Annotated in this window: 372 protein-coding genes, 6 tRNA genes, 3 rRNA genes, 1 other RNA gene, 6 pseudogenes and 1 riboswitch (2 of these 389 running past the window's edge); of the genes and pseudogenes, 268 read left to right on the top strand and 120 right to left on the bottom strand. The window is 67.9% G+C overall.

Annotated elements, in window-relative coordinates; genetic code table 11:
- From AXE84_RS08990 to AXE84_RS09005, 4 genes are all read left to right on the top strand, one after another.
- Nucleotides 1-1,006, top strand: the 3' portion of a protein-coding gene (locus AXE84_RS08990) for an ABC transporter ATP-binding protein (protein WP_060957630.1). The gene continues 734 nt to the left of window position 1, outside the view; 1,006 of the gene's 1,740 nt are visible here — the last part of the coding sequence; its start codon lies off the left edge, out of view; the stop codon is at nucleotides 1,004-1,006.
- A gap of 213 nt (nucleotides 1,007-1,219) precedes the next feature.
- The gene (locus AXE84_RS08995) at nucleotides 1,220-2,173 is read left to right on the top strand and encodes an ABC transporter ATP-binding protein (RefSeq protein WP_060957631.1); all 954 of its coding nucleotides are present in this window, start codon (nucleotides 1,220-1,222) and stop codon (nucleotides 2,171-2,173) included.
- A 117-nt stretch (nucleotides 2,174-2,290) separates the two neighbouring features.
- Nucleotides 2,291-3,088, top strand: coding sequence for an ABC transporter permease (locus AXE84_RS09000; RefSeq protein ID WP_060958223.1), 798 nt, complete (start codon nucleotides 2,291-2,293; stop codon nucleotides 3,086-3,088).
- A 105-nt stretch (nucleotides 3,089-3,193) separates the two neighbouring features.
- On the top strand, nucleotides 3,194-3,997 hold the full coding sequence (locus tag AXE84_RS09005; RefSeq protein ID WP_060957632.1) for a TetR/AcrR family transcriptional regulator: 804 nt from the start codon (nucleotides 3,194-3,196) through the stop codon (nucleotides 3,995-3,997).
- Between the two features lie 99 nt (nucleotides 3,998-4,096).
- On the opposite strand, the gene AXE84_RS09010 is transcribed toward AXE84_RS09005, so the two are convergent.
- From AXE84_RS09010 to AXE84_RS09050, 9 genes are all read right to left on the bottom strand, one after another.
- Nucleotides 4,097-4,783, bottom strand: coding sequence for a sirohydrochlorin chelatase (locus tag AXE84_RS09010; RefSeq protein ID WP_060957633.1), 687 nt, complete (start codon nucleotides 4,781-4,783; stop codon nucleotides 4,097-4,099).
- Nucleotides 4,780-5,823 carry a sulfite exporter TauE/SafE family protein gene (locus tag AXE84_RS09015; protein WP_060957634.1) on the bottom strand — a complete coding sequence of 348 codons (1,044 nt, stop codon included), beginning with the start codon at nucleotides 5,821-5,823 and terminating at the stop codon, nucleotides 4,780-4,782. The genes AXE84_RS09010 and AXE84_RS09015 overlap by 4 nt, the downstream gene beginning before the upstream one ends.
- A gap of 42 nt (nucleotides 5,824-5,865) precedes the next feature.
- A complete protein-coding gene (gene cobA, locus AXE84_RS09020; RefSeq protein ID WP_060957635.1) occupies nucleotides 5,866-6,657 on the bottom strand; it encodes a uroporphyrinogen-III C-methyltransferase in 792 nt (263 codons plus the stop codon).
- A gap of 3 nt (nucleotides 6,658-6,660) precedes the next feature.
- Nucleotides 6,661-8,019, bottom strand: a complete 1,359-nt coding sequence (locus tag AXE84_RS09025; RefSeq protein ID WP_060957636.1) for a sulfate adenylyltransferase subunit 1 — start codon at nucleotides 8,017-8,019, stop codon at nucleotides 6,661-6,663.
- Nucleotides 8,019-9,029, bottom strand: a complete 1,011-nt coding sequence (gene cysD, locus AXE84_RS09030; protein WP_060957637.1) for a sulfate adenylyltransferase subunit CysD — start codon at nucleotides 9,027-9,029, stop codon at nucleotides 8,019-8,021. Before cysD ends, AXE84_RS09025 begins: the two co-directional genes overlap by 1 nt.
- Nucleotides 9,026-9,817 carry a phosphoadenylyl-sulfate reductase gene (locus AXE84_RS09035; protein WP_081093135.1) on the bottom strand — a complete coding sequence of 264 codons (792 nt, stop codon included), beginning with the start codon at nucleotides 9,815-9,817 and terminating at the stop codon, nucleotides 9,026-9,028. Before AXE84_RS09035 ends, cysD begins: the two co-directional genes overlap by 4 nt.
- Nucleotides 9,814-11,517: a nitrite/sulfite reductase gene (locus AXE84_RS09040; protein WP_060957638.1), complete on the bottom strand. Its 1,704-nt coding sequence runs from the start codon at nucleotides 11,515-11,517 to the stop codon at nucleotides 9,814-9,816. The genes AXE84_RS09035 and AXE84_RS09040 overlap by 4 nt, the downstream gene beginning before the upstream one ends.
- A gap of 465 nt (nucleotides 11,518-11,982) precedes the next feature.
- The gene (gene proC, locus AXE84_RS09045) at nucleotides 11,983-12,807 is read right to left on the bottom strand and encodes a pyrroline-5-carboxylate reductase (RefSeq protein WP_010613541.1); all 825 of its coding nucleotides are present in this window, start codon (nucleotides 12,805-12,807) and stop codon (nucleotides 11,983-11,985) included.
- An 89-nt stretch (nucleotides 12,808-12,896) separates the two neighbouring features.
- Complete coding sequence (locus tag AXE84_RS09050) at nucleotides 12,897-14,264, bottom strand: Na+/H+ antiporter family protein (protein ID WP_060957639.1); 1,368 nt, start codon at nucleotides 14,262-14,264, stop codon at nucleotides 12,897-12,899.
- Between the two features lie 117 nt (nucleotides 14,265-14,381).
- Here AXE84_RS09050 and AXE84_RS09055 point away from each other — a divergent pair, with 117 nt between their 5' ends.
- From AXE84_RS09055 to AXE84_RS09125, 15 genes are all read left to right on the top strand, one after another.
- On the top strand, nucleotides 14,382-15,173 hold the full coding sequence (locus tag AXE84_RS09055; RefSeq protein WP_060957640.1) for an SDR family NAD(P)-dependent oxidoreductase: 792 nt from the start codon (nucleotides 14,382-14,384) through the stop codon (nucleotides 15,171-15,173).
- Nucleotides 15,174-15,291: 118 nt separating this feature from the next.
- Entirely contained in the window at nucleotides 15,292-16,221 is a 930-nt protein-coding gene (locus AXE84_RS09060) for a hypothetical protein (protein ID WP_060957641.1), read from the top strand.
- 155 nt (nucleotides 16,222-16,376) lie between these two features.
- Nucleotides 16,377-17,324, top strand: a complete 948-nt coding sequence (locus AXE84_RS09065) for an aldo/keto reductase (protein WP_060957642.1) — start codon at nucleotides 16,377-16,379, stop codon at nucleotides 17,322-17,324.
- A gap of 541 nt (nucleotides 17,325-17,865) precedes the next feature.
- On the top strand, nucleotides 17,866-21,225 hold the full coding sequence (ileS, locus tag AXE84_RS09070) for an isoleucine--tRNA ligase (RefSeq protein WP_060957643.1): 3,360 nt from the start codon (nucleotides 17,866-17,868) through the stop codon (nucleotides 21,223-21,225).
- A 465-nt stretch (nucleotides 21,226-21,690) separates the two neighbouring features.
- A complete protein-coding gene (locus AXE84_RS09075; protein WP_236750035.1) occupies nucleotides 21,691-22,578 on the top strand; it encodes an ATP-grasp fold amidoligase family protein in 888 nt (295 codons plus the stop codon).
- A 257-nt stretch (nucleotides 22,579-22,835) separates the two neighbouring features.
- The gene (locus AXE84_RS09080) at nucleotides 22,836-24,179 is read left to right on the top strand and encodes a polysaccharide biosynthesis tyrosine autokinase (RefSeq protein ID WP_335339255.1); all 1,344 of its coding nucleotides are present in this window, start codon (nucleotides 22,836-22,838) and stop codon (nucleotides 24,177-24,179) included.
- A 693-nt stretch (nucleotides 24,180-24,872) separates the two neighbouring features.
- Nucleotides 24,873-26,798, top strand: coding sequence for a polysaccharide biosynthesis protein (locus tag AXE84_RS09085; RefSeq protein WP_236750037.1), 1,926 nt, complete (start codon nucleotides 24,873-24,875; stop codon nucleotides 26,796-26,798).
- Nucleotides 26,798-28,009 carry a DegT/DnrJ/EryC1/StrS family aminotransferase gene (locus tag AXE84_RS09090; protein WP_010613550.1) on the top strand — a complete coding sequence of 404 codons (1,212 nt, stop codon included), beginning with the start codon at nucleotides 26,798-26,800 and terminating at the stop codon, nucleotides 28,007-28,009. The genes AXE84_RS09085 and AXE84_RS09090 overlap by 1 nt, the downstream gene beginning before the upstream one ends.
- A gap of 133 nt (nucleotides 28,010-28,142) precedes the next feature.
- On the top strand, nucleotides 28,143-28,691 hold the full coding sequence (locus AXE84_RS09095) for a sugar transferase (protein WP_420480482.1): 549 nt from the start codon (nucleotides 28,143-28,145) through the stop codon (nucleotides 28,689-28,691).
- 31 nt (nucleotides 28,692-28,722) lie between these two features.
- On the top strand, nucleotides 28,723-29,505 hold the full coding sequence (locus AXE84_RS09100; protein ID WP_060957646.1) for a glycosyltransferase family 2 protein: 783 nt from the start codon (nucleotides 28,723-28,725) through the stop codon (nucleotides 29,503-29,505).
- Between the two features lie 65 nt (nucleotides 29,506-29,570).
- On the top strand, nucleotides 29,571-30,722 hold the full coding sequence (locus AXE84_RS09105; protein ID WP_060957647.1) for a glycosyltransferase family 1 protein: 1,152 nt from the start codon (nucleotides 29,571-29,573) through the stop codon (nucleotides 30,720-30,722).
- A 9-nt stretch (nucleotides 30,723-30,731) separates the two neighbouring features.
- Nucleotides 30,732-31,838 (top strand): EpsG family protein, encoded by a 1,107-nt coding sequence (locus AXE84_RS09110; RefSeq protein ID WP_060957648.1) that lies wholly within the window; start codon nucleotides 30,732-30,734, stop codon nucleotides 31,836-31,838.
- 108 nt (nucleotides 31,839-31,946) lie between these two features.
- Nucleotides 31,947-33,386, top strand: a complete 1,440-nt coding sequence (locus AXE84_RS09115) for a lipopolysaccharide biosynthesis protein (protein ID WP_060957649.1) — start codon at nucleotides 31,947-31,949, stop codon at nucleotides 33,384-33,386.
- 291 nt (nucleotides 33,387-33,677) lie between these two features.
- Nucleotides 33,678-34,619, top strand: coding sequence for a polysaccharide pyruvyl transferase family protein (locus AXE84_RS09120; protein ID WP_236750039.1), 942 nt, complete (start codon nucleotides 33,678-33,680; stop codon nucleotides 34,617-34,619).
- Between the two features lie 7 nt (nucleotides 34,620-34,626).
- Complete coding sequence (locus tag AXE84_RS09125) at nucleotides 34,627-36,030, top strand: lipopolysaccharide biosynthesis protein (RefSeq protein ID WP_060957651.1); 1,404 nt, start codon at nucleotides 34,627-34,629, stop codon at nucleotides 36,028-36,030.
- A 23-nt stretch (nucleotides 36,031-36,053) separates the two neighbouring features.
- Here the strand turns inward: AXE84_RS09125 and AXE84_RS09130 are convergent, their stop codons facing one another.
- Nucleotides 36,054-37,376, bottom strand: coding sequence for a UDP-glucose dehydrogenase family protein (locus AXE84_RS09130; RefSeq protein WP_060957652.1), 1,323 nt, complete (start codon nucleotides 37,374-37,376; stop codon nucleotides 36,054-36,056).
- Nucleotides 37,377-37,737: 361 nt separating this feature from the next.
- On the opposite strand from AXE84_RS09130, the gene AXE84_RS09135 reads away from it, so the two are divergent.
- From AXE84_RS09135 to ndk, 3 genes are all read left to right on the top strand, one after another.
- Nucleotides 37,738-39,546 carry a bifunctional folylpolyglutamate synthase/dihydrofolate synthase gene (locus AXE84_RS09135; RefSeq protein ID WP_060957653.1) on the top strand — a complete coding sequence of 603 codons (1,809 nt, stop codon included), beginning with the start codon at nucleotides 37,738-37,740 and terminating at the stop codon, nucleotides 39,544-39,546.
- A gap of 318 nt (nucleotides 39,547-39,864) precedes the next feature.
- The gene (gene dhaL, locus AXE84_RS09140) at nucleotides 39,865-40,545 is read left to right on the top strand and encodes a dihydroxyacetone kinase subunit DhaL (protein WP_060957654.1); all 681 of its coding nucleotides are present in this window, start codon (nucleotides 39,865-39,867) and stop codon (nucleotides 40,543-40,545) included.
- A gap of 87 nt (nucleotides 40,546-40,632) precedes the next feature.
- Nucleotides 40,633-41,073 (top strand): nucleoside-diphosphate kinase, encoded by a 441-nt coding sequence (gene ndk / locus AXE84_RS09145; protein WP_060957655.1) that lies wholly within the window; start codon nucleotides 40,633-40,635, stop codon nucleotides 41,071-41,073.
- 123 nt (nucleotides 41,074-41,196) lie between these two features.
- Here ndk and AXE84_RS09150 read toward each other — a convergent pair whose 3' ends face one another.
- A complete protein-coding gene (locus AXE84_RS09150) occupies nucleotides 41,197-42,441 on the bottom strand; it encodes an ABC transporter permease (protein ID WP_060957656.1) in 1,245 nt (414 codons plus the stop codon).
- Nucleotides 42,438-43,388, bottom strand: a complete 951-nt coding sequence (locus AXE84_RS09155) for an ABC transporter ATP-binding protein (protein WP_060957657.1) — start codon at nucleotides 43,386-43,388, stop codon at nucleotides 42,438-42,440. The genes AXE84_RS09150 and AXE84_RS09155 overlap by 4 nt, the downstream gene beginning before the upstream one ends.
- A 166-nt stretch (nucleotides 43,389-43,554) precedes the next feature.
- Between AXE84_RS09155 and AXE84_RS09160 the strand changes: the two genes are divergently transcribed.
- The 3 genes from AXE84_RS09160 (at nucleotide 43,555) to ftsY (ending at nucleotide 49,412) form a co-directional block, all read left to right on the top strand.
- Nucleotides 43,555-47,364, top strand: coding sequence for an AAA family ATPase (locus AXE84_RS09160; protein ID WP_060957658.1), 3,810 nt, complete (start codon nucleotides 43,555-43,557; stop codon nucleotides 47,362-47,364).
- Nucleotides 47,365-47,525: 161 nt separating this feature from the next.
- Complete coding sequence (locus AXE84_RS09165; protein ID WP_010613567.1) at nucleotides 47,526-47,900, top strand: hypothetical protein; 375 nt, start codon at nucleotides 47,526-47,528, stop codon at nucleotides 47,898-47,900.
- A 351-nt stretch (nucleotides 47,901-48,251) separates the two neighbouring features.
- Nucleotides 48,252-49,412, top strand: coding sequence for a signal recognition particle-docking protein FtsY (gene ftsY / locus AXE84_RS09170; protein ID WP_060957659.1), 1,161 nt, complete (start codon nucleotides 48,252-48,254; stop codon nucleotides 49,410-49,412).
- A 23-nt stretch (nucleotides 49,413-49,435) separates the two neighbouring features.
- Here ftsY and AXE84_RS09175 read toward each other — a convergent pair whose 3' ends face one another.
- From AXE84_RS09175 to AXE84_RS09190, 4 genes are all read right to left on the bottom strand, one after another.
- Nucleotides 49,436-50,047 carry a response regulator transcription factor gene (locus tag AXE84_RS09175; RefSeq protein WP_009407399.1) on the bottom strand — a complete coding sequence of 204 codons (612 nt, stop codon included), beginning with the start codon at nucleotides 50,045-50,047 and terminating at the stop codon, nucleotides 49,436-49,438.
- A 77-nt stretch (nucleotides 50,048-50,124) separates the two neighbouring features.
- On the bottom strand, nucleotides 50,125-51,282 hold the full coding sequence (locus AXE84_RS09180) for a sensor histidine kinase (RefSeq protein ID WP_060958226.1): 1,158 nt from the start codon (nucleotides 51,280-51,282) through the stop codon (nucleotides 50,125-50,127).
- A gap of 22 nt (nucleotides 51,283-51,304) precedes the next feature.
- Nucleotides 51,305-52,033 carry an ABC transporter permease gene (locus AXE84_RS09185; RefSeq protein ID WP_208854595.1) on the bottom strand — a complete coding sequence of 243 codons (729 nt, stop codon included), beginning with the start codon at nucleotides 52,031-52,033 and terminating at the stop codon, nucleotides 51,305-51,307.
- A 155-nt stretch (nucleotides 52,034-52,188) separates the two neighbouring features.
- Complete coding sequence (locus tag AXE84_RS09190; protein WP_060957660.1) at nucleotides 52,189-53,181, bottom strand: ABC transporter ATP-binding protein; 993 nt, start codon at nucleotides 53,179-53,181, stop codon at nucleotides 52,189-52,191.
- A gap of 363 nt (nucleotides 53,182-53,544) precedes the next feature.
- Between AXE84_RS09190 and ffh the strand changes: the two genes are divergently transcribed.
- Entirely contained in the window at nucleotides 53,545-55,230 is a 1,686-nt protein-coding gene (gene ffh / locus AXE84_RS09195) for a signal recognition particle protein (protein ID WP_060957661.1), read from the top strand.
- 68 nt (nucleotides 55,231-55,298) lie between these two features.
- On the opposite strand, the gene AXE84_RS09200 is transcribed toward ffh, so the two are convergent.
- The 6 genes from AXE84_RS09200 to AXE84_RS13320 form a co-directional block, all read right to left on the bottom strand.
- Entirely contained in the window at nucleotides 55,299-55,700 is a 402-nt protein-coding gene (locus AXE84_RS09200) for a DUF4440 domain-containing protein (RefSeq protein ID WP_003781523.1), read from the bottom strand.
- 44 nt (nucleotides 55,701-55,744) lie between these two features.
- Nucleotides 55,745-56,356, bottom strand: coding sequence for a response regulator transcription factor (locus tag AXE84_RS09205; RefSeq protein ID WP_060957662.1), 612 nt, complete (start codon nucleotides 56,354-56,356; stop codon nucleotides 55,745-55,747).
- Nucleotides 56,353-57,447, bottom strand: a complete 1,095-nt coding sequence (locus AXE84_RS09210; RefSeq protein WP_010613577.1) for a sensor histidine kinase — start codon at nucleotides 57,445-57,447, stop codon at nucleotides 56,353-56,355. The genes AXE84_RS09205 and AXE84_RS09210 overlap by 4 nt, the downstream gene beginning before the upstream one ends.
- Nucleotides 57,448-57,581: 134 nt before the next feature.
- Entirely contained in the window at nucleotides 57,582-58,466 is an 885-nt protein-coding gene (locus AXE84_RS09215) for a hypothetical protein (protein WP_060957663.1), read from the bottom strand.
- Nucleotides 58,467-58,525: 59 nt separating this feature from the next.
- On the bottom strand, nucleotides 58,526-59,536 hold the full coding sequence (locus AXE84_RS09220) for an ABC transporter ATP-binding protein (protein ID WP_060957664.1): 1,011 nt from the start codon (nucleotides 59,534-59,536) through the stop codon (nucleotides 58,526-58,528).
- Nucleotides 59,537-59,642: 106 nt separating this feature from the next.
- Nucleotides 59,643-60,899, bottom strand: a complete 1,257-nt coding sequence (locus tag AXE84_RS13320) for a hypothetical protein (RefSeq protein ID WP_236750041.1) — start codon at nucleotides 60,897-60,899, stop codon at nucleotides 59,643-59,645.
- Nucleotides 60,900-61,518: 619 nt separating this feature from the next.
- On the opposite strand from AXE84_RS13320, the gene rpsP reads away from it, so the two are divergent.
- The 12 genes from rpsP to AXE84_RS09285 all read left to right on the top strand — a co-directional run bounded on the left by rpsP (nucleotide 61,519) and on the right by AXE84_RS09285 (nucleotide 72,139).
- Nucleotides 61,519-62,001: a 30S ribosomal protein S16 gene (rpsP, locus tag AXE84_RS09230; RefSeq protein WP_010613581.1), complete on the top strand. Its 483-nt coding sequence runs from the start codon at nucleotides 61,519-61,521 to the stop codon at nucleotides 61,999-62,001.
- A 1-nt stretch (nucleotide 62,002) separates the two neighbouring features.
- Nucleotides 62,003-62,239 carry an RNA-binding protein gene (locus AXE84_RS09235; protein ID WP_003786440.1) on the top strand — a complete coding sequence of 79 codons (237 nt, stop codon included), beginning with the start codon at nucleotides 62,003-62,005 and terminating at the stop codon, nucleotides 62,237-62,239.
- A gap of 311 nt (nucleotides 62,240-62,550) precedes the next feature.
- Nucleotides 62,551-63,096: a ribosome maturation factor RimM gene (rimM, locus tag AXE84_RS09240; protein WP_060957666.1), complete on the top strand. Its 546-nt coding sequence runs from the start codon at nucleotides 62,551-62,553 to the stop codon at nucleotides 63,094-63,096.
- The gene (trmD, locus tag AXE84_RS09245; RefSeq protein ID WP_060957667.1) at nucleotides 63,093-64,511 is read left to right on the top strand and encodes a tRNA (guanosine(37)-N1)-methyltransferase TrmD; all 1,419 of its coding nucleotides are present in this window, start codon (nucleotides 63,093-63,095) and stop codon (nucleotides 64,509-64,511) included. The genes rimM and trmD overlap by 4 nt, the downstream gene beginning before the upstream one ends.
- The gene (gene lepB / locus AXE84_RS09250; RefSeq protein ID WP_060957668.1) at nucleotides 64,508-65,416 is read left to right on the top strand and encodes a signal peptidase I; all 909 of its coding nucleotides are present in this window, start codon (nucleotides 64,508-64,510) and stop codon (nucleotides 65,414-65,416) included. The genes trmD and lepB (AXE84_RS09250) overlap by 4 nt, the downstream gene beginning before the upstream one ends.
- A 243-nt stretch (nucleotides 65,417-65,659) precedes the next feature.
- Nucleotides 65,660-66,007 carry a 50S ribosomal protein L19 gene (rplS, locus tag AXE84_RS09255; protein ID WP_003786428.1) on the top strand — a complete coding sequence of 116 codons (348 nt, stop codon included), beginning with the start codon at nucleotides 65,660-65,662 and terminating at the stop codon, nucleotides 66,005-66,007.
- 111 nt (nucleotides 66,008-66,118) lie between these two features.
- A complete protein-coding gene (lepB, locus tag AXE84_RS09260) occupies nucleotides 66,119-67,339 on the top strand; it encodes a signal peptidase I (RefSeq protein WP_060957669.1) in 1,221 nt (406 codons plus the stop codon).
- Complete coding sequence (locus AXE84_RS09265; protein WP_060957670.1) at nucleotides 67,336-68,070, top strand: ribonuclease HII; 735 nt, start codon at nucleotides 67,336-67,338, stop codon at nucleotides 68,068-68,070. Before lepB (AXE84_RS09260) ends, AXE84_RS09265 begins: the two co-directional genes overlap by 4 nt.
- A gap of 93 nt (nucleotides 68,071-68,163) precedes the next feature.
- The gene (locus AXE84_RS09270) at nucleotides 68,164-68,472 is read left to right on the top strand and encodes a DUF2469 domain-containing protein (RefSeq protein WP_003781502.1); all 309 of its coding nucleotides are present in this window, start codon (nucleotides 68,164-68,166) and stop codon (nucleotides 68,470-68,472) included.
- Between the two features lie 162 nt (nucleotides 68,473-68,634).
- On the top strand, nucleotides 68,635-69,192 hold the full coding sequence (locus AXE84_RS09275) for a YraN family protein (RefSeq protein ID WP_060957671.1): 558 nt from the start codon (nucleotides 68,635-68,637) through the stop codon (nucleotides 69,190-69,192).
- Nucleotides 69,183-70,754, top strand: coding sequence for a YifB family Mg chelatase-like AAA ATPase (locus AXE84_RS09280; RefSeq protein ID WP_060957672.1), 1,572 nt, complete (start codon nucleotides 69,183-69,185; stop codon nucleotides 70,752-70,754). The genes AXE84_RS09275 and AXE84_RS09280 overlap by 10 nt, the downstream gene beginning before the upstream one ends.
- Nucleotides 70,751-72,139: a DNA-processing protein DprA gene (locus AXE84_RS09285; RefSeq protein ID WP_060957673.1), complete on the top strand. Its 1,389-nt coding sequence runs from the start codon at nucleotides 70,751-70,753 to the stop codon at nucleotides 72,137-72,139. Before AXE84_RS09280 ends, AXE84_RS09285 begins: the two co-directional genes overlap by 4 nt.
- A gap of 136 nt (nucleotides 72,140-72,275) precedes the next feature.
- On the opposite strand, the gene AXE84_RS09290 is transcribed toward AXE84_RS09285, so the two are convergent.
- Genes AXE84_RS09290 through AXE84_RS09300 form a run of 3 tightly spaced genes read right to left on the bottom strand, consistent with a single transcriptional unit; the run spans nucleotide 72,276 to nucleotide 75,531 of the window.
- Nucleotides 72,276-73,541 carry a serine/threonine-protein kinase gene (locus AXE84_RS09290; RefSeq protein ID WP_060957674.1) on the bottom strand — a complete coding sequence of 422 codons (1,266 nt, stop codon included), beginning with the start codon at nucleotides 73,539-73,541 and terminating at the stop codon, nucleotides 72,276-72,278.
- On the bottom strand, nucleotides 73,541-75,169 hold the full coding sequence (locus AXE84_RS09295) for an FHA domain-containing protein (protein WP_060957675.1): 1,629 nt from the start codon (nucleotides 75,167-75,169) through the stop codon (nucleotides 73,541-73,543). Before AXE84_RS09295 ends, AXE84_RS09290 begins: the two co-directional genes overlap by 1 nt.
- Nucleotides 75,166-75,531 (bottom strand): hypothetical protein, encoded by a 366-nt coding sequence (locus tag AXE84_RS09300; protein WP_060957676.1) that lies wholly within the window; start codon nucleotides 75,529-75,531, stop codon nucleotides 75,166-75,168. The genes AXE84_RS09295 and AXE84_RS09300 overlap by 4 nt, the downstream gene beginning before the upstream one ends.
- Nucleotides 75,532-75,986: 455 nt before the next feature.
- On the opposite strand from AXE84_RS09300, the gene AXE84_RS09305 reads away from it, so the two are divergent.
- Nucleotides 75,987-76,910 (top strand): tyrosine recombinase XerC, encoded by a 924-nt coding sequence (locus tag AXE84_RS09305; RefSeq protein WP_060957677.1) that lies wholly within the window; start codon nucleotides 75,987-75,989, stop codon nucleotides 76,908-76,910.
- A 25-nt stretch (nucleotides 76,911-76,935) separates the two neighbouring features.
- Here the strand turns inward: AXE84_RS09305 and AXE84_RS09310 are convergent, their stop codons facing one another.
- Complete coding sequence (locus tag AXE84_RS09310) at nucleotides 76,936-77,589, bottom strand: M23 family metallopeptidase (protein WP_236750042.1); 654 nt, start codon at nucleotides 77,587-77,589, stop codon at nucleotides 76,936-76,938.
- A 633-nt stretch (nucleotides 77,590-78,222) separates the two neighbouring features.
- Between AXE84_RS09310 and rpsB the strand changes: the two genes are divergently transcribed.
- The 13 genes from rpsB to AXE84_RS09375 all read left to right on the top strand — a co-directional run bounded on the left by rpsB (nucleotide 78,223) and on the right by AXE84_RS09375 (nucleotide 91,396).
- The gene (rpsB, locus tag AXE84_RS09315; RefSeq protein WP_009747744.1) at nucleotides 78,223-79,071 is read left to right on the top strand and encodes a 30S ribosomal protein S2; all 849 of its coding nucleotides are present in this window, start codon (nucleotides 78,223-78,225) and stop codon (nucleotides 79,069-79,071) included.
- Between the two features lie 109 nt (nucleotides 79,072-79,180).
- On the top strand, nucleotides 79,181-80,020 hold the full coding sequence (gene tsf, locus AXE84_RS09320; protein WP_003786404.1) for a translation elongation factor Ts: 840 nt from the start codon (nucleotides 79,181-79,183) through the stop codon (nucleotides 80,018-80,020).
- A 270-nt stretch (nucleotides 80,021-80,290) separates the two neighbouring features.
- Nucleotides 80,291-81,043: a UMP kinase gene (gene pyrH / locus AXE84_RS09325; protein WP_060957679.1), complete on the top strand. Its 753-nt coding sequence runs from the start codon at nucleotides 80,291-80,293 to the stop codon at nucleotides 81,041-81,043.
- A 155-nt stretch (nucleotides 81,044-81,198) separates the two neighbouring features.
- Complete coding sequence (frr, locus tag AXE84_RS09330; RefSeq protein ID WP_003786400.1) at nucleotides 81,199-81,756, top strand: ribosome recycling factor; 558 nt, start codon at nucleotides 81,199-81,201, stop codon at nucleotides 81,754-81,756.
- A 72-nt stretch (nucleotides 81,757-81,828) separates the two neighbouring features.
- A complete protein-coding gene (locus AXE84_RS09335) occupies nucleotides 81,829-82,758 on the top strand; it encodes a phosphatidate cytidylyltransferase (protein WP_060957680.1) in 930 nt (309 codons plus the stop codon).
- 71 nt (nucleotides 82,759-82,829) lie between these two features.
- A complete protein-coding gene (rlmN, locus tag AXE84_RS09340) occupies nucleotides 82,830-84,092 on the top strand; it encodes a 23S rRNA (adenine(2503)-C(2))-methyltransferase RlmN (RefSeq protein ID WP_060957681.1) in 1,263 nt (420 codons plus the stop codon).
- The gene (locus AXE84_RS09345; protein ID WP_003786395.1) at nucleotides 84,089-84,634 is read left to right on the top strand and encodes a DivIVA domain-containing protein; all 546 of its coding nucleotides are present in this window, start codon (nucleotides 84,089-84,091) and stop codon (nucleotides 84,632-84,634) included. Before rlmN ends, AXE84_RS09345 begins: the two co-directional genes overlap by 4 nt.
- Nucleotides 84,635-84,675: 41 nt before the next feature.
- On the top strand, nucleotides 84,676-85,968 hold the full coding sequence (gene dxr, locus AXE84_RS09350; protein ID WP_060957682.1) for a 1-deoxy-D-xylulose-5-phosphate reductoisomerase: 1,293 nt from the start codon (nucleotides 84,676-84,678) through the stop codon (nucleotides 85,966-85,968).
- The gene (locus AXE84_RS09355) at nucleotides 85,965-87,299 is read left to right on the top strand and encodes a M50 family metallopeptidase (protein WP_060957683.1); all 1,335 of its coding nucleotides are present in this window, start codon (nucleotides 85,965-85,967) and stop codon (nucleotides 87,297-87,299) included. Before dxr ends, AXE84_RS09355 begins: the two co-directional genes overlap by 4 nt.
- 102 nt (nucleotides 87,300-87,401) lie before the next feature.
- Nucleotides 87,402-88,583 (top strand): flavodoxin-dependent (E)-4-hydroxy-3-methylbut-2-enyl-diphosphate synthase, encoded by a 1,182-nt coding sequence (ispG, locus tag AXE84_RS09360; protein WP_060957684.1) that lies wholly within the window; start codon nucleotides 87,402-87,404, stop codon nucleotides 88,581-88,583.
- Nucleotides 88,584-88,632: 49 nt separating this feature from the next.
- Nucleotides 88,633-89,622 (top strand): GNAT family N-acetyltransferase, encoded by a 990-nt coding sequence (locus AXE84_RS09365; protein WP_081093139.1) that lies wholly within the window; start codon nucleotides 88,633-88,635, stop codon nucleotides 89,620-89,622.
- 110 nt (nucleotides 89,623-89,732) lie between these two features.
- The gene (locus AXE84_RS09370) at nucleotides 89,733-90,023 is read left to right on the top strand and encodes a hypothetical protein (RefSeq protein WP_060957685.1); all 291 of its coding nucleotides are present in this window, start codon (nucleotides 89,733-89,735) and stop codon (nucleotides 90,021-90,023) included.
- Entirely contained in the window at nucleotides 90,020-91,396 is a 1,377-nt protein-coding gene (locus AXE84_RS09375) for a tripartite tricarboxylate transporter permease (RefSeq protein WP_060957686.1), read from the top strand. Before AXE84_RS09370 ends, AXE84_RS09375 begins: the two co-directional genes overlap by 4 nt.
- Before the next feature lie 170 nt (nucleotides 91,397-91,566).
- Here the strand turns inward: AXE84_RS09375 and fni are convergent, their stop codons facing one another.
- Genes fni through mvk form a run of 4 tightly spaced genes read right to left on the bottom strand, consistent with a single transcriptional unit; the run spans nucleotide 91,567 to nucleotide 95,772 of the window.
- Nucleotides 91,567-92,655, bottom strand: a complete 1,089-nt coding sequence (fni, locus tag AXE84_RS09380; RefSeq protein ID WP_060957687.1) for a type 2 isopentenyl-diphosphate Delta-isomerase — start codon at nucleotides 92,653-92,655, stop codon at nucleotides 91,567-91,569.
- Nucleotides 92,652-93,791 (bottom strand): phosphomevalonate kinase, encoded by a 1,140-nt coding sequence (locus AXE84_RS09385; protein ID WP_150116267.1) that lies wholly within the window; start codon nucleotides 93,789-93,791, stop codon nucleotides 92,652-92,654. The genes fni and AXE84_RS09385 overlap by 4 nt, the downstream gene beginning before the upstream one ends.
- Complete coding sequence (gene mvaD / locus AXE84_RS09390) at nucleotides 93,788-94,813, bottom strand: diphosphomevalonate decarboxylase (RefSeq protein WP_060957688.1); 1,026 nt, start codon at nucleotides 94,811-94,813, stop codon at nucleotides 93,788-93,790. Before mvaD ends, AXE84_RS09385 begins: the two co-directional genes overlap by 4 nt.
- Complete coding sequence (gene mvk, locus AXE84_RS09395) at nucleotides 94,810-95,772, bottom strand: mevalonate kinase (RefSeq protein WP_010613614.1); 963 nt, start codon at nucleotides 95,770-95,772, stop codon at nucleotides 94,810-94,812. Before mvk ends, mvaD begins: the two co-directional genes overlap by 4 nt.
- Nucleotides 95,773-96,031: 259 nt before the next feature.
- Between mvk and AXE84_RS09400 the strand changes: the two genes are divergently transcribed.
- Nucleotides 96,032-97,864 (top strand): proline--tRNA ligase, encoded by a 1,833-nt coding sequence (locus AXE84_RS09400; RefSeq protein WP_060957689.1) that lies wholly within the window; start codon nucleotides 96,032-96,034, stop codon nucleotides 97,862-97,864.
- A 13-nt stretch (nucleotides 97,865-97,877) separates the two neighbouring features.
- Here the strand turns inward: AXE84_RS09400 and AXE84_RS09405 are convergent, their stop codons facing one another.
- Nucleotides 97,878-100,901 carry a DEAD/DEAH box helicase family protein gene (locus AXE84_RS09405; RefSeq protein ID WP_060957690.1) on the bottom strand — a complete coding sequence of 1,008 codons (3,024 nt, stop codon included), beginning with the start codon at nucleotides 100,899-100,901 and terminating at the stop codon, nucleotides 97,878-97,880.
- Between the two features lie 118 nt (nucleotides 100,902-101,019).
- Nucleotides 101,020-102,069 carry a Tat pathway signal protein gene (locus AXE84_RS09410; protein ID WP_236750043.1) on the bottom strand — a complete coding sequence of 350 codons (1,050 nt, stop codon included), beginning with the start codon at nucleotides 102,067-102,069 and terminating at the stop codon, nucleotides 101,020-101,022.
- Between the two features lie 124 nt (nucleotides 102,070-102,193).
- Between AXE84_RS09410 and rimP the strand changes: the two genes are divergently transcribed.
- The 4 genes from rimP to infB all read left to right on the top strand — a co-directional run bounded on the left by rimP (nucleotide 102,194) and on the right by infB (nucleotide 107,431).
- Nucleotides 102,194-102,712, top strand: a complete 519-nt coding sequence (gene rimP, locus AXE84_RS09415) for a ribosome maturation factor RimP (protein ID WP_010613620.1) — start codon at nucleotides 102,194-102,196, stop codon at nucleotides 102,710-102,712.
- A gap of 193 nt (nucleotides 102,713-102,905) precedes the next feature.
- Nucleotides 102,906-103,946, top strand: a complete 1,041-nt coding sequence (gene nusA / locus AXE84_RS09420; RefSeq protein WP_003786363.1) for a transcription termination factor NusA — start codon at nucleotides 102,906-102,908, stop codon at nucleotides 103,944-103,946.
- 118 nt (nucleotides 103,947-104,064) lie between these two features.
- The gene (locus AXE84_RS09425) at nucleotides 104,065-104,397 is read left to right on the top strand and encodes a YlxR family protein (protein ID WP_060957691.1); all 333 of its coding nucleotides are present in this window, start codon (nucleotides 104,065-104,067) and stop codon (nucleotides 104,395-104,397) included.
- Nucleotides 104,398-104,488: 91 nt separating this feature from the next.
- Nucleotides 104,489-107,431 (top strand): translation initiation factor IF-2, encoded by a 2,943-nt coding sequence (gene infB / locus AXE84_RS09430; protein ID WP_060957692.1) that lies wholly within the window; start codon nucleotides 104,489-104,491, stop codon nucleotides 107,429-107,431.
- Nucleotides 107,432-107,548: 117 nt separating this feature from the next.
- On the opposite strand, the gene AXE84_RS09435 is transcribed toward infB, so the two are convergent.
- Complete coding sequence (locus AXE84_RS09435; protein WP_060957693.1) at nucleotides 107,549-109,120, bottom strand: molybdopterin-dependent oxidoreductase; 1,572 nt, start codon at nucleotides 109,118-109,120, stop codon at nucleotides 107,549-107,551.
- A 365-nt stretch (nucleotides 109,121-109,485) separates the two neighbouring features.
- On the opposite strand from AXE84_RS09435, the gene AXE84_RS09440 reads away from it, so the two are divergent.
- Genes AXE84_RS09440 through AXE84_RS09450 form a run of 3 tightly spaced genes read left to right on the top strand, consistent with a single transcriptional unit; the run spans nucleotide 109,486 to nucleotide 113,633 of the window.
- On the top strand, nucleotides 109,486-111,828 hold the full coding sequence (locus AXE84_RS09440; RefSeq protein ID WP_060957694.1) for a nitric-oxide reductase large subunit: 2,343 nt from the start codon (nucleotides 109,486-109,488) through the stop codon (nucleotides 111,826-111,828).
- The gene (locus tag AXE84_RS09445; protein ID WP_060957695.1) at nucleotides 111,828-112,757 is read left to right on the top strand and encodes a hypothetical protein; all 930 of its coding nucleotides are present in this window, start codon (nucleotides 111,828-111,830) and stop codon (nucleotides 112,755-112,757) included. Before AXE84_RS09440 ends, AXE84_RS09445 begins: the two co-directional genes overlap by 1 nt.
- Nucleotides 112,758-112,808: 51 nt before the next feature.
- Nucleotides 112,809-113,633: a slipin family protein gene (locus AXE84_RS09450; RefSeq protein ID WP_060957696.1), complete on the top strand. Its 825-nt coding sequence runs from the start codon at nucleotides 112,809-112,811 to the stop codon at nucleotides 113,631-113,633.
- Here the strand turns inward: AXE84_RS09450 and rarD are convergent.
- Nucleotides 113,584-114,573, bottom strand: a complete 990-nt coding sequence (gene rarD, locus AXE84_RS09455; protein WP_060957697.1) for an EamA family transporter RarD — start codon at nucleotides 114,571-114,573, stop codon at nucleotides 113,584-113,586. The two genes, AXE84_RS09450 and rarD, sit on opposite strands and share 50 nt — an antisense overlap.
- Nucleotides 114,574-114,770: 197 nt before the next feature.
- On the opposite strand from rarD, the gene rbfA reads away from it, so the two are divergent.
- The 3 genes from rbfA (at nucleotide 114,771) to AXE84_RS09470 (ending at nucleotide 116,736) form a co-directional block, all read left to right on the top strand.
- Complete coding sequence (gene rbfA / locus AXE84_RS09460; protein ID WP_010613629.1) at nucleotides 114,771-115,268, top strand: 30S ribosome-binding factor RbfA; 498 nt, start codon at nucleotides 114,771-114,773, stop codon at nucleotides 115,266-115,268.
- The gene (gene truB / locus AXE84_RS09465) at nucleotides 115,265-116,362 is read left to right on the top strand and encodes a tRNA pseudouridine(55) synthase TruB (RefSeq protein ID WP_081093140.1); all 1,098 of its coding nucleotides are present in this window, start codon (nucleotides 115,265-115,267) and stop codon (nucleotides 116,360-116,362) included. Before rbfA ends, truB begins: the two co-directional genes overlap by 4 nt.
- A gap of 71 nt (nucleotides 116,363-116,433) precedes the next feature.
- Nucleotides 116,434-116,736, top strand: a complete 303-nt coding sequence (locus AXE84_RS09470; RefSeq protein WP_029316401.1) for a hypothetical protein — start codon at nucleotides 116,434-116,436, stop codon at nucleotides 116,734-116,736.
- 10 nt (nucleotides 116,737-116,746) lie between these two features.
- On the opposite strand, the gene AXE84_RS09475 is transcribed toward AXE84_RS09470, so the two are convergent.
- Together AXE84_RS09475 and AXE84_RS09480 are read right to left on the bottom strand one after the other, a co-directional pair.
- Nucleotides 116,747-117,568, bottom strand: coding sequence for an ABC transporter ATP-binding protein (locus AXE84_RS09475; protein WP_060957698.1), 822 nt, complete (start codon nucleotides 117,566-117,568; stop codon nucleotides 116,747-116,749).
- An 11-nt stretch (nucleotides 117,569-117,579) separates the two neighbouring features.
- Nucleotides 117,580-119,898 carry an ABC transporter permease gene (locus AXE84_RS09480; protein WP_060957699.1) on the bottom strand — a complete coding sequence of 773 codons (2,319 nt, stop codon included), beginning with the start codon at nucleotides 119,896-119,898 and terminating at the stop codon, nucleotides 117,580-117,582.
- 303 nt (nucleotides 119,899-120,201) lie between these two features.
- On the opposite strand from AXE84_RS09480, the gene AXE84_RS09485 reads away from it, so the two are divergent.
- Complete coding sequence (locus AXE84_RS09485; RefSeq protein ID WP_060957700.1) at nucleotides 120,202-121,227, top strand: bifunctional riboflavin kinase/FAD synthetase; 1,026 nt, start codon at nucleotides 120,202-120,204, stop codon at nucleotides 121,225-121,227.
- A 220-nt stretch (nucleotides 121,228-121,447) separates the two neighbouring features.
- On the top strand, nucleotides 121,448-121,717 hold the full coding sequence (rpsO, locus tag AXE84_RS09490; protein ID WP_010613637.1) for a 30S ribosomal protein S15: 270 nt from the start codon (nucleotides 121,448-121,450) through the stop codon (nucleotides 121,715-121,717).
- 85 nt (nucleotides 121,718-121,802) lie between these two features.
- On the opposite strand, the pseudogene AXE84_RS09495 reads toward rpsO, so the two are convergent.
- Nucleotides 121,803-122,610: pseudogene (locus tag AXE84_RS09495) on the bottom strand (iron-containing alcohol dehydrogenase).
- 426 nt (nucleotides 122,611-123,036) lie between these two features.
- Here AXE84_RS09495 and AXE84_RS09500 point away from each other — a divergent pair.
- Nucleotides 123,037-125,394: a polyribonucleotide nucleotidyltransferase gene (locus tag AXE84_RS09500; RefSeq protein WP_060957701.1), complete on the top strand. Its 2,358-nt coding sequence runs from the start codon at nucleotides 123,037-123,039 to the stop codon at nucleotides 125,392-125,394.
- 184 nt (nucleotides 125,395-125,578) lie between these two features.
- A pseudogene (locus tag AXE84_RS09505) lies at nucleotides 125,579-126,984 on the top strand (M16 family metallopeptidase).
- A gap of 253 nt (nucleotides 126,985-127,237) precedes the next feature.
- On the opposite strand, the gene AXE84_RS09510 reads toward AXE84_RS09505, so the two are convergent.
- A complete protein-coding gene (locus AXE84_RS09510) occupies nucleotides 127,238-128,173 on the bottom strand; it encodes an oxidoreductase (protein ID WP_060957702.1) in 936 nt (311 codons plus the stop codon).
- 166 nt (nucleotides 128,174-128,339) lie between these two features.
- Between AXE84_RS09510 and dapB the strand changes: the two genes are divergently transcribed.
- On the top strand, nucleotides 128,340-129,092 hold the full coding sequence (dapB, locus tag AXE84_RS09515) for a 4-hydroxy-tetrahydrodipicolinate reductase (protein ID WP_060957703.1): 753 nt from the start codon (nucleotides 128,340-128,342) through the stop codon (nucleotides 129,090-129,092).
- 53 nt (nucleotides 129,093-129,145) lie between these two features.
- Here dapB and AXE84_RS09520 read toward each other — a convergent pair whose 3' ends face one another.
- Nucleotides 129,146-129,910, bottom strand: a complete 765-nt coding sequence (locus AXE84_RS09520) for a GNAT family N-acetyltransferase (protein ID WP_060957704.1) — start codon at nucleotides 129,908-129,910, stop codon at nucleotides 129,146-129,148.
- Between the two features lie 121 nt (nucleotides 129,911-130,031).
- Between AXE84_RS09520 and dapA the strand changes: the two genes are divergently transcribed.
- The 3 genes from dapA to AXE84_RS09530 all read left to right on the top strand — a co-directional run bounded on the left by dapA (nucleotide 130,032) and on the right by AXE84_RS09530 (nucleotide 132,802).
- The gene (gene dapA, locus AXE84_RS09525) at nucleotides 130,032-130,949 is read left to right on the top strand and encodes a 4-hydroxy-tetrahydrodipicolinate synthase (RefSeq protein ID WP_060957705.1); all 918 of its coding nucleotides are present in this window, start codon (nucleotides 130,032-130,034) and stop codon (nucleotides 130,947-130,949) included.
- Between the two features lie 278 nt (nucleotides 130,950-131,227).
- The gene (locus AXE84_RS12940) at nucleotides 131,228-132,190 is read left to right on the top strand and encodes a hypothetical protein (RefSeq protein ID WP_150116268.1); all 963 of its coding nucleotides are present in this window, start codon (nucleotides 131,228-131,230) and stop codon (nucleotides 132,188-132,190) included.
- A 165-nt stretch (nucleotides 132,191-132,355) separates the two neighbouring features.
- Complete coding sequence (locus tag AXE84_RS09530) at nucleotides 132,356-132,802, top strand: pyrimidine dimer DNA glycosylase/endonuclease V (RefSeq protein WP_081093141.1); 447 nt, start codon at nucleotides 132,356-132,358, stop codon at nucleotides 132,800-132,802.
- 39 nt (nucleotides 132,803-132,841) lie between these two features.
- Here the strand turns inward: AXE84_RS09530 and AXE84_RS09535 are convergent, their stop codons facing one another.
- The 3 genes from AXE84_RS09535 to AXE84_RS09545 all read right to left on the bottom strand — a co-directional run bounded on the left by AXE84_RS09535 (nucleotide 132,842) and on the right by AXE84_RS09545 (nucleotide 139,388).
- Nucleotides 132,842-134,626 (bottom strand): AMP-binding protein, encoded by a 1,785-nt coding sequence (locus tag AXE84_RS09535; RefSeq protein WP_060957706.1) that lies wholly within the window; start codon nucleotides 134,624-134,626, stop codon nucleotides 132,842-132,844.
- Nucleotides 134,627-134,701: 75 nt separating this feature from the next.
- A complete protein-coding gene (locus AXE84_RS09540; protein ID WP_060957707.1) occupies nucleotides 134,702-136,618 on the bottom strand; it encodes an AMP-binding protein in 1,917 nt (638 codons plus the stop codon).
- Between the two features lie 160 nt (nucleotides 136,619-136,778).
- Nucleotides 136,779-139,388 carry a HelD family protein gene (locus AXE84_RS09545; RefSeq protein ID WP_060957708.1) on the bottom strand — a complete coding sequence of 870 codons (2,610 nt, stop codon included), beginning with the start codon at nucleotides 139,386-139,388 and terminating at the stop codon, nucleotides 136,779-136,781.
- Nucleotides 139,389-139,881: 493 nt separating this feature from the next.
- On the opposite strand from AXE84_RS09545, the gene AXE84_RS09550 reads away from it, so the two are divergent.
- Entirely contained in the window at nucleotides 139,882-140,820 is a 939-nt protein-coding gene (locus AXE84_RS09550; protein ID WP_060957709.1) for a PAC2 family protein, read from the top strand.
- Nucleotides 140,821-140,881: 61 nt separating this feature from the next.
- On the opposite strand, the gene AXE84_RS09555 is transcribed toward AXE84_RS09550, so the two are convergent.
- A complete protein-coding gene (locus tag AXE84_RS09555; protein WP_236750044.1) occupies nucleotides 140,882-141,718 on the bottom strand; it encodes a spermidine synthase in 837 nt (278 codons plus the stop codon).
- Between the two features lie 87 nt (nucleotides 141,719-141,805).
- Between AXE84_RS09555 and dinB the strand changes: the two genes are divergently transcribed.
- The 25 genes from dinB (at nucleotide 141,806) to AXE84_RS09680 (ending at nucleotide 173,871) form a co-directional block, all read left to right on the top strand.
- Nucleotides 141,806-143,158: a DNA polymerase IV gene (gene dinB, locus AXE84_RS09560; protein ID WP_081093142.1), complete on the top strand. Its 1,353-nt coding sequence runs from the start codon at nucleotides 141,806-141,808 to the stop codon at nucleotides 143,156-143,158.
- Nucleotides 143,159-143,204: 46 nt separating this feature from the next.
- Nucleotides 143,205-143,618: a DUF3040 domain-containing protein gene (locus tag AXE84_RS09565; RefSeq protein WP_010613654.1), complete on the top strand. Its 414-nt coding sequence runs from the start codon at nucleotides 143,205-143,207 to the stop codon at nucleotides 143,616-143,618.
- A 628-nt stretch (nucleotides 143,619-144,246) separates the two neighbouring features.
- Nucleotides 144,247-144,678, top strand: a complete 432-nt coding sequence (mraZ, locus tag AXE84_RS09570) for a division/cell wall cluster transcriptional repressor MraZ (RefSeq protein WP_010613657.1) — start codon at nucleotides 144,247-144,249, stop codon at nucleotides 144,676-144,678.
- 257 nt (nucleotides 144,679-144,935) lie between these two features.
- Nucleotides 144,936-146,063 carry a 16S rRNA (cytosine(1402)-N(4))-methyltransferase RsmH gene (gene rsmH, locus AXE84_RS09575; protein WP_060957711.1) on the top strand — a complete coding sequence of 376 codons (1,128 nt, stop codon included), beginning with the start codon at nucleotides 144,936-144,938 and terminating at the stop codon, nucleotides 146,061-146,063.
- A gap of 108 nt (nucleotides 146,064-146,171) precedes the next feature.
- Nucleotides 146,172-146,636 (top strand): hypothetical protein, encoded by a 465-nt coding sequence (locus AXE84_RS09580; RefSeq protein WP_060957712.1) that lies wholly within the window; start codon nucleotides 146,172-146,174, stop codon nucleotides 146,634-146,636.
- Nucleotides 146,637-146,642: 6 nt separating this feature from the next.
- On the top strand, nucleotides 146,643-148,442 hold the full coding sequence (locus tag AXE84_RS09585) for a peptidoglycan D,D-transpeptidase FtsI family protein (protein ID WP_060957713.1): 1,800 nt from the start codon (nucleotides 146,643-146,645) through the stop codon (nucleotides 148,440-148,442).
- Nucleotides 148,443-148,548: 106 nt separating this feature from the next.
- Nucleotides 148,549-150,135, top strand: coding sequence for a UDP-N-acetylmuramoyl-L-alanyl-D-glutamate--2,6-diaminopimelate ligase (locus tag AXE84_RS09590; RefSeq protein ID WP_060957714.1), 1,587 nt, complete (start codon nucleotides 148,549-148,551; stop codon nucleotides 150,133-150,135).
- Nucleotides 150,120-151,571, top strand: coding sequence for a UDP-N-acetylmuramoyl-tripeptide--D-alanyl-D-alanine ligase (locus AXE84_RS09595; protein WP_060957715.1), 1,452 nt, complete (start codon nucleotides 150,120-150,122; stop codon nucleotides 151,569-151,571). The genes AXE84_RS09590 and AXE84_RS09595 overlap by 16 nt, the downstream gene beginning before the upstream one ends.
- Nucleotides 151,568-152,668, top strand: coding sequence for a phospho-N-acetylmuramoyl-pentapeptide-transferase (gene mraY / locus AXE84_RS09600; RefSeq protein ID WP_010613663.1), 1,101 nt, complete (start codon nucleotides 151,568-151,570; stop codon nucleotides 152,666-152,668). The genes AXE84_RS09595 and mraY overlap by 4 nt, the downstream gene beginning before the upstream one ends.
- 102 nt (nucleotides 152,669-152,770) lie before the next feature.
- A complete protein-coding gene (murD, locus tag AXE84_RS09605) occupies nucleotides 152,771-154,330 on the top strand; it encodes a UDP-N-acetylmuramoyl-L-alanine--D-glutamate ligase (RefSeq protein ID WP_236750045.1) in 1,560 nt (519 codons plus the stop codon).
- Entirely contained in the window at nucleotides 154,327-155,856 is a 1,530-nt protein-coding gene (locus tag AXE84_RS09610) for an FtsW/RodA/SpoVE family cell cycle protein (protein WP_060957716.1), read from the top strand. The genes murD and AXE84_RS09610 overlap by 4 nt, the downstream gene beginning before the upstream one ends.
- Complete coding sequence (gene murG, locus AXE84_RS09615; RefSeq protein WP_060957717.1) at nucleotides 155,840-157,099, top strand: undecaprenyldiphospho-muramoylpentapeptide beta-N-acetylglucosaminyltransferase; 1,260 nt, start codon at nucleotides 155,840-155,842, stop codon at nucleotides 157,097-157,099. The genes AXE84_RS09610 and murG overlap by 17 nt, the downstream gene beginning before the upstream one ends.
- A complete protein-coding gene (gene murC / locus AXE84_RS09620) occupies nucleotides 157,096-158,670 on the top strand; it encodes a UDP-N-acetylmuramate--L-alanine ligase (protein ID WP_060957718.1) in 1,575 nt (524 codons plus the stop codon). Before murG ends, murC begins: the two co-directional genes overlap by 4 nt.
- A complete protein-coding gene (locus tag AXE84_RS09625; RefSeq protein ID WP_236750046.1) occupies nucleotides 158,667-159,899 on the top strand; it encodes a cell division protein FtsQ/DivIB in 1,233 nt (410 codons plus the stop codon). The genes murC and AXE84_RS09625 overlap by 4 nt, the downstream gene beginning before the upstream one ends.
- 269 nt (nucleotides 159,900-160,168) lie before the next feature.
- Nucleotides 160,169-161,539, top strand: a complete 1,371-nt coding sequence (ftsZ, locus tag AXE84_RS09630) for a cell division protein FtsZ (RefSeq protein ID WP_205408320.1) — start codon at nucleotides 160,169-160,171, stop codon at nucleotides 161,537-161,539.
- Between the two features lie 30 nt (nucleotides 161,540-161,569).
- On the top strand, nucleotides 161,570-162,385 hold the full coding sequence (locus tag AXE84_RS09635; RefSeq protein WP_060957720.1) for a polyphenol oxidase family protein: 816 nt from the start codon (nucleotides 161,570-161,572) through the stop codon (nucleotides 162,383-162,385).
- 151 nt (nucleotides 162,386-162,536) lie between these two features.
- Entirely contained in the window at nucleotides 162,537-163,001 is a 465-nt protein-coding gene (locus tag AXE84_RS09640; protein ID WP_010613671.1) for a cell division protein SepF, read from the top strand.
- Between the two features lie 12 nt (nucleotides 163,002-163,013).
- A complete protein-coding gene (locus AXE84_RS09645; protein ID WP_010613672.1) occupies nucleotides 163,014-163,310 on the top strand; it encodes a YggT family protein in 297 nt (98 codons plus the stop codon).
- Nucleotides 163,311-163,475: 165 nt separating this feature from the next.
- On the top strand, nucleotides 163,476-164,084 hold the full coding sequence (locus tag AXE84_RS09650) for a DivIVA domain-containing protein (protein WP_060957721.1): 609 nt from the start codon (nucleotides 163,476-163,478) through the stop codon (nucleotides 164,082-164,084).
- 246 nt (nucleotides 164,085-164,330) lie between these two features.
- The gene (lspA, locus tag AXE84_RS09655; RefSeq protein ID WP_060957722.1) at nucleotides 164,331-165,125 is read left to right on the top strand and encodes a signal peptidase II; all 795 of its coding nucleotides are present in this window, start codon (nucleotides 164,331-164,333) and stop codon (nucleotides 165,123-165,125) included.
- A complete protein-coding gene (locus tag AXE84_RS09660; protein WP_010613675.1) occupies nucleotides 165,122-166,042 on the top strand; it encodes an RluA family pseudouridine synthase in 921 nt (306 codons plus the stop codon). The genes lspA and AXE84_RS09660 overlap by 4 nt, the downstream gene beginning before the upstream one ends.
- Before the next feature lie 96 nt (nucleotides 166,043-166,138).
- Complete coding sequence (locus AXE84_RS09665) at nucleotides 166,139-166,702, top strand: GNAT family N-acetyltransferase (RefSeq protein WP_150116269.1); 564 nt, start codon at nucleotides 166,139-166,141, stop codon at nucleotides 166,700-166,702.
- 64 nt (nucleotides 166,703-166,766) lie between these two features.
- On the top strand, nucleotides 166,767-167,735 hold the full coding sequence (locus AXE84_RS09670; RefSeq protein ID WP_060957723.1) for a ketopantoate reductase family protein: 969 nt from the start codon (nucleotides 166,767-166,769) through the stop codon (nucleotides 167,733-167,735).
- A 209-nt stretch (nucleotides 167,736-167,944) separates the two neighbouring features.
- Complete coding sequence (gene dnaE, locus AXE84_RS09675) at nucleotides 167,945-171,538, top strand: DNA polymerase III subunit alpha (protein ID WP_060957724.1); 3,594 nt, start codon at nucleotides 167,945-167,947, stop codon at nucleotides 171,536-171,538.
- Nucleotides 171,539-171,846: 308 nt separating this feature from the next.
- Nucleotides 171,847-173,871 (top strand): BCCT family transporter, encoded by a 2,025-nt coding sequence (locus tag AXE84_RS09680; RefSeq protein ID WP_060957725.1) that lies wholly within the window; start codon nucleotides 171,847-171,849, stop codon nucleotides 173,869-173,871.
- A gap of 44 nt (nucleotides 173,872-173,915) precedes the next feature.
- Here the strand turns inward: AXE84_RS09680 and AXE84_RS09685 are convergent, their stop codons facing one another.
- Nucleotides 173,916-174,182, bottom strand: coding sequence for an RNA-binding S4 domain-containing protein (locus tag AXE84_RS09685; RefSeq protein ID WP_060957726.1), 267 nt, complete (start codon nucleotides 174,180-174,182; stop codon nucleotides 173,916-173,918).
- A 186-nt stretch (nucleotides 174,183-174,368) separates the two neighbouring features.
- On the opposite strand from AXE84_RS09685, the gene AXE84_RS09690 reads away from it, so the two are divergent.
- From AXE84_RS09690 to AXE84_RS09740, 11 genes are all read left to right on the top strand, one after another.
- Nucleotides 174,369-176,810 carry a right-handed parallel beta-helix repeat-containing protein gene (locus AXE84_RS09690; RefSeq protein ID WP_060957727.1) on the top strand — a complete coding sequence of 814 codons (2,442 nt, stop codon included), beginning with the start codon at nucleotides 174,369-174,371 and terminating at the stop codon, nucleotides 176,808-176,810.
- A 75-nt stretch (nucleotides 176,811-176,885) separates the two neighbouring features.
- Nucleotides 176,886-177,254: a hypothetical protein gene (locus AXE84_RS09695; protein WP_029316422.1), complete on the top strand. Its 369-nt coding sequence runs from the start codon at nucleotides 176,886-176,888 to the stop codon at nucleotides 177,252-177,254.
- A 64-nt stretch (nucleotides 177,255-177,318) separates the two neighbouring features.
- Nucleotides 177,319-177,404: riboswitch (SAM riboswitch) on the top strand.
- 4 nt (nucleotides 177,405-177,408) lie between these two features.
- Nucleotides 177,409-178,620 carry a methylenetetrahydrofolate reductase gene (locus AXE84_RS09700; protein WP_060957728.1) on the top strand — a complete coding sequence of 404 codons (1,212 nt, stop codon included), beginning with the start codon at nucleotides 177,409-177,411 and terminating at the stop codon, nucleotides 178,618-178,620.
- The gene (metE, locus tag AXE84_RS09705; protein WP_081093143.1) at nucleotides 178,617-181,004 is read left to right on the top strand and encodes a 5-methyltetrahydropteroyltriglutamate--homocysteine S-methyltransferase; all 2,388 of its coding nucleotides are present in this window, start codon (nucleotides 178,617-178,619) and stop codon (nucleotides 181,002-181,004) included. Before AXE84_RS09700 ends, metE begins: the two co-directional genes overlap by 4 nt.
- Before the next feature lie 94 nt (nucleotides 181,005-181,098).
- Nucleotides 181,099-182,451 (top strand): histidinol dehydrogenase, encoded by a 1,353-nt coding sequence (gene hisD, locus AXE84_RS09710; RefSeq protein WP_060957729.1) that lies wholly within the window; start codon nucleotides 181,099-181,101, stop codon nucleotides 182,449-182,451.
- Between the two features lie 367 nt (nucleotides 182,452-182,818).
- Nucleotides 182,819-183,067 (top strand): hypothetical protein, encoded by a 249-nt coding sequence (locus tag AXE84_RS09715; protein WP_236750048.1) that lies wholly within the window; start codon nucleotides 182,819-182,821, stop codon nucleotides 183,065-183,067.
- A complete protein-coding gene (locus tag AXE84_RS09720) occupies nucleotides 183,067-184,638 on the top strand; it encodes a glycosyltransferase family 2 protein (RefSeq protein WP_060957731.1) in 1,572 nt (523 codons plus the stop codon). The genes AXE84_RS09715 and AXE84_RS09720 overlap by 1 nt, the downstream gene beginning before the upstream one ends.
- The gene (locus AXE84_RS09725; RefSeq protein ID WP_010613690.1) at nucleotides 184,635-185,351 is read left to right on the top strand and encodes a hypothetical protein; all 717 of its coding nucleotides are present in this window, start codon (nucleotides 184,635-184,637) and stop codon (nucleotides 185,349-185,351) included. The genes AXE84_RS09720 and AXE84_RS09725 overlap by 4 nt, the downstream gene beginning before the upstream one ends.
- A gap of 85 nt (nucleotides 185,352-185,436) precedes the next feature.
- Complete coding sequence (gene wecB / locus AXE84_RS09730; RefSeq protein WP_060957732.1) at nucleotides 185,437-186,639, top strand: non-hydrolyzing UDP-N-acetylglucosamine 2-epimerase; 1,203 nt, start codon at nucleotides 185,437-185,439, stop codon at nucleotides 186,637-186,639.
- Complete coding sequence (locus AXE84_RS09735; RefSeq protein ID WP_060957733.1) at nucleotides 186,636-188,591, top strand: DUF2334 domain-containing protein; 1,956 nt, start codon at nucleotides 186,636-186,638, stop codon at nucleotides 188,589-188,591. The genes wecB and AXE84_RS09735 overlap by 4 nt, the downstream gene beginning before the upstream one ends.
- A gap of 94 nt (nucleotides 188,592-188,685) precedes the next feature.
- Nucleotides 188,686-190,179 (top strand): hypothetical protein, encoded by a 1,494-nt coding sequence (locus AXE84_RS09740; RefSeq protein WP_060957734.1) that lies wholly within the window; start codon nucleotides 188,686-188,688, stop codon nucleotides 190,177-190,179.
- Nucleotides 190,180-190,227: 48 nt separating this feature from the next.
- On the opposite strand, the gene AXE84_RS09745 is transcribed toward AXE84_RS09740, so the two are convergent.
- Entirely contained in the window at nucleotides 190,228-192,561 is a 2,334-nt protein-coding gene (locus tag AXE84_RS09745; RefSeq protein ID WP_060957735.1) for a RecQ family ATP-dependent DNA helicase, read from the bottom strand.
- A 50-nt stretch (nucleotides 192,562-192,611) separates the two neighbouring features.
- Here AXE84_RS09745 and AXE84_RS09750 point away from each other — a divergent pair, with 50 nt between their 5' ends.
- From AXE84_RS09750 to AXE84_RS09765, 4 genes are all read left to right on the top strand, one after another.
- On the top strand, nucleotides 192,612-194,546 hold the full coding sequence (locus AXE84_RS09750) for a cation:proton antiporter (RefSeq protein WP_060957736.1): 1,935 nt from the start codon (nucleotides 192,612-192,614) through the stop codon (nucleotides 194,544-194,546).
- 101 nt (nucleotides 194,547-194,647) lie between these two features.
- Nucleotides 194,648-195,790: a histidinol-phosphate transaminase gene (locus AXE84_RS09755; RefSeq protein ID WP_060957737.1), complete on the top strand. Its 1,143-nt coding sequence runs from the start codon at nucleotides 194,648-194,650 to the stop codon at nucleotides 195,788-195,790.
- A gap of 111 nt (nucleotides 195,791-195,901) precedes the next feature.
- Nucleotides 195,902-196,501, top strand: a complete 600-nt coding sequence (gene hisB, locus AXE84_RS09760) for an imidazoleglycerol-phosphate dehydratase HisB (RefSeq protein ID WP_060957738.1) — start codon at nucleotides 195,902-195,904, stop codon at nucleotides 196,499-196,501.
- Nucleotides 196,501-197,412 (top strand): hypothetical protein, encoded by a 912-nt coding sequence (locus AXE84_RS09765; RefSeq protein ID WP_208854553.1) that lies wholly within the window; start codon nucleotides 196,501-196,503, stop codon nucleotides 197,410-197,412. The genes hisB and AXE84_RS09765 overlap by 1 nt, the downstream gene beginning before the upstream one ends.
- Nucleotides 197,413-197,458: 46 nt before the next feature.
- Here the strand turns inward: AXE84_RS09765 and AXE84_RS09770 are convergent, their stop codons facing one another.
- A complete protein-coding gene (locus AXE84_RS09770) occupies nucleotides 197,459-199,042 on the bottom strand; it encodes a serine/threonine-protein kinase (RefSeq protein WP_060957740.1) in 1,584 nt (527 codons plus the stop codon).
- 428 nt (nucleotides 199,043-199,470) lie between these two features.
- Between AXE84_RS09770 and hisH the strand changes: the two genes are divergently transcribed.
- Entirely contained in the window at nucleotides 199,471-200,109 is a 639-nt protein-coding gene (gene hisH, locus AXE84_RS09775) for an imidazole glycerol phosphate synthase subunit HisH (protein WP_060957741.1), read from the top strand.
- A gap of 40 nt (nucleotides 200,110-200,149) precedes the next feature.
- A complete protein-coding gene (priA, locus tag AXE84_RS09780; protein ID WP_060957742.1) occupies nucleotides 200,150-200,902 on the top strand; it encodes a bifunctional 1-(5-phosphoribosyl)-5-((5-phosphoribosylamino)methylideneamino)imidazole-4-carboxamide isomerase/phosphoribosylanthranilate isomerase PriA in 753 nt (250 codons plus the stop codon).
- 61 nt (nucleotides 200,903-200,963) lie between these two features.
- Here priA and AXE84_RS09785 read toward each other — a convergent pair whose 3' ends face one another.
- From AXE84_RS09785 to AXE84_RS09795, 3 genes and pseudogenes are all read right to left on the bottom strand, one after another.
- Entirely contained in the window at nucleotides 200,964-202,256 is a 1,293-nt protein-coding gene (locus AXE84_RS09785) for a lysophospholipid acyltransferase family protein (RefSeq protein ID WP_060957743.1), read from the bottom strand.
- A gap of 95 nt (nucleotides 202,257-202,351) precedes the next feature.
- On the bottom strand, nucleotides 202,352-203,287 hold the full coding sequence (locus AXE84_RS09790; RefSeq protein ID WP_060957744.1) for a phosphatidate cytidylyltransferase: 936 nt from the start codon (nucleotides 203,285-203,287) through the stop codon (nucleotides 202,352-202,354).
- Nucleotides 203,284-203,981 (bottom strand): annotated as a pseudogene (locus AXE84_RS09795) (CDP-alcohol phosphatidyltransferase family protein). The gene AXE84_RS09790 and the pseudogene AXE84_RS09795 overlap by 4 nt, the downstream one beginning before the upstream one ends.
- A gap of 98 nt (nucleotides 203,982-204,079) precedes the next feature.
- Between AXE84_RS09795 and AXE84_RS09800 the strand changes: the two are divergent.
- Nucleotides 204,080-204,937, top strand: coding sequence for an SseB family protein (locus tag AXE84_RS09800; RefSeq protein ID WP_236750049.1), 858 nt, complete (start codon nucleotides 204,080-204,082; stop codon nucleotides 204,935-204,937).
- A 22-nt stretch (nucleotides 204,938-204,959) separates the two neighbouring features.
- Here AXE84_RS09800 and AXE84_RS09805 read toward each other — a convergent pair whose 3' ends face one another.
- A complete protein-coding gene (locus AXE84_RS09805; protein WP_029316430.1) occupies nucleotides 204,960-205,277 on the bottom strand; it encodes a hypothetical protein in 318 nt (105 codons plus the stop codon).
- Between the two features lie 66 nt (nucleotides 205,278-205,343).
- On the opposite strand from AXE84_RS09805, the gene AXE84_RS09810 reads away from it, so the two are divergent.
- The 6 genes and pseudogenes from AXE84_RS09810 (at nucleotide 205,344) to AXE84_RS09835 (ending at nucleotide 210,482) form a co-directional block, all read left to right on the top strand.
- A complete protein-coding gene (locus tag AXE84_RS09810; protein ID WP_148229154.1) occupies nucleotides 205,344-206,132 on the top strand; it encodes an ABC transporter ATP-binding protein in 789 nt (262 codons plus the stop codon).
- Nucleotides 206,129-207,736 carry a DUF6297 family protein gene (locus tag AXE84_RS09815; RefSeq protein ID WP_060957746.1) on the top strand — a complete coding sequence of 536 codons (1,608 nt, stop codon included), beginning with the start codon at nucleotides 206,129-206,131 and terminating at the stop codon, nucleotides 207,734-207,736. Before AXE84_RS09810 ends, AXE84_RS09815 begins: the two co-directional genes overlap by 4 nt.
- A 322-nt stretch (nucleotides 207,737-208,058) precedes the next feature.
- Nucleotides 208,059-208,568 (top strand): annotated as a pseudogene (infC, locus tag AXE84_RS09820) (translation initiation factor IF-3); the annotation flags it as partial.
- Nucleotides 208,569-208,823: 255 nt separating this feature from the next.
- Nucleotides 208,824-209,018 (top strand): 50S ribosomal protein L35, encoded by a 195-nt coding sequence (gene rpmI / locus AXE84_RS09825; RefSeq protein WP_003780493.1) that lies wholly within the window; start codon nucleotides 208,824-208,826, stop codon nucleotides 209,016-209,018.
- Nucleotides 209,019-209,045: 27 nt separating this feature from the next.
- Entirely contained in the window at nucleotides 209,046-209,426 is a 381-nt protein-coding gene (gene rplT / locus AXE84_RS09830; RefSeq protein WP_003786223.1) for a 50S ribosomal protein L20, read from the top strand.
- A 123-nt stretch (nucleotides 209,427-209,549) separates the two neighbouring features.
- Nucleotides 209,550-210,482 carry a TrmH family RNA methyltransferase gene (locus AXE84_RS09835; RefSeq protein ID WP_081093144.1) on the top strand — a complete coding sequence of 311 codons (933 nt, stop codon included), beginning with the start codon at nucleotides 209,550-209,552 and terminating at the stop codon, nucleotides 210,480-210,482.
- A gap of 1 nt (nucleotide 210,483) precedes the next feature.
- Here the strand turns inward: AXE84_RS09835 and AXE84_RS09840 are convergent, their stop codons facing one another.
- Nucleotides 210,484-211,764: a glycosyltransferase gene (locus AXE84_RS09840; RefSeq protein ID WP_060957748.1), complete on the bottom strand. Its 1,281-nt coding sequence runs from the start codon at nucleotides 211,762-211,764 to the stop codon at nucleotides 210,484-210,486.
- A gap of 217 nt (nucleotides 211,765-211,981) precedes the next feature.
- Complete coding sequence (locus tag AXE84_RS09845) at nucleotides 211,982-212,644, bottom strand: TetR/AcrR family transcriptional regulator (protein ID WP_150116270.1); 663 nt, start codon at nucleotides 212,642-212,644, stop codon at nucleotides 211,982-211,984.
- 265 nt (nucleotides 212,645-212,909) lie between these two features.
- On the opposite strand from AXE84_RS09845, the gene AXE84_RS09850 reads away from it, so the two are divergent.
- The 4 genes from AXE84_RS09850 to AXE84_RS09865 all read left to right on the top strand — a co-directional run bounded on the left by AXE84_RS09850 (nucleotide 212,910) and on the right by AXE84_RS09865 (nucleotide 216,419).
- Nucleotides 212,910-213,695 (top strand): amino acid ABC transporter ATP-binding protein, encoded by a 786-nt coding sequence (locus AXE84_RS09850; protein WP_010613714.1) that lies wholly within the window; start codon nucleotides 212,910-212,912, stop codon nucleotides 213,693-213,695.
- An 89-nt stretch (nucleotides 213,696-213,784) separates the two neighbouring features.
- Nucleotides 213,785-214,765, top strand: a complete 981-nt coding sequence (locus tag AXE84_RS09855) for a glutamate ABC transporter substrate-binding protein (protein WP_060957750.1) — start codon at nucleotides 213,785-213,787, stop codon at nucleotides 214,763-214,765.
- A 125-nt stretch (nucleotides 214,766-214,890) separates the two neighbouring features.
- Nucleotides 214,891-215,547: an amino acid ABC transporter permease gene (locus AXE84_RS09860; protein ID WP_003786217.1), complete on the top strand. Its 657-nt coding sequence runs from the start codon at nucleotides 214,891-214,893 to the stop codon at nucleotides 215,545-215,547.
- Nucleotides 215,544-216,419 carry an amino acid ABC transporter permease gene (locus AXE84_RS09865; protein WP_060957751.1) on the top strand — a complete coding sequence of 292 codons (876 nt, stop codon included), beginning with the start codon at nucleotides 215,544-215,546 and terminating at the stop codon, nucleotides 216,417-216,419. Before AXE84_RS09860 ends, AXE84_RS09865 begins: the two co-directional genes overlap by 4 nt.
- A 275-nt stretch (nucleotides 216,420-216,694) precedes the next feature.
- Here the strand turns inward: AXE84_RS09865 and AXE84_RS09870 are convergent, their stop codons facing one another.
- Nucleotides 216,695-217,153, bottom strand: a complete 459-nt coding sequence (locus AXE84_RS09870) for a MarR family winged helix-turn-helix transcriptional regulator (protein ID WP_060957752.1) — start codon at nucleotides 217,151-217,153, stop codon at nucleotides 216,695-216,697.
- A gap of 49 nt (nucleotides 217,154-217,202) precedes the next feature.
- Here AXE84_RS09870 and AXE84_RS13470 point away from each other — a divergent pair, with 49 nt between their 5' ends.
- Nucleotides 217,203-217,562, top strand: a complete 360-nt coding sequence (locus AXE84_RS13470; protein ID WP_081093201.1) for a hypothetical protein — start codon at nucleotides 217,203-217,205, stop codon at nucleotides 217,560-217,562.
- Nucleotides 217,563-217,604: 42 nt separating this feature from the next.
- Here AXE84_RS13470 and AXE84_RS09880 read toward each other — a convergent pair whose 3' ends face one another.
- From AXE84_RS09880 to AXE84_RS09890, 3 genes are read right to left on the bottom strand one after another with little or no spacing between them, the layout of a single operon-like run.
- Entirely contained in the window at nucleotides 217,605-219,275 is a 1,671-nt protein-coding gene (locus AXE84_RS09880) for an ABC transporter permease (RefSeq protein WP_060957753.1), read from the bottom strand.
- Complete coding sequence (locus AXE84_RS09885) at nucleotides 219,275-220,291, bottom strand: ABC transporter ATP-binding protein (protein ID WP_060957754.1); 1,017 nt, start codon at nucleotides 220,289-220,291, stop codon at nucleotides 219,275-219,277. Before AXE84_RS09885 ends, AXE84_RS09880 begins: the two co-directional genes overlap by 1 nt.
- Nucleotides 220,288-221,151: a MerR family transcriptional regulator gene (locus AXE84_RS09890; RefSeq protein ID WP_060957755.1), complete on the bottom strand. Its 864-nt coding sequence runs from the start codon at nucleotides 221,149-221,151 to the stop codon at nucleotides 220,288-220,290. Before AXE84_RS09890 ends, AXE84_RS09885 begins: the two co-directional genes overlap by 4 nt.
- A gap of 214 nt (nucleotides 221,152-221,365) precedes the next feature.
- Here AXE84_RS09890 and pheS point away from each other — a divergent pair, with 214 nt between their 5' ends.
- The 9 genes from pheS to AXE84_RS09935 all read left to right on the top strand — a co-directional run bounded on the left by pheS (nucleotide 221,366) and on the right by AXE84_RS09935 (nucleotide 232,257).
- Nucleotides 221,366-222,451 (top strand): phenylalanine--tRNA ligase subunit alpha, encoded by a 1,086-nt coding sequence (pheS, locus tag AXE84_RS09895; protein ID WP_010613724.1) that lies wholly within the window; start codon nucleotides 221,366-221,368, stop codon nucleotides 222,449-222,451.
- 1 nt (nucleotide 222,452) lies between these two features.
- Nucleotides 222,453-225,110 carry a phenylalanine--tRNA ligase subunit beta gene (gene pheT, locus AXE84_RS09900; RefSeq protein WP_060957756.1) on the top strand — a complete coding sequence of 886 codons (2,658 nt, stop codon included), beginning with the start codon at nucleotides 222,453-222,455 and terminating at the stop codon, nucleotides 225,108-225,110.
- A 140-nt stretch (nucleotides 225,111-225,250) separates the two neighbouring features.
- Nucleotides 225,251-225,769, top strand: a complete 519-nt coding sequence (locus AXE84_RS09905) for a flavodoxin domain-containing protein (protein WP_010613727.1) — start codon at nucleotides 225,251-225,253, stop codon at nucleotides 225,767-225,769.
- 103 nt (nucleotides 225,770-225,872) lie between these two features.
- The gene (argC, locus tag AXE84_RS09910) at nucleotides 225,873-226,982 is read left to right on the top strand and encodes an N-acetyl-gamma-glutamyl-phosphate reductase (RefSeq protein ID WP_060957757.1); all 1,110 of its coding nucleotides are present in this window, start codon (nucleotides 225,873-225,875) and stop codon (nucleotides 226,980-226,982) included.
- Entirely contained in the window at nucleotides 226,979-228,175 is a 1,197-nt protein-coding gene (argJ, locus tag AXE84_RS09915) for a bifunctional glutamate N-acetyltransferase/amino-acid acetyltransferase ArgJ (protein ID WP_060957758.1), read from the top strand. Before argC ends, argJ begins: the two co-directional genes overlap by 4 nt.
- Nucleotides 228,172-229,098 carry an acetylglutamate kinase gene (argB, locus tag AXE84_RS09920; RefSeq protein WP_060957759.1) on the top strand — a complete coding sequence of 309 codons (927 nt, stop codon included), beginning with the start codon at nucleotides 228,172-228,174 and terminating at the stop codon, nucleotides 229,096-229,098. The genes argJ and argB overlap by 4 nt, the downstream gene beginning before the upstream one ends.
- Complete coding sequence (locus AXE84_RS09925) at nucleotides 229,095-230,369, top strand: acetylornithine transaminase (protein WP_060957760.1); 1,275 nt, start codon at nucleotides 229,095-229,097, stop codon at nucleotides 230,367-230,369. Before argB ends, AXE84_RS09925 begins: the two co-directional genes overlap by 4 nt.
- A complete protein-coding gene (locus AXE84_RS09930) occupies nucleotides 230,366-230,953 on the top strand; it encodes an arginine repressor (protein ID WP_010613732.1) in 588 nt (195 codons plus the stop codon). The genes AXE84_RS09925 and AXE84_RS09930 overlap by 4 nt, the downstream gene beginning before the upstream one ends.
- An 80-nt stretch (nucleotides 230,954-231,033) precedes the next feature.
- Nucleotides 231,034-232,257: an argininosuccinate synthase gene (locus AXE84_RS09935; RefSeq protein ID WP_060957761.1), complete on the top strand. Its 1,224-nt coding sequence runs from the start codon at nucleotides 231,034-231,036 to the stop codon at nucleotides 232,255-232,257.
- A 170-nt stretch (nucleotides 232,258-232,427) separates the two neighbouring features.
- Here the strand turns inward: AXE84_RS09935 and AXE84_RS09940 are convergent, their stop codons facing one another.
- A complete protein-coding gene (locus tag AXE84_RS09940; RefSeq protein ID WP_010613734.1) occupies nucleotides 232,428-233,309 on the bottom strand; it encodes a formate/nitrite transporter family protein in 882 nt (293 codons plus the stop codon).
- A gap of 177 nt (nucleotides 233,310-233,486) precedes the next feature.
- On the opposite strand from AXE84_RS09940, the gene argH reads away from it, so the two are divergent.
- From argH to AXE84_RS10060, 23 genes are all read left to right on the top strand, one after another.
- Nucleotides 233,487-235,073, top strand: coding sequence for an argininosuccinate lyase (argH, locus tag AXE84_RS09945; protein ID WP_208854598.1), 1,587 nt, complete (start codon nucleotides 233,487-233,489; stop codon nucleotides 235,071-235,073).
- Between the two features lie 17 nt (nucleotides 235,074-235,090).
- Complete coding sequence (locus AXE84_RS09950; RefSeq protein WP_060957763.1) at nucleotides 235,091-235,762, top strand: DNA-3-methyladenine glycosylase; 672 nt, start codon at nucleotides 235,091-235,093, stop codon at nucleotides 235,760-235,762.
- Between the two features lie 140 nt (nucleotides 235,763-235,902).
- Nucleotides 235,903-236,328, top strand: a complete 426-nt coding sequence (locus AXE84_RS09955) for a hypothetical protein (protein ID WP_060957764.1) — start codon at nucleotides 235,903-235,905, stop codon at nucleotides 236,326-236,328.
- Nucleotides 236,325-236,885 (top strand): MarR family winged helix-turn-helix transcriptional regulator, encoded by a 561-nt coding sequence (locus AXE84_RS09960; protein ID WP_060957765.1) that lies wholly within the window; start codon nucleotides 236,325-236,327, stop codon nucleotides 236,883-236,885. The genes AXE84_RS09955 and AXE84_RS09960 overlap by 4 nt, the downstream gene beginning before the upstream one ends.
- Complete coding sequence (locus AXE84_RS09965) at nucleotides 236,875-237,489, top strand: class I SAM-dependent methyltransferase (protein ID WP_060957766.1); 615 nt, start codon at nucleotides 236,875-236,877, stop codon at nucleotides 237,487-237,489. Before AXE84_RS09960 ends, AXE84_RS09965 begins: the two co-directional genes overlap by 11 nt.
- Nucleotides 237,490-237,653: 164 nt before the next feature.
- Nucleotides 237,654-238,916, top strand: a complete 1,263-nt coding sequence (gene tyrS, locus AXE84_RS09970) for a tyrosine--tRNA ligase (RefSeq protein ID WP_060957767.1) — start codon at nucleotides 237,654-237,656, stop codon at nucleotides 238,914-238,916.
- Nucleotides 238,917-239,451: 535 nt separating this feature from the next.
- Nucleotides 239,452-241,004 (top strand): 16S ribosomal RNA (locus AXE84_RS09975).
- 403 nt (nucleotides 241,005-241,407) lie between these two features.
- Nucleotides 241,408-244,590 (top strand): 23S ribosomal RNA (locus AXE84_RS09980).
- Nucleotides 244,591-244,782: 192 nt separating this feature from the next.
- Nucleotides 244,783-244,899 (top strand): 5S ribosomal RNA (gene rrf, locus AXE84_RS09985).
- The 16S, 23S and 5S rRNA genes sit together here, the layout of an rRNA operon.
- 734 nt (nucleotides 244,900-245,633) lie before the next feature.
- Nucleotides 245,634-246,482: a hypothetical protein gene (locus AXE84_RS09995; RefSeq protein ID WP_060957769.1), complete on the top strand. Its 849-nt coding sequence runs from the start codon at nucleotides 245,634-245,636 to the stop codon at nucleotides 246,480-246,482.
- The gene (locus tag AXE84_RS10000; protein WP_081093146.1) at nucleotides 246,479-247,579 is read left to right on the top strand and encodes an HAD-IIA family hydrolase; all 1,101 of its coding nucleotides are present in this window, start codon (nucleotides 246,479-246,481) and stop codon (nucleotides 247,577-247,579) included. The genes AXE84_RS09995 and AXE84_RS10000 overlap by 4 nt, the downstream gene beginning before the upstream one ends.
- 86 nt (nucleotides 247,580-247,665) lie before the next feature.
- Complete coding sequence (locus AXE84_RS10005; protein WP_060957770.1) at nucleotides 247,666-247,920, top strand: hypothetical protein; 255 nt, start codon at nucleotides 247,666-247,668, stop codon at nucleotides 247,918-247,920.
- 1 nt (nucleotide 247,921) lies between these two features.
- Complete coding sequence (locus AXE84_RS10010) at nucleotides 247,922-248,794, top strand: TlyA family RNA methyltransferase (protein ID WP_060957771.1); 873 nt, start codon at nucleotides 247,922-247,924, stop codon at nucleotides 248,792-248,794.
- A 125-nt stretch (nucleotides 248,795-248,919) separates the two neighbouring features.
- Nucleotides 248,920-249,879, top strand: a complete 960-nt coding sequence (locus AXE84_RS10015; protein ID WP_060957772.1) for an NAD kinase — start codon at nucleotides 248,920-248,922, stop codon at nucleotides 249,877-249,879.
- Entirely contained in the window at nucleotides 249,876-251,684 is a 1,809-nt protein-coding gene (gene recN / locus AXE84_RS10020) for a DNA repair protein RecN (protein ID WP_060957773.1), read from the top strand. The genes AXE84_RS10015 and recN overlap by 4 nt, the downstream gene beginning before the upstream one ends.
- Entirely contained in the window at nucleotides 251,681-252,886 is a 1,206-nt protein-coding gene (gene steA / locus AXE84_RS10025; RefSeq protein ID WP_060957774.1) for a putative cytokinetic ring protein SteA, read from the top strand. The genes recN and steA overlap by 4 nt, the downstream gene beginning before the upstream one ends.
- Nucleotides 252,887-252,944: 58 nt before the next feature.
- Nucleotides 252,945-253,880 carry a copper transporter gene (locus AXE84_RS10030; RefSeq protein WP_060957775.1) on the top strand — a complete coding sequence of 312 codons (936 nt, stop codon included), beginning with the start codon at nucleotides 252,945-252,947 and terminating at the stop codon, nucleotides 253,878-253,880.
- Between the two features lie 96 nt (nucleotides 253,881-253,976).
- Nucleotides 253,977-254,894: a hypothetical protein gene (locus AXE84_RS10035; protein ID WP_060957776.1), complete on the top strand. Its 918-nt coding sequence runs from the start codon at nucleotides 253,977-253,979 to the stop codon at nucleotides 254,892-254,894.
- A complete protein-coding gene (gene murJ / locus AXE84_RS10040) occupies nucleotides 254,894-256,543 on the top strand; it encodes a murein biosynthesis integral membrane protein MurJ (protein ID WP_060957777.1) in 1,650 nt (549 codons plus the stop codon). The genes AXE84_RS10035 and murJ overlap by 1 nt, the downstream gene beginning before the upstream one ends.
- Nucleotides 256,540-257,697 (top strand): glycosyltransferase family 4 protein, encoded by a 1,158-nt coding sequence (locus AXE84_RS10045; protein ID WP_060957778.1) that lies wholly within the window; start codon nucleotides 256,540-256,542, stop codon nucleotides 257,695-257,697. Before murJ ends, AXE84_RS10045 begins: the two co-directional genes overlap by 4 nt.
- 82 nt (nucleotides 257,698-257,779) lie before the next feature.
- Nucleotides 257,780-258,484: an NUDIX domain-containing protein gene (locus AXE84_RS10050; protein ID WP_060957779.1), complete on the top strand. Its 705-nt coding sequence runs from the start codon at nucleotides 257,780-257,782 to the stop codon at nucleotides 258,482-258,484.
- A 267-nt stretch (nucleotides 258,485-258,751) separates the two neighbouring features.
- Nucleotides 258,752-259,765 carry a LacI family DNA-binding transcriptional regulator gene (locus AXE84_RS10055; RefSeq protein ID WP_040321047.1) on the top strand — a complete coding sequence of 338 codons (1,014 nt, stop codon included), beginning with the start codon at nucleotides 258,752-258,754 and terminating at the stop codon, nucleotides 259,763-259,765.
- A 100-nt stretch (nucleotides 259,766-259,865) separates the two neighbouring features.
- A complete protein-coding gene (locus AXE84_RS10060) occupies nucleotides 259,866-261,140 on the top strand; it encodes an extracellular solute-binding protein (protein ID WP_236750051.1) in 1,275 nt (424 codons plus the stop codon).
- A 66-nt stretch (nucleotides 261,141-261,206) separates the two neighbouring features.
- Here AXE84_RS10060 and AXE84_RS13325 read toward each other — a convergent pair whose 3' ends face one another.
- Nucleotides 261,207-261,344, bottom strand: a complete 138-nt coding sequence (locus AXE84_RS13325) for a hypothetical protein (protein WP_232211259.1) — start codon at nucleotides 261,342-261,344, stop codon at nucleotides 261,207-261,209.
- Here AXE84_RS13325 and AXE84_RS10065 point away from each other — a divergent pair.
- From AXE84_RS10065 to AXE84_RS10115, 11 genes are all read left to right on the top strand, one after another.
- The gene (locus tag AXE84_RS10065; protein WP_020991458.1) at nucleotides 261,343-262,185 is read left to right on the top strand and encodes a carbohydrate ABC transporter permease; all 843 of its coding nucleotides are present in this window, start codon (nucleotides 261,343-261,345) and stop codon (nucleotides 262,183-262,185) included. The two genes, AXE84_RS13325 and AXE84_RS10065, sit on opposite strands and share 2 nt — an antisense overlap.
- 1 nt (nucleotide 262,186) lies before the next feature.
- Nucleotides 262,187-263,158, top strand: a complete 972-nt coding sequence (locus AXE84_RS10070; RefSeq protein WP_060957781.1) for a carbohydrate ABC transporter permease — start codon at nucleotides 262,187-262,189, stop codon at nucleotides 263,156-263,158.
- 156 nt (nucleotides 263,159-263,314) lie between these two features.
- A complete protein-coding gene (locus AXE84_RS10075) occupies nucleotides 263,315-264,928 on the top strand; it encodes a glycoside hydrolase family 32 protein (RefSeq protein WP_060957782.1) in 1,614 nt (537 codons plus the stop codon).
- Nucleotides 264,913-265,833, top strand: a complete 921-nt coding sequence (locus AXE84_RS10080; protein WP_060957783.1) for a glycosyl hydrolase family 32 — start codon at nucleotides 264,913-264,915, stop codon at nucleotides 265,831-265,833. The genes AXE84_RS10075 and AXE84_RS10080 overlap by 16 nt, the downstream gene beginning before the upstream one ends.
- 379 nt (nucleotides 265,834-266,212) lie before the next feature.
- Entirely contained in the window at nucleotides 266,213-266,947 is a 735-nt protein-coding gene (locus tag AXE84_RS10085; protein WP_010615423.1) for a helix-turn-helix transcriptional regulator, read from the top strand.
- Complete coding sequence (gene sufB, locus AXE84_RS10090) at nucleotides 266,944-268,383, top strand: Fe-S cluster assembly protein SufB (RefSeq protein WP_004564693.1); 1,440 nt, start codon at nucleotides 266,944-266,946, stop codon at nucleotides 268,381-268,383. The genes AXE84_RS10085 and sufB overlap by 4 nt, the downstream gene beginning before the upstream one ends.
- Before the next feature lie 92 nt (nucleotides 268,384-268,475).
- Nucleotides 268,476-269,735: a Fe-S cluster assembly protein SufD gene (gene sufD, locus AXE84_RS10095; protein WP_060957784.1), complete on the top strand. Its 1,260-nt coding sequence runs from the start codon at nucleotides 268,476-268,478 to the stop codon at nucleotides 269,733-269,735.
- Between the two features lie 68 nt (nucleotides 269,736-269,803).
- Nucleotides 269,804-270,553 (top strand): Fe-S cluster assembly ATPase SufC, encoded by a 750-nt coding sequence (gene sufC / locus AXE84_RS10100; protein WP_010615421.1) that lies wholly within the window; start codon nucleotides 269,804-269,806, stop codon nucleotides 270,551-270,553.
- 161 nt (nucleotides 270,554-270,714) lie between these two features.
- Entirely contained in the window at nucleotides 270,715-272,067 is a 1,353-nt protein-coding gene (locus AXE84_RS10105; RefSeq protein ID WP_060957785.1) for a SufS family cysteine desulfurase, read from the top strand.
- A gap of 2 nt (nucleotides 272,068-272,069) precedes the next feature.
- On the top strand, nucleotides 272,070-272,546 hold the full coding sequence (gene sufU / locus AXE84_RS10110) for a Fe-S cluster assembly sulfur transfer protein SufU (protein ID WP_010615419.1): 477 nt from the start codon (nucleotides 272,070-272,072) through the stop codon (nucleotides 272,544-272,546).
- Nucleotides 272,547-272,597: 51 nt separating this feature from the next.
- Nucleotides 272,598-272,993, top strand: coding sequence for a metal-sulfur cluster assembly factor (locus tag AXE84_RS10115; RefSeq protein ID WP_004564698.1), 396 nt, complete (start codon nucleotides 272,598-272,600; stop codon nucleotides 272,991-272,993).
- Nucleotides 272,994-273,091: 98 nt separating this feature from the next.
- Here the strand turns inward: AXE84_RS10115 and AXE84_RS13330 are convergent, their stop codons facing one another.
- Both AXE84_RS13330 and AXE84_RS13475 read right to left on the bottom strand, forming a co-directional pair.
- Nucleotides 273,092-273,487 (bottom strand): DUF488 domain-containing protein, encoded by a 396-nt coding sequence (locus AXE84_RS13330; RefSeq protein ID WP_060958239.1) that lies wholly within the window; start codon nucleotides 273,485-273,487, stop codon nucleotides 273,092-273,094.
- 111 nt (nucleotides 273,488-273,598) lie between these two features.
- Nucleotides 273,599-274,111, bottom strand: a pseudogene (locus tag AXE84_RS13475) (TetR/AcrR family transcriptional regulator); the annotation flags it as partial.
- 93 nt (nucleotides 274,112-274,204) lie between these two features.
- On the opposite strand from AXE84_RS13475, the gene AXE84_RS10130 reads away from it, so the two are divergent.
- Complete coding sequence (locus AXE84_RS10130) at nucleotides 274,205-274,615, top strand: VOC family protein (protein ID WP_060958240.1); 411 nt, start codon at nucleotides 274,205-274,207, stop codon at nucleotides 274,613-274,615.
- A 61-nt stretch (nucleotides 274,616-274,676) separates the two neighbouring features.
- Here the strand turns inward: AXE84_RS10130 and AXE84_RS10135 are convergent, their stop codons facing one another.
- Entirely contained in the window at nucleotides 274,677-275,516 is an 840-nt protein-coding gene (locus AXE84_RS10135; RefSeq protein ID WP_060957786.1) for a MerR family transcriptional regulator, read from the bottom strand.
- Nucleotides 275,517-275,706: 190 nt separating this feature from the next.
- Between AXE84_RS10135 and AXE84_RS10140 the strand changes: the two genes are divergently transcribed.
- The 5 genes from AXE84_RS10140 to AXE84_RS10160 all read left to right on the top strand — a co-directional run bounded on the left by AXE84_RS10140 (nucleotide 275,707) and on the right by AXE84_RS10160 (nucleotide 279,514).
- A complete protein-coding gene (locus AXE84_RS10140) occupies nucleotides 275,707-276,456 on the top strand; it encodes a hypothetical protein (RefSeq protein WP_060957787.1) in 750 nt (249 codons plus the stop codon).
- Between the two features lie 120 nt (nucleotides 276,457-276,576).
- Nucleotides 276,577-276,915 carry an S-adenosylmethionine decarboxylase family protein gene (locus AXE84_RS10145; RefSeq protein ID WP_081093148.1) on the top strand — a complete coding sequence of 113 codons (339 nt, stop codon included), beginning with the start codon at nucleotides 276,577-276,579 and terminating at the stop codon, nucleotides 276,913-276,915.
- Nucleotides 276,912-277,679, top strand: coding sequence for a hypothetical protein (locus AXE84_RS10150; RefSeq protein WP_060957789.1), 768 nt, complete (start codon nucleotides 276,912-276,914; stop codon nucleotides 277,677-277,679). The genes AXE84_RS10145 and AXE84_RS10150 overlap by 4 nt, the downstream gene beginning before the upstream one ends.
- Before the next feature lie 52 nt (nucleotides 277,680-277,731).
- Nucleotides 277,732-277,977, top strand: coding sequence for a DUF350 domain-containing protein (locus tag AXE84_RS10155; protein WP_003780291.1), 246 nt, complete (start codon nucleotides 277,732-277,734; stop codon nucleotides 277,975-277,977).
- Between the two features lie 10 nt (nucleotides 277,978-277,987).
- Nucleotides 277,988-279,514 carry a polyamine aminopropyltransferase gene (locus tag AXE84_RS10160; protein ID WP_060957790.1) on the top strand — a complete coding sequence of 509 codons (1,527 nt, stop codon included), beginning with the start codon at nucleotides 277,988-277,990 and terminating at the stop codon, nucleotides 279,512-279,514.
- A gap of 96 nt (nucleotides 279,515-279,610) precedes the next feature.
- On the opposite strand, the gene AXE84_RS10165 is transcribed toward AXE84_RS10160, so the two are convergent.
- The 3 genes from AXE84_RS10165 to AXE84_RS10175 form a co-directional block, all read right to left on the bottom strand.
- On the bottom strand, nucleotides 279,611-279,970 hold the full coding sequence (locus AXE84_RS10165) for a hypothetical protein (RefSeq protein ID WP_060957791.1): 360 nt from the start codon (nucleotides 279,968-279,970) through the stop codon (nucleotides 279,611-279,613).
- 58 nt (nucleotides 279,971-280,028) lie between these two features.
- On the bottom strand, nucleotides 280,029-280,538 hold the full coding sequence (locus tag AXE84_RS10170; RefSeq protein ID WP_060957792.1) for a flavodoxin family protein: 510 nt from the start codon (nucleotides 280,536-280,538) through the stop codon (nucleotides 280,029-280,031).
- Nucleotides 280,539-280,730: 192 nt separating this feature from the next.
- Complete coding sequence (locus AXE84_RS10175; protein ID WP_010615410.1) at nucleotides 280,731-281,639, bottom strand: neutral zinc metallopeptidase; 909 nt, start codon at nucleotides 281,637-281,639, stop codon at nucleotides 280,731-280,733.
- Between the two features lie 150 nt (nucleotides 281,640-281,789).
- Here AXE84_RS10175 and AXE84_RS10180 point away from each other — a divergent pair, with 150 nt between their 5' ends.
- Complete coding sequence (locus AXE84_RS10180) at nucleotides 281,790-282,845, top strand: quinone-dependent dihydroorotate dehydrogenase (protein ID WP_060957793.1); 1,056 nt, start codon at nucleotides 281,790-281,792, stop codon at nucleotides 282,843-282,845.
- 40 nt (nucleotides 282,846-282,885) lie between these two features.
- Here the strand turns inward: AXE84_RS10180 and AXE84_RS10185 are convergent, their stop codons facing one another.
- Entirely contained in the window at nucleotides 282,886-283,494 is a 609-nt protein-coding gene (locus tag AXE84_RS10185; RefSeq protein WP_010615408.1) for a DUF3043 domain-containing protein, read from the bottom strand.
- Nucleotides 283,495-283,535: 41 nt separating this feature from the next.
- Here AXE84_RS10185 and AXE84_RS10190 point away from each other — a divergent pair, with 41 nt between their 5' ends.
- Nucleotides 283,536-284,924 (top strand): dipeptidase, encoded by a 1,389-nt coding sequence (locus tag AXE84_RS10190; protein ID WP_060957794.1) that lies wholly within the window; start codon nucleotides 283,536-283,538, stop codon nucleotides 284,922-284,924.
- A 40-nt stretch (nucleotides 284,925-284,964) separates the two neighbouring features.
- Nucleotides 284,965-286,215, top strand: coding sequence for a glycerate kinase (locus AXE84_RS10195; RefSeq protein WP_060957795.1), 1,251 nt, complete (start codon nucleotides 284,965-284,967; stop codon nucleotides 286,213-286,215).
- A 41-nt stretch (nucleotides 286,216-286,256) separates the two neighbouring features.
- On the opposite strand, the gene AXE84_RS10200 is transcribed toward AXE84_RS10195, so the two are convergent.
- The 5 genes from AXE84_RS10200 to AXE84_RS10220 form a co-directional block, all read right to left on the bottom strand.
- On the bottom strand, nucleotides 286,257-287,270 hold the full coding sequence (locus AXE84_RS10200) for a LacI family DNA-binding transcriptional regulator (protein WP_010615405.1): 1,014 nt from the start codon (nucleotides 287,268-287,270) through the stop codon (nucleotides 286,257-286,259).
- 194 nt (nucleotides 287,271-287,464) lie between these two features.
- Entirely contained in the window at nucleotides 287,465-288,394 is a 930-nt protein-coding gene (locus tag AXE84_RS10205) for a sugar ABC transporter permease (RefSeq protein WP_004564714.1), read from the bottom strand.
- 27 nt (nucleotides 288,395-288,421) lie between these two features.
- Nucleotides 288,422-289,996 (bottom strand): ABC transporter permease subunit, encoded by a 1,575-nt coding sequence (locus AXE84_RS10210; RefSeq protein WP_060957796.1) that lies wholly within the window; start codon nucleotides 289,994-289,996, stop codon nucleotides 288,422-288,424.
- Between the two features lie 90 nt (nucleotides 289,997-290,086).
- On the bottom strand, nucleotides 290,087-291,373 hold the full coding sequence (locus tag AXE84_RS10215) for a sugar ABC transporter substrate-binding protein (protein ID WP_081093149.1): 1,287 nt from the start codon (nucleotides 291,371-291,373) through the stop codon (nucleotides 290,087-290,089).
- A gap of 112 nt (nucleotides 291,374-291,485) precedes the next feature.
- Nucleotides 291,486-292,712: a hypothetical protein gene (locus tag AXE84_RS10220; protein WP_060957797.1), complete on the bottom strand. Its 1,227-nt coding sequence runs from the start codon at nucleotides 292,710-292,712 to the stop codon at nucleotides 291,486-291,488.
- A 189-nt stretch (nucleotides 292,713-292,901) separates the two neighbouring features.
- On the opposite strand from AXE84_RS10220, the gene AXE84_RS10225 reads away from it, so the two are divergent.
- The 4 genes from AXE84_RS10225 (at nucleotide 292,902) to AXE84_RS10240 (ending at nucleotide 297,087) form a co-directional block, all read left to right on the top strand.
- Nucleotides 292,902-294,224, top strand: a complete 1,323-nt coding sequence (locus AXE84_RS10225; RefSeq protein ID WP_150116271.1) for a deoxyguanosinetriphosphate triphosphohydrolase — start codon at nucleotides 292,902-292,904, stop codon at nucleotides 294,222-294,224.
- Between the two features lie 68 nt (nucleotides 294,225-294,292).
- The gene (gene dnaG, locus AXE84_RS10230; RefSeq protein WP_060957799.1) at nucleotides 294,293-296,308 is read left to right on the top strand and encodes a DNA primase; all 2,016 of its coding nucleotides are present in this window, start codon (nucleotides 294,293-294,295) and stop codon (nucleotides 296,306-296,308) included.
- Nucleotides 296,309-296,358: 50 nt separating this feature from the next.
- On the top strand, nucleotides 296,359-296,925 hold the full coding sequence (locus AXE84_RS10235) for a hypothetical protein (RefSeq protein WP_060957800.1): 567 nt from the start codon (nucleotides 296,359-296,361) through the stop codon (nucleotides 296,923-296,925).
- A gap of 90 nt (nucleotides 296,926-297,015) precedes the next feature.
- Nucleotides 297,016-297,087: transfer RNA gene (locus AXE84_RS10240), tRNA-Asn, on the top strand.
- 698 nt (nucleotides 297,088-297,785) lie between these two features.
- Here the strand turns inward: AXE84_RS10240 and AXE84_RS10245 are convergent.
- Nucleotides 297,786-298,016 carry a hypothetical protein gene (locus AXE84_RS10245; RefSeq protein WP_060957801.1) on the bottom strand — a complete coding sequence of 77 codons (231 nt, stop codon included), beginning with the start codon at nucleotides 298,014-298,016 and terminating at the stop codon, nucleotides 297,786-297,788.
- A gap of 272 nt (nucleotides 298,017-298,288) precedes the next feature.
- The gene (locus AXE84_RS10250; RefSeq protein ID WP_208854554.1) at nucleotides 298,289-298,828 is read right to left on the bottom strand and encodes an SHOCT domain-containing protein; all 540 of its coding nucleotides are present in this window, start codon (nucleotides 298,826-298,828) and stop codon (nucleotides 298,289-298,291) included.
- Nucleotides 298,829-299,380: 552 nt separating this feature from the next.
- Here AXE84_RS10250 and def point away from each other — a divergent pair.
- The gene (def, locus tag AXE84_RS10255; protein WP_004564721.1) at nucleotides 299,381-299,872 is read left to right on the top strand and encodes a peptide deformylase; all 492 of its coding nucleotides are present in this window, start codon (nucleotides 299,381-299,383) and stop codon (nucleotides 299,870-299,872) included.
- Nucleotides 299,873-299,969: 97 nt separating this feature from the next.
- On the opposite strand, the gene AXE84_RS10260 is transcribed toward def, so the two are convergent.
- The 4 genes from AXE84_RS10260 to AXE84_RS10275 form a co-directional block, all read right to left on the bottom strand.
- Nucleotides 299,970-300,470 carry a DUF3145 domain-containing protein gene (locus AXE84_RS10260; RefSeq protein ID WP_060957803.1) on the bottom strand — a complete coding sequence of 167 codons (501 nt, stop codon included), beginning with the start codon at nucleotides 300,468-300,470 and terminating at the stop codon, nucleotides 299,970-299,972.
- A 175-nt stretch (nucleotides 300,471-300,645) separates the two neighbouring features.
- The gene (locus AXE84_RS10265) at nucleotides 300,646-301,899 is read right to left on the bottom strand and encodes a beta-ketoacyl-[acyl-carrier-protein] synthase family protein (protein ID WP_060957804.1); all 1,254 of its coding nucleotides are present in this window, start codon (nucleotides 301,897-301,899) and stop codon (nucleotides 300,646-300,648) included.
- Nucleotides 301,900-301,907: 8 nt separating this feature from the next.
- Nucleotides 301,908-302,159, bottom strand: a complete 252-nt coding sequence (locus AXE84_RS10270; RefSeq protein WP_010613137.1) for an acyl carrier protein — start codon at nucleotides 302,157-302,159, stop codon at nucleotides 301,908-301,910.
- 261 nt (nucleotides 302,160-302,420) lie between these two features.
- Nucleotides 302,421-303,620 (bottom strand): PucR family transcriptional regulator, encoded by a 1,200-nt coding sequence (locus AXE84_RS10275; RefSeq protein ID WP_176713574.1) that lies wholly within the window; start codon nucleotides 303,618-303,620, stop codon nucleotides 302,421-302,423.
- A 264-nt stretch (nucleotides 303,621-303,884) separates the two neighbouring features.
- Here AXE84_RS10275 and aspA point away from each other — a divergent pair, with 264 nt between their 5' ends.
- Entirely contained in the window at nucleotides 303,885-305,363 is a 1,479-nt protein-coding gene (aspA, locus tag AXE84_RS10280) for an aspartate ammonia-lyase (RefSeq protein ID WP_060957806.1), read from the top strand.
- A 97-nt stretch (nucleotides 305,364-305,460) separates the two neighbouring features.
- Here aspA and AXE84_RS10285 read toward each other — a convergent pair whose 3' ends face one another.
- Together AXE84_RS10285 and aceE are read right to left on the bottom strand one after the other, a co-directional pair.
- Nucleotides 305,461-306,105: a hypothetical protein gene (locus AXE84_RS10285; RefSeq protein ID WP_060957807.1), complete on the bottom strand. Its 645-nt coding sequence runs from the start codon at nucleotides 306,103-306,105 to the stop codon at nucleotides 305,461-305,463.
- Nucleotides 306,106-306,213: 108 nt separating this feature from the next.
- Nucleotides 306,214-308,967: a pyruvate dehydrogenase (acetyl-transferring), homodimeric type gene (gene aceE / locus AXE84_RS10290; protein ID WP_060957808.1), complete on the bottom strand. Its 2,754-nt coding sequence runs from the start codon at nucleotides 308,965-308,967 to the stop codon at nucleotides 306,214-306,216.
- Nucleotides 308,968-309,364: 397 nt separating this feature from the next.
- On the opposite strand from aceE, the gene AXE84_RS10295 reads away from it, so the two are divergent.
- Both AXE84_RS10295 and AXE84_RS10300 read left to right on the top strand, forming a co-directional pair.
- Nucleotides 309,365-309,769 carry a DUF3052 family protein gene (locus tag AXE84_RS10295; protein WP_010615390.1) on the top strand — a complete coding sequence of 135 codons (405 nt, stop codon included), beginning with the start codon at nucleotides 309,365-309,367 and terminating at the stop codon, nucleotides 309,767-309,769.
- A 165-nt stretch (nucleotides 309,770-309,934) separates the two neighbouring features.
- Nucleotides 309,935-310,010, top strand: a tRNA-Val gene (locus tag AXE84_RS10300).
- Here the strand turns inward: AXE84_RS10300 and AXE84_RS10305 are convergent.
- On the bottom strand, nucleotides 309,967-311,952 hold the full coding sequence (locus AXE84_RS10305; RefSeq protein WP_420480494.1) for a recombinase family protein: 1,986 nt from the start codon (nucleotides 311,950-311,952) through the stop codon (nucleotides 309,967-309,969). The two genes, AXE84_RS10300 and AXE84_RS10305, sit on opposite strands and share 44 nt — an antisense overlap.
- Before the next feature lie 1,566 nt (nucleotides 311,953-313,518).
- Here AXE84_RS10305 and AXE84_RS10310 point away from each other — a divergent pair.
- The 3 genes from AXE84_RS10310 to AXE84_RS10315 all read left to right on the top strand — a co-directional run bounded on the left by AXE84_RS10310 (nucleotide 313,519) and on the right by AXE84_RS10315 (nucleotide 315,898).
- Nucleotides 313,519-314,325, top strand: a complete 807-nt coding sequence (locus tag AXE84_RS10310; protein ID WP_081093205.1) for an inositol monophosphatase family protein — start codon at nucleotides 313,519-313,521, stop codon at nucleotides 314,323-314,325.
- A gap of 470 nt (nucleotides 314,326-314,795) precedes the next feature.
- Nucleotides 314,796-315,386, top strand: coding sequence for a hypothetical protein (locus AXE84_RS12945; protein WP_150116272.1), 591 nt, complete (start codon nucleotides 314,796-314,798; stop codon nucleotides 315,384-315,386).
- 158 nt (nucleotides 315,387-315,544) lie between these two features.
- A complete protein-coding gene (locus AXE84_RS10315) occupies nucleotides 315,545-315,898 on the top strand; it encodes a DUF6907 domain-containing protein (protein ID WP_060957810.1) in 354 nt (117 codons plus the stop codon).
- A 96-nt stretch (nucleotides 315,899-315,994) separates the two neighbouring features.
- Here AXE84_RS10315 and AXE84_RS10320 read toward each other — a convergent pair whose 3' ends face one another.
- The 5 genes from AXE84_RS10320 to AXE84_RS10340 all read right to left on the bottom strand — a co-directional run bounded on the left by AXE84_RS10320 (nucleotide 315,995) and on the right by AXE84_RS10340 (nucleotide 319,125).
- Complete coding sequence (locus AXE84_RS10320; protein WP_167542053.1) at nucleotides 315,995-316,432, bottom strand: helix-turn-helix domain-containing protein; 438 nt, start codon at nucleotides 316,430-316,432, stop codon at nucleotides 315,995-315,997.
- 50 nt (nucleotides 316,433-316,482) lie between these two features.
- Nucleotides 316,483-317,523, bottom strand: coding sequence for a DUF1266 domain-containing protein (locus AXE84_RS10325; RefSeq protein ID WP_060957812.1), 1,041 nt, complete (start codon nucleotides 317,521-317,523; stop codon nucleotides 316,483-316,485).
- A gap of 88 nt (nucleotides 317,524-317,611) precedes the next feature.
- Entirely contained in the window at nucleotides 317,612-318,784 is a 1,173-nt protein-coding gene (locus AXE84_RS10330; protein WP_060957813.1) for an aminotransferase class I/II-fold pyridoxal phosphate-dependent enzyme, read from the bottom strand.
- Nucleotides 318,785-318,910: 126 nt separating this feature from the next.
- Nucleotides 318,911-318,995 (bottom strand) — tRNA-Leu (locus AXE84_RS10335).
- Between the two features lie 38 nt (nucleotides 318,996-319,033).
- A tRNA-Ile gene (locus AXE84_RS10340) sits at nucleotides 319,034-319,125 on the bottom strand.
- Between the two features lie 204 nt (nucleotides 319,126-319,329).
- Between AXE84_RS10340 and AXE84_RS10345 the strand changes: the two genes are divergently transcribed.
- The gene (locus AXE84_RS10345; RefSeq protein ID WP_060957814.1) at nucleotides 319,330-320,232 is read left to right on the top strand and encodes a Nif3-like dinuclear metal center hexameric protein; all 903 of its coding nucleotides are present in this window, start codon (nucleotides 319,330-319,332) and stop codon (nucleotides 320,230-320,232) included.
- Between the two features lie 46 nt (nucleotides 320,233-320,278).
- Nucleotides 320,279-321,013, top strand: a complete 735-nt coding sequence (locus AXE84_RS10350; RefSeq protein ID WP_060957815.1) for a zinc ribbon domain-containing protein — start codon at nucleotides 320,279-320,281, stop codon at nucleotides 321,011-321,013.
- Between the two features lie 34 nt (nucleotides 321,014-321,047).
- Here the strand turns inward: AXE84_RS10350 and AXE84_RS10355 are convergent, their stop codons facing one another.
- A complete protein-coding gene (locus AXE84_RS10355; protein ID WP_060957816.1) occupies nucleotides 321,048-321,857 on the bottom strand; it encodes a YaaA family protein in 810 nt (269 codons plus the stop codon).
- 88 nt (nucleotides 321,858-321,945) lie between these two features.
- On the opposite strand from AXE84_RS10355, the gene rnpB reads away from it, so the two are divergent.
- An RNA gene (gene rnpB / locus AXE84_RS10360) (RNase P RNA component class A) lies at nucleotides 321,946-322,336 on the top strand.
- Between the two features lie 88 nt (nucleotides 322,337-322,424).
- Here rnpB and AXE84_RS10365 read toward each other — a convergent pair.
- The 3 genes from AXE84_RS10365 to panB all read right to left on the bottom strand — a co-directional run bounded on the left by AXE84_RS10365 (nucleotide 322,425) and on the right by panB (nucleotide 325,642).
- Nucleotides 322,425-323,612, bottom strand: coding sequence for a hypothetical protein (locus AXE84_RS10365; RefSeq protein WP_060957817.1), 1,188 nt, complete (start codon nucleotides 323,610-323,612; stop codon nucleotides 322,425-322,427).
- Between the two features lie 173 nt (nucleotides 323,613-323,785).
- On the bottom strand, nucleotides 323,786-324,691 hold the full coding sequence (map, locus tag AXE84_RS10370; protein ID WP_060958242.1) for a type I methionyl aminopeptidase: 906 nt from the start codon (nucleotides 324,689-324,691) through the stop codon (nucleotides 323,786-323,788).
- 105 nt (nucleotides 324,692-324,796) lie between these two features.
- Nucleotides 324,797-325,642 (bottom strand): 3-methyl-2-oxobutanoate hydroxymethyltransferase, encoded by an 846-nt coding sequence (panB, locus tag AXE84_RS10375; RefSeq protein ID WP_060957818.1) that lies wholly within the window; start codon nucleotides 325,640-325,642, stop codon nucleotides 324,797-324,799.
- Nucleotides 325,643-325,844: 202 nt separating this feature from the next.
- Between panB and AXE84_RS10380 the strand changes: the two genes are divergently transcribed.
- From AXE84_RS10380 to AXE84_RS10390, 3 genes are all read left to right on the top strand, one after another.
- Nucleotides 325,845-327,176: a glutamine synthetase family protein gene (locus tag AXE84_RS10380; protein ID WP_060957819.1), complete on the top strand. Its 1,332-nt coding sequence runs from the start codon at nucleotides 325,845-325,847 to the stop codon at nucleotides 327,174-327,176.
- An 18-nt stretch (nucleotides 327,177-327,194) separates the two neighbouring features.
- A complete protein-coding gene (locus AXE84_RS10385; protein WP_060957820.1) occupies nucleotides 327,195-330,809 on the top strand; it encodes a bifunctional [glutamine synthetase] adenylyltransferase/[glutamine synthetase]-adenylyl-L-tyrosine phosphorylase in 3,615 nt (1,204 codons plus the stop codon).
- 96 nt (nucleotides 330,810-330,905) lie between these two features.
- Nucleotides 330,906-331,559, top strand: coding sequence for a histidine phosphatase family protein (locus AXE84_RS10390; protein WP_029316723.1), 654 nt, complete (start codon nucleotides 330,906-330,908; stop codon nucleotides 331,557-331,559).
- Between the two features lie 13 nt (nucleotides 331,560-331,572).
- On the opposite strand, the gene AXE84_RS10395 is transcribed toward AXE84_RS10390, so the two are convergent.
- The 7 genes from AXE84_RS10395 to lipB all read right to left on the bottom strand — a co-directional run bounded on the left by AXE84_RS10395 (nucleotide 331,573) and on the right by lipB (nucleotide 338,692).
- A complete protein-coding gene (locus AXE84_RS10395) occupies nucleotides 331,573-332,373 on the bottom strand; it encodes an amino acid ABC transporter ATP-binding protein (protein ID WP_010615352.1) in 801 nt (266 codons plus the stop codon).
- A complete protein-coding gene (locus AXE84_RS10400; RefSeq protein WP_010615351.1) occupies nucleotides 332,370-333,335 on the bottom strand; it encodes an amino acid ABC transporter permease in 966 nt (321 codons plus the stop codon). Before AXE84_RS10400 ends, AXE84_RS10395 begins: the two co-directional genes overlap by 4 nt.
- Before the next feature lie 3 nt (nucleotides 333,336-333,338).
- Nucleotides 333,339-334,259, bottom strand: a complete 921-nt coding sequence (locus AXE84_RS10405; protein WP_010615350.1) for an ABC transporter substrate-binding protein — start codon at nucleotides 334,257-334,259, stop codon at nucleotides 333,339-333,341.
- A 155-nt stretch (nucleotides 334,260-334,414) separates the two neighbouring features.
- Nucleotides 334,415-335,839: a type I glutamate--ammonia ligase gene (gene glnA / locus AXE84_RS10410; protein WP_010615349.1), complete on the bottom strand. Its 1,425-nt coding sequence runs from the start codon at nucleotides 335,837-335,839 to the stop codon at nucleotides 334,415-334,417.
- A 197-nt stretch (nucleotides 335,840-336,036) separates the two neighbouring features.
- Nucleotides 336,037-336,792 (bottom strand): DUF4191 domain-containing protein, encoded by a 756-nt coding sequence (locus tag AXE84_RS10415; RefSeq protein ID WP_010615348.1) that lies wholly within the window; start codon nucleotides 336,790-336,792, stop codon nucleotides 336,037-336,039.
- A 75-nt stretch (nucleotides 336,793-336,867) separates the two neighbouring features.
- A complete protein-coding gene (locus AXE84_RS10420; protein ID WP_004564776.1) occupies nucleotides 336,868-337,899 on the bottom strand; it encodes a lipoyl synthase in 1,032 nt (343 codons plus the stop codon).
- 91 nt (nucleotides 337,900-337,990) lie between these two features.
- Complete coding sequence (gene lipB, locus AXE84_RS10425) at nucleotides 337,991-338,692, bottom strand: lipoyl(octanoyl) transferase LipB (RefSeq protein WP_060957821.1); 702 nt, start codon at nucleotides 338,690-338,692, stop codon at nucleotides 337,991-337,993.
- A gap of 102 nt (nucleotides 338,693-338,794) precedes the next feature.
- On the opposite strand from lipB, the gene AXE84_RS10430 reads away from it, so the two are divergent.
- Nucleotides 338,795-340,525 (top strand): serine/threonine-protein kinase, encoded by a 1,731-nt coding sequence (locus AXE84_RS10430; protein WP_236750052.1) that lies wholly within the window; start codon nucleotides 338,795-338,797, stop codon nucleotides 340,523-340,525.
- Nucleotides 340,526-340,571: 46 nt separating this feature from the next.
- Here the strand turns inward: AXE84_RS10430 and AXE84_RS10435 are convergent, their stop codons facing one another.
- A complete protein-coding gene (locus AXE84_RS10435; protein WP_060957823.1) occupies nucleotides 340,572-342,839 on the bottom strand; it encodes an FAD-dependent oxidoreductase in 2,268 nt (755 codons plus the stop codon).
- A gap of 87 nt (nucleotides 342,840-342,926) precedes the next feature.
- Between AXE84_RS10435 and AXE84_RS10440 the strand changes: the two genes are divergently transcribed.
- From AXE84_RS10440 to AXE84_RS10445, 3 genes are all read left to right on the top strand, one after another.
- Nucleotides 342,927-343,547 (top strand): TetR/AcrR family transcriptional regulator, encoded by a 621-nt coding sequence (locus AXE84_RS10440; protein ID WP_060957824.1) that lies wholly within the window; start codon nucleotides 342,927-342,929, stop codon nucleotides 343,545-343,547.
- A gap of 133 nt (nucleotides 343,548-343,680) precedes the next feature.
- Nucleotides 343,681-343,923, top strand: a complete 243-nt coding sequence (locus AXE84_RS12725; RefSeq protein ID WP_081093151.1) for a hypothetical protein — start codon at nucleotides 343,681-343,683, stop codon at nucleotides 343,921-343,923.
- A 2-nt stretch (nucleotides 343,924-343,925) separates the two neighbouring features.
- Complete coding sequence (locus AXE84_RS10445) at nucleotides 343,926-344,900, top strand: Clp protease N-terminal domain-containing protein (RefSeq protein WP_060958243.1); 975 nt, start codon at nucleotides 343,926-343,928, stop codon at nucleotides 344,898-344,900.
- 142 nt (nucleotides 344,901-345,042) lie between these two features.
- Here AXE84_RS10445 and sucB read toward each other — a convergent pair whose 3' ends face one another.
- The 3 genes from sucB to AXE84_RS10460 all read right to left on the bottom strand — a co-directional run bounded on the left by sucB (nucleotide 345,043) and on the right by AXE84_RS10460 (nucleotide 350,401).
- A complete protein-coding gene (gene sucB / locus AXE84_RS10450; protein WP_060957825.1) occupies nucleotides 345,043-346,758 on the bottom strand; it encodes a 2-oxoglutarate dehydrogenase, E2 component, dihydrolipoamide succinyltransferase in 1,716 nt (571 codons plus the stop codon).
- 30 nt (nucleotides 346,759-346,788) lie between these two features.
- A complete protein-coding gene (lpdA, locus tag AXE84_RS10455; protein WP_060957826.1) occupies nucleotides 346,789-348,162 on the bottom strand; it encodes a dihydrolipoyl dehydrogenase in 1,374 nt (457 codons plus the stop codon).
- A gap of 238 nt (nucleotides 348,163-348,400) precedes the next feature.
- Nucleotides 348,401-350,401: a leucyl aminopeptidase gene (locus AXE84_RS10460; RefSeq protein WP_081093152.1), complete on the bottom strand. Its 2,001-nt coding sequence runs from the start codon at nucleotides 350,399-350,401 to the stop codon at nucleotides 348,401-348,403.
- 21 nt (nucleotides 350,402-350,422) lie between these two features.
- Between AXE84_RS10460 and AXE84_RS10465 the strand changes: the two genes are divergently transcribed.
- Nucleotides 350,423-350,977, top strand: coding sequence for a hypothetical protein (locus AXE84_RS10465; RefSeq protein WP_010615338.1), 555 nt, complete (start codon nucleotides 350,423-350,425; stop codon nucleotides 350,975-350,977).
- Between the two features lie 46 nt (nucleotides 350,978-351,023).
- Here the strand turns inward: AXE84_RS10465 and AXE84_RS10470 are convergent, their stop codons facing one another.
- Together AXE84_RS10470 and AXE84_RS10475 are read right to left on the bottom strand one after the other, a co-directional pair.
- On the bottom strand, nucleotides 351,024-352,973 hold the full coding sequence (locus tag AXE84_RS10470) for a chloride channel protein (RefSeq protein WP_060957827.1): 1,950 nt from the start codon (nucleotides 352,971-352,973) through the stop codon (nucleotides 351,024-351,026).
- Nucleotides 352,973-354,997 (bottom strand): alpha/beta hydrolase family protein, encoded by a 2,025-nt coding sequence (locus AXE84_RS10475; RefSeq protein WP_060957828.1) that lies wholly within the window; start codon nucleotides 354,995-354,997, stop codon nucleotides 352,973-352,975. Before AXE84_RS10475 ends, AXE84_RS10470 begins: the two co-directional genes overlap by 1 nt.
- A gap of 353 nt (nucleotides 354,998-355,350) precedes the next feature.
- Between AXE84_RS10475 and dxs the strand changes: the two genes are divergently transcribed.
- The 4 genes from dxs (at nucleotide 355,351) to pflA (ending at nucleotide 361,133) form a co-directional block, all read left to right on the top strand.
- On the top strand, nucleotides 355,351-357,411 hold the full coding sequence (dxs, locus tag AXE84_RS10480) for a 1-deoxy-D-xylulose-5-phosphate synthase (protein WP_060957829.1): 2,061 nt from the start codon (nucleotides 355,351-355,353) through the stop codon (nucleotides 357,409-357,411).
- Between the two features lie 386 nt (nucleotides 357,412-357,797).
- Complete coding sequence (locus AXE84_RS10485; protein ID WP_060957830.1) at nucleotides 357,798-359,912, top strand: pyruvate formate lyase family protein; 2,115 nt, start codon at nucleotides 357,798-357,800, stop codon at nucleotides 359,910-359,912.
- Nucleotides 359,913-359,988: 76 nt separating this feature from the next.
- Complete coding sequence (gene grcA2 / locus AXE84_RS13375; RefSeq protein ID WP_009406209.1) at nucleotides 359,989-360,234, top strand: autonomous glycyl radical cofactor GrcA2; 246 nt, start codon at nucleotides 359,989-359,991, stop codon at nucleotides 360,232-360,234.
- Between the two features lie 23 nt (nucleotides 360,235-360,257).
- Nucleotides 360,258-361,133 (top strand): pyruvate formate-lyase-activating protein, encoded by an 876-nt coding sequence (gene pflA / locus AXE84_RS10495; protein ID WP_060957831.1) that lies wholly within the window; start codon nucleotides 360,258-360,260, stop codon nucleotides 361,131-361,133.
- 110 nt (nucleotides 361,134-361,243) lie between these two features.
- Here the strand turns inward: pflA and AXE84_RS10500 are convergent, their stop codons facing one another.
- The 5 genes from AXE84_RS10500 to glgX all read right to left on the bottom strand — a co-directional run bounded on the left by AXE84_RS10500 (nucleotide 361,244) and on the right by glgX (nucleotide 370,111).
- Entirely contained in the window at nucleotides 361,244-362,518 is a 1,275-nt protein-coding gene (locus tag AXE84_RS10500) for an HRDC domain-containing protein (RefSeq protein WP_081093153.1), read from the bottom strand.
- Between the two features lie 98 nt (nucleotides 362,519-362,616).
- Nucleotides 362,617-363,222, bottom strand: coding sequence for a DUF3000 domain-containing protein (locus AXE84_RS10505; protein WP_060957832.1), 606 nt, complete (start codon nucleotides 363,220-363,222; stop codon nucleotides 362,617-362,619).
- Nucleotides 363,223-363,374: 152 nt separating this feature from the next.
- The gene (gene treZ / locus AXE84_RS10510; RefSeq protein ID WP_060957833.1) at nucleotides 363,375-365,174 is read right to left on the bottom strand and encodes a malto-oligosyltrehalose trehalohydrolase; all 1,800 of its coding nucleotides are present in this window, start codon (nucleotides 365,172-365,174) and stop codon (nucleotides 363,375-363,377) included.
- Nucleotides 365,171-367,810 carry a malto-oligosyltrehalose synthase gene (gene treY / locus AXE84_RS10515; protein ID WP_081093155.1) on the bottom strand — a complete coding sequence of 880 codons (2,640 nt, stop codon included), beginning with the start codon at nucleotides 367,808-367,810 and terminating at the stop codon, nucleotides 365,171-365,173. The genes treZ and treY overlap by 4 nt, the downstream gene beginning before the upstream one ends.
- Before the next feature lie 93 nt (nucleotides 367,811-367,903).
- The gene (gene glgX, locus AXE84_RS10520) at nucleotides 367,904-370,111 is read right to left on the bottom strand and encodes a glycogen debranching protein GlgX (protein WP_060957834.1); all 2,208 of its coding nucleotides are present in this window, start codon (nucleotides 370,109-370,111) and stop codon (nucleotides 367,904-367,906) included.
- Nucleotides 370,112-370,326: 215 nt separating this feature from the next.
- On the opposite strand from glgX, the gene AXE84_RS10525 reads away from it, so the two are divergent.
- From AXE84_RS10525 to AXE84_RS10635, 23 genes and pseudogenes are all read left to right on the top strand, one after another.
- Nucleotides 370,327-370,399 (top strand) — tRNA-Gly (locus AXE84_RS10525).
- Nucleotide 370,400: 1 nt separating this feature from the next.
- Nucleotides 370,401-370,475, top strand: a tRNA-Val gene (locus tag AXE84_RS10530).
- Nucleotides 370,476-370,761: 286 nt separating this feature from the next.
- The gene (locus AXE84_RS10535; protein ID WP_081093156.1) at nucleotides 370,762-372,003 is read left to right on the top strand and encodes a carboxylate--amine ligase; all 1,242 of its coding nucleotides are present in this window, start codon (nucleotides 370,762-370,764) and stop codon (nucleotides 372,001-372,003) included.
- On the top strand, nucleotides 372,004-373,338 hold the full coding sequence (locus AXE84_RS10540; protein ID WP_060957836.1) for a peptidoglycan bridge formation glycyltransferase FemA/FemB family protein: 1,335 nt from the start codon (nucleotides 372,004-372,006) through the stop codon (nucleotides 373,336-373,338). It begins immediately after the preceding gene.
- Between the two features lie 87 nt (nucleotides 373,339-373,425).
- A complete protein-coding gene (gene thrS / locus AXE84_RS10545; RefSeq protein WP_208854555.1) occupies nucleotides 373,426-375,477 on the top strand; it encodes a threonine--tRNA ligase in 2,052 nt (683 codons plus the stop codon).
- Nucleotides 375,470-376,083: pseudogene (locus tag AXE84_RS10550) on the top strand (HIT family protein). Before thrS ends, AXE84_RS10550 begins: the two are co-directional and overlap by 8 nt.
- 118 nt (nucleotides 376,084-376,201) lie before the next feature.
- Nucleotides 376,202-376,834 (top strand): phosphatidylinositol phosphate synthase, encoded by a 633-nt coding sequence (pgsA, locus tag AXE84_RS10555; protein WP_060957837.1) that lies wholly within the window; start codon nucleotides 376,202-376,204, stop codon nucleotides 376,832-376,834.
- The gene (locus tag AXE84_RS10560; RefSeq protein ID WP_060957838.1) at nucleotides 376,831-377,829 is read left to right on the top strand and encodes a phosphatidylinositol mannoside acyltransferase; all 999 of its coding nucleotides are present in this window, start codon (nucleotides 376,831-376,833) and stop codon (nucleotides 377,827-377,829) included. Before pgsA ends, AXE84_RS10560 begins: the two co-directional genes overlap by 4 nt.
- Nucleotides 377,826-379,007, top strand: a complete 1,182-nt coding sequence (locus AXE84_RS10565; RefSeq protein WP_060957839.1) for a glycosyltransferase family 4 protein — start codon at nucleotides 377,826-377,828, stop codon at nucleotides 379,005-379,007. The genes AXE84_RS10560 and AXE84_RS10565 overlap by 4 nt, the downstream gene beginning before the upstream one ends.
- A 32-nt stretch (nucleotides 379,008-379,039) precedes the next feature.
- Nucleotides 379,040-379,807: a hypothetical protein gene (locus tag AXE84_RS10570; protein WP_081093157.1), complete on the top strand. Its 768-nt coding sequence runs from the start codon at nucleotides 379,040-379,042 to the stop codon at nucleotides 379,805-379,807.
- Nucleotides 379,808-379,811: 4 nt separating this feature from the next.
- On the top strand, nucleotides 379,812-381,113 hold the full coding sequence (locus AXE84_RS10575) for a PrsW family intramembrane metalloprotease (RefSeq protein WP_060957840.1): 1,302 nt from the start codon (nucleotides 379,812-379,814) through the stop codon (nucleotides 381,111-381,113).
- Between the two features lie 162 nt (nucleotides 381,114-381,275).
- A complete protein-coding gene (gene pdxS, locus AXE84_RS10580) occupies nucleotides 381,276-382,178 on the top strand; it encodes a pyridoxal 5'-phosphate synthase lyase subunit PdxS (protein ID WP_081093158.1) in 903 nt (300 codons plus the stop codon).
- Nucleotides 382,175-382,813 carry an NUDIX hydrolase gene (locus tag AXE84_RS10585; protein WP_060957841.1) on the top strand — a complete coding sequence of 213 codons (639 nt, stop codon included), beginning with the start codon at nucleotides 382,175-382,177 and terminating at the stop codon, nucleotides 382,811-382,813. The genes pdxS and AXE84_RS10585 overlap by 4 nt, the downstream gene beginning before the upstream one ends.
- A gap of 24 nt (nucleotides 382,814-382,837) precedes the next feature.
- Nucleotides 382,838-383,575, top strand: coding sequence for a pyridoxal 5'-phosphate synthase glutaminase subunit PdxT (gene pdxT / locus AXE84_RS10590; protein ID WP_060957842.1), 738 nt, complete (start codon nucleotides 382,838-382,840; stop codon nucleotides 383,573-383,575).
- A gap of 44 nt (nucleotides 383,576-383,619) precedes the next feature.
- The gene (locus AXE84_RS10595) at nucleotides 383,620-384,384 is read left to right on the top strand and encodes a YebC/PmpR family DNA-binding transcriptional regulator (protein ID WP_060957843.1); all 765 of its coding nucleotides are present in this window, start codon (nucleotides 383,620-383,622) and stop codon (nucleotides 384,382-384,384) included.
- Between the two features lie 106 nt (nucleotides 384,385-384,490).
- Complete coding sequence (locus AXE84_RS10600; RefSeq protein ID WP_060957844.1) at nucleotides 384,491-385,060, top strand: crossover junction endodeoxyribonuclease RuvC; 570 nt, start codon at nucleotides 384,491-384,493, stop codon at nucleotides 385,058-385,060.
- Nucleotides 385,061-385,174: 114 nt separating this feature from the next.
- Complete coding sequence (gene ruvA / locus AXE84_RS10605; protein ID WP_060957845.1) at nucleotides 385,175-385,828, top strand: Holliday junction branch migration protein RuvA; 654 nt, start codon at nucleotides 385,175-385,177, stop codon at nucleotides 385,826-385,828.
- A complete protein-coding gene (ruvB, locus tag AXE84_RS10610; RefSeq protein WP_060957846.1) occupies nucleotides 385,821-386,861 on the top strand; it encodes a Holliday junction branch migration DNA helicase RuvB in 1,041 nt (346 codons plus the stop codon). Before ruvA ends, ruvB begins: the two co-directional genes overlap by 8 nt.
- A 175-nt stretch (nucleotides 386,862-387,036) precedes the next feature.
- Complete coding sequence (yajC, locus tag AXE84_RS10615) at nucleotides 387,037-387,396, top strand: preprotein translocase subunit YajC (RefSeq protein WP_060957847.1); 360 nt, start codon at nucleotides 387,037-387,039, stop codon at nucleotides 387,394-387,396.
- A gap of 207 nt (nucleotides 387,397-387,603) precedes the next feature.
- On the top strand, nucleotides 387,604-389,667 hold the full coding sequence (gene secD, locus AXE84_RS10620) for a protein translocase subunit SecD (RefSeq protein ID WP_060957848.1): 2,064 nt from the start codon (nucleotides 387,604-387,606) through the stop codon (nucleotides 389,665-389,667).
- A complete protein-coding gene (secF, locus tag AXE84_RS10625; protein ID WP_060957849.1) occupies nucleotides 389,664-390,767 on the top strand; it encodes a protein translocase subunit SecF in 1,104 nt (367 codons plus the stop codon). Before secD ends, secF begins: the two co-directional genes overlap by 4 nt.
- A complete protein-coding gene (locus AXE84_RS10630; protein WP_060957850.1) occupies nucleotides 390,764-391,324 on the top strand; it encodes an adenine phosphoribosyltransferase in 561 nt (186 codons plus the stop codon). Before secF ends, AXE84_RS10630 begins: the two co-directional genes overlap by 4 nt.
- A 144-nt stretch (nucleotides 391,325-391,468) precedes the next feature.
- The gene (locus tag AXE84_RS10635) at nucleotides 391,469-393,796 is read left to right on the top strand and encodes a RelA/SpoT family protein (protein ID WP_060957851.1); all 2,328 of its coding nucleotides are present in this window, start codon (nucleotides 391,469-391,471) and stop codon (nucleotides 393,794-393,796) included.
- 18 nt (nucleotides 393,797-393,814) lie between these two features.
- On the opposite strand, the gene AXE84_RS10640 is transcribed toward AXE84_RS10635, so the two are convergent.
- Entirely contained in the window at nucleotides 393,815-394,411 is a 597-nt protein-coding gene (locus AXE84_RS10640; protein WP_060957852.1) for a hypothetical protein, read from the bottom strand.
- A gap of 170 nt (nucleotides 394,412-394,581) precedes the next feature.
- Between AXE84_RS10640 and AXE84_RS10645 the strand changes: the two genes are divergently transcribed.
- Nucleotides 394,582-395,454 (top strand): MerR family transcriptional regulator, encoded by an 873-nt coding sequence (locus tag AXE84_RS10645; RefSeq protein ID WP_081093159.1) that lies wholly within the window; start codon nucleotides 394,582-394,584, stop codon nucleotides 395,452-395,454.
- Nucleotides 395,455-396,429: 975 nt separating this feature from the next.
- Here AXE84_RS10645 and AXE84_RS10650 read toward each other — a convergent pair.
- Nucleotides 396,430-396,990 (bottom strand): EXLDI protein, encoded by a 561-nt coding sequence (locus AXE84_RS10650; protein WP_208854556.1) that lies wholly within the window; start codon nucleotides 396,988-396,990, stop codon nucleotides 396,430-396,432.
- A gap of 105 nt (nucleotides 396,991-397,095) precedes the next feature.
- Complete coding sequence (locus AXE84_RS10655; protein ID WP_060957854.1) at nucleotides 397,096-398,835, bottom strand: DUF349 domain-containing protein; 1,740 nt, start codon at nucleotides 398,833-398,835, stop codon at nucleotides 397,096-397,098.
- Between the two features lie 293 nt (nucleotides 398,836-399,128).
- Between AXE84_RS10655 and AXE84_RS10660 the strand changes: the two genes are divergently transcribed.
- The 7 genes from AXE84_RS10660 to AXE84_RS10690 all read left to right on the top strand — a co-directional run bounded on the left by AXE84_RS10660 (nucleotide 399,129) and on the right by AXE84_RS10690 (nucleotide 408,181).
- Nucleotides 399,129-400,754, top strand: coding sequence for an ABC-F family ATP-binding cassette domain-containing protein (locus AXE84_RS10660; protein ID WP_060957855.1), 1,626 nt, complete (start codon nucleotides 399,129-399,131; stop codon nucleotides 400,752-400,754).
- A gap of 80 nt (nucleotides 400,755-400,834) precedes the next feature.
- Complete coding sequence (locus AXE84_RS10665) at nucleotides 400,835-401,650, top strand: MBL fold metallo-hydrolase (RefSeq protein ID WP_060957856.1); 816 nt, start codon at nucleotides 400,835-400,837, stop codon at nucleotides 401,648-401,650.
- A 51-nt stretch (nucleotides 401,651-401,701) separates the two neighbouring features.
- A complete protein-coding gene (hisS, locus tag AXE84_RS10670; protein ID WP_060957857.1) occupies nucleotides 401,702-403,141 on the top strand; it encodes a histidine--tRNA ligase in 1,440 nt (479 codons plus the stop codon).
- The gene (locus AXE84_RS10675) at nucleotides 403,138-404,934 is read left to right on the top strand and encodes a dynamin family protein (protein WP_060957858.1); all 1,797 of its coding nucleotides are present in this window, start codon (nucleotides 403,138-403,140) and stop codon (nucleotides 404,932-404,934) included. The genes hisS and AXE84_RS10675 overlap by 4 nt, the downstream gene beginning before the upstream one ends.
- Nucleotides 404,931-406,625 (top strand): GTPase, encoded by a 1,695-nt coding sequence (locus AXE84_RS10680; RefSeq protein WP_060957859.1) that lies wholly within the window; start codon nucleotides 404,931-404,933, stop codon nucleotides 406,623-406,625. Before AXE84_RS10675 ends, AXE84_RS10680 begins: the two co-directional genes overlap by 4 nt.
- 84 nt (nucleotides 406,626-406,709) lie before the next feature.
- Nucleotides 406,710-407,333 (top strand): hypothetical protein, encoded by a 624-nt coding sequence (locus tag AXE84_RS10685; RefSeq protein WP_060957860.1) that lies wholly within the window; start codon nucleotides 406,710-406,712, stop codon nucleotides 407,331-407,333.
- Nucleotides 407,334-407,446: 113 nt separating this feature from the next.
- Nucleotides 407,447-408,181, top strand: coding sequence for a DUF4097 family beta strand repeat-containing protein (locus AXE84_RS10690; RefSeq protein ID WP_060957861.1), 735 nt, complete (start codon nucleotides 407,447-407,449; stop codon nucleotides 408,179-408,181).
- A gap of 102 nt (nucleotides 408,182-408,283) precedes the next feature.
- Here the strand turns inward: AXE84_RS10690 and AXE84_RS10695 are convergent, their stop codons facing one another.
- The 4 genes from AXE84_RS10695 to AXE84_RS10710 form a co-directional block, all read right to left on the bottom strand.
- Nucleotides 408,284-410,893: a DEAD/DEAH box helicase gene (locus tag AXE84_RS10695; RefSeq protein ID WP_060957862.1), complete on the bottom strand. Its 2,610-nt coding sequence runs from the start codon at nucleotides 410,891-410,893 to the stop codon at nucleotides 408,284-408,286.
- Nucleotides 410,894-411,198: 305 nt separating this feature from the next.
- Nucleotides 411,199-412,080, bottom strand: a complete 882-nt coding sequence (locus tag AXE84_RS10700) for an ABC transporter ATP-binding protein (RefSeq protein ID WP_060957863.1) — start codon at nucleotides 412,078-412,080, stop codon at nucleotides 411,199-411,201.
- A gap of 4 nt (nucleotides 412,081-412,084) precedes the next feature.
- Complete coding sequence (locus AXE84_RS10705) at nucleotides 412,085-413,161, bottom strand: ABC transporter permease (protein WP_060958251.1); 1,077 nt, start codon at nucleotides 413,159-413,161, stop codon at nucleotides 412,085-412,087.
- A gap of 6 nt (nucleotides 413,162-413,167) precedes the next feature.
- Complete coding sequence (locus AXE84_RS10710; protein ID WP_060957864.1) at nucleotides 413,168-414,358, bottom strand: ABC transporter substrate-binding protein; 1,191 nt, start codon at nucleotides 414,356-414,358, stop codon at nucleotides 413,168-413,170.
- 594 nt (nucleotides 414,359-414,952) lie between these two features.
- Between AXE84_RS10710 and AXE84_RS10715 the strand changes: the two genes are divergently transcribed.
- The 5 genes from AXE84_RS10715 to AXE84_RS10735 all read left to right on the top strand — a co-directional run bounded on the left by AXE84_RS10715 (nucleotide 414,953) and on the right by AXE84_RS10735 (nucleotide 422,968).
- Entirely contained in the window at nucleotides 414,953-416,350 is a 1,398-nt protein-coding gene (locus tag AXE84_RS10715; protein WP_060957865.1) for an enterochelin esterase domain-containing protein, read from the top strand.
- Nucleotides 416,351-416,759: 409 nt separating this feature from the next.
- A complete protein-coding gene (locus tag AXE84_RS10720; protein WP_060957866.1) occupies nucleotides 416,760-419,270 on the top strand; it encodes a PT domain-containing protein in 2,511 nt (836 codons plus the stop codon).
- A 178-nt stretch (nucleotides 419,271-419,448) separates the two neighbouring features.
- Nucleotides 419,449-420,141, top strand: coding sequence for a DNA-directed RNA polymerase II (locus tag AXE84_RS10725; protein WP_236750054.1), 693 nt, complete (start codon nucleotides 419,449-419,451; stop codon nucleotides 420,139-420,141).
- Between the two features lie 106 nt (nucleotides 420,142-420,247).
- Complete coding sequence (gene aspS / locus AXE84_RS10730; RefSeq protein WP_060957867.1) at nucleotides 420,248-422,041, top strand: aspartate--tRNA ligase; 1,794 nt, start codon at nucleotides 420,248-420,250, stop codon at nucleotides 422,039-422,041.
- A gap of 159 nt (nucleotides 422,042-422,200) precedes the next feature.
- On the top strand, nucleotides 422,201-422,968 hold the full coding sequence (locus tag AXE84_RS10735; RefSeq protein WP_060957868.1) for an alpha/beta fold hydrolase: 768 nt from the start codon (nucleotides 422,201-422,203) through the stop codon (nucleotides 422,966-422,968).
- Nucleotides 422,969-423,044: 76 nt separating this feature from the next.
- Here the strand turns inward: AXE84_RS10735 and AXE84_RS10740 are convergent, their stop codons facing one another.
- The 3 genes from AXE84_RS10740 to AXE84_RS10750 form a co-directional block, all read right to left on the bottom strand.
- Nucleotides 423,045-424,601 (bottom strand): serine/threonine-protein kinase, encoded by a 1,557-nt coding sequence (locus AXE84_RS10740; RefSeq protein ID WP_060958253.1) that lies wholly within the window; start codon nucleotides 424,599-424,601, stop codon nucleotides 423,045-423,047.
- Between the two features lie 219 nt (nucleotides 424,602-424,820).
- Nucleotides 424,821-425,144 (bottom strand): hypothetical protein, encoded by a 324-nt coding sequence (locus AXE84_RS10745; protein ID WP_009405546.1) that lies wholly within the window; start codon nucleotides 425,142-425,144, stop codon nucleotides 424,821-424,823.
- Nucleotides 425,128-425,457: an ArsR/SmtB family transcription factor gene (locus AXE84_RS10750; protein ID WP_004564836.1), complete on the bottom strand. Its 330-nt coding sequence runs from the start codon at nucleotides 425,455-425,457 to the stop codon at nucleotides 425,128-425,130. Before AXE84_RS10750 ends, AXE84_RS10745 begins: the two co-directional genes overlap by 17 nt.
- An 83-nt stretch (nucleotides 425,458-425,540) precedes the next feature.
- Here AXE84_RS10750 and AXE84_RS10755 point away from each other — a divergent pair, with 83 nt between their 5' ends.
- The 16 genes from AXE84_RS10755 to AXE84_RS10830 all read left to right on the top strand — a co-directional run bounded on the left by AXE84_RS10755 (nucleotide 425,541) and on the right by AXE84_RS10830 (nucleotide 442,707).
- Nucleotides 425,541-426,314 carry a glycerophosphoryl diester phosphodiesterase gene (locus AXE84_RS10755; protein ID WP_060958254.1) on the top strand — a complete coding sequence of 258 codons (774 nt, stop codon included), beginning with the start codon at nucleotides 425,541-425,543 and terminating at the stop codon, nucleotides 426,312-426,314.
- 57 nt (nucleotides 426,315-426,371) lie between these two features.
- Nucleotides 426,372-426,989 (top strand): L-threonylcarbamoyladenylate synthase, encoded by a 618-nt coding sequence (locus AXE84_RS10760; RefSeq protein WP_010615284.1) that lies wholly within the window; start codon nucleotides 426,372-426,374, stop codon nucleotides 426,987-426,989.
- Nucleotides 426,990-427,141: 152 nt separating this feature from the next.
- Nucleotides 427,142-428,557: a replication-associated recombination protein A gene (locus tag AXE84_RS10765; protein ID WP_060957869.1), complete on the top strand. Its 1,416-nt coding sequence runs from the start codon at nucleotides 427,142-427,144 to the stop codon at nucleotides 428,555-428,557.
- A 248-nt stretch (nucleotides 428,558-428,805) separates the two neighbouring features.
- Nucleotides 428,806-429,429: a 30S ribosomal protein S4 gene (gene rpsD / locus AXE84_RS10770; RefSeq protein ID WP_009747225.1), complete on the top strand. Its 624-nt coding sequence runs from the start codon at nucleotides 428,806-428,808 to the stop codon at nucleotides 429,427-429,429.
- 233 nt (nucleotides 429,430-429,662) lie between these two features.
- Nucleotides 429,663-432,374 (top strand): alanine--tRNA ligase, encoded by a 2,712-nt coding sequence (alaS, locus tag AXE84_RS10775; RefSeq protein WP_060957870.1) that lies wholly within the window; start codon nucleotides 429,663-429,665, stop codon nucleotides 432,372-432,374.
- Nucleotides 432,375-432,414: 40 nt separating this feature from the next.
- Nucleotides 432,415-432,930, top strand: a complete 516-nt coding sequence (gene ruvX / locus AXE84_RS10780) for a Holliday junction resolvase RuvX (protein WP_081093160.1) — start codon at nucleotides 432,415-432,417, stop codon at nucleotides 432,928-432,930.
- Nucleotides 432,927-434,144, top strand: a complete 1,218-nt coding sequence (mltG, locus tag AXE84_RS10785) for an endolytic transglycosylase MltG (RefSeq protein WP_010615278.1) — start codon at nucleotides 432,927-432,929, stop codon at nucleotides 434,142-434,144. Before ruvX ends, mltG begins: the two co-directional genes overlap by 4 nt.
- Nucleotides 434,145-434,156: 12 nt before the next feature.
- The gene (locus AXE84_RS10790; protein WP_060957872.1) at nucleotides 434,157-435,119 is read left to right on the top strand and encodes a shikimate dehydrogenase; all 963 of its coding nucleotides are present in this window, start codon (nucleotides 434,157-434,159) and stop codon (nucleotides 435,117-435,119) included.
- Between the two features lie 76 nt (nucleotides 435,120-435,195).
- Nucleotides 435,196-436,428 (top strand): chorismate synthase, encoded by a 1,233-nt coding sequence (gene aroC, locus AXE84_RS10795; protein WP_060957873.1) that lies wholly within the window; start codon nucleotides 435,196-435,198, stop codon nucleotides 436,426-436,428.
- A gap of 76 nt (nucleotides 436,429-436,504) precedes the next feature.
- Nucleotides 436,505-438,367, top strand: coding sequence for a 3-dehydroquinate synthase (gene aroB, locus AXE84_RS10800; protein ID WP_060957874.1), 1,863 nt, complete (start codon nucleotides 436,505-436,507; stop codon nucleotides 438,365-438,367).
- The gene (locus tag AXE84_RS10805; protein ID WP_060957875.1) at nucleotides 438,364-438,930 is read left to right on the top strand and encodes a shikimate kinase; all 567 of its coding nucleotides are present in this window, start codon (nucleotides 438,364-438,366) and stop codon (nucleotides 438,928-438,930) included. Before aroB ends, AXE84_RS10805 begins: the two co-directional genes overlap by 4 nt.
- 90 nt (nucleotides 438,931-439,020) lie before the next feature.
- Nucleotides 439,021-439,584, top strand: a complete 564-nt coding sequence (gene efp, locus AXE84_RS10810) for an elongation factor P (RefSeq protein WP_010615272.1) — start codon at nucleotides 439,021-439,023, stop codon at nucleotides 439,582-439,584.
- Nucleotides 439,584-440,075 carry a transcription antitermination factor NusB gene (gene nusB / locus AXE84_RS10815; protein WP_060957876.1) on the top strand — a complete coding sequence of 164 codons (492 nt, stop codon included), beginning with the start codon at nucleotides 439,584-439,586 and terminating at the stop codon, nucleotides 440,073-440,075. Before efp ends, nusB begins: the two co-directional genes overlap by 1 nt.
- A gap of 115 nt (nucleotides 440,076-440,190) precedes the next feature.
- Nucleotides 440,191-441,045 carry a hypothetical protein gene (locus tag AXE84_RS10820; protein ID WP_236750055.1) on the top strand — a complete coding sequence of 285 codons (855 nt, stop codon included), beginning with the start codon at nucleotides 440,191-440,193 and terminating at the stop codon, nucleotides 441,043-441,045.
- 326 nt (nucleotides 441,046-441,371) lie between these two features.
- Entirely contained in the window at nucleotides 441,372-441,941 is a 570-nt protein-coding gene (locus AXE84_RS10825; protein ID WP_060958255.1) for a hypothetical protein, read from the top strand.
- Between the two features lie 145 nt (nucleotides 441,942-442,086).
- The gene (locus AXE84_RS10830) at nucleotides 442,087-442,707 is read left to right on the top strand and encodes a hypothetical protein (protein ID WP_060957878.1); all 621 of its coding nucleotides are present in this window, start codon (nucleotides 442,087-442,089) and stop codon (nucleotides 442,705-442,707) included.
- Between the two features lie 41 nt (nucleotides 442,708-442,748).
- Here the strand turns inward: AXE84_RS10830 and AXE84_RS10835 are convergent, their stop codons facing one another.
- Nucleotides 442,749-443,612: a glycoside hydrolase family 16 protein gene (locus tag AXE84_RS10835; RefSeq protein ID WP_060957879.1), complete on the bottom strand. Its 864-nt coding sequence runs from the start codon at nucleotides 443,610-443,612 to the stop codon at nucleotides 442,749-442,751.
- 391 nt (nucleotides 443,613-444,003) lie between these two features.
- Here AXE84_RS10835 and pyrR point away from each other — a divergent pair, with 391 nt between their 5' ends.
- From pyrR to AXE84_RS10895, 12 genes are all read left to right on the top strand, one after another.
- Nucleotides 444,004-444,681 carry a bifunctional pyr operon transcriptional regulator/uracil phosphoribosyltransferase PyrR gene (gene pyrR / locus AXE84_RS10840; RefSeq protein ID WP_060957880.1) on the top strand — a complete coding sequence of 226 codons (678 nt, stop codon included), beginning with the start codon at nucleotides 444,004-444,006 and terminating at the stop codon, nucleotides 444,679-444,681.
- Entirely contained in the window at nucleotides 444,678-445,667 is a 990-nt protein-coding gene (locus AXE84_RS10845; RefSeq protein ID WP_060957881.1) for an aspartate carbamoyltransferase catalytic subunit, read from the top strand. The genes pyrR and AXE84_RS10845 overlap by 4 nt, the downstream gene beginning before the upstream one ends.
- Nucleotides 445,664-446,986: a dihydroorotase gene (locus AXE84_RS10850; RefSeq protein ID WP_060957882.1), complete on the top strand. Its 1,323-nt coding sequence runs from the start codon at nucleotides 445,664-445,666 to the stop codon at nucleotides 446,984-446,986. The genes AXE84_RS10845 and AXE84_RS10850 overlap by 4 nt, the downstream gene beginning before the upstream one ends.
- The gene (gene carA / locus AXE84_RS10855) at nucleotides 446,979-448,202 is read left to right on the top strand and encodes a glutamine-hydrolyzing carbamoyl-phosphate synthase small subunit (RefSeq protein ID WP_060957883.1); all 1,224 of its coding nucleotides are present in this window, start codon (nucleotides 446,979-446,981) and stop codon (nucleotides 448,200-448,202) included. The genes AXE84_RS10850 and carA overlap by 8 nt, the downstream gene beginning before the upstream one ends.
- 1 nt (nucleotide 448,203) lies before the next feature.
- Nucleotides 448,204-451,563 carry a carbamoyl-phosphate synthase large subunit gene (gene carB / locus AXE84_RS10860; RefSeq protein ID WP_060957884.1) on the top strand — a complete coding sequence of 1,120 codons (3,360 nt, stop codon included), beginning with the start codon at nucleotides 448,204-448,206 and terminating at the stop codon, nucleotides 451,561-451,563.
- Nucleotides 451,560-452,438 carry an orotidine-5'-phosphate decarboxylase gene (gene pyrF / locus AXE84_RS10865; RefSeq protein WP_060957885.1) on the top strand — a complete coding sequence of 293 codons (879 nt, stop codon included), beginning with the start codon at nucleotides 451,560-451,562 and terminating at the stop codon, nucleotides 452,436-452,438. The genes carB and pyrF overlap by 4 nt, the downstream gene beginning before the upstream one ends.
- Nucleotides 452,439-452,590: 152 nt before the next feature.
- The gene (gene mihF, locus AXE84_RS10870) at nucleotides 452,591-452,902 is read left to right on the top strand and encodes an integration host factor, actinobacterial type (protein WP_010615259.1); all 312 of its coding nucleotides are present in this window, start codon (nucleotides 452,591-452,593) and stop codon (nucleotides 452,900-452,902) included.
- Between the two features lie 57 nt (nucleotides 452,903-452,959).
- A complete protein-coding gene (gene gmk, locus AXE84_RS10875; protein WP_060957886.1) occupies nucleotides 452,960-453,553 on the top strand; it encodes a guanylate kinase in 594 nt (197 codons plus the stop codon).
- A 45-nt stretch (nucleotides 453,554-453,598) separates the two neighbouring features.
- On the top strand, nucleotides 453,599-453,997 hold the full coding sequence (rpoZ, locus tag AXE84_RS10880; protein WP_029316710.1) for a DNA-directed RNA polymerase subunit omega: 399 nt from the start codon (nucleotides 453,599-453,601) through the stop codon (nucleotides 453,995-453,997).
- 12 nt (nucleotides 453,998-454,009) lie between these two features.
- The gene (gene coaBC, locus AXE84_RS10885; RefSeq protein ID WP_060957887.1) at nucleotides 454,010-455,347 is read left to right on the top strand and encodes a bifunctional phosphopantothenoylcysteine decarboxylase/phosphopantothenate--cysteine ligase CoaBC; all 1,338 of its coding nucleotides are present in this window, start codon (nucleotides 454,010-454,012) and stop codon (nucleotides 455,345-455,347) included.
- Between the two features lie 69 nt (nucleotides 455,348-455,416).
- Nucleotides 455,417-456,622: a methionine adenosyltransferase gene (gene metK / locus AXE84_RS10890; RefSeq protein WP_010615255.1), complete on the top strand. Its 1,206-nt coding sequence runs from the start codon at nucleotides 455,417-455,419 to the stop codon at nucleotides 456,620-456,622.
- A gap of 39 nt (nucleotides 456,623-456,661) precedes the next feature.
- On the top strand, nucleotides 456,662-458,812 hold the full coding sequence (locus AXE84_RS10895; RefSeq protein WP_081093161.1) for a primosomal protein N': 2,151 nt from the start codon (nucleotides 456,662-456,664) through the stop codon (nucleotides 458,810-458,812).
- 46 nt (nucleotides 458,813-458,858) lie between these two features.
- On the opposite strand, the gene AXE84_RS10900 is transcribed toward AXE84_RS10895, so the two are convergent.
- The 3 genes from AXE84_RS10900 to AXE84_RS10910 form a co-directional block, all read right to left on the bottom strand.
- The gene (locus AXE84_RS10900) at nucleotides 458,859-459,521 is read right to left on the bottom strand and encodes a TetR/AcrR family transcriptional regulator (protein ID WP_081093162.1); all 663 of its coding nucleotides are present in this window, start codon (nucleotides 459,519-459,521) and stop codon (nucleotides 458,859-458,861) included.
- Between the two features lie 206 nt (nucleotides 459,522-459,727).
- Nucleotides 459,728-461,092 carry an MFS transporter gene (locus AXE84_RS10905; RefSeq protein ID WP_060957888.1) on the bottom strand — a complete coding sequence of 455 codons (1,365 nt, stop codon included), beginning with the start codon at nucleotides 461,090-461,092 and terminating at the stop codon, nucleotides 459,728-459,730.
- Between the two features lie 245 nt (nucleotides 461,093-461,337).
- Nucleotides 461,338-461,373, bottom strand: the final stretch of a protein-coding gene (locus AXE84_RS10910; RefSeq protein WP_236750056.1) for a hypothetical protein. Its footprint extends 483 nt past the window's final position; only the last 36 of its 519 coding nucleotides appear in the window; the start codon falls outside the window, past its right edge — the gene reads right to left on this strand; its stop codon occupies nucleotides 461,338-461,340.

A 461,373-nucleotide genomic window follows, 5' to 3' on the forward strand; every position in this document is an offset into this window, starting at 1 on the left:
CAACGTCGCCTTCGCCCTGGTCATGGCGATGGGGCTGGCACGGGTCAGTGGGCACCGGCTCGACGTCGTCGCATACCTGGCGATCATGGCCGTCACCGCGCGCACGCTCCTGCCACTGACCAAGGCCGCCATGTACGGATCCGAGGCCGACAACGCGAAGGTCGCCCTACGGGCCGTGGGGGACATTCTCGACGCGCGTCCCCTGTCCGACCCCGAGCCCGGTCAGGAGATCGAGCCTCGGGGGACCACGATCGCCCTGAACGATGTCTCCTTCTCCTACGACGCAGGCCGCCCCGTCCTGGCGGGCGTCTCCTTGAGCGCACCGCAGGGGAGAGTGACCGCCCTGGTGGGCCCGTCAGGGGCGGGCAAGTCCACGATCCTGCGCCTGGCGGCCCGGTTCTGGGACGTCGACGACGGGACCGTCACCATTGGCGGCGCACCGGTTCGCTCCATGCGCGCCTCGACGATCATGGGCATGACCTCCATGGTCTTCCAGGACGTCTACCTGTTCGACACCACGATCCGGGAGAACCTGCGCATCGCCCGGCCCGAGGCCACCGACGCCGAGCTGGCCGAGGCCGCCCGGCGCGCCCGCCTGGACCGCGTCATCGAGGCGCTGCCGCACGGGTGGGACACGCAGGTCGGTCCCGGCGGGCTGAGCCTGTCCGGTGGGGAGCGCCAGCGGGTCGCCATTGCCCGGGCCTTCGTCAAGGACGCCCCCATCCTGCTGCTCGACGAGATCACCTCGGCCCTGGACGGGGAGAACGAGTCCGCCATCACTGAGGTGGTGCGCGAGCTCTCCGAGGGGCGCACCGTCATCGTGGTGGCCCACCGCCTGTCCACCGTCCGCCAGGCCGACGAGGTCGTCTTCCTCGAGCCGACTCAGGCCGGCGCCCGTGTGGCCCAGCGCGGTACGCCCCAGGAGCTGGCTGCCGTCGCCGGCCCCTTCCGCGAGTTCATCGAGGCCTCCACGGCCTCCTCGCGCTGGCACATCCGTCAGGGGTGAAGCGGGGCCGCTTCAGGTTAGATGACATGGTGGGCAGACGCTGTTCCATACCGCTTGGTATGGAACAGCGTTTCTGTTGTTATGAGAACCCTTAGAGCGCCATGAAACCTTCTAGTAATACTCAGTGGTATGGTTGATACCAACCGGTACGGATCGATCTGGTGGTCGATCAGCTGCTCGGTTCCAGGTAGTCGAACGAAAGGAGGGGGCTTCATGGCCGACGTACTCGCCATTGAGGACCTTCACAAGCACTTCGGAAGCGGGGCGCACACGGTGAGAGCCAACGCCGGTGTCACCATGCGGGTGGGTGCCGGCGAGGTGGTCGGGCTCCTTGGGCACAACGGCGCGGGCAAGACCACGCTGGTCAACCAGGTGGTGGGGCTCTTGCGCCCGACCTCCGGGAGCATCAGGCTCGACGGGGTTGACGCCGTCGCCAACCCCGCTCTCGCCCGTCGCCTCACCAACGTCCAGGCGCAGGCCAACGTCCCCATCACGGGACTGACGCCCCTGATGGCGATCAACCTCGTGGGGCGCATGCGAGGAGGGCGTCCGCGTCAGACGCGCAGGCGCGCCGAGCAGCTCATCGAGGCTCTCGACCTGGGGGAGTGGGCGAGGACTCCCGCTCAGAAGATCTCCGGCGGTGTTGCCCGTCTGACTGCCTTCGCCATGTGCGCCGTCGTCCCCGGGCACCTAGTCATCCTCGATGAGCCCACCAATGATGTCGACCCGGTACGCCGGCGCCTGCTGTGGGACCAGATCCGCCTTCTGGCCGAGGCCGGGGCGGCGGTCCTCCTGGTGACCCACAACGTGCGGGAGGCCGAGCGGGCGGTCGACCGGCTCACCGTCCTGGACCACGGTCACGTCATCGCCGAGGGGACCCCTGCGGCACTCGTGGCCGGCCACGGATCGTCCTTCGTCCTGGAGGTCAGCCGGACTCCCGGCCGGCGGATCGAGCCGCCCGCGGGAATGAGCCTGACGCAGCACGACGCCGTGCGCGCATCCGTGGCGGTGGACTCTGACTGTACGACCCAGGCCGTGGAATGGGCCGCTCATGCCCTCAAGGACGGAGTGATCGAGCGATACGAGCTGGCACCGATCTCACTGGAGGACGTCTACGTGCACCTCACCGGGAGCACGGGTGAGGAGGTGAGCCGTCATGCCGCCTGAACCGTGTGAATCCGCGGAAGGCCGGATCCGTCCCGATGATTCGCGTCGTCCCCGTGCTGCCGCGTAAGCGCGGTGCGACTCCCGTCCCCAGAGAATCAGGAAATGAAGGAGAACATGATGTCTACTCCAACCAGTACAACTGCTGATCCGGACCAGGCCGGTGGCGCCGGCCCTCGGGTGACTCCGCTCTGGTACCAGCTCGGCCTGCTCATCCAGTGGCAGTTCCGACGCAGCCTGCCCATGCTGCCCCTGTTCATCATCGTGCAGACGCTGCTGTCCGTCTCCATGGTCCTGGGATACGGGCTCATTGCGGGCCACCCAGGCCGCGAGGCGAGTCTCTACCTGGCCGGCGGCGGCCCGGCGATCGCGCTCATCTCGCTGGGACTCATCATGACGCCCCAGTGGGTCTCCCAGTCCCGCACTGAGGGCAGCCTGGACTGGATGCGCACCCTGCCCGTCCCCAGGATCGCCTTCCTCCTGGCAGACCTCGCGATCTGGACCGCTCTTGCACTGCCCGGCCTGGTTGTGGGCGTCATCGTCGCCAACGCCCGCTTCGACGTCGACCTCGCCCCGCAGTGGTGGCTGGTGCCCGGTGCCGTACTGGTCGCCCTGACAGCGGCCTGCATCGGATACGCCATCGCCACGCTCCTGGCTCCGGCCCTGGCTCAGATCCTCTCCCAGGTGCTTGCCTTCAGCATCATGCTGTTCTCGCCCGTCAGCTTCCCCGCCGACAGGCTCCCCGACTGGGCCCAGGAAATCCACCACTGGCTGCCCTTCGAGCCCATGGCTCAGGTGGTGCGTGCCGGTTTGTTCCCGCACGACGCCACCATGCCCACCCGTTCCTGGGTCGTGCTGTGCGTGTGGTGCTCGGTGTCCGTTGCCGGAGCGTCATGGGCACTGGGAAGGCGGCCCTGAACCGGCCGAATACCACATGGTCGGAGACCGGTGGAGGGAGTGACGAACGTGGAGGGGGGAAGTGCCGTGAACCCCTTTCTGAGGGGCCTCCTCTACAGTGGGGGCATGACCGCCAGGAGCTCCGCCCGCGGGCCGAACAGTGACAGTGATGACTCCGGGGCCTCCGCCTCTCATGACCTCAGGGAGGCGACTCGTGCCCTCAACGAGGCGATTACCGCCTTCTCCCGTGCGGTGGGGGCAGCCGGTCAGGGAGCGCGCCGAAGCAGTGAGAGTGCGGTAGCGGCCTCCCTGGACCTCGCCTCCCGCAAGCTGGCCTCAGCCTCTACTGCAGTCAGTGGCGCGGCCCCGGGTCGGAGCGGCGGGCGCCGTCGGAGCGAGGAGACCAGGGCACGAATTCTTGCTGCTGCCAGGGAGGTCTTCGCTGCCAAGGGCTACGAGGGGGCGTCGGTCAGTGACATCGCCTCGGCAGCCGGATTCACCAAGGGCGCCTTCTACTCCTCCTTCCCCTCCAAGGAGGCCCTGTTCCTGGAGGTCGTCACCTGTAGTGAGGAGAGCTCGGATGAGGCCGCTCGCCAGATGGCGAGCCCCGACCAGTGGGGAGAGCAACTCCAGGAGCTTCCCATGGAGGATGTTGTCCTGCACCTGGAGACCTGGCTCTACGCGATTCGTCACGAGGACTCCCGGGACCGGCTAGCCGGCAGCTGGCGCCGCTGGCTGAGAGAGACCTCACTCATGGTGGCCCGTTCCCGTGGACGCCGTGAGCCGAACCAGCAGGATGAGGAGACGGCCTTCGGACTTCTGGCGGTGGGCATCTTCGGCCGCGTGAGCGCCGCAGCCACCACCTCGCAAGAGGTCGAACCCATCATCCAGCGCCTGTCCAAGCGGCTCCTTGAGGATGGCCGTGACTGACAAGCCTCTCCACCGAGAGCGGCATGTTTCGCGTAACGACACGAACAACGGTTGTCTTCCGCAAACAGTGCCCTTCTTGATGGAGGAAGGGTCCCGCGGTCAGGCGACCTGTTCCCGGTAGCGGAGGGCCACCAGCTCGGCGAGCGCCGGGTGGTCGCCGATGGGCGCGGCTACGACGTCGGCGCCCGTGGAGTGCAGGGCCCGGTGGAAACGCCCCTCCGCCAGCAGGTAGGTGGCCACGCCCACCCGCCTGGCACCCCGGGCCCGGGCCGTGCTCACCGCGTCACGGACGCTGGGGCGCGCAGCCGAGAGGTAGGCGGGTGTCACCTCGCGCCCCAGACGCGCCTCGAGCAGGCGAGTGATGGTCTCAACCTCCTCCAGCGCCGCCGCCTGGCGCGACCCGGCCGCGCCCAGGACGATGTGGTCGAGTCCTGCAAGCCCGCCCAGAGGCGCGGACGCCTCCCGGAGACGCTGCGCGACGGCCTCCACCAGGTGCTCCTCGACCCCCAGGTGCCTGGTGACCGTCCCCGACCCGTGTCGTTCCACTGCGGCCGGCACGTCATGGACGACGTGATAGCCGCGGGCCAGGAAGAAGGGCAGCACCACCGGATCCACCAGCCCCTCCAGGGTCGTGGCCGGGTCCGGGGACTGGAGCTCGACGTAGCCGGTGCGCACCTCCACCCCCGGCAGGATCGCGGCGACGCGCTCAGCGGTACGCGACAGGACCGAGGACGGCCCGGGCCGGCGCGAGCCGTGGGCCAGCAGGACCAGGGGACGATTGCTCATGCCGGCTCCACCACCAGAACCGTGTGCGTGTGAGGACGAGTCGGCTCGACCGGCCTCGGGGTGACGGGACCGCCGGCGGCGATCGCCTCCTCCAGGACAGCAGTCTCAGGCTCGTGGCCGCGTAGAGGATCGGCGTGGACCTCCTCAAGCACCTGCTCGGTCTCCTCTCGAATCTCTGTGGCAGCGGCGCGTGCCTTGCGGACCGCCAGGGTCAGGAAGGCCGCCCAGATCACCCCGAGCGCGCCGTACAACACGACCCCGGTTTGAGCTGAGGCCTCGGACCAGGACAGTAGCACCCGCAGGTTCGTGGCCAGGATCAGCCCGCCGACGGCGGTGCCCAGCACCGCTCCGGGCAGGCGGGAGACCAGCCAGGCGGAGATCGGTGCGGCCACGAGCCCGCCGGCCAGCAGGGTCAGGACGATCCCGAGGCTGATGCCCGCGGTGCCCAGTCCGGTGAGGAATCCGGCTGAGGCCGCCACCGTCACCAGGAACTCCGAGGCCCCCACCGAGCCGACCACGGTGCGCGGCGCTGTGCGACCACCCGTGAGCAGTGTCGTCGTCACGACCGGCCCCCAGCCGCCACCACCGGTGGCGTCAACGAAACCGCCCACCAGTCCCAGGGGAACCAGGAGCCGCCTGCCGTGCGGCGAGCGCCGGCTACCGGATCCGCTGGGCGGGCGCAGTGCGAAGCGCCCCAGGACATAGGTCCCCAGCAGTATCAGCAGGCTCGCCGTCACCGGGGTCGCCGCGCGGGTCGACAGGTGAGACAGAACCGCGGCGCCGCTGAAGGCCCCCACCGCACCGGGCAGCCCCAGCCGGACCACCAGGCGAGGATCGGTGTTGCCCAGCCTCCAGTGGGAGGCCCCCGAGGCCAGGGTCGTGCCGATCTCGGCCAGGTGCACGGAGGCCGAGGCCAGTGCCGGGCTCAGCCCGGCCAGAAGCAGCAGGGAGGAGGAGGTCATGCCGTACCCCATCCCGAGGGATCCGTCGACCAGCTGGGCGGCCAGGCCGACGAGGGCGAGAAGAACAAGCTTGCGCATCAGTGACTCCGGGACATTCAGTCTGCATGCGCCGAGGAGGACTCACGCGGCGGGACTCGCCGGCCGGGCCTCCTCGACGACTCGGTCAGCCCAGTACGGGCTCAGGGTGACGACGTCGCCGATGACGATGACCGCGGGGGCGGTCACGCCGTACCGGGCGGCGACGTCGGCCAGACATCGCAGCTCGGTGGTGGTCACGCGCTGGTCGGGGTGGTAGCCGCGCTCGATGATCGCCGCCGGTGTGGCTGGATCGCTGCCGGCCTCCAGCAGGGAGGCGACCGAGTTCCGCAGCCGGGAGACCCCCATGAGCAGGATGAGGGTGTGGTCGCGGCGCTGGGGGAGCACCCCCAGATCCGCATGAGCCGTGATGACCGAGAAGCCGCGCGACAGCCCCCGGTGGGTGACGGGGATCCCCGCCGCCGCGGGCACGGCGATGGCGCTGGTGATCCCCGGGACGACCTCGACGGCCACGTCGGCTGCACGGCAGGCGGCCGCCTCCTCCCCGCCGCGTCCGAGCACGTAGGGGTCGCCGCCCTTGAGACGGACCACCCCCTTGCCGCGGCGGGCCAGGTCGACCAGGAGTGCGTCGATCTCCTCCTGGCTCATGACGTGTCGGCCGCGACGCTTGGAGGCGTCGATGACCTCCGTGCTGGGTTCAAGGTCCTCCAGGAGGTCTCGGGGCGCCAGCGCGTCGACGACGACCACGTCCGCCCGGCCCAGCAGCTCCAGGCCTCGGGCGGTGATGAGACCGCTGCTGCCCGGGCCGCCGCCCACCAGCGCCACCCAGCCATCCGCGGAACCGTCGGGTCCATGGGGAGAGACGTCGTGCGTCATGCCTTAGCCCCTGCCTGAGGAGGCAGCCGCAACCGGTTCTCCGCGCCCTGCGCCTGCGAGCTGCACCATGCCCGCCCCGAGCGTGCCGCCCTCGTGGACGTCGATGAGGAGGAAGGCGCCGTCGGACCGGGAGACCGAGTAGTCGGCCAAGGGCACCGGCGAGGCCAGACGCAGCCGAACCAGGCCGATGTCGTTGAGCTCCAGGCGGTCAACCGGCACTGTGGTCAGGTCATCGAGGTCGAGGCGCCCCTCAATGGCGCGCACGATCGCCTGGACCGTCTGGGCGCCGTGCTTGAGCAGCACTCGCGCCCGGGGGCGCAGGGGCTCCTCGCTCAGCCAGGACACACGGGCGTCGACCTCGGTGAGCACCTGGGGCGCGTCCCCCGCCGCGGCCAGAGTGTCACCGCGGGCGACGTCGATGTCGTCGGTCAGGCGAACCGTCACCGACTGGCCCTCAACGGCCTCCTCCAGGCTGCGCTCACCCAGGTCGATGCCGGCCACGCGCGAGTGCCTGCCCGAGGGCAGCACCACCACGGGGTCGCCGACGCGCACCGTGCCCGAGGCGATCCGCCCGGCGTAGCCGCGGTAGTCGCGCAGCTCAGGCGCCGGCGCCGCCCCCTGGGGGCGGATGACCAGCTGGACCGGGAGGCGGAAGGCGCCCTCCTCGCGGGCGGTGGGCAGGGACTCCAGCAGCCCCAACAGGGTCGGCCCCTCGTAGAAGGGCGTGCTGGCCGAGGCCTCGACGATGTTGTCCCCCAGGAGCGCTGAGGTCGGCAGGACATGGATCTCGGCCACGCCCAGCTCGGCGGCCACAGCGCGGATATCGGCCTCGATGGCCGCGTAGACGTCGGCGGAGAAGTCCACCAGGTCGATCTTGTTGACCGCGACGATGACGTGCGGGACGCGCAGGAGGGCGGCGACCGCCAGGTGGCGGCGCGTCTGCTCCAGGACCCCGTTGCGGGCGTCCACCAGCAGCACGACGACGTCGGCCGTGGAGCAGCCGGTGACCGTGTTGCGGGTGTACTGCACGTGCCCGGGGCAGTCGGCCAGGATGAAGGAGCGCTGCGGGGTGGCGAAGTAGCGGTAGGCGACGTCGATCGTGATGCCCTGCTCCCGCTCGGCCCGTAGCCCATCGGTCAGCAGCGCGAGGTCGGCGCTGGTCAGGCCCCGATCCAGGCTGACCTGCTCGACGGCGGCCAGCTGGTCGCGCAGCACGGACTTGGAGTCGAACAACAGGCGGCCCACGAGCGTGGACTTGCCGTCGTCAACGCTGCCGGCCGTGGCCAGCCGCAGCAGCGAGCCGGTGGCGGTGGCGCGTGCCTCGGCCTCGGCGGGGATGTCGGTGAGGGTGGGGGTGCTCATCAGAAGTAGCCCTCCTTCTTGCGGTCCTCCATGGCCGCCTCGCTCAGGCGGTCATCGGCGCGGGTGGCTCCCCGCTCGGTCAGGGTGGAGGCGGCGACCTCCAGAACGATGTCGTGGTTGGTGGCAGCCTCGGACTCGACGGCGCCGGTGCAGGACATGTCGCCCACAGTGCGGTAGCGCACGGTGCGGGTGACCACCTGCTCGCCGTCGCGCAGCCGGTTGACGCCGCCGGCCGCCAGCCACATCCCGTCACGCAGGAAGACCTCACGCTCATGGGCGTAGTAGAGGCCGGGCAGGGCGATGTCCTCACGCTCGATGTAGCGCCACACGTCCAGCTCGGTCCAGTTGCTCAAGGGGAAGACCCGCACGTGCTCACCGGGGCGGTGGCGGGGGTTGAGCAGGTTCCACAGCTCGGGGCGCTGGTTGCGCGGGTCCCACTGGCCGAACTCGTCGCGCAGGGAGACGATGCGCTCCTTGGCCCGGGCCTTCTCCTCGTCGCGGCGCCCGCCGCCGAAGACGCCGTCGAAGCCGCCCTCTTCGATGGCGTCGAGAAGCGGGATCGTCTGGAGCGGGTTGCGGGTGCCGTCGGTGCGCTCGCGCAGACGGCCGTCGTCGATGTAGTCCTGGACGCGGGCCACCACGAGCCGCAGACCGAGCTCCTCGACCGTCCGGTCGCGGTAGGCCAGCAACTCGGGGAAGTTGTGGCCGGTGTCCACGTGCAGGACGGGGAAGGGGATCGGAGCGGGCCAGAAGGCCTTGCGCGCCAGGTGCAGCATGACCACGGAGTCCTTGCCCCCGGAGAACAGCAGCACGGGGCGGCGGCACTCGGCGGCGATCTCCCGGATGACGAGGATGGCCTCGGCCTCCAGGACGTCAAGGATGTCCAGGGCCTCAGTGGTGACGGGGGCCCGGGAGAGGTCGGCCAGACCGGCCGGTTCGAGCTCCGGCGTCTGATGGGGGGTGGAGGAGGGGGCTGGGGCCGGACGGGTGTGGGTCAGGGTGATGCTCATAGGTGGATTCCGCATTCTGTCTTGGTGAATCCGGCCCAGCGGCCGGAACGGGGGTCGTCTCCGGGCTTGACTCGCGCCGTGCACGGGGCGCAGCCGATCGAGGGGTAGCCGTCGTACAGGAGGGGGTTGATGAGCACTCCGTGCTGGTCGGCGTAGCCGGTCAGCTCCTCCATGCTCCAGGCGGCCAGGGGATTGATCTTGACGATCTCGTGGGTGGCGTCCCATCCGATCAACGGTGTGTGGGTGCGGGTGGGGGCGTCCTCGCGGCGCACCCCGGTGGCCCAGGCCTCGTAGCCGCTCAGGGCCCTCGCCAGCGGCTCGACCTTGCGCAGACGGCAGCAGGCGGCCGGGTCCCGCGACCACAGATCCGGCCCGTAGCGCTCGTCCTGCTCGGCCAGGCTCAGCTCAGGAGTCACGTCGACGACGGTGACGTCCATGGTGGCGGCCACGGCGTCGCGGGTACCCACGGTCTCGGTGAAGTGGTAGCCGGTGTCCAGGAAGAGGACGTCGACGCCGGGCAGGACCCGGGAGACCACGTGCGGCAGGACGGCGTCGGCCATGGAGCAAGCCACGGCCAGCGTGTCGGGGAAGTTCTGGGCCGCCCACTGGGCGACGTCGAGAGCCGGGGCATCGTCACCGAGCTCGCGCGCACCGGCCTCGGCCAGGGCGCGCAGTTCCTCGGTGGACCGCAGCGGGGCCGAGCCGGAGCCCCGAGACCCCGAGGCGGCAGGAGCCCGGTGCGCCACGTTCAGGGATGCCTGGGCGCGGTCAGTGGTTGTGGCGCTCACTGCAGGGCCTCCTCATCGGCTCGGTGCGCCCATTGGGCGAAGGTCTCCTCAGGGAGGCGCTGATCCAGGTAGCGGCGCACCAGGCGCTCGACGTAGTCGGTCAGGCCGGAGGCGGGGACCTTCAGGCCCCGCACCGTGCGGCCCAGGCCGGCCTCGGCGCGTCCGTCGGTGGCCAGGCCGCCGCCCAGGTGCACCTGAAAGCCGGGCATCTGCTCGCCGTCGACCGTGATGATCTGGCCCTTGAGGCCGATGTCCGCGATCTGGATGCGGGCGCAGGAGTTCGGGCAGCCGTTGACGGTCAAGGTGATGCGCCGCTCCAGGTCGGTGTCGGCCAGGCGCGCGTCGAGCTCGGCCGAGACGCGCGCCGCCAACTTCTTGGTCTCCACGATCGCGAACTTGCAGAACTCCAGCCCGGTGCAGGCCAAGGTCGAGCGGGTGAAGGCGCCCGGGGTGGGATCGAGCCCCAGCTCCCGCAGACCGGCGACGGCGTCGTCGACCTTCTCGGCGGGCACGTCCAGGAGCAGCAGGTTCTGCAGCGGGGTGGTGCGCACCCGGTCCGAGCCGACCCGCTCGGCCAGGTCTGCCAGGCCCAGCAGGACATCCCCGCTCAACCTGCCGACGGGCGGCTTGGCCCCCACCCAGAAGCGGCCGTCCTTCTGCTCGTGGACGCCGATGTGGTCGGAGTCCCCGCTCGGCTCCTCAGGGGCCGGGCCGTCGGGCAGGGCACGCCCCAGGTAGTCGTCCTGGAGGACCTGGCGGAACTTCTCCGGCCCCCACTCGGCCATGAGGAACTTCAACCGGGCCTTGTTGCGCAGGCGACGGTAGCCGTAGTCGCGGAAGATGCGGATGACGGCGTACCAGACGTCCAGGGCGTCCTCAGGGGTGACGAAGGCCCCTAGCCGCTGACCCAGACGCGGGGCGGTGGACAGGGCGCCGGCCACCCACAGGTCGTAGCCGGGACCGAGCTCGGGGTGGTTGACGCCCACGAAGGAGATGTCGTTGATCTCGTGGAGGATGTCGAGGCTGGGGGAGCCGGTGATGGCCGTCTTGAACTTGCGGGGAAGATTGGCCAGCTCGGGGTCGCCCAGGTAGGTGTCCTTGATGTCACGGGCCAGCGGGGTCGGATCGATGACCTCGTCCTTGGCGATGCCGGCCACCGGGGAGACCAGGAATCCCCGAGGCGTGTCCCCACAGCCCTCAATCGTGGTCAGCCCCACTGACTCCAGGCGCCGCCACAGCTCGGGCACGTTGTCGATCTCCACCCAGTGCAGCTGGATGTTCTGGCGGTCGGTGATGTCGGCGGTGCCGCGGGCGAAGTCGTTGGAGACCGAGCCGAGCACCCGCAGCTGCTCACGGCTCAGGCTCCCACCGTCCAGGCGCACCCGCTGCATGAAGTAGCGGTCGGAGAGCTCGGAGGCGTCCAGCTGGGCGGTGCGGCCGCCGTCGATCCCCTGCTTGCGCTGGGTGTACAGACCCCACCAGCGGAAACGGCCGTTGAGGTCATCGGGTGCGATGCTCTCGTAGCCGCCGGGACCGTAGATGTTCACGATCCGGTCGCGCACCGCCAGCGGGTCCCCGTCCTGCTTGAAGGCCTCGTTGTCATTGAGCGGCTTGCGCCCGTCGAGGGCCCACTGGCCGTTGGAACGGGCCTTGCGCGGTGGGCGCAGGGTGCGGGCGGGTGGCGTGACGGTGGTGGTCATTGCTCCTCCATGACGGTGGCGTGTCATTGGCGTATGAGGAGCGTCCGGGGGCGGCCTGGTGTGCTGCTGCGTGCAGAGCCTGTAGGGCCGTTCGGTTGGCGTCAGCCGTCTCAACGGGGCCTTCCGGACGCTTCATTGCGCCGGATACCTCGTTGCGGGGGAAGTCCCCGTGGTGTCAGGCGCTGGTCAGGCCCGACAACACATGACCGCATGGGCACGCAGAAGATCAGCGGGATAGGTACCGCTGAAGAGCGCTGCGTGAGAGAAGGTCATGGCCGAAACATTAACCATGCATTTACCTGGCGACAAGCAGGAATGATCTGTGCTTCGAGTCACGGTGGGGGATGTTAGGTAAGCACCTAATCGCGTCAGGATGCGGAAAAAGGCTGCACTGCCGCACACGGCACCGGTGGTGGTCTGCGGCAGCGGGTGGGCGGGATTGGGCCCTTGGGCCTGGGGCTGCGATCAGGCGCCCAGCTCGCGGTCCCTCTCGGCAATGGCCTCGAAGGCGCGCACGACGGCGTCGGAGAAACCGGCCCGCTCCAGGGCCACCATGCCCGCCACTGTTGTCCCTCCGGGGGAGCAGACCGCGTCGATGAGGTCGGCCGGGGTGCGGCCGTGGCCTCCCTCAGCGGTGCGCTGAGCCTCGGTCTGCACGGTACGGGCGGTCCCCAGCACCGCCTGCGCCACGATCTGGACGGCCTGGGCCTTGGGGATGCCGCCCATGACGCCGGCGCGAGCCAGGGCGTCGATGAAGGCGCACACCAGGGCGGGGGAGGAGCCCGCCAGACCGATGAAGGAGGAGAAGTCCTTCTCCTCCAGGACCACGGTGCGACCGATGGTCTCCATGAGGGTGCGTACCGTCTCCAGGTCCTCGGCGCTCGCACTGCTACCGGGGGCCAGTGCGGTCATCGACTCGCCCACGGAGGCGGCCATGTTCGGCATGGTGCGCACCACCCGGGTGCCGCTCGGCAGCATCGACTCCAAACGCTCCAAGGGCACACCGGCCGCGATGGAGACCACCAGGGGGCGGCTGTCGGTGATGGCCTCCGACAACCGGGGCAGGACATCGGGGATGACGTAGGGCTTGAGGCCCAGGATGAGGACGTCGCTGCGTGACACCAGCTCGGCGGCGTCGGGCACGTGGACGGCCCCGACCTGCTCGGCCAAGCGCTCGGCAGAGCCGTGCTTGCTGGTCAGCAGCAGGTGCCCGGCCGGTGTTCCCGCAGCCACGGCCCCTCGCACAATGGCGCTGACCATGTTGCCGGCGCCGATGAACCCGATACGCATGAAGGCCTCCTGCTCGTGAGCGACATGAGGCCATCACCGTACCGCGGCTGTGCGCCAGGCGATGCGACTTCCGGGGGTTCCGGTGGCCGTCAGAGCACCATGGCGGCGATCCACCCGGCGATGAGCAGCGGAATGTTGAAGTGCAGGAAGGTCGGGATGACCGAGTCGCGCATGTGGTCGTGCTGCCCGTCGGCGTTGAGCCCGGCCGTGGGCCCCAGCGTGGAGTCCGACGCCGGTGAGCCGGCATCCCCCAGGGCCCCGGCGGTCCCGATGAGAGAGACCGTGGCGACCGGTGAGAAGCCCAGGGAGACGCACAACGGCACGTAGATCGCGGAGATGATCGGCAGGGTGGAGAAGGACGAGCCGATACCCATCGTCACGATGAGGCCCACGAGCAGCATGACGAAGGCGGCTGCGGGCTTGGAGCCCGCGAACAAGGAGGTCGCCGACGTCACCAGCGGCTCGATCTGCTTTGTCTCCTTCAGGACGGCGGCGAAGCCCTGCGCCGTGATCATGATGAGCCCGATGAGCGCCATCATCCGCATGCCGCCGGTGAAGACGTCGTCGGCCTCGGCGATGGTGACGACCCGGGTGGCCATGAACAGCAGCAGGCCGATCAGGGCCCCGACCAGGAGCGGGTCGGCCTCGGACTCCGTCCAGGTCAGGAAGGTCTGGACCATGAAGCAGGCGACGACGGCGACCAGCGCGATCGCCACCTTGTGGCGGTCGATCTCGACCGGGCCGGAGTCCTCCTCGCCCGAGCCGGTGGTGCCGCCGGTCTCGACCCGGTAGACGCGGGGCTTGCGGTAGGTGACGAACACGGCGATGAGCAGTCCCGCGAGCATACCCAGTGCCGGAATCCCCATGGCCTGGGTGGCCGGGACCTGGGAGACGTCCAGGCCCGCCTCCTCGATGTTGGCGTAGAGGATGTCATGGAGGAAGACCCGTCCGAAGCCCAGGGGCAGGAACATGTAGGTGGTGACCAGCCCGAAGGTGATGGCGCAGGCCACGGCGCGACGGTCCAGCTGAAGACGGCTCATGACGATGAGCAGCGGCGGGACCACCAGTGGGATGAAGGCGATGTGAACCGGGATGAGGTTCTGACTCATGACAGCCATGGCCGTGATCCCGCCCAGCACCAGCATGGTGGTGGTGCGCACGGCCCTGCGGGAGACGGACTCGTCCTTGTTCTCGATGCGGCCGATGAGCCAGTTCGCCAGCAGCTGGGGCAGGCCCGAGTGTGCCACCGCCATGGCGAAGGCCCCCAGCAGCGCGTAGGACAGGGCGATCTTGGCTCCGGCGGCCAGTCCGTCCTGGAAGGCGACCATGGTGCGGCTGACGCCCAGGCCTGCACTCAACCCGCCCGCGAGCGCGCCGACGAACAGGGACAGGACCACATGGACGCGCAGCATCGCCAGGATGAGCATGACCAGGACGGCGAGGATGATGGCGTTCATAGGGGGCCTTCCGATATGGGGCCGACTGTGCTGGGCTTCGCGAGCGGGCCTGGGTAAGTCCGTGTGAATCGCAGCCGATTGTGCCAGGTGGGCGTGACGGGGACGTATCGTGGACCGATGAGCGAGAACCCGAAGAACGTCACCGTCGACTCCGCCGTCTCCGAGCCGGCCCGCCGCGCCCTGATCACCGGTGCCTCCACCGGTATCGGTGCCGCCACCGTTCGGCTCCTGCGCTCCCACGGGTGGGAGGTCGTCGCTACCGCGCGGCGGGTGGAGCGCCTTGAGGCGCTGGCCGCCGAGACCGGCTGCACGTGGGTGGCCGCCGACCTCCAGGAGCCCGGCGACGTTGAGCGCCTGGCCAGTGAGGTGCTGGCCGGCGGAGCTGTCGACGCCGTCGTCAACAATGCCGGCGGCGCGCTGGGGGTCGACCCGGTCGCCGAGGGCAGCGCCCAGGAGTGGGCGACCATGTACGAGCGCAACGCGCTCGCGGCCCTGCGCGTGAGCCAGGCCTTCCTGCCCGGGCTTCGGGAGCGGGGCGGGGACCTGGTCTTCCTCACCTCCACGGCGGCCCACGACACCTACCCCGGTGGGGGCGGATACGTGGCGGCCAAGCACGCCGAGCGGATCATCGCCAACACGCTGCGCCTGGAGCTGGTGGGGGAGCCGGTGCGCGTCATTGAGATCGCCCCCGGCATGGTGGCCACCGAGGAGTTCTCCCTCAACCGTCTCCATGGAGACGCCGAGGCCGCGGCGAAGGTATACGCCGGCGTGGCCGAACCGCTCAGCGCCGACGACGTCGCCGCCTGCATCGCCTGGACGCTGGAGCTGCCCGCTCACGTCAACATCGACTCCATGGTGGTGCGGCCGCGGGCCCAGGCCTCCAACACGCTGGTGGCCCGGGAGCAGTAGGGGAGCGGCGTCGTCGCACATAGGTGGTCCACAGGCTCGACCTGCCCCGGGCACAGCGCGGGTTCCTAATGTCTCTTCCAGCCCCGGCCGGGCCGGGAACCAGACTGAAAGGACACCCATGACCAAGCACGTCTCCTCCGGTGGCGACGCCACTTCCTCCCCGCGCGACGCGGCCACGGAGAGCCTTCCCACCAGGGAATCCGCCGACGCCACCGATGCCGCTGCGCAGCGCCTGCCGCAGGACACCGTGGGCGACCCCGGCAGTGATGGCAACACTGCCGGCAGTACGGACGTCAGCACGGACGTCAAGGACCTCAAGGCGGCTGCGGGTAGCGCTGACTCAGGGCCGGTGAGGACCGAGGCTCTCTCCAAGGACGTCACGCCGGACTCCGCCACGGGCTCCGGGGCGGCTCACTCGGCTGCCGGCAGCAGCACTGCCGACACCCGGCTGGGCGGGGCGTGGGCGTCTCCGGATGCTCAGAACGCCGCCACCATCGGCGTCGTGCCCTCCACGTCCGCGGCGGCTAAGAAGGCCCGGACCAAGACTCGCGGGCCCTGGTACCGCCGTCGCGCCGTCGTGGGCGCTGCCGGGGTGGCGCTGCTGGCGGGCTCCTTCGGGGCCGGGTGGGGGACCAACGAGCTCCTCAGCTCCCACTCCCAGCACGGTCAGGCCCAGCAGCAGGGAGCCGGCAACGGACAGGGCATGCCCGGAGGGGGTCAGGGAGGTCCTGGCGGGGGAGGCCCCGGTGGTCAGGGCGGGCCCGGTGGGCAGATGCCCGGAGGCGGCCCCGGCGGACAGGGTGGCCAGGGAGGCCCCGGCGGACAGGGTGGCCAGGGAGGCCCGGGCGGCCAGAACGGCCAGGGCGGTCCGGGAGGAGGCTCCGGTGGAGCCGGCCGGACCACTCCCAACGGGGACGCCTCCAGTGGCTCGGGCTCGAGCGGCGACCAGCAGTCGGGCTCCGGCTCGGGTGATGGCAACCAGAAGGGCGGCTCAGGCTCCTCGGGCGTCCTCCAGCAGCAGGACGCCTCTCCGAGCACGCAGGGCTGAGGCCGCCGGCACCGCCGCCCACAGATCACCATTTTCTTCACAGGCGACGCGTATTCGTGTCGCCTGTGAAGTTCTTGTCGGTGTGTGCAGATTCGGTTACGGTCGATGGCACGCCTCGCAGCGCTCACCCTGATGACACGGAGGAGAGGAACCCGATGACTGACGCACACCCCCGCATGGCGTTGGGCACCATGCACTTCGGAACCCGCCTGCCTGCCACCCAGTCCCGTGAAATCCTCGACGCCTACCTGGATCTGGGCGGCCAGTGGATCGACACCGCGAACTGCTACGCCTTCTGGGGAGCCGAGTCCGGCCTCGGGGGCCAGAGCGAGACCGTGATCGGCCAGTGGCTCGCTGATCGCGGCGTGCGTGACCAAGTGAGGATCAGCACCAAGGTCGGTGCGGAGCCGACCCGCCCCCACGGCTTCCCTGGCGCCGTGGAAGGTCTCGGCAGGGAGACCGTCAACCAGGCCATCCGGGACAGTCTGCAGCGCCTGCAGACGGAGCGCCTCGACATGTACTGGGCCCATATGGAGGACCGGGAGCAGCCGGTCGCGGATGTTGCTGAGACCTTCGGCGCCCTGGTTGACCAAGGGTTGACCGCACGGATCGGGCTGTCCAACCACCCGGCCTGGTACGCCGCCGCAGCCAACGTGCACGCCCAGCAGCGGGGCTCAGCCGGCTTCAGCGCCCTGCAGCTGCGGGAGTCGTACCTCCACCCGAGGCCGGATACTCCAGTTGAGGGCGAGGACCACCCTCACGGGATGATGACCATCGAGAGCAAGGACCTCGCCGAGCGCTGCGGCCTGGACCTGTGGGCCTACACGCCGCTGCTCACCGGCGCCTACGAGCACCCAGAACGTCCGCTGCCTGAGGCCTACAGGCACCCGGGGACTGACAAGCGGCTGACAGCGCTGCGCACGTGGTCGGAGCGTCTTGCCAGGAAGCCGAGCCAGGTCGTCCTGGCCCTTCTCAACGCCCAGCAGCCGACCATCACCCCGATCGTGGGCGTCAGCAGCGTCGCCCAACTCACTGACGCCATCGAGGCCACGCGCTTCAGCCTCCCTCAGGAGGCCGTCGAGGAGCTCAACGCAGCCGGCTAGAGGTACGGCTAGACCGAGCGGCTCCGAGCCGGCGACCAGCAGCACCGCCCACAGATCAACATTTTCTTCAAAGGCGACGCGTATTCGTGTCGATTGTGAAGTTCTTGTCGGTGGGTGCAGATTCGGTCGCTGGGGCCGGGGCCGGAGCAGAAGGGCATCCAGCCGCTATTCCACCGCCGGGTGTGGGGAGGATGACGCCGCCAAGCCGCGGCGTGAACTGGCCCCGGCGGCACGCCCCCCACTACACTCCCCGGAGCAAAGGCACTGACCCGGCCATCACCGGCGAGCCTCCGGAAGAACCGGACCCCGGCGCACCAGCGTCGTCGGCCCTCAGTAGAACCGGACGGGACAGCCCGTCACAGCTGGAAACGAAGCGGTCGTGCACACCGTCCCTCTCAGGGCGCGCAGCACGGCAAGCGAGGTGGTACCGCGGTGCGGCACCAGCCGGGCACCAGTCCCGGTCGGGAGCCGACGTCGTCCTCGTCAGGCCCCGGGCACCCGCCCGAGGCGGCAGGAACGAGTGAGACGAGAGCACACCGCGATGGCTGAGAAGATGGCTGACAGCACCACCGCCGACGGCAGCGAGCCGACCGGCGCCGCCTTCTACCCCTTGCACCGCCCGGGGGAGCAGATCGACCCCTCGCCCTCCTTCCCCGCCATTGAGGAGGACGTCCTGGCCTACTGGAAGGCCGACGGCACCTTCCAGGCCTCCATCGACAACCGCGCCGAGCCCTGCGACGAGTTCGTCTTCTACGACGGACCGCCCTTCGCCAACGGCCTGCCCCACTACGGCCACCTGCTGACCGGCTACGTCAAGGACGCCGTCGGGCGCTACCAGACCCAGCGCGGCAAGCGCGTCGAGCGCCGCTTCGGCTGGGACACCCACGGCCTGCCCGCCGAGCTCGAGGCCCAGCGTCTGCTCGGCATCGACGACGTCACCGAGATCACCCGCCCCGGCGGCATCGGCATCGAGAAGTTCAACGAGGAGTGCCGCAGCTCCGTCCTGCGCTACACCAAGGAGTGGGAGGACTACGTCACCCGCCAGGCCCGCTGGGTCGACTTCGACAACGACTACAAGACCCTCGACCCCGACTACATGGAGTCGGTGCTGTGGGCCTTCAAGCAGCTGTGGGACAAGGGGCTGGCCTACCAGGGCTACCGCGTCCTGCCCTACTGCTGGCACGATCGCACCCCCTTGAGCAACCACGAGCTCAAGATGGACGACGACGTCTACCAGGACCGCCAGGACAACACGGTCACGGTGGGCCTACGCCTGGAGGAGCCGCTGCGCCAGGGCGCCGAGCGCCCCGAGCTGGTCCTCATCTGGACCACCACCCCCTGGACGCTGCCCTCCAACCTGGCCATCGCCGTGGGGCCCGACGTCGAGTACGCGATCGTCCACGTCGACGAGGACCTCGACTCACCCGTCGCCGGCCAGGACGTCGTCATCGCGAAGGACCTCCTGGGCTCCTACGCCCGCGAGCTCGGCGAGGACCCGCAGGTGCTGGCCACCTGCGCCGGGGCCGACCTGGTGGGGCGGCGCTACCACCCGATCTTCGACTACTTCGACGACGCCGCCCACCGTGCCGAGGGCGCTGCCCCGGGGCCGAAGGCCTGGACGATCATCGCCGCCGACTTCGTGACCACCTCCGACGGAACCGGCCTGGTGCACATGGCCTCGGCCTTCGGTGAGGACGACATGATCGCCTGCTCCGAGGCCGGCATCGAGACGGTCGTGCCCGTCGACGACGGCGGCTGCCTGACCGAGGAGATCCGCGACTACGCCGGGCTGCAGGTCTTCGAGGCCAACAAGCCCATCGTCGCCGACCTGCGCGACGGCACCGGCCCCCTGGCCCGCCGTGACGAGAACCAGCGGGCCGTCCTGGTGCGCCAGGCCTCCTACGTGCACTCCTACCCGCACTGCTGGCGCTGCCGCAAGCCGCTCATCTACAAGGCCGTCTCCTCCTGGTTCGTGCGCGTCTCGGCGATCCGCGACCGCATGGTCGAGCTCAACCAGGACATCGACTGGTACCCCGGCCACATCAAGGACGGCATCTTCGGCAAGTGGCTGGCGAACGCGCGTGACTGGTCGATCTCCCGCAACCGTTTCTGGGGCGCGCCCATCCCGGTGTGGGTCAGCGACAACCCCGACTACCCGCGCACCGACGTCTACGGCTCCTACGCCGAGCTCGAGCGCGACTTCGGTGTCAAGGTCACCGACCTGCACCGCCCCTTCATCGACACCCTCGTGCGGCCCAACCCCGACGACCCCACGGGTAAGTCCATGATGCGCCGCATCCCCGACGTCCTGGACTGTTGGTTCGAGTCCGGCTCCATGCCCTTCGCCCAGGTGCACTACCCCTTCGAGAACGTCGAGTGGTTCGAGTCGCACTATCCGGGCGACTTCATCGTGGAGTACATCGGCCAGACCCGCGGCTGGTTCTACACCCTCCACGTCCTGGCCACCGCCCTGTTCGACCGGCCCGCCTTCACCTCCTGCGTCTCCCACGGCATCCTCCTGGGTAACGACGGGGCGAAGATGAGCAAGTCGCTGCGCAACTACCCGGACGTCTCCATGGTCTTCGACCGCGACGGGGCCGACGCCATGCGCTGGTTCCTGCTCTCGGCGCCGGTCATGCGCGGAGGCAACCTCGTGGTCACCGACAAGGCCATCCGCGACACCGTGCGCCAGGTGGTGCTGCCGCTGTGGAACACCTGGTACTTCTTCGCCCTCTACGCGGGCCAGGTGGGTCAGTCCGGCTACGTCACGAGCGGCGTCGACCTGGACGACGCGAGCCTGTTCGCCAAGCACGGCGGCCTGCACGTCATGGACCGCTACGTCCTGGCCCGCACCAAGGACCTGACCGAGACGGTGGCCGCCCAGATGGACGGCTACGACATCACCGGGGCCTGCGCCACGATCCGCGACTTCCTCGACGTGCTCACCAACTGGTACCTGCGCACCTCGCGCCAGCGCTTCACCGACGGCGAGACGACCGCCTTCGACACCCTGGCCACCGTGCTGCGGGTGCTCACCGAGGTCATGGCGCCGCTGGCGCCGCTGGTGAGCGAGGAGATCTGGCGTGGCCTGACCGGTGGGCGCTCCGTGCACCTGACCGACTGGCCCGTGCTGCCCGGGCATGTCGCCAATGCCGAGCTCGTGGCGGCCATGGATGAGGCCCGAGCCGCGGTCTCGGCCGCCCTGAGCCTGCGCAAGGCCGAGAAGCTGCGCGTGCGCCAGCCGCTTCGCAGCCTGACCATCGCTACCGCCGACCCGGCCGGGCTGGCCCCCTTCCGCGAGCTCGTGGCCGAGGAGGTCAACGTCAAGGAGGTGCGGGTCCTGGACGCCGAGTCCGCCGGCTACGAGGCCCGAACGGACCTGGCCCTCAACCCGCGCGCCTTCGGCCCCGAGGTCCGCAAGCTCACCTCCAAGCTCTTCGCCGCCGTCAAGGCGGGCCAGTGGGAGCTCACCGAGGACGGGGACGTGCGCTTCAACGACGTCCTGCTCGATGGCGCCCCCGTGGTCCTGGAGGCGGAGGACTCCGCCTTCACCCTGGCCACCCGCATCGAGGTCGACGATGACTCCCTGGCCGCCACCATGCTGCCCTCGGGGGCCTTCGTGGTCCTGGAGACGGCCCTCGACGACGCCCTGGAGGCCGAGGGCTGGGCCCGCGACCTGGTGCGTCTGGTCCAGGACGAGCGCAAGGCCTCCGGCCTGCACGTGGGGGACCGGATCCGCCTGGAGCTGAGGGTTCCGGAGGACAAGGGCGCCTGGACCGGTGCCCACCTGGACCTCATCAAGCGGGAGGTCGGTTGCGTGGACGCCTCCGTTGTGGCCGACCCGGCCGTGAAGGAGCCCACCGCCACGGTTGAGAAGGTCACCGAGGCGAGGGAGAGCTGATCCAGCCGGCGAACGGGCCGCGTCGTGGGGTCGGCCAGACCGATGAGCTCGGTCTGGCCGACCCCACTCCTGTATCCAGGTCCGAGAGACGAGCTGAGGTTCTCCCGCCCCAGCCCAGTGATGTCGTCGTGGCGATGAGCTGCCGGGAGGGGCGCTGCGCACGGCGACGCGGAGCCGATCCGACACGCCGGTAGGTTAACTTTCCTATTACCTGAGGTGTGAGGCAGAATAATCCCGTTGCTCGGCCACCAGGACCTGGTTGAGCGACGGTGCTCCTCCTCCCGCGGTTCGCCTCTCCCATCTCCCGGTCGGCATGCCTTCTACCGCCATGATGGCGGTAGGGGAAGCGTCGTGCGCAGCCTTCTCCCTGGAGCGGGCTCGCTGATGGCCTTGGTTGTGAGAGGTGCGGACGATGAGTATCAAGGGTGCTGCAGAAGCAGTTCTTCCCCCGCCGGCTCAGGATGGTTGAAGCAGGCGATCTACCACCGCAACTGTCACCTGTCGCCGCCCCAGTACCGTGCGGCCCTCAAACACTGGTACTGGCTCTTCAAGGGACGCCCCTGCCACCTGGAGGCGCCGCGCACCATGACTGACAAGATCCACTGGCTCAAGCTCTATGACTCCACACCCCTCAAAGGGCGTCTGGCGGACAAGTTCCTGGTGCGCGAGTGGGTCGCCGACACGGTGGGGGAGGAGTACCTCGTACCTCTGCTGGGTGTGTGGGACTCGCCTGATGAGATCGACTTCGCCTCCCTGCCGACCAGCTTCGTCCTCAAGGCCACGCACGGCTCGGGGTGGAACATCCTCGTACCGAACAAGAGTGCTCTTGATGAGGAGTGGGCCCGTGGACGCCTCAAGGAGTGGCTCGGCCTGCGCCAGGCGATGAAGGGCGGCTTCGAACTGCACTACGAGTACTGTGAGCCGCGCATCGTGTGCGAGCGCTTCCTGCGTGACTGCACAGGGGGCCTGAGGGACTACAAGTTCATGGTGTTCGACGGCGTCGTCCAGTTCGCCTTCACCGTGGACAGGCGTGCGGGGCTCGCGATGCGGGGGACCTACCTGCCGGACTGGACCCGAGCCCCCTTCGAGTACACCTGCGAGGCTGTCCGTGCCCCGGACGTTCCCCCGCCGAGCGGCCTGGAGACCATGCTCCGGCTCGCCAGCAGGCTCGGGAAGGGGTTCGCCTGCGCGCGCGTTGACTTCTACCAGGTGCGGGGACGTGTCTACTTCGGTGAGATCACCTTCACTGACGCCGATGGGTTGTCTGAATTTGCTCCCGCTCGCTACAACCGCATATTCGGTGATCGAATCGTCCTTCCTGAGAAGAAGTCGTTCAAGGGCATCATCCTGTGATGGTTTAATGCTCAGGGAATAGTGTCTGTAGATTTTCTACGAAGATCGTCGTGCTCGGTGAGTGAGACCTCTCAAGTCGCTCGATGTGCGTGAGGGCTTTCTCATTAAATCCGTCGGTTACTTGCTCTGTTCGGGCTCTTGCGTGTTACTGTCTGTGTCATTAATTCTGGCGCTCCTTCGTGGGGTATCGTGACTGTCGCTTCATGCTGGTGAGTGCTGTGTCCTATCAGTCCTGAATAATGACAGGTGGTATGCGGATGACGCTCGAGGACCTTCTTCATCTAACTCGTCGACGTTTCGGATCTCTCGCGCTGGCGATCGTGATCTGCGTACTTTTGTCAGTAGTGTTCGCTTTCGTGACGCCGAGTTCGTACACGGCGACGGCTCAGGCGTACCTGCATGTGGAGGTGGGCGGAGACCCGGGGCTGAACACACAGTCCCACTACAACGCGGCCCAGCTTGCCGACTTGAAGGCCGAGGCCGCCGTTCCGGTCTTCACCTCGGAGGCGGTCGCCCAGCGCGTGATCGAGTCCCTCAAGCTGGATGTCACCCCGGAAGAGCTGGCCTCCTCGGTGTCGGCGACACGGACGCCTGAGACTGTGTCGGTGCAGGTCTCCGTGGAGGCCTCCACTGCGCGTCAGGCTCAGGTTCTGGCCGATGAGGTCGTCCGCCAGACGGCCGAAGAAATGACCGAGCTGGAGGGCAGTGACTCTCCGGTGAAGATCTCCCTGCTGTCCTCCGCCGAGCTGGTGAGTGCCACTCGGTCCCCCGCCCTGGTCACCTGCGTGGGCGTGGGGCTGCTGGCCGGACTGGTTCTGGGTTACGTGTGGATTCTCGTCCAGGAGCTGCTCGACAAGAGCCTCAGGGGACCGGAGGACGTGCGCAAGGCCCTGTCGACGCCCGTGCTCGGTGTACTGCCGAAGGATCCGTCGCCTCTGCGGCTGGGGCGTGGTGCGCAGACAGAGGTTGAGGAGCGGCTTCGGGCCGCTCGCACCAACGTGCTCCATGCCCTGTCTCACGGGGCTCGGCAGGTCGTGGTCGTCACCTCTGCTGGTCCGCGGGAGGGGGCCTCGACGACGGCTGCGGGTCTGGCGCGGGTCCTGGCTCTGTCCGGTCATCGGGTCGTCCTGGTCGGAGGAGACCTGCGCTCGCCAAGTGCGGTCGGCGCCCCGGGTGCCCCAGGGCTCGCGGAGGTCCTGGTGGGGTCGGCTCGTCTCAGTCAGGTCCTGGTCGAAGGCGAGGTGCCGGGCCTGGAGCTCCTGCCTGCCGGCGACATGCCCGGGAACCCCTCTGAGCTGCTCGGCGGTCGCAACATGAGCGACCTCCTGCACCATCTGGCCGCAGACCGCATCGTGATCATCGATGCGCCTCCGGTATGCCGCTTCACCGATGCAGTGGTGCTGGCCGAGTATGCCGGTGGCGTCCTCCTCGTGGCGCGAGCCGGGCGTACCTCCGCCGAAGAGCTTCGCGAGGCCGCGCTGGCCGTGGGGCAGGGAGGCGGGCACATGCTCGGCGTGGTGCTCACCAACGTGTCCGATCTCGGGCGCGGTAGTCGGAGTGCCCAGACCGCCGTCACTCATGCGGAGAGTGCCACCGTCTGACCCTTCCTTCCCTGAATGCGGCACGTGCGCAGAGAGCCGAGCCGTGACGTCAAGGATGTTTATCCAAATGTTACTTTGCAGTCGCACTGACGTTAGTCGTTGGGGCGTGTGCTCCGGGGTCCCGCTGGAATGAATCTTGACGCTTCAGGCTCTCAGGTCCAGTCGCCTGTGGATTTATACCATTGTGTCGAAGTGGATCTGTTGGTAAACGACGATCGAGGAGTAGCATCCTCAAAATCTTCCAATCGGTGACTCTCGGTGTTAGATTAACGCTGAGCATTAAATACGGAATCTAATAGTGATGATTCAATGGGTTCCGTATGCCCTTTTCTGTGCCGTCTCCTCCTGTTGAGCAGTAGGAGCCGCATCCCCAAGTCCGTCCCGCGAAGCAGTGAAACCTGCTCGCCCATATGCAGATTGAAACCCTGATGACATTTGAAATCTGTCGCTCCTGCCAGCGTCAAACGCTTGATCGGAGTTCCTCACTCTCAGGCGGTGTGTCCCATGCTCCTCAGCAGACTCAATGGAGCGTGACGACTCATGGCTGAAGTACATCAGGACTCCCACGGCACCGCCGGCCGTGATGAGCGCAGTACCGAGGTTGGTCGCCCTGGCGCACCTCAACCCGCACGATCCCTCGCAGCGCCCGGGGGTGCCACCGCGGGCGTCCCTTCAGCACCGGGCTCAGCGCCCGTGAGACCGTCGGACTGCGGCGCGCAGCGGGGAGGCTTCGCCCTGTGCCGGCTCGAGCCCCTCGCCTTGATGGTCATCGACTTCCTGGCCACGTATATGGCGCTGTACTCCGCGGCCTGGGGGACCACGAAGTGGGCGACCGCCACGGGGGCGACCGGCGGCCTCCTGGCCGTCGGGGTGCTCGGGATCGTCAACGTGGGCGTCTTCGCCACCTTCAAGATGTACAACAGCCTGTGGCGCTACGCCTCGATGGCGGAGGCGCTGAGGATTCTGTACGCGACCGTCGTCGGCTCGATCTGCGGCGACCTGCTCTTCTCCCTGGCCTTCGATGGTGGGCTGTCAGTGCGTTCCTACGTCATGGCCTGGGCGCTGCTCGTCATCATGACCGCGGGGACTCGCCTCGCCGCCCGGGCGCTGTGGCACAGCCGCGCCCAGCGCAGTGCTCGCGCAGGTGAGCCGGGCTCCCGCCCCCGTACCCTCATCGTCGGAGCCGGGCAGACCGGTTCTCTGACCATCAAGCGCATGCACCTGGGGGACGAGGACATGTGCGGAGAACCGGTGGCCCTGGTCGATGACGACATCACCAAGCACGGTCGCCACGTCCACGGCGTCAAGGTCTACGGTGCGTGTGACGACATCCCCCGCATCGCCCAGGAGTGCCGGGCCGAGCAGATCGTCCTGGCCTGCCCCTCGGCGCTGGCCTCCGAGCGCCAGCGCATCCTGTCCATCTGCCTGACAACGGGCCTGAGGATCCTCACCCTCCCGAACGTACGGGACCTGGCTCAGCAGGATGACGGGCGGATCGCACTGCGGGAGGTCGAGATCTCCGAGCTGCTCTCCCGTGACGAGGTCGCCTTCGACTCCACGGGGATGGGGTACGTGCGCGACCAGGTCGTCCTGGTCACCGGCGGTGGTGGCTCCATCGGCTCTGAGCTGGTCCGTCAGCTCATCGAGGCCCGGCCTAGCCAGATCATCATCTTCGACGTCTACGAGAACACGGCCTACGAGCTGCTCCACGAGATGCAGCCCAAGGCGACCGAGCTGGGGGTGACGCTCTCGGTCGTCATCGGCTCGGTGACCAACGAGCGCATCGTCCGCGACTGCTTCCAGCGGTACCGGCCCAGGGTCGTCTTCCACGCGGCGGCCCACAAGCACGTGCCGCTCATGGAGGACAACGCCCGTGAGGCCGTGGAGAACAACGTGCTGGGCACCTGGGTCGTCTGCCGTCTGGCGGAGGAGCTCGGCTGCAGCCACTGCATCCTGGTCTCCACCGACAAGGCGGTCAACCCCACCAACGTCATGGGGGCCACCAAGCGGCTGTGCGAGCTGGAGATCCAGGCCCTGGCCCAGACCAGCCGCTCCACCGTCTTCGCCGCCGTGCGCTTCGGCAACGTGCTCGGCAGCCACGGCTCGGTCATCCCGCTGTTCAGGCGCCAGCTCAGATCAGGTGGGCCGCTGACTGTCACCCACCCCGACATCACCCGCTACTTCATGACGATCCCCGAAGCGGCCCAGCTGGTCATCACCGCCGGCTCCATGGCCCAGGCCGGAGAGATCTTCATCCTGGAGATGGGCAAGCCCGTGCGGATCTACGACCTGGCTGTCAACCTCATCAAGCTCTCGGGCCTGCGGGTGGGGCGTGACATCGAGGTCGTCTTCACCGGGCTGCGTCCTGGCGAGAAGCTCTACGAGGAGCTGCAGATGCACGATGAGGATCTGCACCCCACGCAGAACCCCTCGATCCTTGTCTCCACGGCACTGCCTCCCACCAGGCTGGAGGTGGAGGACAAGATCGCTCGGCTCATGGCCTGTCTGCCCCAGGGCGGTGAGCAGATCAAGCGGGAGCTTGCTCGCGCGGTGCCCACCTATCACCCACGTTTTGACAACAGTACGAATCCGTCGCCAACAGTGAGGACAGCTGACTGATGCGTGTTGATTTCTCGCCTCCAGACATCACCGACGCCGAGTGCCAGGAAGTGGTGGATGCACTGCGCTCTGGCTGGATCACCACCGGACCGCGCACCAAGACCCTGGAGAAGCAGGTGGCGCAGCGCTGTGGAACCACCCGGGCCGCCTGTCTGAACTCCGCGACCGCCTCGCTGGAGCTGACCCTCCGGGTCCTGGGCATCGGTCCCGGAGACGAGGTCATCGTCCCGGCCTACACCTACACGGCCTCTGCCTCCCCGATCGTTCATGTGGGCGCCACCCCCGTGATCGTCGATGCCGGTGACGCTGACGGCGGCTACGGGCTGGACCCCGGCGCCCTGGAGGCCGCCATCACCCCGCGGACCAAGGCCGTCATCCCGGTCGACATCGGTGGTCGCATGTGCGACTACCCGGCGCTGCGCGCGGTCGTAGACAGCCACAGCCGCCTGTTCACACCGGCAGGGGCAGTCCAGGAGGCGCTGGGACGTGTCGCCCTCGTCGCCGACGGCGCCCACAGCTTCGGTGCCCGGCGCGACGGCACGCCCTCGGGCAGCGCCGCCGACTTCACCACCTTCAGCTTCCACGCCGTGAAGAACCTGACCACCGCGGAGGGCGGTGCCGTCACGTGGAGGCCGGAGCTGGGCCTGGACGAGGAGCTCTACCGCCAGTACATGCTGCTGTCCTTGCACGGGCAGAGCAAGGACGCCCTGTCCAAGACTCGCCTGGGGGCCTGGGAGTACGATGTCGTCAGCCCCGCCTACAAGTGCAACATGACCGACGTGTGCGCCGCGATCGGCCTGGCGCAGATGACTCGCTACGACTCGATGCTCGAGCGTCGGCGCCAGATCATCACCCGCTACGACCAGGCCCTGGCGCCGGCGGGCGTGACATCGCTGCGGCACTACGAGGACGGGAGCGTCTCATCCGGGCACCTCTACCTGGCGAACCTGCCGGGCCTGGGGGAGGAGGCGCGCAACGAGTTCATCGAGCGCATGGCGCGCGCGGACGTGGCCTGCAACGTCCACTACAAGCCGCTGCCCCTGCTGAGCGCCTACCGCGACCTCGGCTTCTCCATTGAGGACTTCCCGCAGGCCTACGCCCTCTATGCCAGTGAGGTGAGTCTGCCTCTGCACACCTCACTGACCGACGAGCAGGTCGACTACGTCATCAGCTGCGCGCTCGAGACGCTCGCGGCGATGGGCCGCTCATGACGATGCCGCCCTGGGGGAGCTGCCGGCCTCCCTGCGTACCGAGGAGGTCCGCCCCTACTACGAGGCACTGGCCCGGCGCGGAGTCCAGCTGCGGCTCAAGCGCCTGCTCGACGTCGTCGGAGCGACGATTCTGATGGTGCTGCTTGGGTGGCTGTTCATCATCCTGGCGGCCCTCATCAAGCTGGACTCGCCCGGACCGGTGTTCTTCCGCCAACGGCGGGTCACCCAGTTCGGGCGCGAGTTCCGGATCGTCAAGTTCCGCACTATGACGCACCGGCCGGCAGACCCCGGCGACCAGATCACCCGGGGCAACGACCCCCGGGTCACCAAGGTCGGAGCGGTGCTGCGCCGCTACCGGCTCGATGAGATCAGTCAGCTCATCGACATCCTGCGCGGCACGATGAGCTTCGTAGGGACCAGGCCGGAGGTGCCCGAGTACGTCCAGCAGTACACCCCGCAGATGCGGGCCACCTTGCTGCTGCCCGCCGGAGTCACCTCCACAGCCTCCATCGAGTTCAAGGACGAGGCCGAGATCCTGGCGGCCGCCCCGCGGGGCCAGGACGCCTACCTCACTCAGGTCCTGCCGGCCAAGATGCGCCTCAACCTGCGTGACGTCCAGAACTTCAGCATCGGACGAGATCTGTCGATCGCGCTGAGGACCGTCCTGGCGGTGGCCAGGTGAGGCGCGCAATGACGACACCTAAGGAGCAAGCATGACAGCAGGCACTGAGCAGGATCGCGAACTGGACTCCGACCTGGTCTCCATCATCATGCCGACGTACAACTGCGGGGCCTTCATCGCCGAGACCATCGCCACCGTCCAGGTCCAGACCCACCCCCGCTGGGAGCTGATCGTCGTCGACGACTGCTCCACCGACGACACCACCGATGTCGTGGGGGCCCTGGCCAAGGACGACCCGCGGATCCGGTACGTGCGGCTGGAGACCAACAGCGGTGCCGCCATGGCCCGTAACCGGGCGATGGAGCTGGCCCAGGGGCGCTACATGGCCTTCCTGGACTCCGACGACCTGTGGCACCCCGACAAGCTCAGGCGCCAGATCGACTTCATGACCTCGCGTGACGTGGCCATGTCCTGCACCGCCTACGCCCAGATCGACGAGCAGGGCGTGCCCACCGGAAGGATCGTGCGCAGCCCGGCCAGGATCAGCTACAACCGCCTGCTCCTGGACTGCCCGGTGGGCAACTCCACCGTCATGTACGACGTGGCGCGCCTGGGCAAGTTCGAGGTTCCCAACATCCGCAAGCGCAACGACGACGCACTGTGGCTGCGCATGCTGCGTACCGAGCCCTACATCTGGGGGATGCCGGTGGTGCTCATGAGGTACCGGCTCCGCTCGGGATCGGTGTCGGCCAACAAGCGGAGCCTGGTCAAGTACCACTGGACGCTCTACCGCGACATCGAGCATCTCAGCGTCCCCCGCTCCGTCTTCCACATCGGCGTGTGGGTCCTCATCAAGACCCTCAAGGTGAAATGAGGACCGGCGTTAGCAGGACGAGCAGTTCCCCGGACCGATCCGGGGCCGACGGAGGCAGACAGGCAATGAGTCAGGAACAGTCATCGACCACGCGGGACCTTGGGGGCGGCCCCCTGCGGGTCCTGCAGATCAACTCATCAATCTCCCGGCGCTCCGGAGTCATGAGCGTGCTCATGAACTATCTCAGGCACATGGACCGCTCGCAGGTGGTGTTCGACTTCTTCTGCTACGCCACGCCCGACGAGACCCACCGTGAAGAGATCGAGGCACTGGGCGGGCGCTGCTACGTCATCGATGCCGGGAACCATATCGGACGCATCCGATCATCCCTGGGGCAGGTGCTGGAGCAGCATGCAGGGCAGTACCCCGTGGCGCACCTGCACGACCCCATCCTGTCGCGCTTCCTCTACCCGGTGGCCCATCGCCACGGGGTGCGGTCCTTCGCCGTCCACTCCCATGCGACGGCGTACTCCGACTCCCGGCTGCGGAGCCTGCGCAACTGGCTCGTCTGCCGCAATATCGGGGCCTACTCCGACGCGCGCCTGGCCTGCTCCCGGGCGGCCGGTGACTTCCTGTTCGGCTCAGGCCGCTTCGAGGTGGTTCCCAACGCGATCGACGTGGAGACCTACCGCTTCAACGAGTCGGTCCGTGCCGAGGTGCGCTCCCGGCTGGGGCTGGGGGAGGCACCCGTCGTCGGCCATGTGGGACGGTTCAGTGAGCAGAAGAACCACCGGTTCCTCATCGATGTGTGCACCGAGCTGTTCCGTGCGCGCCCCGAGGCCCGTCTCATGCTCATCGGCGACGGCCCGCTACGGCCGGGCATCGAGGCCGTGGTGGCCGAGCGCGGCCTGAGTGACCGCGTTCTGTTCCTGGGGGACCGCAAGGATGTCCCTGACCTCTACCAGGCGATGGACATGTTCCTTCTGCCCTCCCTCTACGAGGGGCTGCCGATGGTGGGGGTGGAGGCGCAGTGCGCGGGGCTCCCTCTGGTGTGCTCCGACGAGGTGACCGATGAGGTCACGATCGGGGAGGTCTCCTTCCTGCCACTCGACACGCCTGCGCCTCAGTGGGCGCACCATGTCAGCCAGGCCCTCGACCACGGGCGGGACCCGCGGCGCAGGGCGGAGGGGGAGCGGGCCACGCGCAACGCGGGTTTCGACATCACTCATGAAGCCGAGCGGCTGGCGCACCGTTACCGTGCGCTGGCGGAATGGTGATGCCGGAGCATGTGGATTCACTTCGCGCTCTTCGCCGCCCTTCTCCTGCCAGCAGCTCTCCTGGGGCTGCGGGGCAATGCCAGTCGGCGGGGCTCCCGGGTCATTCTGGTCGTGGCCTTCGTGGCCTTCGTGGCCTTCTCCTCCATGCGAGCCGTCAGCGTCGGCAACGACACGGTTGAGTACCACCGGGTCTTCGAGGAGATCAAGGCGACGACCTCCCTCGAGGAGGCCTTCACCGTCAGCCGCTTCGAGTACGGCTATGTCGTACTCAACTACCTGGTCAGCCGCATCACGGACAGCTTCAACATCCTGCTGCTCATCATCTCGGTGTTCGTCTACGGATCAGCGGTGCTGTTCATCAAGCGGTACGCCGCCAACTACTCCCTGGCGGTCCTTCTCGCCTTCGGCATATCCGCCTTCTACGACTTCACACTCTTTAGCCGACAGAGCGTTGCGGTGGCGATCTTCCTGCTGGCCGTCCCCGCGCTCATGGAGCGCAAGCTGTTGCGCTACGCCCTGCTCATCGCGCTCGCCTCCCAGTTCCATCTCAGCGCCCTGCTCCTGCTCGTCATCTACCTCGTCTCCGCCATGAGGCTGAGTACCTTCGGTGACTGGATCAAATGGGGCGCCCTCATCGGGACCAGCATGCTGTCACTGAGCTGGGTGATGAACTCCCTTGCGGCGTCCTCCGCCTACTACGGTCACTACCTCAACAGCGACTACGCCGACGGCGGGGTGCGCTCGGCCACCGTTCTGCTGATCGTAGTGCGCATCTTCCTCATACTTCTGGCCTCCACCTGCGGATGGGAGACCGCCGTGGAGGAAGACCCCTCCGGGCGTACCCGCAGTCTCCTGGCACTGGCCGTTGCCGACATAGCCATGGTGACGGTGTCCCTGGGCTTCAACCTCGTCGATCGTCTCGAGATGTACCTGACCATGCCCTTCGTCGTCGGTCTGGTGAACCTCACCGTGCGGGGCCGCCGACCGGAGCGCTCCTACATCGGCGCCCTCCTGGTCATCATCGCCTTCGCAGCCTCCACGATCTTCTTCCTGTACCGGCCCGAGTGGTACCACCTGTTCCCCTACCGAACCGTCTTCGAGAAAGGGATCCCGTGATGGAATCTGTCCGTTCCGCGAGTTCGTGGAGAACCGGTGTCGGTGATCTGAGTGGCGGCTGCCTGCGGGAGAGACGCGACGCCAGCCCGACGTGGGAGGTGCACTTCGATGCCGGCGAGCTATAAGAACCGCATCGCATTCCTGCTGGGCAACACCCTGGTCTTCGCGCTGGGGGGCCTGGCGATCAAGGCCGTCTCGTTGGTCCTCATGCCCTTGTACACGACTGCGCTGACGGCTGGTGAGTACGGGACGGCCGAGCTGCTCAACAGTGCGATCGAGATTGTGCTGCCGCTACTGTCGGCGGGCGTGGTGGAGGCCCTCTACCGGTTCTCCATTGACGACGACGTTCCCAAGGATGAGCTCTTCGCCGGCTCCCTGGTGGTCCTGGGGGGAGGCATCGTGTGCGCTGGGGTTGCGTGCGCCTTGGGGCGCGTCTTGTGGAACATGGAGCATGCGGGTTCCTTCTTCGTTCTGTTCTGCTCGGTGTGCGTCTTCAAGGCCACGACCCAGCTCGCCCGTGGGCTGGGGCACGTGCGCCGCTTCGTGGCCTATGGGCTCATCAATGCGCTCGCCATGGTGGTGTCCACCTACCTGCTCCTGGTCCGCGCGCACCTGGGCGTGGAGGGGTACCTGTGGTCCTTCACCATCGGCTACCTGGTGGGTGGTCTTGTCGCCTTCCTGGGGTCGGCCGAGTACCGGCTCCTGGCGCCATTCCGGGTTGATCGCGATCTGCTGCGCCGGATGCTCGTCTACAGCCTGCCGCTCGTGCCCAATCTGCTGTCGTGGTGGCTGGTCAGTGTCTCCGGCCGGTACGTGGTTCTGTGGGGCAGCGGAGTCGTGGCCGCGGGGCTCTTCACGGCGGCGAGCAAGATGCCTGCGCTGGTTAACATCGTGGCCTCCGTGTTCCAGCAGGCCTGGCAGTACTCCACCGCCCGTGAGATTAACTCACCCGACCGAGGCACCTTCTTCGGCGTCGTGATGAGGGGGTACTCGCTGGCGACCCTCACGGTCGCCGGGCTGGTCATCGCCTTGAACCGGCCGATCTCCAGGGTGATGCTCCAGGCCGAGTTCGCCGAGGGGTGGCGCTACGTCCCCCTGCTCATGCTGGTCGCCTCCTTCGGGGTCATCAGCATCTTCTTCGAGAGCTTCTACCAGGCCTTGAAGAACAGCGGCGTTCTCATGGCCTCGACTGCACTGGGCGCGGGGGTCAACGTGGTGCTCGGTGTGGCTCTTGTGCCGTTCATGGGGCCGTGGGGCGCCGGCCTGGCCGGAGCAGTGGCTTACATGCTCGTCCTGGTGGTGCGGGCACGAGACCTCAGGCGCCGCATCAACCTGCCGATAGACCGCCTTCGTCTCACCTACCAGCTCGCACTGCTCATCAGTATCACCGCATGTATGTCCTTCGATGGCGGCTCATGGCTGAACGGGGCAGTCTGGGCCTGCCTGGGGCTGCTGGCGACCAGCGACATCGCGGTTCTCACCAACAGTGCTCGAGCTGTGGCGGAGTCCCTGAGGCACAGGAGCGGGGGACTGCTGCGCCAGCTCTGACACGGGGTGTCGGCGCAGGATGTGCGCGGTATAACGGCCCTGTGTGACAAGCGACGATTTACTGCCCTGCTTGTGAAAATGCTTTTGTGTCAACCAGTGCGTTTTGTCTTAACTGCACAGTGTGATGATCCCTGTTGTCTTTTCGTGACGTCTACGGGAAAGCAGGTCTGTCGATGTGACGTATCCTTGCTGGGCTGATCTGAATGGTTGGGCTGAAGTATCTTGCTGACGCAAGAAGGGAAGATTATGAAGCGTATTCTGCTTTTGGATACATCTGTTGGATCCCTCAATATGGGGGATGAGATCATTGGTCGATCCATTGAGATGAACTGGCGCGAGCTGTTCTCCTCGAACTATGTCATGCGCCTGGCCACTCACACCCCGATGTACACGCCGACTCAGTATCTCCTGTCCAAGCGCCGGCTCAGCATCTTCAAAGGAGCCGACATCAAGCTCCTGTGCGGCACCAACGCCCTGTACACGAATATGCTGCGGCCTCTGCCGACCTGGAACATCAACTACCTCAACTGCGGGATGGCCACAGGCACGGTATGTCTAGGGGTGGGCGCGGGTGCCAACTCCTCATCGGTCAACCTCTACACGCGGGCCCTCTACCGCAAGGTGCTGTCCCATGACCTGGTGCACTCGGTGCGTGACGAGCGCACCAAGCATCTCCTGCAGCGGGTGGGACTGCGGGCCTGGAACACCGGCTGCCCCACCCTGTGGGGACTGACCCCTGAGCACTGCGAGACCATTGCCCGCACCAAGGGCGACGAGGTGGTCTTCACGCTCACCTCCTACCACCCGAACCCGCGCAAGGACCGGGCAATGGTCGACGTGCTGCGCAGGAGCTATTCGCGACTGCACTTCTGGCCCCAGTCCATCGACGACCTGGACTACCTGCAGTCGCTGGGAGCGGCCGACGGCGTCGAGATCGTCACGCCGAGCCTGGCAGGTTTCCGGGAGGTGCTCGACCGGGGCGTCGACTACGTGGGAAACCGCCTGCATGGGGGTATCTTCGCCCTGCAGCGCAAGCGGCGCGCCATTATCGTGGCTATCGACTACCGCGCGCGGGAGATGGCCAAGGACTACTCCCTGCCGCTGGTGGAGCGCGACTCCATCGAGACCGATCTGGCCGACTTGATCGAGTCCTCCTGGCCGACCGCGATCCATGGCCTGGACTTCGACCGCATCGAGAAGTGGAAGGCTCAGTTCGATGTCGGCAAGCCATAAGGGGCGCATGAGACTCCTGCTGGGTAACACCCTGGTCTTCGCGCTGGGGGGCCTGGCGGTCAAGGCGGTCTCCCTGGTCCTCATGCCCTTGTACACAACCGCCCTGACTGCCGGTGAGTACGGGACGGCCGAGCTGCTCAACAGCGCGATCGAGATTGTGCTGCCGCTGCTCTCGCTTGGTGTCGTGGAGGCCCTCTACCGGTTCTCCATTGACGACGACGTTCCCAAGGATGAGCTCTTCGCCGGCTCCCTGGTGGTCCTGGGCGGAGGCGTCGTGTGCACCGGGGTGCTGTGCGTCCTGGGTAGCGTCTTGTGGGACATGGAGCACGCGGCAGCGTTCTTCGTCCTGTTCTGCTCGGTGTGCGTCTTCAAGGCCACGACCCAGCTCGCCCGTGGGCTGGGGCACGTGCGCCGCTTCGTGCTCTACGGGCTCATCAATGCGCTCGCCATGGTGGTGTCCACCTACCTGCTCCTGGTCCGCGCGCACCTGGGCGTGGAGGGGTACCTGTGGTCGTACACCATCGGCTATCTGGTGGGTGGTCTTGTCGCCTTCCTGGGGTCGGCCGAGTACCGGCTCCTGGCCCCATTCAGGTTCGATCGGGCGCTGCTGCGCCGGATGCTCGTCTACAGCCTGCCGCTCGTGCCCAATCTGCTGTCGTGGTGGCTGGTCAGTGTCTCCGGCCGGTACGTGGTCCTGTGGGGCAGCGGCCTGGCGGCTGCCGGGCTCTTCACCGCAGCGAGCAAGATGCCCTCACTCATCAACATCGTGGCCTCCGTCTTCCAGCAGGCCTGGCAGTACTCCACCGCCCGCGAGATCGACTCACCCGACCGAGGCGCCTTCTTCGGCTCCGTCCTGCGGGGCTACTCGCTGGCCACTCTGTCGGCCGCCGGGCTGGTCATCGCCTTGAACCGGCCGATCTCCAGGGTGATGCTCCAGGCCGAGTTCGCCGAGGGGTGGCGCTACGTCCCCCTGCTCATGCTGGCGGCGACCTTCGGGGTCATGACCATCTTCTTCGGCACCTTCTACCAGGCGCTCATGAACAGTCGCATGCTCATGGTCTCCACCATGATGGGGGCGGTGGTCAACGTGGTCCTCGGGGTGGCTCTCGTGCCGTTCATGGGGCCGTGGGGCGCCGGCCTGGCCGGAGCAGTGGCCTACGCCCTCGTCCTGGTGGTGCGAGCCCGGGACCTCAGGCGCCGCATCGACCTGCCCATGGACCGCTCGCGCCTGACCTACCAGCTCGCGCTGCTAAGCGTCATGGCCGTGTGTACGTCCTTCGACGGCGGCTCATGGCTGAACGGGGCGGTCTGGGTCTGCCTGATCCTCCTGGCGACCAGCGACATGTCAGTGCTGGGTGGTGGTGCTCGAGCCGTGGCCGCAGCGTTCGCCGGCAGGCTTGGGCGGCGCTGAGGAGTCCGCGCCGCCCAAGCCGCTCACCGCCGGCCGATGCCGCGGTAGCTCCAACCGGCCGCCTTCCAGGCCTGCGCATCCAGGCAGTTGCGTCCGTCAATGACGTAGCGGTTACGTGCCAGACCGGCCGCCTGGGCGGGGTCAAGATCCTGGTACTCGCGCCACTCCGTGCCGATGATGACCAGGTCGGTTCCCTCCAGGGCGGACTGCGCTGAGGCGGCGACCTCGTAGGGGCGGTTCGTCCTCTGAGCGAGGATCGGGCCGGCGGCCGGGTCGTGCACGACGACTCGCTCGACCATGCCCGACAGTTCCACGGCGAGATCCAGGGCGGGGGAGTTGCGCATGTCGTCGCTGTCCGGTTTGAAGGCGGCCCCGAGGACCGTCACCGTGGCCGCCGACGTGTGCTCGCCGAGGAGCTCAGCGACTGTGCGGATGACGCCGGCACGCATGGTGTCGTTGACGCGATCGACCTCCGCGAGGAAGGCCAGGGCGTCGCCGACGCCGAGCTCGCCGGCGCGGGCCTGGAAGGCACGGATGTCCTTAGGCAAACAGCCCCCTCCGAAGCCGATACCGGCGCGCAGGAACCGGCGCCCGATACGGTCATCCATGCCGATCGCTTCAGCGAGGGCCGTCACATTGGCCCCCGCGGCGTCGCAGACCTGGGACATGGCGTTGATGAAGGAGATCTTCGTGGCCAGGAAGGCGTTCGCACTGATCTTGACCAGCTCGGCGGTGGCGTAGTCCATGACCAGACGCGGGGTGCCGGCGGCCAGGATCTGCGCGTAGACCGCGTCCATCGTCTCCTGGGCGCGGCCGGCGGCGTCGGGATTCTCCGGCAGGCCGTAGACCATCCGGTCCGGACGCAGCGTGTCCTGAACTGCGAAGCCCTCCCGCAGGAACTCCGGGTTCCACAGCAGTGTCGCCCCGGTCGGCTCGATCAGCTGGGACAGACGGGCGGCGCTGCCAACGGGAACCGTGGACTTGCCGGCGACCACCTCGGGGCCGCTGGTGCAGTGCCCCAGGTGGGGGAGCATGGCGGTCACGGCCGCATCGACGTACGTCATGTCCGCCGCCCCCGACTCGGACTGCGGTGTGCCCACGCCGATGAAATGGACCTGGGCTCCCTCAATGGCGGAGAAGTCCTGAGTGAAGGTCAGGCGTCCGGCCTCCACGTTACGGGCCAGAAGCCCTTCCAGTTCGGGCTCGAAGAACGGCGCCCTACCAGCACTGAGAAGATTTACCTTGCGAGCATCGACGTCCACGCCCACCACATCATGTCCAAGCTCCGCCATTGACGCAGCGTGAACAGCACCGAGATATCCGCAACCAATCACTGACAAACGCATGGAGGAAGCCTAGGCAGGCATACGGGGGGTATGTCTACCCCTATACCCATAGGGTTCCCTGGTGAATTCCTCAAATATTTCACCGAGAATTAGGATGTATTCATCGAGTTTTTGTACAACAATCATGGTAGTCGTATTGTCGAAGCCGCCCGAATGGGCTTGTGCCCCGAAAAAGATTTAAGAAGAAATCGTTGTTCGGGTGCGGACCTTGCTGTGAGAGATTGCGCTCACGTGATTCTCCTGCCGACCATGATGACGGGGCGGTGGTCGGGAGGCTTCGGGCCTCGGCTAGATTAGGGCTGGGAGGGGGCGCTTGAGAGAGCCTCTGTCCAGCCCGTCACGTCGAGTAAAGGATGGCACAGTGCCCGTAGACGACGACTCCAAGCAGGTCAGGCCCGGCGCCGCCTTCGGCATCCCCGAAGGGGCCACGGGGGAGGAGGTCGTCGACGCCGTCTTCGGCCAGGCCGGCATCGACCCCGAGCTCCTGCCCTACCTGGAGGCCGCAGGCGCCCCCGACCTGGCCGAGGGTGAGGGGCTGACCGTCTCCGTTTCCGAGCTTCAGGAGGCCGGTGCTCAGCGGCAGGCCGACGCCGAGGTCCAGGACCGTGAGGACCTCGAGGCTCTGCGCGAGCTCGTTGCCGCCAATATGATCCCGGGTGGTGACACCGATCGCCTCGAGGAGCTCCTGGCTGAGGTGGAGGCCGACGACTCCGACGACTGGGACTCCTGGGAGCCCCAGCTCGCCGACGACTCCGAGGGTGAGCACCTGCGCGACCTGCAGGCTGCCGCCCGCGGCGTCGAGGTCGCCGCCCGCATGCGCGAGGTCGAGGCCGAGATTCTCGCACGCGCTCCCGAGCACCAGGTCCAGCCCTCCCTGGAACGAGTCGAGGCCGTCCTCGACCTCCTGGGCAACCCCGAGCGCACCTACCGCACCGTCCACATCACCGGCACCAACGGCAAGACCTCCACCGCCCGTATGACCGAGCGACTGCTGGCCGCCGGCGGCATGCGCACCGGCCGCTTCACCTCCCCGCACCTGGCCACCATCCGCGAGCGCATCAGCCTCGACGGTGAACCGATCAGTGAGGAGGGCTTCATTGCCGCCTGGGAGGACGTGGCCCCATATGTCGCCATGGTCGACGAGCGCTCCCAGACCGCAGGCGGGCCCCGCCTGTCCTTCTTCGAGGTCCTGGCCGTCATGGCTCTGGCCGCCTTCGCCGACTACCCCGTCGACGTCGCCGTCATCGAGGTGGGCCTGGGCGGGCGGTGGGACGCCACGAACGTCATCGGCTCCGACGTCGCCGTCATCACCCCGATCGGGCGCGACCACGAGCGTTGGCTGGGCTCGTCGATCACCGAGATCGCCCATGAGAAGGCCGGCATTATCAAGGACGGTTCCACCGTCATCGTCGCCCATCAGGTCTCCGAGGCCGCTGCCGAGATCGAGCAGGCCGTGGCCTCTCACCGGGTCGTCGTGCGTCGGGAGCGGGACCCTCATGAGGACCCCGCCTCGCCGGAGGCCGGCGTCCTGCAGGTCCTCGACCGCCAGCTCGCCGTCGGCGGTCAGCTGGTCACCTTCGCCACGGCGGCGGCCGTCTACGAGGACGCCTTCGTCCCGCTGCACGGGGAGTACCAGGCCCACAATGCCCTGCTGGCCCTGGCCGCCGCCGAGGCGGTCCACGGTGGGCGCCGGCTGCCGGCGCGCATCGTCGAGGACGGTTTCGCCTCCGTCACCAGCCCGGGCCGTCTGGAGGTGCTGCGCTCCTCGCCGACGGTCCTCGTCGACGCCGGGCACAACCCGCACGGCATCGAGGCCCTCGCCGGAGCCGTCGAGGAGGCCTTCGGCTTCCAGCACCTCGTCGCGGTCCTGGGTGTCATGGCCGATAAGGACGCCGAGGGCATCCTGGCGGGCCTGGAACCGGTGACCGACGCCGTCGTGTGCGTCCCCATCGACTCACCCCGGGCCATGGACGTCGAGGACCTCGGCGAGATCGCCCGGGAGGTCTACGGCGCCGACCGCGTCGTGGTGAGCCAGCAGCTCGGCGAGGGAGTGGAGCGGGCGGTCGCCCTGTCGGAGGGGTATGACGCCCCGCTGACCGCCTCAGGAATCCTCATCGTCGGCTCCGTCGTTTTGGCCGCCGAGGCCCGCGCCCTGTTCGGCAGACCCTGACGGCGGCGGCCTGCTCCTGCGACGGCGCTTCTCGAGTCCCCGTTCCGACTGCGGTGGCACGTGCGTTCGGGCTGCTCGCAGGCCCTGCGGTCATCTCAGCGCGCGAGGCGGCAGGGGGCGTGAGAGGATGGGGGCGCGAGCGGGCGATGAGCACCTCGCCGGCCTGCTCCGGCGCGTCCCACAGACGTTCCCAGGACGCGTCGGGACTCATCGGGGCCGTGCGGAGCCCGATCACAGCCGCATGGTCGTCCTTCACCCTCGGGTGCGTGGCGCTCATGCCTGGAACCAACACCTGCTAAGACCCGAGAAGGAAGCAGTATGTCCTTAGACGCCGCCTGGGCCCTTGACTGGGCCCGTCGCGCCGCCGAGCTGATCGCCGAGAACCGCGCGGAGCTGACCGAGCTGGACCGAGCCATCGGAGACGCCGACCACGGGGACAACCTGGAGCGCGGCATGAAGGCGGTGGTCTCCAAGCTCGATGCCGCTCAGCAGTCCGGAGGTGTCCCAGCAAGTCCCGGAGGGGTCCTCAAGCTCGTCGCCACCACGCTCATGGCCACCGTCGGTGGTGCCGGTGGGCCACTGCTGGGGACAGCCTTCCTCAAGGCCGCCCGCTCCAGTGAGGCTGCCGCTTGGGGGCCTGGGGACCTGGCTCGCGCCCTGGAGGAGGCCACCTCGGGTCTGGAGGCCAGAGGACATGCCATCAGCGGTGACAAGACCATGGCCGATGCCTGGCGGCCCGCGGCGATGGCCGCCAGGGAAGCCGCCGAGAGCGGGCAGGACGAGGTCGGTGTTCTCGCCGCAGCCGCGCAGGCCGCGGCCACGGGTGCCCAGAAGACCGAGCCTCTCCAGGCCCGTCGTGGTCGGGCCTCCTTCCTGGGGGAACGCTCCTGCGGTCACCGCGATCCCGGAGCCCAGTCCTCCGCACTCATCCTTCAGGCCGCCCTCGATGCCGCCCGAGACCGCGCCGCCGACCCGATCCTGGTCGTCGAGCAGGCCTGATTTCACCGGCCCCGCCATGGCAGGTAGGCGCCCGGAACCGTTATGGTCCATCTGGTCCCTCCAATGCCAACCCACCAAGGAGCCCCCATGGCAAGCACTTCCCACGCCGGCCGCATCCTCATCCTCATCAAGCCCGACGCCGTCGAGCGTCGTCTCACCGGTGAGATCCTGCGTCGTATCGAGGCCAAGGGGTACGCCCTGACGGCCCTGAAGGTCCTCACCCCCACGGAGGAGATCCTCGCCCAGCACTACGCCGAGCACGTGGACAAGCCCTTCTATCCCGGTGTTGTGGAGTACATGACCTCCGGCAACGTGGTGGCTGCAGTTGCTGAGGGGCAGCGTGTCGTCGAGGGCGTGCGCAGCCTCATGGGTCCCACCGACCCCACCACGGCCGCGCCCGGCACCATCCGCGGAGACCTGGGACGTGACTGGGGCACCCCCGCCATCCTCAACCTCGTCCACGGCTCGGACAGCGACGAGTCTGCCGCCCGTGAGATCGCCATCTGGTTCCCCGAGCTGGCTGACTGACCACCAGCCCCTCTCGCGGGGCGCCTGACGCCCGCCATGAGACAACGATGGTGCGACTCCCTTCATAGGAGTCGCACCATCGTTGTCGCGGTGTGGCAGGTGAGAGCCGATGAGACCTCTCGCTCAGGCCCGTTCGGCCCTCCTGAGGACCTCCTTGAGGGGGACTCGGGCGCCGGTGCGGGTGACGGCCCGGGTGTAGATCGCCGCCGCCACGCGCACCAGCAGTGGCAGGAAGACGAGCGCGAGTCCCAGGGCGATCAACTGCTCGGTCCAGGAGGAGACCCCCAGCACCAGGCGCGCAGGCATCATGAAGGGGGAGAAGGGCGGCAGGTAGGACAGCACTCGGAAGGTCATGCTGTTGGTGTCTCCGGTGGCCATCATGAAGCTCAGGACATAGGGGATCATCGAGAGCATGACCAGGGGCATGCTCACCGAGCTGACGTCCTCCTGGCGGCTCACGAGCGAGGCCGCGGCCCCGAAGGCGACCGAGAAGATTGCATAGCCCACGATCATCCACACGATCATTGCGACGAGCACGCCGTCCAGGTTGAGGCTGATCTCCGGCATGACTCCCGTGGCCTTCGCGGTGATGACTCCGACGACGGCGACGAGTCCTGTGGTCAGGACCGAGGCGATGCCGATCCCCAGGATCTTCCCGGCCAGCAGCGAGCTGGGCCGCACGCAGGCCAGGAGGATCTCCACGATCCGGCTCGACTTCTCCTCCACCACTCCCTGGGCGATGAACTGACCGCCTCCCATGATGGCGAACAGCAGCAGGATGTCGATCGTCATGAGGATCGCGTAGCGTGAGCCGAAGTCGGCCGAATCGCGTTGAGGGGCGTGGAGCACTGTCACCTCGGGCTTGGCGGCGCTGAGCTGAGAGGCCACCTGGGCGGGGTCGCCTCCCAGGGACGCGATCTGCTGGCCCAGAGCCGACTGCTGGAGGAAGGCAGTGACCCCTGAGACGACTGCGTCGTCGGCTGACTTGTCCACAGTGATGGTGGGGGTCGAGCCGGAGACGTCCAGGACCATGTCCACGTGCGGCGTGCCCTCGGGGGCGTCATCGGCCAGGACGTCCTTCGCCTGGTGGGCGGAGACGTCGACGAGCTCGATCGTCTCCCCGTTGGAGGCGGCCGCCTTGTCCAGGCCAGCGGCCTGGGAGAGGGACATGCCCTTGAGCCCGATCCGGTAGGCCTGGTCCTGGCCCGAGGTGTAGAGCTTGACGCCGACGATGCCGCCGACGGCGGCGATGAGCAGCACCAGGGTCAGGATGATGGTCGACTTCTTCAGCAGGTGCGCCCGCAGCTCGCGGCCGGTGACCAGGGCGATCTCCTGACGGCGAGTAATAGGGGTGGTCCGGTCGCTCATCGGTGCGTCTCCTTCGTCTCATTGGTGTCGGCGGTTCCCTCACGGGAGGGCGTGGTCAGCACGTCCCGGAAGATCTCGGTGAGCCGGTGGCGCACCGGGCCGAGCTCGCGCACCGTCCCCAGGCGCTGGGCCGTGCTCAGCAGCTCCTGCTCATCGGCTCCCGCCGCGGTGATGACCAGGCGGCCGGCGTCATCGACCACGAGCGTGGGGGCGGGCAGGTTCAAGGAGGCGGTCTGCACTGGTGCGCTCCCCGCGGCCGGCTCGACAACGGCCCGCCATCGGGGCGTCGCGGTGGCCTGCAGCTCGGGAATCGTCCCATCGGCCACGAGCCGGCCCGAGCGGACGATGACCACCCGGTCGCACAGGCGCTCGACGACGTCGAGCTGGTGGGAGGAGAACAGAGTGGGCACGCCTGCTGCCGCCCGCTCCAGGATGACCTGGCTCATGACGTCCACGGCCACCGGATCCAGGCCGGAGAAGGGCTCATCGAGAATGAGCAGCTCGGGGCCGCTCACCAGCGCGGCAGCCAGCTGGACACGCTGCTGGTTGCCCAGCGACAGGCTCTGCACCTCGTCGCCGCGGCGCTCCTCCAGGCCCAGGCGCTCGGTCCACTGGCTCGCGGCCGCCTTGGCAGCGGAGGCGGACAGACCGTGGAGACGGGCCAGGTAGATGAGCTGCTCGGCCACCTTCATTCGGGGGTAGAGGCCGCGCTCCTCGGGCATATAGCCGATACTGCGGCGGATGGCGGCGTCCACGGGGGCTCCCTTCCAGGTCACGGTGCCGGCGTCAGCGTGGAGCACCCCCATGACGATGCGCATCGTGGTGGACTTGCCCGCTCCGTTCGCACCGACGAAGCCAACAATCTCACCGCGGTCCAGGGACAAGGAGAGATCGTCCAGGGCCTGTAGGCTCCCGAAGCGTTTGGACAGGCCGGACAGTTCAAGCATCGTGGCTCCTTCGGGTTCGGGAACGAGGTGGGATGGCGGGGAGGGCGTGCGCGCCGCGTGCCCGACTCCCTTGATATGGAAAGTGTGCTTGTCTCACGTGGTTGTGTCAAGTCTCTTTGTCGTTTGAGTCCCCGTGAGAACCGTTGGCGCTGTTAGGGTGGCGCCCGTGCACCTCAAGACGTTGACGATCAAGGGATTCAAGTCCTTCGCGTCGTCGACCACCCTCCGCCTGGAGCCAGGCATCACCGCCGTGGTCGGACCCAACGGGTCCGGCAAGTCCAATGTCGTCGACGCCCTGACCTGGGTCATGGGGGAGCAGGGCGCCAAGAACCTGCGCGGCGGCTCCATGGCCGACGTCATCTTCGCCGGCGCCGGCTCCCGCCCGGCCCTCGGGCGTGCCGAGGTCTCCTTGACCATCGACAACACCGACGGCGCCCTGCCGATCGACTACACCGAGGTCACCATCTCGCGCACCCTGTTCCGTGGCGGCGGGTCGGAGTACCGCATCAACGGCAGCCCGTGCCGCCTCCTCGACGTCCAGGAGCTCCTCAGCGACACGGGCCTCGGGCGCCAGATGCACGTCATCGTCGGGCAGGGGCAGCTCGACGCGGTCCTGAGCGCCACGCCTGAGGACCGCCGCGGCTTCATCGAAGAGGCCGCCGGCGTCCTCAAGCACCGCAAGCGCAAGGAACGCGCCCTTCGCAAGCTGGAGTCCATGGCCGCCGACCTCGCCCGCGTCGCTGACCTCACCCAGGAGCTGCGTCGCCAGCTCGGCCCCCTGGCCCGACAGGCCGCCATCGCCCGGCGCGCCCGGAGCATCCAGGTCGAGGTCCGTGACGCCACCGCCCGGCTCCTGGCCGACGACGTCGTCCAGGCCCAGTCCCTCCTGGAGGCCGGTGACGAGGACAAGGAGGCCCTGGCCCGGCGCCGTAGCGCCGTCGAGGAGGCCGAGCGTGTCGCCAGGGCCCGTCTGAGTGAGCTGGCCGCTATCGAGACCACCTCCGCCCAGCGCCTCGCCCGCGCCGGCGGTATCTGGGAGGAGCTCACGGCCGCGGCCCAGTCCCTCGGGGCGCTCGCGGACGTGGCCGGCGAGCGGATCCGGCTCCTGGCCTCCGCCCCGGCCCCGAGTCACGGCACCGATCCTGAGGAGCTCGAGCGGCGGGCCGAGGCCGCGGCCCGTGAGGAGGCCGAGCTTGCCGACACCCTCGAGGCCGCCCGCACCGCGCTCAGTGACGCCACCCGGGTGCGTACGGACGCGGAGACTGCCGAGAAGGCAGCCGACCAGGAGCTCTCAGCGGCTCAGCGTCGCGTCTCAGACAGACGTGAGACCATCGCCCGGGCCGGTGGGCGCGTCGCCTCGGCCCGTAGTCGCCACGAGGCCAGCCTGGCCGCCCTCGAGCAGGCGCGCAGCGCGCTGCGCGCCGCTGAGGCCCGCGAGGACAGTGCCCGGGCTGCCCTGGCCGAGGCCGGGGGAGAAGTGGAACCGGTAGAGGTGGCCAGGAGCGGCCCGCAGGACGACGCCGGTGCTCCACGGCCAGCCTCTGCAGAGGCGGGTGCGGCGGCCGACGCGGCGGTGCGGGCCGCCGCCGTGCATGACGAGGCCTCGCGGCACCTGGCCCAGGCCCGTGAGGCCGTCGCGGCCGCGACCGACGCCCGCCGGGAGGCGGCCTCCGACCGGGCCACCTGGACCGCCAGACGCGACACCCTGGCCATGTCCCTGCGGGGCCAGGACGGCACCGCCGCGCTGCTGCAAGCCGGTATCGATGGTCTCCTCGGACCGCTTGCCGAGCACCTCAGTGTCGAGCGCGGCTGGGAGAACGCCGTCGCCGCCCTTCTGGGAACGCTCGCCGAGGCCGGCCTGGCCGCCGATGTCGAGGCGGCTCTGGCCGGGCTGGAGCATGCCCGTAGCCAGGACATCGGGGCGGTACGACTGGTGCTGGCCGACGACCCATCACTGACTGCCGAAGCCGACACGGATGAAGAGGCAGGGGCGGCTCCCGTTGACGGGGCCCTGGCGGCTCGCGACCTCGTCGGTCCCGCGCAGCCGGGACATCTCGAGCGGGTCCTCGACCGGCTGCTCAAGGACTCCTGGTTGGTGGAGGACCTTGAGGCAGCCAGGACCCTGCGTAGCGAGCTGCCCGATGCCATCGTGGCCACACGTGGCGGAGACGTCCTGGCGCCCGGCTGGGTCGCCGGAGCCGGTCGAGGAGCCTCCTCAGTCCTTGAGCTCACTGCCGCCCACGACGAGGCCGACACTGAAGCCGCCGCCGCTGCGCAGGCCGAGACTGAGGCCGACGCGGCCCTGGAGGAGGCCCGTCGCCAGGAGGATGCTGCTCGCCAGGCGCTCAGCGAGGCACTGTCCGCCCTGCGCCAGGCTGACGCCGAGGCCGCCCGGGCCGCCGAGGTGATGGCTCGCCTGACCTCCGCCGCCCACGCCGCCGCCGAGGAGACCGGGCGTGCTCGCCGGGTGCTGGAGCGTGCCGAGGCCGAGTCGGTCCAGCGCACCGCCGAGCTCGCCGCCGCCACTGCCGCGCTGGCAGAGGTGGAGGACGGGGTGGGTGACACCAGTGACGGTGACGGCGCCGGAGGTGCCGGTGGGTCGGGAGCGGCGGGCGCCTCGGGGAAGGGGAGTCCCGACAGCCTTGAGCGCGCCCTGGAGGTGGCCCGCCGGGAGCGTGAGGCCGCTGCGGACACCGCGCGCCAGGCCCGCGCCGCGGAGACCGACGCCAGGCTCTCCCTGCGCACTGCCGAGGAGCGCGAGCGCTCCAGCCGCGGGCGGGCCGACTCGCTGCGAGCGGCGGCGCGCCGTGAAAGGGACCAGCGTGCCGCCGCCGAGCGGGCCCAGCAGCGGCGCAGCGCCCAGCTGGCCGTCGCCACCCATGTGCGGGACCAAGCGCGGGCGGCCGCTGAGGCAGCGCGCCTCAGTGTGCAGCAGGCGGCAGATGAGCGCGCCGCCATTGAGACTGAGCGTGCCCAGGCCCTGGCCGCCACCAACGAGGTTCGCGAGGAGATCGACCGGCTGACCAAGGAGCTGGGCAGCCTCACCGACGCCGCCCACCGCGAGGAGGTGGCTCGGGCCGAGCAGCGCATGCGTCTGGAAGCCCTGGCGGAGCGCGCCATGAACGAGCTCGGCCTGGAGCTGGAACCCCTTGTGGAGGAGTACGGACCGCACATGCTCGTTCCCGAGCTCATTGAGGACGCCGAGGCTGCCGCCGATTCTGGCTCCGACTCCGCCGCGGTTCAGGAGACTGCTCAGGTGTCGGCCGGCGGCTCGGGCCACCTGGGCCGTCCCTACGTGCGCTCCGAGCAGGAGAAGCGCCTGGCCAAGGCCTCGCGCGACCTCACCCGGCTCGGCAAGGTCAACCCGCTGGCCCTGGAGGAGCACGCGGCTCTGGAGCAGCGTCACCAGTTCCTGGCCGAGCAGCTGGCCGACCTCAAGCGCTCGCGGGACGACCTGCTCAGCATCGTCGAGGAGATCGACGCGCGAGTTCAGGAAGTCTTCGCCCAGGCCTACGAGGACACCGCCCGTCAGTTCGCCTCCGTCTTCGATCGGCTCTTCCCCGGCGGGGAGGGGCGACTGGTGCTCACGGATCCCGATGACATGCTCACCACCGGCATCGAGATCGAGGCGCGCCCCGCCGGCAAGAAGGTCAAGCGACTCTCCCTGCTCTCAGGAGGGGAACGTTCGCTGGCCGCCGTGGCACTCCTGGTGGCGATCTTCAAGGCACGGCCCTCGCCCTTCTATGTCATGGACGAGGTCGAGGCGGCCCTGGACGACACGAACCTGGGGCGGTTGCTGGAGATTTTCACCGAGCTGCGGCGCTCCAGCCAGCTCATCATCATCACCCATCAGAAACGGACCATGGAGGTGGCCGACGCCCTCTACGGCATCACGATGCGCGACGGGGTCACCAAGGCCGTCTCGCAGAGGCTGGCCCAGCCCGACCGCGGTACGGCTGTGACTCCTGATGTCTGAGTGAAACGTGATGGGAATGTGATAGACTGCTGGCAGCATGACGCTCGTTTTCAGATATGAGCCATTGTTGTGTCAGGAAGTTGTCAGGTTTTGTTGTTGATTGGACGACAAGTGCGTGCAAAGTCTGGTCAGATCGTAATTCGCAAGGCAGAATCCTAACTATGGGTGTCATGATTCTTCCCCTCGTTGTCGTGCTGGTTGCCGGCCTGCTTGTGCTCGGCATGGTTTGTGCTGAGCGCTTCCCGGTGCGCTCTTGGCCCTCACGCATTCGCAGCGTGGTCCGCAACTCCCAGGAGGTGCGCCTGGCGGAGCAGGACGTCGAGGTCGAGGTCGTGCCCCAGGAGGTCAGCCTGTCCGACCTCATGACGCGTGAGGGGCCGGCGGCCTACGCCGGCACCGAGGGCTTCGGAGGGCTGGTCGGCGTCGTCGGAAAGGCGATGGATGCTGCCGAGAGGACCCGTGGCTCCGCCGGCGCCCGGCGTCGCGCTCAGGCGCATGAGCCGGCAACCGGTGGTCTGTCGCAGTCTCAGAGTTGAGTAGCGGCGGCCTTCTCGTGAAATACTGCGGTCAACGTTTTTTCACGACTATGTGATGCCGCGATGACGCTACTTCTCGATGAAATCCTGGCCGTGGGAGATCGCCGCTCCGATACCCTCTCGCACTTTCTCTCACTGTCCTAGAGCCGCTTCGGTCTCAGAGCGACACGGCTCAATGGGCATTGCCGCTACGACGGCGGCCATTCCTGCAGCACGTCAACAGGCGTGCTGCAGTTTTCTTCATGCCACAGCTGCGTCGCACTCCATGGCCGTCGTGCCGTCCGCGGGCGAGAGGCGACCCGGGCAGGCCGACCCCGCCACAGGGAGCCCATGATCGGGCATGATGGGCCCATGGAACCGATCCTCATCGTTCTCGGCATCATCCTGGTCATCGTCATCGGAGGAGGGCTGTGGCTCTACGCCGGCCGACGGCGGGGCCAGGTCTCTGACGAGATCAGCGCCCACCAGCCGATGTCCGTGGAGGACCTTCTGCCCTCGGAGGGCGAGGACACCGATGAGGATGCGGAAGGGGCGGGCGCCGCCAAGCCGGCTGCGACGCTGGAGTCCCCCGAGTCCATCCCGGGCCGCATGCAGCGCCTGCGCGCCCGTCTGGCCGGTGCCGGCGGCTTCGGCAAGGCGGTCCTGTCCGTCCTGTCCCGAGGAGACCTCACCGAGGAGGACTGGGAGGAGATCGAGGACACCCTGCTCACCTCCGACCTCGGTATCGAGGTGACCACCTCCCTCATGGACGAGCTGCGCACCCAGGCCAAGGTTCTGGGAACTTCCGACCCCGAGGCGGTCCGCACTGTCCTGCACGCCGAGCTGCTCAAGCTCGTCGACCCCTCCCTGGACCGCTCCCTCAACCTGGAGCGCCCCACTCCGACCGAAGGGGCTCAGGGCAAGCCCGCGGCGGCCATCCTCATGGTGGGGGTCAACGGCACTGGCAAGACCACCACCTGCGGCAAGCTCGCCCGCGTCCTGGTGGCTCAGGACAAGACCGTCGTCCTGGGAGCGGCCGACACCTTCCGCGCCGCGGCGGCCGAGCAGCTGAGCACCTGGGGCGAGCGCGTGGGCGTTGACGTCGTGCGCTCCGAGAAGGAGGGCGCCGACCCCGCCTCAGTCGCCTACGACGCAGCCCGTGAGGCCGCCGCCCAGGAGGCGGACGTCGTCGTCGTCGACACCGCCGGGCGCCTGCAGAACAAGGCCGGCCTCATGGATGAGCTGGGCAAGATCAAGCGCGTCATGGAGAAGATCGCCCCGGTCGGCGAGATCCTCCTGGTGCTGGACGCCACCACCGGCCAGAACGGCATGCGTCAGGCTCAGGTCTTCTCCGAGGCCGTGGGCGTCACCGGCATCGTGCTCACCAAGCTCGACGGCACCGCCAAGGGCGGCATCGTCGTCACTGTCCAGAAGGAGCTGGGCGTGCCCGTCAAGCTCGTGGGCCTGGGGGAGGGCGCCGACGACCTGGCCCCCTTCGACCCGGAGGGCTTCGTCGACGCGCTGCTGGGCTGAGCCTAAGAACCGACGCCCCAGCGTTACTCGATGATCCACCCCTTCTGGGCGGCGATGTGCACCGCCGCGGCCCGGGTGGGGGCTCCGGTCTTGGCCATGGCCTGGGACAGGTGGTTTCGGGTGGTTCCCTCCGAGAGATGGACTCGCCGGGCGACCTCGGAGACGGTGGCGCCGTCGGCCGCCGCCTGAAGAACCTCGGTCTCCCTGGCGGTCAAGGGGGAGTCCCCGAAGATGAGCGAGTCGGCGGCCAGCGCCGGGTCGACGACTCGCAGCCCGGCATGGACCCGGCGCACCGACTCGGCGAGCTCGGTGGCCGGGGCGTCCTTGACGACGAAGCCGTGGGCCCCGGACTGAATGGCGCGCCGCAGGAATCCGGGACGCCCGAAGGTCGTCACGATGAGGACCCTCGTGGCCGGCAACCGCTCCAGGAGACTCGCGGTCGCGCTCAGCCCGTCGGTGCCGGGCATGTCGACGTCCATGAGGACGACGTCGGGCCGGTGCTCGAGCGCGACGGGCAGAACATCGTTCCCGTTCCCGACCTGGGCGACGACCTCGATATCGGTCTCCAGGGCGAGCAGTGCGGCCAGTGCCCCGCGCACCATGGCCTGGTCATCGGCCAGCATCACTCGGATCATCGCTCAGCTCCGTCTACTCAAGGTTCCTCAGGGCCGACGGCATGAGTGCTCGCCGGAGTTCGGGGTGCCCGACCGGCTCACCGGCTCGCGTCGGGCGCCATAGGTGAGGATAGGTGGCGGGCGCGCACCCTCAGGACGGTGCCGCTGCCATGCGAGGGCGTCTCGATGGTGAGGTCGGCGCCGTTGTCCTGACAGCGCTGGCGCAGTCCCTCCAAGCCGTGACCGTCTCCGGTGCCGGCCGAGTTCAGCCCGATACCGTCGTCGGCCACCTCAATGGAGTCGGCGCTCAGCGCCACCCTGCAGTGCGAGGCGTGGGCGTGGCGCACGATGTTGGTGACGCCCTCGCGCACTACCCAGGCGAAGAGCTCGCGCAGCTCGGGATCGACGATCTCGACGGTCAGCGGGAGGTCGGCGCGGACACCGGCAGAGGTCAGGACGTTCGTGGCTCGGGCCAGCTCGCCGGCCAGGCTCAGCTCACGGTAGCTGTTGACGGTGGCGCGCACGTCGGCCAGGGCGGAGCGCGCTAGGGACTGAACCTCGGTCAGCTCCGCCTTGGCCTGATCGGGGGCGGCATCGACGAGTCTGGTGGCGAGCTCGGTCTTCAAGGCGATGACCGTCAGCGAGTGCCCCAGGATGTCATGCATGTCCCGGGCCATGCGGTTGCGCTCCTCGTTGATCTCCAACTCATGAGTGCGCCGCTCCAGAATGCGGGCCACCCGCCGCTGCTCCATGATGTAGCGCCCGAAGACGCAGGCGCCGCCCGCACCGAGCAGAGCGATCCAGGCGCCTTCACTTGCGGACCAGGAGGGACTCATCCTGGGAACGAGGAAGAGTGCACCGGCGAGAATCGCGATGGGGCCGATGGACGCCTGCCAGGGCAGGGAGAAGGCCAGGACAACGGCCAGGAAGACCACCAGCTGCAGGCTCTGAGGGCCCACGCCGAGGGCGGCCCCGATCGCTGTGAGTGCGCCGACCACGATGAGCAACAGACTCAGGCGGCCGGGCCAGGTCAGCCCTTGCCGCACCCGTCTCACGCTGAGCGAGCAGGCGGCGTACAGGCACGCGCAGGAGACGATGGCGCTGACAGCGCCCCACACCCCGCCGCTGGTTCCTCGGGTCAGCCCCTCCCGGACGATCGGAACCATGGAGGCGGCCCACGCGATCCCCCAGCCGACTGCCACAACGCGGGTGCGGCGAGCCCGCGCCTCGTCGGGGGACAGGGCGCGGGCTTTCATGGCCCTGATGGTACTCACGGTCTCACACCCGGGCGGTGTCGCGGCCCATCCTCCAGGCGGCCCCGCCCAGGAAGACGGCGAGCCAGGTCAGCACGTTGACCACCCACCACCAGGAGAAGCTCTCGGCGCCCATGGGCCACAGCGCCAGGTTGTGCAGCCCGTACATGGGCGTGAAGCTGCCGATGCGATCCATGGTGGAGCCCGGTGTCAACGGGATGAACATGCCGCCGAGGAAGGCGAGCAGGGCCATGAGCGGGCCGACCACCTGCATGGCGTTGTCCGAGGGCAGGAGGTAGCCGACGAACAGTCCGAAGGCGACGAAGACCAGGGAGCCCAGCCAGATGATGAGAGCCGAGGAGATCCAGACCCTCGCAGGCATCTGCGCGTGACGCAGGGGGCCGCAGGCGTAGACGGCGCCGATGGCCAAGGCGCTGATGAGCATCCCCACGATTGCCTTGGCGGTGATGTAGGCGATGGGCTTGAGCGGGGTCAGACGCAGCTGGCGGCTCCATCCTGAGGCCCGCTCGGTGCTCACGGCCGCTCCTGCCCCGGTGGTGGTCATGAGCGCGCCGTACAGGGCCATGCCGATCATCATGTTCGCCACGACGTTGCCGTTGCCGTAGGGCATGGCGGAGTAGTCGGTGGTGGTGAACATGAGGAAGAAGGCCACCGGAAGAACGATCGAGAAGATGACGGACCGACGGTTGCGCAGGCGCCGGCGCACCTCGAGCGACAGAAGAGGAAGGCTCAACCCTCCCAGCGGTGGCGCGGTCCGGGAGGACAGATCGAGGCGCGTGACTACTGATGATGCGTAGGAGGACGAGGAGGACTGAGAAGAGGACATTGCGGTTCCGATGGAGGACGTGGGTGGGAGGGTGACGGTGTTGCCGGGGCGGGAGGAACGGCTCATGCTGACGCTCCGGCACTGGGGGTGGAGGCACTGTCGCTGGTCAGGGCCATGAAGGCGTCCTCCAGGCCTCGGCTGGTGATCTCCAGGTCCTTGGCCAGGTGATCGCCGAGGAGGAGTGCGGCAACGGCGTCGGTGTCGGTCGAGCTCAGGGTGAGCGTGTTGCCCAGGATCTCGATGTCGTGGATCCGTCCTCGGGTCTGCAGATCGGTCAGGGCGCTGTGCAGCTGCTCGGGTGTGCAGGTCAGGGTGGCTCGCAGGGAGCGGCCGCTCACGGAGGCGCGGATCTCAGCGGCGGTGCCGTCGGCGATGATGCGCCCATGACGCATCAGGACGATCCGGTCGGCGAAGGCGTCGGCCTCTTCAAGGTAGTGCGTGGCGAAGACGATGGTGCGCCCGCGCTCGGCGTCGGCGTGGATGGCCTCCCAGAAGCTGCGGCGCCCCTCGACGTCCATGCCTGTGGTCGGCTCATCGAGGATGAGCAGTGCCGGGTCGCTCACGAGCGCCATGGCGAAGCGCAGGCGCTGCTGCTGGCCCCCGGAGCACTTCTTGACGATGCGTGAGGCGAAGTCGGTGACGCCGGCGCGGTGCATGGCCTCCTCGGCGTCGATTCTGTGGGAGAAGAGACTCGCCGTCAGCTGCACCGTCTCACGCACGGTGATGTCGGGCAGGAGACCGGCGGTCTGCATGACTGCGGCGACCAGGCCCCGGTCGACCGCTTGGCGCGGGCTCATCCCGAAGACTCTCGCATCGCCGCTGGTGGGGCGGCTCAGTCCCAGGATCATGTCGATCGTCGTCGTCTTGCCTGCGCCGTTGGGGCCCAGGAGGGCGACGACCTCGCCGGGGCGGATGGTCAGGTCGATACCGTCGACGGCGGTGACCTCACCGAAGGACTTGTGCAGATCGGTCAGTCGGACGGCGTCCACATGGTCCGTCCGGGGGTCTTCCGTGACGGTGGCCTCCCGGCCGGTCCGAGGCGTTGCTGTGCTCATGGCTCAAGACTCGCCCCGCGTCGGCTGCGTTCCATGGCCCATCGGTCATCACCTGCTCATGACATATCTCAGGGGTCGCCGGGTCGTGAAATACCTCGGGATGCCGGGAGAAAACCCTCGTTAGGGCTGGGGGACAGCGTCAGGCAGAGCCGAAGCCCGGAGGCATGACGCATACGAGGTCGCCGGCCGGGGAGTGTGGGGTCAGTCCCGGTCCGGGCGCGGGGGAGAGGACGGGCCCCTCTTGCCGCTATCCTGGGTCACAGTCGAGGTGAGCGCCATGGCCCATAGGCCTGGACGCTCCACCCTCACCCGCCCTGAAGTCTCCCGACCAACGCGCCCGACGGCGCCAGGAAGGACCATCGCGTGTTCGGCAACCTCTCCGATCGCATCACCGCCTCCTTCAACCAGCTGCGCGGCAAGGGTCGTCTCACCGAGGCCGATGTCAACGCCACAGTCACCGAGATCCGCCGCGCCCTCCTGGAGGCCGACGTCGCCCTGCCCGTGGTGCGCGCCTTCACCGCAGCGGTGCGCGAGAAGGCGGTCGACGCCGCCCGCTCTCAGGCCCTCAACCCGGGCCAGCAGGTCGTCAAGATCGTCAACGAGGAGCTCATTGAGGTCCTGGGTGGCCAGACCCGGGAGATCCACTGGGCTGACCGCGGCCCCACAATCATCATGCTCGCCGGTCTCCAAGGTGCCGGTAAGACCACCCTGGCCGGAAAGCTCGGACGCTGGCTGCGCGACCAGGGCAAGCGCGTCCTGCTGGTGGCCTCCGACCTCCAGCGCCCCAACGCCGTGACCCAGCTGAGCGTCGTCGCCGAGCGCGCCGGGGTGCACGTGTGGGCGCCCGAGCCCGGCAACGGCGTGGGCGACCCGGTGGCAGTGGCCCGCTCCGGCGTCGAGCACGCGCGTACCAACGGCTACGACGTCGTCGTCGTGGACACCGCCGGACGCCTGGGCGTGGACGCCGAGATGATGGACCAGGCGATCCGCATCCGCGATGCCGTCTCCCCCCACGAGATCCTCTTCGTCCTGGACGCCATGGTCGGTCAGGACGCTGTCAACACCTCGGTCGCCTTCCGCGACGGCGTCGGCTTCACCGGCGTGGTCCTCTCCAAGCTCGACGGCGACGCCCGCGGCGGCGCGGCCCTGTCCGTGCGCGGCGTCACCGGTGCCCCGGTCCTGTTCTCCTCCACCGGTGAGGGCCTGACCGACTTCGAGCGCTTCCACGCCGACCGCATGGCCTCGCGCATCCTGGACATGGGTGACCTGCTCACCCTCATCGAGCAGGCCGAGCGGACCCTGGACCGCCAGGAGGCCGAGGACGCCGCCGCCAAGCTCGCCAAGGGCACCTTCACCCTCGACGACTTCCTGGGCCAGCTGCGCCAGATCCGCAAGATGGGCTCCATGAAGAAGCTTCTGGGCATGATGCCCGGGATGGGGCAGATGCGTGAGGCCCTGGACAACTTCGACGAGCGCGAGGTCGACCGCATTGAGGCGATCGTGTGCTCCATGACGCCCGCCGAGCGCAAGGACCTGTCCATCCTCAACGGCTCTCGCCGCAGCCGTATCGCCAAGGGCTCGGGGACCACGGTCCAGGCCGTCAACGAGCTCGTGGACCGCTTCGAGCAGGCCAAGAAGATGATGGAGGCCATGGCCTCCGGCGGTATGGGCGGACTCGGTGAGGGCGGCCCTATGCCCGGCATGGGGTCGCTGCCCGGCATGGGCAAGCACTCCAAGGCCCGTCAGGCCCCCAAGGCCAAGCGCGGCAAGGGCGGCAAGAAGGGGCGCAGCGGCAACCCCGCCAAGGCCGCCCGTCAGGCCAAGGAGGCGGCGGCCGCCAAGCAGGCAAAGATCGAGGGCGGACAGGGGGCTGCGCCCGCAGCCGGCTCCTCCTTCGGGCTCGGAGGTGGCCAGGGCGATGCCTCCGGCTACGGGATCATGCCTCAGGCCCAGCCGCAGGCCCAGACCGGCGCACAGCCCTCGGGCGACGACGTCGCCGACGCCATGAGCGCCCTGCCCGATGACCTGCGTCGCCACCTCGGGCTGTAGGCTCAACGGCCCGCGGCGCCTGGGAGCCGAGCTGCGGGCTCGGACGTCATCGGGTCGGCCGGAGGTGGTCAGTCATCAGGAGACAGGGCAGTCGCACCCTCGATGACGGTGCCCTGGTGGAATACCGCCTGCCAGATCGAGTCCCGGCGACGGTAGAGCGTGGATCTGCGTGTGACGCGACTCGGCGTACGTAAGGTGTAGAGGACCTGGACGACGTCGTCGGCAAGGATGCGGGACTCAGCCTCCTCGATTCTGTATCCATCGGCGAGGGAGTCCGCATGCGTTCCCTCCAAGCGTCCCAGGACGATCTCCTTGACCTCGCTGCGGCTGTAACGTCGTCCCGAGGCGCCGACCTCGTCGAAGTCCTCCGCGATCTGCTCATCGAAGGAGCCGGCGTCCCAGATCAGCTCCGGGTGGTGGAAGATCGGTTCTCGTCGGATCAGTTCATGCCGCTGTGATGAGCTCTCCATCCCTTACCTCTCGTCGTGACGTCGACGGCTTGGACGTGACTGGGCTAAAGCCAGCCGTTGGTCTCGGCGGTGCGGGCCGCCTCGGTGCGGTTGCGGGCGTGGGTCTTGGCGATCGCCGAGGACAGGTAGTTGCGCACCGTGCCCTCACCCAGGCTCAGCCGGGTGGCGATCTCTCGGGCCTCCGCACCCGTGGCCGCCGCCAGCAGAACCTCCTTCTCCCGCTCGGTCAGCGGGTTCGGCCCGAGCAGCACCGACTCCTGGGCGAGCTCGGGGTCGATGACCCGCAGGCCCGCGTGAACCTTGCGGATCGCCTCAGCCAGCGCCTCGGGAGGGGTGTCCTTGACGATGAAGCCCGCAGCCCCTGCCTCCATGCCCCGTGAGAGATAGCCCGGGCGACCGAAGGTCGTCACGATGAGGCACCGGCACGGCAGATCCGAGTCGACGACCTCGGCGGTGGCCGCCAGCCCGTCGCGCCCCGGCATGTCGATATCCACCAGGGCCACATCCACGGTGTGCTCGCGCACTGCGTCCAGGACCTCGTCGCCCCGCCCCACCTGGGCCACGACCTCCAGATCGCTCTCGAGCCCCAGGAGCGTCGCCAAAGCACCGCGCACGAGTGCCTGGTCATCGGCGATGAGCACGCGGATCGGGCTCACGGCAGCCTCACCTCCAGTCTGGTTCCGCCGGTCGTCACGCCAGCGGTGTCTGTCGTGCCGGCGCCGGATGAGTCAGGGCGAGGGGTGAGTGGACTGATGATGGTGAGGGAACCGTCCTCCTGCTCGCAACGGGCACGCAGGCCCGCCAAGCCGTTGCCGGGCTGGTCACCGGCCAGGCCGACACCGTCATCGCTCACCCGCAGCAGCCCCGGCTCCAGATGCACTGCCACAGTGGCGGCCTGCGAGTGCCGGACGACGTTCGTGGTGGCCTCACGCAAGGCCCAGGCCATGAGGGCACGCTGACGCTCAGGAATGTCCTGGGCACTACCGGTCACCTCCACACGGATCCGGGCGGCGCTCAAGGCGGTACGCGTGGCCTCCACCTGGCTGGCCAGGTCCGGGGACCGCAGGCGTGTCACCGTGGAGCGCACGTCGGCAAGGGCTCCACGGGCCAGCGTGATGACTTCGTCGAGCTCCCGGGATGCGGCGGCCGGGTCACGCTCGATGAGCCGGCGGGCGACCTCGGCCTTGAGAGTGAGCACTGTCAAGGAGTGCCCCAAGATGTCGTGGACGTCGCGCCCGAGCGCCTCTCGCTGGGAGACAAGGGCGAGCTCGCGCTCGGCGGCTGTTCTGCGCTCCTGGAGCTCCACCGCGATGCGGGCGATGATGATGGGAACCTCGGTGAGCGATATGCCCAGTACCTGCCAGTGCGACTCTGGATGCGTGTTCCATAACAGCGAGGCGGCAACCAGAAGCCCCGTCGCCATGACGACGGTGGGGATGCCCTGGCGCAATGTCGTGGAGAACAGGATCAACGAGCAGAAGAAGGGGAAGAAGCAGATCGTCCACCATCCCAGTGCCGGCAGCGTCAGTACGGTGAAGAAGGCCTGGACCGCGAGCTCTCTGAGGAGAATGCGAGTCCGGAGGTCAGGAGGAGGGACTCCGACCCTCGATGCGCGGTTGTCCGGCGTCGAAAACGCCCAGACGTAGCCGGCGATGAACCCCAGCACGCCGGTCAGCCCCAGCAGACGCTCCCACCAGGCGAAGGAGCCGAGGAGAAGCTGGATGATGGGAAGGGCTAGGAACAGCACCCATACTGTGGCGTCCCAGACGATATGACGGCGATAGCGGTGCCAGGGGCGTGAACGGGACCGCCTTGACCCAGGCGATGATGCCGTCAGGTCGGCTGAGTCACGCAGAGGCTGCGGCATGGTCATCTCCAGTCTCACCGGCGCCTGGTCGCCCGACGTCGAGCCCCGATCACCAGCAGTCCGAAGATGAGTGTCCACACCACCAGGTTAGCCAACGGCATCCACAACGGGTCCTGAACACCCGCTTGCCGATCCGGCACGTAGGCCCACCCCTCACCCAGCGGCCACCGGGCCAGCGCCGTTGCCCCGTACATCGGGGTGAAGCGACTGATCGTCAGCAGCGTGTGGCTCAGGGGCATGAAGGTGTTGCCGATGAAGGCGAACAAGGAGACCAAGGAGGTCGCGATACCGATCGATGCCGAGGACGGCAGCCACATCCCGGCGGCCAGACCCCACAGGACGAAGGGCAGAACCCCGATCAGGCAGATGAAGGGACTGACGCCCCAGACCCAGCCCTCCATGCTCGAGTCCGTCAGTGCCCCGGCGGTGAGGACCACGGTGACCGGAAGAGCCGCCGTTCCCACCGCGGTTCCGGTCTTGACCACCAGGTAGCCGCGCAGGCCCCGGGAGGTGACCGCCATCTGCCGGCCCCAGCCCGCCGACTGCTCGACAGCGGCCGCCGCCGAGGCACTCGTGGCACCCAGACAGGCGCTGAAGGAGGCCATCGCGAGCATCACCGAGGCCGAGACATTGCCGTGAGCGTGCGGGCCGTAGTTCCCGGCCGACGCGTTCAACCGGCCGAAGACGAGGTACATCGCCAGAGGGAAGGTGACGACGAAGAAGAGGTTGGCCGGCTCGCGCAGGCTCCGTAACAGGTCGAGCCGGAGGTAGGTCAGGACAGGGCGCGCGGGCCTGAGCCTTCCCGGGCGAGGTGATCGGCCTACGAGCTTGCCCGCGTCGGGATCGACAGGGGACTCGGATGCTGAGGAATCAGAGGGTGTCTGGGATGTCGCGGTCATGATGCGGCCTCATTGCTGGTGGTGATGGCTGTTGGGGTGAAGGGTGTGGGCTCAGGCCTCTACGGGGCTGCCTCATCAGAGCCGTCGGAGGTCAGAGCGGTGAAGACCTCGTTGAGGCTCGCGGCACCGATACCCAGGTGCTCGGCGGGGGTGGCGCTCAGCAGCCAGCGGGCAACGGCATCGGAGTCCGTCGTGCGCAGCTCCACGTGCTCACCGTGGATGACCGCGTGCTTGATGCTGCCGGCCGCGGGGCAGTCGGCCAGGCGCTGAACCAGTAACTCCTCGGAGAGTCCGGGCCAGGTGGCGGTCACCAGGGCGCCATCGCCCAGGGCCCGGATCTCATCGACGCTGCCGTCGGCGACCAGGCGGCCGCGGGCAATGATGACGATGCGGTCGGCGAAGGAGGCCGCCTCCTCCAGGTAGTGGGTGGCGAACAGGATGGTGCGACCTCGCCGGGTCTGGGTGCGCATCGTCTCCCAGAAGGCGATCCGGGCGCTGACGTCCATGCCAGCGGTGGGCTCATCCATCACGAGGATGTCGGGGTCTGCCAGCAGAGCAAGGGCCAGGCGCAGGCGCTGACGCTCGCCTCCCGAGCAGCGGCTCACTCTGCGGGTGAGGAGCTGGCCAAGATTCGCCTGGTCGACGACGTCGTCGAGCCTGGAAGCGTGCGAGATGCTGTCGCAGTGCTGGGGTCCCATCGAGGCCACGACCCGTAGGGTCTCCCCGACGGTGAAGTCGTCCAGGAGACCGCCGTCCTGGAAGATGACACCAACACGACCTGCCTGGACCGCCCGGTCGGGGGAGGTTCCTAGAAGCTCGATCGTCCCGGCGTCGGGCTGGGTCAGCCCCAGGACCATGTCGAGGGTGGTGGACTTGCCCGCGCCATTGGGTCCCAGGAAGGCGACCACCTCTCCGGACCGGATGGTCAGGTCAAGGCCGTTGACGGCGACGAGGCTGCCGAAGACCTTGCGCAGGCCATGGGCGTCGATCGCGGGGGCTGGAGCCGTGCGCCCGACCTGAGGACAGGAACCCGGGAAGTAAGCGGTGGCGTCTGTGGTGGTTCGGATCATGGCCCCAGGCTCTCGCCGGTCCCCGGCTCCCGGTACTGAGCGCTGTCACCGCTGGCGCATGACACCTGTCATGCAGCAGCGGGCTGTGCGGAAGGCCGTCGTGTGCTCAGGACTGCGGTGCGTAGCCGACCAACGTGGAACCGTCGATCGCGACAATGAAATCCTGGCGCCAGACGGGGATGACTGCGCCACGGGATGTGATGGGCAGAGGAGCCAACGGCGTCTTCGATGCCGTGTCGATCATGAACACCGCACCGATCTCACTGCTGGCGGAGCGACCGCGTATGGTGAGCGTGCGCTTGTCGGTACTCAGTTTCCAGGAGCTCTGGAACTGCGCACGGGCCGGGGTGTTCCACGTGGCTACGTCGTCGGACAGCGTCAATGGGTTTCCATTGAGACTGTAGTGCGTGGCATCGGTGCAGGTGAGGTCGATATCGGCCCAGCTCGTGTCGCCCGACTCGTAAGCGGCCTTGAACTGTGACAGTGTGGGTTGTTGGCCATCCTTGATGAGGAGGGACGCTGCGGAGCCCTTAAGGGCGAAGGACTCCGCGGGTGCCCCATTCTTGGAGAAGGTGGATGCTGTCGAGCTGTCTGGATCGATAGTGACCCAGCCGTCGCTGGCGGAAAGCAGTTGAATGGGGTGCCCTTGACTGTTCTTTTCCGGTGAGAGGGTCACAAGGGAGCCGTCACTCGTCGAAAGAACTCCGATGCTGGAAGAGTCTTTGGGAGAGCTTTCAACGGACACCGCGATCGACTCTGATGATGGTGTTCCATCGGCATGGTGCCAGAGTGGGTGGACTGATGTGAAGTCGTAGGTCTGCTGCCAGCGCTGAGTCGGCTCTCCATTATTCCAGTCCCAACCCGTGCAGGTGCTGTTCGCGTCCGAGTACGAGGAGCTGCATGAGACGGCTGTGTTGTCATTGGCGACGAAGCTTAAAGACTGGAAACCCGATGGGAGTTCAGTCGTCTTTCCTGTTGTTGGGTCAAGAACCTGGCCGTTCAGTAGCAGGTTCCCTCCCCACCAGTGTCGGTAGCCGGTGGTGAACGTATATCCTAGCGACGTCGACCAGATCTTCTTGGGCTTATTGCCTTCAATGTGGAATCCTGTCAGATCTGTTTTGTCGTCGTTCTTGTGGTGAATGACAACGATATAGTGTCCGCACGCGTAGGTGTCCCACGTAAAATCGTTCTCCCACGCCGGGAGACCGGTGTCAAGACTCCAAATCTTCTTCCATGAAGGGTCTTCCGTTTGATGTCCTTCCATCTCGCAGGAGGCAGGTGGAGGTGGTGGTGGAGGGGAGGCGCTCGGCGCAACGTGTGACGTGGAGTCCACGGCCACCCGTCCCGAAATGACGAGTGCCATCACGCAGACGGTTCCAAGAAGGACCGCGGGCCACAGCCCTACTGCGTGGCGGGGCTTGATGGCCCGCACGTTCCCGGTCAGGGGCCGTGGGGTGTGTCGGGGCTGGTTCAGCCCGGTCGTGTCGCTCTCGTGGTGTGCTTTTGAGGGCGGTCCGTCCGTCGAGGGGGTGCTGGGAGGGCGGATCGACGTCGGAGCGCTCTGTCCGGAACGGGGTGGTCGGATCGACGAGCTCTTGCCGGGTGGCTGGATGCTGCGACTGCTGAAGGAGGGAGGCCTCATGAACGAAGCATGCCCCGATTCCGCACGTAGTGCCGGGTTTTGACCCGTTCGGCCCGGATGGGCTTGAGTGTGTTGGCATTGCCGCCCGGCTGAACCCTGAATTCCGTTCAGCGCTGTTGTCGGCGACAGTTGTGGGCGATCTCGCACCGAGTGGCGGGGTGGTGTCCCGGCTCGGGCTGGCGACCTCCTCGGAGGCTCTGGCAGAATGTCCGGCTGTACTCGGTCGGACGTCGGTCCCTCTCCCGACCCCGGTCGCGTCTCGGCTCACGCCGGAAACCGTTGCTTGACCCCACCGGGGACCAGCGCGCGCCAAACCATCCAGAACCAGGAGTTCAACCAAGTGGCAGTCAAGATTCGCCTCAAGCGCATGGGCAAGAAGTTCGCCCCCTTCTACCGGGTCGTCGTCCTCGACTCCCGCAAGAAGCGCGATGGCCGTGTCATCGAGGAGATCGGCGTCTACGACCCGATGCAGGAGCCCTCGCTCATCAGCATCGACTCCGAGCGCGTCCAGTACTGGCTCGGCGTGGGCGCTCAGCCCTCCGACGCTGTCTACAAGCTGATCAAGATCACCGGCGACTATCACCAGTTCAAGGGCCTCAAGGGTGTCGAGAGCACCCTCAAGGTCAAGGACGCCGACGCCGCCGCGGTCGCCAAGGAGGCCGCGGTCAAGGCCGCCGCCGACGACGCTGAGAAGCGCAAGGCCGCCGCGGCCAAGGCCAAGGCTGACGAGGAGGCCGCTGCAGCGGCCGAGGCCGCCGAGTCCAAGGCTGAGGATTCCGCTGAGGACCAGGCCTCTGATGAGGCCGTCGCCGAGGAGGCCTGAGATGCTGGCCGACGCCCTCGAGCACCTCGTACGGGGCATTGTCGACAACCCTGACGACGTCACCGTCACCTCCCGATCGCTGCGCCGCGGCGACCTGTTGGAGGTGCGGGTCAATCCCGAGGACCTCGGCCGAGTCATCGGCCGCTCGGGCCGTACTGCTCGAGCACTGCGCACAGTGGTCGGAGCGCTGGCGGACTCGCCGGTGCGCGTCGACGTCGTCGACACCGACCGCCGCTGAACGCAGGGCCTTCTAGGTCGGTGCTATAGGCCACCTCGGCCTCGGCCGGTCTGATCGATCAACGCCGGTGCCCGGTCCCCGCCCAAGGGGGCCGGGCACCGGCGTCCCTCGAGACGGGCGCTCCTGCGCCGCCGGCGCAACCACCGCGGCCAACAGGAGAATGGTCCGCATCGAGTTGGTCAACCTCACGTCGGCGGTGCGTCACCTCATCCCTGTGGCCGATGGGAACGCAGACCACGGCGCGGTAGGTTGGCGTCAGACATCCAGACCTTCCGGACAAACCGTTCCATGCCCCGATCCCAGGAGAACAGGTGCTGCTCACCGTTGCTGTCATCGGTCCCGCCCATGCCCTCAAGGGCGAGGTGCGGCTCGAGATCCGTACCGATGACCCCGAGGGGCGTCTCGCACCCGGAACCACTATCCCCACGGAGCCGGCCCACGCAGGCCCGCTGACGGTCAGCCGTCTGCGTTTCGACGGTTCGCGCTGGTTCGCCGCCTTCGAGCAGGCGCGCGACCGCACGGCCGCTGAGGCCCTGCGAGGAGTGAGGCTCCTGGTCGAGACCGATGACGACCAGGGCGGTGAGGGCTCTGAGGAGTCCGAGGAGGCCTGGTACCGCCACGAGCTCGTCGGTCTACGGGCGCTGAGCGTCTCCGGAGAGGAGCTGGGAGAGGTCACTGACGTAGAGCCCGGCGTCGCCCAGGACCGGCTCGTGGTCACCACCCCTGAGGGGGACGATGTGGCCGTGCCCTTCGTTGAGGTTCTCGTACCGGCCATTGACCCCGAGGCCGGCACCGTGACGCTGGCCCCGCCCGGTGGCCTGTTTCCCGGACGCGGCCAGGCGGAGGAGGCCCGGTGAGGATCGACGTCGTCACCATCTTCCCCGACTATCTCAAGGTCCTCGACCTCTCCCTCATCGGGAAGGCGGCCGACCGCGGCCCCCTCGACCTGCACGTCCACGATCTGCGCGACCACGCCCACGACCGGCACCGCACCGTCGATGACACGCCCCTGGGCGGTGGGGCCGGCATGGTCATGAAGCCTGACGTGTGGGGCGAGGCCCTCGATGAGGTGCTCGCCGCGGACAGCCCCGGAGTCGGCCGTCAGGTCCTCATCGTCCCCACCCCCTCGGGTGAGGTCTTCACCCAGCGCACCGCCGAGGACCTGGCCGGAGCCGACCGCCTGGTCTTCGCCTGCGGCCGTTACGAGGGCATCGACGCGCGCGTGCCCGAGCATTACGCCTCCTGCGGCATCGAGGTGCGCGAGCTGAGCATCGGCGACTACGTGCTCAACGGGGGAGAGGTCGCCACCATTGTCATGATCGAGGCCATCGCCCGGCTCCTGCCCGGGGTCCTGGGCAACCCCGAGTCCCTGGTCGAGGAGTCCCACGGAATCGCCGGCCTGCTGGAGTACCCCGTCCACACCCGCCCCACCCGGTGGCGAGATCTGGAGGTTGACCCCGTCCTGCTCTCCGGCGACCACGGCCGTATCGCCCGAGCCAGACGGGACCGGGCCCTCACCCGCACCGTTGAGCGTCGCCCCGACATGATCCGGGCCCTGGACCCCGCCGGCCTGGATCGTGAGGACCGCGCGCTCCTGGCTCGCCTGGGGTGGGCGGTCCCGGCCGGGGCGGACCACCCGGTTCCGGTGCGCCTTCGCAACGCCACCGCCGACGACGCCCATGCCCTGGCCGAGCTCGCGGCGCGCACCTTCCCCGATGCCTGTGGCAATGTCATCGACCCGGAGTTCCTCGAGCGCCACATCGCCACGAACCTGGTTCCCGAGCTGTTCGCCACCTGGGCAGACGACGACCGCGTCGACCTCATTCTTGCCGAGCTGCTCGAGCCTTCATCGGTACAGGAACCCTCCCACGGGGCGCCAGCGGGCGCGAGCACTGCTCCGGCCCTGGTCGGCTACGCCGCAGTACTGCGCGAGGAGGTCGACTCCGAGGGGGAACAGCCCCACGGGATCGATCCCCGCCCCGCCTGTGTGCGGCCTGTCGGGGGAGAGGTCGTCGGCGAGCTGTCCAAGGTGTACGTCGACGCCGCCATGAGGGGATCGGGACTGACCCCTGCGCTTATGGATGCCGTGATGCGCCAGGCCGCCGCCCATGGGACGAGCCTGTTCTGGCTCGGCACCCACGTCACCAATAAACGCGCCCAGAAGGCCTACAAGCGGGCCGGCTTCCGCCAGGTCGGCACCCGCACCTACAACGTCGGCGGCCAGGCCGCCCACGACGTCGTCATGACCCGGCGGACAGGAGAAGGCCTATGAGCAGCGCACCCGACCAGAGCCCTCAGGGCAGGATCCATGTTGAGGTGGATGACGACGTGACTTCGGGCAGGCATCTGCGGACCGACCATGACCGCCGGAACGGCCACCGGCACAAGGCCGGTGCCGGCGAGGACAGGGCCGGGGACAGCCAGGCCGCTGAGCCGGCCTCCCTGGGGGAGCGGATCGTCTTCCGTCTCAAGCAGTGGGGCATCACCCTGTCCTACCTGGTCGTCGCCGTGGTGATCATCGCCTTCATCCGCACCTTCATCATCCAGAGCTTCACCATCCCGTCGGGGTCGATGGAGAACACCCTCAACGAGGGCGACCGCGTCACCGTGACGATGTACGACTCCGACAAGGTCCACCGGGGGAACGTCGTCGTCTTCACCGACCCGGACCACTGGCTGACGACCCAGGAGCCCACCGGCCTGCAAGGCGCTGCGCAAGACTTCCTCGTCATGATCCGCATCTTCCCCCAGAACGCCGGCCACCACCTCATCAAGCGAGTCATCGGAATGCCCGGTGACCACGTCGTCGCCGATGGGAAGGGCTCCTTGACGGTCAACGGCGTCGAGCTCCACGAGAGCTATCTCAAGCCCGGCCGGTCAGCCTCCGAGGTCGCCTTCGACGTCACCGTCCCCGAGGGCTACATCTGGGTCATGGGCGACAACCGCTCCAACTCCTCGGACTCCCGCTACCACCAGAACGATGTCCACCGCGGCTTCGTGCCCATGGGCAACGTCGTCGGCGTCGCCAAGAACGTCGTATGGCCATACTCCCACTGGTCCAGCCTCACCTCCGGGCAGGAGGTCTTCTCCCAGGTTCCCAAGCCGACCTCCACCCCCACGGCCCTGCCCACCGGAGCGGCCGCGCCGGCGAGCAGGCTGGCGGGCTCCGGGGACTGATCGCCCCGAATGTGTGCCGGGGCGTGAGAAAGGCGTGAACTCAGGCACGTCGAGGCTGACGCACTCGTCCGTGGACTGAGGCTGTGGCAAACTGAGCGGGCACTTGGGTCCTGCGGCCTCTCTGCCACTGGGGAGGCGGCCGCTGCGAAGGAGCCCAGGGGCGTCCACCTCCGGCGCTGCCCCCTACGGCGCGGCGCCGCCGAACCAGCACTCCTGACCAGTGGCACGGGTGTGGAGAGAAACATGAACCTGATCGACGAGATCAACGCCGCATCACTGCGCGACGACATCCCCTCCTTCCGTCCTGGGGACACTCTCAAGGTCCACGTCAAGGTCGTTGAGGGATCGCGTACCCGCGTCCAGGTCTTCCAGGGCGTCGTCATCGCGCGCCAGGGCGGCGGCGTCTCGGAGACCTTCACCATCCGCAAGGTCTCCTTCGGCGTCGGTGTCGAGCGCACCTTCCCCGTCCACACGCCCTCCATCGAGAAGATCGAGGTCGTCACCCGGGGCCAGGTCCGCCGTGCCAAGCTGTACTACCTGCGCAACCTGCGCGGTAAGGCTGCCAAGATCAAGGAGCGTCGCGAGGACTGAGCGCCTGCACTCTCCAGGTGGCGCCCGGAGCCCACGGGTTCCGGGCGCTCGCCATCTCCCACCGCCGTGCAGCGGTGGACCCACGTCCATCTATTCCGGGGAAGGAGCACGGTGAGACCGGTGCAGGACGGGACCGACGACGTCGGGCTGGACCTGAAGCAGGCCGATCCCTCTCAGATCGGTCGAACCTCCAGGTCCGCGATCACACCGGCCTGCACATCCCCGTCAGCGGACTCCCCCCAGGAGAACCGCCCGGCTGCTGAGATCGCCGGCGAGGCTCCCAAGCCGGCTCCGGTCGATGACAGCGACGAGTGGGACTACGACCCGTTCATCGACCCCGACGCTGAGCCTGAGCCCGATGAGGAGCTCACCGAGCTGCCTCCCTCCATCCAGCCCCGCCGGCAGGTGGCCCCCGCCATCCCCCCGCCGCAAACCAGTCCCCTGTATCAGCGGGTCATCAGGCTGGTGCTCGTCGTCGCCGTCGTCATTCTGGTACCGGCGCTCCTGCGGGCCTACGTCGTCCAGATCTACGAGATCCCCTCGGGCTCCATGGAACGCACCCTGCGGGACGGGGACAAGGTCGCAGTCCCCATGTACGGCTCCGACAACGTCGAACGGGGTGACGTCATCGTCTTCTCCGATCCTGATGACTGGCTTCACGTCAAGGAACCGACGGGGCTGCGCGGCGCCACCCAGAGGCTCAAGGTCTTAGTGAACCTTCTGCCGGAGAACACCGGCCATCACCTCGTCAAACGGGTCATCGGTGTCGGTGGCGACCATGTGGTCGCCGACGGGAAGGGAACCCTGACCGTCAACGGCGTCGCGATCAAGGAGCCCTACGTCAAGGATGGTCAGTCCTCGTCCCTGACCTCCTTCGATGTCACCGTCCCCCAGGGCTATGTGTGGGTCATGGGGGACAACCGCTCCAACTCGGCCGACTCCCGCTACCACCGCGACGACGCCCACGGAGGCTTCGTGCCACTCAAGAACGTGGTCGGGGTGGCCAAGGTGGTCTTCCAGTGGACGCACCTGAGTCGCTGGGGGCTTCTGGGAGGAGGGGAGAGCGCTTTCTCAGACGTCCCGGCGCAAGAGACGACGCCGTCTGCGCGGCCCTCGCCTCCCCCTGCTCCGGCGAGCGACGGGGAGACGGCTTCCGAGGAGGAAGCACCCTCCCCGGTCCCCGAGGGCAGGGACTCCGAGGATGCAGGCGCTGTGGGAGAGGGGCACAGCAACGACGAGGCCCCACAGCCCACGACCGGCGGGTTGGCCGATGGCCCGGACACTTACGGCGGCATGGCCGACCAGGGGCAGCCTCCAGGGGGAACGAGGTGAGCCCTCGGGGACGTACCCGTCCTGACCGGCGTCTGGAGAAGGCCCTGCTGGAGAGCCACGACTACGTCGGCGGCCTGGACGAGGTCGGTCGCGGCGCTCTGGCCGGACCGGTCAGTGTCGGGCTGGCGATCGTGTCGCGGCGCACCGATGACGACTTCCCCACGGGGCTCGCCGACTCCAAGCAGCTGACGGCCCGGGCGCGCACCGGCCTGATCGAGCCCGTGCGCGGCTGGTTGGTGGACCACGCCGTCGCCCACGCCTCACCCGCTGAGATCGATGAGCACGGCATCGTCGCGGCCTTGAGGATGGCGGGCTTGCGGGCCCTGCAGCAGGTCGCAGATCGCGGTCACGCCCCCCGAATCATCATCCTCGACGGCGTGGCCGACTGGCTCACCGCCCCCCAGCCCGACCTGCTCACCGCCCTGGAGGGGGCTCATGTCCCCGAGACTGCTCCGGTGCCCGCTGAGGTTCCCTCCACCCCTCCGGTTCACATGGAGGTCAAGGCCGACGCCCGATGCGCCGTCGTCGCCGCGGCCAGTGTTCTGGCCAAGGGCGAACGTGACCGCCTCATGGCCGATCTTGACGACCCGGGCTACGGGTGGGCGTCCAACAAGGGCTATGCCTCACCGGCCCACGTCCGGGGAATCACTGCCCTGGGGGCCAGTGACCAGCATCGACGCAGCTGGCACCTGCCCGGCCTGGATCAGCACCATGACCGAGGCGCCGTCTGACGCGGCCGCCAGGCCCGGGGCGACTCTCGGGCAGGGCCGACTCGCCCCGGCTGCCTGCCGCCTCCAGAGGCTGCGGGCAGGCATGATGGCCCGGTGAGCGCAGAAGACCTCGAGTCCTATGAGAACGAGCTGGAGCTCTCGCTGTACCGGGAGTACCGCGATGTCGCCTCCCTGTTCTCCTACGTGGTGGAGACTGAACGGCGGTTCTACCTGGCCAATGCCGTTGACGTCCAGGTACGCACCAGCGGCGGGGAGGTCTTCTTCGAGCTCACCCTCGAGGACGCCTGGGTGTGGGACATCTACCGGGCCTCCCGGTTCGTCAAGTCCGTCCACGTCGTCACCTTCAAGGACGTCAACGTCGAGGAGCTCACCAAGCTCGAGATGGACATCCCCTCCTCCTAGCCTCCCTCCCATGCTGCGTCGCCTCTGACGGCTCCGTTCCGCTCGTCGCTCCCGCTCGCCGGGGGCCACAGCGCGTCTTCTGACAGCGCCTTCCACAGAGCCGATCGGGCCATGGCGCGCACCGGCTGATCGGGCCTCACGCTAGTGGCGGAGGTGATCGGGATGACCGACCAGGTCGTAGCCACAAGGGGACGAACGGTGATCGCAGCCAGGTGCGGCGATCACGCGCTCACGCCGCCATTCCAGGGCCCGGGAGGCGCAGGAGCTGTCCGCGCAGGGGCGTCCCGCCAGAGCACCGGACGGCGTGGAGAGGATCTTGCCGCCACCTACCTGGAGGACATCGGCTGGCAGGTCCTGGAGCGCAACTGGCGTCCGGACCACGGCCTGCGCGGAGAGCTCGACATCATCGCCCTGGAACCCGGTCACGCGCACCGTGAGCCGGGCAGTGAGTCCGTCGCCGACCCAGCTCAGGGGCGGACAGGACCGAGGCTCGTCATCGTCGAGGTCAAGACCCGCAGCTCCCTGCGCCAGGGACCGCCGGCCGCCGCGGTCGACGCCCGCAAGGTCGCCCGGCTGCGGGCCCTGGCGGCCGCCTGGGCGAGCACCCATGAAACCCCGCCGCACGCCGGGATGCGACTGGACGTGGTCTCCATCCTCCTGCGCGACGCGCGTCCTGCGCTGCTGCGCCACCACCGGGCGGTGGATGCGTCATGGGGCTAGCTCGCACACTCGCTGTCACGCTGACCGGGCTGGCCGGACACATCGTTGAGGTCGAGGCTCATGCCGCCCAAGGCCTGCCCGGATTCACCCTCGTGGGCCTGCCCGACGCCGCCGTGCGTGAGTCGCGCGAGCGCGTCCGGGCCGCGTTGAGCACCTGCGGCGTCACCTGGGGCGAGCAGCGCCTGACCGTCAACCTCTCCCCGGCGGACCTGCGCAAGACCGGGACCGGGCTGGACCTGGCTCTGGCCCTGGCCGTCCTGGGGGCCCGCGGTTGGCTCGGACGGAGCGCGGCCGGCATCCTGGGCCGGACCGTCTACATCGGCGAGCTCGGGCTGGACGGCTCCGTGCACTCGGTGCGCGGCGTCCTGCCCAGCGTCCAGGCCGCGGTGGCCGCCGGTGTGGAGGAGATCGTCGTCGCCCAGGAGGCCGCGGCCGAGGCCGAGCTCGTCCCCGGCGCCTGCGTCACCGCCGTCAGGCACATCGGCCAGCTCGTCGAGCGCTACGGAGGACGCCTGAGCGCTGCCGTGGTCGCCGCACTGGAGCAGATCGCCGAGGCCGCCACAGACGATGCCCCCACGACCCCGCCGTGGGATGCCGAGCTGCCGGACCTGGCCGACGTCGTCGGACAGCATGATGCCCGCCAGGCCCTTGAGGTTGCCGCCGCCGGGGGCCATCACCTTCTCATGGTGGGGCCTCCGGGGACGGGAAAGACCATGCTCGCTGAAAGGCTCCCCTCGATCCTGCCGCCCCTGGAGCAGGCCGATGCTGTGACGGTCACCTCCCTGCACTCCGTGGCCGGCATCTTCGACCCCGCCCGCGGACTCATCACCCGGCCTCCGTTGCGCGCGCCGCACCACACGGCGACCCGGGCCGCCGTCGTCGGGGGAGGCTCCGGCCTGCCCCGCCCCGGGGACGTCTCCCTGGCTCACCGCGGCGTGCTCTTCCTCGACGAGGCCCCCGAGTTCAGCGCCGGCGTCCTGGACTGCCTGCGCCAGCCGCTGGAGTCGGGAGTGGTCACCATCGACCGGGTGGGTGGGCGCGCCAGCTACCCGGCCGCCTTCCAGCTCATCCTGGCCGCCAACCCCTGCCCCTGCGGCAAGGCCGGCGGCCGGGGCCTGGAGTGCACCTGCACCTCCCTGCAGCGGCGGCGCTACTTCTCACGCCTGTCCGGTCCACTGCTGGACCGGGTCGACATCCAGGTCGAGGTCAGTGCCGTCAGCGCAGCCGACCTCGCGTCTACCGGTCAGGGAGAGTCCAGCGCTGAGGTGGCGCAGCGCGTCCTGCACGCCCGACGAGCCGCGGAGCGCAGACTGGCCGGCACCCCGTGGCGTCTCAACGCCGAGGTACCCGGCTCCTACCTCAGAGGCCCCGACGGAGGACTCAGCGCTCCGCTCAGCCGCCGGCTCATGACCGCCCTCGAACGCGGTGACCTCTCCCTGCGCGGGGTGGACCGGGTCCTCAGACTGGCCTGGACCCTCGCCGACCTCGAGGGGGTCAAGACCCTCGCCCTTGCCCACATCGGGACCGCCCTGGCCCTGAGAACCTCAGGAGTGCGGCCATGACGCCCATGACACCCATGACACCCATGGCACTGCCCTACGACGTCGACGATCCGGCGCTGGCACGTGCAACCTGGTCCCGCCTGGCCGAGCCTGACAACGCCACCGCAGCCATGGTGGTGGGCCGGCTCGGGCCGGGTCCTGCCCTGAGGTGGCTGCTGGAGGAGGCCATCGACCCCTCCGGGCAGGTGCGCAGCTCCCCACGCCCGCCGGTGCCACAGCCACCCCCGGGGATGCCCGGCTCAGCCGATATCGGCGCCTGCTGGGCCCAGGTCGCCGCCCGGTGGGCGCCGCGCCTGGAGGGACTCGATATCCGCCGCGAGCTCGATGTGCTTGACCGCCTGGGTGGGAGCCTCATCCTCCCGGGAGAGCCCTGGTGGCCACCGGGACTCGACGAGCTCGAGCGCCCGCCCTTCTGCCTGTGGGTGCGCGGAGACCCATCGCTGCTGGTCAACGCCGCAGACCTGAGGGACAAGGACCTCGACGGCGGTCAGCCCGGGGCCGTCGGAGACGATGACGCTCCACGTGTCGCGGGGGCCGGTCAGCCGGTACGTGAGCAGCGGATGCCGGTGGGACCGGCCAGCGGACTGTGCCTGGCACTGGTGGGGGCCCGGGCCTCCACCCGCTACGGTGAGAGTGTCGCCACCTCCCTGGCCTCAGGGGTGACGGCCCAAGGTGGCCTCATCGTCTCCGGGGGAGCCTTCGGCATCGATGCCTGCGCCCACCGCGGGGCACTGCGGGAGGGACCAACCGTGTCGGTCTCCGCCGGGGGAGTGGACCGCCTCTACCCGGCGGGAAACGCCGGGGTTCTGGAGGCAGTCATCGCTTCCGGGGCCCTGGTGGCGGAGGTGCCACCGGGCTGTCAGCCGGGCCGCCATCGGTTCGTCTCACGCAACCGCGTCATCGCGGCGATCTCCCAGGCCACGATCGTGGTGGAGGCGGCCTGGCGATCGGGCGCCCTGTCCACCGCCCACCGCGCCCTCGAGCTGGGCAGGCAGGTGGGCGCCGTTCCCGGCCCCGTGACCTCCATGTCCTCAGTCGGATGCCACCGGCTTCTGCGCAAGGGAGCGGTATGCATCACCGACACCGACGACGCCCTGGAGCTGCTGACGCCCCTGGGTACTGTCGATGCGGACGCTGCCAAGGAGCAGGACCCCGAGCTGAGAGGCGGTGGGCTCCTTGACGGCCTGGACCCGGCCGCCTCCCTCGTCCTGGACGCCATGCCGGCCCGGGCCGCGGCGAGTACCGACTCCATCGTCCGCTCCTCCGGGCTGTCCCCGAAGGAGACCACCTCGGCACTGGGGATCCTGGAGCTCTCAGGGAAGGTGGAACGCACCGCCTCCGGCTGGAGGCGACGCTGCTCAAAGCGCTCAGGTGGTCGGGACTGAAGAGTGCCCTGCCACGACGGCGGGACCATGATGGACAGGTCCTGCCCCACCCTTGTGAGGCATGCGAGCGACATGCTCCGGTGCGCCTGAGCCAGGGCTCGGCGGGTGAACTCGTCATGATCGCTCCTTCTTCCATTCACAGCAACGACCACACTCCGATCGCGCTTAGGCAGACCATGACGGCGGCGCCCACCACGGTGACGGCCACGGCTCGCCCCGACGGGCGGCTGTGCCGCCGCTGCAGGCCCGCCTCGGCCTCCTGCGAGCCCGGGTCGTCTCTCGCGACCTCGGCCTCATCGCCCTGGGGCGGGAGAGCGGAACCGGGCCGGGGACGGTCGCACAGCGAGGCGGAGCCGGTGGGCTGGGCCTTGACACGACGAGGCGCGAAGGTCGTGGCGGCGTCGTCGTGCCGGTGTGCGGCGGGCACGGCTCCGGTCGGCCCGTCCGGGTCCACTATGACGGCCGGCCGCAGCATCGTGGAGTCCTGGTTCCGGTTCCCGCTCGTGTGTCGTCCGGACGCCTCCTCCATGACATCGAGCTGGGTGATGGTCATGCACAGGTCGGTCTGTACCTGTTGCAGCGCCCGAGCCAGGGCGACGGCGCTGGCATACCGTGCGCGGGGAGACGTGGCCATCGCCATGGCCAGGATCCGCTCGAGCTGCTCGGGTATGTCGTGTCGCCCGATCGGGGGGATTTGTCGGTGGAGCACTCGGTCGATCATCGAGAGCTGGTCGTTGCGGTCGGCTCCTGAGACATCGACGTGGGGTGAGCGTCCCGCCAGCAGCGTGTAGATGGTCGCGGCCAGGGCGTAGACATCCGAGGCCGGAGTCAGGCTCTCCCGGTCGAGCTGCTGCTCGGGTGAGGCCCACGGCGGGGACGCCCCTCCGAACTCGTCCTTCTCGATGCTGAGCCCGATGGGCGCGGCGATCCCGAAGTCGCCGAGCACCGGACGCCCGAAGGGGGTGAGCAGGATGCTGGCAGGCTTGATGTCGCGGTGGAGGTAGCCGACCCGGTGAATGGTCTCCACCGCGCCCGCCAGCTGGATACCGATCTCCAGGGCGCGTGTGAGGGACAAGGGCTGCGAGGCGGCCAGCTTGCCCAGGTGGGGAGGGGGACAGTACTCCATGATGAGGTAGCTGCGCTCTTCCTCCACCGTCCCGGCCCCATAGAGCGACACGATGGAGGGGTGCGATGACAGACGGGCCATGAGGTCCGCCTCGGTGGTGAACCGGTGGTGGTCTCGCTGGCTGCCTCCTGGCCGCAGGATCTTCACCGCCACGTCGCGGCGCGGCACCCGCTGCTCATACAGGAAGACATCGGCGAAGCCCCCGGCGCCCAGGAGGCGCTTGGGGCTGGCTCCGGGGATCGGCGGTCCCTGCTGGGCGGAGCTCGGGGAGGACATCACGCCTCACGCTCCACTGTCAGGGTGGTGCCATCACCGATGTCGATGATGTCGCCGGCGCGCAGGAGAAGCTGCTGGTGCTCGGGCACGCGGCGGGGCTCCTCCCCGGCGCGCAGCAGGAAGGTCCCGTTGGTGGAGCCCAGGTCCTCCACGCGCATGTCCCAGCCTTCGACCCTCACGGCGCAGTGAGTCTTCGAGATCGCCTTGCCCGGGCTGGGGACGGTCAGCAGGCGGGGGCGCTGAGCGGCGGTGCTGCTCGTGCCCTGGGGCAGTCGGCCGATGATGACATCACTGTCCAGGATCGCCGTGGCGCCTGAGGAGACACGCAGAACGCCCAGGACCGGTCGCTCGACCTGGCCGGTCCTGGAGGTGATGGTGCTGTCGCACTCGCGGCACGAGGAGGCGTGCACCGGATTGGGGTGCCCCGCCTCGCAGAAGATGGCCATCACGCTGGGGCCGGTGCCGGAGGGCTCGTCGAGCCCGGTCTGCCCGCCTAGTGCGTTCCTGGCGGCATGAAGTCCTACAGCCGCGACGGTGCGCCCGTCGTGCTTGCCCTGCGCGCCCGAGGGCGCTGAGCCATTCGGGGACGCTGCATCTGCGCCGCCGTCCGGGGCCTGCCGCTGAGCCGGGAGCGGCTCAGCGGCCTGTGACGAGTGTCGGCCGGAGGCGCTCTCGCCCAGAGGGGAGGCCCGGTGACGTCCGGGCCCTGCGGCGAGCCGGGCCAACGGATCCATGTCCTGAGAGGAGGCCGGGCCGACGGCCGCCTCGGCCCCCTGCATCATCGTGCGCTCAACAAGACGACCGGCCTTGTCGTCCTGGGCCTGCTGTCCATGCGCCTGCGGGGCTGCGGCCTCGGCCGCCGGAACGTCGTTGGGTCCCAGCACCGCGGCCGGATCCCCCGCCCCGGTCCCCTGCGGGGAGCCCGCACTGTCCATCGGGCCCATGGACTGCGGTTCCAGCGTCTGTCCGGGATCGGGGCGGGACTGGTAGGCGGCCTTGCCCTGCTCCTGCCTCGCAGGTAGCGATGACGACGGCGGTGGGTCGTCCCGCTCGGGGGCGCCGTCGGCCTGAGCCTGTTGGAGGATCTCCTGGGCCGCCGATGGTTGCGGTGCCCCCTGACCCCCGTGAGCGCCGGTCTGAGCCGGTGAGGATAGTGGGAGCTGGTGGTCTCCGAAGCCGATGTGCAGCTGCGAGGCTCGGACGATCCCCGAGCGCAGGGGGAGGAACTCGTCGAGCCCTTCGGGACCGGCTGGGTGTCTGGTGGCCGGGGTGAGCTCGAGGATGCACTGGTTGACCCGCTCATAGCGGGACTCCTCCCACACGACGACCTCGGAGGCACTGAAGCTGCGCTCGCCTTCGGCAGTGTCCAGGTGGAGGCAGAAGCGGCCTCGGGCGGCCACTCGCAGCTCCTGGCCGTCGATGGCCATCATGAGGAAGTCGGGGAGGGTGAAGACCTCGTTGTCGTGCAGCCGGCTCAGGCTTTTGAGCAGGTCGCCGAGGCAGCGGTGCTCACCGAGCTCGGTCCACATCGCTTCCATCGCCTGTGCGCTCCCGTCGAGGGCGAGAACGCCGCCGTCCCCGACGGCGACCAGGATGTCGCCGGGTACCCAGCGTGTCAGCATGTTCATGGACGAAACCTCCTGGAGACGAGGGTGGGGACGGTGGAGCCGGAGCCGGTGGCCCGGGGCGGCGTGATGTCGTCAATCTGCGTATAGGTGTCCGAGGAGGCGTCGGACATGACGACCTGGGAGCTGGACTGGTCGACGTCGAAGCTCGTCGAGGAGGTGCGCAGGCCCCTGTTGAGCGTCTGCGAGCAGTAGCTGAGGTGGGCGACCATCGCCATCTTCCCGTTGGTCGCCCGCACTCCACCACCATGAAGATCGACAACATGGGTGACCATCCCCGGGTGCAGGACGACGGCGACCAGAGCGGCAGCGGTCAGGACCGCGATGACGCCGACGTGGACGCCGCGCCTGGAGAACCGTTTCACAGTGCTGCGCTCCAGCAGGAAATAGGGATGAGCCAGGAAGGGATGGAGTTCGTCAGAACGACCAAGATTTTAACTTCCTCGTTGGACGGCAACAAATGCTCCGAATGTGGGGAAACACAGAGGAAAGATGGGTTTTTCGTTGGGATCAAGGAGAAGGGGAGGTTGGTATCCGTAGTGCCACCTGGATGGTTGTTATGAACTTGTGATTTGAGTGGTGAGATTGTGCGTTGAATCAAGGTGGCGATTGTCTGTCCGGCGGAGATAGTGATCTGAGGCGGAGGTGGTTAGTGGCGAGGGCGTCGCCGAGACCCTCGTGCTCGGGCAGAGCCGGGGCCCGTCAGAGCGGCGTCACCGGGCCGTGCGCTGCCGATGCCTGCGGCGCGTATTCCGTGGAGGGCCCGTCCCGGCGCCGTAGTCTTCAGGTGTTCTTGTCGCCAGCAGGGAGGAGAGAGCACATGCCGAGGACGCGCGCCGATCTGCTCGACTCCTACCGCAGCTACCTGGCCCTGCAGCGGGACCTGTCCGGGCACACCGTGCGCGCCTATCTCGTCGACATCAACGACCTGCTGAGCTTTCTCGGCGTCGGTGAGGGCGATGCCGAGCCCGTCGATACCGCCCTGGCCACCCTCGACCTGGCGGACCTGCGGGACTGGCTCGCCGCGATGGCCGCGAGCGGTCACTCGCGCGCCACCCTGGCCCGGCGCTCGGCCTCGGTGAGGACCTTCTCCTCCTGGGCCTTCGAGACGGGACTGCTCACCTCCGACGTCGCCGCGCGTCTGCGCGCGCCCCGCGTCGACAACCGCCTGCCCGGAGTGCTGACGCCTCAGCAGGCCTCGCAGCTGCTCAAGACCGCCTCGGACCTCGCCTCTGACGGGCACGTCCTGGCCGTGCGTGACCTGGCCATCATCGAGACGCTCTACGCGACCGGAGTGCGGGTCTCCGAGCTCGTCGGCCTGGATGTCGCCGACCTCGACCACTCCCAACGGACCCTGCGAGTCCTGGGGAAGGGCCGTAAGGAACGGACCGTCCCATACGGGCTGCCCGCCGCCAAGGCGCTGGAGGCATGGCTGCATCGGCGCGGTGAGATCTGCGCCGACGATGCGGGAGGCGCCCTCTTCCTCGGGGCGCGGGGGCGACGCATCGATCCCCGGGCGGTGCGCGACGTCGTCCACCGCCTGTGCGCGGCCGCCCAGGTGCCCGACCTGGGCCCCCACGGACTGCGGCACAGCACCGCCACCCACGTCCTGGGCGGGGGAGCGGACCTGCGCAGCGTCCAAGAGCTCCTCGGCCACTCCTCCCTGGCCACCACCCAGCGCTACACCCACGTCTCGGCTGAGCGCCTGCGCAGCGTCTACGATCAGGCCTTCCCCCGCGCCTGAGCGGAGCCCGTGTGGGGCTGCGTTCTCATTGAAGGGGCTTGAGACGGATGACGGCAGGTTGCAGCAGGCGCAGCGGGTTGATGTACGTCTTGGGGCCGGTGCGCGCCCCCCAGTGCAGGGCGCAGACCCCGTCCGAGCGGTGCCCCGCCAGCAGGGTGCCGATGACCTGCCCCGCAGCCACCGAGTCACCCGCGCTGACGGCCGGTTCTACCGGCTCATAGGTGGTGCGGATCCCGTCGGCGTGGTCGATGGACACCACGGGGCGCCCGGCCACCATGCCGGCGAAGGCGACCGTCCCCGCGGCGGCGCTGCGGATCTGCGTGCCCTCAGCGGCCGCGAGATCCACTCCCCGGTGTCCGCGTCCCCACACGACGGCGGGCGGGTCGAAGTCCTCCACCACGGTGGCCGGCGCGCCGGTCGGCCACTGGTAGCGGCCCCGCGGCCGCCGGGGGCCCGCAGATTGGTCCGTCAGTGCCGGGCCGGCCGTTCCCGTGCCGTTGATGAGCGGGGAGGAGGGGCTAAGGCTCGTTACGAGCGAGGCCGACGAGCTCAACCAGTGGGCGGCCCCGGCCGGCCCTGGCGCACTTTCCGTGAGATCGGGAAGTAACGGATCCTGGACCCGCGGAGGCGGAACCGTGGTCACGGCTGTGCTGGTGGCTGGGCCGGGGAGAGTGCTCATGCCCTGAGCCGGTGGTGCACCGGGCAGCGCAGCCAGTGAGCCGCAGGCGATCAGGGCCGTTGCCAGCGCCGCGAGGCAGTGGGGCGTGCGAGGATCTCGGAAGTGGCGGCTTTGCCGAGGCTGCTGTGGCTGCATGCCCTCAGAGTGCGTGCCGAGCGGCCCTCGGCGCCGGGGGCGTCGTCGGCCCTGTGGAAAGCCCCGTGAGGAAGGCTGCCTGTGGTGACCGGAATGACTCCGAATACCGCGGATTCGGCCTCGGCCGCTGGTCCAGTCCTGTGGTAGCCTCGCCTCCGCAGCATTCTGCGGATCGCTCCGGCGTCAGCGGGAAACGGGCCCGGAATGCTGACTTCGCGTGCCTGCACCCGAGCATCTCGGGACGTCCCTCCGGGCGACACGGTCGCGGTCCCGGTCATCACGGTTCGCCACGGTGAACGGGTGGCCGTGCGTCGCAGGCACCAGGCCCCATCCGCGCCGGCTCCCAGCCGGTCACCGGCTCCGGTGCGCGTTCGCAAGCGTGCGGAACCACGGGGAAGAACCCAGAAGAAGAACCCTGGGACGCGTCCGGGCGCAGCTCGGCCGTCCCCCGAATGATCGTGCGTCGAGCAACCTCTCGGCACACACGGAAGGACCGTCATGGCCGTCGTTACCATGCGCCAGCTCCTTGACAGCGGTGTCCACTTCGGGCACCAGACTCGTCGCTGGAACCCCAAGATGAAGCGCTTCATCCTCACCGAGCGCAACGGCATCTACATCATCGACCTCCAGCAGTCCATTGAGGGCATCAACACCGCCTACGACTTCGTCAAGGAGATCGTCGCTCGCGGCGGCAACATCCTGTTCGTCGGAACCAAGAAGCAGGCCCAGGCCGCCGTGGCCGAGCAGGCCCAGCGCGTCGGCATGCCCTACGTCAACCAGCGCTGGCTGGGCGGCATGCTCACCAACTTCTCCACCGTGCGCGCCCGCCTGGACCGCATGAAGGAGCTTGAGCAGATCGACTTCGACGACGTGGCCGGCTCCGGCCGCACCAAGAAGGAGCTGCTCATGATGCGCCGCGAGAAGGACAAGCTCCAGCGCACCCTGGGCGGTATCCGCGACATGAGCAAGCTCCCCGCGGCAGTGTGGGTTGTGGACACCAAGAAGGAGCACCTGGCCATCTCTGAGGCCCAGAAGCTCGGGATTCCGGTCATCGCCATCCTGGACACCAACTGCGACCCGGACGAGGCCACCTACGGCATCCCCGGCAACGACGACGCCATCCGCGCCGTCACCCTGCTGACCCGTGTCGTCGCAGACGCCACTGCCGAGGGCCTGCTGGCCCGCTCCGGCGGCCGTGCCCGCACTGGTGAGGAGGCCGAGGTCGCCCCCGCCGACGCCGAGCCGCTGCCCGAGTGGGAGGCCCAGCTCCTCGCCGGAGCCGAGGCCGACGCCCCGGCCGCTGAGGCTGCTGAGACCGCCGAGGCCCCCGCCGCCGAGCAGGCCTGAGCGCACCGCCCCAGCACCTCGTTCACAGCGCGGTGTCCCCGCGCTGTGAGCACCTCTCACTCGTCCTTTTTCACACGTCTATTAGTCACTGACTGACCAGGAGACATTCATGGCGAACTACACCACCGCTGACATCAAGGCGCTGCGCGAGAAGACCGGCGCGGGCATGCTCGACGTCAAGAAGGCCCTCGACGAGGCCAACGGCGACGCCGAGAAGGCCATCGAGATCATTCGCGTCAAGGGCCTCAAGGGCATTGCCAAGCGCGAGGGCCGCGCCGCCTCCGCCGGCCTCATCGCCGCCAAGGTCGTCGACTCCGGCAACGGCCAGGTCGGCGTCCTCGTCGAGATCAACGCCGAGACCGACTTCGTGGCCAAGAACCAGAAGTTCCTCGACTACGCCGAGCAGGTCCTCACCGCCGCCCTGGACTCCGGCGCCACCGACGCCGAGGCCCTGGCCGAGGTTGAGGTCGACGGCTCCACCGTCAAGGAGCTCACCGACGGCATGCAGGCCGTCATCGGCGAGAAGATCGTCGTGCGCCGTGTCGGCCGCCTCGAGGCCGACAAGATCGAGCTCTACCTGCACCGCACCAACCCCGACCTGCCCGCCCAGGTCGGCGTCCTGGTGGGCACCGACGCCAAGGCCGCCGAGGTGGCTCACGACGTCGCCATGCACATCGCCGCCTACTCCCCGGCCTACGCCACCCGTGAGGACGTCCCGGCCGAGGTCGTGGACAAGGAGCGCGCCATCGCCGAGGAGACCACCCGCGCCGAGGGCAAGCCCGAGAAGGCCATCCCCAAGATCGTCGAGGGGCGTCTCAACGGCTTCTTCAAGGAGAACGTCCTGGTCGACCAGGCCTTCGCCAAGGACCCCAAGACCACGGTCGGCAAGGTCGTTGAGGCCACCGGTGGCGAGCTGACCGGCTTCGTGCGCTTCCGCGTCGGCGCCTGATCTGCTCACTGATCGGGGCGGGGGCGCGAGCATCATGCTCGCGCCCCCGCCCCGTTTCTCTCCCCACCCATCGGCATCCCTCACCGTCTGCTCCCCGGGGCGCCCTCCTCGAGCACGTCTTCTTCGTGGCCCTGGTCCCATGGCACGGTCCCATAGCACGGCCCCATGGTGTGCCTGACCGCCGGGGTTGACGCTCATCGTGGCCCGGTGCCAGCCCGGACGGGGTAGGCTGTGCCAAGCCTGCCCACCGAACCCAGGAGACATAGCGCAATGAGTCAGGAACCGGCTCGTGACGACCGCGTCGCCCACGGCACGCACCCCAGACGTGTTCTACTCAAGCTCTCCGGTGAGGTCTTCGGTGGCGGATCGATAGGTCTGGACCCCGACGTCGTCTCCGACGCCGCCCGCCAGATCGCCGAGGCCGTGCGCGCCGGAGTCCAGGTCTCCGTCGTCGTCGGAGGCGGTAACTTCTTCCGCGGCGCCGAGCTCTCCTCGCGCGGCATGGACCGCGCCCGTGCCGACTACATGGGCATGCTGGGAACCGTCATGAACGCCCTTGCCCTTCAGGACTTCATTGAGAAGGCCGGGGTGCCCGCCCGCGTCCAGACCGCCATCGCCATGGGGCAGGTCGCCGAGTCCTACATCCCCCTGCGGGCCATCCGCCACATGGAGAAGAACCGCGTCGTCGTCTTCGGCGCCGGTGCCGGCCTGCCCTACTTCTCCACGGACACCGTCTCGGCCCAGCGCGCCCTGGAGACCCACTGCGATGAGCTGCTCGTGGGCAAGAACGGGGTCGACGGCGTCTACACCGCCGATCCCCGTAAGAACCCCGATGCCCGGCGCCTGGACCGGCTCACCTATGAGCGAGCCCTGGCCGACGGCCTCCAGGTGGTCGACGCCTCCGCCTTCGCCCTGTGCCGCGACAACGGCCTGACCATGCGCGTCTTCGGCATGGGGGAGCCCGGTAACATCACCCGCGCCCTGCTGGGTGAGAGAATCGGGACACTCGTCAGCTGCGACTGACCCGGCTGCGAGCTCCGACGGGCCGCCGAGGGCCCCTTCGAGCTCCGTGACCGCCCACGGCGCAGACGGCCGGCACACCCTCCCAACCCGCAGCCATCCCCGCGATGGCCGATCACTACCTGACGAACCCACGACCGCCCAGTAAAGGAAGCACCATGATCGACGACGTCATGCTCGAGGCCGAGGACAAGATGGACAAGGCCCTCCAGGCCGCCAAGAGCGAGCTGGCCACCATCCGCACCGGCCGCGCCAACCCCTCGATGTTCAACGGGATCGTCGTGGACTACTACGGCGCCCCCACCCCGCTCCAGCAGCTCGCCTCCCTGACGATCCCCGAGGCCCGCACCGTCCTGGTCAGCCCCTTCGACCGCTCCGCCATGAAGGACATCGTCACCGCCATCCGCGAGTCCGACCTCGGCGTCAACCCCACCGATGACGGCACCGTCATCCGCGTCACCCTGCCGGCACTGACCGAGGAGCGTCGCAAGGACTACGTCAAGCTCGCCCGCTCCCGCGCCGAGGACTCCCGCGTCCAGGTGCGCGGTATCCGCGGCAAGGCCAAGAAGGAGCTCGAGGCCATCAAGAAGGACGGTGAGGCCGGCGAGGACGACGTCAAGCGCGCCGAGCACGAGCTCGACGGCCTCACCAAGCGCTTCGTCGAGCAGATCGACGCCGCCCTGAGCGCCAAGGAGGCCGAGCTCCTCGAGGTCTGAGCCGCCTCGTCCCGGGAGCGGCCGCGCCACCATCCGGCCTCCCGCCCTGTCCCGTCAACCCCTGTGAGCCCCGTGTCGCCTCTGCTGAACCCGCGCCCCACGCGCAACCACGACCCCCTGCCCGCCACCGGGCGGGCGGGACGCAACCTGCCCGCCGCCATCGGGGTGGCGGTCGTGCTCATCGCCGTGGTCCTGGGGTCCTTGGCCTTCTACAAGGTCATCTTCGTGGGCGTCGTCGTCCTGGCCGTGTGCGGGGCGCTGTGGGAGCTGGCGGCGGCCTTCGCCCGCAAACGCATCCGCCTGCCCCTGGCGCCGCTGTGGCTGGGGACCCTGGGAATCTCCGTGTGCGCCTGGGAGGTGGGAGCGGAGGCGGCCTTCGGGGCCTACGTCGCCACCGTCGGCGCCTGCGTCCTGTGGAGCTTCATGGACCAGGCCGAGGCGGAGGTCGGCACCGTCCTGGAGCAGGCCGGCCACGACATCCCCCGCACCGAAGCCCACGACGAGGTCCGCCGCTCGCGCTCCAGCGCCGCGGCCGCCTCGGTCTTTGCCGCCACCTACCTGCCCTTCCTGGCAGGCTTCGCCGTCCTGCTCCTGGTACAGGAGCACGGAGTGGGAAAAGTCATGATGCTCATCGCCCTGGCGGCCGCCAACGACACCGGCGGGTGGATGGCCGGCATCACCTTCGGCCGTCACCCCCTGGCGCCCTCGGTCTCACCCAAGAAGTCCTGGGAGGGGCTCATGGGCTCCCTCATCGCAGCTGTCGCCACCGGTGCCGGCTGCGTCTGGGCCATCGGCGGCCCCTGGTGGGCCGGGGCCGCACTGGGCGCCTGCACCGTGATCGTCTCCACCCTGGGCGACCTGGGGGAGTCCCTGCTCAAGCGGGACCTGGGACTCAAGGACATGGGCACGCTCCTGCCCGGGCACGGCGGAATCATGGACCGGCTCGACTCGATCCTCGTGGCCGCTCCACTTGTCTACGCCTTCACCCTCCTGGTGAAATAGGGACGCATGCCGCACCCACCCCTATCGACCAGCCCGGCCCTCCCCAGCCCCGGGACACGAGGAGCACGAGCGTGAGTCCATCACGAGCACAGCAGCGCCCCCGGCGCCCGCAGCCCGTCAGCATCACCGGGCGGCCACATGACGGCCGGGTCCAGGTCATGCCCACCGACCAGCCCCCGGAGGGCGCCACCAGCCCCGACGCCAAACCGCGCCTGTCCTTCGCGGTGCCCGCCGCGCGCGGCAAGGCCCCCCGCCACCTGGCCGACCTCGACCTGGCCGGGCGCAAGGCCGCCTGTAAGGACTCGGGCCTGCCCTCCTTCCGGGCCGACCAGCTCTCACGCCACTACTTCACGCACTTCACCCGCGACAGTGCGGACATGACCGACCTGCCCGCCGCCCAGCGCGAGCAGCTGTGCGCCGAGTTGCTGCCCGAGCTCATCACCCCGGTACGCGCCCTGAGCGCTGACGGCGGGCGCACCATCAAGCACCTGTGGGAGCTGCACGACGGCGTACGCGTCGAGAGCGTCCTCATGCGCTACAAGGAGCGCACCACCCTGTGCGTCTCCTCCCAGGCCGGCTGCGGCATGGCTTGCCCCTTCTGCGCCACCGGCCAGATGGGCCTGACCCGCAACCTGTCTACCGGGGAGATTGTGGAGCAGGTGCGCCACGCCGCCCAGGCCTCGGCCGCCGGGGAGCTGACCGGGGGACCGGCCCGCCTGTCCAACGTGGTCTTCATGGGCATGGGCGAGCCGATGGTCAACTACAAGAACGTCGTCGGCGCCCTCCATCGGCTCATCGACCCGGCCCCGGAGGGCTTCGGCCTGTCGGCGCGCGGCATCACCGTCTCCACCGTGGGACTCGTCCCCCTCATCCGCCGACTCGCCGGCGAGGGGCTGCCGGTGACTCTGGCCGTCTCCCTGCACGCCCCCGACGACGAGCTGCGCGACGAGCTCATCCCGGTCAACTCCAAGTGGAAGGTCGGCGAGCTGCTTGACGCCGCCCACGACTACTTCCTGGCCACTGGCCGGCGCGTGTCCATCGAGTACGCGCTCATCAAGGACATGAATGACCACGCCTGGCGCGCCCAGCTGCTCGCTGACGAGCTCAACCGCAGGGACACCGGATGGGCCCATGTCAACCCCATCCCGCTCAACCCCACTCCGGGGTCCATCTGGACCTGCTCGGAGGTTGCGGTTCAGGATATGTTCGTCGACACGCTCCGGCGTGCCGGAATTACCACGACAGTGCGAGACACTCGAGGCAGCGACATCGACGGTGCCTGCGGTCAGCTCGCGACCGAGGTACTCAACCAGGAGAGGGTCAAGACGACATGAGCGACATGTTCCCCAAGTCAGCGCTCCTGCGACCGGGCTACCGCCCCGAGCAGGTGGACCGCTACTTCGAGACGGCTCACGAGATCTACGACGCCGGTGAGCTCGACGAGATGGACTCCGAGGGCGTGCGCACTGTCGCCTTCGACGTCGTCCTGCGCGGCTACCAGCCCCAGGCCGTGGACGCCGCCCTCGACCGGCTCGAGGCCGCCTTCCTCCAGCGCCGTCGCGCGGCCTTCGTGGCCAAGAACGGCCGCCAGGCCTGGATGGACCAGGTCACCCAGCTCGCCACCACCCTCTACCCGCGTCTGCTGCGCCCGGCCGGCGAGCGCTTCGCCCCGGCCTCCGGCCAGGGCTACGACAAGACCGACGTCGATGCCCTCATGGACCGTATCGCCGGCTACTTCGACTCCGACACCACCCTGACCTCCAGCGAGGTGCGCGGAGCGGTCTTCCGCCGCGCCCGGGGGAACAAGGCCTACGGTGAGCCCAGCGTCGACCGTTACCTGGCGCGCGTCGTCGAGGTCCTCCTGTCCGTCGAGTGAGTCACGCCCGTCGAGCCCGTCCTGAGGAAACCCACAACCCCATGACCAGCCACGCAGCAGCGCCCTCCCACAACCCACAGCGACTGGTCCTCCTGGGATCCACCGGGTCGATCGGCACCCAGACGCTCGAGGTCCTCTCCCGCCTGGGGGAGCACGCCCCGCGAGTGGCCGCCCTGGCCGCCGGCGGATCGCGCCTGGAGCTCCTGGCCCGCCAGGCCATCACCTGGGAGGTTCCCGTCCTGGCCGTCACCGGCGGGGGAGAGGACCTCGCCGGCCGCCTGCGCCAGGCCCTGAGAGCCGCAGCCGTCCAGGCCAGCCGCCCCGACCCGGTCACCACCATCCTCACCGGCCCCGACGCCGCCACCACGGCCGTCCAGGCCGCCGAGCTCGGGGCAGGCGACACGGTCGTCAACGGCATCACCGGCTCGGTGGGACTGCTGCCCACACTGGCCGCCCTGGCCAGCGGAGCCCGCCTGGCCCTGGCCAACAAGGAGTCCCTCGTCGTCGGGGGCGCCCTGGTCCGCCAGGCGCTGACCCGACCCGGCCAGATCGTCCCCGTGGACTCCGAGCACTCCGCCATCGCCCAGGCCCTGGCCAGCGGGCGCCACGAGAAGGGACTGACCAGCCCCGTCCTCAGCGGACGCAGCGAGGTCAGGCGGCTGGTCCTGACCGCCTCCGGCGGCCCCTTCCGCGGGCGCAGCCGCGCCGAGCTCACCGGGATCAGTGCCGCCGCCGCCCTCAAGCACCCCACCTGGGACATGGGGCCGGTGGTGACCATCAACTCCTCGACCCTCATCAACAAGGGGCTCGAGCTCATCGAGGCCCACCTCCTGTTCGACGTGGCACCCGAGCGGATCGACGTCGTCGTCCACCCCCAGTCCGTCATCCACTCCATGGTTGAGTTCACCGACGGCGCCACCATCGCCCAGGCCTCCCCGCCCGACATGCGCCTGCCCATCGCCCTGGGCCTGACCTGGCCCGAGCGCCCCGACTTGTCGGGCCTGGTGGCTCCCAACGACTGGCGCGAACCGGTCAGCTGGACCTTCGAGCCGCTGGAAGTCGCCGCCTTCCCCGCCGTCGACCTGGCCCGCAGCGCCGTGGCGGCCTCGGACACCCACCCGGCCGTGCTCAACGCGGCCAACGAGCAGGCCGTCGCCGCCTTCCTCACCGGTGGCCTGGAGTGGCTCGACATCGTCGAGATCGATGCGGCCGTCGTCGGCGAGCACGAGGGCCTGACCGGCCCGGGCCTCGACGACGTCCTGGCCGTGGAGACCTGGGCACGCGCCCGCGCCGACGAGCTCATCGCGGCACGAAACGGAGGAACACACTCGTGAGCACCACCCTGGCCTACATCCTGGGCATCGTCATCCTCGTCATCGGGATCGGTGTCTCAGTGGCCCTTCACGAGCTCGGGCACATGATCCCCGCCAAGAAGTTCGGTGTGAAGGTACCCGAGTACTTCATCGGCTTCGGACCCAAGATCTGGTCGTTCAAGCGCGGGGAGACCGAGTACGGCGTCAAGGCCATCTGGCTGGGCGGCTACGTCAAGCTCGTCGGCATGCTGCCGCCGGCCAGGCCCGGCAGACCGGACCGCCGACGCAAGGACGGAAGCCTGGGCATGGTGGGCGAGGCTCGCGCCGAGGCCCTGGAGGAGATCCAGCCCGGCGAGGAGCACCGGGCCTTCTACCACCTCAGCGTCCCCAAGAAGCTCATCGTCATGGCCGGGGGAATCCTCACCAACCTGGTCCTGGGGATCGTGCTGCTGGCCGTGGCCGTCGGCGTGGTCGGCATCCCCGGACGCACGACGACGCTGTCGACCGTGGCGCCCTGCGTGTCGTCCGACATCGACGCGGGCGCCCCCTGCCAGGACTCCGACCCGGTCGGCCCCGCCAGCGCCGCCGGCATACGGGTCGGCGACAGGATCGTCTCCTGGGGCGGGGTGAAGGTCTCCACCTGGGAGGAGCTGCAGGCCCGGATCGCCGCCCAAGGCACCAGCCCCACCGAGGTCGTCATCGAGCGCGACGGAGCCGAGCGCACCGTGAGCGTCACCGCGGTCGAGGCCCAGCGCACCGTTCGCGACGCGCAGGGCGCCCCGGTCAAGGACGCCTCCGGGGCGGTGCGCACCCAGGCCCGCCCCTATGTCGGCATCTCCCCGTCGCTGGGAACCATTCCCCTGAGCCCCACCAAGATCCCCGGCATCATCGGGCAGGCCATCGGAGGCACGGTCAAGGCCATCGCCACCCTTCCGGTGGGCCTCTATCACGCCGTTCAGGCGGCGCTGGGCGTGGAGCAGCGCAGCGCCGACAGCGGCGTCGTGGGCCTGGTAGGCATGGGGCGCATGGCCGGAAACGCCACCAGCGGCGGTGTGGCCGGAGGCGGGGCGGTCCCCCTGTCGATGCGAGTGAGCACCATGCTCATGCTGCTGGGCAGCCTCAACCTGGCACTGTTTGCCTTCAACCTGGTGCCCCTGCTGCCACTGGACGGCGGGCACGTGCTCGGAGCCTGCTGGGAGGGCATCCGGCGCTCGATCGCCAAGGTGCAGGGTAAGCCCGATCCGGGCCCGGTGGACACGGCCAGGATGCTGCCGGTCGGTCAGGTCGTCTTCGGTCTGCTCATCGCCATGGCCCTGGTCCTGGTGTGGGTGGACATCGCCGCGCCGCTGTGAGGCCCGCCGGGCCGGGGAGGGCGTGAGCAAATCGGTACTGGCGGGAGCGATGCCACACACCTGAGGCGCAGGGCCGGGCGGGGCGGGTGACATACTGGACGGGTGACTGAAGCGATCGCTCTTGGCATTCCTACGATGCGTGCCCAGGCCCCGGTCCTGGCGGCGCGCCGACCCACCCGCAAGATCCGGGTCGGCAGCCTTAACGTCGGTGGAGACGCCCCCATCACCGTGCAGTCGATGACCACCACGAAGACTCACGACATCGGCGCCACTCTGCAGCAGATCGCCGAGCTGACGGCCGCGGGCTGCGACATCGTCCGCGTGGCCTGCCCCACCGACAAGGACGCCGAGGCGCTGCCGATCATCGCCAAGCAGTCGCGCATCCCCGTCATCGCGGACATCCACTTCAACCCCAAGTACGTCTTCGCCGCCATCGAGGCCGGCTGCGGCGCGGTGCGCGTCAACCCCGGCAACATCCGCAAGTTCGACGACCAGGTCGCCGACATCTGCAAAGCCGCCTCCGACGCCGGCGTCTCCCTGCGCATCGGCGTCAACGCCGGTTCCTTGGACAAGCGCCTGCTTAAGAAGTACGGGAAGGCCACCCCCGAGGCGCTCGTGGAGTCGGCCACCTGGGAGGCCGGGCTCTTCGAGGAGAACGACTTCCACGACTTCAAGATCTCCGTCAAGCACCACGACGTCGTCACCATGGTGCAGGCCTACCGGCTCCTGTCCGAGGCCGGCCAGTGGCCCCTGCACCTGGGCGTGACCGAGGCCGGCCCCGCCTTCCAGGGCACCATCAAGTCCTGTGCCGCCTTCGGCACCCTGCTCGCCGAGGGCATCGGCGACACCATCCGGGTCTCGCTGTCCGCTCCTCCGGTTGAGGAGGTCAAGGTGGGCACCAAGCTCTTAGAGTTCATGGGGCTGCGCGAGCGGCAGCTCGAGATCGTCTCCTGTCCCTCCTGCGGGCGGGCTCAGGTGGATGTGTGGACCCTTGCCGAGGAGGTCGAGGCCGGGCTCAAGAACATCACTGCTCCGCTGCGCGTGGCCGTCATGGGCTGCGTCGTCAACGGCCCCGGCGAGGCCCGCGAGGCGGACCTGGGCTGCGCCTCGGGCAACGGCAAGGGCCAGATCTTCGTGCGCGGCCAGGTCGTGGAGACCGTCCCGGAGGACCAGGTCGTCGAGACCCTCCTCAAACACGCCGAGGCCATGGCCGCCGAGATGGCCGAGGAGCTCGGGGAGGAGGCCCTGGCCGGCACCAGCCCCATGGTCTCCGCAGCCGGCTGAGGACCGGTGAGGGCCAGGCGCTTCCAGCGTCGGCCCAGACCTGACGGGCATGAGCTTCCTGCGGCACCGCGAGACGAGACGCGCTCAGCGTCACGCCGACCGCCTGACACCGGTTCCCTCCGATCAGGTGTCGGGAGTCATGTCGCTGTGCGCTCTGGAACCGGTCTGTGCCGTGAGCCTCGTCCAGCAGATGCAGCGCTGGAACCGCTGGGGGCGCGGAGACGTCGTCGCCCTGGGCGGACTGGCGCAGCCCGTCGCCGCGGCCTGGTCGGTCGGCTCCCTCATGCCCTTCGGCCTGGCAGGGCGCCCCGAGCACGGTCTGCGGGCGGCCGATGCCGGTGAGATCCGGGCGCTGGCCGAGCACTGCCGACCCCGCCTGTCCAGACACGGCTCGGTCTGCGGGCCGGCCCGGGACGTCGCAACGATCTGGGGGGCGCTCAGCGAGCAGGGAGTGCGTTCCCGCCAGGAGCGCTGGAAGCAGCCGGTCCTGGTCGCACCTCGCCCGGTCGGGGGGCTGAGCGTCGGGCACCGGTCCCGTCACTCTTCCCTGTCCTGGGTGGGGCAGACGGTCCGCCGGGCGCAGCCAGGTGAGACGGAGATGGTCCTTCCGGCCTCGGTGGACATGTTCATCGGTGAGCTCGGTTATGACCCCACCACCGATGGTTCCGGATACCGGCGTCACGTCGGCTGGCTCATTGAGCAGCGGCGCAGCTACGTCGTCCTCGACGACGGCGCAGGAGGTCCTGTCCAGCCCGGATCACCCCGGGCGGTGGCCTTCAAGGCCGACGTCGGTGCCCTGTGGCACTCCCCGACAGGTGGCGTCGCCCAGCTGACCGGCGTGTGGACCCGCCCCGACCTGCGTGGGCGGGGAGTCGGGGCGGCGGCTCTGGCCGGTGTGGTGGACGCCGTGCGCCGGGACCATGTCGGCGCCGACGGCGTCGTGAGCCTCTACGTCAACGACTACAACGCCCCCGCCATGGCGCTCTACCGCTCCCTGGGCTTTGAGCAGGTGGGTCTGTTCGCCACCGTGCTCCTGTGAACGTTCCCGGTGGGACCGCAAGGACGATGCTGTTTTGTTACACGGCGCCTGCAAAGTCATGGTGAACAACATATGGAGCGTCTTGGGTGGCTCGCCTACGATCACCAATCGTGCGCAGTACGGATGACGTCGACTCCGAGACCACGGAGCGTCAGAACAATATCGAGGTCTGGAACGATCTCGTCTCGCCCAGAGATTTGCTCATCTGTCTTCTGATTTCGGTGATGTGTATCGTTGCGGCGGTACTTTTATCCGCCTCTTTCGGGGGAAAGCCGCTGTTCTGGGGGCTGGGAGCCTCAACGATCGGATTTATCGCCTGCTGCTTCCTGGTGAGTCCCAAGCGCGAGGTCACCATTGTCGAGGAGCTGAGCATCGGCACGAGTGAGGGGGCGGACCAGTGACCGTGAGCCTTCTTCTCATGATGGTGGCCGCCATCCTGGCTGCCGTGGTCCTCTATACGTTCATCGGGTTCATTCCCGGCACGGATGAGACCGGGGTGCTCGCGCCCGTCACCCTGGCGATCATCCTGGCCGGAGCCCCGCCGCACGTGGTCCTCGCCTTCTTCATCTCCGCCGTGGTCACGCTCAACCTCATGAACGGCATCCCAACGGCGCTGGTGGGCCTTCCCGGCGGGGTCATGTCCGCTCCGCTCATGGATCATGCCATGGTGCTGCGCACCAAGGGCCTGGCCTCCGACACGATCCGGAAGATGGCGGTGGGCTCGGCCATCGGAACCCTCATCTCCATTCCCCTGAGCTTCCTCCTGGCCAGTCTGCTGCTTCCCATGGCCGACTGGATCAAGACCCATTCCGATATCGTCCTTGCGGCCGGAGCCGTGGTCCTGGCCCTGCTCGGAAAGAATCGCATCCTCTCACTGGTGTCGATTCTTCCCATGGCGCTGCTGTTTCAGGCGCTTCCGGCCCTCTACCGGGGCGCGGGCATCATCCCGGAGAAGGCCAGCGTCAACACCTCCTTTTTCCTCGGGATCACTGTGGGACCCATGCTCCTGACCCTCCTGGAGCTGCTCAACGCCAAGCGCCGGGAGGAGCTGCCGCACGGTAACCGCACCAAGGCCGAGCTGCTGCGCTCCGGTTTCGGCCGACAGGCGCTGCGGCCGGGTCGGCTCATCACCAGGTCCGAGGGATGGTGGAGTGCCGCTATGGCCGCCGCCTCCACCCCGCTGTTCATTCTCAGCCCGGTGGGCCTGACCTTCTTGCTGGGGGAGGCCTCCGTGGCCCGCCAGAACGAGGACCGGGTGCCCCGCGCACAGCGTGCGGTGACCGTTATGAGCGCCCTGGCCCACTCGACCTACCTCGCCGGCGTCATTATCCCGTTGGTGGCGCTCGGGGTCCCGATCTCCGGGGTGTCCGTCGGACCCGCCGGCCCGCTGTTCAATGCGGGCTCGGTCTACACCAAGCAGCACAACCTGCACCACCTGCTGGACTTGCCCGGGTTCATCATCACCGTGACCATTGGGGCTCTGATCGCGCTTGCGATCACCTACGTCATTGCGGTGCGCTGGTCCTCGCAGATCACCTACTTCGTCATGCGTCGGATCCCTCACGAGGCGGTACTGGCGCTGTTCGTCGCCTTCGTCATCCTGCTGGCCTACATCGACGCTGACCAGAAGGCGGGCCTGGCCAACGTCTTCGGGGTCCTGCTCGTAGGAGTCGTGTGCGGATCACTCAACCGCCTGGGAGTTGCCTACGGCGTCCAGTTCATGTCGCTTTACGCCGCCCCCGGCATCGTCAAGGCCCTGGCCGCTCTGGCCTGATCTCCTTCTCGCGGGATGCGGCGGAGGTTGGGGACCTGCCTCCGCCGCACGTCTGTTGCGATCGGCCACGCGAGACTTCCGATGCTGAGTCCTGATACCGGCACTCTATGAGTCAGTCAGAGTAAGGGGCAGAGGGGACGATCCCCCTTGACGGAAGCACCTGGTGACGGTTAGGTATCGCTGCGGTGCGCCAGACGGGTCAGGTCGACGCCGAGCAGACGCGCCTGTTCGGCGGTGCGTCCGGTCACGACCACATCGGTACGGCGCAGCTGGGCCACATCGGCCGCTCCCAGCAGGGTCATGAGCGTGCGCACGTGGTCGCCCCAGGTGCTCAGCTCGCGGCGCAGGGCCTCGGGGCCCTCCTTGACCAGGGTGCGCAGCACGTGCCCGGAGGCCCCGACGGCGCAGGCCCCCAGGGCCAGTGACCGCACGACGTCGAGCGGGTTGCGCACGCCGCCGGAGGCCAGCACCGGCAGACCGACCGGGTCATCGACCGCCACAGACTCCAGCAGGCACAGCGCCGTCGACTGGCCCCAGCCGACCAGGTAGGACAGGTCGCGCTGCGGGCGGCGCTCGTTCTCAATGGCGATGAAGTCCGTGCCCCCCGCTCCGGCCACGTCGACGGCCGCGACACCGGTACGCGCCAGGGATTCGATGCTCCGGCGTGAGAGCCCGAAGCCCACCTCCTTGACCACCACCGGGACGGGCACGGCCGTGACAATGGTGGCGACCGCCTCCTCCCAGCCGCTGAAATCGCGGTCGCCCTCGGGCATGACCAGCTCCTGGGCCGCGTTGAGGTGGATCTGCAAGGCATCGGCCTCAAGCATCTCCACGGCCCGCGCCGCCTCCTGCGGGCTGACCGTCGGCCCGACGTTGGCCAGCACGAAGGCGCCCGGGGCCCGACGGCGGATGACGTGGAAGCCATCTGCCCGCTCGGGGTCGTGCAGGGCCACGTGCTGGGAACCGCAGGCGATCGCGACTCCTGCCTCAGCGGCCGCCTCGGCCAGGTCGGCGTTGATGGCCGCCGTCGCCTGCGTCCCGCCGGTCATGGCGTTGATGTAGAACGGGGCCTCCCAGCGGGAGCCCAGCACGGTGGTGCCGATATCGACCTGCTCAGCGCTGACGCCCGGCAGGCTGTGGTGGATGAAGGAGACGTCGTCGAAGGCGTTCGCACGGTCCTGGCGGTGCAGGTGCACCGCCAGCTCCAGGTGCTCGTCCTTGCGGGAGGCCCGCTGTGAGTCGGTGGACTCGTGGCTCATGAGGTGACCTCCATAGGGGGCACGGGGGAGTCGTGGGTGTAGATCGCCAGGTCCAGGGGCTGGATACTTGCCGCCCTCCAGGCGGAGCTCATGGCGGCGATGTCGTTGTCCGGCGGGCACAGGGCGATACCGCAGTCCCCGCCGCCGGCCCCCGAGCTCTTGGCAGCGGCCCCGTGATCGCGGGCGATCTCGACCAGCCGCGTCAGCTCGGGAGTCTCGATGACACGGCCGCTGATCCGTCCGAGCTGCACCAGAAGCACCCGGTTTCGCGTGATTGCGCTCATGACCTGGCCGGCGTCGTCGTCCTCGATGGCCGTGGTCAGGGAGGCCAGGGTGTCCTGGCTGGCGCGCAGGAAGGACGAGTAGACGTCGTCGACCCCGCGGGAGCCCGCCTGGACGCCGGCAACCAGGGCCGGGGTGGAGGCGGGAGCCCCGGTCCATCCCACCTGAAGCCTCACGGAGGGAACCGGCAGTCGACGCAGGCACAGGCCGGGCCAGTCGGATTCCAGCAGGTCTCCTGTGCCGCCACGGGCCTGCGCCCGTTGCCTGGCCCGGCGCAGCCACACGCGGTCGGGTGAGGCGTAGTCCACCCAGCCGGTCACGGCGCTGGCCGCGATGTCGCCCCCCGAGCCGATCGGCTGGACCGCGTCACTGGCCAGCATCGCCAGCTTGTAGACACGCGAGTCGTCCAGACTCAGGCCGTAGAAGCCCGCGACGGCGCGCACCGTCGCCACGGTCACCGCCGCGGAGGATCCCAGGCCCAGCTTGCGCCCGTCCGCCTCGTCCAGCTCGCTGGAGATGCCCAGGTTGAAGGACCCCAGCCGGCCACCACCCTCGGCCACCAGCGCCTCGACGACGCGGATCGCCGAGATCACGTAGTCGTCATCACCCCCGACAGCCTCAGCCAGGCCGTCCTGCGGGCGGTGACGCCAGGGCCTGGAGCCGGTGTCGTAGAGCCGCGAGCTGATCGTGCCCGCGTACCCGCCGGTGGGGGAGCAGGGCGTGATGCGTACGGTGATGAATCGGTTGACCGCCACCAGGACCGCTCGGTGGCCGGGCTCGACGACGGCGTACTCACCGGCGATGTAGAGCTTGCCCGGCGCCCTGGAGACCACGCCGTCAGCGTGAGGGGTCATAAGTCTTCCTCGATACGCACCCCGCCGCCGGGATACCTCACCGAGACGGTGGTGCCGGGCAGACGGTCGCGCAGCGCGGCGGCGATCTCCTCAGCCCGGGCACCCTCAGTGAGCACCTTGACATTGGGACCCGCATCGATCGTCGCCCACACGGGCAGTCCTTCATCGCGCATGGCGTGGATCGCGTGCAGCGCCGCAACGGTCTGCGGCAGCCAGTAGACGATGCCCGGGCGGGCCGCGATCATCGTGGCGTGCATGCCCAGGGCGTTACCCTCGACGATCTCTCCGAGCCGCGCCAGGTCGCCCGCCCGGACCGCCTCCAGCGCCACCTGAAGGTCTCTCCCGCTGGCCTCGACCCAGGCGGGGAAGAGAGGAGAGGTCGCCATGGTCGCCCGCATGGCACGGGTGGAGCTGATGGGCTTGTACCGCTCGGAAAGCACGACGACGACCATCGCCAGGTCCATCTCGCACCCAACCGGCTCGGCGTAGGAGGAGGCGTCGTCGTGGCCCGCGTTCCACAGGACCAGCCCACCGAAGACGGAGCGCGTGGCCGACCCCGACCCGCGCCGGGCCAGCCGGGAGAGGGCACGGTCGTCGAGGTTCATGCCGGCGGCGCGGGAGGCGGCCGCCGCAAGCGCTGCAAAGCCCGCCGCCGAGCTCGCCAGCCCGGCCGCCAGCGGCACCGAGGCCCGGGAGATGACGGTAGCCGGTGTGGCGACGCCTGAGCTGGAACGTACCAGGTCGAGGAACCGGGTCACTCGCCCCAGCTCCACGGCGCTGGGGGAGACCCCGTTGATCGTCACCGAGTCTGCGGCGCCGGCACCGCCGTCGAAGGAGACCGTCGTCGTCGTCCGGGTCCCTGCGAGGGTGAGGGACAGGCTCGAGGTGGCGGGGATCGCCAGCGCCTCATCCACCTTGCCCCAGTACTTGATGAGCGCGATGTTGGTGTTGGCGCTGGCTGTCGCCGTCGGGGCAGCGGCCGGGGAGGAGCCGGCAGCGGCTCCAAGGGGTACGGCGGTCACTCGTCCACCTCGCTGATGCGCATCCGATAGCTCCATGTCTCCGGTGCGCCGGCCTGTTCCAGGGCGGCACGCACCCGGCGCGTGGCGGACTCGCCGGTGACCAGGGCGATGACGCAGCCGCCGAGTCCTCCGCCAGTGAGCTTGGCGCCCAGTGCCCCGGCGCTGCGGGCGGCCTCGGTGAGGTCATCGAGGATCGGCAGGCTCAGGCTGAGTTCGGTCAGCACCGCGTGCGCCTCATCCATGGCGACCCCGAGGGCCGGGGCGTCGGCCTGGTCCAGGGCCATGATCGCGTTCTGGGTGAGTGCTCCCAGTCGGTTGATACGCGGGCCGATGTTGTCAGGATCGCTCTCGTAGCGCCGGCGCAGGCCTCCAACGGCCTCTCGGGTGGAGCCGTGGATCCCGGAGTCGGCGATGACCAGGAAAGCGTTGTCGATGCGCTGGCTTAAGGGGCGCATCTGTCCGCCCTGGAACCGGATGGGGCACGGTGAGCAGGTGGCGGCGGCGTCCAGCCCCGAGGGCTTGCCGTGCGCGATCTGCTCAGCCATCTGCGTCAGCGCGAACAGCTCATCGGAGCTGGCCTCGCGCCCGCAGGCGTCTAGGACAGCGCGAATGATCGCGCCGGCCGCCGCCGCCGACGAGCCGAGCCCGCGCTCATGGGGGAAGTCGCTCACGGTGGTGATATCGAAGGCCTGGACCAGGCCCCCGGAGAACTCGCGGGCCACCTCGAAGGCCCGTGCGACACTGGCGAACCGGGACCCGGCCTGGTCCAGGGGCCCCGAGTAGTCCAGGCTGCTCAGCGTGGAGGGACCCGAGGTCGGGCTCGCCGTGGCTCGCATCCGCAGGTCCTGCAACGGTACGGCCACAGCGGGGTGCCCGTAGACGACCGAGTGCTCACCCAGGAGAATGGCCTTCGCCCACGTCTGGCCGTGTCCCTCACGGATGGAGGAGTGCCTGTCCATATGTTTCCTTGCCTGTGGCCCACGCGTCGGGAAACCGTGATGCGGGCCGGGTTCAGGGATAAGAGGGCTTGACGAACCCTTTGATGGGATCGAGCGTATCGGGCGTTTCTCGAGGGCTGCAAGTCCTACCTGACCAGCATTGAGACGGTTCGCGCGCAGCCGTGGACACAGATGCGCTGTGACCCTTTACTCCCGTGATTTCGCAGGGCCGAGCGGGCCCCGTTGGGGCGGCGGCTCTGGGACCCCGTAGGATCGCCCTGTGCTGCACAGACTCTCCACCTCCTTCATCCGTACCCTGCGCGAGGACCCGGCCGACGCCGAGGTCGCCAGCCACCGCCTGCTCGTGCGCGCCTGCTACGTCCGCCGGGCCGCCCCCGGGGTCTACACCTGGCTGCCGCTGGGGCTGCGGACGCTGCGCAAGATCGAGGACATCGTGCGCCAGGAGATGGACGCCATGGGCGGCCAGGAGGTCCACTTCCCGGCCCTCCTGCCGGCCGAGCCCTACCAGGCCACCGGACGCTGGGACGACTACGGCCCCACCCTGTTCAAGCTCCGCGACCGCAAGGACGGGGACTACCTGCTGGCCCCCACCCACGAGGAGATGTTCACCCTCGCGGTCAAGGACCTCTACTCCTCCTACAAGGACCTGCCGGCCGTCATCTACCAGATTCAGACCAAGTACCGTGACGAGGCCCGCCCCCGCGCCGGCATCATCCGCGGCCGCGAGTTCGTCATGAAGGACTCCTACTCCTTCGACATCGACGACGCCGGCCTGGCCGCCGCCTACCAGGCCCACCGGGACACCTACGAGCGGATCTTCACCCGCCTGGGCCTGGACTACGTCATCGTCAACGCCATGGCCGGCGCCATGGGCGGATCCCACTCCGAGGAGTTCCTCCACCCCTGCGAGATCGGTGAGGACACCTTCGTGCGCTCCTCAAGCGGCTACGCGGCCAACGCCGAGGCGGTCACCACCGTGGTCCCCGAGGCCGTGGACGCCTCCGGGATCGGCCCGGCGCGCGTGGTCGACACCCCCGACACCCCCACCATCGACTCCCTGGTCGAGCTGTGCAACCGGGCCTACCCGCGCTCCGACGGGCGGGCCTGGACGGCCGCCGACACCCTCAAGAACGTCGTCGTCACCCTCATCCACCCCGGCGGCGAGCGCGAGCTGCTGGTCGTCGGCGTGCCCGGGGACCGCGACGTCGACATGAAGCGCCTGGAGGCCGCCGTCGCCCCCGCCGAGGTCGAGATGGCCGGCGACACCGACTTCGAGACCCACCCCGAGCTCGTGCGCGGCTACATCGGCCCCACCGCCATCGGCCCGAACTCCCCGCTGCGGCGTGTGGAGAAGCTCGAGGACGGCACCGAGGTCCTCGCCGGCTCCGTGCGCTACCTCGTCGACCCCCGGATCGTGGAGGGAACCAGCTGGGTCACCGGTGCCAACACCGACAAGAAGCACGTCCTGGACCTGGTCATGGGGCGCGACTTCACCGCCGACGGCACCATCGAGGCCGCCGAGGTCCGTGAGGGCGACCCCGCCCCCGACGGCTCAGGCCCCCTCCACCTGGCCCGCGGTATCGAGATCGGCCACATCTTCGAGCTGGGACGCAAGTACTCCCAGGCCCTGGGACTGACCGTCCTGGACGAGAACGGCAAGGCCCGCGTAGTCACCATGGGCTCCTACGGCATCGGCGTCAGCCGCGTCATGGCCGCCCTGGCCGAGGCCAACCACGACGACAAGGGGCTGACCTGGCCCGTCCAGATCGCCCCCTACCACGTGCAGGTCCTGGCCACCGGCAAGGACCAGGCCGTCTTCGACGTCGCCGAGCAGATCGCCTCATCCCTGGATGCCGACGGCGTCGAGGTCCTCTACGACGACCGCCGCAAGGTCTCCGCCGGGGTGAAGTTCGCCGACGCCGAGCTCCTCGGCCTGCCCTATACGCTGGTCGTCGGCCGGGACCTGGCCAAGGAGGGGACCGTGGAGATCCGCGATCGCCGCACCGGCGAGCGCCGCTCTGTGTCCGCCGACGCCGCAGCGGCCGAGCTCAGCTCCACCGTCCGCGCCGCGCTGGAGGCCGCCCGTCACTGAACGGCACGGCTGCTCAGTCCTCCATCCAGCGCCTGGTACGGCGCAGCTCGACTCGTCCGGTGGGACCACCGCTGCCGAGGCAGGACAGGAGCGCTGCCGCGTCATCGGCGTCGGCCACCAGGTGAAGCCGGCACGGACCCACCCGTGTGGACCAGGAATGGAGGAAAGCCTCCATATCGGCTCGTGAGCGGGCCAGGGCCGTCGGAACCGCAAGGTGAACACTGTCATCGTGGTTCCATGCCCCCAGCGCCAGCAGCCTTCCCAGGAGACGCCGCAGCCCGTTCAGAGGCTGCTCGGCCGTGCCCTGCGCCAATGTTGCGGTAGTGGCCTCGAGGATGAAACGGGGACGGCGCCCCGGGGAGCTCAGGAGCTCGGTGAGGATGTCGGCGAACCGAGCGCTCTGACGGGTCCCCACCCCGTCCAGGCCGATCAGCACCCGCGGACGCGATCCGCCGAGCGAATCGGTGGGACTCTCGCGAACCACGAGGTCGGGGCGGGGCCCGTCAGAGGAGTCCCCGTCGGCAGTGAGGTCGTATCGCGACAGGGCGACATCGAGAACGGCGCGAGCCGCAGCGCTCCAGAAGGCCGTGGGTGATCCCCGGCGCAGCAGACCCGGGGCACTCGTGATCTCGACCGCCTCCAGCGCTCGGCCATGGCCGCGTCGTGACACCCGGTGCGCCGCGGGTGCTTGAGCGAGCCATCGCCGCGACTCGACCCGACGATCGAGGCCTGCCAGGGTAGCGGAGTTGAGGGCATCAATATCCTCCGGGGCGGCGCCGTCACCCAGTTTGTCGAGAAGGCGGCGCTGGACCGGTGCCAGCATGGCGTCGAGGCCCGTCTCGACGACAGGAGTGCCACAAGGCTCGTCGGAGGCCGAGACTGGGGAGGCCTCGGGGTCATCGATCCGAACCAGTGACCACAGGTGCTCGGCCTTGCGACGCAGTCGGTTCAGGTCCGGGGCCGAGCGCAGGCGGGGATGGCTTGGCAGGAGGCAGGTGACGGACCAGTTGTGAGCGACCTTGTCGCCCCAGCCAGGGTCCAGACGCATCGTGCGGCCGCGCAGCTGCTGCGTTGAGGCCGAGGTCGTCGCCGCCGTGAGATCGATGAGCGTGTTGACGGCGGGGCAGTCCCAGCCCTCGCCGAGAAGCCCCCGGGTGCCCACGACGAGCCGTATCTCCCCGGCAGTGACCAGCTCACTGACGGCCAGGACGAGCCCGGCGCTGCCAACTCCCTGCCCGGTGACCGAGAGCATCCAGCCGTCATCGGTGGCGGGGAGTGCGAGACCGGTGCTCCGACGCAGCCGATCCAGTAGCGAGGTATCACCGCTGGCCAGGCTCAGGCGAGAGCCGGTCAGCAGCACCGGGTGCAAGGAGCGAAGATCCGCATCACTGAGCAGCGTACTCATACAACGCACCGCACCTCCCGCAGGGCCGGGGTGTGACCCCGGGACCAGGACGTCAAGCGCTCGGTGAGGAGCCGAGTGCTCGGCCGCATCGGTGACAACCACTGCCCGCAGCCGATCACCGATGGAGTCGAGCTCGTGACGCAGGATGTCGATGACAGCCGTGTCCTTGGCCCTGGAGACGGCAGTGATGGTATCCACCGGGGATCGTCCCGCCCGGATACCGGAATCGGTCAGGTACAGCCCGAAACCTCTCAGCAGCTCGCGTGTGGACTCCCAGTCCCGCCGGCGCTCCGGCACTGCCAGGAGCCGGTCATGAGCGTACCGCCCCAGGAGCCTGAGCTCATCGTCAAGATCGAGCAGGTCGAGCTCGGGCAGGAGCGGGACAACTCGAGTACTCAGAGCCGTGCCCCGGTAGCTGCCTGTCCTGCGCAGCAGCGCTGCTGCGGTCGCGGCCAGCAGCGGGTCGGCGTCGAAACCCGCGACGATCCGACGCACCAGTTCGTCCTCCTCGTGAGGCCTCGCTGTCGTAGGGGCATGGTCGTCATCCGCTCCAGCGATGCGAGGCAACGGCCCCGACCCGCTCCCGTCACCTGGAGCCGTGGACGACATGGGCGGGGCGACGACCTCAAGCAGGTAGTCGATGCCGTCGGGGCTCAGCAGCAGCTCGCCCACCCGGTGATGGAGCTCCTCTCCGGCGGTAGCCAGGAACTCCGTCTCCTCCGGGGACGGGAGCGTGAACCAGGCCAGTTGACGGCAGGGGGCGAGGTGACCGGCACGGATGACGGCCGGAACCGGAACCTCAGCGTCGACGTCGCCCAGGAGCGCACGATAACGGCGGGCCGACCGGTCCTCACCCGAGGGCTCAGTGGCCGTCAGACCGATGAGCGTGGGGGACAGGCCGACCCGTTTCAGACGCCGTACGAGGTAGTAGACGACGACGGCCCAGTGGGCCTTGAGGTGGTGGCACTCGTCGAGGACGATGGTGGCGACTCCCGCCGTGACGAGTGCGTCCAGGCGTGCCCGGGCACCGGGCCCCAGAATCGAGTCGATGGCGTCGTCGTCGAGCTCATCGACCTGACGGCGGATGGTGGCAGTGCGTGAACGGAGTCCACGGGTGTAGGCCCGAGGATTATCGGCCTCCAGCCGCTTCAGCCATGCCTCGGCGCTCACGGCGCTTCGTCCGCCGGCCGTGAGCTCAGTGACCCAGTGCGAGCGGGCCACGTTGCTCCAGGTGGGGGAGGAGCCGACGACGGCCAGGGACTGATAGGTCAGCACTGTCAGGTCGGCGGCTTCTGCCGCCTGATCTGGACGCGTGCCCGGCAGGTGGGCGCCGACGGAACCAGTGACCGAAGGGGAGCCGAAGGAGGAGGTGAAGAGCTCCTGTGCCTGATGGATCCACTGGGCCCCGATGACGGTGGTGGGTGTCAGGACGAGCGCACGACGGCCGTTGCGCACGGCCAGCTCCAGCCCCATGAGGGTCTTTCCCGCTCCCGGTGGCGCCAGCAGGTGAAGCGTGGCTCCGTCGTCGGGATGGAGCCGGTCAAGGAGACTCTGCTGGTAGTCGTGTAACGGCACTCGACGTGTCCACCGGCGCAGCGGGTGCTGCGCAGTGGGGGCGGCTGCGCTCGTCATGTCTCACCTCGGGGCTGCGTCGCCCTGGAGGTCGGCCAGGCGCTCCATCCACAACAAGAGCTGGTCCACGGCCGCAAGGGCGGCGATGGCGGCCACGGCCGTCACAAGAAGATGCATGTCAGGCGGCGTAGCCGGGCAGGGAGGAGAAATCCGCGCCCCAGGCGGTGGCGCGCCGGGCGGCGTCGACCGCACCGGTGACGGCCGCTTCGCGGGCCGGGCTGGAGGCCTTGGCGGAACCGGCCTCCTGCACCTCTGCCGACACGACGTTGGACCACACCTGCCGGGCCCAGAGCACCTGGGTGCTCACGCTGGGGTCTGTGGACTCACTCGGTGCGGCGTAGGCGCCCAACCGTTTGTCCTCGGAGCCTGCAGCCACCGCGGCGTTGACCACGGAGGTGGCGGCCTTGGCGTCAGCGACCGCCCGAGTGCGCTGGGAGTCGTCACTGCGCGCCGCAAGCGCCTCCATGGCGTAGCGGGCCGCGTCGTAGGAGGTCAGCAGACCGGAGCTGATCTTGGAGCCCTGCGCCACCTCCACCCGTGACTTGTCCGCTGAGCTCGGCGGCTGGAAGAGATCATGCTGGAGACTCCAGGCCACCGTCAGCGAGGTGAAGAGCCGGACATCCTGCTCCGAGGCGGCGGCGATCGCCGCCCGGCGGGCCAGCGTCGATCCATCGGCCAGGGCCGCGGCCAGGTCCTGTGCGGAGGCACCCGCCGAGGCCGACGGCACCGGAGCCACCGTGGGGTAGGCGGAGGGCACCTGTGAGGGCCAGGGCTGCCATACCCCGCCCAAGGTCTCGAGCTGGGCGTCAGCCGTCTGCTTGACCCCCTCGGCCAGGGCCGCGGTCGTGGCATCCCCGCCGCCGGCCTGTGCGACCACACCGGCAGTGGAGGAGATGAGCGCGGCCTGCCTGGCCAGGCCATCTCGAGCCGTCTCCGCCGCTGAGGCTGACGGCAGGGACGCCGGGGAGCCCTTCCCCAGGCGCAGCCCGCAACCGCTCAGCGTCGCGGTCAGAGCCGTTCCCACCGCGAGCACCGCGGTACGGCGCGTCAAGCCGTGACCTGCCGCACCGGTGCCGCCACTGGTACGGGGCCTGACGCCGACCTGGTCACGATAGGGCGGCTGAGAGCCGTTCGACTGAGTGGGCAGGGGAGGGCGGCGAGTGTTCACCGGGGAATCCTCCCACAGACGGCAGGTAGCATGATCCCGACCTCGACCACCTCGACCATGTTGACTATGTTGACCACGTCCATCCGGGCCCTCGGCCCGGGCCAGTACGGGAGGAAGAACGACCATGGCAGCCTCTGATCAGCGCAAGGATCCGCGACAGCGCGCTGACGCGCTGGCCCGCAGTCTCGCCGATCTGCTCTCTCCGATCGTCAACGACGCCGGGCTTCATCTTGAGAGCGTGGAGACCACCCGGGCGGGAAAGTACTCGGTTGTGCGCGTCTTCGTGGACCTGCTGGATGGTCCCGGAGACCTCGATCTTGACGCCCTGGGGCCCGTGACCGCGGCCATCTCCCAGGCCCTCGACGAGGCCGACCCCGTCAAGGGTCAGTACACCCTCGAGGTCTCCACCCCCGGAGCCGAGCGGGAGCTGACCACCCTGCGTCACTTCCGGCGTGCCGTTGGTCATAGTGCCCGGGTGCGCACGGCCGACGACGAGCTCACCGGCGTCGTCACCGCGGCCGAGGAGGACGACGAGGCCAGTGACCACAACGGTGGCATGGTCGGGATCGAGGTCGACGGCGTCGAGCGCCGCATCGCGTTGGGGGACATCACCGAGGCGAGGATGGTGCTGGCCGGGCTCTAGAACCGGGCAACAGGCCGAAGATCCATCAGATGCTCCCCGCGGATAGTCACCGGGAATAATGTGTGTCCTGATAACTGATAGGTTGACGTGCCGGCCCGGACAGACGTGATGGACCATCCGACCCGTCACGGGCTACCGTCAACGGGAGCCCAGTGCAGACCCGCTCAGCGGACCAGAGAGGACCCAAGGACCCATGGACATCAATATGCCGGAGCTGCGAGGCGCTGCCGACGAGCTCGGTATTGACCTGGACAACCTGCTGCCCGCTATCGAGGACGCCATCCTGGGGGCCTACTCCAAGGTGCCCGGGGCCATCCGTGGTGCCCACGTCGAGATTGACCGTCGCACCGGGCACATGAGCGTCCTGGCCCCGGAGGTCGACGAGGAGGACCAGCCCACGGGGGAGTACTTCGACGACACCCCCGATGACTTCGGTCGCATCGCCCAGGCCACTGCCCGCAGCGTCATCGTCCAGCGCATCCAGGACCGCCGCGACTTCGAGGTCCTGGGCGCCTTCAAGGACAAGACCGGCGAGCTGATCTCCGGCACCGTCGAGCAGGGGCGCGACCCCCGCATCGTCTACGTGCGCCTGGACGAGGAGCACGAGGGCATCATGCCTCCCCATGAGCAGGTCCCCGGCGAGCGCTACCGCCATGGCGATCGTGTGCGCGCCTACGTCACCGACGTCTCGCGCGGCACCCGCGGGGCTCAGATCATCCTGTCGCGCACCCACCCGGGTCTGGTTCGCAAGCTCTTCGAGCGCGAGGTTCCCGAGCTCTCCTCCGGTGACGTCGAGATCGTCTCCGTCGCCCGGGAGGCCGGGCACCGAACCAAGATGGCTGTGCGTTCCAAGGTGCGCGGCGTCAACGCCAAGGGCGCCTGCATCGGCCCCATGGGGCAGCGGGTGCGCGCGGTCATGACCGAGCTCGGTGGAGAGAAGATCGACATCGTGGACTACTCGGAGGACCCGGCCCGCTTCATCGCCAACGCCCTGTCCCCGGCCCGCGTGGCCGCCGTGGGCGTCATCGACGCCGAGGAGCGCACCGCTCGCGCCATCGTCCCCGACTTCCAGCTCTCCCTGGCCATCGGCAAGGAGGGGCAGAACGCCCGTCTGGCCGCGCGCCTGACCGGCTGGAAGATCGACATCCACGCTGATGCCGAGTCCGGTGAGATCACCCCTGGCCAGGGGTCCCAGTCCGACGACGTGACAGGTCCCTCAGAGCTGGGCGACTGAACCGCCCTGCGGGGCGATGTAGACTTTCCGGCGGACCTTTGCGGGTCCTGCGCCGAGATTCCTCGGCTGCGGTACCCGCGTCAGCGGTTGCAGAGCAGCGGAAGGACGCCGACGGACGGTGGTCACCATCCCCCACGTGCCCGAGCGCACCTGCATCGGCTGTCGACAAAAGGCCCCGCGGACGCAGCTGCTGCGTCTCGTCCTGACGCCGAGCGGTGAGCTCGACGTCGATGCCCGGGCCGTCAGACCCGGGCGCGGCGCCTGGATCCACCCGGATCCGGTGTGCCTCGACCTCACTGAGCGACGACGCGCCGCTTCACGTGCTCTGCGCACCAGTGGACCACTGGATGTGGCCCGGGTGCGCGGGTTCCTGGAGCGGAGGCTGGTCAACGACGGCGAGGTCCCCGCCTCCCGACCGGGTGAGCGGACCACCGATAGCGAAGGCGGGTAGGAAGCCGATGGGCACCCGATGAGTACCCAGCGATGAGCTGCCTCTAGAAGCACCCACCCCTGTCCGGGGTGGGAAACCGGACAGGAGAAAAGTGGCTAAACCACGCGTTCATGAGCTTGCGAAAGAGCTCGACCCCACTGGCAAGAAGGTCACCTCGAAGGTGATCCTGGCCTGGCTCAAGGACCAGGGAGAGTTCGTCAAGGCGGCCTCCTCCGCTGTTGAGCCTCCCGTCGCTCGCCGGGTTCGCGAGCACTTTGCCGCCCAGGTGCAGGAGGCGCCGGCGGACACCCAGGCCGACAAGCCTGCCAAGACTGCCTCTCAGGCCCCCAAGCCCTCCAAGAGTGCCCCCAAGCCGGGAGCTCAGGCCGCCAAGCCCGGTCCCGCCGGGGCTCAGGACCAGGCCCCGAGCCCCGCCGTCAAGCCGGCCGCTCCCAAGCCCTCCAAGAGTGCCCCCAAGCCAGGTGCTCAGGCCGCCAAGCCGAGTGACGGAGCCCAGGCCCCGAGTGCCGCCAAGCCGGCGCCCCAGCGGGGAGCCGCGGGCGAGGCGCCCAAGGCCCCCAAGCCTGGAGCCGGAGTTCCCAAGCCTGCGGCCGCCTCCGGTACCCCGGCGTCCGGCTCGCGTCGCAGTGCTCCGACCCCGGGGCCTCGCCCCAGTGCTCCGCGTCCCGGCAACAACCCCTTCGCCACCTCCCAGGGCATGCCCCGTCAGGGCGGTCAGACAGGCCGAGGAGGCCAGCGTTCGGGCCAGTCGCGCTCGGGTGCTCCGCGTCCCGGCAACAACCCCTTCGCCACCTCCCAGGGCATGCCCCGTCCGGGTGGCTCCGGTGGTCCCCGTCCTCAGGGCGGTCCGCGTCCCGGTGGCCCCCGTCCTCAGGGCGGTCCACGGCCTCAGGGAGCCGGCCGCTCCGGTGCTCCGCGTCCGGGCGGTCCGCGTCCCAACCCGGGCATGATGCCCGGCCAGTCCTCCATCGGGCGCCCCGGTGCTCCCGCACGAGGGGGAGCGGGCGGCGGTGGCCGCGGCTCGCGCCCCGGCGGCGGCGGTCGTCCCGGTGGCGGCGGTCGTCCCGGCGGCGGCTTCGGCGGACCCCGCGGTGGCCGCGGTGGTCGCGGTTCCACCCAGGGCGCCTTCGGGCGCGGTGGCGGCGCCCCGCGGGGACGCAAGTCCAAGCGGGCCAAGCGCCAGGAGTTCGAGCAGCAGAGTGCGCCGTCGATCGGCGGTGTCATCGTCCCTCGCGGCGACGGCTCCACCCCGGTGCGCGTGCGCCAGGGGGCCACGCTCACGGACCTGGCCGAGAAGATCAACGCCAACCCCGCGGCCCTGGTGACCGTCCTGTTCCACCTCGGTGAGATGGCCACGGCCACCCAGTCCCTCGACGAGGACACCTTCGCCCTCCTGGGCGCCGAGCTGGGCTACAACGTCCAGATCGTCTCGCCCGAGGACGAGGACCGCGAGCTCCTGGAGTCCTTCGACATCGACCTCGACCCCGATGAGGACGACGCCAACCTCGTGCCCCGGCCCCCGGTGGTCACGGTCATGGGACACGTCGACCACGGTAAGACCAAGCTGCTGGACGCCATCCGCTCCACCGACGTCGTCGCCGGTGAGGCCGGGGGCATCACCCAGTCCATCGGTGCCTACCAGGTCCGCGTCAACCTGAACGACGAGGAGCGCCCGATCACCTTCATCGACACCCCCGGTCACGAGGCCTTCACGGCCATGCGTGCCCGCGGTGCCGAGGTGACCGACATCGCCATCCTCGTCGTGGCCGCCGACGACGGTGTCATGCCCCAGACCGTTGAGGCCCTCAACCACGCCCAGGCGGCCAACGTGCAGATCGTCGTGGCGGTCAACAAGATCGACAAGGAGGGCGCCAACCCGGACAAGATCCGCGGCCAGCTCACCGAGTACGGTCTGGTCCCCGAGGAGTACGGCGGCGACACGATGTTCGTGGACATCTCCGCCAAGCAACGTCTCCACATCGACGAGCTCCTCGAGGCCGTCCTGCTGACTGCGGACGCCGCCCTGGACCTGCGGGCCAACCCGGACACCGAGGCCCGCGGCGTGACCATCGAGGCCAAGCTCGACAAGGGCCGCGGCGCGGTGAGCACCATTCTGGTCGAGCGCGGCACGCTGCGGGTCGGCGACCCGATCGTGGCCGGAAGCGCCTACGGGCGCGTGCGCGCCATGTTCAACGAGCACGGGGAGAACCTCACCGAGGCCGGCCCCGCCCGCCCGGCACTGGTTCTGGGACTGACGAACGTGCCCAGCGCCGGTGACTCCTTCATCGTCGCCCCCGACGACCGCACGGCCCGCCAGATCGCCGACAAGCGTGAGGCTGCTGAGCGCGCCGCTCTGCTGGCCAAGCGCCGCAAGCGGGTCTCCCTGGAGAACCTCACCGACGTCCTCAAGGAGGGCAAGGTCGACACCCTCAACCTCATCCTCAAGGGCGACAGCTCGGGTGCGGTCGAGGCCCTGGAGGACTCCCTGCTCAAGATCGACGTCGGCGAGGAGGTCGCCCTGCGTGTCATCCACCGCGGCGTGGGTGCCATCACGCAGAACGACGTCAACCTGGCCACGGTGGATTCCGCCGTCATCATTGGCTTCAACGTCAGGCCCGCCGAGCGAGTCTCGGAGATCGCCGACCGCGAGGGCGTCGACATGAAGTTCTACTCGGTCATTTACAACGCGATCGAGGATGTCGAGGCCGCCATGAAGGGCATGCTCAAGCCCGTCTACGAGGAGGTCGAGCTCGGCACCGCCGAGATCCGGCAGATCTTCCGCTCCTCGAAGTTCGGCTCCATCGCCGGCTCCATCGTCCGCTCGGGCATCATCAAGCGGGGGGCCAAGGCCCGCCTGGTGCGCGACGGCGTCGTCATCAACGGAGAGCTGTCCATCGAAACGCTGCGCCGAGAGAAGGACGACGTCACCGAGGTCCGCGAGGGCTACGAGTGCGGTATCAACCTGGGCTTCAAGGACCTCGCCGAGGGCGACGTCATCGAGACCTGGGAGATGCGCGAGAAGCCTCGCGACTGAGAACGACCGCGTTCATCAACAGTGGCCGGCCGCCCCGCACTGGGGTGGCCGGCCACCGTTGTCAGACGGACGCTCATCACCTCGCCCGCGAGAACGTGCGTGGGCGAGATGATGCCGTCAGATGCGCGCGTTGACGTCCTGGTAACCGGAGTCTTCGCGGGTGCCGCCCATGCCGTCACCGACCTCGCTGTAGTGACGGATCAACGTCACCGACCGGACCCACTTGATCATCTTGTACCCGTGGCTCGTCTCGCAGCGCAGGCGCAGCGGAGCACCGAACATGCCCGACAGCGGCTCGTCATTGCGGCCCCAGGCCAGGATCGTGTCATCCTCGAGGGCCATGTCCAGAGGCAGGCACGTGTAGTACGGCTCGACCGGACGCCCATCGTGCATGTTCTGGGCCATGCCGAAGGACTCGAACATCACCCATCCGGCCTCAGGATCGATCTGACCGACCTGCGCGAGCAGATCCCGCACGCGGATCCCCGTCCACTTGGCGATCCCCGTCCAACCCTGCATGCAGGTGTGCATGGTGATCTGGGACTGGCTGGAGATCGCCTTGAGCTCCGCCAGGGAGAAGGACGCCGGAGCCGAGACCATGCCACCCACCTCGAGGCGGAAGTCGGCGAAGTCATTCGCCGCCAGCTCCTGGTACTCCGGGGACTCCTCCCGTGAGGGGGTACGGGTGTTGACCCAGTGGAACCTGGAGATGTCCTTCTCCGTCCACGGCCTCTTGACGGCCTGCTGCGAGCTGAAGCGGTCCACCGTGACGCGGCGGATCCCCCGCGTGGCGTCCCATAGGATCCGCTGGCTGCGGCGGGTGTCCGTCAGCGTCCAGTAGGACATGGCGATCCACAGCGCCACCACGACGATGATCGTCGCGATCACGGTGACGTAGGCCTGACCCACCCGGTTGGGGTCGTAGTAGCCGAAGACGATGTGGGTGAGGTTGTGAGGAGCGTGCACGATGAACACCAGGCCCACGTGAACGACGGCGAAGCCCAGGTAGGCGAACATGCCGATCAGATGCAGGGAGCGGGCGGCCTGGCGGCCACCGAACATCTTGGCGTACCAGGGGAAGCGGCCCACGACGGCGGGAGACATGACCGGCCCCGTGATGATCATCAGCGGAGCGGCGATGAAGACGATGAAGAAGTACCCCAGCTGCTGGAGGCTGTCGTAGGGGGTGAAATCGCACAAGGATGGAGTGCGCAGGTGTGCGTAGGTCAGCAGGGAGTCCCAGGCGTCGGGCAGGATTCGCCACGTGGTGGGAACCAGGCGGTGCCACGCTCCGGTGCCCACGAGGAGGGCGACGTAGATGATGCCGTTGAGCAGCCAGAAGCTGGTGGCCACCCCATGCCAGGCGCGCCCCAGCCCGATCTTGGCTCGGCCGGGCAGGGACAGCAGGGGGGAGAGGTCGCGCTGATCATCCCGGGCGGTGAAGGCCCCCTCCTCGAGGGGCACCTTGTCCCTGGTGAACCGGAGCCACTCGGAGCCGGGCTCGCACTGGTCCTTGAAGTAGAAGCGGGGATGAGAGGCGATGATCTCGATACCGGAGCGGATGAGGACGCCCATGAGGAGGAAGTTGATGAAGTGGGTGACGCGCAACCACAGTGGGAAGGTCTCAGTGTCGACACACTGTTGGGCGACGTCGTTGACGGTCTGTGCGGCTAGGGGCAGGAGGGACATCGTCGTGCCTTACAAACGGGGTGACAATCTTTCCGTATAAATGATTGTACTGCTGTTTCTCGGTTTTATGTAGGGGATGGTGACAAGATGTCGCGATCGGGGTGTCGGCGCGGCGGAGGTGGAGTTATATCAGCCTTCCTTAAATAGGAAACACAATAGTGACTAAAATAGGTGGCGGCTTGGCTGCCGTGTCGTTCCACGCGTTGAATATCAATGGAGAGAATCTGAGGAAATGGAACCGATCAGCCGTCATATCGACGGGGAAGTCCTGGATTGTTCCCCCACGATGCTCTGTGGGGCTTGTACGGTGGCTGTGACGACGCGGAAGACGTCCGCCGTCTTCTGAGATACACGGAGGTAATCTCATGTCATCCGCTGCCACGACTGAGGGGGCGGTCTCCCGACGCGCTCGCCTCATCGGCAAGGGGTGGATCCAGGGGGTCGCCCTGGTCATGCTCTTCGGATTCACTGTCATGGGCCTGCTGGCCTACCGCACCTACACCAATTCCATGCCTCAGCCGCAGAAGGTGGTCACCGAGAGCGGTGAGACCCTCTTCACGACGCAGGACATCACCGAGGGGCAGAAGCTCTTCCAGGCCAGAGGCCTCATGGAGTACGGCTCCATCCTGGGCCACGGCGGCTATCTCGGTCCCGACTTCACCGCCGAGTACCTTCGCATGGAGGCCACGAGCATCAAGAACCAGCTCGCCGCCCAAGGGGCCGCCGACCCGGCGGCCGCCACCAAGGAGATGATGCGGACCAACCGCTACGACTCCTCCACGGGAACCCTGGTGTGGACCGATGAGCAGGTCAAGGCCTACAACGAGGCCGTCAACCACTACACCAAGATGTTTGGGCCCGACGCCCACAGCCACGGCCTCAAGCCGGATCTCATCACCGACCCCGTCCAGGTCAAACAGGTGACGGCCTTCTTCGGCTGGACCGCCTGGGGATCGTCCGCACAGCGCCCGGGCCACGACTACTCGTACACGAACAACTGGCCCGCCGAGTCCCTGGTCGGCAACGCACCCACCGGTGACCTCATGATCTGGTCGGTCCTGTCGCTGATCGTCCTCATCGGTGGAACCGGGGTCATGTTCGCCATCTACGGCCGCTGGAGTCAGAAGATCGGCTGGCACTCCGAGGAGGCCCCGGCCCTGTCCTTCCGTCAACCCGAGGACGTCGGGCTGACCAAGTCGCAGCGGGTGGTGGCTTGGTACGTCTTCACCATCGCCGCCCTCTTCCTCGTCCAGACGCTGCTGGGAGCCCTCGCCGAGCACTACCGGGCCGACGTTCTGTCCTTCTTCGGATTCGACCTGGGCCGACTTCTGCCCTTCTCCCTGGCCCGCACCTGGCACGTCCAGCTCTCCTTGTTCTGGACCGCCATCGGTCTGCTCGCGGCCGGCCTGTTCCTGACCCCGTTCATCGCCAGGCGCGAGCCCAAGAAGCAGCACGTGCTGGTGTGGACCCTGTTCATCGCGGCCACGGTCGTCGTCGTCCTGTCCTGCTTGGCGGAGGGGGCCAGCCAACACGGCCTGAGCTGGGCCAAGGGGCCGCTGTTCGCCCAGCAGTGGGAGTACCTCGATCTTCCCTTCGTCTTCCAGGTGCTGCTGACCCTGGCCCTGTTCGTCTGGGTGTTCATCATCTGGCGCGCCATGCGCTCGCGCCTGCGCAACGAGCACGTGGCCAACATGCCCTGGCTGTTCATGTTCGCGGCCCTGGCGATCCCCGCCTTCTACGCCGTGGGGATGATGGCGCGCACCGGAACCCACGTGACCGTCGCCGAGTTCTGGCGCTTCTGGGTGGTGCACCTGTGGGTCGAGGACTTCCTCGAGCTGTTCACCACCGTCATGGTCGCCTATGTCTTCGTCCTGCTGGGCGTTGTCCGCGAGAGGATCGCACTGGGCATCATCTTCATGGACATCATCCTGTACTCCGCCGGTGGCGTCATCGGCACCATGCACCACCTCTACTTCTCCGGCACGCCGGTGGAGCACATGGCCCTGGGTGCCTTCTTCTCAGCCGCCGAGGTGATCCCCCTGACCTTCCTGACGGTGGAGGCCTGGGCCTTCATGCAGCTGGGAGCCAACCGCCACGGCAAGGAGGCCGGTCCCTTCCCGCACCGCTGGGCCGTCATGTTCCTCATGGCCGTCGGCTTCTGGAACTTCCTGGGGGCCGGTGTCTTCGGCTTCCTGGTCAACCTGCCCATCGTGTCCTACTACGAGATCGGGACCGCGCTGACGGCCAACCACGCCCACGCCTCCATGATGGGCGTGTACGGCTTCATGGCGCTGGCGCTGGGGATGTTCGCCCTGCGCTACCTGGTGCCGGCCGACAAGTGGCCCGAGAAGCTCGCCAAGACCTCCTTCTGGAGCCTCAACATCGGTCTGGCCTGGATGTGCTTCGCCACCCTGCTGCCGCTGGGCATCCTCCAGCTGCGCTACTCGGTGAGCACGGGCTACTTCGAGGCCCGCCAGCTCACCTACGTCACCAACTCGGTCAACACGATCATCGAGTGGGGGCGGATGCCCGGAGACCTCATCTTCATCCTCGGCGGAGTCCTGCCCTACCTCTACATCGCCTTCCTGGGACTGAGGAACTGGCGTCGAGGGCGGACGGTGGACACCTTCGCCGAGGACGCCCTCTACGAGGAGATCCAGGGTGGGCGCAAGGCCTGGCGCGGTGAGCGCGCGGAGCTGAACGACTGATGGCCTCACCCGACCTGAGCGTGTGGCTCATCGCCGTCTACGCGCTCATCATGCTGGCTGCTGCGTGGGCCGTGGACGTCCTCGGCTCGCGCAGCGCCCGGCACTCCATGTCCTGGCGGCACTCGGACTTCATGTACCACGACGACGTCGACGGCTGGAGGTGCCACGAGGACCAGTGGCTGTGGCCCACCGCCTTCGACCCGGACAAGCGCGTCATCCGCTATGAGGGCGCCCATGCGATCTGCGGGCGCTGCCCGTCCAAGGACAGCTGCTCGCCCACCCCCGGCCCACGGGAGATCACCCGGCCTGTCGACCCCTGGCCCTACTCCGACGCCGGACGCTTCCACCGCGGTGTGGGTCTGGTCATCGCCTGCGTTGGCGTCTTCATCCCGGTGCTGCTCATGGTGGTCTTTCACGCCACCGGCGACCTCATCGTCCTGGGCACGACGACCGTCGTCGTCGTTGTGGCCGGTGTCCTGCCGCTGGCCCGTCACCTGTGGAATACCCCCGACAACGCGCCGGCACACCTGCCCCACGTCGGCTCGCAGGAGTACCAGGAGGCGGAGGAGGCGCGCCGCTCTGCGAGTACTGGTCCCGTCCCGGTGTCGATCAGCGCACGCCCCTCGGGATACCGTTCAGTGCGTGAGGCGGCCGAGGCGATCGCCACCGCTCAGGCCCGTGCGGCCGCCACTGGGCGCACCGTGCATGTCTCCTTCCTCTCCGGGGCTGACGGCACCGGGAAGGCGGACGGCGGGACTGTCGCCTCCGCTGCCTCCGTGGAGCCCGAGCTGCGTCGCGTCACCGCCCTGCGCACCCGCAAGCGCGTCCCGACCACCGGCGCCGAGCTCGGGGCGGATGGAACCCGCGGCGGGGCCCGGCGCTCATGGTCCTCGGCATGGAACGAGGCCACCGACACCACACGCAGATGAGCCGGCCCCAGTTCCTGAGCCGCCTCAACCCGCTTTCCTGAAGGACCCTTCATGACTACCACCACCACCGCCATTGCGGCCGTGACCGTCCTCGTCCTGCTCGCCTTGGCCCTCTCGCTCAAGATCATCACCCAGTACGAGCGGGGCATCGTGTTCAGGCTGGGGCGTCTGCGACCTGTCTACGATCCCGGCCTGCACCTGGTCGTCCCTTTCCTCGAGCGCCTGGTGCGGGTCGATACCCGCGTGGTCACCCTGACCATCCCGCCCCAGGAGGTCATCACGGAGGACAACGTGCCGGCGCGCGTCAACGCCGTCGTCCTGTTCAACGTCACCGACCCGGTCAAGGCCGTCATGGCGGTGGAGAACTACGCGATCGCCACCTCCCAGATCGCGCAGACCACGCTGAGGTCCGTTCTTGGACGCGTCGACCTGGACACCGTGCTCGCCCACCGCAGCGCCTTGAACGCCGATCTGCGTGACATCATTGAGAAGCTCACCGAGCCGTGGGGTGTGGAGGTCAGTGTCGTCGAGATCAAGGACGTCGAGATCCCCGAGCAGATGCAGCGGGCCATGGCCCGTGGGGCTGAGGCTGAACGTGAGCGCCGTGCCAAGATCATCAACGCCCGTGGTGAGCTCCAGGCCTCCGAGGAGCTGCGTCAGGCGGCGGACACGCTCTCGAAGTCACCGGCTTCTCTCCAGCTGCGCTACCTGCAGACCCTCCTGGAGCTCGGCGCCGACCAGAACTCCACGGTCGTCTTCCCCCTGCCGATGGACATCATCGGACCGCTCCTGGAGCGCTTCGGTCCCCAGGGCGGCCTGCCGGAGGCTAACGAGGGCGAGGGCGGCGAAGGAGCTGGCGCACCGCGTCACCGATGAAGACCGCGACCGCCGCCCACACCAGGATCATGGCCGCCCATCGGGCCGGCGGGATCCGCTCGTGGAAGGCGCCCCAGGCCAGCAGGAACTGGATGGTTGGGGCGATGTACTGTCCCATCCCGACTACGGACAACGGCACGCGCCTGGTGCCGGCGGCGAAGAGCAGCAGGGGCACGGCTGTGACCGGACCGGCCACCACGAGCAGCGCCATGATCGGCCAGCCCTGATCGGGGGCCTGCCAGGCCGACTGCCCCTGCCAGGCCAGGTGGCCCAGGTAGGCGAGTGCGATGGGAGTCACGAGGGCGCTTTCCACCGTCAGCCCGGTCAGAGCGTCCACGTCGGGTCCGAGCTGCTTCTTGACCAGCCCGTACAAGGCGAAGGAGAAAGCCAGCACCAGGGAGATCCACGGCAGCGCGCCCTGGAGCGCCACCAGGAGGGCCACGGCGGCGCTCGCCAGCGCGATCGAGACCCGGTGTGCGGGGCGCAACCGCTCATGCAGCACCAGTGCAGCCAGGGCCACCGTCACCAGCGGGTTGATGAAGTAGCCCAGGGCGGCGTCGGCCGTGCGCGCGCTGTTGACGCCGTAGACGTAGACGAGCCAGTTGACTGAGACCAGCAGCCCGCAGACGGCCAGCATCCCCAGCAGGCGCGGTGAGCGCACCACGTGGACCAGCTGTGCCCAGCGGCGCCGCAGAGTGATGAGCGTCAGGCAGGTCACCAGCGTCCAGAGGATCCGGTGACCGATGATCTCCACACTGCCGGCGGCCGAGAGGAGGTGGAAGTAGAGGGGGAAGAAGCCCCACAGGCAGTAGCAGCCGACGACCAGCGCCATCCCAGTGCCATCGAGCGTCCCTGAGGTCGACGCCGACCCTCGGGCGCCTGACGGTGAGGTCGGCGTCGTGGAGGGGTCCAAGGAGGAACCACTGGGGGAGGAGCTCATTGTGATCTGTTCCTGATCCGTTCGCGCTCGGGGATGGCTGCGGTGACCGTGTCGCCGCTCCGCGTAGCATAGTGAGGCGCACTGGACCGCCTTGGAAGGGCTCGCTCCTTCGCGGGTGAGGACGGCGCGCCGATCGGTCCCGATCGCTCAGCCCCGGGCCTGACAGACCCGGACCCCGCACGTGAAGGAGCCCCGCCATGGCCGACGCCGCCCGCGCCCGCAAGGTCGCCGACCGTATTCATGAGACTGTCGCCCGCCTCCTTCAAGGGCGCATCAAGGACCCGCGCCTGGGCTTCGTCACCGTCACCGACGTCCGTGTCACCGGCGACCTCCAGCAGGCCACCGTCTTCTACACCGTCTACGGCAGCGATGAGGAGCGGGAGGAGACGGCCAAGGCGCTGCGCTCAGCCAAGGGACTCATCCGCTCCGAGGTCGGCAAGGCCCTCGGCATCCGCCTGACCCCCTCACTGTCCTTCCAGCTCGACGCCCTCCCCACCACCGCCAAGACCCTCGAGGACGCCCTGGCCCAGGCCCGGGTGCGCGACGCCCAGATCGCCAAGGCCGCCGAGGGGGCCACCTACGCCGGTGACGCCGACCCCTACCGCCACGATGAGGAGGATGAGGAGGCTGTGGGCGGTGACCCCCAGGCCGAGGAGGGCGAGCAGGAGCCCGCAACGGACACCGAGGACCTGTGAAGGCCTCCGAGCGGGCCGAGCCCATGGGGCGGACCGGCCGCGCACGTCGTCGCCCCGACGTCCCCCGCGGCGCGGTCACCGCTGCCGACGGGATCCTCGTGGTGGACAAGCCCCAAGGGCTGACCAGCCACGACGTCGTCGGCGCCACCCGCCGCCTGGCCGCTACCCGCAAGGTGGGGCACGCCGGTACCCTCGACCCCATGGCCACCGGCCTGCTGCTGCTGGGCATCGGGCGCGCCACCCGCTTCCTCACCTACCTGGTGGGAGCCGACAAGACCTACGAGGCCACCGTTCGCCTGGGGGCAGAGACCACGACGGAGGACGCCGACGGGCAGATCGTCGCAGCCCGCGGCTGCCGGATCGAGGACGTACCCGAGGCTCGCCTCCAGGAGGCGCTCACAACCCTGACCGGGCCGATCCAGCAGGTGCCCAGTGCGGTCTCCGCCATCAAGGTCGACGGTGTGCGAGCCTACCAACGCGTCCGTGACGGGCAGGACGTCGAGCTGCAGGCCAGGCCCGTGACCATCCACGAGCTGCGCCTGACCGCAGAGCCCCGGAAGGCGATCGTCGAAGCCGACGGTGCCCTCAGCGACGGCCCGGACGCAGCGGAGGCCGTCGACATCGACATCCTCGTCTCCTGCTCGTCGGGCACCTACGTGCGCGCCCTGGCCCGGGATCTGGGCCGGGCGCTGGGCTGCGGGGCTCATCTGACTGCGCTGCGGCGCACCGCAGTGGGCCCCTTCGACATCGATGAGGCTCACACCCTGGCGGACCTGTCCGCCCAGGTCGAGACCGACGCCTCCAGCCCTGAGCCTCACGGGGTCACCACGCTCCCGCTGGAGGAGGTCGCCCGGCGCTGCTTCGAGCAGCTGACTCTGACCGAGGGCGAGGCACGCGCACTGCGCTACGGCCAGCCCCTTGACGCCGAGGTCCTGGAGAGGGCCGAGGCACCCGAGGGCCGTCGGCTGCAGGTCTCTGCGAAGACGGCCGAGCAGCGCGTCGTCGCCGGATTCGCCCCCGGTGGGCGCCTCGTGGCACTGTTGAGGCACCAGGGCCCACGTGCGCGCCCGGTACTGGTCCTGGACCCTGCCTGAGACGCGCACCTGGGCCGCCGGCCCGTCCGGCGAAAGCACACCCGATGAGCACCTTTGCGTGAGGAGACATGATGAGCCAGACCGGAGGATGCCGCTGCGGATGCGGCGGGCACGGCAAGCGCAACGAGCAGGACGAGCGGGCCGCCGCGCCCGCAGTCGCCCAGCCGGTGGGTGAGGGATACCGGCCCGAGCCCGTGCAGACCTCCCCGGAGGTCGTCGACGCCGTCGCCATCGCCTCAGCGGTGACGACGGCCCTGGGAGCGGGAGCGCCGCAGGGCGTCACCCCCGGGCACAAGGCCGGTAACCTGCTGGGCCTGCGTGATGTCTCCGCCTCCGCCTCGGGTGGTGGCGGTTGCGGCTGCGGAGGCCACTGACGCCGCCCCGTCACACACTGTGGCGCTGGAGGGCCTCGGTGACCGCCGTCAGGCGTGAGGGGCCGTCAGCCTCCTCGTATCGTCCCAGGAGCAGGTCCTCCGTGATCTGCCCGTCCACGAGCACCAGGACACGATCGGCCCGGGCTGCCACCTGGGAGTCGTGGGTGACCATGACCAGAGTCGTCCCCGAGGCGTGAATCTCCCCGAGCAGGTCGAGGATCTGCAGCGCGGTGGCGGAGTTGAGCGCTCCGGTGGGTTCGTCGGCGAAGACGATCCCGGGGTCGTTGATGAGGGCCCGGCAGATGCCTGCGCGCTGCAGCTGGCCGCCGGAGACCTCGGTGACGGCGCTGGTGGCCAGCTCGTCGATCCCCATGCGCTCCATCAGCTCCTCTCCACGCGCCGTGACCTCGGGGCGCGGACGCAGACCCGCCAGGAACCCGGGCAGGACGATGTTATCCAGCAGGCACAGGGTGGTTAGGAGATGCGCCTGCTGGAAGACGAATCCGAAACGCGTCAGCCGCAGCGCCGCCAGCTCCTTCTCACTCAGGCTCGTGATCTCCTGGCCGCCCAGGAGTACCGAACCGGCGTCGGGCCGGTCCATACCGCTCAGGCAGTGCAGAAGGGTGGACTTCCCGGACCCGGAAGGCCCCATGATGGCGACGAACTGCCCCTGCTCCACATCCAGGTCGAGGTCTCGCAGGACGGGGGAGTGGTAGCTCTTGGACAGGTGCTGGGCCCGCAGAACCGGTTGCCCGGCTCCCACGGGGACAGCCGGTCCCGCGGCTACTGAACCGGTGCGCCATGAGGAACGCGATGGGGTGGAGGCACGCATTCTGTCTCTCCTTACTCGCCGGTGGTCAGGGTCATGGTGCGTAGGCGTCTGAGGGCCAGGGCGACAGCGCCGACGACGGTGGCCAGCAGTGCCCCTGGTAGGACGAGCCCCATAAGCCACCAGTTGGGGAGGAGCTGAAGGTCGGGGGCTCCGCGCGAGGCCATGACCGCCCCGATCGCGGGGCTGCCCAGAGCGGAGGCCCCCAGGAGCCCCAGGGCGGTCCCCACCAGCGCCAGGAGGCCGAAACGGATGAGGTACTGCCCCGCAACGGCCCGTCTGGTGCACCCCAGCGCCATCAGGACGCCGATCTGAGGCCGCTCCCGCGAGACGATGAGGACGGTGAACAGCACCGTGATGAGGAAGGACAGCCCCAGCGCGATGGCGCAGGCCAGCGCGGTGACGACGCGGACCTGGGAGCCGGTGGCCCCGAAGAACTGGGCGGCATACTGATTCATGCTGATCGCCTGGATCCCCGGGTACTCGCCGCTCAGCTGCTTGGCGAGGGCGCTGGCCTGCTGAGTGGAGCCGGCGTCGGCGTAGACGATCTGCCACAGTGCGGGGGCGCCGTCGTCGAAGGTGGCCTTGGCGGTATGCCCGTTGTTGGTGATGTCCTGGTAGACACCCGTGACTGTCAGGTCCTTGTCGCCGTCGGCGGTGCGGACGGTGACCGTGGCACCTTCCTTGGCGCCCGTGTCCTGGGCCTGACTGTAGGACAGGGCGATCTCGTCGTCGGTGGTGGGGGCGCGCCCGGAGAGGTACTCCATGGGGAAGGCCTCATGGTCCCCGATATCAATGAGCGCCGTCTGCCAGCCGCCGGTGGCAGTGGACATCTTGTAGCTGCGGCGCAGCATCGTGGTGTGCCGGGTGACGCGGGGGTCGGAGTCGACGGTCTTCTCCACGGCGGCCAGGTCCTGGACCCCGGTGCGTACGTCGATACGCAGATCGGCCCGACCGGCCCCCAGGTAGGTGGCCACACGTGGGTCGCTCAGAGTCGAGGAGACATTCGTCGGCAGCACCATGGTGAAGGTGCACAGCGCCAGGACACCGAGCATCAGGGCGTTGGAGGGGCGCAGTGACTCGCGCGCCCCGAGCCACACCTGGACCGGAAGGCGGCGAAGGGTGGTCAGTCTCCAGCGCTGCCGGCGTGGGCGCAGGGAGGCGCTGGTGCCGCTGCGCAGGGCCTCGATGGCCGAGATGCGGCCGATGCGCCGCAGAGCCAACCAGGTAAAGCCGATGACTCCGAGCGCCAGAACCAGAACCGTGAGGATCGGCAGCCCCACGCTCCACAGGGTTGTCGCGGGCCGGCCCAGGTAGAGGGTCGTCGGGGCCTCCAGGGCGGTGGCCAGGGGCTGGCCGGCCACGTAGCCCAGGGCCGCCCCCAGCACTGACAGAGCCAGGTACTTGGCCACGTAGAGGCGGCGTATCCGCCTCAGTGGCGCCCCAATGGCCTTGAGCACGGCGATCTGGGCCAGGTCTGTCTCGACGGCCGCCAGCACCGTGTAGCGCAGGGCGAGGACGGCGACAACCGCCAGAATGACAGCCACCACCAGGGCCACTGCCACGATGAGCATGGCGTTGAGTGAGTTCATGAGCTGGATCATCGAGGCGCTGACGTTGATGCCGTTACTGGGCAGACCCGCCTCCTTGTAGGCGTCGATGACGCCGCCGGGAGGGGCGGAGTCGGTCAGGCGCATCTCAATGAGGTACTCGGGCTCGGTGATCTGCTGCTCCAGGGCGGAGAAGTCCTTGGGTGAGACCACCAGGCGCTTGGAGGGGATCATGGCGGCATTCATCTGGGCGTCGCGGGCGAATCCCACGATGGTCAGGGTCGTGGTCCTGCCGGCGCTGCTGACGGTCACGGTGTCGCCGACATCGGCGCTGTTGATCGCCCGGTAGTGGATCGGCAGCACCACCTCTCCCGGCCCCGGGCTGACGGGTTCGCCGTCGTCGTCGAGCAGGAGGTCGAGGTGCTTGGGAGAGGTGACGAAGGCGGGCTCGTTGTAGGACTCGGACTGGTTGACGCCGTTGATGGACAGCTCCTGGCGCGCTACCGGAAGGGTTGTGATGACCTCATGGTCGGTGACGTCGCTGCGCGCCTGCACCCACGTCTCGATCGCCTGTAGGTCGCGGTCGTCAATCCGGCCGGAGTGCATCTGTACCAGGTCCGGGAGCTTGGCCCGCTGCGAGAGCCGGTGCGTGGCCGACAGGCTGTCCACCACCAGGGACGTCCCGGCCGACATCAGTGTGGCCGCCAGGGCGATGAGGGCGGTCAGGGTGGCGGCCACGACGGCGCCGCGCGCCAGGTCCGCCTTGAGAAGTCGCATCAGCATGACAGCAGCCTCCTTGGAGTCTGTCCTCGACCTTGCGGGCTCATTCCCGGATGAGGGATTCCCAGGTGAGGGAACGATTCTCGACGCTAATCGACTAACAGTCGGTATCGAGAATAGACTGACGGTCGAAACGCGTCAAGGCGTGTCGAGGGCGGCTGGTTCGCATCCGGCTGCGCCCCCGTGGCAGGGTTGTCCCGCGTACGCACCTCTCCCGACCCGGTGGGGTGGGCGGGGGCGTGCGGATGCGGATGAAGACAGGGGCGCGGTGCGCCCCACGGGCCGACGAGAGCAGGAACAGCGACAGTGGAGGTCTGGTACGGCGCCGAGCAGGTGCCAGCGAGCCTGAGCGCTTCGGGAGGGCCGGGCGCCGTGGTCACGATGGGCATCTTCGACGGCGTCCACCGCGGGCATCAGGCGGTCCTGGGGCGCGTCGTCGAGCTCTCCCATGAGCTCGCCCACGGCGACCGGCGGCCCCTGGCCGTCGCGGTCACCTTCGACCCCCACCCCCGTAGCGTCCACCAGCCCGAGGCCGACCTGCCCCTCATCGCCTCCCTGACCGACCGCTTGGCCTCCCTGGGGGACCTCGGTCTCGACGCGGTCCTGGTCATCACCTACACCCTCGACTTCGCTGCCCAGAGCCCGCAGGACTTCGTGCGCACCTGGCTGGAGGAGCTGCTCGGGGCTCGCGCGGTCGTCGTCGGCGACGACGTCCGCTTCGGTTGGCGCAACTCCGGGGACGCAGCCACCCTGGAGCAGATCGGCCGCCAGGACGGCTTCGAGGTGGAGATCGTCTCCACCATCTGCTCCGACGAGGGGCGTCGCTGGTCCTCGACGTGGATCCGCCAGTGCCTCAAGGACGGGAACATGCGGCAGGTCAGCCGGGTCCTGGGCCGTCCCCACCGGCTGCGCGGCGTCGTCGTGCGAGGTCTGCGCCGCGGCCGCGAGCTCGGGTTCCCCACCGCCAACCTGGAGGCCGCCACCGCCGGTGTCGTGCCGCCCGACGGGGTCTACGCCGGCTGGCTGATCCGCGGCTGCACAGACGGGGCCGACCTCCAGCGGCTGCCCGCCGCCATCTCGATCGGCACCAATCCCACCTTCGACGACGTCCCCCAGCGCACGGTCGAGGCTCATGTCCTGGGGCGAGCCGACCTCAATCTCTATGGCGAGGAGGTGGGGGTCGAGCTCGTCGAGCGCCTGCGCCCCATGCTCGCCTTCGATGGGCTCGACGCGCTCCTGGTGCAGATGCGCGCCGATATCGAGGACACCGCCCGGATTCTGGGAGTCCCGGTCCCCGAGCCGATCCGTCCCGAGGACGTCACCGCGCAGTAGCTCCGGTGGCGGGGCAAGGCCATCGCGGGGGTCGTCGCCGTCGGAGCCTGACCGTCGCATCCCGCTTCCGCCCCGGAACTGTGCCGGTTCGCACAGCCTCTGGTGTGATTGGAGGCAAGCGGCGCTGGTAGGGTTGGCGGGCCGTCGATCGGCCACGGATACCTCATGCCCGGGAGAACCTGCCCCGGCGCTCCGTGCAACGAGACCCGAAGGAGTCCGCATGTCGGTTACCGCAGAGCGCAAGCAAGAGATCATCGCCGAGTACGCCACCCACGAGGGTGACACGGGCTCCCCGGAGGTCCAGGTCGCCATCCTCACCGAGCGCATCTCCAACCTCACCGAGCACTTCAAGGGCCACGCCCACGACCACCACTCGCGTCGCGGCCTCTACCTGCTCATCGGTAAGCGCCGTCGCCTGCTCGACTACCTCATGAAGGAGGACATCGAGCGCTACCGTGCTCTCATCGCCCGCCTCGGCATCCGCCGCTGAGCGCGCTGACAGCCTCAAGCCATGTGGCCCGGTCCCCAGGAGGGGGCTGGGCCGCATCGCGTTCAAGGGGGCGCTTCGCCCGTCCTCAGAGCAGTGAGGTGTAGAGCGCCTTGATGTCCTCATGGGTCGCGGGGCGCGGGTTGCCCGGCGTGCACACGTCGGCGAAGGCGTCATCGGCCAGGGCCTCGATGCCGTCGGCCTCCACCCCGACCTGCGAGATCCGGGTGGGGTTGCCCAGGTCCCTCGTCAGCTGGGCCACGGCCTCCACGGCTGCGGCGTGCGCCTCCTCCAGCGGCATGGTCCGGGCTTCCTCAACCCCGAAGGCCTCGGCGATGTCGCGGTACTTCTCCCCGGTGTGCTCGGCGTTGAAGGCCATGACCGGGATGTCGTGGGGGGCGACGCACACGAACTTGCGCTGCTTGGAGCTGTCGGTGATGACGTAGTTGATGGTGGTCTCGCTGGCCGTGCCCGCGGTGGTGGGCACGCCGATGATCGGCACGCCCGGCCGGGTCGTGGGGGACAGGCCCTCCAGGCTCAGCACGTCCTCGAAGTCGGGGTTGGTGGCGATCACCGAGATCGCCTTGCACGTGTCCTGGGGCGAGCCCCCGCCCAGGCCGATGAGCACGTCGGCGCCCGAGGCCCGGAAGGCGGCCAGACCGGCCTGGACCTTCTCGATCGGCGGGTTGGGGGACGACGTCGGAGAAGACCTCCCAGCCGATGCCGGCCTCGTCGAGCAGGTCGGTGATGCGGGCGGCGGTGCCGTTGTCGGCCAGGACCGGGTCGGTGACGATGAAGGCCTTGGTCAGGCTCCGGCGGGCGATCTCGGGGGCGATATGGGCGATCGCGCCTCTGCCGAAGTAGCCGATCTGGTTGAAGATCATGCGGTGGGTCATCGTTGGCGCTTCTGAGATGAGAGGGGACAGGACTGCTTTGTCCTGACGTTGGTCACCACTTTGTCGCGATCAGGCGAGCTCAGTCCAGGAAGTCATCGGTTCCGCGCGTCCCATCTCACGTGGCATCCGGTGGCGCTGATCGGCATCACGGGGCCGCGCACGATAGAATCTGCGCGGCTGTGCCCTCGTGTACTCGCCGGCTCATCGATGCTCTCCCAGCGTGCGAGCCGGCCAGGAGTGTGCAGGTGGCGCAGTCCGCCCTCGGGAAGAGACCCGGGGAGCGGCCGGCCCCGTCGGTTTTCGGTGGTGGCCTCCGGAACCGCGCTCGCGCCGTCGGATCAAGGATCCGCGTATGGCAGCACTCGGCTCCGTGGGCCTCGATCGAAGGCCACGGACCCGGCACGACGATCGCGAGAAAGAGACTTCATGTTCATTGACGACCCCGAGGTCACCGCCGCCGAGGCAGTGATCGACAACGGCTCCTTCGGCAAGCGCGTGGTGCGCTTCGAGACGGGCCGGCTGGCCAAGCAGGCCGCTGGAAGCGCCATGGCCTACCTCGACGGTGAGACCGCCGTCCTGTCCGCCACCACCGTGGGCAAGCACCCCAAGGACCAGTTCGACTTCTTCCCCCTGACCGTGGACGTCGAGGAGCGCCAGTACGCCGCCGGCCGCATCCCCGGCTCCTTCTTCCGCCGCGAGGGCCGCGCCGGAACCGCCGCCATCCTGGCCTGCCGCCTCATCGACCGTCCGCTGCGCCCCTCCTTCGTCAAGGGCCTGCGCAACGAGGTCCAGGTCGTTGAGACCGTCCTGGCCATCCACCCCGACGACGACTACGACGTCCTGGCCATCAACGCCGCCTCGATGTCCACCCAGATCGCCGGCCTGCCCTTCTCCGGGCCCGTGGCCGGTACCCGCCTGGCCCTCATCGACGGGCACTGGGTGGCCTTCCCCCGCTACTCCGAGCAGCAGCGCGCCACCTTCCAGATGGTGGTGGCCGGCCGCGTCCTGGAGTCCGGCGACGTCGCCATCATGATGGTCGAGGCCGGCGCCACCGAGCACGCCTGGGAGCTCATCAACGCCGGGGCCGTCGCCCCCACCGAGGCCGTCGTCGCCGAGGGCCTGGAGGCCGCCAAGCCCCACATCAAGGCCCTGTGCGAGGCCCAGCTCGAGGTCGCCCAGCACGCCTCGAAGCCCACCGCCGAGTTCCCCCTCTACCTGGACTACTCCGACGAGCAGTACGACGCCGTGGAGAAGGCCGCCGAGGCCCACGGCCTGGCCGCCGCCATCGCCACCGAGGGCAAGCAGGCCCGCGACCTGGCCACCGACGCCGTGCGTGACGAGGTCCTGGCCGAGCTCGCCGAGTCTTTCCCCACCGAGGAGGACACCAAGGCCCTCAAGGCGGCCTTCCGCTCCGTGACCAAGAAGATCGTGCGCCACCGCACCCTCACCGAGGGCGTGCGCATGGACGGGCGCGGCCTGAAGGACATCCGCACCCTGGCCGCCGAGGTCGAGGTCCTGCCCCGCGTGCACGGCTCGGCCATCTTCGAGCGCGGCGAGACCCAGATCCTGGGCGTGACCACCCTCAACATGCTGCGCATGGAGCAGCAGGTGGACGACCTCTCCCCGGTCACCCACAAGCGCTACATGCACAACTACAACTTCCCGCCCTTCTCCACCGGTGAGACCGGCCGCGTGGGCGCCCCCAAGCGCCGCGAGATCGGCCACGGCAACCTGGCCGAGCGGGCCCTTGTGCCCGTCCTGCCCACCCGCGAGGACTTCCCCTACGCGATCCGCCAGGTCTCCGAGGCCCTGGGCTCCAACGGCTCGACCTCCATGGGCTCGGTGTGCGCCTCCACCCTGTCCCTGCTCAACGCCGGTGTGCCGCTGCGCGCGCCCGTGGCCGGTATCGCCATGGGCCTCATGCACGAGGTCATCGACGGCGAGACCAAGTGGGCCACCCTCACCGACATCCTCGGCTCCGAGGACGCCTTCGGGGACATGGACTTCAAGGTCGCCGGAACCCGTGACTTCATTACGGCCCTCCAGCTGGACACCAAGCTCGACGGCCTGCCCTCCGAGGTGCTGGCCGGCGCGCTCGGCCAGGCCCGTGACGCCCGCCTGTTCATCCTCGACGTCCTGGCCCAGGCCATCGACGCCCCCGACGAGATGGCCCCCACGGCCCCGCGTGTCCTGGCCGTGCGCATCCCGGTGGACAAGATCGGTGAGGTCATCGGCCCCAAGGGCAAGATGATTAACCAGATCCAGGAGGACACCGGCGCGGACCTGACGGTCGAGGACGACGGCACCGTCTACATCGGCGCCTCCGACGGCCCCTCGGCCGAGGCGGCCCGCGACGCCGTCAACGCCATCGCCAACCCGCAGATGCCCGAGATCGGTGAGCGCTTCGTGGGCACGGTGGTCAAGACCACGACCTTCGGCGCCTTCGTCTCGCTGACCCCCGGCAAGGACGGTCTGCTTCACATCTCCCAGATCCGCCGGCTTGTGGGCGGCAAGCGCGTGGAGAACGTTGAGGATGTCCTCAACGTGGGGGACAAGGTCCAGGTCGAGCTGGCTGAGATTGACCAGCGTGGCAAGCTGAGCCTGCACGCGGTCCTCACCGATGAGCAGCTCGCAGCCGAGGCCGAGGGTGAGGCCTCCCGTAAGGCCTCCCGTGAGGGAGGCTCGCGCCGCGAGGCCAAGGACGAGGACGGCGAGCAGCCGCGCCGCGAGCGTCGTCCGCGCCGTCGCCGCATGCGCAGCGCCGAGTCCTCCGAGGAGGAGTGAGGCCCGTTCAGCGGCCCTAGTCGACTGACGCATCTCTCCGGTGTCCCCGTTCGGTCCTCTGGGCCGGGCGGGGACACCGCCGTCATCGGGCAGTGTGTTCGCTGCCCGCGGCAGCACGCGGCCGGGTGCGGGAACGACACCGGGCCCGCCAGCCCGCTAGTCTTCGCGGGTGACCAACCCAGACATGCGCGCCGGATCAGCCCGGCCGGCGGCCTCTCAGCCCTCCTCGACCCCCGCGACCGGGCAGTCCTCGAGCCCGACTGACTACGCCGAGGTGGAGCTCGGGCGTGGGCGGCCCGGCCGTGACGGCACCGAGCTGACCCTGCACGACGACGGGGCTCTCACCCGCCGCTCGGTCCTGCCCGGTGGGGTGCGCGTCATCACCGAGTCCGTGCCGGGGCTGCGCTCGGCCTCGATCGGCATGTGGTTCGGTGTCGGCAGCCGTGACGAGGTGCCCGGCCAGGAGGGCTCCACCCACTTCCTGGAGCACCTGCTGTTCAAGGGCACCGCCACGCGCGACGCCCAGGACATCGCCGAGGCCTTCGACATGATCGGCGGGGAGTCCAACGCCGCCACCTCCAAGGAGCACACCTCCTACTACGCCCGTGTGCTCGCCCCGGACAGTATGCAGGCCCTCGACGTGCTCGCCGACATGGTGACCTCCTCGCTCCTGGAGCCCGCCGACGTCGAGACCGAACGCGGTGTCATCGTCTCCGAGCTGGCCGACGCCGCCGATGACCCCGCCGACGTCGCGCAGGAGGCCTTCGCCCGCGCCGCCTTCGGTGAGGACACGCCGCTGGGCCGCCCCATCGGCGGCACTAACGAGACCGTCACCGCCGTCCCGCGTGACGCCGTGTGGGAGCACTACAAGCGCACCTACGCCTCCGACACCCTCGTGGTGGCCGCTGCCGGCGCCGTTGACCACGATGAGGTCTGCGAGCGGGTCCTGGCCGACCTGGCCGCGGCCGGCTGGGACGCCTCACCCGATGCCGTCCCGCGTGAGCGTCGCTTCGAGGTCGAGCCCTTCGCGCCCCTGGACGTCCACGACATCACTGTCCCGCGCGAGAGCGAGCAGAGCCACCTGTACCTGACCTGCCAGGGCATCGCCGTGCGCGATGAGCGGCGCTGGGCCATGAGCGTACTCACCACCATCCTGGGCGGGGGTATGTCCTCGCGCCTGTTCCAGGAGGTGCGCGAGAAGCGGGGGTTGGCCTACACCACCTACGCCTTCGACACCTCCTACGCCGGTGCCGGCGCCTTCGGGCTCTACGCGGGCTGCGCCCCCGGCGACGTCGACGAGGTGTGTGCCGTCATGATCGGTGAGTTCGAGAAGCTCGCCGAGCATGGCGTCACCGAGCGGGAGATGATGCGCGCTCGCGGTCAGCTGCGCGGGGCCATGGTGCTTGGGGGAGAGGACTCCCTGGCGCGTATGGGTCGCCTGGGGCGGGCCGAGGTCGTCACCGGGCGCCTGCGCTCTATGGAGGACAACCTGCGCCGTCTGGAGGCCGTCACCCCGAGGAGGTCCGGGAGATGGCCGCCTGGCTGGTGGAGCAGAAGCGTGCCCGCATCCTCGTGGGACCGGTTGGCTGACAGCTGCCGACAACCGATGGGGTTGATGGCCCGCTCATCGAACACCGCCGGAGCCAGAAGAGGGGCTGAGTGTCCAAATCGGTGACAAAGGCGCGGATCGCTCTCATCGAGCCGATGCGCAACCGCATGATTCCAAGGCTCTCCAGCGTGTGCTCGGGGAGATGGAGGTCCTTTGTATCCGAAATGGACACCAACAGGCTGATTCCAGTCGTTGGCCCCTGGTGCTACTGGTCCGCGTGGGCCGGGTCTTCGCTCAGCGACGGAAGCCGAAGGCGGCACCGATGAGCTGATCGAAGGCGCGGTCGGGCAGGACTCGGCGTGCGGCAATGAGCGGCTTGGCCATGAAGCCCACGGCGTAGCGGGTCCGGGGGTGACGGGCGGTGACGATCTTGCTGACGGTACGGGCGATGACCTCCGGCGGGGAGTAGTGCCGTCGGTTTGACTCGCTGCGCATGGCGCCGGCCACGTCTCGGATCTGGTCGGCGTAGGCACTGCCCTCGGCCGTGGCCTCGAGGTGGTCGGCGGCGATCGATGCCCATTCGGTGCGGATGCCGCCGGGCTCGACCACGACGACGTCGATCCCGAAAGGAGACAGTTCGATGCGTAGCGCGTCGCTCAGGGCCTCGACGGCGTACTTGGTGGCGTGGTACCAGCCGCCCAGTGGTGTGGTCAGCCTCCCGCCGATGGAGGAGATGTTGATGATGGTGCCCGAGCCCCGGGTTCGCATGTGCGGGATGATGAGCTGGGTGAGGCGCGCCAGACCGAAGACGTTGACCTCGAACTGGCGGCGGGCCTCGTCGATCGGGACGTCCTCGATGGCGCCGTAGGAGCCGTAGCCGGCGTTGTTGACCAGGACGTCGATGCGTCCGGTCTCCTCCAGGATGCGGTTGACGCCGGAGCTCATGGAGGCGTCGTCGGTGACGTCCATGGCCAGCGGGCGGATGCCGTCGGCGGTCAGGGCCTGGAGACGGTCGGTACGACGGGCTGCGCCGTAGACGATGTAGCCCAGTGCCCGGAGTTTGTGGGCGGTGTCCTCGCCGATACCGGAGGAGGCGCCGGTGACGAGGGCGACCCCGGTACCGGGCGCCTTGGAGAATGCCTGGGGCGCGGCGGCCGGTGCTTGCTCCGCGGTTGTAGTCACGAGCGGTTCCCTTTCTGATGATGTGGGAGTGCCTTCAGCATCCACCATGATTGGTGACTCTGTTCGGATCGACTCCCGGCTGCTCCCCCGTGGGGGACGCATGCAGTCTCCCACCTGAGGCGGATCCCGAACGTCCAGGCGCTGGGCAACCGGAGTCGGTGTCGGGAGGCGGACGTGACCTCGTGGTGGGTCGGTGAGTCGCTAGGGTGGGGCCATGACGATTCGCGTAGCTGTTGTGGGCGCCGCCGGGCGCATGGGATCGACCGTCTGCCAGGCGGTCCAGGACGCCGAGGGCCTCGAGCTCGTGGCCCGCTTGGACGTGGGGGACACCCTCGACGCCGAGCACCTGGCGGGCGCCGACGTCGCCGTCGACTTCACCGTCCCCAGCGTCACCGAGGCCAATGTCCATGCCCTGCTCGACGCCGGGGTGGACGTCGTCGTGGGCACCACCGGCTGGAACGAGGAGTCCTACGGGCGCATCCGTGAGCACCTGGCCCGGCCCGAGGCCGCCGGCCGCAGCGTCCTCATCGCCCCGAACTTCGCCCTGTCCGCCGTGCTGGCCATGAGCTTCGCCGCGAAGGCCGCCCCCTACTTCGAGTCCGCCGAGGTCATCGAGCTTCACCACCCGAACAAGGTCGACGCGCCCTCGGGCACCGCGGTCGCCACAGCCCAGGGCATCGCCGCCGCCCGCGCCGAGGCGGGCCTGGGCGTTATGCCGGACGCCACCCAGACCGACCCCGAGGGCGCCCGTGGGGCCGTCGTCGACGGCGTCCACGTCCACGCCGTGCGTCTGCGGGGGTTGACTGCCCACGAGGAGGTCGTGCTCGGCAACCCCGGTGAGCAGCTGACCATCCGCACCGACTCCTTCGACCGGGCCTCCTTCATGCCCGGCGTGGTCCTCGCCGTGCGGCAGGTCTCCAGCCGCCCCGGCCTGACCATCGGCCTGGACGCCCTGCTCGACCTCTGAGACGGGGGAGAGAGTAAGGAGCCAGGCGGGAGTCGGTCAGGAACGGTAAGGCGCTACAGCGAGGCCGCCCAGCAGTCCTCGGTGATGCCCTCGCCGACGCCGAGCACTCGGTGGGCCCCGGTGGGCGCCATGCCCACCGAGGTCAGGAGCCGGCTGATCGATTCGTCCCCGCGCACCGCCCAGGCTACGAGCGCCCTGGCCCCGTCCTGACGCGCCAGGTCCACGGCAGCCGCCAGGAGCCGGGAGCCGTGCCCGCGGCGCTGACTGGCCGGCTCCACGCCCAGGGCCGTGACCTCCACGGCCTGCACCCCGGCCTCATCGACGTGGCCCTCGGCGTCCATGGACTGGGTGGGGGCCAGGCCCAGCAGGCCCACCACCGTCCGGCTCGCAGCGTTCGCCTGGGCGGTGGTGGCCACCAGGACGTGGTGCTCGGGCGAGGGCGGCTCGGTCACCGCTGCCTCCCAGCCCGCCGCGATGACGGGGGCGGCGATCATCACACGCACACCCTCGGGCAGGGGCGCACTGTGCTCGGCGGTGTGACCGGCCTGCAGGGAGGCCAGCATGGTGGCGGCCTGGACCTGCCCGATCGCCGTCAGGTCCTCTGCCCGGGCCGGGCGCACGAATCCCCCCGATGCCTGGGGGTCGTCATGGTCATGCTCTGTACAGTCCTGAGCGCTGGGGGAGTGGTGCGGGGCGTGCGTATCCGCTTCCGGGCTCAGCCCGGCCAGCGGATCGGCGCCCAGGACGGAGCCGTCCCGGCTCCCGGAGGGCGATGAAGGCGATGAGGACGATGCAGGCGAGGGGGTCGAGGAGGTCATGGACCGAGCCTAAGTGACGGCCCTTCCTGGTCTCTGAGTACATCCGGGAGTGGAGAGGTACCTATGGGACAGATCATGAGATGAGCCCCTCGGCGGGCTGGGTGCACGTTAGGGTGGCGCCATGAGCGCAGCCCCCTCCCGCAGCTTCGGTTCCGTCGGCGTCGCCATGGTCACCCCCTTCACGCCCAGTGGGGAGGTCGACTACGACGCCGCCCGAGCCCTGGCGGTCAGCCTGGTCGACGACGGCGCCGACCTGATCCTCCTGTCGGGCACCACCGGTGAGTCCCCGACCACCCACACCCCCGAGAAGCAGGAGCTGATCCGCCAGGTCAAGGACGCCCTGGCCGGACGCGCCATGATTATGGCCGGCGCCGGCTCCAACGACACCGCCCACGCGGTGCGCATCGGCGTGGCCTCCCAGGAGGCCGGCGCAGAGGGCCTGCTCATCAACGCCCCCTACTACAACCGCCCCAGCCAGGAGGGCGTCTACCGGCACATCAACGCCGTCGTGGAGGCCACCGAACTGCCCGTCATGGTCTACGACATCCCCGGGCGCACCGGCGTGAAGATCACTGAGGAGACTCTGGCCCGCCTGGCCGAGAACCCCCGCGTCAAGGCCGTCAAGGACGCCACCGGCGACGTCGAGCAGGGCTTCCGCCGCATGGAGTCCACCGGTCTGGAGTACTACTCCGGCGACGACGGCCTGAACTTCGCCTGGCTCACCCACGGCGCCTCCGGCGTCATCTCCGTGGCCGCCCACGCCGACGCCCACTCCTGGCGCCAGATGATCGACGCCGTCGACGCCGGCGACCTGGCCAGTGCCCGCACCCTCGCCCGCAGCCTGCGCCCCCTGGTCCACGCCATCATGGGCGGCGGGCAGGGAGCCGTCATGGCCAAGGAGGCCCTGCACCTTCAGGGACGCCTACCGAGCCCCGCCCTGCGCCTGCCCCTGGTGCGCGCCGAGGAGGCCGAGGTCGCCGCCCTGCGCGAGGTCCTAACGACCCAAAATTGTGTTAGGAATATTCCCATAAGGGGCTAGGAATTGCTTAGTTTTATATGGGTTGACAAGTCGGTTGCCAAGTATAGTTGACTGCCATACTTATTGTAGAAAAAGTCGCCCTTAAACAAGTCTTCCTTGGGTTGGTGTAACGGATGAATGCTTGAAATTATGTTCGACGAATCGACCGACAGTGTAGTCGATTGGTAAACTTAGGCTTCCTTGCTTGGGTTAATATGAATTAATGCCTGGAGTTGTAGTATAACGGTAAGTTATTCTCTGTGTTGCGCGTGTTTGGTTCGCTATAAATGTAGTGATGTATGCTGAAGGATGGTGGATTAAAAATGGAATCCAGTGGAAATAGTGTCCTAAACAACTTTATTGAAGTGGCCATGCGAGAGAAAGGGTTTAAGGCTCTCTATGGTCGCGCATGGGCGTGGGTGAAATGCAACATTAAGTTGGAAGTAATTTCCTTAGTTTCTACGTCGGCACTCTATGTGATATTCGGATTTGTTGTGATCGTAGTGGCGGTAAAAGGGGATCTTAATTTCGCACTTTATATCATTATTCCCCATGCTGACCTGAAGAACCTTTATTTTAATTTAGGGTTTATCGCGTGGGGGGTTCTAGTTCCGGCGGTATGGATTTTGTGTGTAATTTTAGCTTCCCTAAAAGTTTTCTATTGTGTTCAGTTTGAGTCTCGGATTGTGGGAATGTGTGTGATGTGTATGTGCGCTCCTGTCGTTTTGATATTTTCGGCAATTCCGTGGTATGACAAGCTTCCATTAATTCTTGCGATGTATTTAACTGAGTTTGTGTGCATTGTTACTATTGTAGTGCTTCAAGGTAAATTCAGTGGGACTGAAGGTGAAGTTTTGGGTAAAATTTGCATATTTTGGCAATGCTCTGTGAGGTTTGTGTTGCTAGTTACGTTAGTTGTTTTTTTTGTTTGTGGGTTCGCTTCTGGTAGCGCTATTCTAGGTCGATCGTACAAGGTTTTCGACAAGGGGAGGCTTGGAATGGGAAATTATAATTATGGGGTTGCAGTTAAAGAGGATGGTGATGGTTTGGTGATTTTGGAAAGTGGGGGCGATAGTTTGTTTGAGGTTGATCGAAATTTAGTTGAGGCGAACGAATGTTCTTCATCTTCCCCTTTGCACTACTTTCGATTTGCAAACTCTGAAAGTCGTCCTATCGAATGTCCGTCGACTGCGGTGTATGATAGGGATAAAATGAAGTATCGCGAGATGCCTCCAGTTCGAGGAATTAAAGTCCTTGAATAGTCGATTGTTGTGCATCCTGTTGTAGATTTATTTTCACTATTTCAGTACATCAAAAGGTTTGCTGATACTCAAATGCCAAACGATCGAATTTTGAGCGTTCTGGTTTGATGTAATTTCGAGTGTATTTTTTGGTTTGCTGTGTTTTGGTATCTTGAGAGGCATATTATGCGCATGTGGTCGCTGCACCCGAGCCACCTGGACCGTGCGGGCCTGGTGGCCTGCTGGCGCGAGTCGCTCCTGGCCCAGGCGGTCCTGGCCGGACGCACCCGCGGCTACCGCAACCACCCCCAGCTCGAACGATTCCGTTCCGCCCCCGATCCGGTCACGCCGGCGATAGCGGTCGGCGCCTACCTCTGGGGACTGCGCGAGGAGGCCGTCCGGCGCGGCTACCGCTTCGACGCCTCCCGCATCGACTTGCCCGATTCGGAGTGCACCGGCGTCAGCCTGACGGTCACCGAGGGGCAGATGGACCTGGAGCGCAGGCACCTTGAGGCCAAGCTTGCCGGACGTGCCCCCGACCTCCTGCCCCTGCCCGAGCGGCTTGAAGCGCACCCGATCTTTCGGGTCGTCCCTGGCGACGTCGAGCCCTGGGAGCGGGCACTGACCCCGTAAGACCCGGGCGGGCTCAGAGGCGATCGGTACCGCGGCCGCTCAGCCCTCTCCCGCGGCTCTGGCGAGCACCTGCTCGCGCACGACACGGCGCAGGATTTTGCCGATCTGGGAGCGGGGCATCTCCTCAATGACCTCCAGGCGGTGCGGCAGCGCGTAACGCGGGACCGTCCGCTCGGCGTGCTCCCGCACCGCCTCCAGGGTCACCGACCCCGGCTCGGTCCCCTCGGCCAGGACCACAGCGGCGCACACGAGCTCGCCCATCGCACCGTCGGGAAGCCCCACCACGGCGACGTCGGCCACGCCCGTCATGGAGCGGATCGCGGCCTCCACCTGACTGGGGTAGACGTTGAAGCCTCCGGTGAGGATCAGCTCGCGCTTGCGGTCGGCCATCCACAGGAAGGAGTCCTCCCGGCGCACGATGTCGCCCGTGCGCAGCCAACCGCCCGGCAGGATCGCGGCCTGTGTGGCTGCCTCGTCCTCCCAGTAGCCGGCGAAGACCTGGGGGCCGCGCACCAGCAGCTCGCCCGGCTCGCCGTCGGGCACCTCCCGAGCGGGGTTCGGGTCCTCGGGGTCCACGACGCGTACATCCGTGGAGGGAAAGGGCAGGCCCAGCGCACCCAGGCGGCGCGAGGGTCCCATGGGTGTGCCCGCGACGATCGGGCTCGTCTCGGTCATGCCGTAGCCCTCGACGAAGAAGCCGCCGGTCGCCTTCTCCCACCGGGCCCCGACCTCCGGCGGCATCGGGGCCGCCCCGCACACCCCGTAGCGCAGGGTCCCCAGCTTCGTGCCCCGCTTCTGGGCGCCGTCGAGGATCCTCTCGAACATGACCGGCACGCCGACGAAGAACGTGAAGGGACGCCGCTCGTGCGCGGCGAGCACCTGATCCACCGAGAACTTGGGCAGCATCACCTGGGTGGCGGCCTTCTGCACCGCGCAGAAGAGGTTGAAGGTCAGCCCGAAGGCGTGGAAGAAGGGCAGCAGGCACAGGAAGTTCTCCCCGCCCTCATGCAGCATCGGCACCCAGGCGATGGCCTGGTTGGCGTTGGCCCGCAGATTGGTGTGCGTGAGCATCGCCGCCTTGGGCGTGCCGGTCGTCCCACCGGTGTGCAGCAGGACCGCGATGTCGGAGCCGGCCGGGTAGGGGAAGCGTGAGGGGATCCGGTGGGCGCCGGCCACCTCCTTGTCCCAGGAGCGCGCCCCCGCAGGCAGGCTCCGGGCGCGGAAGGCGGCCCGCTGCCGGCGGGCCCGCTCCACCGGAAGACGCAGCGCGGCGCGCAGACGCACCGGCATTGCGGCTGAGAGGTCCACGCTGAAGACCGTGCGTCCCTGGAGCGCATCGCCGTCGGTGCGTGAAGCTGGACCTGGATCCGTGACGAGGCCGACGCCCTTCTCCCACACGATGACGACCTGGGCCCCGTGAGCATCCAGCTGGGAGCGGATCTCCTCGGCGGGCGCCAGCGGGTTGTGCTCGGCTACGACCGCGCCGATGCGCAGCGCCCCGTAGAGGGCCACGGCGTGCTGCGGACAGTTCGGCATGATGAGGGCCACCCGGTCGCCCTTGTGCACCCCCGAGGTCCGCAGCACCTGCGCCGCCCGCTCCGAGGCCTCCAGCAGCTCGCGGTAGGTCATCGCCGCACCCAGGAAGTCGATGGCGACCCGGTCGGGGTAGAAGCGCGCCGCCGTCTCCAGCAGCTCGCTGAGCGGCGCGTCGGGAACCTCGATCGCCGCGGGGATGCCGGGCTGGTAGTGAGGGCGCAGGTAGTGGCGGTGGTCCTGGGTGGCCTGCTGTGGTGAGGCGGCGGCGTTGATCGTGCTGTCAGTCATGTCTGTGGAGTCGAATCGGGCTGTGGGTGGGAGCAGTCAGGTGATCTGGGGTGGCTGCGATCTGAAGGTGCGCCCTCAGTGTGAGGCCGCGCTGTCATGCGGCCCGGCCTTGCCGTCCTGGCTGCCCTCCTGCTGACCGCCGTCCCTGCGCTCACCCCTGCCGGGGAAGTGCTCGACGATGGACACGGCCGCCGCCGTCGCCGCCCCGGAGGCCGCCTCTCGGGCCGCCAGGAGCTCGTCGCGCACCACGCGCCGCAGCACCTTGCCGATCTGGGAGCGGGGCATCTCGGTCAGGATCGCGATCTGGCGCGGCAGGGCATAGTTGGACAGGTTCTTGGCCGCCCACTCGCGCACCTGCTCCAAGGTGACCGTCTGGCCCTCCTTGGGCAGGATCGCGGCGACCACGGACTCATTGCCGGCCTCGGCCGGCAGCCCGACGACGGCGACCTCCTCCACCTGCGGCATCGAGCGGACCGCGGCCTCCACCTCCGTGGGGTAGATGTTGAAGCCCCCGGAGATGATGAGCTCCTTGCGGCGGTCGGCGATGACGTAGAAGCCGTCCGCCTCCTGGCGCACCAGGTCGCCCGTGCGCAGCCAGCCCCCGTCCAGCAGCACCTCGGCGCTCTCCTCGGGGTTGTCCCAGTAGCCGGAGAACACCTGGGGGCCGCGGGCCAGCAGCTCGCCGACCTCCCCGGGAGCCACCTCGCGCTCGACGTCCTCAGGGTCCACCAGGCGCACCTGCGTGGAAGGGTAGGGCACCCCCAGGGTGCCGGGCCGACGCGCCGGCGAGATCGGGTTGCCCAGGATGATGGGGGAGGACTCGGTCATCCCGTAGCCCTCGATGATGGTGCCCCCGGTGGCCTCCTCCCAGGCCTGCGCCACCGCCAGCGGGTTGGGGGCCGCCCCGCACACGGCGATCTTGCAGGAGGACAGGTTCGCCCCGGTGGCCCGCGCCCGGGTCACCAGACGGTCGAACATGACCGGCACCCCCGGGAAGAAGGTGGCCGGGCGCCGCTTCCAGGCGGCCAGCACCAGGTCCGCCCCGAACTTGGGCAGCACCACCTGGGTGGCGGCCAGCCCCACCGCGCACAGCAGCGACAGGGACATGCCGAAGGCGTGGAAGAAGGGCAGGACCGCGTAGAAGGTCTCCTTGCCCGCGCTCGTGGTGCCCGACGCCCAGGCCAAGGACATCTCGGCGTTGGAGCGCAGGTTCTCGTGGGTCAGGCACACGGCCTTGGGCGTGCCCGTCGTCCCGCCGGTGTACAGCAGAGCCGCCGCCTCCGAGACGCTCGGCAGCGGGAAGCCCGTGGCCAAGGGGATAGCGGAGGCGGCCAGGTCGTCCCAGGAGCGCACCCCGGCCGGGATCCTCCCGCGCAGCTCGCGGCGCTGGGTGCGGGCGGCCGCCACCGGCAGCCTCAGGGCCAGGCGGCTGCGCAGAGGAAGGTGACGGGACAGGTCCACTGAGTACACGCTCAGGCCCCCCAGGCCCGCCGCCTCCAGGGAGCCCACTGCCGCCACGAGGCGCTCGAGGGTCTTCTCCCAGGCGATGATGACGCGCCCGCGGTGGATGTGGAACTGTTCGCGCAGCTGGGCGGCGGGCGCCAGCGGGTTGTGCTCGGCCACGATCGCCCCGATGCGCCAGGCCGCGTAGGCCACGACCACGTGCTGAGGGCAGTTGGGAAGAATGAGCCCGACAACGTCCCCGCGCCCGACCCCCAGGCCCCGCAGGGCCTCCGCGGCCCGCGCCACCTGAGTCTCCAGCTGGGAGTAGGTGGTGGTCGCTCCCAGGAAGTCCAGGGCCACTCGGTCCGGGAAGTCCCGGGCGGCGTCGCGCAGCATGCAGGACAGAGGCTCGCTGACAGCGGGGATCGTCGAGGGCACCCCGGCCTGTTGGTAGACGGCCTCAAGGGCCTCAGCGCCAAAGGCGTCCGAGCCGGCCGCCGACGCGGCGCCCTGCGTGAGCGCGGCTACCGACGTGCGTGAAGCACTCATGGGTCTTCCCCCTTGTCTGCCGTGAGCCTTCCCCCGACGGGGAGGGTCTCGCCCGCCGCGGGTGCCGCCCGCGAGCGACGATGAGAACTCAGGAGCAACCGTAACCTACGGTGGCGTAACCTGCGTGGTCGGAGGCGTTGACAACCCTGTGCGATCCGGCTCACCGGCCGGAGGAACGCGGCTCCAGGCCCCGGAGGAGCGGTAGGCGGCTGACCACCCGCAGGCGGCGCGTGGGACGAGTCATCGCCACGTACAGGTCTCCCGCGCTGCGCTCACCGATCTCAGTGGGATCCACGAGCACCACGACGTCGAACTCCAGCCCCTTGGACAGCACCGGATCGACCACCAGCAGCCGCGAGCGCAGCACGTCGCCTCCCGGAGCCTCCATCGCCGCGACCAGGTCCGGGTCCTGGCGCAGCAGCGCCTCAGTGCGCCCGGGGGAGGGGCAGATGACCGCGATGCGCCCGACGCCGGCCCCCACCTGCTCGTCCAGGCGGGCCGACTCCTGGGCCACGACCTCGCGCAGGAGGCTCGCCCAGGCCTCGGGCTGCGCACCCTCAGGGGACTGCGACAGGTCGGTGACCTCCAGGCAGTCGGGCAGGTCGCGCACCGAGCGCACCGGGTAGACCGGCGGGTGGCCCAGATGCGTCACCGTCTCCTCGGCCGCCTCCATGATCGTGGCCGGCGTGCGGTAGCAGACGCTGAGGGCCTCCTCGCGCAGCGGGGTCGACCCTCCACGCGAGCGCCCCGACTGCCGGCCCTGCCGCGAGCGCGAACGGGCCCGGTGACGCGACTGCGACCGGGACCGGCCCTGGGCCTCCGCAGCATCCTCAGCCGACGCCGTCCCCAGGGCGGTGAGCACCTCACCCCAGCTGCCCGGGGCGTGGGGGCCCGAGTACTGGGCCAGGTCCCCCACCACGGTGAAGGAGCGCACCGGGCAGCGACGCGCCAGCGCCCGCCACGCCATGGTGCCCAGCTCCTGAGCCTCATCGACGACGACGTGCCCGTAGGTCCACGTCCGATCCGACCGGGCCCGTTCGGCCAGAGTCAGAGTGGGGCCACCCTGGGAGACCCGGTCGGCCAGCATCTCGGCACTGACCATCCCGCCGCCCAGTTCCTGGGACTCGATCGCCTGGGCCGCGTATGCCACCAGGTCCTCGCGGCGGCGGGCCTCCAGCCGGGCGCGCCGGGCCTGGGCGTCCTCACTGGGGCCCAGCAGCTCGGCCAGCTCGTCAATGAGCGGGATGTCCGCCGCAGTCAGAGCGCTTCCCGGCTCACGGTGCAGCAGCGCGCGCTCCTGCTCGCTCAAGGACGGCGCCACCTGCTCCAGGAGGGCGGGCCGGCTCAACAGCCGCTCCAGCAGCCCCTGGGGCGTTGTCGGCATCCAGCACAGGTTGATCTCCCGGCGGGCGTCACGGGCGGTACGGATGTCTTCCCGGATCCAGGCGCGCGTGTCAGCGTCCGAGGCGTCCTGGTTCGTGGCCGCCGCGTACTGGTCGGTCAGGCGCTCCAGGAGCCAGATCACGAAGGCCTCGCGGGCCAGGTTGTGGGGCTTGCCGCCCCGACGGGCCCGTGAGGCCGCCTCACGCACGTCGTCGGGCTCCAGGGACAGGCGCACACCCTGGACCTCGATCTCGCGGGGAGCATCCGGGACGCGCTGCAGGCCCCGCACGGCCCGCTCCAGGGCCTTGACCCACAGGGAGCGCCCCTTGAGCTCGGCGACGCGGGCGTCCTCCTGCGCCGTGGCCCGCACCCCGGGAACCAGGTCGCCAATCGTCGTGGAAACCACCCCCGTCTCACCCAGGGAGGGCAGCACCTGCTCCACATAGCGCAGGAAGGTGCGCGACGGCCCCACCAGGAGCACGCCGGAACGCTCCAGGCGCTCGCGCTCGGAGTAGAACAGGTAGGCCACCCGGTGCAGTGCCACGGCCGTCTTACCCGTGCCCGGGCCGCCCTGGACCACGAGCACACCCCGGCCCGAGGAGGTGACGACCCGGTCCTGCTCGGCCTGGATCGTGGCCACGATGTCACCCATACGGCCGTCACGGGCGCTGGACATCGCGGCGATGAGTGCACCCTCGCCCTGCAGGTCCTCGGCGGTCACGGCCGTCCCGGATGAGTCGGACAGGCCCTCGCCGGCCTCCAGGGCGTCCAGGTCCAGGACCTCGTCTTCCACCCCGAGCACCTGACGGGCCCGGGTGTCGATGTGCCGCCGACGCACCAGCCCCATGGGCTCGGAGGCCGTGGCCTGATAGAAGGCCCGGGCCAGAGGGGCGCGCCAGTCCAGGATCACCTCACGGTGCTGGGCGTCCTGCAGGCCAATACGACCCACATAGTGGCGCCGGCCCCCGTCAGTGACGGGGGAGGAACCGCCCACGCCCCTGCCGGAGCCGGAGGATGAGGCTCTCCCCGAGGCCTCCGAGTCCGGCGCGTCATCGGGCGAGGTGCTCATATCCATCCGCCCGAAGACCAGACGGTCCTCGACCCCCTCCAGGGAAGAGACCAGCGACGAGTAGTGCACGGCGTAGGCGTCCCGCTCCCCGCGGGACTGGTGGGTGCCGCTGACGCCCTGGGCCTCGGTGCGGGCCAGGGAGTGACGGGCCTGAGCCAGCTGGCGGTCCAGCTCGTTGTAGGCCAGATCGACGACGACCTGCTCACCGCGCATCTCGCGCTCGCGGACACTGCCCGCATCGTCCTCTGCCCGCGGCTGCGCTTCCTGCTGGGAGTGCGGTGGGCGAGAGGGGATCGTCTGACTCACAAGGCCTCGCATCGGTTCTGGTTCTGGCCGGCAGGCGTGTGGGGGCGTTCTGGCCGGCTCTGGTTGACGCTGACGGGTACTGGGGTCGGTGATGGCTTCAGTACGGTTGACCCATTATTCTCCTGCTGACGCCCCGACGGGGACGCCGAGGGCGAACAAGGCGCCCGAACCCGGCGCGGGCGGGAACATCAACAATCCAGAAGGTGTTGGCAGGAGTGCCCAGGACGCTAACCGCCGTTCCCGGGCACTCACCCGGATGAATCCTGATAAAACGCCGAATCATGTCGCGGAGTCGAGATCGCTCGACACCGCTCGACCCGGAGGCGACTGAGGCGGGAACTCGCCGGGCGCGGAACCTAGACCATGCTGAGACCATTGCACGATACGGACACGCCCTCCCCGGCTCCGTCGGTCCCGCCCGCCCTTCAGGGCTGGTGGCGAGCGCACCAACGGGCCGATGCTGAGGGAGGATGAACCAGACCAGACAGGAGGAGGAGACGGGCTCGTGAGACCACTGTTCACCATCCAGCACCCCGCGGATCAGCCGATCTCCCCGAGGGTCCTCATCCACTACTTCGAGGGCGCCATGGACGCCGGCAACGCCGGCGCCCTGGCCGTCGACCAGCTGCTCATGACGCTTCCCAGCGAGCGTGTCGCTACCTTCGACATCGACGCGCTCGTGGACTACCGCGCCAGGCGTCCCACGATGACCTTCGTCCACAACAACTACTCCTCAGTCATCATGCCCGAGCTGGTCCTGGATCTCCTCCATGACGACGACGGCGAGGACGTCCTCCTGCTCCACGGCAGCGAGCCGGACTACCGCTGGGACGAGTTCGTCGGAGCCGTGGCCCACCTGGCCGTCTCCATGGGCGTGAGCCAGGCCGTTGGCATGAGTGGCATCCCCATGGCAGTGCCTCACACACGCCCGACCTACGTGCACCATCACGGCAGCCAGCCCGACCTGCTGCCCAACCAGCCCGAGCTCTTCGGGCACGTCGAGCTGCCCGGGTCGATGTCGGCCTACCTCGAGCTGCGTCTGGGCGAGCTGGGCCTGGACTCCCGGGGAGTCTCGGCCGCGATCCCGCACTACGTGGCCCGCGACGAGTTCCCGCAGGGTGCCTCGGCACTGCTGACCGCCGTCGTGCAGGCCACTGGCCTGGCACTGCCGGTGGGGGACCTCGAGGCCGCCGCCAGCATCAACCGTGCCGAGATCAACGCCGAGGCTGCCCAGCAGCCGGAGGTCAGCGCCGTCGTCTCCGCCCTGGAGGCCCAGTACGACGCCATGGCCCCCAGGATCGCCATCGATGAGGTCGACACCTCCGCGCCGATCCTCAACCTGCCCAGCGCCGAGGAGATCGGCGCACGCCTGGAGGCCTTCCTGGAGGCCAACGACTCCGGGGACCTGGGGCCCCAGGGCTGGAACCCCGGCCGCGAGGGCTGAGCGGGTACCGAGCGCTGCTGGCGGCCCCGGACCGGCGGCTGGTCAATTGCCTCCTGCGGGTCTAGCGGGCCCGGCCGCCCTCAGGGCGCGGTAGCGCGGCGTCATCGAGCGACCAGGTGCGCACCGGCAGCGGCAGGCGGCGCACTGCGCGCTCGACCTCCTCGAGCTCGCCCACCGTGAAGGGGTCCTGGCGGGCCACCAGCACCAGGTTGCCCCGGCGCCGGCCACGCGCCGAGGCGGGATCGGCGACGATGAACGCGCGGGAGATGTCCCGGTCCAGGGCGCCGGAGAGCGCGGCGATCTCAGCGCCGGCCACGGCGCGCGGCATGGAGGCGGTGTTGACCAGCAGCAGGCCGTCGGGCGCCAGCGCCCTCAGGCAGGAGTCGAAGAACTCCCGGCTCCTGCAGGAGGCCGGCACGCTCCCGCCGTCGAACACGTCGCGCACCACGACGTTCCACTGGCCCGGCCGCAGCCCCGCCACCACCTCGGCGGCGTCGCCGACCCGGATCCGCAGCCTGGGGGACCGGGGCAGGTCGAACCAGGTCCGCACCTGGCTCGCGAGGATCTCATCGATCTCGACGGCGACCTGCTGGGAGCCGGGACGGGTCACGTCCCACGCCCTGGCCAGGGCGCAGCCCGCCCCACCCAGGTGGAGTGCCCTGAGGGGTTCGCCCTCACCGCGCAGCGCCGTGAGCACCGCGTCCATCTGCTGGTGGTACTCGAAGTCCAGGTGGGAGGGGTCGCGCAGGTCCAGGAAGGAGGACTCCGCGCCGTCGAGCATGAGAAGGATCCCGGTGTCTCGCGCCACGAGCTCGGCCGTGGCCAGGGAAGTGCGCACCGGGCCCTGGGGTAGATCGGTCAGCGCCGGGGCCCCGGAGCTCCTGCGTCTACGTGTCACAGCCCCACGGTAGCCTGAGAGGAGCGCGGGCGGCCTCCTCGGGGGCCGTCAGCCGGTGAGTCCGTCGCACTCGTTGAGGAGGTGGAGATGAGCAGAGCACCCCGTTCCCAGGCCGCACGCCGGTCCTGGGGGGACGATGACTCCGCCACCCCCATCATCCACGTCGACATGGACGCCTTCTTCGCCTCGGTCGAGCTCCTCGAGCACCCCGAGCTGGCCGGCCGTCCCGTCATCGTCGGCGGCCGCGACGGCCGGGGCGTCGTCTCGGCAGCCTCCTACGAGGCCCGCGCCTTCGGTGTCTCCTCGGCGATGTCCATGGCCGAGGCCTCCCGCCGCTGCCCCCAGGCCGTGGTCCTCCCCGTGCGCCACGGCCTCTACTCCCAGGTCTCCGCCCAGGTCATGGCCGTCCTGGCCGAGGTCACCCCCGACCTGGAGAAGGTGAGCATCGATGAGGCCTTCCTGGACGTGAGCGGGGCCAGGCGCCGCATGGGCTCCCCGGTGACCATCGGCCGCTGGATCCGCGCCGAGATACGCCGGCGAGTGGGCGTTCCGGCCTCGGTGGGCATCGCCTCCACCAAGTTCATCGCCAAGCTCGCCTCCTCTCACGCCAAGCCCGACGGACTACTCCTGGTGCCGGCCGCCGCCACGCAGGACTTCCTCAACGTGCTGCCGGTCGGGGCCCTGTGGGGCGTCGGCACCCGGACGCAGGAGGTCCTGGCCAGATGGGGGATCCAGGACGTGCGCACCCTGGCGGGCACTGACGTACGTCACCTGGAGAGGATCCTCGGCCGGGCCGCCGGACGCCACCTGCACGAGCTCTCCCACGGTGTCGACCCCCGCCGGGTCGAGCCGGTGCGCGAGGAGAAGTCGGTGGGCACCGAGACCACCTTCTTCGAGAACCTGACCGATCGGGAGCACGCACGGCGGGTCCTGCTGGACCAGACTCACCAGTGTGCCGCCCGCCTGCGCGCGGCGGACCTGCGCTGCCGTGTCGCTGTGCTCAAGGCCCGAGGGGCTGACTTCACCACCGTCACCCGCTCACGCACCCTGGCCACCCCCACCGACCTCGCCCAGGACATCTGGGAGACCATCTCCTCGCTCTACTCCGCCCTGCCCACCCCGCCCGGCGGCTTCCGCCTCCTGGGGGTCCGGGTCGAAGGACTGCTGCGCCCCGACGACGGTGTGCAGCTCCTCCTGGACGAGGACCCGCGGCGCGGCGCCCCAGAGCGTGCCGCCGACGCCGTACGCCGCAGGTGGGGCGCCAACGCACTGGCCCCGGCCAGCCTCCTGCCAGGAGACGGTGCCACCCGGACACCGCGCGGCTCGGCAGAGGACCACCGAGAGGGCGGGGCCGTCGGTGATCCGAGCAGAAGAGCCGGTTCTCGCCCCGACCAACCTCCCAGGAAAGTTTCTCCTGAGCGGCCACAGCGCCTATCCTGACAACTACGGCGCAGATCCCCGGCCCCGCCCGGAAGCAAGGAGCATGATGGCACTGTCAGAGCGAGAGCAGCAGGTCCTACGAGACCTGGAATCGCAGCTCCATGAGGATGACCCCGAGCTGGCTCAGACCTTCCAGCGTCAAGAGCGCCGACTCTCGCGCCCCTCACCGCGCCATATCGGCGGTGGCGTGGCCCTGGTCCTCATCGGCCTGGCGCTCCTCATCGCAGGGGTCTCAGTGCCCCACAGCGTCCTGTCCATCCTGCTGGGGGTCGCCGGCTTCCTCGTGGCCGTCGGTGGGGTCGCACTGGCACTGACCCGGGTCGAGAGCACGACGAGCCCGCGTCAGTCCGAGGCTGGCCGGGACAGGCCCGCCAAGGGTGGTAGTGGCGCGAAGAAGCGTTCCTCCTTCATGGACCGCCAGTCAGAGCGCTGGGATCGCCGGCGCGACTCAGAGGACTGACCACCTCACCTCCTCCTCCCCACCCTTCCCGCTCCTCTCCGTCCGCATCCCTGCGCCCTTCGGGTGGTGCCGACGCGCACCGGTCCCCACCTCCCTCCACCATCTCCACTTCCCTCCACCTCCTCATCCCTCCCGCAGGCGCGGCTCCACAGGTCCTGTCTCCAACGCGCATCCGTTGCAGACAGGACCTGAGTATCTGCAGGCCCCGATCAATCCTCGGCCGACCTCGCGAGATCGGGGCAGAATCCTGAGGATTTCAAGGAGCTCCTCGAGCGTCAGAGAGCTGCCGCAAGAGCGGTGCGGATCCGCTCGCACCTCTGCTCGGAGGCCCTGAGGCCAACCGGAACCCTGCGTGCAGACCGAGTGGAGTCTGCTTTTCTCCTGGATGTTCACCACGCCGAGGAGGGTGGTGGTGAAGGCCTCCCTCCACCTGTCCTCCACCTCCCTCCACCCCGCATGAGCGGGCGGTGAACTGCTGTGATTCCAATGAAAAGTCAGAGGTCTGGGGCGGTGGTGCTGTCGTTGGTGATACCCAGCTGTGATGCTCTCGAGGAGGAGGGGTGGGAGAAAAGGGAGGGAAGTGGAGTAGGGTGGGGCACACGGGTTGTCGAGGGGAAGGAGGTGGCTCGTGTTCCTGGGGACGCATGCACCCAAGCTGGACGAGAAGGGCCGTCTCATCCTCCCGGCGAAGTTCCGTGAGGAGCTTGCAGGCGGAGTGGTTCTGACCCGAGGTCAGGAGCACTGCCTGTATGCCTTCACCGCCGCCGAGTTCGAACGCATGTACGCCCAGCTGCGCGAGGCCCCCCTCGCTCAGAAGCAGGCGCGCGACTACGTGCGAGTCATGCTCTCGGGAGCGGACTCGCAGATCCCGGACAAGCAGGGGCGTATCACCCTGCCGGCACCACTGAGGGCCTACGCAGGCCTGAAGAAGGACCTGGCGGTGATTGGAGCCGGCGCCCGGGTGGAGATCTGGGACTCCGAGTCCTGGAACACCTACCTGGCCGCCCAGGAACAGGTCTTCGCCGACACGGCCGAGGAGATCATCCCCGGCTTCTTCTGACCCCACGACCTCGTCGACAACTGAAAACACCCCCGACAAGCCGCACGCAGACGCCAACTGGGCTCTGGCGAACCATCTCGTGAGGTCTCCGCCCGATGTCGAGTCCGACGCCTCTTCCCCGGCGCCGGAACCACGGGAGGAGTCCTGGCGAGATGGCCGCCCCGCCCGGTCTGCCGGGGAGCGTCGGACGTCGAAGACCCACCAGCTACAGGGAACCGGCCGGTTACCCGGTCCAGCACCAGAGAGGAGCACGCCTCATGACCAGATCACAGGCGCAGGCAACCGCCGCCGACGCCGTCGGCCGGCACGAGCCGGTGCTCCTTGAGCGCTGCCTGGACCTACTTGCCCCCGCCATCGAGGGAGCAGTCTCCAGCACGTCGACGACCGCCCCGGCCCGGCCGGTCATGATCGACTGCACCCTGGGCATGGGCGGCCACACGGAGGCCGCGCTCGAGCGCTTCACGACCCTCAAGGTCGTGGGCATCGATCGCGATCCCGAGGCGATCGCGCTGGCCTCGGCGCGCCTAGCCCGCTTCGGGGACCGCTTCGTCGCGGTTCAGGCGACCTACGACGCCGTCAGCCGGGTGGCTCGCGAGCACTCCGTTCGTGCGGAGGGAACCGTGGATGCCGTTCTCATGGACCTGGGGGTCTCCTCCCTCCAGCTTGACGAGGCCTCGCGGGGCTTCTCCTACGCCCGCCCGGCGCCCCTCGACATGCGCATGGACCAGAGCTCAGGAATGACCGCCCAGGACCTGCTGGAGAGTGCCGATGCCGCCGAGCTGACCCGCATCCTGCGCACCTACGGCGAAGAGCGCTTCGCCTCCCGCATCGCCGCTGCCATCGTGCGTCGCCGCGAGTCCGGCCAGCCGGTGACCAGCACCCAGGATCTGGCTGAGCTCGTCCGCCAGTCCGTACCCGCAGCGGCTCGACGCAACGGCGGGCACCCGGCCAAACGGACCTTCCAGGCGTTGCGCATCGCCGTCAACGCCGAGCTCGACGTCCTGGAGCGGGCCGTGCCCCGGGCGCTCAACAGCCTGCGCGTGGGAGGGCGCCTCGTGGTGGAGTCCTACCAGTCCCTGGAGGACCGCATCGTCAAGCGGGCCCTGGCCCACGGGGCCACCTCCCGGGCGCCCCAGGACCTGCCGGTCGTCCCCGAGGCGGACCGCCCCTACCTGGAGCTGATCACCAACGGTGCGGAGAAGGCCGACGCTCGCGAGCTCGACCACAACCCCCGCTCGGCACCGGTGCGACTGCGGGCAGCCGTCCGCCTGCGTCCGGCCGACCAGGCCCCTTCACCACAGGCGCCTGTGCCCGCCGGCGGTCGGGGCCGGGAGCCGGGGCACCGGAGCGGTCAACGCACCGCGCGCCGTCGCCACCGCAGCTAGGCGGCACCGCCGCTTCAGACGCCGGCGGACCGTCCCGGGCGGTCAACGATCCCACTGCACCATCGTCCATCCACACCAGTCCAGCTACGACACAGGGAAGGCACATTGATGAGCGCCACTGCTACTGCTCGAGTCACCCGCCCGATCGCGACGCGGCGCACCGCCCAGGCAAGTGGTACCACCAGCACCCAGGGGCGCGCGGAGGCGGGCTCCGCCAACCGGCCCCAGCTGCGCGTCGTCAGCGGCGCCTCCCAGGCCGCCTCGTCATCCCTTCCCTTCCTGACCGTCATCATCCTCGTGCTGGCCGGCGCTCTCATCACCTCGATGCTCCTCAACGCCAAGATGGCTGACACCGCCTACCGGATGAAGGAGAAGCAGATCGAGCTCAACGTCGCCGAGGACCACGTCGAGACCCTGCGTACCCAGGTGCAGGAGGCCTCGGCGCCCGACGCGCTGGCCGGCCGCGCCAAGGAGCTCGGGATGGTGCCCGCGGCCGCCCCCGGCGTCGTCGACGTCAACAAGGGGCAGCTCACCGAGGGAACCCCCGCCCACGCCGCCAAGAGCGGGAAGTAGGCGCCTGTGAATCCCTCGCGTCGTCAGGCGCTCCAGCTCGGAGGGCTGCTCATGTTCACCGCACTGGCCGGGCGCACCGTCTACGTCCAGGCAGTCGAGGGGCCCGAGCTGGCTGAGAAGGCGAAGGCCGAGCGCACGGTCACCTGGGTCAACCGAGCCCCCCGAGGCGACATCACCGGGCGCGACGGCACCGTCCTGGCCTCCTCGGCGGTCAGCTACGACGTCGGCGTCAACCAATCCGCCATCGCCCAGTACGAACGCACCGAGATGCGCCTCAACGAATCCACCGGCGCCAATGAGAAGGTCGTCGTCGACTACGGGGCGACGGCAGTTGCGGCCCAGCTCGCCCCGATCCTCAACGTCGATCCCCTCGAGCTCGGAGCCAAGCTGGTGGGAAACCGGAGCTACGAGGTCATCGCCCAGGAGGTCTCCCCTGACACCTGGCGCAAGATCAAGGCCCTGGACATCCCCGGGGTCGAGCCCGACCAGCGCACCCGACGTACCTACCCGGCCGGGACCGTGGCCGGCAACGTCCTGGGCTTCACCCACGAGGGCGAGCACAACCGCGAGCTCATCGGGGCGGCCGGGCTCGAGCTCACCCAGAACAAGGTCTTGACGGGAACCGACGGCAAGGGCAGCGAGGAGGTGGGGCGCAGCGGCGTCATCATCCCCACCGGCGAGCAGGAGGACGAACCGGCCAGGCCCGGAGTGACCGTGCGCACCACCCTCAACCCCGACCTGCAGTCCATCGCCCAGGAGACCATCGACAAAACGGTTGCCGCCCAGCACGCCGACTGGGGCATCGTCATGGCCATGGAACCGGCCACCGGCAAGGTCGTGGTCCTGGCCGACTCCAACTCGGTCGACCCCTCCGACCCTGCGGCCACAGCCGAGGAGAACCGCACCGCCCGCAGCGTTCAGGCCGTCTTCGAGCCCGGAAGTGTCGGCAAGGTCGTCACCTTCGCCACCGCTCTGGAGGAGGGGGCCGTCAAGCCCGAGGACACCTGGACCGTCCCGTACACCTGGACCTCGGCCAACGGGCAGACCTTCAAGGACTCCCACGAGCACGAGACCCAGACCATGACCACCGCCGGAGTCCTGGCGGAGTCCTCCAATGTCGGCACCGTGCAGATCGGCGAGAAGCTCGCCGACGACGTCCGCTACAAGTACATGAAGCGCTTCGGCTGGGGGCAGGCCACGGGCATCGAGATGCCGGCGGAGTCCGACGGCATCCTCTACCCGCCCAGCTCCTGGGACGACCGCACCCGCTACACCACCATGTTCGGGCAGGGTGTGGCCGGTACCACCCTCCAGTCGCTCCAGGTGCTGGCCACCGTGGCCAACAAGGGAGTGCGCGTGGCCCCGCGCGTCATCGACGCCTGGATCGACGCCGACGGTAAGGAGAGCCCGCAGAAGCGCCCTGAGGAGGTGCGGGTCATCTCCGAGGCGACGGCCAAGACCCTCACCGAGATGCTCATCGGAGTTACCCAGGAGGGCGGTACCGCGGAGTCCGCCTCCATCAACGGCTACCTGGTGGCCGGTAAGACCGGAACCACCGAGATCCTCAGTGACGACTCCACTGTGGCCTCCTTCGTCGGCTTCCTGCCGGCCCGCGACCCGGTGCTGGCCATCGCAGTCATCGTCAACCGGCCCGAGGGAATCTACGGAGGCACTGTTGCCGCCCCCGTCTTCCGAGAGGTGGCGCTGGCCGCCATGCAGGCACTCAACATCGCCCCGGACCCGAGCGTCGTGGCGGCCCAGGCCGCTCGCAACGGAGCCGGGGGAGAGCGCGACGCGAACCAGTGAGGCCGCCTATGGGGAGATGAGCGTGACCACCAGCACCTCGGCGAAGTTGGCCGGAGGGGCTCTTGTGGAACATCGACAGTGGAAGGTCGCGATAGATTGAGGAACTATGAGCAACCACGCCTACGAGTCGGCCGCCGCCCTACGGCCGAGCTCCAATGGTCCCATCCCCATCAGCACCCTGTGCGAGCGCTTCTCCCTGACTCCCGCCTCAGCTGAGGATGCCGCCGCCCTCAACGACCTGAGCACCCTGGGGGTCAGCGTCGACTCCGGCGACATCGCAGCGGGCGAGCTCTTCGTGGGACTGCCCGGTTTCACCGTCCACGGGGCCCGCTTCGCCGCCCAGGCCGTCGCCTCCGGTGCCGTTGCCATCCTGACCGATGCCGACGGCGCCCAGATCGTTCACGAGACCGCTCCTGGTACGCCGGTCCTCGTGCACGATGACCCCCGTGCCGTCGTCGGCCCCCTGAGCGCCGAGGTCTACCACCACCCGGCACGCGGACTGGTCACTACCGCCGTCACCGGAACCAACGGCAAGACGACCACCGCCTACTTCCTCGACGCCATTCTGTCCGCTCACGTCGGCGGCTGCATGGTGGCCGGAACCGTCGAGCTGCGCGTGGGGGAGCGCTCCGTGGAGTCCCCGCGCACCACCGTCGAGGCCCCCGTCCTGCAGCGGATGATGGCCCTGGCCGTGGAGGACAAGGTCGGCGCCGCCTCCCTGGAGGCCTCCAGCCACGCCATCGTCCTGCACCGGCTCGATGGGCTCGTTGTCGACGTCGCCGGCTTCACCAACCTCCAGCGCGACCACCTCGACTTCCACAAGACCATGGAGGGCTACCTGGAGGCCAAGGCGCAGCTGTTCACCCCCGAGCACGCCCGCCGCGGCGTGGTCTGCGTCGACGACCAGTGGGGGGCGGCCCTGGCCGCCGAGGCCCCCATCGAGATCGACCGCGTGCGCGCCTACCCCGGTGAGACTCCCGCCGACTGGTGGGTCAGCGACGCCGCCGTCTCCCTGACCGACTCCGCCACCACCTTCACCCTCCACGGGCCCGACGGCGAGAAGATCGAGGCCTCCTGCCCCCTTCCCGGACTCGTCAACGTGCAGAACGCCGCCCTGGCCCTGGTCATGGCCATCCGCGCCGGGGTGCCCGCCGCTACGGCCGCCGCGGCCCTGGCCGGTGCCCATAACATCCCCGGCCGCATGCAGCGCATCAGCCAGCGTGACGGTCGACGTGGCCTGTGCATCGTCGACTTCGCCCACACCCCCGAGGCCATGGAGCTGGCCCTCAAGGCCGTGCGTCCCATCACCCCGGGGCGCCTCATCGTGGTCTTCGGATCCGACGGCGACCGGGACCAGGGCAAGCGGCCCATGCTGGGCGAGGTGTGCGCCCGCCTGGCCGATGTTCTGGTCGTCACCGACGAGAACCCCCGCAGCGAGGACCCCCAGCTCATCCGCAACGCCATCCTCGAGGGCGTGCGCGGCGTGCGTCCCGACCTGACGGACGTCGAGGAGATCACCACCTGGCGCGGCGACGCCGTACGCCGGGGCGTCGAGCTGTGCGGACCCGACGACACCGTCATCGTCACCGGCAAGGGCCACGAGCCCTTCCTGGAGATGGCCGGGGAGTTCATCCGCTACAACGACGCGCCCGTGATGGCCGAGGCCGTCGAGAAGAAATGGGGACGGGCATGAGGCTCAGCCTGAGTCAGATCGCCGCCGCCGTCGGCGGCAGGCTCATCGGCCCGGACGCGCCGGTGACCGGGCCGGTCGTCACCGACTCCCGCCAGGCCGCCGAGGGCTCACTGTTCATCGCCGTTCACGGTGAGCGCACCGACGGCCACGCCCACCTGGGATCGGCCGGGGCGCTGGGTGCTGTCGGCGCCATCGTCTCCGACCTGGAGGCCGCCCGCAGCGGACTGTCCCAGGGGCAGGCCGAGGAGCCGACCATGGGGCTCGTCCTCGTGGAGGACACGGTAGTGGCTCTCGGTGCTCTGGCCCGCACCCACCTGGAAGGGCTGCGCCAGGCAGCAGCCGAGCGAGGCGAGCGTCTCACCGTGGTGGCGATGACCGGCTCGGTGGGCAAGACCACCACCAAGGACCTCACCCGCCAGCTCCTGGCAGCCTCCGGCCCCACGGTGGCGCCCCGGGCCAGCTTCAACAACGAGATCGGTCTGCCGCTGACCGTGCTGGAGGCCGACGAGTCCACCCGCTACCTCGTCCTGGAGATGGGGGCCTCCGGGCCTGGACATATCGCCTACCTCACCGACATCGCCCCCCTGGACGCGGCCGGAGTCCTCATGATCGGCCACGCCCACATGGGCGGCTTCGGCTCCATCGAGGGAGTCGCCGCGGCCAAGGCGGAGATCATCGCCGGCCTGCGGCCTGACGGGACCGCCATCCTCAACGCCGACGACGCCCGCGCCGCCGCCATGGCCGAGCTCGCACCGGCACGCGTCCTGACCTTCTCCGCCCAAGGGCGACAGGCCGACCTGAGGGCCGAGAACGTGGACCTGGACGCGGCTGCCCGAGCGGCCTTCGACCTCCACCTGCCCGGTCTCGCCGAGCCCCGCCGCGTCCAGCTGGCCGTGGCGGGAGTGCACAACGTGTCCAACGCCCTGGCCGCCGCGGGGCTGGCCCTGGCCGCGGGCATCGCCCCCGAGCTCGTCGCCGAGCGGCTCGGCTCAGTGAGCATCGAGAGCCCCCACCGGATGGATATTTCGGAACTCAGTGGTGATCTTCTCCTTATCGACGACTCCTACAACGCCAACATCGACTCCATGACGGCGGCGCTGGCGGTGCTGCCGGCTCTGGCCGGGGACCGACGTCGCGTCGTCGTGATTTCCGAGATGCTTGAGCTGGGGGAGTCCTCTGCGGCCGATCACGCGCGCACCGGAGAGCTCGCGGCCCAAGCCGGAGCCGCTATGCTCATCGGCATCGGCTCCACCCAGGAGGCACTCGAGGCGGCCAGGGCGCGAGGGGTCGAGGTCGTCGGTTTCGATGATGCCGCGACCGCCATCTCCCAGATCGACGCCCTGCTCTGCGACGGCGACGCCGTCCTGGTCAAGGGTTCCAACGGCTCGGGCGCCTGGCGCCTGGCCGACCACCTCAAGGAGGTTCGTCCCCGATGACCGCCATCCTCATCTCCGGTGTGGTCGGACTGGTGGGCACCCTGCTGGGGACCCCCCTGCTCATCCGCTACCTCCACGCCAAGGAGTACGGACAGTTCATCCGCCAGGACGGGCCCCAGGGACACTTCACCAAGCGCGGCACGCCGACCATGGGCGGCCTCGTCATCATCATCTCCACTGTCCTGGGCTACACCCTGGCCAATCTCAGCCAGCTGCGCACACCGCGCGCCTCCGGGGTCCTGCTGCTCTTCCTCGTCGTCGGGCTCGGGCTCATCGGATTCCTGGACGACTTCGAGAAGATCTCCAAGCAGCGCTCCCTGGGACTGAGGGCATGGCAGAAGATCGTGGGGCAGGCGCTCATCGGCGTCGGATTCTCGGTGGCGGCCCTGCACTTCGCGGACCGCAACGGACTGACCCCCGCCTCCACCCGGATCTCCTTTGCCCGGGACTCGGCGATCAACCTGGCCTTCGCCGGCAGCGTCGTCGGGCTCATTCTGTTCATCCTGTGGGCCAACTTCCTCATCACCGCCTGGTCCAACGCCGTCAACCTCACCGACGGGCTCGATGGACTGGCCGCCGGCGCCTCGGCCATGGTCTTCGGCGCCTACACGCTCATCGGCGTGTGGCAGACCAACCAGTCCTGCAACTACGGCCACGAGACCATGGTCCCCACCACCTGCTATCAGGTCAGGGACCCGCGAGACCTGGCCATGATCGCCGCCGCCCTCATGGGGGCCTGCTTCGGCTTCCTGTGGTGGAACGCCTCACCGGCCAAGATCTTCATGGGTGACACCGGGTCCCTGGCCCTGGGTGGGGCGGTCGCCGGCCTGTCGATCCTGACCCGCACGGAGTTCCTGGCCGTCATCCTGGGTGGACTCTTCCTGGCCGAGGTCATGAGCGACATCATCCAGATCGTCTCATTCAAGTCAACAGGCCGACGCGTCTTCCGCATGGCTCCACTGCATCACCACTTCGAACTGGGAGGATGGACCGAGGTCAACGTGGTGATCCGCTTCTGGATCATTGCCGGCCTGTGCGTCATCGCGGGACTCGGACTCTTCTACGCCGAGTACCTGCGCCAGCTCATCTTCGGATGAGTCGGGACGCCCGGGCCACTGCGACCCGACCCATTGAAGCAGTCTTCACCTGCCGGAAGCCCCGTCAGGAGAAGTGAGGAACCAGGAGCGTGAGCCCGCACCGTGACCAGCCTGACTGAAGTCCCCGGTGAGCTGACCAGCGCCGTAACCGGCCCCGGCGGGTCTTTGAGCGACCAGCTCGACGGCGCCCACGTGGCCGTTGTCGGGCTAGGGCGCACCGGGCGCGCCGTCGTAGACGCCCTGGCCACGCTGGGGGCCCGCATCCACGTCTTCGACAGCCGTGAGTCCTCCCTCGAGATGCTGCAGACCCCCGTGGCCTCCACGACGGTCGCCGACGCCGAGGCGACCGCGGCCGCCCTGGCGCAGTCCCCGGCCAGGCTCCTCGTCGTCTCACCCGGGGTCCCGGCCACCGGGCCGGTCCTGCGAGGCGCCGCGGCGGCGGGTATCGAGACCTGGAGCGAGGTCGAGCTGGCTTGGAGGATTCAGCAGGACTCAGCGCGTCCGCACGTCCCATGGCTGACTCTGACCGGGACGGACGGCAAGACCACCACGGTCAGCATGCTCTCAGCGATCCTGACGGCCCACGGGCTCACGGCCCCGGCCGTGGGCAACATCGGCACCCCCGTTATCGAGGCGGTGCTGGCCGGCAGCGCCGACGCCCTGGCCGTGGAGCTGTCCAGCTTCCAGCTGCACACCACCAGGACCCTGGCGCCCCTGGCGTCGGCCTGCCTCAACCTGGCCGCCGACCACCTCGACTGGCACGGGGGCCTGGCGGCCTACGCCCAGGACAAGGCTCGGGTCTACTCCCGCACCCGGCTCGCCGCCATCTACAACCTCGCCGACTCCGCCACCGAGGACATGGTCCGTCAGGCCGATGTCGTCGAGGGCTGTCGAGCCGTCGGCTTCACCCTGGCCGCACCGGGATTGGGACAGATCGGCATGGTCGAGGACCTTCTGGTCGACCGCGCCTTCCACGCCGAGCGGCGCTCCAGCGGCGTCGAGCTGGCCACCACCGCCGACCTGGCGCACCTCGCCCCGGCAGGACGCGTCCAGAACCTGCCCGCGCACCTGCTGGCCGACGCCCTGGCGGCCGCCGCGCTGGCCCGGGCGGCCGGAGCTGACCCGCAGGCGGTCTCCGCCGGACTGCGCGCCTACAGTCCCGGGGCCCACCGGATCGTCACCGTCGCCGAGGCGGACGGCATCACCTGGGTCGATGACTCCAAGGCCACCAACCCGCACTCCGCCGAGGCCGCACTGACCTCCCTGCCGCAGGGGACCGCCGTGTGGATCTGCGGCGGCGACACCAAGGGTGCACAGTTCTTCGACCTGGTCCGCACGGTGCGCCCCCACCTGCGCGGCGCCGTCGTCATCGGCAAGGACCAGAGCGACATTCTGGCGGCCCTGGAGCAGGAGGCCCCCGGCCTTCCCCTCACTCGCGTCAGCGACGGCAGCGCCGAGCAGGTGAGCGCCGCAGCGGTGGAGGCCGCCGGCGCCATGGCCCGCAACGGTGACACCGTCATGCTGGCCCCGGCTTGCGCCTCCTGGGACCAGTTCACGTCCTATGCCCAGCGCGGCGACCTGTTCGCCGCCTGCGCCCGGGCCTTCACCCAAGGCGATGGTGCCCGGGACGGGGACGCCTCCGGCGACCAGGAGCGGCTGTGAAGACCGGGCCCACCTCGGCCACCGCCGCCCGCTCGTCGAGCCCCTCCTCGGCAGGAGCCTCTCGGGCGACCGGAGCCCCGTCAAGGACAGCCGGTGCCGGCCGCAAGCCGGAGCGGGACGCCCCCCGGAAGGGCGCTGCCACAGCGTCCCAACAGACCAGGAAGCCCTCCGGCTCTCGGCCCACGGGAGCGGGCGGTCGCCTGGGTGACGCCTGGCGCAAGCGGCTGGCTCACTGGGGCGAGCGGCTCTCAAGACCCTGGGACGGGGGTGCTCCCCAGACCGATGGCGGCTCGCAGGAGCGTCGTCGGCGTCCCTCCGAGGGGTCCGACTCCCCCCAGAGCTCCGAGCAGGTGACTCTGACCTACTACTGCCTGCTCGTGTCCACCCTGGTGCTGGAGACCTTCGGGCTCATCATGGTCTTCTCCGTGCAGTCGGTGACCGTGGCCGCCACCGGTGGCAATGCTTTCACCGACTTCGCCAAGTACCTCATCTTCGCTGCGGTGGGGACGCTGGGCATGGTGGGGGTCTCCCGCATCCCGCTGTCCTGGTTCCCGCGGATGGCGTGGGTGCTCCTGGCGCTGACGATCGCCATGCAGTGCCTGGTGTTCACACCAGTCGGGGTCAACGTCTACGGCAACCGCAACTGGATCCAGGTCCCGGGGGTCGGCACCGCCCAGCCCTCGGAGTTCATCAAAGTGGCCCTCGCCCTGGTCCTGGGGACCCTGGTGACCTGGTACGCGGACAAGCGCCCCCGGGACCGGGCGTGGAAGGCGGGCTGGGGCGGTGTCGCCGTCGCGATCCTGAGCGTCTTCGGCGGACAGGATCTGGGAACCGTCATCATCCTGGTGATCATCGTCGCCGGGGCCCTGTGGGTTGGGGGTATGCGCAAGCGCTGGTTCGCTCTCCTGGGTGCCGGCGGCATCGTCATGTTCGCGGCCGCCTCCATGCTCAGCGCCAACCGGCGCGCCCGAATCACTGCCTGGATCCATCCCGAGGGCGCCGACCCCATGGGCGTGGGCTACCAGCCCAAGCACGGGATGTGGGCGCTGGGGACCGGGGGCTGGCTCGGTGTGGGGCCCGGATCGTCGCGCCAGAAGTGGGGCTACCTCACCCAGGCGGACTCCGACTACATCTTCGCCGTGCTTGGTGAGGAGTTCGGGCTGGTGGGTACGCTCGTCGTCATCGCCCTGTTCGCCGGTATCGGAGCCTGCTGCCTGCGGCTCATGAGGCGCCACACCTCCCTGTACGTCGTGGCCACGACCTCGGCCATCGGGGCGTGGATCGTGGGGCAGGCGATCATCAACATGGGGGTTGTCACTGGTGCGCTGCCGGTGCTGGGCGTCCCCCTTCCCCTCGTCAGCCGTGGAGGCACCGCACTGGTGTCGGTCCTCCTGGCCATCGGGGTGCTTCTGTCCTTCGCGCGTCACGAACCCGGCGCGCAGGAGGCCCTGTCCACGAGTCCCGGGGCGCTGCGTCGTTCCCTGGCAGTCATTGTCCCAAGGAGGAACCGTGCCCGAGACAAGTGAGAGCGCAGGCTCGCCCCAGCAGGAGCGTCCTAGCGGCTCGGAGCGGCCCCGGCCGTTGCGGGTACTGCTGGCCGGCGGGGGCACCGCCGGCCACGTCAACCCGCTGCTGGCTACGGCCGCTGCCCTGCGGGACCCGGCCCTGGGTGGTGATCCTGACACGCAGATCCTCGTTCTGGGGACCGCTGAGGGGCTGGAGAAGCGGCTGGTGCCCGAGGCCGGCTTGGAGCTGGCTCTCGTTCCCAGGGTCCCTCTGCCGCGGCGTCCCAGCGGTGACCTGCTGCGTCTGCCGCACCGGCTGGGAAAGGCGATCAGCGCGGCCACGGAGGCCATTGAGGCTGTCAGGGCCGACGTCGTCGTTGGCTTCGGCGGCTACGTGTCGACCCCGGCCTACCTGGCCGCCAGGAAGGCCGGGGTGCCGGTCGTCATCCATGAGCAGAACGCCCGCCCTGGGCTGGCCAACCGGCTGGGGGCCTCCTGGGCCCAGGCCGTGGCCCTGACCTTCGCCTCCACCCGTCTCAGGGCTTCCAAGGGTTGCACCGAGGTCACGGGGTTGCCGCTGCGCCCGGCCATCGCCACCCTGGTGTCGCGGCGGGCCGCGAGCGAGGGGGCCCGCCGAGCTCGTGTCGAGGGCGCCCAGGCGCTGGGACTCGACCCCGACCTGCCCACGCTGCTGGTGACGGGCGGTTCCCTGGGGGCCCAGCACCTCAACGAGGTCCTGAGCGAGTCACTGGGTTCTCTGCCCGCAGGGCTTCAGGTGCTGCACCTGACCGGTAAGGACAAGGATGCCCCGGTGCGCGCCGCCCTCGAGGCGGCAGTGGCCTCCGGGGCTGAACAGGACCTCTCCGAGCGGTACCACGTGCTCGACTACCTGACCACGATGGAGCAGGCCTATGCCTGCGCCGACGGGGTCCTGTGCCGCTCCGGCGCCGGCACCGTCGCAGAGATCACGGCACTGGGGCTTCCAGCGCTCTACGTCCCCCTGCCGATCGGCAACGGGGAGCAGCGTCTCAACGCCGCTGACGTCCTGGCCTCCGGAGGCGGTCGCATGGTGCTCGACGCCGACCTCAAGCCCTCGGACATTCTTGACTTCGCCATGCTCATCTCCGACCCTGAGCGGCAGGCCGCCATGGCCCGGGCCGCGGCCTCCACCGGCGTCCAGGATGCGGCGGCCCGCCTGGCCGCCCTCATCCGGCAGTGCGCCTCCATCCATGACACTCCTACTGACGAGGAGAACGCGGCATGACCGCCACGACACCCCAGGACATCCCCCGCACTGCCGACCGGCCGGCCGGCGCCGATCAGCGCACACTGGCAGACAGAGCCTTTCACCTCATTGGCATCGGGGGAGCGGGGATGAGCGTGGTCGCCCAGCTGCTCGCCGCCCGCGGCGCCCGAGTCTCCGGCTCCGACGCCCACGGGGGCCCCGCCTTCGACCACCTGGCCGATCTGGGCATCACGACCCACCTGGGGCATGACGCCGCGAATGTGCCCGAGCGGAGCACTGTTGTGGTGTCCACCGCGATCAAGGAGACCAACCCTGAGCTCGCCCAGGCCCGCAGGCGGGATCAGGAGGTCATCCACCGGTCCCAGGCTCTGGCGCTGGCCGCTCAGGGCCTGGATTTCGTCGCCGTGGCGGGGGCGCACGGCAAGACCACGACCTCGGGCATGCTCGCCGAGGCCCTCACCGAGGCCGGAGCCGACCCCTCCTTCGCCATCGGCGGGGTCGTGCGGGCCCTGGGCACCGGCGCCCACCTGGGCGGCGGCCCCGCACTGGTTGCCGAGGCCGATGAGTCCGACCGCTCCTTCCTCAACTACACCCCCCGCGTGGAGATCGTCACCAACGTCGAGCCCGACCATCTCGACAGCTACGGCACCGCGGAGGCCTTCGAGGCGGCATTCGTCGACTTCGCTCACCGGCTGGTGCCCGGGGGCCTGCTGGTCGCCTGCGCCGCCGACGCCGGCGCACTGCGCCTGGCGCAGTCCGCAGCCGCCGAGGGCCTGCGCGTCGTCACCTACTCCTTTGCAGGCCCCGACACCCTCCCCGGCGGAGTGCTCGTGGGGGAGGGGCACGTCCACCTGGACATCCAGGAACGTGGGGCCTCATCCACTCGGGGGCTGCTGACCCTCACCAAGGCGACTGGCCGCGAGCCCGCCGGCGGTGTGGGTGAGGAGGCGCATCTTGGCCCGGTGGAGCTGGTGCTGGCCGTTCCGGGTGACCACGTGGCCCTTGACGCCGCCGGCGCCTGGGCAGCGGGCATCGAGCTCGGCGTCGAACCGGCCCTGATGGCCCGGGCGCTGGGGGCCTTCGGGGGGACAGGACGGCGCTTCGAGGACCGGGGCGAGGCTGACGGCGTGCGCGTCATCGACGACTACGCCCATCACCCCACGGAGATCGAGGCCCTGCTGCGCACGGCGCGGGGCGTGGCCCAGGAGCGCGGCGGCCGGGTCCTGGTCCTGTTCCAGCCGCATCTGTTCTCCCGCACCCGGGCCTTCGCCGACCGCTTCGGACAGGCGCTGGCCCTGGCCGACGCCGTTGTCATCACTGACGTCTACCCCGCCAGGGAGACTCAGGCGGACTTCCCCGACATCACCGGGGACACGGTCGCCCAGCGCGTCCCCGGTGGCACCGCCAGGTTCGTCGCCGAGCGTCTTGAGGCCGCGCACGCGGTGGCCGACCTGGCGCGCCCGGGCGACCTGCTGCTGACAGTCGGTGCCGGCGACGTCACTGAGCTCGCCGGTACGGTACTGGGCGACCTGGCGGCACGCGAGGGCGGTGCAGCCCCCTCGCCCGACGACCGGGACGAGCAGGCATGAGGAAGCCCTCGGCCCCCCGTCCTGAGCGCTCCAACCGTGCTCAGGACGCCCCGGCCAGCATCCCGCCGCGCCGCTCCGGCCCCAGGCGTCCGCGTCCCTCCCGCTCGGCGCAGGGACCATCCGCGCCGAGCACCCCGACGGATCACAGGACCGAGCAGGCCGGGCCGGCGGTCCCCGCCAAGCGGCCCCGGAGCGCTTCCGCCAGGGCCCCTAAGGCTCCGAACGGAGCCGCCGGGTCGGCCTCGAGGCCCCGGCGTCCGTCGACGTCGAGGGGTGCGTCCAGTCCCTCGCCGGTCTCGCGTCGTGATGGCGAGGGTACCGGCACCACCAGTACCCGTCAGGACTCCTCCAGCCCCGACGCGGCGTCGAGCACCGAGCTGACCGTCTTTGGCCGCAGGCAGGTGGCTCTTCCCGGTAGAGACGACCGGGTCGTCTCCACCGGCCTGGCCGATCGGCTCAAGGAGCGTCAGGCCGCCCTGCGCCAGTTGCGGCTGCGACGGGTGGTGAGGGCCGCCGTCGTGGTGGTCGCCATCGTCCTGGTGGTCTGGGCCCTGGCCTTCTCACCCCTCCTGGGCCTGCAGACCCAGAGGATTTCCGTGGCCGGATCGGACGGCAGCGTCTCGGACAAGCAGGTCCGCGAGGTTCTGGCCGCCTACGAGGGCGACTCGTTGCTGCGGCTGGATACCGGCCGGCTCTCCACCCAGGTCAGCGACAAGCTGGTCCGGGTGCGCCGGGCGCAGGTGACCAGGGCCTGGCCCCACGGGTTGCGGGTGCACCTGACGATGCGCGTGCCGGTGGCCACCGTGCAGGACTCGGACGGCTACCAGGTCCTCGACAACGAGGCCGTGGTCCTCGAGCGGGTCTCCGAGCCGCCATCAGGCCTGGTGAACATCGTGCCCGATCCCGCCGCGCAGGCATCGGGGCCACTGAGGATCTCCGCCAAGCAGGTCGCCGCTGTCACCCAGGTGGTGGGCTCCCTCACGCCGGAGACCCTGGCCCAGGTGAGCAGCGGCAGCGCCACAGAGGCGGGGCAGGTCACACTGACCTTGTCCAGCGGGGCCAGTGTGGTCTGGGGGAACAATCAGGACAACGCGCTCAAGGCGCGCGTCCTGGCGACTCTCATGACCACCACCGCATCGATTTACGACGTCTCCTCACCGCATCGCCCCACCACACGATCCGCCGACGCAGCGGCCACGACCACCGCGGCGCCATCGCCGACGTCCTGACAACGGTTCCTCTGCTCCGCCGCTGCGTGGCGAGTCCAGGGACGGCGGGGTGCGCAGCAGCACGTGACCTCAGACCTTCAGGTTTATTGCAGGTAAATTGCAGTGATATAGCAGGGAATCCGCAGGCAACTGCACACGAACACGCCGGGCTTCAATGCGATACGACGTCCTGGAAGTCTCATAGCGTTAACCCCGTCGTTCAGAGAATGACATAAGTATTGACCTTAACTTGAGGTTGAGGTTTGAGGGGAGTCCTCGTCAGAGGGCTCATGACGAAACTCGCGGAGGGGACGCCAGTGGTCGAGAGCATGGCTGTGGACGACTCACAGCACTACCAGGCAGAGATCAAGGTCGTCGGTGTTGGCGGAGGCGGCGTCAACGCCGTCAACCGCATGATCGAGGCCGATCTGCGTGGCGTGGAGTTCATCGCCGTGAACACCGACGCCCAGGCGCTGCTCATGTCCGACGCTGACGTCAAGCTCGACGTCGGGCGGGACCTGACCCGAGGTCTGGGGGCGGGAGCCGACCCGGCGATCGGCCGCAAGGCCGCAGAGGACCACGAGTCTGAGATCCGCGAGGCCCTCGACGGCTCGGACATGGTCTTCGTCACCGCGGGTGAGGGAGGCGGTACCGGCACCGGAGCGGCCCCCGTCGTCGCCCGCCTGGCCAAGAGCATTGGCGCGCTGACCATCGGTGTGGTCACCCGTCCCTTCTCCTTCGAGGGGCGCCGCCGCTCGGCCCAGGCCGAGGACGGTGTCCAGGCGCTGCGCGAGGAAGTCGACACCCTCATCGTCATCCCCAATGACCGCCTCCTGCAGATCGCCGACAAGAACATCTCCGTCGTTGACGCCTTCAAGCAGGCCGACCAGGTTCTTCTTCAGGGTGTCCAGGGCATCACCGAGCTCATCACCACCCCCGGTCTCATCAACGTCGACTTCAACGACGTCAAGTCCGTCATGCAGGGTGCCGGCAGCGCTCTCATGGGTATTGGCTCGGCCACCGGCGAGGGGCGTGCGATCACGGCGACCGAGGAGGCCATCGCCTCGCCGTTGCTGGAGACCTCGATCGACGGCGCACACGGTGTGCTGCTCTTCTTCCAGGGCGGTTCCGACCTGGGCCTGTTCGAGATGAACGAGGCCGCCAACCTCGTGCGCGAGGCTGTCCACCCCGAGGCCAACATCATCGTCGGAAACGTGGTCGACGGTGCCCTGGGCGACGAGGTGCGGGTGACGGTCATCGCCGCCGGCTTCGACTCCGAGCCGATCGTCGGCGGCCTGGCCGATCCGATGACTCGGCTGTCGCGGGCTGCCGCCGTGCCGCCGGTGCCCTCCTCCCCGGTCGATGACCTGCCTCCGGCCCCCGCTCCTCGCGGTGGCGCTCATGCCGCCCAGAACCCGGTGACTCGTCCGGTCCCGCTGGCACCTCCGCCCTCCGCCTCACCGGCGGTCGCAGCACACCTGTCGGAGGTCAGCGCGGCTGAGGCCCTCTCCTCAGGGAGCATGCCGGCCTATGTTGATGAGTCCTACGGCTCCTACGGCTCGGTGCCTGCACAGCACTCGGTCTCCGATCTTGAGGTTCCTCAGGTGATCGGGGTTGACGCCGACGATGATGGCATCGACCTGCCCGACTTCCTGCGCTGAGCGCTATCGCTGTCTGGGGGCGCGGCAACCATGTGCGACACCAGTGCCGTTGAGGCCTCGGACCTGATCGAGGTGGATCTGGGCCCGCGGGCTCGTGGGTACTTCACTACCCGCGGTCTGCGGGCCCTTCCCGTCTCGGTCCCAGGTGGCACCGCTCAGGATCGGATTGCTGACACCAGGGGAGGGGCCTCCTATGACGGATGGAACCTGGCGCTCCACGTCGGGGACGACCCGCAACGTGTTCAATGTCATCGTCGTCAGCTCGAGGAGTTGCTCGGACTTGAGCAGGGGCGTCACCTGGCCTGGATGAACCAGGTTCACTCCGCCGTCGTGGCCACGGCCCAGGCCGGTGAGGTGCCCACGGCGGATGCGCTCGTGCTGGACTCCCGGACAGGCGGGGCGCCCGCGGGTTGCTGCGTTCTCGTGGCCGACTGCGTCCCTGTCCTGCTGGCGTCCGGGGACGGTGCTCTGACGGCCGCAGTGCACGCCGGGCGGAGAGGCATGCTCGACGGCGTCGTGCCTGCCACGATCGATTCCCTCCGACGCGGTGGAGTGGAGCCGGCGGATCTGTGGGCCGCCGTGGGGCCGTCGATCTGCGGCTCCTGCTACGAGGTCCCCGAGGAGATGCTTGTACTGTCCGCTCAGCGCGAACCGGCATGCGCTTCGAGCACATCGTGGGGAACGCCTGGCATCGACGTCGCCGCAGGCGTCCTCGCTCAGCTCGAGCGTGCCGGTGTTGGTCACATCAGTGCTGGTCAATGGTGCACCTATGAGGACCCTCGCTTCTTCTCCTATCGGCGTGATGGAGTGACGGGACGCCTGGCAGGCGTTGGAGTTCCGCGATAGGGCCAGTCCGCTGGGTAACTCATGGGCGTGACCTTCCTGAAACCTGAGGTGGGGGACACGCCGAGGTGAGGTCCCCGTGCGGTGTCGCGGGGGCGGATACCGTCGCAGCACATCCGGAACGCAGGGGACCGGACGAACCAAGGAGCGATAAATGGGCGCGCTGCGCAGTATGACCAGTTTCCTCGGCTACTCGGAGCCGGAGGAGGAGACCTACGAGGACAGCTATGAGGCTGCCGACGCGGGTTACGCCGTGCAGGAGCACGAGCAGGACTTCAGCGACGAGGGGTACGAGGACTTCTCTGCTCCGGCTGTGCCCGAGCCCGTTGCTGCCGCCCCCGACCTTCGCCGTATCGTCACGGTTCACCCCTCGACCTACAACGAGGCCAGGATCATCGGTGAGTCCTTTCGTGACGGCGTCCCCGTCATCATCAACCTTACTGGTATGAGCGAGTCTGACGCGCGTCGCATGGTGGACTTCTCCGCCGGTCTGGTCTTCGGATTGCACGGTGCTATTGAGCGTGTCACTCCGCGGGTGTTCCTGCTGACCCCGGCCAGCGTGGAGATCGACGGCGGTGAGGTCGCCGAGGCCCGCGGTCGCTTCTTCAACCAGAGCTGAGCTGACTCCTACGTGAACCTTGTCTCCGCGGTAGCCGGGATCCTGTCGAGCATTCTGAGCCTGTACTTCCTCATCCTCCTGGTCAGGGTTGTGCTCGACTGGATTCAGGTCTTCGCCCGCCAGTGGCGCCCCCGGGGGATCGTCCTGGTGCTGGCCAACCTTGTCTACGCTCTGACGGATCCGCCTCTGCGAGTGATCCGTCAGAGGGTTCCCCTGGCACGCCTGGGAGGGGTCGGTATCGACCTGAGCTTCCTGGTCCTGGTCTTCGGGATCTGGATCATCCAGTGGTTCCTCGGACTTCTCATCTGAACAGGTGTGAAGTTGTGAGCGAACCGCTAGAGTGCTGTACTCACGTCAGCGTGAGATAGCGCGCTTGATGTGGCCTGAACCTCGAGTTCAGGTACTCTGTCCGCATGAGTGACCGGATGCCCGGTGCTCGTGACCTTATCCGTAACGACACCGAGGTGACGACCCATGACGCTGCTGACAGCAGACGACGTCCTCAACAAGAAGTTCCAGGCGACCAAGTTCCGTGAGGGCTACGAGCAGGACGAGGTCGACGAGTTCCTCGACGAGGTAGTCGAGGCCATGCGTCAGCTGGAGGCTGAGAACGCCGACCTCAAGGCCAAGCTCGAGGCCGCCAACCGTCGAGTTGCCCAGCTCGGCGAGGGAGCTGCCATCCCCTCCGCCCCCGCTTCCCCCGTATCTCCGGTCCAGGCAGAGCCCGCCATGTCCATGCCGGCCGTCGCTGCCGGCGAGACCGGCGGCCAGGGCCCGGCTGCTGCCTCCGGCATGCTCGAGCTGGCCCAGCGCCTCCACGACGAGCACGTCGCCAACGGCAAGGCCGAGGGTGAGCGCATCGTCACCGAGGCCCGCTCCACCGGTGAGCAGATCGTGCGAGAGGCTGAGGACCAGCGCAACCGCACCCTCGCCCAGCTGGAGAAGGAGCGCGCCAACCTCGAGCACAAGATCGACGAGCTGCGGCGCTTCGAGTCCGACTACCGCACTCGCCTCAAGAGCTACCTGCAGAACCTGCTGGCCAACGTCGAGGACGGCGGCGAGAGCTCCATCTCCAGCCTGTGATCCTGTAAGGGTCGTGATCCTCCAGGCCGTGATCGTCTCCCGGCTCATCCCCGTGAACGTTCCCGGGACTGGCCAACGGAGCCCTATTACGATGCTCCCCGTCCGATCCGGATGGCCCAGCTCCAGCAGTTGTCAGTGACACGGCCTCCTACGAAGGGCGGCGACCCGCACGGGTCGCCGCCCTTCGCTTGGTGTATAGCCCATTCATCACACGTTCCCCTTCGAGTGCAATGCGAGAAAGCCCCCATGCCTGACCATGTCGATCCCGCCTCCCGTGTGGAGGAGGCCGCTGACAACGTCGGTAACGCCGTCGACTCCGACAACGTTGTCCCACCGCCCACAGACAATCCCCTCAGCGCCATGGATGAAGCCCTGACGTCGCCGGCGGCAGATGGGAAGCGATCCAAACGTCTTCCGGTGATCGTCCTGTGGCTGGTGGCGCTCATCGTCATCGTCGTGGACCAGGTCACCAAGCAGTGGGCGCTTTCCGCGCTGTCCGACGGTCGGCACACGGCGCTGCTCGGCCGTGCCCTGGGGCTGGTCCTGGTACGCAACCCGGGCGCCGCCTTCTCCTTCGCCACCGGACAGACGTGGATCTTCGCACTCATCGCGTCTTTCGTTGTGGCCATCATCATCCGTGTCTCCCGGAACCTGGCGTCCCGCTCCTGGGCGGTGGCCCTCGGGCTGGTTCTCGGTGGGGCGGTCGGCAACCTCATCGACCGCCTTCTGCGGGAGCCCGGATTCCTACGTGGCCACGTCATCGACTTCATTGACTACGGCGGCTACTTCGTGGGCAATGTCGCCGACATCGCCATCGTGGCGGCCGCCGCGGGCATCATCATTCTGTCCCTGGGAGGCTGGGAGATCGACGGCACACGGGCCGGTGCCGTGGACAACCCGGAGGTGGAGGCTACCGACGGATCGACCTCCTCAGCCGACCGAGGCACTCGAGCCCGCCGAAGGGATCGCGCCGAGGCGCCCATAGAGTCGGAAGAGTCCGCCGGGGCATCGACGCAGGGTTCCTCTGCGGAGTTGCCATGAGCGTGCGCCTGCTGCCCGTGCCCGACGGCTTCGACGGCGAACGGGTCGACGCTGCGCTGGCCCGGATGACGGGCCTGTCCCGCAGCCGGGTCGAGGACCTCTGCGAGGCCGGAGAGGTGCGCCGAGGCGGCGAGACGCTGGCCAAGTCCTCTCGTCTGCGCGCGGGGGAGCTCCTTGAGGTCGACCTGCCCGATCCCCGTCCCGTCGAACCGGTCGCCACTCCCGTGGAGGGCATGGAGCTGCTTTATGAGGATGAGGACATCGTCGTTGTCGACAAGCCCGCAGGCGTGGCCGCGCACCCCTCCATGGGATGGGACGGCCCAGACGTCCTCGGCGCCCTGAAAGCCATGCACGTGCGAGTGGCCACCTCCGGCGCCGCCGAGCGCCAGGGCATCGTCTCGCGCCTGGACGTGGGTACCTCGGGCGTCATGATCGTGGCCAAGGGGGAGCGGGCCTACTCGGTGCTCAAACGCGCCTTCCGGGAGCACACGGTGGACAAGGTCTACCACGCCCTGGTGCAGGGCCACCTCGACCCCTCCAGCGGCACCATCGACGCTCCCATCGGCCGTCACCCCAGCCGAGAGTGGAAGATGGCCATCATCGAGGGCGGGCGCGAGTCCATCACCCACTACGACGTCATCGAGGCGATGCCCGGGGCCTGCCTGGCCGAGATCCACCTCGAGACCGGGCGCACCCACCAGATCCGCGTCCACATGGCCGCCGTCGGCCACCCCTGCGTCGGAGACGCCACCTACGGCGCAGACCCGGCCATCAGTGCGCGCACCGGTCTGATCCGCCAGTGGCTCCACGCCCGCGAGCTTGGCATCGCCCACCCCATCACCGGCGAGCACATGGTCTTCACCTCCGACTACCCCGACGACCTCGTCCACGCTCTGGATGTGCTGCGCCTACCATGAACAGGAGCACCGAGGAGGTGAGCGTTCACAGTGACTGATCACCTGCATCCCCCGGCCAAGGGCCCGACGGCAAGGCCGAGCGCGGGCGGGACGGTCTTGGGAACTCCAGTCCTCGAGATCCGCCCGGCCACCGCCGTCCACGAACCCATCGGCTTCGCAACCGCACGCGGAGATGAGACAGGCCCCGAGGCCGACCGGCTTCGCACGGCCGTGGCCGACGTGCGCCTCGAGGTCTTCGTTGTTGAGCAGGCGGTTCCCTTCGCCCTGGAGATCGACGCTCGCGACGAGGAGCCGACTACGATCCATCTCCTGGCCAGCGGAGCTGACGGCACGCCCCTGGGCGCCGGACGTCTCCTGATGGAGCCCGAGGAGCCCGGTCGGGTCCATCTGGGCCGCTTGGCCGTACGCAGCGTCGCGCGCGGTACGGGGCTTGGTGCCCGCATCGTCGCTGCCCTCGAGCAGACTGCACTGAGCCACTCCGGCCGGTCCCGCGTGGAGGTGGTTCTCTCAGCTCAGGAGCAGGCCATGGGCTTCTATGAGCGCTGCGGATACCGGGTCCTCGATGGGCGCCGCTACCTCGACGCCGGCATCTGGCACCAGGACATGGCCCGCACCGTCAGTAGCGTGAGCGCCGAGGACCGTTCCGGCCGTACCGCCTAGGGCCGGTCGCACACGCCCGCGCATGTGCGCGTGCCGAGAACAGCAGGACCGAGAGGAGACACTCGTGCGGATCGTCGTCATCGGCGCCGGAGGCATCGGAGGATGGCTCGGCGCCCGCCTGGCCGCGAGCGGCCAGCAGGTCGGGTTCCTCGTTCACGATCGCACCCTGGCTGCCCTGCGCTCAGGCGGGCTGACGCTGCGCGACTGCTCCGGTGGCGAGCCCGGTACCGTGACCGCCCGCATCGAGACGCCACTGGCCAGTGATGACCCGCGGGCTCTCACCGAGACCCTGGGAGGTCAGCCGGACCTGGTCCTGGTGACCACGAAGGTCGATGCGCTGGTCGGGCTGGCTCCTGCGCTCAGAGTCCTGACCGGCCCCGACACTGGTGTCGTCTCCACCCAGAACGGGATCAGCGCGCCCGGAGTTCTCGCCGACGCCGTCGGCACGGAGCACGTCCTGCCCGGGGTCGCTCGCGTCTACTCCGCCATCGTCTCGCCCGGGGACGTGCGCACCATCGGCAGCGCCGGGTCGCTGGCCCTAGGGGAGTGGGATGGCAGCACGACGGCTCGCAGCCGCGCCGCCGCCCGGGCCCTGGAGGCGGCCGGAATCCGCGCCTGGGTCCCGGGCTCCATCTGGGCGGAGCTGTGGCGCAAGGTCTCCTTCGTCGTCGTCCAGGGCTCCCTCGGTGCCGCCGCGAACGCGCCCATCGGCGTCCTGCGCACCGACCTGAGAGACGCCTTCACCCGGGCCGTAGGCGAAGTCATCGCCGTCGCTGCGGCCCAGGGGCACGACCTGGCTACCGACGACGCCCCCGACCCGGTCACTGCAGCCCTGCGCATGGCCGACGCCCAGCCGGCCGGCGCCACCACCTCGATGCAGCGGGACATCGCCGCGGGCCTTCCCAGTGAGCTCGACGCCCAGCTCGGCGCCCTGTGCCGCGCCGGCGACGAGGCGGGTGTACCCACCCCCGTGCTCGACCTCGCGCACAGCGTCCTGGCTCCGCAAGAGGCTGCAGCCAGGGCGCGTGCCTAAGCCCGAGACACCTCTCGGAGGCGGCGGGGAGGGAGCCACCCGGCAGAGGATTTCTCCCCCGGCTTAGCCGCCCACCTCGGCAATGGTCCGTCGTGGCCCTTCATGGCCCGGCATGGACCGGCAAGGCCGGGCAAAGGCCCGGCCTTCGCGCTGGAGCGCGCTCGGCCCCGTCCGGGAGACAGGGCGCCGGGCGGGCCTAGGATGTGGCCATGGCGGAGATGAGCAGTCAGGAAGAAGCAGCCCCCAAGGACGACTTCGTCCACCTCCACGTTCACACCGACTACTCCATGCTGGACGGCGCCGGGAAGATCAAGGACTACGTGGCCGAGGCCAAGCGGCTGGGCCAGCCCGCCCTGGCCATCACCGACCACGGCTACATGTTCGGAGCCTACGAGTTCTACGCGGCCGCCACGGCCGCCGGCATCAAACCGATCATCGGGGTCGAGGCGTACATGACGCCGGGCACCTCCCGCTTCGACAAGACCCGTGTGTTCTGGGGCGATGAGTCCCAGCGGAGCGACGACGTCTCCGCCCGCGGCTCCTACACGCACATGACGCTGCTCTCACGCAACAACGAGGGCCTGCACAACCTCATGCGCATGGACTCCTTCGCCTCCCTGGAGGGCCAGTGGGGCAAGGCGCCGCGCATCGACCGCGAGCTGCTCTCGCGCTATGCGAGCGGCCTCATCGGCTCCACCGGCTGCCCCTCCTCGGAGGTCCAGACCCGCCTGCGCCTGGGCCAGTGGGACGAGGCCCTGCGCGTCGCCGGGGAGCTGCAGGACATCTTCGGCAAGGAGTTCTTCTACGTCGAGCTCATGGACCACGGCCTGGAGATCGAGCAGCGCGTCACCAAGGATCTGCTGCGCATCGCCAAGGAGATCGGGGCCCCGCTGCTGGCCACCAACGACTCCCACTACGTGCGCCCCGAGGACCGCACCATCCAGGACGCGATGCTGTGCATCAACTCCGGCTCCGTGCTCTCCGATCCCGACCGCTTCAAGTTCGACGGTGACACCTACTACCTGCGCCCCGGCGCCGAGATGCGCCGCCTCTTCTCCGAGATGCCCCAGGCCTGCGACAACACCCTGCTCGTGGCTGAGCAGTGCGACGTGCACTTCCGCACCGTGGACGAGGGGGCCTCATACATGCCGGCCTTCCCCGTCCCCGAGGGGGAGACCGACGAGTCCTGGTTCATCAAGGAGTGCTGGCGCGGCATGGATCGCCGGTTCAACGGCGACATCCCCGAGGACTGCCGCAAGCAGGCCGAGTACGAGATCAGCGTCATCACCCAGATGGGATTCCCCGGCTACTTCCTCGTCGTGGCCGACTACATCAACTGGGCCAAGGCCCACGGCATCCGGGTCGGGCCGGGGCGTGGATCGGGAGCCGGCTCCATGGTCGCCTACGCCATGGGCATCACCGAGCTCAACCCGCTGCGCCACGGGCTCATCTTCGAGCGCTTCCTCAACCCCGAGCGCATCTCCATGCCCGATATCGACGTCGACTTCGACGAGCGCCGGCGTGACGAGGTCATTGAGTACGTGCGTGAGAAGTACGGCGCCGACCGCATCAGCCAGGTGGTCACCTACGGCGTCATCAAGGCCAAGCAGTCCTTGAAGGACTCCAGCCGCGTCATGGGCTACCCCTACGCCGTCGGCGACCGGCTCACCAAGGCCATGCCCCCCTCCGTCCAGGGCAAGGACATCTCCATCAAGGGCATCTTCAACCCCGCCGACGAGCGCTACGGCGAGGCCGAGGAGTTCCGCAAGCTCCACGCCGAGGACCCCGACGCCCAGAAGATCGTCGAGCTGGCCAAGGGGCTGGAGGGCATGACCCGTCAGTGGGGCGTCCACGCCTGCGCCGTCATCATGTCCTCAGCCACCCTGACCGACATCATCCCCATGATGCAGCGCCTGCAGGATGGCGCCGTCATCACCCAGTTCGACTACCCCACCTGCGAGCACCTGGGCCTGCTCAAGATGGACTTCCTGGGACTGCGCAACCTCACGGTCATCTCCGACGCCCTGGAGAACATCGTCGCCAACGGCAAGCCGGCCCTGGACATTGACCACGTCGAGCTTGACGACCGCGCCACCTACGAACTGCTCTCACGCGGCGAGACCCTGGGCGTCTTCCAGCTCGACGGCGGGGGGATGCGCACCCTGCTGCGCCTGATGAAGCCCGACAACTTCGAGGACATCTCCGCCGTCGGCGCCCTCTACCGACCCGGCCCCATGGGGGCGGAGTCCCACACCAACTACGCGCTGCGCAAGAACGGCCTGCAAGAGGTCATCCCGATCCACCCCGAGCTCAAGGAGGCCCTCGACCCGATCCTGGGGACCACGCACGGTCTCATCGTCTACCAGGAGCAGGTCATGAAGATCGCCACCGACCTGGCGGGATTCTCCATGGGCAAGGCCGACGCGCTGCGCAAGGCCATGGGTAAGAAGAAGATGGACATCCTGGCCAAGATGTTCGTCGAGTTCGAGGCCGGGATGGTCCAGTCCGGCTTCTCCAAGGAGAGCGTCAAGACACTGTGGGACGTCGTCGTTCCCTTCGCCAAGTACGCCTTCAACAAGGCCCACTCGGCCGCCTACGGCGTTGTGTCCTACTGGACGGCCTACCTCAAGGCGCACTATCCCACCGAGTACATGGCCGCCCTGCTCACCAGTCAGAAGGACAACAAGGACAAGCTGGCCGTCTACCTGGGGGAGTGCCGCCACATGGGCATCACCGTCCTGCCCCCGGACGTCAACGCCTCGCGGGCCCAGTTCTCCGCGGTCGGTGAGGACGTGCGCTTCGGGCTGTCCGCGGTGCGCAACGTCGGCATCAACGTCGTCGACGCGATCGTGGCCGCCAGGGAGGACAAGGGCGAGTTCACCTCCTTCGAGGACTTCCTGGACAAGGTTCCCGCGATCGTGTGCAACAAGCGCACCATCGACTCGCTCATCAAGGCCGGAGCCTTCGACTCCCTGGGACACACCCGGCGCTCCCTGCAGGCCTGCCACGAGGACTTCGTCGATGAGGTCATCGGCGTCAAGCGCAATGAGGCCGCCGGCCAGTTCGACCTCTTCGCCTCCCTCATGGGCGGGTCCGACGACGCCGACGACTCACCCTTCGGCAACGGCCCGGTCTTCTCCTCCGATGTTCCCAACCTGCCGGAGTGGGACAAGAAGGACAAGCTCGCCTACGAGCGCGACATGCTGGGCCTCTACGTCTCCGACCACCCCCTCATGGGCCTGGAGGGGCTGCTGGGCAAGCTCGCGGACAAGGAGATCTCCGAGCTCCACGAGAACGATGAGCTGCCCGACGGCGCCATGGTCACCATCGCCGGGCTCATCACCTCCCTGACCCGCAAGACCACCAAGCAGGGCAACCTGTGGGCCATCGCCCAGGTCGAGGACCTGGCAGGAAGCATCGAGGTGCTCTTCTTCCCCCAGACCTATCAGACCGTCTCCACCATGCTGGCCCCGGACACGGTGGTCACGGTGCGCGGACGTCTCAACCGGCGTGACGGGCAGGTCGCCCTCTACGCCCAGGAGATGACGATCCCGGACATCTCCAGCGCCGCCCACGAGGCGGTCCTCATCACCCTTCCCACCAACCGGTGCACCGGGCCTCTGGTGGAGCAGTTCAAGGACGTGCTCACCAAGCACCCGGGTGGCTCGACGGTCCGTCTGACGCTGACCAGCCCGGGGCGCGAGGTTCGCACCCAGCTGGACGCCTCGCTACGGGTGGAGGCCTCGCCCGCCTTCTACTCCGACATCAAGGCCCTCCTCGGCCCGGGGTGCCTGCGCCACTAGAAAGCCGTTTCCCAGAGAGCGGATCGCCCGCCCCGATGGGGACGTCGAGCAACCGATGCCAGCCCGAGCGGGCACCGTTCGCAAACCCGTTTGTGATCTCACTGTGTCCTCATCAGTGCGCCACACGCCGGCTTTCCTTAGGGCGGCAGGTCCGCCTTCGGGAAGGTGGAATCCGGTTCTGAGGCGGTATTCCCACAGGTCGTGCCACCTCCACCAGGGTTGGTGCTTATGTGGCGCCCCGTCTTCATCTTGATACTCTCGTAATGTCCACAAGCAGTCGATGACTGTATTGTCTATGAGGTAATTTGATGAGTGACGAGGATTTGAACCCTCCAACATTGACCCAGCAAGAGGAGCGGGACGCCCGCCCGCAGACGGAGCAGACAGGGGAGGTCCTCCAGGGCGTGGCGGCTGCGACGCCGGCCTTCCAGACCTCCCCGGCAACCGTGAAACGGCGCCAGCGCCACCTGCTCGACCGCCTGAGGAGATCGGTCTCCCGCCAGCCCCACGACGTCGGTGAGGGAATGGACAAGGTGGTCTTCGGCGTCGCCGCGGCCGCGACCATCGCCTTCGTCGTGTGGGGCTTCATCTCTCCGCACGGTCTGGGGAGGGCCTCCAAGTGGGCCCTGGGGGGAACGATCAGCAACTTCGGCTGGCTGTTCGTCCTGTCCTCGACCCTGTTCGTCGTCTTCGTCGTCTTCGTGGCGGCCTCCCGGTTCGGCAAGATCCCCCTGGGTGGGGACGGAGAGGAGCCCGAGTACTCCACCGGCTCCTGGGTCTCCATGATGTTCGCCACGGGAATGGGTATCGGACTGATTTTTTATGGGGTCGGTGAGCCGCTCTACTTCTACATGTCGCCCCCGCCGGAGACGGTCGACCCTCAGACCGCCCAGGCCGCCAGCACTGCCCTAGGTACGGCCATGTTCCACTGGACCATCTACCCGTGGGCGATGTACGCCCTGGTGGGGCTCGGGATGGCATACGGGACCTACCGCCTGGGACGCTCCCAGCTCTTCTCGGCCATGTTCACCTCCCTGTTCGGGCGCCAGGCCATCGACGGGATCGGTGGGCGCATCATCAACATCCTGGCGATCGTGGCCACCCTGTTCGGGTCGGCCTGCTCCCTGGGACTGGGGGCCCTGCAGATCGGCGGGGGAATGGTGTCGACCAATCTCGTCACCAAGTCCACCCCCGCGATGATGGTCGGCATCATCGCGATCCTGACGGCCTGCTTCGTGGCCTCCGCGATCTCCGGCATTGAGAAGGGCATCCAGTGGCTGTCGAACATCAACATGGTGCTGGCTGTGCTGCTGGCGATCATCGTCTTCATCGGCGGACCCACCCTGTTCATCCTCAATATCATCCCCTCGGCGATCGGCAACTTCATCGACGAGCTGCCCGCCATGGCCTCGCGCACCGCGGCCGTGGGCAATCAGGACATGGCCCAGTGGCTGTCCTCCTGGACGATCTTCTACTGGGCCTGGTGGATCTCCTGGACGCCCTTCGTGGGAATGTTCATCGCCCGCATCTCGCGCGGCCGCACCATCCGGCAGTTCGTCACCGGGGTCATGCTCGTCCCCTCAGTCGTCTCTCTCATCTGGTTCGCCATCTTCGGTGGGGGCGCCATCGGGCTCCAGGAACGCGCCGAGCGCGCCGGCCAGGCGGCGCACGCCCTGGTTCACCTCAAGGCCGATGGCACGCCCGACCTGAACTTCGACACGATCCTGTTCGACCTGCTCAACGCCATGCCCGTGCACAAGGTGGTCCTCATCGTCCTCATGGTCCTGGCCGTCGTCCTGGTGGCGATCTTCTTCGTCACCGGTGCCGACTCGGCCTCCATCGTCATGGGAGGGCTCTCCGAGAACGGTGCCACCGATCCGAGCCGCTTCACGGTCGTCTTCTGGGGCGTGGCCACCGGTGGCGTGGCCTCAGCCATGCTGCTCGCCGGCGGGGATGATCCGCGCGAGGTCCTCACCGGTCTGCGCGACATCACGATCGTCTCGGCGCTGCCCTTCGTCTTCGTCATGCTGCTGCTGTGCGTCTCGCTCTACAAGGACCTCAACAACGACCCCATGCTGCTGCGGCACTCGCTGGCCAACCAGGTCCTGGTCGACTCGGTCACCACCGCGGTCACGACCGCCAACGAGCCGCATGAGGTCGAGACCATCGAGCTGCACACCAGCCTGTCATCGACCACTGACGGCGACGACGCAGCCGGTGAGGGCTGCCAGGACGGCACCGACGAGGCCGCGCAGGACCTCAGGGTTGACGACCTCGCCGTCGACGGTGTGGATGATGCGCAGGCTCGAGCCGACCAGAGGCAGGAGAACTAGGACCAGCTAGGTCTGTCGGCTGCTCCTGGTGCTGGGGGCCGGGCTCATTGCTCGGTCCCCAGCTGCTCAACGGTGGCGCCCACCTGGCCGGCGGGGTGATCGACGACGACGACGTCACCATCAGCCAGGTGGTGCCCGCGACGTGTCTCCACGACGCCGTTGACAGTGACGTCTCCGGACTGGATGGCGATGCGCGCCTGTGCGCCGTCCTCCACCAGGCCCGCCAGTTTGAGGAACTGGCCGAGCCGGATGCTTCCGGACACTGAGATGAGTGGGTACCGGGATGGGCGCTGAGATGTTGCGTGCGTCATAGGTGGATCCTCGCAGACGGGGCGTGAGGTACGCACGTCGGACCAGGTAGCACCCCGCTAGAGCGGACGGTAGCGAGGCGAGTGAGAGAAGCGTCTCTCAGAAGTATGCGGATATAACGGATGCCAAACAAAATTTATCACGGTAGGGTAACGGCGTTCTGATAACACTACGGAGACGGAGACACCATGAAGCGTCGAATCGTCGCCCAGATGGCGATACTCGCTCTATCGCTGTCGGCGCCTGTTCTGGCCGTGACTCATGCACCACAAGCCGCCGCCGCCGACGGCAACATCATTCATGTCTCGGCCGAGGGCGGCTCGGACGCGGGAGACGGAACCGCTGCCAAGCCCCTTCAGACCATTGGAGCCGCCCTGAAGAAGGCCGGCGGCGGAGACACCATCGAGCTGGCCAACGGCACCTACCGTGAGGGCGAGCTCGCCGTCGACAAGGGCGTGACCATCAAGGCGGCCGAGGGTGCCAAGCCGGTCCTCACCGGTGCCGAGGTCCCCAAGAGCTGGAGTGCCGGCGGTGACGGGAAGTGGTCCACGGGCAAGGACATGGTCCGCTTCTGCACGGTCTGCACCATCAATGCCGACCCCGCCAAGGAGGGGATCGCCAGCCACCCCGAGCAGGTGTTCGTGGACGGCAAGCCCCTGACCCAGGTGCTCAGCCGCGCCGAGGTCACCGAGTCCACCTTCTACGTGGACGACCCCGACCCGGTCACCCTGAAGAACCCGAAGAACAACCAGGCCGGCTACAACGTCAAGCCGCACCGGGGCACCTCTTACGTCATCGGTGTCGACCCCAACCAGCACCAGGTCGAGGTGGTCCAGCACTCCCGCGCCCTGTCCTTCAACACCGACAACATCACCCTGTCGGGACTGACCGTGGAGAAGTACTCCGCGGTGCAGCGCTGGGACTACGAGGACCCTGAGATCGGCACCATCTCCGGCGGTGGAATGGTCGTGGCCGCACACGGTGCTCCTCGTGTCGAGAACTCCACCTTCCGCTACTCCTCGACGGCCGGTGCGCTGCAGGTCATCGACTCCACCAACGCGGCCATCTCGAACAACCTGTTCGAGAACAACGGCTCCAACGCCTTCGGCATCAATGACTCCAGTGGCGCCAAGGTGGAGAACAACCTGTGGAGGAACAACAACACCTCCGGCTTCATCACGAAGGACTGCGGTGCCTACTGCACCCTGGCCGACACCAAGATCACCCACTCCAAGAACATCCGCTTCGCCAACAACACAGTGGACTACTCGGCCACCGGCACGGACATCTCCGACCCCGCGGCCTATGACCAGAACCGTGCCGCAGGCGTGTGGTTCGACGAGGGCGTGATCGACTCCGAGATCGTTGGCAACTACTTCGTCAACGTCCCGGTGGCGATCTTCAACGAGGTCTCCTCCAACAACCTCATCGCCTCCAACATCGTGGCCGGGGCCGGTATCGGTATCCACATCTCCGGGTCCAACGACACCCGCGTGTGGAACAACACCGTCTCCCACGCGCTCACCAGCCTGTGGATCCAGGAGGACACCCGTTCCGACGGCTGCAACGCCCGCAACGCCCAGGGTGTGTGCACCCAGGTGCAGAAGTGGAGCGCCGAGCACGGACTGAGCTGGGACACCACCAACACCCAGGTGATGAACAACATCTTCTCCTCCGAGCAGACCACCCCCATGCCCGGGGACCCGTGGCGCTACTCCGCCATGGTCCAGGTCCTGGGTGGGGCCAACCAGGACGGCTCCGGCGCGGTCTACGCCAATGAGATGGTCACCGGCATCGACTACGACGTCTACTACCGCCACGAGAACCCCCAGACCCTGTCGACCACGGTCCTGTGGAACTGGGGCGCCGACCGTATGAACCAGTCGGTCAACGCCGAGAAGCTCTCCGACTTCACCGCCAGCTCGAGCGTCAAGGCATCGGGCAAGGAGGCCAACGGTCTGGACCTGCACGGCTCCCCGGAGAACAACCCGTTCTTCGTCAAGGAGTCCGCAAACCCGATGGACAAGACCTCGGACTTCCACCTCAAGGAGGGAAGCCCCGCCTCCGGTAACGGTCACGCCCTGCCCGAGGACATCGCCAAGACCCTCGGCGTCAACGCCAACGTCGCCGTGGACCGCGGTGCGCTCGTCAACGTCGCCTGGGGCGGCGGCGCCGTTCCCGGTGCCGGGGACGCCCCCGCTGACAACGCCAACAACGGCGGCAAGGCCGCTAACAACGGCGACAAGGCCGCCAACAACAATGGCGGTAACGCCAACAACGGTGGTAAGGCCGACAACAACGGTGGCAATGGTGGCAACGCCAACAACGGTGGCAAGGCCGACAACAACGGCTCCACCGTCGCCGACGGGGCCGCTAGCACCGGCGGCCAGGACGCACAGAGCGCCAGCCCCTCTGACTCCAAGGCAGGGGCCGGCCAGAAGAACTCCAGCATCGCCAAGCCCGGCGGCAACGCTCAGGGCGGTCAGGGTCAGGCTGCTGCGGCTGCAGCGGCTACCGGTGATAGCCGTCTTCCGCTCACCGGTGCCAGCCTGACCGGCATCGTCCTCGCGGTGGCCGCCATCGTCATGGGCGGCGGATTCATCCTGGTACGCCGTCGTATGGCCAGCTGATCGGTTCCGGCCTCGGGGTGAAGACGCAGCGAGAACGAGCTTGTGAAGAACCCGGACAACCCGGATCCTCACACCGTGACTGAATCGCTCGCCATCACCGTTGGTGACTACTTCCCCGTGGGGGACAGGATGCGCCGACTCACCCCGAGGCTGGCCCAGGCCACCAACGCAGCACGCTCCGTTCTGATAGAGGTCGCTCAGCACCGTGAGGTCATCACCTACGGTGAGCTCAGCGACTCGATCGGACGGAGCGTGCTGCCGCGTCATATGGGTCCGTTGCTCTCCATGATCGGCCACGACTGCGCTGCTCGCGGCGAACCGAGTCTGGCCTCCCTGGTGGTCTCAGCGGCCACAGGAGAGGTCGGCACCAGGGACGAGACCTGGGCTCCGCCGCAGCGACTCGCCTGCTGGGCGGTATGGGGTACGAACCGGCCCGACGACTGAGTGAAGCGGTTCTCGCTATGTGGGACGGTGGCGGGGCTGGGAAGCAGTCGTGGTTTGATACGCTCGACCATCCAGAGCGGCCGAGAGACCTGGTTCCATGACGCCGCAGCAACCCGGGTACGCGGGTGCTTCAGCCAGGATCGATGGAGACGATGTGCACGACAACGAGCCCACCGGGCCGACTGCCGCGGCAGGAAGCCGTGCAGCGGGCCTGAGCAGCGCCGAGACCGGAAGTGCCCGGCGACTGCCCACCGTCAGCCTGGAGCTGTTCCCGCCTCGGCCGGGTAAGGCGGCCTCTGCCACCTGGGGTCGCATTGACAGGCTCCTGGCCACAGGGCCCGACTTCGTCTCGGTGACCTACCGGCCCACCTTCGTCACCGATCCCGCCGGCGGCATTAACGGCGGTGAGTATGAAGGGAGTGTGCGAGGGACGGAGGTGAGTCGGTGCAAGGCCGTGCCCTGCGTGCGCGCGGTTCAGGAGCAGACCAACCCCTCCGAGTTCGTGCTCGCCCACGTGCTGGAGTCCAGCACCATCCCCCTCATGGCGCACCTGACCTGCATTGGCTACCGCAAGCAGGAGGCCGTTGAGATCGTCACCCGCTTCCTTCGCATGGGAGTGCGGCGCTTCCTCGCCCTGCGCGGCGACCCGCCGGCCGGCACCCGGGCCGACGAGGTCGCCGGGGAGCTGCGCCACGCCGACGACCTCGTTCGGGTCATCCGGGAGGTCGAGGCGGACTTCTTCGGTGACGGCAAGCGCCACGTCACGATCGCCGTGGCCGCCTACCCGGCCACCAGCGACCACATCGAGGCCATTGAGGTCCTGGCCGCCAAGCAGGCCGCCGGCGCCGACATGGCAATCACCCAGGTGTTCTACGATGCGGCCGACTACGTGGCCCTGACCAACGCGGCCTCCTATGCGGGGGTGAGCATCCCGATCCTTCCCGGGGTGATCCCCCTGACCGACCTACGTCGGCTCACCCGCCTCGAGGCGCTCACCGGGGTGCGAGTGCCCGCCGGCCTGCGATCCACGCTGGGATCGGCCAGCGGCGCCACCCTCGTGGAACGCGGCATCGGAGCGACGCTTGACCTGGCCACCGCGCTGCTACGTGCCGGCGCCCCCGGTCTGCACCTGTACACCTTCAACCGCACCCGTCCGGCCCTCGACGTCATCAGCCACCTGCGTCTGGGTGGCATCCTGGCCGGAGCCACGCCCGATCGGGAGGTGCGCGACGCCGTTGATCGCGGGTACCTCCAGGCCACTCCCGGACGCGGTCCCTCCTTCCTGCGCTGCGGCTCTCCCGGTGCAGCACTGTCTTCCCGCCACCCCGTTCCGCCCCACACCACCATCACCAAGGAGAATGCATGAGCGCCACCCCTGAGTCGGTCGCCGCCACCTCACCGGCTGAGATCGCCGTGACCGAGTCACAGGTCCCCTCCGCACCCCTGCCGGGGGCCACCATTCTGGGATACCCCCGCATCGGAAGGGACCGTGAGCTCAAGCGCGCCGTCGAGTCCTTCTGGAAGGGGAACCTGAGCGTCGACGAGCTCAAGCACGCCGCAGCCGAACTGCGCGGGGCGACTCGTTCGCGTCTGATGGACCTGGGGCTGACTCAGCCCGCATCGGTTCCAGCGGACTTCACTCTTTACGACCAGGTACTTCAGGTGACCGCCACCCTGGGGGCCGCGCCGGCCCGCTTCCGTGACCTGCTCAATGCCGATGGTGCTCTCGACGTCGAGGGCTATTTCACGCTGGCCCGCGGTGAGGGCGCCCGTCCGGCCATGGAGATGACCAAGTGGCTGGACTCCAACTACCACTACCTGGTCCCCGAGATCGACGCCTCCACCCCCTTCGACTACGTCGACACCGCCATCGCCGACCAGGTCCGCGAGGCCCAGGCCGCTGGTACCGAGGTGCGCCCCGTCGTCGTAGGACCGGTGAGCTACCTGCTCATGGCCAAGCCCTCCGACGAGGCTGCCGAGGGCTTCCATCCTCTGGACCGTCTTAATGACGTCCTGCACGCCTACGGCCACCTCCTCATGGACCTGCACGAGGCCGGTGCCACCTGGGTCCAGCTCGACGAGCCCGCCCTGGTCTCCGACTCCTGGAACGTGGAGCGCCAGCGTGTCCTCGATGCCGTGCGCGACGCCTACACCTGGTTGGGCGCCATCGTGGAGCGCCCCCAGATCCTGGTGGCCGGAACCTACGGCTCCCTGGGTGACGCCCTGCCCGTGCTCGCTCAGGCCCCGATCGAGGCCGTGGGCCTCGACCTCGTGGCCGGCGCCCTGCCCGAGGCCGGCGACCTGGCCGCCCTGAAGGGCAAGGCCGTTGTTGCCGGGGTTGTCTCAGGACGCAACATCTGGCGCACCGACCTGAACCGAGCCATGGACGTGCTTGAGCAGCTGCGCGAGCGCCTCCCCGAGGGCACCCCCATCACCGTGGCGACCTCCACCTCCTTGCAGCACGTGCCCCACGACGTCGAGCGCGAGACCGCCATCGACCCGGAGATCCGCTCCTGGCTGGCCTTCGCCGATCAGAAGGTCGGGGAGGTCATCACCCTGGCCAAGGGCCTGGAGCAGGGCCGTGAGGCCATCGCCGCAGAGCTGTCCCAGGACGCCGACCTGCGCAAGCAGCGCGCCGCCCACCCCGGCGTGCACCGCGACGAGGTCCGCACCGCCGTCGGCGCCGTCACGGACGCCGACCGCACCCGCGCCCCCTACAGTGAGCGCAAGGCGGCCCAGGACGAGCGCCTCGGCCTGCCCGAACTGCCCACCACCACCATCGGCTCCTTCCCGCAGACCGCTGAGATCCGTAAGGCCCGCGCCGCCTGGCGCAAGGGCGAGATCGACGACGCCGCCTACGACGCCGCCATGCGCGCCGAGATCGCCAGCGTCGTCGCCCTTCAGGAACGCCTCGGCCTGGACGTCCTGGTTCACGGCGAGGCCGAGCGCAACGACATGGTCCAGTACTTCGCCGAGCTGCTCGACGGCTTCGTCACCACCGAGCACGGCTGGGTCCAGTCCTATGGCTCGCGCTGCACCCGTCCCTCCATCCTGTGGGGAGACGTCACTCGTCCCGAGCCGATGACGGTCACCTGGTCGGCCTATGCCCAGTCCTTGACCGACAAGCCCCTCAAGGGCATGCTCACTGGCCCGGTGACGATCATGGCCTGGTCCTTCGTGCGCGACGACATCCCGCGCGCCCAGGTCGCCGACCAGCTGGGTCTGGCCCTGCGCGCGGAGGTGGCGGACCTTGAGGCCGCCGGTATCGGCGTCATCCAGGTCGACGAGCCCGCCATCCGCGAGACCCTGCCGCTGCGGCGCGCCGACCGCCCCACCTACCTGGAGTGGTCCGTCGGCTCCTTCCGTCTGGCTACCGGAGGAGCGGCTCCCGCCACCCAGATCCACACCCACCTGTGCTACTCGGAGTTCGACGTCGTCATCGACGCGGTTGACCACCTCGACGCCGACGTGACCTCCATCGAGGCTTCCCGCTCGCGCATGGACATCCTGCCCGCAGTGGCAGAGCACGGCTTCGAGCGCCAGCTCGGCCCGGGCGTATGGGACATCCACTCCCCGCGCGTGCCCAGCCAGGCCGAGTGCACCGAGCTGCTCCAGCGGGCCGTCGATGCCCTGGGCGCCGAGAAGGTCTGGGTCAACCCCGACTGCGGTCTCAAGACCCGCGGCTACGCCGAGACCGAGGCGAGCCTGACCAGCCTGGTCGGTGCCGCCCGTGCGGTGCGTGAGGCCTGATGGGCCTCTGATTCAACCGCAGATGCGCGGGGCGGCCCGGGAGAGACGATGTGCTCTCCCGGGCCGCCCCGCGCGTGGCCGGTAGGCTTGCGGCATGCTCACCCGTACCGATCTGCGCAGCACCCGACTCTCCGCACGCCAGCTGGCACAGGCCCTGCCCCGGGCGACCCTTGACGTCACCGCCGCCCAGGCCGCCGTGGCTCCGCTGATCGAGGACGTCCGCTCCCGTGGCGCGGCCGCCCTGCGCGATGCCGCCGAGCGCTTCGACGGCGTGCGACCCGTCCACCTGCGTGTGCCCGCTGCCGCGATCGCCCAGGCGCTCGAGGATCTGGACCCCTCGGTACGCGAGGCCCTGGAGCTGTCGATCGCCCACAACCGGGCCGGGCACGCCGCCCAGGTGCCTGCTGAGCGCACCACGGAGGTGGTTCCCGGAGGGTGTGTCACCCAGCGATGGATCCCTGTGGAACGGGTCGGGCTCTACGTTCCCGGAGGGCTGGCCGTCTACCCCTCCAGCGTGGTGATGAACGCGGTGGCCGCTCAGGTCGCCGGCGTCGAGCAGATCGCCCTGGCAAGTCCGCCGCAGGCCGAGTTCGCCGGTCTGCCCCACCCCACGATCCTGGCGGCATGCGCACTGCTGGGAATCAGCGAGGTCTACGCCGTCGGCGGTGCCCAGGCCATCGCGATGCTCGCCTACGGCGCCGACGCCCAGGACGATACTGATCGGGCGGATGCCGGGGGAGAGGTCCTGTGTCGGGGCGTGGACGTCATCACCGGTCCCGGCAACGTCTACGTGGCGGCCGCTAAGCGAGCCGTTATGGGGACGGTCGGCATCGACGCCGAAGCGGGGCCCACCGAGATCGCCGTCCTGGCCGATGCCGGGGCCGACCCCGAGTACGTGGCCGCCGACCTGCTCTCCCAGGCGGAGCACGATCCCCATGCCGGCAGTGTCCTCATCACCGACTCCCCGCAGCTGGCCGACGCCGTCGATGCGGCGCTCGAGCGTCGACTCAGCGTGACCCGGCACCGGGAGCGGGCGACGACCGCACTGAGCGGACCGCAGTCGGGAACTGTCCTGGTGCGAGACCTCGCGCAGGCCATTGAGGTCGCCAACGCCTACGCAGCCGAGCACCTGGAGATCCATACCTCTGATGCCCCACAGGTCGCGCGGCGGATCCGCAACGCCGGCGCCATCTTCATCGGGCCCTACAGTCCTGTACCTCTGGGCGACTACCTGGCCGGCTCCAACCATGTCCTTCCCACCGGCGGAACCGCGCGGTTCGCGTCGGGACTGAGCGTGATGGCCTTCCTCAAACCGGTGCAGCTCATCGAGTACAGTGCGAGCGCCCTGGAGGCCATGACACCTGCGCTGGAGGTCCTGGCGAGCTGTGAGGATCTGCCGGCCCACGGAGAGGCGGCCCGCTCCCGAGGCAGTGAAAAAAGCTGCTGAACAGGTCTGATGAGACGGTCCTGTTACCTGGTCGTGACCATCTCCTGATGCGTCAGGAGGCTGGGTGGTGACGCGAGCCCGAGATTCATTGACGGTTTAAGTGGCGGAATCCTGCCACTTTCGAGTCTTGTGAGGCATCTCCAAGAGAGTGCATACTGTGTGGTCGAATAACACAGTGTTGCAAACCGTTACTCGATTGTTATATTTGGTGTGACGCACGGTGCGCCGTGCCCGACGGGCTGAGTTCCCACATCCCGTCATCCCCGGGCGCGCCGCACCGAGGCGTTGGTGCCGACTGGAGTTGCTCGCACGTGCGGTGTTGACGGTCGGTGCCGGCCCTACCCCTTGGATCCAGATGGATGGCCTCATGCACTACTCCCCATTCGCCGCCGGAACCGGACTGTTCGTCGTGTGGTATGTAGCCCCGGCAGGTTCCCTTCCCGCTCTCGTCGCCCGTTTCCTCATTGACTGCGCCGGCCTGGTGTTTGTCGCCATCCTGGCCTTCTTCCTGCTGACCAATCTGTACGGCGCGGTCCGTGCCCTGCTCCCGCACCCCAGGCGCAGCGCCGGGCGTCACGTCCAGCAGCGCAGCGGTCTGATGAGTCTGCGAGCGTGATGAGCACGCAGACCCCTTTCCCACCTGTGAGCTTCGATTCCTCAAGCCCCCTGGGAATGCTCGACCGTATCGGTTGGTGGGGTGCCCTGGGGATGATCGCAGTCGCGCTGGCCTACACCTTCTTCATGCTCATCGCCTCCCGGGGTGCCCCGCGGCACGGCGGTCCCTCGCACCCCGATGCACCTCTGCTCGTCGTCATCCTCATGCCCTGCCTCAACGAGGCGGCGGTCATCGGCGCCAGCGTCAGACGGCTCACCTCCATCCCGGACCCGGGCCTGCGCATCATGGTCATTGACGACGGCTCCGACGACGACACCGCCCAAGTGGCCGCCCAAGCAGGCGACGGTCGTGTTGAGGTGGTCCGCCGTCGCCCTCCCCACGCCCGCCTGGGCAAGGGGGAGGCCCTTAACGACGCGCTATCGATCGTGCGCTCCCAATGCACCACGGTGTCCTCCTCGCGAGTTGTCGTCGGAGTCATGGACGCCGACGGCAGGCTCGACCCCCACGCCATCGGGGAGGTACGCAAGGCCTTCGCCCCGCAGGAGGTCGGCGCCGTCCAGATGGGGGTGCGCATCAACAACCGCTTCGGTTCCCTGCTCGCTCGCATGCAGGACATGGAGTTCGTGATCTTCACCGAGGTCTTCCAGCGAGGACGGCGCCGAGTCCGCAGCGTCGGTATGGGCGGCAACGCCCAGTTCGTCCGCCTCAGCGCCCTCGATGCCCTGGGGCCCCGGCCCTGGACCCGCTCGCTGACCGAGGACTTTGACCTGGGGATCCGGCTCAACGCCACCAGCTGGACCAACGAGTTCTGGCCCGCGGCCTCTGTTCACCAGCAGGGCGTCACCAGCATGCGCCGCCTCCTGCGTCAGCGCACCCGCTGGTTCCAGGGCAACCTCCAGGCTCTGCACCTGCTGCGCTCCGTGGCCCGTGAGCAGCGTGGCCTGGGGCGGGCCGACACGCTCTGGCAGATTCTCACGCCCTATCTGCTCTTGACCGGCTCTCTGCTGACTCTGTCCTTCCTCATCACCATGGTGACCGCAGGTGTGGCCGCGGTCCTGAGATGGGAACAGTCGTGGGCGTGGCTCGTGGGGGCCTACGTCATCGCCTTCGGTCCGGCACTCATCTATGCCTGGATCTACTGGCGCATCGAGCGCAGCGAGGGTCTGAACCTGCTCAAGGCCGTGGGCTATGCACACCTGTTCGTGCTCTACGGCCTTCTCCCTAGTCTCTACGGCTGGCGAGCACTCGCCCGCGAGCTGACCGGACGCACCGGGTGGGCCAAGACCGCTCGGGAGGCGGAGCCGGATCAAGGGGCGCAGAGCGTGTCCAGCAGATCGGCTACCGGCTCCAACGGGTCAGCATCCATGGGCTCGCCTCTGCCGAGCAAGCAGCGGCCGCCCAGTAAGTCAGCGAGGGTGGAGCCTCTCGCGGCCTCCCAGGACGCACGTCCGGGCAGTGCCGTCCCAGCCGCCCCGGCTGTGCCGACCCGCCCGTTGCTGAACCCCACCGCCGTGATCGTGCGACGACCCCGTCCGACATCCAGCAGCATGACCAATGAGGAGACGAGATGACAGCTGCCAACGCACCTCAGCACGCAGGAGCCGTCGACGGATCGCGTCGCGGCAGAATCTTGCGTCGCGCCCTTCTGACGGTCTGCGTCTTGGCACTGGTTCTAGGAGTCACCGTGTACTGCCACGCCCGAGAGGCAACAGAGACCCCGGACTGCTCCCAGTGGGAGATCATCTTCGACGGTTATGGCGAGGCCTCGTGCTCTGAGGGCCTGCTGCGCCTCAAGCCGACGTCGGCCAACTCCTCGGACACGACCCACGCCGGTCTGGCCACCTCCACCACGGTCGAGATCGAAGCGGGAGGCGTGCAGACCATCCACACCACGATGACCACTGTCAAGCAGCTGCGAGAGGACGGCGAGCCCAACGCGTGGGAGGTCGCCTGGCTCCTGTGGAACTACACCGACAACAACCACTTCTACGCCCTTGCTCTCAAGCCCAACGGATGGGAGGTCTCCAAGCAGGACACCGCCTACCCGGGGTATCAGCGATTCCTGTCATCGGGCAACACGCCCGTCTACCCACCCGGTGAGAGCCATGACGTCACCGTCACCATTGATACCACCTCATCGTCAGAGGCCACCTTCACCATCACCGTGGACGGGCAGGAGCTCGGAACCGTCACCGACAAGCAGTCCCCCTACCGCTCCGGCACCGTGGCGGCCTACTGCGAGGACTCCGACGTCACCTTCACCCCGATCACCGAGGACAAGTAGAACCTGCCCTCCACGACGTCGCCGGACGCAACCACCGCTGAGGCCCGCCTCGTCCCATTCCCGACACACGACCAGGAGAATCCCCATGACAACCGACTCCACGCAAACGGGCCGCCCCCTGAGGGTCATGCTCGTCTACGGCACCCGCCCGGAGGCGATCAAGCTCGCCCCCCTGGTGGCCGCCATGCGCGACGACGAGCGTTTCAATCCGATCGTCGTCGTCACCGGACAGCACCGTGAGATGCTCGACCAGGTGCACGAGTTCTTCGGCATCGTGCCCGACGATGACCTCGACATCCACTCACCGGGACAGACCCTCACCCAGATCACCAACCGCTGCCTGCAAGGGGTGGGGCGGGCCATTGAGGCCCACCGGCCCGACGCCGTCGTCGTCCAGGGGGACACCACCTCCGCCTTCGCCGCTGCGCTGGCGGCTTTCTACCACGAGGTACCCGTCCTCCACGTCGAGGCCGGTCTGCGCACCGGGGACATCTCCTCGCCCTTCCCCGAGGAGGCCAACCGGCGGCTCATCAGCCAGGTGACCACCCTGCACCTATGCCCCACCACCACCAGTCGGGACAACCTGCTGCGCGAGAACACCGACCCGCAGACCGTCAGTGTCACGGGCAACACGGTCATCGACGCGCTCCTGGTCGCCGTGGACCGTCGGGTCCCGCCACCGGATGAGGAGCTGGCCGCAGCACTGAAGGACGCCTCTCGGCGAGTCGTGCTCGTCACCGCCCACCGCCGTGAGTCCTGGGGCGAGCCGATGCGGGCCATCGGCCGCGCCGTCGCGCGCCTGGCCGGCAAGCACCCCGAGGTGCTCTTCGTGCTGCCGGTTCACCGCAACCCCAAGGTTCGAGAGGACCTCCTGCCGCAGATCGAGGGCCACGCCAACGTCATCTGGTGCGACCCGCTGGAGTACGGCGCCTTCTGCGCACTCATCGACCGCTGCGACGTCGTGCTCACCGACTCCGGCGGCGTCCAGGAGGAGGCCCCCGCGCTGTCCAAGCCTGTCCTGGTCATGAGGGACAACACCGAGCGTCCTGAGGCGGTCGCCTTCGGGGTTGCCGAGCTGGTCGGAACCGACGAGGAGCGCATCGTCGAGAGGGTCTCCACGCTGCTGACCGACGAGGCGGCCTACACGACCATGGCCCAGGCCGCAAACCCCTACGGCGACGGACACGCGAGCAAGCGCATCCTGGCCGCCACCGCCGCCCTGTTCGGCCGCGGTGTTCCCCTTCCCGAGTTTGAACCCGTTCCCACCTCATCGAAGGAGTGTTCATGAGTCTCCCAACCCTTGCGTCCTCACGACGCCGCCGCTGTGCGCTGGCCGCCATCGCGGTGTGCCTGGGCAGCTCCATCACCGCCGTCGGCCCTGCTCAGGCCGCACCCGCCCCCGACGCGCAGCCTCCGATCGCTGCCCAGGCCGCCGCGGCCAACCCGGCCGGCGGGGCCCAGGCCAATGACGCCGACCCGGCCAAGAAGCCGCTTCCGGCTCCGCCCGAGCCCGCCGCCGCGGCCAAGAAAGAGCTCCCCCTCAAGGGAGACAAGCAGGCCGACGTGGATCTCAACAAGCCCGCCCCCGCCGCCGGGCAGGTCAAGATCCGTGACCTGAAGCAGAACGCCCCCGAGGTTCCTGCCGGTGCGGTGACCTTCTCCAACCAGGAGGCGGGACCGGCATCGACCCTGGTCCTGTTCGACACCACGGGTGACTACGCCAAGCTGGGGGAGTACTACGCCCTGAGCATGGGCACCCTTGCCAGCCACTCCGGGACCGTGACGACCCTCCCGGTCAAGGACTACGTCGCCGGCCTGGCCGGTCGCTTCACCAACGTGGTCTACATCGGCTCCACCTACGACGAGCCCCTGCCGCGGGCCTTCATCGACGATGCCCTGACCGGCAACATCCCCGTCATGTGGTCCGGCTTCAACATCTGGCAGCTGGCCAAGACCGACGCCGACCGCGCCGCCTTCACCCAGCGCTACGGCTGGGACGCGGCCACCTCCTACATCGATTCCGCCGACCGGGTCACCAAGATCAGCTACAACGGCGCCTCCTTGAAGCGCAACGAGCTCAACTCCGGTGGCATCATCGCTCCGCACATCACCCGCGAGAAGGACGTCAAGGTCCTGGGGCGTGCTGAGTGCTCCAAGCCCGACGGTGCGGCCACCGCGTGCGCCTCCGTCGCACAGTCCGGCACTACCTCCTTCCCCTGGGCGGTCAGCTCCTCGGGAATGACCTTCATCGGTGAGATTCCGCTGACCTACCTGGGTGAGCAGGACCGGTACATCGCGGCTGCCGACATCCTCCTGGACTTCCTCCAGCCCGGTGCCCAGCAGTTCCGACAGGCCGCTGTGCGTCTGGAGGACGTGACCCCGGACAGCGACCCCGAGGAGCTGCAGGCGATCGTCGACTACCTCCACAGTCAGAACGTGCCCTTCCAGATGGCGGTGGTGCCCAAGTACATCGACCCCAAGGGCACTGAGAACAACGGGACACCCAAGGAGCTCACTCTGGAGGACGCTCCGGAGCTGGTGGAAGTCCTGCAGGATGCGGTGAACAAGGGCGGAACGATCGTTCAGCACGGCACCACCCACCAGTTCGGGACCCTGGACAACCCCTACAACGCCGTCTCCGCCGACGACTTCGAGTTCATCCGCTCGTGGTGCTCGGCCACCAACGACACCAAGGCCCCACCCATCGACTGCCAGGACAAGTCCTTCGTGCAGATCGGAGGCACCCTGCCGGGCACCTCCCAGGAATGGGCTTCCGAGCGCGTGGATCAGGGACGCCAGATCTTCGGGGAGGTCGACCTGCCGACTCCGGAGATCTTCGAGACTCCGCACTACTCGGCCACCCGTGAGGCCTACTACGGCATCGGGGAGCACTACTCGGTGCGTTACGAGCGTGAGCTCCTCTATGCCGGCACCCTGACCAACACCCAGGCCGGCCCCCATGACTACTACGGGCAGTTCTTCCCCTACGCGGTCAACGACCCCTACGGGACCCACGTCCTGCCTGAGAACCTGGGCAACTTCGAGCCCAACGAGATCAACCAGCACCCGCCGCGCCTGGCTCAGGAGGTCATCGACGCGGCCAAGCTCAACCTGGTCAACACTCACGCCACCGCCAGCTTCTTCTTCCACCCCTACTACCCGCTGCCCGAGCTGAAGAAGATCGTCGCCGGCATCAAGGCCGAGGGGTACACCTTCGTGCCGGCCTCGGAGCTGAAATGACCACAGTGTCGACTGTGAGACTTAGCGGCATCAGAGTGACAGACATGAGACCGTTCGGTCGGAATATCTCTCATAAGACTGGAATACTGCTCCCATGACATGTGAGACCAACCGCAGAAGGGTGCTGGCGCTCCTGGGCACTGGCGTTCTGGGAGCGGCAGTGTCCTCCTGCGGGCACGCGAACGTGACTCCGCCGGCCATGGGGGACGGGGCGACCACGCACCTGAGCCTTCACATCAGTGATGCTCAGGGCAACGCCCTCAACCTCGAGGCGCTGCGACGCATTCAGTCCAACGGCAAGGGCGAGGTCGGTTATGACGACGCGCTCCTGGATGCCAAGACCCTGGAGGTCATCGCCGTCGGTCCCCTCTACCAGGATGAAGGCGGCGTCATCGGCATTGATGTGCCTACCGGACGCGAGTGCACTCTGACCATGTCGTGGCCGACCAGTCATGGGTACTCGGCACTCATGGCGGATCTACCGTCCTCCGGCGAGCACGATCTCCTGGAGCTGGCGGCCCGAACCCTTCACGGGCGGCAGGCCGAGCGCCTCGCGCAGGCCACCGCGAAGGGGTACAAGGGGGCTGACGAGGCGGTGAAGCTGCGGGCATCCGCCCAGCAGTCCCTGGATGCCTGCTCCAAGGCCCAGGCCTGGACCGAGCGGGGCCGCCTGGCGAACTCCGCCCTGGACTCGGCCGCAGGGGCCCAGCTCTCCCTGGACCGGGCACTGGCCGCTCAGGCGCCGCAGGACGCCGTCATCGGGGTGACCTTCACTCGGGTGCCCACGTCCGCGGAGGTCACCGCCGCGCTGGCCCCCAGTGGTCCCGGGGGCGGCAAGCGGAAGGTGTCGGCTCGTCTCGTGATCAGTGACCCCAATGACGCCGAGGAGATGGCCGGATGGCGCAGCACGGTGGAGGCCCTGCACGCGCAGGGCGGTCAGGCCCTGGCCCAGATCTGCGACTCCCACGACATGGTCGCCCTGACCGACTCCGCCTGGGACACGCGGGTCGCTACCCTGATCAAGGCGCTTCCCAATGTCGACGCCTGGGAGGTCGGCAACGAGATCGGCGGGGACTGGCTGGGCGCCGGGCCGGTGGCCAAGGTCCAGCGAGCGGCCAAGGCCGTGCGCGAGCGCACCAGTGCCACGACCGTGCTGACCCTGTACTACCAGCTCGGGCAGGCGGACCCGACGTACTCCCTGTTCAGCTATGCCGCCAGGGAGATCCCTGCGTCGATCAGGGAACTGATCGACGTCGTGGGACTGTCCGTCTACCCCCAGCTCCATCCGCTGGGAACAGCCGCTGACCGAGTCCTCAGTACCCTGGAGACCGCCTTCGCCTCCTCCCGGATCGCCGTGACCGAGCTCGGGTACGGGGGTGCAGACCTCAATACCGGTCCCTGGTGGTTCGGCTCGGCCTCCGACCCCGTGGCGGCCCGCACCGCCGTCGCTGAGCATGTCACCGGCGCAGCGTTGGGACGGTCCGACGCCTGGGGAGCCCCCTTCTGGTGGTACTACCTCGAGGACCAGATCGGAACCCCGGGGGGCCAGGTGGCTCCAGCGCTGGCCGCAGTGTCCACTGGCTTCTAGGACACGGGGCCGGTGGGCAACGCCTGGTCAGGCAGTGCCCACCGGCCCCTACTTCTGTGCCAGGACGAAGGGGTGGACCGCCTCCGCCCCCGCCTCGCGCAGGAGGGAGGCCGCCACTGTGAGCGTCCAGCCGGAGTCACTCCAGTCGTCCACGAGGACCACGACGCGCTCGCGCAGCTCGTCGAGCGTTTGGGCGGACCAGCCCCGCAGCGTCAGGCTGCGGGCCACCTGTGCCAGACGAAACGCAGAGCCCACATCGTGCTGCGGCGGCTCCTGACTGCCCAGACCCACGACGCCCAAGGGCTGTGCTCCCAGCTGTACGGCTACGGCGTGCCCCAGCCGGCGAACCATGTGGGGGCGGGTGCGGGAGTCCACGACGACGACGGCCAGCGGCCTGCTCGGACGGCCCTGCCCGGCGGCTTCCTGCTCACCGCGGATGAGCTCAGCGAGCCGATCCACCGCCGCAAGCACCTGCGGCCTGATCGCCACCGGGACCTCGCCGTCAGCGCCGGAGCCCACCAGCTCGCGCAGCGCCACCGAGGTTCCCAATCCGTCCAGCCTGCCCACCGCCAACCCGGTCGCCGCCTGCCGGTCGGCTCTGATGCGGCCCTTGAGGTGGCCCAGGCCCAGCCGATCCATCCCGGTGGGCCACTGGCGGCGCGCCCGCAACTCGACCCCTGCGCGCCCCAGCGTCTGTCGGGCGGCACCGACCTGTTCCCGGTCGGGGGCGTCAAGCAGGTCCAGGCCCCCGCACAGGTCGCAGGCGCCGCAGCGCCATCCCGGCTCAAGCAGGGGGTCATCGAGCACCGACCTTAAGAAGGCCATCCGGCAGGAGGATGAGCCCTGATATGGGGAGGGCTCAGTACCGAGACGCTCATAGGTGAGCATCGCCTCCTGCTCGGCGCGGCGCGCGGCCTCGACTCGCGCATAACGCTCGGCGTCATAGCACCAGGGGCGGCCAGTGGACTCCCAACCGCCACGAACCCGGCGCACGGCGCCGTCAACGTCAAGGACCTTGAGCATGGACTCCAGCCGGCTGCGTCGCAACGAGGTCACCGTCTCCAGCACCGCCGTGGACGCAGCTCCGTCGCCCGCGGCCCTGCGCTCCTCCAAGGTGTCCAGGACCACGCGAACCTGCTCCTCGGGTGGGAAGCCCTGCGATCCGAACCACTCCCAGATGGCCCGGTCCTCCGGGCCGGGCAGCAGGACCACCTCAGCCCGCTCCACACCACGACCGGCGCGACCCACCTGCTGGTAGTAGCTCACCGGCGAGGACGGGGCCCCCACGTGCACCACGAAGGCCAGGTCCGGCTTGTCGAAGCCCATGCCCAGAGCGGAGGTGGCCACCAGCGCCCTGACCCGGTTGGCCTTGAGGTCCTCCTCCAGGCGCTCGCGCTCAGCGGCGTCGGTCTGCCCCGTGTAGGCGGCCACCTCCACACCGGCTGTGCGCAGGTGCTCGGCGACCTCCATCGCCGCCGAGACCGTCAGACAGTAGACGATGCCGCTGCCGGGAGTGCCACCGATGTAGGCGGCCAGCCAGGCCAGGCGGGAGGCGGCATCAGGCAGCATCCTGACCCCCAGGTGGAGAGAGCCACGCTCCAGGGTCCCCCGCAGCACCAGGACCTGCTCGCCGCCCGCCCCACCCGACTCCAGGGATGCCCCCAGCTGCTCGGCGACGTCGGCACTGACCCGGCGGTTCGCGGTCGCCGTCGTGGCCAGGACCGGGGTGCGCGGCGGCAGTCCCGCCAGCAGGGTGGCGATGCGCCGGTAGTCGGGGCGGAAGTCGTGGCCCCAGTCCGAGATGCAGTGGGCCTCGTCGATGACCACCAGTGCGGCGCTCGCAGCCAGGTGGGGGAGGATCTCATCGCGGAAGACCGGGTTGTTGAGGCGCTCCGGGGAGACCAGCAGGACATCGACCTCACCAGCGGCCACCTGAGCCTGAATCTCCTCCCACTGGGTGACATTGGCCGAGTTCATGGTCACGGCCCGGATCCCGGCGCGGCTTGCAGCGGCGGCCACTTGGTCGCGCATGAGGGCCAGCAGCGGCGAGATGATGACGCTCGCCCCGGTACCGGTGCGCGCACCGGGGGATGGCAGTGGGGTGCCCGGGCTCCAGCCTCCCCAGCCCTCTCGCAGCAGGACCGTCGCCACGAAGTACACCGCCGACTTCCCCCACCCGGTGCGCTGGACCACCAGGGCTCGGCGGCGTGCGATGACCAGCGCCTCGATCGCCCGCCACTGGTCCTCACGCAGGCGCGCGTCGCTGCGGCCCACGAGCTCGCGCAGGACGGCCTCGGCCCGCTCACGCACGGGCGAGTCGAGCCGATCGGGGCGCACGGAACGCTCAGAGTCCTTGGGATCCTGGGGTCCTGTGATCGTCACGGAACCACGGTAGCGTGGACGATCAAGGTGGCACTAGATAGTCTTGGCCCATGGACCTCCTCATCATCGCCGTGCTGGGCACTTTGGCCATCGCGGCGGCCTCTCAGCTCAGCGACCGTATCGGGGTCGCCCCAGCGCTGATCCTTCTGGCGGGCGGCACGGCAGTGGGCTTCCTGCCCTTCATCCCGGCGATCGAGCTGGACCCCCAGGTGGTCCTGGAGGGGATCCTCCCCCCGCTGCTGTTCTCCACCGCGGTGAGCATCTCCACCATCAACTTCCGCCGGGAGCTCGCCCCGGTGGCGGTGCTGGCCATCCTGCTGGTGCCCCTGTCCGCCGCGGTGATCGGCGCGGTCCTCACCCTCCTGGTTCCGGGGCTCTCCCTGGCCTGGGCCATCGCCATGGGGGCGATCCTCAGCCCCACCGACGCCGTGGCCATCTCCATCGCCCGCCGGCTGGGAGTCTCCCAACGCATCATCACCGTCCTGGAGGGGGAGGGACTGCTCAACGACGCCACCGCACTGGTGGTCCTGTCCTCCGCCGTCTCCGCGGCCACCTCCGGCGGAGTGAGTGTCGGAGGCGTCCTGGGCGGTTTCGCCCTGGCGGTCCTCGTGGCCCTGGGGGTGGGCTGGCTCGTTGGCGAGGCGAGCCTGCGGGTGCGCTCCCACATCACCGACCCCACCGTGGACACGGTGGTGTCCTTCACCGTCCCCTTCCTCGCGGCGATCCCGGCCGAGCACATGCACGGCTCGGGGCTCGTGGCAGCCGTCGTCGCCGGGCTCATCACCGGCCACCGCGGTCCCCGGATGCTGCCGCCCGCCCACCGGGTGGCCTCACGTACCAACTGGCACACCGTCGAGCTCACCCTGGAAGGACTCATCTTCCTGGTCATGGGGCTGGAGTTCTTCGGCGTCGTGGAGAAGGTCGGCGCCTCAGCTCTCGGTGTTGTCCGGGCTGTCGCGGTCGCTGTCGTTGCCGGGGCGCTGACCGTCGTCATCCGGGCGCTGGTTGTGGCACCCATGCTCAAACTCCTCAGCCACCGGACCGCGCGCTGGGCTATCCACTGGCAGGAGAACGAGGAGGCCATCCACCAGTTCCAGAACCGCTGCTCGGCCATCGTGCGCGGAGAGTCCGAGATGCCCCCGGTCCCCTGGGACCGTCGCCCCTTCGCACAGGTCCAGCGCAAGCTCCGCCAGTCGACCAACCACGAGAGCATCGCTCGGCGCGCACGCAGCCTCTCCAGCCGGGTCAGACGCCGGGGCGCCGACCTGGACTACTTCGCAGCCGAGCCCCTGGGCAGACGCGAAGGCGCCGTCATCGTCTGGGCGGGCATGCGCGGAGCCATCACCCTGGCAGCCGCTCAGACCCTGCCGGTCACAGCGCCGCATTACTCCTTCCTCCTCCTGGTGGCCATGCTCGTGGCCGCCGGCTCACTGACGATCCAAGGACTCACGCTGCCCGCCCTGGTCCGCCTCGCCAGACCCGCCATGGCCGGGCCCGCCGACGAGGAGGAGAAGGCCGCCGTCATCTCGCTGCTGGTCAACGCCGCCCGTGACGTCGCCTCCGTCGACACTCACGGTGCCTCCCAACAGGCCACCCCCACAGTGCTCACCGGCGCCGCAGACCCCGACGCCTCGCACACACATACGACCATGAGCGCTCCCGGCCTGGACAAGGTCTCACAGGGCGCCCCCGACCCGGAGAACAACGAGAGCCTCAGCCCCACCACTGAGCAGCACGGTCTCGTACGCAGGCAGGGCAATGACGTCGTCGTCTCGCCGGCAGCCGTTGCCAAGGCCTGGGCCGACCCCACCTGGCGCCACGACGAGCTCGCCCCCATGCGAGAACGCGCCCTGGACATGATCCGAGCCCAGCGCGAGGCCCTTCTCGACGCCGGCGACGAGGGCCTCTACTCGGCCGACTCCCTGGAGCACGCCCTGAACCGCCTCGACTACCAGGAGATCATGCTCACCAGCGATCCGCACTGACAACACCGCCAGCAGGACACTGCGACCGCCGCCCTCGGCGCCGCAGCACCACCGGATGGGCGGCCCAACCGCTGGGGCGGACCGAGCCGTAGACTCCAGGCGTGAACGCGAACCTGCCCCTGAGACCGGACCTGGAGGGCGAGGCCCCCTACGGGGCCCCCGAGATCGACGTCCCCGTGAGACTGAACGTCAACGAGAACCCCTACCCGCCCTCGGCCGCGGTCATCGAGTCGATCGCCACCGCCGTGGCTCAGGCCGCCCAGGGACTCAACCGCTACCCGGAGCGGGACTTCCCCCGGCTGCGGGCCGCGCTCGCGGACTATCTCGAGGCCGAGTCCGGCGTGCACCTGACCCCTGAGCAGATCTGGGCGGCCAACGGCTCCAATGAGGTCATGCTCCACGTGCTCCAGGCCTTCGGCGGCCCCGGGCGTACCTGCCTGACCTTCACCCCCACGTACTCGATGTACCCCGAGTACGCCCGCGACACGCTGACCGACTACGCCACCCGACCGCGCCGCAAGGACTTCACCCTCGATACGGACGCCGCGGTGGCCGCGATCAAGGAGCTGCGGCCGGCCGTCGTCATCCTGGCCAGCCCCAACAACCCGACCGGAACCGCCCTGCCGCTGGAGGACATCACGCGGATCCTTGAGGCCGCCCGCGACCACGGCCCCATGCTCGGAGCCGAGATCGGCTCGCCCGCCCGGGCCAGCGACTGTGTCGTCGTCATCGATGAGGCCTACGCCGAGTTCCGCCGCCCGGGCGTGCCCAGCGCCCTGGAGCTGGTGGGGCCGGACAACCCGCACCTGGCCGTCACCCGCACCATGTCGAAGGCCTTCGGAGCGGCCGGGCTGCGCCTGGGCTACCTGGCCGCCGACCGCGCCCTGGTAGACGCCCTGCGCGTGGTGCGCCTGCCCTACCACCTCTCCGCCGTCACTCAGGCCGCCGCCCTGGCCGCCCTGTCCCACCGCGACGAGCTCATGGCTCAGGTGGCCTCCCTGCGCGATGAGCGCGATGCCTTCGTGGACTGGCTGCACAGCCAGGGCCTGAGCGCGCACGAATCGGACGCCAACTTCGTCCTGTTCGGCCCCTTCCCCGACCGCGAGGCCGTCTGGCAGGCCCTGCTCGACGCCGGGGTCCTCATCCGTGTCGTCGGCCCCGAGGGTTTCCTGCGGGCCAGCATCGGCACGCCGGAGGAGATGGCACGCCTGCGCGCCGCCCTGACCTCAGCCATCGGCAGGTGAGAGGGACGCCGGCAGCGATCGGCGCCTGGGACCGGTAGGGTTGCTATCGATTGAGATACCTATCAACCACTGTGCTGAAAAAGCACGACACCCGATGCTGAGGAAGCACTTATGAGCCGTACCGCGCGCATTGAGCGAGCCACGAGCGAGTCGAGCGTCGTCGTCGAGATCAACCTCGATGGCACGGGCCAGACCGACATCTCCACCACTGTCCCCTTCTACGACCACATGCTCACCGCGCTGGGGCGCCACTCACTCATCGATCTGACGGTGCGAGCCACCGGTGACACCGAGATCGACGTGCACCACACCGTGGAGGACACCGCCATCTGCATCGGTGAGGCCCTGCGCGCCGCCCTGGGGGACAAGCGCGGCATCCGCCGCTTCGGTGAGGCCAGCGTTCCCCTGGACGAGGCTCTGGCTCATGCCGTCGTCGACATCTCCGGACGCCCCTACCTGGTGCACGAGGGGGAGTCCGAGGCCTTCGTCCACCACCTCATCGGCGGTCACTTCACCGGTTCCATGGTGCGCCACGTGCTGGAGGCCATCGCCTACCACGCCGGCATCTGTCTGCACGTACGGGTCCTGTCCGGGCGCGATCCCCACCACATCGCCGAGGCCGAGTTCAAGGCCCTGGCCCGCGCCCTGCGCGCAGCCGTCGAGGACGACCCCCGTGTTGAGACCATCCCATCGACGAAGGGAAGCCTGTGATGGACCAGACCCCCCGACCCGACGAGAGTCGCGACGACCACCAGGACCACCAGCGCGACCTGGACGCCGAGTTCGCCGCCCTCATGGGCGACGTGGAGATCCCCGACGACCTCTCGACCGAGGACCTGGGGGCCGAGCAGGCCACCGGCAGCGAACCCGGCCGGCAGGCCCCGGTGGAGGAGGACTCCGTATCGACCGGCTCCGCGGGGGAGAGCGGACCGGCAGACGTCAGGCCCGACGACGTCCCCCACAACACCTACCATCCCCTGAACGGGAGAGACGAGACAACGGAGGACTCCGACCGCTCCCGGCTCACCGACGCCCAGGAGGCGCAGATCGCCGCCGCGGCCGAATCCCTGAGCTCCTACGTGCCCGATCAGCCCGAGGACCAGGCTCCCCGGGCGGTCAAGGTCGCCGTCGTCATGACGCCGCTGAACCGGGCCGACGGTCTGGCCGGAATGTGCTCCCTGCTGGACCTCGACTGCACCGTGGTGCCCTCCTCCAGCGGGGCCTTCGCGGTCAAGCAGTTCGTCTCCGCCCACTCGGACTGGGACGTGGCCGAGCTGCTCGGCGGCTCCGACTCCGAGCCGGCCGAGGCCGCGGAGCTGGCCGCCCAGCTCTCCCGCCTGTCCCGGGCCGGCGCCGTCCTCATGACCGCTGACCTGGCCACCGACGTCGGTATCGAGTCCGGTCTGTCCGGGACGATCACCGCCCGTCACTTCACCAATGGCCAGCCCGGCGAGGAGGCCTCGGCGGGGCTCCTGCTGGCCTCCATGGATCAGGTCGTCGAGGACGTCCTCCTGGGAGTCATCGACGCCGACGACGTCCCCGGAGCGGTGAAGTCCTCCGAGATCCAGGCGCCCCGGGCGATGCGCTGGTTCGGACGCGGCCTGCGCCGTCCCCCGCAGTGACCCCACCGGCACACGCCGCCCGCCGCCGACCAGGGGCGGGCGGCTCCTAGCCGGCGTAGGAGCTCGTCCGCTGCCCGTCCTTGTCGGAGGCGATGCAGGAGAAGCCCCGCTTCCCGGCGTTCCAGCCGGCCTCCCCCGGTCCCAGCACCGATGTGCTCGGATCGGCGGCCCCGTACTGCTGGGCGGCCTGCGCGGTACAGGTGGCCTGCACGTTGGGGTCGGCCGCCAGGTCGTCATCACTGGAACCCGAGGTGCTCTCCGCCAGGGTCCCCACCTGGTAGACCTCCCAGGAGTGGGGCTCGTTGCAGCTGACCTTCCTGGCCGTGGTCTGGCCCGAGATCGAGGTGGTGCCCGCCAGGCAGGTACCCACCGGGTGCGGTGGGGTCGAGGCGTTGTCCTGACCCGGCGATGAGGGCTGGGACACGGCTCCTGACGGGCCGGTGGCACTGGCCGCAGGAGCCAGACGGGCACCCGCCACCCATCCTGCGCTCAGACCGACGACCAGGCCGACAACCGCGCCGATCGCCGCGGAGCGCAGAGCGGTCCGCCTCCGTTCTCGGCTAGAGAGTTGCAGCGACTGACTCTGCTGCGCTGACACGGGCGCGTTCAGCAGCGCCTTGTCGGAGCGCTCCAGCCCGCCTGAGACGATGGAGGGCGCCGAGGCGGCGGACCCCGAGGAGCCGGTGGGGCGGACCGGGAAGACGGAGTCCGATGCCGCCCACTGCGATGCACCGCTAGGAGCGTACGAGTTGGGTGAGCCCGCCTCTTCACTGCGCGGAGGCGGCGCGAGCCCGGCCTCAACCAGCCGCAAAGAGGTCACTGGCCCGCCGACAGCCAGGTTCCCCTTCCCCAGAGCCTCACGGATCTGCCCCAGGGCTCCGGTGAGCTCCGTGCCGTTGCGGTAGCGGTGCGTGGGATCCGGAGCCATCGCCTTGCTCAGGATCGGCAGCAGGATCTCAGGGACGTTCGGGTCGGTGAGGTCCAGGGGATCGTCGAGGGACCGGACGATCTCCGGCAGGCTGCGCTGCACTCCGTCGCGACCACGCCGAGGACCCCGGCCCGTCAGCAGGGCGAAGAGCACCGCCCCCATGGACCACACGTCCCCCTCGGGGCCGGGGCTGGCCAGCATGAAGGCCTCCGGCGCGGCGAAGTCGGGGGTGAGGCACTCCAGGGTCACGGTGGGGTCCTGACCCTCGCGCTGGACAGCGGCGATACCGAAGTCCGACAGCCGAGGAGAGCCGTAGGAGTCCAGAAGGATATTGGCTGGTTTGACGTCCCGGTGCGTGACGCCGGCTGCATGGGCAGCTCCCAGGGCCGAGGCAGCGGCCTCCACGAGGGCCACGGCGTCGGAGGCGGGTGTCGGGCCACGCGAGACGAGGTCGTAGAGGCTGCCGCCCGCGCACAGCTCCATGACGAGGTAGGGGCGCAGATCGGGCAGCTTGCCGGTATCCACCAGCGAGACGACGTGAGGATGCCCCGAGATCCTCGAGGCCGCCTGCACCTCGCGCATGAAGCGCCGCTCATTGCGGGGATCGTCCAAGGGGCGGGAGTCCACCTTGACGGCGACCGGGCGCTCCAGGGAGTCCTGGACGCCGGCATAGACCGTGGCGAAGCCGCCACGCCCCAGCACCGAGGTGATCCGCACCCCGGGAATGGAGAACGGCGCAGCACTGCGCGACCCGCTGGAACTGCCCGAACCTGCCCCCGCCGCTGCGGGGGAGTGGCTCGCGGAGGCCTGAGAAGACGGTGGAGGAGGGGAAGCCGGCCAAGGCGGCGCAGACGCCTGGCCGGAGGGGAACTGCATGCTCACAGACGAATACTCGCCCATCTTGGGGGAATCGTGAAAGGAAGCCGGCGACCTGGATCCAGATCGCACGTGTGCTCCTGTGCCTTCGCGCTGTTCCCGCGCGAGGCTGTGACCAGCTCGACGCGCTACCCGGACCGTCCGGCCAAGGCGGCTGAGCCGGTGCCACAGGCCCCGGTTCTGCGCATGTCACAGGGCGTTTCAGAGTGTGGAGGATACTCGGAACGATCTTCCGGGACGGTAGGGTATGTCACATGCAAGCGCCACGCGTCACCGTCCTGTCCTACGGATCCGGCAATGTCCGCTCGGCGGTGCGTGCTCTGGAGCGCGTCGGAGCGCAGGTGACCCTCACCAGCGACCCGCACGAGGTCACCGAGGCCGACGGACTCGTGGTACCCGGGGTGGGCGCATTCGGCGCGGTCATGGAGCAGCTGCGGGCAGTCGACGCGCCTCGGCTCATCGAGCGGCGCCTGGCCGGCGGCAGGCCGGTCCTGGGAATCTGCGTGGGCATGCAGGTCATGTTCGAGCGCTCCCAGGAGCATGGGACCGCTGAGGATGGGCTGGGACAATGGCCCGGTACCGTGTCCCGCCTGAGAGCCGACGTCGTTCCGCACATGGGATGGAGCCTGGTCCGGCCTCCCGCCGCCTCCGTTCTGTTCGACGGCGTCGCCGAGGAGCGCTTCTACTTCGTCCATTCCTATGCGGCTACCCAGGACCCCGCCGAGCTGCTCGGTCCCGGTCCCACCCGACTGCCTCAGGTCACGTGGGCCACTCACGGCCACGACTTCGTCGCCGCCGTGGAGAACGGCTCCCTGTGCGCCACGCAGTTCCACCCTGAGAAGTCCGGTGACGCAGGGGCTCAGCTGCTGCGCAACTGGCTGACGACTCTCTGATCCCACCCGAGCCATCCCACGATCACTGCAGGAGACACCCATGCTCACTCTACTTCCCGCCGTCGATGTCGCCGATGGCAAGGCCGTCCGCCTCCTTCAGGGAGAGGTCGGCTCAGAGACGGACTACGGCAGTCCCGTCGACGCCGCCCGGGACTGGGTGCGCGCCGGGGCCGAGTGGATCCACCTGGTGGATCTCGATGCCGCTTTCGGGCGCGGCTCCAACCATGAGCTGCTGGCGCGCATCGTCGGCGAGGTCGGCATCAGGGTGGAGCTCTCCGGGGGGATCCGTGATGATGCCTCACTGGCCCGCGCCCTGTCCGCCGGAGCCGCGCGGGTCAACCTGGGGACGGCTGCTCTCGAGGACCCTGAGTGGACTGAACGGGTCATCGCCGAGCACGGGGAGAAGATCGCCGTCGGCCTCGACGTGCGCGGCTCCACCTTGGCGGCCCGCGGCTGGACCAAGGAGGGCGGAGACCTGTGGGAGACCCTCGAGCGGCTCAATGCCGCAGGGTGCGCGCGCTACGTCGTCACCGACGTGACCCGGGACGGGACGCTGAGCGGACCCAACACCGCCCTGCTCACCGAGGTCTGCCAGCGCACCGCGGCACCGGTGGTCGCCTCCGGAGGTATCGCCCATCTCGACGACCTGGTCGCGCTGCGCCGTCTGGTGCCGCTGGGACTGGAGGGTGCGATTGTCGGCAAGGCGCTCTACAACGGCAACTTCACCCTTCAGGAGGCGCTGGTCGTGGCCGGTGACGAGGAGAGGCGCGAGCCTTCGCAGGCTCGTTCCTGACCTTTGCCCGACCCTGTCTGAGACTGCTCCGAGATTGCTCCGTGGCTGCGACGCGGGCGGACTACGGGCGCCCAGAACGCTTCGGGCGCTGCCAGTGCCTGATGACGCCTCGAAGCGCGGTGGCGAAGACGACGCCGGTGGTTGCCAGGTAGGTGCCGTAGTGCTGACGGGTGATTGGGCCCAGCGGCTTGCCCAGTGTCTTGACGATGGCGGTGGAGGCCGTCATGCGCGCGGCACGCTCCCCGGCCGCGTGAAGGACGACTGAGGGCAGAGGCAGGTTGCTGCGCCCAGACTCGGCGGCGAAGAGCTTCACCGGAATCCCGGTCAGCGCTTGCTTCCAGTACCCGCGTGGCCCTCGGCTCAGGTAACGGGATGTCGCCGCCCTCATCTCCGGAGCGGTCCACGGCGCGGGAGGCTGGAGTCCACTCCGAGTCAGCAGGTGCGTGACCGCCACTCCGGTGACCGAGCCCGCCACCACCATCGCCGCCCGCCGCCACATCCGCTCGGGGTGGGTCAGCCCCAGCCAGACCTGGCTCATCTCAGCCATGATCGGGAAGGAGATGGCCTCAGCCATGCCCCAGACGAACATCACGGCGTCTCCGCGACCGCCCTCCATCGCGGTGTGCAGGACGGTGAAGACGTCTGAGACCGGCTCGGGTCTGCGGGGGCGCTGGAGCATCTCCACGATCCGCTCGCGCGCCAGGTCGCTGACGCCCTCCACGTCATCACTGGGGGCGATCGGCTCACCGACACGGACCTCGACGGGGGAGTAACGGGGCAGGCCGCCCTTCTTCGGCATCATCTCTCGCGTCCCCACCAGCGCGACCGGCAGCACCGGGATCCCGAAGTCTCGTGCGAGCCGGGCGGCCCCGGAGTGAAAGCGGCTCATGTGGCCGTCCGTGGAGCGGGTGCCCTCGGGGAAGATGAGAATACTCATCGACTCGGCCACCCGATTGGCCAGTGTTCCCCGCAGCTCCTCGTAGGCGCCCTCGCCGTCGCGCCGTACCGGATAGGCGCCCAGCAGCCCCCTGGCCACGAGGCGACGAGAGCGACGGGTGAACCAGTAGTCCTGGGCAGCGACGGTGACCACCCGCATGAGGGTGGGGGAGGCACTCATCATTGCGATCGTGTCCGCATGGGAGCCGTGGTTGGCAACGACAACGTAGGGGCCGTCGGTCTCGAACTCGCCCTCGACCCGCACGCCCCCGAACGGAGCGATGACGGCGGACCAGAAACGCTGCCGCAGTACCGCGCGCCAGGTGACCTTCTGGGGTGTTCGCACGATCGATTGCAGGCGGCGTCCGGCTGAGGCGATCTCGGCCGAACCTGGAACCGAGGGAATCTGAAGGGGCATCGGGCTACCTTTCCGTGGGGGGTGCGGGCGATTGAAGGAGACGGCTCGGAGTCGAGAGGGGCAGGGCTGGGGCGGACGGCTGCGAACCGGCCCACTCACCCCATGACGGCGGCCAGAGGCAGGACCAGGAGCAGGGAGTCGACGCGGTCCAGCAGACCGCCGAACCCGGGCAGCCAGGCACCGGCGTCCTTGACTCCGGCTGTGCGTTTGACGAGAGACTCCAGCAGGTCCCCCAGGACTCCGCCCAGACCGACGGCGATCACCAGGCCGGGCGTGATCTGGCCCAGCAGGGTGAGAATGAGGGTGGCCCCGATGACGGCCCCCGCCAGTCCGCCGAGCGTCTTGTTCGGGGACAAGGGGGACAGCGGTCGTCGTGCCCAGGCCATGGGGCGCAGGAAGGTCCCGCCGGCCCACGCGGCCACATCGGCGGCCGCAGCCGCGAAGGCGATGAGGAACGCGTCGTGCCACAGCACCACGAGGTGTGCCAGGGACCAGGGAATCCAGATCGAGGCGAAACCGGCGATCGTCGCCCTCCTCAGACCATGCTCGACGTCGCCGGACAGGATGGCGGGCACGGCGCACACGAGTACCGTGAGCGGAGCCAGCGCCATGAGTCCCGGGCGCAACCAGGCGGCTAGCGGATAGATCACCGCCAGTGACACCAGCATCAGGGTCTCCGCTTTGGGCAGCCGAGTGAGTCGGGAGAGCTCACGAACCGACTGCAACCCGAGGGCGGTGGCAAGCAGCGCCGTCGTCCCCCGTCCGACCCAGATAGGAATGCCGACCGCCGGGATAATGATGGCCCACGTCGTCCAGCGGCGGCGCAGCTCCGCCTTACGGGACAGGGCCACGCCGATGCCGGCCAGGAGCAGGATCGCCACGGCCGTGGCCGCAAGGAACACCGCTCGGCCCGTGAGGATCCACCCCGGCCCGGGAACGGTTACGGTCCACGAGCGGTTGCCGCCCACGATCCAGTCGATCACTCCGCCGTCTGCCTCACGCCCCTTCCAGGAGCTGATCGCGGTGTTCACGACTGGGCTCCCGGGGCGGCCTCGTCCTCAGGGGCACTGCCGCCGATGAGGCTGATGTCCTGCGGCGGCGGTGGGGCCATGGTGTCGGCCATGGCCGGGCCGGTGTGTCCTGCGAGCGCGGCGGCGGTTCGCGCCAGCCGTACGCAGGCCGTCGCCGCCGAGCCCACGATGATGACCCAGGCGATGATCGACAGATACTGGGGGAGGGCGGCCCCTACGACCGCGGCCAGGCACCGCTCGGTCTTGCCGAACGGGCCGCCGTTGAGCCTGGCGGCGCCAGCGCCTGCGGCGGCCAGGGAGATGAAGGTCGGTAGTGTTGCTGTCGCTAGAGCGATGAGGGTCAGGTAGACCGTGGTGGTCGATGAACCGGTGCGCAGGGCGAGGCCCACGAGACCGGCCATGATGAACAGGTCGGAGAGCCGGTCCCCGATCTCGTTGAGGACGAAGCCGAAGGGTCTCGATACTCCACGGGCCCGAGCCACGGCGCCGTCGAGATTCGCGCCCCCGAGCCGGGCGGCCAGCAGGATGAATGCCAGAATCCACCAGCCCATGACCAGTGCCCCGCAGCCCAGCGCGGCAGCGATGACGCCGACGGCAGTCCACACGTCAGGGGAGATGCCGCGGCGCACTGACGCCTGGATGATGACCCCAGCCTGCGGGTGTACCAGTACTTCAACGAGTAGAGCGATACCACCTCAGCAGGCTATCGAGCCACGTTCTCGAAGGTGAGTGATTGGTCCGGAAGATACTGGGGAGTAATCCCCAGGGCTCGGACACGCTACGGTGAGTGCCATGAGCACGTCTTCGGATCAACCGCTGCCGACTGCGCGGCCTGAGGCGGCACCCCAGGTGGCTGCCGCCATAGCCGCACGGGCCAAGCTGGAGCGTCTTCTGGCTGCGCCTGCCCCCTTCGCCGACGACGACGGCTCGATCAGTCCAGAGGTGCGCCAGGCGCTGGAGGCTGTGGACCTGCCGCGTCATCAGTACCTCGATGAGCTGTGGGCGGCCCTCGTCGCTGGCCGGCTGATCGTTCCCGTGGCCGCTCACGCCCTTCCCGGACGCCTGGAGGGGAGTCTGGCGCAGTCCGCGGGCCTGCCGCATGGCCCGTCGGGCGACGGCGCACCGCAGGTCCCGGCTCATGAGGTGCACACCGCCGACGCCTGCCAGGACGCGGCGACCCTGGCGGTGAGCCTGCCCGACGGGCACGTCGCCCTACCGGTGTTCACCAGCGTTGAGGCCATGAGCCGCTGGCGCAGCGACGTGCGTCCCGTGCCCGTCTCGCCCCAGCGAGCGGCCCAGGTCGCCTGCCTGTCCACCGACCAGCTGTGGGTGCTCGACCCCGGTAGCCGGGACCTGCGACTGCCGCGTCCCGCCGTCGTGGCCCTGGCCGGGGGAGAGGAGTGGGTGCCCTCATGGCGCAACGAGCCGGTTCAGGCCGAGGTACGCGCCCAGCTCCAGGAGATCGACGGTGTCACCGGCGTGGCTTTCGGCCCCGGTGAGAGCGCCGAGCTGCGGGTGTTCATCCGCATTGACGCCGCAGGCGGTCGCGCCGGTGTGGCCCGCAGCCTGGAGGGCTGTCAGTACGTCATGATCAACCCGGCCTGGGGCGACCTCATCGACACCGTGGAGCTGTGCCCGCTTCCCGCCTGATCCGAGCGGCTGGAACCCGATCTCAGGAGCGCCCCAGGATACGGGCCTCCCACTGCTCGACCTGTCCGTAGTGGTCCTCCAGCGGCCCAGCCACCTGGTCGAAGCGGGCAACGACATCGCGCAGAGCCTGGCCGTCCTGGGGGCGGTCGGCTCTCTGGGCGATCCGGGCACAGGCCTCAGCGATCGTTCGGATCTGGGTGAGGTCTCGGGTCGATACCGTCACCCGGCCGGGACCCGGGTCCCTCGTGGTGCTCCAGTCGGTTCCTGCCTCACGAGAGAGGGCGGAATCGTCGTCGGACGCGCCATTGGGGTCCGGGGTCCTCACGCTGTTCCAATCCATGACTGCGGAGCGTAAGGCATCCGATTCGACCAGGCCACCGAAAAAACGTGTGTTGGAATAGTTCCGATGAGCACGAAGTCGACCACCACAGTCCCATCTCGTCCGGACCCGGCGACAACACCCGGTATCCGGCATGATGTCAACAGTGGTGCCCAGCCCCCGGCGGTGAGTCGGGAGCCGTTGGTGAGCGCCCGCGACCTCAGTGTCGGATACGGTGACCAGTCGGTCTGCGCCCCGGCGACCTTCGATCTGCTTCCCGGCCAGGTGCTGGCCCTCGTCGGGGTCAACGGGGCCGGCAAGTCGACGATCCTGCGTACCTGCTGCGGGCTACTGCGTCCGTTGTCGGGGCAGGTTCACGTACTCGGACACGTCCCGGATCCGCGCTCAGGCGCCCAGCGCGCCGCCCTCGCCACGGATCTGGGGCAGGAGTCCTTCTTCCCCACCCTGACCGTCGCCGAGCACCTGCGGATGGTCTGCTTCGGCCACGGTGTCGTCGAGGCTGATGAGCGGGTCAGTGACCTGCTGGAGGACCTGGAACTGCGACATCTCGCGGGGCACCTTCCCGAGGAGCTCTCCTCGGGGCAGCGGCGTCGACTGGCGCTGGCCTCAGTCCTGGTTCGGCCCCGCAGGCTGCTGGTCCTCGACGAGCCCGAGCAGCGCCTGGACCGGGTGACCCGTCTGCTCCTGGCCGACATGCTCGTTGAGGAGCGTGAGGCCGGTGGGGGAGTGCTCATGGTCTCCCACGACCCGGAGATCGTGGAGGAGGCGGCCACTGACGTGCTCCTCGTCGGACGCGACACCCGGATGCTCAGCGTGGACGACGGCGTGCGCGCCATTGAGGAGGGGCTGAGGTGACGCCGCCGGGTGACCGGACGGCGCCGGTCCTCTCCACTGAGCTGGAGACGATGGCCCTTCCCGATGGGGCCGCGTTGCGCACGTGGGTGCGGCGCCGTACTCGGCGGCACCTCCACGGTGTCTGGGCGCTCGTGGGGGACGTCTACTCCATACTCCTGACACTCATCGTCGTCGTGACGATCCTGGCCCCGTATCTGCGTCGGATGCTCGTGGCTCAGCCTGGCTCAGTCGGGGCCGGTACGCTCGGCGACTTCGCCACGGTGGGCCTCGACCCCGGGTGGGGGTTCCTGGCGCTGATCGTGCTGCTGGCGGCGGTCGGTGTCGGTTCACTCGGCCGGCTCGGCCCGCTCTTCCTGCGCCCCCACGAGGCGGCCTGGTGGCTGCCCATGCCTGGAGACCGGGCCAGTCTCCTGGTGCCGGTGGCCCGCGTCGAGTACCTCATCGCGGCCACCGTGGGAGCCGCGGCGGGCGTGCTCCCGGCGGTGGCGGCCGGAGGCGGCTGGATCGCTGCCGCGGCGTGGCCTGCCCTGCTGTCGGCCGGGACCTGCCTGGTCCTCACCGAGCTCATCAAGGCCCAGATTCATGACCGCGACGTCGAGCCGCTGCGGCGTCGTCTCATCGTGGCTGGGGTCGCGGCATTCCTGGCCGGTGTGGTGCTTGCCTTCCCGAGTTCATTGCTCAGCAACACGGCGGTCGCCCTCCTGGCTGGGTCGCTGGCCTTCCTGGCCGTGCTGGGATGGCGGCGGGCCAGAGGCAGCCTGGGTAAGGTGCATGATGCTGCGCTCCTGGCCGTCGTCGCTCGGTCCTTCGGCGCGCACGTCTCGCTGCTGTCGTTGGACACCAGGGCCCTGGGGCGGCTGCTTTCCCCGGATCCCAACCGGCCCGCGGATCCTTCGCCGCTGCGGGCGGCGCGGATCGGGAGCCGACTGCCCCGACCCCTGGGGGTGCTGATAGCAGTGGCTCAGGCGGACTGGATCCTGCTGCGTCGCCAGCGCAGGCGCCTGCTTCAGATGGGGGTCGGGCTGGCCATCGCGATGCTGCCGCTGCTGTCCGGGACGGTCGGCGCCCCGCTGCGCGCCGTCGGCTACCTCATCGGAGGCTGGATCGCGACCCTGGCCGTTGCCGAGCCGGCGCGCCAGGCCTGGTTCGACGGCGGTCCTGACACCTCCTGGCCGGTGGCGCCCTGGGTGGTGCGAGCAGGCCACCTGCTTGTGCCGGCCGTCCTCATGAGCGCCTGGTCCATGCTGAGCCTGGCTCCGGCCATGGCGGCCCTTGGGGCCGCGGCCGTCTGGAAGGGGCTGGTCATCGTGGTTGCCCTGGCCCTGGTGAGCGGCTGGGCCTGGGCCGGGGTGGCGCTGCGCTCCGGCTACCGGGAGATGCCCGACTTCGCGGCCGGACTCATCGCCTCTCCCATGGGCTCCCTGCCGCCGGGAGTGGTGCAGATGCTGACTCAAGGTCCTGACGCCGTCGTTGTCGGAGCACTGACCACGGCGCTGGTCGCCAGTGGAATCGCGGTGCCGACGACGGCGCTGCTTGGGATCCAGGCCGCCGCCGGTGCTGTCGCCGTCGTGTGGGGAGTCCGCACGAACCGCCGGGCCTCTTGATGACTTGCCTCGCCTCGACGCACGCCTCACACGTGGGAGGACTCACGTCAAGAGGGGCGAGGACACGGTGGGAGAGCGAGCCCGCGTCCTGGTAGTATCCTTCACTGACCACCCGGGGTTCGCCCCGGTGCGCAAGCGGAGCGATCCCACCTGGGTTCCTTTCGGGAATCGGGTTCATGCGAGGGCGACCAGCCCTTCGCGGTCCCTGCTCGGCCACGGCCGTGCGGTGATCGCGCTCATCACGAGGCCTCCGACCTGCGCGGCAGGAACGGGGGCCTTTCCTCGTTCCGCACCCATCCGTGACTCAGAGTGAGGAACCGACATCAGCGAGCCCCGTATCAACGAACGGATCCGCGTTCCCGAAGTGCGTCTCGTCGGCCCCAGCGGCGAGCAGGTCGGCGTTGTCCGTGTGGAGGACGCCCTGCGTCTGGCTGAGGAGGCCGATCTCGACCTGGTCGAGGTGGCACCCGACGCCCGCCCCCCGGTGTGCAAGCTCATGGACTACGGCAAGTTCAAGTACGAGTCGGCCATGAAGGCGCGCGACGCGCGACGCAACCAGGCAAACACCCAGCTCAAGGAGATCCAGTTCCGTCCCAAGATCGATGAGCACGACTACGCCACCAAGCGCGGCCACGTCGAGCGATTCCTCAAGGGCGGGGACAAGGTCAAGTGCATCGTCCGCTTCCGCGGCCGTGAGCAGTCCCGGCCCGAGCTCGGTATCAGGCTCTTGCAGGGCCTGGCCGAGGAGATGGCCGAGCTGGGCACTATCGAGTCCCACCCCCGTCAGGACGGCCGCAACATGGTCATGGTCCTGGCCCCGGTCCGCAAGAAGGCCGAGGTCAAGTCCGACCAGCGCCGCCGCCGCGAGGAGGCCCGCGCCGCCCGCCGTGCCGAGAAGCACGCGGGCCGGGCACCCAAGGGCGCCAAGGCCTCGGACGGGGCAGCTGCCGGCGAGAACGCCTGAGAGCGCCCGAGGGTGCACTCGACACTCACCTGACACCACCGACCCACCCCCTCGCCACCGTGAGCGGGGTCCGCAGTCCCGGCGACCACTGGTCTCCCAGGGACCGAGAAGAGGAAATTACCCATGCCGAAGAACAAGACGCACTCCGGTGCCAAGAAGCGCTTCCGGGTCACCGGCAGCGGCAAGCTCATGCGCGAGCAGGCCAACAAGCGCCACCTGCTGGAGGTCAAGTCCTCCCGCCGCAAGCGCAAGCTGTCCCAGGACCAGCCGGTCGCCCCGGCCGACGTCCGCCAGGTCAAGAAGCTGCTCGGTCGCTGACCGCCCAACCCACCAAGGAGTCTCACCATGGCACGTGTGAAGCGGGCTGTTAACGCCCAGAAGAAGCGTCGTTCCGTTCTCGAGAAGGCCTCGGGCTACCGCGGCCAGCGCTCGCGCCTCTACCGCAAGGCCAAGGAGCAGGTCACCCACTCCGGCGTCTACGCGTTCCGCGACCGTCGCGCCCGCAAGGGCGACTTCCGTCGCCTGTGGATCCAGCGCATCAACGCTGCCGCCCGCGCCGAGGGCCTGACCTACAACCGCTTCATCCAGGGGCTTGGCCTGGCCGGCGTGGAGATCGACCGTCGCATGCTCGCCGAGCTGGCCGTCAACGAGCCCGCGGGCTTCAAGGCCCTCGTTGAGGTGGCCCGCAAGGCCCTCCCCGAGGACGTCAACGCCCCCAAGGCCTGAATCACCAGCGCAGCCGGGCGCCAGCCCCGCTGACACAGCATCGTCGAGTCCTCGCCACACACCCTGAACCGGTTGGTGGCGAGGATTCGGCGTTCTGGGAGGCCTCTCGCGTAGGCTGACGGCATGAGCCCTACCGCCTCCGCCGTCCCCGATGAGTTCCTCGACGACTCCGCCGAGCGTCCTCAGATCCGCGGGCCGCGGCGGCGTACCGTCAGCGAGGGGCCGGCCGCCGGCCACGAGGTGCTGAGCAATCCGACCTCGGCCCGTATCTCCCGGGTGGCGGGCCTGTCGCGCCGCAACGCGCGGGCCAAGCACCGACGCTTCCTCGTCGAAGGCCCCCAGGGCGTGCGCGAGGCCGTTCGGCACGCCCCCGGTCGCGTGCTCGACGTCTACCTCACTGAGGCAGCCCTCGAGCGCCACAGCGAGATCTGGGACGAGGCCGTCGCGGCCGGGCTCTACGTGCACGTCACCACCCAGCAGGTCATGGACGCCATGAGCCCAGATGCCCAGGGCCTCCTCGCCGTCGTGGCCACCGAGGAGGCCACCGGCTCCGAGGCGCTGGCCGCCGCCCTGGAGGGGGCCAGGCTCGTCGCCGTCCTCACCCAGGCCCAGGACCCCGGGAACGCCGGCACCATCATCCGGGCCGCCGACGCCGCCGGAGCCGACGCCGTCGTCCTCGTGCGCGGCAGCGTGGACCCCACCGCACCGAAGGTCGTGCGCTCCACCGCCGGAAGCCTCTTCCACCTGCCTGTGGTCACCGGCGTGGCCCTCGACGATGCCGTCACCGCCCTCCACAACGCCGGACTCACCGTCCTGGCCGCCGACGGACGCGGGGACTTCGACCTCTTCGAGGCCGAGTCACTCCTGGAGGCCCCCAGTGCCTGGCTGCTCGGCAACGAGGCGCGCGGACTGCCCTCAGAGGCGCTGAGCCGAGCCGACGCCGTCGTCTCCATCCCCATCTACGGCAAGGCGGAGTCCCTCAACGTCGCCGCCGCCGCGGCCGTCTGTCTCTACGCCAGCGCCCGGGCACAGGCCCAGCACTCTGGCCGCAGCTGACTCACAGCAGCTCGCAGATCGCCTCAGCGGCTCGGCCCGGTCCGTCGAGTCCCTCCATGAGCCCCGCCATCCGCCGGGCGCGTGAACGCATGCCTTCGTCGGCCAGGGCCTGGCGCACCAGCTCCGCCCAGTCGGTCCTGCGAGCCTCCCGCTGTGACACGAGCCTGGCCGAGCCGAAGGCCGCACAACGCTGCACGTTGAAACGCTGCTCGAACTGCAACGGAATCCCGATGAAGGGCCACCCCTGGACGCAGCTGGTCTGCACCGTTCCCTCTCCGCCGTGAGTGATGGCCAGGTCGACGGCGTCGCCCAGCTGGTGGGCCGGGATCCAGTCAGTGACGTGGACATTGCGCGGAAGAGTCTCCAGGTCCTCTTGGTGAAGGTGGGAACGCACCGGAGCCAGCACTTGGCAGTCCGCCCGGCCCAGGCCTGCCAGCACGTGAAGGACGAGGTCACGGTTCCCCGATGAGCCCATGGCGAAGTACACCAGGGGTTGGGGTCCGGCGACCAGTTCGGCCAGGAACTCGGGGAGCTCCCCGGGTAGGCGGGCGTAGACCGGCCCCACCACCCGGTGACCCTCCGGCATCCTCAGCCACCCGGGCAGCAGGTGCGGGGCAGTGGCGATGAGATTGAGGTCGGCAGTGAGTCCGTTGAGCACCCCCTGGGGCAGCGAAACACCATTGGTCCTGGCCACAGAATGGAAGGAACGAGGCAGGGGGAGCCGGGTCCCGAGCGCATGGAGCGCGTGGGCGGCCACGTTGTCGACCAGGCACTCCTCCGGGCGGGTGCGGGGCAGGAAGCCGGTGGCGCCGGTGGAGCGCGCCGCCTCCAGGTGCGCCAGGGAGTAGGCGAAGGGCCGTACGAAAACTAGTGGCACGCACTCCGCCCGCGCAGAAATAAACTGGCTGGGAGTTACTCCGATGACAACGGCGTCGGGACGCAAGGAACGCAGCAGGACGCGCTCACTTGTCACCCGCTGCGCGAGCATCTTCTCCGTGAACGGGTGACGCAGGCTGCGACCCTGGTCGAAGTCCAGCGCCTGCCGTCCCTCCTCCTCACTGAGGTAGGGGGTCAGCAGGCGGAACTCGAAGCCCGCGGCCCTGATGTACTCGGTGTTGCGTGGCGAGAAGCCGGCGAAGACGCACTCGACGTGCGAGGGCATCCGGCGAGCCACCTCGATCGCACGGGTCACCTCGGCAAAGTTGAATGTCTCCGGAGCGAAGAGGACACGCGATGTCCTGCGGCGTACAGCCACCACATCACCAGTGGTGCCTTGAGGCATGATCGGCTCTCCTTCTGAGAGCGAGGGGTGCCACAGTGCGGGTGAGCCCTCATCGTCGTTCTATTGTACGTCTTGTACAACCGGGGGAGAGAGTAGCACGTTCGCGCCTACGCGAACGCCTTTTTTACGGCAGGTTCGAAATGCTGGAAGAAAGTGTGAGCAGCCCCGGGGGAGGCCTGAGTCTCGATGCGGCTCGGTTCGCCCTTAGTGCTCGCCCTCAGCGGTCGCTCACCGGCTCGTGGGCGGTGGCCGGCGTCGTGGCCGGCGTCAAGGTCTGCTCGGAGGCGTGCTCGGCACCCTGACGAGCCTGAGACACCAGGCTCCGCAGCGTCTGGGCGGACATGTTCGTGATGGTCTTCTGACTGATCTCGGGGTGATCCAGCCAGGCCAGGCACAGGGTGATCATCGTGCTGATCCACACCTCAGCGGCGAACATGGCGCACTCGTCGGGCTCGGCGATGCCCATGAGCATGAGGACGAGGCGTTCGTAACGCTCGAAGCTGGTAGCCAGGGCGGCCGCGATCTCAGGGTCCTGGTCAAGGCCTCCGGTGTGAAGCGCTCGAAGGCTGTCGGGCCTGGCCTTCACGTAGCCCGCGAAGGTGGAGATCGCCCCTTCCAGGGTCAGTGCCGTCTGCTGCTCGACCAGGCCGTGAAGGTGAAGGATCTCGTGCTCCACGATGGCTCGGGCGAAGGCGATCTTGGAGGGGAAGTAGTGATAGAAGAGCGTGCGTGAGACGCCGGCCCGCTTGATGATCTCGTTGACGTGAGTGCGGTCCAGTGTTCCTTCCGCGAACAGCTCGACGCCGACTCTCACCAGCTCCTCCCGACGCTGCTCGGGCTGGAGGCGGCGACGCGGATCGGTGGTATTCGCTGGACTCATGCAGATGAGACTACGACCGCACGGTCGGCGTACGCGGTTAGGCGCTCTGCATGGCGTGTGAGCATCGTCCCAGGGATCGTGGCGTTCTGAGACGGTTGACGCTCCGGTTGGAGACGGTGCTACTCTTCCTGACGAGAGGTTGGAACTCTCTGATTTGTGTAGGCCGACACAAGCCAAGGAGGAATGCAGTGCGCATGCGGATGTGTTGCTGTTGCTGTCGATGAGACAGATGACGCTCCCATACCCATGTTGAGACGAGGTACTCGTGACCGCATCCGCCCCCTCTCCTGACCAGACCGCCGCAGACCGGGACGATGACGTCCTGGTGCGGATCAGCAACGTCACCAAGTACTACGGCCGTTTCAAGGCTCTCGATGACGTCTCCCTCGACATCCACCGTGGCGAGGTCGTAGCGGTCATCGGCGCCTCGGGATCGGGCAAGTCGACCCTGTGCCGTACCGTCAACCGCCTCGAGCCGATTCAGGAAGGGCAGATCGAGATCGACGGAATCCCGCTACCTCAGGAGGGCCGGGCCCTCGCTCAGCTGCGCGCCGAGGTGGGAATGGTCTTCCAGTCCTTCAACCTCTTCCCGCACCGCACGGTCCTGGACAACATCACCCTGGCGCCCGTCAAGGTGCGAGGCATCCCCCGGGGGCGGGCTGAGGAACGTGCCCGTGAGCTGCTGGCCCGAGTCGGTCTGGAGGACCAGGCGGAAAAGCGCCCCTCCCAGCTCTCCGGAGGTCAGCAGCAGCGCGTCGCCATCGCCCGTGCACTGGCCATGGACCCCAAGCTCATGCTCTTCGATGAGCCCACCAGCGCCCTGGACCCGGAGATGATCAACGAGGTCCTCGACGTCATCAAGGACCTGGCGGCCTCGGGCATGACCATGCTCGTCGTCACCCACGAGATGGGCTTCGCCCGCTCGGTCGCCGATCGGGTCGTCTTCATGGACGGCGGCCAGATCGTTGAGTCCGGCCGGCCTGCCGAGTTCTTCTCCTCCCCGCGCACTGAGCGCGCCCGCGACTTCCTCTCCAAGGTGCTCAGCCACTGAGCCCCGAACCGCATCCTCTCCCGAGTGCGGCGACCACCGCAGGCCCAGCGCCTGGGACGGCCCCTCCCCGTCCGAACGAAAGGAACACCATGACCACCCTCTCCCGCCGCGGACTCCTGGCCACGACCGGCGCCCTCTCCCTGGCAGGCGTCCTGGCCGCCTGCGCAGACACGGGCGCCGATGGCAAGGCCGTCGCCTCGTCGTCGGCCTCCGACGCCGACTACGACAAGGCCATCAACTCCGGTCCGGTGGCCGCCGCCGACGTCGTGGCCGCCTCCCCCTGGGCCGCCTCCGTGAAGCAGGCGAAAAAGCTCGTCACCGGCGGGACCAAAACCTCCGAGGTCTTCTCCTGGGAGGACTCCAAGACGAAGAAGATCTCCGGCTTCGATGCGGCCATCGCCCAGGCGCTGGCCCGCTACATCATCGGCGGCGACGACGCCCGCTCCCTCCTCGAGGTCCAGCAGGTCACCTCCGAGACGCGTGAGACCGTCCTGACCAACGGCACGGTCAAGGCCGTCATCGCCACCTACACGATCACCCCGGAGCGGGCCAAGAAGATCGACTTCGCAGGCCCCTACTACGCCTCCAGCCAGGCCATCCTGGTCAAGGCCGATAACAAGGACATCACCGGCGTCGACACCCTCACCGGGGACGTCGCGGTCCAGTCCAACTCCTCGTCTGCCGCCGCCCTGAAGAAGTACGCCCCCAAGGCCACCGCCAAGCCCTTCGACACCCAGGCCAAGTGCGTCGCCGCCGTCGAGAGCGGGCAGGTCAAGGCATACGTCGTGGACCAGTCCCTGCTCAAGAGCGAGGTTCTGTCCAATGACAAGGTCAAGATCGTCGGTGACACCTTCGCCGAGGACCCCTACGGCATCGGACTTCCCAAGGACTCCGGGGCGCAGGCCTTCGTCAACACCTTCCTCAAGACGATTGAGGACGACGGCACCTGGAAGAGGATCTGGGAGGCGACAATCGGCAAGTCCCTCGGCGGCACCGCCCCTCAGCCCCCGGCCCTCGGCTCGGTGCCCGGGTCCTCGGCCAGCGGCGACGCGACCGCGCAGAGCTCCTGAACGACCTCACTGCCTGTCAGGCTTGCCGCGTCCTCGACCCAAGCGGACCCGCCGCAGGGCCGACGGCGCGGCAGCCGACAGCATTCCCGTCATGGTGACGACCCGCATCGTTCAAGGAGGCGACTGTGAGTGCCATTACCGACAATCTCCCCGCTATCGGTTGGGGGCTGCTGGTCACGCTGGTGATCTCCGTCCTGTCCTACCTGGGTGGGCTGCTCCTGGGGTCACTCATGGCCATCTTCCGGGTCGGTCCCATCCCTCCGCTGCGTGCACTGGGTGCGGCGTGGGTGACAGTGGCCTGCAATATCCCCAATCTGTGCCTCATGGTGCTTGTCGGGCTGGCGCTACCTCATGTCGGTATCACCATCCCGCTTTTCTGGTCGGTGATCGTGGCGCTGGTCTTCTCCTCATCGGGATTCGTGTGTGAGACGGTCCGCAGCGGGATCAACTCGGTGCCCAAGGGGCAGATCGAGGCCGCCCGTGCGCTGGGCATGCCCTTCGGGCTCATCATTCGCGGCATCGTTCTGCCTCAGGCGCTGGCCCGCACGATCCAGCCACTGGTCAACATCTTCATCGCCTGCCTTATCGGCTCCTCGCTCGCCGCGGCGATCGGTGTCGTCGAGCTGACGGCCGTGACGCAGAGAATCAACCAGGAACGAGCCGCGGGAGTCATCACCTTCCTCACCTCCGGCCTTACCTACCTGGCCATCGCCTTCGCCGCCACGAAGGTCGGCGGGCTCCTTGAGAGGCGCCTCGAGTTCATGGGGAGGGGGCGAGCATGAGCTCAGACATCATGCCGATGACAGAGCCCCGTCCACGCCGTCAGCGGAGTCAGGACTCCGGGGCGACGGATGCGGCACTGCTCTTCGATGAGCCCGGGCCGCGGGGGCGCATCCTGATCGCCATCGGATCAGTCGTCGCCGTCATCGGAATCGCGGGGCTGGCGGCCGCGGTCCTCTACCGGCTGGACCTCGCGGGACAGCTCGACTATCCCAAGTGGCGCTACTTCCTGGGGCAGTCGGTCGTCAGTCAGCTTCTGGAGGCGGCCGGGACCACGTTGACCCTGGGGGGCGTTGCTGCGGTACTCACCTTTCCCCTGGGAATCGCCTTGGGCTGGCTCCGCCTGCTGGACAACCGCCCCATCAAGTGGCTGGTCGGCCTGTGGGTCGATGCCATGCGGGCGGTGCCGATGCTGCTGCTCGTCTACTTCTTCCTCCTGGTGGTTCCCCGCTTCGCCACGATCTCGGACTTCTGGAAGCTGGCACTGCCCATCGTCATGTGCACCTCGGCGACGACGGCGGAGGTCTTCCGCTCCGGTGTCCGGGCGCTGGACCGCGGCCAGACGGAGGCCGCTTGGGCACTGGGGATGAGTCCATCGCTCACCATGCGCCTCATCCTGGCGCCGCAGGCCCTGCGCCTCATGCTCCCAACCCTGATCACGCAGATGGTGACCATCATCAAGGGGACGACGCTGGCGTACGTGCTGGCCTACCCCGAGCTCATGTATCGCGGCTCCACCATGATCGGCCAGGCCAAGATCGATGCCCATTTGTCGGTCTTCTTCCAGACCTACGTCATCATCGCCGTGCTCTACATCATCGTGAACTGGTCCCTGGGGGCACTGGCGAGGTACATCGAGTCGCGTACCCGCTGAGGTGGGCGTCACCGGGAGGAGATCGCAGCGACGCAGTGAAGCTGCAGTGTTGAACTCGGTGGAGGATCTTCGGCGCTGTTGTTGCACAGTTTCCGGTGCGTGATCGTCTGCACGGATATCACCCCGTAGCAGCTGTAGCGCTGCGCTGCGTCGTCAGGCGGGCAGGTCGCGGCGGGTGTAGGCGACCAGGCCGATCATGATGTCGGTGAGGTCGAGCCAGAACTTGGGTGGATCACGGCTCCGACCTTGCCTCGAGGTCGGTGGGTGGACCTGGGCTACGCCTCTTCTTGACTTGTTGCCATGGCGGCGCGAAGGAGTGAAGGCAGGAACCTATCCAAGGCTTGTTGATCGTCGGGGGAGAGGTGTGTGCGCATGTCGGCGTCGAGTCTGCTGGCGATGTCGGTGGCAGCCTTCAGTAGGCTGCGCCCTTCGTCGGTGATCTCGATGGTCTGCACTCGACGATCGCTCCGACTGCGTGTCCTGCGCACGGCACCGGCACTGGTGAGCTGGTCGACCAGTGTGACCACCAGGCTTGGGGCGACATGAAGTTGCGTGGCGATCTCGCGTTGAGAGGTCGCCACGCCGGCGTCGACGACGGCGAGCAGCCCCACTTGCTTGTGGGACAGACCGATGTGCTCGATGCGTCTCGAGAAGGACTGGGTGATCTGGCTGCCCGTGACGCCGAGTTGGAAGCATGTTGAGGACAGGATTGCGTGGCCATCTTCTCCGTTCATGAGAACAACGGTACAGTACGAAATGATTCAGTTGTGAATGATAGAGAGGGTGGTCCTCATGCCGTGGTGGCTTGCGTTGCTGAACTCGGCGCTGGGAATCGTCTCTGCAGGGTTCGGCGTCGTTGCGGTGATCCGTCCGCAGGCACTTGCACCGCCTGGGCATGGCGGGCGAGAGGGTCGTTTCTATCCGGCTATGTACGCGGCTCGAGGCGTCCCGCTCGGATTGCTGGTCGCCGTTGTCGTCTGGCCGGAGCCTGCCCGGCCGCTGACCTTGCTTGTCCTGGTCGCAGCGGCGGTCGCCCAGCTAGGAGACGTCGCTATCGGTGTCGTGCACCGCGTGCCGGGAATGGTTGCGTTCCCTCTTGTCGTGGCCCTTCTTCACCTGGGTACTGCTGCCTGTGTGCTCTGAGAGCAAGGCGAGATGACGAGGTGAGAGAGGGCGGGCTCGTCGTCAGGCGGGCAGGTCACGGCGGGCGTAGGCGACCAGCCCGATCATGATGCCGATGAGACCAACCAGGGCCTGGACGGCCAAGGGCTTCCAGTCGGGGTTTCCGACGACGTCGAGATGGTGGCCGAGCACGCTGAGATCCTTGGCCCAGTCCTTAAGCTCGACGAGTCCGCCGAAGAACTGGGCGAAAGCGCTCCAGGTGACGGCCGCCCAGGACAGGCCGGTCAGTCTTGGCGCCAGACCCACCAGGGCGGCTGCGATCCCGATGGCTGCCACCATGCCGGGCAGCTGACTCACCGTGAACACGAAGGAGCGCCCTACGGCGTGGTCGTCGGTGAGCTGAGTCGCCGTCGTCGCCGCCAGAACCGTCGCCGAGACCAGCAGTAGGACGATCGACTCGATCAGCGCGTATAGAACCTGGGAGAGGAGGACTCGGCCACGACTGACCCCGGCAGCGAGCTCGACCTCCACCAGTCCCGCGCGCTCCAGGCCCGCCAACCCGTTCACCCGTCGCACCGCCGCCACGGCCACAAGCAGCGTCGTGACCACCGTCATGAGGGACATGAACTGCTCCACCGGGGACCCCACGGCCATCTTGCCGACCCAGGAGGCCGTCGGAGAACCGGGGGCCAGCAGGTCCTTGATGCTGCCGGACACCGAGCCGTACAGGAGTGCCAGAGCCGTCGAGGCCAGTGCCCAGCCGATGAGGCTCCGCCATGACAGGCGCCCGAGCAGATCCATGTGCCCCCGCACCCGCCACCGGCGCCGAGACGAGCTGCGGTCGGGCAGGTAGCCGTCCAGGTACTCGCGGCGCGCGGCGAGCACCATGGCGCTCAGTGCCACAGTGATGGCTACGGTGCAGCACACCGGGAGCACCGCGAACCGGTCATCGGTGTACGGGCGTACGAGGTCGCGCCACCCCAGGGGAGTCAGCCACCGGAGCCAGTCCGAGTCGGTGTCGTCTGAGATCTGGTCGGCGCTCACCCGCATCGCGAAGGCGAGTGCGAGCACTAGCATGGACAGGCCCCTGGCCTGGCCCACTTGACGACCCAGCTGGCAGGCCACTGCCGCGATTGCCGAGAACGCCCAGCCCGTCACGCAGATCGTCCCGGCCAGTGCCCAGGCCCCGCTCACCGTCAGCTCCTCGATGCTCTCGGTCTGCCAGGTCAGAATGCCTCCGACGCCCGCAGACAGGGCGACGACCACCACCCAGATCAGGGCTACCGGTACGAGAAAAGGAACCGACCTGCCCGCGCCCGTGGCGCGCAGAACCTCGACGAGCCCCTCATCCTCATCGGCCCGCAATACCCGGCAGGTCAGCAGAATCGCCATGAGTGCGGTGCACACGAGCAGGAAGGTCCCCGTCTCCCACTGCAGGAGCTGACCGAGCCGGCCGGGCAACGGGACATAGCCGTAGAGGAGGCGCGTTCCCGGAGACTTGCGCATCTGCTCGATGAGCACCGTCCGGGTCGCCAATGAGGGGTAGACGCTCTCGTAGCTCGGTGCGGTGACACCGACCAACAGCCACAGGGGCGCCAGCCAGGCCACGATCTGAAACCGGAATCGTCTGAGCAGAATCCACAGGTAGGCCTCCCAGCCGGCAAGGGCGCTGGTTGTGTTAGAGCTGATAGCTGGTGCTGACACGCCCGCAGCTGTGCTCAATGCGGCGCTCATCAGGCCTCCTCGTAGTGACGCAGGAAGAGATCCTCCAGGCTGGCCGGCTCGCAGGTGACGTCCTGGATCCGGTGCTCGCCCGCCAGGCTCAGCACCGCCGGCACCTGCTCCGCCGCCACCTCAAGGCTCAGGCGGCCACCATCCTCGACGACGTCGAGCCCCAGGGCCTCCACCGCCTGCCTGACGGTGCCGAGCTTGTCGCTTGCGGCCCCCAGCTCGATGCGGGTGCGCGACAGCCGCCGCAGGGTCCCCAGGTCGCCCTGCTCGACGACCCGGCCGTCCTTGATGATCGTCACCGCACTGCACAGACGCTGGACCTCGGCCAGGATGTGACTGGAGAGCAGAACCGTGCGGCCCTCGGCAGCGGCTCTGGCAACCTCCTCGGTGAAGACCCGTTCCATGAGCGGATCCAGACCGCTGGTGGGCTCATCGAGCACCAGCAGGCTCGTGGGCGCGGCCAGGGCGGCCACGAGTGCCACCTTCTGCCGGTTCCCCTTGGAGTAGGTCCGTACTCGTTTGCTCGGATCCAAGTCAAAGCGCTCAATGAGCTCGGCCTCCCGCTCGGCGTCGCGAGAGCCGCGCAGCCCGGCCAGGGCGTCGAGCACCTGGCCACCGGTCAGGGCCGGCCACAGCGCCACGTCACCGGGAACATAGGAGACCTGCCGGTTGATGAGCGCGGCCTGCCGCCACGGCTCGCAGCCCAGCACGCTCACGCTTCCACCATCGGGCCGGTAGAGCCCCAGCAGGACACGGATCGTGGTGGACTTACCCGCCCCATTGGGGCCGAGGAAACCGTGGACGCTGCCCGCCTCCACCGTCAGGTCCAGGCCGTCGAGCGCCCTGAAGCCCCCGAAGTGCTTGACCAAGCCGCACACGTGCACCTGCGGCTCGCCGCCGGGGCCCAGGTCACGAACCGCGGTGGGAGAGGAGTCCGTCGTGGGCTCATCCCTATCCGAGCGGGACGTCGCTGCCGACATACTCGTTGCCTTCTGCGCCTTGGCGCTCTTGACTCTCACAGCACTGGTTCCTCTCCCGCCGAGCGGCGGATTGTTGCGGCGAAGTCCGGATCGGTGAGCATGAGCTCGATGAGCTCAGCCACGAAGGCCTGCTGAGCAGGATGGGGGTAGCTGCAAGTGGTCAGCACATGGGTCAGTCGCCACATAGCGCGCCCCAGGGCTCCCGAGGGAAGATCGTTCAGGACTGCCAGGGCGTGCTTCTTGTGGCGGCACGCCAGTGTCCAGCTGTTGTGCGCGAGCCGGTGCGCCTCAGCGCGCCCCTCGGCCTCGCTCAGCGTGGCCAGGCGGGCGAAGTCCGCAACCTGCTGGGCGGACAGCTCGCGATCGTCCTCATCGAGCGCCTCGATGAAGGGGATCGCACTGTCGGGCACCATGCCCAGAGAGGCGAGCACCACCATCATCTGGCGCTCAGCCCGCAGGCCGCGCACACTGCCGCCCAGCCGGACGATCCGAGCCTCGATGTCGTCATAGAAACGAGTCAGGGCACTGGGAGCGGGGGACAGGCCCTCACCGCGCTCCACCCGGGCGATGAGCTCATCGACCCGGGACGCCTGCTCGGCCAGGCTGCGCTGCTGGGCCTCGATCGTGCCTCGCGTGGCGCGCAGATCGCGCAGCACCGCCTCACGGCGGGAGTCCTGATCGGTGCCGATCGTGTCCGAGGCGAGCATCTCCGCCACCTGGGTCAGCGACAGTCCGCCGTCGGCCAGCCACCGGATACGCAGCAGACGGGCCACGTGCTCGACGCCGTACTCGCGCCGCCCCCGCACCGTGGGCGGAATCTCCAGCAGACCCAGGTGGTGGTAGTAGCGCACCGCCCTCGGCGTGGTTCCGGCGATCCGGGCGAGCTCCTTGACGTTCATGAATCCATCCCAGCAGGTGACGTCACGTCACCGTCAAGTCCCACGTGGCGGCGACCTCATCGGAGCCCAGAACCAACCCATGCCCAACCCACGACCGAGTTGGGCAGATGCCACCGCGCCACCCCGGTGACGGGACGATTCACACCCACGCGACGGCGCGGACTACCCTTAAGGGCGGACAACCCCGGAGACACCTGGTGGAAGGCACCGCAATATGACTGACGCTCCCGGCGCGCTCTCTCCCCTGGACGAGGACGGCATCAACGCCGCCGTCGAGGAGGCCCTGGCCGCCTTCGCCGCAGCCGGCACCCTCGCCGAGCTCAAGGAGGCCCGCCTGGCCCACACCGGCGACGCCTCGCCCCTGACCCTGGCCAACCGGCTCATCGGCACCCTGGACAAGGCGGACAAGCCCACCGCCGGCAAGCTCCTGGGCGGCGCTCGCGGGCGCATCGCCAAGGCTCTGACCGCCAGGCAGGAGACCCTCGAGGCCGCCGCCGAGGAGGAGATGCTGCGCACCGAGGCCGTCGATGTCACCATCCCCACCTCGCGCACGCAGGCCGGTGCCCGGCACCCCCTCGACGTGCTCATCGACGAAGTCTGCGACTTCTTCACCTCCATGGGCTGGTCCATCGCCGAGGGGCCGGAGGTCGAGCACGAGTGGTTCGACTTCGACGCCCTCAACTTCGACGCCGACCACCCCGCCCGCCAGATGCAGGACACCTTCTACATCGACGGCGCCAGCGTCGGGGCCGGAGAGGGGCAGGCTGCCAACCTCGTGCTGCGCACCCACACCTCCCCGGTCCAGGCCCGCGTCATGCTCGAGCAGCAGCCCCCGCTCTACGTGGCCTGCCCCGGCAAGGTCTTCCGCTCCGACGAGCTCGACGCCACCCACACCCCCGTCTTCCACCAGGTCGAGGGCCTGGCCGTGGACAAGGGCCTGACGATGGCGCACCTCAAGGGCGTCCTGGACCACTTCGCCAAGGCCATGTTCGGCCCCGAGGCACGCACTCGCCTGCGCCCCTCCTTCTTCCCCTTCACCGAGCCCAGCGCCGAGATGGACCTGTGGTTCCCCCAGAAGAAGGGCGGTGCAGGCTGGATCGAGTGGGGAGGCTGCGGCATGGTCAACCCCAACGTGCTCACCGCCTGCGGCATCGACCCCGAGGTCTACACGGGCTTCGCCTTCGGCATGGGCCTGGAGCGCACCCTTATGCTGCGCCACGGAATCGCCGACATGCATGACATCGTCGAGGGCGACATCCGCTTCTCCCAGCAGTTCGGCACCACCGGAAAGGGAAACTGACATGCCCTACGTCCCCATTGAATGGCTGCGCGAGCACGTCGACGTCCCCACCGGCCTGAGCGCCGAGCAGCTCGCCGCCGACCTTGTCCGGGTGGGCCTGGAGGAGGAGCGCATCGTTCCCCCGGCCGTCACCGGCCCCCTCGTCGTCGGCAAGGTCCTCACCCGCGAGGCCAAGGAGCAGTCCAACGGCAAGGTCATCAACTACTGCCGCGTCGACGTCGGCCCCGAGCACAACGACGCCCCCGGCACCGGCAAGGAGCCCTCCGACCTGCCCAGCCGCGGCATCGTCTGCGGCGCCCACAACTTCGACGTCGGTGACTACGTCGTCGTGTGCCTGCCCGGCGCCGTCCTGCCCGGCGACTTCCGCATCGCCGCGCGCAAGACCTACGGGCACGTCTCCGACGGCATGATCTGCTCGGCCCGCGAGCTCGGCATCGGGGAGGACCACTCCGGCATCATCGTGCTCCAGCAGTGGCTGGCCGAGCACGGTCACGAGGGAGAGGAGCCGCCCGCACCCGGGACCGACGCCATCGGCATCCTCGGCCTGGGGGAGGAAGTCCTGGAGATCAACGTGACCCCGGACCGCGGCTACTGCTTCGCCATGCGCGGCGTGGCCCGCGAGTACTCCCACTCCACCGGCGCCCGCTTCACCGACCCTGCCGACGCCACCAACACGGGGCTGTACCCCAACGGCGTGGCCGGCGCCGGGCAGGGCGGCTACGACGTCGTCGTCCCCGAGGATCCCCACCCCATTCACGGGCGCCCCGGATGCGACCGCTACGTCGCCCGCCTCGTGCGCGGCATCGACCCGAGCGCACCGTCGCCGACCTGGATGCAGGACCGCCTCACCGCCGCAGGCATGCGCCCCATCTCCCTGGCCGTGGACGTCACCAACTACGTCATGCTCGACCTGGGCCAGCCGCTGCACGCCTTCGACGCCGGCAAGCTCACCGCCCCCATCGTCGTGCGACGCGCTCATAAGGGGGAGCGACTCACCTTCCTCGACGAGGTCACCCGCACCCTCGACCCCGAGGACCTGGTGATCGCCGACTCCCCGGATGGTGAGGGCTCACGGGCCCTGGTCCTGGCCGGCGTCTTCGGTGGAGCCCTCAGCGAGGTCGACGCCGACACCCGCGACGTCCTCATCGAGGCCGCCCACTTCGACCCGGTCAGCGTGGCCCGCTCCTCGCGACGCCACAAGCTGCCCACCGAGTCCTCCAAGCGCAACGAGCGCGGCGTGGACACCGAGCTGGCCCCCATTGCCGCCCAGCGCGCCGTTGACCTGCTCGTGGAGTACGGCGGCGGCACCGCCGAGGCCGTGGCCACCGACATCAACCGCACCCGGGCCCCCGAGCCCATCACCATGCGCGCCGACGCTGCCGAGCGCCTCACCGGCGTCGCCTACGGAACCGAGCGCGTCACCGAGCTGCTCACCACCATCGGCTGCACCGTGGAGCGCGACGGCTCCGCCGACGACGGAACCGAGCTGCTGACCGTCACCCCGCCGACCTGGCGCCCGGACCTGGTGGGGCCTGCCCACCTGGCCGAGGAGATCGCCCGCCTCGACGGATACGATGCCATCCCGGTCATCGTGCCCACGGCTCCCGCCGGCACGGGGCTGAGCGCTGACCAGAAGGCCCGCCGCGACATCGTGCGCGCCCTGGCCGACGCCGGACTCACCCAGGTCCTGTCCTACCCCTTCATCGGGGAGGTCCACGACCTGCTTGAGATCCCGGCGGACGATGCTCGCCGCCAGAGGGTCCGCCTGGCCAATCCCCTGGCCGAGGACGCCCCCTACCTGCGCACCAGCGTGCTCGACTCCCTGGTCGATGTCACCCGGCGCAACGTCTCGCGCGGCCTGACTGACGTCGCCGTCTTCGAGCTCGGCTCCGTCACCCACCCGGCCGGCACCGTTCCCGCCCCGATCCCCGGAACCTCCGGGCGCCCCACCGACTCCGAGCAGGCAGCCCTCGAGGCGGGCATTCCCGCCCAGCCCACCCATATCGGCGCTGTCATGACCGGTGAGCACGAGCGCAGTGGAGTCCTGGGGGCCGGCCGTCCCTGGGACTGGGCCGATGCCGTCGAGGTGGTCCGCACCGTGGCCGCCGCGCTCGGCGTGAAGGTCGAGGTCTGTGCTCCGGAGCGCCCCTACGCCCCGTGGCACCCCGGCCGCACCGCGGAGATCCGCCTGCCCGGCCGACGTCGGGGCAAGGAGATCGAGCCCGGCAGGCGTATCGCCCACGCCGGTGAGCTTCACCCGCGGGTTGTGCGTGCGCTCGGACTCCCCGAGCGGGCCTGCGCCGTCGAGATCGACCTCGACCCGCTGCTGGAGGCCGCCCGCAGCGCCGGAGCGCTCCAGGTCAAGGCCGTCTCCACCTTCCCGGCCGCCAAGGAGGACATCGCCCTCGTCGTCGACGAGACCACCGCCGCCGCCGAGGTCGAGGCCCTGGTCAGGCAGGCTGCCGGGGACCTGGCCGAGGAGGTTCGCCTCTTCGACGTCTTCCGCGGCCCCCAGCTCGGTGAGGGCAAGAAGTCGCTGGCGTTCTCCCTGGTGCTGCGGGCCCCTGACCGCACGCTGACCGCCGAGGAGACCGCCGGCGTGCGCAAGCGCGTGGTCAAGCGCGCCGCCAAGCTCCTGGGGGCCGAGCTGCGCAGCTGAACCACGCAGGTCCGGCTAGCCGTCCTGTCAGCACTGACGGCCATGGTGTGATGCACATCATGGCCGTCAGTGCTTCTTCAGTGCTTTCGTCGAGCAGGGGATCCCAGACAGCGGGTGTGGTCTCGGTAATACTAGGCGGCATGAAGATCCTGCTGACCTCTTCCTCCAAGCACGGGTCCACCGATGAGGTGGCCGAGGTGATTGCTGAGCGGCTCCGGGCCGCCCAGATCGATGTGGAGACCAAGCGCCCCGAGGATGTCGACAGCGTCGAGGAGTATGACGCCTTCATCCTGGGCAGCGCGGTCTACATGACCAAGTGGACGCCGCAGGCCGTCGATTTCACCGAGCGCTTCCGTGACGTCCTCAGGGCCAGACCCGTGTGGGCCTTCTCCGTGGGGCTCTCCGGCCTGCCTAAGGGAAAGGTCGCCGACCCCATGCGCATCGGCCCGGTGCTGCTGGCCATCGACCCGGAGGACCACATGACCTTCGCGGGCCGCTTCGACCCCTCCAAGCTCAGCCTGCGCGAGCGCTCCATCGCCAAGCTCGGGGGAGCGAGTGAGGGTGACTACCGCAACTGGGATGAGGTGCGCGAGTGGGCCGACGCCATCGCCACCTCCCTCTATGACGACACGCTCACCAGTCGCCGCGACCGCTCCTAGCCCCCGGCGTCCCTGGCGTCCCCGGCCCTGAGGGCGGAGGGGAGATAATTCACAGCAACAGGCGATGAATGCATTTCTATGCACGCAGATGTATGGTTGCTGCATGACTTGGTCAGTTGCTGTTGCTGGAGCCACCGGGTACGCCGGTGGTGAGGTTCTGCGCCTGCTCACAGCCCACCCGGAGGTGGAGGTCGGTGCACTCACCGCGGCCTCGTCCGCCGGTAGCCGGCTCGGCGAGCACCATCCGCACCTGCTGTCCCTGGCGGACCGCACTGTCCACCCCACCGAGGCGGAGATCCTCGCCGAGCACGACGTCGTCGTCCTGGCCCTGCCGCACGGCGCCTCAGGAGCCGTGACGGCGGAGCTCGAGGGGATCGCCTCGAACGGCAGCAGCGTGCCGCTACTGATCGACTGCGGGGCGGACCACCGCCTGACCAGTCAGCAGGCGTGGGAGACCTTCTACGGCTCGGACTACGCCGGCGCCTGGACCTACGGCATGCCCGAGCTCCTGCACCACGGCGAGACGCGCGCCCGCGCTCAGCGCGAGGAACTGGCAGCCTCCAGGCGCATCGCCGTCCCCGGCTGCAACGTCACCGCCGTCACCCTGGCGGTCCAGCCCGGCATCGCCGCCGGACTTCTCGACCCCTCCCGGCTGACCGCGGTGCTGGCCGTCGGATACTCCGGCGCAGGCAAGGCACTCAAGCCCCACCTCACCGCGGCCGAGGCGCTGGGGTCGGCTCAGCCCTACGCCGTCGGAGGCACTCACCGGCACATTCCCGAAATCCTCCAGAACCTGGAGGTGGCCGGTGCCGCCGCAGGCTCGGCTCACCTGTCCTTCACTCCGGTCCTGGTCCCCATGAGCCGCGGCATCCTCGCCACCGTCACCGCCCCCATGACTGCGGCTCTGCGCGAGGCTCCCGACCCTGAAGCCACCCTACGAGCGGCCTGGGATGACGCCTACGGTGCCGCCGGCAGTGGTGAGAGCCTCATCCGGCTACTGCCCGAGGGGACCTGGCCCACCACCGGCACCGTCCTGGGCAGCGGAACCGCCACCGTCCAGGTCGCCATCGACCGTGGCGCGGAGGCCGTCGTGGCCATATGCGCCATCGACAACCTCGGTAAGGGCACCGCCAGTGCCGCCCTTCAGTCCCTCAACCTTGCCCTCGGACTGGAGGAGACCACCGCCATCGTCGCCCAAGGAGTCGCACCGTGAGCGTGACCGCAGCACAGGGATTCCGTGCCGCCGGCGTGCGCGCCGGCCTCAAGGCCTCTGGCAAGCCCGACCTCGCCCTCGTCGTCAATGATGGCCCGCTGGACACCGCGGCCGGAGTGTTCACCACCAACCGGGTCGTCGCCGCTCCCGTGGTCTGGTCTCGCCGGCTACTGACCGGTCAGGAAGGCGGACAGCCGGGCCACGCCCGCGCCGTCGTCCTCAACTCCGGCAGCGCCAACGCCTGCACCGGAGCGCAGGGCCTGCGCGACACCGAGGCCACCGCAGCCCGTGCCGCCGGCCTGGTGAGTACCGAACCGGACCAGGTCCTGGTCTGCTCCACGGGCGTCATCGGAGAGCGCATCGACATGCCTGTCCTCCTGGAGGGTATCGACATCGCCGCTCTGGCCCTGGACGATACGCCTCAGGCCGGTACCGACGCCGCCGCCGCCATCATGACGACTGACACCGTCTCCAAGGAGGACGCCCTCACGGTCGGTACCGGCGAGCAGAGCTGGACCATCGGCGGCATGATCAAGGGAGTGGGCATGCTCGCCCCAGGGTTGGCCACCATGCTCGCCGTCATCACCACCGACGCCGTCCTCACCCCTCAGCAGGCGCAGGACGCCCTGGCCTCCGCCACGATGCGCACCGTCAACCGGATCAACTCCGACGGGTGCATGTCCACCAACGACACGGTTCTCCTGCTGGCCTCCGGAGCCTCCGGTACCACGCCCTCCCAAGACGAGCTCGACGAGGCGCTCACCGAGGTGATGAGCTGGCTCGGCCGGCGCCTGGTGGCCGACGCCGAGGGTGCCACCCACGACATCGCCATCACCGTCTCCGGAGCCGTCAGCGAGCAGGCCGCCGAGGCCGCAGCCCGCACCGTCAGCTCCTCCAACCTCCTCAAGTGCGCCGTCGCCGGGGCCGACCCCAACTGGGGGCGCATCCTCTCCCAACTGGGGACCGTGCCGGAGGACGTGTGCCCCTTCAACCCCGACGAGGTCGACGTCGCCATCAACGGCATCACGATCTTCAGCCACGGCGCCCCACAACCCAACCGGGACGCAGTGGACATGAGCCCACGCGAGACCCGCATTGACATCGAGCTGTCGGCGGGCCCGGCCCAGGCCACCGTGTGGACCAATGACCTCACTCACGGATACGTCACCATCAACGCGGACTACACGACATGAAACGTACCCCTCTCGACCCACAGACCAAGGCATCCGTCCTGCTGGAGGCCGTGCCGTGGCTGCGCACCTACAAGGGCGCCACCATGGTCATCAAGTACGGCGGCAACGCCATGGTCAACGATGAGCTCAAACGCGCCTTCGCCCAGGACATCCTCTTCCTGCACCAGGTCGGGGTGCGCCCCGTCGTCGTTCACGGCGGCGGGCCCCAGATCAACGCGATGCTCAAGCGGCTGGGTATCAGCTCGGAGTTCCGCGGAGGACTGCGCGTCACCACCCCCGAGGTCATGGACGTGGTCCGCATGGTGCTCACCGGCTCCGTGCAGCGCGAGCTCGTCTCCCTGCTCAACACCGACGGCTCTGCCGCCGTCGGCATCAGCGGTGAGGACGGCGGGCTCCTGCGGGCTCGGCAGCGCCTGGCCACAGTGGACGGGCATAAGGTCGACGTCGGCCTGGTCGGCGACGTCGTCGACGTCAGTCCGCAGCCCATCATCGACCTGCTCGACCAGGGCCGTATCCCGGTCATCTCCTCGGTCGCTCCACTGATGACGGACTCCGAGACCGTCCTCAACGTCAACGCCGACACGGCTGCCGCCGCGATCGCCGTGGCCCTCAAGGCCCGCACCCTGCTCATGCTCACCGACGTCGAGGGGCTCTACTCGGCCTGGCCAGACCGCAGCACGCTGGTGCCCTTCATCAGTACCGCCGCGCTGGAGGAGCTCCTGCCCACGCTCGAGGCCGGGATGATCCCCAAGATGGAGGCCTGTTTGCGGGCCGTCTACGGGGGAGTCGCGCAGGCGCACGTCGTCGACGGACGCCAGGCCCACAGCATGCTGCTCGAGATCGTCACCGACCAGGGCGTCGGCACCGTCATCCACCCCGGAGACGCCCCGGTCCCACCGCTGAACGGAGGTAAGAGCCTATGACCCCCTCCTCGCGAGTTCAGGCTCCCACCGCGGAGGCGAAAGGGGCCGGCACCGGCAACGCCGGCTGGCTGACCCGCTACACCGACGCCGTGATGAACACCTTCGGCACCCCCAGCCGGGTCCTGGTGCGGGGGAGTGGCGCCCACGTCTGGGACGCCGACGGCCAGGAGTACATCGACCTGCTGGCGGGCATCGCCGTCAACTGCCTGGGACACGCGCACCCCGCGATCGTCGAGGCCGTGTCCACCCAGATCTCCACCCTGGGGCACGTCTCCAACTTCTTCACCACCCCGGCCCAGGTCGGCCTCGCCGAGGAGCTCGTCCGCCTCACCTTCCCTGACCATCCCGCTCACGACTCCCGCGTCTTCCTGGCCAACTCCGGTACCGAGGCTAATGAGGCCGCTTTCAAGATCGCCCGCCGTCACGGCGATAGCCGACGCCCCCGGGTCCTAGCCCTCCAGGACGCCTTCCACGGCAGGACCATGGGCGCCCTGGCCCTGACCTACAAGGCCGCCTACCGGGAGCCCTTCGAGCCGCTGCCCGGTGGGGTCGAGTTCATCCCCGCCGGTGACGTCGAAGCACTGCGCACCGCGCTGGGGCCGGACGTGGCGGCACTCGTTGTCGAACCCATACAGGGCGAGGCCGGGGTGCGTGAGCTGCCTGCCGGGTACCTGGAGGCGGCCCGCGAGCTGACTGAGGCCGCTGGCGCGCTGCTCATCATCGATGAGGTTCAGACCGGAATGGGACGCACCGGCGCCTGGATGGCGCACCATCTGCTGGCACCGGGCATCGTCCCCGACGTCGTCACCCTGGCCAAGGGACTGGGCGGAGGCGTCCCCATCGGCGCAGTCGTCGCCAGTGGGCAGGCCGCCGCTCTTCTCGAGCCGGGGCAGCACGGCACCACCTTCGGCGGCAACCCGGTGGCCTGCGCAGCAGCGCTCGCCGTCATCGGGACTATCCGTAGCCAGTCCCTGCTGGAGAGGGTTCAGCAGCTCGGCTCGGCCTGGTCCCGGGAGCTGGCGGTCGTGGACGGAGTCAACCAGGTGCGCGGCCGGGGCCTGCTGCTCGGCGTCGGGCTGGACGACGGGCTCCCGCCCGCTGCTGAGATCGCCGCTGCCCTGGCGGCTCGCGGTTTCATTGTCAATGCGCCGCGCCCTGACACGATCCGCCTGGCTCCCCCCTTCATCCTCTCCGACGATGACGCCAGGGCCTTCACCACCACGCTGTCCGAGGTCCTTGACCGGGCACTGTCAGAGAAAGCCGGTTCATGAGCGCCACCATCGAGGCCTCTCAGCGCGACCTGGAGGCAACGGCCCCCCTGGTACCCGGGACCAAGACCGCCCGGCACGCCAGCATCGTCCAGATCCTGTCGCGGGAACGTATCAGCTCCCAGGCCCAGCTGCGCAAGGCCCTGGCACAGCGCGGCATCAGTACTACCCAGGCCACGCTTTCACGGGATCTGGTGGAGCTGCGGGCCACGAAGATCCGCGCCCCGGGCGGAGAACTCATCTACTCCATGCCCGAGGCCGGCGCCCCCGGCCAGGTCCATACCGGTGCCCTTTCCGAGCCGGAGGAGACCGAGGACTCTTTGCGTGCCCACACCACCCCCCGTCTGTCCCGGTGGTGCGCAGAGCTACTCGTTACTGCCGAGTGGGCCGGCCCCCAGGTGGTCCTGCGAACGCCCGCCGGCGCCGCCCAGCTGCTCGCCGGGGCCGTTGACGACGCCATGATGCCGGGCGTCATGGGGTGCATAGCCGGCGACGACACCGTCCTGGTCATCACCCGCGGCGCTCAGGTCGCAGCCGATGTGGCCAGGCACTTGCTCGCTCTGGCTGACCCCTCAGCCCGAGCCTGACCTCTCCCCACCACCCTTGACATCCCCAGTCACCTGAGCGCCGCTGCGTCGGCGTCATCACGAAGAGAAGAGTGATCCCATTGAGCATCCACAAGGACCGTGTCGTCCTGGCCTACTCCGGAGGCCTGGACACGTCCGTCGCCATCGGCTGGATCGGCGAGGCCACTGGTCGAGAGGTTGTGGCCGTCGCCGTTGACGTCGGCCAGGGCGGCGAGGACCTTGAGGTGATCCGTCAGCGAGCCCTCGACTGCGGAGCCGTCGAGGCCTATGTCGCCGACGCCCGAGACGAGTTCGCCAACGACTACTGCATGCCGGCGCTCAAGGCCAACGCCCTCTACGAGGGGACCTATCCGCTCGTGTCGGCCCTGTCCCGCCCGGTCATCGCCCGCCACCTGGTCAAGGCCGCCCGCGAGTTCGGCGCGAACACCGTGGCCCACGGCTGCACCGGCAAGGGCAACGACCAGGTCCGCTTCGAGGTCTCCATCACCTCCATGGCCCCCGACATGGACTGCATCTCCCCGGTACGCGACCTGGCGCTGACCCGTGACGTGGCCATCGACTACGCCGAGAAGCACAACCTGCCGATCGAGACCACCAAGCACAACCCCTTCTCCATCGACCAGAATGTTTGGGGCCGTGCCATTGAGACCGGGTACCTCGAGGACCTGTGGAACGCTCCCACCAAGGACGTCTACGTCTATACCGATGACCCCGCCTACCCGCCCCTGCCCGACGAAGTGACCCTCACCTTCAAGGAAGGAATCCCTGTGGCCATCGACGGCCGCGACGTCAGCGCCCTGGAAGCGATTCAGGAGCTCAACCGTAGGGCAGGCACCCAGGGCGTGGGGCGCATCGACATGGTCGAGGACCGGCTCGTGGGGATCAAGTCCCGCGAGATCTACGAGGCCCCCGGCGCCGTGGCCCTGATCGAGGCCCACCGAGCGCTCGAGGCCGTCACCCTGGAGCGCATGCAGCGCCGCTACAAGCGGAGCATGGAGCAGACCTGGGCCGAGCTCGTATACGAGGCCCAGTGGTACTCCCCGCTCAAGCGCTCCATGGACGCCTTCATCGAGGACACGCAGCGCTATGTCAACGGTGACATCCGAATGGTCCTGCACGGCGGCCGGGCGACCGTCAACGGGCGTCGCTCCGAGACGGGCCTGTACGACTTCAACCTGGCCACCTATGAGAGCGGAGACACCTTCGACCAGTCCTCCTCGCGGGGCTTCATCGAGATCTACGGGATGCAGTCCAAGCTCGCCGCCGCCCGCGACGTGCGCGCTGGCAACGGTCAAGGGTTCTGACCGGGACATAAACCGTCTCAGGTTCTACGGTGCGGGGATGCCCGAAACCGACTGACCGTGACGAACCGGTTGCCTCCGCAGACAGAAAAGCGGAGACAACCGGTTCGTCATGCTGGCTGCGCCTCGCCGACGGGGACGGCCGGCTCACGGCAGGGAGCCGGCCGTCCCGATCACTCAGTCGACTCAGCCGCTTGTGCCCCGTTCTTCTGGGGCTGTCGGCGCAGCCAGCGGGAGTCGTCGTTGGCGTAGGCGTAGTAGCCGCCGATCAGCAGCCCGCCGCCCACGAAGTTGCCCAGCAGTGCCACAGCCACATTCCCCAGCGCCGGCAAGACATCGATCCCATGCGTCAGACCGACGACCGTGAACAGGACTGTGTTGGCCACGGAGTGCTCAAGGCCGAGGAAGGCGAAGACGAACACGGAGATGAGCATCGCGAAGATCTTGGACCAGTCCTCGCGGATGAAGCCGTTGTAGATGAGGAGCATCGCCAGGTTGATCATGAAGTTGCACAGGACCGCCCGCACGAAGAGGTCGCCGATCCCCGAGGCCGACGACAGGTAGTGGAGCTTGGCGGCCACTGAGTGGGTGGCCTGTTCACCGGTTGCCGCCTCTACGAGGGTGGAGAAGCGGTACATGGCCGCGAAGACCAGCCCTCCGGCGAAGTTGCCGGCCAGGCACATGACCAGCACCCTCAGAGCCCGCCACGTCGAGATCCGCCTGTAGTAGTGGCCGATGGCCACCACCATCATGTTGCTGGTGAGCAGCTCGGACTTCGTGTAGTAGATGAAGACGAGAGCGGGTCCGAAGGACAGAGCCCCGAGCATCTTCCCGATCCCCGCGAGCGAGGTGTCCCCGAGGCGCAGGCCATCGAAGACACCGACGATGGCGTAGTTCACGACATAGAAGACCGCCACGATCATGCCGGCCATCGCCGCGCGCATGAGATAGCGGTGGGCGATCACCCCGGTCATCCGGGTCTTGGTCTCGAGGGCCTCGAGCACGGTGGAGATGAACTGCTTGCCTGGGAAAAGTGCGTCTTGTTCGGCGGGCATTGGCTCATCATGGCATTGCCCGCCATCCGAGACACAGGCCTTTCTTCCTTCCCGTTGGTTGGGATCTCCGGTCCTGGTTCCACTTACTGCGTCTTCCTCAAGAAAGTGGGGATCGTTTTGTCTGCGAGCCACGACAGGGCCTGTCCAGACTGATCGTTGAGGAACCTGCTCGGGCAGATGGGCCATGATGGGGGCATGAGCCAGTTCTCCAGCCAGCCCGCAAAGCCATCCGCTGCCCAGTCCGTCGCCTCAGAAGCTCAGCAGGACGCGGCTCCCGCCGGCGTCAGCCTGTGGGGTGGACGCTTCTCAGGAGGACCCGCTGACGCGCTGGCCGCGCTGTCGGTGAGCACCCACTTCGACTGGCGCCTGGCCCGTTATGACATTGCCGGCTCCCGGGCCCACGCCCGCGCCCTGGCGCAGGCCGGTCTGCTGGACGCGGAGCAGCTGTCCGGCATGCTGGAGGCCCTGGAGCGTCTCGAGGCCGACGTCGTCGCCGGCATCTTCGTCCCGGAGGCCACCGACGAGGACGTTCACACCGCCCTGGAGCGCGGCCTCATCGAGCGTGCCGGTGACGATCTGGGGGGCCGTCTGCGCGCCGGGCGCAGCCGCAACGACCAGATCGCCACTCTCATCCGCATGTACCTGCGCGACCAGGCCCGCCACGTCGCCGGACTCGTCCTCGACGTCGTCGACGCCCTCATCGACCAGGCCGCCCAGGCCTCTGACGCCATCATGCCCGGACGCACCCACATGCAGCACGCCCAGCCGGTGCTTGTCGCCCACCAGCTGCTGGCCCACGCCTGGCCGCTCATGCGCGACGTTGAGCGCCTGGAGGACTGGGACTCCCGGGCCGCCGTGAGCCCCTACGGCTCCGGTGCGCTGGCGGGCAACACTCTCGGCATGGACCCCGATGCCGTGGCCGCTGACCTCGGATTCGAGGCCGCCGTGGAGAACTCCATCGACGGCACGGCCGCCCGCGACGTCGTTGCCGAGCTCAGCTTCGTGCTGACGATGACCGCCGTCGACGTCTCGCGCCTGAGCGAGGAGATCATCGTCTGGAACACCAAGGAGTTCGACTTCGTCACCTTGGACGACTCCTACTCCACGGGCTCGTCCATCATGCCGCAGAAGAAGAACCCGGACGTGGCCGAGCTCGCCCGCGGCAAGGCCGGGCGCCTCATCGGCGACCTGACCGGGCTGCTTGCCACCCTCAAGGCCCTGCCCCTGGCCTACAACCGGGACCTACAGGAGGACAAGGAACCGGTCTTCGACGCCGTCGACACTCTGGCCGTCCTCCTGCCGGCCGTCAGCGGCATGGTGAGCACGATGACCCTCCACTACGAGCGCATGGCGGAGCTCGCCCCCCAGGGGTTCTCCCTGGCCACCGATATCGCGGAGTGGCTGGTCAAAAACGGCGTGCCCTTCCGCAGCGCCCACGAGATCTCCGGTGCCTGCGTGCGCGAGTGCGAGAAGCGCGGCATTGAGCTGTGGGACCTGACCGACGCCGACTTCGCCGCCATTGATGAGCGGCTCACCCCGGGGGTGCGGGAGGTCCTCTCGGCCGAGGGGTCGGTGGCCGCTCGCACCGGGCACGGCGGCACCGCCCCGGTGCGTGTGGTGGAGCAGCTCGCCCGCGCCATCGCCCGCAGCGCCGAGCTGCGAGTCTTCGCCTGGGAGGGATCCTTGCTGGACGGCCCCGCCGGTCCCCAGCGGCCCGACCCCAGTCAGACCGATGAGGAATGGGGCGAGGAGGACCAGGACTGAGCCGGGGCGGCAGGTCGATGTCAGACGCTTCCCTGAGAGAGACGGCGATGGAGCTGAGCGCCGAAGCTGCCTCGCTGCTCAGATGTGACAGCCTGGAGGCGGCCCCGGCGCTGCTGGGCGCCGTCATCACCGTTGCCGACCCGGCCGGGCGCGTCGCGATCCGCCTGACCGAGGTGGAGGCCTACCGCGGCGAGAAGGACCCGGGCTCCCACGCCTTCCGGGGACGCACAGCGCGCAACGCCTCCATGTTCGAGGCCGGCGGGTGCATCTACGTCTACTTCACCTACGGCATGCACCACTGCCTCAACGTCGTCACCGGCCCCGCCGGGGTCTCACGCGCGGTGCTGTTGCGCGGGGGAGAGGTCGTCGAAGGGCTCGAGCAGGCCAGGGGACGCCGCCCCGCAGCCCGCACTGACCGCGACCTGGCCCGTGGCCCGGCCAGACTGTGCGCCGCACTGGGACTGGACCGCTCCGACGACGGCGCGCTGCTGGGCGGGCCGGGATCACGCATCAGCCTGACGCTGCCGCAGCAGACACCGGATGCCGGACGCATCCGCCGTGGGCCACGCACCGGGGTGGCCGGCCCCGGGGGAGACGGAGAAGCCTTCCCGTGGCGCTTCTGGCTGGACGGAGAGCCCACCGTCTCGCCATACCGGCCGGCCGTCACCAGGCGACGCTCACAGGGCTGAACCTCGCCGAGCCCAACTCCGATGGGTCTCCACTTGCCCGCGCCACTCCTGTCCGCTAATAATGGGTACACAGATTATCGCTGCAAAGACTATTTGTGGTGCGGAACCTCCGAGCGCGGAGGACGAGGAAGGGGACGGCCATGTGGTCGACTGAGTGCCAACGGACAGTGGATCTCCCGGCGGAGGTCCTGTGGGAGACCTGGATCAAGGTTCTCTCCGGTGACATCGAACTTCCCCAGGGAGATCGCTACGAGCCGCACGAGCCTGTGGGACCCGGCGCCTCGATCACGATGACTCCGGAGGGGCAGGACAGTGTCGAGATCACGGTGATCCGCTGGGAACCCCCTCATGTCCAGGCGGACCGGGTCTCCTACGGGGGAGTGGAGCTGACCTTCACCCACTCCTTCATGCCCGCGCAGACACAAGGGAAGAGCGTTGTGACCACCCGCCTCGACATCGACGGCCCCGGTGCCGACGATGTAGGCCCGACGATCGGTCCGGGAATCGCCGAGGACTTTCCGCAGGCCATCGACTCGCTCGTTGAGGCTGCTAGGGTCGATATGTGAAGACAAGGTTCCAGGGTCCTGAGGCGAGCCCCGGCTTCCTCATGTGGAGGGCCGCGCTGGCCTGGCAGCGAGACATCGCTGCCGCCCTGGAGCCAGTTGGACTGACGCACTCCCAGTTCGTCCTCCTGGCCTGCACGCAGTGGCTCGAGGAGCATGGGGACGGGGCCAGCCAGGTGATGGTCGCAACCCAGGCGGGAATGGATGTGAAGACTGCCAGCCAGGTGCTGCGTCGGCTGGAGCGGGCCGGTCTGGTGTCGCGGCAGCCGGATCCCAAGGACGCCCGTGCCCGGATCGTGACCATGACGCCGGCAGGCAGAGATGTCGGGGCCCGGGCAACGCGTTTGGTGGAGGACGCCGATGAGGCGTACTTCGCAGTAGTGCCCCACCTGCGCGAGGCACTGCTGCGTCAAGCCGGCGTCGTAGCGCGTGGATCAGCGACGCAGCCCAACCAGGAGACCGCTGCGTCCATCGACCGGACTGTGAGCCCCAAGATCTTGGATGACTCAGCCGGTCCGACCCAGGCGGCTGCTCCGTCAGACTCCCGCAGTGGTCAGTGACTACTGGAACCACAACGTCGCCTTTCACCGGCGCATCGCGCGGGACGCGGCGCTGCGCGGTGGAAGCGCGCTCGATGTCGGATGCGGTGACGGGCTCCTGCTCGCACGCCTGACGGCGGTGTGCCGGCGCGCCGTCGGACTTGAAACCGACGGGCAGGCAGTTGCTCGAGCGCGCAGACGTCTCGAACGGACTCCGCAGGCCGAGGTGCTGCTCGACGACGTCATGGATCTGGACCTTCCTCAGCGCATCGGCACCTTTGAGACGGTCACCTGCGTGGCCACGCTGCACCACCTCCCACTGGAACCCGCCCTGGTGAGGCTGAGTCAGCTGGTGGCACCCGGCGGGCGTCTGATCGTCGTCGGCTTGGCCGCCAACAAGAGCCTGTGGGACTGGACGCTGTCCGCACTGGCCGTCCTGCCTCTGCACGTGGTCGGCGCCCTGCGACGGGAGAGCTCAGACATCGGTGTGGTCACTCGTGTTCCACGAGAGTCCCTGGCCGAGATTCGTCGGGCGGCAGTCCGGCTGCTTCCCGGGGCCAGGACTCGACGGCGCTTCTACTACCGATACACCCTCATATGGGATCGCCCGACTGAGGGCTCGTGAAGGCTCCCCGTATCCGGCTCACGGCTCCGTGGCCTGGCCTCTTCGTGGAAGCCGAGCCGGAGCATGGCAGACTATCTGCGCCGGAGGTATCAGCCGGACCCGAGCGTGACGCGCCGGGATCATGCGTGCGGCAAGCACGACAACCCACGGAAGGCGACTGGACAGTGACGGACATCCTGGACGAACTGCAGTGGCGCGGGCTCATCGCCCAGCACACCGACATTGACGCGCTGCGAGCGGCGCTCAGCGACGGGGCCGTCACCTTCTATTGCGGGTTCGACCCCACGGCGCCGAGCCTTCACCACGGGCACCTCGTAGCCGTCAAGGTCATGCGCCATCTTCAGTTGGCCGGGCACCGTCCGCTGGCGCTGGTGGGTGGGGCGACCGGCCTCATCGGCGACCCGCGCGCCAAGGGGGAGCGCAGCCTCAACACCAAGGACGTCGTTGCCGGCTGGGCGGCCAGCCTGCAGGAACAGCTCGAGAACCTTCTCGACTTCAGCGGGGACAACCCGGCGCAGATCGTCAACAACCTGGACTGGACCCAGGCGATGAGCGCCATTGACTTCCTGCGGGACCTGGGCAAGCACTTCCGCATGGGCACCATGCTCTCCAAGGACATCGTCGCCCGGCGCCTGGCCAGCGAGGAGGGCATCTCCTACACAGAGTTCAGCTACCAGGTCCTCCAGGCCAACGACTACCTCGAGCTCTACCGACGCTACGGCTGCACCCTGGAGGTCGGCGGCAACGACCAGTGGGGCAACCTCGTGGGCGGGATGGACCTCATCCACAAGGTCGAGGGCGCCTCGGTCCACGTCATGACCAACCCCCTCATCACCAAGGCCGACGGCACCAAGTTCGGTAAGTCCGAGGGCGGGGCGATCTGGCTCAACCCCGAGATGCTCAGCCCCTACGGCTTCTACCAGTTCTGGCTCCAGGTCGACGACGCCGACGTTGTGCGCTTCCTCAAGGTCTTCACCTTCCTGGAGCGCGAGGAGATTGAGCGCCTGGAGGCGGTGACGGCCGAGAACCCGAAGGCACGTGAGGCGCAGCGGGTTCTGGCGCACGAAGTCTGCACGTGGGTCCACGGAGCCGGCGCGACTGCCCAGGCCGAAGCGGCGACCTCCGCACTGTGGGGCCGCGGCGACCTCGCCGACATCGATGAGGCGACGATCCTGGCGGCTACGGCTGATCTCGCCTCCGGTGACGTGACAGTCGGACAGACCACGATCGTGGACCTGCTTGTGGGCACGGGGCTGGAGCGCGGGCGCAATGCGGCCCGCAAAACCATTGCCGGAGGCGGGGCCTACATCAACAACGTCAAGGTGGCCGACGAGACCGCGGTCATCGGTCCCGAGCATCTGCTCGCCGGGGGAGTGGTGCTGGTGCGCAAGGGACGGCGGAACCTAGCCGTCGGACGTGCGGCTTAGGCTTCTCTCGAGGGGAAATCCTCGCTTTGCAAACACAGCTGTTGAGCGGTGACGGCGCCTTGTGGGCACCGTCACCGCTCATCAGTTTGACGGGTTGGTGGTCGGTGCGTAATGTTCTCTCCGGCCCGAAACGGGGAGGATGAATTTCCTCAGACCGGCCGGGGACTGAGAACTGAAGAGAGCCGAAGAGAGACGAGGGTCACCGCCCATTCGTTTGACTCAGAAAATCCGGCTCGCTAAAGTTTCTCAGGCGCTTCTGAGAGCGAAGCGAAAGGCAAAATGCCTTACGACAAGTTCTCGGTGGGTGTGTTGTTTGAGAACTCGATAGTGTGTCATGTTTTTTATGCCATGGCCCTGGGGGCTGCGCTTGTTTGTGTGGTTTTTGGGGTTTGTTTTGTTTTGGTTTGCCTGGTCCTCATTTCTTTTGTTGTGGGGGTTGGGTTGGGCCTGGTCTGGTTTTCTGGACTGTTGTACTGACGTTGGGCTCTGGCTGGCTATTTGTTTGTGGTTGGTTGGGGCCTGGTTTTGTTGGTTTTGTTTGGAGAGTTTGATCCTGGCTCAGGACGAACGCTGGCGGCGTGCTTAACACATGCAAGTCGAACGGTGAAGGGACCAGCTTGCTGGTTCTGGATGAGTGGCGAACGGGTGAGTAACACGTGAGTAACCTGCCCCCTTCTTCTGGATAACCGCATGAAAGTGTGGCTAATACGGGATATTCTGGGTCTGTCGCATGACGGGTCTGGGAAAGATGCGCCTTTGGGTGTTTTTGGTGGGGGATGGGCTCGCGGCCTATCAGCTTGTTGGTGGGGTGATGGCCTACCAAGGCGGTGACGGGTAGCCGGCCTGAGAGGGTGGACGGTCACACTGGGACTGAGACACGGCCCAGACTCCTACGGGAGGCAGCAGTGGGGAATATTGCACAATGGGCGCAAGCCTGATGCAGCGACGCCGCGTGAGGGATGGAGGCCTTCGGGTTGTGAACCTCTTTCGCCAGTGAAGCAGGCCCGCCTCGTTGTGGGTGGGTTGACGGTAGCTGGATAAGAAGCGCCGGCTAACTACGTGCCAGCAGCCGCGGTAATACGTAGGGCGCGAGCGTTGTCCGGAATTATTGGGCGTAAAGAGCTCGTAGGCGGCTGGTCGCGTCTGTCGTGAAATCCTCTGGCTTAACTGGGGGCTTGCGGTGGGTACGGGCCGGCTTGAGTGCGGTAGGGGAGACTGGAACTCCTGGTGTAGCGGTGGAATGCGCAGATATCAGGAAGAACACCGGTGGCGAAGGCGGGTCTCTGGGCCGTTACTGACGCTGAGGAGCGAAAGCGTGGGGAGCGAACAGGATTAGATACCCTGGTAGTCCACGCCGTAAACGTTGGGCACTAGGTGTGGGGGGCCTTTTCCGGGTCTTCCGCGCCGTAGCTAACGCATTAAGTGCCCCGCCTGGGGAGTACGGCCGCAAGGCTAAAACTCAAAGGAATTGACGGGGGCCCGCACAAGCGGCGGAGCATGCGGATTAATTCGATGCAACGCGAAGAACCTTACCAAGGCTTGACATGTGCCGGTCGGCTCCGGAGACGGGGTTTCCTCCTTGTGGGGCCGGTTCACAGGTGGTGCATGGTTGTCGTCAGCTCGTGTCGTGAGATGTTGGGTTAAGTCCCGCAACGAGCGCAACCCTTGTCCCGTGTTGCCAGCACGTTGTGGTGGGGACTCGCGGGAGACTGCCGGGGTCAACTCGGAGGAAGGTGGGGATGACGTCAAATCATCATGCCCCTTATGTCTTGGGCTTCACGCATGCTACAATGGCCGGTACAGAGGGCTGCGATACCGTGAGGTGGAGCGAATCCCTTAAAGCCGGTCTCAGTTCGGATCGGTGTCTGCAACTCGACACCGTGAAGTTGGAGTCGCTAGTAATCGCAGATCAGCAACGCTGCGGTGAATACGTTCTCGGGCCTTGTACACACCGCCCGTCACGTCATGAAAGTCGGCAACACCCGAAGCCCGTGGCCCTACGGGGAGCGGTCGAAGGTGGGGCTGGTGATTGGGACGAAGTCGTAACAAGGTAGCCGTACCGGAAGGTGCGGCTGGATCACCTCCTTTCTAAGGATTGATTGCGGGGGTGGCTTCCTGGCCGTGTGTTGTCTGGATCGTTGAATGGGTCTGGGCCGGCTGGGGGGTCTGCCCTTGCGGAAGGGCCGGGCAGCCGACTGTCGTGCACTGGTGTGCGGGGTGGTTGGTTTGTCTGGTGCTGGCATGAGAGACACGCCCGCTGCTGCCCTGTTGGGTGGTGGTGGGTGCCCCCGCGTGCGTTGGTGTGTGGGGGTGGCATGCTGTCGGGGTTCTGGGGCAGTGCGCCCTGGTTGCCTGACCCGTCTGGGGCTCCTGATTTGTTGGGGGTTGTGGGTGGGTGTGGGTGGGTTGGTTGTGAACTGTATAGTGGACGCGAGCATCTTACTGTAAGATTTCTGCGACAAAATTGTTTCTTGTTTTGTTCGTGTGTCTTTGTTGTTTGTTTTTTTGAGCGTTCGGTGGATGCCTTGGCATCAGGGGCCGATGAAGGACGTGGTGGCCTGCGATATTCCTCGGGGAGCCGGCTGGCGGGCTGTGATCCGAGGGTTTCCGAATGGGGGGACCCGGCACGAGTTATGTCGTGTCACCTGCATCTGAATTGTATAGGGTGTGGGGGGTGACGCGGGGAAGTGAAACATCTCAGTACCCGTAGGAGAAGATATTCCGTGAGTAGTGGCGAGCGAAAGCGGATGATGGTTAAACCGTGTGCGTGTGATACTCGGCAGGGGTTGCGTGTGCGGGGTTGTGGGGCTGTCCTGTCCTCTTCTGCCGGAGAGGGGGCGCGTGTGCTGGCCGGTAGCTGAATCGTCTGGGAAGGCGTGGCGTAGTGGGTGATACCCCGTAGGCGGAACTGGTTGGTGCGTGTCTGGGACAGTATTGCCCGAGTAGCACGGGGCTCGTGGAATCCTGTGTGAATCTGCCAAGACCACTTGGCTGCCTGAATACCTCCTGATGACCGATAGTGGATAGTACCGTGAGGGAATGGTGAAAAGTACCCCGGGAGGGGAGTGAAATAGTACCTGAAACCGGGCGCTTACAAGCCGTCAGAGCCTTCCGCACCTTGTGTGTGGGGGTGGTGGCGTGCCTTTTGAAGAATGAGCCTGCGAGTCAGTGGCGTGTCGCGAGGTTAACCCGTGTGGGGTAGCCGTAGCGAGAGCGAGTCCGAATAGGGCGTTTGTAGTGGCGCGTTCTGGACCCGAAGCGGGGTGATCTACCCATGGCCAGGTTGAAGCACGTGTAAGAGCGTGTGGAGGACCGAACCCACCTAGGTTGAAAACTGGGGGGATGAGCTGTGGGTAGGGGTGAAAGGCCAATCAAACTCCGTGATAGCTGGTTCTCCCCGAAATGCATTTAGGTGCAGCGTCGCGTGTTGCCCGGCGGAGGTAGAGCTACTGGGTGGCTGATGGGCCCCACAGGGTTACTGACGTCAACCAAACTCCGAATGCCGTCGGGTCTAGCGTGGCAGTGAGACCGCGGGGGATAAGCTCCGTGGTCGAGAGGGAAACAGCCCAGATCGCCGGCTAAGGCCCCTAAGCGTGTGCTAAGTGGGAAAGGATGTGCGGTCGCGCAGACAACCAGGAGGTTGGCTTAGAAGCAGCCATCCTTGAAAGAGTGCGTAATAGCTCACTGGTCAAGTGATCGTGCGCCGACAATGTAGCGGGGCTCAAGCACACCGCCGAAGCCGCGGACCCATGACATGGTTCCCTTCACCGTCCGGCTTGCCCGGGTGGTGGCAGGGGTTGTGGGTGGTAGGGGAGCGTCCTGCACCGGGGGAAGCCTGTGGGTGACTGCTGGTGGACGGTGCGGGAGTGAGAATGCAGGCATGAGTAGCGATACTAGGGTGAGAAGCCCTAGCGCCGAATGACCAAGGGTTCCAGGGCCAGGCTAGTCCGCCCTGGGTGAGTCGGGACCTAAGGCGAGGCCGACAGGCGTAGTCGATGGATGACGGGTTGATATTCCCGTACCGGCGAAGCACCGCCCATGCTGACGCGCGGGTGCTAACCCACGCCCAACCACCATATAGGCCGCATGTGTCAGGTTCGCCTGACGGTGTGGTTGTGGTGGTGGGGTCTGGGGATCCTCCGTGCAGGTAGGCAAGCGTGTTAACAGGGGTGACGCACAGTGGTAGCCCGGCGGACCTGATGGCTTGGTCCGTTCAAGCGCGCAGCCCGTCTCCCAGGTAAATCCGGGGGACTGTCTTTGATGACGGGGGTGAGGCGTGATGGTGACCTCACGTTGGTGGGGGATAACAGGGTGATCCTGGGGTGCCGAGAAAAGCCTCGACGCGATGGTGCCAGCCGCCCGTACCCTAAACCGACACAGGTGGTCGGGCAGAGTATGCCTAGGCGCACGAGTGAATCATGGTTAAGGAACTCGGCAAAATGCCCCCGTAACTTCGGGAGAAGGGGGGCCTGATCCCTGAAGCCCCATTTGCGGGCTAGGGGGGAGGGTCGCAGAGGCCAGGGGGAAGCGACTGTTTACTAAAAACACAGGTCCGTGCGAAGCCGTAAGGCGATGTATACGGACTGACGCCTGCCCGGTGCTGGAAGGTTAAGAGGAACCATCAACCCCCTCGGGGGTGAAGTGGTGAATTTAAGCCCCAGTAAACGGCGGTGGTAACTATAACCATCCTAAGGTAGCGAAATTCCTTGTCGGGTAAGTTCCGACCTGCACGAATGGCGTAACGACTTCCCCGCTGTCTCAACCATGAGCTCGGCGAAATTGCAGTACGAGTAAAGATGCTCGTTTCGCGCAGAAGGACGGAAAGACCCCGGGACCTTTACTACAGCTTGGTATTGGCGCCCGCTATAGCTTGTGCAGGATAGGTGGGAGACTGTGAAGCCGTTACGCCAGTGGCGGTGGAGTCGTCCTTGAAATACCACTCTGGTTATGGCGTGCGCCTGAACCTGGGCCCGTGATCCGGGTTAGGGACAGTGCCTGGTGGGTAGTTTAACTGGGGCGGTTGCCTCCTAAAGTGTAACGGAGGCGCTCAAAGGTTCCCTCAGCCTGGTCGGCAACCAGGTGTTGAGTGCAAGTGCACAAGGGAGCTTGACTGTGAGACCGACGGGTCGAGCAGGTACGAAAGTAGGAACTAGTGATCCGGCGATCCCGTGTGGGTGGGTCGTCGCTCAACGGATAAAAGGTACCCCGGGGATAACAGGCTGATCCTGCCCAAGAGTCCATATCGACGGCATGGTTTGGCACCTCGATGTCGGCTCGTCGCATCCTGGGGCTGGAGCAGGTCCCAAGGGTTGGGCTGTTCGCCCATTAAAGCGGTACGCGAGCTGGGTTTAGAACGTCGTGAGACAGTTCGGTCCCTATCCTCTGCGCGCGCAGGAGACTTGAGAAGGCCTGTCCCTAGTACGAGAGGACCGGGACGGACGAACCTCTGGTGTGCCAGTTGTCCCGCCCGGGGCACGGCTGGTTGGCTACGTTCGGGAAGGGTAACCGCTGAAAGCATCTAAGCGGGAAACCATCTTCAAGATAAGGTCTCCACAAGAAGGACTTGTCCTTTTTGGTAGGCCCCCAGCAGACTACTGGGTTGATAGGCCAGGAGTGGAAGACCGGCAACGGTCTGTGAGCTGACTGGTACTAATAGGCCGACACAAACAACAACACCCCAACACGCCAGTGGTTAAACCCTGGCGGGGGTGAGCAACCACAGTAAAGCGAAGCGTCCACTATACGGTCCACACCCAACCCGCACCACCAACCACACACGCATGCGTGTGTTTGGGGTAGGCAGTCACACGGACAACCGAATAGACTCGTACCAGAGACGACGGCCGCGCACTGCCCACGTAGTCGTCTCGGTGGTCACAGCGACAGGGAAACGCCCGGCCCCATCCCGAACCCGGAAGCTAAGCCTGACAGCGCCGATGGTACTGCACCCGCCAGGGTGCGGGAGAGTAGGACACCACCGAGCACAAACCACCGGTATCGGGTCGGTTCCCACAACGCGCGTGGGAACCGACCCGATACTGCTTACTGTCCGCCTGCCGCTGGTGACCGTCAGTATGCAGCACCAATCAGCGTGCACCACACCACGTGTCGCCGAGTCCCGTTACGCCTGAGCACCTTGGTCCAGGTAGGCTCCTCCCAGGTATTCAAGGACAGCGGGGGAACTGACGGCAGTCCCGGAGTGAAAGAAGGACCATGGCGTATCAGGACCGTCAGCACGGCTCGGACCACGGCGAGACAGGTCGGCGTCGCCACAATGGCGAGCGTCACGGCTTCGGAGCGCGTCACCGTTCCGCAGGGGAAGACGCTCACTCTCGCCGCAGCGGACGCCCGGGACGGGACGATGACTCCTACGGCTCGCGGGGACGTTCCGAGCGGTCGAGCCGCGGGGAGCACTCTTCGCACAATGATCGCCGGCGCCGCGACGACTGGCGTGACGAACGGCGTCGTGATGGTGAGAACGGTGATAGGCGCGGCGGCCGTCATGGTCGCAGGCCTGGGCGTGTCAACGACCGCTCCGGACGGAAGGACTCGCGTGGCAGGCGTGATGACCGGAGTGGTCGTCCACCGCAGCGTCAGCGCGTCCCCGAGCCCACGGTTCCGGACAACGTCGAGCCTGCAGATCTTGAACGCGGCGCCAGGGCCGAGCTGCGCGCCCTGGGGCGTGCCAACGCTGAGAACGTCGCCCGGCACCTGGTCATGGTCCAGCGCCTCCTCAACGACGATCCTCAAGCCGCCTACGAGCACGCGCGCTACGCCGCCTCCCACGCGGGCCGTGTCGCCGTCGTCCGGGAGACGGCAGGAATCGCGGCATATCTCGCCGGCCACTACAGCGAGGCGCTCCGAGAGATTCGCGCCGCCAGGCGCCTGTCCGGTCTTGACCTGCACCGGGCCATCGAGGTCGACTGCGAGCGTGCACTGGGTAACCTCGACAAGGCCCTCCAAGCCGCTCAAGCGGCAGACCCGCGCCAGCTCGACGAGATCGAACGGGCCGAGTTGGCCATGGTCGTCTCCAGTCTTCGCCACGACATGGGCCAGACCGATCTTGGCCTGCTCATCATCGAGGATGCCATCAGGGCGCGTCCCTCCGACAGTGACACCCTCAGACGCCTGCACTCGGTGCGTGCCGACCGGCTCGAAGAGCTCGGACGCAACCGGGAGGCTGAGGCCATCCGTGACCGGATCGGTCCAGAGCCGGTGGAGGAGGACGAGGTCGAGGTCTTCGACATCGAGGACGACTACGACTCCGAGACCCCCGAAGAGAGCACCTCGGAGAGTTCCGGCACTCAGTCCGCCACCGATTCTGATGGTGACACGAATGACGAGTCGGTGAGCGAGACGACCGAGACCTCACAGGCTCCTGGAGAGCCGGCTCAGGACGAGGCCTCACTGGACATCGAGGAGCACGACGAGCCTGTGGACCGGGACGAGGACGCTCAGTGGTCGCAGTCCTTCGCCGAGCGCGTCGAGGCCGAGATGGCCGAGCTGCTCCAGGACGCGCAGGACACGTCGACGCCTTCCGCCAAATCCTCTGAGGAGTCCCGATGACCATGTCGCAGGCCACTGATACCGCAGCCCCCGCCACCCTGATCGGCAGCGAGCAGCCCCTGTACGCGGCCTACGACGTCGCCCTGCTGGACCTCGACGGCGTCTGCTTCGCCGGCGAGGCCCGAGTTCCCCACGCGGCCGACAACGTCAACGCCGCCCGCAAGGCCGGAATGCACCTGTCCTTCGTCACCAACAACGCCTCACGGGCTCCTCAGACGGTTGTGGACAAGCTGGCGGCCAACGACATCACTGCAAAGGCGTCTGAGGTCTTCAGCGCCGCTATGGATGCGGCCGCCATGCTCACTGAGCACGTTGAACCGGGCTCCATGGTGCTCGTCCTCGGCGGCGACGGCGTTCGCCAGGCCCTCCTCGACGAGGGCTTCCAGGTAACCAGCAGTGCGCAGGACGGGCCCGTGGCCGTCGTCCAGGGCTGGGACCCGGCGGTGGACTGGGCGCTGCTGTCTGAAGGCGTCTACGCCATCAATGCCGGGGCCCTCCACGTGGCCACCAACCTCGATGCGACCCTGCCCACCGAGAGGGGCTTCGCCCTGGGCAACGGCAGTCTCGTGGCCGCCGTCGTCCATGCGTCGGGCAAGGAGCCCCTGGCCGGGGGCAAGCCCTTCCCCGGTATCTACACGCGCGCCCTCAAGCGGGCCGGTGGGACCAGGCCCCTGGCTGTCGGCGACCGGCTCAACACCGACCACGTCGGGGCACGAGCCGCCGGGATCCCCGGGCTGCACGTCCTCACCGGCGTCTCCGACGCGAGGGACGTCATCTGCGCGCCGGCAACCGAGCGTCCCAGCTTCCTTCACACCGACCTGCGTGGCCTGACCGAGCCCCACCCCGAGCCGGCGCGAGTTGAGCTCGACGGCCAGGTGTGGTGGCGGGTCGGAAACCGTAGCGCCCGAGTCCTCGGCTCCGGGCTCGAGCTCCAGGACACCGGCGCTGTGACCTCTCCGGACGGTAGTGCGGTGCGTATCGACCTGGACTCCTACCGGGCGCTGGCCGTGGCTGCCTGGGACTGGGCCGACGCCCAGGGCCACCAAGGTGAGGCCGCAGCGCTGGAGGTGCCCCAGATCGAGGTGATCGAGCCCTGAGACCCCGGCCGGGGGCAGTGAGACTGCTACCGGAGGAATAGAGGAGCCCGCAGCAGCAGCGCGAACAATGTCGATGGGAGTCAGGTATGAGCGGCAACGAGGCGAGAACCGACGTCGGGGAGGAGAAGCCCGCAACGTCGGACTCCGCGCTCCGGCCTGCTCCTCGGCCGCCGGTGCCTGCGCCTCCGCGTGCCGACGTCGCCCTGACGGCGGCCCAAAGGCTCCATGACCACACCGACGAGCTCGCCCAGATCGCTCAGATGCCCCTGGAGGAGCGCGCAGCCGCCCTGGCCGCCATTCACGAGGACCTCGCCTCCGTCCTGCACAAGGCGGAAGGCTGATATGGCCAGGCTCATCCGCATCGACTCAGAGCTCGTGCGCCGCGGGCTGGCCCGCTCCCGCACCCACGCCGCCACGCTCATCGCCGACGGTCACGTTACCCTCGACGGCGAGGTCGTCACCAAGCCCGCCCGTCAGGTCAACCCGGCCCAGGCCATCGAGATCCTGGTGCCCTCAGCAGACGACTACGTCTCCCGCGGTGCCCACAAGCTCGCCGGCGCGCTGGATGCGCTGGGCCGCCGCGGCCTGGCACCCCGCGTCGAGGGACGTCGCTGCCTGGACGCCGGCGCCTCGACCGGCGGCTTCACCGACGTCCTCCTGCGCCGCGGTGCTGAGCACGTCGTGGCCGTCGACGTCGGCTACGGCCAGCTGGCATGGTCGCTGCGCTCCGACCCCCGCGTCACCGCCCTGGACCGTACCAACATCCGCACACTGGATCCCGAGGTCGTCGCCCCCGCCCCGGAGCTGGTCGTGGGCGACCTGTCCTTCATCTCCCTGACCCTGGTCCTCGCACCGCTGCTGCGCGCCGCGGCCGACGACGCCGACCTCCTGCTCATGGTCAAGCCCCAGTTCGAGGTGGGCAAGGACCGGGTCGGGCACGGGGGAGTGGTGCGCGACCCAGAGCTCCATGTGGACACCGTCATGACGGTGGCCGAGCGGGCCCATGCTCTGGGTGTGGGAGTCGAGGCCGTGACCGCCTCCCCTCTGCCGGGGCCCGCCGGTAACGTTGAGTACTTCCTGAGCATGCACGCCTCCCGCGCCGGTTGCCCCGGGGACCTGAGCGGGGACGAGCTGCGCTCCAGCATCGAGGACGCCGTCGCCGCCGGCCCCGCGGCGGGCGGTACGCGACGACGCAGAACAAGGACCCGCCCATGAGCAAGCTGAGCCCTTCAGACACCAGTGCTGCGGCGCGGCCGGTCGCCCCGGCCGACACAGCCGCTCTCCACCGGTCTTCGCAGCAGCCGGGAACGGCGCAGCAGGGCCGGAGGATCTCGCGTGTCATGCTGCTGCAGCGCGAGCTCAACGACAAGCCCGTCCCCGTCCCCAGGCCCAGTGCTCCCACGGCCAGCGCCGTGGCCCGGGCCTCGGAGGCGCTGCGCGCCCGAGGAGTTGAGCCAGTCGGCCCGGACTGCACCGATCACGTCGACCTCGTCCTGGTGCTCGGCGGCGACGGCACGATCCTGCGAGCCTTCGAGATCGCCCGCGAACGCGACATCCCCCTGGTAGGCATCAACACCGGCCACGTTGGCTTCCTGGCCGAGGCCGACCCCGACGGCATCGAGCAGGTCGTCGCGGATCTGGTCGCCGGCCGCTACACGGTCGAGACCCGCACCACCCTGGACGTGGAGGTCATCTGTCCTGACGGGACGGTCACGCGCGACTGGGCACTCAACGAGGCGGCCCTGGAGAAGCGCGACCGCGCCCGCATGATCGAGGTCGCCATCGGCGTGGACGGCCAGGCCGTCTCCTCCTTCGGCTGCGACGGCCTCATCATGTCCACCCCCACCGGCTCGACCGCCTACGCCTTCTCCTGTGGTGGCCCCGTCATCTGGCCCGAGGTCGAGGCGCTCCTCCTGGTGCCCGTGGCTGCGCACGCCCTGTTCACCCGCCCCCTGGTCCTGGGCCCCAACTCCTGCATGGAGGTCGTCGTCCAGCGGGTGGGCTTCGGAGGTGCCGAGATCTGGTGCGATGGCAGACGCAGCCTGGACGTGCCGGTCGGCGCCAGGATCCGGGTCACCCGAGCGGCGCGTCCGGTACGCCTGGCACGTTTCAACCAGGCCCCCTTCGCCAGCCGCCTGGTGCGCAAGTTCGACCTGCCCGTGGAGGGCTGGCGGGCCTCCAGCAGCGCCGATGAGGCCTACTCACCCGAGGAGGACGCGCTGCACCAGCCAATGGACACCTCCGCTGACACGAGCACCGACGGCGGGAGCCGGCCGGACTCCTCGGGAGGGACAGCGTGATCGAGTCTTTGCACATCGAGGACCTCGGTGTCATCGAGGAGGCCGATCTTCCCCTCAGCCGCGGCCTGACCGCCCTGACCGGTGAGACCGGCGCCGGTAAGACGATGGTGCTCACCTCGCTCGGGCTGCTGCTGGGGCAGCGGGCTGAGACCACCATCGTGCGCACCGGTGCCGAGCGCAGCCTGGTTGAGGGCGCCTTCCTGGTTGACCCGGACTCGCGCGTCGCCGCCCGCGTCGTCGAGGCCGGCGGCGATCTCGACGACGACCTCCTCCTGGCCTCTCGCACGGTCCCCGCCTCCGGACGCTCCCGCGCCTACCTGGGAGGGCGCTCCGTACCGGCCTCGGTCCTCAGTGAGGTGGGCGGCAGGCTGGTCTCCGTCCACGGCCAGGCCGACCAGCTGCGGCTGCGCTCGACCGCGGCCCAACGCGCTGCCCTGGACTCACTGGGCGGCCAGGACCACGCCGCCCTGTGCCGCCGCTACGCCCAGGCCTACCAGACGCGCCGACAGGCCGACCAGGAGCTCCAGGACTGGCAGGCATCGGCTCAGGCCCGAGCCGTCGAGGTGGCCCAGCTGCGCACCTGGCTCGAGGCCCTGGAGGAGGTCGACCCCCGCAGCGGTGAGGACCGGGAGCTGACGGCGGAGGCCGAGAGACTCGACCACGCCGAGGACCTGCGCAGAGCCGCCACCGGAGCCCGCACTGCCCTCAGCGGGGAGGAGTCCGCCACCGGGCAGGCGCCCGATGTCGTCTCCCTCATCGCCTACGCGCACCGCAGCCTGAGTGCCGAGTCCGACCGGGACCCCGCCCTGGCTGAGCTGGCCGCGCGCACCCAGCGCCTGGGCATCGACGCAGCCGACATCGCCGCCGAGCTGGGCGGGTACCTGTCCGCGCTGAGCGCCGACCCGGCTCGCCTCGCCCAGGTCCAGGACCGCCGCGGAGAGCTCGCCCGCGCCTGCCGGGAGATCGGCGGACCCCAGGAGCAGCTCGACGACGTCGATGCCCTCCTGGCCTGGGGCGAGCGGGCGGCCGCGCGTCTGGCCGAGCTCGACGGGCCCCAGGACACCGCCACCGTCCTGGCCGAGCGCCTGGCTGCTGCTGACGAGGAGCTGGCCGGTGTTGGTGCCGAGCTGAGCCAGGCCCGTCAGCAGCTCGGCGAGCGTCTTGAGCAGGCCGTCACCGCAGAGCTGGAGGGCCTGGAGATGAAGGGTGCCCGACTCGTCGTCAAGCTGGACCGGCTCGATGAGCCCGGGCCCACCGGCCTGGAGAGCGTCGCCCTCACCCTCGTCTCACACCCCGGCGCACCCGGCCTGCCCCTGGGCAAGGGGGCATCGGGAGGTGAGCTGTCCCGCATCATGCTCGCCCTGGAGGTGGTGCTCGCCGACGCCGCGGCCTTAGCGCGCCCCTCCACCCACACCCGCACCCTCGTCTTCGACGAGATCGACGCCGGGGTGGGAGGCCGGGCCGCCCGGGAGATCGGCAGGAGGCTGGCCCGTCTGGCGCGACACCACCAGGTCATCGTCGTCACCCACCTGGCGCAGGTGGCGGCCTGGGCCGACACCCACCTCGTGGTGCGCAAGGAGACGGTCACCGATGCTGAAGCCCGTCCCAGCTCCGCAGAGACGTCCGCAAGGAATGTGAGAAAGTCCCAGCCAGGACGCACCCGTACACAGGTCTTCGTCGTCGAAGGCCAGGAGAGAGAACGAGAGCTGGCCCGGATGCTCTCCGGGCACGAGGACTCCCAGGCAGCGCTCCGGCACGCCGCTGAGCTTCTCCAGGAAGCAGTCGTGGGACAATCCGAGCCGTGAGGAATCCCTTCCGCAGGAAGTCTGCGTCCGTCTCCGAGCATCCCAGCGGTGTCGTACGCGTCGACGCGCGCACGAAGAAGCTCACCAAGCGTCTCCAGCCCGGGGAAATTGCCATCATCGACCACACCGACCTCGATCGGGTGGCCGCCGAGGCTCTGGTGGAGTGCGGTGCCTTAGCGGTTCTCAACGCCTCCCCGTCCATCTCCGGGCGCTACCCGAACCTCGGCCCCGGAATCCTCCTTGACGCGGGAATCCCGCTCGTGGACGACCTGGGCCCCGACATCATGCGCCTGCATGACGGTCAGCACGTCACTGTCGAGGACGGCTCGGTGCGGGTTGAGGGCAAGGAGCAGATCATCGCCGAAGGAGCGGTCCAGACCAAGCAGACCGTTGCCGAGGCCATGGAGGAGGCTCAGAAGGGCCTGTCCGTCCAGCTGGAGGCCTTCGCCGCCAACACCATGGAGTACATGCGCGGAGAGTGGGACCTACTCCTCAACGGCGTCGGCATGCCCTCACTGACCACGCAGATGAGTGGCAAGCACGTCCTGGTGGTCGTGCGCGGTTACTCCTACAAGGAGGACCTGCAGGCGCTCAGGCCCTACATCCGCGAGTACAAGCCCGTCATCATCGGCGTCGACGGAGGCGCCGACGCCGTCCTGGACGCAGGCTTCAAACCGACCATGATCGTGGGCGACATGGACTCCGTGTCCGACAAGGCACTGACCTGCGGCGCCGAGATCGTCGTCCACGCCTACCGTGACGGACGCGCCCCGGGCCTGGCCCATGTCGAGGAGCTCGGGGTCGAGCACCATGTCTTCGCGGCCACCGGTACCAGTGAGGACATCGCCATGCTCATGGCCGATGAGGCCGGTGCCGAGATCATCGTGGCCCTGGGGACGCACGCCACCCTGCTGGAATTCCTCGACAAGGGGCGCGCCGGCATGTCCTCGACCTTCCTGACCCGGCTCAAGGTCGGTGGCCGACTCATCGACGCCAAGGGCGTCTCCCAGCTCTACCGCACTCGCATCTCGGGGTGGTGGCTACTGTTCCTGGCCCTGGCGGGCACCTTCGCCCTGGCCATCGCCCTGATGTCCACGCCCGGTGGACAGACCTTCCTGGGCCTGTCCGGTGCCGTGTGGGACGACGTCGTCAACTTCTTCCGCTCACTGGTGGGCCTTGCCCCGAACTCACCCACCGTCTAACGACCCCCGCCCATCTGAGAGGCAGCGCCTCTCACGGTCATCTTCAAGGTCTTCAACCATGATCGACTTCCGCTATCACCTGGTATCGCTCATCTCCGTGTTCCTGGCCCTCGCCGTCGGGGTCGTCCTGGGAGCCGGCCCCCTGCAGAACTCCCTGGGAACCGCGCTCAACGATCAGGTCACCGCCCTGCGAGAGAACCGCAACGCCACCCAGACCAAGCTCGAGCAGACGGAGACGGCCGTCAACGAGCGGGACTCCTACATCACTCAGGCCGCCAGCGGCCTCCTGCCCGGGACCCTGGCCTCCAAGAATGTGGCCATGGTGCTCCTGCCCGAGGCCAAGGCCGAGGACGCCGACGCCATCACCACCCAGCTCAAGAACGCAGGTGCCACCGTCACCGGCCGGGTGAGTCTGACCAGCACCTGGGTGGACCTGTCCCGGGAGAACTACCGCTCCACCTTCTCCGGACAGGTCCAGGGGCACCTGGACAGCACCACCTCCAAGGACGCCAACGGCATTCTGGGGGAGGCACTGGCCAAGGCCCTGACCGCCAACGACGACTCCTCCCGAGTCCTCATGGACATGCTGTCGGTGACAGCGGACAAGTCCGGCACGCCCTTCGTCTCCGTGGACTCCACACCCACCGCCCCTGCCGAGATGATCGTCGTCGTCGGGCCGCGCCCGCAGGCCTCCTCCGGCAATGGGGCGACGGTCGAGGCCACACCGGGGCAGGACCCCAAGGCCTGGGCCAAGGCGTTGGAGGGGACGGCCGGCCGGGCGCCCACAGTCGTCGTTGGCTCAGCCGACGGTGACGACGGCGTCGTCAGCATCATCCGCTCGGAGAAGGCGAAGGTGACCACTGTCGACTCCGTCGGCCAGATCGCCGCCTCCGTGTCCACCCCTCTGGCCCTGGCCTCCACCCGAGCGGGAACCATTGGCCACTACGGCTTCGATAAGGGAGCCGAGGCAGTCATGCCGCCAGTGACCAAGTAGTCCCTGTCCTCAGGTGACCCAGGCGGCTCAGGCGCTGTGGCCGAGTCATGGGTGGCGGCGCAGAGATCCGTCCTGGCCCTGCCTTAGGCTGAGGCCATGGCTGGCACGATCACGCGAGTAAGCTCCTACGCCCGAGACCTGGCAAGGGTGGGTATTAAGGCAGCGGGCACCGCCCTGTCCTGCTCCGTATGCCTGGCTCCCATCGCCCAGGGACTGGAGCGCATCAACTTCCACGGCCGTACCGTGAGCCTGCGCGGAGGCGTCGGGGCCGCAGCCGGCGCCGTGACGGCTGGGATCGAGGCCGGCAGGCTCCTGCGGGGCAGGACGGGCTCACCCTCGCGGGCAGGACTCGCCGCCACCCTCGCGTCTGCGGCCGGTGGGTGCGCCGGCCTGGTCGACGACCTCGATGCCGGGGCCCACGACGGCGACACCCCCGCCAAGGGCCTCAAGGGTCACCTCACCGCCCTCGCCCACGGGCGCGTCACCACCGGAGCCCTCAAGATCGCCGTCATCGGCTCAGGGGCGCTTGTCGGCGGTGTCCTCCTGGCCCGCCACCGCAGCTCGGGTGCCGGCGCACGTCCGCCAGCGTCCAGTGCCGTTGACGTCGTGTCCAGTGCTGTGGTCATCGCGGCCTGGGCGAACCTGCTCAACCTGCTCGACCTGCGTCCCGGACGGGCCCTCAAGACCGCCTGCATCGTGAGCACCCCGCTGCTGGCCACCCCCGGACGCGACGGCGAGCCCACCCGGATGCTGGCCGCGGGCACCCTGGGAGTCAGCCTCATGGCCCTGCCGGAGGACCTCCTGGAGAACACGATGCTGGGGGACACCGGGGCCAATGCCATCGGCGCCCTGCTGGGAACCGCCTTGGCCTGCCACCCCCACGCCGTGGTGCGCGCCGGAGCCGCCCTGAGCGGGGTGAGCCTCATCCTGGTCAGCGAGAAGGTGTCCTTCTCCCGCGTCATCTCCGACACCCCGGTGCTGGCCGCACTCGACGGGCTGGGGCGCCGCCCCTGATGGCATCCCAGCAACGCCGCGGCGGCCTGCTCTCAGCGGCCGGGTCCGTCGCCGGCTTGACCCTCGTCTCCCGTGTCCTGGGGTTCCTGCGCTGGCTCGTCCAGGCCGCCACCGTCGGCACCGGCACGGTGGCGGGCGCCTACACCACGGCCAACCAGCTGCCCAACACCCTCTACGAGGTCGTCGTCGGCGGGGTTCTGGCCGCCACCGTCGTTCCGCTCCTGGCGGCACCGATCGCCGCGGGCAGGCGTGAGGAGGTCACCGCCACCGCCTCGGGGCTGCTGGGCCTGGTCCTGGCGGTCCTGACCCCGCTGTCCCTGGGGCTCATCGTCCTGGCCGCCCCGATCGCCTCCCTGTTCCCCACCTCCCAGGGCGTGGAGCCGACGCTTCAGCATGAGCTCGTCGCCTCCTTCCTGCGCATGTTCGCCCTGCAGGTGCCCATGTACGGGGTGGCCGTCGTCCTCACCGGCGTCCTCCAGGCTCACAACCGCTTCACCTGGCCAGCGCTGACACCGATGCTCTCCAGCCTCGTGGTCATGGCGACCTACGGCCTCTACGGGGTGCTGGCTGGCGGCGACGACGCAGCCGCCTCCAGGCTCGCCCTCCAGGTGCTGGGCTGGGGGACGACCCTCGGGGTGGCCGCCCTCAGCCTGCCGTTGCTGTGGCCGGTCCACCGACTGGGACTGGGACTGCGCCCCACCCTGCGACTGGGGGGCGGCCAGGCCCGGCGGGCGCTGCGGCTCGGCGGGGCCGGGGTGTGGACGATCCTCGCCCAGCAGGTGAGCGTCCTGGTGGTCCTGGCCATGGCCCGTTGGGGCGGGCAGACCGGAACCGCGGCGGTCTACCAGTACACGCAAGCCGTCTACGTCCTTCCCTACGCAGTGCTGGCCGTCCCCGTGGCCACCGTCCTCTACCCCCGCCTGACCGCCGCCTTCGAGGCCCGCGAGCTGTCGGCGGGCAGTCCCGGCGGCACAGGTGTGGATGAGGACGCCACGAGGCTGGTGGCTACCTCCACGGCCCTGGTCACCGCCGTCGCTGTGGCCGGAACCGCCATGCTGCTGGCCGCCAGCGCCGCCGCCGAGCGCTTCTTCTCCTTCAAGCAGGTCGACGGGATGGGCCAGGCGCTGGCCGTCCTGGCGCCTGGACTGATCGGCTACGCCCTCATCTACCAGGTCACCCGGGTCCTGTTCGCCGCCGACCGCTCTCGGCCCGCCGCTCACGCCACCGCGGCCGGCTGGCTGACCGTGGCGGTGGCCTGTGCCGCCTGCGTGCGCCTCATGGCGCCCTCGGGCGGGGACGGGCGCGCTACCCTCGTGGCCCTGGGAGTGGGCACGACCATCGGGATGACGGTGGCGGGGGTAAGCCTGCTGATCGTCCTGGCCCGGATCATGGGGGGCCGCGTGCTGCGCTCCACCCTGACCTCGCTCGGTGCGGGGCTGCCCGTGGCCCTCGTCCTCGGGCTGGCCGTCCGAGAGGCGACCACCCGCGTCACCTACCTGCCCCTGGCCGTCATCACCGCCGTGATCGGCGCCGCTGCGGCTGTGGCCCTCGTCCTGGTGGTCATCCACCTGGCTGACCGCAGCCTCCTGGCATCGGTACGTGGCGGCAGGCCGACGGTGACAACGAAGGACGACAAGGAGCAACCATGAGCGACGTCGACGCCACGAATAAGCCCGGTGCCGTACAGGACCCGCAGGTCGGACGCCGGAGGATCCTCCAGGTGTGTGGATCAGCCGCTGGAGGGGTTCGGGCCCACCTGGCTGACTGCGCCCGCCTCCTGGCCGCCAACGGCCACGACGTCATTGTCGAGGCCCCCGCCGCGGTCCTTGACGGACTGGATATCGAGCCGGCTCGCGCCGAGCCACTCGAGATCGGCCCACGCCCCAGCCTCAACGACACCCTGTCCGTGGCCAGGCTGCGTCGCCTGGGCCGGCGCGCCGACGTCCTTCACGCCCACGGCCTGCGAGCCGGGGCCCTGGCCGCCCTGGCCCTGGGACGACGCCGCCGCGGACGCACACGGCTGGTCGTCACCCTTCACAACCTCACCGTCGGGGGGCGCCTGACCACCTTGGTGGGGGACAGGCTCGAGCGGCTCATCGCCCGGCGCGCCGACCTCGTCCTGGCGGTCAGCCCCGACCTGGCCGAACGGGCCCAGGATCTTGGCGCCCCACACGTCGAGGTCGCCATCATCCCCGCGGTGTCACCGCAGCAGCCCGCCGAACCGAGCCCCTCCGACGCGGCCGCGGCGGAGGATGCCTGGCCGCGAAGCGGGGCCCGCCTCCTGACCGTCGCCCGCCTGGCTCCCCAGAAGGGCCTGCCGCTGCTGCTCGAGGCCGCCGCGATCCTCTCCCGCGAGGTCGACGCCGGCCGGCTGACCGCCTTCACCTGGGCCCTCGCCGGGGACGGCCCCGGCCGCGAGCAGGCCGCTGAGCGCATCGCCGCCGAACAGCTCCCGGTCACCCTCCTGGGGCGGCGAAGCGATGCTCCGGCCCTCATGGAGGTCGCTGACATCGTCGTCCAGACCAGCCTGTGGGAGGGCCAGCCCCTCACCATCCAGGAGGCTCTGCGCGCAGGCACCGCGATCGTGGCCACCGACGTCGGAGGCACCGCCGTGACCGCCAGAGGAGGAGCCCTCCTCGTGGACCCTCAGGCCCAGACCATCGCGGAGGCACTTCGAACCCTCCTGAGCGACCCCGAGGCCCGCACCCGCGCCGCTGAACGCGCGCAGGCGGCGGCCAGGCTCCTTCCCGGGCTCGAGGACCTGGCGGCCCAGCTGCGACAGACGGTCCTCGACCTGCACTGAGCCGCCCTGTCCCGAGCGGTAGCATCGTGGTGCCCGAGCGCCCAGCAGCGACGACGCCGGCAGCGAGAATGAGGAGCCAATCGTGGATCATCCGGTGACGAGCACCCGCAGCAGCGACGGCATAGAGAACAGCCTCGCCGACACGCGCGAACCGGGCCGGGAACTGGTCTCCAGCGAGCGGGTCTGGAGCGGACCGATCTTCGCCGTCGACGCCGACCAGGTGCGCCTCGGCCCCGGTCAGGAGCAGGTGGCCCGTCAGGTCGTCGTCCACCACGACGCCGTCGCCGTCGTCGCGCTGCGCGAGGGCGAGGCATCCTCCCAGGCCGACGGCGCCGCGGAGATCCTCATGATCCGCCAGTACCGTCATCCCGTGCGCGCCTGCCTGTGGGAGATCCCCGCGGGACTGCTCGACGTGGCGGGGGAGGACCCCGCCGTCGCCGCCGCCCGCGAGCTCGCCGAGGAGACCGACTACGCGGCGGCCACCTGGAACACGCTGGCCGAGTTCTACGCCTCGCCCGGCTTCACCACTGAGGGGGCCCGGATCTTCCTCGCCCAGGACCTGAGCCTGCTGCCCGAGGACCAGCGCACTGCCCGCGAGGCCGAGGAGGCCGAGTTTGTGCCCACCTGGGTCCGACTGGATAAGGCACTCGACGCCGTCATGGACGGCCGCCTGCACAACCCGTCCACGGTGCTCGGGGTCCTGGCCACGGCTCAGGCACGTTCCCGCGGCTGGGCAGGGCTGCGTCCCGCTGACGCCCCCTGGCTGCGCAGCCCGGAGAGCCTGTAGGACGAGTCAAAGTACTTGTCTGTCGCCAGTGGGAGCACTTTCGGACCGGTGTTCCTGGGCAGGATAGTGACCAGGATTCGGCGAGTCTGCCCGCCATGGTGAGCGAGGGTCGCCTGACTCAGGTGAAGAACACCTTGAACATCAATCGATTAATCGACTTGGCTCAATGTGGTTAACCGGTTGACTCATGAGCGTGTTCTGAGTCATGATCTCTCTGTGTCCGGTACCGATGCCGGGCCTCCCGACCAGAAGAGGGGAGGGGAGATGATGACGACTCTCGCCGATGTCGCTGCCGCGGCTGGTGTCTCCAAGGCTGCGGCCTCCCTCGTGCTCTCCGGCAAGTTCGAGGGGCGCGTGAGTGAGCGCAAGGCTGAGCGGGTCCGTATGGCCGCTGATGAGCTCGGCTACGTTCGTGACGCCATTGCCGGTGGCATGCGCAACGGTCGAACCCGGACGATCGGGGTCATCGGCGAGCGTGTCCTGTCCACGCCCTACGCCGTCTCCATGATCGACGCTGTTCTGTCCACCAGTCAGAGCCTCGGGTGGTCCGTCCTTCTCACTGACGCAGGACGCGACGGCGTTGCCGCCAAGGAGGCAGTCCGCGAAATGGTCGCCCGGCGCGTCGGCCAGGTGGTCATTGCCTCGATGTATCACCGCGTTGTTCCGGTTCCTGAGCAGATCAAGGATGTCGTCGTGCTCAACGGCGTTGCTGACCGCCCTGGGGTTCCTGGTGTCGTTCCCGATGAGCGTCAAGGCGCCAGCGATGCCGTTGCCCACCTCGTCGACCTCGGCCACCGCCGTATCGGCTACCTTGGGCACGACGACGCCGAGAGTATCGCTGTGCGTGAGCGTTCCGACTCCTACCGCCACAGCCTTCGAGAGGCCGGGCTGGCGGTGGACGAGTCGCTCCTCGTCACCGGGGGACTCGACCCCGATAGTGTCGACGCCACTGCCCGCCGTCTCCTCGACCGGCCTGATCGTCCGACCGCCGTCTTCTGCTACAACGACGCCCTGGCGGCCGGCGTCTTCCGGCAGGCGGTACGCCTGGGGATCTCCATTCCCAACGACCTCTCTGTTATCGGCTTTGACGACCTCGCGCTCATCTCTACGAACCTCGATCCCAGGCTCACCACGATGCGCCTGCCGCACTGGGAGATGGCCGAGTGGCTCACTCGCGAGCTCGCTGCGGGCCGTACAGCCGAGCTCCCGGACGTCACTCGTTTCCCCTGCCCTCTCATCGAGCGAGCCTCCACGGCGCCTCCCGCCACCTCGCTGCCGTAGTTCGGGCGCCGCACACGAGGTCGGCCCCACCAGCTCTCCGCCCGATGGGTGGAGTCAGATCCCCACCTCTCACACTGATACACAAAGGAGTGCCATCATGATGACCACCCGCCGTATGTTTCTCGGCGCCAGCGCCGCCGCCTTGACCACGCTTGCCGCATGCTCCTCTCAGTCCGGAAAGGGGACGGGCGGCCTGACGCTCTGGACCCACAACGGAGGCAACAAGGAGGAGCTCGACGTCGTCAACAGCGCGGTCAAGGACTTCAACGCCGCGAACCCCAACACCCCGGTCACGGTGAAGTCCTTCCCGCAGGAGTCCTACAACGATGCCATCGCCTCAGCCGCAGTCTCCGGCAATCTGCCCGACATCCTCGACCTTGACGGCCCGATCATGTCCAACTGGGCCTGGGCCGGATACCTCTCGCCACTGACAATCTCGCAGGATCTCCAGGGAAAGATCATCGACTCCGCTAAAGGCGTCTGGAACAACAAGCTCTACTCCGTCGGCCCCTACGACACCTCGCTGTGCTTCCTCGGACGTAAGTCGGCCTTCGACAAAGCCGGTGTCACCATCCCCACGGTCAACAAGCCGTGGACGAAGGACGAGTTCATGGGTGCCCTCGACAAGCTCTCCAAGCTCGACGGCTTCAGCTACGCCATTGACATGTCGGTGTGGGACACCGCCGAGTGGTGGCCCTACGCCTACGCTCCCATGCTCCAGTCCTTCGGTGGCGACCTCATCGACCGCAAGAGCTATGAGACCGCCGAGGGCTTCCTCAACGGGGACAAGGCCGTCGAGTGGGGCACCTGGTTCCGTTCGCTGTTCACCTCCAACTACGCCTCTCAGACCCCGGCCAAGGACGGCCAGGACTTCCTTCAAGGCAAGGTGCCGCTCGTCTATGCCGGCGGATGGAAGGTCCTCAAGGCTCAGGAGACCTTCGGCGAGGACGAGGTTCTCATCCTCCCCCCTGTCGACTTCGGCGCGGGTGCTCACGTAGGCGGCGGCTCCTGGCAATGGGGTGTGTCCTCCTCCTCGAAGAACGCCGACGCTGCGAACAAGTTCATTGAGTTCCTCATGCAGGACAAGTACCTCGTTCAGTACTCCGACGCCATCGGCAACTTCCCGTCAATCGAGTCGGCCACCCCGAAGACGAAGTACTACGGCGAGGGCAAGCCGCTGGAGCCTGTTTACGAGATCGGTAAAAAGTACGCCCTCCTGCGTCCTGCGACACCCGGATACAAGGTCATCTCATCGACTTTCGACAAGGCCGCTCGGGACATCGTTTCCGGTTCCGATGTCAAGTCGACCCTCGACCAGGCCGTCAAGGACATCAACGCGGACATCAAGTCGAACGATGGCTACAAGGCCAAGTAGGTCAAGTAAGCCAAGTGCGCTACTGAGTACCTGATCGTGCGGCCGGTCAACAGCCGCGCCACCTTCCTACACCACCAGCACCGATCCGGCGTGCGCGTAAGAGTGCGCCGCCGGGAAGGGAACAGATATGGCAGCCCCCAGTACCATGAGGCGCCGCGGCAGGACCGCCGCATTGCGCAGAGAGGCTAGGACGGCGTGGCTCATGAGCTCGCCGGCCCTCCTGCTCCTCCTGCTTTTCATGGGCATTCCGATCCTGCTTACCTTCATCCTGTCCTTCACGAATACGCGTCTCATCTCCCCCAACCCTCCGCAGTTCATCGGGATGGAGAACTTCGTACGGGCGTTCACCGACGACCCGACCTTCATCCGGTCTCTGGTGAATACTGTCTTGTTCGCGCTCGTTGTCGTGCCCTTCCAGTCCATCCTTGCCCTAGCGTTGGCGATTCTTGTCAACCAGAAGGTCAAGGGAGTCACTGCTTTCCGGACAATGATCTTCATGCCCGTGGTGACCTCCATGGTTGTGGTCTCCATCCTGTGGAGCTTCTTCTATCAGGACAATGGCCTGTTCAACTCGATGCTCAACACCGTCACTGGCGGCGGGTGGTCCACCATTGCCTGGCTCAACCACCCTGGCACCGCGATGCCTGCCATTATCGTGCTGTCTATCTGGCAAGCGGTCGGTTTCCATATGATCATCTGGCTCTCCGGCCTGCAAATGATTGACCCGGTTCTCTACGAGGCCGCTGACCTTGATGGCGTCAACGGTTGGCAGCGCTTCCGCTACATAACATGGCCGGGGCTGCATTCGACGATGGTCTTCATCCTCGTCACCATCACGATTGCTGCGCTGGGCCTGTTCGTCCAGGTCGACGTTATGACATCCGGAGGTCCCCAAGATGCCACCTCGACAATCGTCTACCACGCGGTGCGCAGGGGTTACCGTGAGCAGGACATGGGGTACGGCAGCTCCATCTCACTCATATTCTTCATTGCCGTCCTGCTCATCAGTCTCATCCAGCGCTGGCTCACCAGGGAGAAGGACTGACATGCTCACTGAGACAACTAGGACCGATGCAGTACCTGCGACTACAGCCGTCGATGCCCTCGAGGCTCCCGAAAGGAGCCCGCGTTGCCGTGGCCGCGCCGCCACCAGGAAAAGGTCCAGGGTGCTGACGTACGTCGGCCTTGTCTTCGCCTCGTGCGTCGCTGTGTTCCCGCTGCTGTTCATGGTCTTCTCATCCTTCAAAGAAGACCACCAGATCTTCGCTGATCTCGGCTCCCTTAAGGCGTTCCTTCCGACCGTTCACCTATCACTGGATAACTACTCCGGAGTATTCGAGCGGGTCCCGGCTGTACGGTTTATCACAAACTCGCTCATCGTGACCGTTGCAATAGTATTGCTCGGTCTCATTGTCAACTCCATGATCGGATTTGCGATATCGCGTATGCGCTGGAGGGGCAAGAACATTGTGCTCTCGCTTGTCCTAGCCACCCTCATGGTTCCTTTCGAGACCATCGCTGTGCCGCTCGTATACTGGGTCGCCAAGTTGCCATCGCTGCAGTGGGTCGTTGACGGTTTTCTTGTCAAACAGGGAATGCTCAACACTTATCAGGTGCAGATTCTGCCCTTCGTTGCCAATGCACTCTCCATCTTCCTGTTCGCCCAGCACTTTGGTGATATCCCCAAGGAGATCGACGAGGCGGCCCGCGTTGATGGCGCGTCCTGGTGGGTGATCTACTCACGAATCATCGTGCCACTGTCTGGTCCGACCTTCGCCACAGTCGCCATCATCACGATGCTGCCGGCGTGGAACTCCTACCTGTGGCCGCTCATGGTCATCCAGGAGGAGTCTATGCGGCCCGCGAGTGTCGGTATGCAGTACTTCTTCCAACTCAACCCGGTATGGGGGCAGATCATGGCTTACGGCACACTCATCACTCTGCCTGTTCTTATCATTTTTGTTCTGTTCCAGCGCTCGTTCGTAGCGTCGTTGGCAGGTACCGCCGTCAAAGGCTGAGTGTGGGGTGCTTAACGAGCGGATCATGGGGCATGTTCCAATCTCGGCCCTGCTACGTAAGCGTGCACTGCCCACTGCCCTCGTGTCCGGTAGCGGCTCCGCCGCTCAGTTCATGCCTGTCTGAATATCTCAGCCTTGATCTCAAAGGAGAGACCTGTGACCACTGGAGACCCCGGCTTTAGCCGAAGGACCATATTGAGGACGGCGGCCGGAGTGGTCGTCGCCACAGCCGCTGGAACAGCCTGTGGCATGGCAACATCAACGTTTGCAAGCGCAGCTGTCAGCCGTCGCGCGCTTCTTCATCTCACCCCTACAACCGGGTGGTCCTGCGACCCCCAACGCCCGTACTACCTTGGTGGTCAACTCCACCTCCCACGCCTCCAGGCCGCCCGGACTGCAGGACCAGGAGGGTGGAGACTTGCGACCTCGACCGACGAAGTCTCTTTCTCCGACGTAGGCGATACGATCCCGCTCGTAGGTGACACTCCTGCGTGGAGCGGTTCGGCCGTCGTCGACACCGACAACACTGCCGGTCTTGGGGCCGGGGCGGTCGTCGCTCTCGTGACGCACGTGCCCCACGGCGACCTCACTCGCCAGGCCCAGTATCTCCACTGGTCAACGGATGACGGGCGCAGCTTTTCGATGCTCTCCGAACCAGTCATTCCGAACCCGAATGCTGATAATGCATCTACGGATGAGGAGATCGATAATGCCAGGTGGTTCCGTGACCCGAAGGTTGTCCGAGACGAGGTGCGCAGCCAATGGGTGTGCGTCATCGGTCGGCGTAAGTATCTCTCGTTCTACGTCTCCACTGACCTACACCACTGGCGGTGGACCTCCAACTTCGACTACCTCATACCTGGGGCTACCGATCTCGGAGGCATGGAGTGCCCTGATCTGTTCCGCATCATTGCCGATGACGGAACCAGCCACTGGGTCCTCGGCGCCTCAATGGACGGATGGGGAGCAGGATCGTTCGGCACCTACGCGTACTGGATAGGGAACTGGGATGGAACTCGGTTCGTGACAGACAACCTCAGACCGCAGTGGCTCGATCATGGGTATGACTGGTACGCGGCTGTTACTTGGCCAAGTGCCGACTCACCCCAGAACGTGAGGCATGCTGTCGCCTGGATGAACAACTGGAAGTACGCCGCCAGGCACGTTCCCACTCTCGACACCGATGGGTACAACGGTCAGTACTCTGTCGTTCGTGAAATCCGACTCTGTCGGCAGCCCGGCGGCTGGTACAGCCTGCTGAGCGCTCCCAAACCTGTGCTCGCGACCAGTATCCTCTCGCAGAAGTCCTTGGGCGACGTCAATGTCACCGGCCGCCGGGTACTCGACGTCACGACTGAGGCCTACGTTCTAACCACTGACATTGCCTGGACAAATGCAACTAACGTAGGCATAGAAGTCCTGCGCAGCTCAGACGGAACTCGGCACACCAACGTCGGCGTCTTTAATGGCCGCGTCTATGTCGACCGAGGTCCGAGCGAGAGCATATCGGCGCCCTTCGCTCCGTATACGCAGTCCGAGGCGCCTATCGACCCCGCCGCCCGTCATGTGCACCTCACTGTGGTCGTTGATCGCAACAGTGTCGAGGTCTTCGTCAATGCGGGCCACACCGTTCTGTCCAACCAGGTCTATCCCGCCGCCGGCGATCATGGCTTGGCCCTCTACTCCGATAACGGGAGCGCGGTGTTCTCCGACCTCTCCCTTAGAACCGTCTGCCCCCTGAGGAGACAGATCACATGGCACTTGCACTGAATGACCACTGGCTGTGGGACCACTGGATCTGTGACGACGGCGATCGTTATCACCTCTTCTTCCTACGGGCGTCGCGTGCGTTACACGACCCGGAGCGGCGGCACTTCCGTGCTTCCATGGGGCACGCCGTTTCCAGCGATGCGCGTACGTGGCAACTTTTGCCCGATGCCCTAGTGCATTCCGACGGGCCGGCGTTCGACGACAAGGCCATCTGGACCGGCTCCACCATCGTCAAGCCCGACGGTGCTATGCGTGTCTTCTACACCGGTATCTCTCGAGCAGAGGACGGGCTGGTTCAGCGCATCGGCTGGGCTGACTCCACTGACGGAGTGACGTTTGAACGCACGTGCGATGTTCCTCTGGAGGCGGACTCCAGGTGGTACGAGAGGAGGGAAACCGACGTCTCTGGCGCCGAGCACTGGAGGGATCCCTTTGTCTTCAGGCACGACGGGCGCTGGCACATGCTCATCACCGCCAGGGCGAAGGGGGCTGAGCACTTTGGTGCCGGCGTCATCGGTCATGCCGTCTCCGATGACCTGGACCACTGGCAGATCGGGCCGCCGCTGACCAGCCCGTCGGTCTTCGGTCAGCTGGAGGTTTCCCAGAGCCGGAGCGTTGACGACCGTCATCTCCTCGTCTTCTCCTGCGGTGACGACATGAAGGCTGAACCTGGTCCGGGCGGGGTGTGGGTCGCCGAGGGGGAGGGGGCGCTGGGGCCCTGGGATATCGACGGCGCCAGGTACGTGCGCCCAGAGCACCTCTATGCCGGTCAGCTGCTTCAGCTGCGCGACGGGGCGTGGGTCTTCACGGGCTTCGAGGACATCGTCAACGGTGAGTTCGTCGGTGCGGTTCCGGACCTTCTGCCGTGGGCTGTTGTCGAGCTTCTCCCAAGAGGCGGGCGCTAGGAGGCTGCGTCGTCGGTTGCCTGGACGGCGAGTGATCGAGGTGCCGTCCAGGACCGGGCTCGTCTCTAGCTCACCGTGCTGTGTCGGGTGACGGTGCAGTTTACGGTGCGCGAGGCCGGGCGTCCCGACCAACGACTAGTTAGGTATTCCTAGGTAAGGGTTACCTTTGATTAGATGACGTGTTCAATCCCACCCTGCGACGCTCCGTCGTGAACTTGCCAGTGTTGAATTCGGCAAGCAAGATCTTGGTTAAACTCGTGGCACAACGACCAGCGACGCCTCGCAGGTCAGTGCCTGGAGCCGGTCCAGGGCATGGCCGAACCGGCCGCAACGGGGCAGGCCGTGAGGCGTCGGAAGCGACTAGGGGAGGAGAACCGTCATGACTCAGAGTGACGACGACTCTACCCGGGCACGCGTTCTCGACCTCATCGCTGAGAAGGGACCGGTGTCGGCGGCGCAGCTCGCCAAGGTCCTGAGGCTGACGCCGGCCGCCGTGCGTAGGCACATCACCGCCCTTGAGGACGCTGAGCAGATCGAGGTGCACACGCCGGCCCAGACGGGCAAGCGCGGCCGCGGTCGCCCGGCCCGGCACTACGTCCTGACGCCCAAGGCCCGCACCTCCTTCGCGGAGGGCTACTCCGACCTGGCCAACCGTGCCCTGCACTACCTGTCCCAGGTGGCTGGTGACAAGGCGGTCGACTCCTTCGCCGCGGCCAGGGGCCGTGACCTCGAGCGCCGCTACGCCACCGTCGTCGAGGCGGCCGGCAAGGATCCCTCGGAGAGGGCCCGAGCCCTGGCGGACGCCCTGACTCTCGACGGCTACGCGGCCTCGGTGCGCGACGTCGGGGACGGCTCCTTCGCCGTCCAGCTGTGCCAGGGCAACTGCCCGGTGCGCGATGTGGCCGGGGAGTTCCACGAGCTGTGCGACGCCGAGACCCAGGCCATCTCCCGGCTCGTGGGCGTCCCGGTCCAGCGTCTGGCCACCCTGGCCGGAGGCGAGCACGTCTGTACCACCCACATTCCGATCGCCATGCCCGCGCTGCGCAAGCGCGCGGTTCGGGCGGCGGCTAAGACGCGAGGCCTTGAGACCAAGCGAATGGAAGGAACCCGATGACACTGCCGACAACCGAGACCACGCGTAGCACCGACGACGAGATCATCGACTCGATCTCGACGAGCTACGACTTCGGCTGGCACGACTCCGACGAGGCCGGTGAGAAGGCCAAGCGAGGCCTTGATGAGCAGGTGGTCCGCGAGATCTCCGCCATCAAGGGAGAGCCGGAGTGGATGCTGGCCAAGCGTCTCAAGGCCTACTCCACCTTCGAGCGCAAGCCCATGCCCACCTGGGGCGTGGACCTCTCCCAGCTCGACATGGACGCCGTCAAGTACTACGTGCGCTCCACGGACCGGCCGGCCAACTCCTGGGACGACCTGCCCGAGGACATCAAGAACACCTACGACCGCATCGGCATCCCCGAGGCCGAGCGCGAGCGCCTGGTGGCCGGCGTGGCCGCCCAGTACGAGTCGGAGGTCGTCTACCACCAGATCCGCGGTGACCTGGAGGAGCAGGGCGTCATCTTCGTGGACACCGACACCGCTGTGCGCGAGTACCCCGAGCTCGTCAAGGAGTACTTCGGGACCGTGGTGCCCGCCGGCGACAACAAGTTCGCCGCCCTCAACACGGCCGTGTGGTCCGGGGGCTCCTTCATCTACGTCCCCAAGGGCGTCCACGTCGAGATCCCGCTCCAGGCCTACTTCCGCATCAACACGGAGAACATGGGCCAGTTCGAGCGCACGCTCATCATCGCTGACGAGGACTCCTACGTTCATTACGTCGAGGGCTGCACCGCCCCCATCTACTCCACCGACTCCCTGCACTCGGCGATCGTGGAGATCGTGGTCAAGAAGAACGCCCGCGTGCGCTACACGACCATCCAGAACTGGTCCAATAACGTCTACAACCTGGTGACCCAGCGCGCTACCTGCGAGGAGGGCGCCACCATGGAGTGGATCGACGGCAACATCGGCTCCAAGCGCAACATGAAGTACCCGGCCGTCTTCCTCATGGGCCCCCACGCCCGCGGCGAGGCCCTGTCCATCGCCTTCGCCGGCGCGGACCAGCACCAGGACACCGGCGCCAAGATGGTCCACATGGCGCCCCACACCTCCAGCCACATCGTCTCCAAGTCGATCGCCCGCCACGGTGGCCGCAGCGCCTACCGCGGACTGGTGCAGATCATGAAGAACGCCCGGCACTCCAAGTCCAACGTGCTGTGCGACGCGCTCCTGGTCGATGAGATCTCCCGCTCGGACACCTACCCCTACGTCGACGTGCGCACCGACGACGTCGAAATGGGCCACGAGGCCACCGTATCCAAGGTGAGCGCCGACCAGCTCTTCTACCTCATGCAGCGCGGGCTGACCGAGACCGAGGCCATGGCCACGATCGTGCGCGGCTTCGTCGAGCCCATCGCCCGGGAGCTGCCCATGGAGTACGCCCTCGAGCTCAACCGGCTCATCGAGCTGCAGATGGAGAACTCGGTGGGCTGACCCACCGCAGCGGATCCTCCCTCGTCAGCCCACTCAGCCTTCGACCCACACCTCATCACACCGGCCTGCTGCCGGCCAAGGAGCACCTCCACATGCCTGAACTCTCGACCGACCACTCGAGCGCCACGCTCGACGGCGCCCACTCCCACGGCGGGCCGCGCTACGTCTCCTCGCGCGCCGACCGCCCCACCTCCTTCGACCCCGCCGACATCCCGGTGCCGCGCGGCCGTGAGGAGGAGTGGCGCTTCACGCCGATGAAGCGCTTCGCCCCGCTGTTCGACCTCGACGCCATCCGCGCGGCCACCGCCGGCCAGAGCGATGCCGGTGTCCGTATCGAGACGGACCTGCCCGACGGCGTGAGCCTGGAGACCGTCGCGCGCAGCGACGCCCGCATCGGCACCGTGGGCGCCCCGGTCGACCGCACCGGCGTCACCGCCTGGAACGGCACAGAGACCGCCACCGTGCTCACGCTGGAGCCCGGCGCCCAGCTGGAGCGGGCCGCCCGACTGAACATCATCGGCCAGGACGCACAGCTCGCCCGCCCCACCGCCCAGCACATCCTCGTCGCTGCCGAGGACGGTTCCAAGGGAACCGTCGTCCTGGACCACACCGGCACCGCCGCCCTGACCCAGGGTGTCGAGGTGACGGTCGCCGACGGCGCCGAGCTCACGCTGGTGACCGTCCAGGGCTGGGAGGACGGGGCCGTCCACGCCTCCAACCACCGGGTCAAGGTCTACGGTCGCGGCATCCTCAAGCACGTCGTCGTCAGCCTCGGCGGAGACGTGCGCATCTGCCCCGACCTGGGCTTCTCCGGCGAGGGCGGGCACATCGACGCCTACGGCGTCTACTTCACCGATGCCGGCCAGCACCAGGAGCACCGCCCCTACGTGGCCCACACCGAGCCCCACTGCTACTCGCGCGTCACCTACAAGGGCGCCCTCCAGGGCGAGGGCGCGCACGCCGTGTGGGTGGGGGACTGCCTCATCGGTCAGGCCGCCCGCGGCACGGACACCTACGAGCTCAACCGCAACCTGGTCCTCACCGAGGGGGCCAAGGCCGACTCCGTGCCGAACCTGGAGATCGAGAACGGCAACATCGAGGGGGCCGGCCACGCCAGCGCCACCGGCCGCTTCGACGACCAGCAGCTGTTCTACCTGCGTGCCCGCGGCATCCCCGAGACCGAGGCCCGCCGCCTCGTCGTCCTGGGCTTCTTCAACGAGATCGTCGCCGAGATCGGTGTCGATGAGGTCGAGGAGCGGCTCATGGCCGCAATCGAGAAGGAGCTCGAGCTCACCGGACTCATCACCGCCCGCACCGACCAGGACACCGCCGCCGAGCCGGCAGCCGAGTGACAGGCCGGACCCGCACCACGGTCCGCCCACCCGCAACCAGACCACAACCCAGCTGAAAGAAACGTCGCATGAGCACTCTGCAGATCAAGAACCTCCACGTCCAGGTCGCCACCAACGACGGCCCCAAGCCCATCCTCAAGGGCGTGGACCTGACCATCGACTCCAACCAGGTCCACGCCATCATGGGCCCCAACGGCTCGGGCAAGTCCACCCTGGCCTACTCCATCGCCGGTCACCCCGACTACGAGGTCACCGACGGCGAGGTCCTCCTCGACGGCGTCGACCTGCTGGAGATGAGCGTGGACGAGCGCGCCCGGGCCGGCCTCTTCCTGGCCATGCAGTACCCCGTTGAGGTCCCCGGCGTCACCGTGGCCAACTTCCTGCGCACGGCCAAGACCGCCATCGACGGCCAGGCCCCCAAGGTGCGCCAGTGGGTCGGTGAGGTCAACCAGGCCATGAAGAACCTGCGGATGGACCCCGCCTTCTCCCAGCGCGACGTCAACGCCGGCTTCTCCGGCGGTGAGAAGAAGCGCTTCGAGATCCTCCAGATGGAGCTGCTCCGTCCCCGCTTCGCCGTCCTGGACGAGACCGACTCCGGCCTGGACGTCGACGCCCTGCGCATCGTCTCCGAGGGCGTCAACCGCCTCCACGACGAGTCCGACGCCGGCTTCCTCCTCATCACCCACTACACGCGCATCCTGCGCTACATCAAGCCCGACCACGTCCACGTCTTCGTCGACGGGCGCGTGGCCGAGGCCGGCGGCCCCGACCTGGCCGACCGCCTCGAGGAAGAGGGCTACGACCGCTACCTCGCCTGACCGTCCTCACCGGGCCGGGGCCGACGACGGCGCGCCGCGCAACAAGGCGCCCTCGCCGGCCCCGGCATTGAGGCAGGGGGACTAAGGTTCCCCGTGACCTCAGGCCCCGCCGTCGGCGACCATGCCCGGAACCGCCCCGCACCGAATCGGAAAGGCACGTCATGACCCAGTCCACGGCCCCACTCACCGGGGCGCCTTCGGCCGGCGCACTCAACGCGGAGGAGATCGCCGCGATCCGCGCCGACTTCCCCTACCTGGAGCGGCCCGCCCGCAACGGTCAGGCGCTGGCCTACCTGGACTGGGCGGCCACGAGCCAGAAGCCCGCCGGCGTCATCACCACGGAGGCCGACTTCTACCGCATGTCCAACGGCGCGGCGGGACGCTCCACCTACCAGCTCGCCGACGAGGCCACCGCCACCTTCGAGGACGCCCGCGACGCCGTCGCCGCCTTTGTCGGGGCGCGCGGCAGCGAGCTCGTCTTCACCAAGAACGCCACCGAGGCCATCAACCTCGTCGCCCTGGCCATCGGGCACGCCAGCCAGGGCCGGTCGGCGGCCCGCGGTGGCGGACCCGCCGCGGCCGATGACCCGGCTCGGCGCCTCATCATCGGGCAGGGCGACGAGGTGGTCGTCACCCGCGCCGAGCACCACGCCAACCTCGTGCCCTGGCAGGAGCTGTGCGCCCGCACCGGCGCCACCCTGCGCTGGCTGGACCTGACCGAGGACGGGCGCATCGATGCCGCCACCCTGGACGTCATCACCGAGCGCACCCGCGTCCTGGCCCTGACCCATGCCTCCAACGTCACCGGCGCGATCAGCCCGCTCGACCTCATCCTCCCACGCGCCCAGCAGGTTGATGCGCTCGTCGTCCTGGACACCTGCCAGTCCGCCGCCCACCTCCCGCTGGACTTCGGCGCCCTGAAGACCGCCGGCGTGGACGCCATGGCGCTCTCCAGCCACAAGATGCTCGGCCCCACCGGCATCGGCGCGCTCGTGGCCACCGAGGAGCTCCTGGCTGCGATGCCACCGGTGCTCACCGGCGGCTCCATGATTGAGATCGTCACCATGGAGTCGTCGACCTTCATGAGCGGCCCGCCCCGTTTCGAGGCCGGCAGCCAGCCGCTGGCGCAGGCCGCGGGATGGCGCACCGCCGTGGAGTACCTGGCCCAGATCGGCCTGGACCGGCTCCACGCCACCGAGCAGGCCCTGACCCAGCAGGTGCTCGAGGGCCTGGCCCAGGTCCCCGGGCTGCGCCTGGTCGGCCCGGCCGACACGACCGACCGCCTGGGCGTGGTCGCCTTCTCCATCGAGGGAGTCCACCCTCACGACGTCGGCCAGGTCCTCGACGCCGCCGGCGTCGCCGTACGCACCGGCCACCACTGCGCCCAGCCCATCCACCAGCACTTCGGCATCCACGCCTCCTCGCGCCTGTCCTTCGGGGCCTGCTCCACGCCCGAGGAGGTGGACCGCTTCCTGTCCGCCATCGCCGACGTCCGGCGCTACTTCCAGAGGTGAGCATGAACGAACTCGACCAGCTCTACCAGCAAGTCATCCTCGACCACTCCCGGGAGCGCCACGGCTCCGGCGCCCTCGATGCCCCGGACGCCACCAGCCACCAGGTCAACCCCACCTGTGGTGACGACGTGACCCTGGGGGTGCGCGTCAAGGACGGCAAGATCGAGGCCATCGGCTGGGAGGGGGACGGGTGCTCCATCTCCCAGGCCTCCATCTCCGTCATGCACGACCTCGTCAACGGCGCCGACCTGGCCACCGTGGCCCGCCTCGAGGCGGACTTCGATACCCTCATGCACTCGCGCGGCAAGGGCGTCGACGACGCCGTCTTGGATGACCTCGAGGACGGGGCCGCCTTCGAGGGCGTCTCGAAGTACCCCAACCGCGTCAAGTGCGCCCTGCTGGGGTGGATGGCCCTCAAGGACGCCCTGGCCAAGTCCGGCGTCGCCCTGCCCGCCGTTGAGCCGAACGGCGCCGAGTAGATCAACTGTCCTGACACCACTGTCCGACCCGCGAGGAAGAAGGAAGAAGCCATGAGTGACAACCCCAGTGGGATGCCGGCTGCCGCCGACAACCCCATGGCCGCCCAGCAGCCGCCGGCCCCCGTCGCCAGCACCGAGGGCGTCGATGTCGCCGCCGTCGAGGAGGCTCTGCGCGACGTCATCGACCCCGAGCTCGGTATCAACGTCGTCGACCTCGGCCTGCTCTACGGGGTGTCGATCGAGCCCGACGGCACTGTCGTGCTCGACATGACCCTGACCACCGCCGCCTGCCCGCTCACCGACGTCATTGAGGAGCAGGCCCAGCAGGCCCTGTCCCTCATCGCCGACAAGGTCCGTATCCAGTGGGTGTGGCTGCCGCCGTGGGGGCCGGACAAGATCACCCCTGAGGGCCGCGAGCAGCTGCGTGCCCTGGGCTTCAACGTCTGAGGCTAAGAGACACTGCTGGCCTGTTCCTGAGCGGCCCGTGCACCGCAGATCGGTGCGCGGGCCGCCGCATCGTCAAGGGGATAGAGTGACGACGGAAGTCAGGACAGGTCCTCCTCGACGCCGAGAACCGCCTCTCGCAGGACACGCGCGTGGCAGTGGACGTGGTCGTGGCCCGCGAACAGGAGTGTCACGCGCCCCGTAAGGGCCTCGTGACGCAGGTGCTCGACGGCGGTGACCGCCTCGGGCCTCTCGGTGAGCTCGGCTCGGTAGGCCTCGACGAACTGGGGCCAGGGCAGGTCCCCGCTGTGGAAGGCCCGCCGCAGCTCGGTGGTGGGGGCGGCGTCCTTGGCCCACTCGTCGAGAGCGGCGCGCTCCTTGGACACGCCACGGGGCCAGAGCCGGTCCACCAGGACCCGTGCTCCGTCCTCGGCGCTGGGCTCCTCACGGATGCCTTTGAGAACCACGTTGGCAGATGAAGGAAGGCGTTGACTCATACCAGCGACGCTACTCGCCCCATCCGTCGGTGCGGTCCCATCGGCTCGCAGTGAACCGAGCATGCAGAGCAATGCGTCCATGGTGTCTTTCAGTGCCGTTGGTGACTCGGTCTCGGCAAGCCACAACGCGGCCTCGTTCATTGCACCGGATAGCAGACGAACCAAGGGTGCCACCGGCCGGGAGACGAGAATGCCGTCCTCCATGAGGCTGGTCAGCACCTCCGTGAGGAGCCTTTCGGAGCATGCTTCGTCCATCTCCTTCCATTCGCGCCAACCCAGCACTATCGGTGCGTCAATGAGCATGATCTGCCGGATCTCGGGGTCACTGTAGGAGGTAAGAAACGCCTCGCAGCCTGCGACGAGCTCCTTCCAGGGATCCGCGCACGGCCGAGCGGCGTCCTGAACCCGGTCAGCGACCTCCTGCTGCACCTGCCGAAGGACTGCGAGGAAGAGATCCTTCTTGCCAGCGAACTGATGGTAGAGCGCGCCCTTGGTCATTCCGAGCGCGTCGACGACGTCGCTTAGCCGCACCGCGCTGTATCCCTCGGAGGCGAAGCGCTGCCGAGCCACGGTGATAAGTGCCGCCTGCGTCGCCCTGCGCTGGGCTGCTCTCGTTCCTGCCATGAAGCACCTCGACAATTGACATACCGAAAGTATGTGAACTAGTTTCGCATACCAATGGTATGCGAATCCTTTGATGTCACCTGGGAGGCGACTATGCGGATCCGAGACAACTACCCGATCGTTGTCACCGACCGGAAGGACGAGGCGCGAGACTTCTGGCAGCGATTCCTTGGCTTCCGTCCTGTTTTCGACAGTTCCTGGTTCACCTTGATGACGGATGAGGGCAGCGGATCATCGATTTCCTTCATGACGCCGGACCACCCCTCTGCTCCTCCAGGGCCCGATGCCTTTGCCGGAACCGGCGCCTGCTTCGAACTGGAGGTCGACGACGCAGCAGCGGCTCATGCCGAGCTGACGGGCAGAGGACTGGCGGCGACGTACCCGCTCACCGACGAGCCCTTCGGCCAGCGCCGGTTCGGGTTCGCCGACCCCAGCGGCCTGTGGATCGACGTCGTCGAGCAGATTGAATCGGAGGCCGGCTACTGGGATCGGTACATGCGGTGAGTGACGAGGGCATCTGATATCGATGTCGGGAGTGTGTCAACCGGGCATGCTTGAGTACCGCTTACTCGCTCGAGCGCCACCGGTCGATCGCGGTGAGGAACTCCCGTTCCAAGGCCCGGGTGAGCCGCGCATCGGGGTACCCCGTGGCTCCGATAAGGCTGAAGAGCCCCCGGACCGCATCGGTGTCGACGCTGCTGGCAAGGGCTGCAAGGCGCTCAGGCGGCAGCCGGGCCTCCATCCGGGAGACCATGACCTGGGCGCGCTGCTCGATCTGCGCCTCTGACAGCTCGGTCGGCTCCTGGGAGTAAAAGGCCAGTGACTCGGCGTCGTAGTCAGGATCCGGGTCCACGAAGAGGAACTCCGCCTCCGGCGGCATCTGGCCGCGATAGCAGGCCAGGTCGGTCAGGTCCCGCTCCTTGCGCACCGCGCAGCGGGTGGCCTCGTCGGCAGCGGCCTGCTCCAGCCGGTCGAAGAAGGCTGCCATACGTGGGGACATCGGTGAGACCGTCGAACCGCCCTTGGCTCGCTCCAGCAGGCCGGCGAGCATGTCCCTCTGCCTGGCGACCTCGGCCAGGTGATCCTCCACGGCGGCCAGTGCCCCGGCCAGGTCCTCGACCACGGAGCCGGCCGCCGCGCGTGCTTCAACCGTTCCGGCCGCTGGCGCGTCGTCGGGTTGCTCGACGCCGGTAGCCTCGGACTCGTCGAGAACGCGCCTGATGGTCTCCAGGGACACACCGGCCTGGACCAGCCAGCGGATCCGGGAGAGCCGGGCGACGTGGCTCAGGTCGTAGTCACGCCAGCCGCCCCGTTCTCCGGGAACTGGAAGCAGACCCAGCGAGTGGTAATAGCGCACCGTGCGCACGGTTGTCCCGGTCAGCTCGGCGATCTCGGCAACGCGCATGGGGACAGTCTCACACGGCACCCGGATCCTGGGCCGTTCGGATCCACGTAGTGGGGCCGGATCATGGGGAGTGCGATCCGTTTGCCGGGGCATGCCGGCGTTGCTACTGTGCCCGCGTGATGACAGGCGGATCAGGTACCGACGGCGGCAGCGGCGCCCCGTCTCGCCCTGAGCAGGCGGGAGGGTCCTGGTGAACGGCACGCGAGGCAACCTGCAGGTCGGCGACCTGCTCCAGGGCAGTACAGGCGCCCTGTCAGTCACAGGTTGCCTGCTCTTCAAGGAATGGGACTCCCAGGACCACTGCTTCTACTACTGGGAGGAGTGGCAGCTCATCGGGGCCAGCAACTCCGACACCTGGGTCGAGGTCGACCACGATCCCGGCGAGGTCCTCTTCTACGAACCCGTTCGTCTCCAGGAGAAGATCGAGCCGTGGGCCCTGACCGTCGGTCAGACGATGCAGATGACGATCAACGGCGTCCTGCACCGCGGCATGGTTGAGGAGGTGACCACCGGAACGCTCGAGAACGTCATCGGTTCCCCGGTGTGCCCACTCAACATCGGCGAGACCATGACCTACGCCGAGGTACGGCTGACGGACCCGGCCGGCGTGACCAGCAGACTGACCATCGACAGCCACCGTTTCCGTGACCTCCTGGCATACCGAAAGACCTCCCTGTCCACTGCGCAGCAGAAGCAGCTCTTCGGGCGGGTCCTGTACAACCGCCGATCCGTCACCGGAAGAACCGGCCGGAACATCGGATGCGCGGTCGTCGCTGCCTTCGTCAGTATCGTGCTCGTCGGCGGACTGTTCTCCGCCTGCTCCAACCCTGGCCGCTACAGTGGCGACGCCGATCCCACCAGCACCTCGCACTCGGGCTCCTCGCGGGGCTATCGTCACCGCCCGGTCTACGGGGGTGGCGGAGGCGGAGTCGGCAAGTAGGCCCGCTCCGTCGGTGACGGCCGGCCCGTCATGTGCTGTCGACGGCGGGGGAGCGAGGATGGGGACCTCACCCCGTTTGTCGGCTGTCCGCCTCGTTGCTACCGTGCTCGCGTGAGTGCGGTGAGCCTGTGTTCCGTCAGCTACAAGATCAGTGGCGCTGAGCCGTATGCGCTCAACGATCTGTCCACCATGGAGTCGATTCTCCTTGGTGCCGCCCAGACTGCGGGACTGACTGCCGTATCCAGCGCTCACCACCGCTTCGAGCCCCAGGGACTGAGCGCCGTCATCATTCTGTCCGAGTCGCATATTGCCGCCCACACCTGGCCCGAGTCCGGCACCGGCTACGTGACGCTCACCAGCTGTCGCACACTGACTCCCGTGCAGATCGAGGCGGTGGGGGAGCTGGTGCGCAAGCGCCTGCGGGCCCAGCAGGTGACCACCTCGGAGATCACGCTGTGAGTGTCAGAGGCGATCTGAGAGTCGGTGAGACGCTTCGCGGTTCCCTGAGGAAGAAGCGCCGCTCCTACACCGTCATGGGGCGAGTTGTCCTCAGACGACGGGATCAGGGAAGCCGGCGCTTCGTCAAGCGGGAGCAGTGGCGTCTGATCGACGACGAGGGTCAAGAGCTCTGGCTGGAGATCCGTCGAGACACCAACAAGGTGGTACTTCACGAGCCGGTTCCTGTTCAGCCGGCGATTGACCCGCTCACCCTCGAGGCCGGTTGGAGCCGGAAGCTGAGAGTTCGTGGCCGGCCGTGCACCGTCGAGGTCACGAATGTGCGCCGTGCTGAGATCGACCACGAGACCGGGGCCATCAATCATCCGCACGGGGCTCTCGCCTCGACAACGTGCGCCGATCTCCGCGTGGTGGATGCCGAGGGCTCGATCTCCACCATGGTGGTCGATGCACATCGCCTCCACACCCGAGAAATCTATAGCGAAACAGGTCTGTCCTCCTCGAAGCAGTCCAGGGTCTTCGGTAGGCCCGTGACCCGACCGTGGTGGATACCCGGTTTCATGCGAAGGTTCTGGCGGTGGTTCCCCACGGCGATCTCCGGGGCGAGTAGAAGCGACTGGGCCCCCGTGTTCTGGATCGTCCTGATGTTCGTCGTTCTGGTGCTGGCCGAGCTGATCGATGACGAAGAGGGTTTCATTCCCGCAAGCGGCGGCTCCTTCCGGAACCGCTCGGTCTACGGCGGCGGGGGCGGCGGCGTCGGAAAATGACCTGGAGCCCACGGACTCAATCCCCTCGACGGTCACACACGAAGGAGAAGACATGTCGCTCATGACCATCGCTCACCACTCATCGGTCGACCTCAACTGGCAGTCACTGCTGAGCACCATTGTCTACGCGGTGCTCGGAGTGGTCCTGCTCATGGTGTTCGCGCTGCTGGTCAACCGCATCTTCCGCCTCGACCTCAGACGCGAGCTCATCGAGGACCAGAACATCGGCCTGGGGGTCGCCTTCGCCGGCACGGCGCTGGCCATCGCCATCATCATCGCCGCCACCATCCTGAGCTGAGCCGCACACCATGACCCACGGCCGAATCGGGCGACGAGAGAACGTCGCCCTGTTCACTGCGGCGCTGCTCGCCGCGATCGGCGGGCTCATCTACGAGCTCATCCTGGGCACCGCCGCCTCCTACCTCCTGGGCGACTCCGTGCTCAGCTTCAGTCTGGCCACCGGTATCACCCTGTTCGGCATGGGCATCGGCTCACTGTTGGTCAACCGCTTCCGTGCAGCGCCGGCAGTCGTCTTCGGTGTCAGCGAGGTGCTCCTGGGCCTCATCGGTGGCAACTCCGTCCTCCTGCTGTACCTGGCCTTTGGGCGCACCCGCCTGCACTGGGTCGTCTTCGGCGGCATCAGCCTGACCATCGGCATCCTCATCGGCTTGGAGATCCCGCTGTTGGTGCGGACCTTCGCGGCCTTCGGGCGCCGCTCGACCAGTGAGCTGCTCGGCAAGGTCATGGCCATCGACTACTTCGGCTCCCTGGTGGCCTCCCTGGTCTTCCCCCTGGTGCTCCTCCCACAGCTCGGTCTCATGCGCGGGGCCTACCTGGTAGGTGCCCTCAACGTCCTGGTGGCACTGCTCGTCCTGCTCCAGGTGCGCACACCGCGCAAGATCCTGTGGGCGGCCACTGCCGCCGTGGTGGCACTGGTCGGCATGTTCGCAGCCGCCAACCGCATCGAGCGCAGCGTGGAGGCGCTCACCTACAACGACCCGATCGTCTACTACCAGCAGACCGCTTACCAGAAGGTCGTCCTTACCCAGTACCAGGACGACCTGCGCCTGTACCTCAACGGCCAGCTCCAGTTCTCCAGCCTGGACGAGGCCAGGTACCACGAGACCCTGTCCGCGAGTGCCATGACCTCGGTGAAGGATCCCGCCCACGTCCTCGTACTCGGCGGCGGCGACGGCCTGCTGACCCGGGAGATCCTGCGCTACCCCAGCGTCACGGACGTCACCATCGTAGACATCGATCCTGATGTCACCGAGCTGGCGCGGAATAACCGCCTGCTCAAGGACCTCAACCACGCCTCCCTGTCCGACCCCAGGGTGAAGGTCGTCAACGACGACGCTTTCACCTACGTCCAGGACTTCAAGGCGACCTACGACGTCGTTCTCATCGACCTGGTCGACCCCTCCAACGAGAAGCTCGCCAAGCTCTACTCCACCGAGTTCTATCGGAACATCGAGGCACGGCTGGCACCCGAGGGCGTCATGGTCACCCAGGCCACCTCCACCTTCTTCTCACCCCATGCCTTCTCCACAGTGGCCAGCACCGTCGCCGCCGCTCAGCCGGATCGACAGATCCTGCCCTTCTCCACCAATGTCCCCTCCTTCGGGGAGTGGGGCTTCGTGCTGTCCACCAGGACGCCGCAGAACCTCATCAGCCAGCCGCTACCCAAGGGCCTGACCTACCAGGACCGGAAGACCCTGGAGTTCATCATGCGAACCAAGCCGGCCCGCACCGAAACCATGGAGCCCTCCACCCTTCTGCATCCCCGGATCGTCGAGGTCTACAACCAAGACATGCGGCAGTGGCGCTACTACTGAACCGCCCGGGAAGAGATGGCGAAGCCGGTTCGGTCTGAATCGTCCCGAAGCGACTTCGCCGTCACTCTGTTGCCGCATCGCGGCGGCCGCCTCACCTCATCTCAAGATTCTGATGGACAGCCAGGCGGCGATCCCAGCGACCACCACACAGCTCATCAGGGACATGATAACCGCCATGCCGATGATGAACAGATAGTGCATTGCCGCCAGTGTTGCCAGCCAGATGAGCGTGACACGAGCGGCGCGAGGAAGTGCCGTCGCCAGGCATGCTCCGGCTCCAACGATCACCAGCCCACTGACGGCGAAGGACATGAAGCCTGGGTCAGTGACGTTGACGGGCTCGAGTGTCGCTCCCCAGATGATGATGAGGAGACCGCAGACGGCCAGGCATGCTCCGGCGATGTTTCGTCCGCTCAGCTGCTGCCGGGACGACTTGTCGCGGTTCGTTGCTGTCATGTTGTTGTTTTCCTTCCGATGATGCGATGTGCAGTCGTTGTCGCGGCGGCGCCTGTCGCTATCCGGTCTTCACCGAGTCCGCGAGCTCGCGTCCCCAGCTGTGGGCGTCGGTCTCCTGGCCGGTGGCCAGCGGGCCCTTGCTCGCCGTGACCACGAAGCTTCTGACCGACACCGTCCGCCGACCCTGACGCCGCTGTAGCGTCTTGGCGATCGCCTTGGCCGCTGAGCCGCTGAGCCAGCCCTTGGAGATGACCGTGTCGAAGGCGGCGACGCTGAGAGCGGTTGGAACCTCTGCGTCTCCCAGCCACTCGCTGATCCCCGGGGAGTTGTTGCCCGGCCCCGCCTGCGCACGGGCCTTGGCCCGCGTAGCCGCAGTGGGCAGACCCCGGTTGTGAGTGGGGGCTGCCAGGACGAGCAGATCCAGGTCCTCGGGCAGAGCGCCTGGCGCCTGGGCGACGTCGACCATCTGCGCCTCGACGCCGCCCTCGATCAACCCGGCGGCAACGGCCTCGGCGATGGCCCGGGTATTGCCGAAGCAGGACTCAACAATGATGAGTGCCCTGGTCATGGTGTCCTCCTGAGAACTGGTAACGGCGCTGTCGCTGGTGGCTCGGGTGTCATGAGCCCACTGTCGGGTGTGACGCAACGTCGCACGCAAACGGGGCCCGCCGCTCTCAAGGCGGCGGGCCCCTTCAGGCCGAGAAACTCGGTGGAGAGACAGGACGAGTCAGGACGACGAACAGCGTCGCCCTGGTGCGTCTCAGAGCTGGGAGGCGTCGACGGCGAAGGTGTTGCAGGCCTGCATCGAGCCGGAGTCCATTCCGGTGGTGAACCAGCGCACGCGCTGCTCGGAGGAGCCGTGGGTCCACGTGTCGGAGTCGACGTGCCCCTTGGCCCGCTCCTGGATGTGGTCATCACCCACGGCCTCGGCCGCGCCCAGCGCGCCCTTGATCTCCTCACTGCTGGGACGGTTGAGGAAGGGCTTGCCGGTGTCCGGGTCTGGGGTGGAGGAGGCGTGGTTGACCCAGATTCCCGCGTAGCAGTCCGCCTGGAGCTCCAGTCGCACCGAGTCCGACGTCGCACCGCTGCCCGAGCGGTCGGCCTTGGCCATCTGCCCGGTCAGGTGCTGGATGTGGTGGCCGAACTCGTGGGCCACGATGTACTCCTCCGCCAGGGGCGTGTCAGCGGCCCCCAAGGAGCGCTCCATCTCGGAGAAGAAGCTCATGTCCAGGTAGACGGTCCGGTCCCCAGAGCAGTAGAAGGGACCCACCGCTGAGGAGGCATTACCGCAGGCCGAGGAGATCTGGCTGCCGTCCCACAGGACGAACTCGGGCTTGGCGTACTTGAGCCCCGCCTGGGAAGGCAGCTGCTCGGTCCACACCGCGTCGAGGGACTCCGCGGTGGCCACCATGCGGCACTGGGTGTACTTGTTGGCACTGTCCCCGCTGGTGCACACGGAGGTGTCGATCGATGAGGCCGTCGACGTCGTCGTCCCGGTCTGCTGCTGCGCTCCCAGCATGGAGGTCAGGTCCACTCCCGTGAGCTGGGAGATGAGGACGACGGCGATGACGGTCAGGATGGAGCCGCCACCGATCACGGCGCCCCGACCTCCGCCGGAACGGGTCTGGACCCGGTTGGGGTCGAGCTGAATATCGCGGTTGAAGGACACTGGCCACCTCTGAGAACACGCCTGCAATGAGGCTCGGACGAAGTCCACGCTACCGTGACACCGTGACCGGCGCGAAGCGGGGACACCGAGGAGAATAACGGCGGGACCCTGCACAGTCCCTGGAAGGCCTGGTCGGGGTAGCCTGATGCCGTGCTCTACGACCTGCTGTACAAGACCGTGCTGACCCGTATCGACCCCGAGCTGATCCATGACGTGTGCCTGGACGCGATCGAGATCACCGGCAAGGTTCCCCTTGTTAGGGACGTAGTGCGCCAGATGTGGGGGCGCAGGCCGGTCTTCCCGGTGCCCTCGGCCAACCAGGGCGGCCCCTTCGCCCGACCTGTGCCCGGCATCCTTGGGCTCGCCGCGGGTATGGACAAGGAGGGACAGGCCGTCGAGGGCCTGGACATGCTCGGCTTCGGCTTCATCGAGGTCGGCACCTTCACCGCCCACCCCCAGGGCGGCAACGACAAGCCCCGCATGTGGCGCTACCCGCAGATGCGTGCCGTGCGCAACCGCATGGGCTTCAACAACTCCGGGGCGGATGAGGCCGCCAAGCGCCTGCGGGCACTGCGCCGCACCCCTCGAGGGCGATCCATCGTCGTCGGAGCGAACATCGGCAAGACCAAGGTGACCCCGCTCGAGGAGGCGGTGGAGGACTACCGCTACTCGGCCGCGGCAGTGGCCCGCTGGGTCGACTACCTCGTCGTCAACGTCTCCAGCCCCAACACCCCCGGGCTGCGCAGCCTGCAGAGCGTTGAGACGCTGCGCCCGATCCTTGAAGCGGTGCGCGAGGCCGCCGACCGCGCCGCCAGGCGCCACGTTCCGCTCCTGGTCAAGATCGCCCCGGACCTGGCTGACGAGGACATCGACGCCGTCGCCCAGATGGTCCTGGACATGGGCCTCGACGGGGTGGTGGCCACCAACACGACCATCGACCACGACCTGGGGGAGGGCGGCCTGTCCGGCGCCCCACTTCTGCCCCGCGCCCTGGAGGTCGTGCGCCGCCTGCGCCACGGGCTGGGGCAAGGGCCTACGATCATCGGCGTCGGCGGCATCTCCTCCGTCATGGATGCCGAGCTCATGCTCGACGCGGGAGCGGACCTGCTTCAGGCCTACACGGCCTTCATCTACAACGGCCCCGCCTGGCCGGGGCGCATCAACCGGGCCCTGGCCACCGGTTCCGCCGCCCGGGCGACTGCCTGAGCCCCAGGTCCGGGGCCGCCCCACAGCGGACCGGAACGGATCAGGACGGGTACTGGCCCCGCTCGACCAGGGCGGCGGGACGGCGCCAGCGCCGCAGCATGAAGCAGCGCGACATGATGTAGAAGAGGATCGTCCCCTCGTCCTTGACCTTCTCCTGGCCGAACTTCGCGGTCAGGCGGCGGCGCAGGCGCGTCCAGCACCAGACGGCGTCGGCGATCGCCGCCAGCAGGTAGCCGTTCATCGCCAGCACTGTGTAGAAGCTGATGAGCGGGTAGTGGGGCAGGAGGCTGCTGAACCCGAAGGAGATGATGAGCAGGACGAAGATGAGGGGCATGAAGTACTCACCCAGGTTGAAGCGCGCGTCGACGTAGTCACGGATGTAGCGCTTGATCGGCCCCTTCTCCCTGGACGGGAGGTACTTCTCCTCACCGGTGACCATGGCCTTGTTCTGACGCTCCCAAGCGGCGTCACGGGCCGCTCGCGCCTCTCGCTTGGCGGCCGCACGGTCTTTGGGGACCACCGGGTGCAGGTTCTTGGCCTGCTGGTCCTTGCGCCGGGGCGTGGGGCGTCCCTTGCCTCCGGGCTTGGGGGAGGGCTCGGCCACGGGCTCCGGCTCAGGGGTCTGGCTGCGCTTCTTGAACAGGCTCACGGTGTCAAGACTAGCGGCAGCGGCGCGATACCCTGAAAACCATGATCACTGTTGATGCCGTGCGCACCGCCGTGCACACCTCCATGCCCACCATCGTCTCCGACCTGACGGACCTGGTCGCGATCCCCTCGGTCTCCGCCTCCAGCCACGACCAGTCCCAGGTTCAGCGCTCCGCCGAGGCCGTGGCCGCGCTCCTGCGCGACAGCGGTCTGGATGTCGAGATCCTCTCCGTGCCCGCCCCCGACGGCACCCCCGGCCGGCCCGCCGTCCTGGCCCACAAGGCCGGCCCCCAGGGCAGCCCGCACGTCCTGCTCTACTCCCACCACGACGTCCAGCCCGTCGGCGACCCGACCGGCTGGGACCAGGCCGACCCCTTCACCGCCGAGCGGCGCGGGGAACGGCTGTTCGGACGCGGAACCGCTGACGACAAGGCCGGCGTCATCACCCACGCCCACGCCCTGCGCATCCTGGCCTCCCTGGCCGACGGTGAGCTGCCCTGCTCCGTGACGGTCTTCATCGAGGGCGAGGAGGAGGTCGGCAGCCCCTCCTTCGAGAACTTCCTGACCACTCACCGTGACCGCCTGGCCTCCGACGTCATCGTCGTGGCCGACTCCTCCAACTGGAAGGTCGGCGTCCCGTCCCTGACCACCTCGCTGCGCGGCGTCGTCCAGGTCGATGTTCGTCTCGACATGCTCGACCACGCGCTTCACTCCGGCATGTACGGCGGCCCCGTGCTGGATGCCGCCACCGCCATGTGCCGACTGATCGCCTCCTGCCACGACGAGGCCGGTGACGTCGCCGTGGCAGGGCTGGTCAGCCAGTCCCAGGCCGATGCCGACTTTCCCGTCTACCCGGAGGCCGACTTCCGCGCCGATGCCGGCATCCTCGACGGCGTCGAGCTCTCCGGCACCGGCGACCTCACCGCCCGGCTGTGGACCAAGCCCTCCCTGACGCTCATCGGCATGGACGTCACGCCCCTGGACCTGGCCGGCAACGTCCTGACCCCTTCGTGCACGGCCCGACTCTCGCTGCGCATCGCACCCGGGCAGGACCCGGCCGCAGCCCAGGAGGCCCTGGTCGCCCACCTGGAGAAGCACGTACCCTTCGGGGGCCGCCTGACCGTCACCGGCCGTGAAGCCGGGCCCGCCTTCGACGGCTCCGAGGTCACCCCCGCCTCCGAGGCCGCCCACTGGGCCCTGTCCACCGCCTGGGACACCGAGGCCGTCAACATCGGACAGGGCGGCTCCATCCCCTTCATCGCCACCCTGAAGGAGACCTTCCCCGACGCCCAGGTGCTTGTCACCGGGATCGAGGACCCCGACACCCGGGCCCACAGCGAGAACGAGTCCATGCACCTGGGCGAGCTTGAGCACATCGTGGCCGCCGAAGCCCTTCTTCTGGCCCGCCTGGGCGGCGCCATCGACTCATGACGGCCAGTGCACGCCGAGCCTGTCACCGGAGAATGAGCCCATGAAGGTTCTTCTTGCTCCTGGCGGGCTGTGGCCCGAGCCCGCTGGAGTGCCTCTGGCGGGCTCGGGACCAGGTCTCGCCCCGGGCCGGGTCGCCTCCTGCCTGGCGCGTGGCTGGCGGGCGGTGCGCCCCCATGATGCCCTGACCCTGCTGCCCATGGCGGACGGCGGACCGGGCTCGGCCCAGGTGATCGCCCCCGATCAGGTCGTCTCCCGGGAGGTCATTCAGGGGCGGGGGCCGCTCGGACAGGTCAGAGAGGTCGACCTGGTGCGTCTGGTCCCCAGGGCGGCACGATCCGGGAACCGGCATCGAGGCGAGGCGAGCACCTGGTTCCTGGATGCCGCTCGGCTGTTGGCACTGCCGGCTGATCCCGATGAGGCGGCCCAGGAGGCGCTGGAGGGCAGCACCTCCGGTTTGGGAGAAGTTATCGGTGCAGCCCTGAGCCGTACCGGCCCCTTGGACACGCTCCTGGTGGGGATGTCGCGCTCCGCCGTTCACGACGGGGGCCTGGGAGCCATGGACGCGCTCGGCGGCCTACGAGCAGCCAAGGAGCTGCTGTCGCATCGCAGCCTGGGACTGGTCTTGGCCGACGACATCGCCCTGGGAGGCATGAGTGGTGCCGGGGCGGCCCTGGCGAGCATCAGTGCCATCAGCCCTGAGCGGGCACAGGAGCTGGACCGGCGCGCCTGCGCCCGGGCGATGGAAGTCGTCAGCGAGGCTCAGGATCTCGATGCTGGTGCCGTCGGTCCACACAGGCCACTGCCTGTCGTCTCCGCGCTGGACGACGTCGGACCCTCCGCCTCCGCGCATGCGGGGGACTCCACCGGAACTGCTCGCCTGAGCGCGTCCACCTGGGGAACCGGGGCGGGCGGGGGCAGCGCCCTGGTGCTGCGGGCCCTGGGCGCATGGGCGCGGCCCGGGGCGCGAGTCATGGCTGAGCTCGTCAGTTTGAGCGAGGCCGCCTACGGGCAGGACCTGGTCGTCGCCGCCTGGGGAGAGCTCTACGACGTCCTGGCCGACGGCGTCGTGGGCGTCGTCGGTCAGAACGCCGCATCCCAGGCGCTGCCGTGCATCGTGGTGTGCGGGCGCTGCGCCGTCAGTCGCGGTGAGCTGGCCGCCGCCGGCGTCACCAACGCCTACGGGCTGCAGGAGTCTCATGCCACCGAGCCCTGGGACGCGACTGACTTTCACGGGCTGGAGGCACGGCTGATGGACCTCGGCTCCCGACTGGCCCGTACGTGGTCGCGCTGAGCGGATGCTTGACGCCAGGGCTCCGCTGCGAGTCGCGCGGCTCAGTCGATGGGGGCCGCGGCGGTTGAGTCACGCACGATGAGGTCTGGGGCGAAGAGCATCTCGGTGTCGGCCGGTCGTTGCCCGTTGAGCTGTGCGAGGAGCGTGGAGACGGCCGCCCGGCAGATGGACTCCACGGGCTGGCGCACCGTGGTCAGCGGCGGGTCGGTCATGGGGATGAGCGGTGAGTCGTCGTAGCCGATGACGGAGACGTCATGAGGAACTGACCTGCCCGTCTGGCGCACCCCGTGGACCACTCCCAGGGCCATGACGTCCGAGGAGCACACGATGCCGGTGCAGCCCTGCTCCAGCAGGTGCAGCGCCGCGCTGACCCCGCCCTCGTAGGTGTAGAGCGTCTCCACGATCCGCAGGGGTTCCTCGGGCAGACTCTCGCTCATGGCGTCCTCGTAGCCGGAGCGCTTGCGCTGAGCCGGCACCATGCGCATTGGCCCCATGGCCAGACCGACGCGCTGATGCCCCAGGGCGATGAGGTGATCGACCGCCATCCGGGTCGCCCGGCGGTCATCGGTGGCGAAGCCCGGTGCCTTGATGGTAGGCGCGTTGCCGTTGATCGTCACCAACGGTACGCCGCGCTCACGCAGGCGCTGGTAGCGGGTGACATCGCCGGTGGTGTCCGCGTGGCGTCCGGAGACGAAGATGATGCCGGCGACACCGCGGTCCACGAGCATCTCGATGTACTCGTCTTCGCTGATGCCGCCGGGGGTCTGGGTGCACAGCAGGGGAGTGTGCCCGGAGGGGGCCAGGAGCTGCTCGATCTGCTGGGCGAACAGCGGAAAGATCGGGTTGCTCAGCTCGGGCACGATCAGCCCCATGAGACCGCGGGAGGTCTGGTGCACCGACTCGGGACGCTCATAACCCAAGATGTCGAGCGCAGCGAGCACCTGCCGGCGGGTCGAGTCCGCCACGTTGGACTTTCCATTGAGCACACGGGAGACAGTTGCGGTGGAGACGCCCGCCTGGTCGGCGATGTCAGTGAGAGTGAGTCTCTGTGGCATGAGTGAATCCTACGAAGAACGGTCAGGATGGAGGGGCTGACTCGCCTGAACCGACAGCGGAACGTCGCGTCCCTCGACTGACCATCATCGCAGGTCATGTCCCGTTCGTGGGAATCCGGGACGGTGAGGTGGCGCCGTCGGCCCCTGATCTTCGGCTGAGGGACCGGGGTGCGCGTGAAGTCGTCCGACCCTGATCAGCCCTTGACCGCGCCCGAGATCGATCCGCCGACGATGTAGCGCTGCAAGTACTGGAACAGAGCGATCACCGGGGCCATGGTGAGGACCGCTCCGGCAGCGAAGATCCCCAGGTTGTTGGAGCGGTCGCCGACGAGCATGCCGTAGAGCCCCACGGCGAGCGTCTTCTGGGAGTTGTCGGTCAGAATGATCGAGCCCAGGAGGAACTCGCTGATGACACCCACGAAGGCCAGCAGGAAGGTGGTGGCGATGATCGGCTTGAGCGTGGGCAGAAGGATGATGCGGAAGACCTGCCAGTGCGTGCAGCCGTCGATGATGGCGGCTTCATCGAGCTCACGGGGAATCGTGTCGAAGGTTCCCTTGATGAGCCACACCTGCCCCAGTGCTCCGCCCATGAGCGCCAGGCTGTAGCCGGCCAGGGTGTTGAGGCCGAGGAAGGGGACGACCTGGCCGATGTCGGAGATCATCGTGTAGATGGCGATCATGGACAGGATCGCGGGGAACATCATAATCAGGAGCAGGGCGAGCAGGCCGCCGCGGCGTCCAGTGAAGCGGAACCGGGAGAAGGCGTAGGCCCCCAGCAGGGACAGGAAGACCTGAGCGGTTGCCACCACTGTGCAGATGATGATCGTGTTGAGGTACCAGCGCAGGAATGGGCCCCGTGCCCCGGATAGCAGGTTCTGGTAGTTGACCAGACTCACCTTGGTGGGGATCAACCCGGTGGATGCCACCGTGCCCAGGGGGTTGAGAGAGGCGGAGATGACGTAGAGGACGGGGAAGGCTGCGAAGACCAGGGCAATGACGCCGACGACGTGTCTCCAGCCGATCTCCCGGAACCAGCGTGAGAACGGCATGTGATTCTCGATGACGACGCTGTCCTCGGAACTGTTTGATGCGGACCGGGACACGGGCTGCGATGAGGTGCTCATGATGATGTTCTTTCCGAGGTCGGCTGGTCAGTTGACGTCTTCGAGCTTCTTGGTGGCTCGGAACTGCAATGCGGCCAGGACGCCGGTGACGGCGAACAGGACCACGGAGACGGCCGAGGCGAATCCGAAGTCCGAGCCGGCACGGCCGAAGGCGATGCGGTAGACCATGGAGATGAGGATGTCGGTTCCGCCGCGTGTGTACTCCCCGGCCGGGAAGGGCCCACCCTCGGTCAGCAGCTGGATGGCATTGAAGTTGTTGAAGTTGAAGGCGAAGGTGCTCACCAGCAGAGGGGCGACGGCGACCAGGAGCAGTGGGGTGACGATGCGCCATGTGGCCTGCATGCCACTGGCGCCGTCCATCTTGGCCGCCTCCTTGACATCGCCGGAGATGGACTGCAGAGCGCCGGTGCACACGATGAACATGTAGGGGAAGCCCATCCACGTGTTGGTGAGCAGGACGGCGATCTTGGCCATGGTCGGGTCGGACAGCCACGGGATACTGAGGTGCATCATCCGATTGATGAGGCCGAAGTCCTGGTTGTAGAAGTTCGACCACACGAGCAGCGAGATGAAGCCGGGTACGGCGTAGGGCAGCAGGAGGAAGGAGCGGTAGAGCTTCTTACCCTTGATACGATCATCATTGAGGGTCAGCGCCAAGAAGAAACCGAGGCCGAAGGTGAGCAGCACCGAGCCCAGGGCGAAGATGATGGTCCATGCGAAGGCCTTGAGGAACTGGGAGGCCAGGTTGCCCTCAGTGAAGAGCCGTGAGTAGTTGGCCAGTCCCACGTTCTGCTTCCAGGACTGGGCCAGGCTCTCTCCCTCGGCGTTGACGAAGTGCTCGGACAGCCCCACCTTCTTGACCGAGTAGACGTCCCCGGTGGCGGTGTTGGTAATGGTGTCGGAGGACTTGTTGTAGACCATCCGCTTGGTTCCCTCGAAAGCGGTCCGGATGCCCTGAACCTTGACCGTGGTCTTGTCCGTGAAGGGAACCGACATGGCGCTGATGTCCTCGTAGGCGGTGTTGATCTGCCTGGGGGACAGGATCGTGTATCCCTCCGCCTTGGTCACCACGCCGTTGTCGACGGTGACGGTGCTGGCGTCGACCTTCTCCAGCTTCTTCCCGTCACTTCCCCGCAGCACCTCCTTGGTCTGCGGATTGACGAGGAACAGTGAGAAGGGGCCCTTGGTGACGTCGCCGTCGGTCGCGACTGACAGACCATAGGTGGGAGAGTCCTCGGTGCGGACCATGGAGTTGTTGGTGATGGAGGCGATGGCCTCCTCCTTGGTCCCGCGATACCCGTCCCCGAAGTTGGTGAAGGAGGTTTGAATGGTCAGCACGATGGGGACGATGAGGAAGACGGTGAGGAAGAACGTGCCGGGGAAGAGGTACTTGGCGGGCACGAATCTCTTGGTCGAGTACAGCAGGAACATGGCCCCCGTGGTCAGGACGACGATTCCCAGCCACAACCACATCCGATAGGCGATAAGAAGTGGGACGAGGTAGATCGCTGCGACCAGCGTGAGGGACAGCACGATGATGCGACCGACGAGACCTCTGATGGTCGTGGTCTTCTCCCTCGGGGTGGTGGATGCGGACGTCATTATCTGCGGGTCCTTTCCAGAAGTGGGAAAGCAGTATGAGGAATAACCGGGTGCGTGGAGAAGCGTTCCGCTCTTCGGCGTCGAGGCGGTTTACGAGCCCTTGATCGACGCCTTGATGGTCTGGCCGACCCCGGTCATGGTGCTGGCGGGATCGGCCCCACCGACGATGTTGGCCTGAGCGCGTCCAAGGGGTTCCCACACTGAGGACATGGCGGGGATCGCGGGCATGGGGTCGGCCTTGGCGGAGAGCTCCGCGAAGGTGACCATGTCGGGGTGCTCCGCCTTGAGCTTGTCCGCGAGGTCCTTCTGGGCCGGGGGCAGCTCGTTGGTGGGGAACATCGACGCCGCAAAGGTCATGTCCTTGGCTGCGTCGGCCACGAAGGTCTCGGCGAAGGCCTTGTTCTTTCCGTTGGAGGCGACGTAGAAGCAGTTGACCCCGACGAAGGGGCTCGCCTGACTGTCCTTGATGTCTTTGAATCCCGGAATGTGCGTGAGCTGGTAGTCGATGCCGGCTTTCTTGATGTCCGCCAGGGCCCATGGCCCCGAGATGAGGTAGGGGGCCTTACCATCGGTGAACAAGGAAATGTGGTTGGCGGCCGTGACCGACTTCCTGAGGACTCCCTGCTGCCCGAGCTGGCGGATCTTCTCCGCGGCCTTGATGGATCCCTCCTTGCCGATACCGAGGTCATTGGGATCGTAGGAGCCGTCCGGGTTCTTGCCGAACATGTATCCGCCGGCGGCGGTGTAGATCGGCTCCATGTTGTAGGCGTCGCCCTTCTCGTCGATGGCCTGCGACAGGACGAGCTCGGTTCCGGCCGCCTTGCCGGCCTCGATCATCTCCTCGATGCTGGCCGGCTGGGTCACTGAGGTCAGTGCCTTGTTGACGAACAGGCCCAGGCACTCGACGGCGTAGGGCGTTGCGTAGATCTGGCCGTCGTAGGTGACCGCCTTGAGCGCGATGTCGGAGTAGTTGGATTCGGCCTCGGGGCTCAGAACGACCGGCCGGATCGCGCTGTTCTGCACCAGGTTGCCGATCCAGTCGTGTGCGCCGAGGACGATGTCAGGGCCGTTGCCGGCCTGGTTGGCGGTGATGAAGTTGGGCTGCAAGTCATTGGCGACGGTCTGGACCGCCACCGAGATGCCCTGCTGCTTGCCCCAGGTCTTGGCGATCTCCTTGAGGGAGTCCGCCTTCTTCTGATCCGCCCAGATGACCAGATCGGCATCGGAGCCGCCTGCCGAGGCGTCAGATGCCTGTGAGGCAGCGCCGCCCGAGGCCGCCGTACCCGCAGTATTGCGCGAGCCGGAGCAGGCGGCCAACGTTGGCACGGTGGAGGCCAGAGCGGCCATCGTCAGGAAGGATCGGCGGGTGGGTGCCACAGGGATTCTCCTTCGAATCAGATCCGCAGCGAGGAGTTCCTCGCCTGGCACCATAATTTAATCGGCTTATGTAAAGAATGCAAGAGACCAATGAAACTTGCATCCGTGTGCCCTAGGCAACGGTTGTGGCCTCCAGCCACGTTGTCGTCGCCGGGGGCACGAGCAGACGTCCCCCGTCCTGACGCAGGGGCTGAGAGGACAGAAGAACTTTGGCCTCAGCCGGCAAGGTGACGGGGGAGTCGGAGGTGTTGACGACGACCAGGACGCCGCGGACCAGGAAGGCGAGGGTCTGGGGCGGGCACCACTCCAGGCCAGTGACGAAGGCCAGGGGAGCGCAGGCCAGGTTGTACTCGTGCCGCACGTGGGCCGCGTGGCGCACGGTCGCTGTCGGAGAGCCGAACTGAGAGGACTGCACCTGCGTGTGCTCAGCCACCATGTCGGCCAGCTCCAAGGGAGCGGTCGGCTTGTCGGAGTCGGACAGGGCGATCTCATCGCCCTGACGCAGGTAGAGCGAGCCGGGCAGGGCCAGCATCATGGCCTGCAGGGCGAGCCCTCGACGCAGCCGTTCATCTCGGTTGACGGAGTACCAGCGCTGCCCGTCTCCCGGATCCAGGTGCTCGGAGAGAATGTGGGGAGGCAGGAATCGCCAGGTGGGGGGTGCCCCGAAGCGGTCGTGCTCGTCCAGCGACCGGGTCAGGTGGGACGTGAGCGACTCGGCGTTCCACCGTGTCAGCGTCAGACAGTCATCGCGCAGGTGGTGCACCCAGTCGTCCTGGAGGTGATGACGCAGTGACTCCGGGTAGTCGGCGGTCACGTCGGCACCGATGATGCCCTCGTCGACGTACTCGGCCAGCTGGCCGTGCAGCATGGCGCAGTAGGTACTGAGTCGATCCAGCCGGATTCCGCTGGTGAGCTGGGGAGGGACGATCGTGCCCAGGTCGATGCCGGCCGCACCGGCTTGCAGGTAGGCCTCCGAACGGCGCAGCAGGTCGTCTGCGGCTTGCTCGAGACCGGTGACGAAGCCCGTGGTCTGCTTGGCGTAGGGACCCGTGATCGGACCAAGCGCTCCGGAGATGCGCACGATGGTGCGCAGTCCCTGCTCGCCGGCTTTGTCGATGAAGCGGCGGATCGAGTCCATCTCGGTGTCCACATCGAGCAGACTCGGACGGATGAGCACCGCGTCCATGCCCAGGTAGAGGGCGTGCTCGATGATGGGATCGGTGCGGTCCAGCTCGGCCGCCCCCATGGCCGGTGAGGGGATCTCGTAGACCAGTGCATGGCGCCACCACTCTTCCGGACCGTCGTAGGGCCGGTGAACGAGGGTCGTGGTGGTGGTCACAGCAGGTGTCTCCCTTCCGCCGGGCGCGTGCCCAGGGACTTGACGTCCAAGAGGTGATTCATCGATGTGAGGAGGATGCGTGGCGACCACAAGCTGGAGGGATCGGGCACCGGCGCTCCCCTGGGGCGGTGTCGGAGGTGTCGGAATGGTGACGACCATGGTAACCCGCTTCTGCGCTACCTTGTGACCATGTCAGCGCAGAAATCTGGATCCGAACCTGTGCGTGTCGACGGACGGGCCGCACTTGACCTGTCCGAGGGGTACCAGGCGCAGGACGTGGACCGCTTCGTTCACGAGCAGGCGAAGAATCCTCAGCGCACCCCTTTTGAACGCGACCGGGCTCGGGTCCTGCACTCCTCGGCGCTGCGGCGCCTGGGGGCCAAGACCCAGGTGCTGGGGCCCGGCGCTGACGACTTCGTGCGCACCCGGCTCACCCACTCCCTGGAAGTGGCGCAGGTGGGGCGTGCCCTGGGGCAGGCGCTGGGATGCGACCCCGACGTCGTCGATACCGCCTGCCTGTCCCACGACCTGGGTCATCCCCCCTACGGGCACAACGGTGAGAAGGCGCTCGACGTCGTGGCCCGCCAGATCGGGGGCTTCGAAGGCAATGCCCAGACCTTCCGAATCCTCACCCGGCTGGAGCCCAAGACCCTCGACGCAGCCGGGAGGCCGGTCGGCGTCAATCTGACGCGGGCCAGCCTCGACGCCGTCGCGAAGTACCCGTGGCTCAAGGGCAGGGGACCGGGTGGTCCGGACGGGCGCAGCGCGCGTAAGTACTCCTCCTACGACGACGACGCCGAGATCTTCGCCTGGATGCGTCAGGGGGCCCCAGAGGGTAGGCGCTGCATCGAGGCGCAGATCATGGACCTGTCCGACGACGTCGGCTACTCCGTCCACGACGTCGAGGACGCGATCGCCCTGGGGCGCCTGGACCCGGCCTGCCTGACCGACTCCAAGGAGGTTGATGGGCTGCTCGAGGCCACGCGGGCCTGGTACGGCACCGACCTGAGCGCCGACACCCTCGGGGCGGCTTTCGAGAGGCTGGCCGGCCGGCCCTACTGGATCCGCTCCTACAACGGCTCCGTGGCCGACGCAGCGCACCTGAAGAACCTCACCAGCGAGATCATCGGACGCTTCGTCTCCGCTGTCGCCGCCGCCACCCGCCAGACCTACGGCGACGGGCCCTTGACTCGCTACGAGGCCGAGCTCGTCATTCCCGAGGAGACGGCCGCGGAGATCCTCCTCCTCAAGGGCATCGCCGTGCGCTACGTCATGGAGCCCCGTGAGCATGAGCCGGTTTACCTGCGTCAGCGCACCCTCATCTTCGATCTCGCCGACGTCCTCATGACCGGCGGCGGGAAGGGCATTGACCCGGTTCTGCTCGATGCTTGGCACCGGGCCGAGAATGATGATGCGCGCCTGCGGGTGGTGGTCGACCAGATCGCGTCCCTGACGGACACCTCCGCGCGGGCCTGGCACGCCCGGCTGTGCGGCATGTTCTCCGAGGTTTAGCTGTACCGATCGGGGAGCTCGTTCAAGCCCTGGCTCAGAATGTCGGTGCCCTCGCCTACGATGACCCTGTGGCGGGACTGATCAGGCGTGAGGACATCGAGGCGGTGCGTGAGCGCGCCAGGCTTGAGGACGTCGTTGGTGAGCACGTGACCCTCAAGAGTGCCGGCGTCGGCTCGCTCAAGGGGCTGTGCCCCTTCCATGATGAACGCACCCCTTCCTTCCATGTCCGCCCCCAGCTCGGCTACTGGCACTGCTTCGGCTGCGGTGAGGGCGGAGACGTCATCACTTTCATCGAGAAGATTCATCACCTTGGATTCGCCGAGGCGGTCGAGTACCTCGCCGACCGCACTGGGGTCCAGCTGCGCTACGAGGAGGGCGGTGCGGTACGGCGCGGAGTCGAGCCGGGCACTCGGCAGCGCCTCATGGACGCCAACCGCCTGGCCGAGGCTTGGTTCCGCGAGCAGCTCGCTACCCCGGAGGCACAGCCGGGGCGGGACTTCCTCACGGCTCGGGGCTTCGACCGCCACGCTGCTGCGCATTTCGGCGTCGGCTACGCGCCCGCCGGATGGGACAATCTCGCGCGATACCTGCGCAGCTCCGGCTACACCGAGGCCGAGCTGGTCGACTCCGGCCTGTGCAGCCGGGGCGGGCAGGACGGGCGCCGCGTCTACGACCGCTTCCGCGGTCGCCTCATCTGGCCCATCCGGGACGTCACCGGAGCCACCGTCGGCTTCGGGGCGCGCAAGCTCTTAGAGGAGGATCAGGGCCCCAAGTACCTCAACACCCCCGAGACCCCCGTCTTCCACAAGAGCCAGGTCCTCTACGGGCTGGACCTGGCCAAACGGGAGGTTGCCCGCTCCCACCGGATCGTCGTCGTCGAGGGCTACACCGACGTCATGGCCGCCCACCTGTCCGGGGTGACCACGGCCGTGGCCACGTGCGGGACCGCCTTCGGCGCGGACCACGTGCGGGTCGTGCGCCGCCTGCTGGGGGATGTGGACGACCCGGCGGCGGGAGTGGTCACCGGTCAGGGGCGAGAGGCCCGCGGCGGCGAGGTCATCTTCACCTTCGATGGGGACGCAGCCGGTCAGAAGGCCGCCCTGCGTGCTTACGCCGAGGACCAGCGCTTCGCCACCCAGACCTTCGTGGCCGTCGACCCCGGCGGCCTGGACCCCTGCGACCTGCGCATGAAGGAGGGGGATTCGGGTATCCCGCGCCTGCTGTCCCGGCGGGTGCCATTGTTCGAGTTCGTCATCCGCACCTCCCTGTCCCACCTGGACCTGGACACCTCCGAAGGGCGAGTCCGGGGGCTGCGCTCGGCGGCACCGGTGGTGGCCGGCATCCGGGACCGGGCGCTCAAGCGCGAGTACACCCGGCGCCTGGCCGGATGGCTGGGTCTGCCCGACGCCGAGGTCCACGCCGCAGTCCAGGCCGCTGGAAGACGAGGGGCCCAGCCCAGTGCGGCACGGGGTGGCCAGTGGCCTGCCGATGAGACCGCAGGCCTCGACGCCGCCGCCCCGGTGCGGGGGCTACCGCCGGTGACCGACCCCGTTGAGCGGCTTGAGCGGGTGGCCTTGTCCGTCATCATCCAGTTCCCGATGGCGGCCCACCAGGCCGGCGCCGACGAGCTCGGGGCCGACTCCTTCGGGCAGCTCACTCACCGCGCCGTCTACGAGGCCGTCGCCGCCGCCGGAGGCACTGGGGAGGTGCGGGGGCTGGTCCAGCAGGCGGTGGCCGCCGGCATGGGGGAGCAGGAGGCGCAGCGCCGGTCCACGCTGCGCTGGCTCCAGCAGGTGCGTGATGGCGCCATCGGTCTGGTCGAGGCCGCCATCACCGAGCTCGCCGTGGCACCCCTACCACTGCCCACTGTCCGGGGACGCGGCACCGAGGTGGACGCTGCCGATCTGGAGCGCTATGCCAAGGACACGCTCGCCTCCCTCGCCGTCATGGGTATCAACCGCAGGCTCGTTGAGATGCGCTCACGTCACCGGCGGATGTCGCCACATGAGGAGGGCTACCGCGAGCTGTTCTCCGAGATTGCCGCTCTCGAGCAACGCCGTATGCACATACGGCAGGGGACCTGAGACCTGGTGGCGGCCCACGGCGGCGAGCAGGTGCAGGTAGCCTGGCGGCCATGCCGATCCTGCGCCGTCGTCAAGGCTCATCCACCCGCTCCACCGCCACGCTTCCGCTGGAGATGCGCGAACAGCTGCATGAGCCCGCCCTGGGGGCTGTTCCCCTGGACACGGAGGGTTCAGCGTGGGCAGTGGCCACGGCAAGCGCCCTCGTGGTCTTCAATGGGCGCAGCAGACCCGAGACCCACCCCTGGAACGAGGTGGAGCACGGAACCTGGGATGGCGAGGAGCGCGTCTTCACCCTGAGGTGGTCGCAGCAGGGGCGCGAGGACCTCGTGTTGAAGGTCCCGGCCGGAGTGCGCCACGGCGACGCCTACGCCTCAGCGGACGTCGCGCCCTTCGCCAAGGCCCTGCGCCAGCGGGTGGAGGCGGTCATCATCCACAGCGCCGTGACGACGCTTCCCAGCGGTGTCACGGCCACAGCCAGCGTGCGTCGAGGCAGCGACGGCGAGCTCTACTCCGTCACCCGTCCCCTGATCTCACAGGTCGATGAGGCGGAGGATCGCCGCGCGCTTCAGGAGCTGGAAAACCGCGTCCGCGAGGGTGTGGGCCTGCCCACACGGTAGGATGTCCTTGGAATATCAGCGTTTTCTGTGCTTCGTCGGATTCGACGTCGCCGCGGGATGTTGCTAAAGTTCACTGCGCGTCAAGCGCATTCCTGCGTAGCTCAATGGCAGAGCATCCGACTGTTAATCGGACGGTTGCTGGTTCGAGTCCAGCCGCAGGAGCTCATAGCGCGGAGCCCCAGCCTCACAGGTTGGGGCTCCGCCGTTTTCTGGTGTGGGTGCGATGCCGTTGGTGACCATTGAACAGTCGCTCTGGTAGCCAAAGGTCATGTGTCGAGGACGATCTTCCTCGGGTTCGAGACCGTGCCGGTCTTGTCGCTGCTGACGCTGGTGTGGCTCACAGTGATCGTCTTGGCGAGTTGCTACTGGTCGAGTCCGGGGCCGCCCAGAAGCGCTGCGACAAGTTCCCCTCTCTTCTGCCTCAGGACGTCTCCCGGCGCTCGCAAGCCGATCAGAAAGAGGCGGCGTGACGACCTATGGCAGCAAGCGGGTACGCGGTCTGTCTGACGAGGCCCGCCGGACTGCCACTGCTCACGGTATTGGTGCCCGCGACTATGTCCTGCACTACGAGCAAGCCGGCACGACCTGGACCGGGGATAAGTGTGGTGCCTTGACTCCCGCTGCATCGGCTACCACCACGAGGTGGGCCAGTCGTGCCCGTGTCTGCCTGTCCTGATCCAGGACGTACAGGCTGTTTCCCCCAAAGACATGGCGTGATGCTTCGGTGGCTCGAAGACTCCGTTGTGGTGCATCGTGAGAACCCGGGAAATAGTGCCACTGCTTGTTGCTTGCGTGCGACAAGGGGTCTCCCCGAATCCACAGTGTTCGAGGAGACCCCGCAGCCGATGCTCTCGGCAGGACTACATGACCTGCGCCCAACCTTCACTTTGCTTGAGCGGCTTCACCCAGACGGGGATACCGCCATCAGGCACGTTGAAGGTGATTTCGCCGTGCGTGGTCAGGGCGGTGAAGGTGCCACCGCGTCGGAAAGCGAGAGCAATATCAGCCGCCTCTTCCACATCAGCGCCGCCGATTTCAATGCCCTGTTCGATGATGAACTTCTCGCCAAGGGCGTGCAGTTCGTATTTCATAACTCCTCCTCGTGAGGGAGCGGAAGCTTCGGTGCTGTCGCGGGTAGTGGTGCTGGCAAGCCTACCGACGAGAACGCGCTTGCCCTCAAGGGGAGCTGGTAATGGAAGCTTTTGTTATCTATCTGTTCCTTGCAGCCTTCGTCCTCGCTTCGACCGCTCTCTCCTGGTGGGGCGGCTACCAGATGGGATGCGAGGAGGGCGCTGCCCCCAGTGTCAACGACCGGGAGGACCTCTACAGGGGCAACCCCCATCTCTCGATCCGGATCGCTACATCACAGGCGTGCGAGCAAGTCTGTCTTCTTGGTGGTGAATTCCTCTTCGGACAGGATTCCCGCATCGCGCAGCTCGCCGAGTTTCTTGAGCTGATTCATGACGTCATCCGTGCTCGCGGCCGGTGCAGCAGGATGTTCGTTGGTGGCTTGGCGAATGCCGTCGGCCAGCTCGTTCGCGGACGCTTGTATCTGGTCCAGGATGCCGTGGCCTGCGGTTGGTGCTGGTACGGTAGGAGCGACCATTTCGCCGCGTTGGAGGCGCAGGATGGTATCGATGACACGGTCGGCGTCTCCGTGGTGGACCCGCATTGCGACATCGCCGCCGCTGGTGGTCAGGACGACCACGGTGTTCAAGCCCTTGCCTCGGCGCTTGGCCACGTGGGAGATCGAGCTGATGGGGATGATCTCGCCGTCTTCGTTGCGGCGGATTCCTGTGGCGGCTAAGGAAGCGCCCATGGTCATGACTGCTAGGCCAGCCTTGGTTCCGGTGCCGAGCCAGCCCTTGCGTGACCACTCCACCCTGTCGGGGAAGATGGTCACGGTGGCGTTCTTTCCGGCGATGTGGGACTTGAACTGTAGGAGGGGTTCCATATTTGCTCCAGGATGTTTGGTTGGGATGTAGTGCGTAGTTTCTCACCCCAATTCTGTGTCCGGCTAGGGCTTTGGTCGGATCAGATGTTCGGTTGTCTGTAATGTTGCGGAAAAGTGACAATAGGAAGTGTTGTTGCCTTAATATTTTGTTACCTGGTTTCCTTGTGTGGGTCACCTATTTGGGTATTAATTTGCCTGGCAGGCAATTCATTTAAGGTTTGGTAAGGTGGGTTATTTATGATTTGTGGCACGGGGGTTGCGTGCAGAAAGAATGTCGACCATGTGGGCTGCGCCTAGGGTGATCTGAAGCCATTGACTCGTGTTCTCCTCGTGGTCGAACTCGGTGGCGCATCACAGATGGTAGTTAATTTTTCTCGAAAAGATATGTCTGCGCTTGAAGGCCGTCCGGTCTCCGTGGGATGTCGCCGGTGGCGGGCGCGTAGCAGATCGCGACGTGAGCCGAACATGACCTCGTCGCGTCGGTCATGGGAGGATGCTGCCATGGCATACCGCGACATCCGCATCATTGGCGACCCGATCCTGCGCACCGAGTGCGACTGGATCACTGACATCGATGACTCCGTCAAGGCTCTGGTTGAGGACCTGCTCGAGACGGTCGATGAGGACGGCCGGGCCGGCCTGGCCGCCAATCAGATCGGGATCGGTCTGCGTGCCTTCTCCTGGAACATCGACGGCGAGATCGGCTACATCCTCAACCCCAAGATCGTCGAGGTCTCCAAGGACGAGTACCAGGACGGGGACGAGGGCTGCCTGTCAGTGCCGGGCCTGTGGTTCCCCACGGAGCGAGCGTGGTACGCCCGGGCTGAGGGAGTGGACCTGGACGGCAAGGAAGTCGTCGTCGAGGGGGAGGAGCTCATGGCTCGTTGCATCCAGCACGAGTGCGACCACCTGGAGGGCCACCTCTACCTCGACCGCCTCGACCGGAAGAACCGGGCCAAGGCGATGAAGGAGCTGCGGGCGCAGGGACTGTAACGTCCCCAGGACGCGAACCGGGTGGGGCAACAGGTCACGAAACCTGTTGCCCCACCCGGTTTTCAGCAGGCGATGAGGCGTCCTATGTTCGGCGTTCCTAGCCGACGCGGTGCAGCCAGCGCACGGGCGCACCGGCTCCGGCGTAGCGGAAGGGCTCGAGCTCGTCGTCCCAGGCCTGCCCCAGAGCCAGATCGAGCTCGCGGCGCATCCTTTCAGGATCAGTCGCGTAGACGAGCGCGGCACGGATCCGGTCCTCGGGGACGACGACGTTGCCGTGAACATCCGTCTGGGCGTGGAAAATGCCCAGATCGGGGGTGTGGGACCAACGGCCGCCGTCGGTGCCGACACTCGCCTCCTCGGTCACCTCGTAGCGCAGGTTCGCCCAGCCGCGCAGGGCCGAGGCAAGGCTGGCTCCTGTTCCAGCAGGCCCCACCCAGCTGGTCTCGGCCCGCATCATGCCCCGAGCCGCAGGCTGCTCGGTCCAGTCCAGGTGGACACGCGAGCCGAGCACCTCGGCCGCTGCCCACTCGATGTGGGGGCAGAGCGCCCGAGGTGCTGAATGCACGAAAAGTACACCGCGGGTGTAGGCACCGATCATGAGTATCGCCTCCTGGTTGGTTTCGAGATTCGCCTTCCCCAACGGTCTCGACCCGCAACCGGGCTCATGTCATGACGCACGCGGCATGCACGGCTTATTGTGCCTGACCATACCGGCCGGGTCCAGCGCCATGGGTCACAGGTGAGGTCTCATGGCGGCTCCCGCCCGAGCACGGCTACTGGCGGGCGAAAATTAGGGCGACGTTGTGCCCTCCGAAGCCGAAGGAGGTGCTGGCTGCGGCCGTCAGCCGGGGCAGGTCCCGGCCCTGCGGCCCGACGACGTCCAGCCCGAGCTGGGCCAGCTCCGGATCCACTCCGGCCGGCAGCAGCGTGGGCGGGGCCCAGCGCTCCCGCAGCGCCATGACGGTCAGCACCGCCTCCAGCCCCCCGGCCCCTCCCAGGAGGTGACCGGTGGCGGACTTCGTGGCGCTGACCGCCGCGTTCGGCACCGTTCTGGCCAGGACACCGGCCTCGACGACGTCGCCGGCAGGTGTCGAGGTGGCATGGGCGTTGACGTGCCCAACAGCGTCGGCGCCAAGGTCCGCGCGTTCCAGAGCCAGCTGCAGAGCTCGCTCTTGCTCCGCGCCAGATGGCTCCGGGCGTGCGACGTCGTAGGCATCGGCAGTCACCCCTGAGCCCGCCAACACGGCCAGGACCCGTGCGCCACGGGCGATGGCGTGCCCAGCGCGCTCCAGAACAAGGATCCCGGCGCCCTCACCCAGGACGAAGCCGTCGCGGTCCGGGGCGAAGGGGCGGGAGGCGGTCTGCGGGTCGGCGTTGCGCGTGGACAGGGCCCGCATGGCGCCGAAGGCGGCCACGGTCATCGGGTGGAGGGCCGCATCCGTCCCCCCGGCCACGACGACGTCGGCCCGTCCCAGCGTGATGAGGTCCGCACCATAGGCGATTGCCTCGGCCCCGGAGGCGCAGGCCGAGACCGGAGCATGGATGCCGCCGTGGGCTCCCATCTCGATACCGACAGCGGCCGCCGGGGCGTTGGGCATGAGCGCTGGGACCGCCGTCGGCAGAACCCGCCGGGGCCCCTTGTCCCTCAGCGTGTCCCAGGCCTCCATGACCGACAGGACCGGCCCCATGCCCGGGGAGACGGACACCGCTAGGCGCTGGGGGGCGACCTGCGGGGCCCCCGCTTGCTCCCAGGCCTGGCGGGCGGCCAGCAGTGCGCACTGACTGGCGCGGTCGAGGCGGCGCAGCTGGCGGGGCGGAAGCATCTCGGCAGGATCGACCGCCAGGGGGGCTCCGATCCGCACAGGCAGGTCATGGCTCTCGACCCACTCGTGCTCGAGGGTGCGAACCGCGCAGGTACCCTCGTGCAGGGCGCTCCAGGTGGACTCAATGTCCGCGCCCAGAGGATTGACGGTCCCCAGTCCGGTGACGACGACGTCGTCGGGGCGGCACTCGGCTTCCGGGCTCATGTGTGTCGTCAGGCCTTCTTGGAGGTCACCAGGTCGACCAGCGCTCCAACAGTAGGCAGGGTCGGGATGAGGGAGTCGTCCAGGGTTACACCGAAGCGCTCCTCAACCTGGGTGGCGATGGTTAGCAGACCCAGGGAGTCGACATCGAGGTCCTGGGCGAAAGTGGTGTCCCTAGTAATGTCCTTGGCGGCGACGCCGGACTCCTCGCTGACGATCTGGATGATGACGGACAGGACGTCGTCGTTGCTCTGCTCAGCCATGGTGGCTCCTTCTGGCGCCGCGACGGAGTATCCAGGATCCGTGACGGCGCTGTGACTCGATGATGGTTGTGGTTAGCCGGCGGCTGCGCCGCAGGTCAGATCATTGTCCCAGATGAGAAGGGGTGCTCCTGAACCAGTGGACCGCCAGGGTCGGTTTGCGGCCGGGGCACGGTCATAGCGCCACGACCGGACCTGTCCGAGGGTGACGGACGGGTCCGGTCGTGAAGGAGTGGACGAGGGTGCGTATTAGGGCGCGGCGCGTCAGGCCTCCCGACTGACAGCCAGGCGGCCCACGATAATCGCCATGTGCAGCATGAGGCCGTCACGGGCGTTCGTTGCGTCCCAGCCGACCTGTTCACTGACCCGACCCAGGCGGTAGCGCACCGTGTTGGCGTGTACGAACAGGTTCCGGGCGGTGGCCTCCAGGCTCCCACCCAGTGCCAGGTAGGTGGCCACCGTACTCTCGAAGGGGTCGCCCATTTCGTGGAGGGGTGCGTGTACCAGATGAAGGATCTGCTCGCCGGCAAGCTCGTCGCCGGCCAGGAGCCGCTCGGGGAGGAGGTCGTCGGCATGAACCGGGTTGGGTGCCTCAGCCCAGCCGGGCAGGGCCCGTAGGCCGGCCAGGGCTGAGCGCAACGATCGGCCCGCGTGCGAGATGCCGGGCACCACCGGGCCGACGACGGCCGACCCTCCCAGGCTGCCTGCCACCTGCATGGCCGCCTGGTCCACCAGCTGCTCAGCGGTGGCCTCTCGGCCGGAGTGCTTGGACGCCGGAACGTGGGTGGTCGGGCTGTCGCCCAGGACAATGAGGACGGAGTCTCCGCGCACGGATACCAGACAGTCGCTGGCGAGGTTGCGGCACTCGTGACGCAACCTGGAGACACCGAGCGCATCAAGAGAGGTCTTGGCGGCGATCGCCACCACAGGACCGGTGCCGTTCCAGCCGGCAGTTCCCGCCCGGGTCGCGGCGTCCTCGGGGGCGTCGTGAAGCATCGCGTCGACCGCTACTGACTCCAACCGAGCATCCCAGGCGCCGCGGGCCTCAGCCGCACGGGCATACACCTCGGCCGCGGCGAAGCCAACGTCACGCCCGAAGGTCAGGACGAGGATGCGGACGGCGTCATGGTCCTCATCCGGCACGACGCGGGGAGCCTCGTCCACAACGACGTCGAGGACCGTGCGTACCAGAGCCAGGGTCTGCTCAAGGGTGATGACACCGGTTAGAGCAGCAGGGGCCACGGAGAAGATCTGGGAGGGGACCAGCGGGGTCGAGGGGTCCTCCGCCGAGTCGACGAACATGGTGACGCCCAGACGGGCCACCGCAGCGATCTGGTCACGCGAACCCTCCGGCAGGGTTCGGTAGAAATCATGGGCCGAACTGATGCGGTCCAGTGAGTGTTCAATAATTGTGTCCTGCGCCTGTCGCAGTGCAGACACTCCCGGAGCGCTCAACTCATCCATGCTGTGGATGCTACCGACTGGAATATCCTGAGGACAGTAGGTTCCCGTTTGGCGCGGCGTGCGATCCGACACGAGTATGTGTTGAAAATACGGGGATAACTGAGGGTGGTGTGTCGCGAGAACGGAGAGGATTACGCAGGTTACAATAGCGTAACCATTGTGGAAGCCATGGTATGTGAATCTGCAATGACCTGAATGTGTGCGTCGTATGCCAGCATGGAGACGCACAGGCAGGTGCCTAGCTAGACAACTCGGAGGCTCAGGATGACGAAGGCAACCCGCACAGAGGAAGATCTTCTTGGTGCACGGGAAGTTCCATTGGAAGCCTATTGGGGAATCCATACGCTGCGTGCGATGGAGAACTTCCAGATCTCTGGATCGGTGGTCGGTGATGAAGAGGCCTTTGTTCGCGGCATGGTGCAGGTGAAGAAGGCGTCAGCGTTAGCGAACGGTGACCTCGGGGCTCTTGACCCGGAGGTTGCTGGTGCGATTGTGTGGGCGTGTGACCAGGTGCTGGTTGCTGAGCGCTGCCTCGATCAGTTCCCAGTCGACCAGTTCCAGGGGGGTGCTGGGACCAGCGTCAACATGAATACCAACGAGGTGATCGCCAATCTCGCGCTGGAGTACCTGGGATACGCCAAGGGTCGTTATGACATCATCAACCCCAATGATCATGTCAACAAGTCCCAGTCGACGAACGACGCCTATCCGACCGGATTCCGTCTGGGGCTGTTCACCCTAGTCGCCTCGCTCGTCGAGGAGCTCGAGCGACTCATCGTGTCGATGCGATCCAAGGGGAAGGAACTCGTCAATGTTCTGAAGATGGGACGTACCCAGCTTCAGGATGCGGTTCCGATGAGCCTAGGACAGGAGTTCGAGGCCTTCGCCGTTCTGCTGGAGGAGGAGGTGAGCCGGCTTCACAACAACGCCGCCCTACTTCTGGAGGTGAACCTCGGGGCCACGGCGATCGGCACAGGGCTCAACACGCCGCCGGACTATCAGAGCACTGTTGTCGGACGTCTGCGGGAGGTCACGGGGCTGGACATTCGAGGAGCGCATGACCTGCTGGAAGCCACGAGTGACACGGGCGCCTACGTCTCGATGCACGCGGCGATCAAACGCCTGGCGGTGAAGCTGTCCAAGATCTGTAACGACCTGCGACTACTGTCCTCCGGACCTCGTGCGGGGCTGGGGGAGATCCGGCTGCCTGAACGCCAGGCCGGTTCCTCCATCATGCCGGCCAAGGTCAATCCGGTCATCCCGGAGGTGGTGAACCAGGTCTGCTTCAAGGTCATCGGAAACGACGTGGCGCTGACCTTCGCCGCCGAGGCAGGGCAGCTTCAGCTCAACGTCATGGAACCGGTGATCGCCCAGACCATCTTCGAGTCCATCAATCTGCTCACCCGCGGGATGTCAACCCTTCGGGAACTGTGCATCGTGGGGATCGAGGCCAATGAGGAGGTATGTCGTCGCAATGTGCTGGACTCGATCGGAATCGTCACCTATCTCAATCCGGTGATCGGTCATCACAATGGCGACCTGGTGGGCCGTGAGTGCGCCCGTTCTGGACGCAGTGTGCGAGAGGTCGTGCTGGAGATGGGGCTGCTCGAGGAGTCTGTTCTTGACGAGATTCTCAGCCCGGAGAACCTTCTGCGTCCCCATTTCCGCGACTTGAAGGTCTACTCGGGATCCGACCCGTCGACTCCGCCGGTTGTGTCCACCGCTCCTGACTTGGGGGAGTAAGGGGAATCTGTCTTCCGAGGGTCGGCGGGCGGTCAGCGGCTAGTTGCGCTGCCTCGCCGACGTCGGAAGGCTGCTTCCAGCTCTACCGCGAACGGCATCACGAGAAGGATCGGCAGGAGCGGACGACAGGAGCGTGAACGTCCTTGCCGATGATGTTGAGCCCCTGTGGATCCACCTTCGCCTGTGGAGGCCTGGAGTGCCAGAAGACGTAATTCTGGCTGTCCCCGTCGTTGGAGCCGAACGTGACTTTATTGGAAGCGCCGATCCAGACCGTGTTGTCAAAGCCGTTGACGGTCAGTGAATCGATCTCCCCCTCGATGATGACCACGAGACTTTGTGCGGTGATTTTTACGTCTCGTGCGCCCGCCGAGACCTTGACCACCTGATCGGTGGAGAGCTCGTTCGCGGTGACACTGACCTGGTCGGAGGCCGGCATGACCTTGGTGACCTGGGCCTCCGCCTGGGATCGGGTGTCTTCCGCGTCGTTGTCGGTCAGCTCGTCGTCGTAGTCCTGGATGTCGGAGGACGTGCAGTTGCCGTACTCCAGCGGATCCATGGGACTGGTGTCCTCCAGCTTCCCAGTGGGCTCTTCCTCAGCCTCCTGAGCGGCGGCGTCGTGGGTCTGGTCCGGCGGGGTAGAGGACGCCCCCCTTGCACCGGTCCAGCCGACCGAGCAACCGGACAGGGTCAGCAGGCATGCGGCCATGAAGGAGGTGGAGCGCAGGAGCGAAGAGCGGGACAAGGAAGGACCTCATTCGGCAGACATGGTGGTGCCGGTGGAACACGGAAGACCGCGTTCCACCGGCACCACAATTGGTCAGTGCGTCCAACTATAGCCGCACGGGGCGGATCAGGACTCCCCTCCCTGGGACCCGGAGGTGCCTGCATTGACGTTGGTCAAGTCGTAGCGGGCAACGGCCTGGGCCAGGACGGAGCGGTCGAGGCGCCCCTGCTCCACCAGAGCCTGGAGGGCGCGCACCACCACCGACTGGGCGTCAATGAGGTAATGACGCCTGGCGGCGGCACGGGTGTCGGAGAATCCGAAGCCGTCAGCACCCAGGGTGTAGTAGTCGCCGGGCACCCAGGCACGGATCTGGTCGGGAACCAGGTGATCGTAGTCGCTGGTGGCGATGAAGGGGCCCGTGCTCTCGGAGAGCTTCTGCGTCAGGTAGGGGACCTGCCGCTCGCCGTCGGGAGCCAGGAAGTTGGCCTTCTCCACCTCCAGGGCCTGGCGCCGCAGCTCGTTCCAGCTGGTGACCGACCACGTGGCGGCACGCACGCCCCAGTCCTCGGCCAGGATGCGGCGGGCCTCCTCGATCCAGGGCACTCCTACACCGGAGGCCAGGAGCTGGACCTCGGGGCCCTCGCCGTCGGGGGCCTCGCTGATGCGGTGGATACCGCGCAGGATTCCCTCGACGTCGACGTTGTCGGGCTCGGCGGGCTGGTGGATCGGCTCGTTGTAGACGGTCAGGTAGTACATGACGTCTCGGTTGCGACCCGAGTCCGGTCCGTACCAGCGCTCCAGGGCGTCGCGCACAATGTGCCGGATCTCGTAGGCGTAGGCCGGGTCGTAGCTGACGACGGCGTCGTTGGTGGCCGCGATCATGGGGGAGTGGCCGTCCATGTGCTGGGTGCCCTCACCGGTCAAGGTGGTGCGCCCGGCTGTGGCTCCGATGATGAAGCCGCGGGTCAGCTGGTCGCCGGCGGCCCAGAACTGGTCGCCGGTGCGCTGGAAGCCGAACATCGAGTAGAAGATGTAGACCGGGATCATGGGCTCGCCGTGGGTGGCGTAGCTCGTGCCGGCCACCTGGAACAGGGAGACCGAACCGGCCTCGTTGATGCCCGTGTGCATGAGCTGACCGGAGGTGGACTCCCGGTAGGACAGCATCATGTCGGCGTCGACCGGCGTGTAGTTCTGACCCTGGGTGTTGAAAATCTTCTTGGTGGGGAAGAGCGACTCCAGCCCGAAGGTGCGCGACTCGTCCGGAACGATCGGGACGATGCGCCGACCGATGCCCTTGTCCTTGATGAGCTCCTTGAGCAGGCGCACGAAGGCCATCGTGGAGGCGACCTCCTGCTTGCCCGAGCCGCCCTTGAGGATGTCGTAGGTCTTGTCACCGGGCAGCTCGAGCTCGACGCCGGCATCGCGACGCTCGGGGATGAAGCCGCCGAGCTGGCGGCGCCGGTCCAGCATGTAGAGCAGCGAGGGGTCGTCGTTGGCCGGCCGGTAGTACGGCGGCATCTTCGGGTTGGCCTCGAGCTGCTCGTCGGTGATCGGGATGTGGAGCCGGTCGCGCAGGGCCTTGAGGTCGTCCAGCGTCAGCTTCTTCATCTGGTGGGTGGCGTTACGGCCGGCGAAGTGGCCTCCCAGGAGGTAGCCCTTGACCGTGTGCGCGAGGATGACGGTGGGCTGGCCCTTGTGCTCCGTGGCCGCCTTGTAGGCGGCGTACATCTTGCGGTAGTCGTTGCCGCCGCGCTGCAGGGCCCAGATCTCGTCGTCCGTCCAGTCCTTGACGAGCTCGGCGGTGCGCGGGTCGCGGCCGAAGAAGTGCTCGCGGATGTAGGCGCCGTCGTTGGCCTTGAAGGTCTGGTAGTCGCCGTCGAGCGTCTCCATCATGAGGTGCTCGAGGGCGTGGTCCTTGTCCGCGGCGAGGAGCTGGTCCCAGCCGCGGCCCCAGATCACCTTGATGACGTTCCAGCCCGCGCCCTTGAAGAAGGCCTCGAGCTCCTGGATGATCTTGCCGTTCCCGCGCACCGGTCCGTCGAGGCGCTGCAGGTTGCAGTTGATGACGAAGGTGAGGTTGTCCAGCTGCTGGCTGGCGGCCAGCTGCAGCATGCCGCGCGACTCGGGCTCGTCCATCTCACCGTCACCCAGGAAGGCCCAGGTGTGCTGCTGGGAGGTGTCCTTGATGCCGGCGCCCTGAAGGTACTTGTCGAACCAGGCCTGGTAGATGGCCTCAGCCGGGCCAAGGCCCATGGAGACGGTGGGGTACTCCCAGAAGTCCTCCATGCGACGCGGGTGGGGGTAGGAGGGCAGGCCGCGGCCACCGGCCGGGCGGGACTCCTCCTGGCGGAAGCCGTCCAGGTCGGCCTCGCTCAGACGGCCCTCGACGAAGGCGCGAGCGTAGTTACCCGGTGAGGCGTGGCCCTGGAAGAAGACGTGGTCGCCGCCGCCGGGGTGGTCCTTACCGCGGAAGAAGTGGTTGAAGCCGACCTCGTAGAGGGTCGCGGTCGAGGCGTAGGAAGAGATGTGTCCGCCGACCCCGACCCCGGGGCGCTGGGCACGGGTGACCATGACGGCGGCGTTCCAGCGCAGCCAGCGCCGGTAGGTGCGCTCGGCGCTCTCGTCACCGGGGAAGTAGGGCTCGTTGGCGACGTCGATGGTGTTGATGTACGGCGTCGTCGTCTCGGTGGGGACCGTGACGTTCTTCTGCCGGGCCTGAGCCAGCATGCTCAGCAGGATGTAGCGCGCACGCTTGGCGCCCTTGTCCGCGATGAGGGCATCGAGGGACTCGTGCCACTCCTTGGTCTCCTCTGGGTCGTTGTCGGTCACCTTCGTCAGGAGGCCGTCAATGAGCGGCGTGGAGTCACTGGTGGGGCTCACGGAATCCTCTTTCCTCGCGTCTGTGCGGACGGCCCGAGCCTCATTGCGTACCGTGGCGCCGATGACGGCGTCGGCGTGCGCCTGAAGTCAGGTCGCTGTGGATGACGGCCCTAATCTACGACCTGCGACGGCACGAACGCTGCACCCAACGGGAGGAAAGTCCCACCTCACGTATGATGTAGGCCACATAGCGGTGGGTTGATTTCGCTGTCGGGCGCTGTGGGCGTGGAGCCTCAAGCTGGTGACTGCACCAGAATCGACCTTCAAAGGAAAGTCCAAGGTAATCTGACGTGCGTGTTCACTTGCGCGGCTGGTGCCAGGTGCGGTGGGCTAGTACCTATCGCCTAACAGTGGGCGAGCGCTAGACGGGCTGGGCCCAGAAGGACGGTGTAAGGACGTGGCGAGTACAGCGGGTGGGGCTTTCGGCTTCGCCTCCGGTCTCATCATTCAGGAGTTCGGCTACGACGACGACGTCGACGAGACCTTGCGACAGGCCGTTGAGGCGGAGACCGGAACCGCTCTGGTGGATGAGGACTACGAGGACGTGGCTGACTCGGCCATCGTGTGGTGGCGTGATGACGACGGTGACGTCGACGACCTCACCGACCTCCTCGTGGACGCCCAGGCCAACCTTGACGGTGCAGGGCTCATCTGGGTGCTGACGCCCAAGGCACGTACCACCGGAGCCGTCCAGGCCGCCGAGGTGGAGGAGGCTGCCGCGACAGCCGGCATGCACGCGACCTCTGCCGCATCCATGGGGCAGCACTGGAGCGGTATCAGGGTCTCCAGCCGGGGGCGCTGAGGCGAGCCAATGGCCGCGCGGCGAGTTGCACCCTCAGTGCCGGAGATGAATTGGTGGCCCGTCCAGCGGAGGCGGTAAAGTCTCCGGCTGAGGCTGCCTACGCCCTCAATTGCCTGTGCAGGCACCGGAAGTTCGGGGAACGTGCTCCCGGCAGCGTCTGCACCCGGACCTGTAGCTCAGTTGGTAGAGCAACGCGTTTACACCGCGTCGGTCGTCGGTTCGAGTCCGGCCGGGTCCACCACAAGCTCCGTATACGAACCCTTGGCCTGAGTAACAGGGGCAGGGGCCGAATCATCACCTGAATTGCATCGACGACGCCCGTCCACATCGTGGACGGGCGTACTTGTTGTGGGTGCTGCACCCACCGCCGCTTGCTGCGCCGCCCATCGTAGCTGTCGGCTACCGAGTTGGTCGAAGGGTGAGGCCAGCTCTGCAGTGACGGCGGTGTGGCTCGCGGGATCGATGATGGAGATGGCGCTGCGGTGCACCGTATGCATCGAGCCTGGCTGCACGTCATCGTGGCCACCCTGAAATGCCGAGCCGCCCGACTGATCCCCAGCACCCTCATCGCAAGAAGAGGTCGCGCTCTCCGTTGTCTTCTCCACACTCTGCGTGGCGGCCGTCTGCCTACCAGCCACGGCGGCTCCGGCTCGTCGCCCTGCCTTCAGGCTGGTCTGTAGTGCTGGTGGTGGGATGATGGGGCGGCCATCTTCGTCCACCGCTGGATTGACGAGGATGCGCTCGAAGAACACCTGGTTGAGCAGCTTCTTCAGGTGATCCGGTGCCGCCAGGTACAGCCGGTGGCAGTCCTCCAGGAGGTCGAGCGCCTGGGTGAGGTGCTGCTCCACCAGGGCGGCGTCGGCCGTGTAGCCGTCTAGATCGCGCTGGATCGCAAGGATGCCGCTGGTTACCTGGTCTTGTTCCTTCTTGAGAAGATCCAGGGGGATAGCTCCGGCGTAGTGGGCTTCGAGCAGCTTGTGGCGCCGGTCTTCTAGCTGTTGCTGCCGTGTAGTTAGGCGCTGGATGTCTTGCTGGCGGTTGGCCTGGATGTGTGCGAACTCCGCGCGCAGGTAGCGCTCGATCTCGCGGCGGTCATCGCTACTGAGCCGTATCTGCTGGTAGAGCTCGGCCACGCGGGCTTCCACCTCGTCGATGAGCACCGCCTTGAAGGTGCAGTCGTGCACCCGATGGCGGCGGGCGCATACGAAGTAATGGTAGGTGCCACTGGCACGCGAGGTGGCGTGCTGCACCAGCAGGCGGGCACCACACAGGCCGCAGACGATGGTGCTCTTGAGGTGATGATTGTGCGTACGCTGCCGCTCGCCGTTGGTATGAGCGGTCAGGATGTCTTGCACCGTCTGCCAGGTGGCGGCGTCCACGAGAGGCTTGTGCGCCCCAGCGTACTCCACGCCTTGGAAGGAGATGACACCCTTGTAGTAGGGGTTTCGCAGCAGCGTTTGCAAGAGTCTGACCGAGACAGGGTTGGCAGGCTTGCGGGCGGTTGGTGGGATGGTCAGCCCACGATTATTGAGATGCTCCGCCAACCTCCGCACTGTCCAGTTACCCGCCGCATACTCGGTAAACGCCAGCCGCACCAGCGGTGCGCGCTCCTCATCCAAAGCGACCGTCCGAACCTCTCTCCCATGCTCATCCCGCCCCCGCACATTCACATACCCCAGCGGCGCCTTACCCAGTGTTCCGCCGTTTCTGGCTTTCTCGCCCATCCCCTTGATGACCTCATTAGCCAGGTTGCGGCTGTAGAACTCAGCGATGCTGCTCATAATGCCATGCAGCAGCATCCCACCAGGCGTCTGGTCGATGTTCTCCGACGTCGATACCAGCCGGACACCGGCGTCCTCGAAGGCCCGGTTGATCTCCACATCATCGGCTCGGTTGCGGGCTAACCGGTCCAGCTTGTGGACGATGACGTAGTCGATGCCGCCGTCCTGTTTGAGGTAGGCCAGCATCTTCTGCAGCTCAGGACGGTTCGCGGAGCGGGCGGACTCACCACGGTCGGCGAACTCCTTCACCACCAGCGCACCCATCGACTGGGCTTTGCGCTTATTCGCTTCACGTTGAGCGGGTAGGGAGAAGCCTTCCTCGCTACCACCACGCTGGGCCTGCTCCCGGGTGGAGACGCGGATGTATGAGACGGCCCGCTTGGGAGTGAGCTGGGCGGCCATAGCCACAAATGGGTCAGCGCCGACTGCCGCTGCACCGCCTTGTGTTGATCCTGCTTCCATACACTCAATCCTCCTTTCGCTTACCCGTTTGTCCAGACATACGAGCCATCATGGCCGATGTCTCTTTCCATTGACGCTCAGAATGCCCGCAAAGTCCAGTGCGAAGTGAAGAGGCACAGGGGGTGGAGAGTACACAGGAGAGGCTGCGAAGTACGGCGCGAGCGTGGTGCACCACTGGCTGGAACGGCCTGCCATGCACCGCGCACCTCGCATTGGCGACGGCAGCATGCTGGGGAACCATCCGTGGCTCTACCTGGTCAGATCATGGGGTGAGAGCAGTGCCTGAGGTAGCAATCAGCAGGGAGAGCGAAGCGGCACTGGGTGACTGAAGAGCAGGAGGCTGTTGAGCTCCGTGGTAGCGGAGGTACCGAGTGACGTCATGAACAGTACCGATACCTGTCTATAGGATACCGGCTGGCACCACGAAGGACCCAGCCAGGGCAGCTAACGGCCTAGCAGAGGCGACGCCACCGGGCGACAGTGGTCGCGCCTGGCCACGCAGCCAGCAGAGGAGGGGAGCCCGAGAAGGGGCACCCAGTCGCCGCCACAAAGCAGCACCAAACCGCCAGACAGCGCCGAAAGGTGTGAATGGTTGAGTGCAGCGATGCGTCGAGCGGGGCGTCTGGCGATGCGTCTTGAAGAGCAACTACTTAAAACTTCAAAAAAACTACTATGTCATCATAGGTGATGACTAAATTTTCTAAGATCGGTCACTAGTTCGGACTATGTGTCTGGCTCCGATTTTCATAAACTTGTTTTAGTTGGGCAGTATAGATGATATGGTGTGCGCAGATAGGCGTCGGCGCATTTTGCTGTCAGATGAAATGGAAGGATGTCGTAGGATGCAAAGACTAATAGCGGCAGCGACTATACTAACTGCCTTAACGGCATTCACGTCCCTAATAACAACTTGGTATGTAATTCGTTTGGATGGCCAGAGATCGAAGAGTGACGCATTTTTTCGTCTCACAGCGGTTATCAATAGTGACGACATGAGGCGAAAGCGAGGGGAGGTGTACTCCCTGAATAGGAATGAATTCTCAAAGTGGACGCCTGAACAGCGGAGTGCTGTCGATGACTGGCTGGCTTGTCTGGATTTATCGTTGACACTATATAAAGCCAATGCAATTAATCGCGACATATACATGTATATGTTCGGTGACGTAACTCTACGTACCGTCTATCAGGTTGTCCCATACTGTAACAGCGAAGTTGATGCTCGGGGCGATCAGTTCCTAATTCCGATGCGTTTAGCCATACCTGAAGTTGTTTCCAAATGGCGGTCTCTGGCTCACAAGAACAGATTTCCTTTACAGTTAACTGTGTCTCGAGAGTCTCAAATCAAAATTACTCCAGATAGCTTCGAAGGGGATGCAGCCTTAAAGTCTTTCTCTCAACTGCGTCATTAGTCTGACCCAGAACTCTTACCAAGAGCGCATTTTGATGCTGTGGTATAATTAGAATAATGTTAAAATGATTGTGTCCTTAAAAAGAGGAGTGTCCATCATGCCCATCCACCAAGACTTTCTCACCACCACCCTCACCGCCGCCGCGAAGATTGCAGCTGCGAACTTTGGCAATCTCTCTCACTCGGTCAAGGTGGGAGATCGCAATCAAGTCCTGACAGAGACCGACCTGGAGATCGGCCATTTCCTGACGGACGCAATTCGCACAGCATACCCTGACCATAATATCATCGACGAGGAGCTGGGCTGTATCGATAACGGGTCGCGCTACACCTGGGTGGTTGACCCGATCGATGGGACGAGTAACTTCGCGGTGGGGCTACCACAGTATGGCATTATGCTTGGGCTGCTCGATCACGACACACCAGTGGCTGGTGGCATAGCCCTGCCTGCCTTTGACGAGCTCTACGTTGCGACCAAGGGCGCGGGTGCCTGGTGTAATGATCAGAAAATCCATGTCTCGCGTGAAACCGACCTTGCTAATAGTCTCGTCGCCTATGGTATTGACGGCCACCCTGAGGATCCAGCCCGGACAAAGCGCGAGGCTGAACTGCTTGGTGCCATCATCCTCTCGATCCGTAATCTCCGCTCGTCTAATAGTGTCGTCGACCAAGCAATGGTTGCGAAGGGTGCCTATGGTGCCTGCGCCAACCAAACGAGCAAGATCTGGGACAACGTCGCGCAGCAGATCATTATTGAGGAAGCAGGCGGCGTCTATACCGATATTGCTGGTAACTCCATGGATTACCACAACGCCCTGAACCGCTCTCACGAGAACTTTACCTGGCTGGCGGGAGCGCCGGAGCTGCATCGGCAGTTGGTGAGGGTGGTGGAGAAACCACAGTAGATAACAGCAGATAAGAGCCACTATTTGAAGTTAATTCGGGAGTTTCTTTGATGAAATGAAATTTGAGTAGCGTTGAGTGAATTGATGCCACTAGCATGTTAATAGTTGCATACAATGTATGTTAGAGTGCATTCGTATTTTATGCGAAACAACTTGCAAACTGGTGACGGTTGAGATTTATTTGTAGGATGTTGGTCGGTCCGATCAATCTCATGTGATACGTGAGCGACTCAGTGTCCGTGCAGTGAACGTGAGTGGTTCCGCCGCCGAGTTGATTAATGAGCACCTGGAATGCTGTGGTTTTCGTTCGTCTCTCAGTGTATCCTCAGTACCCATGCTCGCTATGGAGATGCTGACCGTTGTACCGCGTTTTTCTTGACAGTAACTACGGTAACTGTTTTTGCCGGTTGGACAGGGGCAGATAATTATAAGAGTATTTGCTCGTGACATGAAGGGTATAGTCATTGAGTGTGTCAAATCGACTGAATAACTTAGATTGGGATTTTTGGAAATTTGCGTCACTCTGTTTGTTTGCGTTTGCTGTTATGGGGTGTTTCAATTCTTTCTACAGGAACGCCTTGAATGTTGTCTGTGGGGTGTGTAGTATGTGTATGCCATGGGTTTTGGCGATCATATATTATAAGAGTGATCGTGAATCTAAGATGAACGAGTATTGTGCGTTTATGATTTGCGTGTTGTCTATGGGGGTTCTGTGGGTAATCAACGACTATTTTATTGATTGTATTGTTGGTATCAGCAAACTAAAGTCGTCTGATAGTCGCGGACCGTGGTTTGCTCGGCTTATTATTAATTATGATGTCAACTCGGTTGCGACATTGTTTGTAGGGATCCAATGGTGTTTGCTATATGTGCTAAAGGGTTGTTTGCTTGGAGAATTTAAGGAACACGTCAAGAGGGTCAAGCGAGTGGGTTTTATGCTGCTGGGCACTCTCGTCAGCGCTTTGGGCTTGCCATGGGGTTTTCCTTTCTTGGTGGCTTTAGGGGAGTTATTTTTTTCTAGCCGCGATGATTTATTAGAGGTGAGCGGTGGTGGAAAGTAGTTAGCTATTTTGACGAGAAGACTAAGGAGCTCACATAAACCATCTGACCCCTCCTCTGTTCTCCCTCAGCCCTCCCACCTTCCATCTGGTCCATCCCTCTGCTTCACTCTCCCCCCAATAGCCCCACCACTCACCAAAGGCCAAGGAAGGGGAGACCAATGCAGCCAAAGACGGAAGACAACAAGAGACAGACATCACCAACCACCGACTGCCCAGCCTGGTGCATCGGCCACAACGCCGATGCACCAGACAAAGATGACGACCACCTCCACGAAGCCGCCCCAGCCCTCATACCCTGCATCACCCTAGAACGCACCACCGATGAGACTGGCACCATCCACCATCACCCCACCGCCACCGAACTCACCCTAGTGCGCTACCAATACCCACACGACAGCGACACCTGGCTCTACATAGGCGACGGCTCCCACACTCACGGCCTCGACATCACCCTAGAGAGCGCCCGTCGGCTGGTGAGCACGCTGGCTCGGTATGTGGAAGATGAGGGGTGAGTGGGTTGCGGCTGGCTGAGCGACGTCGTTGCTGACAATGAGCGCGCCGTCTGCTGGTGGCGTTCGGCCTGGTGCTACACATCTGCTGTGTGCCGCTCATGCAGCACCGGGTCTGGGACGCAGGGCAATGCCGGTGGTGTGGAGGTAGCGGCGGACGGTCTCGGCATGCACGCCGAACTGGCGGCCGATGGTGGCGCAGGACTGGCCGGCGAGGTAGTGCTGCTCGGCCTGGTGCTTCTGCTCGTCGCTCAAGCCACGTGGCCGGCAGGGGATGCCCCGAGCGGCGCGGAGGTCACTGACCTGTTGCCTGCTGATGCCATAGCGCTGGCAGATCTCGCGTACTGGCGTGCTCTGCTGGTACAGGGTGATCACCTCATCCTTCTGCGCTGGCGTAAGGCGGGTGTGATGCTGGCGCAGGCGCTGAGGCGGGGGAGTGGCTATGGTGGTCGTAGTGGTTCTGTTGTCGGGTGGCAGCGTCTTGGCGAACTTCAGTAGTGTCTGCCAGTTCTTGGTGACAGAGGTAAGGAGGGCCACCACAAGCTTCCGCCGCCCCGCCCCGTCGCGGACGCCGTTGGCGAGGTTCCTCAGGCGCGCTTGGCGAACCGGTGGCACTGGTCGGCATGGGTCCCGAAGTGCTGGGGGCGGTGCTGTCCGCGGACAATGACCTGATCGTCGACCCAGCGCTCCCACTGTGTGGCGTGCCTCCGCTCGCCAGCCCCCAGCGGCATCGCCACGCCGGCGTCGAGCAGGTCGTCGAGGATCAGGAACGAGGGCTCGGGAGTCTCGACGTCCCAGTCGATGAGCCCCCATGGCCCGTCGGGGCTGAGGAGAACCAGCGAGCGGTTGAGATCGTGCAGGTCGTTGAAGTGCTCGTCCTTGCCACTCGTGGAGCTCCAGTACCAGCGTGCCAGCCGGAACGACTCCGACACCTGCGTCCAGCTCCGATAACGCTCTCGCAGCCCCTGATCCAGGATCGCGAGCGTGTCCCAGGTCTCGTCCTCGGTCAGCCACCCCAGCGCGAATCCACAGCGCGTCAGCATGCCGGCACGCACCAGGTCCCAGGCGGAGAAGTCCACGTTGCGGATGTCGCGATCATTGTTGAGCATGCGCTCGAGGCGCCACAGTGTCTCTGCTGCGTCTGAGGATGACTCGGCAGTCTCTCGTAGTTCGTGGCGTTCGGCCTCCGCCAGGGAGGTGTCGACCCAGCGGGCGCGCTCGGCATCGAAACTGGTGCGGTGCCCGGAGGTGATGAGCCAGTGGACCTGGGAGAGAAGGTCGGCGCGCGAGCACACTCCCCAGTCGAGGGAGAGCATGGTGCGCGTGCCGTCAAGATCGGAGCAGGCGAGCCGGTCCCACGGGTCCCGGCGGCACAGGGAGTACGGCGCGCAGATCGCCAGGAGTCGCTCATGCGGGCCGGCGGTGAACTCGTCGGGCTCGGAGTGTCTGACGGGTCGATGATGCTCGGTGAGCTCATTCCATGTGGACTCCTCGCCCCGGTGCGGGGTTGAGGCTGCCTTATCGCGGCGCAAGCGTATTTTTTGATGGATTGATTTGGAGATCTCGACGGTGGCGATCACTCCAAAAACTACCAGCGCGGCGGAGAGGAGCAGGGTCTGCATGGACATGACGAGAATTGTGCAACATGTGAACAGGTGAGTGCCACATTGATGTGCACGCCTCGACTCAAGATTATTGAGTTGAATGCCTGTTTATTTACAGACTGTTGATGAAAGCTTCGAGGCGCTTCATTCCTTCGTGCAGCTCGTCGCGAGAGGCCGCGTAGGACAGTCGAACGTGGGTGCGGGCCGTGGTCGTGGAGAAGTCCTGTCCCGGAGTAAGGGCCACATGAGCCTCCTCCAGGGCGCGGTGACAGAAGGTCTGGGCGTCAAGACCCGTGGAGGAGACGTCGAAGTAGACGTAGAAGGCGCCGTCGGGCAGGACCGGGACCGGAAGGCCGATGCGTTGCAGCCCGTCGAGCACGATGCTCCTGCGGGCGAGGAGCTCTTGTCTGCGTTGCTCGCACACGGAGATGGATTCGGGGGAGAAGGCCGCCAGCGCGGCCTGCTGAATAGGTGTCGAGGCGCACAGGAAGTAGTTCACCGCCAGGTTCTCGGCGGGGGCTAACAGCTCCTCGGGAAGAATCGCCCAGCCCAGGCGCCATCCCGTCATCCCGAAGTACTTGGAGAAGGAGTTGATGACGATCGCATCAGGATCGGCTTCCAGGACGGTGCGCGCAGGCCTGCCATCCTCGCCTGGATCAGCCAGGCCCAGGTAGATCTCGTCGACGATCCGCCAGGCACTGCGTTCGCGCGCCAGCTCGCAGATCGATGCCAGCTCCTCGAAGGGGATGGATGTGCCTGTGGGGTTGGACGGGGTCGCCAGCATCACCGCGCTCGTCTGGGGAGTCCATGCCGCCTCGGCTGCGGCCCGGTCCATCTGGTATCGGCTGGCAGGACTGGTGGGGGCCAGAACGATCCGGCCGCCGTAGGTCTCCACCAGCTGCCGGTTGCAGGGGTAGGACGGATCAGCGATGACGACGTCGTCACCGGCCTGCGTGGTGGCGGCGGCCACCAGCAGGAGTGCCGACGACGCACCGGTGGTGACGACGATCCGAGCGGGATCGACCTCGACGCCGTGCCTGTCCCGGTAGAAATCCGCAATGGCCTCACGCAGTGCGAGCAGGCCCAGGGCGGGGGAGTAGGGCAGTGGCCGGCCGTCCATGACACGGCACATCTCCTCACGGACCGCGGGAGGGGCGCCGAAATCAGGCTCACCCAGGCTGAGCTTGGCAATCGAGTGGCCCTCCGCCTGGAGGACCCCGGCGCGTTCGCCGATGCTCATCGCATAGAAGGGCTGAGCGGCTGTGGCCCGGGCGGCGATCTTCATGACGACTCCTTGACGCGGGGGCAGAACAGGACCAGTGTCCCCCTTCCGGTAGCGGGAGGGCAAAGGTGTGTTGATGGGACGCCGATGTGTCGAGAATCGGAGGTGAGGGTTTGTATAGCGATGCTGTGGTGCCTCCGGCGGGACTCGAACCCGCACGCCCGTAGGCAGCGACTTTTAAGGTCGCGGTGTCTACCGATTCCACCACGGAGGCGAGAAGCGCCCCCAATATGTGAATAAAAGGGGCGTCAGTACCCCCACTGGGATTCGAACCCAGGACCTTGTGTTTATCAGACACGATACGAGGTATAAGCTCGCTGCTCTAACCGCTGAGCTATGGGGGCGCGGCCACCGCATCGACGGCGTCGAGGAGGCAGACGCTGCCGGCACCGGCGGGGCCAACAGCGCGGAAGTAGGTTACCCCAAATGGTGGCCGCGTCGGTCGTTTTCCCCACTGTGTTCCGTCAGGCATGCCCTCGCACAGGCTCTGTGGTCCTCCGGGTCCGCCAGGTCTGAGGAACTGCCCTCCCTACCGCTAGCCTGGTCGCATGAGTCACACTCCTGCACCCGCATCTCCCGAGGCTGGACGCGAGCCCTCGCCCCGCACTCCGGAAGGCCACCTGACCGTCGGTGACGTCGTCGCCCTCGTGGAGGCCGCCGCACCTCCCGGCCTGGCCGCCTCCTGGGACTCCAACGGGCTCATCTGCGGCGACCCCGCCGAGCCGGTGCGCAGCATCCTGCTGGCCGTCGACCCGGTGACAGCCGTCGTCGAGGAGGCTATCGACGCCGGTGTCGACATGGTTATCACCCACCACCCCCTCTACCTGCGCGGTACCGACCACGTCGCGGCCACCGACCCCAAGGGCCGCACCGTCCACCGCCTCATCCGGGCCGGCATCGCGCTCCTCAACGCCCACACCAGCCTCGACGCCGCCCACGGGGGAGTGGCTGACGCCCTGGCCGAGCGCGTCGGTCTCGTCTCCACCGTCCCCCTCGAGCCCGACCCCGCCTCCCCGGATCAGGGTATCGGACGGATCGGCACGCTCCCGCAACCCGTCACTTTGCGCCAGCTCGCTGAGGACGTCGCCGCTGCCCTGCCCGACTCCGCCCCCGGCCTCCTCGTGGGCGGGGACCTGGACGCCGTCGTCGAACGCATTGCCGTCTCAGGTGGGGCGGGCGACTCTCTCCTGCAACGGGCCCGGCAGGCCGGAGCCGACGTGTTCCTCACCGCCGACCTGCGCCACCACCCCGCTTCCGAGCACCTGGAGGACGGCCGCCCCTACCTCCTGTGCGGCACCCACTGGGCCACCGAGTGGGTCGGCCTGGAGCCCCTGGCCCGCAGGCTCACTGAAGGTGCCCACGCCTGCGGAGCCTCGCTGTCCGTCCAGGTCTCCCGTATTGTCACGGACCCGTGGGCGCTGCGCCTGCCCACCGGACCTGACCGGGCATGAGAGGATTCGCAGCAACAACGTGTACGCACCTGAAGGAGCACCCGCCGTGACAAGCGCCCCTATCGCCCAGCAGCGCCTTCTCATCGACCTGCAGGACCTCGACTCCCGCCTGGCACGGCTGCGTCACGAGCGCAAGCACCTTCCGGTCCTCACCCGTATCGAGGCGGTCATTGAGCGCCTCAAAGTCAACAAGCGCGCAGCCATCCAGGCCGAGGCCGCCCTTGACGAAGCCAAGAAGCAGGCCACCCGTAGCGAGGACGAGGTCGGTCAGGTTGTGCGCCGGGCTGAGGTGCTGCGCGAGCGTCTCCACTCCGGAACCAGCGCGGCCCGCGACCTCTCCGCCATCCAGGGGGAGATCGACCAGCTCGGCCAACGCCAGTCAGCCTTGGAGGAGGCGCAGATCCTGGCGATGGAGGCGCTCGACTCCGCCCGGCAGGAGGCAGAACGCCTCAGCCAGGAGGAGTCGGAGATCCGTGCGGCCGGCCGTGAGCTCACCGCCAAGCGTGATGCCGAGTTCGCCCGACTCGATGAGGAGATCGACTCCCTGGAGAACCAGCGGGCAGACTTGGCTGGGACCATTGAGGCACCTCTCCTGGCCGACTATGAGGCCGTCCGCACCTCCACCGGTGGGCTCGGCGCCGTTGCCATGAGGGGCCGCACTGTTGAGGGCGGCGCTGTCGAGATCAGCCCCCAGGAGCTGGCCCGTATTGTGGCCGCCCCGGCCGAGGAAGTCATCCACGCCGAGGAGAACGACGTCATCATCGTGCGTATGGATATCTGACGGCGGCCGCGTCTGAAGTCGGCCGTCACCGGCTTCAGCGAGTCACCAAAGTAAGTACCCGTCGCCCCTGCCGGTCCGGCTCGCAGACCTCGACGTCGTCGATGCCCTTTAGGCCCCGGGCGACACTCGCAACGTCATCCACCTGTGCGTGCTCAGGCACGGATTCGGCGGCGACGGCTCTGAGGAGCTCTCCGGTGAGCAGTCCGCGAGCGTGCTTGGCCATGTGGGAGACCACCTTGCGCGAACCGTTGTCGGCGGTGCGCACCACGCGCACGCTGACGACCTCAACGCCGTCGCGCGCGGACGGCTTCCACGCGGCCGCATAGTCCGCCGACCGGCAGTCCACCACCAGTCCCTGCGCAGCCATCTCAGTGAGCGACGACGCCAGGTGCTGCTTCCAGAACGCAGGCAGGCGCCCCGGCCCGGGCAGGGACGTGCCCATCGACAGGCGGTGGTCGGGTACCAGGTCAGTGGGGGACAGGATGCCCCACAGTCCCGAGAGAACAACACAGTGGCGCTCCAGAGCAGCCCGGCCGGCCGCCTCCTCGGCGATCGAGTCGAGCCGGGCGGCCTCGTACAGGACCCCGGTGAACAGCTGATGGGCGGGGACACAGGGTGAGGTCTCCAGCACTAGGTTCGTTCCCACCTGCTCGGCGCTGCGCGGCCCCAGCCCCAGGACGGAGGCCGCCTCATCGCTCCGGCTCACCTCAGCCAGCGCGGACATCACCTCGCGGCGCGCAGCAGTGAGCCTGTCCGCGTCCAGGAGCGAGTCAAGATCCAGTGATGGTCCACTGGTAGGAGCAGTCTTTCCCTCAGAGGGAGGAAGCAGGATGAGCACCCGCACATGATAGGCGGCTCCCGGGAAGTCAGGGTCCCGACGGCGGACGCGTCCCCGTGCTGTTGCACCACGGCGCTACACTAACCCGTGCGGACGAGCCGACCGGGCGGCCGCGGTACCGCCACCGCCTTCATAACGGTGGCGGGCTGAGGAACGTCCGGGCTCCACAGAGCAGGGCGGTGGCTAACGGCCACTCGGGGTGACCCGCGGGACAGTGCCACAGAGAGCAGACCGCCCATCGGACACCGGTGGGTAAGGGTGAAAGGGTGGGGTAAGAGCCCACCAGCGCGGCGGGTGACCGTCGCGGCTCGGTAAACCCCGCCCGGAGCAAGACCGCACAGCTGGCGCTTGAAGGCTGCTCGCCCGAGTCAGCGGGTAGGTCGCATGAGGCCGCTGGCAACAGCGGTCCAAGATGAATGGTCGCCACCGCCCAGGCCGGTAACGGCGGGCGGCAACAGAACCCGGCGTACAGGTCGGCTCGTCCGCACGAGAGAACGTGTGGAAACGGCTGTGGCCCGCCAGGATCCTGGCGGGCCACAGCCGACGTCGTATGAGGTGGATGGTGGTGTGGCGTTACTTCGCCGCCACGTAGACCTCATTCTTGTTGTCCACCTGAGAGAAAGCGCTCACCGCGAAGGCGCCCTTCTTCTCATTGGCGGCGGACTCGTCAACGAGGAAGACGAAATCGCCCTTCGCCTTGCCTCCGTCGCGGGGCATGCTTTGGCGGCTGAAGAGTGACTCCCCGCCGATAAGCAGCTCCGATTCTGCCGTGTTTCCGTCGTGGGTGAAACCGATCTTCAGATCGTACCCATCGAACTGTCCTTGACCGTGGTAGGTGATCTCAACGGGAACGCGAATATACACCTTGCCGGCAGGGGGCTCCTTGTAGCTGTACTGGTTCGTGGCAGCCTTGATGGACTCAGTGGCGTTCCACTCGACATCCCCGAAGGTGACGTCCACTGATGCCTTAGGGTCGTCGTCGTACTTGCCTGCATTCAGGGTGATTGCACCGGCCTTGGGGTCGATGGGGTCCTTCTCGCTTGAGCCGGGGCCATTACTGCCCGACTTGCCGGTCTTCTTCGGATCCGGGCTGTCGGTCTCGTCAGAGTCACTCGACTTCTTGTCGGAGTCGGGGGCGGACTTCTTCTGGTGGTTCGGCTCCGAGCTTGAGGTGCTGTCCGCCTTGTTGTCGGACTCACTGGAATCGCCCTTGAACAAGAAGATGCCACCGATGACCAGAACGACCACGACGACTGCAGCAATACCGGTCCAGAACCACCACTGCTGAGTCAGCGGCTTGGAGCCATTGCCGGAGCCGGCCGGAGCGGCGGCATTGGGCTGCCACCCGCCGGTGGGAGGCTGCATGCCTCCGGCAGCCCCCTGGGGCTGGAAGGGCGTGGGCGACTGGGCGTAGTCCATGTTGGCCGCGTAAGGGCTGCCCCCAGTTGCGGGAGCGCCGGCATAGTCTCCTGAGGGAGCGGATGCCGACATGCCTGTCGGGTCGGCAACCTGTGAGGCAGTGCCCAACGAGGCCGTCGGGGCGGTCGACACCGCCTGGGTCGGAGCCCATGCCGGATCTGTCTCGGTGGTGTCACCTGCGGCCGAGGCAGCTGAGGCGCTGGAGGCGGCGGAGTCGTCGACCCAGATCTGCCAGCCCTCAGGAGCCGGTCCCCAGGCCGGGTCGGGCTGCCAGCCTGCAGGCGGTTCGAAGCCCTCGGGTGGCGCGGGCCAGTTCGGCGGTGGATTGAAGCGCAAAGCCATGAGAACCTCCGGGAGGAAATAAACAGGGAGAAACCCGCATGGGCTTCCTGGGCAGAATAGAGATGTCCGCTACCCAAGGACCCTACGTCGTCACCTTATCGCGAGGCAACGTGACGCCGCTCGACCGTCCTGGATGTGGATGGGTAGCCATACCCAATGCCTCACCCAATGCCTCAAGGCAGGGTGAGCACGTCGGCGCCGTCCTCGGTCACCACGAGCGTGTGCTCGAACTGCGCAGTACGGGAACGGTCCTTAGTGACCACCGTCCAGCCGTCGTCCCACTGCTCCCACTCGATGCCACCCAGGGTGAGCATCGGCTCGATGGTGAACACCATGCCCGTCTCGATGACGTCGTCGTGCAGGGGAGCGGCGTCGTAGTGGGGGATGATGAGGCCGGAGTGGAACGCCTCGCCGACGCCGTGTCCGGTGTAGTCGCGCACCACCCCGTAGTCGAAGCGCTTGGCGTAGGCCTCGATGACGCGGCCGATGACATTGACCTCGCGACCCGGCTTGACGGCCTTGATGCCCCGCTCCATCGCGGTGCGGGTGCGCTCGATGAGCAGCTCCGTCTCGCGATCGACCTCGCCGACGGCGTAGGTGGCGTTCGTGTCGCCGTGGACCCCGCCGATGTAGGCGGTGACGTCAAGATTGATGAGGTCTCCCTCGTTCAAGCGGGTCGAGTCCGGGATGCCGTGGCAGATGACCTCATTGATCGAGGTGCAGATCGACTTGGGGAAACCCATGTAGCCCAGGCACGAGGGGTAGGCGCCGTGGTCGCACAGGTACTCGTGGGCGATCCGGTCGAGCTCATCGGTGCTCACCCCCGGGGCGATCGCCGTGGCAGCCTCGGCCAGGGCGCGGGCGGCCAGTCGCCCCGCGACCCTGATCCGCTCGATCGTCTCGGCATCCTTGATCTCCGAGGCCGTGACGCGCTCGGGGCCGTCGTGGAACATGTACTCGGGGCGTGCGATGGACGCAGGCACATGACGCTCAGGACTGAGCGTCCCGGGAGTCAGCGTGCCACGCGGCGCGCGGTCGGCCAGTGAGACCGAGGACGCAGGGGAAGCCGAAGAAGTCATGGTCGTAAGCATAGAAGGAGGCATCCGGTTCGCGGGACCTTCCCTCCGGCCAGTGGTTCAGGGCCTCCGCCATGACGCTGTGGGTCTTGTCACGGTCAGAAGCCGTCAGGAGCTGAACCAGTGCTTCTCCGCGGGGAAGGACTCCTCGCGTACCGCGGTCCCGTAGTCGGCGGCCGCCTGCCTGAGGGCCTCGCCGACTTGTCCGAACTGGTGGGCGAAGCGCGGAGACCAGTCCGTCATCCCGGCCATGTCCGTCCACACCAGGACCTGACCGTCGCAGCGCGCGCCAGCGCCGATACCGATCGTGGGGATCGTGAGCGACTCGGTGACGCGCGCGGCCAGGGGCTCGGGCACCATCTCCAGGACCAGGGCGACCGCCCCCGCTTCGGCCAGTGCTTGCGCGTCGGCCAGCAGCACGTCAGCGGCCTCGCCACGGCCCTGAACCCGGAAGCCGCCGAGCATGTTGACGCTCTGTGGAGTGAACCCCAGGTGCCCCACCACCGGAATGCCCGCCTGGGCCAGTGCCCTCACGCTGGCTGCCCGGGGGCTGCCGCCCTCGAGCTTGACGGCATTGGCCCCGGCCTTCATGAGACGTACCGCGCTGGCCAGTGCCTGCTCGGGACCGGCCTCGTACGTGCCGAAGGGGAGGTCGGCCACAACCAGGGCGCGCTTGGTCGCCCTGGCCACCGAGCGGGTGGCCACTACCATCTCGTCAAGCTCCACCGGCAGCGTGGAGTCATGCCCCAGCATGACGTTGCCGATGGAGTCGCCCACCAGCAGCAGGTCGGTTCCCGCCGCATCCAGGATCTGGGCGGTCACGGCGTCGTAGGCGGTGAGCATGACCAGCTTGGTGCCGTCCTTCTTGGCAGCCGCCAGGTGATGAACGCGCACGGGCTTACCGCCTGCGACGACGGGAGCGGACGTACCGTAAGGGGACTCGGGTGTAGCCATGGCATGAGGCTACCCGAGGTGTTGCAGTGCGCCTGCGCGTCGGACGGGCCACTGACCTTCCTCTGACCTCCTTCGCCGTGGGCGTTGTCCGAAACCTGCCTGACGCACCCGCGCACTAGGCTGGACCAAGCAGAACGTCTCAGGCGCAAGAACGCCGGCCACGCCGTCGGCCCGCTGCCGCACCCCACGCTGAGGAGGCACCATGGACAAGCAGCAGGAGTACGTGCTCCGAGCCATCGAGGAACGCGACATCAGCTTCATCCGCCTGTGGTTCACCGACGTCTCCGGACAGCTCAAGTCCGTGGCCATCGCACCGGCCGAGGTCGAGAGCGCCTTCGAGGAGGGCATCGGCTTCGACGGATCGGCGATCGAGGGACTGACGCGCGTCTTCGAGTCCGACATGCTCCTGGCCCCCGACCCCTCCACCTTCCAGATGCTGCCCTGGCGGGACGGGGACAACGGCGTGGCCCGCATGTTCTGCGATGTCCTCACGCCCGACGGCGAGCCCGCCCGCACCGACCCGCGCTCCGTGCTCGAGCGTCAGCTAGCTCGGGTCGCCGAGGCCGGCTTCACCTGCTACATCCACCCGGAGATCGAGTTCTACCTGGTCAACCGTGACGCCGACGGGCGCATCCGCCCCACTGACGACGCCGGCTACTTCGACCACGTGCCCGGGGGCACCGCCCACGACTTCCGCCGCCAGGCCATCCTCATGCTCGAGCAGATGGGGATCTCGGTGCAGTTCTCCCACCATGAGGGTGGCCCTGGCCAGAACGAGATCGATCTGCGCTTCGCCGACGCCCTGTCCATGGCGGACAACATCATGACCTTCCGCGCCGTCGTGGAGGAGGTGGCACTCAAGGAAGGCTGCTTGGCTACCTTCATGCCCAAGCCCTTCCCCGACCAGTTTGGCTCGGGCATGCACACCCACTTCTCCCTGTTCGAGGGCGACCGCAACGCCTTCTTCGACCCCTCCGGCCAGTACCAGCTCTCCGCCACCGGTCGCTCCTTCATCGCCGGCCTGCTGCACCACGCCTCGGAGATCACGGCTGTCACCAACCAGCACGTCAACTCCTACAAGCGCCTGTGGGGAGGGGATGAGGCTCCCAGCTACGTGTGCTGGGGCCACAACAACCGCTCCGCCCTGGTGCGCGTGCCCATGCACAAGCCCGGCAAGGCCCAGTCCGCGCGCGTGGAGTTCCGCGGCATCGACTCCTCGGCCAACCCCTACCTGGCTTACGCGGTCATCCTGGCAGCGGGGCTCAAGGGCATCGAGGAGGGCTACGAGCTTCCCCCCGAGGCCGAGGACGACGTGTGGGCACTGTCCGAGATGGAGCGCAAGGCCCTGGGGATCCACGCCCTGCCCACCTCCCTCAAGAGCGCGGTGGCCGCCATGGAGCGCTCCGACTTGGTGGCTGACACCTTTGGTGAGGACACCTTCGAGTTCTTCCTGCGCAACAAGCGCCGCGAGTACCGGGCCTACGACGCCCAGGTCACCGACTTCGAGATCAGCCAGTTCTTCCCGCGAGCCTGAGCACAGCGGGAGATAGCCGTGAGAGACCGCAGCGAGAAGCGCGCGCCGATCGGATCACCCTCCCGGCACAGCTCCTCGCCCAGGACCCTGCTGCTGCGGGCCGGATTCCACGACGCCGCTCGTGCCGGAAGGCTTCTGGGCGACCCGGCGCTGCTGCCCTTCCTTTTGGACGATCCTCAGAGCGACGATGTCGGCGAAGAGGGTGTCATCCCCGGCGGATTCGCCTCAGCGGACCGCTCCAGGCGGCCGGGCGGCCGACCTGCCGAGGTGCGGCTCGGACCGGCGCGTGAGGAGCTCATCGACTCCCTGGCTCTCACCTCGGATCCTGACATGGCTCTGCTCAGCCTTGTCCGGCTCGCCGAGGCCGCGGCCACCGCCGAATCGGGCCACCTGGCTTCGGCGGGTGGTGTCGAGGCAGGGTGCACGACGAGGCCGGCAGTACTTCTGCGGAGCGTCATGAGCGAACCGGCCGCAGGGCCGCGTGAGCACAGACGCCGCCTGCTGGCGGTCCTGGGCGCCTCGCAGGCCCTGGGCGACTTCCTCGTGGCCCATCCCGAGCACCTCACCGCGCTCGCGCCTGACAGGGCGTGGGACGCTCCGCAGGAGCCCAGTGCCGGTGAGGCGCTGCGACGGGCGGTGGGCGACGTGCTGGGGCGGGCAGACGCCGCGGATGCGGCCCCCTCGGACAGCGATAAGGGACCCTCGCAGCCGGGAGACGCTGCCGTCGGCCGGGCGACCGCGGCGCTGCGACGCGCCTACCGGGACCGGCTCACGGCGATCGTCGCCGATGACCTCACCAGCGCCGACCCGATCGAGCACGTCCCCACCGTGTGCCGCCGCATGACCGCTCTGGCCGACGCTGCCCTGGACGCGGCCTTGCTCGTGGCCCGTGCCGCCGTCGGACCGCGGGCCGATGAGGTGGCCCTTGCCGTGATCGCCATGGGAAAGACGGGGGCCCGAGAGCTCAACTACGTCTCGGACGTCGACGTCGTCTACGTCGTCGGCCCCGCCCACGATCCACATGACGTTCAGGAGCCGATCAGCGAGGAGCAGCTCGTGGAGGTCGGCACGCACCTGGCCACCGAGCTCGCCCACGTCGTCTCCGCCACCGCGCCCGAGCCGCCCCTGTGGCCACTGGACACGGCGCTACGGCCTGAGGGCAAGGACGGTGCGCTCGTGCGCACTCTCGATTCCCACCTGGCCTACTACCGCAGATGGGCCGCCTCCTGGGAGTTCCAGGCCCTGCTCAAGGCCAGGGCCTGCGCCGGGGACCTCGAGGTCGGCGCCCGCTACGAGCAGGGCGTCGCACCCTTTGTGTGGGAGGCCAGCCGACGGGAGAACTTCGTCGAGGACGCCCGGGCCATGCGGCGCCGGGTGGAGAAGGAGTCCGTGCCACGCGGCGGAGTGGACCGGCGTATCAAGCTGGGCCCTGGGGGACTGCGGGACGTCGAGTTCACCGTCCAGCTCCTCCAGCTCGTCCATGGCCGTTCCGACGAGAGTCTGCGCGTGCGCGGCACCCTGGAGGCCCTCGACGCTCTCAGCGCGGGCGGATACGTCAGCCGCACCGATGCCGCGGCCTTGAGCGGCTGCTACAAGGCCCTGCGGCTGCTGGAGCATCGCAGCCAGCTCTTCCGGCTGCGCCGCACCCACAACCTTCCTGACAAGGAGGAGGATCTGCGCCGCATCGAGCGGGGCGTCAGCAACTGCCTGGGCCACGCAGACAGCCTCTGGGAGGACTTCAAGGACCTGCGTCGGCGGGTACGGGCCCTCCACCAGGAGATCTACTACCGTCCCCTGCTGGCCTTCGCGGCCGCCCTCAGCGCCGATGAGATGGCTCTGAGTCCTCAGGCGGCGCGCGAGCGTCTTGCCGCCGTCGGCTACGCGGACCCCGACGGCGCCCTGCGCCACATCCAGGCCCTCACCGAGGGGGTCAGTCGTCGCGCCGCGATCCAGCGCCAGCTGTTGCCGGTCATCATCGGCTGGATCGGTGAGGGAGCCGACCCCGACTTCGGTCTGCTCTCCTTCCGGCGGCTGTCTGAGGCCATTGGGGGCTCGCACTGGTACCTGGCCATGCTGCGGGACTCCCCGGTGGCGGCACGCAGACTGTGTCAGGTCCTTTCCAGCGCACACTGGGCCACCGAACGCCTCGCGGAGTTCCCCGAGTCCATCGCCTGGCTCGACGACGACGGCGAGCTCGCCCCCCGCCGATCCGGTGCCCTGGCGGAGGAGATCGCCGCCGTCCTGCGCCGTCGCAGCCTGACCGGCCCCGATGACGCTGCTCTTACCGAGCAGGCACTCGAGGCGGTCCAGGCGATCCTGAGAGTGCGCGCCCGTGAGGAAGTGCGTGCCTCACTGGCGGACTGCCTGGACGGCATCGACCCTGAACGCACCGCCTCCATCCTCTCCGACGCTACCGACGCGGTCCTGGAGGGGGCACTGACCGTGGCCACCGGTCTGGTCATCGCCCAGCGCGACGGGGTGGAGGCAGTCTCCGCGGGGCCCGACGCAGGCGGGTGCTGGCAGGCCGCTCGCGCCCGCCACGCCATCATCGCCATGGGGCGCCTGGGAGGTCGCGAGATCGGGTACGCCTCCGACGCGGACGTCCTCTTCGTTCACCAGGTCCGTGACGGGGCGGGGGAGGAGGCCGCCGCACAAGAGGCCGAGGCCGTCGCCAAGCAGGTCATGGGACTGCTGGCCGCGGCGCTCCCGCACCCCCTTGAGGTGGACTGCGGCCTGCGGCCGGAGGGCCGCAACGGTGTCATGAGCCGCTCGCTGGACGCCTACCGCGAGTACTACGGCCGGTGGTCCGCCCTGTGGGAGCGCCAGGCGCTGTTGCGCGCCCGTCCCTGCAGCGGAGACCGCGAACTGGGCCGGCGCTTCGAGGAGCTCGTCAACCCGTTGCGCTGGGCGCAGAAGGGACTGGCGCCCCAGGACCTGCGGGAGATCCGCAGGATCAAGGCGCGGGTGGAGGCCGAGCGCCTGCCCCGGGGCATCAACCCGGCTCGCCATCTCAAGCTCGGCCCCGGGGGGCTCAGTGACGTGGAATGGAGCGCCCAAGTGCTTCAGCTCGCCCACGCCGGCCGGATACCCCAGCTTCGGACCACCTCGACCGTCGGCGCGCTCCAGGCCGCGGTTCAGGCGGGGGTCCTGAGCGCGGACGACGGAGGAGAGCTGATCGCGGCCTGGATCCTGGCCAGCCGCCTGCGCTCGGCGATCGTCCTGGGAACCGGACGCGCCTCGGGGCCGCGCTCCCAGGTCCTCCCCATCCAGATTCGGGAGATCCGCCTGGTGGGGCGCCTCATCGGCCTGGGTGCGGGCAGGGAGCGAGAGCTCGAGGATCTTTACCGCCGCAGTGCCCGCCACGCGCGCGCAGTGGCCGAGCGCATTGTCTTCGCCGACGCCGCCGCCCACGGCTCGACCGTCTCGGCGCCGTCGAGCACTGCGTCGGCGGCTCAGCCGCACAGCCTGAAGTCGCCGTCGCGTTCATCAGGAACGTCCCGGAGCCCTCACGCACAGTCCCGTCGGGATTCCGGGACGGCAGCCTCCAAGAGCACCAGTTCCAAGGGCTCCAGGCGGGTGAACCGCCCCCGTGCTACCAGAAGGCGGCCGGAGGGGCCCTATCCCTGGAGTTGACCGGGGCGCAGATCGCAGCGGGCACAGGCCTGTGGGCGATGAGGATCGCACCGTCGTCGTGGGTCCTCGCTCTGCGAACCTGGCAGACTTGCTGCCGTGAGGCTCATTCTTGTACGCCACGGTCGCACCGAGGCCAATGTCATGCAGGCACTCGACACCGCCTTCCCTGGAAATCCCCTGGATGAGGTGGGGCTGGAGCAGGCCGACGGATTGCCGGACCGTTTGGGCATGGCCGGCCTCCTCCACGGGCTGGGGTCGCTGTGGGTCTCCCCGATCCTGCGCGCCAGGCAGACCATCGCCCCCATCGAGGCCGCCACCGGCCTGAGCGCCACTGTCGACTCGGGACTGCGTGAGGTGTTGGCCGCCGACCTGGAGATGAACACCGACGCGCGCTCGGTGGCCTGCTACGTGGACACCACCCGGGCCTGGATGGCGGGGCGCCCCGCCTGCCGCATCCCCGGCTCCCCGGAGGACGGACACGACACGCTTCAACGCTTCGACAAGGCCGTCAGCCGCATCTGTGAGCAGGCCGCCGGGGCGGGGGACTCATCGGCCCTGATCGTCTCCCACGGCACCGCGCTGCGCCTGTGGACCTCCCTGAGGGCCGCAGCTGGAGGCGGCGTGGACCCGCTGTGGGTCGCTGACCGCCCCATGCACAACACCGGGATCACCGTTGTCGACGGCGATCCCGGTGGTGGGTGGAGCCTGACCTCCTGGGATGACGGGGCCTGGGACCAGACCCCCTCCTGAACCGGCCTGCCCCCTACAGGACCGAGGAGAGGAAGGCCCGGGTGCGCTCGGCCTGCGGGTTGTCCAGGACCTCCACGGGGTCACCGGACTCGCAGATGACACCGCCGTCCATGAAGATCAGCTGATCACCCACCTCCCGGGCGAAGCCCATCTCATGGGTGACCACGACCATCGTCATGCCGGAGGCGGCGAGGTCCTGCATCACCTGCAGGACCTCGCCGACCAGTTCGGGATCCAGCGCGGAGGTCGGCTCGTCGAAGAGCATGAGCTCAGGGTCCATGGCCAGAGCCCGGGCGATCGCCACCCGCTGCTGCTGACCACCGGAGAGCTGGGAGGGGTAGTGCTCGAGGCGATCCCCGAGCCCCACCCGCTCCAGCAGCTCGATGCCGCGCTCACGGGCCTTGGCCTTCGGAGTCTTCTTGACCATGACCGGTGCCTCCATGACGTTCTGGAGAGCTGTCATGTGGGGGAAGAGGTTGAAACGCTGGAAGACCATGCCGATCTTGGCGCGCTGAGCAGCACGGGCCTTGTCCGACAGGGCGTGCAGCTCGGCGCGACCACCGCGCTCGACCTCACGCATCCCGATGAGCTCGCCGTCGACCTTGACCCGGCCGGCGTCGATGGACTCCAGCTCATTGATGCAGCGCAGCAGTGTCGACTTTCCCGAGCCCGACGGGCCGATGAGAACCGTCACCGAGCCGGGTGGGACGATGAGATCGATGCCCCGCAGCACGTGCAGCTCACCGAAGAACTTGTGCAGGGCGCTGATCTCGACCTTGGGCGTAGCGGCTGCCGCCTGGGCGGATGTGCTCATGGGGTGACCTCCAGGAAGGGATCGTCCTTGGTGGTGTGCGCATCGAGGATGGCCTGCTGGCGGGCCGACAGGCCCCGGCCCGAGGAGCCGGAGGACTTGTCAGAGTCGAAGCCCTTGCCGTAATAGCGCTCGATGTAGTGCTGTCCCACCATGAGGATCGAGGTGATGATGATGTACCAGATGGCCGCGACCAGAAGCAGCGGAATGATCTGGTAGGTCAGCGACGCGTAGGAGTTGGTGACGAAGGTCAGATCCAGGGTGAAGGGGACCGCCAGGACCAAGGAGGTCGTCTTGAGCATGGAGATCGTCTCGTTGCCGGTGGGCGGAACGATGACCCTCATCGCCTGGGGCAGGACGATCCTGCGCAGGATCTGGCCCCTGCTCATGCCCAGGGCTCCGGCGGCCTCGCTCTGGCCCTTGTCCACCGAGTTCAGGCCCGAGCGGACGATCTCGGACAGATAGGCGCCCTCGTTGATGCCCAGCCCCAGGACCGCCGCGACGAAGGGGGTGAAGACCGTCGTCGTCTTGAAGGTCAGCAGCTCGGGGCCGAAGGGGATTCCCAGACTCAGCTTCTGGTAGAGCGCGGACAGCGCCCCCCAGAAGACCAGCTGGGTGTAGATCGGGGTGCCGCGGAAGAACCACAGGTAGGCCAGTGCCACCCAGCGCAGGACCGGGTTTGAGGATTGGCGCAGGATCGCCGTGGTGACCGCTAGCACGATGCCGATGGCCATCGCCATGAAGGTCAGCAGCAGCGTCCAGCCGACGGCCTTGACCACGTGGACCTCACGCAGGAAGAACCAGACCGTGGACCAGTGGAACTTCTCATTGGTGACCAGCCCGTGGATGAGCATGGCCCCCAGGATCGTGACGATCGCGGCACTGATCCACGTCCCCGGGCGGGGGACGGGCTTGGGGTTGTTGAGGACGACCTTGTCGTCCTCGGAAACGGGTGAGGCGCTCACGGCTCACTCCTTCACTGCGGGATTGAGTTCTGCGGTGGTCAGGGCGGCGTCCTTCACGCCCCAGTTGTCCAGGATCTTCTGCCAGATGCCGTGGTCCATGAGGTACTGGATGGCGGCCTGGATCGCGGCGGTGAACTGCGGATCGGCCTTGGCGGTCACTACCCCCTGGGGGGCGGCGTCCTCGATCTCCCCGAGGGTGACGATCTGACCGTCGGTCAGCTCGACGGCGTAGCCGGCCACGGTGGAGTCGGAGTAGGTGGCGTCGATGGTGCCGCCCACCAGGCCGGTGGTGGCCTCGGACTGCTTGGAGTAGGAACGCACGGACAGAACCGGCTTGCCCGCCTGCGCGCACTTGTCGGCGGCGTCGCGCATGGTGGTCTCCTGGGCGGTACCCACCTGGACGCCGATGGTCCGCCCGCACAGCTGGAGGTGGTCGGAGGACTCGACGCCCTTGGGGTTGCCGGCCTGGACGTTGAATCGCGAGCCCACGTTGATGTAGGCGGTCATGTCGACCTCCGCGGTACGTTCGGGGGTGACGGTGAAGGAGGAGATGCCGGCGTCGTACTTCGAGCCGATCGAGGCGATGATGGAGTCGAACTCGGCGGTGTGCACCTTGCCCTTGACGCCCAGGACGGCGGCGATCGCGTTGGTCAGGTCGACGTCGTAGCCCACGGCCGTGCCCGAGGGGTCGAGGAACTCGGCCGGCGCGTAGTCCGTGGAGGCGGCCACGTCGAGGACGCCGTCCTCGAGGGCGCCCTGAGGGAGCTTGGCAATGATGTCGGGCTGCGCCTGGATCGACGAGGTGTCGAAGGAGTGGATCTGCGAGCTCCGGTTCGCGTTCCAGTCAGCGGCGTTGGTGCATCCGCTGAGGACCAGGCAGGCGGTGGCTGCCAGCCCGAGGGAGGCGTGATGGCGGATCCTCATCGTGGGATCTCCTCTTCGGAGTGGATCAAGACAGAGAAAGAATATCCGCAATGCAGTATAGATATGCAAGTCGGGAGGGTGGCGTATAGCACGACGGCGGCCCTGAGCCTCGTGTGTAGGAGGCTCAGGGCCGCCGTCTGAGCTGGGTCAGCGGCTCACAGGTCGTAGTAGAGCTGGAACTCGTAGGGGTGGGGGCGCAGCCGCAGCGGCTCGATCTCGTTGGTGCGCTTGTACTCGATCCAGGTCTCGATGAGGTCGGGGGTGAAGACGTCTCCCTCGGTGAGGAAGTCGTGGTCGTCCTCCAGTGCCTCCAGCGCCTGGTCCAGGCTGTCGGGGAGCTTGTCGATGTCGAAGTACTCCTCGGGAGCCAGCTCGTAGAGGTCCTTGTCGATGGGCTCGCGGGGCTCGATGCGGTTGCGGATTCCGTCAATACCGGCCATGAGGACGGCCGCGAAGCACAGGTAGGGGTTGGAGGAGGGATCCGGCACCCGGTACTCCACTCGCTTGGCCTTGGGGGAGGAGCCGGTGACCGGGATGCGGATGCAGGCCGAGCGGTTGCGGGCCGAGTAGACCAGGTTGACCGGCGCCTCGAAGCCGGGGACCAGGCGGTGGAAGGAGTTCACCGACGGGTTGGTGAAGGCCAGCAGCGCCGGGGCGTGGGCCAGGATCCCACCGATGTACCAGCGGGCGAGGTCCGAGAGCTGGCCGTAGCCCCGCTCGTCGAAGAACAGCGGCTTGCCGTCCTTCCACAGCGAGTGGTGGGTGTGCATGCCCGAGCCGTTGTCGCCGAAGATCGGCTTGGGCATGAAGGTGGCCGTCTTGCCGTTGCGCCAGGCCTCGTTCTTGATGATGTACTTGAACTTCATCATGTCGTCGCCCGCGGCGAGCAGGGAGCTGAATCGGTAGTTGATCTCCTGCTGTCCGGCAGTGCCGACCTCGTGATGAGCCCGTTCGATCTCCAGTCCGGAGGCGAGGCAGGTACGGACCATGCGGTCCCGGATATCGGCCATCTGATCGTTGGGGGAGACGGGGAAGTAGCCGCCCTTGAAAGCGGTCTTGTACCCCTTGTTGCCGCCCTCCTCCTCTCGCCCGGTGTTCCAGGCCGCCTCGCAGGAGTCGATGGCGTAGAAGGACTCGGCTGGTGAGGCCTCGTAGCGCACCGAGTCGAAGAGGTAGAACTCGGCCTCGGCCCCGATGTAGCAGGTGTCAGCGATTCCGGTGGAGCGCAGGTAGTCCTCGGCCTTGGCGGCGATCGAGCGGGGGTCGCGGGAGTAGACCTCGTCCGTGAAGGGATCGACGATCGAGAAGTTGACGACCAGGGTCTTCTCCTCGCGGAACGGGTCCAGGAATGCGGTGGTCACATCGGGAACCAGCTTCATATCTGACTCGTGGATCGCGGTGAAGCCTCGGATCGATGAGCCGTCAAACATCAGGCCGTCAGTGAGTGCCTCATCCTTGAAGGCCGCCACAGGAATAGTGAAGTGCTGCATGACGCCGGGTAGGTCACAGAACCGCACATCGACCAGCGCGACATTCTCCTTCTCGATGAACGTCAGTGCCTCGGATGCGTCCTTGAACATATCTCCTCCAAGTGGGAACGGCGCACATACTCCACACGTATGCACTGCGGCTGACAACGGCCACTATATTGACGCTACCGTGACAAAGGAATGGCGTCAGTGTTGCCTGAGTGTTTCGCCCGTTCATCGCTGGGCCTCAGTGACTCCGGCAGGGCTCTGAGTGATGGGAGATGGAGGTGGGGCGGGTGCTGAGAGAGTCAGCGCCCGCGCATGGCACGGCGGTCGGGGCGGACCCGATTGGGATCGATGTGCTTGGGGATCGGCAGGTTCTTGCCGGCCATCGACGTCAGACGCTTGGAGACCTGCGTGATCTCGCTGTCAGTCAGTGACGTGGGCTTGGTCGGGAGCTGGCGCAGTGTCTTGGACAGGTCGGTCAGGCGTACCTGGCCGGCGTCAGTGCCCACCTGAAGGGTGTGGATGGGAACGGTCGACAGCAGCCGATGGACCTTTCGCTCCTCCTCGGCCAACATGCGTCGGGTGCGGGTGCTGGGTCCCTCCGCGATGAGAACGACACCGGGGCGTCCCACCAGCCGCCACACGAGGTCCTGGTCCTTGGTGAAGGCCACGGGCTCGGGCTCCACAAACCAGCCCCGACCGATCTGGTCCAGAACGGCCTTCGCCGCTCCTGGCATTCCCTCGATCTGGGAGAAGGAAGCACGGCGCACCACGACTGACAGAATGACCATGTCGATCGTGAGCGCCATGAGGATGCCCACCATCAGCCAGTACCACAGGGACAGTCCGTAGCCGAAGGAGACAGCGGCCCCCAGGGCGAGGCAGGTGGCGAGTACCGCCAGCATCACCCATCCGATCCACGGGTAGCTCCGCCGCGAGATCGTGTAGGAGTCCTTGATGTTCTGAAGGTACTGAGCCAGCCGGCGCTTCTTCTTCGGCTGGGGGGACTGGGCACTACTCACGGGCACACCATAGACGACGTTGGTGCGCCGGCACACATGGTCTCGCCGTCAGCGTGGCAGGCCGGTGCGCACCGGGAACCCGGTCGGCTGCGTGGGACCCGCGCCTCGCCTTCAGCAGGCGGCGGCGAGGTGGGGGTGGGCCCCTAGCAGGGCCGACGCCTCCTGGCGGGCGGTGGCCGGCTCGGCGAGCTGCGAGAGGTGCTCGGGGATGGGGCGGCCGCGCTTGACCATGGCCCGTCCCCACAGCATGCCGGCGCGGTAGGAGGAACGCACCATGGGGCCGCTCATGACGGCGGCGAACCCGATCTCCTCGGCCAGGCGGCTGAGATCCACGAACTCCTGGGGTTTGACCCAGCGGTCAACGGGGTGGTGCAGCTTGGAGGGGCGCAGGTACTGGGTGATGGTGAGGATGTCGCAGCGCGCCTCCACCAGGGCGGCCATGGCCGCCTCGATCTCGTCACGGGTCTCGCCCATGCCCAGGATGAGGTTGGACTTGGTGACCAGTCCTGCCTCCGCGGCGGCCGTGATGACGTCGAGGCTGCCCTGGTAGGAGAAGGCCGGCCGGATCCGCTTGAAGATGCGCGGGACCGTCTCCAGGTTGTGGCCGAGAACCTCGGGGCGCGAGGAGAAGACGTCCTCAAGCGCGTCGGGGTTTCCCTTGAAGTCGGGGATGAGCAGCTCGACACCGGTGCCCGGCGAGAGCTCGTGCACCTGGCGGGCGGTCTCGGCGTAGAGCCAGGCACCGCCGTCGGGACGGTCGTCGCGGGCCACCCCGGTGACGGTGGCGTAGCGCAGGTCCATCTCCTTGATCGAGACTGCCACGCGCCTGGGCTCATCGACGTCGTACTCGGTGGGACGTCCGGTGGCGATGTCGCAGAAGTCGCAACGTCGGGTGCACATCTCGCCACCCACCAGGAAGGTGGCCTCACGGTCGTTCCAGCACTCGTAGATGTTGGGGCAGTTGGCCTCAGCACACACCGTGTGCAGGCTCTTCTCCCTCACCAGGCCGCGGACCTCCTGGTAGGTGTCGGAGACGACGGCGCGGGTGCGCAGCCAGTCGGGCTTGGACTCAATGGGGGTCTGGGCATTGCGCGCCTCAACCCGCAAGAGCTTACGTCCCTCAGGGGCCACGGTGGTGCTCACGTCTACCTCTCCTCGCTGACGACGGTTCCACGGTGAGTCTAGTACTCCCCCGAGGTTTATAGGACCTCCGGCCTAGGAGTGAGGCCTGTTGTCACGTGGCATCCGCCACCAAGGGAGTCAGATGGTTCTCCAGAGCGCAGACCAGAGCATCCGCGGGGGCGCTGGTCTCCAGATGCCTGCCGGTCTCTGCTGTCAGTGAGGTCACGCCGGCGTCGTCGATTCCGCAGGGAATGATGCGATCCAGGGAGAAGGCCTCCAGGTCGGGGTCGACGTTCAGGCCGATCCCGTGCATGGTCACGCCGCGGGCGACCCTCACCCCTAGAGCGCAGATCTTGCGCTCGGGGCGCACAAGCTGATCCGCCTCGCCCGCGGCTTCAGGATCGGCCGGCAGCCAGACCCCGGAGCGCCCCTCAACACGGATCGTCTCCAGTCCGTAGAGGTCGCACAGGTCAATGACGGCGGCCTCCAGGGCCCGTACGTAGCGGATGACGTCAATGGGTTGGGTCAGGTGCAGGATCGGGTACACGGTCAGCTGTCCGGGCCCGTGCCAGGTGGTCTTGCCGCCACGGTCCACGTCGACCACCGGTACGTGACCGGGCTCGACGACGTCGGCGCTGGGCCGCTCCCAGGAGTGGGCCCTCCTGCCGACGGTGTAGACCGGCTCGTGCTCCACGAGCAGGAGCGTGGAGGGGCGACGTCCCTCGGCGACTTCACCGTGAAGATCCTTCTGCCGCTGCCAGCCCTCATGGAAGGGGATGAGCCGGGAACCGAGCTTCATGTCCTCACGCAGCACGGGCGCAGTCTACGTGACCACAACCGGCACTCGAGCCCGAGTTATCCACAGGCCGGTCGAAAGGGCTGGTCATTCCGGAGTGCCGTGATGACCATGGAGTGTATGAGCCCGACGACGTGCCCCCGCCCTGCCGACCGCTCTCGAGACGGTGCCTCCAACCGTGCCAGGCCCCGGCGCCGTCACCTGTCCTTCCGTCGGCCCCGGCCTCGGCGTGTCGGCTCCCCTCGCGCAGCCTCGCTGCCTCCCTCCGACGCGGAGCCGAGCATTCCCGACTCGGCACTCAGCACCCTGTCGCAGCAGGGCTACACCGTTGGTGAGGTCATGGGGCGCTCGACCGCCTCCAGCGCCCCTCGCCGTGGGCTGGACGGACAGGGGCGTGACGTGGTCATCCGGGTCGTCGACCTGCCCCACGGACGTGCTGGAGCCATAGTCCTGCGGCGCTTGGCCGATCTGCGCGTCCTGCGCCACCCTGGCCTGGTGACCGTGCGGGAGGTGGTCTCGCTGCCCGACAACCGGGCAGGCGTCATCATGGACCTCGTTGAAGGGGCGGGACTCGACGTGGTCCTGGGGGCGCGAGGACGGCTGAACGTCTCCTGGCTGGCCACGCTCCTGGACGTTCTGGGCTCGGCACTGGCCTACCTGCACGAGCATGGAGCGACCCACGGGGACGTATCTGCCGGCAACGTCCTGGTGGCCGCTGATGGACATCCGGTCCTTGTTGACCTACTGGGCTCCGCCATGGAGACGGGTACACAGGAGTATGCCGCGCCGGAACGTCTCACCGGTGCCCCGGCGTCCTCTGCCGGTGACGTCTACGCCCTGGCCCGTCTGCTGACCGAGTGCGCGGGACAGGGTGGCACTGCCTCCCGGCGCCTGGCGGGAATCCTGACTGACGCGCTGGCCGAGGATCCCGCTGACCGTCCCAGTGCTCGGGACCTGGCGGCCCGAGCGCCTCAGCTGGGGCAGGCCTCACCCATTGAGCTGCCCGACGGCGCCCGCCTGGCTGCCGGCTCCCTGCGAGCAGCGGCCCGCACCCCGACTCGCACGGTCGGTTCCAGGCTCAGTCTCAGAGCGGGGGCAGGTTCCCGGCTGAGAACGAAGGGCGCGCCTCGGAAGGAGGTCGGTAGCGCCAACAGCACCGGGCGGGGGCCCGCGGCCATACGCTGGGGGAGAAGGGCAGTAGCAGGGCGCAGACGCACACGCGTCTGGGGACTTGCGGCGGTGGTGCTGGTGGCCATCAGCCTGGCCGCCTGGGGACCGGCCAAAGCCCTGGTCTCGCACAGGCCCGCGTGGGCGCTCGGCGCAGTCGCAAGCCCGTCAAGCCCTGCGCAATCGTCGGCGTCCGCCAGCGCTGGTGCCCTTCCTGTAGGCAGCCCGTCTCCCGCCACCACCGGGAGCTCAACCGTGAGGGCGTCGACGCCGACTCCTGGAGGGGACGGAGCCGCCGACATGGTCAGTGTCGTCGTCGGACTGGCCGATGCTCGCGACCGGGCTCTCATGGCCGGTGATGCCATCGCTCTAGCGGCTACGACAGTACCTGGGTCGCCCGCGGCACAGGCTGACACACAGGTTCTCACTGAGCTGCTCGACTCCGGTGAAGGCGTCGGGGGGCTGCATACCTCCATCAGCCAGGTCGCTGAGATGAGGCTGCCTGACGACGCGGCGGAGCAGTGGGCCGGCGCGAGAGCGGTCCAGGTGACGCTGTCTCAAAGCGCCTCAACGCGTTCGGGACCTGCGGGAACGCGGACAGTTCCGGCCCTCCAGTCCCGCAGGGTTGTGCTCATCGTCGTCCCGGAGCCGTGGCGAGTGGCCGACATCCGTACCGTGGAGTGAGCTACCTGCCGGACGCGGAATGGGGTGGATGCGGCCCCCGCGGTGCTCAGTAGGGCTCGGTCAGGACCGACGTGTAGCCCTCGCGGTCGAGCACGTCTCGTGCTTCTGCCACCATCGCCGCTGAACCGCACAGGTAGACGTCCGTGCACTCGGGGTCGAGCTGGAGGTCGTGAGCGAGTGCGGTGAGGGCCTGGGTGACTCGTCCGTGGAACGCGTCCGGAGCCTCCTGGCGGCTCAGGCAGCGCACGACGGTTCCCGGCATCGGAGAGCCGATCCTGGTGGTCAGGTCCTCCTCCTGGTAGCGGCACCCGAAGAGCAGAATGTCGCGCTCCAGGCCGGCAGCCTGACCGAACATGGCCAGCATGGGCGCGATACCCGTGCCAGTGGCGATGAACAGACGGCGCCTGCCCGAGTCGACGAGCCCGAAGCCTCCCAGGGGCAGCTCCACCACTGTCTGCGCGCCCGTGTCCGCGTTCTCAATGAACCGGGATCCCCGACCGCCTGTCCGGGTGGAGATGAGCAGACGAAGACGATCCTCCTCCAGCCCCGCGATCGAGTAGTCACGCCATGCGTCATCGCCCACGTGCAGACGGGCGAACTGCCCCGGCGCCCACGAGCCGATACTGCCGTCCAACTGCAGCTCCGCCTCCCACACGCTGGGAGTCAGACGCCGTTTGGCGACCAGGGTGGCGAGGTGCTTACCCTCGGGTAGCGCGTGCTCCGCGCGAGACTCAGGAGCCTCGGGCCTCTCGCGCAGGGCGGAGGCGATGGTGGGATACCCGCGAGGCCCAAGGACCTGGCACGCGGCTGCGACTCCGCCCATCATGGCTCCCATGATGCCTGCGCTCCCGGCATCCTGGCCGGAGAGGAACAGGCCCGAAACGGCTGTGCGTGGCCCCAGAGGCCGAGACCGGAACCTCAGCGGAGTGGCCGGAGGTCCGTAGAAGGCCCCGGCGGGATGAGCGGTGTAGTGCTCGTAGGTCAAAGGAGTGGAGGTCTCCACGTAGTCCACGAGCTCGGTCAGCCCCGGAGCCGCGCTCTCAGCCAGCTCCAGCATGCCTCGGGCGATGTGCTCCTTGAGAACGGAGTACTCGGGGCCGCGGTTTTCTCGGGGCTGCTCGGCCCACTGCCGGAAGGCCCGCGCGTCACAGAAGGAGATGAGCTCGGCGGTATGCGGGGACTCGCCTGACTTCAGGGAGGGAAAGGAGACGAACACGTCATGCAGGTGTCCCTCGAGCAGCGAATCGCTGCAGCGTTGTGCACCCTCGTGATCGAGGTCCCGGTTGATCCAGATGTTGCCGCCATCGATGCCGATGCTGCGCGGGTCGTCACGCAGGCGCAGGAACACGGTGACCGCGGACGTACCCGTACCCAGGTGCTCCAGCGTGCGGCGCGCGGGCCCGGTGCGCCGCCCGATCTCACCGAATGTGGGCAGCAGGCGGTTGAAGGTGTTGGAGGCGCCGATGGCGGAGACGATGACCGGGGCGCGGTAGACGCGTTCGCGGACCTGGGCGCCTCGGTGGTCCATGACGCGGACCCCGACCGCCGTCCCGTTCTCGGTGAGGATCTCGGTGACCTCCTGCCCGACGCGGACAGCGCCTCCGGCCTGCTCAATGCCCTTCTCGAAGGTGCGGGCGATCCGCGCGCTCCCACCGCGGGGGAACCAGGCGCCCTCGAGGTAGTGGGAGACGATCAGCGCGTGCACGGCAAAGGCCGATCGGGACGGCGGCAGGCCGTAGTCCCCCCACTGACTGGCCAGGACGGCCTTGAGCCTGGGGGAGCGGAAGTGGGCATCCAGATACGCCTTCGTCGTCTGAGTGGCTCGACGGCCTCCCAGGCGCTGGGCTGCCCTGAGCAGCGAGGCCGCAGGCCGGGGGACCATCCCCTGGATGAAGCCCAGCGTCGCCCACCGTGTCACCCGGCGAACATCCTGGAAGTAGCGGTGAATGGCTCTGGCCTCCTGCGGGAATGCGTCAACCAGGTCGCGCTCGTACCGAAGCGGATCGCTGCTGACACGCAGCTCCACGCCCGGGTAGACGAACCTGTCGTAGGAGTCGGGCATGCGGTTCCACTCCAGCTCGCCGCCGGAGAGGTAGTCGAAGTAGGCGCGGCCCTGGCTTCCGGGACCGAGCTGACCGATGTAGTGCACCCCCACGTCCCAGGAGGCGCCGTCACGCCGGAAGGTGTGCGTCAGTCCGCCCGGTTCCGTATGCCGCTCCAGGACCAGAACTCGCTTGCCGCCGGCCTGCGCCAGCAGGCCGGCAGTCGTCAGGCCTCCAATACCCGAACCAATCACGATGACGTCGTAGGACATCCTTGACCCCTCCAATGACTAGACAGTGTCAAGTCAGCATAGCAGTCAACTGGACAATGTCTAGTAGTTCGGTTCTAGACTCGTCCCATGACCTCTGAAACGACAGGCAACTCCGGGCGCCGCGGCGGCCGAGACCTGCGCTCCGAGCTGCTGCGAACCAGCAGGGAGCTCCTCGACGAATCCGGCCCCAGCGCCTTGAGCATGCGGGAGGTCGCGCGCCGCGCCGGCTGCACGCACCAGGCGCCTTACCACTACTTCGCAAATCGCGAGGCCATCCTGGCTGCCTTGGTGTGTGAGGGTTTCGATGAGCTCGCGGACAGGCTCGCTGTGGCGCACGAGGGACTTGGGAGTGTGGATCTGCATGCGGTCCTGGTGGCCTCGGGGAACGCCTACGTTGAGTTTGCGCTACGTCACCCCGGAGTGTTCCGGGTGATGTTCCGACCCGACGTCTGCGATCCCGAGCGCTTCCCGGAGGTGGTGGAGGCCGGTGAGCGTGCGCGTCATGAGCTGGCCCGTCTGGCGAAGGCCGTGATGGGCGATGGTGCTCAGCTCGAGGTGGAGGTGCTGATCTGGTCCGGAGTGCACGGCCTGGCATCACTGCTCCTCGACGGCCCCTTGGCGGGCGAGTTCAGCTCCATAGAGGATCGCATCGACTTCGCTCGCGGCGTCGTCGGTCTTGCTGGGGTGCCCGAGGTTGGCAGGGGCTGAGGGGGCGGAATCGGCATAGCGGCTGGTGGGTGACGGAAGTGGAAAGGTGTTCGTTCTCCTGACTGAATGTCCTTGTCGGAGATGAGTAGCAACATGGGTTGACAAAGTAGTTTCGTCAACCTAGGTTGCTCGTATGGATGCGCTCACCGCAGCCACTGAGGCTGCTAACACCACTCGCCCCGAGGACGGGCTACGAGCCGTGGCGGCTCTGCGACGACTGACGGACAGCCTTGAGCTTGCGCAGGTCGAGGCCGCTCTACGTGCGGGCATGGGTTGGAGCGAGATCGCCTCCTGTCTTGGAGTCTCTCGTCAGGCAGTCCACAAGAAGTACGCCAAGCGAGTTCAGCCCGGTCTGGCCCCGACCAGAAGGAGATGACGATGCCCGCCGTTGACCACTACCTGACCTGGCTCAGCGCCATGCACGCGGAAGCCGCACGCCTTCGCCACCGGGAGGTCGAGCTGGAGCACATGCTCCTCGGTCTCCTCGCCCAAGGCGGGACGGCTGCAGCCGTCTTGGCGGCCCGGGGCGTGACTCTCACGCGAGCGCGTGCCGCCATTAAGGAGATGGCTGATACGGACTTTGCTCGCGTGGGCATCAGCCTTCCCGACGCCCTCAGACCTGAGCCGATCTCAGCCGAAGAGCTGACCGCGGAGGCGGGAGGAGAGATTCCCCTTTCGGACACTGCCGCCGAGTTCATTGACAACAAGGGGACTTCGTTCAACTCCAGCGCTCAGGCTCTGCAAGCCCTCATCTCCTCATCCACCGTCTCGCTCCAGTCGCCGGTCGTCAGGCTTCTTGCTCACTGCGGAGTTGATGTCGACTGCCTGCGCACCGAGCTCAGTGAGATAGCGGCCGACAAGGAACCGGCTCGGGGACGCTACCGGATGACTGATGAGTACCGTGGGTACGGCCTGGACCGGGAGCTGAGCCAGGAACGCTTCATCTCCGCCTCGGTGGCTCAGCTGGCCGCACTACTGAGGGACCCGGATCGGCTCACGTGGTGGGCCCTGCCTCGACAGCAGCTGGTTGAGGTTCTTTCCGACGGCGCCGTGCAGAGGGTGGAGGGGCGACGTCGGACCCTCTTCCTGAGGTGGCGGCTGGAGACGGCCGTGGACACGAGGGTTACCTGGTCGTGCACCGTCGTCTCAGGGCGTCGCGACGGTGAGGTGGCCTTCGTGAAGGATCTGCACCTGATCGAGGCGCCAGGTGGCACTCGTGTCCGTCTGGTTCTGGCGCATCGCACATGGGGGCGGCTGGGGGAGCTGGTCTACCCGATCGTCTGGCGCTGGACTCGTCTGGGGCTGGAGAACACGCTCACCGGTATCGCACGGGCTGCAGCGGAGGACTCCTGAGGCGAGCCGCGAGGCCGGGAACTGGCCGTGGGTTGTCGTATGCCCGAGTACAGGACCCGATAGCCCGGGTACAACGAACGGGGCCCCGCACCGTGATGGTGCGGGGCCCCGTTGTTGACGGCCTAGCGGGCCGAGCGCAGGCTCACAGACCCAGCTCGCCGCCGAAGTCGCCCTCCTCAAGGCGCTTCTTGACCGTCATGAGGTAGCGGGCCGCGTCCGCGCCGTCCACCAGTCGGTGGTCGTAGGACAGGGCCAGGTAGCACACCGAGCGGATGGCGATGACCTCGCCGCCGTCGGCATCCTTGATGACGCGCGGCTGGCGCTGGATAGCGCCCAGCCCCAGGATCGCGACCTCCGGCTGGTTGATGATCGGGGTGTCGAACAGGGCACCGCCGCTGCCGGTGTTGGTGATCGTGAAGGTCGAGCCGCTGAGCTCATCGGGGTTGACCTTGTTGTCCCGGGTGCGGGCGGCCAGGTCGTTGATGCGCTTGGCCAGCCCGGGGATGTTGAGGTCGCCGGCGTTCTTGACCACCGGCACGAGCAGGCCGCGCGGCGTGTCCACCGCGATGCCGACGTGCTCGACATCGTGGTAGGTGACGTTCTTGCCCTCGATGGAGGCGTTGATCTTCGGGTGGGCCTTGAGGGCCTCCGTGGCCGCCTGGACGAAGAAGGGCAGGAAGGTGAGCTTGGTGCCGTTCTTGGCCAGGAAGTCGTTCTTCGCGCGGGCCCGCAGCGCGGCCACACGAGTCACATCCACCTCGACGACGGTGGTCAGCTGGGCGGAGGTCTGCAGGGAGTCGATCATGCGATCGGCGATGACCTGACGCAGTCGGCTCATCTTCTCCGTGCGGCCGCGCAGGGTGGTGTCCACCTCGGGCTTGGCCGAGGCCGGCTTGGCCGCGGCGGCAGGCACCGACGCCTCAGCAGCCGGGGCCGGGGCGGCTGCCGCAGCGCGGGCCTCCTCAGCGGCCTTGGCAGCAGCCTCCACGTCCTGCTTGCGGATGCGTCCGCCCACACCCGTACCGGTGACGGTGGACAGGTCCACACCCTTGTCCTTGGCGAGCTTGCGCACGATCGGCGTGACGTAGGAACCCGAGGCTCCAGAGCTCACCGGGGCGGCGGCTGCAGGCGCCTCGGTCGCAGCCGGGGCAGCGGGGGTCGGGGCCTCAGCGGCCGGGGCCGGGGCGGGAGCCGGGGGCTCGGGTGCGGCCTGCGGCGCGGGGGCGGCCGGGGCCGGGGCGGAGCCCGCCTCGGAGGGGTCGCCGATGATGGCCAGGACGGTGCCGACCTCGACGGTCTCGTCCTCGGGGACGCGGATCTCCAGCAGGACGCCGGATGCGGGGGAGGGGACCTCGGTGTCGACCTTGTCGGTGGCGACCTCCAGCAGGGGCTCGTCGGCCTCGACGGTGTCTCCCACGGCCTTGAGCCAGGAGGAGACCGTCCCCTCGGTGACGGACTCACCCAGGGCCGGCATCGTCACCTCAGTGCCCTCGGCCGAGCCGCCGGCCTGCGGGGCGGCGGGGGTCGGGGCCTCAGCGGCCGGGGCCGGGGCGGGAGCCGGGGGCTCGGGTGCGGCCTGCGGCGCGGGGGCGGCCGGGGCCGGGGCGGAGCCCGCCTCGGAGGGGTCGCCGATGATGGCCAGGACGGTGCCGACCTCGACGGTCTCGTCCTCGGGGACGCGGATCTCCAGCAGGACGCCGGATGCGGGGGAGGGGACCTCGGTGTCGACCTTGTCGGTGGCGACCTCCAGCAGGGGCTCGTCGGCCTCGACGGTGTCTCCCACGGCCTTGAGCCAGGAGGAGACCGTCCCCTCGGTGACGGACTCACCCAGAGCGGGCATCTTCACGGACTCTGACATTGCTGTCTTCCTTACTCTCGTCTAGCTGGATCAGCCGTGGTTGTGCAGCGGCTTGCCGGCGAGGGCCATGGCGGCCTCGCCGAGGGTCTCGTTCTGGGTGGGGTGGGCGTGGACCAGGGCGGCGACGTCGTCGGCGTCGGCCTCCCAGGACACCATAAGCTGGCCCTCACCCACCTGCTCGCCCATGCGGGCGCCGATGGCGTGGAAGCCCAGGATCGGGCCGTCCTTGAGGGAGACGAGCTTGACGAAGCCCTGCGTCCCCAGGATCTGGCTCTTGGCGTTGCCGGCCACGTTGAACTCGGCGGAGGTGATGTTCTCCTTGCCGTGGATCTCGGCGGCCTTGGCCTCCGACAGCCCCACCGAGGCGATCTCGGGCTCGCAGAAGGTCACCTTGGGGACCAGGACGTCGTCGACCGGGGTCGGGTCCAGGCCCGCGATCTTCTCCGCCACAACGATGCCCTGGGCGAAGCCGCGGTGGGCGAGCTGGACGCCGGGGACGATGTCACCCACGGCCCACACGCCCGGGACGTTGGTGCGGCCGTACTCGTCGGCCAGGACGAAGCCGCGGTCCATGGCGACCCCGACCTCCTCGTAGCCGAGGTTGGCGGTCGCCGGTCCGCGGCCCACGGCGATGAGGAGGACCTCGGCCTCGTGGGTCTTGCCATCCTGGGTGCGCACGGTCACCCCGCCGTCGTGGCGCTCGACCGACTCGAACATCGTGTTGGTGCGGAAGGTGATCTTGCGCTTGCGGAAGGCGCGCTCGAGCTGCTTGGAGATCGCCTCGTCCTCGTTGGGCACCAGGTGGGGCAGTCCCTCGATGATGGTGACCTGGCTGCCCATGGAGGCCCAGGCCGAGGCGAACTCCACCCCGATGACGCCGCCGCCCAGGATCACTGCCGAGGCGGGGACGTGGTCCATCTCCAGGGCCTCCTCGGAGGTGATGACGCCTCCGGAGATCTCCTGGCCGATGGTCTTGGAGTAGGAGCCGGAGGCAAGGACCACGTTGCGGCCGGTGATGCGACGGCCGTCAACTTCGACGGCGTCGGCGGCCACCAAACGTCCCCACCCCTGGATCAGGTCGATGCCCCGCGAGGACACCAGGCCCTCCAGGCCCTTGTGCATCCGCGAGACGATGCTGTTCTTGTACTTCTGGACGCCAGGCATGTCCACGCCCTCGAAGGCGGCCTTGATACCCACCGTGGCGGCCTCGCGCACGGCATCGGCGGTCTCGGCGGCGTGCAGCAGGGCCTTGGTGGGCACGCAGCCGCGGTGGAGGCAGGTGCCCCCCAGCTTGTCCGCCTCGATCAGGGCGACCTTGAGGCCCAGTTGGGCGCCACGCAGGGCGGCGGCGTAGCCCCCTGATCCCGCGCCCAGAATGACCATGTCGTAGACGGTCTCTGTCACGAACTCACTCCTTGTTGGTTGGTCACGTCGCCCACGGAGGGCGGCTCGGCACGGGGCCATTGTTCCACCTGAAGAGGGAGTGCAGGAGCCACGGGGGTTGCTGTTTAGGGACCAGAGTCCTGAAAACGGGGTGAGACGCATCACCGTTCATGGGTGGTTCCGGCAACGAGCCGTGCCGGGGCGCTCGTATGAGGCCCCGGCACGGCTCGTCGTCAACTCACCTCCGCTGGACGCGGGCTCAGGAAAGGATGCTGACCTCGGCGGACAGCGAACGGAGCAGCTCCACCAGGGTGGAGACCCCCATACCCGTCCCGCCGGTCGGAGTCAGGCCCCAGGGAGAGGAGTCGTTGTAGGCGGGACCGGCGATGTCGAGGTGGGCCCACGGCCGGCGCCCGACGAACTCGCGCAGGAACAGCCCGGCCGAGAGCATCCCGCCGGCACGCGAGCCGACCTTGGTGTTGCGCAGGTCGGCGAAGGGCGAGTCCAGGGTGGCGCGCAGGTGCGCCGGCAGCGGCATCGGCCAGAAGGACTCCCCGGCCCGCTGCGCCGCGGCGACGACCTCCTCGCGAAGGTCCGGTGTCCCCATGACGGCGGCCACGTGGTCGCCCAGGGCCACGATCTGCGCCCCGGTGAGGGTGGCCACGTCCAGGACGGCATCGGGCTCCTCCGTGACGGCCCGTGCCAGGGCGTCGGCCATGACCAGGCGCCCCTCGGCGTCGGTGTTGGTCACCTCCACGGTGGTGCCGTCGAACATCGTGATGACGTCGCTGGGGCGCTGGGCGTCGGCGCCGGGCATGTTCTCGGCCAGCGCCAGCCACGCGGTGACGCGGATGGGAAGCGCCAGGCGCGCGGCCGTGACGATGGCGCCCAGCACGGTGGCGGCCCCCGCCATGTCGGACTTCATCTCCGGCATGGAGGAGGCCGGCTTGAGGGACAGACCGCCGGAGTCGAAGGTGATGCCCTTGCCGATGAGGGCTACGTGCTTGGGGCGGACGGCTGCTCCGTCGCCCTCGGCCTGTGAGCCCGCCTGCCCGCCGGAGGCCTTGGCCGCGTGCTCCGGCGACCACTCCAGACGGACCAGGCGCGCCGGGTGCACCGAGCCCTGAGCCACGCCGAGGATCCCCCCGAAGCCCTGCTCGACCAGCGCGGGGGCGTCCCAGATTTCAACGCGGATGCCGGCCTCCTGCCCGGCTGCGCGGGCCCTCTCGGCGAAGACCTCCGGAGTCAGCCGGTTCGGAGGCTCGTTGACCAGATCCCGGGTCAGTGCCGTGGCCTGGGCCAGCGCCAGGGCTCCCGCCAGCGCCTCCTGCCCCTCGGGGGTGTCGGCCAGGGAGGAGACGATGGAGATGCTCGTGAGCGGCGAGGTCCGCGTCGAGGTCTTCTCCTGCCCGGGGCGGTCCTCATTCTTCGTCGCGTTCCAGGAGTAGGCGCCCAGAGCGGCTCCGTGTGCGACGGCGGCGAGCTGCTCCTCGCAGAGGGCGGGCAGTGCCAGGACGGCGGAGTCGGTCCCGGCCAGTGCTCGGGTGGCGCGTCCGGCGGCTCGACGCAGGAGGCCGGTCTGGTCATAGCCCAGCGCGGCCTCGTCGTCGGCGGTCATGGCGAGAGGGTCGGTGTCGGCCCAGCCCGTTCCGACGCCGACCACGAGGATCGTCGCCGGCCCCCGGTAGCCCTGGGTGGTCACCGCCGAGGAGGGCAGGCGCACCACCGAGTCCTGGGCACCTGAGAAACCCAGAGCCGGTAGCAGAGTCACCAGAGCGTTGACGTCCAGGCCCTCCAGGGCGGTGCTCGAGGGTGGCTCGAGGCCCTCCAGGAGAATCTCGGGGGCCTTGGCCCCGTCCCGGCCCGGCGCTGCGGCCAGGACGAGCACCTCGGCCTCGGTGCTGGAGGCGTCCTCAGGCTCGAGGCCGCAAGCCTCGTCGGATCCGCTGCCCGTGGCACTGCCGGTGTCGCCCTCCCGAGCCTGGGAGGCCTCGGAGTCGGAGTCCTGCTTCAGGTCCTGCCCGGTGACGTCGGTCCCTGCCGAACCGGCCCCGTCCCCGGCTTCGGGAGCCTCGGAGCTCTCGGTTTCCTCAACCGTGTCAACCTCGGCCTGACTGCTGAGGTCGGTATCCTTGCGATCATCCTCCACCGAGGCGCGTGCGTTCAGGGATTTGGTCAACTTAATGGTGCTCACGTTGTGAATAGTAACGTTCTGGCATTGGTTGGAGGTTGAACCGGTGCTGCGCGTGCCGAAGGTCATCACATGGAAAGGTCGTTCCTCATGGACGAGCGCTCATCGGTACGTCCGGTTCAAGACACCCGTCGTCCCGCATACGGGTGGGGGCGGATTCTGGTCGGTGTCTTCGCCGTCTTCGGGGCGATTCTTCTCATCCCCTCTCTGACCACGCTGCTGAGAAGCCCCGACGAGGAGCCCGCGGTGTGGTCCCTCAACCTCCTGGGGGGCGGTCTGTACATCCTGCTGGCCGTCTGCGTGGCCCACAACGGGCGCCGGATGCGCAACATCGGTTGGATGTGCCTGGGGGCACTGGCCACCATGGCGGTGCTCATCGGCATCCTCACCCTGCCCGCCTCCTCTCCTGCCGAGCTCAGCGACTTGGTGTGGGCGCACTGGGGCCGGTCCCGGTGGTACCTGCCTGCGATCCTCCCGGTGGTCGCCGCTGCGTGGATGTGGATGTCTGACCCCCGGCGCATCGTGGCCAACGCCGAGCGCATCACCGAGCTGTCCGACACCCTCACCGAGAGCATCACCGAGAAGGCCCGGGCGGTCCAGGAGGGCCGGACTCACAAGACTCTGCGCAGTGGCCGGGACCGGTGAGGCGCGCCCTGAACGGCTCCTGAGCGCATCGAGCCCCGGTGGGCTCTCACCGGCGTCGGGAACGGCGCGAGCTGCGCTGGCTGATACGGCTGATGCGGCTGATCCTTCCGATTCTGCGCGGAGGAACAGGGCGGGAGTGCCACTTGTCCTGAAGCCGTGAGCCCCAGGAGGTGTAGGCGGCGGCAGCGGCGCGGGCCTGGGCCTGGACCTCGTAGACCCGTTCAACGACGATCCTCTGGGACACCCAGCCCACCAGCTCCTCCGCGCCGGAGCCTTCGGCGCGGGCGACTACTGGAAGCCCTTCCAGGCGCGTATCGGTCAGGGCCTGAAGCACGTCGGTCGCCTCGTCCTCGCAGTGCAGACGGTCACGGACCAGCGACAGGTCCGCCACTGTCGCCGGCCGCGCAGAGGCGTCGTCGGACTGCTCGCTCAGGAGCGCTCCGGCGAGCTGGGCGGCCGTCACGCAGCCAAGCAGCTCGTCTGCTCCGTTCTGTCCGGCAACGACCACGGGCAGGGCTGAGAGACCACGCCGGCTCATCACAAAGGCGGCCTGGTTGAGCGGCGCCGTGGACTGGATCGTGGCGGGTGGGTCCCCCATGAGCCGCCTGGCGCGGGTTCGCCCCAGGAGCGTGGTGGACATCGGATCCTCGACATCCTCTCCGCGACGACGCAGCTCCTCGGTGAACAACGTGCCGCGCGAGAGGAACCTACTGATGAAGGTGGCCAGTACCGTGGCCAGCATGAGGGGCACCAGGAGCGCGTGCTGCCCGGTCATCTCGATGATGAGCAGGACCGCCGTCATCGGGGCGCGAGCCGCACCGGCAAAGACCGCGCCCATGCCGATGACCCCGAAGACCCCGGCGGCAGGCGCGTAACTGGGAGCCACGAGTGTGCCAAAGGCAGCGCCGAGCGTCCCGCCGATGAACAGGGACGGGGCGAACACCCCGCCGACGAAACCCATCCCCAGGGTCAAGGAGGTCGCCAGCATCTTGGCCACACACAGCACCAGCAGCAGCGTCAGGGCGTAGCGTCCCGCCAGCGCCCGGTTGAGAGCGGCTGATGACTCGCCGTACATCTCGGGCAGAACCAGCACGGTTGCGCCGACCGCCAGCCCGCCAATGCCCGGGCGTGCCCAGATCGGTACACCCAACCGCTGCCAGGCGCGGGTCAGGGCGTCGAGGATGACGAAGCGAAGACGCATGAAGCCGATACCGACGCCTCCGCCGACGATGCCCAGCAGCGCGACCCAGCCCAGCTGGGCGTCACCGGACAGGTCCAGGTAGGGCAGTGACAGCGACAGTGTCGTTCCCAGCAGGTGGTGCGACAGGACGGTCGAGGACACGCAGGCCAGGACGATGACGATGAAGGCGTCGGCACTGAAGCCCATGAGGATGACCTCCAGGGCGAAGAAGGCCCCCGCCAGTGGTGCGTTGAAGGCGGAGGCGATGCCGGCGGCCGTTCCGGCGGCTGCCAGATGACGGATCGAGGACCGGCGCAGCCGCAGCCCCCGTCCGATGATGCTTGCCGTCGACGCGCCCAGCTCTGCTATCGGCCCCTCCGGGCCGACTGAGCCCCCGCCACCGATCGTCAGCGCGGCCGACGTCGTCGCGGCCAGAGCCGGCAGGGGCGCCATGGTGCCGTCGCCGTGACGAGTTGACCAGATGACGCCGGCCACCCCGTGACCCGTGGGTGTCCGACCCAGCCGGGACATCAACGGTCCTGTCAGCAGACCGGAGAGCACCGGGGCGACCAGGACGAACCACACCCCCAACGGCGCCAGGAGCCCGACTGAGGGCCCCATCGACAGGGTGTAGTCGTCGGCTCCGCTCAGGAGCTGGGACCAGGCGTCGATCCCCAGCCGGAACAGCACCGCACCCAGCCCCGAAGCGAGTCCTACCACCACCGCCAGGATGTAGAGGCCGAAGCGATGATGGCGGAAGAGGCTGCCTGTGCGCCGTGACAGGGGGGCAGACAGCCTCTCCCAGACGCGATCCATCAGTGCAGGTTCTCCACCTTGACCGTAAAGGTCTCCTCGTCCTGCCCCTCGGCCTCGGAGGAAGCGGCGCCGATCCTCCACACCTGGCGGTAGAAGCTCAGCTCGGCCTCATAACGCCGCCGGATGTTCGCCGCCAGACGGAAGCCGTGGCCCTCACCCTGGAAGACCTCGAGGGCCACTGGGGCGCCGGCCTCCTTGAGGGCCTGGTACATGGCGGTGGCCTGCTCTGCCGGGACGATCGGATCCTCCGAGCCCTGGATGAGCAGCAGCGGGACGTTGATGTCCTCGATGTGGTTGATGGGGCTGCGCTCATCGAGTACCGGGTCGTCGATGTCCTGCGTGCCCATGAGCTGACCGATGTAGTGCGACTCGAACTTGTGGGTGGTGCGCACCAGCCTCTTGAGATCGGTCACGCCGAAGCAGGAGCTGGCCGCGGTGAACACGGAGGAACGGGTGATGGCCGACAGCACCGTGAAGCCCCCGGCCGAACCTCCGCGGATCGCCATACGGCGCGGGTCCACCAGCCCGGCGTCGACCAGGTGCTGGGCCCCGTTGACACAGTCGTCGACGTCGTAGATGCCCCACTTGCCCTCCAGGGCCTTGCGGTAGCCAGTCCCGTAACCCATGGAGCCGCGGTAGTTGACGTCCAAGTAGCCGAAGCCCCGGCTGGTCCAGTACTGGATACGCAGGTCATAGCCGGGGACGGCCGTGGCGGTCGGACCGCCGTGGACGTTGACGATCAGTGGCGCCAGCTCGCCGTCGGGGCCCGTGTGAGAGGCCGAGGTCGGCGGGTAGTAGAAGCCGTGGGCGGTGGCGCCGTCACTGGTGGGCCAGGAGACCGGCTCGGGGAAGGACACTCCGGTGCCCTCGGGCACGAACTCGCCTGAGCCGCGCAGCACCTGCACGGCGCCGTTCTTGACCTCCACGATGCTGGGCATCGACATCTCGTTGGAGGCCAGCATGACGACGCGACCCGCGTTGGAGGCGACGTTGCCGATCGGCTGCCACCCCACGTTCCACTCCTCAAGCTCCCCGTTGGCGAGCTTGATGGTCCCCAGGTGCGAGACCGCGTTACGAGCCCAGGAGGTGATGATGTGCTCGGAGTCAAGGACGTCAAAGGAATGCGGCCCCAGCTGCCAGGCCGGGGTGGTGAAGGTGGCTTCGGCCGGGTGCAGTGGCCGGGTGCGCAGCCTCTCCGACCAGCCGGTGCGGTTGGTGCCGCGCACCGGGAAGCCCTCGGTGCGATAGAGGTTCCAGAAGCCTGAGGCGTTGGAGCCGTGCACCAGCTCGCACTCCTCGGTCCATCGGGGCTCGGAGACCGAGTGCCCGTTGCCGCCGTCCACCAGCGTCTGCTCGCCCAGGGTCCCGTCCGGGCCGAGGTCCCCCACGTGCAGGCTGGCGTTGTCCCACGGCATCCCCGGGTGGTCCCAGGTGATCCAGGCCAGGTGCTCGCCGTCGGGGGACAGTGTCGGGGCGACCACGAAGTCCGTGCCCGACACCAGTGTGCGCACGCGGGAGTCATCGCGGGCGGCCGAGCCGTCCAGGGGAATTGCGACCAGGGTGTTCACGGCCTCGCCGCCGCCTCGGTGGTCCTCGCGGACGGCGTAGACCAGGCCCCGGCCCGTGTCGATCTCCAGGTCGCCGTGTCGCACGTCCCCGTAGATCGTGAGCGGGACCAGGCCTCGCATGCGGTGCGCCACGTCGTACCGGTAGAGGCGCCCGTCCCCGGCGTGCGAGACCACGATGATCCCGCTGTCGACGGCGTAGGCCCGTCCTCCGTACTCGTGCACCCGGGTGCGCACATCGACCAGCTCGTCGGCGGGTGTCAGCGGAAGCACCTCGCCGATCTGGCCGTCGCCGTTGCGGCGGAGCAGTACGTTGCGGCCGGCCTGTGAGGCGCGCTGCTCCACCCAGTAGGTGTCTGCGCCGTCCACACGGACCTGGGAGAGCAGGACCGTCCGGGTCGTGATGGTGCCTGGAGTGATGGGCGAGGGCCAGGTACCGAAAGGGGCTGTGGTGCTCATGGTTCCTCCTGGAGGGCAGTCCTGAGGGGCGGTCGGGCGATCAGGAACGACGCCGCGGATCGGTGGGCGCGGACGGTTCGACGCCCAAGGCATACAGTACGTGCTCAGCCGTGACCCGCGTGACACGCGGCCGCACAGTGGTCGGGTCGGCTCTATGCTGAGCACCCTTGGATCGCTTAGAAGCGTCGGTCCGGGAAGCCTGGCGGTCCCCGGGCCCGGGAAGGAGACTCCTGGGAAGACCCCTTCGCCTCGTCAACGGCTACCCTGTCCCGAGTGCCGCTTCAGCGACCCGCCGCGGCTCGCTCTTGAGCGACACGAACAACTCGTCACCACCTTCGACAAGGAGGCGCACCGTGCCAGCAGCTGCCGAGCGCCCGGCAGGGCCCGCCGGACAGACCGGCAAGGCGCTCCTGCCCTGCGTGCGCAAGCCCGCCGACCTCGATCGGCTCACCAGCGAGCAGCTGGTGACGCTCGCCTCGGAGATCCGCCAGCATCTTGTCGCCTCAGTGGCGCGCACCGGCGGCCACCTCGGCCCCAACCTCGGGGTCGTCGAGCTGACGATCGCGCTGCACCGCACCTTCCGCTCCCCGCGGGACACCATCGTGTTCGACACCGGCCACCAGGCCTACGTCCACAAGCTGCTCACCGGTCGTCAGGACTTCACCCATCTGCGCGAGCGCGGCGGCCTGTCCGGCTACCCCTCACGGGCCGAGTCCGTCCACGACGTCGTGGAGAACTCCCACGCCTCCACCTCCCTGTCCTGGGCCGACGGCATCGCCCGGGCCAACCACCTGCAGGGCCACGACGAGCGCCATGTCGTCGCCGTCATCGGGGACGGGGCCATGACCGGGGGAATGGCCTGGGAGGCCCTGGACAACATCGCCGACTCCTCGGACCGCCACCTGGTCATCGTCGTCAACGACAACGGCCGCTCCTACGCCCCCACCATCGGGGGACTGGCCCACCACCTCGACGCGCTGCGCACCAATCCCGGCTACGAGCGTGTCCTGTCCGGGGTCAAGCGGACGCTCCTGTCGCAGGGCGTCCCCGGCCGGGCCGCCTTCGACGCCCTGCACGGACTCAAGCGGGGGCTCAAGGACGTCCTGGTTCCCTCGGCCTTCTTTGAGGATCTGGGGATCAAGTACACCGGACCGGTCGACGGCCACGACATCACGGCCGTCGAGTTCGCCCTTACTCGTGCCCGCGAGTATGCCGAGCCGGTCATCGTCCACGTCATCACCGAGAAGGGGCGGGGCTACACCCCGGCCGAGGAGCACGTCCCCGACCGCTTCCACGCGGTGGGCCAGATTCATCCCGAGACCGGCTTGCCGGTGGTGGCCGAGCGCTTCGGCTGGACCGCCGTCTTCGCCGAGGAGATCGTCTCCCTGGCCCGAGGTGATGACAGGATCGTCGGGGTCACCGCCGCCATGCAGGCCCCGGTGGGCCTCCAGCCCCTGGCCGATGAGATGCCGACGCGGGTCATCGACGTCGGCATCGCCGAGCAGCACGCGCTGACCTTCTCCGCCGGCCTCGCCTTCGCCGGCATGCACCCGGTGGTCGCCCTCTACGCCACCTTCCTCAACCGCGCCTTCGACCAGGTGCTCATGGATGTCGCTCTGCACCGGGCCGGAGTGACGATCGTCCTGGACCGGGCCGGAATCACGGGAACTGACGGGGCCAGCCACAATGGCATGTGGGACATGGCGCTGTTGGCGCACGTTCCTGGTCTGCGCCTGGCGGCCCCCCGCGACGAGGCGACGCTGCGCGAGAGCCTGCGCACAGCCGTGAGCACTGACGATTCCCCCACCGTCGTGCGCTACCCCAAGGGCGCGCTGCCCGAGCCCCTGACCGCGTTGCGACGCCTCGGTCCGGGGGCGGAAGAAGCGCAGTGCGGCGAGGAGCCGGTGCTCAAGGAGACGCCGCCGCCCGCGAGCTCCTTCGACGTCGTCGATGTCCTGCTCGAGAACCGCTCGCCGGCTGGCGGCGCGCGGATCCTGCTGGTGGGTGTGGGTGCCATGGCCACCGAGGCATACGAGGCCGGCAGGCTCCTTGAGCAGGAGGGGTACGCCGTCACCGTGGTGCATCCGCACTGGGTGATTCCGGCCCCGGCTCCTCTCGTGGCGGCCGCTGCAGATGTTGATGTCGTCGTCGTGGTCGAGGACGGTCTGGTCGAAGGCGGTATTGGTTCCCAGCTGCGTGACGCGGTCGAGGAGTACCGGGCCGATCACAGTGGTACCGGGGGCTGGCCGGTCTTCCGTCGCATCGGCGTGCCGCGACAGTTCGTCGACACGGCCACCCGTGCTCAGCTGATGGAGGACTTCGGTATGCGCGCGGCCGATATCGCCCGGGCGGCCCGCAGAGCCGCCGACAGCGTCTCTGGCACCTGCACCGACCAGGACCTTAGGGCTGAGTAGGGCACGAGTAGGGCAATGGAGGCGGCGCCTCGGCTCCGGTTCCCCGCACGGTAACAGGAATCCGATGGGACACCTGTCCTAATCATTCCGATAGGTTGATGCGCTGGGAACGCGGCCCCATTCGTCTTCGTTGTCGAAGGCTGGAGGGAGTTGGTGGCTGGTGGCGGAGATTCTCCTGAGGAGTCGATACAGGGACTTATGTCCTGGATTGCGAGGGCCGTGATCGACCTGTGAGTCATCTAACCGGCTCTTCTTGGGACCAGCGACCCACAAGCCATTCTCTGAGTTCTAGTCTGAGATCGACGGCGCGCCGATGTGCCGCCTCGCCTCGCAAAGGGCGATCACAACCGGGTGGCTCTCCGGTCACCCACATGAGGAGGGCACGGATGACCACTGAGGTCACAACATCTGCCACCACGGCGAGCGGCAATGACGCCTGGGAGGGCTTCGGCACCGGACCGTGGACCGAGGACATTGACGTCCGCGACTTCATCCAGCGCAACTACACCCCCTACGACGGCGACGCCTCGTTCCTTGCCGACGCCACGGACAAGACCCTGCGTCTGTGGGACACCCTGGAGAAGAACTACCTCTCCGAGGAGCGCAAGGTCCGCATCCTCGACGTCGACACCCACACCCCCGCCGACATCGACGCATTCCCGGCCGGCTACATCAGCGAGGACGACGATGTCATCGTTGGCCTGCAGACCGACTCCCCGCTGCGTCGCGCCATGATGCCCAACGGCGGCTGGCGCATGGTGGAGACCGCCATCAAGGAGGCGGGCAAGGAGGTCGACCCCGAGGTCAAGAAGATCTTCACCCGCTACCGCAAGACCCACAACGACGCGGTCTTCGACATCTACACCCCGCGCATCCGCGCGGCGCGCTCGAGCCACATCATCACCGGTCTGCCCGACGCCTACGGCCGCGGCCGCATCATCGGTGACTACCGCCGCGTGGCGCTCTACGGCGTCGACTTCCTCATCGAGCAGAAGCAGAAGGCCAAGGACGCCGTGGCGGACAAGCCCTTCTCCGAGCACTGGGCCCGCTACCGCGAGGAGCACTCCGAGCAGATCAAGGCGCTCAAGAAGCTCAAGGTCATGGCTCAGACCTACGGCTACGACATCTCCGGCCCGGCCAAGAATGCCCACGAGGCGGTCCAGTGGACCTACTTCGCCTACCTGGCCTCCGTGAAGTCCCAGGACGGCGCCGCCATGAGCATCGGTCGGCTCTCCGGCTTCTTGGACATCTACTTCGAGCGGGACCTGCGCAACGGGGTCATCGACGAGACCCGCGCCCAGGAGCTCATCGACAACATCGTCATGAAGCTGCGCATCACCCGCTTCCTGCGCACCATCGACTACGACCAGATCTTCTCCGGCGACCCCTACTGGGCCACCTGGTCCGACGCCGGTTTCGGTGAGGACGGTCGCGCCCTGGTCACCAAGACCTCCTTCCGTCTGCTGCAGACCCTGCGCAACCTCGGTCCTGCCCCGGAGCCGAACATCACGATCTTCTGGGACGAGAACCTGCCGCAGGGCTACAAGGACTTCTGCGCCCTCATCTCGATTACGACCTCCTCCATCCAGTACGAGGCCGACGAGCAGATCCGTGAGCACTGGGGCGACGACGCCGCGATCGCCTGCTGCGTGTCCCCGATGCGCGTGGGCAAGCAGATGCAGTTCTTCGGTGCCCGCGTCAACTCCGCCAAGGCCCTGCTCTACGCCATCAACGGTGGTCGTGACGAGATGACCGGCAAGCAGGTCGTCACCGGCCTGCCCGGCATCGAGGGCGACGGCCCCCTCGACTTCGACGAGGTCTGGGACAAGTACGAGAAGATGCTCGACTGGGTGGTGGCCACCTACGTTGAGGCCCTCAACATCATCCACTACTGCCACGACCGCTACGCCTACGAGTCCATCGAGATGGCGCTGCACGACTCCGACATCGTGCGCACCATGGGTTGCGGCATCGCCGGTCTGTCGATCGTGGCCGACTCGCTGGCGGCCATCAAGTACGCCAAGGTCACCCCGGTTCGCGACGAGACCGGCCTGGTGGTCGACTACGTCACCGAGGGCGACTTCCCGATCTACGGCAACGACGACGACCGCGCCGACGACATCGCCGCCACCGTGGTCCACACGATCATGTCCAAGATCAAGGCCCAGCCCTTCTACCGGGACGCCATCCCGACCCAGTCGGTGCTGACGATCACCTCCAACGTGGTCTACGGCAAGGCAACCGGCTCCTTCCCCTCGGGGCACCAGAAGGGCACCCCCTTCTCTCCCGGAGCCAACCCGGAGAACGGGATGGACACCCACGGCATGGTTGCCTCGATGCTCAGTGTCGGCAAGCTCGACTACAACGACGCCCTCGACGGCATCTCGCTGACCAACACGATCACCCCGCAGGGACTGGGTCGCACGCTCGACGAGCGCGTCGCCAACCTTGTGGGCATTCTCGATGCCGGCTTCGTCCCCGACGACTGCGCCGAGATCTGATCGAGCCGCTCAATCCGGCCGATCACACCGCAGCAATTTCCACACATCGATCACATCACCTCAGAAAGGGGCCACCATGGCCACGTACGAAGAGCGCCTCGCCTCCATGAAGGCACAGCGTCAGGACAACGGCGGCGTCAAGGGCCTGTACCACGCCAACATCAACGTCCTGGACCGCAACACCCTCGAGGACGCGATGGAGCACCCGGAGAACTACCCGAACCTCACGGTTCGCGTCTCCGGCTACGCCGTCAACTTCGTCAAGCTGACTCGCGAGCAGCAGCTTGACGTCCTCCACCGCACCTTCCACTCCCAGGCCTGAGCCCTGGAGCACGGCGAGCGGTCATGACGCAGACCACGACGACCGTGCGCGACGGCGGTCGGGACCAGGACTTCCTGGCCCCGGCCGCTCGCTTGCGCGGTGCGGGCATCGGCGGGCTCGAGGAGCTGACGGATCTTCAACGCTCGGAACGCCTGGCTCGGATGCGCGATGGCGAGCTGGGCTCGATCCACTCCTGGGAGCTCGTGACCGCGGTGGACGGCCCCGGCACCCGGATGACGGTCTTCCTCAACGGATGCCCCCTGCGGTGCCAGTACTGCCACAATCCCGACACCTTCCTCATGAAGGACGGGGAACCGGTGGAGGCCTCGGAGCTTCTCCGCCGCATGCGCCGCTACCGGGGGGTGTTCCGCGCGTCCAAGGGCGGGATCACGCTGTCGGGCGGTGAGGTCCTCATGCAGCCGGCCTTCGCGGGCAAGCTCCTGGCCGGGGCCAAGAAGATGGGCATCCACACCTGCATCGACACCTCAGGATTCCTGGGTGCCAATGCCAGTGACGAGATGCTCGATAACATCGACCTGGTCCTGCTCGACGTCAAGAGCGGTGACGAGGAGACCTACAAGAAGGTGACGGGGCGCTCCCTGGCCCCGACCATCACCTTCGGTGACCGTCTGGCAGCCAAAGGGATCGAGATCTGGGCCCGGTTCGTGCTGGTTCCAGACCTGACGGACGCCCCTGAGAACGTCCACAACGTGGCCCGAATCATCGAGCGCTGGGGCTCGGTCAGCCGCGTCGAGGTGCTGCCCTTCCACCAGATGGGTACCGACAAGTGGGACGCCCTGGGACTGACGTACCAGCTTCGTGACACCAGGCCCCCGGAGCCGGAACTGGTGGAGTCCACTCGCGCCATCTTCCGTTCCTACGGCTTCGAGGTCCACTGAGGCCAGCGAAGGTCACTGGTTTCTCGAGCCGAGCTCCTCTGAGGAGAATCACGTCGTGCGCCGTCCACGTCACCGTGGGCGGCGCACTGTGGTATGCGCGTGATGGCGCGTCAGCCCAGTGCTGCGGCGAGAGCGGGGGAGGCCTGCTCGATTTGCCACGGTCTGGCCCCCATGGCGACCAGACGCTCACTGATCTCCTGAGCAGTGACTCTGCCGGTACGACCGGCCTCGATCTCCGCGCCGAGGTCCCAAGCTAGATGACGTTGGCACTCCGGGGTCAGGAGGAGTTCCTGGGGCACGCGGATCTCCTCAGCGTGCTGTCTGATGGCCGCGCGTACCTCGGTCAGCCGCTCGGCGGCCGCGGCGTGGTGACGCTGCCAGGAGCGCGGATGGGGGAGCTCGCCGGGCGCCAGTGGTGCGCGGGTGGGGGGAAGCTCGTCGTCGGGCAGCTCCAGGGCGCGTTCGATGGCTCTCCACCAGCGCTCCTGGTTCTGGCGGGCCTGACGGGAGGAGAACTCCTTGAGGGCACTCATCTTGCGTCGTGACCGGGGCCGGGCGACGGCGGCGGCGACCAGTGCCTGGTGGGGGAGGACCTTGGAGGGGGTGCGGTCGAGCTCTGCGGCCAGCTGCTCGCGCGAGTTCCACAGCTCGCGCAGGATGGCGAGTGAGCGGGGGGATCGCACGGAGCTTCCTGCTCGCGGGGTCTTGCGCCATGGGTCGACCTTGGCGGGTTTGGCCGGCTTGGTGCGCACGTGCTCGAACTCCTGGGCGGCCCACTGGTCCTTGCCGGCCGCCTCGAGCTCGGTGGCCAGAGCATCGCGCAGGTCAATGAGCAGCTCGACGTCGAGGGCGGCGTAGGTGAGCCAGGAGGCGGGCAGGGGCCGGGTGGACCAGTCCGCGGCCGCGTGGTCCTTGGCCAGGCGCAGGCCCAGGGTCTCCTCGATGACGGCGCCGAGCCCGACGTGCTGCCGGCCCAGGAGGCGGGCCGCCAGCTCGGTGTCGAACAGGGAAGCGGCCTTCAGGCCGCGTGCGGTCAGGCAGGGGATGTCCTGGTCGGCGGCATGGAGGATCCACTCGGGTCCGTCGAGGGCTGTGGCCAGCTCGGTCAGGGGCCCGGCGGTGACCGGATCGATGAGCAGGGTGCCGACGCCGTCCCGGCGCAGCTGGATGAGGTAGGCGTCCTGTCCGTAGCGGAAGCCGGAGGCTCGTTCGGCGTCGACGGCGACGGGGCCCCGACCGGCCGCCAGGAGCTGAGCGGCTCGGTTCAGCTGGGTGGGGGTGGCGGTGATCTCAGGGAGCCCGTCCTTGGGACGGGGGTAGTCGACGATGTCGTGCGGATTGATGGGGTGATCTGTTGTGCCAGGGGGGACGGCTGGGCGGGGCACGGCCGAGGAAGCAGTTGGGCGGGGCACGGCCGAGGAAGCAGTTGGGCGGGGCACGGCCGAGGAAGCAACTGGGCGGGGCACGCCGGTGCGGCGGGGCGTCACCTTCCGGCTCCGGCGAGAGTGAGGGGGTGGACTGCGGCCGGTTCATGGCCGGAGGCGACCAGCAGGAGTTCGTGCCAGGCGGTGAGGTGGGGGCCGAGCTGGGGGGTCGTGGGGGACCAGGACGCCCGGATCTCGGCGTGGGCGCATGAGTCGGTGAGGGTCAGCCCACCGAAGGTCTCGGACAGTACCCTGGTGACGGTTCCGACCAGTGAGTGGTAGCCGGCGCGGGAGTCCTCCAGGCCGTCGGTGAGCCAGCTCCAGGCGGCAGACTCGAAGACGGGGTCCATGCCGATCTCGTCGTCGATGCGGGCGCGCGCCTGCACGACGATGCGGAAGTCCCCGTCCCAGGCCTCCTGGCCGTCGGGGTCGTGCAGGACGACGAAGCGTCCGGTGGCCACGGGGGTGGCGCCGACTGTCTCCACGGTTTCGGCGCTCAGGGCGGCGGAGTAGGGGGCCAGCTTCTTGGGGGCGGGCACCTCCTCCATGAGGAGCCCTCGGGGGCGGGGCGCGTCGCGAAGGGACAGGAGCGCTTCCTCGAATCGTTCGGGGATGCCACCTGCCTCATTCTGACGCGGCCTACCGTTGACAGTCACGGATGCCACGCTAGTGCGCTACCGCAGTGGGCACATGAAGCCACGCCGCTGGGAGGGTTGCATTGTGTCAACGAGGTGCCTGCCTTTCTGAACGGATGTGCATCGGCCGCTTCCGGTTCGCCGGCATCTGGTCGGCCAGGGAAGCCGCCTGGTGGGACTGGTCAGCGTCGGGCGATGAGCGTCTGTCCGGCCGGCAGGCAGGACGGGGCGGAGCCGACGGGGTCCCAGGACAGGAGCACCTCGCTCAGCTCGGCAGCGGGCCGTGGCCTCCCGGAGAGGTTGGTGACGACGACGATGTCCTCGTAGGTCACGGTGACAACATCGTCGGCCTCATCGATCTGCGGCCACGCGGTGCGCTGGGACCATCCCAGCTCGCGGCGTAGGGCGGTCAGTGCCCGGTACCAGGACAGCATGTGGGCGTGTTCGGTCTTGTCCAGCTCGGACCAGTCCAGGCGTGAGGTCTCGACGGTCCCGGCGTCCTGGGGGTCGGGGATTTCGTCGGCGTCCCAGCCGAAGCCGGCGAACTCCCGGGCGCGCCCCTGGCTGACGCTGCGGGCCAGGTCCTCCTCCTCGTGGTCGGTGAAGAACTGGAAGGGAGTACGGGTTCCCCACTCCTCGCCCATGAAGAGCATGGGCGTGTAGGGCGACAGGAGCACCAGGGCGGCAGTGGCGGCCAGGGCGGCGTCGTCGAGACCGGCCGAGGGGCGGTCCCCGACGGCTCGGTTGCCGATCTGGTCGTGGTTGGAGCCGAAGACGACGAAGCGCCTGGGGTCGGTGTCCTCGGGGACGGGGGCGCCCCAGACCCGGTCCCGGAAAGTGGACCAGATGCCGTTGTGGAGGAAGGCGCTGCTGTAGGCCTTGGTCCACGCCCCGGGCTCGGCGAAGTCGGCGTAGTAGGCCTGCGCCTCGCCGGTGATCCGTGCGTGCAGGGCATGGTGGACGTCGTCGGCCCACTGAGCGGTCATACCCAGGCTGGGTGTCGCGGCGGGGGGCTCCTGGTCGGTGGGGGTGATGACTCCGACATCGTTGAGGTCTGCCTCGGCCACCAGGCTCAGGGGGCGGCCCAGCTCGGCGGACAGGGCGGCCACGGCGTCGGAGAGCTCGGCCAGGACGTGAGCCTGCGGTGGGTCAGCGGCTGCGGCGTCATCCTTGATCTCATGAATGGCGTCCAGGCGCAGGGCGTCGACGTGGAAGTCCCGCAGCCAGCGCAGGGCCGAGTCGATGACGAAGGCACGCACCTGATGACTGCCGTCGTGGTCATAGTTGACGGCCTCACCCCAGGGCGTGTGATGGGCGGGAGTGAAGTAGGGGCCGAAGACGCTGAGATAGTTGCCCGACGGGCCCAGGTGGTTGTAGACGACGTCGAGGCACACGCCGATACCGGCGCGGTGGGCGGCGTCGACGAAGCGCATCAGGGCCTCGGGGCCCCCGTATGCCTCGTGGACGGCCCACAGGCCCACCCCGTCGTAACCCCATCCGGCTCGGCCGGGGAAGGCTGCCAGCGGCATGAGCTCGACGATATCGACGCCCAGCTCAGCCAGGTGGCCCAGCCGGGAGATGGCGCTGTCCAGGGTGCCCTCGGGGGTGAACGTGCCCACGTGGAGCTCGTAGATGACTGAGCCGAGCAGGTCCTTGCCCATCCAGTCCTGGTCGGTCCACTGCCAGGCGCTCGGATCCGTAGTTCGAGAGGGGCCATGGACGCCATGGGGCTGCAGGGCACTGCGGGGGTCGGGGCGGTCGGGGGAACCGTCGACCCGGAAGGCGTAGTCGGTGCCAGGCTCCAGGTCGAAGGGGGCGGCCCACCAGCCGCCGGGGGCCGGGACCATGTCGACCAGCCGGTCATCCAGTCCCTCATCGCCGGGCAGGTGCAGCTCGACCCGCCTCGCCGTGGGGGCCCATACGGGAACGCGGGGGCCCACAGGCAGGGCCGGTGACTGCCAGGTCCGGGATGCCGGGCTCATCGGGCGGCCTCCTGGGTGGTGTGCTGGGCGGCGTGCTCCGCGTCGGTCTGGGAGTCGGGGGAGACGACCCTGGCCAGGACGACGACAGCATCGTCCCCGACCACCTCGGTCAGAGGCTGGCTGCCTCCCTCCACGGTGCCGGTGCGCAGGACGTGCTCCCAGGTCCCATCCGGCAGGACGATGCTCTCCTCACGCCATCCCCCCAGCTGCTCGAGCCGCCGGGACAGGCGCCTGACGATGACGACGACGTCGGGGACCTCGTCGAGCAGGCGGGTGTAGGCGAAGGCGAAGGAGGTGGTCACCGGGATCGTGCGGTAGCCCGAGCGGGGACCGACGAAGGTGTGGGGGCGAGCGGCGCGCAGACGCGCCAGGCGTGAGGTGAGGAAGAGCTTGTCCTCATCCAGGCTGCGCGGTGCGGCTCCGGAGTCGAGGCGCTCCAGGGCGCTGATGAGACCCGAGGGCCCGGCGTAGTCGACCGCGCGACGGTTGTCGGGGTCCACCAGTGAGGTGCGGGTGGTCTCGCTGCCCTGGTAGATGTCGCTGACCCCCATCCAGGTCAGCGACAGCGCCTTGCCGGCGAGGATCGCGGTGCGCACGGACCTGGCCGTCAGGGCCGCGAAGGCCTCGAGCTCGTCGCGGACCTCCTCGCTGGTGAGCAGATGGGTGGCGTAGTCGGTCAGGGCCTGCTCCCGAGCCAGGTCCGGGGCGGTCCAGGTGGTCCAGATCTTCTGCTCCCGGGAGGCCTTGATGAGATAGGCGCTCAGCCGCTCGGAGGTCATGGGGTCGTCGCTGTCGGGCGCCCAGGTCCCCCACAGGGTCTGCCACAGCAGGTTCTCGCTGCGCCCGTCGAGGTCCAGGGGGCGGACCTGCGCGGTCATGGCGCGCAGACGATGGATGAGGTCGCTCCACTCCTCGGCGTAGGAGGCCAGCACGTCCAGGCGGGCGCGCACGTCCTCACCGCGCTTGGTGTCGTGGGTGGTGGAGGTGACCATCGTGTCGGGCCAGATGTTCTGGACCCGGTCGGCCCACGCGTGGGCCTCGTCGGCACTCAGCGCGAAGCCGGCCGGGTTGCCGCCGACCTCGGTGAGACTGGTCAGGTGGGTCCAGCGATAGAAGGCCGTGTCCTCCACTCCCTTGGCGGTGACGGCCCCGCACACCTGCTGGAAACGGATGATGGCCTCGGCTCGCTCGGGGGACTCCGACAGTCCCTCGGAGCCGACCGGCTCACCCAGGAGGATGGCGACCACGAGGTCGAGGGTCTCTCCCTGGTCCGGCTCAAGGCGCTGACGGGCCCGCTCGGCGTCGGCCTGGAGCACGGCGGCCGTCTCCGGGCCGGGAGCTGTGCCGGGAACGACATAGACCCGGTACTGGTCTGCGGCCACGAGCAGCTCGACGACGCAGGCCCGCAGGTCGCGCAGGGTGTGGTCACGCAGGCGCACGTCCTGTGAGGTCAGGCAGTCCAAGATGCGGGCCAGACGGTCGACTTCGGCTGCCAGTGAGCCGGCGATGACCTCTCGCTTGGCCTCCTCGACGATGCGGTCGTAGTCCACCGGAGCGTCCCCGGTGAGCTCCTGCATGAGCGCGCCCAGGCGGGCCGCGCCGGCGGGGTCCACCTGGAGCTGGTCGATCCGCCAGGCGGCGTCGTAGCCGGTGGTTCCGGCCACCGGCCAGGAGGTGGGCAGGGACTCGTCGGGCGCCAGAATCTTTTCCGCAGCGATCCAGGCCCCGCTGGTGGCCTCGGCCAGCTGAGTGAGGTAGCCGCCGGGGTCGGCCAGGCCGTCGGGGTGGTCGACCCGCAGGGCGTTGATGACTCCGTCTCTCATGAGGTCGAGGATGAGGCCGTGGCTTCCGGTGAAGACGTCGGGCTCCTCGACGCGGATTGCGGCCAGGGTGCCGACGTCGAAGAACCTCCGGTAGTTGATCTCCTCGTCGCCGACCTTCCAGTAGGCCAGCCGGTAGTGCTGGCGGTCGACGAGGACGTGCATCGGCAGCGACTCTGTGCCCTGGGCGACGGGGAAGGCGTGGTCGTAGTAGCGCAGGACCCACTGCTCGCCCAGGTCCTCCTGACCCGGAACCACCATCTGCTCCAGGGTGAGCTCCTCATCGGCCAGGACGGCGCCGATGCGCTTGCCCAGGATCGGCATGAGGATGGGCTCGTCCAGGGAGAGATCGAACCAGGCGGCGTAGGGGGAGTCCGGACCCTCACGCAGTACCGACCACAGGGGCAGGTTGTGCCAGCCGGGGGTGGGCACGGCCATGTGGTTGGGAACGATGTCCACCACGACGCCCATGCCGTGGGCGTCGGCCTCAGCGGCCAGGGACTCCAGCTGCTCCCTTCCGCCCATGATGGCCGAGACCCGGCGGTGATCGACGACGTCGTAGCCGTGGGTGGAGCCCGGTGCGGCGGTGAGGATCGGGGAGAGGTAGAGGTCGGTGACCCCCAGGTCGGCCAGATAGGGGACCAGGGCCTTGGCGTCTGCGAAGGTCAGGTCCTCGCCGAGCTGGAGACGGTAGGTGGTCACCGGCGTGCGGTGCTCCGGAGCCGGCACGTGCCCCGACCACGGTGCGTAGGCGGGTGTCTCCGCAAAACCCGCCGAACCTGCCTGATCCACTGCTGCGTCCACTGCGTCGGTCATGTCACTTCCTGAAGCTCGTCTGGTCTGCGTCGGGTGGTGCTGCTTGATGGGTGATGTGCGTTCGGTGGTGCGCCGGAGGGCCGCGGAGAGCCCCTACCTCGGGTGGCGCTCCGTGGTGGCGGCGGACTCGGGGGCGTCGATGAGGAAGAGCATGGAGCGGGCCTCGACCACGACGGTGTCGTCAGCAGCGAGAACCGGGTCGGAGTCCCCGTCCACTGCGGGAGCCGTGTCCAGCGCAACCTTCCAGGTGGGGGCGTAGCCCTCTCCGGGCAGGGTGAAGGTGATGTCCTCGTCGGAGGCGTTGATGAGTACGAGGAAGGAGTCGTCCACGATCCTCTGGCCCCGCTCATCGGGCTCGGCGATCGCCTCCCCGTTGAGGAAGACCATCATGGCCCGGGCGTACCAGGTGGTCCAGTCCTGGTCGGTCATGGACTCACCGGCCGGAGTGAGCCACTCGATCTCGCCGAGCTCGCTCTCCCCGCCGTGGCGGGCATCCCCGGTGAAGAAGCGCCGACGCCGCAGCACCGGGTGGTCGCGACGCAGCCACATCATGGTGCGGGTGAACTCCAGCAGGTCGTTGTCCTGCTCACTGAGATCCCAGTTGACCCAGGAGATCTCGTTGTCCTGGCAGTAGACGTTGTTGTTGCCCCCCTGGGTGCGTCCCATCTCGTCGCCGTGGCAGATCATGGGCACGCCCTGACTGAACAGGACAGTGGCCAGGAAGTTGCGGGTCTGGCGCTGACGCAGCTCGGTGATCGTCGGATCGTCGGTGGGCCCCTCGGCGCCGCAGTTCCAGGACCGGTTGTTGTTGTCCCCGTCTGCGTTGCCCTCGAGGTTGGCCTCGTTGTGCTTCTCGTTGTAGGAGACCAGGTCACGCAGCGTGAAGCCGTCGTGGGCGGTGACGAAGTTGATGCTGGCCACCGGGGTGCGCCCGGCATGCTGGTAGAGGTCGGAGGAGCCGGTGATACGGGAGGCGAACTCGCCCAGGGTGGAGGGCTCCCCGCGCCAGAAGTCGCGCACGGTGTCGCGGTACTTGCCGTTCCACTCGCTCCACAGGGCCGGGAAGCCGCCCACGTTGTAGCCGTCGTCGCCCACGTCCCAGGGCTCGGCGATGAGCTTGACCTGGGAGAGCACCGGGTCTTGGTGGATGATGTCGAAGAAGGCGCTGAGCTTGTCCACCTCGTGGAACTGGCGCGCCAGAGTGGAGGCCAGGTCGAAGCGGAACCCGTCGACGTGCACCTCGGTGACCCAGTAGCGCAGCGAGTCCATGATGAGCTGGAGGACCGCCGGCGAGCGCATGAGCAGCGAGTTGCCGGTACCGGTGGTGTCGAAGTAGTGGCTGGCCGAGCCATCGACGAGGCGGTAGTAGGAGCTGTTGTCGATGCCTCGGAAGGACAGCGTGGGGCCCAGGTGGTTGCCCTCGGCCGTGTGGTTGTAGACCACGTCCAGGATGACCTCGATGTCGGCCTCGTGGAAGGCCTTGACCATGGACTTGAACTCCTGGACCTGCTCACCCTTGGTGCCGTAGGCGGCGTAGGTGTTGTGCGGGGCGAAGAATCCGATCGTGTTGTAGCCCCAGTAGTTCGACAGGCCCTTCTCCTGCAGGTGGGTGTCGTTGACGAACTGATGGACCGGCATGAGCTCGATGGCCGTCGCACCCAGGTTCTTGAGGTGGTCGATGACGGCGGGCTGTGCCAGACCGGCGTAGGTGCCCCGCAGGTCCTCGGGAACCATCGGGTGCAGCTTGGTCATGCCCTTGACGTGGGCCTCGTAGATGATCGTCTCGTGGTACTCGTGGTTCGGGGGACGGTCATGGCCCCAGTCGAAGTAGGGGTTGATGACCACTGAGCGCATGGTGTGTCCCGCCGAGTCCTCCTCGTTGCGCACCTCCGGGTTGTCGAAGGAGTAGGAGTACAGCGTCTGGGACGGGGTCACCTCGCCGTCGATCGCCTTGGCGTAGGGGTCCAGCAGCAGCTTGGAGGGGTCGCAACGATGACCCGATGCCGGGTCGTAGGGGCCTGCCACCCGGTAGCCGTACTTCTGGCCCGGAGAGATCCCGGGCAGGTAGACGTGCCAGACGTCGCCGTCGACCTCCTTGAGGGCCACCCGCTCCTCATGGCCCTCGTCGTCGAACAGGCACAGGTCGACACCGGTGGCGGCCGAGGAGTACAGGGCGAAGTTCGTTCCCGAGCCGTCATAGGTCGCCCCGAGTGGGTAGGGGTGGCCCGGCCAGATCTGGCGCTGGGGGCCCTCCTGAGGTTCCGGTGCGGCCTGAGGCGTCGGTGTTGTCGGCGTGGTCATGGGGACTACCCTGCCACGACTGAGGTGCGAAGGCAGGAGAGTGGGAGAAAGACATGTCACGTCGGAGCGTCTTCTGGCACATCCCCGGGTGCTGCCCGGTGATCGAGGCGGGTCGGCGGGGCGTGAGACACCTCATGAGGACACGGGCTCGACTGGGTTTTGCCTCCGAGGGGTACCTCTGCTAACTTTCTTCCCGCACCCCACAAGGGTGTCACGCGGATGTGGCTCAGTTGGTAGAGCATCACCTTGCCAAGGTGAGGGTCGCGGGTTCGAGTCCCGTCATCCGCTCGGGCGATTGGCGCAGCGGGAGCGCGCTTCCCTGACACGGAAGAGGTCACTGGTTCGATCCCAGTATCGCCCACCAGAACCAACGGTTGGATCGAGCCCGGAGCCCAGCGCTCCGGGCTCTTGTCTTTCTCCGGGCGGGTGGTCTCGCGCTGGGTGGCATGTGTCACCGTCAGGCCGCGATGTTGTCGTTGAGGTGCGGACTATCGCGCGGAATCACGATGGATTGAGGGGGTGGGGCGGAGACGGTCGGGGACGGTCCCGTGTCTGGATCGTGATGTTCCTGGAGCGGTCGGGAACGGGGCGTCCCGGCGTGCTCTACCATCTGGGGAGGAGTTGGCCCCTGCGGCAAGAAACGGATGGTTATGACGCAACGCTTCAGGCACCTGCTGCCCGTGGTCCTCGGCGGTGATATCGGCGCCTACGCCCTGGCTCGGCAGCTTCATGAGGTCACCGGCACGTCGGTGACGGTTGTGGCCTCAGATCCGATCGTCGCGATCTCCGAGTCGGCCTACATCACCGTGGTCCATCAGGAGGCCGGGGCCCCGCCGGAGCGGACCATCGCGCTGCTGCGAAAGCTGGCCCAGGGCCGAGGGCCCCGCAGCGCTGTGCTCATGGCCAACACCGACGCCGCGGCCGCCATGATCTCGGCCCACCGCAGCGAGCTCGAGCCCACCTATGTCCTGCCCTTCCCGGACATCGACGTTCTCGACGCCGTCAGCGACAAGGCCTCCTTCTCCCGTCTGTGCGCAGAGGTCGGGGTGCTCACGCCCCGGGAGGTCGTCGTCGACCTCGCCGACCCCGACTGCGTGCCGCCTACCAGCGCCGACGAGCTCGGCATGGAGTTCCCGCTCGTGGCCAAGGCGGCCATCGGCGCTGACTACGACCGCATCTCCTTCCCCGGCAAGCGCAAGATCTGGTTCATCGACGACGCCGCCGAGCTGGCAGGCATGTGGAGGAGCCTGAAGGAGGCCGGCTACCGCTCCACCTTCCTGGTTCAGGAGTGCATCCCCGGTGACGACACCGCCATGCGCTCGGTGACCGCCTACATGGACTCCACCGGTGAGCTGCGCCTCATCGGCTCGGCGCGTGTCCTGCTGCAGGACCACGCGCCCACCATGATCGGCAACCCGGTCGCCATGATCACCGAGGCCTTCCCCGACCTGTGGGAGGCCACTGGACGCCTGCTGCGCCACGCCGGCTACCGCGGCTTCGCCAACCTCGACATCAAGGTCGACCCCCGCGACGGACGGGAGCTCTTCTTCGAGGTCAACCCCCGTATCGGCCGCAACTCCTTCTACCTCACCGCCGCCGGCGCCAACCCCATGGCCGTCATGCTCAAGGACCTGGTCCTGGACCAGCGCGACGAGCCCATCGAGGTCACCCGGCAGGTCCTCTACTCCCTGGTTCCCGACGGCGTCATCGCACGCTACGTGTCCGACGAGGCGCTGCGCCGCAAGGCCAAGGGCCTGGGGCGGGGCGTCGACCCGCTGCGCGACCCGGCCGAGCGCTCGCTGCGCCGTCGCGTGACGATCGAGCTCCAGCGCCTCAACCACTACCGCAAGTTCGCCCGCAACTATCCGCAACGAGTCGACAGGTCCCGCTGAATGCCCGAGAACGAGAACATGCCCGACAGCATCACCCCCGACGCCACGACTGATTCCGCGACTGACTCCATGACTGACTCCACCCCTGACGCCAAGGTCGAGGCCGGTGCGCCGGCCCCCGAGAACGCTCAGGCGACTCAGCCCAAGAACAAGGGGCGCAAGGGCGGCGAGCCCGAACAGCCCAAGCAGCCCGAGCAGAAGGGCGACCCGACCGACAAACCCGCCCAGCCCGCTAGGGCTGACAAGGCTGACAAGCCCAAGGCGCCTCGGCTCACGCACCCCGAGCCGGTGCACTCCACCCCGGACCGCTCCGAGACCCTGCGTCGGGTCGACGGGCGCGAGATGCGCCTGGCCGTGGGCAACAGCCACTTCCCGGTTGAGCAGACCGAGGCCTGGGAGCGCTTCGAGGAGGCCATGGGCCGCCCCCTGTGGGGTCGCTACCTCTATGAGGACGAGGGCAAGCCCGTGGCCGCCATCGCCCTGTACCGCTACGAGATGGGCGGCCAGACCTTCCTGTGGGCCAAGCACGGCCCGGTCTGGCTCAAGGAGCAGTCACCCGAGCGCGAGGCCCACCTGCGGCGCCTGCTGCGCTCCGTGGTCAAGGAGCGCGACCGCTCCGTGCGCTTCATCCGCATGCACGCCCGCTACCGCGCTGCCGACCTGCGAGAGCTGCTGTCCACCATCACCTACGACCGCACCTACGTCATCGACCTGGTGCCCAAGACACCGGAGAAGATCGCGGCGGTCATGCCCAAGGACGGGCGCCGCGCGGTCAAGCGCGCCGAGCGCGTCGCCCGGGAGGCCGGCTGCACCATCAGCGACGAGACCGGCCTGAGCCGCGAGGAGTTCGACCAGGTCTATGAGGTCCTGCGCGAGACCGCCGAGCGCGACGGCTTCAAGCCCCACGACGCCGAGGTCTACTGGACCATGCTCACCTCCCTGGGGGAGAAGAACGCCCGCCTGTTCGTCCTGCGCAAGGACGGCATCCCCCACGCCTGGGACCTCATCCTCACCTCGGGCAAGGATGCCGTGGCCTACTACGGCGCCTCCTCCAACGAGTCGCGCACCTTCCGCGGGGCCGAGGCCCTGGACTGGTGGGCCGCCTGCACCCTGGCGCAGGAGGGCTACCGCGGCCTGGACCTCATGGGCGCCGGCTCCACCCGCGTCCCCTCGCTCTACACGGTGGGCCAGTACAAGAAGCGCTACGCCCAGCACGTCACCGAGGTGGACGGGGCCTGGGACGTTCCGGTTTCCCGCGTCATCTACTCCGGGATGTCCGCCGCCAAGCGCCTGCGTGACGCACTGCGCGCGCGGCGTGGCTCACGGGAGGACTGAGCCCGCGCGACCACGACGTAGACTCGCGGCCGAACCGGGGTGCACCAGTACAGCGCCCCGCACCGATGCAGCAGAGGAGACGAACCCGTGTCAGACCAGCTCATGATTGAGATCACCCTCGACGGCGCGCCCCGCACCATTGAGGCGGGCAGCACGGGGGCGCTCCTCCTGCAGGACGCCGTCAAGAAGGACGGTGTCGTCGCGATGCGCGTCAACGGCGAGCCCTGGGATCTGGAGCGCCAGGTCCCGGCGGGCGCCGTCGTCGAGCCCATCACCCTGGCCAGCGAGGACGGCCTCAACATCCTGCGCCACAGCGCCACCCACGTCATGGCGCAGGCCGTCCAGGAGATGTTCCCGGACGTCAACCTCGGCATCGGCCCCTTCATCACCGACGGCTTCTACTACGACTTCGGCGCCATCGACGCCGTCACCCCCGAGATGCTGCGCGAGATCGAGAAGCGCATGAAGCGGATCGTCAAGGAGGGGCAGCGCTTCGTGCGCCGCGACATCACCGAGGACCAGGGGCGTGAGGAGCTGGCCGACCAGCCCTACAAGCTCGAGCTCATCACCACCAAGGGAGCGGGCGCCGAGGGCGCCTCGGTCGAGGTCGGCGCCGGCGGGCTGACCATGTACGACAACGTCCGACGCGACGGCACCGTCGCCTGGACCGACCTGTGCCGCGGCCCCCACCTGCCCTCGACCCGCCTCATCGGGCAGGGCTTCGCGCTGACCAAGTCCTCGTCGGCCTACTGGAAGGGCGACCAGTCCGGCGACTCCCTCCAGCGGATCTACGGCACCGCCTGGGCCACCAAGGACGATCTCAAGGCCTACCAGACCCGCCTGGCCGAGGCCGCCAAGCGCGACCACCGCAAGCTCGGCGCCGAGCTCGACCTCTATTCCTTCCCCGAGGAGATCGGCCCCGGCCTGGTGGTCTTCCACCCCAAGGGCGCCATGCTGCGCCACCAGATCGAGCAGTACGTCGTCGACCGCCACCAGGACTACGGCTTCGACTTCGTCCACACCCCCGAGATCTCCAAGGGCGGGCTCTTCCACACCTCCGGGCACCTGCCCTACTACGCCGACACCATGTTCCCGCCCATGCTCGCCGACGAGGAGCGCGACGCCGAGGGCAACATCACCAAGGCCGGCCAGGAGTACTACCTCAAGGCCATGAACTGCCCGATGCACAACCTCATCTTCCGCTCCCGCGGACGCTCCTACCGCGAGCTGCCGTTGCGCTTCTTCGAGATGGGCCACGACTACCGCTACGAGAAGTCCGGTGTCGTCCACGGGCTCACCCGCATGCGCGGCTTCACCCAGGACGACTCCCACACCTACTGCACCCCGGAGCAGGCCGGCGAGGAGATCCGCGCCCAGATCGACTTCTTCCTGTCCATCCTCAAGGCCTTCGGACTGACCGACTTCTACCTCGAGCTGTCCACCCGCGACGAGGACGGCGCCAAGAAGGACAAGTTCATCGGATCCGACGCCGACTGGACCGCCGCCACACAGGCCCTCCAGGACGCCTGTGACGCCTCCGGGCTGGAGGTCGTTCCCGACCCGGGTGGCGCCGCCTTCTACGGCCCCAAAGTCTCGGTCCAGGTCAAGGACGCCATCGGCCGGACCTGGCAGATGTCCACCATCCAGTACGACTTCAACCAGCCCGAGCGCTTCGACCTGGAGTACACGGCCGCTGACGGCACCCACCAGCGCCCCATCATGATCCACTCGGCCAAGCTGGGCAGCGTGGAGCGCTTCATCGGGGTCCTCACCGAGCACTACGCGGGCGCCTTCCCCGCCTGGCTCTCCCCGGTGCAGGTCCGGCTCATCCCCGTGGCCGAGGCCTTCGACGCCTACGTCGATGACGTCGCCGCCCAGCTGCGCGCCCAGGGGGTGCGCGTCGAGGTGGACCACTCCGACGACCGCTTCGGCAAGAAGATCCGCAACGCCTCCAAGGACAAGATCCCCTTCACCCTCATCGCCGGGGGAGAGGACGCCGAGGCCGGCGCCGTCTCCTTCCGGTTCCGGGACGGCCAGCAGACCAACGGCGTGCCCGTCAAGGAGGCCGTGGCCCACATCGTCAGCGTCATCGACGCCCGTATCAACGACCCGGCGGGGGAGAAGCTGCACAGTGACTGAGGAAGTGACCGGAGAGACGATCAGCGCCCCCGGGGGCGGTGACGACGTCGAGGTGGAGGCTCCCTTCTACCACGAGGGCGCTCCGCAGGCCTTTCAGCGGCTGTGGACTCCGCACCGCATGGTCTACATCGGGGGCAGAACAAGCCCTCCGATGACACCCCCGCACAGTGCCCGTTCTGCACCGGGCCGCAACGCGGTGACGAGGAGTCCCTCATCGTCCACCGGGGCCAGACCAGCTACGTCATCATGAACCTGTACCCGTACAACACCGGTCACCTGCTGGTGTGCCCCTACCGGCACATCTCGGACTGGACCGAGGCCACCCCGGCCGAGCGCCAGGAGATCGGTGAGCTGACCGCCACGGCCATGAGCGTCGTGCGCTCGGTGAGCCGCCCCCACGGGTTCAACCTGGGGATGAACCAGGGCGAGGTCGCCGGTGCAGGGATCGCCGCCCACCTCCACCAGCACATCGTGCCGCGCTGGAAGGGGGACGCGAACTTCATGCCCATCATCGGTCGGACCAAGCCCGTGCCCCAGCTGCTCGGGGAGCAGCGGGACATGCTCGCCGCCGCCTGGGCCACCCGGGCCGGGCAGAGCGGGGACTGATCCCCCTGGCCCTTCTTGACGTGCTCCGGCAGGCTGAGGGTGTTCCCGTCCGTCCCGATCCATCCCATGTCATCACAGAGCGTCTCTCCGACTGCTCCACCCCAGACCTAAGGACCTCATGCTCGGCAACCACGGCCGCGGCCTGACTAAGGCTCTGTTCACCCGCCCCGCCCTCGCGCTCGGGCGGCTCGGGGTGACTCCCAACATGCTCACCGTCACCGGAACGGTCCTGTCCGTGACAGCGGCGGTCACCCTGCTGCCGAGAGGGCACTTCGTGGTCGGGCCCCTCGTTCTGCTCGTGGTGCTGGTGGCCGACTCCTTCGACGGCATTCTGGCCCGGGCCACTGGCAAGAGCTCGGTCTTCGGGGCCTTCCTGGACTCGACCATGGACCGCCTCGCCGACGGGGCCGTTCTGGGATCCCTCGCGGCCTGGGCGGCCCTGTCCATGCCCGTCGGCGCGCTGCGCACCGTGACCGTCGCGGCTGCCCTGGTCGCCGTCGTCATGGCGGCCACTGTTCCCTACGCCCGGGCGCGGGCCGAGGCCATCGGCGCCGCCGCCTCTGTCGGGATCGCCGAGCGCACCGACCGGCTCCTGGTCGCGCTCGGCGCCACCTTCATCGTGGGTCTCGGGGCGCCCCAGTGGGTACTCACCGTCGGGCTCCTCTACGTGGCAATCGCCTCCTTCATCACCCTGATCCAACGCGTGTTCACCGTCTCCCAGCAGGTCCGGCAGGAGGGTGAGAAGGCATGAGGATGCGCCTGCCCTCCGTCTCCGACGCCTACCGCCTGGCCTGGCGTGGAACCCGCCACTTGCCCGCGCCGGTGGGCTACGGCCTGGCGCACACCGTGGCCGACGTGCTGTGGGCCTGGCAACGCCTGCGGCGCTCCGCCACCGGGGTGGGGCAGCTCGAGCGCAACCTGGCACGCATCCTCCCGGCGGGAACACCACCGCGCGCGCTGCGCCGCGCCACCCGAGCCGGCATGCGCTCCTACATGCGATACTTCTACGAGGCCTTCGCCCTGCCCGGGATCACACCGGACCAGATCCTGGCGCGCGTGCGCACCGACATCGACCCCCAGCTGCACGAGGACGTGCGCGCCGGCAGCGTCGTCATGGCCCTGCCGCACATGGGCAACTGGGACCTCATCGGAGCCTGGGCCTGCCGTGAGCTCGCCACCGTCCTGACCGTCGCCGAGCGCCTGGAGCCCGAGGACCTCTTCGAGCAGTTCGTCTCCTTCCGCCAGTTGCTGGGCATGCGCATCATCGGTCAGGCCCACGGGGAGAAGGTCTTCGACCGCCTCCTTGAGGCAGCGAGCCAGGGGCACTACGTCGTCGCACTCCTGGCCGATCGGGACCTGTCGTCCGCTGGCATCACGGCGCCGCTGGGCGGTGCCACGGCACGGGTGGCCGCCGGCCCCGCGGCGATCGCCCAGCGCCTGGGACGCCCCCTGTACGCCGCCTCGATCCACTACGAGCCGCTCACCGGACAGCGGCGCCGTCGGGCCGGATCGTCCTGGGGACTCGTGCTGACCGCCCGCAGGGTTCCGGCGCCCCAGCAGATGGAAGGACGCGAGCAGGTCGTGGCGCACACGCGCGCCTGGGTGGCCGCGCTCGACCCCTTGCTCGCCGAGCACGCCGAGGACTGGCACATGCTCCAGCCCGTCTTCGACGCCGACCTGGACCAGGAGCGTTTGGCGCGCAGCCACGCCCGCGACCAGCAGGTCGCCCACGAGGAGAACGCATGAGGATCGGTATCGTCTGCCCCTACTCCTTCGATGCTCACGGAGGCGTCCAGGTCCACGTCATGGACCTGGCCGGTGAGCTCTTCCGCCGTGGTCACGAGGTGCAGGTCCTCGCGCCGGCCTCTCAGGACACCGAGCTTCCCGACTGGGTCACCAGTGCCGGTGACTCCATCGCCATTCCTTACAACGGCTCGGTGGCACGGCTCAACTTCGGGGCCCTCGTGGCCAGGCGGGCCCGGCGCTGGCTGGATGCCGGAGACTTCGACATCCTGCACATCCATGAGCCCATCACTCCCAGCGTCGGGATGCTGGCCCTGCAGGCCGCCACCGGACCGGTTGTGGGCACCTTCCACGCCGCCATGGACCGCTCGCTGGCCCGTGAGCTGCTGAGCCCGGCGACGGTGCCGCTCATGGAGAAGCTCTCGGCGCGCATCGCCGTCTCGGAGGAGGCCCGCCGCACCCTCATCCAGTACCACGGCGGCGACGCCGTCGTCATTCCCAACGGCGTCAATGTCGGGCCCTTCGCCAACGCGCCCAAGGACGACCCCCGCTTCCTGGGCACGGACGAGGCCCCCACCATCTCCTTTTTGGGGCGCCTGGACGAGCCCCGCAAGGGACTGCGGGTCCTGGCCGATGCCATCCCGACGGTGCTGGAGTCGGTGCCCAGGGCGCGCTTCCTCATCGCAGGGCGCGGGCAGGCCCAGGAGATCCGTGAGGAGTTGGCCCGCTTCGGCGACTCCGTGGTCTTCCTGGGGGGTGTCAGCGATGAGGACAAGGCCGCCATGCTGGCCTCGGCCAGCTGCTACGTGGCCCCGCAGACCGGGGGAGAGTCCTTCGGCATCGTCCTGGTGGAGGCCATGGCCGCAGGGACCCGGGTCATTGCCTCCGACCTCAAGGCCTTCTCGGACGTGCTCGGTGAGGGCCGCTACGGGGCGCTGTTCCGCAATGAGGACGGCGGCGACCTGGCCCGAGTCATCATCGACACCCTGCAGGACGCCACCGCCGCCCAGGCCCGCGTCCAGGCGGCCTCCCGCGTGGTGGGCCGCTACGACTGGTCCGCGGTCACCGATGAGGTCCTTGACGTCTACGACATGGCTCTGTCCACCGCCCATACCCGGATCGAGCCCGCCCCCGGTTCGCGCACCATGCTGGGCCGGTTGCGCGATGCCCTGGACGACTAGCAGCCGAGCTCAGGAGTGATGAGGAACCGACCATGGCAGCAACCATGACGACGGCCATGACGCGGCTCGTCGATGTCCCCGCCGGTTCGACCACGGTTCTACCGGCGCTGTCCTCCACTGGGTCCGGTGTGACGACGGTGCCGATATGGAGCATCGTTGTGCTGCTGGTCGGGCTGGCGGTGGCCGCCGGGTGGGCCCTGTACGCCAGGGCAGTGCGGGTGGACCGGCTGCACCGGCAGGTGCTGGGAGCTCGAGCCACGCTTGAGGCCCAACTCGTGTACCGGGCCGAGGCCGCGGCGGAGCTGGCCACTGTCCCCGCCCTGGATCCGGCCTCCGGCCTCCTGCTCAGCCGGGCCGCTCGCGAGGCACTGGATGCCGAGGGGCGTGTCGTCGACGACGGTCTGGACACCTCCATGCCTCTTGAGGGCAGCCCCGCTTCTCACCCTGCCTCAGGTGGTGCAGCGCTCTCGGCGCCAACCACCCGCAGTCGGGCCCTCATCGAGTCCGATCTCAGCAGGGTCCTGCGGACGGTGGTCAGCGAGCCCACGCGCCGCGAGCTGTCCGCCGACCCGCTGAGCCTGCCCGCGCTCAACCGCCTGGACCGGGCCTGCTCCCGCCTGGTCCTGGCGCGCAGGTTCCACAACACCCACGTCAGCGAGGCCCAGGCGCTCAGGGGACGCCTACTCGTGCGGATGTGTCACCTGGCTGGGCACGCGCCCATGCCCCAGACCTTCGACGCCGACGACGACACCACCCCTGAAGCGCCGCCCGAGCGCGACGACGAGGTGCAACCGAGGTGATTCCATGAGCATGCCCCCCAGTCCCTGGGCCCCCCGCCCCGGATACCGGCGCTCCAGCGCCCTTCCGCAGACCCCAGCCGACTCCGGCCCCCTTCCCGCAGTCGGGCAGCGGTATCAGGTTCATCGTGACACTCAGGGCACGCCTCCCTCGCGGGCCACGGATCCTGAGGATGGCTGGCAGCAGCACGGGCAGGTGGCCTCCCTCATCCCACCTGGTATTCCGGCGAAGGTCGGGGCGATCGTCATGCTCACCGCGATCGTTGTCTTCTCCCTGTACACCCTGTTTTACTTCGCGGGCCTTCAGGACGACTTCGGGCCGGTCGTGCTTCCGTCATTTCTGCTCGCGCTCATCCCGCTAGGCGGGGTGCTGGTGGCCACGATGCTGCTCGCGGGAGTGTTCTGGTACGTCCGCTGGGAGCCCAGGCCTCCCGGTGTGTTCACGGTGGTCACGCTCCTGGTGGCATTCCTGTGGGGGACGAGCGTGTCCACCCTGTGCTCCTTGGTGGTCAATAACTGGGTGGCTCAGGTCATTACTGAGGCCATGGGGGATCTGGGCGCCGCCGCGGTGATTTCGGCACCTCTGGTGGAGGAGCTGACCAAGGGACTGGGCGTCCTGTTCGTCTTCCTCATCTGGCGCCGCACGATCAATGGCACGATCGATGGGGTCGTGTATGCGGCGTTCACCGCCTCAGGTTTCGCCTTCGTTGAGAACATTCTCTACTTCGTTCAGGGATGGGAGCACGTCGGGACCATTTTTGTTACACGAGGGGTCCTGTCCCCGTTCGCTCACCTGACCTTCACCGCCTGCACCGGGGTCGCCATTGGCTTCTCCTCCCGCCGGCGGTCTCAGTACGCCTGGGCGTGGATGGCGCCTGTGGGCCTGGTCGGCGCGATCGTGCTTCATGCGACCTGGAACGGGTTCATCGCCTCAAACCTCGGGGTGTATCTGCTGTTTCAGGTTCCGTTCTACGCTCTGTGCGCCGGGCTGGTCTCGTGGCTGCGTTGGAGTGAGCGCCGGTCGATGCGTCGCGGGCTGGAGGACTACGCCCGCGCCGGCTGGTTCTCCCCGGCCGAAATCCAGATGCTCACCACCGGTGCTGGGCGCCGGTCGGGCAAGCGGTGGGCCGCCGCCAGGGGGCTGCAGGCCTCGGCGGCCATGAACACCTTCCAGAAAGGTGCTGCGGAACTGGCCCAGCTACGCCAGCAGGCGGTGGACAGTCATGTTCAGGGCGAGCTGTCCGTCAAGGAGACCGAGCTGCTCGACCGGGTCAGCTCGGCGCGGCGGTCCTTCCTCGGGGCCGGCTAGAAGACGGCAGTAGCCGGATATCCTGCGACGGTTCAGGTCTCGCTGCGTGAGTATCGGGGACTGTTACGGAGGCGCGGGGTAGCATGCGTGGCGTCAGTATTTTCATGGAGACGTTGCCGTCGCCCTGTGCGGCGGTCACGGCTCACGGCCGGAGGACCACGATTGAATACAGAGCAGACCACTCCCAGCACCGGCACCCTCACCGTTAAACGCGGCATGGCGGACATGCTCAAGGGCGGCGTCATCATGGACGTCGTCACGCCTGAGCAGGCCCGTATTGCCCAGGACGCAGGAGCCGTCGCCGTCATGGCGCTCGAGCGCGTCCCTGCCGACATCCGAGCCCAGGGCGGCGTTGCCCGCATGAGCGACCCCGACCTCATCACCGGTATCATCGAGGCGGTCTCCATCCCGGTCATGGCCAAGGCCCGTATCGGCCACTTCGTGGAGGCCCAGGTCCTCCAGAGCCTCGGCGTGGACTACATCGATGAGTCCGAGGTCCTCACCCCGGCCGACTACACCCACCACATCGACAAGCAGTCCTTCACCGTTCCTTTCGTGTGCGGGGCCACCAACCTCGGTGAGGCGCTGCGCCGCATCACCGAGGGTGCGGCCATGATCCGCTCCAAGGGAGAGGCCGGAACCGGGGACGTCTCCAACGCTGTGACCCACATGCGCACGATCCGCGACGAGATCCGTCGTCTGAGTTCGCTGCCCGAGGACGAGCTCTACCTGGCCGCCAAGGAGCTCGCCGCCCCCTACGAGCTCGTCGCCGAGGTCGCCCGCACCGGTCACCTGCCGGTCGTGCTGTTCACCGCCGGCGGCATCGCCACCCCGGCCGACGCCGCCATGATGATGCAGATGGGCGCCGAGGGCGTCTTCGTGGGCTCGGGCATCTTCAAGTCCGGTGAGCCCGCCAAGCGGGCCGCCGCCATCGTGCGCGCCACCGCGCAGTTCGACGACCCCGACGTCATCGCCGAGGTCTCGCGCGGACTGGGCGAGGCAATGGTGGGGATCAACGTCGACGAGATCCCCGAGCCCCACCGCCTGGCGGAACGCGGCTGGTGACCGGCCCCCTGGTTGACGGACGCCACCCGGTGCTGGTCCCCGAGGACTGGGACCAGCACCTCGACGCCGCCGAGTGGAGCCTGGGGGAGGACGGTCTGCCCTTCAGGACGGCCGCCCGGGTCCTGGCCGTGACCCAGGACGGCGAGGTACTGCTGTTGGTGGGGCACGACGCCGCGGACCCGGATCACAACTGGGTCTTCACCCCGGGAGGAGGGCTGCGCAGCGGTGAGGACCCCCGTGCCGGCGCCGTGCGCGAGCTGGTTGAGGAGTCCGGGATCAAGGTCGCCCCGGAGGACCTGGAGGGGCCCATCGCCCACCGGGAGGCGATCTTCCGCTTCGCCTCGGTCACGTGCCGACAGGACGAGATCTTCTTCCTCCTGCACCTGCCGACCCGACGCCCGATCAGGAAGGACGGATGGACGTGCCTGGAGCGCGACGTCGTCGACTCCATCTCGTGGTGGAGTGCCGAGCAGCTGCAGGCCGCCCACCAGCGGGGGCAGGAGATCTACCCGGTGCGCCTGCCTGAGATCGTGGAGGATCTCGCCTCGGGCTGGAACGGTCGGCGCCTCGACCTGACCGATCCGGTGGACCAGGAGGTCCTGGCCGAGCTCGCGAGCACCTCTCCCCGTCACTGAGACCCCAACACCTGAAGGAGCCCGATGACCGACCCGAGGCACGCCCACCGCCCGGCCCACACGATGGACGCCCGCCACCCCCGGGCGCTCTTCCCCGCGCTCGCAGCGCCCGACTCCCGCCCCACAATCGGGGTCCTGGCCCTTCAGGGTGACGTGCGCGAGCACTCCTTGGCCCTCGAGGCGGCCGGAGCGCGACCCGTCGTCGTGCGCCGCGCCGCCGATCTGGGCGAGGCTCCCGGCCACCGGCTCGACGGCCTGGTGATCCCCGGAGGGGAGTCGACCACCATGAGCACGCTGCTGGCCGCCTTCGACATGCTCGCGCCCCTGCGTGAGCTCATCGGCGCGGGCCTGCCCGCCTACGGGTCCTGCGCCGGGATGATTATGCTGGCCGATCGCGTCGAGGGGGCTCAGGAGGGCCAGGCCTTCCTGGGTGGCATCGACATGACCGTGCGCCGCAACGCCTTCGGCCGACAGGTGGACTCCTACGAGGAGGACCTCCTCGCCCCGGCGCTCGGCGCGGGGCCGGACCGACCGCTGCGCGCCGTCTTCATCCGGGCTCCTTGGGTGGAGGAGGTTGGCCCGGACGTCGAGATCCTCGCCACGACCCGCGCCGGACGCGCGGCTGGGGTCGGTGGGGCCGACGGCGGTAGGATCGTCGCGGTTCGTCAAGGGGCCCTGCTCGCCACGTCCTTCCACCCGGAGGTCGGAGGCGACCACCGGGTCCACGACGTCTTCGTCTCCATGGTGACGCGTCGGGTCTGAGCAGGTCCGGCAGCGCCCCCAGTATCGACTCCCAAGGAGCACTTATGTCGGGTCACTCCAAGTGGGCCACCACCAAGCACAAGAAGGCCGCCATCGACGCCAAGCGCGGCAAGCTCTTCGCACGTCTCATCAAGAACATCGAGGTTGCCGCCCGCACCGGCGGTGGTGACCCCACCGGTAACCCCACTTTGTTCGACGCCATCCAGAAGGCCAAGAAGAACTCGGTGCCGGCGGACAACATCACCCGCGCCGTCAAGCGCGGCAGCGGCGAGGAGGCCGGTGGCGCCGACTGGCAGACCATCATGTACGAGGGCTACGGCCCCGGCGGGGTCGCCTTCCTCGTCGAGTGCCTCACCGACAACCGCAACCGGGCCGCCTCCGACGTGCGCGTGGCCTTCTCCCGCAACGGCGGAAACCTGGCCGACCCCGGTTCGGTGGCCTACAACTTCACCCGCAAGGGCGTCGTCGAGGTCGCCAAGGCCGACGGCGTGGACGAGGACTCCATCCTCATGGCCGTCCTGGAGGCCGGCGCCGAGGAGGTCGAGGACATGGGCGAGTCCTTCGAGATCTACTCCGAGCCCGGTGACATCGTCGCCGTGCGTACCGCCCTGACGGAGGCAGGGATGGACTATGACTCCGCCGAGGTCCAGTTCGTCGCCGGCACCAAGGTGGAGGTCGATGTCGAAGGAGCCCGCAAGGTCTTCCGCCTCATCGACGCCCTGGAGGATTCCGACGACGTCCAGAACGTCTACACCTCTGTGGACCTCAGCCCAGAGGTGGCCGCCGAGTTCGCCGACGACGAGGACTGAGCCCCTGGACCTCGCCGGCCCCCGGCCGCGTTCGGCCCGCGCCGTCGTCGCCCAGCAGCGGGTCCTGGGAATCGATCCCGGACTGACCCGCTGCGGTCTGGGATGCGTGGACGTCGACCCTCGCCGTCGGGTCCGTCTGGTGGAGGTCGGCGTGGTTCGCACGCCGCCTTCCCAGAGCCCCGAGCTGAGACTGCTGACCATCACGGAGGCCATTGAGGACTGGATCGCCCGCCTGGGCCCGTCGGTGGTCTCCATCGAGCGGGTCTTCGCGCAGGACAACCTGCGCTCGGTCATCGGGGTCGCCCAGGTCATGGGGACCGCCATGGCCACGGCGGCGCGCGCGGGCCTGGAGGTCGCTCAGCACACGCCCAGTGAGGCCAAGGCCGCCGTGACCGGCTCGGGCACGGCTGACAAGGCTCAGGTCCAGGCCATGGTCACCCGCATCCTCGGCCTCGACGCCCCGCCCCGGCCGGCCGACGCCGCCGACGCTCTGGCCCAGGCGATCTGCCACGGCTGGCGCGGGGGAGGAACGGGGACGGACGACGCCACCGAGATGGTCTCCGCCGGGGGAGCGGTGCGTGTCTCGGCCCGCACACCGGCACAGCGCCAGTGGGCTGCCGCCCAGGCCGCAGCCCGGCGCACCGGTGCCGTCGACCCGCGCCGGGTGCGGCGCTGAGGGGCGCGCTGAACTCGGGCTGCTAGGATCCGAACGTCTGTTCGAGCACCGTCGGCGTTCGTTGAGTCGGCCTGAGGACGCTCGACCCATTGAGAACTCCAGGAGGAGTCGCCCATGATCGCCTCACTGCGCGGCACTGTCCTCAGTGTCGGCCTCACCAGTGCCGTCATCGAGACGGGCGGCGTCGGCATGAGTATCCAGGCCACGCCCACCACGCTGTCCGGCCTCAGGGCCGGTGAGGAGGCCCTTGTCCACACCGAGATGGTGGTCCGTGAGGACTCGCTGACGCTGTTCGGCTTCGCCGACACCGATGAGAGGGACAGCTTCCGCACCCTGATGAGCGCCAAGGGGGTCGGAGCCAAGCTGGCGCTGGCGATGCTGGCCGTCCACACGCCCAACGCGCTCAGGCGGGCCATCGCCTCCCAGGACGTCGCGGCCCTCACGCGGGTGCCTGGCCTCGGGCCCAAAGGTGCTCAGCGTGTCATCCTGGACGTGGCCGACAAGCTGGGCCCTGTCACCGGGGACGATCTGGGGGCCGGGCGGACAGCTGCACAGACAGCGCCGGGGATGGAAGTGGTGCCCGCCGGCGGTCCCGAGCCGCACGCCGACGTCGTTGCCGCTCTAGTGCAGCTCGGCTGGAACGAGGCCAGTGCGCGCCAGGCAGTCACCTCCGTGACGGCCGATGCCGCAGAGGCCGAGCAGGAGCTGGACATGGCGGCCCTGCTGCGGGCCTCCTTGAGGTGGTTGGGGGGCGGGCAGCGTGGCTGAGCCCGATGAGCTCGATGGGCAGCGCCTGGTCGGTGGTGGTGCCGACGCCACCGAGCGCGCCGCCGAGGCGGCTCTACGGCCCAAGCGCCTGGAGGACTTCACCGGGCAGGAGGTGGTGCGAGGCCAGCTCTCGGTGGTGCTGCGCTCGGCCCTGGCCCGTGGAGTGACGGCTGATCACGTACTGCTCTCTGGGCCGCCCGGGCTGGGCAAGACCACCCTGGCCATGATCATCGCCGCCGAGGTGGACGGCTCCTTGCGCCTGACCTCGGGGCCGGCCATCCAGCACGCCGGAGACCTCGCGGCCATCCTGTCCTCCCTGGAGGAGGGGGACGTGCTGTTCATCGATGAGATCCACCGCCTGGCACGCACCGCCGAGGAGATGCTCTACCTGGCGATGGAGGACTTCCGCGTCGACATCGTCGTGGGAAAGGGACCCGGCGCCACCTCCATCCCCCTGTCCCTGCCTCCCTTCACCGTCGTCGGAGCCACCACGAGGGCGGGGCTGCTGCCCGCGCCGCTGCGGGACCGCTTCGGCTTCACCGGGCACCTCGACTACTACGGGCCGAGCGAGCTCACCCGGATCCTCACGCGCAGCGCAGGGCTGCTGGGGGTGAGCCTGGAGGCGGACGCCGCCAAGGAGCTGGCCTCACGCTCGCGCGGCACACCCCGTATCGCCAACCGGTTGCTGCGCCGCGTCCAGGACTGGGCGGAGGTGCACGGGCGGCCCGGACGACTGGACCTGACGGCGGCGCGCGGCGCCCTCGATGTCTTCGAGGTCGACGCCCTCGGGCTGGATCGTCTGGACCGCCAGGTGCTCGAGGCCCTGTGCACCCGGTTCGGTGGCGGCCCGGTGGGACTGACGACGCTGGCGGTCAGCGTGGGGGAGGAGCCCGAGACGGTGGAGACCGTGGCTGAGCCCTACCTGGTGCGCGAAGGGCTCGTGGTGCGCACCCCGCGGGGGCGGGCCGCCACGCCGGCTGCCTACAGCCACCTGGGACTCGAGCCCCCTGCCGACGGATCATTGTTCTCCTGAGCGACAACCGGGTAATGTAATCATTTTGTAACCGGTTGGTACCCAGTTGTGCCCGACCACTCGCCAACGGTCGGTAAGGCTCTGGCCCACGTGCCATAGACTCGCCACCGCCGGCCTGTGACAGTCGTAGGTCTGCATCAGCCGAGACTGCCTTGTCGAAACGGAAGAGGCCTCCATGTCGTCGTATTTCATCTGGATCATGTTCATCGGGATGCTCCTGATGATGTGGTTCGTCAGTCGCAGGCAGCGCGCGATGCAGGAGGAGCAGAAGCGCCGTACCGAGAAGGGTCTGGTGCCCGGCAACTGGGTTCGTACCATCGGAGGCTTCTACGGCACGGTCGTCGAGGTCGACGGTGACGTGGTCACCCTGGCCACACCGCTGGGAGACGAGACTCTGTGGAGCAAGCGGGCGATCGCCGCCATCGAGGAGCCGCCCTTCGGCTCCGCCTCCGTCGACGAAGAGTCCGGCTCCGACGTCGAGCAGTCCGAGGACGGCCGCGAGTCCGAGCAGGACTCCGCCGAGCCGCAGTCGTGATGTCCCGAACCGACCGCTCTTCCACGATGTGAACGCGGTGGCTCCCCCTGGAGCCCTGCAGACCCCGCCCGGGCTTGGCCAGCCGACTCGCCGAGTCCACCGGAAACGGTGCGCCTCATGGTCGCGCCCGCCACGCATCCCAACCCCATACTCACCTCAATCTTCGAGCCGTGCGCTCGAGCACACTCCACCCCAGGAAGGGACCACGTGTCCAGTAAGCAGCGAAAGCGCCCAGGGCGCCGCCTCCTGATGTTCGTCCTCGTCCTCGTCATCGGTTTCGGTGCGCTCGTGGCGGGAAGTATGAGGCATAAGGCCTCGCTCACCCCCGGTCTCGCCCTCGATCTGGAGGGCGGCACCCAGCTCATTTTGACGCCCACCACCTCTGATGGCTCGGCGATCAGTGATAACGACGTCGAACAGGCCATCGAGGTGATCCGTCAGCGCGTGGATGCCTCCGGTGTTTCCGAGGCGCAGATCTCTCGCCAGGGCGGTCAGAACATCGTGGTCTCGCTGCCCGGCAAGCCCAGCCAGGCCACCCTGGAGCTGGTACGTACCTCGGCCGTCATGTACTTCCGCCCGGTCCTGCGCGTTCTTCCGGGCAGCGCCCAGCAGGCCGCTAAGAACATCGCCAGCCAGAACCCCTCCGGCGCGGTGACCCCGGCGCCGACGGTTCAGCCCAGCCCGAGCGCCGGTAGCGAGGCGACTCAGCCCGCAGAGGACTCGGAGGGCGCTGAGGAGGGCACAGGCGAGGGTGAGCAGCCGGCCGCGACCCCGGCTCCCACCGCGCAGCCCACGGCTCAGCCGACGGCGCAGCCCAGGACTCCCGAGGAGATTGCCAAGCAGCTGGCGGACGTCAACCAGGACGGCGTCATCTCCTCCGACCCGCTCCCCGCGCAGGACAAGACGAACTCATCGGACTCCTGGATCACCGAGAAGCTCCTCTACGACGGCTACATGACCGACTGCTCCGACCCGAAGAACCTCACGGGGCAGACGCAGGACCCCAAGGTCGCCGTCATCTCCTGCTCCAAGGAGGCCGGCTCCCACAGCCACGGCGCCTACATCCTCGGCCCTGCCGAGATCACCGGGACCGAGCTCAAGAGCGCCAACTCGGGTCTGGAAACCGACTCCCGGGGGCAGGCCACCCACCAGTGGGTCGTCTCGTTGGCCTTCAACGGTGACGGCACCAAGAAGTTCGCCGAGCTGTCCAAGCGGCTGCTGGCCTACCGCGACCAGGCGAGTGCCGCCGGCGCGCAGGGCGCTCAGAACCCGCAGGCCCAGAGCAGTGGGGACAAGGCCCAGTTCGCCATCGTCCTGGACGGCCTGACCATCATGGCCTCCGGCTTCAACGAGACCGTCCACTCACCGATCACCGACGGTCGGGTCCAGATCACTGGCGGCTTCACCCAGAACCAGGCCAACACGCTGGCCAACCAGCTCTCCTTCGGCTCGCTGCCGCTGAGCTTCACGGTGCAGTCCGAGCAGCAGATCTCAGCCACCTTGGGAACCGAGCAGCTGCGCAATGGCCTGATCGCCGGGCTCATCGGCTTCGCTCTCATCATCCTCTACCTGGCCTGGCAGTACCGCGGCCTGGCGGTGGTGGCCGTGGCCTCCCTGGTGGTGGCAGCAGCCGGCACCTACCTGGTCATCGCGGCCCTGAGCGCGACCATGGGCTACCGCCTGTCCCTGGCGGGGGTCGCCGGACTCATCATCTCCATCGGCATCACAGTCGACTCCTTCATCATCTACTTCGAGCGCGTCCGTGACGAGGTGCGCCAGGGACGGACTCTGAGGACCGCGATCGATGAAGGATGGAAGCACGCCAGGCGCACGATCCTCGTTTCCGACGCCGTCAACCTCGTGGCCGCGATCGTCCTGTACTTCCTGGCTGTCGGCGGGGTCCAGGGATTCGCCTTCACCCTGGGGGTGACCACGTGCGTGGACCTGGCCATCATCATCCTGTTCACCCACCCGTTGATGGAGTGGATCGTCCGATTCCGTTTCTTCGGTGAGGGGCACCGCCTTTCCGGTCTTGACCCCGAGCACCTCGGGGCGACGTCCACGACCTACGGCAAGGGACGCGAAGCGGTCGCCGATCGCGTGGCCGGGTCTCTGGCGCGCCGCAAGGCCGAGGCCCGTAGGAACGCCGAGAGCCCGGAGGACGCAGCTGAAGAGTCCGACGGCGAGGCCGTCGATGATGAGGATGAGCAGCAGGAGGGCGACGCGGTCGATGTCGCGGCCGACAAGGGAAAGGACGGTGAGACGAAGTGAAGTCTCTCGCCACGCTCGGTAACGAGCTCTACTCGGCCAAGACATCCATCCCTTTCGTCGGCAAACGGAAGATCTGGTATCTCATCGCCGTCGTCATCATTCTTGGCTCGGCCACGCTCCTGGGCACCGTGGGGCTCACTCCGGGCATCGACTTCAAGGGCGGTTCGGAGATCACGGTCACCGGGCTGTCCGCTCCTTCAGAGCGTCCTGCCAACGAGGTCCTCTCCAAGAGCGACCTGGCGGCCAGCTCCTCGGTGACCACCATGGGGTCCTCGTCGGTCAGGGTGCAGACCACTGAGCTGAGCAAGCAGCGCCTCGACTCACTGGCTGGTCAGCTCGCCACCGCCTACAAGACCGACGCCTCCAACGTCTCAGCGACGACCGTGGGACCGACCTGGTCCTCCGACGTCACGAAGAAGGCGATTCGAGGGCTGATCCTGTTCTTCATCTTCGTCGGACTACTCATCTGGGCGTACTTCCGCACCTGGAAGATGGCGGCCGCAGCCCTGCTCGCCCTGTGCCACGACATCATCGTCACCGTGGGCATCTACGCCCTGTCCAGATTCGAGGTCACCCCTGCCACGATCATCGGTGTGCTGACGATTCTGGGCTACTCCCTCTACGACACGGTGGTGGTCTTCGACAAGATCCGGGAGAACACCGAGGACTTCGAGTCCCAGAGCCGATCCACCTATGCCGAGCTCGCGAACCTGGCGGTCAACCAGACCTTCATCCGATCGATCAACACCTCCGTGGTCGGTGTGCTCCCGGTGGCCTCGCTGCTGTTCGTCGGAGCCTTCATCCTGGGCGCAGGAACGCTTCGTGACATCGCCCTGACGCTGTTCATCGGTATGATCGCCGGAACCCTGTCCTCGATCTTCCTGGCCACCCCCCTCCTAGTGGACCTGCGTTCACGTGAGAAGCGCATCAAGGAACACACCGCCAAGGTCGCCGCGGCGCGCCAGCACCGTCGGGACGAGGCCGGTGACGATGCCGAGGAACTGGCTAAGATTGACGCGGCTCCGGCCGCCTCACCAGTCACTCCCGGCCACCACCTCGGCGTGGCGGCTCAGCCTAAAAGGAAGAAGAAGCGCAGATGACCACCGCTCCCGTGGCCCATTCCGAGTCGGTGCCCGAGTCTCTGACCAAGCTGGTCATGAGCCATCTTCGCGAGATTCCCGACTTCCCCGAGCCGGGGGTCCTCTTCCGGGACATCACTCCGCTCCTGGCCGACGGACATGCCTTCGCCGCTCTCGTCGAGGGGCTGGCCGATCACTACCGGGGTCGGATTGATGCGATCGCGGGGCTCGAGTCGCGCGGCTTCATCCTGGCAGCGCCCTTGGCGGTTCGGCTCGGGGTCGGCATGATCACGGTGCGCAAGGGCGGCAAGCTGCCCGGCCCGGTCATCGGCGTGGACTACGCACTCGAGTACGGCACGGCCCGGATGGAGCTGCGGCCCGAGACCGTCACCAAGGGCGCACGTGTCCTGGTCATCGACGATGTGCTGGCCACCGGTGGGACGGCCTCCGCCTCCATCTCCCTCATTGAGCAGGCCGGTGCCTCAGTGGAGGCCATCTGCATGCTTCTGGAGCTGTCCGATCTCGACGGTCGTCGCCAACTCCAGGGGCGTGAGGTCGACTCGATCGTCATCTTCTGAGGCGGCGGCTCGTCGCTGGCCGGCTGCTTGACGGGTGACCGGGGCTGTTTCTCGTGCGGTGTCGTGCTCCCGAAGGATGCGACACCGCACGCCTACCAGCAGCGCCGGCACGCTTCGGTGTGCTGGCCGCTATATGATGCGTCAATGACGGAGACGAAGAACACCCCGGACACGTCAGGTGACAGTGTTGTCCCCGGCTCGCGCGTGCGCAGCCGTCTGGCGTGGTTCGGCTCCCGGGGGCACTCCACACCGGCGGCCATCGAGCCGCTGCTGCGCGCGGTGCGCGCCAACCATCCCAAGGCCGACACGAGCCTCATCGTGCGCGCCTACGAAGTGGCGGAGAAGGCTCACTCCGGTCAGCGACGCAAGTCGGGGGAGCCCTACATCACCCACCCGGTGGCAGTAGCGACCATCCTGGCTGAGCTGGGGATGACGGCCCAGACGCTGGCGGCTGCCGTCCTGCACGACACCGTGGAGGACACCGACTACACCCTTGAGCGCCTGCGCGCCGACTTCGGCGACGAGATCAGCCTGCTCGTCGATGGCGTCACCAAGCTCGACAAGCTCCAGTACGGTGAGGCCGCCCAGGCCGAGACGGTGCGCAAGATGATTATCGCGATGTCCAAGGACATCCGGGTGCTGGTCATCAAGCTCGGCGACCGCCTTCACAACGCCCGCACCTGGAAGTACGTCTCGGCGGAGAACGCCGCCCGCAAGGCCAAGGAGACCCTGGAGATCTACGCGCCCCTGGCCCACCGTCTGGGGATGAACACGATCAAGTGGGAGCTGGAGGACCGGTCCTTCAAGGCCCTCTACCCTGGCGTGTACGAGGAGATCGAGCACATGGTGGCCGAGCGGGCCCCGGCTCGTGAGGAGTACCTGCGCCAGGTCCGACTCCAGATCGAGGAGGACCTGAGGATCAACAAGATCAAGGGCGCCGTGACCGGACGGCCCAAGCACTACTACTCGATCTACCAGAAGATGATCGTGCGGGGGAAGGACTTCGACGACATCTACGACCTGGTGGCGCTGCGAGTCATCGTCGACACCGTCCAGGACTGCTACGCGGTGCTCGGCTCCCTGCACTCGCGCTGGACCCCCATGAGCGGGCGCTTCAAGGACTACATCGCCGTCCCCAAGTTCAACCTCTACCAGTCGCTGCACACGACTGTCGTGGGGCCGGGTGGCAAACCGGTGGAGATCCAGATCCGCACCCACGAGATGCACCGCATGGCCGAGTACGGCGTGGCCGCGCACTGGCGCTACAAGGAGGACCCCAACGCCTCGGGCCCCAGCGCCCTGGGAGGCAGGCCCGGAGACTCCGACCAGGGCGACCTGGGCTGGCTGCGTCAGCTCGTTGACTGGCAGAAGGAGACCCAGGACCCCACCGAGTTCCTCGATGCCCTGCGTTACGAGATGGCCGGGGACCAGGTCTACGTCTTCACCCCCCGGGGTGATGTCCTCGCACTGCCGGCGGGAGCCACCCCGGTGGACTTCGCCTACGCCGTCCACACCGAGGTCGGCCACCGCACCGTGGGCGCGCGCGTCAACAGCCGACTGGTGCCCCTGGACACGCGTCTGGAGAACGGTGACACGGTGGAGGTCTTCACCTCCAAGGCCATCAACGCCGGACCCTCGCGCGACTGGCTCTCCTTCGTGGCCTCGACCCGGGCCCGCAACAAGATACGTTCGTGGTTCTCCAAGGAGCGTCGTGAGGAGGCCATCGAGGAGGGCAAGGGCGCCATCGCCCGCACCCTGCGCAAGCAGAACCTTCCCCTGCAGCGCCTCATGAGCCACGAGACCCTCATGAACGTGGCCAAGACCCTCGACAAGGTCGACATTGACGGCCTGTACGCCGCGGTGGGTGAGGGGCACGTATCCGCCCAGCACGTCGTCGACACTCTGGTGGCCACCATGGGCGGGGAGGACGGCGCCGAGGAGACTCTCGCGGAGGGAGTCCTGCCCACCCGGGCCACGACGCACCGCCGGCCGCGTACGGCCGACGCCGGAGTCGTCGTCGCCGGTATGGACGAGGGCGACGTCTACGTCAAGCTAGCGCGCTGCTGCACCCCCATGCCGGGTGACCCCATCGTCGGTTTCATCACCCGCGGTTCGGGTGTCTCAGTGCACCGGGCCGACTGCCAGAACGTCGATCAGCTCCAGCGTGAGCCCGAGCGCCTCATCACCGTCTCCTGGGCGGATCACGCCCAGTCGGCCTACCTGGTTCAGGTGGAGGTCGAGGCCCTGGACCGCGGGGGTCTGTTGGCCGACATCACCCGAGCGCTGGCAGACAGCCACGTCAACCTTGTCAGTGCCAGCATCGGCACGAGCCGGGACCGGGTTGTCACCGGGCGGTTCGTCGTCGAGCTGGCTGAGGCCGGGCACCTGGACCACACGCTGGCGGCCCTGCGGCGCATCGACGGCGTCTTCGAGGCGCGCAGAAGCCTGTCCGCCGCGCGCCGCTCCAGCTGAGCAGATCCTGGGCGCCGGCTACGACGCGCCGGCCATGACCTCCTCGATGATGTGCTGCGCCCGCGGGCAGCCTCTGCTGGCAGCCCCGCGACAGTGGTTGAGCGTGAGCAGGAGACGGACTCGGCTCACTCCATGGTCGCGGGCCGCCATAATGGCTTGCACTGCCTGCACCGGCGGCCCCAGGCGGGCGATGTCGACGGCGGCTCGGGCGATCGTGGCGCAGGTGATACCACTGATCACGGTCGTGTCGCAGTGGGGCAGCCGGCCTCGTCTGGTCACCAGGTAGGGCAGTCGACTTCGACGGCCTCCGGGCAGGCTCACCTCCAGGGCGTCGGGAGCTGGCCCGCCGACGTGCACCCACAGGGCAGTGCTCGCCAGAAGCACACCTCGGCAGGGCAGCGCAGCGGCAATGGCCCGCATACGTCCCTCGGCCGAGCGCAGCGTGTCGGCCGGTTGCAAGTTGCCCAGAATGTTGACCAACAGCCGGGCATCGAGGCTGGCGCACCTGAGCACCTCCATGTCCTGAGGCGGAAGCGTGCCCAGAACCGGGGTCAGCGGGCGGGCGGACAGATGGGCCACAGCGGCGTGGCCGGGTACCGGGACAAAACGAGCCATATGCCATCGTGGACGTCAACCGGGCGCGGGCGCCACAGTGAACCGGCCGCCTGTGGATAACCTCGTGGTGACCGCGCGGAATTGACCCTCACGCGGCGGGAGGCACCACGGTGGATGACACGCATCCGGACACGCGCCAGGTGGAACCAGTACTGAGGAAGGAGACTACGGTGAAGGACTCTCAACAGCGTCATGACGGAACCGGGAGACATGACACAGCGGCCGACACCGCAATGAGCGCCGTGCCCGACGACGCGGACATCGCTATGACGGTCGGTGAGGTCTCAACGCTCCTGGGCGTCAGCGTCAGGGCGCTGCATCACTGGGACGAGTCCGGTCTGGTGCATCCCTCCCGGCGCAGTGCCGCCGGCTACCGGCTCTACAGCGAGGCGGACATCATGCGCATCCAGCAGGTTCTCGTCTACCGGCAGACCGGCATGAGCCTGGCCGACATCAAGACGGTCCTCGACGAGCCGGGCACTGACGCGCTCACGCACCTGCGCCGTCAGCGCGAGCTGGTGCAAGGACAGATCTCCCACCTGCAGCACAAGCTCAGCTCCATCGACATGGTGATAGATATACAGCAGCTGGGGGCGAGGATCTCCGTGGCTGAGATGGCGGAGATCTGGGGGACCGACTGGGACCCCGTCTATGTCGAGGAGGCCCGCGCGCAGTGGGGTGATACACCGGAGTGGGCCGAGTCCTACCGGCGCAAGGCCCGGATGTCTCGCGCCGACTGGGAGCAGGCGCACGAGGAGACCGTCGCTCTGGAGACCGCGCTTGCCGAGGCGATGCGCAGCGGCGTTGAGCCGGGCAGCCCCGAGGCCAATGCCCTGGCGCGGTGGCACCGCAAGGACTTCAACCGGTGGTTCGAGGTCTCCACCTCCAAGCAGGTTATCTTCGCCCGCGGCTATGTGGTGGACGAACGCTATGCCCGCTACTACGACAAGCGCGCGCCTGGTCTGGCGGCCTGGCTCAAGGACGTCATCGACGCATGCGCCAGGTCTGAGGGAGTGGACCCCGCGACCGCCACCTGGGAGTAGCAGATCGCTCGACCAGCGACACCAGGACGAGACGCGGGGTGAGTCTCTTAGTGTGGTGGTAGTTCCTGCGAGGTTCCTGGCTGAGAAGAGAGTCAGGGAGGCATCATAGGGCCCGGTTTCTCGATCAAGATTCACTAGGAGGTACTCCTATGATGCCTCCTCACCAGTCTGCTGTGTCCACGCTGACCCAGGAAGTCCTGACTGATCCGGACCTGGCTATGATGACGCATCCACTGTCTGCTTCAGGTTGGTCTGCAGGACCTGAGCGACGCTGGCACCACCGCCATGATCTGCCAGGCCTGAATCGAGGGATTTCCACCCGTAAGGTCTGGTGACCTCATGCAGACGTTGGGCAATGAGTCCGGTATCCCCCAGTCCACCGTCTCAAGGTCTGAAATAATATCGACGAGGTAGTCGGTGAGTCCCTCACGAGCCTGTCCAGTGTTTTGTGTAAGGTTTAGATTGATTCGGTTGAGGTAGGCGGTGGTGAACTGGGTCAGGGCTTGTTCCAGTCGGTGGTGACCTGTCCGTCGACGAGTTTGCTCTTGGCCTTGCGCTTGGACGGGGATAGCCTTTTCTCCTTGTCGCGTTCTCGGACTCTTTTGCCCACAGGTGTCGCAGATCACCAGTCTTCAGCGGTTTGTCCTCCGGCTTATCAGAGGAGAAGTGTCCCCGGTTCGTCGATGATCCTTACATAGCTGGTAGTTGGCAGCCTCGATGCTGCTAGTGGAGGGGTGACCTCCCATGGGATGGGGGAGAAATGACTCGTCGCCACATCGGTCGATGAGGCCAGGGAGAGGGATGAATCTCGATTCTGACGAGAGTTGTGTTACCCACTCCATTGGGTACTGAAGAGCCAGAATACTCCATTAAGCGCTGGCACCTCGTAGCAACTTCCGATTTTATATTTTGGCAACATCCAGGACAGATAAAGTAGGAGCCTGGACGTACTGTTTTGGGGTTGAAGGTTGCATGTCAGATGTCCAAGACCTCGAGAGCCGGAGTGGCCAGCGCCGCCCGGGCTTGCTCTGCCATAACCGGATCCTCCTTTTGAAGGTGATCAATGTCTGGGAAGACACTCAGAGTTCTGTCCCCGGCGATCCAGAAGTTCCGACTCCATGTTTCCGGGTTGGACCAAAGGTCGTCCTGGCCAGCAGTCCAGTCCGGCAGCCTCCTCTGAACCTTTGTCGCTACAGCCAGCTGGCCCTTGGCTGTGAGGTAGACCGTGTCGATGCGGGTCCCCTCAGGATCCGGTCTCGTCAGGCGCACCAGGCGTCGACCGACGAACGTGACCCGACGATCCACGTCGCCCGTAGACAGCTTCAGTTCGATCTCCTGATAGCCCTCGGCCGAGTGGCCACGCTTCTTGACATAGTCACGGAGGGCCTCAACGATGGCAGACGAGAGACTACCGGCGATCTCCCCCGCCTCAGCGAAAAGGCTCACATCATCCTCTGAAACATAGACGTTTCGTGTTGGCATGAACATGATTATGCACATATTAGCGATCGACGTCAAGATCCCGACGAGGCTCATCAGGGATGCCAGGACGAGACGTGAGGCGGGGCCGACACCGGTGGGTGGTATCGGCCCCGCCTCAGGTGCTCCTTCAGTCTCAGAGCTGAGCGGAAGGTGCTCGGCTCAGGCCTTGGCTGAGCGCAGTACCTGCTCGAGCCATGCCCGGCGAGCCGTCAGCGCGGCCTCGGCCTCGGCGATCTTCTTGGCGTCACCGGCGGCCTGGGCGGCTGCCAGGTCCTTCTCCAGACCGGCGATCGCGTCCTGGAGCTGACCGGCCAGGCCCTCGGCGCGGGCCTTGGTCTCCGGGTCGGTGCGGCGCCACTCGGCGTTCTCGGCCTCACGGATCGCGTCCTCGACGGCGCGCATGCGGCCCTCAATGCGACGCACGGCGCCGCGTGGGACCCGCCCGGCCTCCTCCCAGGCGTCCTGAATGGGGCGCAGTGCCTTCTTGGCGGCCTTGATGTCCTTGATGGGCAGGAGCGCCTCGGCCTTGGCCACCAGGGCCTCCTTGACCTTGAGGTTCTCGGCGAACTCGGCGTCGACGGCCTCGTCCTTGGCGCGGCGGGCGTCGTAGAAGACCTGCTGGGCGGCCCGGAAGCGGGCCCACAGGGCGTCATCCTCCTTGCGGGAGGCGCGTCCGGCCTTCTTCCACTCGGCCAGCAGGTCACGGTACTTCGCGGAGGTGCCGGCCCAGTCGGTGGAGGTCTGCATCTCCTCGGCCCGCTTGATGAGCGCCTCCTTGGCGGCCCGCACCTGCGCCTGCTTGGCGTCCAGCTCGCTGAAGAACTGGCGGCGGTGACGGTCGAAGGTGGTGCGCGCGTGGGAGAAGCGCTTCCACAGCCCGTCCTCGGTGGGACGGTCCAGGCGCGGCCCGCGCCGCTGCGCGGCCTTCCAGGACTCGAGCAGCTCACGCAGCTCGGCGCCGGAGTTCTTCCACTGCGTGCGGGCCGGGTCCTGCTCAGCGATGGCCTCAGCGCGCTCGACGATCGCCGTGCGCTCCTTGAGGGCCTGCTCCTTGGCGGCCGCGCGCTCGGCGGACACGGCCTCGCGTCGCTCGGCGGCCACGGTCTTGAGCGCGGCGAAACGGGCCCGCAGTCCCTCCAGGTCGCCGACGGCGGCCGGCTCGGTGAGGGACTCGGAGATCGAGGACAGGGTCGAGTCGATCTCGCGGACGCTGAGCTGGGGCAGGCGGGTGGCGAACAGGTCGATGGTCGCCTTGAGGTCCAGGTAGCGGCGCACGTAGAAGGCCATGGCCTCGGCGATCGGGGCATCGGGGAACTGGCCGACCTCGCGCTCGGCGCCACCGTCCTGGACGTAGACCCGGCCCTCACCGTCCACGCGTCCCCACTTGGCGGCGTCCATGGCCTCCTGCGGGTCGACGGCCGGCTCGGCAGGTGCCGCAGGCGCCGCTGCCGCGGGAGCGGGAACCTCGGCCGGGGTCGGCGTGGCGTCCTCCGGGGTGGTCTCGGCGGCCTGAACCTTCTCGGTCGGCTGCTCGGTCTGGGCAGGCTCCTTGGAGGCGGGAGACGCCGGCTCGTCAGAGGACGCCGCTGTGGGCTGCTCGACGGGCTGGTCCGCGGGCTCGCCGAGCTCGGGCTCCTTGGAGGACTCGTTGGAGGACTCGTTGGAGGACTCGACGTCGGCATGTGTCTGCGGGGTGCTGGTCTGCGTTGACGCAACGGCCTCGACCGCGGGATCGGCGGGGGAGGCGTCGGCCGTTGGTGCCTGCTCCGTCGGGCTGGGCGCTGCCGACTCGTTCAGGTCGGTCGGCTGGATGGTCTGCTCAGTGTCTGATTGGTTGTCAGGCTGGTTGTCAGACCGGTTGTCGGGCTGGATCCGCTCAGTCACGGGATGCTCCTTCATGGTTGACGGGGAGGGAGCGGTGTGACCGCTCCGTTCCGTTCGCGCCCGGCTCTCAAGCCGGGTGGTGGTGAGGTGCCGTCGGAGGACGGCAGTGCCGAAAGTCTACGTTCCCGCTGGCTCCATTCACCATCCTTCGCCCCACTGATTTCAGTTGATTCGTTGAGCGCCGGTGCCCCTCACGAGCGGGCCGGCGTCGAGTGCCCCCGCCTCGGCGACTGCTGGCGCTGTTAACATGTGACCATGCTTGCGTGACTCGCTCCTGTGCCCCCACCGCCTCATGCCAAGGACGAGTCATGCCTGCGATCAGTTTCTCCCATGTCAGCTTCTCCTACACCTCCGCCCCCTTGCTGGAGAGCATCAACCTCACGGTCTCCGACGACGAACGCGTCTGCGTCGTCGGCCCCAACGGATCGGGGAAGTCCACGCTCCTGCGCCTGGCCACCGGTGAGCTGTCGCCTGACCAGGGGACTGTCAGCATTCCCGAGCAGCATGGTCGGCCGGCGGCCGACTCGGAGGAGTCGACCGCCACGTCGATCGAGGGCTATCTCGACACCGTCTGCGTTGAGACTCTGGACGCGCTTGATCGTTTCGAGCGCATGGGCGAGGCCATCGCCCATGCCGGAGCTGAAGCCGGCTCCCTCGCTGAGGAGTTCGCTGAGGAGTACGACTCGTTACTGACCCGGCTCGAGTCGCTGGACGCCTGGAATCTGCCGGCTCGGCGGGCTGAGGCGCTCGCCGGGCTGGGACTGGGACAGGTGGACACAGGCCGCCTGGTCTCTTCCCTGTCGCCGGGCCAACGGGGGAGGCTGGAGATCGCGGCTCTGCTTCTTTCGGCCGGTCAAGCGCTGGTGCTCGACGAGCCCACCAACCACCTGGATGCCGGTAGCAGTAGCTACCTGAGCGAGATGATGGTGTCATGGCCCGGACCGGTCCTTTTCTCCTCTCACGATCGTGCCTTCATTGACGAGGTGGCCACCGCCGTCGTCGACCTCGACACAGCGCCGTGGCAGGCACTCGCCACCGCCTCCGGGGACAGCGGCCCCATGGGTGCCTACCGGTGCGCGGGGCGATACAGCGACTACCTCGTGGAGAAGGCGCACGCCAGGTCCTCCCACCGCAGTCTTCACCAGCGTCAGCAGGAGCAGCGGCGCAAGCTCGTGCGTCACCGTCGTGACTCCGAGATCGTTGGGCACAGCGGGGCAGCGCCCCGGAGTGAGGCCCGCATCGCCCGGAAGTTCTATGCCGACCGTGCCCAGCGCGTTTCCACCCGACGCCAGACGCAGGACGACCGCCGGCTGGAGGCGCTCGCCAGTACCGAGGTGCGCAGGCCCCGCTCCTACGACCTGCAGCTGCGTCTGGCTGAACCGGCGCCGCGAACAGGGACGGCGGTCTCAGCCCGGTCAGCTGCCGTACCCGGGCGCCTTGCACCGGTCACGATCGACGTCATGGCAGGCGAGCACCTGCTGGTCACCGGCGCCAATGGGAGCGGCAAGTCCACGCTTCTGACCTGGATGGGTAGACGGTCAGCACCCACGGAGGACTCCGTCGGCAGCCTCACAGTAGCTGGTTCAGTGCTCCAGATACCCCAGCACCTGCCGAAACTCGGCGACCCTGGGGTGGATGAGAGCGTGTGGACCGAGGGGATCGGGGACCGTGGCCGGGGGGCTCTGCACCCACGCCTGTGGAACCATCCCATCAGCGAGCTCTCCGACGGCAACCAGCGCCGCGTTCAGCTGGCCCTGGCCGCTGCTGCAGGGCCTGAGGTGCTCGTCATCGACGAGCCCACGAACTACCTGGACCTGGACGCCCTCGAGATGCTCGAGGCCGCTCTGAGGACATGGACGGGCACGCTCATCGTCGCCAGCCACGACCGCTGGCTCATTGAGCACTGGTGGGGGAGGCGGCTTCACCTTCGGTGAGCCAGCCGGCTCCTGCGGACCTGAGCAGCTCTTGTACCCGTATCGACACTGATCCCTGACGGCCCAAGTAGGGTGGGGGCATGATCTTGGAGCGCACCATCGCACCCGTGTTCGCCGCCAACTGCTACGTCCTGGCCGCAGGCCCGGGCGAACCCGCCCTCGTCGTCGACCCCGGAGCCGGTGCCGCCCGCGGCGCGCTGGCTCTGCTTCGCTCCCATCGGCTCACCCTGAGCGCCATCCTGCTCACCCACGGTCACGCAGACCACGTGTGGGACAGTCAAACACTCATCGAGGCCGCCCACGCCGAGGGCCTGCTCACCAGCGACGACGCCGTCGACGTGCCGGTATACATCCCCGAGCGCGACCGCTACCGGCTCGAGGAGCCCGACATCACCACCGGTATCAGCGCCAACGGCATGACCTTCACCGACATGGCCGGCGGCGAGTGGAAGCAGCCCGCCGACATCCGTCTCTTCCCGGGAGACGGTTTCTCCCAGGCCATCGAGCTGGCCCCCGGCATCGCGCTGCGTGCGGTCCCTGCTCCGGGTCACTCGGAGGGCTCCACGCTGTTCTTCTTCGAGGCCCGCCTGGCTGACAACGCCCTGCTCTACGAGGCCGAGGTCATCGATGACGACCCCGCCGTCGCTGACGAGGAGCACACCTACCTCATGGCCCTCGACGGAGACGTCATCTTCAAGGGCTCCGTGGGACGCACCGATCTGCCCGGCGGGGACCAGGTTCAGATGCTCGCCACCCTGCGCTTCCTGGCCAACGCCGTCGACCCGGCCACCATTCTGCTGCCCGGGCACGGCGCAGTGACCACCATGGAGCACGAGCACCACGGCAACCCCTACCTCGCTGAGGCCAAGATCCGTGGGGGAGACCTCAAGGCCTGACGGCGGCAAGGCATCACTGCGGCGCGCAGGCTCACTGCCCGTCATGACACAATGCGGACCATGGCACAGGTACGACAAGCTCTCTCCTCACTGTCCGGCTTCCCCGAGTGGCTCCCCTCGGGCCACATCGTCGAGCAGCACTTCGTCGACATCCTGCGCCGCACCTTCGAGCTCCACGGCTTCAGCGGCATCCAGACCCGCGCCGTCGAGCCACTGAGCGAGCTGACGAAGAAGGGGGAGACCTCCAAGGAGGTCTACCTGCTCAGCCGCCTGCAGGCCGATCCCGCCGAGTCCGAGGCGGATCCGCGCAAGCAGCTGGGACTCCACTTCGACCTGACCGTCCCCTTCGCCCGCTACGTCGTCGACAACGCCGGGCTGCTGACCTTCCCCTTCAAGCGCTACCAGATCCAGAAGGTCTGGCGCGGGGAACGGCCCCAGGAGGGACGCTTCCGCGAGTTCATCCAGGCCGACATCGACATCGTCGGTGACGGCGCCCTGCCGCTCCACCACGACGTCGAGGTCCCCCTCATCATGCACGAGGCGCTCAGCGCTCTGCCGGTGCCCGAGGTCACCATCCACGTCTCCAACCGCAAGGTCGCTCAGGGCTTCTACCAGTCGATCGGCATCGACACGGACCGGCTCATCGAGGTCCTGCGCGTGGTCGACAAGCTCGACAAGATCGGTCCCGAGAAGGTGGCCGCCGAGCTCACCCAGAGCGTCGGTGTCAGCGCGCAGCAGGCGGCACAGGCCCTCAGGCTCGCCACCATCACCGGCACCGACGGCCAGGACGTCTCCGATCAGGTCCTGCGAGCGCTGGCCGGCGCCGAGCCCACCGAGCTCCTCAACGAGGGCCTGGCCGAGCTGACCGCACTGCTCGAGGCCACCGGACGCCGCCGCCCCGGCGCCGTCATCGCCGACCTCAAGATCGCTCGTGGGCTGGACTACTACACCGGTACGGTCTACGAGTCCTTCATGGCCGGCCACGAGGACCTGGGTTCAGTGTGCTCCGGGGGCCGCTACGACTCGCTGGCCACCAACGGCAAGCGCACTTTTCCCGGCGTGGGCATCTCCATCGGCCTGTCCCGGCTCCTGGCCCGTGTCATCGGCGAGGGGCTCGTGGAGGTCAGCCGCTCCGTGCCCACGGCGGTGCTCGTGGCTGTCACCGACGAGGCCCACCGCTGCGCCTCCGACGCCATCGCCGATGCGCTGCGCGCCCGTGGCATCAGTGCCGACGTGGCCCCCAGTGCCGCCAAGTTCGGCAAGCAGATCAAGGCCGCGGACAAGCGGTCCATCCCCTTCGTGTGGTTCCCCGGCGCCGAGGGGGCCCCCGACTCGGTCAAGGACATCCGCTCCGGAGAGCAGGTCGAGGCCGACGCCGCCACCTGGCAGCCGCCCACCGCCGACGCCGCCCCTCGGGTCGCCGTCAGCTCGGCTGCGGCCTGTTCCCAGGCCGGTGGCCAGGACGGCTGTGAGGTCGGCTCAGCCTCATGACCATGAGCCGGAGCGAGTCCAGCAGCACGCACCACGTCCAGCAGGCGACCATGGCGCTGTCTGCTCTCCGGGACAGCCTGACGGCCCTGTCTATGCCCTATGTCCTTCAGGGAACCGCCGCCGCCTCGGACAAGGCCACGCTCATCTGTGACCAGCTCGGTGACTACGTCCTTCCCCGCCTGGCCAGCCTGGATGCACCACTGCTGGCCGTGGTCGGCGGCTCGACAGGGGCCGGCAAGTCGACCCTCGTGTCCTCGCTCGTTCGCCGGCACGTGGCCAGGGCCTCGGCAATCCGCCCCACCACGCGCCGCCCCCTGCTGCTGCACGCGCCGACCGACGCCGCCTGGTTCGACACCGACCGGGTCCTGGGCTCCCTGTCACGCATGCGCGTAGACGCCGATGCTCCGGCGAGCCCGGCCACGGACCACACGCCCAGAGAGCTCGAGCTACGGGCCTGTGAGGGGCTGCCCGAGGGACTGGCAATCGTGGACGCACCAGATGTTGACTCCGTGGTCGAGGACAACCGGGACCTGGCCGCCACGCTCCTGGCCGGGGCGGACCTGTGGATCTTCGTCACCACGGCGGCGCGCTACGCCGACGCCGTCCCCTGGGAGCACCTGCGGGCCGCGGCCGAGCGGCACATCACGGCCGCCATCGTCCTGGACCGCGTACCGGAGGGTGCGCAGAGCGAGGTGGAGGCAGACCTACGGCGTCGGCTCACGGAGGCCGGCCTGGCCGAGGCGCCCGTTTTCACGATTCCCGAGACGGCCCTGGATGACGACGGCTTCCTGCCCGAGTCCTGCGTCTCACCGCTGCGCCAGTGGCTGGGGGCGCTGGCCTCCGACGCGGCCGCTCGCCGGGATGTCGCACACCGCAGCCTGACCGGCGCGATCGGTTCCCTTCTGGCACAGAGCGAGCTGCTCGCCGTCGAGCTGGCCTCCCAGGAGGCTGAGCACGCCGAGCTGCGTCGAGCAGCCACCTCCGAGCATGATGATGCCCTCGAGCGTGTCATCGAGGCCACCGAGGACGGCTCCATGCTGCATGGCGAGGTGCTGGCCCGTTGGCAGGAGTTCGTGGGCACTGGGGACCTGTTCCGGTCCTTGGAGGTGCAGGTGGGGCGGGTCCGCGACCGCGTCACGTCGCTTCTGCGGGGACGTCCGGCGCCGGCCAAGCGCGTCGAGCAGGCGATCGGCTCCTCCCTGGTCGAGCTCCTGGTCGCCGAGTCCCAACGGGCCTGTCTGGCCACGGAGCGCTCCTGGAGACGAGCCGGCACCTCCCAGCAGGCGCTCAACCGGGCTCTGGCGGAGGTGCCCAGCCAGACCGGCCTGGAGGTCGTCGCCGCGGCCCTCGTCCACGACTGGCAGCGTCAGGTTCTCACTCTCGTCCGAGCCGAGGGCTCTGACAAGCGGCTCACTGCGCGCCTGCTGTCCCTGGGCGTCAATGGCGCCGGAGTCGTCCTCATGATTCTCGTCTTCGCTCACACCGGCGGACTGACCGGGGGAGAGGTGGGGATCGCGGGGGGCACGGCCATTCTGGCTCAGCGCGTTCTGGAGGCCGTCTTCGGAGACCAGGCGATGCGCGGCATGACCAAGCGGGCCCGGGAGGACCTCGGCGAACGTGCCACGGCTCTGTTCGCCAACCAGGCGAAGTGCTTCACCGACGCTCTTCCGCTGCCCATCCCGAGCGCCGATACGCTGCGAGAACAGCTTCAGGCCTGCCAGGAGGCGGCCACGTCGTTGCGCGCTTTGCCAGCTGCTGGCAGCCGCCGGTCGGTCGGGAGGAGGTCCAGGTGACGACCGACCGCTCCGCAGTGTCAGACCTTCCGCTGGTTCTTGAGGACCTGGCCAGGGCCGTCGACCTGGGTGAGCAGCTCGGTCTGGGCGAAGAACTCGCCCATGCCCGGGACGTCCTCACGCAGGCCTCCCACCGTCGGCGTCTGGCGCCGCAGACCACGGTGGCGGCCCTTCTCGGAGCGACAGGGTCGGGTAAGTCGAGCCTGACCAACGCCATGGCCGGCTCCGAGGTGTCCCGTACCGCCCGTACCCGCCCGACGACCACTCAGCCCCTCGCCGTCGTCCCGGACACGGCGAATGACGCCACTGAGCTGCTGGACTGGCTCGCCATCAGCCACCGGGTGCGCGTCGACGGCGACTGGGCCCTGGGCGAGAGCACGGTGCTGGTCGATCTGCCCGATATCGACTCCGACGAGCCCGCGCACCGGGCCATCGCCCAGCGCATGGCGGGAAAAGTCGATGTCCTGGTGTGGGTCCTCGATCCGGAGAAGTACGCCGACGGCGTTGTCCATCGCGACTTCCTCATCCCTATGGCGGCGCACGCCGAGGTCATGGTGGTCGCCCTTAACCAGGTGGATCGGCTCGACCCTGAGAGCCGGGACGCAGTGCTCGCCGACCTCAGGAGGATCCTGGACCGAGAGGGTCTTGGAGCCGTCTCAGTGATTCCTGTCAGTGCCCGCACTGGGCAGGGCGTTGAGACTCTGGCACGCGCCGTGGCCTTGGTCGCCTCCAACAGGCTGGCCAGCGCTCAAAGCCTCGCCGCCCACGCCCGGCGCGCAGCCAGTGAGCTGGGGGAGCGCACGGGGCTCATCGCACCATCCGGCCGTGGTGCGCCAACACCGGGCCCGGCCGCTCAGCAGGAGCCGCAGGTACGTCAGTCCCTCACTGCCCTGCGGCAGGCGGCCGCGAGCCTCGCCGGGGTCGACGTCGTCTCACAGGCGGTTGAAGGATCGGACCGTCACCGGGCCAGCACCCGAGTCGGCTGGTTCTGGCTGCGGTGGATCGGGCACCTGCGACGTGATCCGCTTCGAGCCCTTCACCTGGGGACCGGGCGCCCGCCGGCCCCGAGGTCTGCAGACGCGGAACAATCCGACGGCGCTACGGGCTCCGGCGTCATCGACCTGACTTCCCTGCCCCCCGCAGGACCTGCCGCAACGGGCAGGCTGCGCAGCAGTGCTCACGTCTACGCCGTGGCGGCATGCTCCGCTCTGCCCGGTGATCTGGCCGCTCAGGCCGTTCTGCGCAGTGACGAGCGTGCTGAGAGGCTTGCCGAGCCTTTGGAACTGGCTGTGGCCCAGGTGGACTACGGGACGTGGAAGCGCCCGGTCTGGTGGAAAGCTGCGAACGTGCTGCAGTGGGTGACCGCACTGGCCGCACTCATCGGCGGGTTGTGGCTGGTGGCCATTCACGTGCTGGAGGACTACCTCCTGCTCATCAGCATCGATGTTCCGCGCTGGGGGACAGTCCCCTGGCCCACCGTCCTCCTGCTCGGAGGCCTGCTGATCGGACTGGTCCTGGCAGGTCTGGGGACGTTGCTGTCCGGCCTTCAGGCCAGGCGTCACCGCAGGCGGATCATTGAGCGCTTGCGCCGGGCCACCGACGAGGTCGTGAACGCCGAGCTCATCGAGCCGCTCAGGGCCGAGACACAGGGATGGGTGGAGCTCGCGCGGATTCTGGAACGAATCGCCTAATGTGACACCATCTTGTTCCGATCTGACATCAACTTGACGCCACATTCTCTTGGCTTGGGTGGCTGGTAGTGCCATCATGGTGTCATGCATGTGGATGCCTACACCGAGACCCTGCGTCGTACCCTCGTGGAGACCTCGTCCTTGGGTGACGACCGGACCCAGGACGTGGCCCGCTCCCTGGCGGCTGCACTCGATCCGGCACTGCGCCTCGTCGCCCTGCAGATGCTCACGGACACCGCTGATGAGCTCAACGGCGAGCTCGACGGAGCTCATGTCGCCGTCGTGATGGACGGTGCGACGCCCCATCTTCTGGTGACCCAGGCTGATCGGTCTGATGATCGGGAACAGGACCACGTGACGGGCCCAGACTGCCATGCCCAGACTCCGGTGCAGGCAGTACCTGAGGTGGCGGAGGGGCCGGAGGTCCGTACGACGCTGCGCCTGCCCGAGTCACTCAAGCAGCAGATCGACGCCGCTGCCCGGGGGCAGGGACGTTCGGTCAACGCCTGGCTCGTGGAAGCGGCTCGAGGCGCGCTGTCGGAACAGTCGTTCACGTCGGGCTCCCAGCGCCCGCCGAGCACCGGGAACGACGGGGCGGGACCTGATCGCTCTGCGAGTGGCTCCGACGGCGGACGCCCCACCGACTGGCGTGCCAGACCGGCACAGCGCCGGACCTCCGGGGCGACGCTCAGCGGCTGGTTCGGCTGACTCCGTACCACCGCGTCGTCGTGTCACCGACATGGTCCGAGCCCAACGACTCACCCGCTGGATGACCACATCGTGGCGGTCCGCGCAGATACCTGACCCTGAGGAGACCACTCATGCCGATCTGGACCTTCGACCTTCCCGATGACGTACAGCCCAGCCTCGTCCTGGATCTGTCCACCCTGAGCGTGGTGACCGCGCCTGGAACGGGAAGCGCGATCACCGTCGAGGCCGACGAGAGCCTGACCCCCCTCCTGGACGTCACCGCCGACGGGGCCAAGGTGAGTATCCGCCAGATCGCTCTCGTGGGACGTGAACGATTCGCTGGCATCTGGCCGTGGGGCCCGCAGACATCTCGAGTCCGGGTCACGGTGCCGCACGGCACGCACCTGGACGCCCGCCTCGATGCCGGATCGATCAGCGCTGAGCACTCCTGGGATCACGTGCAGATCCGCACCTCGGCGGGATCGATCCGTCTGGGCGACTGCATGAGTGCGCAGGTGCACGCCGACGCCGGCTCCATCGTCATCGGTGCCCTGCATGAGGGGAGCGTGCGGGCCCAAGCCGGCTCGGTGCGCATCCGCTCGACCTCCGGCACAGTGTCCGCCCACACGGAGGCCGGCTCGGTCAAGATCGTCGAGGCCCATGAAGGATCCTTGGACCTGTCCAGCGAGATGGGAACCGTGTCGGTGGGAGTGCCTGAGGGAACTGCGGTCCTGGCCGACTGCCACTCCGACTTCGGTCGAGTCGCCACCGACCTGCCGCGCCAGGACCACCCCGATGCCCTCGAACGACGCCTCGAGCTGCGGGCCCGCACCCAGATGGGGACCGTGCGGGTGCGCAGGGCCTGAGCACCCACCCATGCGACAACCAGATGGAGGAGTAGGGGAAGAGTAGTGGGGGCGGCAACACACGTTGCCGCCCCCACACCGCATCAGTGGAGTCCTGAGGACTCAGCGCTCACCGCGCCCTCCGCGGAAGCCGCCCCGGTGGCCGCCGAAGCGGTTCTGGTTGCGCTCGCCGTAGCCATGGCGCTCGCCCCGGTGCCCGTCGCGGTCGTAGCCGCGACCGCCCCGGTCCTCGCGCCGGCCGCGGAAGCCGTCGCGGTCGCCACGGCGCTCGTCCCAACGACGGTTGTCACGGCGCTCCCCGCGCTCCGAGCGGTCGTAGCCGCCCCTGCCGCCGCGCCCATCACGGTCCTTCCAGCCGCGCTCGCCGTCCTCACGGCGGGGACGGAAACCGCGTTCCGACCGCTCGCCGCGGTCGCCACGGTCCCTGCGGTCCTCCCAGTCACGCCGCTTAGGACGCCGCTCGCCGTTGGGGCCGGACCAGCCGTGCCCCGGCCCCTCGTCGGGACGGATCCGCAGCTCGCGGCCGGCAAAGGTCGCCCGCCCCATGACGCTCAGCTGCTCGGGGCTGAGGTCGGCGTAGATCGTGACCAGGGAGAAGGACTGGAGGATGTCGATCTTGCCGATGTCGGAGCCCTCGATACCGCCCTCGTTGGCCAGCGCGCCCACGATCGCTCCGGGCAGGACCCGGTCGCGGTGCCCGACCTCCACGCGGTAGACGGTCCCGGGGCCCTCGTGCTCGCGGCGCCCGGAACGCGTGGCCGAGCGGCGTCCCTCGCCGCGGTCTCCCCGCTCTGCGCGACGGCCCTTCTCCCTGCCGCCTTCGAAGGAAGCCGACAGGAAGGTCCCCTCGGAGTCGAGGTTCTCCTCCCGGCGGGCGCGCTGGGGGCGCTCGCCGCCCCGGTCCTCGCGCCTGCGCGGGCCCTCGTCACCCACGGCCAGGGCCAGCAGCGTGGCCGCCAGCTCCTCGACGTCGATGTCCAGCTCCCGGGCGGACTCGGCGACCAGCGGCAGGTACATGTCCAGACGGCCACGCTCGTGACGGGCGGCGGCCTTGGACAGGAGCTTGCGGGCGCGGTGCTCGGAGACGTCCGCGGGGGAGGGCAGGGTGATCTCCTCCAGACGGCTTCCGGTGAGGCGCTCGATCTGCCGGAGCTTGCCCTTCTCCTTGGGGGTCAGGAAGGTGACGGCCTCGCCGTGGCGGCCGGCGCGGCCCGTGCGACCGATACGGTGCACGTAGGCCTCGGCCTCGCGGGGCACGTCGAAGTTGACCACCAGGCCGATGCGGTCCACGTCCAGGCCTCGGGCGGCGACGTCCGTGGCCACCAGCACGTCAAGGGTGCCGGCGCGCAGCCGCTCCACCAGGCGCTCGCGCTCGCGCTGGGGAACGTCACCGGAGATCGCGGCGGCCTGGATGCCCCTGCCCGCCAGCTCGATGGCGACGTCCTCGGCCGTGGACTTGGTCCGCACGAAGACGATGGCGGCCTCGGCGTCGGTGACGGCCAGGACCCGGGAGACGGCGCCGATCTTGTGACGGAAGGGAACCACCGCGTAGGTCTGGTGGACGGTGGCGACAGTGGAGGCCGGCCTGGAGACCTCCACCTGAACGGGCTCGTGGAGGTGCTGACGCGCCACGGCCTGGATGGCCGGAGGCATCGTCGCGGAGAACAGGGCGGTGCGCCGATCGGTGGGAAGGGACTCCGCAATCGTCTCCACGTCCTCGGCGAAGCCCATCCGCAGCATCTCGTCGGCCTCGTCCAGGACGAAGTAGCGCACGTCGTCGAGCTGGAGCGCGCCCTTGTCAATGAGGTCGATGACGCGCCCGGGAGTGCCGACGACGACCTGGGCGCCGCCCTTGAGCGCGCCGATCTGGGGGCCGTATGGGGCACCGCCGTAGACGGCCACCACCTCCAGTCCGCGGGAGCGGGCAGCCATATCAGTGATGGCCTCGGCGCTCTGGAGCGCGAGCTCGCGGGTGGGGGCCAGAACGAGCGCCTGAACGACGTTGTCGCGCGAATCGACGGCGTCGAGCAGCGGAAGCCCGAAGGCCGCCGTCTTGCCGGTTCCGGTCTGGGCGACGCCCACGACGTCGCGGCCGGCCAGCAGAACGGGGATCGCCTCCTTCTGGATGGCGGTGGGGGTCACGAATCCCATGTCGGTGACGGCCTTGAGCAGGTCACCGGGAAGACCCAGGTCGGCGAAGGTGATCTCCTCATCCTCGTGAGCGGTCCTCACCTCGCTCTTGTCCCGGTCGCGCGGCGAGGCGGCGCGCTCGACGTCGCGCTGGTGGCCGTTGGAGTCAGCGTCGGAATCGGCGTTGGAATCAGCATCGGTGTCGATGAAGGGGGTGTGGCCGTCAACCTCATCCTCGTCAATGTCGACGCCGTCGTCCTCATCGGAGTCGTCGATCCCGTCCTCCGGGTCGGCCTCGGGGAGGTCTCGGTCGACGTCGTCCGCCTCCTCCTCGTGGTCGACGTCCTCCGGGTCCTCAGGGGAATCAGAGGAGGCGGGAGTGGCGAAGTCCTCGGGGGAGGAGGTGGTGCCGTCGCGGTGGTGCGGCGCGGCGACAGTGCTCTCCTCGTCGTTCTTGGCCGGGCCGGCCTGCTCGCCGCCGGAGAGCTCGGCGGAGAAGAGCGCGTCGAGGCTGAGGGGGCCGTTGCCGTCCTGGCTCTGAGCATCGGAGGCGCCAGGCGCAGTACTGCTGGAGTGAGTCATGAAGTTTTCCCATATCTGTCCCCATGAAGATGGTGGGGACCGCGGCGGAGTGTGGGGGAGGACCTTTTGTCCTCCGCTCTTTGCCGTACCTGGCCCACCACACTCGCCCCGCACCCGGACTGGCCGGGTGACTCATGGGCTAACACGCACAGACTCACGGGATACTCGTGCCGCACACCGGGTGCGGCAAGACCCGAACGGGGTCAACAGGGCACGGATCGCTCCTGTGCCCAGGCTACGGGAGAATCCGCGGAACTCCGCGCTCCACGGGCTGGATCACAGGTGAGGTCGGTCTCGTGGCCCGTTCACCGCCCCAGCAGGCTGAGGATTTTCCGACGCAGCTCGCGGACCTCGTCACTCGACTCGTCGTGCTCGGGCACATCAATGTCGGCGACGATGCGCGCAGGGCGCTCTGACAGGACGACCACCCGGTTGGACAGGCGTAGGGCCTCGTCCACGTCGTGGGTGACCAGGACGGCGGTGAAGCGTTGGGACTCCCACAGCCTGAGGATCTCGTCCTGGAGCTGGAGGCGTGTCAGGGCGTCGAGCTTGCCCAGGGGCTCATCCAGGAGGAAGAGCCGGGGCCGGTTGACCAGGGCTCGAGCCAGCGAGGCCCGTTGAGCCATACCTCCCGAAAGCGTGGAGGGGTAGGAATCGGCGAAGTCCCGAAGCCCCACGATCTGCAGGGCCGCCTCCACCCGGCGTCGGTCACGCTCCACCCGGCCTCTCGCCTCAGGGCCCAGAGCAACATTGTCCCGCACGGTTCTCCACGGCAGCAGCGTGGCGTCCTGGAACGCGAGCGCGCGCAAAGGTGAGGGGCTGGTCACCTGCGTGGAGTCGACGGTGACGCGGCCCTCGACGGGCTGCTCCAGCCCGGCCAGCAGTCTCAGGATCGTGGACTTGCCGCAGCCGGACGGCCCCACGAGTGAGACGAACTCCCCGGGTGCCACCGTCAGGTCGATGTCATTGAGGACGGCAAGCTGATCCGGCTTGGCAGCCTCAGCCTCATAGCGAGCCCTCGCAGCGGGGGAGAACCGGCGCAGCAGCAGATGGAGCCACCCATGCTCCAGGTCATGGGACAACGGGTAGCTGTGGGAGACACCAGCGAGATCGACCTGTGCCCCGCGGGTGACGGACGGAGTCGAGATTTGCGATGCGGCGGCAGCCGCCGACGAACCAGTAGACATCGGTTCACCACCTCACAAGGTTCTGCTGCCATGCCAGCAGCGAGGAGCGGATCTTGAACAGCAGGACCATGAGCGTGCGGCAGAAGGTCACCAGAATGATGAGGCCCACGTACATCCGGGGGTAGTCCGCCCAGCCCTTGACCCAGTTGATGTACCAGGCCAGGCCCTTGTCGACACCGGTCAGCTCGGCGGTCATGAGGGCGGCGAGTGAGGTTCCCAGGCCTGTGAACAGGCCGGTGAGCATGTCCGGAAGTGCTGAGGGCACGGCCACTCGTCTGATAAGGAAGAGCTCATCGGCTCCCAGTGTGCGGGCCATGTCGATGTAGTCGCGGCGCACGGAGCGTATGCCCGCGCGGGTCATGGTCGCCATGGGGAACCAGGCGCCGAAGCCGACGATGAAGGCTGCCGAGGTGTACGTCGTCGGAAGCAGCAGCAGTGCCAGCGGAAGGAGTGAGGCCGCGGGAACTGGCCCGACGGTCTGAAGGAGCGGATGGAGCCAGTAGTCGGCGCGCCTCGACCAGCCCATGAGCAGGCCCGTGAAGAACCCCAGCACCGATCCGGCCGTGTACCCGATGATGAAGAGCAGCGCCGAGGCGCCCAGGCAGCTGAGCAGCAGCCTCCAGTCACCGAGGAAGGAGGCAATGAGTATTTCTGGGGCGGCGAAGTACGGGGGCGTGAGCAGTCCGAGCTTGGATGTTGTCAGCTGCCAGACGATGAACCATGCGCCGGCGGCGTTGATCCAGGGCAGGAAGTGCGTCAGAGACCTCGCTGCCGAAGAGGCCGGTCGGACCCGTGCGGTGAGTGTCCACGCGATCAGGGCGGTCAGCCATGCCCCGGCAAGGACGGCGACTGGAGTGGTTGACTCCTTGCGGAGAAGGTCTGCCTCCGGCAGGGCGATGAGGATGACCAGGTAGGCCGACCACAAGAGCAGTGCCGTCGTGCTCACAAGCGTGCCTGCGCTGGAACGGCGATCGCTTGGTTCACTCTTCCTGGCCGTGGAGGAGGGAGGTTGCGGATTCCTGTTGTCGATGGGCTTGACGGATGCGGTTGATGTGGTCGTGGGGCTCACCTCAGCGGGCATCGTCACTCAGTCCTTGATGTCGAGATCGGCGACGACGGTGTCGGTCAGCTTCCGGGCGGAGACGTCGGATGCGATGAAACCGGTTCCCTTGAACTTCTCGATGCCGGGCTCGATCGCGGCCCGGAACCTGGAGGCAGAGGCCTTGAACCCGTATGTCTTAAGCACCCGGACGACGACGTCCTGGTCGGCGGCGACGTAGTCGTTGTCGACCTCGATCTTGGCGATCTCCTCGATGTGGTCCGGCACGTAGGCCGAGCCCTTCAACCAGGCCTCGGTCAGAGCCTTCGCCTCCTTGGGCTGCCGACGTACGAAGTCACCATTGAGTGCCACCGAGCAGCAGAACTCCTCAGCGTCGTTGTTAGCCAGCTCACGGGCCGTCCCATTGAAGACGGGAAGCAGCGGCCCGGGGTCAGAACCCATGATGGCGTCCACCTGGCCGTCAGTCAGCGCGGTCCCCAAGGAGTCCGCATCGACTGTGCGCCACGTAATGTCGCCTCCGTCCGGCTTGACGTTGATGCCGGCCTCGGACAGCCCGATCGCGAAGTAGGCGAAGGCCGACGACGACAGTGACGGCACGCCGATGGTGGTGCCTTTCAGGTCAGCCAGCTTCTGATACGGGGAGTCCCTGCGCACCACCAGGCGCAGGCAGCCGGCGTGGAGCCCCGCGGTGAGCCTGGCGTTGAGGCCGTTGTAGATCGGCTCCAGCCAGGAGAAGAAGATTCCTGGAGCGCCAATGTACTTACCGGCGCCCACGCCGTCCTTGGTGTCCTCGGTCTGCTGGGTGCGCGCCAGCGTGACCTTCAGTCCTGCGTCGTCGAAGAATCCCTGGTGGTACGCGGCGTACAGTGGTGCGGCGCAGATGTCGCCGCCAATCACCAGGGGGAGTGCCTCGTGGGCTCCGATGACTCCTTGGTTGGTACGCCGAATCGTCAGGTACGCGCCGGTACCGACCACGGCAGCGGCTGCGAGTCCCCCAATCGTGAGCAGCGTGCGCCGTGACGGTTTGCCGCGATGCGACTGATCCGTCTCATTGGCGTCGGGATCATCGATGTCGTCATCGGCTGCCAGAATCGCGGCGGCGTTCTCAGCCGTGACCTCCTGAGTCTCCACGAGCTCGGCCTCCGATGGGACGGAGGACAAGGAATCGGAGGACTGGGACGGATCGGAGGAAGAAGAGGACGACGAGGACGTGGACATGGTTTCTCCTGTAGTGGTGGGAACGGGCCTCGATGCGCATGACGCAGCAGCGTCCCGGTGAAAATGGTGGAGGAGGAGCACGAGAAGCCGAGCGGAGCAAGCCGAGTAAGTGCGGACACAGCCTCAGGCCATCAGAGCGTGTGAAAGGGCGTCTCCGTACTCTGGCGAGCGGAAAATACGCGGCACGGGAGCCCACGACGTCATGGCCGGTTGTCGTTCTCGGACGACGTCAACGCTGCTTTGAGGCGTCGTCACGCTCCACGGGCAGGTTCAGCGCCGGGGGGAGGGGACGGAATCAACAGGCTCGACAACAACACATCTGCGCACCACACATGACCGCGAGCGCCTGTGCGCCAGGAGCGGTTGTGGCCGTAAGAACGATGTGCGTCATGACGACTACCCTATGCCACGCTCCCCGGAACAATGCAAGCCTGCCATGCGTCCCATGATGCGAGCCTCCCATCGCCGGATCACTGTGGAACCGATACGTGGAACCGATTACTGCGTGGCTGTAAAGTCGGCGACGTGAGTGGGGGGTGTGGCGATCAACCGGCTGTGCCGCAGGCACGGTGGAGACAGCTGGCCGCGACTCCTGTGGCCCAGGACGGTGGCCCGCTTCGCATCACCCCGGCGTGGTGGCCTCCGGTTCCTGACGATTCAGCCTTGGCCGCTGCCGCGGTGCACGGCACTCCCGTCCTGGGGGAGGGACACATCATCAACGGGGTTGAGATGGTGGAGGCGAGCTTCCTGTGGCGTGATGACCACCGGCACGGCGCCAGCCCCAGTGTGCTCATCCATCTCAATACCCTGACCGACAACCATCGCGCTCACATCGCGCCGGCACTGGCCGCCCGGGTTCCCGGGACCAGCTGGTGGGCGCTTCACGTCCTGCTGCCGCAGGATGCGCTCTTGAGCTACCGGATCGTTGTGACTCATGACGCCCTGCCTGACGATGCCGGGGCCCGACGCGAGTGCTGGAAGCGCGTTCACGCACTGGGACGGCCCGATCGCCTCAATCCCGACCGGCTGCATGACGGCTTCGGTCTGGTGTCCTCGCTATGGGTGGGACCCAAGGCTGTTCTGCACCCGGACTGGATGAGCGGCTTGGGTGCCTCGGCAGAGCGGACAGGGCAGGCGCTGAGCCGTCCCCAGGATGAACACGCCGGGTACGTCCTCCGGTTCGACCTGGAGAACGAGGTGCTCAGAGACTTTGATGGGCCTGGGGACCCCGGCCGGCGAGTCACACTGTGGTGCGGGGGGCGTGTCCAGGAGTCCTCCTGCGGGCGCAGTGAGCGGGGTCTGCTGGTCCTGCTCGACGGCAACATCTGGCGCGGTAACCATGCCGTCGATCACCTGGCCCCCAGATCCCGCCGATGGGATCTGCTGCTCATCGACTCCGGCAGCCTGGCCATGCGCTCACGCGACCTGGGGGATCCGCAACGCAGCAGAGACCTGCTCCGTAGGTGCCTGCAGGCGGCACATCGGGCCGTCTGCAGGCGAGGCTGCGGGTTTGCCGCGTCATCTGAGGGGGATGCCGGTTGCATGTGGCGCCCAGATCGGATCGTGGTGGCTGGGCAGTCCTTGGGAGGGGTTGCCGCGGCCGACCTGGTTCTGCGTCATCCCGAGCTGGCTACTCGTGCCATTGTCCAGTCCGGCTCCTTCTGGCTCGGCTCTCAACGCCGAGGTGAGGGCGAGGGGGAGCTGTTGCACTGGTTGCGTCATCGCTCCGAGGCTCGGAGCCTGCAGCGCCCGAGAAGAAGCGACCAGCATCCTCATGAGGGTGAAGGGCTGGGGGTGCGACTGGTGGTCCAGTGCGGGGTCCATGAAGACGGCCTGCGTCAGGGGGCTCGCAAGGCCTCAGAGCTTCTTGCGGTCGAAGGAGCGCTGCTCGAGTATCGCGAGGAGCGTGGCGGGCACGACTACGCCTGGTGGCGTCATGCCTTGTCCTGGGGGCTTGACGCTCATGAGCAGGACCTGGGGTCCTGCTCATGAGCCACCTGAGGTGCTCCGTGTGCGGCTATCGCCAGTGCTGGGCACGCCGCAGGGGCCGGATCTGCGGCGCAAATAAAACCGTGACACAAAAGAAATCTTGGCTACAAAGGGGTTACGTATCCCAATTTATCGTTACCAATGCTCGAGTTTCCTCAAGCCTGCCGGTTCTGAATGGTCTCAACCCGACCGATTGACGGGTTACCGCTGTGTATACTAAACCCGGAATCGACAACGCGGACGATGTTCTCGGGTGATAGCGGATTCTTAGAAGGGAGGCGTCCGTCTATCATCGTTCGCGAAAGGCAGTCGCGCCTGCTTCACGGTGCGTCCTTTCCTCGTGCATCTCGGTTGTCCGCCATGTGCTGTACGAGTAAGTCCATCTGCCCCCGCCCATGAACGAGACCACGTCATGCAATATGCTCAGCGGCTGCTTGCCACCCTCCCTGTGACCAGGGCGGGCCTGCGCGCGATTCTTGCTGTTCTGACAGCCTTCGGCATTGTTCTGGCCACCGCCGGTGTGGCCGCCATGCCCCTCCTGAATGCAGGCAATGTCGTTGAGGACTATGAGAGCGGCTCGGCCTGCCACCCTATCGCCAGAATGGTCTACCCTGAGGGGCAGTCGGCACCCGAGTACGTAATGCCGGTCTATGAGACCGGATTCGGTGTAGGGGTCGATTCGGTCCTGTTGAGCTGGTGCAGTACCGCAGGGGAGGTCCTGGAGGACCCCACCATCACGCTCAACGTCGTCGAGGGGAAGAACGTCACTCCTTACCTGCTTCCTGGCATCAAGGCCGAGCTCGAGCGTCCCGCTCCCGCCAACGGCGAGCAGGAGGTATTCATCCCGACGGACTACCTCATCAAGGGGATGCGTCAGGCCACCGGTGACAGTGGCTGGGAGGTGGGTGCGAAGGTCTTCAGCCTCACCTACACCAGTGGAACGGTGAGTGCGACGACGGGCCTGTTCTCCTTCGTCAAGCAGGACCCGGACGTCATCAACCCCCCGGCTCCCGAGCCGACGCCGGAGCCGACTGCCGAACCCTCTGCGGAGCCCACCGCAGAACCGACGGCGGAGCCCACCGCGCAGCCGACTGCCGAACCCTCTGCGGAGCCCACCGCAGAACCGAGCGCTGCACCCGGTCCGGTGCCGACTGCTGAACCGACGACCGCACCCACTGCGGAACCGGCTCCTGATGCCACGACTGAGCCGTCGCCGACACCCTCGGCAACTCCCTCACCGACTCCTTCCGGGTCCCCCAGCCCGTCGGCATCCCCGTCACCGAGTCCCTCCGCGGCACCCAGCCCGACGGCGAGTCCTTCCGCGACTGCCTCACCCAGCTCATCGCCCTCGCCTTCAAGGACTCCCAAGCCCAAACCGACCGCCTCTGCCCAGCCAAGTGCCTCCCCGAGCGCCACTGCTAAGACGTGCCAGGTCAAGCCCGCCATCCAGGTGCTCGGCTCCGATGGCTCCGACCCCCAGGGGAGCGAGCCCACCTATGACCCGGAGACCGCCGTCAGGGTCCGCGGCACGGGCTGGTGCTCCCAGGGGGAGATGCTCGACGGCGACAAGCCGGTCGAGATCAAGGTGGCGGCCTACGGCGGATACGTGGTTCCGGGAACGCTCTCGGTTCCCGTCACCTTCCATCACGGGTCTTTCGAGGCTCAGCTCAACCTGTCTGCCCTCTACACCGGGGGGAACGTGGACAAGGGCCGCTACTACCTGCAGCTCTCGCCCATCGATTCCGGGCTGACCGCCGCCACCAACATCTTCGCCCTCAACAAGGCCGTCGCCCCACAGCCCAAGCCGTCCCCCGCGCCGAGCCCGGCTCCTACCGCGACCGCGGAGCCCTCGGCCGCTGCGGAGCCCACCAGCGAACCCGCACCGGAGCCGACGGGTTCGCCCGCCAGCCCTGGTCCCACACCCTCCGCTGCGCCGTCGTCGCAGCCCTCCGCCTCGGCGGTCCCCTCGGTCCGCCCCTCTGAGTCGGCGTCCGCGGCTCCCGCACCGCAGACCACCGAACCCGATCAGAACGCTCCGAAACCGAACCCGGATGGCGGACGCCCCGGAACGGACAACGCCCCCGGCAACAACCCAGGTGGTGACTCGGGTAACCCGGGCGACACAAGCAACTCTGGCGACCATGGCTCCGGCGCGGGTACAGACACAGGCGGCCAGGCCGACTCCTCCGCGCCGCAGGCACCCGGTGCCGGATCGGAGACCGGCTCCTCGACCTCCCAGGACGGCTCCGCCCAGCAGCATGCGAACGCAGGAGGCGCGCCTGCCCCGAACGCCGGAGGCTCAGGAGGCGAGAACGCCCATGCCTCTGAAGGCTCCGCGGCCTCGGCGCAGACCTCGTCTGAGGCTGACACGGCCTCTCAGCGTACCGTTCGTCCCGACCGGAGCCCGGTGGCCCCGGTGACCAGCGCGGCTCACCTGAGTGCGGAAAACGCCGGCTCCCTGTCCGGCTCCCGCCAGGGCAACGTCGTCAACCTCGTCCTGCCTAAGTCCAAGGCGCAAGCGGGCGAGTGGGTCTCGGTGTTCGTCTTCCCCGGAGCCACCACCAAGGGCTGGGTGCAGGTTGATTCCGCCAACAGCGTCTCCATCGACATCTCAACCTTCGACTCCGGCTCCTACGAGCTGGCGGTGGCCGATCGTGACAACAGCCTCCTGGGGTGGGCGAAGCTGGAGATCTCCTCAGCCTCCTCCGACCCTCGCAGTCCGGCCCAGGCTCAGCTGCTGACCTTCCCGGATAACGTGGCTGAGCCCACCAAGAAGGGCCTCAGTGCCAACGACATGCTTCTGGGAAGCGCTGGAGGACTGCTGGTCGTCGGAGCCGTGAGCCTTCTGGTCGCCGCGTTCTCAGGGATGCCGCTGCGTGCACCACGGACCTCCCCGCGACTGCGGCTTCCGCGCAGGCGCTGAGACGGTCTGGCAGGAGAGCGTCAATGACATTGTCAAGGGGCCTGAGCACGCGGCCGTGGAAAGGAGGTGGAAGCAGATGATCCGGACGTCCCGGACAGTTGAGCGCGTACGGCGTGATCGACGTCCTGCACTGGCTCGGCATCGCATTGGCGTGAGGTGCCTCCAGGGATCACCGCGGATGCTCGTCATCGTCTGCTCCGTCCTCCTCGCCTGCCTGGTGGCGGTGGTCTCCACGAGCCCCGTCGCCAGCGCGGACACCAAGACCGGTCCCTCCACCACCGGAACCGCCTCAACGGTCAGCCCCTCGACGGTCGCCGTCGGAGGAACGATCATGTACACGCTCTCAGGATTCCCCAGTGATGTGACGGTCCAGGTCCTCGTCGACGACGGCGCGCTGGTCGCCTCGCGCCCCTCGGAGTCCGAGGTGGTCACCACGATCACCGTCAAGAAGGACGGCACCGCCGCAGGCTCCTTCGAGCTTCCCGAGTACGTCGAGCAGGGAAACCACTGGCTGCGATTCCGGGTCGTCGGGGCTCAGGGGGAGAGCGGCCAGGAGGGCGATGCGGCGGACTACACCAACAAGAGCCCCTACTTCACAGTATCGGGTGTCACGGTCATCGGTGGGTCCGCCCCTCCCACCGTTCCGCCGGCTCCCACGCCGCCGCCCCGCCAGGTCACGACCATGGGGCGGTCCAACGCGGCCGCCGCCTCCGGCATCCAGGCCGCGGGGCCGGGTCGGGAGTCGACCGGTTTTCCGATTATCGGTGCCTTCGTCCTCGGGCTCAGCGTGATCCTGGTCGTTCTGTCGGTACTCGTGGCGATCAACCGTCGCAGGATGGCTGCCTACCAACGTCGTCGGGCCATGGCCTGAGGACTGAGACCCGAGCTCCTTGTAAACTGCCGCCGGCGCCCACCCGTCTCGTGGTGCGCCCCGACGGGCACCGGCTCAGTGCCCCACACGGAAGGAACTCAGCACCGTGCTGCGAACCCGAACCGCAGGCTCCCTGCGCGCCTCAGACATCGGCCAGGTCGTCACCCTCACCGGATGGGTGGATCGACGTCGTGACCACGGAGGCGTGGCCTTCATCGACTTGCGGGACGCCTCGGGGATCGCCCAGGTCGTCATCCGCGAGGAGATCGCCCACGACCTGCGCGCCGAGTACGTCCTGGCCGTCACCGGGGAGGTGAGCGCCAGGCCCGAGGGCAACGCCAACCCGAACCTGCCCACCGGCGAGATCGAGGTCGTCGTCTCCGACGTCGAGATTCTCAACGCCTCCGCGCCGCTGCCCTTCCAGGTCTCCGACCACGCTGAGGACGCCGGACAGGTCGGCGAGGAGGCGCGTCTGCGCTACCGCTACCTCGACCTTCGGCGCAGCGCCATGCAGCACGCCATCCGCCTGCGGGCCAAGGTCAGCCAGGCCGCCCGCAGGGTTCTGGACTCCCATGACTTCGTGGAGATCGAGACCCCCACCCTGACCCGCTCCACCCCGGAGGGCGCCCGCGACTTCCTGGTTCCGGCTCGACTGGCACCGGGCTCCTGGTACGCCCTGCCGCAGAGCCCGCAGCTGTTCAAACAGCTCCTCATGGTCGCCGGCATGGAGCGCTACTACCAGATCGCCCGCTGCTACCGCGATGAGGACTTCCGCGCCGACCGCCAGCCCGAGTTCACCCAGCTCGACGTGGAGATGAGCTTCGTCGAGCAGGACGACGTCATCGCCGTCGCCGAGGACGTACTGCGCGAGGTGTGGGCGCTCATCGACTACGAGCTGCCCACTCCCATCGCCCGCATGACCTACCACGACGCCATGGAGAAGTACGGCTCGGACAAGCCCGACCTGCGCTTCGGCTGCGAGCTGGTGGACCTGACCGACTACTTCAAGGACACCACCTTCCGAGTCTTCCAGAACCCCTACGTGGGCGCCGTCGTCATGCCCGGCGGGGCCTCCCAGTCCCGCCGTACCTTCGACGCCTGGCAGGAGTGGGCCAAGCAGCGCGGCGCCAAGGGCCTGGCCTACGTCACCGTCGCCGAGGACGGGACCCTCGGCGGGCCCGTCGCCAAGAACATCACCGACGCCGAGCGCGAGGGCCTGGCCCAGGCCGCCGGCGCCGCGCCCGGCGACTGCATCTTCTTCGCCGCCGGTCCCGTGGACTCCTCGCGCGCCCTGCTGGGCGCTGCCCGCCTGGAGATCGGCAAGCGCTGCGGTCTCATCGACGACAACGAGTGGTCCTTCGTCTGGGTCGTGGACGCCCCCCTGTTCAAGCCCTCCGCCGAGGCCAAGGCCGACGGCGACGTGGCCCTGGGCAAGTCCGCCTGGACCGCGGTCCACCACGCCTTTACCTCGCCCAAGCCCGAGTGCCTGGAGACCTTCGACACCGACCCGGCAAGCGCCCTGGCCTACGCCTACGACATCGTCTGCAACGGCAACGAGATCGGCGGCGGCTCCATCCGTATCCACCGCAGCGACGTCCAGGAGCGCGTCTTCAACGTCATGGGAATCGGCGAGCAGGAGGCCCAGGAGAAGTTCGGCTTCCTGCTGGACGCCTTCAAGTTCGGTGCCCCGCCGCACGGCGGCATCGCCTTCGGCTGGGACCGCATCGTCTCCCTGCTGACCCGGGCCGACTCCATCCGCGACGTCATCGCCTTCCCCAAGTCAGGTGGCGGCTTCGACCCGCTGACCGAGGCGCCCGCCCCGATCACGCCCGAGCAGCGCAAGGAGGCCGGGGTCGACGCCGTCCCGGACAACGACTGCGGCTCTGCGGCGCAGGGCTAACAGCAAGGGACGAAGCAGATCTGAGTTCGCAGGTCGCGTCGTTGGGTAAGGACCTGCGGACGGCGCGCTGATCCCGGCGTCGAGTTCGGTGCTCCCAGGGGCATCTCCCGGGGGGGGCACCGAACTTGACGGCTTTCGCCTAGATTCGATGAGGTGACGATGCTTGCGTTGCACGAGTGGGGCGACCCGACGGATCCGCCGCTGCTCTTAGTCCACGGCCTGACTGAATCAGCTACCGCCTGGCCGGATGCCGTAGCCCGCTGGTCCTCCCAGTATCACGTCCTCGCGATCGATCAGCGGGGACACGGGGCATCCCCGCGGTGGGACGATGAGGCCCTGGCTCGGGCGCCGCAGACGATGCAAGAGGACCTTACGAGGACATTGGCGCTGTTCCCGGAGCCGCCGGTCGTCGTGGCGCACAGTCTGGGTGGGCTCATATCGCTGCGGGTGAGTGTCGCCCGGCCCGAGCTCGTTCGGGCACTGGTACTGGAGGACGCCGCGCGTCCCACCGGGCACTGGGCTCCGGCCCTCTGGTTCGTGGAGTATCAGGAGCACTTCCTGGACGCCTTCGCCGACGGCGGCACGGCCGAGCGGGAACGTATGCGGCGCGAGACCTCATGGACCGAGTCCGAGATCGAGGCCTGGGCCGCGTGCAAGAGGCAGGTCGACCGCCGTTACATCCGCGAAGGTACCTATCTCGGCGAGGCCGACCTCGTCAGCGCGATCAACCGGCTGCGGAGGCCGACGCTCTACCTGGCGCCCCGCCGCGGTGAGATGGCTCCTGACCCCTCTGAGGTGAGCAATCCGCTCGTACGTTTGGTGCTGCTCGATGGCGTCGGCCACTGCGTGCGGAGGGACGCCCCGGAGGCCTACCACGGGCTGGTCGATCCCTTCATCGAGGAAGTTTTCGCCGGCGCCGGCCGGTGACTCGGCTCCTGGGGGCTGACCTGTTGACGTCGGCGCCGGCCGACGCCTGCGGAGGGGGTGCGAGACCGCTGCAGATCTACAACCGGCCCAGAACGCAGGCGAAACCCCGACTGCCCGCGGCCCACTCCTCATCATTGGGACCGAGCGTGTTGATCGTGTAGCTGGTGGACAGGTCGAGTCCATAGCGCTGCGCGTAGGCGCTGGTGCAGGCGACCTCGACCTGAGGGTCATTCGCCATGGCCTCGGTGGCGCTGGAAGCGGTCGTGGCCGGATCGAAGGTTCCGCCGGCGAAGACGATCCAGTCGGCCTGGGAGCAGTCGACCTGGCTGACGCTCGTGCCGCCCACGACCGAGGTCGTCCGGCTCAGGCAGGTCCCCAGAGGCCACGGCATGTCGTCGGAGTAGGGGATGCCCTGGGCGTTGACCTGCGCGGGAGTCGGGGCGGATGTCGGGGAGGACGAAGCCTTCCGGGAGCCGGGGACGGTTGCCCGGGCCGTAGCCGAGGGGCGGCTGCCGGCGCCCTGCTCCGCTCGGGCCCCGGCATGTAGGACGGGCGAGGCAGAGGCCCGCTGGACTGCCCGGTTCGCTGACGGCACCGAGTCGATGAGCCTCACGGCGCCCAGCACAGCGGCGGAGATGACGACGCCCGCTGTCACACCCAGTGCCAGGAGCATCAGTGCCCTGCTCGAGCGGCGCGAGCCGTCTGTGGGCGTCGAGATCGCCGCAGGCAGGGGGTGGGAATCCCGTAGCGCCGAGTGAGGGGTGCTGAACGCGCCGTTCGAGAGCCCGCCGGCCCGAGTCAGTGCTTCGGTCAGCTCGTTGCCGTCGCGGTACCGCTGAGCGGGGTCGGGGTGCAGCGCCCGGTCGAGCAGCGGACGTAACGCCTCGGGGATGCGCGCGTCGGAGGTGTCGATGGGCACCGACAGGTGGTTGATGATCTCCGGCAGGCTCTGGGGGGCGCCGTCGGCTGTGCGTCGAGGACCGCGTCCGGTCAAGAGCGCGAAGAGAACGGCCCCCATCGACCACACGTCGCCCCTGGGTGAGGGCGCGGCCAGGGTGAAGGCCTCCGGGGGAGCGAAGTCCGGCGTCATCGTCTCCAGGGTGACGGAGGAGTCGATGCCCTCGCGCTGGACGGCGGCCAGGCCGAAGTCGCTCAGACGCGGGCTTCCATAAGCGTCAATGAGGATGTTTCCGGGCTTGATGTCGCGGTGGAGGACCCCGACGTCGTGAGCAGCGCCCAGGGCGGAGCACACGGCCGTGACGATGCTGACGGCCTGAGCGGCGCTGAGCTCGCCGTGCTGCAGGACCTGGGCCAAGGAACCCCCGTCACAGCGTTCCATGACCAGGTAGGGGCGCCCGTCGGGAAGCACTCCGGAGTCGATCAGCGAGACCGCGTTCGGGTGCCCACTGATCCGGCTGGCGGCCGCCATCTCCCGCATGAAACGTCGGCGGTTTCGCTCGTCGTGCAGCGGCCTGGAGTCGATCTTGACAGCCACTGGGCGCCCCAACGAGACCTGCTCCCCGGCGTAGACGGTGGCGAATCCTCCCTGACCCAGCACCTGCCCCAGACGGACACCGGGCACAGGCGGCGCCACGTGCCCAGAAGCACCGGAAACAGGGAGGGGACTGCTCATGGGCACATGATCGTTGCGCGTGCGCATCGGTGCAAACCCGCCATTCCCTGAGCCTCATCGTCCAGGGGCCTCCCGCTGACCGTCTGCGTCGGGCGCCGTCGGCTACAGCGTTGCCGCAAACCGTGAGGGCCTCCTGCCGACATACGTCATTCGGCAAGAGGCCCTCATGGAGGCGCACCCGATGGACGCGGTGCGTTCAGGGGTGACTGACTGATTCGATCAGGCGGCGTGCGTGCAGGTCGGGCAGGTGCAGTCCTCGCAGGTGCACGAGGAGCAGGAGTCCGAGCAGTGCTCGCACGAGCAGGTGTTGTGGTTGCAGGTGGGGCAGGTGCAGTCCTCGCACTCGCACACGGCGCAGGGGTCCGAGCAGTGCTCGCACGAGCAGGTGTCGCACTCGTCGTAGTGGCCGTTGTCCTCGTGGTGGGCGTGGCCGTTGTGAATGTAGTCCACGTGGTCTCCGTGGATGACGGCCAGGTGCCCGCAGTCGGGGCCGTGGGTGTGCTGGTGGGCCTCAGCGGGGCGGTGCTCAGTGGTGGCAGTCATGATCGTGCTCCTTCGTGTGTTCAAGGGTGTCGATGAAGATGGATGCGACATGGTCGTCGATGAGGGAGTAGCTCTGGCGCTTGCCGTCGCGGACCGACTCGACCAGGTGGGCGTTGCGCAGGACCCGCAGGTGGTGCGAGACCAGGGGCTGGGAGACGCCGAGGAACGTCACCAGCTCGGTGACGTCAGCCGGTGAGCTGATGAGGCGGTAGACGATGCTCGCCCTCATGGGGTGAGCCAGCGCCTTGAACAGCTGCACCACGGCCGAGTCCTCCCCGAGGGGGGCCTCCGGTGGTGTGGCGACCTTTCGCATACAAGGGATTTTATATCAACTCGCCTTGATGTCAACCGACCTTCCATGATGCGCGTGTGTGCGACTCGGGTAGCATGCCGGCCATGTCATCGGTGACCTCAGACAGTGGTGGGCACGTGTGCGGCGAGGGGCGCATGATCTTCGGGCACCGGGGCCTGAGCTCGCTGGCCCCGGAGAACACCATGGCCGCTTTCCGTTGTGCGCTGGATCATCAGGTGACGTGGGTGGAGGCCGACGTCGACGTCATCGCCGACGGAACAGTCATCATCTGCCATGACTCCACCCTGGACCGGACCACGAATCGCGCCGGTCGGTACGACGACCTGACGGTGGCCGATCTGGCGGGCATCGACGCCGGAGGCTGGTTCTCCCCTCGGTTTGTGGGTGAGCCGCTGCCCGCCCTGAGCGATCTCATCGACCTCATGAATGACGCCGGCCTGAACGCCAACATCGAGATCAAGCCCAATGAGACCGGCAAGGAGGCGACCTTGCGTCTCATCGACGGTGTCATCACACAGCTCGAGCGCCTGCGCCCCGACGTCAAGGTCATCGTCTCCTCCTTCAGCCACCTCCTGCTCCACCTGTTCAAGCAGCGCGCCCCGGAGGTCCCCGTGGGGTGCCTCTATGAGAGTCGTGCGCTGTCGGGTGATTGGAGGAGCACCCTTGAGATCGTGGGCGCCGACTTCATCCATCCCGAGGACTCCGGCCTGACCCGGCAGCAGGTCCAGGAGTTTCGGGATGCGGGCTATGGCGTCAACGTCTGGACCGTCAACTCGCCCAGCCGAGCCAACGAGCTCTTCAACTGGGGCGTGACCGGTGTCATCTCCGACGTCCCTCACCGGATCCCTCGCGGCTGACGTTCTCCTGCCTTCGGAATGCTGTGTGAGACCTGTCACTCGCGGTAGGGTGGGCGCATGGCACGCTACATCGAGCTCCACCCCGTCAATCCTCAGGCCCGTCTCGTTGAGAAGGTCGTCGACACCTTGCGCGACGGCGGCCTGGTCGCCTACCCCACCGACTCCGGGTACGCCCTGGCCTGCGCGCCGGGCAACAAGGAGGGACTGGACCGCATCCGCACCATCCGCCAGCTCGACGGCAAGCACAACTTCACCTTCGTGTGCGCCGACTTCGGCCAGGTCGGGCCGCTGGCCATCGTGGGCAACAACGCCTTCAGGCTCATCAAGCGGCTCACCCCGGGGCCGTGGACCTTCATCCTCAAGGGGACCAAGGACGTACCCCGGATGACGCTCAACCCCAAGAAGCACACGCTGGGAGTGCGCATCCCCGACCACGCCATCACCCAGTCGCTCGTCGCCGAGTTCGGCGCCCCCATCCTGTCCTCCACCTTCATCCGTCCCGGCCAGGAGGAGCCCGAGACCAACGGGTGGGAGATCCAGGACTCTCTGGGGCACCTCATCGACGTCGTCATCGAGGGGCCGGTCGGGCAGGGCGAGCCCACCACCGTCGTCGACCTGACTGACGACGTCCCCGAGGTGCTGCGCGAGGGCGCCGGAGACATCAGCCTCCTGTGACCGACCTGTGGCCGACCTGCGACCGACCTGCGACCGACTCGGCCATCGCCGCGCTGGCGGTGCTTGCCGGGTCTGCTTCCACGTCAGGCCTTGCAAGCGCCTGAGTATCGTGCGTCCGCGGGGCCGGCGTCAGGGGAGATAGGGTCGGGTCCATGGACCTGTTCGAGTCGGCCGGCACGGATGACGCCGGGATCCCCGTGGACTCCCACGCGCCGCTGGCGGTGCGGATGCGTCCGCGCACGCTCGACGAGCTTCAGGGGCAGGCACACCTGCTCACCCCCGGATCGCCTCTGCGCCGCCTCGTGGAGCCGGCCGAGGCGAGCGGGGGCTCCCATGCTGGTGAACGGGGCGCCGCCGCGCGGCCGTCTAGCTCCTCCCTGTCCTCGGTCATCCTGTGGGGCCCACCCGGAACCGGCAAGACGACGCTGGCCTACCTGGTGGCACGGGGCAGCGGCCGCAGGTTCGTGGAGCTGTCGGCGGTCACGGCCGGCGTCAAGGACGTGCGCGCCGTCGTCTCCGATGCCCGGCGCCGTCTGGCGGCGGGGGAGGAGACGGTGCTGTTCATCGACGAGGTGCATCGTTTCTCCCGCTCCCAGCAGGATGCCCTGCTACCGAGCGTGGAGAACCGGTGGGTGACGCTCATCGCGGCCACCACGGAGAACCCGTCCTTCAGCGTTGTTTCACCGCTCCTGTCCCGCTCCCTGCTCCTGACGCTCCAGCCTCTGGGTGCCGACGATATCGGGCGCCTGATCGATCGCGCGCTGGATGACGAGCGGGGCCTGGCCGGCACCGTGGGCATCAGCGAGGAGGCGCGCGGGCAGATCGTGCGCATGGCCGGCTCCGACGCCCGCAAAGCGCTCACCGTGCTGGAGGCCGCCGCCGGCACGGTCCTGGCGCAGACGCCCGCTTCCGGCACGTCGCCTCTCATCGAGGTGGCCGACGTCGAGCGGGCCGCGGACGTGGCAGCGGTGCGTTACGACCGCGCCGGAGACCAGCACTACGACGTCATCAGCGCCTTCATCAAGTCGATGCGCGGCTCGGACCCCGACGCCACCATGCACTACCTGGCGCGCATGATCGCCGCTGGGGAGGACCCCCGCTACATCGCCCGGCGCATCGTCATTCACGCCGCCGAGGACGTGGGGCTCGCCGACCCGACGGTGCTGTCCACCGCCGTGGCCGCCCAGCAGGCGGTTGCCATGATCGGGATGCCGGAGTCCGGGCTCATCCTGGCCGAGGCCGCGCTCGCAGTGGCCACCGCTCCCAAGTCCAACGCGGTCACTGTGGCGCTCAACGAGTCGCTGGCCGATGTGCGGGCCGGGAAGGCCGCGGCCGTGCCCGCTCACCTGCGCGATGCCCACTACGCCGGGGCCGAGGGGCTCGGGCACGGCAAGGGCTACCGCTACCCGCACGACTTCCCCCACGCCGTCGTCGGCCAGCAGTACCTGCCCGACGGGCTCGAGGGCAGCCGGTACTACCGGCCCACAGGAAACGGCTTCGAGAAGCAGCTGACCTCCCGCCTCGAGGCGGTCAGGCGCATCCTCGATGAGCGACAGCACGCATCATGAATGCCTCAAGTGGGGGCGGGCAGAGCTTGAGGACCGCCTCACACCGGGCGGTTCCAACCTGGGTTTTCGCCGGTGAGCACGCTACAGTTCTCGAGTTGTCCACATCGGAGACGGCAGGCTCCTGCTGCAGGTGCTACCGGTCGACGACGATGCGGACCTCCTGGGGTCCCGGCCCGAACCGAGGCTTGACCCCGCGCCGTCGCCTCCCGCCACGGCGTGCGACCATCGATCCGACAGGAATGACACACATGAGCTCTTCACGCTCCCGCCGCCAGGTGCGCCTCTCTCGCGCCCTCGGCATCCCGCTGACCCCCAAGGCCGTGCGCTACTTCGAGCGCCGCCCCTACGGCCCCGGTGAGCACGGCCGCGCCCGCCGCCGCACCGAGTCCGACTACGCCGTCCGCCTCAAGGAGAAGCAGCGCCTGCGCGCCCAGTACGGCATCCGCGAGGCCCAGCTCCAGCGCGTCTTCGAGGAGGCCCGTCGCGGCCAGGGCCTGACCGGTGAGTCCCTCGTCGAGCTGCTCGAGATGCGCCTGGACGCCCTCGTCCTGCGCTCCGGGATCGCCCGCACCATCGCCCAGGCCCGCCAGGACGTGGTTCACCGCCACATCCTCGTTGACGGCAAGGTCGTGGACCGCCCCTCCTACCGCGTCAAGCCCGGACAGACCATCCAGGTTCGTCCCCGCTCCCAGGTGATGGTGCCCTTCCAGGTCGCCGCCGCCGGTGCGCACCGCGACGTGCTGCCCCCCGTCCCGGAGTACCTCAACGTGGACCTCGAGAAGCTCTCGGCCACGCTGGTGCGCCGCCCCAAGCGCGACGAGGTCCCCGTGACCTGTGACGTCCAGATGGTCGTCGAGTACTACTCGCGCTGACCCTCACGCCCACTTGACGCCGGGGCGCCCCGGACCCATGAGAGGTTCGGGGCGCCCCGGCGTGGGAGTACGCTCACCATGGAGCAACCCGACCGGCTCCCAGCCCGCAGGCGACTGTTTCCACCGTCTCCACCGCATACCTGGCCGGCAGGTCATACCACAACGCCCACACGCCCAGCACCCGGCCCAAGAGCCGCAGTGCCCGGGCACACCTCGAACAGGATGAGGACCCCATGCGCACATCCGAGATCCGCAGCCGCTGGCTGGACTACTTCGCCGCGAACGAGCACGAGATCCGGCCCTCGGTCTCCCTGGTGTCTCCCGAGCCCTCCATCCTGTTCACCGTGGCGGGCATGGTTCCCTTCATCCCCTACATCCTGGGGACCGAGGAGGCCCCCTGGCCCCGGGCCGCCTCGGTGCAGAAGTGCATCCGCACCAATGACATCGACAACGTCGGTATCACGACGCGCCACGGCACCTTCTTCCAGATGAACGGCAACTTCTCCTTCGGCGACTACTTCAAGGAGGGGGCGATCTCCTACGCCTGGGGCCTGCTGACAGGCAGCCGGGAGGAGGGCGGCTACGGCCTGGACGGGGACCGGCTGTGGATGACGATCTGGGAGGAGGACCAGGTCTCCCTCGACTACTGGACCCGTGAGATCGGGGTGCCTGCAGAGCGGATCCAGCTCCTTCCCTTCAAGGACATCTCCTGGTCCACGGGCCAGCCCGGCCCTGCCGGATCCTGCTGCGAGATCCACTACGACCGCGGCCCCGCCTACGGGCCCGACGGCGGTCCCGCCGTCGACACCCAGGGCGACCGCTTCCTGGAGATATGGAACCTCGTCTTCGACGAGTTCCTGCGCGGAGAGGGCAAGGGCCACGACTTCGAGCTCCTGGGCAAGCTCGACCAGACGGCCATCGATACCGGTGCCGGTTTGGAGCGCCTGGCCTTCATCATGCAGGACAAGCCCAACATGTACGAGATCGACGAGGTCTTCCCTGTCATCAAGGCCGCCGAGGAGCTGTCCGGAAAGGTCTACGGCCGCGGCTCGACCGGACCCGAGGCGGGCGAGGCCTACCACGATGACGTGCGCATGCGGGTCGTCGCCGACCACGTGCGCTCGGCCCTCATGCTCATCTCCGATGGCGTGCGTCCCGGCAACGACGGCCGCGGCTACGTCCTGCGCCGCCTCATCCGCAGGGCGGTGCGCTCCATGCGCCTGCTCGGCGTCGACGAGGCCGCCATGCCCACGCTGCTGACCGTCTCGAAGGACGCCATGAAGTCCTCCTACCCTGAGCTGGAGACCGGCTGGAGCACCATCTCCGAGGTGGCCTACGGCGAGGAGGACGCCTTCCGCCGCACCCTGGCCGCCGGCACCACGATCCTGGACACCGCGGTGGCCTCGGCCAAGAAGGAGGCGGGCAGCTCCGGGCGCCCGCTGGTGTCGGGCAAGAGCGCCTTCGAGCTGCACGACACTTACGGCTTCCCCATCGACCTGACCCTTGAGATGGCGGCCGAGCAGGGGGTCGATGTCGATGAGAGCGCCTTCCGCAGCCTCATGAACGAGCAGAAGGAGCGCGCTCGAGCTGACGCGCGCGCCAAGAAGACCGGGCACGCCGACATCCGCGTCTTCCGCGAGCTGGAGAAGGAGATGGGCGGTGGCTCGACCTTCCTGGGCTACACCGAGTCCTCCGCCGATGCCACCGTCACCGGGATCCTCGTCGATGGCGTCCCGCAGAGTGTCGTCACCGCCCCGGCCGAGGTCGAGGTCGTCCTGGACCGGACTCCGTTCTGGGCCGAGATGGGTGGCCAGCTCGCCGACCAGGGCACGATCCGCCTGGCTGACGGCGGCACCGTCGAGGTCGATGACGTCCAGGCCCCCGTCAAGGGGCTGCACGTTCACCGCGGCACCCTGACCGAGGGCACGATCGCAGTTGGGGAGAAGGCCTTCGCCCAGATCGACTCGGCGCGCCGCCTGGCGATCGCCCGAGCCCACACCTCCACCCACATGGTGCACAAGGCGCTGCACGAGATCGTCTCGGACAACGCCACCCAGGCCGGCAGCGAGAACTCGCCCTCCCGTATGCGTTTCGACTTCCGCCACGGCTCCGCCCTGGCCTCCGACCAGATCTCCGGCATTGAAGAGCGGGTCAACGCCAGGCTCTCGGAGGACCTGGCCGTCACCGACGAGATCATGGACATCGACGCAGCCCGAGCCGCCGGCGCCATGGCTCTGTTCGGGGAGAAGTACGGCAAGGAGGTGCGCGTCGTCTCCATCGGGGGTGACTGGTCCAAGGAGCTGTGCGCAGGCACCCACGTTCCCAGCACCGGCCACATCGGCCGCATCGCGGTGCTGGGCGAGTCCTCGATCGGTTCGGGCGTGCGCCGCATCGACGCCCTCGTCGGTGAGGGCGCCTACGGCTACCAGGCCAAGGAGCACGCGCTGGTCTCCCAGCTCTCCACCATGGTCGGGGGTCGCCCCGAGGATCTGCCCGAGCGGGTCGAGAGCCTCATGGCGCGCCTGAAGGACGCCGAGAAGCGCCTGGCCGCGGCCGAGCAGGCGGCGCTGTCCGCGCGCACGGCCGGAATCGTCTCCGACGCCGTCCGGCTGGGTGAGATCCGTCTTGCCTCAGCCGACCTCGGAACCGTCGGCTCGGCCGACGCCTTACGCTCGCTGGTCCTCGACGCTCGCAGCCGGCTCGGTGAGGCAGAACCGGCAGTCGTCGCTGTCGGCGCGGTCGTGGGCTCGCGTCCGGTCGTGGTCGTGGCCACCAATGCCGGTGCACGTGAGCAGGGCATCCGGGCCGGCGCCCTGGTGCGCACCGCCGCTCAGGTGCTGGGCGGCGGTGGCGGCGGCAAGGACGATCTGGCTCAGGGCGGCGGTCAGAACCCTCAGGCTCTAGACGAGGCTCTGCGCGCCGTGGCCGAGCAGATCCAGGCCTGATCCGGTCAGCCGGATCGTCCCCTATCGTCTTGCAGATCCCGTGACAGACTCATCGACTCAACCGGACTCGATGGATGTCCGCCCTGGTGTGCGCATCGCCTTCGATGTCGGAAAGGCACGTATTGGTGTCGCTCGTTGCGATCAGGACGCGATCCTGTCGTTTCCTGTGGTAACTCTCAGGCGGGACCGCTATGGTGCAGACCTCGATGAGGCCGTTGACCTTGTCGAGGAGTACGGTGCCTTCGAGGTGATCGTCGGCCTGCCCAAGCACATGGGTGGCGGCAGCTCGAGCTCGACCAAGGACGCCCGAGCGTGGGCGCGAGATCTGGCGAGCCGCCTGCCACGGCGGGTGTGCGTCCGGCTGGTAGACGAGCGGCTCACCACCGTCTCCGCTCACCGGGATCTGCATGCGGCTGGCCTGAAGGAGAGGAGCTTCCGCGGTATCGTCGACCAAGCGGCGGCGGTCGTCATCCTCGAACAGGCCATCACAACTGAGCGGATGTCCGGGGTTCCGGCCGGTGAGCGAGTCCACCCGATCAAGAGAGGCAGAGCGTGAGCCACGACGATTTCTTCGCCGAGCTCGGCATCCAGCGCGATGAGGGCGCTGGTGACGCCAAGGACAAGCCCAAGAGCCGCAGGCAGCGGCGCATGGAGAAGGTTGAGCGCCGTCAGCGCAAGCGGCGCCGGCACTGGCTGACGAGCCTTGTCATCGTCATCACCCTCGTGGCTGTCGGCGTCCTGGGCTACAAGGCCATCGGGATCATGCGCGACGCCTCCGCACAGGCGACTCACGCCGAGGACTACAAGGGCGAGGGTGAGGGCGAGGTCACCGTGACGATCCCGGAGGGGGCCTCTGGGGCGGACATCGGCGACATCCTGCAGAGCAAAGGCGTCGTCGCCTCCGGCAAGGCCTTCACCAATGCGGCGAAGAACAACCCCAAGGGAACGACGATCCAGCCGGGAACCTATAAGCTCAAGAAGAAGATGTCGGCCAGCTCTGCGCTCCAGGCACTGCTTGATCCTGAGAGCAAGGGCGATCACACGCTGACCGTCATTGCCGGCTCCACCAAGCAGAGCGTCAAGGAGCGGCTCAAGAAGGTCGGAAACTTCACCGATGAGCAGGTCGAGGCGGCGTACGCCGACTCTGCGGCCATCGGCCTGCCCGCCGAGGCCGGCGGCAACGTCGAGGGATGGCTCGCTCCGGGCACCTACGACGTCGCCGAGAACGCCACGCCGAAGGACCTGGTCAAGAAGATGGTCTCCCAGACCGTCACCCGGCTCAAAGAGCTCAAGGTACCCAAGGAGGACTACCAGAAGGTTCTGATCAAGGCCTCCATCGTCGAACGAGAGGTGAACAAGGAGCAGTACTACGGGCAGGTCGCCCGGGTCATCGAGAACCGCCTGACGCAGACTGACGGGGAGACCCACGGTCTGCTCCAGATGGACTCGACAGTGCAGTACGGCCTGGGCCGTGACGGTGGCATCCCCTCCGAGGCGGAGAATCAGGACGCCAGCAACCCGTACAACACCTACGTTCACCAGGGGCTCCCGCCAGGTCCGATCGGCAATCCCGATGAAGCGGCCATCAAGGCGGTGCTCAACCCGCCGGCGGGGAGCTGGCTCTACTTCGTCACGGTCAACCTCAAGACCGGCGAGACTCTGTTCGCCTCCACCAATGAGGAGCAGAAGGCCAACACCAAGAAGCTCTCCGACTACTGCAACAAGAACAAGGACGTCTGCGAGGGCAACGAGAGCAAGAAGAATGGCTGAGGAGGCCGGCCTGTGATACGCCACCGCGCTGCCGTCATCGGTCGGCCGGTGAGCCACTCACTGTCTCCCGTGCTGCACCGGGCCGCCTACGCCGGGCTGGGGCTGGAGGACTGGTCCTATGAGCGGCGTGAGACGGACTCCGAATCCCTGCCGGGCCTGCTCGCCGAGCTGGCCGCTCCGGTTCAGGCCGGACCCGCCTGGGCGGGTCTGAGCGTCACCATGCCTCTCAAGCAGGTTCTCCTGGCGCACCTGGACGTCATCGATCCTCTCGCTGAGGCTGTCGGTGCCGTCAACACCGTGGTGGCACAGCGCAGCGGAGCAGGAGATGCGCTCCTGACCGGCTTCAACACCGACGTCGCAGGCATTGTCGGTGCACTAAGGGAGGCCGCCCGCACCCAGACACCGGGCTCCTCGGATGCTCAACTCCGGATCGAGCAGGCCGTGGTGCTCGGTTCGGGCGCCACCGCCTGCTCCGCCCTCGCGGCGCTCGGAGAGCTCCGGGCCGGCCGGATCACCGTCGTGGCTCGGCGTCACGCCGGCCCCGGCCGCGCACTCAGCGCCGCCCACCGTATGGGGCTGGATATCGAGCCCTTCACCTGGAAGCCGGCTGACTCGACCTCCAACACCGAGGCGGCCCAGCGCCTGGCCGCAGCCGATGTCGTCATCTCGACTCTGCCCGCGCATGCGGCCGATCCGTTGGAGGGCCCGCTCAGGCAGGCCCTGGCCCGGGCCGAGGGCACCCGAGCAGGAGCCGTGATGCTCGACGTCGTCTACGCCCCTTGGCCCACTGCCGTCGCCGGTGCTTGGGCGGACGCCGGGGGAGCCCTCGCCCCGGGCTGGCTGATGCTCCTGCACCAGGCAGTGCCCCAGGTGCAGCTCATGACCGGGCGGCAGCCAGACATCGAGTGCATGCGTACAGCGCTGCGCTCGGCGCTGGCCCCGCCCTCAACAACTCCGGTTCGCACCAACGACTGATGCCTGCGCGGAGAACTACTGGGAACTCCGACGGGGGATACCAGCGGCGGTATCGGCGTGTGAGAGTATCTACCCCATGCTTCGATGGATGACGGCCGGGGAATCCCACGGCGAGGCTCTGACCGCGGTGCTGGAAGGCGTGCCCGCGGGCGTTCGGATCACCAGTGAGGACATCCGGGCGGCACTGGCCCGGCGGCGACTGGGGCACGGGCGTGGTGCCCGCCAGGCCTTCGAGCGCGACGAGCTGCGGGTATTGGGGGGCATCCGCCACGGAAGCACCATCGGCAGCCCCATCGCCCTGCAGATCGGCAACTCCGAGTGGCCCAAGTGGTCCACGGTGATGAGCGCCGACCCCGTGGACCCCAACGACCTGCTCATCGACGCCGGCACCGGTGACGAGCGCGAGATTGCCCGTAACCGCCCGCTGACCCGCCCCAGGCCCGGGCACGCGGACCTGCCGGGGATGCTCAAGTACGACCTGCCCGAGGCCCGCCCGGTCCTGGAACGGGCCTCAGCCCGCGAGACCGCCGCCCGGGTGGCGCTTGGGGCCGTGGCCGAGGCCATTCTGGAGCAGATCGCTGGTATCCGGCTGGTGAGCCACGTCGTGCGGATCGGATCAGTCGCCCTGCCCGATGACGTACCCCCGCCCAGCGCTGAGGACACCTCGCGCCTGGACGCCGACCCCGTGCGCTGCACGGATCCTGCCACCAGTGCCGCCATGGTTGCCCAGATCGATGCCACCAGGAAGGACGGTGACACGCTCGGGGGCGTTGTTGAGGTCATCGCCACCGGTGTCCCGGTGGGACTGGGCACCCATGTCAGCGCCGACCGCCGCTTGGACGCGCGCCTGGCGGCCGCGCTCATGGGGATCCAGGCCGTCAAGGGCGTGGAGATCGGTGACGGCTTCGCCGAGGCGGCCCGGCGGGGCTCGGCCGCCCACGACGAGATCATCTCAGTGAACTGCGGAACGCTCACCCGGACCACCAACCGCGCCGGTGGCATCGAGGGCGGAATCTCCAACGGCTCCGCTGTGCGGGTACGGGCCGGCTTCAAGCCGATCTCCACGGTGCCCAAGGCCCTGCGCACCGTCGACCTGACCACGGGCGAGCCCGCCACCGGGCTCCACCAGCGCTCTGACGTGTGCGCCGTCGTTCCCGGAGCGGTCATTGCACAGGCCATGACCGCTCTGGTCCTGGCCGACCTGTTACTGGACAAGACCGGAGGCGACTCGGCCGATGAGGCTCGACGCAACCTGCGCTCCTACCTGACCCGCATTGCTGAACGGACGCAGTGGCGAACCGAGCGGTGAATCTCGCAGCAAGTCGCTTTGCTGGGGCGATACTGGTAGCACCCACAGCGATCTCAACGGAGAGGGAGTCACGATCATGACCTGGAAGCGTGTTCCGACCATCACTCTGCGTGATGACCAGCTGCCCCTGGTACTGGTGGGATTGCCCGGTGCGGGCAAGACCACTCAGGCCAGGCTTCTGGCTCAGGCTCTGGGCGTCCAGGTCACCGACACCGACGCCGAGATCCGCCGGCGAGCCCGCATGACGATCCCCGAGATCTTCGCCGCCGAAGGCGAGGAGTGCTTCCGTGACCGTGAGCACCGGGCCATGCGGGCCGTCTTGGACTCCCCGGCTGCGGCTCAGGGCGTCATTGCCCTGGGCGGGGGAGCGGTACTGCGTCCCGAGAACCGAGACCTGCTGCGCGGCCACACGGTCATCTACCTGTCCGCCTCCCCGAGCACCGCGGCCAAGCACGTGGGCGACGGGACCGGGCGGCCGGTCATGGCCCCGGACGCGGACTCCGACCAGACCCGCGCGGCTCAGCAGCGCAGTGAGGAGCCGGGGGAGCACGCGGGCGTCCTGGCGCGCATGGAGGCCCTTTATGCTCAGCGCTCGCCGCTGTACTCCGAGGTCGCTACTCTCACTGTGCCCACCGATGGGCTCAGTCCCCAGCAGGTCGCTGCTCTCATCCTGGTGGCCCTGGGGGTCCAGACCGCTCAGGCGGTCAGTGTCCTAGCACCCATGGCCGAGGGGCAGTCGGACTCCGCCACTGTCCCGGACGGGGGCGACGCCTCGCCTCGGCGCGTCCGGCCCGCGGCAACCACGGAGGTTGGCAGCGGTGCACGGCGAGTCAGCGTCGCCGGCGAGCGCCCCTACGACGTCCTCATCGGCCACGGGATCCTGGCCGAGCTGCCCCGCATCGTGCAGGACGCCCCCGGAGCGGGTGCGGGAGGCGTGACGATCATCCACGCCAAGGCACTGGCCGACCGTGCCCGTGCTGCCGAGGCGGCGCTCACCAACGAAGGCCTGCGAGTCCTGAGCATCGAGGTCCCCAACGGAGAGGCTGCCAAGAAGGCGCGCGTCCTGGAGTATCTGTGGGACCGGCTTGGCTCCTTCCGCCTGGGTCGTGACGGACTCGTCGTCGGTCTCGGTGGCGGGGCGACGACGGACCTGGCAGGTCTCGCGGCTGCGACCTGGCTGCGAGGTGTTCCAGTGGTACAGGTGCCCACCACGCTGCTGGCCATGGTGGACGCCGCCGTCGGTGGCAAGACCGGAATCGACACGCCCGCTGGCAAGAACCTGGTGGGTGCCTTCCACCCGCCGGCCGCCGTCATCGCCGACCTGGAGACGCTCTCCACCCTCCCCGCCGCTGAGCTGCGGGCAGGACTTGGCGAGGTCATCAAGTGCGGCCTGATCGCCGATTCAGCCATTCTCGACCGGGTCCTGGCCGATCCTGCCGACTGCCTGACCTGGGACTCGCCAGTGCTGGCCGACCTGGTTGCCCGATCCGTCGCGGTCAAGGCCGCCGTGGTGGGGGAGGATCTCACCGAGTCCGGCCTGCGGGAGGTCCTCAACTACGGACACACCTACGCCCACGCGATCGAGAAGGTCACCGGGTACTCCTGGCGTCACGGAGAGGCGGTCGCCGTCGGCTGCGTCTTCGCCGCCGAGATCGCCCACCGCAACGGCAATCTGAGCAGAGACGCGCTCGCCCTGCACCGTCAGAGCTTCGATGCGGTCGGTCTGCCAACCCGCTTCCCCGAAGGGGAGGGGCGCTGGGAAGAGCTCAAGGAGGCCATGATGAGCGACAAGAAGGTACGCAGTGGGCGACTGCGCCTCGTCCTGCTCGATGACATCGCCAGGCCCGTGCGGGTTCAGGCACCGGCGGACAGCGTTCTCCTATCGGCTCACGAGGCAGTCACCGGTGGGCCCAGCCCGGCAGAAGGGAACCGCGGTTGAGCGCCACGGCACCGGGTTCCCTCATCCTCATCGGCCCGCCCGGCGCCGGCTGCTCCAGCGTGGCCCGTGCCATCGGGAGTGCCCGGGGCCTTCCCGTGCTCGATCTGGGCCAGCTCGTCGCCGATGAGCTGGGAACTCGCCCCGAGCTGGCGCTCGTCGCGGTGGCGGAGACCGAGTACCGCCGCATCGAGGCCGGCACCGCTGAACGGCTCCTGGAGCGGGCCGAGACCGGGGGCCTCGTCGTCGCCCTGGGATCGGGCTGCCTGGAGGCCAGGGGAGTGCGTCAGGGCCTCGAGCGTCTCAGGCTCGCCGGCCGCAGTACTCACCACGTCGTGGCCCTGACCTGTGCTACCCGGGTCCTGGCCACTCGTAACGGTCTTGACGCGCCGCGGTCCGTGGCCCTGGGAACCGTCCATCACCAGTTCGTCCAGATGCTCCACGAGCGCCAGACCCTGTGCCGGGACATGGCCGACGTCGTCATCGACACCACCGCGACGACCCCCGACGAGGCCGCTCAGAAGGTGATGAACGACATCGGCACCGATTTGTCCCGCCACTCGTGATCGGTGCGACACGCCCGTCACGGGGTGAGTGTGGCGCCTCGCGGTAGGATCAGCGCGTCCCAGACGCAATGCAACAGTGAGGAAACCCTCGTGGCCACGACGAACGACCTGAAGAACGGCATGGTGCTCAACCTCGAGGGCCAGCTGTGGCAGGTAGTGGAGTTCCAGCACGTCAAGCCCGGCAAGGGCCCAGCCTTCGTGCGCACCAAGATCAAGAACGTCCTGTCCGGCAAGACCGTTGACAAGACCTTCAACGCCGGCCTCAAGGTTGAGACCGCCACCGTTGACCGGCGTGACATGCAGTACCTCTACAAGGACGGCGACGACTACGTCTTCATGGATGTCAAGTCCTACGAGCAGACCTACGTCCCCTCAGCCACCGTCGGCGACGCCGCCACCTTCATGCTGGAGAACCAGGAGGTCATCGTTGCCTTCCACGAGGACTCGGTGCTGTTCGTCGAGCTGCCGGCCTCCGTGGTCCTGACGATCTCCCACACCGAGCCGGGCCTGCAGGGCGACCGCTCCAGTGCCGGTACCAAGCCCGCCACGGTCGAAACCGGTGCTGAGATCCAGGTCCCGCTGTTCCTCAACACCGGTGACAAGGTCAAGGTCGACACCCGCTCCGGCTCCTACATCTCCCGCGTCAACGACTGATGACCGAGCATCCCGAGGAGGGCTCGCCCCACTCGAGCCCCGCATCGCGCCACCCGGTGACCGCTCGCACCAAGGCGCGCCGGCGTGCCATCGAGATCCTCTTCGAGGCCGATCAGCGCGGGATGCTGAGCGCTGAGGGCGGTGAGGAGCTGCGCTCCTTCGCCCAGCTGCGCGCCGTCAGCTCGGCTAACCACACCGAGGCCCCTGCCTACACCCGAGAGATCCTCAACGGTGTGTGTGACCACATGGACGACGTCGATGAGACGATCCAGACATACGCCCAGGGATGGACCCTGGGGCGAATGCCGGCTGTCGACCGCGCCATTGCGCGAGTCGCCACCTGGGAGATCGTTTACAACGACGAGGTGGATGCACCGGTCGCCGTGGATGAGGCCATGACGCTGAGCCGGATGCTCTCCACTGACGAGTCACCCAGGTACCTCGGAGGACTTCTGGGGCGTATCGGGGACCTCGCCGATACCTTGCGATGAGACGTCTAGCGACGGGCTCACGGCATGGGGAGGATTCCCTATGCCGTGAGCCGCGCCCGTCTGGCACCGGTGGCCTAGGCTGAGGCCGTCCCCTCTGCCAATGCTGGAGTACCCCGTGAGTCAGCTACCTCCCCAGGATCCCAACGACTACCCCTACATCACGGGCATCGGCGCCTCGCAGGACGGGGCAAGTGGCGTCGAGAAGCCTGCAGCAGTGCTGGCCGGCCCCCACGGGGCCGGCTACCCCTGGGCGGCATCGGGAATGGCCTACCCCGCCGGGCCCTATCCCTTCGGAGGCCTCCCGCCGTCATCAGCAGCGCCCGGAGGTCATCCGTGGAACGGACCCATGCCTGTTCCTTACGGCCCCTACCCCCCGATGGGACTGGCCCCGGTACCTGTATTCGCCTGGAACGACCCGGTCGGCACATGCGAGCGCAAGCGTTCCGCGACCCGCAAGGTCTCGCTCGCCAGCGGCATCATCGGGGTCATTACCATGACGATCCAGATGATCATCGTCGTCACCATGTTCCTCGCCATCGGGTACGTGGGGCACCAGAGCCCGTTCGTGCTGTTCGTATCGCTTCTCATCGTCGTCTTCGTCCCGATGGTCGTCGGCCTCGGTTGGATCCTCACCTTCATCCTGGCTCTCGTCGCCTGCGTTCAGGCCCGTTCCCGCATGCCTCAGGTCCAGCCTGATGGATGGGTTCAGGCCAAGAAGCCGACGCTGGCCCTGCTGGTCACGAGCATCGTGGCAGGACTGCCCACCCTCATCATGTACGTGGTATTGAGTGAGGGGCTCTCGGGCGGCGGCACTGCTGAGTTCATTGATGGCTTCCTAGAGCCACTGCTCATGGTCTTCGGACTGACCCAGCTCCTGATCGCGGTGGGTTTCGTCTTTCTTCTCCGTATGAGCAAGGCGCTGGACCCGGCGGTCAGAGTGTCTCAGGCCCCGAGAGCGCAGTCCGCATGACTTCCGGGCGATGAGAACTTGGTGGCCGGCGAGTTACTGCGATGCGCTTTGAGGTTGATCCGTGCGGGGTGCTGAGCGCCGAGCCATGGAGCGAGGGGCTTGCGGCATGGGGTGGACTCCCTATGCCCTGAGCTGTGCCCATCCGACGCCGGTCGCCTAGGCTGAGGGCCACCCACCCCTCTCTGCCGATGCCGGAGTACCCCATGAGCCACCTACCTCCCCAGAATCCCCATGACTACCCCCGGATCGAGGGCGCCGACTACCTGCGGAACACCCCCATGCCGGTTCCTTACGGCCGCTACGCCTCCTCAATGGGGAACCCTCCAATGGGGCAGAATCCTCCTGTTGCTGGCTTCGGCTCGAACGACCCTGTGCTGATGGAGGTTCAGCGCAAGCGCTCCACGACCCGCAAGGTCTCGGTCTCAAGCTGCACCATCGGGCTCATCACCATGCTCATTCAGGTGTTCATCACGACTTTCTTATTCGCCGCTAATATTTTGCCGTTCCTGGGTTTCGCACTCCTTGCCGTTCTTATGATGATCGCCGGCCCATTCGTCGTTGGCCTCGTGTGGGTCGCTACGTTCATCGTCGCTCTCATCGCTTGTATTCGGGCTCATTCCCGCACGCCTCGGGTTCAGCCTGATGGATGGGTCGAGGCCAAGATGCCAACGTCGGCAATGCTGGCCGCGAGTATCGTGGCGGGACTTCCCACCCTCGTCTTTTATGCCACTTTGTACTTGCTGATCCGCCAGGGCATCGATGATGGGTACTCCCACACCACCGTCTTCAATTCAATGCTTCTTGCCTGCGACCTGGTGGAGGCTCTCATCGCGGTGGGCATCTTCTATCTTCTCCGTAGGAGCATGGCATTGGACCCATTGGTGAGAGTGTCTTAGTCGCCAGGAGCTCGAATGCTGAGCGGCTGAGGCACGGATTGAGGGGCTCGTGGCATGGGGCGGGCTCCCTATGTCGTGAGCTGTGCCCATCCGACGCGGATGACCTAGGCTGAGGCCATCCCCTCTACCGATGCTGGAGTAACCCATGCCTATTCCTGACGGTCGCTACATCCCTCCGATGGGGCAGACGCCTGCTCCTGCCTTCGGCTGGAACGACCCGGTCCTGACGATGGTTCAGCGCAAGCGCTCCGCGACCCGCAAGGTCTCGGTCGCCGGCGGCATCATCGGGCTCATCACCATGATCATCCAGATGATCTTTACCACCACCTTTCTCGCCTTGCTCATCACCCACGGGGAGTACGACCTGCCGTTCGGATTCTTTGCCCTTTTCGTTGTGCTCGTCACCCCGTATATCGTTGGTATTGCTTGGGTTGCTACGTTCATCCTTGCTCTCATCGCTTGTATTCGGGCACATTCCCGGACGCCTCAGGTTCAGCCTGATGGATGGGTCGAGGCCAAGATGCCAACGTCGGCTCTGCTGGCCGCGAGTGTCGTGGCGGGACTTCCCATATTCATCATTTGTGTCGTTTGGCCTTTGACGGCCTTGTCTGGCTCCACTCTTGAACCACTGCTTGAACCACTGCTTGTCGTCTGCGACCTGGTGGAGGTTCTGATCGCAGTGGGGCTCGTGTTTTTTCTCCGTATGAATAAGGCGCTGGACCCGGCGGTCAGAGCGTCTCAGGCCCCGGGAACGCAGCCAGCATGATTTGTTCCCGGGCCCGATGAGAACAACGGGCGCTGCATCAACTACTCATCCATGGCCCGCACGACGATGTAGTCAATATCCACCTGGGCCTGCGTGAAGCCCTCGTGCTTGAGTCGTCCCCGGTGGATGCTTCCGCTGTGCGTGGTCAGGCAGATGTGGTACGCAGCGTCGTCACCGAAGCAGGCATCGAACTCCTGCTGCGATGCTGAACGCAAGACCTCATGGTAGGGCTGACCGTCAAAGAGGAAGAGAATGCTCTCGGGGGTCTTCTCCATCCCGTAGGTGTGCCACTGGGTGAGATCGGGCCGCGGTGAGACCCCCAGGTTGCTGCCTTTGCCCCCCGCCTGGCCGTAGTGCACAGTCGACTCGGCGATACCGGTGGCACTGCCGCCGCCGTAGGTCTCCACAACATCGATCTCGCCGCCGTTACCGCCGTCGTCCGCCCGCAACCAGATGCCGGCGAAGAGTCCCTCGGCCGACTGAGGGAAGCGTGCCCGGGTCTCCAAGGAGCCGTAGACGAAGGAGAACAGCCCTTGTGTGGTGACAAATGCCTGGTCGACGTAGCGCAGGGTCGGCTCCTTGTCGAAGCGGTTCTGGAAGCCCTTGAGGGGGGTGGCCCGCTTGCGCCACAGGACGTGCCCGACGCCGTTGCTGACGCTGTGGGTGTCATGGGTGAACACCCCCCAGTCGTAGCTGGCACAGGACTCGGGCTCAGAGCGGTTGTCCCGCCATCGTGACGGGGAGAAGTCCGATCCGTCAGAGAACTGCTCATTGAAGATGACGCTGCTGAAATCGTAGGACGACTCCGCCGCCGCTGCCGGCAAGGGGGAGGTGAGACCGGCGGCGGCCAGTCCTGCTCCGGCGCCGAGGCCGGTGATGATCGAACGTCGAGTAGGGAGTTCCATGAGGGCATTCCTTGCTTGAGAAGAAGTCGCTGGCGCAGCAGCAACACCGGACCGTGCCTGCTCCACGACATCGTTCAGCTCTCAATCGGGCTCAGATGGATCCGGCACTCACTTCTCAAGCTCTCGACATGTTGTGACGATCTCGCAGTCAGCGTCTGACGACGCCTGAGCATTGGGCTAAGACTAGACATTGTTACGGAAGGTTTGTAGGTGCGAAACACGTCCGGCTGCGACGTGAGTCAGATTCTGAGCCGATCCACAGTCGTTGGCGTGACCTTCGTCTCTGAAGGTCGTGCTGTGTGGGCAAGCACATCCCGCCGGAGGTGACGTAGACTCGATGGCGACCAACATCCTTTAAGTCCGTCCAGAGAGGCGGGGAAGGAGGCCTGAAATGGCCGAAAGTTTGTCAGGCGCCTTGAGCGCACCAACCCAGGGCAAGGAGATCCTCGGACCTCCCGATATAGCCCGTTCCCTGTTCCGTATCGCGCACGAGATTCTGGAACGCAACCACGGGACGCAGGACATCGTCGTCCTCGGGATCCCCAGTGGGGGAGCACCACTCGCGCACAGACTCGTGGAGGCGCTTGCTGTCGCCGCGGGAGAAGGGACGCAGTGGTCCGAGCAGGCGGGACAGGCGCGGGCCGATGCCGCCAATGCCAAGGTCCCGGTCGGCACCCTGGACATCACCATGTACCGCGATGACCTGGGACGTCACCCGATCCGAGTTCCCCGTCCCACGGAGATCCCCCAGGGCGGCATCGACGGCAAAGTCGTCATCCTCGTTGACGACGTCCTCTACTCCGGGCGCACCATCCGGGCCGCCCTCGACGCCCTGGGCGCCATCGGCCGCCCCCGGGCCGTGCAACTAGCCACACTCGTGGACCGCGGACACCGCGAGCTGCCCATCCGAGCCGACTACGTGGGTAAGAACCTGCCGACCTCCCGCTCTGAGAAAGTCGTGGTGTCCCTGACCGAGCTCGGCGCCTCCACCGACGCCGTCACCATCGTCCCCGCAGACGTCCCCACTGAGCGTTCGAGTGAGCGCAGCAACCAGGAGGCCACCCGATGAAGCACCTGCTCTCCGCCAAGGACCTGACCCACGACGAGGCGGTCATGGTCCTGGACACCGCCGAGGCGATGGCCGCCACCCAGCGTCATGCGGTCAAGAAGCTTCCGACGCTGCGCGGCAAGACCGTGGTGAACCTCTTCTTCGAGGACTCCACCCGCACCAGGCTCTCCTTCGAGGCCGCCGCCAAGCGCCTGAGCGCCGACGTCATCAACTTCTCGGCCAAGGGCTCCTCACTGTCCAAGGGTGAGTCCCTCAAGGACACCGCCCAGACGATCATGGCCATGGGGGCGGACGCCGTCGTCGTGCGCCACTCCGCCTGCGGCGCCGCACACCTGCTGGCCCACGCCGGCTGGATCAACGTGCCGGTCCTCAACGCCGGTGACGGCACCCACCAGCACCCCACTCAGGCCCTTCTGGACGCCATGACGCTGCGACGCTGGTACGTGCCCGGAGCGCCAGCCACAGCGGACGGCAGCCCCGCCCCGCAGGGGCGCGACCTGGAGGGCGCCCGCCTCATCATCGTGGGAGACGTCCTGCACTCCCGGGTGGCCCGTTCCAACGTGGACCTCATGACGGCGCTCGGCGCCAAGGTCACGCTCGTGGCGCCTCCCACACTGCTGCCCGTCGGTATGGACGACTGGCCCTGCGAGGTCTCCTACAACCTCGATGAGGCGATCGAGGAGATCCAGCCCGACGCCGTCATGATGCTGCGCGTCCAGCGTGAGCGCATGAGTGCCGCAGGAGGGGGCTTCTTCCCGAGCCCTGGCGAGTACTCCAGCGTCTACGGCCTCACTTCCGCCCGTCGCCGGGCCATGCCGGAGCACGCGATCGTCATGCACCCCGGCCCCATGAACCGCGGCCTCGAGATCACCGCCGAGGCCGCCGACGACCCCCGCTCGCGCATTATCGAGCAGGTCGGCAACGGAGTCTCCGTCCGTATGGCCGCCCTCTACCTCCTCCTCGCTGACGAAGGGAACCAGCTGTGACCTCCCACCTCCTGACCGGTGTCCGCCCCTACGGCGAGGACCCCACTGACATTCTCATTACCGACGGCACCATCACCGCCATCGGCCCTGACGCAGCGGCGAAGGCCCCGGCCGATGTCCAGCGCCATGACCTGGACGGGCTCATCGCATTGCCCGGGCTCGTCGATATCCACACTCACCTGCGCGAGCCCGGAGGGGAGTCCGCCGAGACCATCTACTCCGGTACCCGCGCCGCAGCCGTCGGCGGCTACACCGCCGTCTTCGCGATGGCCAACACCACGCCCGTCCAGGACAATGCCGGTGTCGTGGAGCAGGTGCTGCGGCTGGGCCGTGAAGCCGGCTGGGTGGACGTCCATCCGGTGGGCGCAGTCTCAGCGGGACTGGCTGGCGAGCACCTGTCCGACATGGGTGCCATGGCCACCTCCGCCGCCCGAGTGCGGGTCTTCTCCGATGACGGCAAGTGCGTCTCCGACCCCGTCCTCATGCGCAGGGCCCTGGAGTACGTCAAGTCCTTCGACGGCGTCATCGCCCAGCACGCACAGGATCCCCGCCTCACCGAGGGATCCCAGATGCACGAGGGCGTCGTCTCCGCCGAGCTGGGACTGCGCGGCTGGCCGGCAGTGGCGGAGGAGTCGATCATCGCCCGCGACGTCCTGCTGGCAGAGCACGTCGGCTCGCGTCTGCACGTGTGCCACCTGTCCACTGCGGGCAGCGTCGGCATCATCCGCTGGGCCAAGTCCCGCGGCATCAATGTCACCGCTGAGGTCACGCCGCACCACCTCCTGCTGACTGACGAGATGGCCCGCACCTACTCCCCGCTGTACAAGGTCAACCCCCCGCTGCGCACGGCCGAGGACGTCGAGGCGGTTCGCGAGGCCCTGGCCGATGGCACCATCGACGTCGTCGGCACCGACCACGCCCCGCACCCGGTGGAGGACAAGGACTGCGAGTGGCAGGCCGGAGCCTTCGGCATGACCGGCCTGGAGACCGCACTGAGCGTCCTGATCGAGACGATGGTCGCCCCCGGCCGCATGACCTGGCGCGACATCGCCCGGGCCATGTCCTCGACCCCCGCCCGCATCGGCCGCCTGAGCGACCAGGGCTGCGAGCTCGAGGTCGGTGCCCCGGCCAACATCACTGTGGTCGACCCCGAGGTGCGCCGCACCGTCGACGCCTCCGCCCAGTGGACCAGCTCCACCAACACCCCCTACGCCGGGATGGAGCTGCCGGGACAGGTCATGGCCACCTTCCTCCACGGCTGCCCCACCGTGCTCGACGGCGCTCCCGTTGAGGCTCCCGCCGGCTCAGCTCATGCCTGAGCTGAGCCACCGCCCAGCCGCCCTCCTCGTGCTGGAGGACGGCTGGGCCCTGCGGGGCCGCAGCTACGGGGCCCAAGGGCGCACCATTGGAGAGATCGTCTTCTCCACCGGGATGACCGGGTACCAGGAAACACTGACCGATCCCTCCTACCACCGCCAGATCGTCGTGCAGACCGCGCCACACATCGGTAACACCGGGGTCAACGACGAGGACGCCGAGTCGGACCGTATCTGGGTGGCCGGCTACGTCGTACGCGAGCCTGCTCGGCGGGCCTCCAGCTGGCGCTCCCGTCGGGAGCTGGAGGACGATCTGCGTGACGCCGGCATCGTTGGCCTCTGCGAGGTCGACACCCGGGCCCTGACCCGGCATCTGCGCGAGGCGGGTGCGATGCGTGGCGGCATCTTCTCCGGGGACGCCCTGCCTGCCGGAGGCACTGACCCCGGTGGTCCCAGCCAGGCCTGCATCGACATCTGCCTGGAGGCCGTGCGCAGCGAACCGCCCATGAGCGGCCGCGCCCTGGCCGCCGAGGTGACCACTCCCTCCGGCTACGTCGTCGAGCCCACCGGACCGGCCGAGGGACAGGAGCCGGTCGCGGTGCTGGTCGCCATCGACCTGGGCATCAAGTCCCGCACCCCGTGGCAGTTCGCCGAGCGCGGCGTACGCGTCCACGTCCTGCCCCAGTCCACGACTCTGTCCGAGATTCTTGCCCTCAGACCCGATGGCGTCCTGTTCTCCAACGGCCCCGGAGACCCGGGGACAGCCGACGCCGAGATCGAGCTCCTGCGAGGCGTCCTCGACGCACGCATTCCCTTCTTCGGCATTTGCTTGGGCAATCAGCTCCTGGGACGTGCCCTGGGCTACGGCACCTACAAGCTCGCTTACGGGCACCGCGGTGTCAACCAGCCCGTTGTGGACCGCGCCACCGGAAAGGTGGAGATCACGGCCCACAACCACGGCTTCGCCGTCGACGCCCCCATCGATGAGCCCTCCGTCGCCCCCTTCGACAACGGTCGCTACGGCCGGGTGGAGGTCTCCCACCTGGGACTCAATGACGGTGTGGTTGAAGGGCTACGGGCGCTGGATCTGCCGGCCTTCTCCGTCCAGTACCACCCCGAGGCCGCTGCTGGACCCCATGACGCCGAGCACCTCTTCGACCGATTCATCCGCCTCATGCGGGAGCACCGCCGGGGCCAGGACCGCGAGGACACGAACTGACATGCCTGCTCGCCCTGATATCGGCTCCGTCCTGGTCATCGGATCGGGCCCCATCGTCATCGGACAGGCCTGCGAGTTCGACTACTCCGGCACCCAGGCCTGCCGCGTCCTGCGCGCTGAGGGAATCCGCGTCATTCTGGTCAACTCCAACCCGGCCACGATCATGACCGACCCCGACGTCGCCGACGCCACCTATATCGAGCCGATCACCCCCGAGGTGCTGACTACCATCATCGCCAAGGAACGGCCCGACGCCCTCCTGCCCACCCTGGGCGGGCAGACCGCCCTCAACGCCGCCATGAGCCTGGTCGAGCGGGGCGTGCTCGATGAGTACGACGTCGAGCTCATCGGCGCCTCCGCCGCGGCCATCAACGCCGGGGAGGACCGTGACGAGTTCAAGGACGTCGTCGAGCGTTGTGGCGCCGAGGTCGCCCGCAGCGTCATCGCCCACACCATGGATGAGTGCCGCGCCGGGGTCGATGCCCTGGGTGGATACCCGGTCGTCGTGCGCCCCTCCTTCACGATGGGCGGCCTGGGCAGCGGTGTCGCCTTCAATGACTCGGACCTGCATCGCATCGCCGGGGCGGGTCTGGCGGCCTCCCGCACCACCGAGGTCCTCCTGGAGGAGTCGATCCTGGGCTGGAAGGAGTACGAGCTCGAGCTCATGCGCGACACCGCCGACAACGTGGTGGTCGTGTGCTCCATCGAGAACGTCGACCCTGTGGGAGTGCACACCGGCGACTCCATCACGGTCGCCCCGGCCCTGACCCTCACCGACCGCGAGCTCCAGAGGCTGCGGGACATCGGCATCGCCGTCATCCGGGAGGTCGGGGTCGATACCGGTGGCTGCAACATCCAGTTCGCCGTCGACCCGGCCACCGGCAGGATCATCGTCATCGAGATGAACCCCCGCGTCTCGAGGTCCTCAGCCCTGGCCTCGAAGGCCACCGGCTTCCCGATCGCCAAGATCGCCGCACGCCTGGCCGTGGGGTACACGCTCGACGAGATCCCCAACGACATCACCGGCTCCACCCCGGCCTCCTTCGAACCGACCCTGGACTACGTGGTCGTCAAGGTGCCGCGCTTCGCCTTCGAGAAGTTCCGGGGCGCTGACCCCCGGCTCACCACCACCATGAAATCGGTTGGCGAGGCCATGGCGATCGGTCGGTCCTATACAGAAGCCCTCCAGAAGGCCTTACGCTCTCTGGACAAGAAGGGAACCGCCTTCCACTGGGACGGACCGGCGCCCAGCCAGCAGCAGACCGCTGAGCTGCTGAAGTCCATCGCCGTGCCCACCGAGCACCGGCTGGTCGACCTCCAGCAGGCCGTGCGCGGCGGAGCCACGATTGCCCAGCTCCACGAGGCCACCCGCATCGACCCCTGGTTCCTGGACCAGATGCTGCTTCTTGAGGAGGTGGCCCAAGAGGTCAAGGGCGCATCCGCGCTCACTGCGGACGTCCTGACCCTGGCCAAGCGCCACGGCTTCTCTGACGTCCAGGTCGCCTCCCTGCGCGGCATCAGCGAGGACACGGTGCGAGAGGTCCGCCATGCCTTCGGCCTGCGGCCCGTCTACAAGACCGTTGACACCTGCGCCGCCGAGTTCGCCTCACGCACCCCCTACCTCTACTCCAGCTACGACCTGGAGACCGAGGTGGCATCCCGCGAGCGTGAGGCCGTCATCATCCTGGGCTCGGGACCCAACCGGATCGGCCAGGGCATTGAGTTCGACTACTCCTGTGTTCACGCCGCGATGGCCCTGTCCGATCGCTACGAGACCGTCATGGTCAACTGCAACCCTGAGACCGTCTCCACCGACTACGACATCTCCGACCGGCTCTACTTCGAGCCTCTGACCTTCGAGGACGTCATCGAGATTTACGAGGCCGAGCTGGCAGCCGGACCCGTGACCGGTGTCATCGTCCAGCTCGGTGGTCAGACACCGCTGTCCTTGGCGGCCAGACTGGCCAAGGCCGGGGTGCCGATCCTGGGAACGAGTCCCGAGGCGATCGACGCCGCCGAGGACCGCGAGGCCTTCGGCACCGTTCTTCAGCGCGCAGGCCTTCCCGCACCAGCGCACGGCACCGCTCTGAGCGACGAGCAGGCGCGCTCGGTCGCCCAGAATATTGGCTATCCGGTCCTGGTGCGCCCCAGCTACGTGCTCGGCGGCCGCGGTATGGAGATCGTCTACGACGCTCAGGGACTCGACGACTATCTCCAACGCGCAGGTCTTGAGCCCGGAGGCGTCTACGGGACCGGGCCACTACTCATCGACCGTTTCCTCGACGACGCCATCGAGATCGATGTCGACGCCCTTTATGACGGCAGCGAGCTGTTCCTCGGCGGCGTCATGGAGCACATCGAGGAGGCCGGTATCCACTCCGGTGACTCCGCCTGCGTCATGCCACCCATGACCCTGTCCGACACGGAGATCGCTCGCATCCGACGCTCCACCGAGGCGATCGCCAAAGGCGTGGGCGTGCAGGGGCTGCTCAACATCCAGTTCGCCCTGGTCTCCGACGTTCTCTACGTCATCGAGGCCAACCCCCGGGCCTCGCGCACAGTCCCCTTCGTCTCGAAGGCATCCGGTGTGCAGCTCGCCAAGGCGGCGGCCCTCATCATGACGGGGGAGACGATCGCCTCGCTCAGGCGCTCCGGTCACCTGCCCGAGGTCGATGCCGCCGTCACCGATCCCGATGACCCGATCGCCGTCAAGGAGGCGGTCCTGCCCTTCAAACGGTTCCGTACCACCGAGGGCCGCGTGGTCGACACGATCCTGGGGCCGGAGATGCGTTCCACCGGTGAGGTCATGGGCTACGACGTGGACTTCCCGCGGGCCTTCGCCAAGTCCCAGGCCGGTGCCTACGGTGGCTTACCATGCGAGGGCACGCTGTTCGTGTCGGTGGCCGACCGGGACAAGCGGGCCATCATCCTGCCGGTGGCTCGGCTCGCGGAGCTCGGCTTCACGGTCCTGGCCACGACTGGGACCGCACAGGTGCTGCGCCGCAACGGGATCGACGCCATTGCGGTGCGCAAGATCAGCCAGGGCGTTGGCGACCACGGCGAGCAGACGATCGCCGAGCTCATCGAGTGCGGGGCCATCGACATGGTGGTCAACACCCCCAAGGGCCAGGGTGCCCGTGCCGACGGGTACTCCATCCGCGCGGCCACCACCGGTGCCGACCGTCCCATCATCACCACCGTCCAACAGCTTCAGGCAGCGGTCCAGGCCCTCGAGGCCCAGCTGCGCGGTCCCTTCCAGGTTCGCAGCCTCCAGGAGCACATCGCCGACCGCCGATCCCGGCGAGACCCGGTGTCCGAGCCCCACCCCGTGGCCCCCGTTGACGACAAGGAGACCAGATGAGTTCCACGGCCACTCACCAGACCAGTCGACGCCCCTTCGGAGCCCGCCTGGCGGACGCCATGGACGACCACGGGCCCCTGTGCGTCGGCATCGACCCCCACCCGAGTCTGCTCGAGGCCTGGGGCCTGGCGGACTCGGCCGCAGGCCTGCGGGACTTCTCACTGCGGACCGTTGACGCGGTCGGAGGACACGTGGCTGCCGTCAAGCCGCAGTCCGCATTCTTCGAGCGACACGGCAGCGCCGGGATCGCGGTCCTCGAGGAGACCCTGGCGGCCCTGCGCGACCTGGGCACCTTGTCCATTCTCGACGTCAAGCGCGGGGATATCGGTTCCACCATGGCTGGATACGCCCAGGCCTACCTGTCCGACGACGCTCCTCTGGCCGCCGACTCCATCACTGTCTCGCCCTACCTGGGCTACGGGTCCCTGACTCCTGCGCTCAACCTCGCTGAGGCCAGCGGTCGGGGCGTCTTCGTCCTGGCCCTGACCTCCAATCCGGAAGGAGCCGGCGTCCAGCACGCCGTCAACGGGGATCAGGCGGTGGCTGCCGGCATCGTGGAGGGTGTGACCGCGTCCAACGCCCAAGCCCGTGGCGAAGACAGGCTCGGTTGCATCGGGCTGGTCATCGGGGCCACCGTCGGCGGGGCCGTCTCCGACCTGGGAATCGACCTGCAGCGCGCCAATGGCCCGTTGCTGGCGCCAGGGGTCGGCGCCCAGGGAGCAAGGCCGGCTGAGCTGGAGGCCGTTTTCGGGGCGGCTCGCCGTCAGGTCCTGGCCTCCACCTCACGCGGGGTTCTCAAGAACGGGCCCTCCATCGAGGCACTGCGAAAAGCCGCGTCGGCTTCTTCCTACGAGGCGGCAACAGCCCTGCGTTGAGTCTTCAGGTGCTGCAGCCCGCCTCGGATTAAGGGTGTGTGGGGAAACACGAAGTCTGTTGTGGAATATGGGCCCCTGCGAATGCGAGTGCACCTAACCCGACTTATGCTCGTGGTGCGGGTCACTGGTATTCGACCGGGAGGAGACACACCATGACGCTTCCAACGCTGACACCCGAGCAACGGGCTCAGGCACTGGAGAAGGCGGCTGCGGCGCGATCGCATCGCGCCCGTATCAAGTCCGAGCTCAAGAGCGGGGAGCTCAAGCTCTCCGAGTTCTTCACCGCCTCAGAGACAGATGATGTCCTGGGCAAGATGAAGGTCAGGGCGCTGCTCGTCTCACTGCCACGTGTGGGGACCACAACTGCTGACGCCATCCTTGCTGACGTGCATATCGCTGAGTCCCGGCGGGTGCGCGGACTGGGGGCGAACCAGAGGGCGGCGCTGGTGGAGCGCTTCGGCTAGGAACACCGTTCAGGCACAGGGTCGTGCCGGCGGGTCCTGATAGGCCATGATGTGGCCATGACCGACATTGCTGCCACAGACCCGTCCGCCCCTGTGCTCGCCTGCCTCACAGTTCTGGCCGGCCCCACTGCGGTGGGTAAGGGCACTGTCGTCACCGAGCTGCGCAGACGCCATCCAGACCTGTTCGTCTCGGTCTCGGCCACCACCCGTCAGCCTCGTCCCGGTGAGATCGACGGCGTGCACTACCACTTCGTCAGCGATGGAGACTTCGACTCGCTCGTCGCCAGTGGCCAGATGCTGGAGTGGGCCCTGGTTCACGGCGCGTATCGCTATGGCACCCCCCGAGGCCCGGTCCAGGATCGGCTCAATGCCGGATTCCCTGCACTGCTGGAGATCGACCTGGACGGTGCCCGGCAGGTGCGTCAAGCGATGCCCGAGGCCCGCCTCGTCTTCCTCGCGCCGCCGAGCTGGGACGAGCTCGTTCGCAGGCTCGTCGGACGCGGTACCGAGGACGCCCAGGAGCGGGAGCGGCGCCTGGTCACAGCGCGCACAGAGCTGGACGCGGCCGGCGAGTTCGACCACGTCGTCATCAACGATACCGTGGCGAGCGCCACCGCAGAGCTGGAGAGACTCATGGGATTGGGCAGTTAGAATAACGTGGCTCTGAACTATCGAGATTGAACCGGAGGCATGCACATGCTCGGAACCTCTCCCCGGCCCGAGGGCATCACCAACCCGCCGATCGACGACCTTTTGGAGAAAGTCGACTCCAAGTACGGGCTCGTGGTGGAGGCCGCCAAGCGCGCCCGCCAGATCAACACCTACACTCAGCAGCTCGAGGACAACCAGTTCGAGTTCTTCGGTCCGCTGGTCGACTCCGAGGTCGGCGAGAAGTCTCTGGGCATCGCGCTGCGTGAGATCGCCGAGGACAAGCTTGAGGTCATTCCCGGGGACGTGGCTCGCGCCCGCCGCGCCGAGGCCGAGGAGGCCCGTCGAGCCGCGGAGGCCGACATGTTCAGCGACATCTCGCTGGATTCTCCGGTCTCCCTCGAGGGCGGCGAGACTCCCACCAGCCTCGACGACATCCAGTTCTGAGCCGGGCTCGCCATGGACGAGCCGCACACTGCTGCGAGTCAACGCGCCGTGACCGCTTTTGAGCGGCCACGGCGCGTCGTCGTCGGCGTGGCCGGGTCGATCGCCGCCTACAAGGCCCCCTTCGTCATTCGACTGCTGCGTCAGGCCGGGCACGAGGTCAAGGTCGTGGCCACCGAGTCGGCGCTGCGGTTCATTGGTGCTCCGGCACTGGCGGCGGTCAGCGGCCGGGCCGTATCCACCGGGGTCTTCGACGACCCCGCTGCGGTTGAGCACGTGTCCGTGGCTGAATGGGCCGAGCTCGTCGTGGTCGCTCCGGCCTCGGCAGATCTGCTTGCACGGGTGCGGGCAGGGCGGGCCGACGACATGCTCACCGCGACGATACTGACCTGCCAGGCCCCCGTCGTCCTGGCTCCGGCCATGCACACCCAGATGTGGGTCAACCCCGCCACCCGGGAGAACGTGGCAGTGCTGCGTGAGCGCGGTCTGACGGTCATCGAGCCGGACAGCGGGCGCCTGACCGGCAAGGACTCCGGAGTGGGCCGGATGCCCGAACCCGAGCAGATCGTGTCGCAGGCCCTGGCTACCCTGACGCAGCCAGTCGCCGAGGGCGCGGCAGCGCAGGACGCCCTGGGGGAGAAGAATAGGCGTTTGGAGGGCCGGCACCTCGTCATCTCCGCGGGCGGCACACGCGAGCCCATCGATCCGGTGAGGTACCTCGGTAACCGCTCCTCAGGGCACCAGGGCTGCGCACTGGCGGTGGCCGCCGTCGAGCGGGGAGCCCGCGTCACCTTGGTGCAGGCGCACGTGGCCTCCGACCTGCTCAACGCCCTGCCGGCGGAGGTGAGCGTCGTTGCCGCCGGTACCGCCTCTGACATGCTCCGCGCCGTGCGCGAGAGTGCGCGAGACGCCGACGCCGTCATCATGGCAGCAGCTGTCGCCGACTACCGGCCCGTCACCGTGGCCGCCACCAAGCTCAAGAAGCAGGCACCCGCCGGAGCGAATCACCTCAGCGAACCGGTCATGTCCATTGAGCTCACCACCAACCCGGACATCCTGGTCGGGCTGGTGAGCGACCCACCTCGGCCCGGCCAGATCATCGTCGGATTCGCCGCCGAGACCGGGGACGAGAACGGTGACGTACTCTTCCACGGCAGAGCCAAGGCTCGCCGCAAAGGGGCTCATCTTCTGGCAGTCAACGCGGTGGGGGAGGAGCTCGGCTTCGGAGACGTCCCCAATGCCGTCGTCGTCCTGGATGCCGACGGCACGGAGGTGGCGCGGGGACAGGGCAGCAAGATGGAGGTCGCGCGCCTTCTCATCTCCCTGACTGCCGACCTCGTGGATGCGACCTGAGGCCCAGATTCCGCATTTTCGTGGGTAACGCCACGACGGATCAGTTCCGGCGGTGACTACGATGGGCGGGTGAGTTCCTCCTTACGTCTGTTCACGTCCGAGTCGGTCACTGAAGGACACCCGGACAAGATCTGCGACCGTGTCTCTGACGCGATCCTCGACGCCATCCTCGAGCAGGACCCCACCGCACGCGTCGCGGTCGAGACGATGGTGACGACAGGCCTGGTGCACGTGGCCGGAGAAGTTACCACTGAGAGGGCCTACGTCGAGATCCCCGAAATCGTTCGCCAGGAGATCTCCGCCATCGGCTACACCTCCTCAGATGTCTGCTTCGACGCCCGTTCCTGTGGTGTGTCGGTATCGATCGGGCAGCAGTCCGCGGACATCGCAGCCGGAGTGGACAAGTCCCTTCAGGCCCGCCGGGATGACACGGACATCGACCCCCTCGACCTGCAGGGTGCCGGAGACCAGGGGCTCATGTTCGGCTACGCCTGCGACGACACCGCGGCCCTCATGCCTCTGCCCATCCACCTGGCGCATCGTCTTGCGGAGCGTCTGGCCGCAGTGCGCAAGCAGGGTATTGTCCCGGGACTGCGCCCCGACGGTAAGACCCAGGTGACGATTGGCTATGACGGCCAGCGTCCGGTGAGCCTGCACAACCTGGTCATCTCCACCCAGCACGACGCGGACCGCACGCGTGCCTGGCTCACTGACGCTCTGCGCACGGAGGTCATCGATCCGGTGCTGGCCGCTGAGGCCGAGGCCGGTACCGATCTCGGCACCGCCCACACCGAGGTCCTCATCAATCCCTCGGGGCAGTTCGTCATCGGTGGTCCGGCGGGTGACGCCGGGCTGACGGGACGCAAGATCATCGTGGACACCTACGGCGGGATGGCCCGTCACGGCGGGGGCGCCTTCTCCGGCAAGGATCCCTCGAAGGTGGACCGCTCCGCCAGTTACGCCATGCGTTGGGTCGCCAAGAACGTCGTCGCAGCGGGGCTGGCCAGAAGGTGCGAGATTCAGGTGGCCTACGCCATCGGCTCTGCTCACCCCGTGGGCGTCTACGTGGAGACATTCGGGACGGCGACTGTTCCTGAGGAGCGCATCATGAAGGCCGTCAACGAGGTCTTCGACCTTCGTCCGGCCGCCATTGTGCGCGACCTCGACCTGCTGCGTCCCATCTACCGCGCCACCAGCTCCTACGGCCACTTCGGGCGCCCCGGCTTCAGCTGGGAGGCCACCGACCGCGTCGAGGCCCTGCGCCAGGCCGTCTGAGTCCGGCGTGCTCGGGGCGGGAGACTTCCGAAGGCTTGTATGGCAACCGGCTACGATGACGCCGTTTCCGCCTCCGGTGAGTGGGAGGAGACCGCACGTGGTCACGGGGTAAGCAGGCAGGGCGAGCTGCTGGAACTGCCGGAGCCCGGTCAGCGCACGGTGACGGTGGCCGGAGTCCACAACCCCGTGGCGAGGGTTCTCCTGGACTCCCCGGTGCCTCATCTCGACCGCACCTTCGACTACCTAGTGCCTGCGGCGATGGCGCAGCAGGCCCTGCCCGGTACCCGGGTCATGGTTCGCTTCGGCGAGCAGGAGATGCGCGGATGGATCTGGGAACGGGGGTCCACGACGACCCATATCGGCCGGCTGTCTGCTCTGCGCCGAGTGGTCTCCGACCTCCCGGTCCTGCCGGAAGGCTCACGCCGCCTCATTGAGGCCGTCGCCTCCCGTAGCTGTGGGACACGTTCCGACGTCGTCCGGCTTGCGGTTCCCGCCAGGCACGCCACCACTGAGAAGGCTGAGAGGAACAAGGGTCCCCTCGACCTTGCAACCTGGGAACCGCTGTCCTCGAGCGACCATGGCTGGCAACCTTACGACGGCGGCGAGGAGTTCCTGAAACGGTTGGCCCACGGTGAGGCACCACGCGCGGTCTGGTCCGCCCTGCCCGCGCCGCAGCAGCGGCCGCCCGCGACATGTTCGGCGGGGGACGATGGCAGCTCCGTCCCAGCGGTTTCTCCGTGGCAGCTGTGCCTGGCTCAAGCCGTCCAGGCCACTTTGGCGAGCTCCCGCAGCGCGGTCATCGTCGTCGCCACGACTCATCAGGCTGAGACCCTCGCTGCCCGGCTCAGGCATAACCTGGAGGGGGAACCGGTGGTGGTGCTCTCTGCTGAGCATGGGCCGGCACGCCGTTACCGGGCGTTTCTGGCTCTGCTGCTGGGGCGAGCCCGGGTGGTCGTCGGCACCAGGGCGGCGGCCTTCGCCCCGGTGCACCGGCTTGGGCTGGCGGTCGTCTGGGACGACGGGGACAACCGGTTGGAGGAGCCCCACGCCCCCTACTGTCACGCCCGCACAGTACTCGCCCTGCGCTCAACGTTGGAGAGTGCCGGACTGCTCATCGGCGGATTCACCCGCTCCGTGGAGGCGCACTCGCTCGTGGAGCAAGGATGGTGCCAGAACCTGGCGGCACCCCGCCACGTTGTGCGCGCTGCGGTGCCTCGGGTGGAGGTCCCTGGCCCAGCTGAGCTGGACCGGGAGGGCGCGTCCGGAGCAGCCCGCATCCCTTCCCTCGCCCATCGAGCGCTGCGGAGCGCTTTGCAGGACGGACCAGTGCTCGTTCAGGTGCCACGTGCCGGCTACGCGCCGTTGGTGGCCTGTGCCCGATGCCGTACAGCCGCACACTGCACTGTCTGTGGCGGTCCGCTGGCGATGGACCAACGGGGGCGTACCTCCTGCCGTTGGTGCGCTCGCACGGTGGGGCAGTGGGACTGCCCCGAGTGCGGCGGCCATGGACTGAGGATGGCGACGGTTGGATCGACGCGCACGGGTGAGGAGCTGGGGCGGGCCTTTCCCGGCGTCCCCGTGGTGGTCTCGGGAGCGAGGGAGGCCCACGGCGTCATCGACGAGGTAGACGGCACGCCACGTCTTGTGGTGGCGACGCCCGGGGCGGAGCCGGTGGCCGAGGGCGGATACCGGGCCATTCTGCTGCTCGACGGCGGCGCGCTGTCCTCCCGTCCCGATCTTGGTGCTGCCAGCGAAGCGTTGCGCCAGTGGTCCAATGCCGTGGTGTTGGCGGCACCGTCAGCCCGTGTCGTTCTCCTGGGCGGACCGGATCCGGTCGCGGCGCAGGCCCTCCTGAGATGGGACCAGGCTGGCTTCGCCCGCAGAGACCTTCTGGAGCGAGCCGAGCTGCACCTACCACCCGCTTGGCGAGTGGCCCGCCTGGACGGGCCAGCACGTGGCGTGGAGTCCCTCCTGGCTCAGGCCGACGCCGATGGGTTTGAGGTACTGGGCCCGGTGACCCCACCACCTGTTCGCGGTCAGGCGACCTCCGGTGCAGTCAGGGCCCTGGTACGCGCTCCGCTGTCACGTGGCAAGGCGCTTGCCACCATGCTCGGGCTACGACTGCGCGACCGATCAGCCCACCGTGAGGAGCCGGTGCGTGTCGAGCTCGATCCCACCCGTTTGTGGTGAGGCAGTCTGAAAGAACCGACGAGGAGTGGGATCAGCCCGCCGAGCCCTAGCCAGCTGAGCTGCTCGACTCAACCGTGGCGGACAGTGTCGCGTGAGCCGTAGGAGTTGAAGAGGAGACCACTGTGGCACCTGGCGCCTGGAATGGCGGCACGCCATGGGCCAGGGAGATGAGATCCGTCAAGAGTCCAGCGGCGGTGGCCTTGACGTTCCACCCCTCACTGAGGGCGGTCACAGCGGCACCATCGACGATAGCGATCACCATCTCCGGTTCGAGCGGGCTGTCGAACTGGCGCAGCACACGGCGCAGAGCGGCATTGAGACGTTGCCGCCCCTGACGGTAGGCGTGCTTGACCGGAGATGCCTGGCTGGCTGAGATGAGTTGAAGATAGTGCCCGAAGTAGGCACCATGGGCGGGAAGGGTCGCTTGGAGGATGAACCGCACCCGCTGGGGGACATCTGGAACGCCCTTGAAGGCCTCCACCCGGTCGGCGACATGCTCCGCCCGAGATGCCCACAAACCGATGTTGACCAGCCCCGCCTGATGGAGGAGATCCTCCAAGCCGTTGAAGTAGTAGGTTGTCGCGGACAAGGAGCACCCGGCTCGCTTGGCGACACCGCGATGGCTGATCGCGGAAGGTCCTGACTCACGGATGATGGCCGCCGCGGCTTCGATGATGGCCTGACGACGGTCCTCTCCTCGCGGTGTCACTCGCGATTCTGCTCGAGAGCCTGCGGGTACGGGAGCATCACTACTCGCTGCGTCTCCAGCGGCATCTGCATCAGTACTAGCCATACCCATCATCTTACGACGACAACACGGTGAAGTCCGTAAGAAGACGATGATCATGGCCTCGTAACGAAGTAGGCTATATTCGACCTGTTGCCAATTGCTCTCAGTGAGTGGGAGTGAGTGGGTCAGACTTCGGATTGAGCCTGCTCCTCAGTCAGCTCCGACCCATGAATCGTACGAGATCGGAAGATTGCCACCATGGCGATCAGTGCGATCACCGTGAGATAAACCGCCGGCGCCAGGGGAGAGCCGGTGATCTTGATAAGCCACGTGACGATGAACGGCGTCGTTCCGCCAAGAAGCGCGTTGGCCCCATTGAAGGACAGGGCGAAGCCCGAGTAGCGCACGTTGGTTGGGAAGGACTCAGCCAGGAAGGTGGCCAGAGTTCCATCATTAGCCGTCAACGCTATAGCGAAAATGATCTGGCACAGGATGACCGCTACGAGCATGCCCGCAGCCTTCGTCATCACGATGAACAACGGGATGGTGAGCACAATGAATGCGACGCAAGCGGCGATAAGCATTCGACGGCGCCCGAAGGAGTCCGACAGGTGCCCCATGAGGAAGATTGCGGCGATGTACACGACCAGCATGACGGAGGTCGCCAGAGTGGAGGTGTCCTGGGAGAACCCGAGCTCTTCGTGAACGTATGTCGGCATGTAGGTGAGGAGCATGTAGAAGGCAACGGCGTTGAGGCAGGAGACTCCGAAGGTGATGAGGGTCTTGTGCAGGTGATCGTGCAGCAGCAAGCGCAGTGGCTCGGACCAGCTGGTCGCCTTCTGCTCCTGTGGCATCTCCGCACGCATCTCCTGGTAGGCGGGAGAGTCCTCCAGGTGTACCCGGATGTAGCGACCGATGAGACCCAGTGGCCCGGCCAGAAGGAAGGGGACTCGCCACCCCCAGGTGTTCATGGCATCCTCACTGAGGACCGAGAACATGCCCGTCACCATGAGAGAGCCGGCGAGCAGGCCACAGGCGGTAGAAGCCGGAACCAGCGACGTGTAGATACCGCGTCGAGCCGGAGGGGCGTACTCGGCCAGGAAGGTTCCAGCGCCTGCATACTCACCGGAGGCGGAGAATCCCTGAATCATTCGCAGGACGAGCAGGCCGATGGCGCTCGCCATCCCGATGACCGAGTATGTGGGAAGGAGACCGATAAAGAATGTCGATCCGGACATGATGAGAATCGACCACGACAGTGCCCAACGGCGTCCCCAGCGGTCTCCCCATGCCCCCCATACGACGGCTCCGATCGGGCGCAGAATGAAAGACATCGCGAACACTGCGTATGTCGAGAGCAACTGGATTGATTTGTCAGCGGCGGGGAAGAATGCGTGACCAATGACGGTAACCAGATATCCGTACGAGGCATAGTCGAACCACTCAATGAAGTTGCCGATGAAGCTCGCCTTTGCTGCACGCCTAAGTGCGAGACTTCGTTCTGAATCCAGATGATGGTCTTTCGTGCTTCCTGAGTGGGAGGTGTTCATAGCCTATGGCTCCGGCTCGGTGGATGTCGACGATGATGTAATAGTCATCCCAAGGTGAGACGTTGATGATTCTACCCGCGATCCTGTCTGCCCGCTGGGATTTGACGTAGGCAGACAGGATCACAGGAGGATCAGGACGTGGAGGCGCGTGATTTCCGGGAGGTGGCATCCACGATGATCGGAGCCAATCCACCGCCGACAATGAGCAGTCCGCCGATCATCCCCATGGGTGTGAGCTTCTCTCCTCAGACGAGCAGGCCGCACAGAATGGCGAACGGACA

This window comes from Actinomyces oris, assembly GCF_001553935.1.
GTDB lineage: Bacteria > Actinomycetota > Actinomycetes > Actinomycetales > Actinomycetaceae > Actinomyces > Actinomyces oris_A.

Bases quoted from the DNA above. Each gene is read 5' to 3' on its own strand.
- AXE84_RS08995 (WP_060957631.1), top strand. From the start codon at position 1,220: ATGGCCGACGTACTCGCCATTGAGGACCTTCACAAGCACTTCGGAAGC.
- AXE84_RS09000 (WP_060958223.1), top strand. From the start codon at position 2,291: ATGTCTACTCCAACCAGTACAACTGCTGATCCGGACCAGGCCGGTGGC.
- AXE84_RS09005 (WP_060957632.1), top strand. From the start codon at position 3,194: ATGACCGCCAGGAGCTCCGCCCGCGGGCCGAACAGTGACAGTGATGAC.
- AXE84_RS09010 (WP_060957633.1), bottom strand. From the start codon at position 4,783: ATGAGCAATCGTCCCCTGGTCCTGCTGGCCCACGGCTCGCGCCGGCCC.
- AXE84_RS09015 (WP_060957634.1), bottom strand. From the start codon at position 5,823: ATGCGCAAGCTTGTTCTTCTCGCCCTCGTCGGCCTGGCCGCCCAGCTG.
- cobA (WP_060957635.1), bottom strand. From the start codon at position 6,657: ATGACGCACGACGTCTCTCCCCATGGACCCGACGGTTCCGCGGATGGC.
- AXE84_RS09025 (WP_060957636.1), bottom strand. From the start codon at position 8,019: ATGAGCACCCCCACCCTCACCGACATCCCCGCCGAGGCCGAGGCACGC.
- cysD (WP_060957637.1), bottom strand. From the start codon at position 9,029: ATGAGCATCACCCTGACCCACACCCGTCCGGCCCCAGCCCCCTCCTCC.
- AXE84_RS09040 (WP_060957638.1), bottom strand. From the start codon at position 11,517: ATGACCACCACCGTCACGCCACCCGCCCGCACCCTGCGCCCACCGCGC.
- proC (WP_010613541.1), bottom strand. From the start codon at position 12,807: ATGCGTATCGGGTTCATCGGCGCCGGCAACATGGTCAGCGCCATTGTG.
- AXE84_RS09050 (WP_060957639.1), bottom strand. From the start codon at position 14,264: ATGAACGCCATCATCCTCGCCGTCCTGGTCATGCTCATCCTGGCGATG.
- AXE84_RS09055 (WP_060957640.1), top strand. From the start codon at position 14,382: ATGAGCGAGAACCCGAAGAACGTCACCGTCGACTCCGCCGTCTCCGAG.
- AXE84_RS09060 (WP_060957641.1), top strand. From the start codon at position 15,292: ATGACCAAGCACGTCTCCTCCGGTGGCGACGCCACTTCCTCCCCGCGC.
- AXE84_RS09065 (WP_060957642.1), top strand. From the start codon at position 16,377: ATGACTGACGCACACCCCCGCATGGCGTTGGGCACCATGCACTTCGGA.
- ileS (WP_060957643.1), top strand. From the start codon at position 17,866: ATGGCTGAGAAGATGGCTGACAGCACCACCGCCGACGGCAGCGAGCCG.
- AXE84_RS09080 (WP_335339255.1), top strand. From the start codon at position 22,836: ATGACGCTCGAGGACCTTCTTCATCTAACTCGTCGACGTTTCGGATCT.
- AXE84_RS09090 (WP_010613550.1), top strand. From the start codon at position 26,798: ATGCGTGTTGATTTCTCGCCTCCAGACATCACCGACGCCGAGTGCCAG.
- AXE84_RS09095 (WP_420480482.1), top strand. From the start codon at position 28,143: ATGGTGCTGCTTGGGTGGCTGTTCATCATCCTGGCGGCCCTCATCAAG.
- AXE84_RS09100 (WP_060957646.1), top strand. From the start codon at position 28,723: ATGACAGCAGGCACTGAGCAGGATCGCGAACTGGACTCCGACCTGGTC.
- AXE84_RS09105 (WP_060957647.1), top strand. From the start codon at position 29,571: ATGAGTCAGGAACAGTCATCGACCACGCGGGACCTTGGGGGCGGCCCC.
- AXE84_RS09110 (WP_060957648.1), top strand. From the start codon at position 30,732: ATGTGGATTCACTTCGCGCTCTTCGCCGCCCTTCTCCTGCCAGCAGCT.
- AXE84_RS09115 (WP_060957649.1), top strand. From the start codon at position 31,947: ATGCCGGCGAGCTATAAGAACCGCATCGCATTCCTGCTGGGCAACACC.
- AXE84_RS09120 (WP_236750039.1), top strand. From the start codon at position 33,678: ATGGGGGATGAGATCATTGGTCGATCCATTGAGATGAACTGGCGCGAG.
- AXE84_RS09125 (WP_060957651.1), top strand. From the start codon at position 34,627: ATGAGACTCCTGCTGGGTAACACCCTGGTCTTCGCGCTGGGGGGCCTG.
- AXE84_RS09130 (WP_060957652.1), bottom strand. From the start codon at position 37,376: ATGCGTTTGTCAGTGATTGGTTGCGGATATCTCGGTGCTGTTCACGCT.
- dhaL (WP_060957654.1), top strand. From the start codon at position 39,865: ATGTCCTTAGACGCCGCCTGGGCCCTTGACTGGGCCCGTCGCGCCGCC.
- ndk (WP_060957655.1), top strand. From the start codon at position 40,633: ATGGCAAGCACTTCCCACGCCGGCCGCATCCTCATCCTCATCAAGCCC.
- AXE84_RS09150 (WP_060957656.1), bottom strand. From the start codon at position 42,441: ATGAGCGACCGGACCACCCCTATTACTCGCCGTCAGGAGATCGCCCTG.
- AXE84_RS09155 (WP_060957657.1), bottom strand. From the start codon at position 43,388: ATGCTTGAACTGTCCGGCCTGTCCAAACGCTTCGGGAGCCTACAGGCC.
- AXE84_RS09165 (WP_010613567.1), top strand. From the start codon at position 47,526: ATGGGTGTCATGATTCTTCCCCTCGTTGTCGTGCTGGTTGCCGGCCTG.
- ftsY (WP_060957659.1), top strand. From the start codon at position 48,252: ATGGAACCGATCCTCATCGTTCTCGGCATCATCCTGGTCATCGTCATC.
- AXE84_RS09175 (WP_009407399.1), bottom strand. From the start codon at position 50,047: ATGATCCGAGTGATGCTGGCCGATGACCAGGCCATGGTGCGCGGGGCA.
- AXE84_RS09180 (WP_060958226.1), bottom strand. From the start codon at position 51,282: ATGAAAGCCCGCGCCCTGTCCCCCGACGAGGCGCGGGCTCGCCGCACC.
- AXE84_RS09190 (WP_060957660.1), bottom strand. From the start codon at position 53,181: ATGAGCACAGCAACGCCTCGGACCGGCCGGGAGGCCACCGTCACGGAA.
- AXE84_RS09200 (WP_003781523.1), bottom strand. From the start codon at position 55,700: ATGGAGAGCTCATCACAGCGGCATGAACTGATCCGACGAGAACCGATC.
- AXE84_RS09215 (WP_060957663.1), bottom strand. From the start codon at position 58,466: ATGACCGCGACATCCCAGACACCCTCTGATTCCTCAGCATCCGAGTCC.
- AXE84_RS09220 (WP_060957664.1), bottom strand. From the start codon at position 59,536: ATGATCCGAACCACCACAGACGCCACCGCTTACTTCCCGGGTTCCTGT.
- AXE84_RS13320 (WP_236750041.1), bottom strand. From the start codon at position 60,899: ATGGCACTCGTCATTTCGGGACGGGTGGCCGTGGACTCCACGTCACAC.
- AXE84_RS09235 (WP_003786440.1), top strand. From the start codon at position 62,003: ATGCTGGCCGACGCCCTCGAGCACCTCGTACGGGGCATTGTCGACAAC.
- lepB (WP_060957668.1), top strand. From the start codon at position 64,508: ATGAGCAGCGCACCCGACCAGAGCCCTCAGGGCAGGATCCATGTTGAG.
- rplS (WP_003786428.1), top strand. From the start codon at position 65,660: ATGAACCTGATCGACGAGATCAACGCCGCATCACTGCGCGACGACATC.
- AXE84_RS09275 (WP_060957671.1), top strand. From the start codon at position 68,635: ATGACCGACCAGGTCGTAGCCACAAGGGGACGAACGGTGATCGCAGCC.
- AXE84_RS09280 (WP_060957672.1), top strand. From the start codon at position 69,183: ATGGGGCTAGCTCGCACACTCGCTGTCACGCTGACCGGGCTGGCCGGA.
- AXE84_RS09285 (WP_060957673.1), top strand. From the start codon at position 70,751: ATGACGCCCATGACACCCATGACACCCATGGCACTGCCCTACGACGTC.
- AXE84_RS09290 (WP_060957674.1), bottom strand. From the start codon at position 73,541: ATGTCCTCCCCGAGCTCCGCCCAGCAGGGACCGCCGATCCCCGGAGCC.
- AXE84_RS09295 (WP_060957675.1), bottom strand. From the start codon at position 75,169: ATGAACATGCTGACACGCTGGGTACCCGGCGACATCCTGGTCGCCGTC.
- AXE84_RS09305 (WP_060957677.1), top strand. From the start codon at position 75,987: ATGCCGAGGACGCGCGCCGATCTGCTCGACTCCTACCGCAGCTACCTG.
- AXE84_RS09310 (WP_236750042.1), bottom strand. From the start codon at position 77,589: ATGAGCACTCTCCCCGGCCCAGCCACCAGCACAGCCGTGACCACGGTT.
- rpsB (WP_009747744.1), top strand. From the start codon at position 78,223: ATGGCCGTCGTTACCATGCGCCAGCTCCTTGACAGCGGTGTCCACTTC.
- tsf (WP_003786404.1), top strand. From the start codon at position 79,181: ATGGCGAACTACACCACCGCTGACATCAAGGCGCTGCGCGAGAAGACC.
- pyrH (WP_060957679.1), top strand. From the start codon at position 80,291: ATGAGTCAGGAACCGGCTCGTGACGACCGCGTCGCCCACGGCACGCAC.
- frr (WP_003786400.1), top strand. From the start codon at position 81,199: ATGATCGACGACGTCATGCTCGAGGCCGAGGACAAGATGGACAAGGCC.
- AXE84_RS09345 (WP_003786395.1), top strand. From the start codon at position 84,089: ATGAGCGACATGTTCCCCAAGTCAGCGCTCCTGCGACCGGGCTACCGC.
- dxr (WP_060957682.1), top strand. From the start codon at position 84,676: ATGACCAGCCACGCAGCAGCGCCCTCCCACAACCCACAGCGACTGGTC.
- AXE84_RS09365 (WP_081093139.1), top strand. From the start codon at position 88,633: ATGAGCTTCCTGCGGCACCGCGAGACGAGACGCGCTCAGCGTCACGCC.
- fni (WP_060957687.1), bottom strand. From the start codon at position 92,655: ATGAGCCACGAGTCCACCGACTCACAGCGGGCCTCCCGCAAGGACGAG.
- AXE84_RS09385 (WP_150116267.1), bottom strand. From the start codon at position 93,791: ATGACCCCTCACGCTGACGGCGTGGTCTCCAGGGCGCCGGGCAAGCTC.
- mvk (WP_010613614.1), bottom strand. From the start codon at position 95,772: ATGGACAGGCACTCCTCCATCCGTGAGGGACACGGCCAGACGTGGGCG.
- AXE84_RS09405 (WP_060957690.1), bottom strand. From the start codon at position 100,901: ATGACGAGCGCAGCCGCCCCCACTGCGCAGCACCCGCTGCGCCGGTGG.
- rimP (WP_010613620.1), top strand. From the start codon at position 102,194: ATGGCAGCCTCTGATCAGCGCAAGGATCCGCGACAGCGCGCTGACGCG.
- nusA (WP_003786363.1), top strand. From the start codon at position 102,906: ATGGACATCAATATGCCGGAGCTGCGAGGCGCTGCCGACGAGCTCGGT.
- AXE84_RS09435 (WP_060957693.1), bottom strand. From the start codon at position 109,120: ATGTCCCTCCTGCCCCTAGCCGCACAGACCGTCAACGACGTCGCCCAA.
- AXE84_RS09440 (WP_060957694.1), top strand. From the start codon at position 109,486: ATGTCATCCGCTGCCACGACTGAGGGGGCGGTCTCCCGACGCGCTCGC.
- AXE84_RS09445 (WP_060957695.1), top strand. From the start codon at position 111,828: ATGGCCTCACCCGACCTGAGCGTGTGGCTCATCGCCGTCTACGCGCTC.
- AXE84_RS09450 (WP_060957696.1), top strand. From the start codon at position 112,809: ATGACTACCACCACCACCGCCATTGCGGCCGTGACCGTCCTCGTCCTG.
- rarD (WP_060957697.1), bottom strand. From the start codon at position 114,573: ATGAGCTCCTCCCCCAGTGGTTCCTCCTTGGACCCCTCCACGACGCCG.
- rbfA (WP_010613629.1), top strand. From the start codon at position 114,771: ATGGCCGACGCCGCCCGCGCCCGCAAGGTCGCCGACCGTATTCATGAG.
- AXE84_RS09470 (WP_029316401.1), top strand. From the start codon at position 116,434: ATGAGCCAGACCGGAGGATGCCGCTGCGGATGCGGCGGGCACGGCAAG.
- AXE84_RS09475 (WP_060957698.1), bottom strand. From the start codon at position 117,568: ATGCGTGCCTCCACCCCATCGCGTTCCTCATGGCGCACCGGTTCAGTA.
- AXE84_RS09480 (WP_060957699.1), bottom strand. From the start codon at position 119,898: ATGCTGATGCGACTTCTCAAGGCGGACCTGGCGCGCGGCGCCGTCGTG.
- rpsO (WP_010613637.1), top strand. From the start codon at position 121,448: ATGTCGGTTACCGCAGAGCGCAAGCAAGAGATCATCGCCGAGTACGCC.
- AXE84_RS09500 (WP_060957701.1), top strand. From the start codon at position 123,037: ATGTTCATTGACGACCCCGAGGTCACCGCCGCCGAGGCAGTGATCGAC.
- AXE84_RS09510 (WP_060957702.1), bottom strand. From the start codon at position 128,173: ATGGTGGATGCTGAAGGCACTCCCACATCATCAGAAAGGGAACCGCTC.
- dapB (WP_060957703.1), top strand. From the start codon at position 128,340: ATGACGATTCGCGTAGCTGTTGTGGGCGCCGCCGGGCGCATGGGATCG.
- AXE84_RS09520 (WP_060957704.1), bottom strand. From the start codon at position 129,910: ATGACCTCCTCGACCCCCTCGCCTGCATCGTCCTCATCGCCTTCATCG.
- dapA (WP_060957705.1), top strand. From the start codon at position 130,032: ATGAGCGCAGCCCCCTCCCGCAGCTTCGGTTCCGTCGGCGTCGCCATG.
- AXE84_RS12940 (WP_150116268.1), top strand. From the start codon at position 131,228: ATGCTGAAGGATGGTGGATTAAAAATGGAATCCAGTGGAAATAGTGTC.
- AXE84_RS09530 (WP_081093141.1), top strand. From the start codon at position 132,356: ATGCGCATGTGGTCGCTGCACCCGAGCCACCTGGACCGTGCGGGCCTG.
- AXE84_RS09535 (WP_060957706.1), bottom strand. From the start codon at position 134,626: ATGACTGACAGCACGATCAACGCCGCCGCCTCACCACAGCAGGCCACC.
- AXE84_RS09540 (WP_060957707.1), bottom strand. From the start codon at position 136,618: ATGAGTGCTTCACGCACGTCGGTAGCCGCGCTCACGCAGGGCGCCGCG.
- AXE84_RS09545 (WP_060957708.1), bottom strand. From the start codon at position 139,388: ATGCGAGGCCTTGTGAGTCAGACGATCCCCTCTCGCCCACCGCACTCC.
- dinB (WP_081093142.1), top strand. From the start codon at position 141,806: ATGAGCAGAGCACCCCGTTCCCAGGCCGCACGCCGGTCCTGGGGGGAC.
- AXE84_RS09565 (WP_010613654.1), top strand. From the start codon at position 143,205: ATGGCACTGTCAGAGCGAGAGCAGCAGGTCCTACGAGACCTGGAATCG.
- rsmH (WP_060957711.1), top strand. From the start codon at position 144,936: ATGACCAGATCACAGGCGCAGGCAACCGCCGCCGACGCCGTCGGCCGG.
- AXE84_RS09580 (WP_060957712.1), top strand. From the start codon at position 146,172: ATGAGCGCCACTGCTACTGCTCGAGTCACCCGCCCGATCGCGACGCGG.
- AXE84_RS09590 (WP_060957714.1), top strand. From the start codon at position 148,549: ATGAGCAACCACGCCTACGAGTCGGCCGCCGCCCTACGGCCGAGCTCC.
- AXE84_RS09595 (WP_060957715.1), top strand. From the start codon at position 150,120: ATGGGGACGGGCATGAGGCTCAGCCTGAGTCAGATCGCCGCCGCCGTC.
- mraY (WP_010613663.1), top strand. From the start codon at position 151,568: ATGACCGCCATCCTCATCTCCGGTGTGGTCGGACTGGTGGGCACCCTG.
- murC (WP_060957718.1), top strand. From the start codon at position 157,096: ATGACCGCCACGACACCCCAGGACATCCCCCGCACTGCCGACCGGCCG.
- AXE84_RS09625 (WP_236750046.1), top strand. From the start codon at position 158,667: ATGAGGAAGCCCTCGGCCCCCCGTCCTGAGCGCTCCAACCGTGCTCAG.
- ftsZ (WP_205408320.1), top strand. From the start codon at position 160,169: ATGACGAAACTCGCGGAGGGGACGCCAGTGGTCGAGAGCATGGCTGTG.
- AXE84_RS09635 (WP_060957720.1), top strand. From the start codon at position 161,570: ATGTGCGACACCAGTGCCGTTGAGGCCTCGGACCTGATCGAGGTGGAT.
- AXE84_RS09640 (WP_010613671.1), top strand. From the start codon at position 162,537: ATGGGCGCGCTGCGCAGTATGACCAGTTTCCTCGGCTACTCGGAGCCG.
- AXE84_RS09650 (WP_060957721.1), top strand. From the start codon at position 163,476: ATGACGCTGCTGACAGCAGACGACGTCCTCAACAAGAAGTTCCAGGCG.
- lspA (WP_060957722.1), top strand. From the start codon at position 164,331: ATGCCTGACCATGTCGATCCCGCCTCCCGTGTGGAGGAGGCCGCTGAC.
- AXE84_RS09660 (WP_010613675.1), top strand. From the start codon at position 165,122: ATGAGCGTGCGCCTGCTGCCCGTGCCCGACGGCTTCGACGGCGAACGG.
- dnaE (WP_060957724.1), top strand. From the start codon at position 167,945: ATGGCGGAGATGAGCAGTCAGGAAGAAGCAGCCCCCAAGGACGACTTC.
- AXE84_RS09680 (WP_060957725.1), top strand. From the start codon at position 171,847: ATGAGTGACGAGGATTTGAACCCTCCAACATTGACCCAGCAAGAGGAG.
- AXE84_RS09685 (WP_060957726.1), bottom strand. From the start codon at position 174,182: ATGACGCACGCAACATCTCAGCGCCCATCCCGGTACCCACTCATCTCA.
- AXE84_RS09690 (WP_060957727.1), top strand. From the start codon at position 174,369: ATGAAGCGTCGAATCGTCGCCCAGATGGCGATACTCGCTCTATCGCTG.
- metE (WP_081093143.1), top strand. From the start codon at position 178,617: ATGAGCGCCACCCCTGAGTCGGTCGCCGCCACCTCACCGGCTGAGATC.
- hisD (WP_060957729.1), top strand. From the start codon at position 181,099: ATGCTCACCCGTACCGATCTGCGCAGCACCCGACTCTCCGCACGCCAG.
- AXE84_RS09715 (WP_236750048.1), top strand. From the start codon at position 182,819: ATGCACTACTCCCCATTCGCCGCCGGAACCGGACTGTTCGTCGTGTGG.
- AXE84_RS09720 (WP_060957731.1), top strand. From the start codon at position 183,067: ATGAGCACGCAGACCCCTTTCCCACCTGTGAGCTTCGATTCCTCAAGC.
- AXE84_RS09725 (WP_010613690.1), top strand. From the start codon at position 184,635: ATGACAGCTGCCAACGCACCTCAGCACGCAGGAGCCGTCGACGGATCG.
- wecB (WP_060957732.1), top strand. From the start codon at position 185,437: ATGACAACCGACTCCACGCAAACGGGCCGCCCCCTGAGGGTCATGCTC.
- AXE84_RS09735 (WP_060957733.1), top strand. From the start codon at position 186,636: ATGAGTCTCCCAACCCTTGCGTCCTCACGACGCCGCCGCTGTGCGCTG.
- AXE84_RS09740 (WP_060957734.1), top strand. From the start codon at position 188,686: ATGACATGTGAGACCAACCGCAGAAGGGTGCTGGCGCTCCTGGGCACT.
- AXE84_RS09750 (WP_060957736.1), top strand. From the start codon at position 192,612: ATGGACCTCCTCATCATCGCCGTGCTGGGCACTTTGGCCATCGCGGCG.
- hisB (WP_060957738.1), top strand. From the start codon at position 195,902: ATGAGCCGTACCGCGCGCATTGAGCGAGCCACGAGCGAGTCGAGCGTC.
- AXE84_RS09765 (WP_208854553.1), top strand. From the start codon at position 196,501: ATGGACCAGACCCCCCGACCCGACGAGAGTCGCGACGACCACCAGGAC.
- hisH (WP_060957741.1), top strand. From the start codon at position 199,471: ATGCAAGCGCCACGCGTCACCGTCCTGTCCTACGGATCCGGCAATGTC.
- priA (WP_060957742.1), top strand. From the start codon at position 200,150: ATGCTCACTCTACTTCCCGCCGTCGATGTCGCCGATGGCAAGGCCGTC.
- AXE84_RS09785 (WP_060957743.1), bottom strand. From the start codon at position 202,256: ATGCCCCTTCAGATTCCCTCGGTTCCAGGTTCGGCCGAGATCGCCTCA.
- AXE84_RS09800 (WP_236750049.1), top strand. From the start codon at position 204,080: ATGAGCACGTCTTCGGATCAACCGCTGCCGACTGCGCGGCCTGAGGCG.
- AXE84_RS09805 (WP_029316430.1), bottom strand. From the start codon at position 205,277: ATGGATTGGAACAGCGTGAGGACCCCGGACCCCAATGGCGCGTCCGAC.
- AXE84_RS09810 (WP_148229154.1), top strand. From the start codon at position 205,344: ATGAGCACGAAGTCGACCACCACAGTCCCATCTCGTCCGGACCCGGCG.
- rpmI (WP_003780493.1), top strand. From the start codon at position 208,824: ATGCCGAAGAACAAGACGCACTCCGGTGCCAAGAAGCGCTTCCGGGTC.
- rplT (WP_003786223.1), top strand. From the start codon at position 209,046: ATGGCACGTGTGAAGCGGGCTGTTAACGCCCAGAAGAAGCGTCGTTCC.
- AXE84_RS09835 (WP_081093144.1), top strand. From the start codon at position 209,550: ATGAGCCCTACCGCCTCCGCCGTCCCCGATGAGTTCCTCGACGACTCC.
- AXE84_RS09840 (WP_060957748.1), bottom strand. From the start codon at position 211,764: ATGCCTCAAGGCACCACTGGTGATGTGGTGGCTGTACGCCGCAGGACA.
- AXE84_RS09845 (WP_150116270.1), bottom strand. From the start codon at position 212,644: ATGAGTCCAGCGAATACCACCGATCCGCGTCGCCGCCTCCAGCCCGAG.
- AXE84_RS09855 (WP_060957750.1), top strand. From the start codon at position 213,785: ATGACCACCCTCTCCCGCCGCGGACTCCTGGCCACGACCGGCGCCCTC.
- AXE84_RS09865 (WP_060957751.1), top strand. From the start codon at position 215,544: ATGAGCTCAGACATCATGCCGATGACAGAGCCCCGTCCACGCCGTCAG.
- AXE84_RS09870 (WP_060957752.1), bottom strand. From the start codon at position 217,153: ATGAACGGAGAAGATGGCCACGCAATCCTGTCCTCAACATGCTTCCAA.
- AXE84_RS09880 (WP_060957753.1), bottom strand. From the start codon at position 219,275: ATGAGCGCCGCATTGAGCACAGCTGCGGGCGTGTCAGCACCAGCTATC.
- AXE84_RS09890 (WP_060957755.1), bottom strand. From the start codon at position 221,151: ATGAACGTCAAGGAGCTCGCCCGGATCGCCGGAACCACGCCGAGGGCG.
- pheS (WP_010613724.1), top strand. From the start codon at position 221,366: ATGACTGACGCTCCCGGCGCGCTCTCTCCCCTGGACGAGGACGGCATC.
- pheT (WP_060957756.1), top strand. From the start codon at position 222,453: ATGCCCTACGTCCCCATTGAATGGCTGCGCGAGCACGTCGACGTCCCC.
- AXE84_RS09905 (WP_010613727.1), top strand. From the start codon at position 225,251: ATGAAGATCCTGCTGACCTCTTCCTCCAAGCACGGGTCCACCGATGAG.
- argC (WP_060957757.1), top strand. From the start codon at position 225,873: ATGACTTGGTCAGTTGCTGTTGCTGGAGCCACCGGGTACGCCGGTGGT.
- argB (WP_060957759.1), top strand. From the start codon at position 228,172: ATGAAACGTACCCCTCTCGACCCACAGACCAAGGCATCCGTCCTGCTG.
- AXE84_RS09925 (WP_060957760.1), top strand. From the start codon at position 229,095: ATGACCCCCTCCTCGCGAGTTCAGGCTCCCACCGCGGAGGCGAAAGGG.
- AXE84_RS09930 (WP_010613732.1), top strand. From the start codon at position 230,366: ATGAGCGCCACCATCGAGGCCTCTCAGCGCGACCTGGAGGCAACGGCC.
- AXE84_RS09940 (WP_010613734.1), bottom strand. From the start codon at position 233,309: ATGCCCGCCGAACAAGACGCACTTTTCCCAGGCAAGCAGTTCATCTCC.
- argH (WP_208854598.1), top strand. From the start codon at position 233,487: ATGGGCCATGATGGGGGCATGAGCCAGTTCTCCAGCCAGCCCGCAAAG.
- AXE84_RS09950 (WP_060957763.1), top strand. From the start codon at position 235,091: ATGTCAGACGCTTCCCTGAGAGAGACGGCGATGGAGCTGAGCGCCGAA.
- AXE84_RS09955 (WP_060957764.1), top strand. From the start codon at position 235,903: ATGTGGTCGACTGAGTGCCAACGGACAGTGGATCTCCCGGCGGAGGTC.
- AXE84_RS09995 (WP_060957769.1), top strand. From the start codon at position 245,634: ATGGTCCAGCGCCTCCTCAACGACGATCCTCAAGCCGCCTACGAGCAC.
- AXE84_RS10000 (WP_081093146.1), top strand. From the start codon at position 246,479: ATGACCATGTCGCAGGCCACTGATACCGCAGCCCCCGCCACCCTGATC.
- AXE84_RS10005 (WP_060957770.1), top strand. From the start codon at position 247,666: ATGAGCGGCAACGAGGCGAGAACCGACGTCGGGGAGGAGAAGCCCGCA.
- AXE84_RS10010 (WP_060957771.1), top strand. From the start codon at position 247,922: ATGGCCAGGCTCATCCGCATCGACTCAGAGCTCGTGCGCCGCGGGCTG.
- AXE84_RS10015 (WP_060957772.1), top strand. From the start codon at position 248,920: ATGCTGCTGCAGCGCGAGCTCAACGACAAGCCCGTCCCCGTCCCCAGG.
- AXE84_RS10030 (WP_060957775.1), top strand. From the start codon at position 252,945: ATGATCGACTTCCGCTATCACCTGGTATCGCTCATCTCCGTGTTCCTG.
- AXE84_RS10035 (WP_060957776.1), top strand. From the start codon at position 253,977: ATGGCTGGCACGATCACGCGAGTAAGCTCCTACGCCCGAGACCTGGCA.
- murJ (WP_060957777.1), top strand. From the start codon at position 254,894: ATGGCATCCCAGCAACGCCGCGGCGGCCTGCTCTCAGCGGCCGGGTCC.
- AXE84_RS10045 (WP_060957778.1), top strand. From the start codon at position 256,540: ATGAGCGACGTCGACGCCACGAATAAGCCCGGTGCCGTACAGGACCCG.
- AXE84_RS10055 (WP_040321047.1), top strand. From the start codon at position 258,752: ATGACGACTCTCGCCGATGTCGCTGCCGCGGCTGGTGTCTCCAAGGCT.
- AXE84_RS10060 (WP_236750051.1), top strand. From the start codon at position 259,866: ATGACCACCCGCCGTATGTTTCTCGGCGCCAGCGCCGCCGCCTTGACC.
- AXE84_RS10065 (WP_020991458.1), top strand. From the start codon at position 261,343: ATGAGCTCGCCGGCCCTCCTGCTCCTCCTGCTTTTCATGGGCATTCCG.
- AXE84_RS13325 (WP_232211259.1), bottom strand. From the start codon at position 261,344: ATGAGCCACGCCGTCCTAGCCTCTCTGCGCAATGCGGCGGTCCTGCCG.
- AXE84_RS10070 (WP_060957781.1), top strand. From the start codon at position 262,187: ATGCTCACTGAGACAACTAGGACCGATGCAGTACCTGCGACTACAGCC.
- AXE84_RS10080 (WP_060957783.1), top strand. From the start codon at position 264,913: ATGGCACTTGCACTGAATGACCACTGGCTGTGGGACCACTGGATCTGT.
- AXE84_RS10085 (WP_010615423.1), top strand. From the start codon at position 266,213: ATGACTCAGAGTGACGACGACTCTACCCGGGCACGCGTTCTCGACCTC.
- sufB (WP_004564693.1), top strand. From the start codon at position 266,944: ATGACACTGCCGACAACCGAGACCACGCGTAGCACCGACGACGAGATC.
- sufD (WP_060957784.1), top strand. From the start codon at position 268,476: ATGCCTGAACTCTCGACCGACCACTCGAGCGCCACGCTCGACGGCGCC.
- sufC (WP_010615421.1), top strand. From the start codon at position 269,804: ATGAGCACTCTGCAGATCAAGAACCTCCACGTCCAGGTCGCCACCAAC.
- AXE84_RS10105 (WP_060957785.1), top strand. From the start codon at position 270,715: ATGACCCAGTCCACGGCCCCACTCACCGGGGCGCCTTCGGCCGGCGCA.
- sufU (WP_010615419.1), top strand. From the start codon at position 272,070: ATGAACGAACTCGACCAGCTCTACCAGCAAGTCATCCTCGACCACTCC.
- AXE84_RS10115 (WP_004564698.1), top strand. From the start codon at position 272,598: ATGAGTGACAACCCCAGTGGGATGCCGGCTGCCGCCGACAACCCCATG.
- AXE84_RS13330 (WP_060958239.1), bottom strand. From the start codon at position 273,487: ATGAGTCAACGCCTTCCTTCATCTGCCAACGTGGTTCTCAAAGGCATC.
- AXE84_RS10130 (WP_060958240.1), top strand. From the start codon at position 274,205: ATGCGGATCCGAGACAACTACCCGATCGTTGTCACCGACCGGAAGGAC.
- AXE84_RS10135 (WP_060957786.1), bottom strand. From the start codon at position 275,516: ATGCGCGTTGCCGAGATCGCCGAGCTGACCGGGACAACCGTGCGCACG.
- AXE84_RS10155 (WP_003780291.1), top strand. From the start codon at position 277,732: ATGTCGCTCATGACCATCGCTCACCACTCATCGGTCGACCTCAACTGG.
- AXE84_RS10160 (WP_060957790.1), top strand. From the start codon at position 277,988: ATGACCCACGGCCGAATCGGGCGACGAGAGAACGTCGCCCTGTTCACT.
- AXE84_RS10165 (WP_060957791.1), bottom strand. From the start codon at position 279,970: ATGACAGCAACGAACCGCGACAAGTCGTCCCGGCAGCAGCTGAGCGGA.
- AXE84_RS10170 (WP_060957792.1), bottom strand. From the start codon at position 280,538: ATGACCAGGGCACTCATCATTGTTGAGTCCTGCTTCGGCAATACCCGG.
- AXE84_RS10190 (WP_060957794.1), top strand. From the start codon at position 283,536: ATGATCACTGTTGATGCCGTGCGCACCGCCGTGCACACCTCCATGCCC.
- AXE84_RS10195 (WP_060957795.1), top strand. From the start codon at position 284,965: ATGAAGGTTCTTCTTGCTCCTGGCGGGCTGTGGCCCGAGCCCGCTGGA.
- AXE84_RS10200 (WP_010615405.1), bottom strand. From the start codon at position 287,270: ATGCCACAGAGACTCACTCTCACTGACATCGCCGACCAGGCGGGCGTC.
- AXE84_RS10205 (WP_004564714.1), bottom strand. From the start codon at position 288,394: ATGAGCACCTCATCGCAGCCCGTGTCCCGGTCCGCATCAAACAGTTCC.
- AXE84_RS10210 (WP_060957796.1), bottom strand. From the start codon at position 289,996: ATGACGTCCGCATCCACCACCCCGAGGGAGAAGACCACGACCATCAGA.
- AXE84_RS10225 (WP_150116271.1), top strand. From the start codon at position 292,902: ATGTCAGCGCAGAAATCTGGATCCGAACCTGTGCGTGTCGACGGACGG.
- AXE84_RS10235 (WP_060957800.1), top strand. From the start codon at position 296,359: ATGCCGATCCTGCGCCGTCGTCAAGGCTCATCCACCCGCTCCACCGCC.
- AXE84_RS10245 (WP_060957801.1), bottom strand. From the start codon at position 298,016: ATGAAATACGAACTGCACGCCCTTGGCGAGAAGTTCATCATCGAACAG.
- def (WP_004564721.1), top strand. From the start codon at position 299,381: ATGGCATACCGCGACATCCGCATCATTGGCGACCCGATCCTGCGCACC.
- AXE84_RS10260 (WP_060957803.1), bottom strand. From the start codon at position 300,470: ATGATCGGTGCCTACACCCGCGGTGTACTTTTCGTGCATTCAGCACCT.
- AXE84_RS10265 (WP_060957804.1), bottom strand. From the start codon at position 301,899: ATGAGCCCGGAAGCCGAGTGCCGCCCCGACGACGTCGTCGTCACCGGA.
- AXE84_RS10270 (WP_010613137.1), bottom strand. From the start codon at position 302,159: ATGGCTGAGCAGAGCAACGACGACGTCCTGTCCGTCATCATCCAGATC.
- AXE84_RS10275 (WP_176713574.1), bottom strand. From the start codon at position 303,620: ATGGATGAGTTGAGCGCTCCGGGAGTGTCTGCACTGCGACAGGCGCAG.
- aspA (WP_060957806.1), top strand. From the start codon at position 303,885: ATGACGAAGGCAACCCGCACAGAGGAAGATCTTCTTGGTGCACGGGAA.
- AXE84_RS10305 (WP_420480494.1), bottom strand. From the start codon at position 311,952: ATGGCCGCCCAGCTCACTCCCAAGCGGGCCGTCTCATACATCCGCGTC.
- AXE84_RS10310 (WP_081093205.1), top strand. From the start codon at position 313,519: ATGCCCATCCACCAAGACTTTCTCACCACCACCCTCACCGCCGCCGCG.
- AXE84_RS10315 (WP_060957810.1), top strand. From the start codon at position 315,545: ATGCAGCCAAAGACGGAAGACAACAAGAGACAGACATCACCAACCACC.
- AXE84_RS10325 (WP_060957812.1), bottom strand. From the start codon at position 317,523: ATGTCCATGCAGACCCTGCTCCTCTCCGCCGCGCTGGTAGTTTTTGGA.
- AXE84_RS10330 (WP_060957813.1), bottom strand. From the start codon at position 318,784: ATGAAGATCGCCGCCCGGGCCACAGCCGCTCAGCCCTTCTATGCGATG.
- AXE84_RS10345 (WP_060957814.1), top strand. From the start codon at position 319,330: ATGAGTCACACTCCTGCACCCGCATCTCCCGAGGCTGGACGCGAGCCC.
- AXE84_RS10365 (WP_060957817.1), bottom strand. From the start codon at position 323,612: ATGGCTTTGCGCTTCAATCCACCGCCGAACTGGCCCGCGCCACCCGAG.
- map (WP_060958242.1), bottom strand. From the start codon at position 324,691: ATGACTTCTTCGGCTTCCCCTGCGTCCTCGGTCTCACTGGCCGACCGC.
- panB (WP_060957818.1), bottom strand. From the start codon at position 325,642: ATGGCTACACCCGAGTCCCCTTACGGTACGTCCGCTCCCGTCGTCGCA.
- AXE84_RS10380 (WP_060957819.1), top strand. From the start codon at position 325,845: ATGGACAAGCAGCAGGAGTACGTGCTCCGAGCCATCGAGGAACGCGAC.
- AXE84_RS10395 (WP_010615352.1), bottom strand. From the start codon at position 332,373: ATGAGCACATCCGCCCAGGCGGCAGCCGCTACGCCCAAGGTCGAGATC.
- AXE84_RS10405 (WP_010615350.1), bottom strand. From the start codon at position 334,259: ATGAGGATCCGCCATCACGCCTCCCTCGGGCTGGCAGCCACCGCCTGC.
- glnA (WP_010615349.1), bottom strand. From the start codon at position 335,839: ATGTTCAAGGACGCATCCGAGGCACTGACGTTCATCGAGAAGGAGAAT.
- AXE84_RS10430 (WP_236750052.1), top strand. From the start codon at position 338,795: ATGAGCCCGACGACGTGCCCCCGCCCTGCCGACCGCTCTCGAGACGGT.
- AXE84_RS10435 (WP_060957823.1), bottom strand. From the start codon at position 342,839: ATGTCCTACGACGTCATCGTGATTGGTTCGGGTATTGGAGGCCTGACG.
- AXE84_RS10440 (WP_060957824.1), top strand. From the start codon at position 342,927: ATGACCTCTGAAACGACAGGCAACTCCGGGCGCCGCGGCGGCCGAGAC.
- AXE84_RS12725 (WP_081093151.1), top strand. From the start codon at position 343,681: ATGGATGCGCTCACCGCAGCCACTGAGGCTGCTAACACCACTCGCCCC.
- AXE84_RS10445 (WP_060958243.1), top strand. From the start codon at position 343,926: ATGCCCGCCGTTGACCACTACCTGACCTGGCTCAGCGCCATGCACGCG.
- sucB (WP_060957825.1), bottom strand. From the start codon at position 346,758: ATGTCAGAGTCCGTGAAGATGCCCGCTCTGGGTGAGTCCGTCACCGAG.
- AXE84_RS10460 (WP_081093152.1), bottom strand. From the start codon at position 350,401: ATGACCTTCGGCACGCGCAGCACCGGTTCAACCTCCAACCAATGCCAG.
- AXE84_RS10465 (WP_010615338.1), top strand. From the start codon at position 350,423: ATGGACGAGCGCTCATCGGTACGTCCGGTTCAAGACACCCGTCGTCCC.
- AXE84_RS10470 (WP_060957827.1), bottom strand. From the start codon at position 352,973: ATGGATCGCGTCTGGGAGAGGCTGTCTGCCCCCCTGTCACGGCGCACA.
- AXE84_RS10475 (WP_060957828.1), bottom strand. From the start codon at position 354,997: ATGAGCACCACAGCCCCTTTCGGTACCTGGCCCTCGCCCATCACTCCA.
- AXE84_RS10485 (WP_060957830.1), top strand. From the start codon at position 357,798: ATGACCACTGAGGTCACAACATCTGCCACCACGGCGAGCGGCAATGAC.
- grcA2 (WP_009406209.1), top strand. From the start codon at position 359,989: ATGGCCACGTACGAAGAGCGCCTCGCCTCCATGAAGGCACAGCGTCAG.
- pflA (WP_060957831.1), top strand. From the start codon at position 360,258: ATGACGCAGACCACGACGACCGTGCGCGACGGCGGTCGGGACCAGGAC.
- treZ (WP_060957833.1), bottom strand. From the start codon at position 365,174: ATGAGCCCGGCATCCCGGACCTGGCAGTCACCGGCCCTGCCTGTGGGC.
- treY (WP_081093155.1), bottom strand. From the start codon at position 367,810: ATGACCGACGCAGTGGACGCAGCAGTGGATCAGGCAGGTTCGGCGGGT.
- glgX (WP_060957834.1), bottom strand. From the start codon at position 370,111: ATGACCACGCCGACAACACCGACGCCTCAGGCCGCACCGGAACCTCAG.
- AXE84_RS10535 (WP_081093156.1), top strand. From the start codon at position 370,762: ATGACGCAACGCTTCAGGCACCTGCTGCCCGTGGTCCTCGGCGGTGAT.
- AXE84_RS10540 (WP_060957836.1), top strand. From the start codon at position 372,004: ATGCCCGAGAACGAGAACATGCCCGACAGCATCACCCCCGACGCCACG.
- pgsA (WP_060957837.1), top strand. From the start codon at position 376,202: ATGCTCGGCAACCACGGCCGCGGCCTGACTAAGGCTCTGTTCACCCGC.
- AXE84_RS10560 (WP_060957838.1), top strand. From the start codon at position 376,831: ATGAGGATGCGCCTGCCCTCCGTCTCCGACGCCTACCGCCTGGCCTGG.
- AXE84_RS10565 (WP_060957839.1), top strand. From the start codon at position 377,826: ATGAGGATCGGTATCGTCTGCCCCTACTCCTTCGATGCTCACGGAGGC.
- AXE84_RS10570 (WP_081093157.1), top strand. From the start codon at position 379,040: ATGGCAGCAACCATGACGACGGCCATGACGCGGCTCGTCGATGTCCCC.
- AXE84_RS10575 (WP_060957840.1), top strand. From the start codon at position 379,812: ATGAGCATGCCCCCCAGTCCCTGGGCCCCCCGCCCCGGATACCGGCGC.
- pdxT (WP_060957842.1), top strand. From the start codon at position 382,838: ATGACCGACCCGAGGCACGCCCACCGCCCGGCCCACACGATGGACGCC.
- AXE84_RS10595 (WP_060957843.1), top strand. From the start codon at position 383,620: ATGTCGGGTCACTCCAAGTGGGCCACCACCAAGCACAAGAAGGCCGCC.
- ruvA (WP_060957845.1), top strand. From the start codon at position 385,175: ATGATCGCCTCACTGCGCGGCACTGTCCTCAGTGTCGGCCTCACCAGT.
- yajC (WP_060957847.1), top strand. From the start codon at position 387,037: ATGTCGTCGTATTTCATCTGGATCATGTTCATCGGGATGCTCCTGATG.
- AXE84_RS10630 (WP_060957850.1), top strand. From the start codon at position 390,764: ATGACCACCGCTCCCGTGGCCCATTCCGAGTCGGTGCCCGAGTCTCTG.
- AXE84_RS10635 (WP_060957851.1), top strand. From the start codon at position 391,469: ATGACGGAGACGAAGAACACCCCGGACACGTCAGGTGACAGTGTTGTC.
- AXE84_RS10640 (WP_060957852.1), bottom strand. From the start codon at position 394,411: ATGGCTCGTTTTGTCCCGGTACCCGGCCACGCCGCTGTGGCCCATCTG.
- AXE84_RS10650 (WP_208854556.1), bottom strand. From the start codon at position 396,990: ATGAGCCTCGTCGGGATCTTGACGTCGATCGCTAATATGTGCATAATC.
- AXE84_RS10655 (WP_060957854.1), bottom strand. From the start codon at position 398,835: ATGAAGGAGCATCCCGTGACTGAGCGGATCCAGCCCGACAACCGGTCT.
- AXE84_RS10660 (WP_060957855.1), top strand. From the start codon at position 399,129: ATGCCTGCGATCAGTTTCTCCCATGTCAGCTTCTCCTACACCTCCGCC.
- AXE84_RS10665 (WP_060957856.1), top strand. From the start codon at position 400,835: ATGATCTTGGAGCGCACCATCGCACCCGTGTTCGCCGCCAACTGCTAC.
- hisS (WP_060957857.1), top strand. From the start codon at position 401,702: ATGCGGACCATGGCACAGGTACGACAAGCTCTCTCCTCACTGTCCGGC.
- AXE84_RS10675 (WP_060957858.1), top strand. From the start codon at position 403,138: ATGACCATGAGCCGGAGCGAGTCCAGCAGCACGCACCACGTCCAGCAG.
- AXE84_RS10685 (WP_060957860.1), top strand. From the start codon at position 406,710: ATGCATGTGGATGCCTACACCGAGACCCTGCGTCGTACCCTCGTGGAG.
- AXE84_RS10690 (WP_060957861.1), top strand. From the start codon at position 407,447: ATGCCGATCTGGACCTTCGACCTTCCCGATGACGTACAGCCCAGCCTC.
- AXE84_RS10695 (WP_060957862.1), bottom strand. From the start codon at position 410,893: ATGACTCACTCCAGCAGTACTGCGCCTGGCGCCTCCGATGCTCAGAGC.
- AXE84_RS10700 (WP_060957863.1), bottom strand. From the start codon at position 412,080: ATGTCTACTGGTTCGTCGGCGGCTGCCGCCGCATCGCAAATCTCGACT.
- AXE84_RS10705 (WP_060958251.1), bottom strand. From the start codon at position 413,161: ATGCCCGCTGAGGTGAGCCCCACGACCACATCAACCGCATCCGTCAAG.
- AXE84_RS10710 (WP_060957864.1), bottom strand. From the start codon at position 414,358: ATGTCCACGTCCTCGTCGTCCTCTTCTTCCTCCGATCCGTCCCAGTCC.
- AXE84_RS10720 (WP_060957866.1), top strand. From the start codon at position 416,760: ATGCAATATGCTCAGCGGCTGCTTGCCACCCTCCCTGTGACCAGGGCG.
- AXE84_RS10725 (WP_236750054.1), top strand. From the start codon at position 419,449: ATGCTCGTCATCGTCTGCTCCGTCCTCCTCGCCTGCCTGGTGGCGGTG.
- AXE84_RS10735 (WP_060957868.1), top strand. From the start codon at position 422,201: ATGCTTGCGTTGCACGAGTGGGGCGACCCGACGGATCCGCCGCTGCTC.
- AXE84_RS10740 (WP_060958253.1), bottom strand. From the start codon at position 424,601: ATGAGCAGTCCCCTCCCTGTTTCCGGTGCTTCTGGGCACGTGGCGCCG.
- AXE84_RS10745 (WP_009405546.1), bottom strand. From the start codon at position 425,144: ATGACTGCCACCACTGAGCACCGCCCCGCTGAGGCCCACCAGCACACC.
- AXE84_RS10750 (WP_004564836.1), bottom strand. From the start codon at position 425,457: ATGCGAAAGGTCGCCACACCACCGGAGGCCCCCCTCGGGGAGGACTCG.
- AXE84_RS10755 (WP_060958254.1), top strand. From the start codon at position 425,541: ATGTCATCGGTGACCTCAGACAGTGGTGGGCACGTGTGCGGCGAGGGG.
- AXE84_RS10760 (WP_010615284.1), top strand. From the start codon at position 426,372: ATGGCACGCTACATCGAGCTCCACCCCGTCAATCCTCAGGCCCGTCTC.
- AXE84_RS10765 (WP_060957869.1), top strand. From the start codon at position 427,142: ATGGACCTGTTCGAGTCGGCCGGCACGGATGACGCCGGGATCCCCGTG.
- rpsD (WP_009747225.1), top strand. From the start codon at position 428,806: ATGAGCTCTTCACGCTCCCGCCGCCAGGTGCGCCTCTCTCGCGCCCTC.
- alaS (WP_060957870.1), top strand. From the start codon at position 429,663: ATGCGCACATCCGAGATCCGCAGCCGCTGGCTGGACTACTTCGCCGCG.
- aroC (WP_060957873.1), top strand. From the start codon at position 435,196: ATGCTTCGATGGATGACGGCCGGGGAATCCCACGGCGAGGCTCTGACC.
- aroB (WP_060957874.1), top strand. From the start codon at position 436,505: ATGACCTGGAAGCGTGTTCCGACCATCACTCTGCGTGATGACCAGCTG.
- nusB (WP_060957876.1), top strand. From the start codon at position 439,584: ATGACCGAGCATCCCGAGGAGGGCTCGCCCCACTCGAGCCCCGCATCG.
- AXE84_RS10825 (WP_060958255.1), top strand. From the start codon at position 441,372: ATGGGGCAGAATCCTCCTGTTGCTGGCTTCGGCTCGAACGACCCTGTG.
- AXE84_RS10830 (WP_060957878.1), top strand. From the start codon at position 442,087: ATGCCTATTCCTGACGGTCGCTACATCCCTCCGATGGGGCAGACGCCT.
- AXE84_RS10835 (WP_060957879.1), bottom strand. From the start codon at position 443,612: ATGGAACTCCCTACTCGACGTTCGATCATCACCGGCCTCGGCGCCGGA.
- pyrR (WP_060957880.1), top strand. From the start codon at position 444,004: ATGGCCGAAAGTTTGTCAGGCGCCTTGAGCGCACCAACCCAGGGCAAG.
- AXE84_RS10845 (WP_060957881.1), top strand. From the start codon at position 444,678: ATGAAGCACCTGCTCTCCGCCAAGGACCTGACCCACGACGAGGCGGTC.
- carA (WP_060957883.1), top strand. From the start codon at position 446,979: ATGCCTGAGCTGAGCCACCGCCCAGCCGCCCTCCTCGTGCTGGAGGAC.
- carB (WP_060957884.1), top strand. From the start codon at position 448,204: ATGCCTGCTCGCCCTGATATCGGCTCCGTCCTGGTCATCGGATCGGGC.
- pyrF (WP_060957885.1), top strand. From the start codon at position 451,560: ATGAGTTCCACGGCCACTCACCAGACCAGTCGACGCCCCTTCGGAGCC.
- mihF (WP_010615259.1), top strand. From the start codon at position 452,591: ATGACGCTTCCAACGCTGACACCCGAGCAACGGGCTCAGGCACTGGAG.
- gmk (WP_060957886.1), top strand. From the start codon at position 452,960: ATGACCGACATTGCTGCCACAGACCCGTCCGCCCCTGTGCTCGCCTGC.
- rpoZ (WP_029316710.1), top strand. From the start codon at position 453,599: ATGCTCGGAACCTCTCCCCGGCCCGAGGGCATCACCAACCCGCCGATC.
- coaBC (WP_060957887.1), top strand. From the start codon at position 454,010: ATGGACGAGCCGCACACTGCTGCGAGTCAACGCGCCGTGACCGCTTTT.
- AXE84_RS10895 (WP_081093161.1), top strand. From the start codon at position 456,662: ATGGCAACCGGCTACGATGACGCCGTTTCCGCCTCCGGTGAGTGGGAG.
- AXE84_RS10905 (WP_060957888.1), bottom strand. From the start codon at position 461,092: ATGAACACCTCCCACTCAGGAAGCACGAAAGACCATCATCTGGATTCA.